Consider the following 449,576-nt stretch of genomic DNA (forward strand, 5'->3'; position numbering starts at 1 on the left):
GGTGGGCGTCAAGGAGGACCTCAGCTACACGGTGCACGACCTCTGGCTCGGGGTCTTCCTGCGGTCGGGCAACGACGCGGTGCACGTGCTGGCCTCGATGTACGGGGGCGTTCCCAAGACCGTCACCGACATGCAGGCGCACGCGGAGGAACTCCAGGCCCTGGACACCCACGTGGTGTCGCCCGACGGGTACGACGCGCCCCACCAGGTCTCCAGCGCGTACGACCTGACGCTGTTCGCCCGCAGCGGGCTGCAGAAGGCGGACTTCCGCGAGTACTGCGCGACCGCGACGGCGCAGTTCCCCGGTGAGCAGAAGAAGGGCAAGGAGCGCGAGAGCTTCGGCATCCAGAACACCAACCGGCTGCTCACGGGGGCCGACGGCGTCGGCCAGTACCAGGGCATCGCGGGCGTCAAGAACGGCTACACGACGCACGCCGGGAACACCTTCACCGGCGTTGCCGAGCGCAACGGCAAGGTGCTGCTCGTCACCGTCATGAACCCGTCGTCCGACGAGACGCACGCCGTCTACAAGGAAGCGGCGAGCCTGCTCGACTGGGGCTTCGCGGCCAGCGGCAAGGTCACCCCGGTCGGCGAGCTCGTTGCGCCGAGGTCCGCCGACACGGGCACCGGTACGGGCAAGGGCGCCCAGGCGGACAAGCCGGTCGCGGACAAGGGCGGCAACGGCCCCGGGCCCACGAAGACCGCCGCGGCTCCCGGCGGTTCCGGCGGGGTCTGGACCGCGCTGGGCATCGCCGGCGGGGCGCTCGTCCTGGTGGCCGGGGCGGTGTTCCTGGTCAGCCGGCGCTGGCCCCTGCCGGACCTGGTACGCCGCCTTCCCCGCCGCTGAGGGTGCTGCCGCCGGGTTCCTTCTTCCCGGCGGCGTCCGTTCCGGGGGTGGACGCCGGGTCCTGCTCCGCGTCCGCCTCCGCTGCGGCCTCGTCCTTGCTCCGGGTGGCCGTCCAGGCGGCACAGAACAGCAGCAGCTTCGCGGTGAAGTTGATCCACAGCAGCAGCGCGATCGGGACGCCGAAGGCCCCGTACATGCTCTTGGAGGCGACGCCCTTCATATAGCTGCCGAGCAGCAGCTTGAGCAGTTCGAAGCCGACCGCGCCGATCAGCGCGGCCACCATGAGCCGGCGCCGCGGCGGTTCGACGCCGGGCAGCAGGGTCAGCAGGTAGAGCAGCAGCAGGAAGTCGGCGATCACCGCCACCAGCAGGGCGGCGATGCGCAGCAGCACGCCGCCGGCGCCGTCCTCCGGGATGTTGAGCAGCTCGGCGACCCGGCCGACGGCCACGGAGCCGACCGAGGAGATCGCGAGCGTCACCAGGGCCGCCCCGCCCAGCCCGAACAGCACCCCGGCGTCCTTGAGTTTGCGCAGCACGGGGTTGCCCTCGTCCACGTCGTCCATCCCCCAGACGGCGCGCAGGCAGTCCCGCATCGAGCCGATCCAGCCGATGCCGGTGAAGAGCAGCAGCGCACCGGCCACCAGACCGACCGTCCCCGCGTGCGCGACCAGGTTGTCGATGCCGAGCTGGTCGGAGATGCCGGGCACCTGGTCGGCGGCCTTGTCCTCGATCTTGTCCAGCTGCTCGTCCGAGAGCAGGGCCGCACCGATCGCCGCGGCGACCGCGATCAGCGGGAAGAGGGCCAGGAAGCTGATGAACGTGATCGCCGCGGCGAGCCTCGCCCAGTGGACCCGTTCCAGCGTTTCGTAGCTGCGCCAGGCGTGCGTCTCCATCAGCCGGGAGACGAGTGGCCCGATGACGGGGAGTTTTTTCAGCCAGTCCATGACGTACGACTACCCTCCCGGACACCGAAAACCGGTGTCCGGTCTGCCGCTGGACCGATGACGCCCACTCAATCACCCATTTCGGTGAGTGTTGTAACAAATCCCTCAAAGGTGTTTTCTCGGGCGATACGGTCACCCTCATGTCTGTCGACACCGTGTCCCTGACCGGCTGGGGCCGCACCGCCCCGACGGCCGCGCTGCGTTTTCACCCCCGTAGCCACGAGGAGGCGGTCGCCGCGGTGCGCGGCTGCGGGCCGCGCGGCTCGATCGCCCGGGGCCTGGGCCGGGCGCACGGCGACGCGGCGCAGAACGCCGGAGGTTCCGTCCTCGACATGACGGGGCTGGACCGGATCCGCACCATCGACGCCGGGGCCGGGCTCGTGGTGTGCGACGCGGGAGTGAGCCTGCACCGGCTGCTGGAGGTGCTCCTGCCGCTCGGCTGGTTCCTGCCGGTGCTGCCCGGCAGCCGGTACAGCACGGTGGGCGGGGCGATCGGGTCCGACGTCCACGGCCGCAACCACCGCACCGCGGGCTCCTTCTCGCGCCACGTCGTCGCGTTCGACCTCCTCGCCGCGGACGGCAGGATCCGGACGGTCCTTCCCGGCACCCCGCTCTTCGACGCGACCGCGGGCGGCCTGGGCCTGACCGGGGTGATCCTCTCGGCCACGCTGCGGTTCGCTCCCGTCGCGACGTCCCTGATGGCGGTCGACACCGAACGGGCCCTGGATCTGGACGACCTGATGACGAGGCTCGCCGCCGGAAGCCGCCGCCACCACTACGCGTCCGCCTGGGTCGACCTGACCGCCCGCGGCCGGTCGACGGGACGCGGCGTCCTGACCCGGGGGGAGCACGCACCCCTGCACATGCTCCCGGCGCACGCCCGGCGCACGCCGCTCGCCTTCCGGTCGGCCGAGCCGACGGCCACCCACCTCGCCGTACCGGACCTCGTGTCCGGAGGGCTGCTGGGCCGGATGTCCGCCGCCGCGTTCAACGAGGTGCGGTACCGCCGCGCGCCCCGGTCCCGCACCGGTGAACTCCAGCCGGTCCCCGCCTTCTTCCACCCGCTGGACGCCGTCGCCCACGGCTACCGGATCCACGGCCGGGGCGGCCTCGTGCGCTACGAGTTCACCGTCGGGGACCGGCGGGCCGAGACACTGCGCCGGATCGTCGGGCGCATCTCGCAGCGGCGCTGCCCGTCGTTCACCGCCGCGCTCGGACGGTTCGGCCCGGGTGATCCCGGCTGGCTGTCGTTCCCGGAACCCGGCTGGAGTCTGGCCCTCGACCTGCCCGCGGCCCTGCCGGGGCTGGCCCGCTTCCTCGACCGGCTGGACGAGGAGGTGGCGGCGGCGGGTGGCCGGGTCTGCCTGACGGCCGACTCCCGGTTGCGCCCCGACACGCTGGCCGCGATGTACCCGCGGCTGGACGAGTTCCGGCAGCTCAGGGCCGAGCTGGACCCGAACGGGGCGTTCCGGTCGGACCTTTCGCGCCGGCTCTCCCTCTGAGCACGCGCCTCTCCTCCTGACCGGTTTCCTCTCCGGCCGGCCCCCGTGACCGGTTCTCCCCGCTGCCGGCCCGCGGCAGCAGGCTCCGCCCCACCCGTGCCTTCTCATCCGCTTTCCATCCCCCGCCCCCGCCTCAAGGAGCGTTCCCGTGAAGGATGCCTTCGGTGCCCCGCAGTCCCTGCTCATCCTCGGCGGCACCTCGGAGATCGGCCTCGCCACCGCACGCCGCCTGATCGCCGGCCGCACCCGCACGGTCTGGCTGGCCGGCCGCCCCTCCCCGGCCCTGGACTCGGCCGCGGCCGAACTGCGCGGCCGGGGGGCCTACGTCCGTACCGTCGACTTCGACGCGCTGGACACCGAGTCCCACGAGACCGGCCTCGGCAAGATCTTCACCGAGGGCGACATCGACATGGTGCTCCTGGCCTTCGGCATCCCCGGCGATCAGGAACGCGACGAGGAGGAGCCCCTGTCCGCGGTCCGGGTCGCCCAGACGAACTACACGGGCGCCGTCTCCGCCGGCCTGGTGTGCGCCGGCGCACTCCAGGCGCAGGGGCACGGCTCGCTGGTGGTGCTCTCCTCCGTGGCGGGGGAACGCGCCCGGCGCGCGGACTTCATCTACGGGTCGAGCAAGGCGGGCCTGGACGCGTTCGCGCAGGGCCTCGGGGACGCCCTGCACGGGACGGGGGTGCACGTGATGGTCGTACGTCCCGGCCTGGTCCGGCCGGCGAGCGCACCGCCCGGGTCCGGCGCGGCGGCGTCCGGGGCCCCGCTCGCGATGATCCCGTTCACCCGCACCCCGCTGGTGACCACGCCGGACGCGGTCGCGGACGCGATCGTGACGGGGCTGCGGCGGCGTTCGGAGACGGTGTGGGTGCCGGGGGCGCTGCGGGCGGTGATGTCGGCACTGCGGCACGTGCCGCGGCCGCTGTTCCGGCGCCTGCCGGTCTGAGGGCCGGTCGCCCGGCCCGCCGGCTCAGGTGTGGAGCGAGGGCGCGTCCACGGAGCTGCCGCTCTGCGCGGGCACGGCGGGGCTGCCGCCGCCCGCCCCGAACGGGAACTCGTTGACCTTGCGCCAGACGCTGTCGACGCCCTGCTCGTACAGCGCGAAGGAACCGCAGGTCCAGGACGCCTCGTAGTCGCCGAGCTCCGCGTACGCGCGGTCCATCGCCGCCTCGGAGATGCCGTGCGCGACGGTCACGTGCGGGTGGTACGGGAACTGGAGCTCGCGCACCAGCGGCCCGGAGGCGTCCCGGACCCGCTTCTGGAGCCAGGAGCAGGCCGAGGCGCCCTCGACGACCTGGACGAAGACGACCGGCGACAGCGGGCGGAAGGTGCCCGTACCGGAGAGGCGCATCGGGAAGGGGCGGCCGCCGGTCGCGATGGCGGCGAGGTGCGCCTCGATCGCCGGCAGGTCGGCCGCCTCCGCCTCGGTCGGCGGCAGGAGGGTGACGTGGGTGGGAATGCCGTGTGCGGCAGGGTCCCCGAAGCTCGCGCGCCGCTCCTGGAGCAGGCTGCCGTAGGGCTCCGGGACCGCGATCGAAACGCCGAGCGTTACGGTCCCCACGTCGTTCTCCTCAATCCTCGAGCATCTGTTTTCAGCCACGGGCGGCCGCATGCTTTACGCCGCCAGTGTGCCGCCTGTGGGGACCCCGGCGCCAGGGTCCTTGGACTCAGTGCTTGATCGGCAGAAGGCCCATGCGGTCATAGGTCCGCGCCAGGGTCTCGGCGGCGACGGCCCGTGCCTTCTCCGCTCCCTTGGCCAGGATGGAGTCCAGCGTCTCGGCGTCGTCGAGATATTCCTGGGTCCGGGTGCGGAACGGTGTGACGAAGTCGACCATGACCTCGGCGAGATCCGTCTTCAGCGCACCGTAGCCCTTGCCCTCGTACTTCTGCTCCAGGTCGGCGACGGACGTGTCGGTGAGGGTCGAGTAGATGGACAGCAGATTGCTGACGCCCGGCTTCTCGACCTGGTCGAAACGGATCACGCTGTCGGTGTCCGTGACGGCGCTCTTCACCTTCTTGGCGGTCGCCTTCGGCTCGTCCAGGAGGTTGATCAGACCCTTGGTGGTCGCCGCCGACTTGCTCATCTTCGCGGACGGGTCCTGGAGGTCGTAGATCTTCGCCGTCTCCTTGAGGATGTACGGGTCCGGCACGGTGAAGGTGTCCCCGTAGGTGCCGTTGAACCGCTCGGCGAGGTTACGGGTCAGCTCCAGGTGCTGGCGCTGGTCCTCGCCCACCGGGACCTGGTCGGCCTGGTAGAGCAGGATGTCGGCGACCATCAGCAGCGGATAGGTGAAGAGACCCACCGTGGTGCGGTCACTGCCCTGCTTGGCGGACTTGTCCTTGAACTGCGTCATCCGGGACGCCTCGCCGAATCCGGCCAGGCAGTTCATGACCCACCCGAGCTGGGCGTGCTCGGGAACATGGCTCTGGACGAAGAGCGTGCAGCGCTCCGGGTCCACCCCGGCGGCGAGCAGCTGGGCGACGGCGAGCCTGGTGTTGGCACGCAGCTGAGCGGGGTCCTGCGGGACGGTGATCGCGTGCAGGTCGACCACCATGTAGAAGGCGTCGTGGGAATCCTGCAGGGCCACCCACTGGCGGACCGCGCCGAGGTAGTTGCCGAGGTGGAACGAGCCTGCGGTGGGCTGGATTCCGGAGAGCACACGGGGACGTTCAGAGGCCATGGAAGTCATTGTCTCAGGTACGGAACGGATCTCGGGCAGCCGGTGCGAGAAAGGCACGAGGACGCCCGAGGGGGTCCCGCGGACCGGCCGGACCCCTCGCCACCGCCGAAAACGCGGGCGCGCCGCGCAGTGAGGGTTTCCTCGTGCGGGATCCGACCGACGATACAAAGTGGGCACCATCCCAGCCCGGGCCGCACGACGAACGGAGATCCCGTGTCGACCACGGAAACCGCCATCGCCTCCGCCGAGGCGCACAGCGCGCACAACTACCATCCGCTGCCCGTCGTCGTCGCGACGGCGGACGGCGCCTGGATGACCGACGTCGAGGGCCGTCGCTACCTCGACATGCTCGCCGGATACTCGGCGCTCAATTTCGGCCATGGCAACCGCCGTCTGCTCGACGCGGCCAGGGCCCAGCTGGAGCGGGTGACCCTCACCTCACGGGCCTTCCACCACGACCGGTTCGCCGACTTCTGCACGCAGCTCGCCGAACTGTGCGGCATGGAGATGGTGCTGCCGATGAACACCGGGGCGGAGGCCGTGGAGACCGCGGTGAAGACCGCGCGCAAGTGGGGCTACCGGGTCAAGGGCGTCCCGGACGGGATGGCGAAGATCATCGTCGCCTCGGACAACTTCCACGGCCGGACCACGACGATCGTCAGCTTCTCCACGGACCACGAGGCACGGGCGGACTTCGGGCCGTACACGCCCGGGTTCGAGATCGTGCCGTACGGGGACCTGACCGCGCTGCGGGAGGCGATGACCGAGAACACGGTGGCGGTGCTGCTGGAGCCGATCCAGGGCGAGGCCGGGGTCCTCGTCCCGCCGTCCGGCTATCTCCCCGGGGTCCGGGAGCTGACCCGCGAGCGGAACGTGCTGTTCATCGCGGACGAGATCCAGTCGGGCCTCGGCCGGACCGGGAAGACCTTCGCCTGTGAGCACGAGGACGTCGTGCCGGACATGTACGTCCTCGGCAAGGCGCTGGGCGGGGGCGTGGTGCCGGTGTCGGCGGTCGTCTCGTCCGCCGCGGTGCTGGGCGTCCACCGGCCCGGGGAGCACGGCTCGACGTTCGGCGGCAATCCGCTGGCGTGCGCGGTCGCGCTGGAGGTCATCGCGATGCTGCGGACCGGCGAGTACCAGCAGCGGGCCGCGGAGCTGGGCGAGCACCTCCATCGGGAGCTGGGCCTGCTGGTGGACGGCGGCGCGGTGGAGGCGGTGCGGGGCCGCGGGCTGTGGGCGGGCGTCGACATCGATCCGGGCCGCGGCACGGGCCGGGAGATCTCCGAGAGGCTGATGGACCGGCGGGTGCTGGTGAAGGACACCCACGGCTCGACGATCCGGATCGCGCCACCGCTGGTGATCAGCAAGGAGGACCTGGACTGGGGGCTGGAGCAGCTGCGCGAGGTGGTGCGGGGCTGATCCCCGCGAGGTCGCGCCGCCCCCGCCAGTAGAGTCCCGGTGTGCTCCTGGGGATGATCTGTGCGCTCGGTTCCGCGGTCTGCTTCGGCACGGCCTCCGTCCTTCAGGCCGTCGCCGCGCGGGCCGCCGCCGAGCCCGGGGCCGGGGCGGGGGTGGACCCGGCGCTGCTGCTGCGGGCCTTGCGGCAGTGGCGCTACGTGGCCGGGCTCGCATTCGACGGCCTCGGCTTCGTCTTCCAGATCATCGCTCTGCGCTCCCTGCCCATCTACGCGGTGGGCGCGGCCCTGGCCGCGAGTCTCGCCGTGACGGCCGTCGTCGCCGCCCGGCTGCTCGGGGTGCGGCTGAGCTCCACCGAGTGGACGGCCGTCGCCGTCGTCTGCGCCGGTCTCGGCATGCTGGGGCTCCCCTCCGGCGAGGAGGGGCACGCGGCCGGATCCGATCCGCTGCGCTGGTGGATGCTCGGGATCGCCGTCGGGATCCTGCTGATCGGCACGGCGGCGGGCCGGCTGCCCGAGCGGGCGCGGGCCCTCGTCCTCGGGCTCGGCGCGGGCTTCGGTTTCGGGGTGGTGGAGGTCGCGGTCCGGCTGATCGACGACGTGTCGCCGTCCGCGCTGCTCACCAACCCCGCCGTGTACGCGCTGCTGGTGGGCGGCGGCTCGGCGTTCCTGCTGCTGACCTCGGCGCTGCAGCGGGGTTCGGTGACGACGGCGACGGCCGGGATGGTCCTGGGCGAGACGATCGGGCCGGCGCTGGTGGGCGTCATCTGGCTCGGGGACCGCACGCGTGACGGTCTCGGCTGGCTCGCGGTCACCGGCTTCGCGGTGGCCGTGGCGGGAGCGCTGGCGCTGGCCCGGTTCGGCGAGGCCCCGGCGGAGGACGTGGACGGCACTGTGGTGAGCCCCGGGTAGGGGCGCGGCGGCATCGGGCCCCTGCGCCGGCCCCGTCGTCGAGACCGCACGCGCTGGAAACGTCGGCGAGCGGGCCCGGCCCCGGTCGTGGACCTCCCCGGCGAGAGCGTGGCGGCGGAGCGGGGCGAGGGCGCTCGGCGTCTCCTTGGACCCGGTCGTCTCAACGGCCGGACCGGACGTGCGCGCGCCCGTGGGATTCGGCTCTGCAGCGACGCGCTGCACAAACCCCGCCCACGGCTGCCGACCTCTGCCGCCGCTCGCGGCCGTCTCCGAGCGTGAACGACCCACCGACCCGGCGGACCTTCCCGGTCAGAGCACTGGGCACGGCCTCCGGGCGCGGGGTTCTCTTCGCCGGCGCCGCGCTGGTCCACCTCACTGGCGGACGGCTCGCAGCCCTCCGGGTGCCCGGTGTCGGCTCGCTTCTGGGCAGCCTGAGCAGACTCGCGGATCTCGCGGTTCAGACGAGTGAGCAGGCCTGGTTTCCGTGGGAGTTGCCGACGTACACACCGACTCAAAGCACTGTCGTGGATCGTCCCTGGTCTCGCCACGCCTTGGGCGAGACGCCGTAAGTCCGCTTGAACACCTTGCTGAAGTGGGTCGCGTCCACGAAGCCCCAGCGCCGTCCTATCGCCGCGATGGTCCGGAAACGGCCCTCCGGGCCGGTCAGCTCTCGGCGGCATTCCTCCAGGCGGTGTGAGCGGATCCAGTCCCCCAGGCTGATACCGGACTGGGCGAGTACTGCGTAGAGACGGCGGATCGAGATGCCGTGTGCAGCGGCGATCCGTGCGGCTGACAGGTCGCGATCAGCAAGGTGGGCTCGGACGTACTGCATGATCCGCAGACTCAGCGTCGCCTCCAACGGTGCGCGGGCCAGGTCCGAGTCGCCGAGCTGGGACGCCACGACCGCTCGGACGAGCTCGATGCTGGGCTCCACGACCGCGTCGGCGTACTGGCCCTGACGCACCCTTTCGCTGATGGACAGGCGGGAGAAGTACGTGGAGGCGAGAACGGCGATGGGGTTGTCGGATCCGAGGGTCACAGCCGTGATCTCGTTCAGCGACCGGCTGGGCAGCGCGAGCACCGTGCGAGGGAAGCGCAGAAAGTGCTGGTCGACACCTGCGTCGAAGAGAAGTGTGTAGGGGACGGTCGTGTCGTAGAGCGCGAAGTCTCCTGGTCTCAGAACCGCCTGGCGGTCGTTCTGTACCACCATGCTGGTGCCTGTCATCTGGAGACCGAGGAAGACGGCCGGCTCCGATTCCTCCCGTGCCAGCCGTTGCGTCCGGCGTATCGTCAGTGCGCTCGCCCGCGCCGTGCACACGCTGATGCACCCGATGGCATTCAGCTGGATATGGACCGACATATCCTTGGGTGGAAGATGGTGGTCGATGTCGATCCGCACGATGGATTCCCAGACGGCCTGCCGGACCGTCTCCTCCCGATCCCGTGGCGCCACGGACGTGGTGTCCAGGGCCGCGCTCACGCTCATGGGGCTCCCCTTCGCCGCTTTCGGCCGCGCGGCCCAGTCGTATTGTTTCCCTGGCGATACGGGCAGGGCCTCGCACCCCTCGCTGGGTGTGTGGCCCTACTGGGTGGAATGAGGGGGCCGGCCGGGAAGATGCCGACCCGGCCGATCGTGATGCTTCGGCCATGCGACACAGGCCGGGCAGGGCCGGTGCAATCCACCAGGCCCGACAACTTCACGATGGCGTCACTCCCCCACCACGCCGCCTCTTCGACAGATCGGTCCGCACATCAGAATGACAGGGCCGCGTCATGTCCCGCAATGTCGCCCCCCGCCGCATTCCGGAACACCGAGGGTTCAAAATGGCCACCGATGAGGTGACGGAGGGGGCGACATGTGCGACACCCGGGCCGGCGAGGAGGTGCCCGAAGTCCCAACACGTGCGCAAGCACGCCTGGTCAGTCTTCGATCGACCGGGTCGAGGCACGGCTGACTCTCGGCGGCCGACAGCGCGAACTCCCGGTCCGGGAGTTCGTGGTGCACTGCCCTTTACGGTGGGTTCAACGGTCGGCGGCCATGTCCGGCTCCAGCGCCTTGGCTCGAGTAGCCGTGTTTGGGCAGCATGCCGATTACCCGGCCGCTGAGCCGGTTCGAGCCGCTAGCAGGCGGCGGCGGCGAGCCTGTAGACCCAACCCCAGGGTGCGTCCGCGTCCCAGCTACTGGCGCCGGGCGAGGTCCAGCCGAGGTTGTAGTTACTGTCGTAGAAAAACGCCCGTGCGCCGGTTCTCTGATTGTTGTGCCATGACCCGTTACCGACCCAGGGCATATTGATGTAGACGCAGCGAAGGTCGAAGACGTCGCCCTCGTAGTAAGTCTTGCTGTACGCGCACAGGCTGCCGTACGGGCAGATGTAGCTCTGGGCAAGCCGTGAGCCGGCCTTCCCATCCAGATCTCGGGCGTATTTCTCTCCGGGCAGGGCGAGGAACAGATCAGCTCCGGCCTTGATGTGAATCTTGTTGACGGCTACCTGAGTTCCTCCCGTTTTGGTGAGGTATTCGTCCGCCCTGGACTGAAGGCTCGCGGCCTGAGAACTGGTCAGGCCGAGGCCTCTTGCCTGTGCTGCGAAGTCCGGGTGAGCGCTGACGGGGCCGACGGAGGCGCTGGCCGCGCTCATTGTTGTCACAGACGCGAAGAACGCCATCGCCAGCGCGATGAGGACTCTGCCTAACCTCGTTGGTCTGAAAGGTGTTCGCTTCACCACGGTGTTGCCTCTCTGTCATTTCATCCGGGATGTGCACGATGGTGCTGTCGGCGCTTTCCGGCGCAGCGCGCCGAATGACATGGGCTGCGCCGAGGGCGGGTGGTTACTCCGGACGCATCGGCGCGGCCGGTTTGGCAGCGGGCCGCAGTTTCGCCGTTACACAGCCACCGGCATCCGGTGCGCCGTATCAATGAGTGCCCTGCCTGTCCCGAGCGTGCCTTCGCCCCCAATAGCTGCTCGCCGGTTCGCACTGCCACCAGTCTTCCGGCTGCCGTGCGGCTACGTCGTTGGTCATGCGTGCAAGGTTCCTTGTTTCTGCTTGCACGGTGCTGTGGTTCAGGTCTCGTGCCGGGGCTCGCCGTGGGCTCGCGACGTCCATGCCCCCAGAAGTAGGCGGCATTCGACGGTGGACGTGTCGCGTGGGTTGGCGTTGGAACAGACCGGAATCCTCGCCCCCCGCATGGGCTCCGCCGCACCTCGGCCACTACGACGGGCACTGGGCGACCGTCAACGGGCCGCTGGTGGTTCGAGACCGGCCCGTTCAAGGAGGTCGCCGACTTCTGTCTCACCCGCATCGCGGCCTGGCCCTTCGAAGACCGCACCGGGCCCGAGTCCAACGCCGAGGGCCGGGGCGAACACGCGCTGGAGGAGATCCCGCCGTTCACCCGACGCGCTGCGGACAGCGAAAAGCCCCGCCGCGCAGCGCGCTACGGGGCCACTCCGAATCGATACGTGCCGGGCCGGCCCCTCAGACGCTGCCGAAGTCCCCACCCTTGACGCCCGCCACGAAGGAGGCGAACGAGGCGGCGGGGACCCGCAGGACCGGACCGGCCGGGACCTTGGAATCACGGACGGGGACGATGCCCCGCGACGCAACGAGATTGGCAGCGACCTCGACGCAGTTGCCGCCGTTGTTGCTGTACGAGGACTTGAACCAACGGGGGGATTCGGTCGTCACTGGATGCCCTTTCGCAACTCACTGATCATGGCCACGGACGCCGCTTGCGACATCGCTTCGCCCTGCAGTTGATGGTAGGACGTCAACATGGGGACGACGGACGTGGTTTCCCGGTCCAGATGTCCCTGCGACTGAGACTCGGCGTAGCAGAGCACGGACCGGTCCGGCAGGGTCAGCAGGTTGACGGGCAGGTCGAACGTACGACGCTCGCCGATCTCGTACGGCGCCACCTGGAGCAGAGTGTTCGGCAGCCCCGCGAACTCGACGAGACGCGCCAGTTGGGCGTCCATCACCGCGGCCCCGCCGATGGGCCGACGAATGCAGCTCTCGTCCAGGGTGACGAACACCATGGGGGGCCGGGGCCGCACCAGCGCCGCCTGCCGCTCCGCCAGGAACGAGACCCGCTCATCGGCCTGGTCGGGCGTGATAGCACCGAGCCGCACGGCAGTGGCCGCCAAGATTCGCGCGTACTCCGGCGTCTGCAACAGCCCCGGGATGATCCCGATCTCAAAGAGCCGGATCTCCACGGCCCGGCCCTCATGGCCCACGTACTCCGGGAAGCCCTCCAGCAAGCTGCCGTGCTTGATCTCCCGCCACTCGCGCTCGAAGGAATCGGCCGTGTGAGCCGTGTCCAAGGTGGCGTCAACCCTGCGCGAAAAAGGCAGGGTTGGCGATTTACGACCAGTTTCAATCGCCGAAATGTGTCGGCCCGTGCAGCCGACCAGTACACCCAGGCGATCCTGGGTCCACCCACGCGCTTCGCGCAGCCTGCGTAAACGCGCGCCGAACGCCGCCTGAGCGCTTGCTTCGGGGTTCAACTCTTTACGGTTTACCAATGTGCCCTCCATCGGCGCCACGTTGAAGACAGCCTGACTCTAGGCCACGCTGAACGCTCTTGGTAGCGGAACGACTACAGAGAGGTGCGGCGATGGCTGAACAGCAGCGCGTCCCACTCCCGTCCGCCGGAGCACTCGTGGTGGATCAGGGCCGTAAGGACCGCGTCGGGGAGTTCCGGGGAGTGTCCGGTCCGTACTGGTCGTTGCGGCCCCTCGGCGGAGGCCCCGAGTGGGAGGCAACCCCTGAGAACGTCCGCCCCGCCACCGCCGGTGAACGCCTCAGCGCCCTGAACGCCGAGCAGAACGCCCGGAGTCGGGGTGCGCTGTGATCGCCGATTCCCCGCAGGGGCCCGAGGCCGTCGCGTGCCCGGACTGCCAGGAACTCGACCTGGCCGAAGCCGTCGCGAACAGGGAGCGGGACGCGAGCAGGGCGACCGACTGCCGCGTGTTGCGGAGGCGGCACCAGGCCGCCGCGCACGGCGAGCCGTCGTGAGACCGCACCGGGCCCGGCGGGACGAGCAGTTCGCCGAGCTGCAACGCATCGAATCGGACCCGGAGTTCCGCGCGTTGTTCCTTGCCGAGCTGAACGTCTCGCTCGACGCACGGAACGCCGCTCGTGCCGCCGAGTCGGAGGGCTGGTGCGTGGCGGTCGATCGGCTTCTGGTTCTGGTGGAGCCGGACAGGGAGCGTGCGCCATGACCGGTGCGGGTTACGCGGCGGAGATCACCGTGACGAACGGGCAGCGTGCCGTTTCCCTCGGCGGGGTCGTGGTGGGCAACCGCCGGCTCGCTCTCCGGTGGCTGCGGAGGCAGGCTCTCCGCATCGCTGAGGGACTTGGCGTTCCGTCCGGTGCGGAGGGTTCCGGGGGAAGGAGCATACGGTCGGCGGTCCGTCTGAGCCCCGGTGTGCGGAACGGGCTCCGGGACTGGTCCGGGGACCTGGAGCAACAGGAGCAGGCGATGGCGCGGCTGGAATCCGGGGACCTCGACGTGTTCACCGTGGTCGACCCCGTCGCCGGCCTGCTGGTGACGCTCACCGGACGGCGCGTCCGACCGGAAAGGAGTGCCGGCGGCAGGGCCTCCCCCCTCCCTGTCGACGGCGGAGATCGGGTGGGTCGCGGGACAACGGCCGAAGCATCACCCCTGGCGGGACGTAGCAACGCCCGGCCGCACCCGTTCTACGACAGCACCCGCACCAGCGCGTCCAGGGCGCCCGCCCACGCGCTGTCGGTCGGCGTTCCGTACCCGATGACCAGCGCCTCGCGCCGAACCTCCGCGTCCGGGTGCCGGAAGAACGACAGGCCCTGCACCGCGAGGCCCTGCCAGGCCGCCGCGCGGATCACCTCGGCCTCGGTGCCCTCCGGGAGTTCGAGCACGGCGTGCAGGCCGGCGGCGATTCCGCTGACCTGGATGGCGGGGGCCCGCTCCGCCAGGGCCGCGACCAGCTGGTCGCGGCGGTTGCGGTAGCGCAGCCGCATGGAGCGCACATGCCGGTCGTACGCGCCGGAGGCGATGAACTCCGCCAGGGTCAGCTGGTCCAGCGCGCTCGACCCCCAGTCGCTCCAGCCCTTGGCCGCGGTCACCTCGTCCACCAGCGACCGCGGCACGACCATCCATCCCATCCGCAGCCCCGGCGCCAGGGACTTGCTGGCCGTCCCCAGGTACACGACGCGCTCGGGATCCAGGCCCTGGAGGGCGCCGACCGGCTGGCGGTCGTAGCGGAACTCCCCGTCGTAGTCGTCCTCCAGGATCAGCCCGCCGGTGCTGCGCGCCCAGTCGACCACCGCGGCCCGCCGGTCGGGGTGGAGCGGCACCCCCGTCGGGAACTGGTGCGCGGGTGTCAGGAGCACGGCGCCGGCGGCCCGCATCGCGTGCAGTTCACCGGTCCGGGAGCCGAGCCCGTCGAGCGGCAGGCAGGGCGTGCGGAGACCGGCACCGGCGAGCAGGCCCGTGTGCGGGTCCAGGCCGTACGACTCGACGGCCACCTCGCGCACCCGTCGTTCCCGCAGCACCTGCCCCAGCATCCTCAGCCCGTGGACGAAGCCGGCGCAGACCATGATGCGTTCGGGATCCGCGTACACCCCGCGGGCCCGCGCCAGGTAGTCGGCGAGGACGGTGCGCAGCTCGATGCGGCCGCGCGGGTCGCCGTAGCCGAAGGCCTCGTTGGGTGCGCGGGTGACGGCGCGGCGGGCCGCCTTCAGCCATTCGGCGCGGGGGAAGGTGGCCAGGTCGGGCGAGCCCGGCATCAGGCTGTACGCGGGAGTGCTGCGGGGCGGCCGGGCGCGCGGCGTCCTGGTGGCGGCCGGGCGGGGCTCGGAGCGCTGCGCCACCCGGGTGCCGGAGCCCTGCCGGGCGGTGAGCCAGCCCTCGGCGACCAGTTCCGCGTAGGCGTCGGCGACGGTGTTGCGGGCGATGCCCAGGTCGGCGGCGAGGGTCCTGGAGGAGGGCAGCCGGGTCCCGGGCGCCAGCCGGCCGGTCCGGGCCGCCTCCCGCAGGGCGTCCATGAGACCGGTCCGCAGCCCGCTCGCTCCGGTCAGGTCGAGATGCAGGTCGGCGCCGAAAGTGGCCCAGGGATCCGTCATGGAAATGGACCATACAGGTGCGCCACTGGCCGCGTAGCGTCATACCCATGACGACGAACGAGAACAGCCCCGCGACCTCCGAGTACACCGCCGAGCACACCCCGCGCCTGCAGTGGGCCCAGCACGCCCCCGAGGTCTACCGGGCGATGGCCCGCATGGACGGCGCGGCCGCCAAGGGGCTCGACCCGGTCGTGGCCGAGCTCGTGAAGATCCGGTCCTCGCAGATCAACCACTGCGCGTTCTGCATCGACATGCACACCAAGGACGCGCTCGCCGCGGGTGAGTCCGTCCAGCGGATCGTGCAGCTCAGCGCCTGGGAGGAGTCGCAGCACTTCTACACGCCGAAGGAGATCGCGGCGATCGAGCTGACGGAGGCGGTCACCGTCCTGACCGACGGCTTCGTGCCCGACGAGGTGTACGCGAAGGCCGCCAAGCACTTCGACGAGACCGAGCTCGCCCACCTCATCTCCGCGATCATCGCGATCAACGCCTGGAACCGGTTCGCCGTGACCACGCGCATGGTCCCGGGCCACTACACGCCCGGCGACCACTGATCCGGACACGCCCGTCCCGCACCGTCCACCTCAGGAGCCCGACCCCATGACCGCGTCCGACCTCCGCGCCCTGCACCACGGCCGCACTCCCGGCGATCCGCTGGTCCTCCCCGGCCCGTGGGACGCCGCGAGCGCCCGCGTCCTCGCCGACGCGGGGTTCCCCGCCCTGGCCACGCCGAGCGCGGGGGTCGCGGCCTCGCTCGGGTACGAGGACGGGGCCACGCCCGCCGCCGAGATGTTCGCGGCGGTGGCACGGATCGCCCGCGCCGTCGCCGTACCCGTGTCGGCCGACATCGAGGCCGGGTACGGGCTGGAGCCGCAGGAGCTGGTGGAGCGGCTGCTCACCGCCGGAGCCGTCGGCTGCAATCTGGAGGACACGGTCGACGGGGTCCTCGTGGATGCCCGGTGGCAGGCGGACCGGCTGGCCGCGGTGCGGGCGGCGGCCGGGGACGAGCTGTTCGTCAACGCCCGGGTGGACACGTATGCCACCGGTGTTGCGGAGGGCGTGGACCAGGAGGCCGAGACCGTGCGGCGGGCGCTGCTGTACGTGGCGGCGGGCGCCGACGGCGTCTATCCGATCATGGCGCCGCCCGAGGCGCTCCCCCGCCTGTCCGCCGCCGTACCCGTGCCGCTGAACGCCCTGGCCCGGCCGGACGGTCCCGGCCCTCGGCGCCTGGGTGAACTGGGCGCCGCCCGCGTCACGTTCGGTCCCGGCCTCCAGCGCCGGGCCATGGCGGCGCTGGGCGGGATCGCCGACGGGCTCCGTACGGCCTGAGGGCTTTCCCCGTACCGCAGAACGCCACCGCCCCCGGCAGCGAGTCGCTGCCGGGGGCGGTGGCGTCCGTGTCCCTGGGGACGTGCGGATCAGATCAGGCCGAGCTCGCGGACCGCGTCGCGCTCCTCGGTGAGCTCCTTCACCGAGGCGTCGATGCGCGCACGGGAGAACTCGTTGATGTCCAGGCCCTGGACGATCTTGTACGTGCCGTTCTCCGTGGTGACGGGGAAGGACGAGATGATGCCCTCGGGGACGCCGTAGGAACCGTCCGAGGGGATGCCCATGGAGGTCCAGTCGCCCGCGGCGGTGCCGTTGACCCAGGTGTGCACGTGGTCGATGGCGGCGTTCGCGGCCGAGGCGGCCGAGGAGGCGCCACGGGCCTCGATGATCGCGGCGCCGCGCTTGGCGACGGTCGGGATGAAGGTGTCGGCCAGCCACGCCTCGTCGTTGACGAGCTCGGCGGCGTTCTTCCCGCCGACCTCCGCGTGGAAGATGTCCGGGTACTGGGTGGCCGAGTGGTTGCCCCAGATCGTCAGCTTCTTGATCTCGGAGACGGCGGCACCGGTCTTGGCGGCCAGCTGCGAGATCGCGCGGTTGTGGTCCAGACGGGTCATCGCGGTGAAGCGCTCCGCCGGTACGTCCGGGGCGGCGGCCTGCGCGATGAGCGCGTTGGTGTTGGCCGGGTTGCCGACGACGAGGACCTTGATGTCGTCCGCGGCGTTGTCGTTGATCGCCTTGCCCTGCGGCTTGAAGATGCCGCCGTTGGCGGAGAGCAGGTCGCCGCGCTCCATGCCCTTGGTGCGCGGGCGGGCGCCGACGAGCAGGGCGACGTTCGCGCCGGCGAAGCCGACGTTGGCGTCGTCGGTGATCTCGATGTTGCGCAGCAGCGGGAAGGCGCAGTCGTCGAGCTCCATCGCGGTGCCCTCGGCGGCCTTCAGCCCCTGCGGGATCTCCAGGAGCCGCAGGTTGACCGGCACGTCCGGGCCGAGCAGGTGGCCGGAGGCGATGCGGAAGAGCAGCGCGTAGCCGATCTGGCCGGCTGCGCCGGTCACGGTGACATTCACGGGAGTGCGGGTCATGGCGATCTCCGTTAGACAGCTGGCGGTGGGGGCTCCTGGCCCCGGGTGCTGGACATCCCTGAATCTTGATGTGAAGAGATATCCGTCGGTCAGGCTATCCGACCCGGAACCCCGCAGCCGCCCGCCCCCCTGTGGCACCGCACACAACCGGTCACTTCCCGCTCACCCGGCCGGGGCGGCCCGCGCCCGCGCACCGGCCGTGCGCCCGCCTACCGGGACGCTTCCTCCGTGCACCCCTGCGTGCCGGAAGCGAGCGTGGCGCACGCCCGGACGTCGGCGGTCCGCTTCACCGCGACCATCGGCGTGTACGCCGCCGCGGTCGCGTCCGCCGTTCCGTTCTGTCCCGCGCCGCCCGCGCTGATCTCCACGACGTCGCCGGGGGCCGCCCCGGTGATCCGGGCCCACGCCGCCGCGCAGGTCTCGCTGTAGCGCACCTCTATGACGCTCGTGCCGACGGTGGCGCTGGAGAGCGTACGGACGTGCTCGCCGCCGCAGCCCATCTCCTCGGGGTCCCGGCCCGTGCACGTGGAGCCGCCGCACTCGACCCCGGCGGGCAGCACCGGGGCACCGGCCGTCGGCGTCGGGGAGGGCGTGCCGGCGGCCTCGCCGCCCTCGGAGTCGCCGTCCGAACCGATCAGCAGCACCGCGCCGGTGACCGCGAGCAGGGCGCCCACGACGACCGCCGCGATCACGGCCGCCCTGCGGCCGCCTCCGCCGTCGCGGCGCGCGGGCGGCGGCTGCCCGCCGATGCCTGCGGCGAAGGCCACGGCGGGCGGCAGGCCGTGCCCCGGAGCGGCGCCCGGTCCGGCCTGCGGCTGCTGCGGCACGCGCGGCAGGGACCCGCGCTGAGCCGGTACGGACGGCGCACCACTCTCGCCGGAGACCGGTCCCGCCGTGCCGACGGCGCCGGAGGGCCGGCTCCGGCCGTGGCCGCGCGGGCCTGCGGCCTCGTCGAGCGCGGCGCGCGCCTGGGTGATCCGGATGGCCTCCATCGTCATGTCGTGGCGCATCTCGGCACGGCTCCAGGCCCGTTCCGCCAGCTCCCACATGGTGTTCAGATGGGACTGGTCGGTCCCGGTCGCCTCGCCGAGCGCGACGATCGCCCCACGCGGGGCGAGCAGCCGGCCGTTCAGATACCGCTCCCACGACGTCTTGCTGTAGCCCGTGCGGTCGGCCATCGCCGCGATGCTCAGGCCACTGCGGTCGACGAGTCTGCGCAGCTGGCCGGTGAACTCCCGGATCTGCGGGTCGAGCTCCTCCGGCAGTGCCTTCCAACGAGGCATTACTTCCCCACTTCCCCACTTGCCTACGGGCTTGCGCCGCGCCGCGCACGGTCTGCGCCCTGTCCGAACCGGTGGTCTTCCGTTCCGGACTACCCAGGTGGATGCGTGAACGCGGACGGCCGGTTCCTGGGGAGGCAGCGCACGGTGGCACTCGGGCGTGCGGGCGCACCCTCGCACGCCCCCGCCCGTGGCGACCGGGTCAGTCTGCCACCGTTGCCCAGCGATCACACCGTGGCGGAATGGTCACTTCCGTGCCACAGGCCACAGCCATCACTTGAACCCGCGATCCCCGTCGACAAGGCTGGAGTCAGGACGGGGCAAGGCCGCTCAACTCGCCACTTTCCGGAGCGTTTCGCCCCGGTGCGCCTCGTCCGCGGTGTCCGTCCCTTCTCGGGGGAGGGGACGGGCACCGCTCGACGGACATCGCTCGACTACCACCGCTCGACGACCACCGCTCAGCGGATCGTGAAGTGGACCGCGTCCTCGAGGACCGGGATGTCCAGCCACGGTTTGGGCTGCGCCATGAGCGACAGCATCACGATGAGAACGCCCAGCAGCCCGTACGTCACCAGGTCGGTGAAGCGGGAACGCACCGCGAGCATGCCCACCGAGGGCACCACCAGCCGCAGGACCGCGCCCCCCATGAGCGCCACGCCGATCAGGATCGTGCCGATCCGGAAGGCCTGGTCGAAGGGGTCGGCGGCCACGATCAGCAGACCGGCCCCGGCCGTGCAGAGCACGGCGAGCAGCGGCCACTGCCGGGCGGGCGCGGGGGCGTCCCCGCCCGCCGCACGGCCACCGCCCTCGGGACGCGCGGTGTCCCGGGTGAACGACGGGAAGCGCCGCGACCGGCGCGACGCGGGGGCCGCGCCGGGTCCGGGCTCCGGGTGACTGCCGGTGCGGGCTTCCGGAGCCGCGGCACCGTCGGCCGCATCGGCCGCCGGGGCGTCGGCCCCGACTTCCGCGGGACCGTCGGCCGCATCCGGCGCGGGCGCTTCGGCCGCGGTGTCAGCCGCGTCCTCGGCCTGCCCGTCGGCCGGCCCGGTCGCCGCGGCGGCCCGGTCGGCCGGGCTCGTACCAGCACCCATGGGGTTCCTTCCGGATCGGATCAGCCGGCTCAGACGGCTTCGGCGGCGTCACGCTCGGCCGCCTCGACCACGTTGACGAGCAGTTGGGCGCGGGTCATCGGACCGACACCGCCCGGGTTCGGCGAGATCCAGGCGGCGACCTCGGCCACACCGGGGTGGACGTCCCCGACGATCTTGCCGTTCTCGTCGCGGCTGACGCCGACGTCGAGCACGGCCGCGCCCGGCTTCACGTCCTCGGGCTTGATGATGTGCGGCACGCCCGCGGCGGCGACGATGATGTCCGCCTGACGGAGGTGGGAGGAGAGGTCACGGGTGCCCGTGTGGCACTGGGTCACCGTGGCGTTCTCGGACTTGCGGGTGAGCAGCAGCGGGATCGACCGGCCGATGGTGACACCGCGTCCGACGACCACGACGTGCGCGCCGTTGATCTCGACCCCGTGGTGGCGGAGCAGCTGGACGACGCCCTGCGGGGTGCAGGGCAGCGGGCCCTGCTCGTTGAGCACGAGCCGGCCCAGGCTCATCGGGTGCAGGCCGTCGGCGTCCTTGGCCGGATCCATGAGTTCCAGGACGCGGTTGGTGTCGATGCCCTTGGGCAGGGGCAGCTGCACGATGTAACCGGTGCACGCGGGGTCGGCGTTGAGTTCGCGGACGACGTCCTCGATCTCCTCCTGCGTGGCGGTGTCGGGGAGTTCGCGCTGGATGGAGCCGATACCGACCTGGGCGCAGTCCTTGTGCTTGCCGTTCACGTACCACCTGCTGCCCGGGTCGTCCCCGACGAGCAGGGTTCCCAGGCCGGGGGTGATACCCCGGGCCTTGAGGGCCGCCACGCGGACGGTGAGATCGGACTTGATCGCGGCTGCGGTGGCCTTGCCATCGAGAATCTGGGCAGTCATGTCCCCATACTCGCGGATGACCCCGCCCAGGGACCAATTGCAGATACCGCACGTGGACACAAGGTTGCACTTGGACAACTTCTCGGGCAGCGGCTGGACAAACTTACATCCGGCTTATAACGATGAAGGCCGCAGTGCCGCAGAAGTACCCGGGGGGCGGACCGCTGATGTTTTCTTCCTCCGTGCGGCCGCATTCGTCCCCGTACGTCCTGTTGGAGGAACGCCTCAGATGAGCTTCGGCGACCCGAACCCGAACAACCCCTACGGGCAGCAGCCCGGTCAGCCGCCGCAGGGCCAGCCGGGCTACGGCTACCCGCAGCAGGCCCCCCAGGGCATCCCGCCGCAGGGCCAGCCCGGTTACGGCTACCCGCAGGCCCCGCCGGCCCAGTACGGCATGCCTCAGCCCGGTTACGGCGGCATGCCCGCGTTCGCCGGCTGGTGGAGCCGGGTCGCGGCCATGCTGATCGACGGCATCGTGATCGGCGTTCCGTACGGTCTGCTGATCGGCATCGGCGGCGGCGTGGGCGGCGGCGCGGGCACCGTCCTCATCCTCCTCGGCGCCCTGGTCGCCCTCGGGCTCGGCCTCTTCAAGCTGTACAAGGAAGGCACGACCGGCCAGTTCATCGGCAAGAAGGCCGTGAACATCCGCGTCCTGCGCGAGGCCGACGGCCAGCCGCTGGGCTTCGGCATGGCGTTCGTCCGCTACATCGCCCACTTCCTGGACAGCCTCGCCTGCTACCTCGGCTGGCTGTGGCCGATCTGGGACGCGAAGAAGCAGACGTTCGCGGACAAGATCTGCTCCAGCGTGGTCGTCAAGTCCGTCTGATCCGGACACGGGCACACACGAAGGGCCGTAACCCGGCGCGCATCGCGCCGGGTTACGGCCCTTCGTCGTGGGATCAGTGGAAGAAGTGGCGCGTACCCGTGAAGTACATCGTCACGCCCGCCTTCTTCGCGGCCTCGACCACCAGCTCGTCGCGGACCGAACCGCCCGGCTGGGCCACGGCCCTGACACCGGCGGCGGTCAGGATCTCCAGCCCGTCGGGGAAGGGGAAGAAGGCGTCGGAGGCCGCGTACGCGCCCCGCGCCCGCTCCTCGCCCGCCCGCTCGACGGCGAGCTTCGCGGAGTCGACGCGGTTGACCTGGCCCATGCCGACGCCGACCGAGGCGCCGTCCTTGGCGAGCAGGATCGCGTTGGACTTGACCGCGCGGCACGCCTTCCACGCGAAGGAGAGCTCCCGGAGCTCTTCGGCGGAGAGCGCATCGCCCGCGGCCAGCGTCCAGTTGGCCGGGTCGTCGCCCTCGGCCTGGAGGCGGTCGGTGACCTGGAGCAGCGCGCCGCCGTCGATCGGCTTGACCTCGACCTCGGCGGACGGGGCGTCGGGGCAGCGCAGCACGCGGATGTTCTTCTTGCGGGTGAGGACCTCGACGGCGCCGTCCTCGTACGCCGGGGCGACGATGACCTCGGTGAAGATCTCCGCGACCTGCTCGGCCATGGTGACCGTCACCGGACGGTTGACGGCGATGACGCCGCCGTACGCCGACAGCGGGTCGCAGGCGTGCGCGTTGCGGTGCGCCTCGGCGATGTCGTCGGCGATCGCGATGCCGCACGGGTTGGCGTGCTTGATGATCGCGACGCACGGCTCGGCGTGGTCGTACGCGGCCCGGCGCGCGGCGTCGGTGTCCGTGTAGTTGTTGTACGACATCTCCTTGCCGTGCAGCTGCTCCGCCGCGGCGAGGCCGCCGGTGCCGGAGGTGTACAGCGCGGCGGGCTGGTGCGGGTTCTCGCCGTAGCGCAGGACGTTCTCGCGCTCGTACGTCGTACCGAAGAAGTCGGGGAAGCCCGAGTCGTCGGCGGCGGCGTAGCCGTCGGCGAACCAGGAGGCGACGGCCACGTCGTAGGCGGCGGTGTGCTGGAACGCCTCGGCGGCGAGCCGCTTGCGGGCGGTCAGGTCGAAGCCTCCCGCCGCGACCGCGGCGAGGACGTCGGCGTACCGCTCGGGGCTGGTGACGACGGCGACCGACGGGTGGTTCTTGGCTGCGGCGCGGACCATCGACGGGCCGCCGATGTCGATCTGCTCCACGCACTCGTCGTCCGAGGCGCCGGAGGCGACGGTCGCCTTGAACGGGTAGAGGTTGACGACCACCAGGTCGAACGGCTCCACGCCGAGCTCGGCCAGCTGCTCGCGGTGGGTGTCCAGGCGCAGATCGGCGAGGATGCCGGCGTGGACGCGCGGGTGCAGCGTCTTGACGCGGCCGTCGAGGCACTCGGGGAAGCCGGTGAGCTCCTCGACCTTGGTGACCGGTACTCCGGCGGCAGCGATCTTCCCGGCGGTGGAGCCGGTGGAGACCAGCTCGACACCCGCCTCGTGCAGACCGCGGGCGAGGTCTTCGAGCCCCGTCTTGTCGTAGACACTGACCAGGGCGCGGCGGATGGGCTTATTCACCGACATGACCGAGATGAACCTTTCGTCCCTCAATGCGATAGCCGTCACGGGCGAGCCGCCCCACGGCCTCGACGAGCAGCTTGCGCTCGACTTCCTTGATGCGTTCGTGGAGGGCCGCTTCGCCCTCCGGAGTGTCCTCTTCGGTCACCTCGACCACGCCCTGCGCGATGATCGGACCGGTGTCGACACCGTCGTCGACGAAGTGGACGGTGCACCCGGTGACCTTCACGCCGTACGCGAGCGCGTCGCGGACACCGTGGGCCCCGGGAAAGCTGGGGAGCAGGGCGGGGTGGGTGTTGATGAACCGGCCGCCGAATCCGGCGAGGAACTCCTTGCCCACGATCTTCATGAAGCCCGCGGAGACGACGAGGTCCGGGCGGTGCTCCGCGGTGGCCGCGGCGAGCGCCGCGTCCCACTCCGCGCGCGTGCCGTAGTCCTTGACCCGGCACACGAAGGTGGGCAGCCCGGCCCGCTCGGCCCGCTCCAGTCCGGCGATGCCGTCCCGGTCCGCGCCCACCGCGACGATCCGGGCGCCGTACCCCTCGGGGTCGTCGCCGATCGCATCGAGCAGGGCTTGGAGGTTCGTACCGGAGCCGGAGACCAGGACGACCAGGCGGGCCGGTCCGGCGGAGGAGAGCGGGGAGGCCACGGCTGGGCCCTTTCTCGCGTGTGGAGCAGTTCGAAACGGCCGCACCACCCGCCGCATTGCGGGACCGGCGGCACGACGGCCATGCTGTTTGTGCGGTCGTACGAAAGAATCACGCCCCCCGATACGGGGAACTCTACGAACGAGCCGACCGTCAGCAACGATACCGGCACCTCGGGAGGGCCTCGTCTGACGGGGGTGGGAGGCCGGTGGCCGCAGGCCCGGCAGGGGCGGGCGGTCCGTAGGGCAGCTGTCGGCCACCACGCCTGTACGCCCAGCTTTCGGCCCCTCCGCGCCGGAGGGTAGCGTCAGGGGACAGCGAACCGTCCACCGGGCGGAAATGACGAGATGGGGAAGACGTTCACCATATGCCGGACCGACGCCGCCGCACCGCCTTCCGCCATCCGCTGCCCGAGCGGTCCCCACTGCTGATGCGGGAACGCCAGTCCCCCACGCCGGGCCCCTCCTCGTCGTCTTCCTCCTCCACTCCCTCTCCGTCTTCCCCGTCGTCCTCCTCGTCGCCGGCCGGATCCTCCGGTCCGCAGGACGACAACCCGTTCGCTCCGCCGCCCGAGGGCCGCCCCGACCAGCCGTGGCAACCGCGCCACCCCGCCGACGGCGAGGACAACGGCGACTCCGGGGACGCGCCGGAGGGCGGGTCCTCCGACAGCCGGCCCGTCTGGGGCAGCCAGTGGAGCAGCCACCAGCCGGGGCGCCAGGACGGCAACTTCGGCGGCCGGCCCACCGGACCCGGCGGGCCGAACGGCCAGGGCGGCCCGGAAGGCCCCCGCGGCGGTCTGCGCTGGGACCCGACCGACCCGGTCCAGCGCCGGGCCCGTTACTCACTGCTCTCCGGCATGTGGGCCTTCTTCTTCGCGCTCTTCGACTTCCCGGAGATCGCGCTGCTGCTCGGCGCGCTCGCGACCTACTGGTCGATCAGCGCGCTCCGGGCCAAGCCGACGGCTCCGGGCGAGTCGGCCGGTCCCACCGGGGCTCCCGGCACGGCCGCCGCCGCGCAGGTCCACGACGCCGCGTCGGCACCGGCGCCCGCCACGGGGGCCACGGCCGCGGCGGCTCCGCAGGGCACGAACTACCTCCAGCGCGGCAGCCGGCAGCAGACGACGGCCGCGGTCAGTGGCCTGGTGACGGGACTGATCGCCCTGTTGATCGTCGCGACGTCCTTCACGGTGCAGCTGGTCTACCGCGACTACTACACCTGCGTGAACGACGCCCTCACCAAGTCGGGCCAGCTGACCTGCAACGACCTGCTCCCGAAGCCGCTGGAACCCCTCTTCGGCGTCAAGAACTAGCGTCCTGCGGACCGGCCGGGCCCAGGGGCGCGGCCGGTCCGGACGGTGCGGGGTCCGTTTCCGGCGCGGCTGATGCCGCCGGTGCGGTCGGTGTCGCCGGCGCGGTCGGTGTCGCCGACGCAGTCGGTGTCGCCGGTGCGATCGGCGCCTTCGCGTGCCAGGGGTCGGTCGGCAGGAAGTCGTACGCCTCGAACTCGTCGTCCACGCCGCCCGGACGCGGACCGGCCGGGCGGGGCACGGAGACGCGGGCCGCCTCCGCCGCTCCGGGGTCCTGCGGCCGGGCACTGCGCCTCGGCCACCAGCTCCGCCGGGCCTTCCCGCTCACGCCTTCCGCCGGGTCCCCGGGCTCCGTCGCCCGGCCCGTACCGCGCGACGCCACGTCCTGCGCCTCGGCGGTCTCCGTTCCGGTCGGCGTACGACCGCGCAGCCGCCAGGCCCGCAGCAGCAGCGCCACCGGGACGGCGAGCGCCGCCGTCCATGCGAGGGCCGCCGCGCCGGTGAGCCACCACACCGGGCCGAACCGTGCCAGGGCGTGGGTCCCGAGCGGACCGCCGGCCGCCGCCGCCAGCAGGGCCGTGCCCATGCCGCAGCCGGCCGCCGCCAGCGCGGTGACGAGGCACGTCTCCCGCACGCTCCACGCCTCCTCGCGCTCACCGTGGGCGGGCGCCGCCCTCCGCACGGTGAACCAGGCCACCGTCACCGCCGCCACGACCGGTACCGCCGCGACCGCCCAGTTCAGGGCCGACCCCGACCCCTGCGGCGGCAGCGCGGCGAGCAGCGGGAAGTCGGGCAGCGCCGGGGCTCCCGTGAAGGCGAGCGGGCCGGCCGTCGACGCCGTCCCGAGCGCGAATCCGGGACCGAGCCCGTACGCCGCACCCCACACCGCCGCGTTCGGCACCAGCGCCAGGGCCAGCAGAAGCACCGCGCACCGCCCGGCCCAGTCGCCGGAGAGCCGCAGGAAGGACTCCTGGACCGGCTCCGCGTGGAAGACCAGCGCCGCCGCGGCCACCAGCGCGCCGCCGCCCAGCAGCACCGCGACCCCGGCGACGGCGGACCGGCCCACCGCCTCCGCGCGCCGCGTGAACCGGGAGCGGGCCATCGCCTCGTGCAGCCGCACCGGCGCCCACGAGGGCGGCGGTCCGAGCGGCCGCCCCGAGGCCGTCCACACCCCGGCGGCGGCCGCACCCGCCACCACGAGCGCCGCCGGGAACATGAGGGACAGCGGCCGCGCGGACAGCGAGGACCCCCGGGCATAGAGCGCCACAGCCGTCCCGACCAACAGGTATCCGCCCGTCACCAGGGCGAATGCGCCCTGGGCCGAGGGAGCGCCGCGCCCTTCCTCGGGCTCCATCACGTCCCTGGCCGCCCGGTGCACCAGCCAGACCGGCAGGGCGGTGAGCAGCAGCGGAACGACGCCGACGGGGGCCGGGGCCCCGGTCAGGGTGTCGGTTCTGATGAGTTCGGCGCCGTGCGCGAGCAGCCAGAGACCGGCCGCGGCGTGGAACGCCTCGCCGGGGCTGCTGTCGGGGTCCGGGGAGCTGATCCACAGCACCACGACGAGCACGGCGACGGAGCCCAGGCTCAGCCCTGCCGCGACCGCCCCGCGGAGCAGCGCCCGGGCCTGGACGGCGGACCGTCCGTGCTCTGCCGACAACGACGGGCCGCGTTGGGTCATTTGGGTCACGTCGTCATGCTCCCAACGACACGCGCCTATTTCGTGTAACGGGCGAACGGCCGTTGTGTCGCTCAATATACGTTTATGTACTTTTTCACCCAGTGCAGGCCGGTCAGGGAGCCCTCATGACCCAGAGCACCACCGGCACGTCCGCCTCCCCGCCGCTCCCTTCGCCCAAGGAGCGGCGCAGGCTGCGGGAGGCGAAGTCGCTGAGTGAAGCGCAGGTCGCGGCGGCCGTGGGGGTCACGCCGGCCACGGTCCGGGCCTGGGAGACGGGCCGTACCAGCCCGCGCGGACGCAAGCGCGAGGTGTACGCGCGACTGATCGGGACCGGCGGCGCCCGGTCCACTTCGCGCCCCTCCCCCGTCAAGCCGGCAACCCCGAACAACCCGCCGAGAGCCGCCTCCGCAAGCCGGACCCGGCCGGCCGAAGCCACTCCGGCGGAGTCGGGAGCCGCCGCGCCCGACACCACGAAGGCCGCCGAGCCGCCCTCGCCACCCTCGGCCGAGCCCCTCCCGCCGATCCCCGTCGAAGCCACCGGGAGCGACGCCATGGACCCGACCGAGCCCGCCACCACCGCACAGGCGCCGGAAGTCGTCGAGGCGGACGGAGGCGGCGGGGCCGTCGAGGCGGACGGGGGCGGCGGGGCGGAGGCGGAGGCGGGCGAAGGCTCCGGGCTCTCCCCCGCCGAGGCGTTCGACGCGCTGTACCGGCACACCGCCGCCGCGCTCTACCGGCAGACCTACCTGCTGACGGGACGTCGCGCCCTCTCCCGGGAAGCCGTCGGCAAGGCCTTCGAGCTGGCCTGGCAGCGCTGGCCGGAGGTCGCCGTGGACCGCGATCCGGTGGGCTGGGTACGGGCGGCCGCCCATGAGCACGCGATGTCGCCGTGGCACCGGCTGCGCCGCGAGCACCGCCACCCGGACCCGCCGCCCGAGGCACCCGGCCCGCGTGCCCTGCTCGACGCGCTGCTCGCCCTGCCGCCCTCGTACCGTCGCACCCTGCTGCTGCACGACGGGGTGGGTCTGGGGCTGCCCGAGACCGCGGCGGAGACGGAGGCCAGCACTCCGGCAGCGGCCGGGCGGCTGGTGAACGCCCGGGCCGCCGTCGCCGGGCGACTTCCCGGACTCGCGGAGTCCTCGACCCCCGCCGAGCAGTCCGCGCTGCTGCACGAGCACCTCGGGGCACTGGCCCTCGCCCAGCCGGCGTCCTCGCTCCCGGTGCCCGATCTGATCCGGACGGGCAGCGAGCGCAAGGCGCAGCTCTGGACCCGGGCCGCCATCGCGTTCACGGTGCTGCTGATCGGTCTGACGCTGATCACCCTGGCGACGGCGCCGACCCGGTACGAGACGCCGCAGTCGCCCCCGCAGAGGGTGGAGGGAGTGCCTCCGCTCGGTGGTCCGCAGAAGCTGACGCCGCAGGACAAGAAGCTGCAGAAGAAGCTCGGCGGGGAACTGGTCCGCGGTCCGGGCCGACTGGTCCCGCGGGCCGGCTGAACCCCCGGCCGGCCGGTCCCCCGGGCCGGCTGAACCCTCCGGCCGGCTGATCCGGAACGCTTTCGTCTGACCCGGCACACAACGACGCGGGCCCGTACCCCTTGATCGGGGTACGGGCCCGCGTCCGTGCGGTGGCGCGTTCCTGCGGTGGTGCTCCGACGCGGTGAGGCGTCAGGCGCCGAGGATCTCGCGCGCCAGCTTGGCGGTCTCGGTCGGCGTCTTGCCGACCTTGACGCCGGCGGCCTCGAGGGCCTCCTTCTTCGCCTGCGCGGTGCCGGAGGAGCCGGAGACGATGGCGCCGGCGTGGCCCATGGTCTTGCCCTCGGGGGCGGTGAAGCCCGCGACGTAGCCGACGACCGGCTTGGTGACGTTCTTCGCGATGAAGTCCGCCGCGCGCTCCTCGGCGTCGCCGCCGATCTCGCCGATCATGACGATGAGGTCGGTGTCGGGGTCGGCCTCGAACGCCGCGAGGGCGTCGATGTGCGTCGTACCGATGACCGGGTCGCCACCGATGCCGACGGCGGAGGAGAAGCCGATGTCACGGAGCTCGTACATCATCTGGTAGGTCAGCGTGCCGGACTTCGACACGAGACCGATGCGGCCGGGCTTGGTGATGTCGCCCGGGATGATGCCGGCGTTGGACTGGCCGGGGGTGATGAGACCCGGGCAGTTCGGGCCGATGATCCGGGTCTTGTTGCCCTTCGCGCCGGCGTACGCCCAGAAGGCGGCCGAGTCGTGGACGGCAATGCCCTCGGTGATCACGACGGCGAGCGGGATCTCGGCGTCGATCGCCTCGATGACGGCGGCCTTCGAGAAGGCCGGCGGCACGAAGAGGACGGACACGTTCGCGCCGGTCTTCTCCATCGCCTCGGCGACGGAGCCGAAGACCGGTACCTCGGTGCCGTCGAAGTCGACGGAGGTGCCGGCCTTGCGCGGGTTCACGCCGCCGACGATGTTGGTGCCGTCGGCGAGCATGAGCTTGGTGTGCTTCATGCCCGTCGAGCCGGTCATCCCCTGGACGATGACCTTGCTGTCCTTGGTGAGGAAGATAGCCATGGTGGTCTGAGTCCCTCTTCCTTACTTCGCAGCCGCAGCGAGCTCGGCGGCCTTGTCGGCCGCGCCGTCCATGGTGTCCACGCGCTGAACGAGCGGGTGGTTGGCGTCGGAAAGGATCTTGCGACCCAGCTCCGCGTTGTTGCCGTCAAGGCGCACGACGAGCGGCTTGGTGACCGCTTCGCCCTTGGTCTTGAGCAGCTCCAGCGCCTGGACGATGCCGTTGGCGACCTCGTCGCAGGCGGTGATGCCACCGAAGACGTTGACGAACACGGACTTGACGTCCGGGTCGCCGAGGATGATCTCCAGGCCGTTCGCCATGACCTCTGCGGAGGCGCCGCCACCGATGTCGAGGAAGTTGGCGGGCTTCACGTTGCCGTGGTTCTCACCGGCGTACGCGACGACGTCCAGGGTCGACATGACCAGACCGGCACCGTTACCGATGATGCCGACCTCGCCCTCGAGCTTGACGTAGTTGAGGTTCTTGGCCTTGGCGGCAGCCTCGAGCGGGTTGGCTGCGGCCTTGTCCTCGAGCGCCTCGTGACCCGGCTGACGGAAGTCGGCGTTCTCGTCGAGAGACACCTTTCCGTCCAGCGCCAGGATCCGGCCGTCCTTGGTCTTCACCAGCGGGTTGACCTCGACGAGGAGGGCGTCCTCGGCGACGAAGGTGTCCCACAGGGTCACCAGGGCCTCGGCGACACCCTCGGCCACGTCGGCCGGGAACTTCGCCTGGGCCACGATCTCGCGGGCCTTGACGATGTCCACGCCGTCGACGGCGTTGACCGGGACCTTCGCGAGGGCCTCGGGGGTCTTCTCCGCGACCTCCTCGATGTCCATGCCACCCTGCACCGAGGCCATGGCCAGGAAGGTGCGGTTGGTGCGGTCCAGGAGGTACGAGACGTAGTACTCCGCCTCGATCTCCGGCGACAGCTCGGCGATCATCACCTTGTGGACCGTGTGGCCCTTGATGTCCATGCCGAGGATGTCGGTCGCCCGGGCGACCGCCTCGTCGGGGTCGGCGGCGAGCTTCACGCCACCGGCCTTGCCGCGGCCACCGACCTTCACCTGCGCCTTGACGACGGACTTGCCGCCCAGCCGCTCGGTCGCCTCGCGGGCTGCCTCAGGCGTCTCGATCACTTCACCGGCCAGCACCGGTACACCGTGCTTGGCGAAGAGGTCCCTCGCCTGGTACTCGAACAGGTCCACGCGCGTCCGTCCCTTATCAAATGGTCTCGCGGTTGGTTTTCTGCGTGGGCGTGCCGCGAGGGGCAACGTGACTGCTCTGTCACAAGGAAAGCGCACACGGTGACCGAATACGCGGCATGTCCGTCTCGCAGGTTATCCCCGAGCCCCGCATGACCCTAAATCGCAGATCACACCTGGGCGGTGATTACGGTCACAGATCACGCTGGTGGCCTGGTCGCAGTGGACAGATCGGACCGGGCGACAGGGAGTCGCCCGCGGGCCGGGCGGCCTCCTGCCGCCCGGACCCCGCAGGGCCCGGGCCGTGCGGGCCGACCACGGAACGCGATCCTCCGCGGACCTCGCGCCGACTGCGCGCCCTCCGCCCGGGAGTGACGCGAATCGCCTTCTGCCGAGAGGGCTCCTTCTACCGGGAGGGCTCCTTGTCGGGTATGGGCAGGGGCCGCTTCTCGATGGCGGCCGCCATCACGTCCGGGAAGAGGTCCGGCGTACAGGCGAAGGCGGGAGCGCCCAGGGCGGACAGGGCCGCAGCGTGGTCGCGGTCGTAGGCGGGCGCGCCCTCGTCGGACAGGGCGAGCAGGGTCACGAACTGCACGCCGGACGCCTTCATCGCGGCGACCCGTTTGAGCATCTCGTTGCGGATCCCGCCCTCGTAGAGGTCGCTGATGAGCACGACGACGGTGTCGGCGGGGCGGGTGATCCTGGACTGGCAGTAGGCGAGTGCCCGGTTGATGTCCGTACCGCCGCCGAGCTGGGTGCCGAAGAGCACGTCGACGGGGTCGTCGAGCTGGTCGGTGAGGTCGACGACCGCCGTGTCGAAGACGACGAGTCTGGTCCGCAGCGCGCGCATGGAGGCGAGGACGGCGCCGAAGACCGACGCGTACACGACGGACGCCGCCATCGAACCCGACTGGTCGATGCAGAGGATGACGTCCTTCTTCACGGACTGCGCGGCCCGCCCGTAGCCGATGAGGCGTTCGGGGACGATCGTGCCGGCCCCGTCCTCGCCCGGGAGGGTGAGGTAGTTCTTGAGGTTGGCCCGGATGGTGCGGTCCCAGTCGATGTCGTGGTGCCGTGGGCGGGTGACCTTCGCCGAACGGTCCAGTGCGCCGGTGAGCGTGGCCCGGGTCCGGGTGGAGAGCTGTTTCTCCAGCTTCTCGACGACCTTGCGCACAACGGCCCGTGCCGTCTCCTTCGTCGTCTCGGGCATGGCCTTGTTGAGCGAGAGCAGGGTGCCGACGAGATGCACGTCCGCCTCGACGGCCTCCAGCATCTCCGGTTCCAGCAGGAGCGCGGACAGGCCGAGACGGTCGATGGCGTCACGCTGCATGACCTGGACGACGGACGTGGGGAAGTACGTACGGATGTCGCCGAGCCAGCGGGCCACGGACGGGGCGGAGGCGCCGAGTCCGGCCGACCGGCCACCGCCGCTCCGGCCGCCGGACCTGCCGCCGCCCTCGTAGAGCGCGGTCAGCGCGCCGTCCATCGCGGCGTCGCGGCCGGTGAGGGTGCATCCGGTGCTCTCGGCGCTGTCCGCGCCCAGCACCATGCGCCACCGTCGCAGCCGTTCCTCGTGACCGGTGACGGCCTGCGGCGTTGCCGCGGTCGCCGCCGCCACGTCCACCGCACCGTCCGCCGATCCGGGCGTCGCGCCGTCCACCGATCCTGGCGTCGCGCCGTCCCTTGCGCCGTTCCCCGCACCTGTGCCGTTCGCTGCCGTCATCCCGTCGCCTCCAGCCGTTCCCGTTCCTCGTGCTGTTCGGATGTCTCCGCCGCCCTCGTCCCGGCATCGAGGCCCAGCAACAGGCGCAGCACCGGCACCACCGCGTCCGCACGCGCCGCGTCGAGGGCGGGTCCGAATCCGGGCGCCGTGGACTCGCGGCCCGGAACCGCTCCGGTGCCCGGGCCCGTGCCGGCGTCCGGGCCGCGCCGGACGAGTTCGCCCAGCGTGCGCCGCACGCCCGGCTCGTAGGCCGAGAAGGTGCGGCGCAGCAGGGGCAGTACGTCGGTGAAGGTGCCGGCGGGGACGCCGGTGAGCCAGGAGTCGACCAGGGCGAGCAGCCGTTCGTCGTGGACCAGGAGCATGCCGCCGCCGGCCGCGCCGCCGACGAAGCCCTCGATCCACGCGGCGGCGTCGGCAGGCGGTGTGCCGGGCGACAGGGCGAGGCCCATCAGCCGGGCGGCCTCGTCCTGTGCGAGGTGTCCGTCGTCGAGCAGGAGCCGGGCGGCCCGGCCGCGGATCACGCCGGCGACCGTGTCCCGGGCGGTGAGCCGGTGCAGCACCGACCTCCAGCGGGCGCGCAGCCCGTCCGCGTCGGCCGGTACGGCGCCGGCGAGCAGCCCGATCGCCGTGTGGACGCCGTCCACCTGACGGCACAGGGCGGTGGCCCCGTCCGCGTCGAGCCCGGTGCAGGCGGGCGGCAGTCCGACACAGATCCGCTCCGCGAGTCCGGCCGCGACCTCTCCCAGCGCGGCGGTGTCCGTGGCACGGACGTCTCCGTAGCGCAGGGTGCGGGCCAGGGCCGGCAGGGCGTCCGCGAGGTGGCCGACATCGGCGTCGAGCGCGGCCCGGTCGGCGAGGACCCGCATCACGACGGGGAGCGCCTCCGTCAGTCCCGCGAGCAGGCACCGCTCGGCCAGGGCCGTCACCTCGGCGAGCGCGGTGGACGCCAGGGCGTCCGACTCCGCCCGTGCCGTGGCGGCGGAGAGCACGGTGGTGCCCCAGACGCCCGCCTCCGCGACCCGTACGTACAGCTCGGGCTCCCAGTGCAGCCGCCAGCTCTCCCGGAAGGTGCCGGTGCTCCCCCGGCCCGCGGCGGGTTCGCCCCAGCCGATGCCGAGGAGGCGCAGCCGGTGCAGGAGCCGGCTGCGTGCCGCGTCGGTCTCCTTGCGGAGGTCGAGCTCCAACTCCCTTTCGGAGGCTTCCGGTTTGAGGCGGAGGGTGCGCTGCTGTCGGGTGAGGTCGCGTTGCAGGGGTACGGCGGGGGCGGTGTCCGGCACCTCGCCGAGTGTCTCGCCGACGACCAGGCGGTCCCGGACGAGGGCGAGCGGCACGTCGGAGCCCTCGCACATCACGGCCCGTACGGCGTCGGTGGTCTCGCTCAGTCCGGCGAGCGGCCGGCCCCGCATGGCGGCGAGGGTGTCGGCGAGCCGGACCGCCTCGATGACGTGGGCGGAGGACACGAACCGGTCCTCGTCGCGCAGGAGTCCGGCGACCTTGGTCATCCAGCGTTCGACCGGGCGGTCCGGGGAGGCGAAGAGATGCTCGTACCAGCCCGGCGAGTCGATCCCGGCCCCGTATCCGCTGTGCCGGGCGAGCCGCCGGTGGGTCCACGGCACCCAGGTCAGCTCCGTCTTGACCTTGGGAAGGCCCTTGAGGAGCGCCCGGTCCGCGGTCTGTGTCGTCCTGGCTTCGAGTGCGGGCACGTGCCAGGCGCCGCAGACCACGGCGAAGGCACCGCCGAACTCCTTGCGCGCGGCGCGGAGCTGGACGCGCATGTACGCCTCCCGGACCGCGTCCCGGGGGTGTCCACCGTCCCCGTATGCCTCGCGCAGGGCCGTCATCGCCTCGCCGAGCGCGGCGAAGGCGGCCAGCGGGTCGGCGGCCGCGGCGCCCGGCGGGCCGGGGACGCGGTGCTCCACGACGTCTTCCCACCAGCGCTCGGGGTCGTCGTACCCCGCCGTCTCGGCCAGCACCCGGATCGGGTCGACGGGAACGGACCGGCGCTCCTCGTCCGGGCCGGGGCGGCGCTCCTCGTCCGGGCCGGGGCGGCGCTCCTCGTCCGGGCCGGGGTGGCGCTCCCGCTCGCCCTCCTCCGCGAGGGCCAGGGAGTGGGCCGCGGGCAGGTCGATGAAGCGGACCGGGACGCCGTGTGCCAGGGCCCAGCGGATCGCGACCCATTCGGGCGAGAACGCGGCGAGCGGCCAGAACGCCGCCCGCCCCGGGTCGTCCACCGCATGGGCCAGCAGGGCGACGGGCGGCCGCATCTGCTCGTCGGCGGCGAGCGGCAGCAGCGCGTCGCCCTCGGGCGGGCCCTCGATGAGCACCGCCTGCGGGCGGGCCGCGTCCAGGGCGGCCCGGACGGCGCGGGCGGACCCCGGGCCGTGGTGCCGCACCCCGAGCAGCAGCGGCCCCGCCGGGCGCGCGGTGGTCATACGGAGACCTCACGGCAGGCGCGGTAGAAGTCCTTCCAGCCGTCCCGCTCGCGGACCACGGTCTCCAGATACTCCTGCCAGACCACACGGTCGGCCGCCGGGTCGCGGACGACCGCGCCGAGGATGCCGGCGGCGACGTCCCCGGGGCGCAGTACACCGTCGCCGAAGTGGGCGGCGAGAGCGAGTCCGTTGGTGACGACGGAGATGGCCTCGGCCGTGGACAGGGTCCCCGAGGGGGACTTGAGCTTGGTCCGGCCGTCGGTCGTGACTCCGTCGCGCAGTTCGCGGAAGACCGTGACCACGCGGCGGATCTCCGCGAGGCCGTCGGGCGCGGGCGGCAGGTCGAGCGAGCGCCCGACCTGGTCGACGCGGCGCGAGACGATGTCGACCTCCGCCTCGGGCGTGGCGGGCAGCGGCAGCACCACGGTGTTGAAGCGGCGGCGCAGCGCGCTGGACAGTTCGTTGACCCCGCGGTCGCGGTCGTTGGCCGTGGCGATGACGTTGAAACCGCGGACGGCCTGGACCTCCTGGCCCAGTTCGGGCAGCGGCAGGGTCTTCTCCGACAGGATCGTGATGAGCGAGTCCTGCACATCGGCGGGGATGCGGGTGAGTTCCTCGATGCGGGCGGTCATGCCCTCGGACATGGCCCGCATCAGCGGGCTGGGCACCAGCGCGTCGCGGCTGGGTCCGTGCGCGAGCAGCTGTGCGTAGTTCCATCCGTAGCGGACGGCTTCCTCGGGTGTGCCCGCCGTGCCCTGGACGAGGAGGGTCGAGTCTCCGCTGACGGCGGCCGCGAGGTGCTCGGACACCCAGGTCTTGGCGGTGCCGGGCACGCCGAGGAGCAGCAGTGCGCGGTCGGTGGCGAGCGTGGTGACGGCGACTTCGACGAGGCGGCGCGGGCCCACGTACTTCGGTGTGATCACCGTGCCGTCGGGCAGGGTGCCGCCGAGCAGATACGTGGCGACGGCCCACGGAGACAGGCGCCAACGCTCGGGGCGCGGGCGGTCGTCGGCTGCGGCGAGTGCCTTCAGCTCGTCGGCGAAGGCGTCCTCGGCATGCGGGCGCAGGACTTCGGCGCCGGTGGCTGCGATGGTTTCGGACACGGTCATGGATCCCCCTCCAGATCGGTCGGCCTGGTGTGGTTCCCACGGTGCACCATGGCACTGACAATCGGCCTTCCCGCAGGTCAGGGGCAGTTGTCAGTGGTGCGACCTAACGTCGTTCCCATGCTGCTGACTGACGGGGGAGAACCCTTGGGCGCCGCTGCTCCGGCGGCGCGCTGGACGGTGGAGCAGGTCCTGGCCCTGGCTCCTGACGACGCTTCACACAAGGCGGGCAACAAGCTGAGTTCGGCCGGTCCGTGGTCGGACACCGGAGGCGATGGTGCGGGCGCGGTGTGGGGGCTGTGCCGGGGCAGCGGGAGCAAGCCCTACCGGACGGTGATCGACACCACGGGCCCTGCCTACAAGTGCAGTTGCCCCAGCCGTAAGTTCCCGTGCAAGCACGCGCTGGGACTGCTGCTGCTCATCGCGTCCGGCGGACCGGTGGCGTCGGCCGGCGATCCGCCGGACTGGGCGGACGAATGGCTGACGGGCCGGCGCGCCCGCGCCCGCGCCAGGGAAGAGGCTCCGGGCGGCGGCCCGGCCGATCCCGAGGCCGCCCGGCGCCGCGCCGAGCGCCGGGCGGAGCGGATCGGTGGCGGCGCACAGGAGCTGGAGCGGCGCCTGACCGACCTGTTGCGCGGCGGGCTGGCCGCGGCCGAACAGTCGGGGTACGGGCTGTGGGAGGAGACGGCCGCCCGCATGGTCGACGCACAGGCACCCGGTCTGGCGGGCCGGGTCCGGGAGCTGGGTGCGATCCCGGCCTCCGGCCCCGGCTGGCCGGTGCGGCTGCTGGAGGAGTGCGCCCTGCTCCATCTGCTGGACACTGCGTGGCTGGGCATCGACCGGCTTCCGCAGCCACTGGCGGCGACGGTCCGTACCCGTGTGGGTCTGACGGCCGCCGCGGAGGGGCCGCCGGTCCGTGATCGCTGGCTGGTCCTCGCGCAGTACGACACACCCGAGGGCAAGATCGTCACGCGTCGCGTCTGGCTGTACGGCAGGGACTCGGGCCGCTTCGCGCTGCTGCTGTCCTTCGGGGCCGCCGGCCGCTCCCCCGCCCTGGCCCTGCCGGTGGGCGTCACGCTCGATGCCGGGGTCACCCACTTCCCGGGGTCCGGACAGCTGCGGGCGGAGCTGGGCGAGCAGTTCGGCCCTCCCGTGCCGGCCGGGCCACCGCCCCCGGGCGTCACGGTCGGCGGGGCGATCGCCGCGTACGGCAGGGCACTGGGCGACGACCCGTGGCTGGAGTCCTGGCCGGTGACGCTGCGCGATGTCATACCCGTGCCGTCCGCGGACGGCTGGCAGCTGGTGGACGCGGAGGGCGATGACGCGCTGCCCGTCGCCGCTGCCGCGCTGTCCCGTCCGGCGTTGTGGAAGCTCGTCGCGCTCTCCGGCGGTGGCCCGGTCACCGTCTTCGGGGAGTGCGGCCACCGCGGCTTCGACCCGCTGGCGGCGTGGCCCCCCGGAAGCGAGGGCGGACACGAGGGCGGTGGCGGCGCCGCGTCAGCCGATCCGTCATTGCGCAACCGTGCGGACGCCGCCGCCGAGACCGTGCCGCTCATCTGACCCTGACCGTGCCGCTCATCTGACCCTGGAGGAGGAGCGATGCCTCGCACCACCCCGCCCACGACCGCGTCCACGACTCGGCACCCGGCCGGGCTCGCCACCATGACCGGGCCGGTGTCCCCGGCTGCGTCCCCGAGCGGTTCATCGTCCGACGGACCCGCCGTGGGGCCGGTGTCCACGCCGTGGGAGGAGCTCGTCACCTCGGCGTTGCTCGGCACGGACCGCCGTCCGCCCGGGGCCGCCTCCGGTACCGGTCCGGACGCCGCCGCGGCCGCGCTGCTGGACGTTGCCGCGCTGCATACGGTGCGGCGCCGGGCGGGTCTGCTGCCCGCCCCCGCCGCGCCCCGGCCGAATCCCGCGCCCGCCGACCCGCGGCCGGCGCTGCCGGAGGCGGCCCGGAGCCGGCTGGCACAGCTGCTCGCGGACCGGGCGGCGCCGGGCGGCTCGGGTGGCAGGCGTGGCACGGCGCCCGACCTCACGGAGCTGATCCCGCAGTGGCTCGCCACCGCCAATCTGCACGGCTACCGGGCCCCGGACGCCGCGTTGCCGCCCCTTCTGGACGCGGCCCGCGCGCGCACCGATCTGCGGCCCCAGGCCCTGACGTTCGCCGGGCCGCGCGGGCTGTGGCTGGCCGGGCTGAACCCCGACTGGAAGTTCGCGCTGCGGGGTGCGTCCGGCAGCGCACTGCTGCCCGACGTGACGGACGGGGAGGCGGTGCGCCGCCTGTGGGAGGAGGGCCTGTTCGCCGAACGCGTCGCTCTCCTGTCCGCCGTACGGGCGCATGAGGCGGACGCCGCCCTCGCCCTGCTGGCCACCACCTGGTCCACGGAGCGGGCCGAGGACCGGCTGATGTTCATCGACTCGCTGCGCACCGGGCTGTCCGGGGCCGACGAGGAGTTCCTGGAGCAGGCCCTCGCCGACCGCAGCCGCAACGTGCGCGCCACGGCCGCCGAGTTGCTGTCCGCACTGCCCGGATCGGCACTGGCCCGACGGATGGCCGCCCGGGCCCTGTCGTGCGTGAGCCCGGGTCTCACCGGTACCGGGCCGTCCGTCGCCGTGGAGGCCCCTCACGAATGCGACGCGGCGATGCAACGGGACGGGGTGGTGACGCTGCCGCCCTCAGGGCGCGGCGAACGGTCCTGGTGGCTCGGCCAGTTGGTGGAGTCGTCCCCGCTGTCCGTCTGGCCGGCACGGTTCGGCGGCCGTGGTGCGCGGGAGATCGTGGCCCTGCCCGTGGCCGACGGCTGGGGCGAGGAACTGCACGCGGCCTGGTGCCGGGCTGCCGTGCGGCAGCGCGACGCGGAGTGGGCGCGGGCGCTGCTCGGCGCCCCCTCCACACCACCGTCGAACGGGCCCGGTACGGCGTCGCTCGCCGAGCGGTCGAAGCTGCTCGCCGTTCTTCCCGGCACCGAACGGGCCGACTGGGTGGCCGGGTTCATCGCGGCCCACGGCCTGTCGGAGGCTTTCCAGCTGCTGGGGGTCTGCCCGACGCCGTGGGCGGAGCCGCTGGGGCGCTCCGTGGTGGACGCCCTCGACATCGCCCGGGACGCGGGCAGTTATCCCTGGAGCTTCAGCGGGGTGATGGGCCTCGCAGAGCGCTGCCTGAACCCGGCCGAGGCGGACCGGCTGGAGGTCCTCACCACGACACCCGACGAACCCGCGGACGCCTCGCCGGGTGCGAACGGCTACTGGTCGGAGGCGTTCCAGCGGCTGGTCTCCACGTTGCGGCTGCGCGCGGCGATGGACAGGGAGCTGATACCGGCCACCCGCTGAGGCAGCGGTGAGGAGCGGTCGCCGGACGCGGTCGCCGGACATCGCCCGGCGGCAGGCCGAGCGTGCCCTGCCCGGGGCACCGCGTACCGCCTACCACCGGGAGCACCGCGTACCGCCAGGAGCACCGCCAGCCACCGGGATCTCCCGTACCGCCCGCAGCACCGCCCACCACCGGTGGCACGCGTACCGCCAGGAGCACCGCAACCTGCCCGGGGGGGCAGGCGCACCGCCCGGAGCGCCCCGTACGACCGGGCGCCCGCAGAAAGCGGACGAAGCCGGACCGCACGGCGCCGCAGTCCCGGACCGGTCCGGGCCCGGACCGCAGTCCTCGGTCCGGCCCGGACCCCTCAGGGCCTGGCGCGGAGGCCCGGACCGCCGAGCCCGGGGCGGAGGCACGGACCGCAAGGCCCGGGGCGGAGGCACGGACCGCAAGGCCCGGGGCAGGCCACCGCGGACCGCCGGGCCCGGGGCGGAGGCCCGGACGCAAGACCCGGGGCGGAGGCCCGGACCACAAGGCCCGGGGCAGGCCACCGCGGACCGCCGGGCCTGGGGCGGAGACACGGACGCAAGACCCGGGGCGGAGGCACGGACCGCAGAGCCCGAGGCGAGAGCCCGGGGTGGAGGCACGGACGCAAGGCCCGGGGCGGAGGCCCGGACCGCAAGACCCGGGGCAGGGCCCGGACCGCACGGCCCAGGGTGTCCGGGTCCGTGCAGTCCGGGCCGTGTCCTATGCCTCCGCCGGCTGGCGGACGTTCGCGTTGACCCAGTCGACGATCGCGACCGTCGTCGCGCCCGGCGTGAAGATCTCCGCGACACCCTGCTCCTTCAGCGGGGCGATGTCGGCTTCCGGGATGATGCCGCCGCCGAAGACCTTGATGTCGGCCGCGTCGCGGTCCTTCAGCAGCTCGATCACCTTCGCGAAGAGCGTGTTGTGCGCACCGGAGAGGATCGAGAGGCCGATGGCGTCGGCGTCCTCCTGGATCGCGGTGTCCACGATCTGCTCGGGCGTCTGGTGGAGCCCCGTGTAGATGACCTCCATACCGGCGTCGCGCAGCGCCCGCGCGATCACCTTGGCCCCGCGGTCATGGCCGTCGAGGCCCGGCTTGGCCACCACCACACGGATCGGACCGGTCACACCCATCACTGCCTCCACATGCGTCTCCCGTGCCTGAAGGCCAGGGAATGTGAACGAACGTTATCTCCAGCATCCCGCAAGCCACAGTTTCGCGGTGGGCGGGGAGGGGGAAATCACACGTGGGACATGTTCACCGGGCACCGCTCCCGCAGCACACGGCAGCCCTGCCGTGCGGGACCGGCCGCCGGGGGAGCCGCGACGAGGTCGCCGTACCGCCGCGCCGTCAGCCGCACGGCACGGTGGTACGGCTCACGCCCGCCCGTCCGCCGGTCACCGATGGTGGCCCGGCGGACGGGCGGGCGGCGAGTCCCGGACGGCCACGGCCGGCCCGGACCTCCGAGAGGCGCCCCATGAGGGCAGACGGGACAGGGAGCCGCTCCTCCCCGGGTGCCGAGCAGGAGGTCGACCGTGAAGACCCCGAAGACCACCCACACCCCGAACACGGCGCACACCCCGAACACAGCGCACGCCCCACACACCTCACACGCCTCACACACCCCGACATCCCCACACCCCAACCCGCACGCCCCACACGCCCCGCAGCCCTCGAAGACCCCGCCGACCCTGCCGGTTCTCCCGGCACTGCCCCTTCTTCCCCTGCTGCTGCGCCGGCTGTGTACGGGCACCACCTGGCTGCCGTCCGTCCGGATGCCGTCCACCCGGCTGTCCGCGGCCCTGATGAGGGCGACGGTGCTCGAACTGGTCGTACTCGCGGGTCACACCCTTCTGTATCCCACCGGCATCACCGGCGAGCGGCACCCCGCGGCAGGCACAGAGCCGGGCACGGCGACCGGCACGGCGACCGGAGCGGCGACGGGAACGGCAGCCGGTACGGCAGGGCAGTCCGTACCGGCCCCCGCGTCCGCTCCCGCGGGGACCACCGCGCTGCCCACCGGGCACCCCGACCGGCCGCCCGTCGTACTCCTGCACGGCTTCATCGACAACCGCTCCGTCTTCGTCCTGCTGCGCCGCTCGCTCGCCCGGCACGGCTGGCACCACCTGGAGTCGCTCAACTACTCCCCGCTGACCTGCGACATCAGTACGGCTGCCGAACTGCTCGGCCGGCACATCGAGGAGATCTGCGCCCGCACCGGCCACCGCGAGGTCGACATCGTCGGCCACAGCCTGGGCGGCCTGATCGCGCGCTACTACGTCCAGCGGCTGGGCGGTGACCGGCGGGTCCGCACGCTCGTCACGCTCGGCACGCCGCACGGCGGCACCGCCGTCGCCCCGCTGGCCGGCGCCCACCCCATCGTGCGCCAGATGCGCAGCGGCTCGGCGCCGATCGAGGAGCTGCGGCTTCCCGCGCCCGGCTGTCGTACCCGGTTCGTCAGCTTCTGGAGCGAGCTGGACCAGGTGATCGTCCCCGTCGAGGCGGCCTGCGTCGACCACCCGGATCTGGATGCGGTCAACGTCCGCGTCAGCGGCGTCGGCCACCTCGCCCTCCCCGTGCACCCCGCCGTGGCTGCCGGTATCCGCCAGGCGCTGGACGCCCGCTCGTCGGCCCAGGGGGCCGAGGGCACCGCCTCCGTGGCCTGAGGACGACCGAATCTTCCGGAATCCGGCATTCGCGCCCCTTCCGTCAACACCCCGTCCCGGCCACAAATAGAACGCGTTTCGAACATAGAGCCAAGGCTGTGTGAGCGGTCCGTCGAAAGACGGCCGATTGCCCGTTTCCTGAGCGGCAGGGGGCCGTCGAAGATTGTCGGCGTCGTCTACCGCCGGGTACAGTCGCGGCCACTGCTTTCCCCGGAGTCCCCCACCGGACCCCGGAGACACTGGTCCTGCTGCCGAGGCGAGAGAGACGTTGGTGAACGACCAGCACCCCCACGCCGGGTACGCCGGATACGACGGCCACTCCACGGGCGGCTTCGACAGCGACCCGCTCTTCGGCTCGCTCCCCGGCGGCTACGACGGCTCGTACGACACCACGACGGGCTACACCGCCCCGTACGGCGGCAACACGGCCGACCACAGCGGTACGCACGACGCCTCCCTGTGGGACACGGGCCCGCATCCGACGGCCGAGTACGGCCATCCCGCCGACTACACGGCCTACACCGCGCAGCCCCAGCAGCCCCAGCAGCCCCAGCAGCAGCACCCGTACGATCCCGGCCCGCAGTACGACACCGGCGCGACCTGGATCCCGGCGGACGTCGGTTACGGCCACACCGTCCCGGCCCAGCACGGCGCCCCGGACACCTCCGGCCAGTGGGACACCACCACCTGGCAGCAGACCGGCCAGTGGACCGGCGCCGGCACGACGGGTTACGACACCGGCGCCTACGACGCCACCGCCTGGAACACCGGCGCCACGCCCGAGTACGCACAGCAGACCGCGCCATCCGCGCCCACCGCGGCCGCGCCGGAAGCAGCCGGACACACGGCCCCGTATCCGTACGCGACGGACGAGGCGTACGAGGCGTACGAGCCGCAGAGCTCCCACGAGACGCCGTACGAGCAGCCGTACGAGACACCGTACGAAACGCCTTACGCAACGCAGACGCAGGCGTCCTTCGATCCGTACGAGCCCTACCGGACTGCCGAGTTCAGCCTCGTGCAGACCGACCTCGCCACCGAGGTCACAGACACCACAGACACCACAGACACCACAGACGCCGCAGAGGCCACAGCGGTCACTCAGGCCGGCGACCACACCGCGTCCGAGCCGGACGACCACGAGGCCGCCGCACAGCACCCCGACCCGGCAACCGTTCACCGCCCCGTCGGCCGCCCCGTCACCCGCAGTGGTGGCGGGAGCCGCAGCCGCAGGCGCTCCCCCGCGAAGCGTTCCGCGCTCCTCACCGTCGCCGTTCCGTCCGCCTGCGTGATGAGCGTGGCGGGCATCGCCGCGGCCTCCGTGGGCGGGATGGGCGGCGGCGAGGAGAAGAAGGACGAGACCACGTCGATGGCGGCCGCCGACCCCGGCACGGTCAAGCCCGTCGCGGCCAACAACAAGCTGGACACCCAGCTGGCCAACCTCAGTGCCGACGCGGAGAACTTCGCCGACCGCGCCAGCCGCACGCAGGAGCGCATCGATCTCAAGGCGCGGCAGGCCGCCGAGAAGAAGAAACGCGCGGACGAAGCCGCCCGCAAGGAGGCGCTCCGCCCCAAGTTCGTCATGCCGGTCAAGGACCACCGGCTCAGCGCGTACTTCGGCCAGGCGGGCGTCAACTGGATGTCCGTGCACACCGGCATCGACTTCCCCGTCGACTACGGCACGCCGGTGATGGCGGCGACCGACGGCACCGTGCGCACGCAGTTCAACACCGCCTACGGGAACATGGCCATCGTCACCGCGGCCGACGGAACCGAGACCTGGTACTGCCATCTCAGCAGCACCCGGATCCGGTCCGGCTCGGTCAAGGCCGGTGATGTCATCGCGCATTCCGGCGACTCCGGCAACTCGACCGGCCCGCACCTGCACTTCGAGGTCCGGCCCGGCGGCGGCGCGGCGATCGATCCGCTGCCCTGGCTCCGCAGCCACAACGTCAACCCGAACTGACCGGGTGGGCGGCCGCGGCCGCCCACCCGCAGAGCCCGGTACCGCTACAGCTTCTCGACCGGGGCGTACCGCAGCAGCAGCTTCTTCGGCCGCTCGTCCCCGAAGTCGACCGTGGCCTTCGCCTGGTCCCCGACGCCCTCGACCGCCGTCACCGTGCCCAGACCGAACTGGTCGTGGGTGACCCGGTCGCCTGCCACCAGCGTGACCGTCGGCTTGTCCGAGGTCCGCCGGGTCGCGAAGCCCGAGGGACCGGAGCGCGCGCGGGACGCGGAGAGCGACGAGGTGATGCCCGACGTCGGTCCGGCCGGCGCCGCCATCGGGCCCTTGCGCTTCCACTCCAGGTGCTGGTCCGGGATCTCCTCCAGGAACCGCGACGGCGGGTTGTACGAGGGCTGGCCCCAGGCGCTGCGCATGGCGGCACGCGTGAGGTAGAGCCGCTCGCGTGCGCGTGTGATGCCGACGTAGGCCAGCCGGCGCTCCTCCTCCAGCTCCTTGACCTGGCCGAGCGCCCGCATGTGCGGGAAGACGCCGTCCTCCATGCCGGTCAGGAAGACCACCGGGAATTCCAGGCCCTTGGCGGTGTGCAGTGTCATCAGCGTGACGACACCGGAGCCGTCCTCGTCCTCGTCGGGGATCTGGTCCGCGTCGGCGACGAGCGCGACCTTCTCCAGGAACTCGGCGAGCGTGCCCGCGCCTTCGTCCTCGGCCCGCTCCTGTTCGAACTCGAGGGCGACGGAGGCGAGTTCCTGAAGGTTCTCGATCCGGGTCTCGTCCTGCGGGTCGGTGGACGCCTGGAGCTCGGCGAGGTAGCCGGTCCGCTCCATGACGGCCTCCACCACGACCGCCGGTCCCGCGCCGGACTCCACGATCGTGCGGAGCTCCTCCATCAGCGTGTTGAACCGCTTCACCGCGTTCGACGAGCGGGCCGCCATGCCGTACGCCTCGTCGACACGGCGCAGTGCCTGCGGGAAGGAGATCTTCTCGCGCATCGCCAGGGCGTCGATCATCGCCTCGGCCCGGTCGCCGATGCCGCGCTTGGGCACGTTCAGGATGCGGCGCAGCGGGACGGTGTCCTCCGGGTTGGAGAGGACGCGGAGGTAGGCCAGAACGTCCCTGACCTCCTTGCGCTCGTAGAAGCGCACGCCGCCGACGACCTTGTAGGGCAGGCCGACGCGGATGAAGATCTCCTCGAAGACACGTGACTGCGCGTTCGTCCGGTAGAAGATCGCCACGTCGCCGGCCTTGGCGTCGCCCGCATCGGTCAGACGGTCGATCTCGTCGGCGACGAACTGCGCCTCGTCGTGCTCGGTGTCCGCGACGTAGCCGGTGATCCGGGTGCCGGCGCCCGCGTTGGTCCAGAGGTTCTTCGGGCGGCGGCTCTCGTTGCGCTCGATGACGGCGTTGGCCGCGGAGAGGATCGTCTGCGTGGAGCGGTAGTTCTGCTCCAGCATGATCGTGGTCGCGTCCGGGTAGTCCTCCTCGAACTGGAGGATGTTGCGGATGGTCGCGCCCCGGAAGGCGTAGATCGACTGGTCCGCGTCACCGACGACGCACAGCTCTGCGGGGGCGTCCTCGGGACCGGTCGGACCGACCAGTTCCCGTACGAGCGTGTACTGGGCGTGGTTGGTGTCCTGGTACTCGTCGACGAGGACGTGGCGGAAGCGGCGGCGGTAGTGCTCGGCGACGTCGGGAAACGCCTGGAGCAGGTGCACCGTCGTCATGATGATGTCGTCGAAGTCCAGCGCGTTCGCCTCGCGCAGCCGGGACTGGTAGAGCGCGTAGGCCTGGGCGAGCGTCTTCTCGAAGCCGTCGGCCGCCTGTCCGGCGAAGGTCTCCTCGTCGATGAGCTCGTTCTTCAGGTTCGAGACCTTCGCCGTGAACGACTTCGGCGGGTAGCGCTTCGGGTCGAGGTCGAGGTCGCGGCAGACCAGGGCCATGAGGCGCTTGGAGTCGGCGGCGTCGTAGATCGAGAACGAGGAGGTGAAGCCGAGCCGCTTCGACTCGCGGCGCAGGATCCGTACGCACGCGCTGTGGAAGGTCATGACCCACATGGCGTTGGCCCGCGGTCCGACGAGCTGCCCGACGCGCTCCTTCATCTCGCCGGCGGCCTTGTTGGTGAAGGTGATCGCCAGGATCTGGCCCGGGTGCACGCCGCGCTCGGCCAGCAGATGGGCGATGCGGTGCGTCAGTACGCGGGTCTTGCCCGAGCCGGCACCGGCGACGATGAGCAGCGGCGACCCGGCGTGCACGACGGCTGCGCGCTGCTCGGTGTTCAGCCCGTCCAGCAGCGCGGCCGCGTCGATCACCGGGCGGTGGGCCCCGTCGCGGTAGTACGCCTCGCGGGGCGGCGGGGGGCCGTCGAATACGCCCGCGAAGAGGCCCTCCGGCACCGCTTCGGGTGCGGAGTCCTCGGGGGGCGGCGGGGGCCCTTCCTCCGTGTGCTGGAGGCCGGCCAGGAAGCTGTCGTCAAAGAGGCTGCTCATCGCCTCCCGAGTCTAGGCGTGCGCACTGACACTCCGGGCCCGAGTGACGAACCACGCACCCGCGACCGCACACACAGAGCGAGCGGCGGACCGCACTGCGTGCAGCGGCCGGGGGTCCCACCTGCTCCGCAGCGCCCCGATCCGTCGAGGTCACGAAAATGTATCGGGCATATCGAACATCAACCTTCACAGCGGCACCATGAGTTGGCTAGCGTGCTCGTTCGGGCGGCCCGTACCCCCAGAGGCGAACCACGCCGAGCGGGCGTCCACGCCGAATCCGGGCCGCCTCTCACGGGCGTCCGGAACCGGGGACCCACACGCATCACCGGGGTGAATCGGTCCGCAACCCCCACCAGGACCGTAGGGCAGCCTTCCGTTCCGCCCGAACCCGACAGCTAACCCGGTAGGCGGTCCACGGAAGGAGATGCCGGTTTTGGCATCGCATCGCAAACCGCGCACCCGCGTGCGCAGTACCGGCCCGGCCGTCGGGATCACGACGGCCGCACTGGCGTCGGTGACCCTGCTGTCCACGCAGAGCGCACTCGCCGCCCCGGCGCCCAAGCCGAGCATCGAGGACGTGCAGAAGAAGGTCGACGACCTCTACCGGCAGGCGGGCACCGCGACCCAGCAGTACAACCAGGCCAAGGAAGCGACGGCCGCGCAGCGCACCAAGGTGGACACGCTTCTCGACGACGTCGCCAAGCGCACCGAGAAGGTGAACGAGGCCCGCAGGACGCTCGGCACGTACGCCGCCGCCCAGTACCGCGGCGGCGCCCTCGCCCCGACCGCCACCTTCTTCCTGGCCGACGACCCGCAGTCGTTCTTCGACCAGACCCACCTCATGGACCGGATGACCGAGCGCCAGACGCGGGCGGTGTCGGACTTCCGTACGCAGCAGGCGAAGGCGTCCAAGCAGCGGGCCGAGGCCGTGGCGAGCCTGGAGACGCTCACCGAGTCCCAGGCGACGCTGCGCACCAGCAAGCAGAGCGTCCAGACGAAGCTGTCCGAGGCCCGCGGGCTGCTGGCGAAGCTGACCGCCGAGGAGAAGGCGCGCCTGGCCGAGCTGGAGCGCAAGAAGGAGGCGGAGGCCAAGCGCAAGGCGGCGGAGCTGGCGAAGAGGCAGGCCGCCGCGAAGGCCGAGGCCGACCGCAAGGCCGAGGAGGCCGCCAAGGAGGCCGGCAGCGGTACGGGGACAGGCACCGGAAGCGGGACCGGCTCCGGCTCGGGTTCGGACGCCGACGCCTCGACCAAGGCCGAGAAGGTCATGGCCTTCGCCCGGGCGCAGATCGGCAAGCCGTACGTCTGGGGAGCGACCGGCCCGGCCTCGTACGACTGCTCGGGGCTCACCCAGGCGGCCTGGAAGGCGGCCGGTGTCGACATTCCGCGGACCACCTGGGACCAGGTGAACGTGGGCACCCGGATAGCCACGGAGGATCTGCGCCCCGGGGACCTGGTGTTCTTCTACGACGACATCAGCCACGTCGGCATCTACAAGGGCGACGGCATGATGATCCACGCGCCGAAGCCGGGGGCGAACGTGCGCGAGGAGTCGATCTACTACATGCCGATCTACGGGAGCGTGCGGCCGGGCTGACGGGCCCGCCGGGGTCGCCGCGGGGGTCGCGTATTGGGTCCACGGGCCCAAGACGCGGCTCCTGTATGCCCGTTAACGTCTCCTCATGCCACGCATGGGGGAATTACGGCGCCGCGTGCGGCGCGGTGTGCCGCGCACACAGGCACGCGTGCTGGGGCTGCGCCGACGGCGTGACCGGGGCCAGGGTGCGCTGGAGTACCTGGGCCTGACGCTGGTGGTCGCGGCGGTCATCGGCGCCCTGGTCGCCACGGGGATCGGCGCGGACCTGACGGAGAAGATCGGGGTCCAGGTCTGCCGGATCGGCGGTGGCGGGAACTGCGGGAACGACGGCGGCGCCGAGGCACAGGGCGATTCGGACACCTCCGGCAACGGTCAGGGCGATCCGGCCTCGGAGAGGAACGGGGACGGCTCCCCGAAGACCCCGGCCCAGATCGAGTACGACAAGGCGCTGAAGGACCTCCAGGACGCGAAAGCGGAGGAGAAGTCCAACTCGGACAAGGCGGTCGACGCCGCGAAGGAACTCGCGAAGATCCTCGCCGACGAGCTGGGCATCACCGACGCGCTGGACTGCGTCACCAAGGGCGACATGGGCGCCTGCACCGAGACCCTGATCAACGTCCTCCTGAGCCTGGTCGGCGGTGCGGTCGCGAAGCTGGGGGCCAAGTACGGGGCGCCCTGGAAGTGGAAGAAGGCCTACAAGCTCATCAAGAGCTTGAAGAAGCACGGCGGTGACCTCTACGACGGCCTGAAGGGCCTCGTCAAGAGCCGGAAGAAGGTCAAGGACGCCGAGAAGGCGTTGGAGAACGCCGGCAAGAAGGTCGACGGGGAGAAGAAGAACCCGCCGAAGAAGGACGAACCCGAGAAGAAGCCGGACTGCCCGGTCAATCACAGCTTCCTCGCGGGCACCCCCGTCCTCCTCGCCGACGGCACCCGCCGCGCCATCGAGGACATACGCGCCGGCGACCGTGTCCTGGCCACCGACCCGGCGGGCGGCCGCAGCGCAGCCCGCACGGTGACGGACACCATCACCACCGAGGGCGACAAGCACTTCACCCGGCTCACGGTGGAGCAGAACGGCCGTACGGCCACCCTGACCGCCACCGACACGCACCCGTTCTGGCTGGCGAACGAGGGACGCTGGGCCGACGCGGGCCGGATCGCCGCCGGCGACGCACTGCGGCTGTCCGACGGCGGCACGCTCGCCGTCACCTCGGTCAGCCGGTACACGCGGCGTCAGCGCACCCACGACCTGACGGTCGACACCACGCACACCTATTACGTGGCCGTCGGCCGGGGCAACGTCCTGGTCCACAACAACGACTGCGGCCCGAAGAAGCGGACCCCCGCCGAACTGAAGAAGCTCGCCGAGGAGAACGCCCAGGCGGCCCGCGACTACCAGGACGTCTTCCTGGACGAGGTGCGGCGCGAGGCGAAGGCCAAGGGCAAGAGCCCGGAGGAGATCGAGAAGGCGGTCGAGTGGGCCGAGAAGACGAACACCACCTCCGTCGTCCGGGCGCGCTTCCCCGTACCCGGCAAGCCGGGGCAGTGGGTGGAGCGCAACGTGGTCTCCAGCAGCGGCCAGGGTCTGTCCCCGGCGCAGCTGAGCGCCATCGCCAAACGCGGTGACGTCCCGGTCCGCGTCAACGTGCAGGGCGCCACGCACGCCGAGCAGAACGCCCTGCTGGAGATCGACAAGCTGGGCGGCAAGCCCATCGCCGGCGGGGCGTCGCGCGAGGTCTGCCAGGACATCTGCGGACCGCTCATCAAGGGTTCCGAGGGTGTGGTCAGTGGCAATGTGACGGGGCGGGGCGGACGCAAGTACAAGACGTTCTGGTGGCCGTGACCGGGCCGGCGCCGGGTACCGTGCGGAACGTGTCCGGCACCGGACCGGCATCGGCGTACACAGGACCAGCACCAGCGGGAGCGAGCGAGCGTGAAGATCTTGGAGAGCGTCCGGGGCATGGCCTTCCTCGGGACCTTTGCCCAGGCGAGGCTGTTCTCGGCGGCCTGCGCCGAGCGCACCGCCGGAGTACTCCTGCGGTATCTCGCCGACGAGGGGCGCCCGGAGGACCAGGACAGCTGCGTGGCCGCCCTGGAGCTTCTGTGGGACACCGCGCCGCCGGACGGGAGCGCGGCGGCCGCCATGCACCGCAGGCTGAGCGTGCTCCCCGAACTCGATCCGGAACTCCGGCCGGACGGGGCCGTCGCGGCGGCGGCGCTCGGGCTCAGGGCCCTGTTCTCCGGGGTGGCGATGCTCATCGACCAGGGCCCGGACGGTGCGGTCGCGCCCTCCGAGGCGGCGCGGGCACTTGCTCGGGCACTGGACGGCGGGGACGGCGCGACGGCTGCCGAGGAGGACGTGATCCAGGACCGGGACGTCGAGCGGATCATGTCGTGGAGCCCCGAGGAGCAGGCGCTGCACGTCCACGGGCTGCGCGCGTCGGCGGCGGAGACGGGTCGCGCGCGGCTGGCCGCGGCGCGGAAGCGCTACGGCCTCGGCGGTGGGGCGCCCGACGGAACCGGTCCGCACCGGATCGCGGTGACGGCCACCGTCGACCGCGGCGATGTGGCGGCGGCCGAGCAGCGTGCGCGGTACGGGGTGGTCGGGCGGATCACGGCGGGCTCCGACGCGGGGCGCTACCTCCGCGTCGACCGGTCGGCCGACCTGGCGGCGTCACCCGAGGAGCGGGCCGGGGCGGCGGGGGTGGACATCCTCGTGGCTGCCGACCCGGCGATGACGCGGGAGTGCGTGGGCGAGTGGGTCGAGGACTGGGCCGGCGTCGAGGAGGCGCTGCGGCGGGAAGGCCGGCAGGTCGAGTGGGGCACCGCGCCGTAGGACCGCCCGCCCGACGCTGCGACACCACCCGGTCTGTGTCGTAGGACCGCCCGCCCGACGCTACGACACCACCCGGTCCGTGTCGTAGGACCGCCCGACCGGCCGGCGCCGCAACGCCGTCCGTCCCGGTCCGCGCCTCAGGGCCACCCGGCCGGTCGGCGACACGAAGCCGCTCGACCGGTCCGCGCCTCAAGGCCATCCGCCCGCCCGGCATCCTGAGCCCGCCCGCTCGGGTCGGGCCGGCGGCTCAGGTCCAGAGCGTGGCGATGAAGATGTTGACGATCGTCAGTCCGCCGACCGCCGCGAAGAGGCCCTTGTCGACCTTCTCCTCGTCACGCTTGACGTAGACGAGGGCGAGGATCACGACCAGGATCAGCAGCTTGATGCCGATCTTGACGTTGTTCACGGGGTGGTCGTCGGCCTGGTCGAGCCCGACCAGCGCGACTCCGGTGACCAGCATGGTCAGCGCTCCGTGCAGCATGGCCGGGACGAAGCGTGCCGTGCCCGCCCCCATCGCCTTCATCTGGGTGAGGAAACCGCCCAGCAGGGAGGCGATGCCGATGATGTGCAGGGCGACGAAGACATCGATGAGTACACGCATGGCTCCGCAGCCTAGCTGCGGCCATATCAGCACTCCGCAACCAGGTGAGCCTTAGCAACCACTTGACCGCGAGATGCACCAATTACCTGGCTCTGTTGCAATTTTTCCGATCATCCGGCGACAACGCAACGCCAAATTCACACAATAAGCGTCATTACAACTCTTTCCCGTGTCCCGGGTTTAGCGTCCCTGCCAGGTGACCGGTACACCGCCGATCCGCACCCGGGCGGCGTTTCCGGTCACCCCGCCGCGGTTCCGGCGGCGGGCCGCTCCCCCTGTTGGCGGCCCGACGCCGGACCGGGCGGGCCCGTCGGTAGACCCCGGCGGGCTGTCGAAAGGAAGGACTCCCGCCCTCGTGGCAGCACACCGGAAACCCAGGCAGCGCCCGTACACCGGTTCTGCCGCCCGTACAGCGGCGACGCTCGCCTTCGCCGGGGCCGCGACCGCCGCAGCGTTGCCGGGATCCGCGCACGCCGATCCGGCGCCCACGCCCGCCCAGGTGAAGGCCCAGGTCGACCGGCTGTACCGGGAGGCGGAGGCCGCCACCGAGCAGTACAACGGCGCCAGGGAGAAGGCCGCCGCCACCGCGAAGTCCGTCGACGCCCTGCGCGACGAGGCCGCCCGCCGGACCCAGCGGCTCAACACGGCGCGCGAGGCGCTGGGTTCGTACGCCGCCGCGCAGTACCGCTCCGGCGGCATCGACCCCGCCGTGCAGCTGGCGCTCTCCTCGGACCCCGACCAGTACCTGGAGCGCGCCTCGTACGTGGAGCGGGCCGGCGAGCGGCGCGCCACCGAGGTACGCGCCGTGCAGCGCCAGGTCGCGGACGTGGCCCAGGTCCGTGCCGAGGCCGCCGGTGAGCTGACCGAACTCGCGAGCCGCCAGGCCGCCCTGAAGAAGCACAAGGCGACGGTCCGTACCAAGCTCGCCGAGGCCCGGCAGCTGCTGGCCCGCCTCTCCCCCGCCGAACGCGCCGACTACGACGCCTCCGAAGGCGGTCGGGGCGACGCCCACGCCGACCGCAGCGCCCCGCGCGGCGCGAACCGGGCACCCAACGCCCGCGCCGCCGAAGCCGTCGCCTTCGCGTACACGGCCCTGGGCAAGCCGTACGTCTGGGGCGCCACCGGCCCCTCCTCGTTCGACTGCTCCGGTCTCACCCAGGCCGCCTACCGCTCCGCGGGTGTCTCCCTCCCCCGGACCACGTACACGCAGATCAACGCGGGCCGGCGCGTCTCCCGCTCCGAACTGGCCCCCGGGGACCTGCTGTTCTTCTACTCGGGCATCACCCACGTCGGCCTGTACATCGGCGACGGCCGGATGATCCACGCCCCGCGCCCGGGAGCGCCGGTCCGCATCGCGCCGATCGACCAAATGCCTTTCGCCGGAGCGACCCGCGTGGCATAGGCTCCCGGCTTCCACACCGGTAACCGCCGAAGGACACCCACCCATGCCCTTGGACGCCGACGTCCAGACCCATGCCCGCACGCTCACGCTCAACTCCCCGGACCATGTCCGGGTGGGCCCTTTCGTGATCCGCTACAACCCGAACTGGGAACTCAAGTACGCCAATTACGCGATCCCCGACCAGGGCGCTGAACCCGCGCCCGGCGACCTCGACGCCCTGATCGCGGCCTTCCGCGAGCTGGACCGGATACCGCGCCTGGAGTTCCTGCCCACCTGGGCGCCCGCGGTCGAACCCGCCCTGCTGGAGGCCGGGTTCACCGTGGAGAACCGCGCCCCGCTCCTGGCCTGCGCCCCCGGCGGTCTGCTGCCGCCGAAGCCGGTCGACGGCCTGGTGATGGCCGAGCCCGCCACGGACGCGGAGTTCGCCGCCGCGGCCCTCGTCCAGCACCTCGGCTACGGCGGGACGGGCGAGCCCGAGGCCGGTACGGCCCAGTGGCTGCGCACCGCCGCGTCGGGCGGCGGGGTCGCCGCCCTCGCCACGGTCGACGGCACCCCGGCGGGTGCGGGCGGCTGCTCGGTGCCCGTCGACGGTCTCAGCGAGCTGGCCGGCCTCGCCGTCGCGGCGGACTTCCGCCGCCGCGGCGTCGGAGCCGCTCTCTCCGCCCACCTCACGGAGACCGCGTTCGCGCGCGGCTGCCGGGTGGTCTGGCTGGAGCCGGGCGACGCCGACGTGGAGCGGATCTACGCGTCCATCGGCTACCTCAGGGTCGGCGAGAAGCTGAACATCTCGCTCGACCCGGCCTGACCGGGCCCGGACCAGGCCCCGGGCCCGGTCCCGGACCAGGCCCGGCCTGCCCCCACGCCCGGTCCGGGACCAGGCCCGCCCGGACCCGGACCCGGCGTCAGACCAGGCGGCGGGCCGTCGCCCAGCGCGTCAGCTCGTGCCGGTTGGAGAGCTGGAGCTTGCGCAGCACCGCCGAGACGTGCGACTCGACCGTCTTCACGGAGATGAACAGCTGCTTGGCGATCTCCTTGTACGCGTACCCGCGGGCGATCAGCCGCAGTACCTCGCGCTCGCGCTGCGTCAGCCGGTCGAGGTCCTCGTCGACCGGCGGGGCGTCCGTGGACGCGAAGGCGTCGAGGACGAAGCCGGCCAGCCGGGGCGAGAACACCGCGTCGCCGTCCTGGACCCGGAAGACCGAGTCGACCAGGTCGGCGCCGGTGATGGTCTTGGTGACGTAGCCGCGGGCGCCGCCCCGGATGACGCCGATGACGTCCTCGGCGGCGTCCGAGACGGACAGCGCCAGGAAGCGCACCGGGTTCTCCACCGCGCCCATGAAGGGCGCGCAGCGGCGCAGCACCTCGACGCCGCCGCCGCCCGGAAGGTGGACGTCGAGGAGGACGACCTCGGGGCGGGTCGCCGTGATGACGGTGACCGCCTGGTCGACGTCGGCGGCCTCGCCGACGACCTCGACCCCCGTCTCCTCGGTGCGGCCGATCTCTGCCTGCACTCCGGTGCGGAACATCCGGTGGTCGTCGACGAGCACGACTCGTACCCGGCGCTCCGGGCCCTCGTGGCCCCCGGTCGCCTCAGTGGTCCCGTTCATCGCTCGTCCTCTCCATCTCCAGCTCGACTTCCGTGCCCCCGCCGGGCACCGAACGCAGCCGTGCGGTACCGCCGTTGCGCTGCATCCGGCCGATGATTGATTCTCGTACGCCCATTCTGTCCCCCGGCACGGAATCCAGGTCGAATCCCGGGCCCCGGTCGCGGACCGAGACGAAGACCGTGCGGCCCTCGACCTCCGCGTAGACCTGGACGGCGCCGCCCTCGCCACCGTACTTCGCGGCGTTGACCATCGCCTCGCGTGCGGCCTGCATCTGTGCGGTCAGCTTCTCGTCGAGCGGGCAGTCGCCGACGACGACGACCTCCAGCGGGACGCCGTGCTTGTCCTCGACCTCGGCCGCGGCGCGTTTGACGGCCTCGGCGAGGGTCTCGGGCTCGTCGTCCTCGTCCTTGCCGGTGCCCCCGGGGTTGTAGAGCCAGTTGCGCAGTTCGCGTTCCTGGGCGCGGGCGAGTCTGCGGACCTCGCCCGCGTCCTCGGCGTTGCGCTGGATCAGGGTGAGGGTGTGCAGGACCGAGTCGTGGACGTGGGCGGCGACCTCGGCGCGTTCCTGGGCCCTGATGCGCATCAGGCGTTCCTCGGAGAGGTCCTGGGTCATGCGGACGAGCCAGGGTCCGGCCAGCAGGGCGATGCCGGTGAGCACGGCGATGGCCGCGGTGAGGACGTTGCCCAGCTGGGCGGCGGAGCCGCGTACGACCATGAACCCGGCGAGGCCGAGGCCCACCAGGGCGACCCCGGCGAGGCCGCGGGCCAGGTGCAGGACCTGGCGGCGGCTGCCGACCTCCATCCAGCGGGCGCGGCGGGCGTTGTCGGCCTGGCGCCACACCAGCACGGAGCCTGCGCCGATCAGCAGGGTGGGCCAGATGTAGCGGTCGGCCTTGCCGCCCATGTCGACGTTGCCGACGAAGACCAGGGCGCCGATGAACAGCGCGATGAGGGCGAAGACCTGGCCCTTGTCGGGTTTGCGGAGTCTGCGGGTGCCGTCGGGGGCGGTCTCGAAGAGGGAGCGCGGGCCGTCCGTGCCGCCGACGCCGAGCGGGACGACGATCCAGAACACGGCGTACAGGAGTGCGCCGAGGCCGTCCGCGAGGAACAGTCCGAGGAAGACGAAGCGCACCCAGGCGACGGGCAGTCCGAGGTGCCCGGCGAGCCCGCGTGCGACGCCGCCGAGCAGCCGTCCGTCGGCGCTGCGGTACAGCTTGCGCTGGGGCGGCTCCTCCGGGTCGGGGGCGAGGGAGCTTGCGGCTCGGGGCGTGGCGGCTGGCATGACCCGATCGTCACACGTCCGTGCGGGTGATGGCATCAGGGTCGGCCCCCACATCGACCCTGAGAACGGGCGGCTTCGACGGACGCCCCTCAGGGTCCGGCCGGACCAATATCAGGGAACGGCCAGGGTCGGGGCGGGTGCCGGAAGGCCGCGGCGCCCGTCACCATGGAGCCATGACCGTTCCCCAGGATGCGCCGCCGGGCGCCGTGCCGTCCCCAGGGCCCGCACCGCAGCTGCACCGGAGCCCGCGGCAGAAGGTGGTGGCCGGGGTGTGCGGCGGGCTCGGCCGGTACTGCAACGTCGATCCGGTGATCTTCCGGATCGTCCTCGGTGTGCTCTCGGTGACCGGCGGTCTCGGGCTGATCTTCTACGGCTTCGCGTGGCTGCTGATCCCGCTGGAGGGCGAGGAGGAGAACGAGGCGCGCCGGCTGCTGTCGGGCCGGGTCGAGGGCTCGTCGCTGATCGCGGTGCTGTGCGCGCTGATCGGCTGCGGGCTGTTCCTGTCCATGCTGGGCAACAGCGGCACGCTGGCGTTCTCCGCGATGCTCTCGGTCGCGGTCATCGGCTTCACCGTCTGGACGCAGCACCGCAGGACGGCCGATCCGCAGGAGCGGACGCATCCGGCGGCCGACCGGGCGGTGTCGGACGCGCCGCCCGAGGTGAAGGCGCCGCCGAAGCCGTCCGGGCCGTCCTGGTGGCGCGACCCGATCGTCAAGGACGGGACCACGGGGCCGGTCGGTGACGGCTATCTGTGGGGGCCGCCGGACGCCGTGCTCGACGGCGGCGCGCAGGGTGCGCGCCGGGCGACGGCCCACGCCCCGTTCCTCCCGCCGCAGCGGTCGCGGCAGGTCCGGGGGCCACGGTCCATCGGCGGCGCCGTCTTCGTCAACGCGATGGTCGCGGGCGGTGTCGGTACGGGCCTGAGCTGGGACGGCAATCCGCTCGGCACGAGTCTGCAGATCGGCCTCGCCGCCGCGCTCGCGGTCTTCGGGGCCGGGATGCTGATCAGTGCCTTCGTCGGCCGGACCGGTTTCGGCACGCTCCTGATGGCGATGATCACGGCCGGTCTGCTGGCGGGAGCGTCCGCGCTGCCCAAGGACATCACCACGCACTGGGTGCGCGAGGAGTGGCGGCCTGCGTCGGTCGCCGCGGTGCAGCCGCGCTATCAACTGGGCTCGGGGCAGGCGAAGCTGGATCTCACCCGGGTCGCCGTGCCCGCCGGGGACACGGTGCGGACCGAGGTGGAGGTCGGCGCGGGCCGGGTCGTCGTGCACGTGCCGAGGACGGCCACCGTGAAGGTGGACGCGCGGGCCGGTCTCGGCGACATCACCCTGCCGGGCGACCGGCGCCAGAACGATGTGGACATCCGCCCCTCGCAGAACGAGCACCGGACGCTGCCGCCGGCCGCGGGCGTCAAGCCGGCCGGCACGGTCGAGCTCGATCTGGAAGTGGGCCTCGGACAGGTGGAGGTCATCCGTGCCAAGTAGTGAGTTCCGGCCCGGGCGGGGTGTCGCGGGTCTGGTGATGCTGACGCTGGCGGGCGGTTACGCGGCCGACGCGGCGGGCATGTGGGACGCCCCGTGGGCCTTCTTCGCCGCGGTCTTCGCGGGCGGCCTGTGGCTGGCCGCCACGGTGACCTGGGTGGCCTACCGGATCCGTCGCCGCCGTGCCGCGAGGAAGGCGTCCACGGAGAACGTCGCCGCCCCGCCGAGCAGCAGCGGCAGCCAGGCCATGAGGTAGATCAGGTCGTTGCCGAGGTAGTACGGCGAGACCTGCCAGCTGACGGTCAGCCACAGACTGAGCGAGATCAGCGCCCCGCCGAGTGCCGCGATCCGTGCCCACAGGCCCAGCAGGGTGCCGATGCCGACGGCGAGCTCACCGAGGGCGATGGCGTATCCGAAGCCGGACGGACTCTTCAGCGCGAGGTCCACGAGGGCCGGAATGGCGGCGGAGTCGCGGACGGCGGTCATCTGCTCGCCGATCGATCCCGGTCCGGTGGCGTGGAAGAAGGCGCTGTCGGTCAGTTTGTCGAGCGCGGCGTAGATGAAGGTGACGCCGAGGAAGATCCGCAGGGGCAGCAGCGCATGCTCCCGCGCCAGTCCCTTCAGGTCCCTGGCCTCGCCCAGACCGCGCCCGTTCGTGCCGTACCCGTGCATGACTCTCCCGCCTTCCGCGGCCCGCCGCCGGACCGCCGGGTCCGCCAACAGGGCCGTTCGACCCTCGCCGGACCGTTCGATCCGTCACCAGACCATACGTACGCCCGGTCCGCACGGCTCACCAGGTGTCCGGCCGGGTCGCCGGGAGTCCTCAGTCCGTGACGTCGATCGCGACGCGGTTGGACTCCGCCCCGGACGCGGTCACCACCTGCACCTCGACCACTCCGGGCTCCACCTCCACCGGTACCGGCACGGTCAGCACGGTGTCGGTCGGGTTGGCGAAGCCGCCGGTGACCGGGACCATCGGTACGTGTACGTGGACGGAGCCGATCCGCACGACCATGCGGGCCAGCCGGTCCGGGGCCCCGGCGCCGGGCGGCACGAATCCCGCGCCCCGGATCTCGATGTCGTCGCCGGTACGGATCGGCGCGTCCAGGTCCCCGGCCTCACGGGCCCGGACCACCGACAGCACCACGGGCCGGCCGCCCTCCGTGTACTTCCCGGCGAAGTAGGCCGCCGCCGCGACGGCCACCAGGAGGGCGAGGCCCCACGGCAGGTCGGGCAGCTGCTCGGGCCGGCGGGCGAGACGGACCGCGGCGAACACCACGGCGACGGTCGACACCAGCACGTAACTCACGTCCGTGAACCCGCCGCGTCCCGCGTCGTCGGTCAGCAGGTCCGCCGCGCGCGGCCGGTCCGCCCGCAGCTTCTGCAGCCGCCCGGACAGCACCCGTACGCTCACCACCCGCCGCACGACCACCGCGATGGCGCACACGAGGGCCAGCACGGTCACCACACCGGCGCCGCGCGCCAGGTCCAGGCCCTCGATCAGGGCGTCGCGCTGTGCGTGGCCGGAGGCACCCGCCAGCTGGAGGGCGAGGACGAGGACGGAGAAGACGGCGAGCAGCACCCAGGAGGCGGCGACCGTTCGGGAGGTGGAGAGCCGGTTGTCCTCGCCGATCAGCGGGGCGAGGAGGCCGCCACGTGCCCGGTGGACGTGGGCGGCCGCGGTGAGCAGCCCGGCGGTGACGAGCCCGGCGATCAGCCCGGCGGTACGGGCGTGGGTCCAGCCGGCCCCGATGGCGGTGGCGGCCTCGGCGAGGGCCAGGACGGCGACGGCGCCCCAGACGATGACCAGGGTGCGCTGCCAGACCCGGTACAGCCAGGCGTCACCGGCTTCCCGGCCGCGTTCGGCGACGGCCTGCGCGGACTGGGTCAGCTCGTCCGAGACCCACTGCCGGGTCGCGGAGGCGGACTGGGCGACCCCGCTGGGCAGCCCCTGGCCTGCGGCGAGTTCGTCGCGCTTGGCCAGGAAGGCGGCCACCGCGCGCCGGTGCCCCTGGCGTGCTCCGTGCGGGCAGTCGCCGCACGTGCAGCCACCGCCGTGCGTGCCCTGTCTCGCCTCGTCCAACGCCACGGAGAACTCCGCCCCTTCCCGCCCCGGTACAGCCGCCGGTCAACCCAACTCGACTGTGATTGCTGCGAATTGTGCCGTACGGAACGGGAGGTTCCCGCATCGGGGCACACCGGGCGGGCGGGATCGTCAGAACGTTCGAGAGATCCGGTTCCACAGCGGCTGGTAGTTGATCCACGCGACCAGGTCGCTGCCGAGCTGTTCGCGGGTGGTGACCGCGTCCCGGTGCTCGATCAGCACGGGCTTCCCGGCCGCCCGCGCGGCCAGCTGGACCTGGCAGGACCGCTCCAGCGACAGGAACCACCAGGCGGCCGCGTCCACCGAGTCGCCCACGGTCAGCAGCCCGTGGTTGCGCAGCACGATGGCCTTGCGGGGCCCGAGCGCGGCCGCGATCCGGCGTCCCTCGTCCTCGTCCACGACGACCCCGGTGTACGCGTCGTAGAGCGCGTGGTCCTCGTAGAAGGCACAGGACTCCTGGGTGATCGGCTCGACGAGCTCACCCAGCGCGGCCAGCGCCCTGCCGTGCACGGAGTGGGTGTGCGCGACGGCGACGACGTCCGGGCGGGCCCGGTGCACCTGCGCGTGGACGGCGAACGCGGCCTGGTTGACGTGCCGGCCGCCCTCGACGACCTGGCCCTCACCGTTGACGAGGATCAGCTCGTCGGGCCGCAGCCCGTCGAAGGGGGCGCCGAAGGGGTTGACCCAGTAGCAGTCACCGAACTCCGGGTCGCGTGCCGTGATGTGTCCGGAGACGCCGTCCTCGTACCCGTACTCGCCGAACAGGCGCAGCGCCCCCGCCAGACGCTCCTTGCGGTGGGCGCGCTCCTCCTCCACGGAGGTGTGGACGGGCGGCATGGCGAAGTGGAGCTGGTCCACCGGTACGGGTGTGGGCTCGGGCATGGCGACTCCTCGGGTGCTCCCTGGCGCACGGGATCAGGCGTACGGGATCGGAAGTTACCGCCGGTCGCCGCAGGTGACCAGAGGCATCGGCCATCGATTGTGCGGCCGCCGGGCCGGGAACGCGGCGATGCCGCCGCCCGCGGGAACGGGACGGCGGCATCGGCACGCGGAGCGAGGAGCGGGAGGACTACTCCCACTCGATGGTGCCCGGGGGCTTGCTCGTGACGTCGAGCACGACGCGGTTCACGTCGGCGACCTCGTTGGTGATGCGGGTGGAGATCTTGGCGAGGGTCTCGTACGGCAGTCGCGACCAGTCCGCCGTCATGGCGTCCTCGGAGGAGACCGGGCGCAGCACGATCGGGTGACCGTAGGTGCGGCCGTCGCCCTGGACGCCGACGCTGCGGACGTCCGCGAGCAGGACCACCGGGCACTGCCAGATGTCACGGTCGAGGCCGGCCCTGGTCAGCTCCTCGCGCGCGATGGCGTCCGCCTCGCGGAGCAGGTCGAGCCGTTCCTTGGTGACCTCGCCGACGATCCGGATGCCGAGGCCGGGGCCGGGGAAGGGCTGGCGCTGGACGATCTCCTCCGGCAGGCCGAGCTCCTGGCCGACCATCCGGACCTCGTCCTTGAACAGCTGGCGCAGCGGCTCGACGAGCTCGAACTCGATGTCGTCGGGGAGGCCGCCCACGTTGTGGTGCGACTTGATGTTGGCGGTACCGGTGCCGCCGCCGGACTCGACGACGTCCGGGTAGAGCGTGCCCTGGACGAGGAAGGCGACCTCGGGGCCGTCCTCCTGGAGGATCTCCAGCTGGGCCTGCTCGAACACGCGGATGAACTCGCGGCCGATGATCTTCCGCTTCTGCTCCGGGTCGGACACCCCGGCCAGAGCGTCGAGGAAGCGCTTCTCCGCGTCGACGACCTTCAGCTTGGCGCCGGTCGCGGCGACGAAGTCCTTCTCGACCTGCTCGGTCTCGCCCTTGCGCATCAGACCGTGGTCGACGTACACGCAGGTCAGCTGGGAGCCGATGGCCTTCTGGACGAGGGCGGCGGCGACCGCCGAGTCCACGCCGCCGGACAGCCCGCAGATGGCGCGCTTGTCGCCGACCTGGGCGCGGATCGCGGCGATCTGCTCCTCGACGACGTTGGTCGTCGTCCAGTTCGGCTCGATGCCCGCGCCGCGGTAGAGGAAGTGCTCCAGGACCTGCTGCCCGTGCGTGGAGTGCAGGACCTCCGGGTGGTACTGCACCCCGTAGAGCTTCTTCTCGTCGTTCTCGAAGGCGGCGACCGGGACGACGTCCGTGGACGCGGTGACGGTGAAGCCCTCGGGAGCGGCGGAGCAGGCGTCGCCGTGCGACATCCACACCGACTGCTCGGTCGGCGTGCCCTCGAAGAGGGTCGAGCCGGCCTTGGAGACGGCGAGCGCGGTACGGCCGTACTCGCGGGCACCGTTGTCGTCGACGGTGCCGCCGAGCGTGGTGGCCATCAGCTGGAAGCCGTAGCACATGCCGAAGACGGGGACCCCGGCCTCGAACAGCGCACGGTCGAGCGAGGGCGCGCCCTCGGCGTACACGGAGGACGGTCCGCCGGACAGGATGATCGCCCGGGGGTTCTTGGCCAGCATCTCGGCCACCGGCATCGTGGACGGCACGATCTCGCTGTAGACCCGGGCCTCACGGACACGTCGGGCGATGAGCTGGGCGTACTGCGCGCCGAAGTCGACAACGAGGACCACGTCGGTGGTGGTGTCGGGGGCGGCGGGGGGTGCTGCTGGCACGGGGCGGCCTTCCGGCGGTGGAGAGGGGGTCGGTTCTTCCGATTCTACCGGCGGCCGGGGGCGTACCTCGTCGCCCGGGGAGAGCCCCGGCCGTCTCACCATCCGGGCCGGGCGTTGGGCGGGGCCCCGGGATGGGTCCATACTGGGCCCATGCGTCAGCACACGATCTTCGTCTTTACCTATGGCACCCGGCCCGCCGGCTGCCATGGTCGTGCTGCTTGAGCAACTGACAAGCAACGTTCCAGGCGCCCCGGGCCGACAGGCCCGGGGCGTTCTGGCGTTCCGGGCCCGGTCGGCCCCGAGGAGCCCCTACGCACCCCTCAGGGAGACCAGCCATGAGCACCACCACCACCGCCAGGACCGCCGCCGACGTCACCGGCGCACACACCGACGAGGCCGCGTCCCTGATCGCGGACGCCCGGACACGCATCGACTCCCTCGACGACCGGATCATCGGCCTCGTCCAGGAACGGATGGCCGTCTCCACCGTCATCCAGGAGGCCCGGATCACATCCGGGGGCCGCCGGGTCAACCTCTCCCGCGAAATGGAGATCCTCGGCCAGTACCGGGACGCGCTGGGCAAGCCGGGCACCTCCCTCGCGATGACGCTGCTGGAGCTGTGCCGCGGCCGCGTGTGACCCGCCGCAGGCCGAGTGCCCGTCGGACACGGCCGAGGGCCGGCAGGGCTGTACGGGCGTATCCCAGTTCGGGCGGACTCTCACCCGTACGGCGCGTGACCGTGCACCGCGCGGCTTCGTTGGTCCCGGTGTCCGTGCCAGCCAGGGGCGGCTTTGGAAAGAAACCACGCGTGGCTCCGCCGGGGCGTGTGGCGTACTGCAGGTACGCCGTGGGACCGCGCACCGGCGTGCGTGACCGGTCGGCAGGGGACAGCAGCCCGGTCACCTCAGAACGGCAGGCTTCGGGGACGCCCGAAGCCTGCCGTGTCCAAGGGTCCGTGAACCGGTCATCCGGTGCACGGACCCTTGTGCGTTCCCGGTCCGTTCTTCCGCGCCGCAGGCGGCGGATGTACGTTCCCCGGCCGGTGTACGTTCCCCGTCCGCTCCTCCGGCCCGCGGGCCGGGGCGCGTTCCCGGTCCGTTCTCACGGAGACCCTTACGGCCCGCGGGCCGGGGCGCGGGTTCCTCGGTCAGGGCCTGAGCCGCCGCCTGGCCGCCAGGCGGAGCACGCCGCCCGCCAGGAGCGCGGCCACCGCCGCGCCCGCGGGCGTCGCGGCGTCGGTTCCGGTGGCGGCGAGGCGGCCTCCGGTGCCGGAGTCCCGGACCGGCGAGCCGGTGGTGCCGGTGGAGCCGGAGCCGCCCGGCGTGGAGGACGCCGGGGCCGAGGTGCCGTCCGTGGGGCCGCCGCTGCCCGACGAGCCCGAGGCGGACCCGCCCGCGGTGGCGCCGGGGTCCCCCGCATCGTCCGCGTTCAGCACGAGGGCGGCGGTGTTGTTGCTCCGGTCGGGGTCGAACGGCAGCAGCGGGTCCCGCGCCCCCGTACCGCGCACCTCGACCGCACCGGAGGCTCCCGTGACGGCCTGGACGATCTTCAGGTCGAAGTGCAGTGCGCGGCCGGCGTCCTCGCGGACGGCCATCGACGTGTCGCACACATAGCGGGGTGCGCCGGCCTGCTGCTCGCGGTACCGCCCGTCGGCCGTCACGCCCCGGCAGGTGGCGGGCCATGCGCTGACGGAGGCGCCCTCGGGAACGGTGAAGTCGACCGTGGCGACCGGCTCGCCGGAGCGGAGGTTGCCGATCCACGCCGGCCCCTCGTTACGGAAGCCGATGTCGGCCCCGACGGTGCTGCCCGGCAGCCCGGACGCCGTGTCCCCGTACGCGGCGAAGTCGGCGCTGTTCGCGGTGCTGAAGTCGGCCTCCTGCTGGTTGTCACCGGGTTCGAGGTCGCCGGAGCGGACGGCGGCGGGGGCCGCGGGGGCCGCCTTGAGCGTGAGCACGTTCCCCGTGCCGCCTTGCCCGGACCGCGCTCCGGGCACCCGCACGGCGCCGCGCGTCCCCGGTCCGGCCTCGTCGATCCGGTAGACCAGGGTGTCCCGGTAGGCGCGCCGCGTGGCCCTGAGCAGCAAGGGCTCAGCCAGTTCGTAGACGGCGCCCGCCTCGTAGCTGCCCCCGACCGAGCAGCGCGCGGTGGTCCGTACGGGGAAGCCCTGGCCCGCGTCGTCCTCGCGGTACACGCAGTTCTCGTACCGCTCGGTGAACTCGATGCCGCGGGTGTACGTGAGGGTGAGCACGACACCGTCGGCGGCGCGGGTCCCGTGGTTGGCGAAGGCGAGCGGGAACGGCTGGGTCCGGCCGGGTTCGAGCTCCTGATCCAGCGGGGCCCGCTCCATCACCAGATCGGGGCCGCCGATCACGATCCGGGTGGTGAACGGGGTGAAGGCCGCGCCGTCCGCCGTACCGGTCACCCGGATCGTGCCGGAGTCCCCGTCCCGGCTGCCCGCCGCGGCGCCGACGCGGAGTCCGGGCAGCGGGTTCGTCCCGGGCGCGAGGCCCGTGCCGTGGCAGACACCGGTCGTGCCGGTGATCTCGCAGTCCGCGCCGCCGCCCGTTCCGGCCGCCGTCCCGCTCTCCGATCCGCTCTCCGTCCCGCTCTTCGCGCCGAACACGGCGTCGGCGACGCCCGCGATCCCGCCGAAGTCGAAGGTGACGGTGTACTCGCCCTCGAAGCGGCCGCGCTCCGCGTCCGGGGACGGGTTGTCGACCGTGATCGCGACGGAGGCCCGCTGCGGGCCGCCGCTCGCCGGGTACGGGTACAGCGCGGTCTCGGCCGGGCCGCCGAAACCCGGGGCCGGACCGGCTGCGCGGGCCGGGGCGCTCAGGGCGAGCGACCCGGCGGCCAGCAGGCCGGCGGCGGCGAGAGCGGCCGCGGCGCGACGCAGGGCGGCTCTCGGAGTCGTGCTTCTCATCGCGGACCTTCTGGGGTCAGTGGGAACCGTCGGCCGCCGTGGCGGCAATACGAGTTCGACCCCGGGCCCGTACGAAGAGTTGCGCGGGTCCAGGTCACGGATTGAGCACGTCGGGAGGCGAGCCCCGAACGAAACGTGAGCGGCGTCACATACGGATTATGTGAGTCCGGGGACAACCATCGGCACGTCTTGCAGGTCATGCATGCGGAACCACCGGTCACATCCGTAACGCGGCTTCACCGGTAGAGCGTGAGGGGCTGCACTCGGAGGGGGGTGCAGCCCCTTCTGCTGCCCCTACTCCGCTGTCGTGGATTCCCCCGTCGCAGCGTTCGCCTTCGTGGATTCCGCCGCCGTGGCCTTCGGCGGCACCGCCGGCATTCCCAGGAACGGCAGCCGCAGCGCGCCGAACGCCTCCTCCGGGACGGCCGGCGCCTGCGGCGCGACCGCCGTCAGCCGTTCGTACCCCAGGTCCTGTGCCGGGCGGGGGTCCTGCTCACCCTTGTTGGGCCAGAAGGACATGGCCCGCTCCGCCTGTGCGGTGATGGTCAGCGACGGGTTGACGCCGAGGTTGGCGGAGACCGCGGAACCGTCGACGACCGAGATGCCCGGGTGGCCGAACAGCCGGTGGTACGGGTCGATGACGCCTTCCTCGGCGCTCGCGCCGATCGGACAGCCGCCGAGGAAGTGCGCCGTGAGCGGGGTGCCCATGAGCTCGCCGATGTTGGAGCCCGGGAAGCCGTTGATCTCCTCGGCGAGCAGCGACGCGCTCTGCGTCGCCTCGGCGATCTGCGTCGGGTTGGGCGCTCCGTGCCCCTGACGGGCGGTGAGCAGGCCCTTTCCGATGCCCCGGGGCTTGCGGTACGCGGTCAGGGAGTTGTCCAGCGACTGCATGACGAGCCCGATGATGGTCCGCTCCGACCAGCGCCGGTTGGAGAGCGAACGCACGGCGAGGGTCGGGTGCTTGGCGACGTTGCCGAACCAGGCCAGTACCCGGTGGGTGCTGTAGGGGACCTGGAGGATGGTCATCCCGCCCATCGCGTTGGATCCCTTGCCGTAGCGGACCGGTTCGATGTGGGTGTTCTCGTCGGGGTGGATCGACGAGGTGATGGCGACGCCCCTGGTGAAGTCGGCCTCGGTCCCGTGCTTCCTGCGGTAGCGGCGTTCGGAGGTCTGCGCGCCCACGAGGCCTTCGGAGTTGGTCCGCGTCAGCTCGCCGAGGCGGGAAGAGATCCGCGGCAGCAGACCCCGGTCCTTCATGGTGTGCAGCAGGGTCTGGGTGCCGTACGTGCCCGCCGCCACGACCACCTTGCGGGCGCGCAGCAGGGTGGGCTTCGCCTTCCTGCGGCGGTCGGTCGGCACGGTGGCGACGCGGTAGCCGCCCTCGGGGTCGTCCGTGACCGCGACGACGGACGTCATCGGGTGGATGACCGCTCCGGCCTTCTCGGCGAGGTGGAGGTAGTTCTCGTTGAGGGTGTTCTTCGCGCCGTGCCGGCAGCCGGTCATGCATTCGCCGCATTCGGTGCAGGCCTTGCGGGCCGGGCCCGCGCCTCCGAAGTACGGGTCGGCGACGGTGCCGCCGGGCTTCGCCCTCGCCGTGCCGTCGGCGTCCTCGCCGTCTCCGAAGAAGACGCCGACCGGCGCGAGATGGAAGGTGTCGCCGACGCCCATGACCTCGGCGGCCGCCTTCAGATGGACGTCGGACGGCGTCATCGTGGGGTTGAGCCTGACCCCGAGCATCCGCTTGGCCTGCTCGTAGTACGGCGCGAGCTCGTCCTGCCAGTCGGTGATGTGCGCCCACTGCCGGTCCTCGAAGAACGGCGCCGGAGGCACGTACAGCGTGTTGGCGTAGTTCAGCGAGCCGCCGCCGACGCCCGCACCGGCCAGCACCATCACCTTGCCGAGCAGATGCACGCGCTGGATGCCGAAGAGGCCCAGCGCGGGGGCCCACAGGTAGTTCTTCAGGTCCCAGGAGTTCTTGGGCAGCGTGCCGGGGGTGAAGCGGCGGCCCGCCTCCAGGACACCGACCCGGTAGCCCTTCTCGGTCAGCCGCAGCGCCGAGACCGCGCCGCCGAAGCCCGAACCGACGATCAGGACGTCGTAGTCGTACGCGGCGTCGTCATCGGCCGAGCCGGCCGGTCCGGCCTGATTCTGGGCAGGGCTGTCCTGGGACATGGCTCTCCTCGGTACGAAAAGGACAGAATTGCTGCGGTGGTGCGGCGGGTCAGCGCAGCCGGAAGGCCTTCATGGCCTTGAGGCTGCGGCTCATGAACGCCGCGTACTTCGCGTCGTCCATCCCGAAGGACGGGGCGAGCGGGATCAGGCGCTGCTGGGCGACGGTCTGGGCCTCGGTGTACTTGAGGATGCCCTCGGAGCCGTGGCGGCGGCCGAGGCCGGAGTCCTTCATGCCGCCCATCGGGGACTGCACACTGCCGTACGCGGGGGCGTACCCCTCGTTGATGTTGACCGTGCCGGTCCGCAGCCGGGCGGCGACCCGGTGGCCGCGCCTGCCGTCCTTGGTCCAGACGCTGGAGTTCAGGCCGTAGGGGGTGGCGTTGGCCAGCGCGATGACCTCGTCCTCGTCGCTGAACCGGTAGATGGAGACGACCGGGCCGAAGGTCTCCTCGTTGCAGACGGCCATCGGGGCCTCGACGCCGTCGAGGATGGTCGGCTCGTAGAACAGCGGGCCGATGTCGGGACGGGCGACGCCGCCCGCGACGAGCGTGGCGCCCTTCTCGACGGCCTCGGTGACATGCCGGGCGACGGTCTCCAGCTGGCGCTCGCCGACGAGCGAGCCCATGTCGGCGCCGTACGCGAGGGAGGTGCCGAGCCGCATCGCCTTCGTACGGGCGGCGAACCGGGCCACGAAGTCGTCGGCGACGGACTCGTGGACGTACAGCCGCTCGATGGAGATGCAGAGCTGGCCGGCGGAGGAGAAGCAGGCGCGGACGGCGCCGGCGGCGGCCTTCTCCACGTCGGCGTCCGCCAGGACCAGCATCGCGTTCTTGCCGCCGAGCTCCAGCGAGACGCCGACGAGCCGGGCCGCGGCGCCCTGGGCGACCTCGCGTCCGGTGCGGGTGGAGCCGGTGAAGGAGACGTAGTCGGCGTGCTTGACGACCTCGGGGCCGACGACGGGTCCGTCGCCGAGGACGACCTGGAACACCTCGGCCGGCAGGCCGGCCTCGATGAGGAGGTCACGGGCCCACAGCGCGGTCAGCGCGGTCTCCGTGTCGGGCTTCATCACCACGGCGTTGCCCGCGACGAAAGCGGGCAGCGCGTCGCCGACGGACAGCTCCAGGGGGTAGTTCCACGGCGCGATCTGGCCGATGACGCCGCGCGGCTGGCGCAGCTCGGTGACCTTGGTGAGCGTCGGTACGACCCCGGTGTGCCGCTTCGGCTTCAGGTAGGCGCCCGCCCTGCGGCCGTAGTGCCGGGCGGCGACGGAGACCGCGAGGACCTCCTCGTGGGCGTGCAGCCGGGCCTTGCCGGTCTCCAGCTGGATGAGGTCGAGGACCTCCGACTGGCGCTCCAGCACGAGGTCGTGGAAGCGCAGCAGCACGGCGGCCCTGGCACGGACGGACAGCGCGGCCCAGGCGGGCTGGGCGGCACGGGCGCGCGCGAAGGCGTCCGCCACGTCCTCGGGGGTGGACTCGGGCAGATCGGCCAGCTTCTCGCCGGTGAAGGGGGTGTGGTTGGCCGTGCGGCCGGAGCCGACGACGCCACGGGTCAGCTGGGCGATCACCTCGGGCGTCACGACGTCGGCGGCCGTGCGCGCGCCCGCGGGCGCGGCGGCCACCGGGTTGGTGCCGGCAACCGCGGCGGTGGTGGGCGTGGAGACCTGCGAGTCCGTCATGAGGGCGAGAGTACGTCGAGCCGGATGCTTTGGGTACCCGTGGGTAACAGCTTTTCACACTCCCCACAACAGCCCTCGACGGCCGCCGCCAACCGAGCCAGTGATCACTGGCTGAATAACCGCTGATCAGGGGGTATCCCCTCGGTTCCGCCGACCGGGAAGGCGCCGCAGGAGTCGAGCGGGGTCAGTTGGACTCGGCCGGCGCGCGCCAGCTGCGCAGCATCGTGTTGAAGCGGTCCCGGGTGACGTCCCAGTCCTCCTCCGGCCCCGTCATGTACAGCGCGTACTCGGGGCCGCCCTCCTTCGCGTAGTACATCTGGTCGATGGCATGGCGCGGCTCGCCGGGCTTCTCGGTCCAGGTGAACTCCCAGATGGACCCGGGCTGGTCCCGGTAGACGTTGGAGTTCATCTCCAGGCTCCGGTACTCCGGCAGCCGTTCGCGCAGTCTCGTCTCGAGGTCCTGCATGTGCGTGTACGGGTGGTCGAAGTCCGGTGCCGGGTCCGCGCTGAAGCGGAAGTAGTGCACACCGTCGTCCGGGGTGTAGTCGATGTTGGTGCCGTTCACCTGGCGCTCCCAGCCCACCGGCATGAGGATGCTGAACCCGGCCGGGTCCTCCACGCGCCGCCAGCCGTCCGGCACGCCCTCCTTCGCCGGGTCCGGCGTGGGCGTGGGGGCGGGCGTGGGGGTGGGGCTGGGACTGGCGGTGGCCGGCCCCGGCGACCGGGTGCCGTGCGACGCCGTGCCGCCGGTCCCGGAATCCGCCTCCGTGCGGTTCGCGTACAGCAACGCGGCGACGCCCGCCCCGCCGCCCACCAGGGCCGCCAGCGCGATGACCAGGACCGTGGTGCGCCAGCGGCTGCGCCGGGCCACGGGTACGGTGCCGGGGGCCGGGGCGGGTCCGGGGTAGGGCAGCCGGGCCGTGCCGCCGCCCGGTATCCCGCCACCGGAGGCGCCGTCGGGGCCCATCGCGTGCAGGACCTCCTCGGGGACCCGCTGGGTGGGGACGTACGCCTGGGCCGCCCGGGGCTCACGCCCCTCCATGGCCTCCAGCAGCATCCGCTCGGCCTCCTCGGCCGTCGGCCGGTCCTCCGGTTCCTTGCGGAGCAGCGCGGTGATGACATGGGCCAGCGCCCCGGCCCGTACGGGTGCCGGCGGCTCCTCGGTGACGACGGCCTGCATCGTGGAGATCGGTGAGGTGCGGCGGAACGGCGAACGGCCCTCGACCGCGGTGTACAGCGTGGCGCCCAGCGACCAGAGGTCGGACGCGGGGCCGGGATCGCCGCCGCGGACCCGCTCGGGTGCCAGGTAGTCGATGGAGCCGACCAGTTCACCGGTCCTGGTGATGGTCGAGTCGCCCTCTATCGCCGCGATCCCGAAGTCGGTGAGGAGCACCCGGCCGTCGCGGGCGAGCAGGACGTTGCCCGGCTTCACGTCGCGGTGCAGCACCCCGGCACCGTGCGCGGCGCGCAGGGCGCCCAGCACATGGAGCCCGATCCTGGCCGCCTCGCGGGGTTCGACCTCGCCGGATTCCTTGGCCTGGTCGGCAAGTGACGGCCCGTCGACGTACTGCATGACGATCCACGGCCGGTTGTCGTACTCGATCACGTCGTGGACGGTGACCACGCCGGGATGCGTGATGCGGGCCGCGGCGCGGGCCTCCTTCTGGGTACGCGCGTGCAGCACGACCCGGTCCGCCTCGGCGACGTACAGCCCGGCGGTCAGCTCCTTGACGGCGACGGTGCGGTGCAGCACCTCGTCATGGGCGCGCCAGACCTTGCCCATGCCACCGCGTCCCAGGACCTCCCCGAGCCGGTACCTCCCGGCCAGCAGCAGTCCCGCTTCCGTGCCCTGCGATCGTTCCACGTGTCCCCGCCCCGTTCCTTCGGATGCCAGGTTACGGAGGGGACGTGCGGCCACGGAACCTCGCACCGCTCACGAGATCGCACTGTGATGCATGTCGCCCTCGGGTCCGTGCCCCGTCGACCCGTCCGCGTTCACTGTGTCACGCGGTAGGAGGCGCTGGCCTGTTGGTAGATCTCGCCGACCTTGTCACGCTGGCTCTCCGGGCCGATGACCTGGAGGATGTGGTACTTGCCCTTGACGACGATCACCAGGTTGCGGACGTAGACCTCGCGGCCGTCGGCGTCCTGCCAGGTGAACTGCCCCTCCGCCATGGCCTGCTGCCCGACGTCGATCCGCCGCAGCCCGCTCGCCGAGGCCCAGCTGGAGTCGCGGAACTGCTTCAGCTCCGGCTCCTTGTTCCGCTGGTAGTCGAGCGGGTCCGCGCCGTTGGTCTTCACGGTGTCGCGTCCCGGGACGACGAGCAGGCTGAACCCGTCGCTCCCGTAACGGATCTGACGGTCCGCGTTGGCGGGGCTGCGCTGCCAGCCCTTGGGCGCCCCGACCTCGAAGCCCTCGGGGTCCTTGCGCAGCGTGTAGCCGGGTGCGAGCGCGACGGCGGAGCGGCTGGTCTGCGGCTGCTGGGCGCCGGAGGAGGCCGCGGCGGACGGGTCCGCGGATTCCTGGCCGCCGGGTTCCGGTGCTCCGGACTCCGTACGCGAGGGGGCGGCGCCGCCCTCGGAATCCGTACCGGACTTGGGCATGAACATCACCGCGTACGCGATCGCCGCGGCCAGGAGGAGCAGGACCAGGAGGAGCAGCAGCCGGCCGAGCCTGCGCGGGGCGCGCTGCCCGTCCTGCTGCGGGCGGGGCGGAGTGCGCAGCGCCTTGGGCCCCTTGGGCTCGCGGGGCGGTCTGGGGTTCCTGGGCTCGCGCGGCTCGGGTACGGCCCGCTCCGCGGGTTCCAGCCGTTCCCTGGTCTGGCGGTGGCGGCCGTGGGTGCTCCCGCCCCGGCGGCCGCGGCGCTTGCGGACGAGTTCGCCGCGGCGGCGTACGACGGGCAGCCGGGTGGCGTCCGGGGAGGGCAGGGGCACGACGTCGAGCCCGGCCTCCGGCTCGGGCGCGGACCGCACGAGGGAGCGCAGCCAGCCGCGCAGTTCCTCGAAGTCCGGACGCTCGGTGGGGTCCTGGCGCAGCAGCGACTCGACGACGGGGCGCAGCGCGCCGCACTCCTCGGCGAAGGCGGGCGGTTCGCCGCAGACCATCTGGACGAGTTCGGCGGCGTTCTCCTCCGGGTACGGGGCATGGCCCTGCACGGCGCGGTAGAGCAGCGCGCCCAGCGCCCAGAGGTCGGTGGAGGGGCCGATGGGCGGCGCCAGCTGCCAGTTCTCGTGGACCGGCCCGGCCTGCTCGGGCGCCCAGCGCTCGGTGACCGCGCCGACGACGGCGATCCGGGCCTGCCGGGCCCGCTCGGCGGCGAGCGTGGTCGCGGGGCCGCGGTACGCGGAGGTGTCACGGCTGCCGGCGACGATCTCGTCCCAGCGGCCCGGGGCGGTCTCGCGGGCGGTCTCCCGGGTGGTGGCCGGAAGCTGCGGGCGGACGGCCGGGGTGGCTCCCTGCCGCCGGGAATCGGCGCGCAGGGCGTCCTCGTTGGAGCCTCCTGCGGGCACCGGGCGGCCGCGACCGGGACCGTCGTCCCAGGAACCGGTCAGATGGAGCCGCCGGGGCGGCGGGCCGTCGTCCTCCTCGTCCTCGTCGTCGTACGGATCCTCGTCGTACTGGTCCTCGTCGTCGTACCGGTCCTCGCCGTACGCGTCCGGTGCGCCGGGCCGGCCGAGCGGCTGCAGCGGGTGGGCGGGCCGCTGGACCGGAAGGGTGCCGGTGTCCTGGGCGCCGTCCCGGCCGGCCCTGCGCTCCTCCTCGCCGATGCGGGCGGCGGCGCGGGCGCCCGCACGGTACGCGGCGATGGCCCCCGCCCGCGCGGCCCGTGCCTGTGCGCTGCCGGCCTCGGCGGCGGGCACGGTGGTCGGCGGTACGGGTGGCGACGGCCGGCGCACGGATTCCAGCTCACCGGCTCCGTAGGGCTGCGCGGGACCGCCCCCGTCCCCCGCCTCGATGGCCGCGGGTCCACGGGAGCCGGGCACGTCCGGGCTGCCGTACGGGCCGGTGCGCCCGGGCTCGACGGCGGGCGGGCGGAAGAGGTCATGGCTGCCCGTACCGGTCCCCGGCAGGCCGTACGGACCGGCTTCCCCCGGCTCTGCCGCGGGCGGGGCGTACGGACCCGTGGGCCCCGATTCGATTGCCGGGCCGCCGTAGCCGTCCTCGCCCTCGTCGTCCGGGCGCGGCACCGGCACGTAGCCGCAGAGCGCCTCCTCGGCCGCCCCGGCCGCCAGGCCGGTCAGCACGACGCGTCCGTCGTCGCAGACGAGCACCGTGCGCACGGTGATGTTGCGATGGGTCCAGCCGTGCGCGTGCAGGACGCGCAGCGCGGTGAGGACGTCGGAGCCGATCTCGGCGGCCCGGTACGGATTGAGCGGGCGCTCCGCGAGCAGCGCCGCGAGCGGTCTGGCCGCGACCAGTTCGCTCACGATCCAGAGCGAACCCGCCTCGGCGAACACGTCGAAGACCTGGTCCAGACGCGGATGGTCGGGCACCTGGGCCGCTGCCTGGGCGGCCTCGATGGCGCGCCGGACAGCGGGGTCGGTGGACCGTCGCACGGTGCGCCCGCCGGCCCGCCGGGCCGCGGTCGGCAGCCCGTCCGCGTCGAGCACCTCGGCGTCCACGACCTCCGGCAGCGGCACCTGACGGACCAGTACCTCCTGGCCGCTGTAGGTGTCGAACGCCCGGGTCTCGACCAGTTCGTACTCATCGGACGGGGGCAGCGGAAGGCGGTAGCGGTCGGCAAGTACCCGACCCGCATAGTCGTCCACGACGCCTCCCCAGAGCGCGCTGTCCCCCGGTCACGTAGACCGCACGAAACCGTCAATTGCGGTCACTTGCTGTGCAATTGGCTTGTGGTTTCGGCTGCGTACGGTCTTCGAGCTCTCACAATACGTGGCAGGAGGCTGCCGCGCGGCCGGGTCGGCCCAACCCGGCCGAACGGCTTGCGTCAGTCGAGCGGCTTGAAGGTGTCGAACGCCGTCCTGCGCAGCGTCCGGCACTCCGCGTCGTCCCACGCGTCGGCCTTGCAGCTGATCATGATCGCGTACCCGTGGCCGCTGTCGACCTTGAAGCCCCGGTTGATCACCCGGACCCGCTGGCCCTGCTGCGTACGCTCGAACTGCCAGTCGGCGACGGTCGGGTAGCCCTTGTACTGGACCTCGTTTATGCCGAGGTGGTGGTAGCCGTTGCTGGTGGCCGCGACGGCGGCCCTGGCCGCCCGCCAGGCCCCGGCGGCGTCGCCGCCGGGCGAGTCGGTGTAGTCGACCTGGATACGGGGGAAGCCGCCGCTGACGTTGTAAATGCCGCCGGAGTTGGCGCCCGCCGTCTTGTCGAAACGGAAGCCCTCGGGCATCACCATGGAGAAGTGGAACTTCTTGTTCTCCACCGTCTTGTAGCCGGTGGGCACGGTGTCGTCCTGCTTGTCGCCCGGTGAGTCGTCCGACCCCTTGCCCGAGTCGTCGCTCCCGCCCCCGCCGCCGTCCGTACCCTGCTCGTCCTTGCCCTGCTCCTTGCCGCTTCCCTGCTCGGTGTCGGCGGATCCGCCCGAACCGCCGGAGCCGCTGCCCGCGGAGGATCCGGCCGAGGCGGACGTGCCGTCCTTGGCCTTGCCCGTGGTGCCGGAGTCCTCGTCGTCCCCGCCGAGCGTGAGCGCGAGGACCGTGCCGAGCACGGCGAGCGCGATGACGGCCGCGATGATCGCCAGTGTGCGGCGCGGCACCACGTCCGTGAGGGACGCGCGGGGCGGGGTGACCGGCGAGGTGGCCGGACGCGGCGGCGGCACGGCCCCCGAAGGAGAGGCCGTGGCCGTGGTGGGAGCCGTGGCGGGCCGGGCCGGGGCGGAGGCCGCGGCGCCGACGGCCGCGGCGGGTGCCGCCTTCGCGTTCCGCGCGGAGCGCAGCGCGCCGCGCAGCCGGTCCCTGGCCCCGTCGCCCGCCTCGGCACCGGACTTCTGCGCCGCCTTCGGCGGTGCGTCGGCCACGTTCTTGGGGAGCGCCATCACCTGGGTGGCGTCGGCCGGCGGCGGAACCGGAACCTCCGTCTGCTCCGGGGCGTCGATCACGTCGTTGAGCAGGGCGCGCGCGCCGGCGTCGTCGAGCCGCTGCTCGGGGTCCCGGGCCAGCAGCCCGTAGATGACCTCCTCCAGCGGGCCCGCGTTCTTCGGCGGGTCGAGCGGCTCGGTCATCACGGCGGTCAGGGTCGCGATCGCGGACCCCTTGTCGTACGGCGGGCAGCCCTCGACGCTCGCGTACAGCAGACCGCCGAGCGACCACAGGTCGGCGGGCGGGCCGGGCTTGTGGCCGCGGGCCCGCTCCGGCGAGATGTACGAGGGCGCGCCGACGAGCATGCCGGTGGAGGTGACCGACGGGTCGCCCTCGACCTGGGCGATACCGAAGTCGGTCAGCACGACCCGGCCGTCCTCGGCGATCAGCACGTTGGACGGCTTCACGTCGCGGTGCAGAATGCCCTCGCGGTGCGCCGAGCGCAGCACGTCGAGGATGGCGAGGCCGACCTCGGCCGCGCGCCTCGGCGTCAGGACGCCGTCCTCGCGGACCGCCTCGGCCAGCGACTTGCCCTCGATGAGTTCCATGACGATCCACGGCCGGTCGTCCTCGTCGACCACGTCGTAGACGGTGACCGCGCCGTTGTTGCGGATCCGGGCGATCGCCTTCGCCTCGCGCAGGGTCCGCGTGATGAGCCGCCGCTTCTCGTCGTCGTCGATGGCCGAGGGGAACCGCAGTTCCTTGACCGCGACCGTGCGGCCCAGCGTCTCGTCGACAGCACGCCAGACCGTGCCCATTCCACCCCGGCCGAGCACCTCTCCGAGCCGGTACCGCCCCGCGAGAAGACGTCCGTCCTTGTCCCGTTGGGGCTCCCGTGCCTGCTCCGCCTCCGACATGCGTCCCCTCTGCGATCAACCCGCCCTGGCAGAGCGTTCATTGTCCCTCACCCCGGGACCGGTCCTGGTGCCGGGTCCGGGGACCGTCATAAGTGGCCGACGGAAGGGATTTCCGGCCGGGCCCGTACGCGCGGCGCTGCCCCGCCGCGACCGTCGGCCCCCACCCCGCTCCGCCCCTGCTCCGCCCAGCGAACCACATCCCGGCGCGGGCACCCTCCTGCCTACCACGGCACGCCGTCCGGAGCGATGCTCCGAACCGCCGTATTCCCGGGCCGGACCGACGCACCGCCCCCAGGGGCGCGCTCGTTGCCCCGCCGCCCCACACGACCACGCGCGAACCCGCTCTGCGCACGCCGGAGTTCCGGTGTCCCTGCCCGCCTGCCCGCCTGCCCGCCTGCCCGCCTGCCCGCCTGCCCTGCGGAACGAACCGCCGGGCAGGCGGGACTCTCATTTCACCGGATGGGCACGATGTCAGGTGCCCCCAGCCGCGCCGCGTCCGCCGTCAGGTCGTCGGGCTGGCGCTGCGACTCCCGTTCCGCTTCCACCCGCTTCTCGTAGTGCGCGACCTCGCGCTCGATCCTGCCCTTGTCCCAACCGAGCACCCGCGCCATCAGCTCCGCGCACAACCGCGCGGAGCGGGTGCCGCGGTCGAAGGTCTCGATGGAGATCCGGGTGCGCCGGGTCAGTACGTCGTCGAGGTGGCGGGCCCCCTCGTGCGAAGCCGCGTACACGATCTCGGCCTTCAGGTAGTCGTCGGCGGCCGGCAGCGGTTCGCCCATCACCGGGTCGGCGACGATCAGCTCCAGGATCTCCTCGGTCATGGAGCCGTACCGGTTGAGCAGATGCTCCACCCGGGCGACGTGGAGGCCGGTGCGGGCGGCGATCCTGGCCCGGGCGTTCCACAGAGCGCGGTAGCCCTCGGCGCCCAGCAGCGGGATGTCCTCGGTGACGCACTCCGCGACGCGCTGGTCGAGGCCGTGCACCGCCTCGTCGACGGCGTCCTTGGCCATCACCCGGTACGTCGTGTACTTGCCTCCCGCGACGACGACGAGACCCGGCAGCGGGTGCGCCACCGTGTGCTCGCGCGAGAGCTTGCTGGTCGCGTCCGACTCGCCGGCCAGCAACGGCCGCAGCCCCGCGTAGACGCCCTGGACGTCGTCCCTGGTCAGCGGGGTGGCCAGGACCGAGTTGACGTGTTCGAGCAGATAGTCGATGTCCGCGCTGGAGGCGGCCGGATGGGCCTTGTCCAGGTCCCAGTCGGTGTCCGTCGTCCCGACGATCCAGTGCCGTCCCCACGGGATGACGAAGAGCACGGACTTCTCGGTCCGCAGGATCAGGCCCGTGGAGGAGTGGATGCGGTCCTTGGGGACGACCAGATGGATGCCCTTGGAGGCCCGCACGTGGAACTGGCCGCGCTCGCCGATCAGCGCCTGGGTGTCGTCCGTCCAGACGCCGGTGGCGTTGACCACCTGTTTGGCCCTGACCTCGTACTCGTCGCCCGCCTCGACGTCCGCCACCCGGGCGCCGACGACGCGCTCGCCCTCCCGGAGGAAGCCGACCACCCGTGCCTGGTTCGCCACGTGTGCGCCGTACCCGGCGGCGGTGCGCACCAGCGTCGCGACATAGCGGGCGTCGTCCATCTGGGCGTCGTAGTACTGCAAGGCCCCGACCAGGGCGTCCCGCTTGAGCGCCGGCGCGACCCGCAGCGCCTGGCGGCGGGAGAGGTGCCGGTGCACGGGCAGCCCGCGGCCGTGCCCGGAGGACACCGACATCGCGTCGTACAGCGCGACGCCGGAACCGGCGTACAGCCGCTCCCAGCCCTTGTGCTGCAACGGGTAGAGGAACGGCACCGGCTTCACCAGATGCGGGGCGAGCCGCTCCAGCAGCAGCCCGCGCTCCTTCAGCGCCTCGCGGACGAGCGCGAAGTCGAGCATCTCCAGGTAGCGCAGCCCGCCGTGGATCAGCTTGCTCGACCTGCTCGACGTGCCGGACGCCCAGTCGCGCGCCTCGACCAGTCCGGTCGAGAGCCCTCTCGTCACCGCGTCGAGCGCCGTCCCGGCGCCGACCACGCCCGCCCCCACGACCAGCACGTCCAGTTCGCGCTCGGCCATCGCTGCGAGCGCTGCGGCACGCTCCGCGGGTCCCAGTGTCGCTGTCCTCACTGCTGCCTCCCGGTAGATCGGGGTGGTCCGGCACGGGGATGCGGTCCGACCGCGGGGTCGGGTGCCCGTGCCCACCTCTCGATTCTGTCCGCGCTCCACGACTTCAGCCACCGCCTGTGGACAACACCCGGACGACGACGGCCACACAATGCGACATATAGGTCATATTTACGCCTAGTCTGACATTGCACTGTCCCCAGCAGTTGCGCTTTCTCTCCTCACGGTCTTGGACCGAGCGGCTCGTGTGCCGGCCGGTCCGAGGGAAGGACGGCCACCCACGTGCCTGCAGACCTCGCCGTCATCGGACTCGGTCACCTCGGCCTGCCCCTCGCCCAGGCCGCCGTCTCGGCCCGCATCCAGACCATCGGCTACGACACCGACCCCCGGGCCTTCGCCGAGCTCTCCGCGGGCCGCACCCCGGTCGAGGGATCGCTCACCGCGTCGGACATCCGCCGGATGCTGTCCGGCGGATTCCGCCCGACCACCGACCAGGCCGAGCTGGGCCGGGTCCGTACCGCCGTGATCTGCGCCCCCACCCCCCTCGGCCCGGACCGCACCCTCGACCTCACCGCCGTCGGCGACGCGGCCCGGGCCCTGGCCGCCCGGCTGCGCCCGCACACCACCGTGCTCCTGGAATCGGCCGTACCGCCCGGCACCACCGAGAACTTCCTGCTCCCCCTCCTCGAACAGGGCTCCGGGCTGCGCGGCGGACGCGACTTCCACCTCGCCCACTCCCCCAGCCGCCTCGACCCCGGCAACCGCACCCACGTCTACGCCAGCACCCCCAAGGTCATCGGCGGCCTGACCCCCGCCTGCACGGAGTCGGCCGCCGCCTTCTACAGCCGGCTCACCGACAAGGTCGTCCGGGCCCGCGGCCCGCGCGAGGCCGAGATGACGAAGGTCCTGGAGACCAACTTCCGGCACGTCAACATCGCGCTGGTCAACGAGATGGCCGTGCTCTGCCACGACCTCGGCGTCGACCTCTGGGACGTCATCCGGTGCGCCGAGACCAAGCCCTTCGGCTTCCAGCCCTTCCGCCCCGGCCCCGGCGTCGGCGGCCACGGCGCCCCGGTCGACCCGGGCTACCTCCCGTACAACAGCCGCACCCCCGGACACCCGCTGCGGATGGTCTCGCTCGCCCAGGAGATCAACGACCGGATGCCGCAGTACGTGATCCAGCGCTGCGCCACCCTCCTCAACGAACACGGGAAATCCGTCCGCGGCGCCCGGATCCTGCTCCTCGGCGTCACGTACAAGCCCGACCTCGCCGACCAGGAGGCCTCTCCCGCCCGCGAGATCGCCACCCGGCTGATGGACATGGGCGCCCAGATCGGCTACCACGATCCGCACGTCCTGGACTGGCGCGTACGCGAACTCCCGGTCCCCCGCGCCGACTCGCTGTACGAGGCCGCCTCCAGCGCCGATCTGACGGTGCTGCTCCAGCACCACCGCACCTACGACCTCCAGGGCCTGGCCGTGAAGGCGCAGCTCCTCCTCGACACCCGCGGCGCCACCCCGGCAGGGGCCGCGCACCGGCTCTGATCGCAGTTCCCCCAAGGATTCCGGTGGGTCATTGTCGGAACCGACTGCTAGCCTGCGGCGTCACTCTTCGCACAATCGTGCGCCACAGTCCCAGGGGGAATCCGCCATGAGCACGCCCGTACCACCGCCGAACCAGCCGTACGGCGGACAGCCGCAGCCCGGCAACCCCTATGCCGCGCACCCCGGCCAGCCCCAGCCCGGCGCACCGACCGGCAACCCGTTCGCGGACCAGCAGCCCGTCGGCGCCCCGTTCGGCGGCGGCGCACCGTTCGCTCCGGTGGCGCCCGCGCGCAACAACGTGGGGCTGGGCATCCTCGTCGCGTTCGTCGCGGCGCTCGTCGCGGCGGGCATCTACGGTGCGATCATCGGCGCCACGAAGCACGAGATCGGCTACGCGGCCGTGGGTGTCGGCGCCATCGTCGGCTTCGCCGCCGGCAAGCTCGGCGGCCGCAACCCCGCCCTGCCCGTCATCAGTGGCGCCCTCGCCCTGGTCGGCGTCTACCTCGGCCAGCTGCTCGGTGAAGCGATCATCATCAGCAAGCAGCTCCCGCTCTCGGTCACCGAGATCTTCTTCGACCACTTCAGCGACCTGAACACGGTGTGGAAGGAAGACTCCGACGCGCTCAGCTTCGTCTTCTTCGCCGTCGCCGCCGTGGTCGCGTTCTCCACGGCCCGCAAGACGTCCGACTAGTCCTCGGACCGCACGCAGGACACACGGGAGGGCCCTGACCGCGATCGCGGTCAGGGCCCTCCCGTCATGCTGTGGTGTGTCAGCGGCGGTGCTGCGAGTCCGCCACCGTCACCTCGACGCGCTGGAACTCCTTGAGGTCGCTGTACCCCGTCGTCGCCATCGCCCGGCGCAGGGCGCCGAAGATGTTCATCGAACCGTCGGGGGTGTGCGAAGGCCCGGTGAGGACCTCCTCCGTCGTCCCGACGGAGCCGAGGTCGACCAGCTTGCCGCGCGGCACGTCCTCGTGGACGGCCTCCATGCCCCAGTGACGGCCGCGGCCCGGCGCGTCCGTCGCGCGGGCGAGCGGGGAGCCCATCATCACGGCGTCCGCACCGCAGGCGATGGCCTTCGGCAGGTCGCCGGACCAGCCGACGCCGCCGTCGGCGATCACGTGCACGTACCGGCCGCCGGACTCGTCCATGTAGTCACGGCGGGCACCGGCCACATCGGCGACCGCGGTCGCCATCGGGACCTGGATGCCGAAGACGTTGCGCGTGGTGTGCGCGGCGCCGCCGCCGAAGCCGACGAGGACACCGGCCGCGCCCGTGCGCATCAGGTGCAGCGCCGCGGTGTACGTGGCGCAGCCGCCGACGATGACCGGGACGTCCAGCTCGTAGATGAACTGCTTCAGGTTGAGCGGCTCGGCCGCACCCGAGACGTGCTCGGCGGAGACCGTCGTGCCGCGGATGACGAAGATGTCCACACCCGCGTCGACGACGGCCTTGGAGAACTGGGCGGTGCGCTGCGGGGAGAGCGCGGCGGCGGTGACGACGCCGGCGTCGCGCACCTCCTTGATGCGCTGGCCGATCAGCTCCTCCTGGATGGGGGCGGAGTAGATCTCCTGGAGCCGGCGGGTCGCGGACTCGACGGGCATCTCGGCGATCTCGTCGAGGAGCGGCTGCGGGTCGGCGTGCCGGGTCCACAGGCCTTCCAGGTTGAGCACCCCGAGGCCGCCGAGCTCGCCGATGCGGATGGCGTGCTGCGGGGAGACGACGGAGTCCATGGGAGCGGCCAGGAACGGCAGCTCGAAGCGGTAGGCATCGATCTGCCAGGCGATCGAGACCTCCTTCGGGTCGCGGGTCCGGCGGCTCGGGACGACGGCGATGTCGTCGAATGCGTATGCCCGGCGGCCGCGCTTGCCGCGCCCGATCTCGATCTCAGTCACGATGGTGTGGCCTTTCCCTCTACGTCTGCGCTGTCCAGTATCCCCGACACATACAGGAGGGGCGGTTCCGGGAACCCCGGACCGCCCCTCACCTGCGCTGTCGCGTTACTTCCTGCTGTAGTTCGGTGCTTCGACCGTCATCTGGATGTCGTGCGGGTGGCTCTCCTTGAGGCCCGCGGACGTGATCCGTACGAAGCGGCCCTTGCTCTCCATCTCGTCGACGGAGGCCGCGCCCACGTAGCCCATCGTCTGGCGGAGACCGCCGACGAGCTGGTGCAGCACGTTGGCCAGCGGGCCGCGGTAGGGCACCTGGCCCTCGATGCCCTCGGGGACGAGCTTGTCGTCGGAGGACACCTCGGCCTGGAAGTAGCGGTCCTTCGAGTACGAGCGGCCCTGTCCGCGGGACTGCATCGCGCCCAGCGAACCCATGCCGCGGTACGACTTGAACTGCTTGCCGTTGATGAAGAGGAGCTCGCCCGGCGATTCCTCGCAGCCCGCGAGGAGGGAGCCCAGCATCACGCTGTCGGCACCGGCGGCGAGCGCCTTGCCGATGTCGCCGGAGTACTGGAGGCCGCCGTCGCCGATGACCGGGACGCCCGCCGCACGGGCGGCCAGCGCGGCCTCGTAGATCGCGGTGACCTGCGGGACGCCGATGCCGGCGACCACGCGGGTGGTGCAGATCGAGCCGGGTCCGACGCCGACCTTGACGCCGTCCACACCGGCGTCGACCAGGGCCTGGGCGCCGTCGCGGGTCGCGACGTTGCCGCCGATGACGTCCACGTTCACGGCCGACTTGATCTTCGCCATCCAGTTGAGGGCGTTGCTGTTGTGGCCGTGCGAGGTGTCGACGATCAGGAAGTCCACCCCGGCGCCGGCCAGCGCCTGGGCGCGGTCCAGCGCCTCCGGGCTGGCGCCGACGGCCGCGCCGACGAGCAGCCGGCCCTCGGCGTCCTTGGCCGCGTTCGGGTACTGCTCGGCCTTCTTGAAGTCCTTGACCGTGATGAGGCCCTTGAGGATGCCCGCGTCGTCGACCAGCGGAAGCTTCTCGATCTTGTGGCGGCGCAGCAGCTCCATGGCGTCCACGCCGGAGATGCCGACCCGGCCGGTGACCAGCGGCATCGGCGTCATGACCTCGCGCACCTGGCGCGAACGGTCCGACTCGAACGCCATGTCGCGGTTGGTGACGATGCCGAGCAGCTTGCCCGCCGGGTCGGTGACCGGCACGCCGCTGATGCGGAACTTGGCACAGAGCGCGTCGGCGTCACCGAGCGTGGCGTCCGGGCCGACCGTGATCGGGTCGGTGACCATGCCGGACTCGGACCGCTTCACCAGGTCGACCTGGTTGACCTGGTCCTCGACCGAGAGATTGCGGTGGAGCACGCCGACGCCGCCCTGGCGGGCCATGGCGATGGCCATCCGGGCCTCGGTCACCTTGTCCATCGCGGCGGACAGCAGCGGGATGTTCACGCGTACGTTCCGCGAGATGAGCGTCGAGGTGTCGACCGCGTTGGGCAGCACCTCGGATGCGCCCGGCAGCAGCAGCACGTCGTCGTATGTCAGCCCGAGCGTCGCGAATTTCTCGGGCACTCCGTCGACGTTTGCAGTCATGACACCTTCCCCAAATGGCCTTGATCGGTGCGGATGTCCATGCTAACGGCCTCAAGCGGTGTCTCATTCCACGAGCAAGATCACCTGGAGGTTCTGTAGCTTCCTACGGCATCTTTTCGTGGCGCCGGAGGCCCGGCTCACTGTTCCGCGAGCGCCCGCAGCCGGCTGAGTGCGCGGTGCTGGGCGACCCGGACGGCGCCCGGCGACATCCCGAGCATCTGTCCGGTCTCCTCCGCGGTGAGCCCGACGGCGACCCGCAGGACCAGCAGCTCGCGCTGGTTCTCCGGAAGGTTGGCGAGGAGCTTCTTGGCCCAGGCGGCATCGCTGCTGAGGAGCGCCCGCTCCTCGGGCCCGAGCGAGTCGTCCGGCCGCTCCGGCATCTCGTCGGAGGGCACCGCGGTCGATCCCGGGTGCCGCATCGCGGCCCGCTGGAGGTCGGCCACCTTGTGGCCCGCGATGGCGAAGACGAAGGCTTCGAAGGGCCTGCCGGTGTCCTTGTACCGCGGCAGCGCCATCAGCACCGCGACACAGACCTCCTGCGCCAGGTCCTCCACGAAGTGACGGGCATCACCGGGCAGCCGGTTCAGCCGGGACCTGCAGTAGCGCAGGGCGAGGGGGTGGACGTGGGCCAGCAGATCGTGGGTGGCCTGCGCGTCGCCCTCGACGGCACGATGCACCAGGGCACCGATCGCCGTCGTTCCGTCCTCGCGCATCGGACCATGGTGCCCCGGCGCCGCGTCATCCGCGGCACCGCGTCCGTAGTTGTGCACTGAAGCGTTATGAGCGGGTGCGCCGGAAGTCATGTCCTGCGCCCTCCCCTTCCGCTCGACCGAATCGTTCCCGAGGAACTCCACGTCTCAAGGATGCGTCATCGGCCGGGAAGCGTCACATGCCGCCGGGGCGGCGGGTTGCACGGGCGGCGTACGAGCGGGTCGCGTCCATGGACACGACCCGGCTCCGCACCGCTCGCGCGGGGTCGCCCCGTCCGCCCGCGAGCGGACGGGGACGGGGGTGGTGGCCGGTCACGGCCGGCTCTCAGCGGACCAGGCCCCAGCGGAAGCCGAGCGCCACCGCGTGCGCCCGGTCCGAGGCTCCGAGCTTCTTGAACAGGCGCCTGGCGTGCGTCTTCACCGTGTCCTCGGAGAGGAACAGCTCACGGCCGATCTCCGCGTTGGAACGGCCGTGGCTCATGCCTTCGAGCACCTGGATCTCACGCGCCGTGAGCGTGGGCGCCGCGCCCATCTCGGCCGAGCGCAGCCGGCGCGGGGCGAGCCGCCACGTCGGATCCGCCAGGGCCTGGGTGACGGTCGCCCGCAGCTCCGCCCGGGAGGCGTCCTTGTGCAGGTATCCGCGGGCCCCGGCGGCGACCGCCAGCGCGACCCCGTCCAGGTCCTCGGCGACGGTCAGCATGATGATCCGGGCCCCGGGGTCGGCGGAGAGCAGTCGACGGACCGTCTCCACACCGCCCAGACCGGGCATGCGTACGTCCATGAGAATCAGATCCGAACGGTCGGCGCCCCAGCGGCGGAGGACTTCCTCCCCGTTGGCCGCCGTCGTCACACGTTCGACGCCGGGCACGGTCGCGACCGCGCGACGGAGTGCTTCTCGGGCAAGCGGGGAATCGTCGCAGACGAGAACGGATGTCATGACCGCCCTCCGCAGCTGATGCGCGTCACCTTGTGCCTCCAGGCTGTTACAAGTCGTCACCTGTGCGGTTGACACTCTCGGACACCTGCCCGATCGCTTTCTCCGTCAACCGCCTCCGCCCTCTCAACGATGGTCACTCGAAAGAGTTACGGGTCGGACGAACGGGTTCGGCACTCTACGTGAGGGACCGAGCACGGAGGAGAGCGCCACGGGTCGTTCAGCCGTCAACCGAAAACTTTCCATGAACTTATGCCCCATTTAGCGGGTTTTCTTCCCTTTTACTGGTGTCTGTGGCTAGATTCGCAATCAGTCATATTTACATCTACTAACACCGTAGATGTACGGTCATGGGCACGGACGACGCACGACCACGACGTTTCCGACTCAGCACGGTTTCGAGGGGACAAGCAATGGCAGATTTCTCCCGCCTTCCCGGACCCAACGCCGATCTGTGGGACTGGCAGCTGCTGGCGGCCTGCCGAGGCGTCGACAGCTCGCTGTTCTTCCACCCCGAGGGGGAACGCGGAGCCGCCCGGAGCGCCCGCGAGACCTCCGCCAAAGAGGTCTGCATGCGCTGCCCGGTACGCGCCGAGTGCGCCGCCCACGCACTGGCGGTACGCGAGCCCTACGGGGTGTGGGGAGGACTGACCGAGGACGAACGCGAGGAGCTCATGGGCCGGGCCCGCAACAGGCTGATCAGCGCGGCGGCACCCTCGTCCCCGCCCGGGCACGGCTGAGTCCGCCGCGCCCCATCAAGGCAGAAACGTTTCCTCACTCACGGCCGACACTCACGGCCGACACTCACGGCCGACACCCACGGCCGACACCCACGGCCGACACCGTGGGCGCACAGGGGCCGGCGCGGCGGACCGCTCAGCGGGCGGCCGCCAGCGACAACTGGTCCAAAGTGGCCGCCACGGCCGGGACCTGCGCCAGGTCGGGCAGGGTCAGCGCGACGATCTCGCGCTCGATGGCGGGCTCCACCGTCACGGTCCTGGCCCCCCGGGGGCGTACCGACTCGATCGCGAGCGCCGGCAGGACGGCGACCCCGAGTCCGGCGCCGACCAGGCCGATCACCGCCGGGTAGTCGTCGGTGGCGAAGTCGATCCGCGGGGTGAAGCCGGACGCCTCGCAGACCTCGACCAGTTGCCGGCGGCAGCGCGGACAGCCGGCGATCCACGGCTCCCCGGCGAGTTCGCCGATACCCACCTCGTCCCGGCCTGCGAAGGAGTGCCCCTCGGGAACGAGACCGATCAGCCGGTCGGTGAGCAGGGGCCGCACCACCAGGTCGTCCCACTCGGCGCCCTGGGTGCCGTACCTGAAGGCCAGCGCGATGTCGCAGTCGCCGTCGCGCAGCATCTCCACGGAACGCGGCGGCTCGGCCTCGACCAGGGAGACCCGGGTGCCGGGGTGGGCCGCCCGGAGCGCCGCGAGGGCGCCCGGGACCAGGGTGGAGCTGCCACTGGGGAAGGAGACCAGCCGCACCCGGCCGGCCCGCAGACCGGCGATCGCGGCGACCTCCTCCTCGGCGGCGGTGAGCCCGGCGAGGATGCCCGAGGCGTGGCGCACGAGCGCCTCACCGGCCTGCGTCAGCCGCATCTCCCGTCCGGTGCGGATGAGCAGGGTGGTGCCCGCCGAGGCTTCCAGCGCCTTCATCTGCTGACTCACGGCGGGCTGGGTGCAGCCGAGCTCGCGGGCGGCGGCGGAGAAGGAGCCGGTACCGGCCACGGCGCGCAGGACTCGGAGATGACGGGCTTCGATCACCCTTCCAACATAAGGGATGCTTGGATCCACTGCGAAATGTTCGCGTACAGCTTTGAGCCAGAACTCGCTACCGTTCGGGCATGACTGCGAAGACCGTACTGACCGTGAACGCGGGCCGTCCGACGGCGGCGCCCTACACCGACGCCCCGGGCGGCATGACCGGGATCGACAAGCGCCCCGTCGAGGGGCTCGTACGGGTCTGCGACCCGGGTCCCCGGGGTGAGGGCGGCAGCGGTCTGGCCGGGGACACGATCGGCGACCTGCGCCACCACGGCGGCTCGCACCAGGCCGTGTACGCCTTCGCCCGCGAGGACCTCGACGCGTGGGAGCAGGAGCTGGGGCGGCCGCTGGCCAACGGTTCGTTCGGCGAGAACCTGACCACGCACGGGCTGGCGGTCAGTGGTGCGCTGATCGGCGAGCGCTGGCGGATCGGCGCGGAGCTGGTCCTCGAGGTCGCCTCCGGCCGGATTCCGTGCCGTACGTTCGCGGGCCACCTGGACGAGGCGCGCTGGGTCAGGCGGTTCACGCAGGCGGCGGCGCCCGGGGCGTACCTCCGGGTGATCACGCCGGGCAGCATCAGGGCCGGCGACCCGGTCGAGATCGTGCACCGGCCGGACCACGAGGTGACGGTGGAGCTGCAGTTCCGGGCCGTGACCACGCGGCGCGATCTGCTGCCGCTGCTGCTTCCGGCCGGCGAGGCGCTGGCCCCCGAGGCGCTGCGGAAGGCGCGTGCGTACGCGCAGGAGCTCACGGCGTCCTGACGCGGACCCCGCACACGCCCTACGGGGACGGTCAGGGACCTGCCAGGGTTCCTCCCCATGTGCCGGGCCCGCTCCCGGCGCGAGCCTGAGGGGCATGGAGAAGACCGGGGGACGACGGCGGTTGAGGCGGGTGCTCATCACGTCGGCGGTGGTGCTGGGCGTGCTGGTGGCGGCGATCGGCGGCGGGTTCGCCTGGCTGTGGACCGGGGCGGACGTCAGCACCGTGGGGAAGGTCCGTTTCAGCCGGCGGATGGCCGTTCCGCCGCTGGCCTCGTCGACCGTGGAGCCGGACGGCACCCGGGTCTTCGATCTGCGGATGCGGTCGGGCGAGACGGAGTTCCTGGCCGGCCGCCCGACACCGACCTGGGGCTTCAACGGCAGCTATCTGGGACCGACGCTGCGCGCGGAGCGCGGTGAGCAGGTCGAGGTGCGGGTGCGCAACGGCCTCGACGAGGCCTCCACCGTGCACTGGCACGGCATGCACCTGCCCGCCGCGATGGACGGCGGCCCGCATCAGATGGTGGCGGCGGGCGGCACGTGGACCCCGCGGTGGAAGGTCGACCAGCCGGCCGCCACGCTCTGGTACCACCCGCATCCGCACGGGGCGACCGAACAGCACGTGCAGCGCGGCCTCGCCGGGATGTTCCTGGTCGACGACGCGCGCTCACGGCGGTTGGCACTCCCGAAGAAGTACGGCGTGGACGACCTTCCGGTCATCGTGCAGGACGTCACCTTCGACGGGGCGCGCTTCGACCACGGCCACGCCTTCCTGGCCAACACCGGCTTCCTCGGCAGGCGGACGATGGTGAACGGCACGCTCGACCCGTACCGGGAGGTCGGCGACGAACTCGTACGGCTGCGGCTGCTGAACGCGTCCACCGCGCGCATCTACACCTTCGGCTTCGACGACGACCGCGCCTTCGACCTGATCGGGACCGATGGCGGGCTGCTGGAGAAACCGGCGGCGATGGACCGGATCCAGCTCTCCCCCGGCGAGCGTGCCGAGGTCGTCGTCCGGATGCGGCCGGACGAGCGGACCGTGCTGCGCAGCTACCCGTGGCGCGGCGGCGACGGCTGGGAGAAGCGGTTCAACGGGGGCGACGACTCCTTCGACGTGCTGGAACTGCGCGCCGCGCACCGGCTGCGCCCGTCGCCCGCGCTGCCCGGCAGGCTGGGTGAACCGGAGCTGCCCGACGGCGGGGACGCGGTGCACGGGCGCTTCTTCGAGCTGCGCAGGTCGGGCATCAACGGAGAGCCGATGGCCATGGACCGGATCGACGAGACCGTGGTGCGGGGTACGACGGAGACGTGGACGCTGCGCAACGGCGGCGACATGACGCACAACTTCCACGTCCACGACGTGCAGTTCAGGGTGCTGGAGGTGAACGGCCGGGAACCGGAGCCCGCTCTGCGGGGCCGGAAGGACACGGTCGCGATCCCGGTGGGCACCACGGTGAAGATCGCGCTGCGGTTCGACGGACCGGCCGATCCGGATACTCCGTACATGTACCACTGCCATCTGCCGGCCCATGAGGACCACGGGATGATGGGGCAGTTCGTGGTCGTGGTGCCGGGCGGGCAGGCGGGTCGTCCGAAGGCCCACGCGGGGCACTAACGTGCGGCGTATGACGACTGCACTGATTACGGGCGCGACCGCGGGCATCGGGGCCGCCTTCGCGCGGCGCCTCGCGGCCGAGGGGCACAACCTCGTGCTGGTGGCCCGCGACACCGGCCGGCTGCGGGAACAGGCCACCGAACTGCACGACCGGCACGGCATCGAGGCCGAGGTGCTGACGGCGGATCTGTCCGCGGACGACGGGATCGCCGCGGTGGAGAGCAGGCTGACGGACCGTAGGCAGTCGGTCGATCTCCTGGTCAACAACGCCGGGTTCGGCAACAAGGGGCAGTTCCTCGAGGTCCCCATGGCGGACGAACTGACGATGCTGAAGGTGCACTGCGAGGCGGTCCTGCGGCTGACCTCGGCGGCCGCGGCCGGGATGAAGGAGCGGGGCAGGGGCGGCATCGTGAACGTGGCCTCCGTGGCCGCCTTCCTGCCGCGCGGTACGTACGGGGCGTCCAAGGCGTGGGTCGTGCAGTTCACCCAGGGCGCGGCGAAGGACCTGGCCGGTTCGGGGGTACGGATGATGGCGCTCTGCCCGGGCTTCGTAAGGACGGAGTTCCATGAGCGGGCCGGAATGGGCACCGGCAACATCCCCGGCTGGATGTGGCTCGACGCCGACAAGCTCGTGTCGGCGGCGCTGGCGGACCTGGCGCGCGGGAAGTCGCTCTCGATCCCGGACGCGCGGTACAAGGCCCTGATGGGTCTGGTGAAGGTGACGCCGCGCGGCCTGCTCGGAGGAGTCACCTCCAGGACGGGCCGCAAGTACGGACCCCAGTGAGCGGTGGTCAGCGCAGCCCACGGCCGTGATGGAGCCGGGGTCCGGGCCCGTCCGGCCGGCCCGGTCTGCCTGGGCGGTCTGCCCGGGTCTGCCTGAGCGGTCTGCCTGGGCGGTCTGTCTGGGCGGTCTGTCTGGGTGGTCTGTCTGGGCGGCCGACTCCGGCCTCGTCGGCCGGGCAGGGGGAGGGCCGGGGCCGGCCGGACCAGCGAAAGGCCCGGTACCCCTCGCGGGGTACCGGGCCTCACCGCTTGCGCGGGACAGCTACACGCTAGTGCGAGTGACCGTGGCCGTGACCGGCCTCGGCCTCTTCCTCGGCCGGCTTCTCGACGACCAGGGTCTCGGTCGTGAGCAGCAGCGACGCGATGGACGCGGCGTTCTCCAGGGCGGAGCGGGTGACCTTGACCGGGTCGATGACGCCGGCCTTCACCAGGTCGCCGTACTCGCCGGTCGCGGCGTTGAAGCCCTGGCCCTTGTCGAGCTCGGAGACCTTCGAGGTGATGACGTAGCCCTCGAGGCCCGCGTTCTCGGCGATCCAGCGGAGCGGCTCGACGGCGGCGCGGCGCACGACCGCGACACCGGTGGCCTCGTCGCCGGTCTTGCCGAGGTTGTCCTCCAGGACCTTGACGGCGTGGACGATGGCGGAGCCACCACCGGAGACGATGCCCTCCTCGACCGCGGCGCGGGTCGCGGAGATGGCGTCCTCCAGACGGTGCTTCTTCTCCTTGAGCTCGACCTCGGTGGCAGCACCGACGCGGATCACGCAGACACCGCCGGCCAGCTTCGCCAGGCGCTCCTGGAGCTTCTCGCGGTCCCAGTCGGAGTCCGTGGACTCGATCTCGGCCTTGATCTGGTTGACGCGGCCGGCGACCTCGTCGGACTTGCCGCCACCGTCGACGATGGTGGTGTCGTCCTTGGAGACGGTCACGCGGCGGGCGGTGCCCAGCACGTCCAGACCGGCCTGGTCGAGCTTGAGGCCGACCTCCTCGGCGATGACGGTCGCACCGGTGAGGGTGGCGATGTCGCCGAGCATGGCCTTGCGGCGGTCACCGAAGCCCGGGGCCTTCACCGCGACGGCGTTGAAGGTGCCACGGATCTTGTTGACGACCAGGGTCGACAGGGCCTCGCCCTCGACGTCCTCGGCGATGATCAGCAGCGGCTTGGAGGCACCGGCCTGGATGACCTTCTCCAGAAGCGGCAGCAGCTCCTGGATCGAGCCGATCTTGCCCTGGTGGATCAGGATGTACGGGTCGTCGAGGACGGCCTCCATACGCTCCTGGTCGGTCACCATGTACGGGGACAGGTAGCCCTTGTCGAAGGCCATGCCCTCGGTGAAGTCGAGGTCCAGACCGAAGGTGTTGGACTCCTCGACGGTGATGACACCGTCCTTGCCGACCTTGTCCATCGCGTCCGCGATGAGCTCGCCGACCTGGGTGTCCTGCGCGGAGAGCGCGGCCACGGCGGCGATGTCGGACTTGTCCTCGATCGGGCGGGCGGTCGCGAGGAGCTCCTCGGACACGGCCTTGACCGCGGCGTCGATGCCCTTCTTCAGGGCGGCCGGGGACGCGCCCGCGGCCACGTTGCGCAGGCCCTCGCGGACGAGCGCCTGGGCCAGGACGGTGGCGGTGGTCGTACCGTCACCGGCTACGTCGTTGGTCTTGGTCGCGACCTCCTTCACCAGCTGGGCACCGAGGTTCTCGTACGGGTCGTCCAGCTCGACCTCGCGCGCGATGGTGACACCGTCGTTGGTGATGGTGGGCGCACCGAACTTCTTGTCGATGACGACGTTGCGGCCCTTGGGACCGATCGTCACCTTCACCGTGTCGGCAAGCTTGTTGACGCCGCGCTCGAGGGCGCGACGGGCGTCCTCGTCGAACTTCAGGATCTTCGCCATGGAGCTGAACTGTCCTCTCAAAACAAGAACTGCGCCCCTGCCGCCCGGCTAGTTATTTCGCAGGGGGCCAGGGGCGCAGAACAGAAGCAAACGTTAAGTGAATTACTTCTCGATGATCGCGAGCACGTCGCGAGCCGAGAGGACGAGGTACTCCTCGCCGTTGTACTTCACCTCGGTGCCGCCGTACTTGCTGTACAGCACGACATCGCCGGTCTTGACGTCGAGCGGAAGGCGCTCGCCGTTCTCGAAGCGGCCCGGGCCCACGGCCAGGACGACGCCCTCCTGGGGCTTCTCCTTCGCCGTGTCCGGAATGACCAGGCCGGAGGCCGTGGTCTGCTCGGCGTCGAGCGGCTGGACCACAATGCGGTCCTCGAGCGGCTTGATCGCAACCTTGGTGCTGGTCGACACGATCCGGTCTCCCCCTTCGGAGATCTCACGGGGTTATCAGTCTTTGGGGTGGCGACCAGGTGGGCCCGTCGTCGCGGGTGCCGGACCTGCCGGTCGCACAGAACTGCTGGCACTCTCCAGTGGGGAGTGCCAGCACTGAGACTATGACCGCGATTAGCACTCGGTCAAGCGGAGTGCCAATTCACGCCCCACGTGGCGTCCGGGGCCGTCCTCCTCCTCGTACGGCCGCGCCCGCACGGCGCTCCGGTCACCACAGGGACAACGCGGGGACCGTCCGTGCCGTTCCGTACGGCGCTGGTCTCATGCCCGCGCGACCCGCCGGACCGGGGAACCCTCGGCCGGGCCCGCTCGCGGCCGGCCGTCCGGACCTGGTGCCCGGCCTGCCGCGGCGGGCGTCGTCCCGCCGCTCGCCGCGGGCGTGCCGTGCGTCCTGACGCTCATGGCGTGGCACAGCGGCTACCGCCTCGCACACCCCGCGCCCGCGGCCTCGCCGCCGTACTCCCCCGGCCGCTCCGGCCACCAGTGGACCGGCGGGCGCGTTCCGGCGCCGCCCGCCGCGGGGCGGCCGCAGGCGACGACGACCATCGCCCCCGGCGCCCCGTGGTCACCGCGCACCGCCGCGGGCCGCGCCCGGTCGCCCGGCGAGGGGCGCACGTGCTGGGCCGCCTTGCGGCCCAGCCGCTCGATCGGGTCCACCGACTGCGCGCAGCCGGCGGAGGCGGTCAGGAGCGCACCGGCGGTCAGCAGTCCGGCCAGCAGCCGGTGCGCCCTTCTCATACGTAGTCCTCCAGGCGGGCCACGGCGTAACCCTTGTCCGTGATGACCTTCATGACATTGCGGATCATGTCGGGCATGCTGCCCTTCCAGTCCTTCTTGCCCCGGAAGTGCGTGAGGATGATGTCGCCGGGATGCAGGTCCTGGTCCTCCTCCCGCCACTCCATGTGGTCGGGGAAGGCCTCCGCCGCCCACAGCGGCACGGCCGTGATGCCGCAGGACTTGGCGATCCGCAGGGTGTCGCCGTTGTAGTTGCCGTACGGCGGCCGGAAGAGCCGGGGGCGCTCGCCGTACTGCTGCTCGATGATGTCCTGCTGGTCGCAGATCTCCCGCTGCTGCTCGTCGTGCGAGAGACCGGGCATGTAGCGGTGGTTCAGCGTGTGGTTGCCGAGGACGACGCCGCGGACCTGGGCCTCCTTGAAGTACGCGTAGTCGTCGCGGACCAGGTAGTCGCTGAGGAAGGCGCTGTACGGGATGTTCAGCTCCGACATCATCTTCAGCAGCTCGGGGTCCTTGTCGTCCCCGTCGTCCATCGTCAGGAAGACGATCTTCTTGTCCGTGGGAACCGTGGTGAAGACCGGCGGCAGCGAGGCGTCGCCGCCCTCGACCTCGAAGCCCTTGCGGGTGGTGAGGTGCGGCTTGACGGCGGGCGGCGCCGGCGGAGCCAGCGGGGTGCTCGCCAGGCCCCACTTCTTGGCCGCCACGGCCCGTGCGGCCTGGGCGCGGCGCGCCTTCTCCGCCTGCGCCGCGACGGAGCCCGCCGCCCCGGCCGCCGGAGGACCGCCCGGCTGTCCGGCCCGCGCGGCGGCCGCGCGTGCGGGGTCGGCCGGTGCACGGCCTGCCGTCTCGGCGGCGCAGCCCGAACCGGCCGCGGCGACCAGCAGCGCGGCGAGGACCGCGTAGCCCGGCCGCCGCCGCAGGTGCCCGCGCCCCGGCCGCCCCTGTCCGCACGACACCGCGTCCGGTCTGCGACTCTTCATGTCAGAATCTTCCTTTTGTCGTACTGGCTGCATGGCGCCGCATCCTGCCAGCCCGGGACGGGGCATCCCGGCCGACACAGCGCCCGCCCCGCACGGTCGCCCGGCTGGCGCGCGCCCGACTGGCCCACAATGGGGCGGGTGAACGCTCTCGCCCCGACCGGCCCGCCCGACGACGCCCCCGACCCCCTTTCCGGCTTCCGCGCCCTGCGCACCCCCGAGGGCGCCGAGCTGCTGGCCGGGCTGCGGTCGTACGACCCCGCCACCGAACTGGCCACCGCCACCCGGCTCCGCCGTACCCACCCGGCCGCTCTCGTCTCGGCGGCCCTGGGCCAGGCCCGGCTGCGGCAGCGGGCGGTGGCGAAGTTCGGCGCCGAGGACGCGCACCGGATGTTCTTCACGCCGAACGGGGTCGAGCAGGCGACCCGCACCTCGGTGGCCGGCTACCGGGCCCGGCGGTTCGCGGACGCGGGGGTGCGCAGCGTCGCCGACCTCTGCTGCGGGATCGGCGGCGACGCGATCGCCCTGGCGCGGGCCGGGATCTCCGTCCTCGCCGTGGACCGCGACCCGCTCACCGCCGAGGTGGCCCGGGCCAACGCCGCGGCGCTCGGCCTGGACGCGCTGATCGAGGTGCGGTGCGCCGACGTCACGGAGATCGACACCGCGCCGTACGACGCGGTGTTCGTCGACCCGGCCCGCCGCGGCGGACGCGGCCGCATCTTCGATCCGGAGGCCTATTCGCCGCCCCTGTCCTGGGCGACCGAGGCGGCGCTCAAGGCGCCCAGGGCCGCGCTGAAGATCGCCCCGGGTGTCCCGCACGAGGCGATCGGGCCGCAGGCGGAGGCCGAGTGGATCTCGGACGGCGGCGAGGTGAAGGAGGCGGTGCTCTGGTTCGGCGAGGGCTTCGAGGCGGGCTCCTACCGCGCGACCCTGCTCCCGTCGGGCGCCACCCTGTCCGCCCCGGCCGTGCTGCCCGCCCCGCCGGTCGGCCCGGTGGGCCGCTATCTGTACGAGCCGGACGGCGCGGTGATCCGGGCGCATCTGGTGGCCGCGGTCGTGGAGCGGTACCGGGGCCGGCTGTTCGACGAGATGATCGCGTACGTCACGAGCGACGAGCTGTACGACTCCCCGTACACCGCCGGCTACGAGATCACCGATCAGCTGCCCTTCAACACGAAGCGGCTGAAGGCCCTGCTGCGGGAGCGGAAGGTCGGCGTCCTCACGGTCAAGAAGCGTGGTTCGGGGGTCGAACCGGAGGAACTGCGGCGGAAGATGAAGCTCCAGGGCCCGAACGCGGCCACGGTCTTCCTGACCCGCGTCGCGAACGTGCCGACGATGCTGATCGGCCGTCCCGTGACCGGCCCCGAGGCCGCCCTGCGCTGACGGCGGCCGGGCCCGCCTCAGCGGTGGGCGCCGCCCCGCACGGAGACCAGGGGCTCGGGGGCGGCTGTGCCGAGCAGGGTTCGCAGGACCCAACGCCGGTGCCAGAAGGCCTTGGTGATGCCGATGAGGCCGATGATCCAGCCGATGAACCCGAGCCCCATCACCAGGGCCATCAGGCCGTAGGTGTCATCGCCCCGGACGGCGCCGGCCGGCACCACGAAGCAGGCGTAAAGACCGCCGGCGCAGAGCACGAAGGAGCCGAGGAGCCACACCAGGCTCACCCCCGGCAGCCGGTACGCGGCGTCACGCGCGGGATCACGGTCCAACGCGCCCCACTGCGCGAGGAGTCGGCGCAGCCGCCGGTCCCTGCGCAGGCCGATCACGACGAGGACGACGGCCGGCACCAGGCAACAGGCGCCCAGGACCAGCATGATGACGCCGAAGAAGGCGCTGAAGACGTCGTAGGACTGCTCGAAGGTGACGAACGCGGTGCCGATCATCGCCCAGCCGAGCGCACCGACCGCTCCCCACATCCACAGCAGTCCGAGCCGGCCGGGGCCCAGGTGCATCTTCACCAGCGCGCCCAGGATGTGGGCCCGGTCGGCGAGCAGCGCTCCCCGGTCGGGCCAGGTGCGTATCTCCACGGGCGGCGGGGGCGGCGGAAGCGCCGGACGGGCGGACATGGGCCAGACCCTATCGAGCGGCGGTGCCGCCCCGCGTCCGGGTGATCACATATCAGGCGTTGCGCAGGGCCTCGATGTCGAGGCGCTTCATGCCGAGCATCGCCTTCATGGCGCGGGCCGCCTTGTCCGGGTCGGGGTCGGTCAGGGCGTCGCCGAGACCGGGCGGGATGATCTGCCAGGAGACGCCGAACCTGTCCTTGAGCCAGCCGCACTGGCTCTCCTGGCCGCCGTCCGCGGTGAGCGCGTCCCAGAGCCGGTCCGCCTCCTCCTGGGACTCGCACTCGACGGAGAGCGAGACCGCCTCGCTGAAGGGGAACTCGGGGCCGCCGTCGAAGGCGATGTACTCGGCGCCGTCCAGCTGGAAGCGGACGGTCATCACCGCACCCTCCTCGCCGGGCGACGCGGCCGTCCAGCGGGTCACGTCCAGGACGCGCGAGTCGCCGCCGATGACGGAGATGTAGTGGTCCGCCGCCTCCTCGGCCTGGTCTTTGTCGAACCACAGGAACGTGGTGACCTTCTGCATGGTCTTCTCCTCACGCGGTGGTACCGGGTGCCGTGCAAGGTAGACCGGTGGCGGGTACGGAACTCATCGGCCGGCCCGGTCCAGGAGCAGGGCCCGTTCCCGCTCGTTGCGGGTGAGCTCCGCCGCCCGTACGAACTCGGCGCGCGCCTCGTCCGTACGCCCCATCCGCTCCAGCAGATCCCCGCGGACGCTCGGCAGCAAGTGGTACGCCTTGAGCGCGGGGTCGGCGGCCAGCGCGTCGACCAGGGCGAGAGCGGCGGCCGGACCCTCGGCCATGGAGACGGCGACGGCACGGTTGAGCTCGACGACCGGGGACGGGGACAGGGCGGCGAGCCGGTCGTACAGCGCGGCGATGGCGGCCCAGTCCGTGTCCTCGTACCGCACCGCCCGGGCATGGCAGGCGGCGATGGCCGCCTGGAGGGCGTACGGGCCCAGCGGCCGCCCCGCCTCCGCGGCCGTTTCGCCCGCCCGGAGCAGGGCCGCGCAGCCGCGGCGGATCAGCAGCCGGTCCCAGCGGGCCCGGTTCTGATCGGCGAGCAGCACCGGCGCACCGTCCGGCCCGGTCCTGGCAGCGGTACGCGAGGCCTGGAGCTCCAGCAGGGCCGCCAGTCCGTGCACCTCGGCCTCGCCCGGCATCAGCCCGGCCAGCACCCGGGCCAGCCGCAGCGCGTCCTCGCAGAGGCCGGGACGCAGCCAGTCGTCGCCGGCGGTCGCGGCGTAGCCCTCGTTGAAGACCAGGTAGATGACTTCGAGCACCGATCCGAGCCGGGCGGCGCGCTCGGGGCCGTACGGCACCTCGAAGGGGACACCGGCCCGGCCGAGTGCCCGTTTGGCGCGGACGATCCGCTGGGCGACGGCCGGTTCGGTGGTGAGGAAGGCGCGGGCGATCTCCGTGGTGGTGAGGCCGCCGAGAAGGCGCAGGGTGAGGGCGATCCGGGCGTCGGTGGAGAGCACCGGATGGCACGAGGTGAAGATCAGCCGCAGCAGGTCGTCGTCGATCCGGTCCGGGTCCGCGGCGCCCGGGTCCGGTTCGCCGGAGACGGTGTCCAGGTCCCGGCCCATCTCGGCCAGCTTGCGGGCGTACGTCTCGCGGCGGCGTACGAGGTCGATGGCGCGGTGCTTGGCCGTGGCCATGAGCCAGGCTCCCGGGTTGTCCGGGACGCCCGACTCCGGCCACTGCTCCAGCGCGGCGACCAGGGCGTCCTGTGCGAGCTCCTCGGCGATGCCCACGTCCCGGACGATCCGGGCGACACCGGCGATGATCCGCGCGGACTCGATCCTGAATACCGCCTCAACCGCGCTCGCTGCCGTCACGGCCACCCATCAGAGCAGCCGTGCGGGACCCGGGCAAGCGCGGCCGGCCGGTCAGCCGGTCGCTTCGTCGATGGCCCGGATCTCGGAGGTGACGCTCCAGCTCTCCGGGTGGCAGAGCAGGAACCGCTTGGTCCACTCCAGCGCCTCGTCCTTGTCCTTGCACTGGAGGATGGCGTAGCCGCCGACGACCTCCTTGGTCTCGGTGAAGGGCCCGTCGGTGCAGCTGAGCTTTCCGCCGGCCCAGTGGACCCGGGTGCCCTGGGCGGTCGGGGTGAGGCCGGCCGTCTCCAGCATCACGCCCGCCTTGTTGATCTCCTCGAACAGGGCGCCCATGCGCTTCTCGAAGTCGGGGTCGGGCTCGAACCCGGCGGCGGCCTGCTCGTCGATGCGGATGAGTGACATGAAGCGCGGCATGGTGGCTCCTCGGTCGGGAGGGCGGGGACCTCTTCCCCGCCTCTCACCCCTGCGTCGAACGGGAGACGTCGGAATCGACAGCTCCCCCCGGAATTCTTCTGAGAAGTCTCCGGACCGGCCACCGCAGCGGCCGCGCTCCTCAGCGGCCGGCCGCTCCGAGGGACTCGAACCGCCAGCGGTGCACCGGACGGGTGACGGCCGCCGCGTCCGGTTCGGGCAGCTCCGGCAGGTCGTCGCCGTAGGCGCCCTCCCACCACGTGATGACCAGGACGCGGTCCTGCGGGGCGCGCAGCAGCTCGCTGCGCAGCGGGGGGCGCGCCAGCTCGCCGGCGCGGGCGCGGGCCCATTCCAGCAGTTCCGCGCCCCGGCCCTCGGTGGCCCGCGCCTCCCACATCAGCGCGACGGTGGTGCCGTTCCCGCTCATGAGTACAGGTTGTCCTTGCTGATCTCGTGCACGTGGTCGTGCGTGTGGCCGTGGCCGGCTCCCGGTACGTGGGTCTCGGTGACCGGCAGCGAGGAGTCCGCCGACAGCTCCAGGTCGGAGGCGGGCCGGTTGCGGGCCACCATCTCCGCGCCCAGCGCGGCGACCATGGCCCCGTTGTCGGTGCACAGTCCGGGGCGGGGCACGCGCAGCCGGATCCCGGCCCGTTCGCACCGCTCCTGGGCGAGCGCCCGCAGCCGTGAGTTGGCCGCGACGCCGCCGCCGATCATGAGGTGGTCGACGCCCTCGTCCTTGCAGGCCCGGACGGCCTTGCGGGTGAGCACGTCCACCACGGCCTCCTGGAAGGACGCCGCCACGTCCCGTACCGGCACTTCCTCGCCCGCGGCGCGCTTCGCCTCGATCCAGCGGGCGACGGAGGTCTTCAGGCCGGAGAAGGAGAAGTCGTACGCGGGGTCGCGCGAGCCGCTCAGCCCGCGCGGGAACGCGATGGCCTTCGGGTCGCCCTCCCGGGCGAGGCGGTCGATGACGGGGCCGCCGGGGAAGCCGAGCTGCAGCACCCGGGCGATCTTGTCGAAGGCCTCGCCCGCCGCGTCGTCGATGGTCGCGCCGAGCGGCCGCACGTCGTTGGTGATGTCGGGGGCGAGCAGCAGCGAGGAGTGCCCGCCGCTGACCAGGAGCGCCATCGTCGGCTCGGGCAGCGGGCCGTGCTCCAGCTGGTCGACGCAGATGTGCGAGGCCAGGTGGTTCACCCCGTAGAGCGGCTTGTTCAGCGCGTACGCGTACGCCTTCGCGGCCGAGACGCCGACGAGCAGGGCGCCGGCGAGTCCGGGCCCGGCGGTGACGGAGATGCCGTCGAGGTCGCGGCCGGTGACGCCGGCCTCCTTCAGGGCGCGCTCGATCGTGGGGACCATCGCCTCCAGATGCGCGCGGGAGGCGATCTCGGGGACGACGCCGCCGAAGCGGGCGTGCGTGTCGACGCTGGACGCGACGGCGTCGGCGAGGAGTGTCGTCCCGCGGACGATGCCGACGCCGGTCTCGTCGCAGGAGGTCTCGATGCCGAGTACGAGCGGTTCGTCAGCCATCAGTCAGTCTCGTTTTCTTGTACGTGGAGGCGCATGACGAGCGCGTCGATGTTGCCCGGCTGGTAGTAGCCGCGGCGGAAGCCGATGGGTTCGAAGCCGAAGCGTTCGTACAGCTTCTGCGCCCGGGTGTTGTCGACCCGGACCTCCAGCAGCACCTCGGCGCACTCGAAGGCCGTGGCGTGCTTCAGCAGGTCGGTCAGAAGCTCGGAGCCGAGCCCGCCGCCCCAGTGTCCGCGGGTGACGCCGATCGTCTGTACGTCGGCGAGGTCGCCGGCCGCCGCGAGGCCCGCGTATCCGACGATCCGGCCGGACACCGGGTCCTCGGCGACCACGTAGCGGCGGGTGGCCCGCGGTCCCCGGGCATGCGCCAGCTCGGACCAGAACATCCCGGCCGACCAGGCGTCGTCCGGGAACAGCTCGTGCTCCAGGTCGAGCACCGGATCGATGTCCCACCAGCGCATCTCGCGCAGCACTGCGGTCGTGGGGGTCACTTGGGGGTGACCACCTTGTAGTTCTTCGGGACCTGCGCGTCGGGCCTGCGCAGGTAGAGCGGCTGCGGCGGCAGCAGCGTGTCCCCCGCGGCGAGGCGTGCGGCGGCGAGGGCCGCCATCGCGCCGGCGGCGACGTGCTCGGGGCCGCGCGCGTCCGGGAACGCGTCGGGGTAGAGCACCGCGCCCGCCCCGGCGACGGGGAGGCCCGCGAGCTGCCCGGCGATGTCGGCGGGCCGGTCGACGGCGGGTTCACCGGTCCGGGTGAAGGCGTCCTCGTACCGCGCCCAGTAGACCTCCTTGCGCCGGGCGTCCGTCGCGACGGCGAACGGGCCCGCCACCCCGGCCTGCCCCGCGGCGTACGCGAGGGCGTCCAGGGTGCAGATCCCGTGCACGGGGACGGACAGCGCCGAGCCGAAGGTCGCGGCCGTCACCAGGCCGACCCTCAGTCCGGTGTACGGGCCGGGGCCGACGCCCACGACCAGCTCCGTCACGGCGTCGAGTTTCACGCCTGCCTCGGCGAGGACCCGGTCGACGGCGGGCAGCAGCAGCTCCCCGTGCCTTCGGGCGTCGACCTGACCGGACTCGGCGACGACGCGGGTCCCGTCGTGCAGGGCGACGGTGACGGCGGGGGTGGCGGTATCCATAGCGAGCAAGAGCACGCAAACAGCCTACGGCTCCGCGCGGGCGGTACGGCGCCCCGTACGGCGTCCCGGTGCGAGGGTGCTCCGGTGCTACCGTCACCGGGTATACGCGGAGTACGTGTAAACGCTTGTACGACATACGACGGTCTACGGCATACGACGGCGAAAGAGGCGCACGGTGGCTAGGGGCAGCTCGGGAATCGTGGCCGCGCTCACCGCGGCGGCCGTCGCCGCGGTCGGCTTCCTGGCCTACCAGGCGTCGGCGAACGTCCCCGACGACCTCGGGGCCAAGCCGAAGGCGTCCAGCAGCTCACCGGCCACGGGCGGCCACGCCAGGCCGAAGCCGAAGAAGGACCCCCTCGCGGTTCCCGCCGCGTCCGGCACGGGCATGCGCGTGGTGTACGCGCTGGGCGACCGGCGGGTGTGGCTGGTGGACGCCGGGAACAAGGCGACCCGGACCTTCAAGGTGATGCCGAGCGCGGTGCAGGCCAGGCCCGGCGTCTACCGGGTGACCTCGCGGTCCGGCCGCGTCACCGGCTCCGACGGGGTGCCGATCGAGCACGTGGTCCGGTTCGCGACGAACAACGACGTGGCCATCGGCTTCAGCGCCGCGCAGGACGGCTCGATGGAGAGCCCGGACCCGACGCTGAAGGCGGGCGGCGTGCGTATGTCCCGTGCGGACGGCAACGCGGTGTGGACGTTCGCGACGGTGGGCGTGAAGGTCAACGTCGTCTCTTAGGGACCCTGGCGCCTCGCGGGGACGCCGGCGTCTCGCGCGGACGCCGGCGCAGGGACGCCCTCGGCTCAGGCCCGCTTCGGCTTCGCTCCCGCGGCTTCTCGCGGCGCGGGCGCCGTGTTGCGCGGGCCGGGCGGGGTGGAGACGGCGGTGGCCGCCGCTCCGGCGGCAAGCAGGTCTCTCATCGACACCGCCTGCGGCGATGGCTGCGCTTCTCGCTCCGATGTCGGCATGAACGCCTCCTGGGGCTCCGGTGGAAGGCACGGTTAGGCAGACCTAACCTGCTCTCGCCCTCCATGTCACCACGCCCGCACCGCCCCGCGCAACAATTTGCCGACACCATGTCGGAAACAGGCGGCGGCAGCCGCTCCTCAGATTCCGGCCGTGTCCCACGGCGCCCAGGACTCCGTCCGCAGCCCCGCCCACCGTGCGCCGAAGCCCACGAGCGTCACCGCGCGCCGCTCGTCGTCCGTGTCGCCGACCGCGCGGTCGATGAGCACGTGGAGCCGGTCCTCGGAGAGCTCCTCGACCTTGCCGTCGCCCCACTCGACGACGACCACCGAGTCCGGCAGCGACACGTCGAGGTCCAGGTCCTCCATCTCGTCGAGCCCGCCGCCCAGGCGGTACGCGTCCACGTGGACCAGCGCCGGGCCTGCGCCGAGCGGGGGGTGGACGCGGGCGATCACGAAGGTGGGGGACGTGACGGCGCCGCGTACGCCCAGGCCCTCGCCGAGCCCCCGGGTCAGGGTCGTCTTCCCCGCACCGAGCTCGCCGGTGAGCATCACCAGGTCGCCGGGGCGCAGCACACCGGAGAGCCGGCGGCCCAGGGCCTGCATCTGTTCGGGGGACTCGACGGCGAGCGTCAGGGTGACGGTGTCGTGCGGGGCGCCTGCGGCGGGCTCGGCCGCCGGGCCGCTGTGCGGTGCTTCCATGCCCGCCAACGTTAGAGGATTTCCGGTACCGCTCCGGCCCTCACCCGCGCGCCTCGGAGGACTCCGGTACGGCCCCGGCCCGCACCAGCAGGTCCGCCAGCCGGTCCGTCACCGTCTCCGGGTGCTCCAGCATCACCAGATGCCCGGCGTCCGGGACGATGACCAGCTCCGCGTCGGGCAGCCGGTCCGCGATCGCCTCGCTGTGCGAGCTGGGTGTCACCAGGTCCTTGTCGCCTGCCAGGATCAGCACCGGGAGGTCCCGGAACAGCGGCAGCGCCTTGCTCTTGTCGTGCGCGATGAAGGCGGGGTAGAACTCCGCGACGACATCGATCGGCGTGGACTCGATGAGCCGCTCGGCGAACCGCTCGACCGCCGGGTCCACGTCCCGCGAGCCGAACGAGTACCGCTTGATCAGCCCGGCGAACAGATCCGCCGTCGCCCGCCTCCCCCGCTCCACCAGCTCCGCCTGCGAGCCGAGCGCCTTCAGCACGCCGGGCAGCACCCGCCGCACCGCGTTCACGCCCGCCACCGGCAGCCCGAAGCTGACCTCGCCGAGCTTCCCGCTCGACGTGCCCATGAAGGCGACGGCGGCGACCCGGTCGCGCATGAGCGCCGGGTACTGGTCGGCGAACTCCATGATCGTCATGCCGCCCATGGAGTGCCCGACCAGTACCAGGGGTCCTTCGGGGGCGGCCGCGTCGATCACGGCCTTGAGGTCGCGGCCGAGCTGGTCGAAGCGCAGGTGCACGCCCTGCGCCTGCGCCCGGCCGCGCTCGGAGCGGCCGTGGCTGCGCTGGTCCCAGTGGACGGTACGCACGAGGCCGCGCAGGGCAGCCCGCTGGAAGTGCCAGGAGTCCTGGCTGAGGCAGTAGCCGTGGCTGAAGACGACCGTCACCGGGGCGGGCGCCTTGTGTCCGAAGAGGCGGCGTCTGCGCGGGCCGGCGGCGGAGCCGGGCGGCGTGCCGCCCGTTCCCTTGCCGCTGCCCGGGTCGACCTCGTCGATCTCGTAGTACAGCTCGGTGCCGTCGTCGGCCGTCGCCCGGCCCGGCAGCCCGCGCAGCGAGCCGTACGGTCCGGTGGCGTCCAGCGCCAGCCTGGCCCGCTTGCGCATGCCGCGGCCGACCGTCAGCCGCTCGACCGCGACCCCGGCCGCCGCGCCCGCGGCGATCACACCTATGGCGGCCCCGGCGATCCCCGCCCGGCGCCAGCCGGCCGCCGAAGCGGCCGTCGCCACCGCGTCCCCCGCGCTGATCTCGCTCACGTGCCGCGCTCCTCGTCGGTCGTGTCGTGTCCGTCGGGTCGGTCAGGGCCGCCCGAGGTCCTGCGTTCTCGTCCGGCCGGCTCGGGACCCTTCTCCGATCGTGCCTGGTCAGGGGCGCGTATCCGGTCAGGACCCGGCCGAGCGGCCCTCCGGCGTTTCGTCGTCCCGGTAGACGCGCGGCACCCGTCCGCCGATCCGGGTGACGATCTCGTACGCGATCGTGTCCGCGGCCCGCGCCCAGTCCTCGGCGCTCGGCTCGCCCCGGTCCCCCGGGCCGAACAGCACGGCGTCGCTGCCCACCGCCGGCTCGTCCCCGTCGAGGTCGACGACGAACTGGTCCATGGCCACCCGGCCCGCGACCGTCCGCCGGACACCGCCGACCAGCACCGGGCCGCGGCCCGACGCGTGGCGCGGGATGCCGTCCGCGTATCCGAGCGGCACCAGGCCGAGCGTGGTCTCCGCGGTCGTCGTGTAGTGGTGCCCGTAGCTGATGCCGTGGCCGGCCGGGACCCGCTTGACCAGGGCGATGGACGCGGCGAGCGTCATCACGGGGCGCAGTCCGAAATCGGCCGGGGTGCCCAGCTCGGGGCTGGGCGAGATGCCGTACATGGCGATCCCGGTCCGCACCAGGTCGAAGTGCGACGCGGGGACCGTCAGCGTCGCCGGGGAGTTCGCGATGTGCCGCACCTCGGGCTCGACGCCGGCCTTCTCCGCGTACGCCACCATGTCGCGGAAGGTGTCCAGCTGGGCGGTGATCGAGGGGTGCCCCGGTTCGTCCGCGCAGGCGAAGTGGGACCAGAGACCGGTGACACGGACGGTGCCCGCCTGTTCGGCGGTCCGGGCGGCGGCGACCAGTTCGGCCCAGTCGGCGGGCTGGCAGCCGTTGCGGCCCAGGCCCGTGTCCGCCTTGAGCTGGACCCGGGCGGGCCGGCCCGCCTCCGCCGCCGCGGCGGTGACCTCGTCCAGCGCCCACATGCCGCTCACCGACACGTCGATGTCGGCCTCGATCGCCTCGCGCCAGGGCCCGCCCGGCGTCCAGAGCCAGCACATCACCCGGCCGCCGAGACCGGCCGCGCGCAGGGCGAGCGCCTCGTGCGGGGTGGCCGTGCCGAGCCAGGTGGCGCCCGCTTCGAGCGCGGCGCGGGCGCAGCGCTCCGCCCCGTGCCCGTAGGCGTCGGACTTGACCACGGCCATGAGTTGCGCACCGGCCGCCCGGGCACGCAGAACGCGCACGTTGGCGCGGAGTGCGGCGAGGTCGATCTCGGCACGGGCTCTCAAGGACGCTGTCTCGTTCATCGCGCCCAGTGTCTCACTGGCGCGCGGCAGGGCCTTCGGGCGTCGGCCGCGGCAGGGCGCGGCACGCGGGTGGACGCGCACGTCAGCGGCGGTGCAACCGGTGTTCCACATGGTCGACGAGGACCGGCACATGGCTGTGCGGGACGTCCTTGACGGCCGTGACCAGCGTCACCGGTCCGCCCGTGCGGACCAGCGCCGTCAGTTCGTCCACGGCCGCCGTGTGCACGGGGTCGGCGAGCTCGGCGCGGTAGCGGTCCACGAAGGCGTCGTACCGGTTCTCGGAACGGTCCTCGTGGTACCAGGAGCGCAGTTCGTCCGACGGGGTGAGGTCCTTGAGCCACTTGTCGATCGCGGCCCGGTCCTTCGAGACGCCGCGCGGCCACAGCCGGTCGACGAGGACGCGGGTGCCGTCGCCGTCCTCCTGGGGGTCGTACACCCTGCGTACGCGCAGGTCGCTGCTGCCGGTCACGGGCATTCCCCTCTCGCCGCTCCCAGCATCACTCAGGCCCGTACGTCGCGCCATGCCGCCGCGATGGCCTCCGCGACGTCCTGCGCGGCGACCGGTGAGCCGTCCGACGCGTGCCGGGCGGCGAGGCCGTGGAGATGCGCGCCGACGGAGGCGGCGTCGCGCGGGGCGAGGCCCGCGGCGAGCAGCGAACCGGTCAGCCCGGAGAGCACGTCGCCGCTGCCCGCCGTGGCCAGCCAGGAGGTGCCGGTCGGGTTCACCCGCACGGGCGTGCGCGGGGCGTCGGTGGCGATGAGGGTGGTCGACCCCTTGAGCAGAACCGTGGCGCGGAACCGGGAGGCGAGTTCGCGTACGGCGGCGAGCCGCCCCGCCTCGACCTCCTCGCGCGGTACGCCCAGCAGCGCCGCGGCCTCCCCGGCGTGCGGGGTCAGGACGGTGGGCGCGGTGCGGGCCCGTACGACGTCGGCGTCCAGCAGCCGCAGCCCGTCCGCGTCGACGAGCACGGGCACGTCCGTGGCCAGCACGTCGGAGACCGCCTCGACGGCGTCCGTGCCGTCGCCGAGCCCCGGACCGACCACCCAGGCCTGGACGCGTCCGGCCCTCGACGGCGGGCCCGCGTGGACCAGGGTCTCCGGATGCCGCGCGATCACCGCGTCGCCGCCCGGCCCGACGTAGCGCACGGCCCCCGCCCCGCCGCGCAGCGCCCCGGAGACGGCGAGCACCGCGGCCCCCGGGTAGCGGGCCGATCCGGCGACGATGCCGACGACGCCGCGCCGGTACTTGTCGCTCTCCGCGGCGGGCACGGGCAGCAGGGCCGCGACGTCCGCGTACTGGAGCGCCTCCAGGTCGGGCACCTCGGGGAGTTCGGCGCCGAGCCCGATGTCGACGAGGCGCAGGGCGCCGGCCCGTTCGGCGGCCGGGTCGACGAGCAGTCCCGGCTTGTACGCGCCGAAGGTGACGGTGGCGTCGGCGCGCACGGCGGCCCCCCGCACCTCACCGCTGTCGGCCTCGACACCGCTCGGCAGATCGACGGCGAGGACGGGCACCCCGTGGGCCGCGTAGTGCTCGACCACGGCGGCGGCGTCCGGCCGCAGTCCGCCGCGCCCGCCGATGCCGGTGATGCCGTCGACGACGAGGTCGATGTGGCCGCCCCAGTCCCGGTGCGGGGCCACCTCCCCCACGTCCATCACCCGTCCGCCGGCCGCGAGCAACGCCGCCGTCCCGCCCTCGTGGGCCCGGCCGGGTGACACCCGCACGGCGACGACGCCCGCGCCGCGCCGGGCCAGCCGGGCGCCCGCGTACAGCGCGTCGCCGCCGTTGTCGCCGCTGCCGACGAGGAGGACGACGCGGGAGCCGTAGACGCGGCCGCCGCGCCGCAGCAGGTCGGCGCAGGCGGCCGCGAGTCCGGCGGCGGCGCGCTGCATCAGCGCGCCTTCCGGGAGCCTTGCCATCAGGGCCTGTTCGGCGGCCCGTACGGTGGAGACGCTGTAGGCGGTACGCATGGGTCCAACGTACGCAAGGTTCCGTCCCTCTACCCCTCCGCGATCACCACCGCCGAGGCGACCCCGGCGTCATGACTGAGCGACACGTGCCACTGCCGCACGCCCAGCTCGGCCGCGCGCGCGGCGACGGTGCCCCGGACCCGCAGCCGGGGCTGCCCGCTCTCCTCCACGTACACCTCGGCGTCCGTCCACAGCAGCCCGGCGGGCGCGCCGAGCGCCTTGGCGAGGGCCTCCTTGGCGGCGAACCGGGCGGCCAGCGAGGCGATTCCGCGCCGCTCACCACCGGGCAGCAGCAACTCGCTCTCGATGAAGAGGCGTTGGGCGAGATTCGGCGTACGTTCCAGCGCCGCGTCGAACCGCTCGATCTCCGCCACATCGATCCCGACCCCGATGATCACGTACGCACCCTCACTGTTGGCTGATGACTCACTCCACGGTGACGGACTTCGCCAGGTTGCGCGGCTGGTCCACCTCGTTGCCGCGGGCCGTCGCCAGCTCGCAGGCGAAGACCTGCAACGGCACGGTGGCGACCAGCGGCTGAAGCAGCGTAGGCGTTGCGGGGATCCGGATGAGGTGGTCGGCGTACGGGACGACCTCCTCGTCGCCCTCCTCGGCGATGACGACGGTGAGTGCGCCGCGGGCCCGGATCTCCTGGATGTTCGACACGATCTTGCCGTGCAGCACGGAGCGCCCGGCCGGTGACGGCACCACGACGACGACGGGGAGACCGTCCTCGATGAGCGCGATCGGCCCGTGCTTGAGCTCGCCCGCGGCGAACCCCTCGGCGTGCATGTACGCGAGTTCCTTGAGCTTCAACGCGCCTTCCAGGGCGACGGGGTAGCCGACGTGCCGGCCGAGGAAGAGCACCGTGTCGTGCGCGGCCAGCGACCGGGCCAGCTCCCGGACCGGCTCCATCGTCTCCAGGACCCGGTCGACGGAGCCGGAGATCTCGGAGAGCTGACGGATGACGGTACGGATCTCGTCGCCCCACTTGGTCCCGCGGACCTGGCCCAGATACAGGGCCACGAGATAGCAGGCCACGAGCTGGGTCAGGAACGCCTTGGTCGAGGCGACGGCGACTTCGGGGCCGGCGTGCGTGTAGAGCACGGCGTCGGACTCGCGCGGGATGGTCGAGCCGTTGGTGTTGCAGATGGCGAGGACCTTCGCGCCCTGCTCACGGGCGTGGCGGAGCGCCATCAGGGTGTCCATCGTCTCGCCGGACTGCGAGATGGCGATGACGAGGGTGTGCGGGTCCAGGATCGGGTCGCGGTAGCGGAACTCGCTGGCGAGCTCGGTCTCGCACGGGATGCGGGTCCAGTGCTCGATGGCGTACTTGGCGATCATCCCCGCGTGGAAGGCCGTGCCGCAGGCGACGATGACCACCTTGTCGACCTCGCGCAGTTCGCCCCGCGTGATCCGCACCTCGTCGAGGTGGAGGGTGCCCTCCGGGTCGATCCGGCCGAGGAGGGTGTCGGTGACGGCCTTGGGCTGCTCGGCGATCTCCTTGAGCATGAAGGAGGCGTACCCGCCCTTCTCGGCGGCGGAGGCGTCCCAGTCCACGTGGTACTCACGCACCTCGGCGGGCTCCCCGTCGAACCCCGTGACCACGACGCCCTCCCGCCGCAGCTCGACCACCTGGTCCTGGCCGAGCTCGACCGCGGAACGGGTGTGGGCGATGAACGCGGCGACGTCGGAGGCGAGGAAGGCCTCGCCGTCGCCCACCCCGACGACGAGCGGCGAGTTCCGCCGGGCCCCGACCACCACGTCGGGCGCGTCCGCGAACACGGCGACGAGCGTGAAGGCTCCTTCGAGGCGCCGGCAGACCTGCCGCATCGCCTCCGCCGGGTCCGCGCTCTGCGAGTACGCCTCGGCGAGGAGGTGGGCGACGACCTCGGTGTCGGTCTCGGAGAGGAGGTCGTGGCCCCGCTTGCCGAGCTCGGCACGGAGTGCGGCGAAGTTCTCGATGATCCCGTTGTGGACGACGGCGACCCGTCCGGCGTTGTCGAGGTGCGGGTGGGCGTTGGTGTCGGTGGGCCCGCCGTGGGTGGCCCACCGGGTGTGCCCGATCCCGGCGCTCCCGGCCGGCAGCGGCTGCTCGACCAGCACCTTCTCCAGGTTGACGAGCTTCCCGGCCTTCTTGGCGGCGGCCAGCCCCCCGTCGGCCAGGATCGCGATCCCCGCGGAGTCGTACCCCCGGTACTCCAGCCGCTTGAGACCGGCGACGACGACGTCCTGCGCCGACTGCCCACCGACGTAACCCACGATTCCGCACATAGTGGTCCTTTCCTGGTCACCTGGCCCTGTTCTTCGCATAGTCGCAGAAGCAACGGTCTTTTCAAGCCCACAGACCGAGCGCCGACCCGGCCCGTCGGGCGATCGCGGACACGGGGCCGCCGAAGGCGGGACGCCGCCATCGCCCCGCGCCTACCCCGCGCGCACCGGCTCCGGCACCGGGACCTCCGCACCGTGCCGGGACCCCCGCTCCTCCTTCACGAGCACGAGCACCGCCACCCCCGCGACAACCCCCACCGCCCCGGCCACCACAGCCGCCGTGTTCAGCCCCGAGGCGAACGCCGCCCGCAGCGCGTGCTCCGGCGCCCCCGCCGCCCGCAGCCCCGACGCGCCGCCGCCCGCGAGCGCGTGGGACCGTTCCTCTCCCAGCGTCTCGCCGATCCGCGAGGTCAGCACCGTCCCGAGCACGGCCACCCCGAGGGCGTACCCGAGCTGGCGGAACGTGTTGACCGCGCCGCCCGCCATGCCCGCCCGCTCCGGCGGTACGGAGGCGAGCGCGGCGCCCGCGAGGGCCGGGGACACCAGACCCGTGCCGATACCGGCGACCACCAGCCCCGGCAGCAGCGCCGGCCATGAGGAGCCCGCGCCGAGGACCGCCTGGCCGAGCGTGCCGGCGCCGATCAGGGCGAGCCCGACGCCGATGGTCAGCCTCGGCCGCACCCCGTGCAGCAGCCGCCCGCCGAGGGCGGCGACGACGAACGCGGTCGCGGCCAGCGGCAGCAGCGCCAGGCCGCCCCGGACGGGGCTGAGCCCGAGCACGGTCTGGAGCCAGATCGAGGTGTACGGGAGAACGGCGAAGGCCGCCAGGTTGTACGCGAACGCCCCGGCCATCACCCCGGTGAACGCGGACTTCCGGAACAACGACAAGTCCAGCAGCGGGTGTTCGGCGCGCCGCTCGACGAGCACGAAGCAGAGCAGCGCGAGCGCGGCAACCCCGAACGCGGCGAGCGTGCGCCCCGACGTCCAGCCCAGGCCCCCCGCCCGTACGACGGCGTACGTCGCCGCCGCCGCGAACACCGCGAAGCTCGCGGTCCCCGCCCAGTCGATCCGCCGGCCCCGCGCGCCGCGCGACTCGGGCACGGTCCGGGCCGTCAGCCAGACCGCCACCACACTGACCGGAAGGTTCACGAAGAAGATCCAGCGCCACCCGGGGCCCTCGGTCAGCAGTCCGCCGGCCACCGGCCCGATCGCGGCGGCGCCCCCGCTCACCGCACCCCACAGCCCGAGCGCGACGGACCGGTCCCTGCCCTGGTAGACGGAGGCCAGCAACGGCAGCGTGGTCGCGAACATCGCGGCCGCGCCCACCCCCTGGACCCCGCGCGCGGCAACCAGCAGCGCGGGCGACGACGCGAGCCCGCATCCCAGTGAGGCGAGGGCGAAGAGCGCGACGCCCACCACATGGACCCGCCGCCGCCCGAGCAGGTCGGCGGCGGCCCCGATGCCGAGCAGCAGCGCGGCGAGCGCCAGCGCATACCCGTCGATGACCCATTGCAGATCGGAGAGCGACGCGTCCAGCGCCCGCGCCATGTCGGGCAGCGCCACGATGACGATCGTGACGTCGAGCAGCAGCATGAACGTCCCCAGACAGACCGCGGTGAGCGGCCCCCACTTGCGCATGTGTTTCTCCCTGTACGGCTGTTCGGCTTCGGCGTGGCCGGCGACCACTCCCGTACGATCGGAGAGGAGCGGCAGAAACCACCGGCTGGAGCCCTGCATTCGCCGGAATCCGACACCGAAGGGGCCATCAGCCATGGAATCCAACGCAGTGGGCGACTCCCTCGATCTGCGGATCCTGCACGCCCTGGAGCTGGACGCGCGCGCCTCGTTCAGCCGGATCGCCGCCGTGCTCGGCGTCTCCGACCAGACCGTGGCGCGGCGCTTCCGCAGGCTGCGGTCCCGGGCGGGGCTCCGGGTCGTCGGGGTCCGCTGCGCCGCCGCGGAGGACTCGCTCGACCACTGGCTGCTGCGCGTGCGCTGTGCGCCCGAAGGCGCGACGGCCATCGCCGAAGCCCTGGCCAAGCGCCCGGACACGGCGTGGATCGGCCTCACTTCGGGCGGTACGGAGGTGACGTGCACGGCCAACGTCCGCTCCCGCGACGACGCCGACGACCTGCTCCTCGGCAAGCTGCCGCGTACCCCGCACATCGTCGACATCCGGGCCCATCAGCTGATTCACCGCTTCTACGGCGGCCCGTCCGGCTGGCTCCACAAGAGCGGCGCGCTCTCCCCCGAGCAGGCGGCCGCCCTCGCCACCGCGCCACTTGCGGACCACCCCGGACCCGCTTTCATCACCGCCGAGGACGAACCGCTGGTCGCCGCGCTGGAGGCGGACGGCCGGGCCACCTACCCCGAACTCCAGAAGGCGACGGGCCGCTCCGAATCAGCGGTCAGGCGCCGCATGGCGCAGCTCGTGGCCTCGGGCGCGCTGTACGTGGACGTCGAGTTCGACTCCGACCCCTTCGGCTTCCGCCACCCGACCATGCTGTGCATCACCGCCGCACCCCGCGCCCTCCACACGGTGGGCGAGGCCCTCGCCACGCACCCGGAGGTCGCCTACGCGGCGGCGACCACCGGGCCGTCGAACCTGGTGGCGGTGGTGATCACCCGCGACTCGGGCCATCTGTACCGCTATCTGAGCGAGCGGCTGGGTGCGCTGGACGGGGTCGAGCACGTGGAATCGATGCCGTTCCTGCGGCGCGTGAAGCAGCTGACGTACCAGCCGTTCCGGGGGTAGCCGGAGGCGACGCCTCCGGGCAGGGCGGGTGCTCCGGGCCATCGGATCCGGCGCGCGGACCTTCTCCGGTATCGCCGCAAGTACCGGGAGCGGAGGGCGCGGCCCCGGTCGCGGTCAGCCGTCGCCCGCCGACGGGTACGGCCGCCGAGGAACTGGCCGCGCCCGGGGGTCCGCAGGACGTCATCGCCGCGTGGCGATGACGCCCTTCGGCACGAGGACGCGACCGGCAGGCCCTCGGCGGCCCGCTCCGGCCCCCTCAGCGGACCGGGCCGGCCCTCACCGGTCCTTGGCCAGGGCGACGAGCTCGGCGAACAGGCCCCCGGCGTGGATCAGGTCCTCGTACGTCCCCTCCTCGGTCACCCGCCCGTGCTCCATGACGATGATCCGGTCGGCCAGCCGCGTGTTCTCCAGCTGATGGGTCACGACGATCGTCATGCAGTCGGCGGCCAGCCGCTTGATCTCCAGGAAGATCTGGTGCTCCCCGCGCGCGTCCATCTGCGAGGTCGGCTCGTCCAGGATGAGCAGCGGGGTCCGCCGGTACAGCGCGCGTCCGCACGCGAGCCGCTGCCACTGCCCGCCGGAGAGTTCCGCCCCGCCGAACAGTTCACGGGCGAGCAGGGTGTCGAGCCGACGCGGCAGCTCCTCGATGGCCTCGCGCATGCCCACGGCGTCGACGGCCTTCCACACCGGTTCGTCGTCCCACGACTTGGGCTGGCCGAGCGTGATGTTCTCGCGGGCCCGCAGTGGCCAGGTGGCGAAGTTCTGCGGCACGAGCGCGGTCCGCTTCCAGACGGCTTCGGCGTCGGCCCGCGCCAGGTCCACGCCGTCCCACAGCACACGGCCCTTGTCGGCGAGGAGGAGGCCGGTGATGAGTTTGGTGAGCGTGGACTTGCCGGAGCCGTTCTCGCCGACCACGGCCAGGATCTCGCCCCGGCGCAGGCTCAGGGAGACGCCGTTCACGGCGGGCTGTTCCTTCCCCGGGTACCGGTAGACCACCTCGTCGAGCCGGATCTCGTCCACCTGCTCCGGAATCGTCAGCTCTCCGCGCTTCGGGGCGCGCGCGTCGGCCATGTCGAGGAACGCGCGCATGTCGGCGAGGTAGAGCGAGGTGTGGAACAGCGCGGCGCCCTGGATCACGAGTTGGGAGAGCGCGACGAGGGTGGTCTGGACGGCGAGGACGGCGGTCGCGGCGACCGGCAGCGGGACGGTGCCCGTGATGGCGAGCCAGGCGAGGAGGGCCCAGGTGCCCGTCAGGAAGACACCGCTGACAGCGCTGGTGGACACGTCGATGCGCAACTGGCGCGGTGCGGCGGCCAGCGTGCGCCGGTCGATGCGCTCGGACAGCGCCCGGTACCAGTACAGGAGATAGCCGGTCATGCCGTTGGCGCGGACCTCGTCGCCGTACCGGGCGGAGGTCGCCCACCAGCGCGTCATGCCGCGCACGTTGCGGTCGCCCACGTTGAGGTAGTGGGTCTCGTAGTCGACGCGGGCCCGGAGGACGGCGCCGATCCCGGCCGGGAGCACGGCGAGCAGCAGGGCGGGGAGCATGACCCAGTGCAGGACGGTGATGACGCCGCCCGCGGCGACCATGCGGACACCGGCGGCCATGAACCGCTGGGCGTCGCTGACCAGGGTGGTGGTGCGGGTGACGCCCACTTCGGCGGCCTCCTGCCGGTCCGCGAAGCCGTCCTCGCCGTACGCCGCCGCCTCGACCCGGCACACGGCGGCGACCAGCGCCACATCGGCCTCGGTCATCAGCAGCGGCGTGATGCGGCGTTCGGCGTACGAGGCGAACGCCATGCCGATGCGCCCCGCCCCCGCCGCGACGGTCACCACGACCAGGGCGGGCAGAGCGCCGTGCAGACGTTCGGAAACGGGATCTGCGGCAAACAGGTACGTCATCGCCCTCGCGGTGAAGGCAAGCGTGAGGGCGGCCGCGGCGCCGGTGAGGAGCTGGCAGAGAAGGAGAACGAGAACGGCGGTCCGGTCCACCGCCCAGGCACGTCGGACGGTGTGCTTCAGGACGGCGGGCAGTCGCCCGCACATGGTGCGGAAACCGGCTTCTGCCAGCGGGTTCTTGCCGTGCTTGCCCTGGAAGTCGAGTTCGGCCGGGGGTGGGGGTGGGGGTGTATCCGAGTGCGCGGTCAAGGCGTCAGTCACAGTCACCTGCGTCCCTCCTGGGACTCGGTGCCGCACCTGGATGGCTCGGCGGTGCACGGCCTAACGACGCCTGCGAGGATTCGAACGCGCTCGATTCCGGACGCGTACGGCCTCAGCAACGACAAGGGTTCGCGGGTCCCGCCCGTGCACCGGGGCAGCCGCGAAGCGTCGGGCTGTGGCCGAATCGCCGACGCTTGAAACGCCTGTGACGGATGGGTTTTCCGGCGCCCGTCACGCGACGAGGACCCGCCGCGCGGGTGTGCGCGGCGGGTCCTCGGGGCGTGCGGGAGCTGCGTACCGGCGGCCAGCCGGCCGATGTGTACGCGACGAAGCCGGCCCAGGCGTCCCCGGCCCGGGGAACCCTGCGGGCGCCTCTGATCATCTACGCCCGTACACGCCAAGCCGCAGGGGGCAGTCATGCGCAGCGAAGACGCGGGTACCGATCGCGGGAGCCGGGCCGGGGGCGGACCATGGGTGGCCGCCGGGGCCAATCTCGCCCTCGGGGTGTGCGCGATCCTCCCCGGCACGTTCATCCACTGGCTGGTGACGCACTACCTGCCGATGGACTGCACGAACGGCACCACCACCGGCGGACCGGGCTGCGACCGGGACACGTACGCCCTCGCCTCCTTCTACAAGGAGGCTGCCGCGGCAAGCGGCCTCGTCGTCCTGGCCCTGACAGTCGTGGTCGACGTCCTCATGCCGCGCCAGGAGCGCTGGTCGATGCGCGTCTGGCTCGGTATGACGGTGCTGATCCCCGTTCCCTTCTTCGCCGGTCTGGCGTTGGGCCGGTTCTGAACGGACGGCCGGACGGAAGCGTCGCCGACGACTTCGCTGCCGCCTCGGGGCACGGCCCGGGGGTGCCGTGTGAGGGTGAGTTTTCGGGGCACAGGAACTCGCTTTGCATGATCATGCGAGATGATGCATAATCTTCCTATGTCTAAGGTCCTCACCTCCCTGCCCACCGGCGAGCGCGTCGGCATCGCCTTCTCGGGCGGCCTCGACACCTCGGTCGCGGTCGCGTGGATGCGCGACAAGGGTGCCGTCCCGTGCACCTACACCGCCGACATCGGCCAGTACGACGAGCCCGACATCGCCTCCGTGCCCGGCCGCGCCAAGGCCTACGGCGCCGAGCTCGCGCGTCTGGTCGACTGCCGTGCGGCGCTCGTCGAGGAAGGGCTGGCCGCGCTCACCTGCGGCGCGTTCCACATCCGTTCGGGCGGGCGGGCGTACTTCAACACCACGCCGCTCGGCCGCGCCGTCACCGGCACGCTCCTGGTCCGGGCGATGCTTGAGGACAACGTACAGATCTGGGGCGACGGCTCCACGTACAAGGGCAACGACATCGAGCGGTTCTACCGCTACGGCCTCCTCGCCAACCCGCACCTGCGGATCTACAAGCCCTGGCTCGACGCGGACTTCGTGACGGAGCTCGGCGGCCGCAAGGAGATGTCGGAGTGGCTGGTCGCCCACGACCTGCCCTACCGCGACAGCACGGAGAAGGCGTACTCCACCGACGCCAACATCTGGGGCGCCACCCACGAGGCGAAGACCCTGGAGCACCTGAACACCGGTGTGGAGACCGTCGACCCGATCATGGGCGTGAAGTTCTGGGACCCGTCGGTCGAGATCGAGACCGAGGACGTCACGATCGGCTTCGACCAGGGCCGCCCGGTCACCATCAACGGCGAGAAGTTCGACACCGCCGTCGACCTGGTGATGAAGGCGAACACCATCGGTGGCCGCCACGGCATGGGCATGTCGGACCAGATCGAGAACCGGATCATCGAGGCCAAGAGCCGCGGCATCTACGAGGCCCCGGGCATGGCCCTGCTGCACGCCGCGTACGAGCGCCTGGTCAACGCGATCCACAACGAGGACACCCTCGCCCAGTACCACAACGAGGGCCGGCGCCTGGGCCGTCTGATGTACGAGGGCCGCTGGCTGGACCCGCAGGCGCTCATGGTCCGCGAGTCGATCCAGCGCTGGGTCGGCACCGCCGTCACCGGCGAGGTCACGCTGCGGCTGCGGCGCGGCGAGGACTACTCGATCCTCGACACCACGGGCCCGGCGTTCAGCTACCACCCGGACAAGCTGTCCATGGAGCGCACCGAGGACTCCGCGTTCGGCCCGGTCGACCGGATCGGCCAGCTCACGATGCGCAACCTCGACATCGCCGACTCCCGCTCCAAGCTGGAGCAGTACGCGGGCCTCGGCCTGATCGGCACCGCCAACCCGGCCATCGGCGCGGCCCAGGCCGCGGCGACCGGCCTGATCGGCTCCCTGCCCGAGGGCGGCGCCCAGGCCATCGCCTCCCGCGGCGAGGTCTCCGAGGCCGACGAGATGCTGGACCGCGCCGCGATGGAGTCCGGCACGGACTAGTACGACGCGAATGACGACATGAGAAGAGGCCGGTCCGGTGCCCTGTGCGCCGGACCGGCCTCTTCGCGTTGTGCCGCCACCCGCTAGCGCACGTCGATGTAGTCGCCGGACGACGTGGCGCTTCCCGTGGTGTCCCACCCGCCGAAGGTCCAGCGCCAGTAACCGTCGACGGACGCCTTGACGGTCGTCTTCAGCGCACCCGTGGAGCTCGACCGTACGGACTTCACGGTCGTGTAGACGGTGCTGCCCTTCTTGCAGAACTGCAGCCGGGCGAGCCCCGAGGCGACGCCGGTGTACTTGTGCTTCACCCAGTCGGCCCGCGTGAGGCTGCCGGTCACGGTGAGCGTCTTCCCCTTGGCCACCGGCTCCGGGGAGGCGTTGACCGTGGCCCTGGCCCAGCGCTTGATCTGGACGCGGCCGGACGTGGCCGTGTACTCCTCGGCCTTGAGCTGCCCGTTGCTCTTGAAGAGCCTTGCCGCGACGCCGATCTTCCAGGTCGTCGCGTCGTTGTTGGAGTCCAGCCGGTAGTACGGATCGATGCGCACGGTGCCCTCGCAGTCCGCGATCCGGGAGCTCTTCTCGTAACAGGTGTAGCCACCCGAGTAGAGACCGCCGCCGTACGCACCCTTTGCGGGGGTGGTGTCGTGGTACAGGAACGGATCCGCCGAGTACGCGAAGGGGTTGGCGGTGCTGTATCCCGACGGAAGGGTGATCCTGAACGAGAGGGACGGTTCCTGCACGTCCGACGTGCCCACGACCACGGACTTCCCGCCGTTCACGACGATCCGCGACACCGTGATCCCGGTATCGGCGGCCTGCGCCGTCGGCGCCGTGATCGGTACGAGGGCGAGGGCCCCCGCCAGCGTGATCACGGCGCCGGTTCTGCCTGCTGCTTTCATGCGCGCCTCATTGCTGCGTAAGGAAAGGTGACTCCGCCGGCCCGGACGTCGACGGCCGGTCGGCGGGGCGGCAGCGTACCAACGGCCCGGACGCGCGCCGCAGGCCGGGTGATCATTCGACTGCCCGCGGTACGGGGCGGGTTCAGGCCCCGGCCTGAAGCCGGAGGCCCGCCAGGGTCAGCTCCAGCGCGGCGAGGAACTGCTCCTTGTCGTCGTGGCCGTCGAACTCGTCGACGATCTCGTGCATGAACGGATACTCCTCGGCGTCGAGCCCACGCCACATCGTGGCGTAGCGGCCGAGGAACTCGTCCCGGTCCACCGCGCCGTCGAGTACCTCCTCGGGCGGCTCCTGCCCCAGGTCGGCGGCGCTGCCGACCACGACGCCCACGACGGCCGACACGGCGTGGAACCGCTGCTTCGGCGTGAGGTCGAGCCGGAGCGTCTGCTCCCCCAGCGCCTCGTAGAGCCGCAACGAGTTGCCCCGGTCCGCGATGTTGCGCATGAACTGCGTACCCAGCCACGGCCGGTCCACGATCGCGTCGAACAGCATGACGGCCATCACGCGCAGGTCATCGATCGCGTCGTCGCTCCTGACCTGGCCCCGGACAGCGGTCAGCACCCCGCCGAGCACATGGTCGATGGCGCGGTCGAGCAGCTCGTCCTTGCCCGAGACGTACCAGTAGATGGAGCCGACGCCGGTGCCGAGCCGGGCCGCGAGGGCGCGAAGCGTCAGCGCCTGCTCGCCCGCCTCGTCGAGCAGCGCCACGGCCGCGGTGAGGACGGCCTCGATCGAGTGCGAGGCACGTTGACGCCCCCGGGAAGGGCGGTCGGCGGGTCGTGGGCGCGGGCCTGTCATGCCATTCATCCAATCACAGCTTGCTTCATTATCGAACCGTGTTCTATGGTCGAACCACGTTCCATTGTCGAACGTTGTTCTATGTTCGGCAACCGTCCCGAGAGGAGGCCCGCCATGACCACGACCACGTCTTCCACCGAGCCCGCCGCATCGCGTACCTATCCGTCCCTGCGCGCCGCATGGATTCCCCTGGCCGCGCTCTGCCTGGCCTTCTTCGTCGAGATGGTGGACAACACCCTGCTCTCGATCGCGCTGCCCACGATCGGCCGGGACCTCGACAGCGGCACGACCTCGCTGCAGTGGGTCACCGGCGCCTACTCACTGACGTTCGGCGGTCTGCTGCTGACGGCAGGATCGATGGCGGACCGGCTCGGGCGCCGCCGTGTGCTGCTGGCCGGTCTGGCGGTGTTCGGCCTGCTGAGTCTGGCCGTCGTCGCGGTCAGCACCTCGGGGGAGCTCATCACCTTGCGGGCCGGCCTCGGCATAGCCGCGGCGGCGATGGCCCCCATCACCAACTCGCTGGTCTTCCGGCTGTTCGACGACAAGGCGCTGCGGATGCGCGCGATGACGCTGATGATCGTCGTCGGCATGTCCGGCTTCGTCCTCGGTCCGCTCCTCGGCGGCACCGCCCTGGCCCATGTCCGGTGGCAGTGGCTCCTGATCGTCAACGCCCCGATCGCCCTGATCGCGGCCATCGGCGTCCGGCTCGGCGTCCCGGCCGACCGGCCGCAGGACCTGACCCGCGACAAGCTCGATCTGCCGGGTGCCGCTCTGAGCGTCACCACCATCGGCCTCGCCTGCTACGCGCTGACCAGTGGCGTCGAGCACGGCTGGATCTCCACGGCCACGCTCGCCTCGGTTCTCGGCGCCCTCGCCGCAGGCATCGCGTTCGTGTGGCACGAGCGCCGCAGCGCCTCGCCCATGCTGGACCTGCGTATCTTCTCCAACGGCACCGTCCGCGGCGCCGCCATCGCGCAGATCGGCACCGCCATCGCGATGGCCGCCGTGATGTTCGGGCTGATCCTCCACTTCCAGTACGCCTACGGGTGGAGCCCCGTACGGGCCGGCCTGGCGAACCTGCCGCTCATCGTGACCATGATCCTCGCGACCCCGCTCTCCGAGTGGCTGGCGAAGAGGTTCGGCCACCGCATCGCCTGCCTGGTCGGCGCGGTCTGTCTGGCCGGCGCGCTGGCCGGCCTGGCCTGGGGCGTCGACCACGGGTACGGCGTCATCGCGGCCTGCATGGTCCTGATGACCGTCGGCCTGCGCACCGTCATGACGATCTGCGCCATCGCGCTCGTCGACGCGATGCCCGGCAACCGCACCTCGATGGGCACCGCGCTCAACGACACCGCCCAGGAGGTCGGAAGCAGCGTCGGCACCGCCGTGGTCGGCACGCTGATCGCCGCGCTGGTCACCACACAGCTGCCCGCGGGCACCTGGAGCGACAGCCTGGTGGCGTCGTTCTTCCACGGCGAGCGGATCACCTACGCCGTGCTGGCGGTCGTCGTCGGCCTGGTCACGGCGGGCGGCGCGCTCACCCTCACCGACTCCCACGCCACCGAGGAGCACGCCTAGGACGTACGGGCACCCGGTGGGCCCGGTCCGCCACGTGACCGAGCCCACCCCTCGCCCCGTTCGAACTCCCGTCGAACTCCCGCAACAATGAACCTGTGATCACCTCGCCGACACGGAGCACGAACCGACGCGCCGAGCCCGCCGCGACGCCGTACGTCGACCTCTCCCGGGCGGAGTGGAGCGCGCTGCGCGACAAGACGCCGCTGCCGCTGACCGCCGACGAGGTGGAGCGGCTGCGCGGGCTCGGAGACGTCATCGACCTCGACGAGGTACGGGACGTCTACCTGCCGCTCTCCCGTCTCCTGAACCTGTACGTCCAGGCCACCTCCGGCCTGCGCGGCGCGCTGAACACCTTCCTCGGGGACGCGGGCAACGGGCACGGGGAACAGCGCGGGACGCCGTTCGTCATAGGGGTCGCGGGCAGCGTCGCGGTGGGCAAGTCCACCAGCGCCCGTATCCTCCAGGCGCTGCTGGCCCGCTGGCCGGAGCACCCGCGGGTGGAGCTGGTGACCACGGACGGGTTCCTGCTGCCGATGAAGGAGCTGCACGCCCGCGGCCTGATGTCGCGCAAGGGCTTCCCGGAGTCGTACGACCGGCGCGCCCTGACCCGTTTCGTCGCCGACATCAAGGCGGGCAAGGACGAGGTGACTGCCCCCGTCTACTCGCACCTGATCTACGACATCGTGCCGGGCGAGCGGCTCACCGTACGGCGCCCGGACATCCTCATCGTCGAGGGACTGAACGTGCTGCAGCCCGCCCTGCCGGGCAAGGACGGCCGGACCAGGGTCGGGCTCGCGGACTACTTCGACTTCAGCGTGTATGTGGACGCGCGGCCCGAGGACATCGAGACCTGGTACCTCAACCGCTTCCGCAAGCTGCGCGCCACGGCGTTCCAGGACCCGTCCTCGTACTTCCGCAAGTACACGCAGGTCTCCGAGGCCGAGGCGATGGAGTACGCGGCGACGATGTGGCGGACCATCAACAAGCCCAATCTGGTGGAGAACGTGGCGCCGACCCGCGGCCGTGCCACGCTGGTGCTGCGCAAGGGCCCCGACCACAAGGTCCAGCGCCTGTCCCTGCGCAAGCTCTGACTCCGGAAAGGGTGCACCGTGCTGCATCTGCGTCTGATCGTCCCGGCCGACCGGACGGGCGAGGTGACGGACCTGCTGGAGGCGACCGTCGGGACCGCCCACCTCGCGGTGCTGCCGGGGGTCGCGCGCGACCCGGTCGGTGACGTGGTGCTGTGCGACGTGGCGCGCGAGGCGGGCGACGAGCTGATCGGGGCCCTGCGGGAGCTCGGGGTCGCCGAGTACGGGGCGATCACCGTCGAGAAGATGGACCTGACGCTCTCCGCCCGCGCCGACCGGGCCGAGGAGGAGGCGCCGGGCGAGGGCGCGGACGCGGTGCTGTGGGAGGAGCTGACGGACGTCACCCACGAGGAGTCGACGTTCAGCATCACCTACGTGGCGTTCCTCGCCGTCGCCACGATGCTCGCCGCCTGCGGTGTGATGCTCGACAACGCGATCCTGATCGTGGGCGCGATGGCGGTGGGCCCGGAGTTCGGGCCGCTCGCCGGGATCTCCACGGCGCTGGTGCAGCGCGCCCCGCGCCTGGTGTGGCGGTCGCTGTGGGCCCTGGTCGGCGGTTTCGCCGCGGCCATGGTGCTGACGGCCGGCTTCGCCTGGCTGCTGGACGCCCTCGGCCTGTTCAACGAGTCGATGATCGAGGCACCCCGGCCGAACACGGCGTTCGTCTGGCAGCCGGACTGGATGTCCTTCGTGGTGGCCCTCCTCGCGGGCGTCGCCGGGACGCTCTCGCTCACCTCGGCGAAGTCCGGCGCCCTCATCGGCGTCGCGATCTCGGTGACGACGGTGCCTGCCGCCGCCAACGCGGCGGTGGCGTTCAGCTACAACGACTTCGACCAGATGACGGGCTCCATCCAGCAGCTGCTGGCGAACCTCGGCGGGATCGTCCTGGCGGGAACCCTGACGCTGCTGGCGCAGAAGGCCCTGTGGATGGCGGCCCTGCGCTGGTATGCGGCCCACCCGAAGCCGCCTGCGGCGGCCGACGCGTAGGACAGGACGGCCCGCGGGCGAGGGCCCGGCAGCGCCGCGCCCTCCGGCACCGTGGCACATCGCCGAGATGGACGACGCGGACGAGCCGGTCCGCCCTCGCGGCCGGCCCGGCCCGCGTCCTCGACGCGCTGGGGTGCGGCCGGCTGCCGCGGAGCGCGGGAAGGACCCGGCCTCACGGCCGGGTCCTTCCGGGAGTCACGGGCGGCTCAGCCCAGCGCGGACTTCACCACGTCGGCCAGCCGTCCGGCCACCGCGCGCGCCTGCTCGATGTCGGCCGCCTCGACCATGACCCGTACCAGCGGTTCCGTACCCGACTGGCGCAGCAGCACGCGGCCGGTGGCGCCCAGCTCGCGTTCGGCCTCGGAGACGGCCGTGGCCAGCTCCGGGGAGGTGGACACGCGGGACTTGTCGACGTCCGGGACGTTGACGAGGACCTGCGGCAGGCGCTCCATCACTCCGGCGAGCTCGGCGAGCGAACGGCCGGTGGCGGCGACGCGGGCCGCCAGCATCAGGCCGGTCAGCGTGCCGTCGCCGGTCGTGGCGTGGTCCAGGACGATGACGTGGCCGGACTGCTCGCCGCCCAGGGCGTAGCCCTCGGCCTTCATCGACTCCAGGACGTAGCGGTCGCCGACGGCGGTCTGGACGAGCTGGATGCCCTCGCGCTCCATGGCGATCTTGAAGCCGAGGTTGGACATCACGGTGCCGACCACGGTGTCCTTGCGCAGCTGACCGGCCTCGCGCATGGCGAGGGCCAGTACGGCCAGGATCTGGTCGCCGTCGATCTCCTCGCCCGCGCCGTCCACCGCCAGGCAGCGGTCGGCGTCACCGTCGTGCGCGATGCCGAGGTCGGCCCCGTGCTCGACGACGGCGGCGCGCAGCAGCGACAGGTGCGTGGAGCCGCAGCCGTCGTTGATGTTCAGCCCGTCCGGCTCGGCGCCGATCGTGACGACCTCGGCACCGGCCCGTGCGAACGCCTCGGGCGAGACGCGGGCGGCGGCGCCGTGCGCCTCGTCCAGGACGACCTTCAGGCCGTCGAGGCGGTTGGGGAGCACCCCGATGAGGTGGGCGACGTACCGGTCGAAGCCCTCCGCGTAGTCGCTGACGCGGCCGACTCCGGCGCCGGTGGGACGGGCCCACGGCTCACCGGTGCGGTGCTGCTCGTAGACCGTCTCGATGCGGTCCTCCAGCTCGTCGGCGAGCTTGTGGCCGCCGCGGGCGAAGAACTTGACACCGTTGTCCGGCATGGCGTTGTGGCTGGCCGAGAGCATCACGCCGATGTCCGCGCCCAGAGCGCCGGTGAGATAGGCCACGGCCGGGGTCGGCAGCACGCCGACGCGCAGGACGTCGACGCCCGCGCTGGCCAGCCCGGCCACCACGGCGGCCTCCAGGAACTCCCCGGAGGCACGTGGGTCGCGGCCGACCACCGCCGTCGGCCGATGGCCCTCGAAGGTGCCTGCCTCGGCCAGTACGTGTGCCGCCGCGACCGAGAGACCGAGCGCGAGCTCGGCCGTCAGGTCCGCATTGGCGACACCGCGCACGCCGTCCGTGCCGAAGAGTCGTCCCACTGGTGTCCTCCGAAGGTGCTCCGAAACGCAAAAAAATCAGACTAAGTAAGCAACCAGCACATCAAGCCTATGAACGCCTTATGCCGTTATATGCCCGAGGCTGTCAATAAACGAACGCCCCGGCAGCACGAAGAGTGCCGCCGGGGCGAACGTGTAACGCGGTTGAGCAGGCGGTTTAGCGCTTGCTGTACTGCGGGGCCTTACGGGCCTTCTTGAGACCGGCCTTCTTGCGCTCGACCGCACGGTCGTCGCGGGAGAGGAAGCCGGCCTTCTTCAGCGTGGCGCGGTTGTTGTCCACGTCCGCCTCGTTCAGCGAGCGGGCCACACCGAGGCGCAGGGCACCGGCCTGACCGGAGACACCGCCACCCGAGATGCGGGCCACGACGTCGTAGCGACCGTCGAGCTCGAGAACCTTGAAGGGCTCGTTGACTTCCTGCTGGTGCACCTTGTTGGGGAAGTAGTCCTCAAGGGTGCGACCGTTGATCTTCCACTTGCCGGTGCCCGGGATGATCCGGACGCGGGCGATGGCGTTCTTGCGACGGCCAAGGCCGGCCGCGGGCTGCGGGTCGCCGAAGCGGCCCGCGAGCGACTCGGAGGTGTACTCACCCTCGACGGGGACCTCGGACTCGAAGGTGGTCACCTCGGCGAAGGTCTCCTCGCCCTCGGTGCCCTCGATGGGGGTCTCAACAGTGGTCTCGGCCACGATGCTCCTCAGATCTTTCTTTACGTCTTTGGGGGGAGGCCGGAACTACTGCGCGACCTGGGTGATCTCGAACGGGACCGGCTGCTGCGCAGCGTGCGGGTGCTGGTCGCCCGCGTAGACCTTCAGCTTCGAGATCATCTGGCGGCCCAGGGTGTTCTTGGGGATCATGCCCTTGATGGCCTTCTCTACGGCCTTCTCGGGGTTCTTCGCGAGCAGCTCGTCGTAACGAACCGAGCGGAGACCACCCGGGAAACCGGAGTGGCGGTACGCCATCTTCTGGGTCTTCTTGTTGCCGGACAGGTGAACCTTGTCGGCGTTGATGATGATGACGAAGTCGCCCATGTCCATGTGGGGGGCGTAGATCGCCTTGTGCTTGCCTCGGAGGAGGTTCGCAGCCGTGGTGGCCAGACGGCCGAGGACGATGTCCTCGGCGTCAATGATGTGCCACTGGCGAGTGACATCGCCGGGCTTGGGGCTGTACGTACGCACTTCGTAGCCTTCGCTTCTTCAGTGGATGGGGTCCAGACACACGGCACCTCTGAAGCGATCATGCAGCTGGGGCTCACAATGCCGGAGACGCTGCCCGTATGCGAACCACTGGTAACTGCTCCAGGGAACCTACGTAAGGCCCTTCGCGTGAGAACGACGAAGCCAATACGTATAACAAACCACGACAGTACCCGCCCGGCCCCGGACGGGTCAAAACGGGGCCCTTGGGCGGGCGGCGACGGGGGTCCGGACCTTGCCCCGGTCCGGGAGTGCGGGTTCCGTCCTCAATCGCCGGACGGGCTTGAATTGCGCCCGGGTACGTGATTGCCCCGGGTCGTACGCCAGCCCCTGCGGGGACTCCCCGGACCCCCACCACAGGCATGGGCGCACCCCCAGCCCCGCGGAGCGACCCGCACCACATCAAGCCCGTCCGGCGCTTGAGGACGGAACCCCGCACCCCGGACCGGGGGCAGGACCGAGGAACCCCGCCGCCCGCCCAAGGGCCCCGCACCTCGGACCGGCCCAAGGTCACCGCGCCCGCTCCACCCGCCGCTCGTCCCACACCGGCTCCGCCGTCTCCCGTACGAACCCGTCCGAACCGAACACCAAGTACCGGTCGAAGGACTTCGCGAACCACCGGTCGTGCGTAACGGCCATCACGGTGCCGTCGTACACCTCCAGGCCGTCCTGAAGGGCCTCCGCCGACTCCAGGTCCAGGTTGTCGGTCGGCTCGTCCAGCAGCAGGGCCGTCGTGCCGGCCAGCTCCAGAAGCAGGATCTGGAAGCGGGCCTGCTGACCGCCGGACAGCTTCTCGAACGGCTGGTCCCCCTGCCGCTCCAGCTCGTAGCGCCGCAGTACGGACATGGCGCCGCCCCGGTCCTTCGCCTGCTCCGTCCACAGGATCTCGACGAGCGTCTTGCCGAGCAGCTCGGGATGGGCGTGGGTCTGCGCGAAGTGGCCGGGCACCACCCTCGCCCCGAGCTTCCACTCCCCCGTGTGCGCCACCGGCTCGCCCGCCAGCAGGCGCAGGAAGTGCGACTTGCCCGACCCGTTGGAGCCCAGGACGGCGACGCGCTCGCCGTAGTAGATCTCCAGGTCGAACGGCTTCATCAGGCCGGTCAGCTCCAGGTTCGTGCAGGTCACCGCCCGCACCCCGGTCCGGCCGCCGCGCAGCCGCATCCTGATGTCCTGCTCGCGCGGCGGCTCCGGCGGCGGGCCGGCCTCCTCGAACTTCTTGAAGCGGGTCTGCATCGCGTGGTAGCGGTTCGCCATGTCGGGGCTGTTCGCCGCCTGCTGCCGCATCCGCAGGACGAGCGCCTTCAGCCGGGCGTGCTCCTCCTCCCAGCGGCGCAGCAGTTCCTCGAAGCGCGCGAAGCGCTCCTTGCGGGCCTGGTGGTACGTGGCGAAGCCGCCGCCGTGCACCCAGACGTCGCTGCCGGCCGGGCTGGGCTCCACGCTGACGATCTTCTCGGCAGCGCGGGAGAGCAGCTCCCGGTCGTGGGAGACGAAGAGGACCGTCTTACGGGTCTCCTTCAGCTTCTCCTCCAGCCAGCGCTTGCCGGGGACGTCCAGATAGTTGTCCGGCTCGTCGAGCAGCAGCACCTCGTCGGGCCCGCGCAGCAGCGCCTCCAGCACCAGCCGCTTCTGCTCACCGCCGGACAGGGTGCGCACCTCGCGCCACTGCGCCTTCTCGTACGGGACGCCGAGCGCGGCCATGGTGCACATGTCCCAGACCGTCTCGGACTCGTACCCGCGCGCCTCCGCCCAGTCGCTCAGTGCCTGCGCGTACGTCATCTGCGCGGCCTCGTCGTCGGTGGTGAGGATCAGCTCCTCGGCCCGGTCGACCGCCTGCGCGGCCTCGCGGATCCGGGGCTGGGCGACGGACACCAGCAGGTCCCGCACCGTGCGCTCGTCGCGCACCGAGCCGACGAACTGCTGCATCACGCCGAGCCCGCCGCTCACCGAGACCGAGCCGCCGTGCGGCTGGATCTCCCCGGCGAGCAGCCGCAGCAGCGTGGTCTTCCCGGCGCCGTTGGCCCCGACGAGGGCGACGACGGCACCGTCCGCGACGCGGAACGAGGCATCGCCGAGCAGTACCCGCCCGTCCGGTAGGTAGTACTCGAGATGGCCTGCTTCAAGATGTCCCATGCCAAGCATTGTCACGGTCGGCGAAGCCCTGGCCCAACCGGATTACCCGGGGCCCGGGCCCTTGCGTTCGAATCAGGACGGATCAGGGAGCCGGGCCCGGTGCGTGCGGCTGCAAGGCGGAGGAGGCGAGTCGCTGCGGAGCATCGGTGATGGACGACAACGCCGCAGGTGTGCGCGCCGGGCCCCGGGAGCCCGGCATGATTCGAACGAAAGGGCCTAGGATTCGGCCCATGAGCTTTGGGCAAGGGGGGCCCTCCTGGGGGCCCGGGGGCACTGGGACTCCGGACTGGGCGGCACTGGCCGAGGCATCGGCGGCACGCGCCAGGCGCAAGAGGTGGCTGATGATCGGCGGGGGCGCGCTGGCCACCGCCGCCGTCGCCGCGATCGTGGCGACGGCGGTCATCTCGACCAACAAGAACGACTCCGGCGGCTCGTCCGGCAAGAACGCGAGCGAGCTGCCGTCGGCGACCGATCTGCCGAGCCAGTCGGCGGTGCCGGAGCCGTCGTTCTCGTCGGTGGCCCCGGCGCCCCCGCCGGATCCGAAGGACTACATATCCGACGTGCGCAAGGACCGGGCGCCCGTCACCGTGGACGCCTTCTTCCCCGGCAAGAAGCTGACGATGGGTGACCGCGTCTACGCCAAGGGCGCGACGCACCGCACCACGAAGTGCGCCACGACCACCCAGGGCGCGCTCGGCTCGATCCTCACCAACAACGGCTGCGACCAGGTCGTCCGGGCCACGTACAGCCGCAGCGGCGTGGCCGTGACCGTCGGCCTCGCGGTCTTCGAGACCGAGGCCCAGGCCAGGAAGGCCGCCCAGCAGGCCAGCGGGGGCCTGGCGTCGCTGAGCGGGGCGGGGGTGCCGACGTTCTGCCGCGGCGGCGCGGTCTGCCGGCGCACCGCCAACTCCTACGGCCGGTACGCCTACTTCACGGTGGGCGGCTTCACCAGCGGCAAGAACGTCACCAAGAGCGACAGGAACGTGTTCGCCGTCGGCGACGACCTGACGAACTTCACCTTCCGCCAGATCCGCCACCGCGGCGAGGTCCAGGCCTCGGCCGCCGCCACCGCCGTCCCCACCGCCTGACCGCCCGTCCTTCGGTTCAGTCACCCTCCCGGATGCGGAGAACCGCTGCTGTGCGTCTCGTCTTCCTGGTCTCCTTCCTGCGCATCCTGCGCCACCGCGACGCCATCGGTGCCGACCTGGCGCCCGACGAGGCGGTGGTCCTGGACCCGCCGGACGCCCCGCTGCGCGCCGCCCTCACCGCGGCGACGGCCGGCGACCACGCCCCGGCCAAGGAGCTCCTCGCCTCGACCCGGGCGCACGCGCAGTGGGAGCGCAGGGACGCGTACGTGAGCCGGCTGGCCCGGACCGCGCTGCACCACGACGGCTGGCTGGACGCCTGGCTGGCGGAGTCCCCCGAGGACCCCGACGCCCTCCTCGTCGTCGCCGACTTCCACCTCCACCAGGCGTGGCAGGTACGGACGGGCGCCCGTGCCAAGGACGTCGAACAGGACCAGTTCCAGGCCTTCTTCGCGCTGCTGGAGGACGCCGTGCCGGTGATCGGCGCCGCGGCCGAGCTCAACCCCGCGGACCCGGTCCCCTGGCGCATCGCGCTCACCCACGCCCGCGGCATGCAGGCCCCGCGCGAGGTCTTCGACGCGTATCTCGCCGAGGCCGAGGCCCGCGACCCGCACCACTTCGGCTGCCACGCGCAGGCGCTCCAGTACCTGTGCGCCAAGTGGTACGGCTCGCACGAGGAGATGTTCCGGTACGCGGAGCGGGTGGCCGCCTCCGCCCCGCCCGGCTCCCGGCTGCACTCCCTGCCGCTCCAGGCCGCGCTGGAGTACCGGCTGTCCGAGGCGGACGAGCCCGAGGGCCCCGACCCGTACGGCCCCAAGGTCGACGCGGCCCTCACCCGCGCCCTGGCCCTCTCCGACACCTACGACGGGGCGGGCGACCGCGAGGCCGCCGGATTCCGCAACGAACTGGCCCTGCTGCTGATCATGTCGGGCCGGTCGGCCGAGGCCCTCGACGTGTTCCGGGCCATCGGCGTCCACGCCACCGAGTACCCGTGGAACCGGCTCGGCGACCCCCGGGCCGAGTTCCTCGAAGCCCGGTCCGACGTCCGGCTGGACCTGGCCGCGGAGATCCCGTTCTTCGGCCGCCCGCCCGAGCCGCCCGCCGTCGCCCCCGACTGGGCGGCCCTCACCCCGCGCGCGGTCGCGATCGTCCCCGCGCCCCCGGCCGCCGTCGCCCAGGCGGCCCTGATCTGCGGCTTCTCACTGCGTACGGCCCCGGCGGGCGAGGGCTACAGCTATGTCGAACTGGTCCCCGAGGCCGCGCGCGGACGACGGGCGGCGCTGCTCCCGGAGGAGCCGCTGACCGCGGCGGCGGAGACCTTCACGACGGGTGAGACCTGGCCCGCCCTGATCCTGCACCGCACCCCCGAGCGCTGCACCGTCACGGCCCTCCACCAGGGCAGGCGGACCGCCACGCACACCTGGGACGCCGAGTCCCCCGCCCCCGACCACGCCGACGTGCAGGACACCGCCGCGGACCTCGCCCGTCTGTACCGGGTGGCGGACCCGCGCCCGCTGGCCCACATCCTGCGCGCCACCGGCGACCCGGTCCGCCACCAGGCCGACCTGGTGACCGCCCTCGGTCTGCCGCCCGTCCCGCCCGGCTTCGGCGGCGACACCGAGATCCTCGGCGGGATCCCGGGGGCCCGGGTGCAGGTCCGCCGCTCGATCCTGGCGGGGATGCGCGACACGATGACGACGAGCACGGGCAGCCACCCGTCCGCGCCGGACGACGGCAGCCCGCGGACGGCCCGCTGGTGGCTGACGCGTACCGCCGCGCTGGCGGTCGTGGGCACGGCCGCGGTCCTCGCCTGGTGGAGCCCGCGGGTCGGCTGGTTCCGCGCCTCGCTGCTGAGCGGCGCGGCGCTGTACCTGGCGGGCTCCCTCACCTCCGCGCTGCGCAAGCGCGCACGCCGGGCATCCTGACCGGCCGTCAGCAGCAGCCGGCCCCCGGCAGCGTCCGCACGTTGCGCGCCTCCACCGCCCTGGCCGCGAGCAACTCGTCGGCGGGATAGGCGACTTCCTCCAGCGTCAGCCCGTGCGGCCGCACCACGTGCACCCCGGGATCGCGCACCCGTGCGGCGAGGACCTCGGCCGGCCACGGAGACGGGCGGCGGCCGTCCCCCACGAACAGCATCGACCCGACCAGTGCCCGCACCATGTTGTGGCAGAAGGCGTCGGCCTGCACGGTCCCGGTGATGATCCCGGACGCCTCGTCACGTACCCAACTCAGCTTCTGCAGCGTCCGGATGGTCGTCGCGCCCTCGCGCTTCTTGCAGTACGCGGCGAAGTCGTGCTCCCCCGTCATGCGCGCCGCCGCCGCGTTCATCGCAACGAGGTCCAACTCCCGGTCGTGCCACAGCACATGACCCCGTACCAGCGGATCGACGCCGCCGGGCCCGTCCGAGATCCGGTACGCGTACCGGCGCCACAGGGCCGAGAAGCGGGCGTTGAACCCGGCCGGCGCCTCCTCGATCCGCCGGATCCGCACATCGGGCGCCATCCGCCCGGCCATCCGCCGCAGCAGCTTCGGAGCGTGCTCGGCCCACACCTCGTCCGGCAGGTCCACATGTGCGACCTGGCCCCGGGAGTGCACCCCGGCATCGGTACGCCCGGCCACGGTCAGGTCGTAGGTGCGCGAGGAGCGGGTCACGGTCCGCAGCGCATCCTCGATCTCCCCCTGAACGGTCCGCCGGCCGGTCTGCTTCGCCCAGCCCGAGAAGTCCTTGCCGTCATAGGCCAGGTCCAGCCGCACCCGTACGAAGCCGGGCTCCACCACGTCACTCACACCAGCGATCCTCTCAAGATCCGTACACAGCGAAACGGGCCCGCACCGCCCCGAAGGGTGATGCGGGCCCGTCCCAGAGGTCTCAGAACGCTCAGGCGTCCTTGGACTCCTCGTCGGCCTCGGCCGGCTTGGCGTCCTCGACGGACTCGACCGGGGTCTCGTCCTTCTTGAGGGCGTCTTCCTTGACCGCGCGCTTCGTGGCGGCCTCGGCCTCACCGGTGGCGGCCTGCGCCACGGTCAGGGCCTCGACCAGCTCGATGACGGCCATCGGGGCGTTGTCGCCACGACGGTTACCGATCTTGGTGATGCGGGTGTAACCACCGGGGCGGTTCTCGTACCGCGGCGCGATCTCGGTGAAGAGCGTGTGCACGATGCCCTTGTCCGTGATCGACTGCAGCACCAGGCGACGGTTGTGGATGTCGCCCTTCTTCGCCTTGGTGATGAAACGCTCGGCGACCGGACGCAGGCGGCGGGCCTTGGCCTCGGTCGTGGTGATGCGGCCGTGCTCGAACAGCGACTTCGCGAGGTTGTTGAGAAGAAGCTTCTCGTGCGCAGCGCTGCCGCCCAGACGGGCACCCTTGGCGGGCTGAGGCATGGTTTTCTCCTTGTGTGCTGCACCGGCCGTATCAGGTACCGGTGTCAGTTCCCGCGCGGCGGTCGCCACGCGGAAGTTCGGTAGGACGGGGCCCTCGCGTACGAGCCGCGATCAAGCCCGTCCGGCGATTGAGGGCGAAGCCCTCGCCCGGTCCGGGGTGCCCGTCAAGGACAGGCACCCCGTCCGGAGGCGACTCAGTACTGCTCGGTCTCCACGAAACCGGCGTCCGCGTCGTCGTCCGCGCCGAACGCGTCGGCGGCGGCGGTCGGGTCGAAGCCGGGAGGCGAGTCCTTCAGCGCCAGGCCCATACCGGCCAGCTTCGCCTTGACCTCGTCGATCGACTTCGCACCGAAGTTGCGGATGTCGAGCAGGTCCGCCTCGGAGCGGGCCACGAGCTCGCCCACCGAGTGGATGCCCTCGCGCTTGAGGCAGTTGTACGAGCGGACCGTGAGCTCCAGCTCCTCGATCGGCAGCGCCAGATCGGCGGCGAGAGCGGCGTCCGTGGGCGAGGGGCCCATGTCGATGCCCTCGGCGTCGATGTTGAGCTCGCGCGCCAGACCGAACAGCTCGACCAGGGTCTTGCCGGCCGACGCCATGGCGTCACGGGGACGCATGGCCTGCTTGGTCTCGACGTCGACGATCAGCTTGTCGAAGTCGGTGCGCTGCTCGACACGGGTCGCCTCGACCTTGTACGTGACCTTGAGCACCGGCGAGTAGATGGAGTCGACCGGGATCCGGCCGATCTCCTGGCCCGCCTGCTTGTTCTGGACGGCGGAGACGTAGCCGCGACCGCGCTCGACGGTCAGCTCCATCTCCAGCTTGCCCTTGCCGTTCAGCGTGGCCAGGACGAGGTCCGGGTTGTGGACCTCGACACCGGCCGGCGGGGCGATGTCGGCAGCGGTGACCAGGCCGGGACCCTGCTTGCGCAGGTACATCACGACCGGCTCGTCGTGCTCCGAGGAGACGACCAGCTGCTTGATGTTGAGGATGAGGTCGGTCACGTCCTCCTTGACGCCCGGCACGGTGGTGAACTCGTGCAGGACACCGTCGATACGGATGCTGGTGACAGCGGCACCCGGGATCGAGGAGAGGAGCGTGCGGCGCAGGGAGTTGCCGAGCGTGTAACCGAAGCCCGGCTCCAGCGGCTCGATGACGAACCGCGAGCGGAACTCGTCAACGACCTCTTCGGTCAGCGACGGACGCTGAGCGATAAGCATGTGTGAATCCTTCAGTCGTGGGCGCCCACTATTTGACACCCGACAGATGAAACAAGGATACGGGCGGCATGCCTCCGAAGAGGCATACCGCCCGAATCCACGCTATTGACCGGACACGGCCGTCACCGGCCGTGGCGGATCAGACGCGGCGACGCTTCGGCGGACGGCAGCCGTTGTGCGGCGTCGGGGTGACGTCCTGGATCGAACCGACCTCCAGGCCCGTGGCCTGCAGGGAGCGGATCGCGGTCTCGCGGCCGGAGCCCGGACCCTTGACGAAGACGTCAACCTTGCGCATGCCGTGCTCCTGCGCGCGGCGGGCGGCCGACTCGGCGGCCATCTGCGCGGCGAAGGGGGTGGACTTGCGCGAGCCCTTGAAGCCGACGTGGCCGGCGGAGGCCCAGGAGATCACGTTGCCCGAGGGGTCCGTGATCGAGACGATGGTGTTGTTGAACGTGCTCTTGATGTGCGCGTGGCCGTGAGCGACGTTCTTCTTTTCCTTGCGACGCACCTTCTTGGCTGCGCCCTGACGACCCTTGGGGGGCATGTCTTGACTCCAGATGGAGAGGGGAGGTGATCGGTCCTACAGCGAAGACCGCTGGATGCTGCGGATGTCCGGGGATCCGGACGCTCGCAGTGCGTCCGCTGAGGACTACTTCTTGCCCGGCTTCTTCTTACCGGCGATCGCGCGACGCGGACCCTTGCGGGTACGGGCGTTCGTGCTGGTGCGCTGGCCGTGGACCGGCAGACCGCGACGGTGGCGGATGCCCTGGTAGCAGCCGATCTCGATCTTGCGGCGGATGTCGCCCTGGATCTCGCGGCGAAGGTCACCCTCGGTGCGGAGGTTGGCGTCCACGTACTCGCGGATCTTGACCAGGTCCTCTTCGGCCAGGTCACGAACGCGGGTGTTCGGGTTCACGCCTGCGGCGGCGAGGATCTCCTTGGACCGGGTGCGCCCGATACCGAAGACGTAGGTGAGGGCAACCTCCACGCGCTTTTCGCGCGGGATGTCAACACCTGAAACGCGTGCCATTCAATGGCTCCAGTTGTTATTTCGGGGGTCTTCCGCAGTGCCACTCCCGACCGCCGACCTCTCGGTGAGAGGTGGTACGTCCGGGTCCCCGGCCCCCGCCGGAGGTGTCGTCAGCCGTGGCTTGGACGGGCACTGCGTATGTACGTTTACGTGCGTCGCGCGAAGTACTGCGAGATGCGAGGGGGTCGTGCGTCAGCCCTGGCGCTGCTTGTGGCGCAGGTTGTCGCAGATGACCATGACCCGACCGTGACGGCGGATCACCTTGCACTTGTCGCAGATCTTCTTGACGCTCGGCTTGACCTTCATGGGATGTCAGGTTCTCCGGGTCAGTGCCACCACCCCGCCGAAGCGGGATGCGGGCAAGATCTACTTGTAGCGGTAGACGATCCGGCCACGCGTCAGGTCGTACGGGGAGAGCTCCACCACGACCCGGTCGTCCGGGAGGATACGGATGTAGTGCATCCGCATCTTGCCGGAGATGTGCGCGAGGACCTTGTGACCGTTCTGGAGTTCCACCTTGAACATGGCGTTCGGGAGGGACTCGATCACGGTGCCCTCAATTTCGATGGCACCTTGCTTCTTGGCCACGCTTCGCCTTTCGAATCGGCTACCTTGATCGACTTCGGTCACTCGTATGCGGACACACGGATGCACGAGAGCCGACGAGTCAGTCTACGTCAGCGGACTCCAAAAGACGAATCCGTCAAGTTTGCCCACCGCGGCTGATCCTTAGACCTCCGGGTGGCCGTCAATCAGCCCAGCGGGTCGGGTGCCACCTCCACCCCGGCCCCTCCCCCACGCAGACCTCGCGAGCTCGGCGCCGGGGCGCCTCACAGGCTTCGGCCCGCCGCGCCGGGGCTCCGCCCGCCGGACGGAGCTCAGCCCAGCGGGTCGGGTGCCACCTCCACCCCGTACGGAGCCAGCCGCTCGCGGCCGCAGTCCGGGGCGGTCAGGACCAGCGGGCCCTGCTCGGTGAGGGCGATGGAGTGCTCCCAGTGGGAGGACCAGGTGCCGTCGGTGGTGATGACGGTCCACTCGTCCTCCAGCACCTCGGTACGGGCCGTGCCGAGCGACACCATCGGCTCGATGGCCAGGCAGAGACCCGGGACCAGCTTGATGCCCTTGCCGCGCTTGCGGGCGACGTAGTTCAGCAGGTGCGGGTCCATGTGCATCTCGGTGCCGATGCCGTGCCCGCCGTAGTCCTCGATGATCCCGTACTTGCCCGTCGCCGGACGGGGCTGGCGGCGGATGTAGGACTCGATCGCCTTCGAGATGTCGACCAGGCGGTTGTTCACCTTCATCGCGGCGATGCCGGCCCACATCGACTCCTCGGTCACCCGGGACAGCTCGATGAGCTCCGGAGCGTGACCGGTGCCGACGAAGGCCGTGTAGGCCGCGTCGCCGTGCCAGCCGTCGACGATCGCGCCGGCGTCGATGGAGATGATGTCGCCGTCCTTGAGGACGGTCTTGTCGTCCGGGATGCCGTGGACGACGACCTCGTTCACCGAGGTGCAGATCGTCGCGGGGAACCCGCCGTATCCGAGGAAGTTCGACTTCGCGCCGTGGTCGGCGATCACCTTGCGGGCGACCTGGTCCAGGTCCTGCGTGGTGGAGCCGGGCACCGCCGCCTCACGGGTGGCCGCGTGGATGGCAGCGACCACCAGCCCCGCCTCACGCATCTTCGCGATCTGCTCGGGGGTCTTGATCTGCACCATGCTGCGGCGCCTTTCCGGGAGGGAGGTGAAGGGGCGGGTAATCCACGATACGGCGGCAAACAGTCGGCCGCGGCGCCCAAGGACGCCGCGGCCGACTGCACTGCATGTACTACGGGTGTGCTCTCAGCCCTTGTCGGACTTCAGAGCCTCCATGGCCCGCTCGGTCACATCGGTGACCTTGCCGAGCGCGGAGATGGTGACCACCAGGTTCTGCGCCCTGTAGTAGTCGATGATCGGCTCGGTCTGCGTGTGGTAGACCTCGAGCCGGGTGCGGACCGTCTCTTCGCTGTCGTCGTCGCGCTGGTACAGCTCGCCGCCACAGGTGTCGCAGACACCCTCGGTCTTCGGCGGGTTGTACGTCACGTGGAACACGTGCGCGCTCTCGTTGCGGCAGACCCGGCGGCCCGCGATGCGCTTCACGACCTCGTCCTCGGGGACTTCGAGGTCGAGTACCGCGTCCAGCTTTACGCCCTCGTCCTTGAGCATCACATCGAGGGCCTCGGCCTGACCCACGTTGCGCGGGAAGCCGTCGAGCAGGAAGCCGTTGACCGCGTCCGGCTGGGACATGCGGTCCTTGGCCATCCCGATCGTGACCTCGTCCGGCACCAGCTGTCCCGCGTCCATGTAGGCGCGGGCCTGCTTGCCAAGGTCGGTGCCCTGGCTGATGTTGGCGCGGAAGAGGTCGCCCGTGGAGATGTGCGGAATCGACAGGTTCTTGGCAAGGTACGCAGCCTGCGTTCCCTTGCCGGCACCCGGCGGGCCGACGAGGACGATTCGCATCAGCGGAGGAACCCTTCGTAATTGCGCTGCTGGAGCTGACTCTCGATCTGCTTCACGGTTTCCAGACCCACACCCACGATGATGAGGATGCTCGTCCCGCCGAACGGGAAGTTCTGGTTGGCCCCACCGAAGCCTGCCAACGCCATCGTCGGCACAAGAGCGATCAGACCCAGATACAGCGAGCCCGGCCAAGTGATCCTGTTGAGCACGTAGCTCAGGTACTCGGCAGTAGGTCGACCTGCCCGGATACCCGGGATGAAGCCACCATACTTCTTCATGTTGTCGGCGACTTCCTCGGGGTTGAACGAGATCGCCACATAGAAGAAGGCGAAGAACACGATCAACAGGAAGTACGCGGTGATGTAGTACGGGTGGTCGCCCTTGACGAAGTGGTCCTGGATCCAGGTCGCCCAGCCCGCGGTGGAGTTGGAGAACTGGACGATCAGGGCCGGGATGTAGAGCAGCGAAGAAGCGAAGATGACGGGGATCACACCCGCCTGGTTCACCTTCAGCGGGATGTACGTGGACGTACCACCGTACGACCTGCGGCCGATCATGCGCTTCGCGTACTGGACCGGGATCCTGCGCTGGGCCTGCTCGACGAAGACGACGAGCGCCACCATCACGAAGCCGATCAGGATGACGGTCGCGAACTCGATCCAGCCGTCCGCGAGCTTGCCGCTCGTCTTGATGGCCCAGATGGCGCCGGGGAAGCTGGCGGCGATCGAGATGAACATCAGGATCGACATGCCGTTGCCGATGCCGCGGTCGGTGATGAGCTCACCGAGCCACATGACGGCGGCCGTGCCGGCGGTCATCGTGATGACCATGACGACCGTCGTGAACATCGACTGGTTCGGGACGATCTGGTCGGCGACCGGGCAGCCGCTGAAGAGCGCACCGCTGCGTGCGGTGGCCACCAGACCGGTGCCCTGGAGGATGGCGAGCGCGACCGTCAGATAACGCGTGTACTGCGTGATCTTGGCCTGGCCGGACTGCCCCTCCTTCTTGAGCGCCTCGAGTCGGGGAATCACCACGGTCAGCAGCTGAAGAATGATGCTGGCCGTGATGTACGGCATGATGCCGAGCGCGAAGATCGTGATCTGCAGCAGTGCACCACCGCTGAACATGTTCACCAGGCCGAAGAGGCTGTTGTTGCCCTTACTGGCCTGGTCAACACAGGTCTGGACGTTCTCGTAGCTCACTCCCGGCACAGGGATGTGCGCCCCGAGCCGGTAGAGCACGATGATGCCGAGCGTGAAGAACAGCTTCTTGCGCAGGTCGGGCGTCTTGAACGCCCGGGCGAACGCGGTGAGCACGGTGCCTCCTGCGACCCCCGCGCAATGCGTAGAGGTGACGGTCTTGAGGTTCGATGAATAAGTGATAGCCAAAGGGCCCAAGGCGCTTGCGCCCAGGGCTTACCACAGCAACGGAGGCCACCTTACCGGCGTACATGCCCCCCTAGGAACGACCAACCGGGGATGCCCCATATGAGAGGCATCCCCGGTTGGATGTTCAGGTCACCGAATGGTCCGAGTTGTCTCAGACCAGCTCGGTGACGGTGCCGCCCGCAGCGGCAATCTTCTCCTTGGCGGAGCCGGAGACGGCGTCAACCGAAACCTGCAGTGCCACGGAGATCTCGCCCTGTCCGAGGACCTTGACGAGGTGGTTGTTGCGCACAGCGCCCTTGGCGACCAGGTCGGCCACCGTGACCTCTCCACCCTCGGGGTAGAGCGTCGCGAGCTTGTCCAGGTTCACGACCTGGTACTCGGTGCGGAACGGGTTCTTGAAGCCCTTGAGCTTCGGGAGACGCATGTGGAGGGGCATCTGCCCACCCTCGAAGCGCTCCGGAACCTGGTAACGGGCCTTGGTGCCCTTGGTACCACGACCAGCGGTCTTACCCTTGGATGCCTCACCACGACCCACACGGGTCTTGGCGGTCTTGGCACCCGGGGCAGGCCGGAGGTCATGCGCCTTCAGCGGCTTGTTCTCCGCCATGTCAGTCGACCTCCTCAACCGTCACGAGGTGGCGGACGGTGTGAACCATTCCGCGGAACTCGGGGCGGTCCTCCTTGACAACCGAGTCGTTCAGGCGCTTGAGCCCGAGCGAACGCAGGGTGTCGCGGTGGTTCTGCTTGCTGCCGATGTACGACTTCGTCTGCGTGATCTTGAGACGGGCCATTACGCACCCGCTCCCGCACGCGCACGAAGCAGAGCCGCGGGGGCGACGTCCTCGAGGGGCAGACCACGGCGAGCCGCGATCTCCTCGGGACGCTGCAGGCCCTGGAGGGCCGCCACGGTCGCGTGCACGATGTTGATCGGGTTCGAAGAACCGAGCGACTTCGACAGGATGTCGTGAACGCCGGCGCACTCCAGAACGGCGCGCACCGGGCCACCGGCGATAACACCGGTACCGGGGGAAGCAGGCTTGAGCAGAACGACGCCCGCAGCCTTCTCGCCCTGGATCGGGTGAGGGATGGTGCCCTGGATACGCGGAACCTTGAAGAAGTTCTTCTTGGCTTCTTCCACGCCCTTGGCAATGGCCGCGGGAACTTCCTTGGCCTTGCCGTAACCGACACCGACGGTGCCGTCACCATCGCCCACCACGACCAGCGCGGTGAAGCTGAAGCGACGACCACCCTTCACAACCTTGGCGACACGGTTGATCGCGACGACGCGCTCGACGTACGCGGTCTTCTCGGCGGCAGCAGCGCCGCCGTCACGGCCCTTCCGGTCCCGCCGCTCGCCGCCACCGGCACCGCTTCCGCGGCGCTGGGGTCCAGCCATTGGATTTACCTCTCTCTGTTACGTCCGCTGTGCGTAGGAACCGGGGCTTAGAACTTCAGCCCGGCTTCACGGGCGGCGTCAGCCAGAGCGGCAATCCGCCCGGCGTACTGGTTACCACCGCGGTCAAACACGACGGCCTCGACGCCTGCGGCCTTGGCACGCTCGGCGACCAGGGCGCCGACCTGCTTGGCCTGGCTGCTCTTGTCGCCCTCGCCACCACGGATGGAGACGTCCAGGGTCGACGCCGACGCGAGCGTGTGGCCCGCGATGTCGTCGATGACCTGAGCCACCATGTGGCGGTTGGAACGCGTCACAACCAAGCGCGGACGCTCCGGCGAACCGGAGATGTGCTTGCGGACGCGGATGTGGCGACGCTTGAGAGCGGCACGCTTGTACGCGTCGCCCTTGGCGATCTTTACGCCGTATGCCATCGCTACTTACCAGCCTTTCCGACCTTGCGGCGGATGACCTCGCCGGCGTACTTGACGCCCTTGGCCTTGTACGGGTCAGGCTTCCGCAGCTTGCGGATCTTGGCCGCGGTCTCGCCGACCTTCTGCTTGTCGATGCCCTCGACGGTGAACTTCGTGGGGGACTCCACCTTGAAGGTGATGCCCTCCGGGGCCTCGATCAGGATCGGGTGGCTGTAGCCCAGGGCGAACTCCAGGTTGGAGCCCTTCGCCTGGACGCGGTAACCGACACCACTGATCTCGAGCGCCTTGATGTATCCCGTGGTCACGCCGGTGATCATGTTCGCCACCAGCGTGCGGGACAGGCCGTGAAGGGCCTTGTTCTGACGCTCGTCGTTCGGGCGGGCGACGTTCAGGACGCCGTCCTCACCCTTGGTGACCTCGATCGGCGACGCGACGGTGTGCGAGAGGGTGCCCTTGGGCCCCTTCACCGCGACCGTGCGGCCATCGATGGTGACGTCCACACCGGCGGGAACCTGGATGGGGAGCTTGCCGATTCGCGACATGAGCTATTCCTCCGTTCCCGACTACCAGACGTAGGCGAGGACTTCCCCACCTACGCCCTTCTTGCTGGCCTGCTGGCCGGTCAGGAGACCGTGGGACGTGGAGATGATCGCCACGCCCAGGCCGCCGAGAACCTTCGGCAGATTGGTGGACTTTGCGTATACACGCAGACCCGGCTTCGAGATTCGCTTGATGCCGGCGATCGAGCGCTCGCGGTTCGGGCCGAACTTCAGCTCGAGGACGAGGTTCTTGCCAACCTCGGCGTCCTCGACCTTCCAGCCCGTGATGAAGCCCTCCTGCTGGAGGATCTCCGCGATGTGCGACTTGATCTTGCTGTGCGGCATCGTGACGTCGTCGTGATACGCCGAGTTCGCGTTACGCAGACGCGTGAGCATGTCTGCGATGGGATCAGTCATGGTCATGAGTTGGCCTTCGGCCTCTCTCGCCGGGGTTTCCTGTATGCGCCATCCCTCTCCCCACTCAGAGGCAGGACGGGTGCGGTGCGGGGACCTACGGCGTAGTAAGTCGGTCTTGGGCGGCAGGCGCCCAACCCCACAAGCCTACGGCATGTGAGGCCGGGCTCCTGCCGACCAGATGCTTACCGAGAGTCTCCGGTGATTCCCAACGCCCAAGGGGCGAAGGAGAATTACCAGGAGCTCTTGGTCACGCCCGGCAGCTCGCCACGGTGAGCCATCTCACGAAGGCACACGCGGCACAGGCCGAACTTGCGGTAGACGGAGTGGGGCCGGCCGCAGCGCTGGCACCGGGTGTAACCCCGGACGCCGAACTTCGGCTTACGGGCGGCCTTAGCGATCAGAGCCTTCTTCGCCACGGTCAGTTCTCCTTGAACGGGAAGCCGAGGTGACGAAGGAGGGCACGACCCTCGTCGTCATTGGTCGCCGTGGTGACCACGGTGATGTCCATGCCCCGGACCCGGTCGATCTTGTCCTGGTCGATCTCGTGGAACATGACCTGCTCCGTGAGACCGAAGGTGTAGTTGCCACGGCCGTCGAACTGCTTCGGCGACAGGCCACGGAAGTCACGGATACGCGGAAGCGCGAGCGACAGCGTACGGTCCAGGAACTCCCACATGCGGTCACCACGGAGGGTGACGTGGCAGCCGATCGGCTGCCCCTCGCGCAGCTTGAACTGCGCGATCGACTTGCGGGCCTTGGTGACGGCCGGCTTCTGACCGGTGATCGTGGTGAGGTCGCGCACGGCGCCATCGATCAGCTTGGAGTCGCGGGCGGCGTCGCCCACACCCATGTTGACCACGATCTTGACCAGACCGGGAACCTGCATGACGTTCTCGTAGGAGAACTCCTCACGCAGCTTGCCGACGATTTCCTCGCGGTAGCGCGTCTTGAGACGCGGCGCAGTGGTGGTAGTCATCAGATGTCCTCACCGGTGCGCTTGGCAACGCGGATCTTGTTGCCCTCGTCGTCAAAGCGGTAGCCGACGCGAGTAACGACCTTGTTGCCGTCCTTCTCAACAACCAGCTGCACGTTGCTGACGTGGACGGGGGCCTCGGTCGTCACAATGCCACCGGTCTGGGAACCGCGAGCGGTCTGACCGGCCTTGGTGTGCTTCTTGACCCGGTTGACACCCTCGACGAGGACGCGGTCCTGAGCAGGGTAGGCAACGATGACCTTGCCCTGCTTGCCCTTGTCCTTACCGGTGATGACCTGAACCAGGTCGCCCTTCTTGATCTTCATGCTTACAGCACCTCCGGCGCGAGCGAGATGATCTTCATGAACTTCTTCTCGCGCAGCTCACGGCCCACCGGGCCGAAGATACGGGTGCCGCGGGGGTCGCCGTCGTTCTTCAGAATGACGGCGGCGTTCTCGTCGAAGCGGATGTACGAGCCATCCTGACGACGACGCTCCTTGACGGTGCGAACGATGACGGCCTTGACGACGTCACCCTTCTTCACGTTGCCACCGGGGATCGCGTCCTTGACGGTGGCGACGATGACGTCACCGATGCCCGCGTAGCGGCGACCCGAGCCACCGAGAACACGGATGGTGAGAATTTCCTTCGCACCCGTGTTGTCGGCGACGCGCAGTCGCGACTCCTGCTGGATCACGTCTATCTCCTGATCGTCTGCCGGTTCCCGGCGGGGGCCGCTCCGTTACCGGAACGGGCCCCCGCCGAGCCTGGCGGAACCTGCCTGAAGGGGAAGCCCCTCAGGAATTACTTGGCCTTCTCGAGGATCTCGACGATGCGCCACCGCTTCGTGGCGGACAGCGGCCGGGTCTCCATGAGGAGGACACGGTCGCCGACGCCGGCGGCGTTCTGCTCGTCGTGAGCCTTGAGCTTGTTCGTACGGCGGATGACCTTGCCGTACAGCGCGTGCTTGACGCGGTCCTCGACAGCGACGACGACGGTCTTGTCCATCTTGTCGCTGACGACGAGACCCTCACGGGTCTTGCGGAAACCGCGGTCGGTGTTCGTCTCAGTCACAGTCTTCTCGCTCATCAGACGCTCTCCACCGTCTCGATGCCGAGCTCGCGCTCACGCATCAGGGTGTAGATCCGGGCGATGTCCTTACGGACGGACTTGAGCCGGCCGTGGTTCTCGAGCTGTCCGGTCGCCGCCTGGAAGCGGAGGTTGAACAGCTCTTCCTTGGCCTCGCGGAGCTTGTTGAGGAGCTCCTCGTTGCCCAGCTCGCGCAGCTCGGACGTCTTGGTACCGGCCGACATCACGACTCACCTGCCTCGCGCCGAACAATCCGGCACTTCATCGGAAGCTTGTGAGCAGCGCGGGTGAGCGCCTCACGAGCAATCTTCTCGTTCGGGTAGGACAGCTCGAACATCACCCGGCCCGGCTTGACGTTCGCGATCCACCACTCGGGAGAACCCTTACCGGAACCCATGCGGGTCTCGGCAGGCTTCTTCGTCAGGGGACGGTCCGGGTAGATGTTGATCCAGACCTTGCCGCCACGCTTGATGTGACGGGTCATCGCGATACGAGCGGACTCGATCTGACGGTTCGTCACGTACGCCGGGGTCAGCGCCTGGATGCCGTACTCGCCGAACGCAACCTGCGTGCCACCCTTGGACATACCGCTGCGCTTCGGGTGGTGCTGCTTGCGGTGCTTGACCCTACGGGGGATCAGCATTTCGGTCAGGCCTCCGTTCCGGTGCTCTCAGCAGCCGGAGCAGCGGCGGACGCCTCGGCCTTGGGGGCCTCGGCGGCCGGAGCCGACTGCTGCGGCTTACGGCCGCGACCGCCACGCTCGCCACCACGGCCACCGCGGCCGGCCGGACGGTCAGCGCCGCCACGGGCCGGGCGGTTGCCCGCACGGGCAGCAGCGTTCTCGGCGCGGACCTCGGCGATGTTCTTGACGTCGCCCTTGTAGATCCAGACCTTCACGCCGATGCGGCCGAAGGTCGTCTTGGCCTCGAAGAAGCCGTAGTCAACGTTCGCACGGAGGGTGTGCAGGGGCACGCGGCCCTCGCGGTAGAACTCCGAGCGGGACATCTCGGCGCCGCCGAGGCGACCGCCGCACTGGATCTTGATGCCCTTGGCGCCGGCCTTCATCGAGCTCTGCATGCTCTTACGCATGGCGCGACGGAAGGAGACGCGGGAGGAGAGCTGCTCGGCGACGGCCTGGGCCACCAGCTGAGCGTCAACCTCGGGGTTCTTGACCTCGAGGATGTTCAGCTGGACCTGCTTGCCGGTCAGCTTCTCCAGCTCGCCACGGATGCGGTCGGCCTCGGCGCCGCGGCGGCCGATGACGATGCCCGGGCGGGCGGTGTGGATGTCAACGCGGACGCGGTCGCGGGTGCGCTCGATCTCAACCTTCGAGATGCCGGCTCGCTCCATGCCCTTCGTCATCATGCGACGAATGGCGACGTCTTCCTTGACGTAGTCCTTGTACAGCTTGTCGGCGTACCAACGGGACTTGAAGTCCGTGGTAATGCCGAGCCGGAACCCGTGCGGGTTTACCTTCTGGCCCATTACCGGGTTCCTTCCTTGCTGCTGACGACCACGGTGATGTGGCTGGTCCGCTTACGGATCCGGTAGGCACGGCCCTGAGCACGCGGACGGAACCGCTTCAGGGTCGGGCCCTCGTCCACGTACGCCTCGCTGATGACCAGCGAAGAGGCGTCAGGGTGGTCGTAGTTGTGTGCAGCGTTGGCGATGGCGCTGTCAAGCACCTTGCCAACCGGCACGCTCGCGGCCTGCGGGGCGAAACGCAGGACCGCCTGAGCCTCCGTGGCATCCATGCCACGGATGAGGTCCACCACTCGGCGGGCCTTCATGGGCGTGACGCGGATGTACCGCGCCTGGGCCCTGGCTTCCATGGTTGTCCCTTCGGTGTGAGTCATAGTCGTTTCCACCCCGCGCTAGCGGCGCTTCGACTTCCGGTCGTCCTTGACGTGGCCGCGGAAGGTGCGAGTCGGCGAGAACTCGCCGAGCTTGTGGCCGACCATCGACTCGGTGACGAACACCGGGACGTGAATCTTGCCGTTGTGCACCGCGATGGTGTGACCCAGCATGGCCGGGATGATCATCGAGCGACGGGACCAGGTCTTGATGACGTTCTTGGTGCCAGCTTCGTTCTGGACATCCACCTTCTTGACGAGGTGGCCGTCGACGAAGGGCCCCTTCTTGAGACTGCGCGGCATCTAAACCCGCTCCTAGCGCTTCTTGTTCGTCTTGCGGCGGCGGACGATGTACTTGCTCGATGCCTTCTTCGGCGAGCGAGTACGACCCTCCTTCTGACCCCACGGCGAGACCGGGTGACGTCCACCGGAGGTCTTGCCTTCACCACCACCGTGCGGGTGGTCAACCGGGTTCATCGCGACACCGCGGACGGACGGGCGAACGCCCTTCCAGCGCATACGGCCGGCCTTGCCCCAGTTGATGTTCGACTGCTCGGCGTTGCCGACCTCACCGATCGTGGCGCGGCAGCGGGCGTCGACCAGGCGGATCTCACCCGACGGCATACGAAGGTGGGCCATGGTGCCCTCCTTCGCCAGCAGCTGCACGGAGGCACCCGCGGAACGGGCGAACTTCGCGCCGCCGCCGGGCCGCAGCTCGATGGCGTGGATGGTCGTACCGACCGGGATGTTGCGCAGCGCCAGGTTGTTGCCGGGCTTGATGTCGGCGGCCGGGCCGTTCTCGACACGGTCGCCCTGACCCAGGCCACGCGGCGCGATGATGTAGCGCTTCTCGCCGTCCGCGTAGTGCAGGAGCGCGATGCGCGCGGTGCGGTTCGGGTCGTACTCGATGTGCGCGACCTTGGCCGGCACGCCGTCCTTGTCGTGACGACGGAAGTCGATCACGCGGTAGGCGCGCTTGTGGCCACCACCCTGGTGGCGAACGGTCACACGACCGGTGTTGTTACGGCCGCCCTTGCTGTGCAGGGGGCGGACCAGCGACTTCTCCGGCGTGGACCGCGTGATCTCGACAAAGTCGGCGACGCTGGAGCCACGACGGCCCGGGGTCGTCGGCTTGTACTTGCGGATACCCATTTCTCAGTCCTCGTCCGATTCCGGACGACTCGACCTCCGTTAGGAGGTCGGGCCGCCGAAGATGTCGATACGGTCGCCCTCAGCGAGGGTCACGATGGCGCGCTTGGTGTCAGCGCGCTTGCCGAAACCGGTCTTGGTGCGCTTGCGCTTACCCTGACGGTTGATCGTGTTGACCCCGGTGACCTTGACCGAGAAGACCGCTTCCACGGCCTGCTTGATCTGGGTCTTGTTGGAGCCGGGCGCGACGATGAACGTGTACTTGTTCTCGTCGAGCAGCGCGTAGCTCTTCTCCGAAACAACCGGCTTGACGAGAACGTCACGCGGGTCGGAGTAGGTCTTGCTGGTAACGGTCGCCTCGCTCATCAGGCGTCGCTCCCTTCGGTCTCAGCGGTCTGGGGGCCAGACACGAAGGACTCGAAGGCGGCCTGGGTGAAGACCACGTCGTCAGAGACGATCACGTCGTACGTGTTCAGCTGGCCCGGCTCCAGGATGTGCACCTGGGGCAGGTTGCGTGCGGAGAGCCACGCGGCCTCGTCGTTGCGGTCGACGACCAGGAGCACGTTCTTGCGCTCCGAGATCTTGCCGAACAGCGACTTGGCGGCCTTCGTGGAGACTCCACCCTCGACCACGCCGGTGACGACGTGGATGCGGGAGTGACGCGCCCGGTCGGAGAGGGCACCGCGCAGGGCGGCGGCCTTCATCTTCTTGGGGGTGCGCTGCGAGTAGTCACGCGGCTGCGGGCCGTGGACGACGCCACCGCCGACGAACTGCGGCGCGCGGGTCGAGCCCTGACGGGCGCGGCCGGTGCCCTTCTGGCGGTACGGCTTGCGCCCACCACCACGGACTTCGCCGCGGGTCTTGGTCTTGTGCGTGCCCTGACGGGCAGCAGCCAGCTGTGCGACGACGACCTGGTGGATCAGCGGAACGCTGGTCTTCGCGTCGAAGATCTCCGAGGGGAGCTCGACGGTACCGGCCTTGTCGCCTGCCGGCGAAAGGATGTCAATGGTGCTCATTACCTCAAGCCCCCTTGGCCGCGGTACGGACCAGGACGAGGCCGCCGTTCGGACCGGGGACCGCGCCCTTGATGAGGAGCAGACCCTTCTCCGCGTCAACCGCGTGGATGGTCAGGTTCTGGGTGGTGACGCGCTCGTTACCCATACGACCGGCCATGCGCATGCCCTTGAAGACACGCCCAGGGGTGGCGCAGCCACCGATCGAACCCGGGGAACGGTGCTTGCGCTGGACGCCGTGGCCGGCGCCGAGGCCCTTGAAGTTGTGACGCTTCATGACACCGGCGAAGCCCTTGCCCTTGCTCTTGCCCGTGACGTCAACCTTGACGCCGGACTCGAACACCTGGGCGGTGATCTCCTGGCCCAGCGTGTACTCGCTGGCGTCAGGGGTGCGGAGCTCCACCAGGTGGCGGCGCGGAGTCACGTCGGCCTTGGCGAAGTGACCCTTGAGGGGCTTGTTCACCTTGCGCGGGTCGATCTCGCCGAAGGCGATCTGGACCGACTCGTAGCCGTCGCTGTCGTTCGTACGAACCTGCGTCACGACGCACGGACCGGCCTTGACGACGGTCACCGGGACAACCCGGTTGTTCTCGTCCCAGACCTGGGTCATACCGAGCTTCTCGCCCAGGACGCCCTTGATGTTCTTGCTCATCTCGGCCCGTCCCCTCAGAGCTTGATCTCGATGTCGACGCCAGCCGGAAGGTCGAGGCGCATCAGCGAGTCAACCGTCTTCGGCGTGGGGTCGAGAATGTCGATGAGGCGCTTGTGCGTGCGCATCTCGAAGTGCTCGCGAGAGTCCTTGTACTTGTGCGGCGACTTGATGACGCAGTACACGTTCTTCTCAGTGGGCAGCGGCACCGGGCCCGCGACCGACGCACCAGTGCGGGTCACCGTCTCGACGATCTTCTTCGCCGAGGAGTCGATGACCTCGTGGTCGTAGGCCTTGAGCCGGATGCGGATCTTCTGTCCCGCCATGGCTACTAGTAGTCCTGTCTCTCGTAACGCTCTGGAACCCGGGGTTCTAGTAACTCCGCCTCCGACCCACGCGGTCGGGCGTGTCGCATCCCCTCTACGAAAATCTCCCGAAGGAGATCCCAACCAAGGGGGTGCGGGCCTGAGACCGCGCTGCCGGGGGTGAAACCCCACCGGGCGCCTGGCCGGTGCCACACATACGCTTCCCGAAAGATTCCCGTACGTCCGGCCCTTACAGGGCCGACGAGTACTGTGGGACTCGCTTCCGGTCCTCCCGGCGGGAGGCGCGCAGCATTGACACTCAACCGAGCAACCTGGTCAGTGTGCCATACGGGGCACGAGCCTGGCCAATCGGGCGGAGGATCTTACCCCCCGCGCCACCGTGGTCAAACGCGGGCACGAATCGTGAGGACCGGCCCGTCCTCCCTGCCGCGATATTGGGTCGAGCGCCACAGGCCCCCGCCCCTAGTGTGACCGGCCGGGACGGCGACTCACGGGGGCACAGAACATGCGTACGCACTATCCACGGACCCCGCATCTGCCCTGGTCACCCGGGGCCACCTCGGACGACGTGCGTCTGACCGACCTCGCCGGGCTGACCGGCTCCGAGGTCGTGGTCACCGAGAAGCTGGACGGCGAGAACACCACGCTGTACGCGGACGGGCTGCACGCCCGCTCCCTCGACTCTGCGCACCATCCCTCCCGCGGCCGCGTCAAGGCTCTCCAGGGCCGCATCGGCCCGCGCATCCCGGCGGGGTGGCGGATCTGCGGCGAGAACATGTTCGCCCGCCATTCGATCCCGTACGAGGACCTGGCGAGCCACTTCTACGGCTTCTCCGTCTGGGACGGCGAGGTCTGCCTGGACTGGGACCTGACCGTGGACTTCCTGCGTGACCTGGGCGTCCCGACGCCGCCCGTGCTGTGGCGCGGCGTGTTCGACGCCCGGGCCGAGAAGGCGCTGCGCGCGCTGAGACCGGACACGGAGCGGCAGGAGGGGTACGTCGTCCGGCCCGCCGAGACCTTCCCGGCCGCGGCGTTCAAGCGGCGGGTGGCGAAGTGGGTGCGGCCGGGCCATGTGACGACGGACACCCACTGGATGCACGCGGCGGTGGTGGAGAACGGGCTCGGCCCGGCCGCCGCCCTGTGGGCCGTGCGCTCGGGCGCCCCGGTGGACCCGGCGGCGCTCGCCGCGGCGGTCGCCGCCGGGACGGGTGGCGCGCCGGAGAGCGCCCCGGCGCACCCCGCGGCGCTCTCCGGCGCCGCGGGCGGCACCGGACCCGGCGACGCACCGGCCGCCCTCGCGACGGCCGACGCCCTGGACGCACGGGGCAGCACCGGCGACGACCGGCTGGCCGGGGTGCTCGCCGCCCTGCTGCACCGCACCCGCCGGGCCGCACTCGCCCCGGCGCTCGCCGGACCGCTCGGGATGCCGCTCGCCCGGCGCGTCGCGGACCTGGTCGGCCTGTACCCCTCCCTGCACCGCCCCTACCCGGACGACGAGCGCCACGGCGGCCTGGCCCGGATGGCGCTCGCCGCCGGCCTGCCGGTCCTGCACGCGCTGGCCGGGGCCCTGGCCGAGACGCCCGAGGCCCGTGAGCAGGTGGAGTGGTCGGCGCTGCACGCGGCGGACGTGGCGGAACCGTCCGGCCTGTCCGAGGCCTTCGCCGGCCTGGAGCCGGAGACCGCCGCCCGCTGCCTGGCGCAGGCCCGCGAGGCGTACGCGCTGGGCCGCGTCAGCACCGCGGAGGAGGCGCTCGCCGCGACCTGGCGGTGGCGGTCCGGCGACTTCCCGCGCCTGATCCACCTGGCCGGCCCCTCCGGCAGCGGCAAGAGCACGTTCGGCCGCGGTCTGCCGGGCATCGCCACGTATCTCTCGCTCGACGACCTGCGCGAGTCCCGCGGATCGCGCGCCGACCAGAGCGGCAACGCGGACGTCCTGCGCGAGGGGCTGGAGCGCCTCGACGCCGCCCTCGTCCCCGGCGCGACCGTGGTCTGGGACGCCACCTCGCTCAACCCGCGCCAGCGCTCCCTGATCCACACGGTCGCCCGGCGCAGGGACGCCCTGGTCACCCACGCCGTGGCCTGGATCGGCGCGGACGAACTCACCGCGCGCAACGCCCGGCGCAGCCACCCCGTGCCCCCGGATGTCCTGGCCGCCCAGCTGCGCCGCTTCGTACCCCCGTACCCCGGCCAGGCCCACCGCACCTGGTACATCGGCACGAGCGGAACCGTGGAGGACCGGACCTGATGCGTACGAGCGAGGAGATCTACCACCGGGTCCGCTGGGACGCCCGCTTCGACCCGGCACGCTTCGTCCTGGGCGTCGCCCAGCGCGGCCGGGACCCCAAGCGGGTGCCGCTGGAGCGGTTCACGCCCGGCGGCGACATCCCCTGGCACCGGGTGCTGTTCTTCGAGGCGGACGGCGAAGTGGTGTGGGACCGGTCCTCGGGCACGGACCGGATCGACGCGACGGACGCGGGCCGGGTGCGCAGCCCGCGCCGCCTCCCGTCCCCCTGCTTCACCTCCCGCGTCCCGCACGCATTCTCCCCTTCCACGGGCACCTGGGAGCCGTCGCCCGGCCGGCCCCCGGGCGGCCCGGCCGGTTCGCTGACGGTGCTCACCTGGAACACGCTCTGGGACCGCTACGACAGCGACCGCATCGACACCGCCCGCCGCCGCCCGCTCCTGCTCGACGCCCTGCGCGCGGCGGACGCGGACGTCATCGCGCTCCAGGAGACGGAGCCCGCGCTGCTGGAACTGCTGCTGTCCTGCGACTGGATACGGGACGGATACGTCCTCGCCACCGACCCGGCGAACCACGACGTACCCGACTGCGGCCTCCTGCTGCTCAGCCGGCTGCCGGTGAGCGAGGCGGCCCTGCACGTGCTCGGCCCGCACAAGGCGGTGGCCGCCGCCGTCGTCGAGACGGCCGAGGGCCCCGTCACGGTGGCCGTGACCCACCTCAGCAGCGACCACTCCCCCGAAGGAGCCTCCCGCCGCGACACCGAGCTGGCCGATCTGGCGACGGGGTTGGCGGCGATCGACGGCGAGCTCCTGCTCGTCGGCGACTTCAACGACGGCGGCGACCATCCGCAGAACCGCCTGGCGATGACGGATGCCTGGACCGAGGTGCACGGCCCCGCCGACCGCACCCCGACCTTCGACCCGTCCGTGAACCCCCTGGCCGCCGTCTCCTCCCTCTCCGGCCGCGTCTCCCGGCTGGACAGGATCCTGCTGCGCACGGAACGGCTGCGCGCCCGGTCGGCGGCCCTGACCGGCGAGGTCCCCGGCCCGGAGGGTCTGTACGTCTCCGATCACTACGGGGTACGGGTGGAGCTGGGCCCGCCTCCGCCCATGGCGACCGAAGGAGTGGCGGACCGGGTCGCCGCCGCCCTCCCCGGCGCCCGCGTCCACGTCGTCGGCTCCCGGCGCATGGGCTGCGCGCTGCCCGGCGCGGACCTCGACCTGGTCGCGGCCCTGCCCGGCGCCTCGGAACCGTCGGGGGTGCACTCACGGCTGACGGCCGCCTTCCCGGAGGCCCGCGACCTGCGCGAGGTGTCCGGCGCCCGGGTGCCGGGCCTGCGCTGGCGGCTCGACGGCCTCCGGGTCGACCTGGTCACCGTGGCGACCGGGCCCCTCTCCCCCGCCGAGGCGGTCGCCCGCCGCTCCGAGCTGGGCGACGCGGCGGCCGTCGCGCTGAGCGCGGTGACCGACGCCGATGCGGTACTCGTGGCGGCGGATCCCTGCCGGGAGGCCTTCGCCGCTCTCGCCCGGGACGTCAAGGCGTGGGCGGCGGCGAGGGGCCTCGACTCCGCGCCCTGCGGCGGACTGCCGGGCCTCGCCTGGGCCGTACTCGCCGCGCGTACCGCCCATGAGGCCGGCGGCCTGCCGCCGCTCGCGCTGCTCCGGCACTTCTTCGCGACCTGGGCGGCGTGGGACTGGGACGAGACGGTGGGCGGGGCGGCGGCCACGGGTGACCCTGTCACGGTGCTGACGCCGACGGCTCCGGTGCGTTCCTGCACCACGCAGGTCTCCGTCGCGGGCCGCGATCTCCTGACCGCCGAGTTGTACCGGGCCTGGGAGGTCCTGGAGGCGGCGGAGGACGGCACCGACCCGCGTCCGCTGCTGTGCGCGCCGCCGCGCATGGCCGACCTGCACTCCTCCTGGGCACTGGCCTCCGTACCCCCGGGCGGCGCCGACGAGGGCCGGCTGCGCGGCAGGCTCCTGGCACTGGCCGCCGCCCTCGCCGAGGCGGGCGCCGCCGACTGCCGCGTCTGGCCGCGCCCGGTGACGGCCGACGGCCGCACGGGGTACGCGATCGGACTCGGCGCGACACCGCCGGACGGGGCGCGGCTGGCGGAGATCGGGGCGGAGGTGCTGCGGGGAATCCGGGACGCGTCGTTGGCGCCCGTACGTATATAGGGAGTCAGCGTCCGGCGGCGTACGGGACGAAGCGTGTCCATGCGTCGTCGCCGAAGGCGAGCTGTGGCCCGGAGAGGTTCTTGGAGTCGCGCACGTGCGTCGCGCAGAGGGCTGTCGCGACCTCGACGCAGGAGTCCCCTTCACTGCTGCTGCTGTAACTGCTCTTGAACCACTCCAGCTCGGAAGCGTCCCCGGCAGAGGTCTCGCGCATCATGTCTCTCCCAGCAGTTGCTCGATGAAGGCCAGTGACTCCCGTGGCGCGAGAGCCTGGGCCCGGATGTCTGGACGACTGCGTGTTCAGTCAGCGAAGGTGCGGGCCACAAAGCCCGCCCATACGTCCTCACTGAAGGTGAGCTGCTGCCCGGACAGATTCTTGGAGTCGCGCACGTGGACCACGTCGGGTGCCGTCGCGACCTCGACGCAATCGCCTTCATTGCCGTTGCTGCTGTAGCTGCTCTTGAACCAGGCAAGCTCGAAATCGCCCGGCGCGGAGGTCCTGCGGATCATGTCTCTCCCAGCACTTGCTCGATGAGGGCCAGAGTCTCCCGGGTCGTGAGAGCCTCGGCCCGGATCACGCCATACCGCAGTTCGAGGATACGGAGTTGCTTCGCCTCGGTCACCCGGCGCCCGTTGAATGCCCCGTGCGAACGCCCCACCGCCGAACCGTCCTTGAACTTCAGCACGTCGATGTCACCGTCCATCCCGGGATGCGCCTCCCTGTACGTAGGCATCACCTGGAGGGTGACATTGCGCAACCTACCGATCTCCAGTAGCCGTTCGAGCTGTCGTCGCCACTCCAGCGTTCCTCCGATGGGCCGCCTGAGCGCCGACTCCTCCTGGACGAAGCTGAGAGCCGGTGAAGGCGTCCGCTCGAAGATCGCTTGCCGGGCCACGCGCCCAGCCACCATCCGTTCCACCTCGTCCTGCGAGTACGGAGGCTGCCGGGCCTCGAACAGGGCCCGCGCATGGCCGGGTGTCTGCAACAGCCCGTGCAGGCCGTGCGCCACATAGGCCGCAAGCTCAACCGCCTTGGCCTCCACGCCCGCCATGTCCCGCACCTTCTTCGGGTACCGAACCGACGCCACGTCCCGCTTCATCGCGGCGATCTTGCCGCCCGCGCCCAGAACCTCGTCCGACCGGTCCAGGAACTCCGGCCGGGGAATCCTCCGCCCGCCTTCCACCTTGCGGACCAGGTCCTCCCCGTACCCGATCGCGGCCCCGAACTCACAGGCCCGCATCCCCGCCGCCTCGCGCCACGCCCTGATCTGGCGCCCCACGGCGGCGACCACCGCGACGCCCGACTCGTCATCCGGATCGACGTCCCAGCCGGGCTCGTCCGCTCCTCCGGCGCCCTGCTCCGTACCGGCCTCGTCCACACTCATCCGTGCCCCACTTCCGACGCGCGTGCCGTTCTTCCTCAACCGCCCCTGTTCCCCGCACGTCACTCCGGACAGCCGGGACAGCGTGGGACAAGCCCGGGACAATGACCGTACGCAAGGGCTTGGTCACTGGGCACGGTACGCAGACTCGGCCACGCTGAGTGATGTGAACCAACAAACCGCCACCCCCCAACTTCACTCCACCGAACGCACTTTCACCGTTCTGCTCTCGCCGACCCGCCGAGGCGCCCGACTGGCCCGCCTCCTCGCCGTGGCCCATCTCGATCTCTGGGGACTGCCCTCCGAGTCGGCCGCGCACATCGTCGCGGAGCTCGCCGCCAACGCCACGGTCCACGGCCGGGTGCAGGGCCGGGACTTCCAACTGCGCCTCAGCGTCCGCGCGGAGAGCCGGCTGCGGATCGAGGTCACCGACACCCGGGACGACCGCCTGCCCGTGGTCGCGGCCCCCGACCCGCTCGCGGAGAGCGGGCGCGGCCTGCTCATCGTCGAGGCGCTCGCCACCCGCTGGGGCATCGCTCCGGGCCCGGTCCCGCGCAAGACGGTGTGGGCGGAACTCGACCTCGTACCGTGACCGATGCCACCGGGTCGCGGATGCCCACGACTTACGCGGCCACGACCCGGTTGCCCACGACGCGGCCGCCCACGACGTCTAAAGGCTTTTAAAGAACTCAGGGAAACAACCCCACCAAACCCGACCCCACCCCCGTCCTGACCTGCGTCACTCTCGCGAGTGAACCTGGGCAACTGGGCTGGATTCGAGGCCGGTTGGTCGGCATATGCTCGCCGCGACAACCACAGACACGCGACGGCCCCCGCCGAGACTGACAATCTCAACCGGGGGCCTGACCACGAGGAAGAGAACGACTTCCTGATGGCTACCCCGCAGGTTATCGCGCCCCCGTGCGCCCAGCCCGGCTCCCCGGGCACCCTTCCCGACGTCACGCCGACATCCGGCGTCCTCCACGTCAACACCCGCCACGCATCCGGCTTCGTGATCATCGGCAACCACCTCGCCCAGCACGACGGCCTCTCCCTCATCGCGATCGGACTCGCCGTCCACATCCAGTCCCTGCCCACCGGGGCGAAAGTCGGCATCAAGGTCCTGACGGAGCGCTTCCCCGAAAGCGAAGCCCGCATCACCGCCGCCCTGCACGAACTGGAAGCCAAGGGCTACCTCCACCGCAGCCGCGTACGCCTCCCCAGCGGCCGCGTCGTCACCCGCACGATCTCGTACAACCGGCCAGGAGCCACCACGCCCCCGGTCGTCGTCGCGCCACCACGGCAGCCCCGGCAACAGGCGGCGCCCGTCGCGCCTGAGCCCGAGCCCGCTCCGCCTCCTCCCCCGGCCACCGAACCCGCACCGGCGCTCCCCGCCCCCCTTCACGTACCGCCGCCCACCGCCCCCAGGAAGCAGCCCCCGCCGCTCCCCCAGCCCCACACACCCACCCCGGAACTCCTCCGAACCGCCGAAGCCGTCCTCACCGACCTCCGCCGCCACGCACCCCAACTCACCCTCAAGGAAGAGGACATCCCCACCCTCGCCCCCGGCGTAGCCGCCTGGCTGGAGCGCGACACCCACCCCGACACCATCCGCCACGTCCTCACCACCGACCTCCCCACCCCCGTCAAACACCCCGCGAAGTTCGTCCGCCACCGCATCACCACCCTCCTGCCACCCCCACTCCCCGGCACCACCGACCTCACGCCCCCACCCCGCCCCAAAGCCCTCGTCATCCCCCTCCAGAACTGCGACACCTGCGACCGCGCCTTCCGCGCCACCGAGCCCGGCCACTGCCGCGACTGCCGCACCGACACACACGCAACCGCCCACGCCGCCCTCTGAACGGACCCGCATGGTCAGCTCACCCCACGAAGCGATGCACCGCATCTTCCAGGAGTACCCGGGCCTCTTCTCCCGCGTCTCCGAAGTCCTCGGCATCGACATCCCGCCACCTACGTCCGCGACCGTCCTGCCGAACGACCTCACCGAGAACAGCCCCGTCGAACGCCGCGTCGACACCCTTCTGCGCATCGACACCCAGCATGACGGCCCCTTCCTCCTCGCCATCGAGGCCCAAGGCAAGAAGGACCCCCGCAAAACCACCAGCTGGCCCTACTACGTCAGCTACCTCCACAACCGATACGGCGCCCTGCCCGTCCTCCTCCTCATCGTCTGCCAGGACCGCACCACCGCCCAATGGGCCGCCACCCCCATCACCATCGGCCTCCCCCAATGGCCCACCCTCACCCTCAGCCCACTCGTCGCCGGACCTCACAACATGCCCGTCATCACCAACGTCGCCGAAGCCCGCAAGGACCTCGCACTCGCCACCCTCGCCGCCATCACACACGCCGACAATCCGGACGTCGGTGCCATACTGAAAACGCTCTCCGCCGCGCTGCGCGACGTACCCGAAACCATTGCCGAACCCATCGCCGAGCTCACCGCACAGGGCCTGGGCAACCGCCCGGCCGCTCAACAATGGAGGAACCTGGTGGCCGTGGATACCTCTTTCTACAAGTCCTTCATGTCCGAAGAGATCCGGGACGAAGGCCGGGCCCAAGGCCGGGCCGAAGGCCTCCTGCTGGTCCTCGAAGTACGCGGCATCGCTCTCACCGACGAGACCCGCGAGCAGATCACCACCTGCACGGACCCCGATCTCCTCCACCAGTGGCTCCAGCGCGCCGCCACCGCCACCACCGTCGAAGAGGTCTTCACCAACGCTCCCGAAGGCCACTGAGCGGCGGAGCCCTCAGAAGCCGAACGAGTTGTGCGGTTCCGGGTCGGCCCGGAACATCCGGGCGAGCTGTCCGGTCGCGCCGTCGGTGTGCTGGGTGATGTGGCCCGCGTACGCGAGGTCGTGCGCCGACATGCCGCCGAAGTAGAGCGAGCTAAGCGCTGCGAGCGTGAGGGTCAGGTCCGCCGTCTCGTCCGTCGGCACGCACGTCACCACGGCACCGTCCACCCGGAGATGCCAGGTCCGGTTGTTCCCCGGACACATCTCGTCGTCGTCGATGGTGAACTTCAGCCTGCCGGGCGTGAGGTACGAGCGTCGGGTCAGGGCGCGCGGGACGTCGAGAAGGCGCGCCCAGAGGTTGTCCGTCTGGCGGGTGACGCGCATCGCCCGCGGGTTCGCCAGCATCCACCGCAGGGGTTCGTCGCGCGGACGGGCGGGCGCCACGACGGTCTTGGTGAGGTCGAAGTCGGTGAGCAGGCCCCACAGCGCCCGGTAGGCCTGCGGGTTCATCGCCTCCAGGGCCTCCACCACGAGCGTCCCCGCCCGGTCGGCGGTCGGGGACCACGGCAGCCGGAAGTGGGCGATGCCGTCGACGGCGCCGTGCCGGTCGCGGTGGACGAGGAAGCGCAGCGGTCCGTTCGTGCCGTCCGCCCGGTCGGACAGCCCGTCCCATTGCCCGGGGAGCGGACCGAGTTCCCCGACGCGGTGTGCACGTACGGACGCGTGCACCCGGGGCCAGGCCTCCTTCGCGTCCGCGGCGGCGACCAGTTCCAGCGACCCGGGATCGGGCTCGGCCGGGAGGAGGGCCGCTTCGTGACGCGCCAGCTCCCACCGGGTGCGGTAGGTCGCGGGCGAGAACCCGAACCGTCCGTAGATGCCGCCCTCGCTCGCGCTGAGCATCGCCAGCGGCTCGCCACGTTCCAGGGCCGCGTCGAACATGGCCTGCATCATCCGCCGCAGGCAACCCCGCCGGCGATGCGTCGCGATCACCCCGGTGGAGGTGACGCCGGCCATCCTGACCGTGCCGCCGCCGGGGACCGTCACCTCGAAGGAGATGGTCCCCGACGCGCCGACACACCTGCCGTCGGCGAACGCCGCGACCGGGTGGAAGGACTCGTCCGCGGCGTCGGCGGCGGCCATGTCTTCGAGCTGACCGGCGTCGGCGGGGGCGCGCTGGGGAGGCCAGGGCTCGGGGCCGCCGTGCCACGCGGCGTCCGCGGGCTCCCAGCTCGGCATCCCGTTGGCGAACGGCAAGGTCCGGTAGTACGCGGCCATCTCGTCGCGTCGCGGCGGACGGACTTCAGTCACCATGGCGGACATTGCACCTCCCGTCCACGCAGGCGGGCAACCAGATATCCGTGGGCCGCGCGGATGTGGGTGTCGGAGCAACGTGTCATGATCGGCCGACTGTCAGCCGCGTGAGGGTAAGGGGGCGGGGGCGGACGGCGAGGATGCCGCGCCTCCGGGAACGTATGACGCAATGGCGTGCGTTGAGCGATACCGAGGTTGTCGAACGTGCGGCCCGGCTGCGGTCGTTGGAATGTACGTGGGAGCTGGGGGCCACGCCGAGCTCCAGACGGTCCGCGCAGTTCACGCGTCAGGCGCTGATGATCCGGCCGCGCTGGGACCTCCTCGACACCGGGTTCGAGCGGGCCGGCCGTGCCAGGTCCCGCCGCAGGAGCGGGCAGGGCGAGGAGATGGTCGAGCGTGTGCGACTGCGCCTGACCGACTACGCGGCTGAATGGGCCCCGTCCCAGGACGCGTTCGCGAGGATGGCCACCGCGCTGCACACGTCGTTGGGCGCGCCGACGGACCGCAGGCCGGGCAGCCCCGCCGCAGTTCACTGGGCCGCCCCCGACACCACCCTGGTCCTCGAACACACGGGAGACGCGGTGTACTTGGAACTGGTGACCAACAAGCGGCTCTCCCTGGACGAGGAACTCCTGCGGATGGACGAGGAGGGGCTGCTGTGACGGGGTGGGACGGGTTCGGGGAAAGGCTCGCCGAGCAGCTGACCCTGCTGGGCGCCGGATCGGTGCTGATCATCCGCGAGGGCGGGGGGACGGGCCGGTACGCGCAGTTCCTGCAGAGCGAGGAAGCGGTGGAGGCCGAACTGGTCGGTGATCACGGTCTCGACGCTGCGCTGCGCGCGGGAGAGGCGGGCTCCCGGCTGATCGTGGAGGCGGGCTGGAAGCCGCCCCGGGACACCGTCCACGGCCACAACTGGTGGACCGGTCTGCCCTGGCCGTCGCCTTCGGACGCCTATCGCAGGCTGGCGGGGATGACGGTGACCGGCCTGCGCGACGGCCTGCGGATCACGGGCCCGGAAGCCCTGGTGTACGAGGCGTGGGACGGACGCAGAGGCAATCGCGACCTCGTCCTGCCCCTGCTGGGCCTCGACCCGACAAGCTGACGAGCGGCGGCGAGCGGCGGATGTCCGCACGGGAGACACGAGCACAGCGGCTGGCCCGGCTCGCCGCGCAGGTCGACTGGTCGAAGGTGACCGATCTCTCTACCGGCGAGCGGTACGGCCCCGAGGTGATGGCGGCGCTCTGGGCGGCCGACCGCGTCACGGCCGACAGGACCTGTGCGGATCTGCGCTTCGCGGCCATCGGCGACGGCAGCTCGGTGAGCGGGGCGGCGGCCGGGATACTGCCGTTCCTCGTCGAGGCGGCCCTTGATCCGGACGTGACGGTGCGCTTCGAGATCCTGCGGACGATCGCCGACATCGCCGGCACGGGCAACGCCGCCCGGTCCGCGAAGGCCGACGGAATCCTCGAAGGCAGGTGGCGGCCCACCGTCGATGAGGCGTGGCCGGCCGCCTGGCAGCGGGCTGCCGGGGAACTGCTGCCGCTGCTCGACGACGGCGACCACGTCATCCGGGCCGGCGCGGTCCGCGCGCTCGCGCAGTCCGCCGCCCACGCTGACCTTCTGATCCCCCGCTTCCGCGCGCGCTTCGACGAGGAGCCGGACCTCTGGTCGGCCGGGTGCCTCGTGCTGGGTGTCGGCGAGCTCGCCCGACACGCCACCCGGCGACGCGACGAGGCCATCGCGTGGCTGCGGCACCGGATGGCCGTCGAGGGCAAGGGACCGGAACCCGACATCGTCGAGGACGTCGACGCCTGGCTCGCGTGGGACGAGGAGATCCGCCACGACGTACGGCTCCAGGCGGTGGAGGCCCTGTGCCGCGCCCTGCCCGGGCACGCCGATCCCCGCTACGCCCCCGTCACCACCGCCGCGCTGCTCGCTTCCTCGGCCGGGGCGGCGAACCCGCCCGCAGAGTGTTTCGTCTCGCAGGCCGACGTCATCGCCGAGGCCGACCGGCGGCTCGGCGCCGACCTGCCCGGACGGCTCGCCCTCGCCCTCGCCCTGCTGCGCCACGACGGCACCGAAGAGCGCGCCGGCGGCCTCAGGGTCGCGGCGAGCCTGATGTCCCGCCGGCGCTCCGCCGTGCCCGCGCTCCTGCCGGCCGTGGCGGAGCGCGCAGGCGACGCGCGCCCGGAGAACCGTGTCCTCGCTCTGCGGATTCTCGCCATGTGCGGAGCCGCCGCGCGACCGTGGGCCGACCTCGTCGCCACCCATCTCGCTCCGGCAGCCCGCGAGCCTCACGAGCCCACGCGGGAACACGCCCTCTGGGCGCTGAGCCGGATGGGTGACGACCGCTGTGTGCCGCCCCTCGCCGAGCTGCTCGCCACCCGCGGCGATTTCATCCACCGCTCCAACGGTTCGGCCGCCCGCGGCTGGGACCGCGGCGAGCTCGACCTCGCCGAGGCGCTCGCCCCCTTCGCCGCGCACACCGACGTCCTCCTCGCCCCGCTGCTGACCCGCATCAGCACGTCGGCGAACCGCCGGCATCCGTACTTCTCGCTCCTGCGGCAGTGGCACCGGGACGGAGCCGATGTCGTTCCGCGCCTGATCGAACTCCTCGATGACGAGGCGACGTTGATGGTCTCCGCCCACGCCCTGCTCCAGCTGGACAGCGGCGCCGTCGCCGCCGCCCACCGAGAGCGGCTGCGGCAACGGGTCGGCTCCCAGGACGCCGGGCGTGCCGGCGGCCTCGACCGCCTCAGCCCGTTCGAGTACCGCGCCCTCACCGGAGACGGCGAGCCCGCACGCGCACTGCCGCACACCTGCGACACGCTCGGGGCACCGGAGGCGGACCGCCTGCGCGGGATGTTCCACGCGGCGCTGAGCCGGAAGCCGAAGCGCTGGTCCGATGCCCCGAAGGGCGCCGTGGAAGGGGCCCGGGCGCTGTGGCGGCTCACCGGAGACGTGGACGACGTCCTTCCCGCGCTCCTGCACCTGACGGCCCGCAGCGCCCTCGCGGTCCATCAGACCCCGGGAAGCGTCGAGGCCCTCGAACTGCTCGCCGAGGTCGCCGCCACGCACCCTCCCGTCGCCGAACGCGTCGCGGCGCAGCTGCGTACCACTGCCGAGGCACGGATCGCGCACGACAACCGCTTCGACGCGATGGCCACCGTCCGGAGCCTGTGGCAGCTGACCTCGGACCCCCGGCAGGTCGTCCCGCTCCTGCTCGGCCTCGTCCGGATCTGCCCGCCGCCCGGCAGTACCGACCCCACGGTCCTGGACCCCCTGCGGCTGCTGGCCGAGGTCGCCGCCGCCGATCCGGCGTCCATCGCCCCTGCCGCTGAGGTCCTGCGTGCCCTCCTGGCCGCCGACGAACGCCCCGTACGCCACGACGACTGGCGTTCCGTACGTGACGACGAGGCCCTGTGCACGGCGGCCCGTGCGGTCCTGGACGCCGGCTGACCCGCCGCGATCGGCCTCTGCTTCTCCTTCTGCCGACGGGCCGCATATCCCGCGTCCGAAGCGCTGGTGACGCCGGGTCCGCGCTTCCCTACAGTTGTGCCGACACCGGCCGCGGGGGGCAGCGATGGCGGAGCCAGGTACGAGACGTCCGGTTGTGCCGCCACCGGGGCCACCGCCCCTCCCGACCCCCGCGCCCGTCTTCCGCCTCGTGCCCCGGGCGCGGCGCGGCGTCCTGTGGTGGCTGGGCTGGCTGCTGCCGGTGGTCACCGCGCACCGCCTGTGCTCACCGACCCGTCCCGACCGGGTCAGGGACCGCGCGATCAACCGGGCGCAGCTCTGGCGCGGCGCGCTCGGCCTCGCCCTGTCCGTCGCCGCCTGGCTGGTCCTCGGACTCATGCCCGCGAGCGAGATACCCGGGCAGTTGTGGCAGAGCTTCGCGTACACGGCCGGCGCCATGCTGATCATCTTCAACGTCTGCGGTTTCGCGGTCGCGTGGGCGCCCAAGGGCCGGAAGTGGGCCGCGACCAAGCTGTGGCGCGGCCCGCTCCTCGCCTACGTCCTCACGTGCGCGTCCTGGATGGTCTTCGTGCAGACCGGCCTCTCCGACTGGCCGCCCCACTCCCCCGTGACCGCCGTGTGCGGCCTGTGGCTGGGTTCCTTCGGCATGTACGGCATGCTGCTGCTCATCCTCAACGGAGGGCGCAGTGCCGACGTCAACGACTGCCTGCCGGCCCTGCTGCCGACGTTCTTCATGCTCTGCCTGACCCTGCCCACGATCGGAGCCCCGATGTACGACCGGGTCTCCATGCCGGTGCGCCTGGTCGTCTGCCTCACCGGCCCGGTGACGCTGGTCCTCCTGGCCTACTGGCAGCTGCGGCGCCTGCGCGTGCTGCACGGCGTACGCCTGTCCGACCTGTCGCGCTGGCCCTGACCGGCCGGATGTCCACCCGGGGATGCGTCTCCGGTCCGCACGCCGGCTACCGGCCGAGGTCCCCGGGCGCGTCGGGATGGGCCGTGCGCCATGCCGTCATCGAGCGGTCCCACTCGTCCCCGGACAGCGCGGTGAGCGAGGCCGGGAACAGGCCGTCCTCCTCTTTCGCGATGTGGTGGTGCAGCTCGTCGACCGCCTCGCGCAGCCGCGCGACGTCCTCGGCGCGCCCCAGATCGACCCGGTCGAGGAACGCGGCGAGCTCGCGGTGTTCGGCCACCAGCGCGTCGATGTATCCGGCGTACTCCTCATCGCCGCCCATCACCGCGAAGAGCCCCTGCTCCTCCCCCTGCCAATGGGCCCGCAGCTCCCGCCCCATCCGGTCCACCAGCTCCACGGCCAGGCCCTGGTCGCCGGAGTCCAGGGCGCGCAGGGCGCCGCCCGCCGCGTCGGTGACGGACTCGTGCTCCGCGATGAACTCCTTGATGAGCGGGATCTCACGGCAGCCGCAGTAGTGACACATGCGCCCACTTTGTCAGATATACCCCTTATGACAGGCGCTGCGGACGAGACGCCGACCTGCCCTCGCGCCCCGGGGAACGGGCGGCACCGACCGGGGACTGCCCGACAACTCGCCCGAATCGGAGCCTTGTTGACCTGTTCCGTCGCTTCAAATCTGGTTGACACCCAGGGGTGGGATGTCGCACGTTCGGCCGTGACCCACCGATGCGCCGCAGGGCCGGAGAGATGGCACGCAGATGACTGTGAGAGACAGGAACCCGGGACAGCCGGGTCGCGGGGATCACCAGGCGGCTCCCCGCACAGTGACGGAGCAGGTGCACACCACCGGGCGGGTCAGGGACCTGGGGAGCGCGCTCCGGTTCAGCTGGCCCGGGGTGTACTTCGAGGGCCGCTTCCGCGGGACCGGCCTCGGGGTCGTGCTCGACTGCGCGGCCGCCGACTACGACGTCCAGGTCGACGGGGCCACCGTCGCCACCCTGGTCACCCCCGGCGACACCACGCACTGGATCAACGGCCTGCGGGACGGCGAGCACACGGTCCGGGTCGTCAAACGCAACGAGACCCCGGGGGACATCAGCACGTTCGGAGGCTTCGTCGCCGCGCCGGGGGGCGCCGTGCTGAGCAAGCCGGCGCCCCGGGACCGCCAGATCGAGTTCGTCGGGGACTCCATCACGGTGGGCTACGGCAATTGTTCGGGCACCCGCGACTGCGATCCGGAGCAGCTCAAGCGGACCACCAACACCGACGTGAGCCACGGCGCCCTCACCGCCCGGAAGCTGGACGCCGACTACCAGATCAACGGCTTCTCCGGCCTCGGCCTGGTGCGCAACGTCGCCGGCATCACCCCGGACGTCACGTACCGGACCTACTACGACCGCGCCCTGCTGAACATGGACGGCGACGTCTGGCAGAACCCGGGGACCTGGAACCCCCAGATCGTGGTCGTCAACCTCGGCTCCAACGACTTCACCGACCTCGCCCCCGGTGAACCGTGGACGCCCGCCGGCCTCGCGGACGCCTACCGCACCGCCTACGACGAGTTCCTCCGCGAACTCCGGACGCGCTACGGCGCCGGCACCGCCCTCGTGGCCGTCGGCTTCGACCGGAACGACGAGCACGTGCGACAGGTGGTCGAGGCGCGCAACGCCGCCGGCGACAGCGGGGTCCACTACTGGTCCCTCGATCTGTCGGACCTGGACTTCCTGGGATGCGACGGGCACACCTCGGCTCGCGACGACCGGCTGATCGCCGACCGGCTCGCCCCGTTCCTCAGCAGTCTTCCGACGGGATGGTGAGGAGCACGGGCACCCGTGGACCCGGCCGGGGACCGCTGCCCCGCCGCCACCGCCCGGAGAGCCGGCCGCCACCCCTGACAGACTCCCACCATGCGTGTACGTACCACTCAGGCCTGGGCCCTGCGCCCCGCCACCCCCGATGACCTCGAAGCCATAGTCGAACTCCGGGCCGTCGTGATGCGCCCGGACCTGGTCCGCCTCGGCCGCTACGACGAGGACCGGGTACGCCGGCGGATGCGGGACTCCTACGCGCCCGAGCACACCTCGGTGATCGTCGCCGACGGCCGCTTCGCCGGCAGCGTCACGCTCCGCCCCTTCGAGGACGGGCACTGCCTGGAGAGCTTCTTCCTCGACGAGCGGCTCCAGGGGCGGGGCATCGGCTCGGCCGTTCTGAGCGTCCTGCTGGACCGTACGGACGCCGAAGGGGTCCCGGTCCGCCTCAACGTGCTCCAGGGCAGCGCGGCCCGGCGGCTGTACGAGCGGCACGGGTTCGTCCCGGAGCGCGAGGACCCCGTCGACGTGTTCATGGTGCGTCCGCCCGTACTCCCGTCGTGAGGAAAGACCCGTACGCCCGGCGCGGGAAAGAAGAAGGGCCCCGTCCCACCGCTTGCGCGGCGGGACGGGGCCCTTCTCGGTGCTCTTGTGCGGAGCTACCAGGTCAGACTCTCAAGTACTTACTTGAGGATCTTGGTGACCTGGCCGGCGCCCACGGTCCGGCCACCCTCACGGATGGCGAACTTCAGGCCCTCTTCCATGGCGACCGGCTGGATCAGCGCGACGTCCATGAGGGTGTTGTCACCCGGCATGACCATCTCGGTGCCCTCGGGAAGGGTCACAACGCCCGTCACGTCCGTGGTACGGAAGTAGAACTGCGGGCGGTAGTTGTTGAAGAAGGGGGTGTGACGGCCACCCTCGTCCTTCGACAGGATGTAGGCCTGGGCCTGGAAGTCGGTGTGCGGCGTAACCGAACCCGGCTTGATGATGACCTGGCCGCGCTCGACGTCCTCGCGCTTGATGCCACGGAGGAGCAGACCGACGTTCTCACCGGCCTGGCCCTCGTCGAGCAGCTTGCGGAACATCTCGATGCCGGTGACCGTGGTGGTGGTCTTCTCGGTCTTGATACCGACGATGTCGACGGTCTCGTTGACCTTGAGGACACCACGCTCGATACGACCGGTGACGACGGTGCCACGACCGGTGATCGTGAAGACGTCCTCGATCGGCATCAGGAACGGCTTCTCGACGTCACGCTCGGGCTGCGGGATGGACTCGTCGACGGCCTTCATCAGGTCGAGAACGGTCTGACCCCACTCGGCGTCGCCCTCAAGAGCCTTGAGCGCCGAGACCTTGACGACCGGAAGGTCGTCGCCCGGGAACTCGTACTCGGAGAGGAGCTCACGAACCTCGAGCTCGACGAGCTCCAGGATCTCCTCGTCGTCCACCATGTCGGCCTTGTTCAGGGCGACGACGATGTACGGAACGCCGACCTGGCGGGCCAGGAGCACGTGCTCCTTGGTCTGCGGCATCGGGCCGTCGGTGGCGGCGACGACGAGAATGGCGCCGTCCATCTGCGCCGCACCCGTGATCATGTTCTTGATGTAGTCGGCGTGCCCGGGGCAGTCGACGTGCGCGTAGTGACGCGACTCCGTCTGGTACTCGACGTGCGCGATCGAGATAGTGATACCGCGCTGGCGCTCCTCAGGAGCCTTGTCGATCTGGTCGAAGGCCGAGGCCTCGTTCAGGTCCGGGTACGCGTCGTGCAGCACCTTGGTAATGGCGGCCGTGAGGGTCGTCTTACCGTGGTCGATGTGACCGATGGTGCCGATGTTGACGTGCGGCTTAGTCCGCTCGAACTTTGCCTTCGCCACTGGGTCCTCCTGCGGAGTGGTTCTGTACGCCTTGCTTCATCGGCGCCAGGTGATCTTTGCTGGGATGCCGGGGCCGGGGGCATTCGACACATTGCTTGCGCGCTGTGTCAAATGCCCCACCAGGCTCCGGTGATAAGCCTAAAGCGTCAACTCGGGGAGTTACTCGCCCTTGGCCTTCGCGATGATCTCCTCGGCGACGTTCCGCGGAACCTCGGCGTAGGAGTCGAACTGCATCGAGTAGCTTGCGCGACCCGAGGTCTTGCTGCGGAGGTCTCCGACGTAGCCGAACATCTCCGAGAGGGGCACGAGGCCCTTCACGACGCGAGCGCCGCTGCGCTCCTCCATGGCCTGGATCTGGCCACGGCGGGAGTTGAGGTCGCCGATGACATCGCCCATGTAGTCCTCGGGCGTGGTGACCTCGACGGCCATCATCGGCTCGAGGAGCACGGGGGACGCCTTGCGGGCACCCTCCTTGAACGCCTGCGAACCGGCGATCTTGAAGGCGAGCTCCGAGGAGTCGACCTCGTGGTAACCACCGTCGAGAAGGGTGACGCGGACGCCGACCATCTCGTAACCGGCCAGGATGCCGAACTGCATGGCTTCCTGAGCACCCGCGTCCACCGAGGGAATGTACTCACGGGGGATGCGGCCACCGGTGACCTTGTTGACGAACTCGTAGGACGCGTCGCCACCCTCGATGGGCTCGATGGCGATCTGCACCTTCGCGAACTGGCCGGTACCACCAGTCTGCTTCTTGTGCGTGTAGTCGATGCGCTCGACGGCCTTGCGGATCGTCTCGCGGTACGCGACCTGCGGCTTGCCGACGTTCGCCTCGACGCGGAACTCGCGCTTCATGCGGTCGACGAGCACCTCGAGGTGAAGCTCGCCCATACCACCGATGATGGTCTGGCCGGTCTCCTCGTCGGAGTGCACCTGGAAGGACGGGTCCTCCTCGGAGAGGCGCTGGATGGCGACACCCAGCTTCTCCTGGTCACCCTTGGACTTGGGCTCGATGGCGACCTGGATGACCGGCGCCGGGAAGTCCATGGACTCCAGGATGACCGGGTTCTTGTCGTCACACAGCGTCTCACCGGTGGTGGTCTGCTTCAGGCCCATGACGGCGATGATGTCACCGGCGCCCACCGACGCGATCTCCTCACGCTTGTTCGCGTGCATGCGGTAGATCTTGCCGATGCGCTCCTTCTTGCCCTTGACCGAGTTCAGCACCGCGGTGCCGGCCTCGAGGCGACCGGAGTAGATCCGGACGAAGGTGAGCTTGCCCAGGTGCGGGTCGCTCGCGATCTTGAACGCCAGGCCGGAGAACGGCTCGTCGTCCGAAGGCTTGCGCGAGATGACCTTCTCCGGGTCCTTGACGTCGTGGCCCTCGATGGCCTCGACGTCCAGGGGCGAAGGCAGGTAGCGGACGACCGCGTCGAGCAGGGGCTGGACGCCCTTGTTCTTGAACGCGGTGCCACAGAACACCGGGGTGACCGTGACGGAGTCCGCGGAGCCCTTGGACGCCAGCGTGATCCGGCGGATCGCGTCGTGCAGCTGCTCCTGGGTGGGCTCCTCGCCCTCCAGGTACAGCTCCATCATGGCGTCGTCGTTCTCCGAGACGGCCTCAAGGAGCTTGCCGCGCCATTCCTCGGCGGCCTCCTTCAGGTTGTCCGGGATCTCGACGACGTTGTACATCTCGCCCTTGGCGGCCTCTTCGGGGTACACGAAGGCCTTCATCGACACGAGGTCGACGACGCCCGTGAAGTCCGCCTCGGCGCCGATGGGGAGCTGCATGACGATCGGGACGGCGCCGAGGCGCTCGACGATCATGTCGACACAACGGAAGAAGTCGGCACCGGTGCGGTCGAGCTTGTTGACGAAGCAGATACGCGGCACGCCGTAGCGGTCCGCCTGACGCCACACGGTCTCGGACTGCGGCTCGACGCCGGCCACACCGTCGAACACGGTGACGGCGCCGTCGAGGACGCGGAGCGAACGCTCCACCTCGACGGTGAAGTCGACGTGACCCGGGGTGTCGATGATGTTGATGGTGTGGTCAACATCGTTGAGCGGCCAGTGGCAGGTCGTCGCGGCGGACGTGATCGTGATGCCGCGCTCCTGCTCCTGCTCCATCCAGTCCATCGTGGCAGCGCCGTCGTGGACTTCACCGATCTTGTACGAGACGCCGGTGTAGAAGAGGATCCGCTCAGTGGTGGTCGTCTTGCCCGCGTCGATGTGGGCCATGATCCCGATGTTGCGGACCTTGGCCAGGTCAAGCGAAGTGGTGGCCATAAGGCTCAATCTTCTCTCGGTCTCGATGGGGTGAGCGACTACCAGCGGTAGTGCGCGAAGGCCTTGTTGGACTCGGCCATCTTGTGGGTGTCCTCGCGCTTCTTGACGGCAGCGCCAAGACCGTTGGAGGCGTCGAGCAGCTCGTTCATGAGGCGCTCGGTCATGGTCTTCTCACGACGGGCGCGGGAGTAACCCACGATCCAGCGCAGCGAGAGGGTGGCGGCACGACCGGGCTTGACCTCGATCGGCACCTGGTAGGTGGCGCCACCGACACGGCGGGACTTGACCTCGAGCGAGGGCTTGACGTTCTCAAGCGCGCGCTTCAGCGTGATGACCGGGTCAGCGCCGGTCTTCTCGCGGAGGCCTTCCATGGCGCCGTACACGATCCGCTCGGCGGTGGAACGCTTGCCGTCGAGCAGGATCTTGTTGATCAGCGACGTGACAAGAGGAGAGCTGTAGACCGGGTCGATGATGACCGGGCGCTTCGGGGCGGGGCCCTTACGAGGCATTCTTACTTCTCCTTCTTGGCGCCGTAGCGGCTGCGGGCCTGCTTGCGGTTCTTGACACCCTGGGTGTCGAGCGAGCCGCGGATGATCTTGTAACGAACACCCGGCAGGTCCTTCACACGGCCACCACGCACGAGCACGATCGAGTGCTCCTGCAGGTTGTGTCCCTCACCCGGGATGTAGGCCGTGACCTCGATGCCGGAGGTCAGACGCACACGTGCGACCTTCCGGAGCGCGGAGTTCGGCTTCTTCGGGGTGGTCGTGAACACACGCGTGCAGACGCCGCGGCGCTGGGGCGAACCCTCGAGCGCGGGCGTCTTGTTCTTCTCGACCTTGTCCTGCCGGCCCTTCCGGACCAGCTGCTGAATCGTAGGCACTACTTCTCCGGTTTCTGTGTGCCGTCGTTGTAACTAACCTGGAACGCCTCCGACCCACGCGGTCGGGTGTGTCGGATACTGCGGGCCACTCCCCTGGAGCAGTGGAAGCACAGATCGCGGTGTCCAAAGACGGGCTCGCCGTGCGGTTGAGGACACGCACACGAGCCCAGGCACACCCCAGGCACAAGGTCTGAGCGTACCTACCTCGTCGACCTGGGTCAAAACAAATGCCGTCCAGGCCACAGGCCCCGCCGCGATTGTCCTGCCGTAACCGTCCGGATACGGTGCGCGGCCGAACCCCCGTCCCTCACCTGCGGCCCATCAGCGATCCAGCACGAACGCCCGGCCGCAGCACGGGCCGCCCCCTCTATTCCTGCCCGCCGGACCGGCCCTGGCGGCGGGGCCGGGGCAGGCGCGGGATGGTGGGCACCTTCGAGCGGCGGCTCTTCGGGGCGAACGCCGGCGGGGGCGGCGGGATCGCGGGGCGGGTGGGCGGCGGAGGGCCCGGCGGCGCTCCGTCCGGGCCTGCCCGGTCCCCGTCCACCGGCGCGGGGTCGCCGCGTCCACGGTTCGCCGCACCGGGGCCGGTGGGCGTGTGGTCCGTGGGCCCGGCGTCGGCGGGGACGGGAACGATCGGCGGGAGGCCGGGGGCTTCGCGGGCCGCGGGATCCGCGGCGTCGGGGACGGGACGCGCGGGACCCGCGAGCGCCTTGGGCGGGGCGGCACCGGCAAGATCCGTTCCCTCGCGCCGCGTCGTGTCGCGTCGCGCTTCGTCGCGCGCCCCGCGCGTGATCCTGCGGCGGAACGGAATGACCGCGGCCTGCCCGGGCGTACGGTCGTCGGCCTCCCCTGCCGGGAGGCCGTCGGCCCACTCGGCGTGCTGGTGGAAGTGGGCCACCGCGTCGCGCCAGCCCTGTCCGTACGCGGCGAACTCGCGCCGCTCCAGCTCCTCACGCGGCACGACCACCAGATCGCCCGCCGAGTGGCTGCTCAGCAGGACGCCGACAGCGGCGAGCAGCTGAGCGAGATCGCCGGGAGGCATCTCCCCGCCCTCCCTCACGCCTCGTACCACCGGCCGTCGCTGACGCGATGCGGCCTCGGACGAACCGTTCGCCTGCCGGGAGCCCTTTTCGCCCTCGCCCATGCGCGGCTCTTCCTGACGTCTCCTTCACCTCTGTTCCCGACACAGTGGTGCGGCACCCACATTCCCGGTCGACGTCGGTTTCCCCACCCCTGGACATCAGAGCCGGCGACGACCGGCCCCCTCCCCCGAACGGACCGGGAACAGCTTAGCGATCACGCCTGTGCGGCGGCTCGCGGCAGTGGACGGCGGCGGGACACAGGTGGGGGCGGGATGGAGACGGGGAGGCGCGAGGGCGTCCGCCGCTGGTGCACGGGCGGGGCAACGACGTACGGGACGGGCCGCCGGTGCGCGGGGAGCACGATGCCGGCCCGGGCAGAGTGCCGCCGCGTCGGAGAGTGCCGACGCGGCGAGGAGAGGACGGGCGATGCGCCGCCGGGCCTCAGCCCCGTCGGGTCCGCCGGGCCGGGAGCTCCTGTTCCACCGGGCCCACGGGCAGGAACTGCCCGGCGACCCGCATGAACATCTCCCGCTGGTCGGCCGGGACGCCGAGCGCCGTGGCGGCCTCCTCCAGCGTGATCCGCTCGTTGCCGGTGCTCTGCGGGCCGGGGCCGGCCGGGGTCCGGGGCATGGGCAGCTCGTCCTCGGTGAGCCGGCCCGAGCGGATGAGCATCTCCCGCACCGGAAGGCCCAGGACGTGCGCGAGCCTGCGCATCGTCTCCAGGTCCGGCATGCTCTGCCGCTGCAACAGCCGCGTGATGGCTGCCCGGTGGACGCCCGCCTCGTCGGCGAGACGGGACTTGCCGCCGCCGCGCGGGCTGTCGATGTCGTATCCACGCCGCCGGATCACGTCTTCGATCCAGGCCGCGAACTGCTCCAGTTCACTGACGGTCACAGGCCTTCGCCTCCCTCCGAAGCGAATCCCAGGCTACCGCGCTTGCGCGCACATAATTATGCGCTTTTGCGCGCGCAATGTGGAGATCCTCTGTAGACGCGCCCCCACCTGCGCATATGGCGACCCGCCCGCGACGCTGTGTAGTCGATCGCGCGAGGGCGGCCTCTCCGTAATACGTTGCGCGCTCGCACGCAATCTGTCACTGTGCATCTCCGGCTGAATCCCTCTCCTGTCCGCTGCGCCACTTCCCGCCACCGGCCCACTCCCACCCGTTGCCCCATCCCTGTCCGTCACACCGCTCGCGCACCAGGAGCCTCCATGGACCCGTCATTCCTCTCACTCCCCTCCGACACCTGGACCGCGTCGGCCGCCTGTCTGGGGTTGCCCCCGGAGACGGTCTTCGCCCGGAATCCGGCCGATGCCGCGCCCGCCCTCGGCGCCTGCGCCCGCTGCCCGGTCGCCGGGCGGTGCGAGGAGACAGTGGCGCCGGCCGACAGCTGGTTCGACGGTGTGTGCGCGGGACGCCTCTGGCGCAACGGCCGGCCCGTCGCCCTGGACCGCGGCACGCGGCGCGGCCGGCATCGCCGGGCGGCAGCCTGACGGGCCGGCCGGCACCCAACCCGCAGCACATGCAGAAGCACACCGAAGAAGCGCAGAAGGAGGGCCCGCCATGGGTGAGTTGAAGGATCTCGGAGCCGCCGGCCCGCACGCCGGGCAGCCCGGGACGGACCGCTTCCGGCCGGCCGAGGAGGCGGACGGCATCGGCATCGCCCGGGACGCGGCGCTCTGGGCCGCCAGCCTGTCCCGTCATTTCCCGGACCTGCTGGGCGAGTTGGCGCCCTCGGCCGGTAGTCGCCCGCCCAGCGTCCGGCATGCGCCGGGCCCCGCCGAGCGGGCGGCGCGTGCCGCGCTGAGCCGTACGGAACGCGAGGAGGCGCTGCGCAACGAGCAGCGCGGGCTGGCGGTGCCCGGCCCCTCGGCCGCCCCCGTACGGCTGCACATCTCGGACGCGCTGCGCGACATCAGCGACGGCGTCGTGGAACTGGAGGAGGCGCTGCTGGGCCGGCTCGGATCCGACCGTCCGCGCCGCGCCCCCGTACCCGAAAGGCTCGCCCGGATCGCCGGACTCCTGACGCACACCGCCTCCGACCCGACGCTCGCCCGGCACGCCCGCGACGAGCTGCGCCGGATGGCCCGGCGGTGCGCCCGGGCCCTGGGCGAGACGGAGACGATGGTCCGGCTGCCGGGACGCTGCCCCTGGTGCGACTCGGTCTCCCTGCGCGCCTTCCCCGACCGCGGAGCCGTGCTCTGCGTGAATCCGGCGTGCCGCTGCGGGGACGAGGCGTGCGACTGCGCGACCGATCCGGCCTTCCGCCACCTCTGGGAGGGAGACGTCCGGCCGGCCTCGGGGGCCGTGGCGTCCGCCGGGGCCGGGAACACGGGTGAGGCCCGATGACCTCCCACCGGCACCCGTACGACACGCTCACCGGCGCCACTCTGGTGACCGGCGCCCTGGCCGCCCAGGAGGCGGGGGTGGTGCCCGCGACGATCAGGAAGTGGGTGCAGCTCGGTCATCTGCGGCCCTCCGGGCAGCAGGGAAGGAGCCATCTCTACCGGCTGGAGGACGTGTTCGCCGCCGAGCGTGCCGCCCGCCGCGCGCCTCGCCGCCGGACCTCCGCCACCGCCGGCCCCGCCGCGTCCCGGCCGGCCTCGGCGCCGCTCGGCTGAACACTCCCCCACCCGGCACGCGCCCCCGGTTCCCGCACAGGGAGCCGGGGGCGTTCGCATGTCCGCGGCCGGGTGGCCGGGCGCGGACGGCTGCGGACACGACCCGCGGGGCGCGCTCGGGAGCGCGGCGCACGGGTTCGGTTCGGCTTCAGGGGCTGCCGATCGGGCCGGCGGCGGACCGGTCGTCCATGGGGGCGGGCGCGGGCCCGCGGCGCCGTTCCGGCGTGGTGTACGAGTGGCCCGCGGCCGTGCGCCGCGCATTCGGCCCGCGCCGGGCCGGGCCGTCAGGCGGGCGCGGGGTCGGTGCGGAGGGGCCGCGCTCCGGCGGGTCTCGCGGCCATCGCCTCCTGCCAGCCGGTGGAGAAGCCGCGCAGTTCGGCCTCTCCGACGATCCGGGCTCCGAACTCGCCCACGACCGCGGCCAGGGTTCTTCCCATCTCTCCGGTGTAACAGCCGGCTTCCGCCGATTCCGCGGCCACCGTGACGGCGGCGGCCACCACATCGGCAAGCCGTTGCGCCGGCTCCCCCGTCACCACGACTGCTCGCTGCCGGGGACCGGCGTCCATTCGCTGTTCGTCGTCACGACCCCACACCGTCCTTAAGCTGCGTCGGTCCATGCTCTGTTCAGTCTCGATCGAATAGATGTTCGAGTAATTGTTCAGGGTAGCGCAGAACCACACGCGACCACGTGGCATATGAACTCGACAGCCCCGCATCGGCGCGAAGTTGGTTGCGCGCACGCAATCTATGGATCACTATGAGTGCAGCGGCGGAGCTGTGCCCACCTCCCTCCGAGAGGCACGGTTCCGCCGTCGTCGTGTCCGGCGTGTGTACGGGCCGTACGCACGGACGTCCGTACCCGGCCCGTACAAAGGAGTGACCCCACATGCCCTCATCCGCGCCAGGGACGTTCCCGGACGTCCAGGCGATCGTGCGTGACCTGCTCAAGACCCGCGCGGAACTGGCGGACGCGTACGTCGACGACGCCCCGCCCGCCGGCTTCGACGGGACACAGAAGGCCGTACTGATCTCCCGGATGGGCGGTGCCTGGGTCGACGACCTGCATGTGGACCGCCCGTTGATCCAACTGGAGGTTTACGGGCCGCAGAAGTCGGTGGCCCACACCCTCGCCAACGCGGCTCGCGCCGCCCTGCTGGCCGCGACCGGCACCGTCTTCGGCACCTCGTTCGTCAGCGAGGTGATCGAGGAGGACGGCCCCCGGTGGCTGCCCGACTACATCTACGCGGGCGCCAACCGGTACCTCTGCATCCTCCGCTTCACCGTCCGCACGGACTGACCCGGCTCCGGCCGGCGGGCCGACAGGCGGACCGGCTGACCCGCACTCCCTGCGGGCCGGTCCCCACCGCCCGTACGAACCGCACCAGGCGTCCGGCCCGCTCACCCGGGCACGCACGTGACGCCCCAACGACCAGGCCCCGCCGGACATCCGGCGGGGCCTTCGCCGTACCCGCCCCGGATACGGCGGCCCCCGCACGGGGGCGACCACCCCTGGAAAGGAAGCCACCTTCATGGCTGGTAACAACTCGTCCGAGATCCGCATCGCCGGAACGGGCCGCATCCTCGTGGCGAAGGCCGGCACCCCGGCGCCGACGGCCTTCTCCAACGACCCGTCGGCCGACTGGGACAGCTCGGTGTGGCGGGACCTCGGCTACACGTCCACCGACGGCGTGACCTTCTCCAAGAAGGACAAGCTCGACCCGGTCGAGACGTGGCAGGCGGTCAGCCCGGCCCGCTTCATCTACGCGGACCGGGACCTGACGCTGAAGTTCGCCATGCTCCAGTTCAACGAGGACACCCTGCCGTTCTTCATGGGCGGCGACGCGGTCTCGGCGGTGAACGCCACCGAGAACCCGGGCGTCTACTCCTACGACGTGCCGGACGGCCCGCAGTTCGACGAGCGCGCCCTCGGCCTGGAGTTCCACGACGGGGCGGACGTCACCTACCGCTTCGTGATCCCGCGCGGCCAGGTCACCGCGTCGGACGACATCAAGCTGGCCCGCAAGGCCGCGGCCTCGCTCGGGGTCACCTTCACGGCGCTGTCCTCCGGCGAGACCCAGCCGCTGGCGACCTTCGTCATGAAGGACCCGGCCTACGCCACGGTGTGACCCGGCGCCCCCGGCATCAGGGGGCTCCGCTCCGCGGGGCGCCGGCGCCACCGCCCCGGCGCCCCGCGGCACGTCATCGCGTACCGGACACCGCACCACCCGGCATCCGCCGAACCGCACCGCCGCACCACGGCACCCCGACCGGGGCCGCCGGGGTGCGGCCCCCTTCCCGAAACGGAGACCCCATGGCCACCTTCGACGTGTCAGCGGCCCGCGCCCAGCGCATGGAGGCCCTCGGCCGTTCCTGGTCGTTCACCATCGACGGCGACACCTTCGAACTGCCGACCGAACTGACCCGCGTCACCGCCAGGGCACTGCGCGGCCTGGACGACAACGACGTCGACGGGCTGCTCGAACTCCTGCTGGGCAAGAAGCAGTTCAGCCGCTTCGCGCAGCTCGACGTGACCATGCAGGACATCGCCGCCATCCTGGAGGCATACGGCAAGGAGACCGGGCTCGGCCTGGGGGAAGACTGAGCCTCGTCGCGTTCGCCGAAGAACACGCCGAGGCTCTGGAAGCCGACCTGCTCCGGCACTACGGGGTGGACCTGCTCGACTGGCACCGGGGCGGGCTCTCCTCCCGGCGGCTGGCGCTCCTGATCAAGCATCTGCCGCGGGACAGCGCCACCATCCGTGAGACCGACGGCGAGGCGGCCGACTGGACGGTCACCGACTATCTGCTGGCGGCCGTCGTGGACCATCTCGCCGCGGCCAACTGGATGTTCTCCGTCGTCAACGGCGACGGAGAGTCCGACCCGCCGGACCAGCCGGTTCCGGTACCGCGCCCGGGCGACCCGGCCGAGACGGAGGACGGCGGCGGCGAGACCTCGTCCGCCGACGGGCCGCAAGCCGTTCCGAGCCCTTCGGAACTGGCCCGCTTCTTCGGCTGACACGCCTCCGCCGGCCGTCCCCGTGCTCCCGGGGCGGCCGGCGGGCGCAGTTCGCGCAGACCTCTCAGCTCATGACGCCGACGACCATCAGCGCCACCATGACGATCTCCACCGCGACCAGGCTCAGGAGATAGTTGCGCCGCCCCGCCACGTTCTCCGGCATACCGGCGGTGAAATCGGCACGCTTGGGATTCTCGGGGTCGTAGACAATTCCCGTCAGCGCGGGCGGTTCGATCGACATTCCGCGCCGCCAGAGAGTGTGCTGCTCCCCGCCGGCCACGAGATATCCGTACTGAACGTCGATCTTCCCCTCGCGGGGAATCCTGCGTGCGACCTCGGAGCCCATCACCTGAAGACCCCGCTTGCGTAGCGGAGCCTGTGTCAGGAACGGCACACCCGAGACGAGAAGAGCCAAGAAAGCAATAGCGAAAACAAAAAACGAGACAGCAGTCATCAGTACCAACCCCCCAGCCGGTTCTGCTTCACGGCGCTCGAAAATCAGGCCGCCGCGCTGATACACCCCAGAACGAACGAGACCACTGCCACCACCCACAGGGCAACGAGGACGTTGCGTCGTCCACTCGCATCCTCCGGCATACGGGAAACGAATTCTGCACGTTTCGGATTCTGCGGGTCGTACACGATCTCCTGCGAACCCGAAGGCAGCGTGGTGAGGCCGGTCATTCCAATACTGTGCAACCCGCCGTCGCGACCGTCATAGCCATATCGCACAGTCACCTTCCCGTCCTGAGGAACCGACCTCGACGCCTCCCACGCCCAGGTGCGCACACCCCTTTTCCGCAGCGGAGCCTGCCGGATATAGGGAATTCCGAATCCAATGAGACCCAGAATCGCGACGGCAAAGACAAAACCGAGAACACTGAACACTGCAGACCCTCCGGACTTTCTTTTTCCAAGATGATGACACGACGCCACCACCGTGGCAACAAGCTGAACTGCCACAGGAAGAGGGCCTGGGAAACAAAAGGACCATCCTGTGTAAATGTCCTGGAAGGGAACATTTAGACCCGCACCCGGGACCGGGCTCGGCACCAACACCTACGGAAGGCGGCCCCATGACAACGAACGAAGATCTTCTCGCCAAGGATGCTGAAATCCTGCAAGCGGTAAAGGGCATCCAGGACTCGATCCCGGGAAAGGGCCCGACCCGTCTGGCCACCGAGGAGTACATCGCCAGGCAGATCTCCGAACTGAAGAAGTCCTCCACGGGTACGGCAGCGGCCGCTCCAGCTGCAGAGAAGAAGGCCGAACCCGGCGCGATCGAGACCTTCCTGCAGGGCATTGTGGGAAAGGAAATCGTGGAAAGCGTCAAGAGTCTCGCCACCTCGTCGTTCTCGATGACGACAGCCGTGACGCTGGGGCTCGCGCTCGTCGGCGCCCTCGGCCTGAAGCTCATCCAATTCGATGTCGCTCTGAAGAACCTCCTTGATTCGAAAGGAAAGAAGCTCGGCACGACCAAGCACGGACTACCCAAACTCGAAAGCACCGAAGTCACGCAGATGACAGCCCCCGACACGGAGTGGACGAACCGCTCGGTCGCAAGGATCGAGGCAGCGACGAAGAAACTCGACACCGCCATCGGCGGCCTGCACACGAAGGTCGACGGGCTTCTCGCCGAGTTCGCCTGACGCTCGGCATCCGATTGTCGACAACCGGCCGCCGGCTTTCCGCCGACGGGCCGAACGGGCCCATGAACGATTGGACATGGAATGGCGTTCACAGCCACGCTCAAACGGGCTTCGGACAGTCTCCGCAGCTTCAAGACCAATCTCGACCAGGCCGGCCGGGCGGCGAACGGCCTGAAGCAGAGCACCCAGAGCAGCAACAGCGGGATCACCAGTATCAAGGCCTCCTCCCAGCAGTCCGCCAAGGAGCTGAAGTCGCTCCAGCAGGCGGCGGACAAGGCCGAGAAGTCCGTCACCAGGGCCGGGAAGTCCGGGCAGACCGGCGGGAAGCAGATCGGCACCTTCCAGACCGGCGCCGCGAAGGCGGACAAGGGCATGAAGGGGCTCAACAAGTCGATGAAGGGCAACCTCATCGGCGTACTGATGGCGCTCCTGGCCCCGCTGATCGCCAAGGTCGTCGACATGGCGATGCAGTCGAAGACCATGCAGAAGGTCCTCAAGACGGCGTTCGGCGTCATCAAGAGCGTGATCACCGCGGTGATGAAGGCCGTCGGCCCGATCATGCAGGCGGCCGGCAAGCTCATGAAGAGCGTGTGGAACGGGATCAAGACCGCGGTCTCGGTCGTCGTCAAGGCCGTCGCGACCGTCATCAAGACCTACTTCACCCTCTGGAAGACGATCATCACCACGGCCATGACCGCCGTGAAGAAGGTCATCAGCACCGTCTGGAACGGCATCAAGTCCGTCATCTCCCCGGTGGTCAACTGGATCAGGAGTGTCGTCCCGGCCGCGTTCAGCGCCGTCAGGAGCAAGCTCTCCAGTGCCTGGAACGGCCTGAAGTCCATCGCGAGCAACGCGTTCGGCGCGATCAAGGGCGCCGTCAGCGGCCCGATCAACGCCGTGATCGGGCTGATCAACTCCGCGATCGGCAAACTCAACGGCATCAAGGTCTCGGTGCCCGGCTGGGTGCCCGTCGTCGGCGGCAAGTCCTTCGGCATCCACCTGCCGACCATCCCCCGCCTCGCCGAGGGCGGCATCGTCCAGCCGCGCAACGGCGGCGTGCACACCATCGTCGCCGAGGCCGGCGAGGCCGAGGCCGTGCTGCCGCTCTCCAAGCTCAGCCGGCTGCTCGGCCACACCACCCGGGCCGGCCAGGTCGGCAACGGCGCCGCCGCCACCGACGGCGGCTTCTACATCGAGCAGTACTACGAGGCGTCCAGCAGCAGCCTCCAGGACACCGCCAGCGCCCTGCTCTTCCTCTCCAAGGCCCGCGGATGAAACGCGCCCGCCGGGACCCGACGTCCGGCGGCGCCAAGCCCGCTGCCGCCCTGGACAACTTCCGTACCGCGGCCCTCGGGACGGGCACCTCCGTCCAGAGCCTGCGGCGCGGCCTTGCCGGGGCCCGTACGCCGCTCGGCAGGGTGGCCACGCTGACGGCCGGCACCGCTCCCGCCCTCCGGGGGCTGCGCACGGCGGCGACCCGGGCGGGGAGCTCCGTCCGCAGGGCCGGCGCGTCCGCCGCCACCGCCGCGACGCGCATCCGCGCCGGTGCCGCCAGGATCCGGGGACCCGTCGGGGTCCTGGGCACACTCGCCGCGGGAGCCGGGGCCTTCGGATCCCTGAGCGATCTGTTCGGCAAGTACACCCCGACGGTCACCAAGGCCATGACCCTCTTCGGTGCCGCCATGACGGTCGGATCCGTCGTCATGACCGGCATCAACACGGCCATGAAGGCGAACCCGCTCGGTTTCGTCCTCGGCATCGTCACCCCGCTGGTCGCCCTGCTCATCGACTACGCGGTGAACTCGGCCACCGGCCAGAAGGTGATCCAGCAGGTCTTCCGGTCCGCCCTGGACATGTTCCGGGCCGTCTGGGCGTTCATGGCGCCTGTCGTCCAGGGCTGGGCCGCGACCGTCTCCGAGGTGTTCGAGGGGGTGCGGAGCACCGTCGGCTCCGTGCTGAAGACGATCGGTTCCGGACTCAAGGCGGGCTTCGAGGGCGCGAGGAGCACCGTCTCCACGGCGACCCACGCGGTCACCTCGGTCGTCAAGGGGGCCTGGAACGGCTTCAAGGGCGTCATCCAGCCGATCCTGAACTGGCTGACGAAGACGCTGCCTTCGGCCTTCACCCGGGTCCGCGACGCCATGTCGAAGTCGCTGCGCGGCATGGGCACATTCATGTCCACCGGCATCCAGACCGTCGCCGGGGTCATCACCGGGCCCGTCAAGGGGCTGATCGCCTTCGCCAACTGGATCATCGACGGTCTCAACCACCTGAGCTTCAGCTTCTTCGGCAAGAAGTTCGGCGTGCACCTGTCGAAGATCCCACAGCTCGCCGAGGGCGGTGTCGTGCTGCCGGCAGCCGTTCCGGGAGCCTCCTCGGTGCAGCCGCTCTCCCGGCTCGACCGGCTCCTCCCCGCACCCTCCGGCGCCTCCGCCACCACCGGGCCCGCCTTCTTCGCAGGCCGCCCCGGAGTCCGGGTCTACGAGGAACGGGAGGGCAGCAGCCCGATGACCGTCGCCGACGACCTGCTCTTCCTGTACCGCACGGCGGCCTGAGCCCCGGGACCGCGCACTCCCGGCGGCCCGAGCCCAGGGACCGCAGAGCCCCGGCCGCACGCCCTTCCCCGACCCGCCCCGCCGCGCTCCCGCATGTCCGGAGACCGCCCGGGCTCCGCACTCCGCGGCAACCCCGCCCGTACGCCAAGCCCCGAAGCGAGGTGACGGCCCGACATGGCCGATTCCGTCTCCACCCTCCCCACGCCCCTCTCCGACGACACCACCCCCGGCTCACTGATCACCCGCGACGGCCAGATCCAGTGGGGCGGGCTCCTGATGGGCGCCGGAACGCCCTACCCGGTCGACCGCACCGGCGTGACCGGCTGGGAAGACCTGCCCGAGCTGGACCTCGGAGACGTGCTCCGGCCCGACCAGCACGGATCCTGGCCCGGCGACCGCTGGGCGCAGCCCCGTCTGATCGGGGCGACCGTCTGGCTCGCGCCGCCCGCCGGGACCGATCCGCTCGCCACCGCCACCCGCTTCCGCGCCGCGACCGGTCCCGACGGCCAGGAGCGCTGGCTCGCCGTCCGGCTGCTGGGCGAGACCCTCGCGGTCCGTGCCCGGGTCAGCCGCCGCGTCGTACCGCAGGACCGTTCCTACGCCGTGCAGGGCTTCGCCAAGGTCAGCATCCAGTGGACGGCGACCGACCCCCGCCGCTACGGGGCCGTCCGGCACGAGGCCGTCACGGGTCTGCCGGTCAGCGAGTCCGGGATGGTCTGGGACGACGACGCCGGGTCCGGTCTGGTGTGGCCACTGACCTGGGGTGCGAACGGCACCGCCGGTTCGATCACGGCGGTCAACGACGGGGGCGCCTCGGTGCGTCCCGTCGTGGAGTTCCGCGGACCCGTGCAGCGCCCCTCTCTGACCCGGCTCTCCGACGGGCGCCAGCTCCAGTACGACCTGGCGCTGGGCGCCGGGGACATCCTCACCGTCGACACCGAGAGCGGCACGGTGCTGCTCAACGACACCGCGTCCCGCATCTACACCGCCACCCCGGACTCATCGCCCGAGCAGTCGTTCCAGCTGGAGCCGGGGACCACGAACCTCGCCTTCAGGTCGGACGACGTCACCGCGTCCCCGGACGCCTCCGTCACCGTCCGCTGGCGCGACGGGCACTGGTGAGCGGCCACCGCCGGCTCCCCTTCCCCGTTCCACGGCCCCGCAGCAGCCCGCAGCCCCGCCGAGAAAACAGTCCCGCAGATCCCTCCAGGAGGACCTCATGCCCGTGCGCAGCGCATGGCTCGTCAACCGCACCGACGCCGAGTCCGGCCAGTCCCGCGCCGACACCCGGCTCGCCCCGACCGGCACCATGACCCCGACGAGCGGACTCGCCAGCCGCGGCGGCATCATCCCGGGCTCGCCCGACGGCAAGTCCCTGATGTCCGCGTTCTACGTGTTCAGCTCCACCGCCGGCATGACCGCGACGATCGCTCCCGGCCGGGCGGTGGTGCAGGGCGGCGAGGCTGCCGGGGCCTACCCGGTCGTCCTCACCGACTACACCACCATGGTCTTCGCGGACGGCGACGCCAACAACCCCCGCATCGACCTGCTCGTCCTGCGGATCTACGACGCCCAGGTCGACAAGACCGGCCGTACCGAGGCCGTCCTGGAGATCGTCCAGGGCGCGGCCGAGGGCAATCCGCAGGTCCCGCTGACCCCGCCCGCCTCCCTGCCGCTGGCGACCGTGCAGGTCCCGGCGGGCGCCTCGGTCGGCACCGGGGGCATCGCCTGGGCCTCCGCCGTCGCCAACCTGCGTACCAGCACGGTCGCCGCCGGCGGCATCCTGCCGCTGTACGGGAACACCAACGAGATCGGCGCCTACCCGGGCCAGTACCGCGACATCGGCACCCAGCTGCAGCGCTGGGACGGCGGCAACTGGGTCGGCTACCCCGGCCAGATCGGCGGAATCGTCCCGACCGGCCAGCTCGCCACCGGCGGGTACGTGGGCCAGTACCGGGACAACAACGGCCGCCTGGAGCGGTGGAGCGGCACCGCCTGGGTGCTCGCGTTCCCGAGCCCGGCGTTCGCGTACAACAACGACGGCGGCTACTGCAAGACCACCACCTGGTCGGAGGCGCTGACGGGCACCACCGGGGCGACGATCACCGCCACGTTCACCGCCCCGGTCTCCGGGAAGGTCCTCGTGCACCTCGGGTTCCAGGGGCAGCCGTCGGTGGAGGGCGGCTGGGGCCGGATGTCCGCCAACATCCGCAAGGACGGCGTCCTGGTCACCGGCCTCGGCGCGGAGGAGACGCGCTCGGCAGTCGACACCAACCGGGGCAACCAGTCCGTGAGCACCGTGTTCCCGGTCACCGGCCTCCAGGCCGGCGCCCAGTACACCGCCGTCTCCGCGTACTCCTCCAGCGTCACGACCAACAACCACTGGTTCGACAACCGGTTCATCCGCGTCGACCCGATGCTCTGAGGAGGGCCGCGTGACGAGTTCGCCCCGTACGGCGTACACCCCGCTCACCCCCGTCTACCGGGCGGTCTTCTGCGATCTGCGCACCGACCAGGTGGTGGACGTGCTGCCGCTGACGGAGACCAAGTTCGACGACTACATCGGCAAGTCGGGATCGCTGTCGGCGACGGTCCCGCTGCCGGACGCCGCCCTGGCCCGCCGGGCCCGGGCGGCGCTGGTGCCCGGCCGCACCGCGGTGTGGCTGGAGCGCGACGGCGACATCTGGTGGGGCGGGGTGCTCTGGACCTGCACCCCGTCCAGCGACGAACGCGGCCGGCTCCAGGTGCAGTTCCAGGCCGGCACCTTCGACTCCTACCTGGACCACCGCATCCTGGCGCAGGACATCTCCTACACGGCGCTCGACCAGTTCGAGATCGCGCGGCTGCTCGTCGCGCACGCCCAGGAGCAGCCGGGCGGCGACATCGGTATCCAGCTGGGGAACGAGATGTCCGGCATCGCGCGGGACTGCTTCTTCGCCTACTCCTCCCTGACCCGGGTCAGGGAGGTGCTGGACCAGTTGTCCCGGCTGGCCGACGGCTTCGAGTGGCGGGTGCACTGCTACCGGGACGCCGCAGGCCGCCGGGCCAAACGACTCCAGCTCGGACACCCCCTGATCACCGCCGGTGCCTCCGACATCGTGATGGACCACCCCGGCCAGGTCATCACCTACAGCCTGCCGGCCGACTCGACCGTGCAGGCCGACGTGTGGGTGGCGCGCGGGGACTCGCCCAACACCGACCAGGCGGAGGAGTCCCAGCCGCTCACCGTCTCCGTCGAGTCGCCCGCCGACCTGGCGGCCGGCTGGCCCCGGCTGGAGCTCACCTCGGACCACAGCGGGGTCACGGACGAGGCGACGCTGCGGTCCCTCGCCGGGGCCGAGCTGGCCCGCCAGCGGATGCCGGAGATGATCCCGGAGATCACCGTGCGGCTGGACGGCCGGATCACCCCGGCGCTGATCGGCGCCCGCATCCGGCTGCGGCTGCGTGACCTGTGGCACCAGCAGCCTCAGGACGAGCAGTACCGGATCGTCGGCCTCGCGGTGGAACCGCCGCAGCGCGCCAAGGCCGAGACCGCGACCCTCTACCTGGAAGGGGTGTAGGACATGGCCACCATTCCCACCGACCTCCTGGACCGCATCCGGGAGATCGAACGCCGCATCCGGGGGCTGATGGCCAGTGCCAACAGCAGCCCGGCGATGAACCAGGTCGGAAGCGGCGACGTCGTCGTCGGCGACCGGGGCCGGATCCGCGCCAGGACCTCACTGGGCGAGGACCTGCTGCTGGTCGGCCGGGTGCAGCCGGACCGCGACAGCGCGGCCGAGTCGTACCAGCAGGGCCTGGAACTGCGGCGCGACGACGGTTCGATGGCGTTGTCCCTGATCACGACCGACCCGGTGAACTCCCCGGTGCAGGTGTTGCGCGTCCTCGACCACCGGGGCGACACCGTGCTGGCGACCGACTCCGGCCGCGGTGGTCTGGCCCGCCCCTATCTGCCCTTCCCGACCCCGGTTCCGGTGGGCACGACGGGCTGGGAGTCCACCGGCTCCACCGACTGGACCACGCTCTACGCGGGCCCCGGCTTCGCCCAGCACCCCAAGGTGTACTGCGTCCTGGCCGCGTCCGGGACCGTGGGCGCGGCCGTCCGGCTGCTGGTCAACGGCACCGTGGTGGGCGCGGAACAGACGCTCACCGGCACCGCGGGGCAGACCGTGCAGCTCACCGCCACCCTGGTCGAGGACCTGCCCGCCTCCTTCGGCGACCCGGTGTCGTTCGAGATCCAGGCAAAGGTGGCGGCCGCCGGCGACACCGTGTCCTGCGGGCCGCGCGGGCTGTACGGGGTGCAGTCCTAGCCCTCGCAGCAGTCATGGCCGGGCGCCCCGTACGGATCGGCCGAATCGGCCGGATCGGCCGGATCGGCCCCTACGGGCCCTGACCTGCGATGACCGGCCCTGACCTGCGGTGCCGCGGTCCGGCTGCGGCCGGGCGCACCGACCGGCCCGCCCGGCGCCACCCGGCTCCGCCCCGCCCGCCCCCGGCCCACCCGTCATCCGGCGCTCCCCACCCCGGGCCGGTCCTCCCGCCCCTCGGCGCGGGAGGGCCGGCCCGCCCCCCTGCCCGTACTTCCCCGACCACACCGGAGTTCTCGTGCTGCCCGAATCCATCCCGACCGTCCATCTCACCGCCCAGTACCTCTCCCTCGACGGCCGCCCGCTGAGCGGGAACGTCGAGTTCCAGCCGCCGGTGCTGCTCACCCATGCCGAGGCCGACCTCTTCGTCGGCGGCCCCACGCTCGCCGCCCTCGACGCCGAGGGCCGCATCGACGTCACGCTCCCGGCCACCGACGCCGAGGGCTGGAACCCGTTCGGCTGGACCTACACCGTCACCGAGCGGATCGCCGGGGCCGGCCGCAACCGCTCCTACCGCATCGCCCTGTCCGCCACGGTGCCGGAGATCGACCTCGCCGACATCGCTCCCGCCGACCCGGCGGGAGCCCAGTACGTGACCGTGCCGGGTCCGGCCGGGCCGCAGGGCGAGCCGGGGCCGCAGGGTCCGGCGGGCCCGGTCCGCTCGGTCAACGGCCACACCGAGGGCGACATCATCCTGCTGGCCTCCGAGGTCGGCGCCGTCGCCTCCTCCGCGGCCGGTCAGGCGGGCGGGGTCGCCCAGCTCGACGCCGAGGGCAAGGTGCCGAAGGCCCAACTGCCGGACGGCACCGGCGAAGGCGTCACCTCCGTCAACGGACAGACCGGCACCGTCACCCTCGCCGCGGCCGACCTCGGGGCGCTCACCCCGGCCTCGGCCGACACCCGGTACCTGGCAATCGGCGCCGCGCCCGTCACCTCGGTCAACGGGCAGACGGGCGCCATCACCCTGACGTCGGGCGACCTCGGGGCCGTCTCCGCCGACCAGGCCGTCCTGCTGAGCGGCGCGCAGACCATCGACGGAGCCAAGACCTTCTCCACCGCCCCCACCGTCCCGGCCGACCCGGTCGACGCCAACCAGCTGGTCCGCCGCTCGTACGTGGACACCGTGGCCTCCTCCGGCACCTGGACGCCGGCCTCCCTCGGCTTCAAGGCCTGGGCGTTCGACCCGGCGGCGTCCTCCGTGGTCAATCCGCAGTACTGCATCAGCGGCACCGTCTACCTGATCGGTGTCCCGCTGACCACCGAGGCGACCGTCACCAACGTCGTCTTCTACGTCCCCGGCTTCGTCGGTACCGGCCTCGCCGCCACCTCGTACGCCGGTCTCTACACCAGCGCCGGAGCGCGGGTCGGGCTCACCGGCACCCTCGACAAGCTGATCACCAAGACCGAAGGCGCCACCTTCGTGCTGAAGCTGACCACGGCCTACGCGGCGGCCGCGGGCAACTACTGGGTGGCGCTGCTCATCAACGGCCCGGACCCGAAGACCAACGGTCCTGCCTTCATGGTGGGCGCCAGCGTCGGCAACAACCCGGGCGGCAGCGCCCGGATGCCGAACCGCTTCGTGCGGCACGCACGGCTCGCCGCCACCGGCCAGACCTCGCTGCCCACCTCCTTCACCCCGTCCACCGTCGTCGCGGACACCAACGCCATCTGGGCCGCCGTCTCCTGACCGGACACCACCGGCGCACCCACGGGGGCCGGCCGTCCGCCGCACCCGCGCGTCCGTCCCGGACCCGCGCGCACCGGCCGGCCCCCACGTCCCACGGATCCCCGCGATCTCGAACCTCCGGAAGGAGCCATCACCATGGCAACCCCCCTCACCGCCGACGCCCTCGTCAACGCCCTGACCGCCGAGGGGCTGAACGTCGTCGAGTACGGCGACTGGCGCAACCACAACCGCAACACCAAGGGCGCCTGGGGCCCGGTCAACGGCGTGATCGTCCACCACACCGTCACCTCTGCCACCGTGGACTCCGTGGCGCTCTGCTACGACGGCTACACCGATCTGCCCGGTCCGATCTGCCACGGCGTCATCACCAAGGACGGCACCGTCCACCTCGTCGGCAACGGCCGCGCCAACCACGCCGGTTCCGGCGACGCCGACGTGCTCGCAGCCGTCATCGCCGAAACCGCGCTCCCGGCGCCGGACCAGAACAACACCGACGGCAACACCCGCTTCTACGGCTTCGAGTGCGTGAACCTCGGCGACGGCTCCGACCCGTGGCCCGAAGCGCAGCTGGAGGCCGTCGCCCGGGTGTCGGCCGCGATCTGCCGGGCGCACGGCTGGCACGCCGCCTCGGTCATCGGCCACCTGGAGTGGACCGACCAGAAGATCGACCCCAAGGGCTTCAGCATGGCGTCGATGCGTTCCCGGGTGACCGCGCTGCTGGCGGCCGCCCCGGGCGGGAGCGCCACCCGCTACCAGCCGTTCCCGGGCGCCGCCTTCTTCACCGCCGCGCCCCGCTCCACGATCGTGGCCGCGATGGGCGGCCGTCTGATCGCCGAGGGCTGCTCCGCCTACGCCGACGGCCCGGGCCCGCAGTGGAGCGAGGCCGACCGCGCCTCGTACGCGCTGTGGCAGCAGAAGCTCGGCTACACGGGGGCGGACGCCGACGGCTGGCCGGGCGCCGGCTCGTGGACCGCGCTGCAGGTCCCGTACACCGCCTGACCCTCCCCGCTCCCGCGGCGCGCCCGCGGCTCACCGCCGTGTGGCGCGCCCGGGGGCCGCACGACCGCACGGAAAGGCATTCCATGTCCCATGCCACCACCCGCTCCCTGCGCACGGTCCTGCAGACCGCCGTCGGGATCGCCGTCGCCCTGCCCGCCCTGGTGGAGAGCGGGGCCCTGCCGCGCTCGCTGCCCTGGGTGGGCGTGGCCCTCGCCGTCTCGGGCCTGCTGTCCCGGACGATGGCCCTCCCGGCCGTCCAGGCCCTGCTGCCCGACTGGCTGACGACCCCGACGGACCCGGCCACCGCACCGGCCGGCGGGACCGCGGCCGACGCCGGCGCAACCACCGGAGCTGCCGGGCCGGCCACCGGACCGGACCCGGCCACCAGCACCGCGACCCGGGTTGCCCATGACGCCGGCTGACGCCCACGCGCACGACCCGGTCGCCGACGCCCGCGAGCTGGAACGGCTCCGCGGCACCCTCGAAGCGGGCTTCGCCCGGGTCGACGGCTCCCTGGCGCTGCTCGTCCAGCGCAGCGACCGGACCGACCGGCAGCTCACCGACCACGAGGCCCGGCTCGACGCGCTGGAACGCGGGCGCTGGCCGCTGGCCAGCGTCGGCGCCCTCACCGCTCTCGCCGTCGCCCTCCTCGCCCTGTGGGACGTCCTGGCGCGCTGACGGTCCCCACCCCGCCCACCACCCAAGGACCCTCATGGCCACACCCCTGACCGCCGCCGCCCTGCTCGCCGCCCTCAGGTCACAGGGCCTGACCGTCGTCGAGCACAGCGGCTGGCGCACCCACAACCGCAACACCAAGGGCGCCTGGGGCCCGGTGAACGGCGTGATGATCCATCACACGGTCACCTCCGGCACCGCCGCCACGGTCGCCCTCTGTTACAACGGGCACTCCGGCCTGCCCGGCCCGCTCTGCCACGGCGTCATCGCCAAGGACGGCACCGTCCACCTCGTCGGCAACGGCCGCGCCAACCATGCCGGTTCCGGCGACGCCGGCGTGCTCGCGGCCGTCGTCGCCGAGCGGAGCGTCCTGCCCGCGCCGCACGGGCGTACCGCCGACGGCAACACCCACTTCTACGGCTTCGAGTGCGAGAACCTCGGCAACGGCAAGGACCCCTGGCCCGAGGCCCAGCTCACCGCCATCACCAGGGTGTCCGCCGCCCTGTGCCGCGCGCACGGCTGGAGCGCCGCCTCGGTGATCGGGCACAAGGAGTGGACCGACGCCAAGATCGACCCGGCCGGCTTCACGATGGCGTCCCTGCGCGGCCGGATCGCGGCCCGGCTGGCGTCGGACCCCGGCCCGGGCGGCGCCGCGGGCCCCGCACTCCAGCCATTCCCCGGCACCGCGTGGTTCAAGGCGTCGCCGACATCGGCGATCGTCACCGCCATGGGACGACGGCTGGTCGCCGTGGGCTGCTCCGCCTACAGGTCCGGCCCCGGCCCGCGGTGGACCGAGGCCGACCGGGCCGGCTACGCGAAGTGGCAGCGCAGGCTCGGATACAGCGGCGCCGACGCCGACGGCTGGCCCGGCAGCGCCTCCTGGGCGGCTCTGAAGGTCCCGCACTCCTCCTGAAAGGGCGTGATCACACCATGGAGACGCCTCGAACCCCTCGTTCGGATCAGGCGGTGCCCGGCACGCGCCTCCGCGACGCCGGCCCGGCCGCCGCGTACGACGAGGGGGCCGTGCGGTGAGCGGACCGGCCCGTCAGGAGACCTCCTCGGTCCTCGCCGTCGAACTGGAACGCCTGCGGGGCACGGCCGAGGCCGGCTTCGCCCGGGTGGACGGCGCGTTCGCCCTCCTGGTCCAGCGGAGCGACCAGAGCGACAGACAGCTCACCGACCACGAGATCCGGCTGGGCGAACTGGAACGCCGCCGCTGGCCGCTGGCCGGCATCGGCGCCCTCACCGCGCTCGTCACCGTGGTCCTGGCCCTGTGGAGCCTGGGCCCACGCTGAGAGCCGCCGGGCCGGGACGCCACCCGGACACACCTGAGGGCGGCCACCCCGCATGCACGGGGTGACCGCCCTCAGGTCGAATCAAGCGACTCGCTTACTGGTTGTACGGACCGTAGTCGTAGTCCTCCAGCGGAACGGCCTGGCCGGAGCCCGTGCCGAACGGCGAGTAGTCGATGTCGTCGTAGCCGACGGCCGAGTACATCGCGGCCTTGGCCTCCTCGGTCGGCTCGACCCGGATGTTGCGGTAGCGGGACAGACCCGTACCGGCCGGGATGAGCTTACCGATGATGACGTTCTCCTTGAGGCCGATCAGGGAGTCGGACTTGGCGTTGATCGCCGCGTCCGTCAGGACCCTGGTCGTCTCCTGGAAGGAAGCCGCGGACAGCCACGACTCCGTCGCCAGCGAGGCCTTGGTGATACCCATCAGCTGCGGTCGGCCGGAGGCGGGGTGACCGCTCTCCTGGACCACACGACGGTTCTCGGTCTCGAACTTCGAGCGCTCGACGAGCTCGCCCGGCAGCAGTTCCGCGTCGCCGGACTCGATGATCGTCACGCGGCGGAGCATCTGCCGGATGATGATCTCGATGTGCTTGTCGTGGATCGACACGCCCTGCGAGTTGTAGACCTTCTGGACTTCGCCGACCAGGTGGACCTGGACCGCGCGCTGACCGAGGATCCGCAGCACGTCGTGCGGGTTGGTGGCACCCACGGTGAGCTTCTGGCCCACCTCGACGTGGTCGCCCTCGCCCACCAGCAGGCGGGCGCGCTTGGAGATCGGGAAGGGAATCTCGTCGCTGCCGTCGTCCGGCGTGACCACGAGCTTCTTGGTCTTCTCGGTCTCCTCGATCCGGACCCGGCCCGCGGACTCCGAGATCGGGGCGACACCCTTCGGCGTACGGGCTTCGAAGAGCTCGACGACTCGGGGCAGACCCTGGGTGATGTCGTCACCGGCCACACCACCGGTGTGGAAGGTACGCATCGTCAGCTGGGTACCGGGCTCACCGATGGACTGGGCGGCGATGATGCCGACCGCCTCACCGATGTCGACCAGCTTGCCGGTGGCGAGCGAGCGTCCGTAGCAGAAGGCACAGGTGCCGACCGCGGACTCACAGGTCAGGACCGAGCGGGTCTTGACCTCCTCGACGCCGGCGCCCACCAGGGCGTCGATCAGGACGTCACCGAGGTCGACGTTGGCAGGCGCGATGACCTTGCCGTCGACGACGACGTCCTCGGCGAGCATGCGGGCGTACACCGAGGTCTCGACGTCGTCCGTCTTGCGGAGCACGCCGTCGGCACCCTTGACCGCGATCTTCAGCTTGAGGCCGCGGTCGGTGCCGCAGTCCTCCTCGCGAATGATCACGTCCTGCGAGACGTCCACCAGACGACGGGTCAGGTAACCCGAGTCGGCGGTACGCAGGGCGGTGTCCGCCAGACCCTTACGGGCACCGTGCGTGGAGATGAAGTACTCCAGAACGGTGAGGCCCTCACGGAAGGACGCCTTGATGGGACGGGGAATCGTCTCGTTCTTGGCGTTGGACACCAGACCACGCATACCGGCGATCTGACGCATCTGCATCATGTTTCCTCGGGCACCCGAGTCAACCATCATGAAGATGGGGTTCGTCTTGGGGAAGTTCGCGTTCATCGCCTCGGCAACCTCGTTGGTCGCCTTGGTCCAGATCGCGATGAGCTCCTGCGTGCGCTCGTCCTTGGTGATCAGACCGCGCTCGTACTGCTTCTGGACCTTCTCGTCCTGCTCCTCGTAGCCCTTGACGATGGCCTTCTTGGCCTCGGGCACGACGATGTCGGCAACGGAGACGGTCACGCCGGAGCGCGTCGCCCAGTGGAAGCCCGCCGCCTTCAGGTTGTCGAGCGTCGCCGCCACGATGACCTTGGGGTAGCGCTCGGCGAGGTCGTTGACGATCTCGGAGAGCTGCTTCTTGCCGACCGAGTAGTCGACGAACGGGTAGTCCTCGGGCAGCAGCTCGTTGAAGAGCGCGCGGCCCAGGCTCGTCCGCAGCCGGAAGGTGTCACCCGGCTGGTACTCGGGCTCGCCCTCCTCCGCGACCGGCGGCACCCAGCCACGCGGCGGCATGGTGCCCACCGGGAAGCGGATGTCGACGGACGACTGGAGCGCCAGCTCGCCGGCGTCGAACGCCATGATCGCCTCGGCCGTGGAGCCGAACGCGCGGCCCTCGCCCTTGGTGTCACGGAGTTCACCGTCGGTGGTCAGGAAGAACAGACCCAGCACCATGTCCTGCGTAGGCATGGTGACGGGACGGCCGTCGGCCGGCTTCAGGATGTTGTTCGAGGACAGCATCAGGATGCGGGCCTCGGCCTGCGCCTCCGCGGAGAGCGGCAGGTGCACGGCCATCTGGTCACCGTCGAAGTCCGCGTTGAACGCGGTGCAGACGAGCGGGTGGATCTGGATGGCCTTGCCCTCGACCAGCTGCGGCTCGAAGGCCTGGATGCCGAGACGGTGCAGCGTCGGCGCACGGTTCAGGAGAACCGGGTGCTCGGCGATGACCTCTTCCAGGACGTCGTACACGACCGTGCGGCCGCGCTCGACCATGCGCTTGGCCGACTTGATGTTCTGCGCGTGGTTCAGGTCCACCAGGCGCTTCATCACGAACGGCTTGAAGAGCTCCAGCGCCATGGCCTTGGGCAGACCGCACTGGTGCAGCTTCAGCTGCGGGCCGACGACGATCACGGAACGCGCGGAGTAGTCCACACGCTTACCGAGAAGGTTCTGACGGAATCGACCCTGCTTGCCCTTCAGCATGTCGCTGAGGGACTTGAGCGGGCGGTTACCGGGACCGGTGACCGGGCGACCGCGGCGGCCGTTGTCGAACAGCGCGTCGACGGCCTCCTGCAGCATCCGCTTCTCGTTGTTCACGATGATCTCGGGGGCACCGAGGTCAAGGAGACGCTTGAGGCGGTTGTTGCGGTTGATCACACGGCGGTACAGGTCGTTCAGGTCGGAGGTCGCGAAGCGGCCACCGTCCAGCTGCACCATCGGACGCAGGTCCGGCGGGATGACCGGCACGCAGTCGAGCACCATGCCCTTGGGCTTGTTGCTGGTCTGCAGGAACGCGGAGACGACCTTGAGGCGCTTGAGCGCACGGGTCTTCTTCTGGCCCTTGCCGGTACGGATGATCTCGCGGAGGCGCTCGGCCTCCTCGTCGAGGTCGAACGACTCGAGGCGCTTCTGCAGGGCGGCGGCGCCCATGCAGCCGTCGAAGTACGTGCCGAAGCGGTCACGCAGCTCGCGGTAGAGCAGCTCGTCGCCCTCCAGGTCCTGGACCTTGAGGTTCTTGAAGCGGCTCCACACCTCGTCGAGACGGTCGATCTCGCGCTGCGCACGGTCGCGCAGCTGCTTCATCTCGCGCTCGGCACCTTCGCGCACCTTGCGGCGCACGTCGGCCTTGGCGCCCTCGGCCTCCAGCTCGCCGAGGTCGGTCTCGAGCTTCTTGGCACGGTTCTCGAGGTCCGAGTCGCGACGGTTCTCGACCTGCTGACGCTCGACGGAGACGTGGGCCTCCAGCGACGGGAGGTCGCGGGTGCGGCGCTCCTCGTCGACGAACGTGATCATGTACGCGGCGAAGTAGATGACCTTCTCGAGGTCCTTCGGCGCGAGGTCCAGCAGGTAGCCCAGGCGCGACGGGACGCCCTTGAAGTACCAGATGTGGGTGACGGGAGCGGCAAGCTCGATGTGGCCCATGCGCTCACGGCGCACCTTGGCGCGCGTGACCTCGACGCCACAGCGCTCACAGATGATGCCCTTGAAGCGGACACGCTTGTACTTGCCGCAGTAGCACTCCCAGTCCCGGGTCGGACCGAAGATCTTCTCGCAGAAGAGTCCGTCCTTTTCGGGCTTGAGCGTGCGGTAGTTGATGGTCTCCGGCTTCTTCACTTCGCCGTGGGACCAGGTCCGGATGTCGTCCGCGGTGGCAAGGCCGATCCGCAGCTCGTCGAAGAAGTTGACGTCGAGCACTTGTCGTCAATCCCTCTTTCGGGGGTTCGAGCCCCCTCGCTTCACGCGAGAAATCGGGGCACTTCAGCAATGGTCTGAACGGGTCCGGGGAGAGCCGGCCGGATCACGGGGATCCGGCCGGCCAACCCGTCAGACCTCTTCGACGCTGCTCGGCTCGCGCCGGGACAGGTCGATACCGAGCTCCTCCGCCGCGCGGAAGACGTCCTCGTCCGTGTCGCGCATCTCGATGGACATGCCGTCCGAGGACAGCACCTCCACGTTGAGGCAGAGCGACTGCATTTCCTTGATGAGCACCTTGAAGGACTCGGGAATGCCGGGCTCGGGAATGTTCTCGCCCTTGACGATGGCCTCGTAGACCTTCACGCGGCCGGTCACGTCGTCGGACTTGATCGTCAGCAGCTCCTGGAGGGCGTAAGCGGCGCCATAAGCTTCAAGGGCCCACACCTCCATTTCACCGAAGCGCTGTCCACCGAACTGAGCCTTACCACCCAGCGGCTGCTGGGTGATCATGGAGTACGGACCCGTCGAACGAGCGTGCAGCTTGTCGTCGACGAGGTGGTGGAGCTTGAGGATGTACATGAAGCCGACCGAGACCGGCTCCGGGAACGGCTCGCCGGAGCGGCCGTCGAACAGCTGGGCCTTGCCGGAGGGCTGCACCAGGCGGTCGCCGTCGCGGTTCGGGATCGTGGCCTGGAAGAGGCCGGTGATCTCGTCCTCGCGCGCACCGTCGAAGACGGGCGTGGCGACGTTGGTGCCGGGGGCGACCTGGTCGGCGCCGATGGACTGCAGGCGCTTGGCCCACTCGTCACCGAGGCCGGAGACGTCCCAGCCGCGGCTGGCGAGCCAGCCGAGGTGGATCTCCAGGACCTGTCCCGGGTTCATTCGGGACGGGACACCCAGCGGGTTGAGGATGATGTCGACCGGGGTGCCGTCCTCCAGGAACGGCATGTCCTCGATCGGGAGGATCTTCGAGATGACGCCCTTGTTGCCGTGACGGCCGGCGAGCTTGTCACCATCGGTGATCTTGCGCTTCTGCGCGACGTAGACGCGGACCAGCTGGTTCACGCCCGGCGGCAGCTCGTCGCCCTCTTCGCGGTCGAAGACGCGGACGCCGATGATCTTGCCGATCTCGCCGTGCGGCACCTTCAGCGAGGTGTCGCGCACTTCGCGCGCCTTCTCACCGAAGATCGCGCGGAGCAGGCGCTCCTCGGGGGTCAGCTCGGTCTCGCCCTTGGGCGTGACCTTGCCGACGAGGATGTCACCGGCCGTGACCTCGGCACCGATCCGGATGATGCCGCGCTCGTCGAGGTCCGCGAGGACCTCTTCGGAGACGTTCGGGATGTCCCGGGTGATCTCCTCCGGACCGAGCTTGGTGTCACGGGCGTCGACCTCGTGCTCCTCGATGTGGATCGAGGAGAGGACGTCGTCCTGCACGAGGCGCTGCGACAGGATGATCGCGTCCTCGTAGTTGTGGCCTTCCCACGGCATGAACGCCACGAGCAGGTTCTTGCCGAGGGCCATCTCACCGTTCTCGGTGGCCGGTCCGTCGGCGAGTACCTGGTCCGCGATGATCCGGTCGCCTTCGGAGACGACGACCTTCTGGTTGACCGAGGTGCCCTGGTTGGAGCGCATGAACTTCGCGATCCGGTACGTGGTGTACGTGCCGTCGTCGTTGGTCACGGTGATGTAGTCCGCGGAGACCTCCTGGACCACACCGTCCTTCTCGGCCTTCAGCACGTCACCGGCGTCGGTGGCGCAGCGGTACTCCATGCCGGTGCCCACGAGCGGGGCCTCCGACTTGATGAGCGGCACCGCCTGGCGCATCATGTTCGCGCCCATGAGGGCACGGTTGGCGTCGTCGTGCTCCAGGAACGGGATCATCGCGGTGGCGACGGACACCATCTGGCGCGGCGAGACGTCCATGTAGTCGACTTCGGTGCCGGGCACGTAGTCGACCTCTCCGCCACGACGGCGGACCAGGACGCGGGGCTCGGTGAAGCGCAGCTCGTCGGAGAGCGTCGCGTTCGCCTGGGCGATGACGTAACGGTCTTCCTCGTCGGCCGTGACGTAGTCGACCTCGTCGGTGACCTGGCCGTCGACGACCTTGCGGTACGGCGTCTCGATGAAGCCGAACGCGTTGACGCGGCCGTACGAGGCGAGCGAACCGATCAGACCGATGTTCGGGCCTTCAGGGGTCTCGATCGGGCACATGCGTCCGTAGTGGGACGGGTGCACGTCACGGACCTCGAAGCCGGCCCGCTCACGGGACAGACCACCCGGGCCAAGAGCCGACAGGCGGCGCTTGTGGGTGAGACCCGACAGCGGGTTGTTCTGGTCCATGAACTGCGACAGCTGGCTGGTGCCGAAGAACTCCTTGATGGAGGCGACGACCGGCCGGATGTTGATCAGGGTCTGCGGCGTGATGGCCTCGACGTCCTGAGTCGTCATGCGCTCGCGCACGACGCGCTCCATCCGGGCCAGACCCGTACGGACCTGGTTCTGGATGAGCTCGCCGACGTTACGCAGACGACGGTTGCCGAAGTGGTCGATGTCGTCGGTCTCGACGACGATCTCCCGGCCCGACTCGCCGGTCGTCTCGGTCTCACCGGCGTGCAGCTTGACCAGGTACTTGATGGTCGCGATGACGTCGTCGGTGGTGAGCACGCCGGCGTCCAGCGGCTCATCGGCGCCGAGCTTCTTGTTCACCTTGTAGCGGCCGACCTTCGCGAGGTCGTAGCGCTTCGGGTTGAAGTAGAGGTTCTCGAGCAGCGTCTGAGCGGCTTCGCGGGTGGGCGGCTCGCCCGGGCGGAGCTTGCGGTAGATGTCGAGCAGCGCGTCGTCCTGGCCCTGGGTGTGGTCCTTCTCCAGGGTGGCGCGCATGGACTCGTACTCGCCGAACTCCTCGAGAATCTGCTCGGTGCTCCAGCCGAGAGCCTTCAGGAGGACGGTGACGGACTGCTTGCGCTTGCGGTCGATGCGGACACCGACCATGTCGCGCTTGTCGATCTCCATCTCCAGCCAGGCACCCCGGGACGGGATGATCTTGGCGGAGAAGATGTCCTTGTCGGACGTCTTGTCGATCGACGAGTCGAAGTAGACACCCGGCGAGCGGACCAGCTGCGACACCACGACACGCTCGGTGCCGTTGATGACGAAGGTGCCCTTGTTGGTCATGAGCGGGAAGTCGCCCATGAAGACCGTCTGGGACTTGATCTCGCCGGTCTCGTTGTTGGTGAACTCGGCCGTGACGAAGAGCGGGGCGGCGAACGTGAAGTCGCGCTCCTTGCACTCGTCGATCGAGTTCTTGGGGGGCTCGAAGCGGTGGTCGCGGAACGTAAGCGACATCGACCCGGAGAAGTCCTCGATCGGTGAGATCTCCTCGAAGATCTCCTCCAGGCCGGACTTGGTGGGGACGTCTTGTCCACTGTCCAGAGCAGCCTCGACGCGAGCCTTCCAGGCGGCGTTGCCGAGGAGCCAGTCAAAGCTCTCGGTCTGCAGCGCGAGGAGGTTCGGAACCTCGAGGGGCTCCTTGATCTTTGCAAAAGAGATGCGCAGCGGGGCGGTGCTGGCACCGTTGTTCGTATTCGCGGTCGAGGCGTTGCGCGAGGCGGCCAAGAGGGGGTCCTTCCGAGGGCTCGGACTCACTACGCGCGTACCGGTCCCAAACTGGACAGGTGGACAGATATCCCAGGTCAGGGATGAACGGTCCACGGTGCACAAGATGGGTATGCCCCTGGTGACGGGCAGGAGGCAGCTAACAGGCAGCGCAAAGGGTCAGTGTAGCCAAGCGGCACACTGATGTCCAGTCGGGGTTCTCAGAGACCCACGTTGCTCTCAACAGCTGTTCTCAACACCTATGTCTAGCCCTGCGCGAGCTGCGCTCTTCTTTACTGCCCTCTTCGCCATCGATCCATGCCTCGGATTCGGATCGATGTGACGACGCGCCTTGAGAATTGCGCGCCTCGTGCGGTTCGTCAAGGCCCCCCAGCCGGTACGGGCCCCGAGACCCGCGTCCCGCCGCCTCTCGGCGCCACCCGCGCACCCCACGAGAGGCGCACGGCGAAGATCACCATACTCGCCACCGCGCGAAGAGCAAGGCACCCACGGCAGGTACGCCGAAAGGCGACCACCCGTACGGGTGATCGCCTTTCGCGAAGTGACGCCCACGCCTCGCGGCACGGGGGTCCCAGAGGAGTCAGAAGACTCGCTGGGTCACTTGACCTCGACGGAGGCGCCGGCGGCCTTGAGGGACTCGGCAGCCTTCTCGGCGGCCTCCTTGGCGACCTTCTCGACGACGGGCTTCGGGGCGCCGTCGACGAGGTCCTTGGCCTCCTTCAGGCCGAGGGAGGTCAGCTCACGCACGACCTTGATGACCTGGATCTTCTTGTCACCGGCGGCGGTGAGGATGACGTCGAACTCGTCCTGCTCGGCCTCGGCCTCGACAGCGGCACCCGGGCCGGCGGGGCCGGCAACGGCGACGGCCGCGGCGGCGGTGACGTCGAACTTCTCCTCGAAGGCCTTAACGAACTCGGAGAGCTCGATGAGGGTGAGCTCCTCGAACTGAGCGAGCAGGTCTTCCTGGCTGAGCTTCGCCATGATGGCGTCCTTCCACTATTCGGCAGGTGCCGGATGTATATGTCGGCGGGCGTACGTGGAGCCCGCTGGACCGCTGAGCGAAATTACTCGGCGGCCTCGGCGGGAGCCGGAGTACCGGCACCGCCCTGCTCTTCCCGCTTGGCACGAAGAGCTTCCGCGGTGCGGACGAACTTCGACGGCAGAGCCTGGAAGAGCTGCGCAGCCTGAGTCTGCTTGCCCTTCATGGCGCCGGCCAGCTTGGCGAGCAGAACCTCGCGGGACTCGAGGTCCGCGAGCTTCTTGATCTCATCGGCGGACAGCGCCTTACCGTCAAGGACACCGCCCTTGATGATGAGGTTGGGGTTGTCCTTGGCGAAGTCACGAAGACCCTTCGCCGACTCCACCGGGTCACCGGTGACGAAGGCAACCGCCGTCGGACCTGCGAACAGGTCGTCCAGCGTGTCGATCCCGGCCTCGTTGGCCGCAATCTTGGTCAGCGTGTTCTTCACCACGGCGTACTGGGCGTTCTCACCGAGCGAACGACGCAGCGTCTTGAGCTGCGCGACGGTGAGACCCCGGTACTCGGTCAGCACGGCGGCGTTCGAGCTGCGGAACTGGTCCGCGAGCTCGGCTACCGCTGCAGCCTTGTCGGGCCTTGCCATGAGCGTCGGCCTCCTTCCGGGTGATGAGGACCGCTCAAAAGGCCCCGGAAAAGACGAAACGCCCCGGCGCAGGCGCCAGGGCGAAGCTCGACCGAAAAGAATTCGGGAGCTTTTCCACAGTCACCTGCGCAGGTCGTCCGCATTCAACGGATCCTTCGGTTGCCGTCACCCTTGCGGGCTTCAGCAACGACCAGCGGTCTTTGGCTTCTGCAGAAGAGTACGCGACCGGGGTCGCGCCGGGCAAATCCGTCCCGGTTCGGGTGGTCCGGAAGGTTTAGGACGCTCCCGAGGTCGCACCCTGCTGCTGGAACAGTTCCTTGAACCCGATCGTCTCGCCGGCCGGCGGCCGCTGGACCGATACCTCGGTCCCGTAGTCGCTGTAGAACATGGTCGTGTTGAGCTCACCGGTCTTCATCTGCCCGCGCTCGCTCTTCTTCACCAGCAGATCGTTCCCGTCGACCCAGACGTCGACCGTCTCCGTGGTGATCCCGCTGTCGTTGAGCTGCTTCTTGAGGGCGGCCAGCTGATCGGCGTCCAGATTCGACGTCCTGGCGGTCAGCTCGGCGACGTCGACCGTGCCGGAGTAGTGCGTGGTGGCGACCCCGCGGACCTGCTCCTTGCCGACCTCCTTCACGTCCCCGGAGGCCAGCAGAGCCTTCACTCCCTGGTCGGGAGTGGTGTTCTGCATCTGGTCCTTCATCGCCGCCCCGGAGGCGCCCCCGAGCTCGGCGAGGTCGTCGTAGGAGTAGCTGATCCAGCGCTTGCCACCGGTCTGCCGGGCCAGCGCCTCGCCCATGTCCGCCGCGTAGCCGTCCTTGAAGTAGCGGGCCTGCATCGAGCCGTTGCCGCCGGCCTGCTTCATGGTGTCGGCCATGGCGCCGCCGGTGTACGTGATCTCCATGGTGCCGCTGACGCCGTCGCTCCAGTCGAGCGCCCCGGACTGCTTCGCGGACATGGCACTGCCCACGACCATGGTGCCCTCGATCTTCGCCGAGCTGGCGGCGCCGGTCTTCTTCTGGACGTCGAGCAGCGCGGCGATCGCGTCGGTCTTCACCACGCCGCTGCCGCTGTCCTTGCGCTCGGCCTTGCCCGTGGAGCCGTTGTCCGCTCCGCCGCAGGCCCCGACCGACGTCAGCGCCGCGGCCACAGCCACGGCCAGCCCGACGCGCCGTACGGTACTGGTCCTCATGTCCGCTTCCACCCCTCGTCCGGCTCTCCGTGCCCCGCACGCCAGCGCACAGCACCGACAGCCACTGGTCCGTACATACGAGGACGGGCCCCGCACCTCGAAAGGTTGCGGGGCCCGTCAATGTCACACGTGACACGGCGGTCGTACGAGCACGGTGGCTCAGACGGCGGCCGGGTCCTCCTCGACGAGGAGGTTACGGGTGCGGTTGGCGTCCAGCGGGATGCCGGGGCCCATCGTGGTGGCCAGCGTGGCCTTCTTGATGTAGCGGCCCTTGGCGGCGGACGGCTTCAGACGGAGGATCTCGTCCAGCGCCGCTGCGTAGTTCTCCACCAGCTTGGTCTCGTCGAACGAGGACTTGCCGATGATGAAGTGCAGGTTCGAGTGCTTGTCGACGCGGAACTCGATCTTGCCGCCCTTGATGTCGTTGACAGCCTTCACGACGTCGGGGGTGACGGTGCCGGTCTTCGGGTTCGGCATCAGACCACGCGGACCGAGCACGCGGCCGAGACGGCCGACCTTGCCCATGAGGTCCGGGGTCGCGACGACGGCGTCGAAGTCCAGACGGCCCTTCGCCACCTCGTCGATGAGCTCGTCGGCGCCGACGATGTCGGCGCCCGCGGCTTCCGCGGCCGCAGCACGGTCACCGGTCGCGAAGACCAGGACCCGGGCGGTCTTGCCGGTGCCGTGCGGGAGGTTCACGGTGCCACGGACCATCTGGTCGGCCTTGCGAGGGTCTACACCCAGGGCGAAGGCGACCTCGACGGTGCTGTCGAACTTCGTGGAGGCGGTCTCCTTGGCGAGACGGACGGCCTCGAGCGGGGCGTAGTTGCGCGCCCGGTCGACCTTGGCGTCCGCAGCGCGGAGGTTCTTGCTGCGCTTCACTTCTACTCCTGTGGTTTCAGAGTGTGGAGTCGTGGTGCGGACCAGCGCTTGGTCCTACCACTGAGGGGGTGGGGCTGAATCAGCCTTCGACCGTGATGCCCATGGAACGGGCGGTGCCGGCGATGATCTTCGACGCGGCGTCGAGGTCATTGGCGTTCAGGTCGGGGAGCTTCGTCGTGGCGATCTCGCGGACCTGGGCGGCCGTCAGCTTGGCAACCTTGGTCTTGTGCGGCTCGCCGGAGCCCTTGTCCACACCCGCGGCCTTGAGGATCAGCTTGGCGGCCGGCGGAGTCTTGGTGATGAAGGTGAAGGAGCGGTCCTCGTAGACCGTGATCTCCACCGGCACGACCATGCCACGCTGCGACTCGGTCGCGGCGTTGTAGGCCTTGCAGAACTCCATGATGTTGACGCCGTGCTGGCCCAGTGCGGGGCCGACCGGCGGGGCCGGGTTGGCCGCACCGGCGTTGATCTGGAGCTTGATAAGCCCCGTGACCTTCTTCTTCTTGGGAGGCATGTGCTCTCTCCGGGTCCTAGTGAGAGTTTTCGCCGTCATCCGGTCATCCGGATGCAGGCATACCGCACAACGATAACGGGTATAGCTGCGCGACCAAAAACCGAGCAGGTCAGACCTGCTGTGACAGCCGGTCTGACCTGCTCGGTAGGCATGTGTCCAGAAGCTGGCGAATAACCGCTAGTTCTTCTGGATCTGGTCGAAGCTGAGCTCGACCGGAGTCTCGCGGCCGAAGATCTCCACGAGACCCTTGACCTTCTTCGAGTCGGCGTTGATCTCGTTGATCGTCGCCTGCAACGTCGCGAAGGGGCCGTCGGTGACGGTGACCGAGTCGCCCACCTCGAAGTCCAGCACCTGGACCTCGACCTTGCGGGACGGAGCCGGCTTGCCCTCGGCCTCGGCCGCCTCGCGGGCCGCCTTCTCCTCGGCCTCGGGAGCGAGCATCTTGACGATCTCGTCCAGGGTCAGCGGGTACGGGTCGTAGGCGTTGCCCACGAAGCCGGTGACGCCGGGCGTGTTACGGACGACGCCCCAGGACTCGTTGGTCAGGTCCATGCGCACCAGGACGTATCCCGGGAGCTTGTTCTGCCGGACGTTCTTGCGCTCGCCGTTCTTGATCTGGACGATTTCCTCCTCAGGCACCTCGGCCTGATAGACGAACTCCTCCACGTTCAGCGAGACGGCGCGCTGCTCCAGGTTGGCCTTCACACGCTTCTCGTAACCGGCGTACGTGTGAATGACGTACCACTCGCCCGGGAGGGTGCGGAGCTCCTCGCGCAGGGCGGTGACGGCGTCGACGGGCTCGGCCGGCTCGGCCTCTTCCTCGTCGGCCTCCTCGTCAGCGACGTCCTCGGCCTCGGTGCTCTCGTCCTCGTCGTCACCGGCTTCGGCCTCGGGGGCCTCGTCGTCGGCGTCCTCGGTGTGCACGGCGGCCTGCTCGGCGGGCTCACCCGCGGCGGCGTCGGCAGCTTCAGCCTGGTCCGGCTCCACAGCGTCCGCCGCCTCGACGATGTCGAGCTCGTCCTCGGCGGACTCGAAGGCGCCCGCCGTCGGCTCGACGGCGTCGTTCAGGTTCGGGTCAGACACGGTGGCTGCTTCTTCCTGGATACAAATGGGTGGAACATGCGAAAGGGGCGCCCCCATGAGGCGCCCTCCGCGGGATCAGCCGAAGACGTACTTGATGACCCGCTGGAATCCGAAGTCAATCACGGTAACAAGACCAATCATGACGACTACGAACACAATCACCACTGAGGTGTATGTCGTCAGCTGGTTGCGCGTCGGCCAGACGACCTTGCGCAACTCCGCCACGATCTGGCGGTAGAAGAGCGCGAGACGGCCCAGAGGGCCCTTCTTGCCGCGCTTACCGCCCTTCCGGGTCTTCTTCTTCGACTCGGGGACTTCATCCTCGGCATCAGGCATGTCGATGGAGCCCACGGCGTCCGTCACGCTACTCACCTGATTCCGGGTCATGGCCGTGCCGCGCCCGGTGGAGCCGCACGGCGGTGCATTGAAGTACGTACATGCGCACACATCCTGGCGGAGGAGTGTGTAGCAGGGCCGGAGGGACTTGAACCCCCAACCGCTGGTTTTGGAGACCAGTGCTCTACCAATTGAGCTACGACCCTTTGTGGTTTCCACCAACCTACCGCATGTTCTCGGATGACCCGAGTGCAGGAACGGTGCGGCTGGTGAAGGCCAACGACAGGTGAGTGTACGTGCTCGGAGGCCCGGCGTCGAACAGATAGGTCCCGACCGTTCCTGTTCGATGCTGTCCGGTCGTCTGTCCGCATGGTGTCCGACTGCTGTCCGGTCCCTGAAACCCCTGTGCCGACGGGGAATACGGTCTGCGAGCATGGGGGCATGAGCGCTGCTACTTCTCCCTCCGAGCGCCGGGTCTCCGCCCGCATCGGTGCCATCTCCGAGTCCGCCACCCTCGCCGTCGACGCCAAGGCCAAGGCCCTCAAGGCCGCCGGCCGTCCGGTGATCGGCTTCGGCGCGGGCGAGCCCGACTTCCCGACCCCCGGCTACATCGTCGACGCCGCGGTCGAGGCCTGCCGCAACCCGAAGTACCACCGCTACACCCCGGCGGGCGGGCTCCCCGAGCTCAAGGCCGCCATCGCCGAGAAGACGCTGCGCGACTCCGGCTACGAGGTCGACGCCTCCCAGGTCCTGGTGACCAACGGCGGCAAGCAGGCCATCTACGAGGCCTTCGCCGCGATCCTCGACCCGGGCGACGAGGTCATCGTCCCGGCCCCGTACTGGACCACCTACCCCGAGTCGATCCGCCTCGCCGGCGGCGTACCGGTGGATGTCGTCGCCGACGAGACCACCGGATACCGGGTCTCGGTGGAGCAGCTGGAGGCGGCGCGGACGGAGCGCACGAAGGTCGTCCTGTTCGTCTCCCCCTCCAACCCGACCGGCGCGGTCTACAGCGAGGCGGAGGCCGAGGCGATCGGCAAGTGGGCCGTCGAGCACGGTCTGTGGGTGCTGACCGACGAGATCTACGAGCACCTCGTCTACGGCGACGCGAAGTTCACCTCGCTGCCCGCGATCGTGCCCGAGCTGCGCGAGAAGTGCATCGTGGTCAACGGTGTCGCCAAGACGTACGCGATGACCGGCTGGCGCGTGGGCTGGATCGTCGGGCCCAAGGACGTGGTGAAGGCGGCGACGAACCTTCAGTCGCACGCCACCTCCAACGTCTCCAACGTCGCGCAGATCGCCGCGCTCGCCGCCGTCTCCGGGAACCTGGACGCGGTCGCCGAGATGCGCACCGCCTTCGACCGGCGCCGGCAGACCATCGTGCGGATGCTGAACGAGATCGACGGCGTCCTGTGCCCGGAGCCCGAGGGCGCGTTCTATGCGTACCCGTCGGTGAAGGAGCTGCTCGGCAAGGAGATCCGCGGCAAGCGCCCGGCCACGTCGGTCGAGCTCGCCGCGCTGATCCTGGACGAGGCCGAGGTCGCCGTCGTTCCGGGCGAGGCCTTCGGCACCCCGGGCTACCTGCGGCTTTCCTACGCGCTGGGTGACGACGACCTGGTCGAGGGCGTCTCGCGGCTCCAGAAGCTGCTGGGCGAGGCCAAGGCCTAGTACCTCCCGGGTTCACTGATGGCGACCCTCGGCTCCGGCCGGGGGTCGCTTTCTTGTTCGCGCATCCGTTCGATGGGCAACTCGATGGGGAAACCGGCTACCGCGGCACCCGGTCCGTGCGGCAAGATCCATGGATGGAGCGTGATGTACGGCTGTTGCCCAAGGCCCACCTGCACCTGCATTTCACCGGGTCGATGCGGCCCACGACGCTGCTCGAACTCGCCGGCAAGTACGGCGTGCGGCTGCCCGAGGCGCTGACCGGCGGCGAGCCCCCCAGACTGCGGGCGACGGACGAGCGCGGCTGGTTCCGCTTCCAGCGGCTCTACGACATCGCCCGGTCCTGTCTGCGGGCTCCCGAGGACATCCAGCGGCTGGTGCGCGAGGCCGCCCAGGAGGACGTGGCGGACGGCTCCGGCTGGCTGGAGATCCAGGTCGACCCCACCTCGTACGCACCCCTGCTCGGCGGGCTCATCCCGGCGATCGAGATCATCCTGGACGCGGTGGACAGCGCCTCGCGCGATACCGGGCTGCCGATCCGGGTGGTGATCGCGGCGAACCGGATGAAGCATCCGCTGGACGCCAGGACGCTGGCCCGGCTCGCGGTGCGGTACACGGACCGGGGCGTCGTCGGGTTCGGGCTCTCCAACGACGAGCGGCGCGGCATGGCCCGCGACTTCGACCGGGCCTTCGCCATCGCCAGGGAGGGCGGCCTGCTGGCGGCCCCGCACGGCGGTGAGCTCTCGGGGCCCTCCAGCGTCCGCGACTGCCTGGACGACCTCGACGCGGCACGGGTCGGGCACGGGGTCCGGGCGGCCGAGGATCCACGGCTGCTGCGCAGGCTGGCGGAGCGCGGGGTGACCTGCGAGGTGTGCCCGGCGTCGAACGTGGCGCTCGGCGTCTACGAGAAGCCGTCCGACGTCCCCCTGCGCACTCTGTTCGAGGCCGGGGTGCCGATGGCGCTCGGCGCGGACGACCCGCTGCTCTTCGGGTCCCGCCTGGCGGCGCAGTACGACCTCGTACGCCGCCATCACGCGTTCACCGACGAGGAGCTGGCCGAGCTGGCACGCCAGTCGGTACGGGGTTCGGCGGCGCCCGAAGCGGTCCGTTCGGAGCTTCTTGCGGGCGTCGACGCCTGGCTGGCCGAGCCGGCGGGCTGACGATCCGGGTACCGCCCGGGGCCGCCTGTCCGGACCGGGCCGGGCTCACGGGTCCGGCGCCCCGGCCCTGGTGCCGGGCAGAAGGCCCTACGCCGTGAGCCCGCTCAGCAGCATCCGCGCCACCGAGGCCGCGAAGGCGTCGAGCGGCTGCGGCGGCTCCCCCGTCTCCGTCGCGTCGTAGGCGAAGGCCCGCTGGGCGCAGGCCCCCATCAGCAGGGAGGCGGCCGCGTACGTGTCGGCGTCGGCCCGCACCCGGCCCGCCGCCTGTTCGGCGCGCAGATACGCGTCCAGCCCGCGGATGGGGATGTGGGGACCGGTTCCCAGTTCGCGCATGGCCGTGTTGTGGCGCGCCTTGAGCCTCGGCTCGGCGTACAGGGACGCGGCGATCGGGAAGCTCTGCTCGTAGAAGAGGGCGGCCTCGCGGGCGATCTCGGTGAGGTTCCGCTCCACCGTCCGCTCCCCCGCCCCCGGATCGGCGATGAGCCGCTTCAGGACCCCGTCGACCTTGGGCAGCCGCTCCTTCAGCACCACCACGAACAGCTCTTCCTTGCTCGGGAAGTGCTTGTACAGCGCGGCCTCGGAGCAGCCTGCGGCGCGGGCGATCTCCTTGGTGGTGGCACGGGCCAGGCCGATGGTGAGCATCAGCCGGTGGGCGGCGTCGATGATGCGGGCGCGGGCCGGCTTCTGCTCCATGTTCACTCCGACGAAGCTTGACGAGTGGGTGAGTACACGCTCACTCTAGAGGTGAGTGAATACTTACCCACCTGAGGAGGGTACGCCATGAGACTCACCGTGTTCGGCGCGACAGGCGGCATCGGACAGGAGATCGTCCGCCAGGCGGTGGCGGCAGGGCACGAGGTGACGGCGGTGGTCCGCGATCCGGCGAGGCTGCCGGTGCCGCTCTCCGGCATCACGGTCCACACCGCGGCCCGTATCGACGACTCTGAGGCGCTCCGTGAGGCGGTCGCGGGCCGCGACGCGGTGCTCTCCGGTCTCGGCGCCCAGGGCCGGAAGGCCGACGGGATCGCGGAGCGGCTGACCCGCGGCGTCCTGACGGCCATGGAGGCGGAGGGGACCCGGCGGCTGCTCGTGGTGAGCGCGGCCCCCGTCGCCCCGAAGCCCGCGGACGACCCGCTGATCGACCGGATGATGCTCGCGATGATCGGCGCGGTCCTGAAGGAGGTCTACGCGGACCTCACCGCCATGGAGGCCGCGCTGGCCGCCTCCGCCGCGGACTGGACGTCGGTACGTCCCCCGAAGCTCACCAACGGCCCGCTGACGGGCCGCTACCGGACGGTCGTCGGCGCCAATCCGCGCAGCGGCCGGTCCATCTCCCGGGCCGACGTGGCGCACGCGATGCTGGCGCTGACCGACGACCCGTCGTCGGTCAGGCAGGGGGTGGGCGTGGCGTACTGACGCCCGCGCCTACAGGCTCACGCCGACGGTCACCGGTTCGTTGACGAGCGTGACACCGAAGACGTCGTGGACGCCGGAGACGACCTCGCGCGCCAGGGCCAGCAGGTCCTCGGTGCTCGCCGCGCCGCGGTTCGTGAGGGCCAGGGTGTGCTTGGTGGAGATGCGGGCCGGCCCGGAGCCGTATCCCTTGGTGAAACCGGCCCGGTCGATGAGCCAGGCCGCCGAGGTCTTCGTGCGCCCCTCGCCCGCCGGGAAGGCGGGGGGCGTGACATCCGGCCCGAGGTGCTGCGCCGCCCGGGCGAGGAAGGCCTCGAACTGTGCCGGGTCCAGGATCGGGTTGGTGAAGAAGGAGCCGGCCGACCAGGTGTCGTGGTCCTCGGGGTCGAGCACCATGCCCTTGCCGGCGCGGAGCCGGAGCACGGTTTCCCGGGCGGCCGCGGCGGGAACGCGTTCACCCTCCTCCACACCCATGGCGCGTGCCGTCTCGGGGTACTTCAGGGGCGCGGACAGGCCGCCCGCCTCTTCCAGCCCGAAGCGGACACGCAGCACCACGAACCGGTCGGGTTCGGCCTTGAAGCGGCTGTGCCGGTACGCGAAGGCGCACTCGGAGTTCGGGATCGTGACCGTTTCCCGGGTGCGCCGGTCGTAGGCGACGACCTCCGTGATGGTGGACGACACCTCCTGCCCGTACGCCCCGACGTTCTGGATCGGGGTGGCCCCCGCCGAACCCGGGATGCCGGCCAGGCATTCGAGGCCCGCCAGTCCGGCCTCCACGCTGCGGGCGACGGCGTCCGTCCAGACCTCTCCGGCGGCCAGTTCGAGCGTGGGCCCGTCCAGTACGAAGCCCTTGGTCGCGATGCGCAGGGCGGTGCCGTCGAAGCCCTTGTCGCCGATGACCAGGTTGCTGCCGCCGCCGATGATCAGGAGCGGGGTGCCGCTGTCGTCGGCCTCGCGCACGGCCTCGACCACTTCGGCGTCGGTCGTCGCGGTGAGGAGCCGGGTGGCGGGGCCGCCGAGCCGGAAGGTGGTCAGGGGGGCGAGGGGCGTGTCGTGGAGTTCCTGCACGGACGCAAGCCTACGGTCCGCGCCCGCGCCTCCCGGGCGCGGGCGGGGGCCGTGTCCGCGCGGCCCGCTCGGGCACCTGCGGGGAGCGCCCGCCCCGGTCCGCCTCTGCGCCGTCAATCCGGGCCGCCGGGCCGCGCAGGAGACGTCAGGGGCGAGGGCTGCGGGCGAACAGGGCGAGACCCGGGGCCTGGAGTGTGAGGCCCGCCACGACGGCAAGCAGGCCCGCACCGTGCCATGCGTAAGGGGCACGGCCCCAAGGACCGTGCCCCTTACGTCAGCACGTCGCGACGGTGTCAGCCGAGCTGCACCACGGCGCGGGACATGCCCAGCACCTTCTTGTCGCCGCTCGTCGCCGTCAGGTCGACACGTACCCGCTTGTCGTCCAGCAGTGCGCCCACCTTGGCGCTGACCTCGATCAGCGCGCCCTTGTCGTCATTGGGGACGACGACCTGCCGGGTGAACCGCACCCCGTACTCGACGACCGCACCCGGGTCGCCGGCCCAGTCCGTGACCACGCGGATCGCCTCGGCCATGGTGAACATGCCGTGCGCGATCACGTCCTCCAGCCCGACCTCGCGCGCGAACTTCTCGTTCCAGTGGATCGGGTTGAAGTCGCCCGACGCGCCCGCGTACTGCACCAGCGTCGCGCGGGTGACCGGGAAGGACTGCGGCGGCAGCTCCGTACCGACCTCGACCGAGTCGTAACTCACCTTCGCCGTCATCACGCCTCCTCGGCGGCGCGCGCCACCAGCTTCGTCCACGCCGTCACGACATGCTCACCGGACTCGTCGTGGACCTCGCCGCGGATGTCCACGATGTCGTTGCCCGCCAGGGACTTGATCGCCTCGATCGTCGAGGTGACCGTCAGCCGGTCCCCGGCCCGCACCGGACGTGCGTAGACGAACTTCTGGTCACCGTGCACGACCCGGCTGTAGTCCAGGCCCAGCAGCGGGTCCTGAACGACCTGGCCGGCGGCCTTGAAGGTGATGGAGAACACGAACGTCGGCGGCGCGATGACATCGCCGTGGCCGAGCGCCCTGGCCGCTTCGGGGTCGACGTACGCCGGATTGGTGTCGCCCACCGCCTCGGCGAACTCTCGGATCTTCTCCCGGCCGACCTCGTACGCCGGGGTGGGCGGATAGGTCCGCCCCACGAAGGACTGGTCGAGCGCCATGAGCTCGCAACCTCCTGGTGAAAGATGAAGGGGCCGCAGCACAGCTACAGCAACGGCTACAGCCCAGTACAAACGACACGAGGCCGCCCCCAGTGGGGACGGCCTCGTGTACGAGCCTGATTCAGCGCGTTTCGCGGTGCGCAGTGTGCGAGTTGCAGCGCGGGCAATGCTTCTTCATCTCAAGACGGTCCGGGTTGTTACGCCGGTTCTTCTTGGTGATGTAGTTCCGCTCCTTGCACTCCACGCAGGCCAGCGTGATCTTCGGGCGGACGTCGGTGGCAGCCACGTGAGTGCTCCTTGGACGGACGGTGGACGGATGAACGCAAAAAAAAGAGTAGCCGATCGGAGGACCGACCCCACAATCGGCTACTGTTAGTAGCGGTGACCGGACTTGAACCGGTGACACAGCGATTATGAGCCGCTTGCTCTACCGACTGAGCTACACCGCTTTGATGACTGAGTCCCCCCGCCGAAGCGGGGTTTCCCGATCACCAGAGCCCCAATGCGGAATCGAACCGCAGACCTTCTCCTTACCATGGAGACGCTCTACCGACTGAGCTATTGGGGCGAGCGATGAAGACATTACACGTCGGTCGCCGTTCGCCCAAATCCGTTTCGAAGCCCCGTCCCGCGCCCTTGACCGGTACCGCTCCACGCCCTTGGCAGACCCCCCTCCGGGCCCTTGATCAGCCACTCGTCCACCCCTGCCCCTCACGTGGACCCCGGCCCCCCGCGTCACACAGGACCGCGCCGGTACGACTATTTCGCTCCTCCTCGAACCGGGCCCGGCACACCCCTAGGCTCGTCTCACTCTGAGTGATCCTGACCCCCTCCCAGGAGCCGCGATGCCCGACAGTCAGCCGCGGCGGCCGGACGACCACCCGGCCGACGCCACCGGCAGCCCGGCGAGCTCCGCGCTGACGCTCTGCGGCGCCCGTCTCGCCGACGGCCGCATCGTGGACGTACGGCTCGGCGGGGGCCGCATCGAGGCCGTCGGTACCGCCGGGAGCCTCGTGGCGCCCGGCCCCCGCCTGGATCTGCGCGGCCACCTGCTGCTCCCCGCGCCCGCCGAACCGCACGCCCACAGCGACACCGCGCTCACCGCGGACGGCGCCGGAACCGGCACCCCGGGGCCCGCCTCACAGCTCCCCGACGATGTCCAGCGACGCGCCACCGAGGCCGCGTTGCTGCAGCTCGGCCACGGTGCGACCGCCCTGCGCTCACACGTACGCATCGGCGACGTACAGGGCCTGGGCCCCCTCGAAGCCGTCCTGCAGGCCCGTCGCTCGCTGCGCGGGCTCGCCGATCTGACCGCGGTCGCCGTCCCGCGGCTGCTCACCGGCGTCGCGGGCGCCGGCAACCTGGCGATGCTGCGCGACGCGCTGAAGATGGGCGCCGCCGCGGTCGGCGGCTGTCCCGACCTGGACCCGGACCCGGCGGGGTACACGGAGGCCGTCCTGGAGGTCGCCGCCGAGCACGGCTGCCCCGTCGACCTGCACACGGACAGTGACGATCCGGCCCGGCTGGCCCGGTTCGCCGCGATGGCGGGCGGAATGCGGCAGGAGGTCTCCATCGGCCCCTGCGCGGGCCTCTCCCGGCTTCCCGAGGAGGCGGCAGGCCGCGCCGCCGACCAGCTCGCCGCAGCCGCTGTGACGGTCGTCTGCCTCCCCCAGGGCGGCTGCGGCGGGGCCGGGCGCCGGGGCACCGCTCCCGTTCGGCTGCTGCGCGCGGCGGGCGTGCGGGTCGCGGCGGGCAGCGGGGCGTTGCGCGACCTCGCCAACCCGGTGGGGCGCGGCGACCCGCTGGAGGCCGCCTTCCTGCTGGCGTCGCAGGGCGGGCTACGGGCCGAGCACGCCTACGAGGCCGTCTCCACGGAGGCCAGGCGCGCCATGGGGCTGCCCGAGGTCCGGGTCGAGGCGGGCTTCCCCGCGGAGCTGCTCGCCGTGCGCGGGGAACAGCTGGCCGGAGTGCTCTCGCTGGCGTACAGCCGCATCGTGGTGCACCGCGGCCGGGTGGTCGCCCGGACCAGCGCGGTACGCGAGTACTGCGACTCCGAGACGGGCGGTTCGTCCGGGCTGCCCCGCCAGGGGAGGCCGGATTCCGGCACGGGCGGCGGGCCTTGAGCGCCGCGGCGCTCCGCGGCGTACCGTCGACTGCATGCGCATTGTCATCGCAGGTGGACATGGTCAGATCGCGCTGCGGCTGGAGCGGCTGCTCGCTGCGCGCGGGGACGAGGCCGCGGGCATCATCCGCAACCCGCAGCAGAGCGAGGACCTCCGTGCCGCGGGAGCCGAACCCGTGGTCCTGGACCTCGAGTCGGCCACGGTGGAGGAGGCCGCCGAGGTACTGAGAGGCGCCGACGCGGCGGTCTTCGCGGCCGGAGCGGGCCCCGACAGCGGCACGGAACGCAAGGACACGGTGGACCGGGGAGCCGCGGTGCTCTTCGCGGACGCGGCGCAGCGGGCGGGGGTGCGGCGTTACCTCGTGGTGTCGTCCATGGGCGCCGACCCGGACCACCCGGGCGACGAGGTGTTCGACGTCTACCTGCGGGCCAAGGGCGCTGCGGACGCGTACGTGCGCGCGCAGACGGCCCTCGACTGGACGATCCTGCGCCCCGGGATGCTGACCAACGACGCGGGCACCGGCCAGGTCCTGCTCGCCGCGTCGACCGGGCGCGGCCCGGTGCCGCGCGACGATGTGGCGGCCGCGCTCGCGGAGCTGCTGGACACCCCGGCGGCGGCGGGGCTGACGCTGGAACTGATCTCGGGCAACGTCCCGGTGTCGGTCGCGGTGAAGGACATCGCGGGGAACTGACCCGCGGGCCGCGAGGAGCCCGCGGCCCGGTCAGCCGCCGGTCGCGGGGCGGACGGCGATGCCGTGGCGCTCCAGCAGGGCGGCGGTCACCCCGTCGCCCTCGCGCAGCCCGCCGGCGAACGTACCGTCATAGACCGTGCCGCGCCCGCAGGAAGGGCTGCGGGCCATGAGCAGCGCCTCGGTGCAGCCCGCCCCGCGCGCGGCCTCCAGCGCCCGCCCGGCGCCGTCCACGAAGGCGTCGGTCACATCGTGTCCGGTGTCGTCCACGACACGGGCCCGGCCGTCCAGCACATCGTGCCCGTCGCCGCCGACGATCTCGGCGGGGCTGCGGGGCGTGGGCAGTCCCGCGGCGACCTCGGGGCAGAAGGGGACGGGGACCCGTCCGCCGAGGGCGGCGGTCGTCTCCGCCGAAGCCCTGCCCCGCCCGTCGAACCGACAGGGAACGCCCCGCAGGCACGCGCTGACCAGTACGGATTCCATGTTCAGGCCCCTCGTCACGGCACAGGGTCACACAACAGAGAAGGCCCCCGTCCGAAGGACGGGGGCCTTGCTTTGTGGCGGCGCCAGGGTTCGAACCTGGGTAGGCTGAGCCGGCAGATTTACAGTCTGCTCCCTTTGGCCACTCGGGCACACCGCCAAGGGATGCTGCCGTGAGTCCCGCTTTGCGGCGGCGCTCTGTGGCAACGACGTAAACGATACCTGATGCCCGGGGGTGCTCCGCCACTGGATTGATCAGCGGCCGGGACGGGCGCGGGTGGCTAGGCTTTGTGGGCGGCGTGGTGCCCGAGGGTGCCGTGACCGCCGCTGCAAGCACTTCCTTTCCAGCACCCCGATACAAGGAGCCACACGTCATGGCCGACTCCAGTTTCGACATCGTCTCGAAGGTCGAGCGGCAGGAGGTCGACAACGCCCTCAACCAGGCCGCCAAGGAGATCTCCCAGCGCTACGACTTCAAGGGCACCGGGGCGTCGATCTCCTGGTCCGGCGAGAAGATCCTGATGGAGGCGAGCGGCGAGGAGCGCGTCAAGGCGATCCTCGACATCTTCCAGTCCAAGCTGATCAAGCGCGGCATCTCGCTCAAGTCGCTGGACGCGGGCGAGCCGCAGCTGTCCGGCAAGGAGTACAAGCTGTTCTGCACGATCGAGGAAGGCATCTCCCAGGAGAACGCCAAGAAGGTCGCGAAGATCATTCGCGACGAGGGTCCCAAGGGCGTCAAGGCCCAGGTCCAGGGCGACGAGCTGCGGGTCAGCTCGAAGAGCCGGGACGACCTGCAGGCCGTGCAGGCGCTGCTGAAGGGGCAGGACTTCGACTTCGACGTCCAGTTCACGAACTACCGGTAGGACGCGGCGGTCCGGGCGCGGGGCGGAACGCGCTGCTCCGCACCCGGACTGCATGTCCGAATTCCGCCGGTCGCGGGGGTTCGGGCGACGCAGACTGGTCCGTGCCGGCCGCTGATCGGGCGGCCGACGGACGAGGAGAGGGACGAGTCATGACCATGTACGCGACGGTCGACAGCCCGCTGGGTGAGCTGCTGCTGGTCGGCGAGGAGGCCGCGGGCCCTGCCGGTACCGCGGCGGGGGTCGCGCTCGTCTCGCTCTCCCTGCCCGGGCAGAAGGGCGCGGCGGTCGTCCAGGACGGCTGGCGCCACGACCCGGCGGCGTTCGAGGGGATCGCCGCCCAGTTGCGGGAGTACTTCGAGGGGCGGCGGACCCGGTTCGAGATCCGGTACGCCGACGGCCGGGGCACGGACTTCCAGCGCCGGGTCTGGGCCGCGCTGGACGCTGTCCCGTACGGGGAGACGGTGTCGTACGGGCAGATCGCCGAGCGCGTCGGTTCCGCCGGGGCGGGGGTCCGGGCCGTGGGGACCGCCATCGGGCGCAATCCGCTGCTGGTCGTGCGGCCGTGCCACCGGGTGATCGGCGCGGACGGGGCGCTGCGCGGCTACGCGGGCGGCCTGGAGAGCAAGGAGCGGCTTCTGGGGCTCGAGGGCGCCCTGGCGGTGGGCTGATGACGGGGCTCTTCCCGAGGCCGCGTGCGGTGGTCGCGCCGGGCGCCGTACACGTACCGGAGTGGCTGTCGGCCGGGCAGCAGCGGGAGTTGGTGGAGGCGTGCCGGGAATGGGCGCGCGGGCCCGTTCCGTTGCGGCACACGGCGCTGCCGGGTGGTGGGGTGATGTCGGTGCGGACCGTGTGCCTGGGATGGCACTGGCAGCCCTACCGGTACACCCGTACGGCGGACGACGTGAACGGCGCGCCGGTCGCGCCGTTCCCGCAGTGGCTGGCGGAGCTGGGGCGGGCGGCCGTGGCGGAGGCGTACGGGACGGAGGGTCCGGCACGGACGTACGCGCCCGACGCCGCGCTGATCAACTTCTATGACGACGCCGCGCGGATGGGCATGCACCAGGACAAGGAGGAACGGTCCGGTGCCCCCGTCGTCTCGCTCAGCATCGGCGACACGTGCGTCTTCCGGTTCGGCAACACGGAGAACCGGGGGCGGCCCTACACGGACGTGGAGCTGGCCTCCGGGGACCTGTTCGTCTTCGGCGGGCCGTCGCGTCACGCGTTCCACGGAGTGCCGAGGGTCCGTCCCGGCACGGCGGGTCCCGGGACGGGAATGAGCCGTGGCCGGCTCAACCTGACGCTGCGCCAGACGGGTCTCGGCGCCCCGGGGCCCGACGAGGCACGTCAGCGGCGTTCGCGGGAGTTCCCGAACAGCAGCCGGTAGGCGATCAGCAGGACGAGCGAGCCGCCTATGGCCGACACCCAGGTCGCCGGGTCGAAGATGTCCTCGTTGTCGATCGTGCGGTCCAGGAAGCGTGTCGCTATCCAGCCGCCCAGGAAGGCGCCGACGATCCCGATGAGGGTGGTCCCCACGAGGCCGCCGGGGTCGCGGCCCGGCAGCAGGATCTTGGCGATGACGCCCGCGACGAGTCCGAGAATGATCCAGACGATGATGGTCATGCACGCCAACCTACCCGCCACTCGGTCCTGGAATCCAAGACGTTCGTACCAGGTCGGGTGGTTGCGGAAGACGGCTGTGAACTGCTGTGAACCGCCTGTGCGCCGCTCGGCGCGCGGTCGGGCTACCAGCCGGCGAACTCGTCGTCGGTGCTGACGATCTCCTTGCCGAAGGGCATCAGGGAGACCGGGATCAGCTTGAAGTTCGCGATGCCCAGCGGGATGCCGATGATCGTGATGCACAGCGCGATGCCGGTGGTGATGTGGCCGAGCGCCAGCCACCAGCCGGCGAGGACCAGCCAGAGCACGTTGCCGACGCAGGAGGGCGCGCCCGCGTCCCGGCGGTCGACGACGCGGTGGCCGAAGGGCCACAGGGCGTAGAGGCCGATGCGGAAGGCCGCCAGGCCGAACGGGATGCCGATGATCGTGATGCACAGCAGGAGTCCGGCGAGGATGTATCCGAGGAACATCCAGAAGCCGCACAGGACCAGCCAAATGACGTTCAGAATTGTCTTCATGGGCGATGACCTGCCATCTGCTCGAGCCGGGCGATGCGCTCGGCCATGGGCGGGTGGGTCGAGAACATCTTGGACATGCCCTGCCCGGGGCGGAACGGGTTCGCGATCATCATGTGGCTCGCGGTCTCGATCCGGGGCTCGGGGGGCAGTGGGAGCTGCTTGGTGCCGGCGTCCAGCTTCCGCAGGGCACTGGCCAGGGCGAGCGGGTCGCCGGTCAGCTGGGCGCCCGAGGCGTCCGCCTCGTACTCCCGGGAGCGGCTGACGGCCAGTTGGATCACGGACGCGGCGAGCGGGCCCAGGATCATGATCAGGAGCATGCCGAGGATGCCGGGACCGTCGTCGTCGTTGGAGCGGCCGACCGGGATCAGCCAGGCGAAGTTGACCAGGAACATGACGACGGAGGCGAGCGCCCCGGCGACGGACGAGATCAGGATGTCGCGGTTGTAGACATGGCTGAGCTCGTGGCCGAGGACGCCGCGCAGTTCCCGTTCGTCCAGGATCTGGAGGATGCCGTCGGTGCAGCAGACCGCGGCGTTGCGCGGGTTGCGGCCGGTCGCGAAGGCGTTGGGGGCCTGGGTCGGGGAGATGTAGAGCCGCGGCATGGGCTGACGGGCCGCGGTGGAGAGCTCACGGACCATGCGGTAGAGCTGCGGCGCCTCGAACTCGCTCACCGGGCGCGCCCGCATCGCCCGCAGCGCCAGCTTGTCGCTGTTCCAGTAGGCGTAGGCGTTGGTGCCGACGGCTACGAGGAGCGCGACGATCAGGCCCGTACGTCCGAAGAAGCTGCCGATGACGATGATGAGTGCGGACAGGCCCCCGAGGAGTACGGCGGTTCTCAGCCCGTTGTGCCGGCGGTGCACGGTACGCCCTCCAAATGGTGCAGCAGGGGAACCCTTGCTTGGTGGTGCTCCACTCCCCAGTGGAGCCTCCCGTACTGGTCAACGCCAGGCGAGGAAAGCTAGTTCCCTTGTGCTCACGGCCGCGGGGCCCGGCCGCTCCGGGCGTTCGTGCCGGAGCGGACCGTAGGCCGTACGGGTGGAGGGTGGCGCCGGTCAGCGCTGGACGGGCAGTTTCGCGAGCGCCAGGGCCTCGGGGTCGGGCTCGACCTCACTGGTGCAGTGGGCGCAGCGGGAGGCGACGGCGGGGATCGACGTGTAGCAGCGGGGGCAGTCGCGCAGCGCGGCCTTGATGTCGACCTGCTCCTGGTCCTTCTTGGCGGTGAAGCGGTCCTGGACCTTCGCCATGGGTACGACGACGCAGAAGTAGAGGACCGCGGCGGTGATGAGGAAGGCGATCGCGGCGCTGACGAAGAGGCCGTAGGGGAACGTCACGCCGTCGAACTTGAAGTGCGCCTTGCTGAAGTCGCCCGTTCCGCGGGTGATGATGCCGATCAGCGGCACGATGAACGCGTTGCTGAATCCGGTGACGACCGCGGTGAACGCCGCTCCGACGGCGAGGCCGATCGCCATGGAGACGACGTTGCCGCGAAGGATGAAGTCCTTGAACCCGTTCAGCACTGCTTCCGGCTCCTCTGTGGTGATGTGAAGGCTGTCTGCGCCATGCGCGGGCATGACCCTGCCCTGTGCGGACTGCCGGGGGCAAACCGATCTTGCGGTCGCGGCGGGAGCAGCCGTCAGAACAGGTTGACGTCGGCGAATCTGAGGACGGTCTGCGGGGCGCCCGACAGTGCGATGCCGGCGACGGCCGTGAGGACGATCGCGACGGTGAGCGGTGCCGGGGTGCGGGGGCCGGCGGCCGGCTGCTGCTCCGTGCCGTCCTCGGCGGGGCTGCGGAACAGGGCCGCGGTCCACTGGAGGTAGTAGTAGAGCGCGATCACGACGTTCACCGCCATGACGACGGCGAGCCAGCCCAGCCCGGCGTCGACGGCCGAGGAGAAGACCGTGACCTTGGCGAAGAGCCCGATGATGCCCGGCGGCAGTCCGGCCAGGCAGAGCAGGAAGAAGCCCATCGCGAGTGCGGCGAGCGGGCGCGTGGCGTACAGGCCCCGGTAGTCGGCGACGCGGTTGCCCGGGTGGGTGCGGGCGACGAGTGCGGCGACCGCGAAGGCTCCGAGGTTCACGACGGCGTACATCAGCGCGTACGCGACGGTGGAGCCGATCTGCCGGTCTCCGGCGTACGCGGCGGCCGCGATCGGGACCAGGAGGTAGCCGGCCTGGGCGACGGACGACCAGGCGAGCAGCCGTACGGCGCTGCGGGCGCGGGTGGCGCTCTGGCGCAGCGCGGCGACGTTGCCGACGGTCATCGTGAGCGCGGCGAGGACGGCGAGGGCGGGGCCCCAGACGTCCGCGTACGACGGGAAGGCGACCACGGTGACGAGGATGAGGCCGGAGAAGCCGACCGCCTTGCCGACGACCGAGAGGTAGGCGGCGATCGGCAGCGGGGCGCCGACGTAGGTGTCGGGGACCCAGAAGTGGAAGGGCGCCGCGGCCGTCTTGAAGGCGAAGCCGACGAGCGTCAGGGCGACGCCCGCCCGGGCCAGGGTGGAGAGCCGGCCGGGGACGTCGTCGAGCTGGGCGGCGATCTCCGTGAGGTGGAGGGTGCCGGTCGCCGCGTACACGAAGCTGACGCCGAGGAGCATCACGGCGGTCGCGACGACGGAGGAGAGGAAGAACTTCAGGGCGGCCTCGGAGGAGCGCCGGTCGCCGCGCTTGATGCCGACGAGGGCGAAGGCGGGCAGCGAGGCGACTTCGAGGGCGACGACGAGGGTGGCGAGGTCGCGGGCGGCGGGCAGGAGCGCGGCACCGGCGGCGGAGGACAGCAGCAGGAACCAGAACTCGCCGGCGGGCAGCTTGCGGGTGTCGCCGATGGAGAGCAGCGCGGTGAGCAGGGCGCCGCCGAGGACGAGTGCCTGGATGACCAGGGTGAAGTGGTCGGCGGTGTAGCTGCAGGCGCGGGTGCCGGTGGTGACGCAGAACGTGGAGCGGTCGCCGTCGTGCAGCGGAATGAGGAGCGCGAGCGCGGCGACGAGTCCGCCGACGGCACCGTAACCGAGCAGCGGCTTGCGGGCCGCGGGAACGAAGAGGTCGGCGACCAGGACGGCGAGTGCGACGGCCGCGACGACGACCGGGGGCGCGATCGCGAGCCAGTCGACGGACTGGACGAGGCTCGTGGCGCTGCTCTCCGCCGCTGACCGGACCAGGTTCGCCGTGCTGCTCCCGGCCGCCGACTGGACCAGGTTCACTGCGCCGGGTGTGCTTTCGGCTGCCACGATCACGACTTGCCTCCTGCGAGGAGCTTCTGCACGGCCGGGTCGGTCAGGCCGAGGAGGACGGCGGGCCACAGGCCGGCGAGGACGGTGAGGGCCGCGAGGGGTGTCCAGGCGGCGAACTCGTAGCTCTGGACGTCGGCGATCGGGTGCGGCTCCTCGCGGATGGCGCCCATGCAGACGCGGCGGACCACGACGAGCAGGTACGCGGCGGTGAGCAGGGTGCCGAACGCGGCGATGGACATGAAGGTCAGGAAGGCGGCGCGGTTCAGGCCCTCGGCGGGGTCGAAGGCGCCGAACAGGGCGAGCATCTCGCCCCAGAAGCCGGCCAGGCCGGGCAGGCCCAGCGAGGCGACCGCGGCGAACGCGAGGAGGCCGCCGAGGCGGGGCGCGCGACCGTAGAGGGCGGCGCCCGTTGCTCCGGCGAGGGTATCGAGATCGGCGGTGCCGTACCGGTCCTTGACCGCGCCGACCAGGAAGAACAGCAGGCCGGTGATGAGGCCGTGGGCGATGTTGGCGAAGAGCGCGCCGTTGACGCCGGTGGGGGTCATGCTCGCGATACCGAGGAGGACGAAGCCCATGTGGCCGACGGAGGAGTACGCGATCAGCCGCTTCAGGTCGCCCTTGGCGCCGGGCCGGGCGAGCGCCAGGCAGGCGAGCGATCCGTAGATGATCCCGGCGACCGCGAAGGCCGCGAGCCAGGGCGCGAAGGTGTGCATGCCGTCGGGGGCGATCGGGAGCAGGATGCGGACGAACCCGTACGTGCCCATCTTCAGCATGACGCCGGCGAGGAGGACCGAGCCGACCGTCGGGGCGGCGGTGTGGGCGTCGGGGAGCCAGCTGTGCAGCGGCCACATCGGGGTCTTCACCGCGAGCCCGATTCCGATGGCGAGAACGGCGATGACCTGCACGGACGAGGTGAGGCCGCGGCCGTTGTCAGTGGCGAGTGCCACCATGTCGAAGGTGCCGCTCTTCAGTCCGATGAGGAGCAGGCCCAGCAGCATGACGACCGAGCCGAGCAGTGTGTAGAGGATGAACTTCCAGGCGGCAGCCTGCTTCCGCGCACCACCCCAGCGGGCGATGAGGAAGTACATCGGGATGAGCACCATCTCGAACGCCAGGAAGAACAGCAGCAGATCGAGGACGGCGAAGGTCGCGAGGGTGCCGGACTCCAGGACGAGGATCAGGGCGACGAAGGCCTTCGGGGAGGGGCCTTGGGGCAGCTTGAAGTAGCTGTACAGCGCGCAGAGGAAGGTCAGCAGCGCGGTCAGTACGAGGAGGGGGAGCGAGATGCCGTCGATGCCGAGATGGATGCGGACGTCGAGCGCCGGGATCCAGCTGATGTCGGTGGTGGCCTGCATCTTCGACGGGTGGTCGTGGTCGAAGCCCAGGGCCAGTACGAGGACGGCGACGAGGATCACGCCGGTGACCGTCACGCCGTGGCGGAGCACGGCCTGGTCCGGGTTCCTGCCCTTCAGCCCGGGCGGGGCCGGAAGCAGAGCGGCCACGGCTCCGAGGAGCGGGACGACGACGACGAACGCCAGAAGGAACTGCATCACGGATGCGCTGATATCGAACACGGCTCACGACCCGGCGTTGACGTTGGCGAAGACGACGGCGGCGACCGCCAGGACCAGCGAACCGGCGAGCAGTGCGCTGAGGTAGGTCTGCACGTTGCCGGTCTGCGCGCGGCGGACCGCGGTGCCGAGCCAGCGTGCGCCGGTGGCGGAGCCGCGTACGTAGGTCTCGACGACCTCGCGGTCCAGGAAGCGGACGAGGCTCGCCGCGGCCCGGACGGGGCGGACGAACAGGACCGCGTACAGGGCGTCCAGGTGGAAGCCGGTGGCCGCGTGGCGGTGGAGGGGGCCGAGCAGCAGACGGCCGGGGTCGGCCGGGTCGGGGGCGTCACCGGCGGTGCCGTAGGCGGCGGTGTGGCTCTCCAGGGCCTCGATCTCCACGAGGGCCGGTTCCGCGTCGGGGTGGGCGACGACCGAACCCATGGGGGTGCGGGCGGCGAGCGCCGTGGTGTGGCGCCAGGCTCCGTAGGTGACGAGGCCGCCGACGAGTCCGACGCCGGTGGACAGCACGGCGGTGGTCAGCGACGGGGTGAGGCTGTGGCCGTCGAACCAGTCGGTGATCACGCCGACGGTGAGTCCGAAGGCCATGGTGGGCACGGCCAGTACCCACAGGACCGAGGTCATGGCCACGGGCTGGCTGCCGTGGTCGGGAGCTTCGGCGCCGCGGCCGCGGAAGGCGAGGAGCCAGAGCCGGGTGGCGTACGCGGCGGTGAGGACGGCCGCCAGGAGGCCGGCCACGAGGACGGTCCAGCCGGCCGCGGCCGGGGCGACGTGCCGGTCGCCGAGGGCGGTGTGTTCGGCGGCGACGAGGACGGCTTCCTTGGAGAAGAAGCCGGCGAACGGCGGGATGGCGGCCAGCGCGAGGAGGGCGACCGTCATCGTCCAGTAGGCGTCGGGGATGCGCTTGGCCAGGCCTCCCATGCGGGACATGGCGGCCAGTGAGTTGGTGCCGGCTGCGTGGATGACGACGCCCGCGGCCAGGAAGAGGACGGCTTTGAACGCACCGTGCGAGATGAGGTGGAAGACGGCGGCGCCGCGGTCCCCGACGGCCAGGGCGCCGGACATGTATCCGAGCTGGCCGATGGTCGAGTACGCGAGGACGCGCTTGATGTCGTCCTGCGCGAGGGCGGCGAGTCCGGAGCCGATCATCGTGACGGCGGCCATCACCGCGAGGACGACGAGGGCGGCGCCGGATTCGGCGAAGACGGGAAGGAGCCGGGCCACGAAGTAGATGCCGGCGGCGACCATCGTCGCCGCGTGGATCAGCGCGGAGACGGGCGTGGGGCCGGCCATCGCGTCGGGCAGCCAGGTGTGCAGCGGGAACTGTGCGGACTTGCCCGCGACACCGGCGAGAAGAAGCAGGGCGATCAGGGTGGGGTGGTCGAGACCGCCGTGGGCGACGGAGCCGAGGATGCCGGTGATGCGGAACGTGCCGGTGTCGGCGGCGAGGGCGAACAGGCCGATGAGGAAGGGGACGTCGCCGAGCTTGGTGACCAGGAAGGCCTTGAGGGAGGCGGCGCGGGCCTCGGGCGTCTCCCAGTAGTGGCCGACCAGGAAGTACGAGCAGATGCCCATGATCTCCCAGCCGACCAGGAGCACCATCAGGTCGCCGGTGTAGACGACGAGCAGCATCGCGGAGGTGAAGAGGGAGACCAGGGCCGCGTACGAGGGATAGCGGGGGTCGTCGCGCAGGTAGGCGGTCGAGTAGATCTGCACGCAGCTCGCGACGAGGCCGACCAGGACGGCGACGAGGACGGCGAAGCCGTCGAGGTGCAGCGCGAGGTCGATCGGGACCGAGCCGGTGGGCGTCAGCCGGGTCGCGGCGTCGATGGCCGGCCCGCCGCCCTGGCGTGCGGCGACGACGGCCGCGATGACGAGGGAGGCGAGGGACGGCAGGACGGCGAGCGGCCGGACGAAGCCCGGTGCGCTGCGGCCGAGGAGAAGCCCGGCCGCCGCCCCCAGGAACGGCAGGAGAGGGACGAGTACGGCGAGGGTCGTGGTGGTCACGCGGTGGCCTCAGCCTTCTTAGCCTTCCCTGCCGGAGCAGTGGCCTGGTCTTCGGTGGCTTCGGCGTCGTCCGGGTCGTCGGGGCCGTCCGGGAGTTCTTCGGCTTCGTCGGTCTCGGCGGTGTCGCGGAGGCGGTCGACGTCGGAGCTGCCGCGGTTGCGATAGACGGCGAGGACGATCGCCAGGCCGATGCCGATCTCCGCGGCCGCGATGGCGATGGTGAACAGGGTGAGGGCCTGGCCGGAGTGCACGGCGTCGCGGAGCCAGACGTCGAAGGCGACGAGGTTGAGGTTGACGGCGTTGAGCATCAGCTCGACGGACATCAGGACGAGGATCGCGTTGCGGCGGGCGAGCACTCCGTACAGCCCGGTGCAGAAGAGGAGGGCGGCGAGCACGGCGGGATAGGCGAGGTGCATCAGCGCTTGTCCTCTCGGGGTGCGTTCGCTCGGGGGGCGCTCGTGCGGGATGCGGTCGTCGGGGCTGCGCTCGTCTTGGGTGCGGCTGTTCCGGGTGCGGCCGCTCCGGGTGCGGTCTTCCGGCCCTTGCGGGACAGGACGATCGCGCCGACGAGGGCGGCGAGCAGGAGGACCGAGAGCGCTTCGAAAGGCAGCACCCAGTGCCGGAAGAGGAAGGAGCCGGTGGCCTCGGTGGAGCCCTGGGCCGGCCCGTCCAGTTCGATCCAGGTGGTGCGGAAGGCGTCGACGACGACCCAGACGAGGGTTCCGGCCGCGGCGACGGCCACCGCGAGGGCGGCCCAGCGGTTCTCCGAATCGGCGTCGGGGGAGCGGCCGATGGGAGCCCTGGTGAGCATCAGCCCGAAGAGGAGGAGTACGACCACGGAACCGACGTAGATCAGTACCTGCACCCAGGCGATGAACTCCGCCGTGAGCAGGAGGTACTCGACGGCGAGACCGCCGAGCGCCACGATCAGCCAGAGGGCCGCGTGCACCAGTTGTCTGGTCGTGACGGTGACGAGGGCCGCGCCGAGGGTGGCGATGCCGACGAGGACGAAGGCGATCTCGATCCCGGTCGGGGAGAGGAAGCCGGGGTGGCTCGCGGCTGCCGCGAGGGCGGGGGCACGGGCGAGGTCCAGGGCAGGGGCGATTCCGGTGGTGATCATCACTCCTGTCCCTCCTGAGTTGCTTCGCCCTGCGTGGCTTCGCCCTCGGCGGCCTGCTGCGCCGCGGCCTGCTGCGCCGCTTCTTCCTGCGCCGCCGCTTCCTGCTGCGCCGCCGCTTCCTGTTCGCGCTGGGCGCGGAGCTTGTCCGCCGTCTTGCGGGCGGCGGCGACCTCCTTCGGTTCCTCGGCGGCCGGGTCGAGGGCCGGCGGCTCGGGAACCGTCCACATCCAGTCGCGCAGCTTGTCGCGCTCATGGGTGAGTTCGAGGATGTCCGTCTCCGCGTACTCGAACTCCGGCGACCAGAACAGGGCGTCGAACGGGCACACCTCGATGCAGATGCCGCAGTACATGCAGAGCGAGAAGTCGATCGCGAAGCGGTCCAGCACGTTGCGGCTGCGCTCGCGGCCGCCCGGGACCGCCGCGGGCACGGTCTCCTTGTGGGAGTCGATGTAGATGCACCAGTCCGGGCACTCGCGTGCGCAGAGCATGCAGACCGTGCAGTTCTCCTCGAACAGCGCGATGACGCCGCGGGAGCGCGGCGCGAGATCGGGCTGCACGTCCGGGTACTGCGCGGTGACGGTCTTCTTCGTCATCGTCCGCAGGGTGACGGCGAGGCCCTTGGCCAGACCTGAGCCGGGGATCGGGGGCACTAGTTGATCGCCACCTTCACGATGCCGGTGAGCGCGATCTGCGCGAGGGCGAGCGGGATGAGTGTGGTCCAGGCGAGCTTCTGGAGCTGGTCCTCACGCAGCCGCGGATAGCTCACGCGCAGCCAGATGACGAGGAACGCGAGGATGCCGGTCTTCAGGAGCGTCCAGACCCAGCCCAGTCCGTCGGCGCCCAGCGGACCGTGCCAGCCGCCGAGGAAGAGGACGGTGGTGAGCCCGCACAGCACGACGATGCCCGCGTACTCGGCGAGCAGGAAGAGCGCGAAGCGGAGGCCGGTGTACTCGGTGTACGCGCCGAAGATGATCTCGGAGTCGGCGACCGGCATGTCGAACGGCGGGCGCTGGAGCTCGGCGAGGCCGGCCACGAAGAAGACCAGGGCACCGACGATCTGCCAGGGCAGCCACCACCACTCGAAGGCGTCGAGGATGCCGGGGAGCGACACGGTGCCGGCCGCCATCGCCACGGAGGCGGCGGCAAGCAGCATCGGCAGCTCGTACGCGAGCAGTTGCGCGGCGGTACGGAGGCCGCCGAGCAGGGAGAACTTGTTGGCGGACGCCCAGCCCGCCATGAGGGAGCCGAGCACGCCGACGCCCATCACCGCGAGCACGAAGAAGATGCCCGCGTCGACGACCTGGCCGACCGCGCCCTCACCGGGGCCGATCGGGATCGCGACGAGAACGAGGAGGTACGGCAGCAGGGCGACGGCGGGCGCGAGCTGGAAGACCCTGCGGTCGGCCTCGGCCGGGACGATGTCTTCCTTCTGCGCGAACTTCACGCCGTCCGCGACGAGCTGGGCCCAGCCGTGGAAGCCGCCTGCGTACATGGGTCCGAGGCGGCCCTGCATATGGGCCATCACCTTGTGCTCGGCCTGACCCACGATGAGGGGGACGACCATGAACACGGCGAAGACGATGACGAGGCGGAGGGCGACGTCCAGTACGTCGTTCACTCGGGGTCGCCTCCGGCGGGGGTGTCGGGGGGCCCTTGGTCCTTGGGGGCCTCCGGGGGTTCGGCGGCCTTGGGGGCCTCCGGGGGTTCGGCGGCCTTGGGGGCCTCCGGGGGTTCGGGGACCTTGGGGGCCTCCGGGGGTTCGGCGGCCTTGGGGGCCTCCGGGGGGTCGGGGGTCTGCTCGGTGGGGGGTTGGTCGGAGGATTCGGTGGTCGGTGCGGTGGGGGTGCCGGGGGTGGTCGGAGTGCCGCTGCGCGGGGCTTCTCCTCCACCCGCCCCTTCCCGAACCGGGGGCTCCGACCCCAGGCCCCCGCTCCTCAATCGCCGGAGGGGCTGGGATTCACCGGGGTCGCCGGACCCACGGGATTCACCGGAGCCACCGGGCTCACCCGGCCCTCCGGATTCGCCGGCGTCACCCGACGGCTCGTCGAACGCCGGGCGGGCGTCGTGCCACGGCGCGGCCAGGGTCGCACGCGGAACCGCGGGCGTCGTCGCCTCCGGAACCGCGGGCGTCGTCGCCTCCGGAACCGCGGGCGTCGTCGCCTCCGGAACCGCGGACGTCGTCGTCGCCGGGGGTGCCTCCGGGGCCCCGGCCGGGGGTGCCTCGGAGCCCGGGGCCGTCGTCGCCTCCGGGGTCGCCGGGGGCTGCTGGCTGGCCGATCCCTGCGATGCGCTGCGCGTACGGCGCGGGCGGGCCGGAGCCGGCTCCGTGGCCGCGGGTGCGGCCGGGGCCGCAGGTGTGGCGTCGCTCGCGCTGCGGGTGCGGCGGGGCGGGCGGTCGCCCGTGGCGCGGGCCGGCCGGGCGGGGGCCGGTGGGAGCTGGCCCTTCAGGGGGCCCCATTCGTTCGGGTCGGGGACGCCGGGCGGCAGCATCGTGCGGCGCTTGGGGCCGCCGTGCTCCGACTCGCCCGGCTCCTTGGCTCCCGGCCACGCCTTCGCGACCCGGGCTGCCAGGACGAAGTCCTTGCGCAGCGGGTGGCCCTCGAAGCCCTCGGGCAGCAGCAGGGGAACCAGGTGCGGGTGACCGTCGAAGCCGATCCCGAACATCTCGTGCGTCTCGCGCTCGTGCCAGGCGGCGCCCGCGTACACGCCGGTCGCGGTGGGCAGCACGGCTGCCTCGTGCGGAACCGTCGTACGGACCAGCAGCCTGCGGACGCTGCCGCCGCCCGCGTCCGGCAGCGCGGCGACATGGGCGCAGACCCGGAAGCCGGTGCCCGGTTCGTCCACCGCGCTCAGCCAGTCGAAGTAGGTACAGCCGAGCCGGTCGCGCGCCGTTTCGAGGGCTGTGGTCCAGGACGCCGGCGGCACGTCGACGGTCAGCAGTTCGTACGCCTGCTCCGCCGTGGCGCCCTCACCGAAGATCTCGGTGACGGCATCCGGGAGCCGGTCGTAGTTCTCGGTGCTCTCGGAGGCGGTCACTCTGCCCCCTCCCCCGGCGTGCCCGGCGTCGGCGGTGCGGCGACCAGGCCGCTGCGCAGGGCCGCGGTGGAAGGGCGGCTGCCGGCGTCCGTCGCGTAGCGCTCACCGAGCGACTCGCGCGCGATCTTCTCCTGGAGCTTGAGAATGCCCTGGAGCAGGGCCTCCGGCCGGGGCGGGCAGCCCGGTACGTAGACGTCGACCGGGATGATCTGGTCGACGCCCTTCGTCACGGAGTACGAGTCCCAGTACGGGCCGCCGCAGTTGGAGCAGGCGCCGAAGGAGATGACGTACTTCGGCTCGGGCATCTGCTCGTACAGCCGCTTCACCGCGGGCGCCATCTTGTCCGTCACCGTGCCGGAGACGATCATGAGGTCGGCCTGGCGGGGTCCGGGGGCGAAGGGGATCACGCCGAGCCGGATGAAGTCGTGGCGGGCCATGGAGGCGGCGATGAACTCGATGGCGCAGCAGGCGAGTCCGAAGTTGAAGACCCAGAGGCTGTAGCGGCGGCCCCAGTTGAGGACCACCTTCATCGGCTCCGGCGCCAGTCTGGAGAGCACCCCCAGGCGCTTCGGTTCCGGGAGGAACGTGGGTACGGGGGCGGGTTCGGCACCCGACTCGGAGGACGACGGGCTCGTCACGTCCATTCGAGGACGCCCTTCTTCCATGCGTAGAGCAGTCCCACGGCCAGGAAACCGAGGAAGATGAACATTTCCACCAGCGTCGTCGCGCCGTATCCGGGCGCGGCGAAGACGGTTGCCCACGGGAACAGGAAGATCGAGTCGACGGCGAAGATCACGTACAGGAATGCGTACACGTAGTAGCGGACCTGGGTGTGCGCCCAGCCCTCCCCCACGGGGTCCACGCCGCATTCGTACGTGAGGAGCTTCTCCGGCGTCGGCACCACGGGACGCAGCAGCCGCCCGGCCCCGAAGGCGACGGCGACGAACAGCACGCCGATCACCGCGATCAGTCCGACCACCGAGTAGCTGTGGAAGTAGTCCGACGCGAGAACGACCGGTCCCGGCGCACCGTCCGTCACGTGCCGCAGGGACGTCAGGTCCGGCGTCGCCGTCATGCCCGGGAGAGACGACATGTCCGGGAGAGACGACATGTCCGGCAGGCCCGTCACGTCCGGCAGAGCTGTCACGTCCGGCAGTTCCGCCACGTCCGTCACGTCCGCCCCCTCGCTCCCTCAGAACCTGTTCGCCGATCTGTACGCACGGGAGTCTAGGCCCTGTAAAGGGACGGTAAGCAGTTGCGTCGGGCAACTGGTGGGGATATCCCTACTTCGCCCCCACCCACGAGCCCCATGGCGTCCGGGGGTCGGGCCCGGCAGGCTGGTCGTATGACCATGAGCCCCCAGCTGCCCGACCACGACGGGCCGCCTCCGGTCCGCTTCGCCTTCGAACGGTGGACGTGGAAGGAGGTCGCGCATCTCCTCACCAACCTCCCGATGGCGGTCGCCGGATTCGTCTACACCGTGCTGATGGTTTCCATCGGCGTGGGGCTGGCGGTCACGGTGATCGGCCTGCCGCTGCTGGCGCTGGGGCTCCAGGGCGCCCGGCTGCTGGGGCGGGCCGAGCGGGGACGGGCGCGGGGCCTGCTCGGCGTGCGGATCGAGGAGCCGAGCCCGATGGCCCGGGTCCGCCGGGAGGACGGGTTCTTCGCCTGGCTGTGGTCGAGCCTGAAGGATCCGGTCGGCTGGCGGGCGGTGCTGTACTCCTTCATACGGCTGCCGTGGGGCGTGGTCACCTTCGCGGTGACGCTCGTGGGTCTCTTCGTCCTGTGGCCGGTGCTCCCCTATGTCGCGCGGTTCCTGACCAACGCCGACCGCGGAATGGTCCGCGGGCTGCTCTCCCCCTCCGACGAGCTGGAACGCCGGATCGCCGAGCTGGAGTCGGACCGCGGTGTGGTCGTGGACACGGCCGCCGCCGACCTCCGCCGCATCGAACGCGACCTCCACGACGGCGCCCAGGCCCGGCTCGTCGCCCTCGCCATGGGTCTCGGGCTGGCGAAGGAGAAGCTCACCGACGACCCGGAAGCCGCGGCAAGGATGGTCGACGAGGCCCACGGCGAAGTGAAGGTCGCCCTCCAGGAACTCCGCGACCTGGCCCGCGGCATCCACCCCGCCGTCCTCACCGACCGCGGCCTCGACGCCGCACTCTCCGCCATCGCCTCCCGCTGCACCGTCCCCGTCACGGTGGGCGTGGATCTGCCGGGACGCCCGGCGCAGGCCATCGAGGGCATCGCGTACTTCACCGTGTCCGAGCTGCTGCAGAACGTCAGCAAGCACAGCGGGGCGCATGCGGCGTCCGTCGATGTGTGGCGTTCGGCGGACCGGCTGCTGATCCGGGTCAGCGACGACGGACGGGGCGGGGCCTCGATGGACGGCGGTACGGGGATGTCCGGCCTCGCCGAGCGGCTGGGCGCCGTCGACGGGCTGTTCGTCCTCGACTCCCCGGCCGGCGGCCCGACGACCGTCACCGCCGAACTGCCCTGGCGCGACCGCGAGAGCGAGAAGAGCGCGGCCGGAGCCGGCAAGGCCTGACTCCTGCCGGGCCGGATGGCGGCCGGGGTGGGGAAAACCCCCGGCCGAACACGGATACCGGCCTCATGGTGCGCAGGCGTTCGACCCAGCACTCTTCAATCAGACGCACGAAGTACGTGCACGGCACGCACGGCACGCACAGCACTCACGGCACGCAGTCGCAGCCCCGCAGAAGCAGCAACCGCCGCACGCGCGGCGGACACAGAAGAAACGGACGGAAACCCATGGCCACGGCATACGGACCGGACACACGGGACCCCGAGCGGGCGGGTGGCGGTACGGAGAGCCGCCTCGCGGCGAAGCGCTTCCTGCCGGCCGCTCTGCGGGCCCCCGTCGAGGCCAGGACCTGGCGCGAGTTCGTCTATCTCATGCTGAGCTTCCCGATCAGCACCGTGCTGTTCTGCTTCGCGGTCACCATGACCTCGCTGAGCGCCGGGCTGCTCATCACCTTCCTGGGAATCCCGCTCCTTGCCGCCGGACTGGCCACGTGCCGCGGCCTCGGCGTGCTGGAGCGGGCCCGGGCGCGTGCCCTGCTCAAGCTGGACGTGGCCGAGCCCGCCCGGGTGCGGGGCCGGACCGGCGGTCTGATGTCCTGGGTCGGGGCGGTCCTGAAGAGCGGCGTGTCCTGGCGGCACCTGCTCTACGCGCTCCTGCACTTCCCGTGGGCGGTCTTCGCCTTCTGCGTCTCGCTGAGCCTGTGGACGTGGGGCTGGGCGGCCCTGACGTATCCGGTGTACGCCTGGGTCTTCCCCGCCTACGCGGGCATCGACGGGGTGCAGCTCTACGGCGACGGCACGCACGACGTCTACCTCGACTCGCCCTTCGAACTCGCGCTGACCAGTGCCGTCGGGCTGGTGGTCGTCATGGCCACGGCGTGGGTCATCCGCGGTCTGGCCGCGGTGGACCGGCTGATGGTGTCCGGGCTGCTGGGCCCGTCGCAGCTCGCGACGCGGGTCACCGAGCTGGAGTCGGACCGCGGTGTGGTCGTGGACACGGCCGCCGCCGACCTCCGCCGCATCGAACGCGACCTCCACGACGGCGCCCAGGCCCGGCTCGTCGCCCTCGCCATGGACCTGGGGCTGGCGAAGGAGAAGCTGACCGACGACCCGGAAGCCGCGGCAAGGATGGTCGACGAGGCCCACGGCGAAGTGAAGGTCGCCCTCCAGGAACTCCGCGACCTGGCCCGCGGCATCCACCCCGCCGTCCTCACCGACCGCGGCCTCGACGCCGCACTCTCCGCCATCGCCTCCCGCTGCACCGTCCCCGTGACCGTCGAGGTCGACCTGGCGTCCCGCCCCGCGCAGGCCATCGAGGGCATCGCCTACTTCACCGTGTCCGAACTGCTGCAGAACGTCAGCAAGCACGCCCGGGCCACCCGCGCCTCGGTCGACGTGTGGCGGTCGGCCGACCGGCTGATGCTCCAGGTCACCGACGACGGGCGCGGCGGCGCCGACCTCACGTCGGGCAGCGGCCTGGCCGGCCTGACCGAGCGGCTGGACGCGGTGGACGGGATCCTCGTCGTCGAGTCCCCGGTGGGCGGCCCGACGAAGGTCACGGCCGAGCTGCCCTGGCGCGGCTGAGCCCCGCCCGCCCATCCCGTACCCGGTCGCCGGGCGGACCCGCACACCGGGCCGCCCGGCGACCGGCCGTTTCGAACGGCCCTCGAAGGAAGCGCCGCGGGCACACCGCGGGCCCACCACGACGCAACTTCGCGAAGGCTCGCGGCGTCACTGCCGGTACTGGGATGCTGGACGGCGTACGGGCGGGACAGCAGGGCCGAGCGGACCCGCGGATCAGCTCGTGGGCGAACAGGCGAACGATCGAAACGTGGGGGATTCAGCGTCGTGGTGGAGGACAGGGTGCGTGTGGTCATCGCCGAGGATTCGGTACTGCTCCGGGAAGGACTCACCCGGTTGCTGACCGATCTCGGGCATGACGTCGTGGCCGGGGTCGGCGACGCGGAGGCGCTGATCAAGACGGTGGGCGACCTCGCCGGGCAGGACGCGCTGCCCGATGTGGTGGTCGCCGATGTGCGGATGCCGCCGACGCACACCGACGAGGGCGTGCGGGCCGCGGTGCGGCTGCGCAAGGAGTATCCGGGGATCGGGGTGCTGGTGCTTTCGCAGTACGTCGAGGAGCAGTACGCGACCGAGTTGCTGGCCGGGTCCAGCCGGGGTGTGGGCTATCTGCTGAAGGACCGGGTCGCCGAGGTACGCGAGTTCGTCGACGCGGTGGTCCGGGTGGCCCAGGGCGGCACGGCGCTGGACCCCGAGGTGGTGGCGCAGCTGCTGGGCCGGAGCCGTAAGCAGGACGTGCTGGCCGGGCTGACGCCACGTGAGCGCGAGGTGCTCGGCCTGATGGCGGAGGGGCGGACGAACTCTGCGGTGGCCCGGCAGCTCGTGGTGAGCGACGGAGCCGTGGAGAAGCACGTCAGCAACATCTTCCTGAAGCTGGGGCTGTCCCCCAGCGACGGTGACCACCGGCGCGTCCTGGCCGTACTGACCTATCTGAACTCCTGATGCGGCACAGCGATATCTGACATCCTGTCAGATATCTTTGGAGACAGCTCCGCACCGCTCCGACCAGGCAATCCGCGACTCGCTCCACGCTGACTCCACCAAAGGTCCGACGAGGAACCGCGCGGCTGATGAATCATGACGGGACAGCACCGAAAAGCGTCTCAAAACGCCGTCCACTATGTGATCGGCCAGAGGAAGGCGACCCTTACAGACGTAGGGTGGGGCTCGGGACCGCCGGCGGGCCGGATGGTTCCGAGCCGCCGCGCCGAGGGAGGTCCAGTAAGTGACCAGCCAGGTCAGTAGCCCAGCCGAACAGGCCGACGAGGCCAGTGAGGCACTCGTAGGGGGACAGCGTGCCCCCAAGTCCGCACCAGCAGGCAACGGCGAGAAAGAGATCCGCCGCCTGGACCGGGTGATCATCCGCTTCGCGGGTGACTCCGGAGACGGTATGCAGCTGACGGGTGACCGGTTCACCTCGGAGACGGCTTCCTTCGGGAACGACCTCTCCACGCTGCCGAACTTCCCCGCCGAGATCCGCGCACCCGCAGGCACCCTGCCGGGCGTGTCCTCGTTCCAGCTCCACTTCGCCGACCACGACATCCTGACCCCCGGCGACGCCCCGAACGTGCTGGTCGCGATGAACCCGGCGGCGCTCAAGGCGAACATCGCCGACGTGCCGCGCGGTGCCGACATCATCGTCAACACCGATGAGTTCACCAAGCGGCCGATGGCGAAGGTGGGTTACGCGACCAGTCCGCTGGAGGACGGCTCGCTGGAGGCGTACCACGTCCATCCGGTGCCGCTGACGACGCTCACCATCGAGGCGCTGAAGGAGTTCGGCCTCTCCCGCAAGGAGGCCGAGCGCTCCAAGAACATGTTCGCGCTGGGCCTGCTGTCATGGATGTACCACCGGCCCACCGAGAACACGGAGAAGTTCCTGCGGGCCAAGTTCGCCAAGAAGCCGCAGATCGCGGAGGCGAACGTGGCGGCGTTCCGGGCCGGGTGGAACTTCGGGGAGACCACGGAGGACTTCGCGGTCAGCTACGAGGTGGCGCCCGCCTCCCAGGCCTTCCCCACCGGCACGTACCGCAACATCTCGGGGAACCTGGCCCTGTCCTACGGCCTGATCGCCGCGGGCCGGCAGGCGGACCTGCCGCTGTACCTGGGCTCGTACCCGATCACCCCGGCCTCGGACATCCTGCACGAGCTCAGCAAGCACAAGAACTTCGGCGTGCGCACCTTCCAGGCCGAGGACGAGATCGCCGGCATCGGCGCCGCACTCGGCGCGGCCTTCGGCGGCAGCCTCGCGGTCACGACCACCTCGGGCCCGGGCGTGGCCCTCAAGTCCGAGACGATCGGCCTGGCCGTGTCCCTCGAACTCCCCCTGCTCATCATCGACATCCAGCGCGGCGGCCCGTCCACCGGCCTGCCCACCAAGACCGAGCAGGCCGACCTCCTCCAGGCGATGTACGGGCGCAACGGCGAGGCCCCGGTGCCGATCGTGGCCCCGAAGACACCGGCCGACTGCTTCGACGCGGCACTCGACGCCGCCCGGATCGCCCTGACCTACCGCACCCCGGTCTTCCTGCTCTCCGACGGCTACCTGGCCAACGGTTCCGAGCCGTGGCGCATCCCCGAGGTCGACGAACTCCCCGACCTGCGCGTCCAGTTCACCCAGGGTCCGAACCACGAGCTGGCCGACGGCACCGAGGTGTTCTGGCCCTACAAGCGCGACCCGCAGACCCTGGCCCGCCCCTGGGCCGTCCCGGGCACACCCGGTCTCGAACACCGCATCGGCGGCATCGAGAAGCAGGACGGCACCGGGAACATCTCGTACGACCCCGCCAACCACGACTTCATGGTCCGTACCCGCCAGGCGAAGGTGGACGGCATCGAGGTCCCGGACCTGGAGGTCGACGACCCGGCGGGGGCGAAGACCCTGGTGCTCGGCTGGGGATCGACGTACGGCCCCATCACCGCCGCCGTCCGCCGGCTGCGCGCCGCCGGGCAGCCGATCGCGCAGGCCCATCTGCGCCACCTCAATCCGTTCCCGCGGAATCTCGGCGAGGTGCTGAAGCGTTACGACAAGGTGGTCGTCCCCGAGATGAACCTCGGGCAGCTGGCCATGCTCATCCGGGCCAAGTACCTGGTGGACGCGCACAGTTACAACCAGGTCAACGGCATGCCGTTCAAGGCCGAGCAGCTTGCGACGGCCCTTCAGGAGGCCATCGATGGCTGAGACCAACGAACTGCTCCAGCTGGTGCCCAAGGCCGAAGCCAAGCAGTCCATGAAGGACTTCAAGTCCGACCAGGAAGTGCGCTGGTGCCCCGGCTGCGGTGACTACGCGGTCCTCGCCGCCGTGCAGGGCTTCATGCCCGATCTCGGGCTGGCGAAGGAGAACATCGTCTTCGTCTCCGGCATCGGCTGCTCCTCCCGATTCCCGTACTACATGAACACGTACGGGATGCACTCGATCCACGGCCGCGCCCCGTCGATCGCCACCGGACTGGCCTCGTCCAGGCGGGATCTGAGCGTCTGGGTGGTCACGGGGGACGGCGACGCGCTGTCCATCGGCGGCAACCACCTCATCCACGCCCTGCGCCGCAACGTGAACCTGAAGATCCTGCTGTTCAACAACCGGATCTACGGGCTCACCAAGGGGCAGTACTCCCCCACCTCCGAGGTCGGCAAGATCACCAAGTCGACGCCGATGGGTTCGCTCGACGCCCCCTTCAACCCGGTGTCCCTGGCCATCGGCGCGGAGGCCTCGTTCGTCGCCCGTACCGTCGACTCGGACCGCAAGCACCTCACGAGCGTGCTGCGCGCGGCGGCCGATCATCCCGGTACGGCGCTGGTGGAGATCTACCAGAACTGCAACATCTTCAACGACGGCGCGTTCGAGGTCATGAAGGACAAGGACCGGGCCCAGGAGGCGGTGATCCGGCTGGAGCACGGCCGGCCGATCCTCTTCGGCACGGACGACTCCAAGGGTGTCGTGCGGGACTCGCTGACGGGCGATCTGCAGGTGGTCGCCGTCACCGAGGAGAACCGTTCGCAGATCCTCGTCCACGACGCGCACGCCCCCAGCCCGACGACGGCGTTCGCGCTGTCCCGGCTGGCCGATCCGGACACCCTGCACCACACCCCGATCGGCGTGCTGCGCGACGTCGAACGGCCGGTCTACGACACCCTCATGGCCGACCAGCTCGACACGGCCGTCGAACAGCAGGGCAAGGGCGACCTCGGCGCCCTGCTCGCGGGCAACGACAACTGGACGGTCGCGGGCTGAAGCCCGCACGGTCCCGGAGCGCCTGTTCTTCCCGTACGCACGGGAAGGACAGGCGCTCCGCCGTTCACGCCACCGACGCGCGCCCCTGCTTGCGCGCGTCGTACGCCGTGCGCGCCTCGTCCACCGCGTCCAGGCTCCGTTCCGACCAGCGCGCCAGGGCCCACACCTGCTCGGCGGCCTCCCGGCCCAGGTCCGTGAGCGTGTAGTCCACCCGGGGCGGGATCACCGGTTTGGCGTCCCGGTCGACGAAGCCGTCACGTTCCAGGGTCTGGAGGGTCTGCGCCAGCATCTTCTCGCTGACGCCACCGACCTCGCGGCGCAGCTCACTGAAGCGGTACGAGCGCTCCAGCAGAGCGGCGAGCACCAGGACGCCCCAGCGGCTGGTGACGTGTTCGAGGACCAGCCGGGAGGGACACATCGGCTGCCGCACATCGGGTCCCGCAGCAAGCCATTCACCGAGTCGCGTACCGGTCCGTGGCGCCTTCTCACTTACACCCATGCCAGTACCTTACTTCAAAGTGGGTACTTTCCTCTGGTTAGTGCACTCCTTATGGTGAGTATCAGAACGCGCAGACAGGAACATGAGCACCTGAAGAGGAGCAACACCCCATGAGCATCGTCGTCACCGGAGCCACCGGAGAGCTCGGCCGCCTCGTCGTCGAGCAGCTGCTGACCACCGTCCCCGCGGGCGGCATCGCCGCCGTCGTCCGTGACAAGGAGAAGGCCGCCGGCCTCGCCGCCCGCGGCGTCGAGCTCCGGATCGCCGACTACAACCGCCCCGAGACACTGGCCGACGCCTTCCGGGCCGGCGACCGGGTGCTGCTCATCTCCGGCAGCGAGGTCGGCAGCCGCGTCGCCCAGCACACCGCGGTCATCGACGCGGCCAAGGCGGCGGGCGTGGCGCAGCTCGCGTACACCGGCATCCTCGGCGGCCCCGACGCGGACATCCAGCTGGCGGCCGAACACAAGGCGACCGAGCAGCTGATCCTCGGCTCCGGCCTGCCGTACACGTTCCTGCGCAACGGCTGGTACACGGAGAACTACACCGCGAACCTGGCGCCCGTCCTGGCTCACGGAGCCGTCGTCGCCAACGCGGGCGGGGGCCGGATCGCCTCCGCCACCCGTGCCGACTACGCGGCCGCGGCCGCGGCCGTCCTGACCGGCGAGGGCCACCTCGGCCAGGCCTACGAGCTGAGCGGGGACGTCGCCTGGTCGCTCGCGGAGTACGCCGCCGAGATCGCCAAGGCCTCCGGCAAGGAGGTCATCTACAAGAACGTCCCGGCCGCCGTCCACCAGGAGATCCTGGTCGGCGCCGGTGTGCCCGAGTCCTTCGCGGCGATCCTCACCGACGTGGACGAGGGCATCCGGCGCGGCCTGCTGGCCGGCACCAGCGGCGAGCTGGCCCGGCTCATCGGCCGCCCGACGACGCCGCTCGCGGAGACCGTCGCCGCGGCGGTCGCCGCCCAGTAGGCACACGGGCGCACAGCCCCACGGACCCCCGGGCCCGGTGTCATGACCGTCTGGCGATACGGCAATGACACCGGGCCGCGTCGGCGCTACCTTCGTCAGGTTGACGAAGCCGTCGACGGACACCTGCCAGGAGGGGCCCGTGAAGGGAAAGAACGAACAGCGGGCCGGACTCCTGTCCGGTGTGACGGCCTACGGACTGTGGGGCATCGTCCCGCTGTTCTGGCCGCTGATGAAGCCGTCCGGCGCGGTCGAGATCCTGGCCCACCGCATGGTCTGGTCCCTCGGCGTCGTCGGCATCGCCCTGCTCGCCCTGCGCCGCTGGGCCTGGATCGGCGAGCTGCTCCGGCAGCCGAGGAAGCTGGGGCTGATCACCGTCGCCGCGGCCGTGATCACCGTCAACTGGGGCCTGTACATCTGGTCCGTCAACCACGGGCACGTCGTCGAGGCCTCGCTCGGCTACTTCATCAATCCGCTGGTGACCATCGCCATGGGCGTCCTGCTCCTCGGCGAGCGGCTGCGTCCCGCACAGTGGGTGGCGGTCGGCACCGGCGTCGCGGCAGTACTCGTCCTGGCGATCGGTTACGGGCAGCCGCCGTGGATCTCGCTGGCCCTGGCGTTCTCCTTCGCGACGTACGGCCTGGTGAAGAAGAAGGTCAACATGGGCGGCCTGGAGTCACTGGCGGCCGAGACGGCGGTGCTGTTCGTGCCCGCGCTCGGCTACCTGGTGTGGCTGGGCACGCAGGGCGACTCGACCTTCGCCACCGAGGGTGCCGGCCACGCGGCCCTGCTGGCCGCGACGGGCCTGGTGACCGCCATCCCGCTGATCCTGTTCGGGGCGGCCGCGATCCGCGTACCGCTGTCCACCCTGGGCCTGCTGCAGTACCTGGCACCGGTCTTCCAGTTCATTCTCGGAATCCTGTACTTCCACGAGGCCATGCCCCTGGAGCGGTGGGTGGGCTTCGGGCTGGTCTGGCTGGCTCTCGCGCTGCTGACCTGGGACGCGCTGCGGGCATCACGGCGTACGCGGGTGCAGGCACAGGCCGCACGGCTGGCCGCGGCGGCGCAGGGCGCCCCGACGGCGCCGGAGACACCCACCGCCACTCAATCCATTACCTAGTTGCTTTTTTAACTCGGTTGCGTTTCTCTTGAGGTCAACGGAGACGCAACCGAGGAGTACGCATGCCCTCATCCCTGACCACCGTGCTGATCGTCGGCTCCGGGCCGACCGGGCTGACCCTGGCCATCGACCTCGCCCGGCGGGCCGTCGACGTGACGATCATCGACAAGGCCCCGCAATTCCCGCGCAGCTCCCGCGCCAAGGGCCCCAACGCGCGCTCGCTGGAGGTCCTGGAGGACCTCGGAGTCGTCGAGGAGGTGCTGGCCGCCGGGGCCGCGCCGCTGCCGATGCGCAAGTACCGGGGCGGGGTGGCGATCGCCGAGGCCGACCCCTTCGCCGGCGTGCGCCCGACACCGGACTCCCCGTACACCCGGCCGCAGATGGTCGCCCAGTGGCGGCTGGAGGAGGTCCTGCGGGACCGGCTCGCGACGTACGGCGTACGGGTCGCGCTCGGCGCCGAACTGGTGGGCCTGACCCAGGACGGCACCTCCGTGACGGCCACCCTGGCCGACGGACGGGAGATCGGGGCGCGGTACGTCGTCGGCTGCGACGGCGGCCACAGCGCGGTGCGCAAACTGCTCGGCCTCCCGTTCGAGGGAAAGACGGACGAGACGCAGATGATGGTCTGCGGAGACGTCGAGGCCGAGGGCCTCGACCGCGGAGTCTGGCACCAGTGGTTCGACGAGGACGGCGCCGTGATGCTCTGCCCGATCCCCGGCACCCGTTCGGGCTGGTGGTTCCAGGCCGGTCCCGAGACCGACGCCTCCGGCTCGCCCGTACCTCCGTCACTGGACAGCTTCCAGCGGCTGTTCGCCAAGCACACGGGCCTGCCCGGCACGCTGCTGTCGCAGGCCGCGCTGCTCTCCACCTACCGGGTCAACGAGCGCATGGTGGACCGCTACCGGGTGGGGCGGGTGTTCCTGGCGGGCGACGCCGCACACGTGCACTCGATCGCGGGCGGGCTGGGCATGAACACCGGCATCCAGGACGCGTACAACCTCGGCTGGAAGCTCGCCCGGGTCGTCTCCGGCCGGGCGGGCCCGGCCCTGCTCGACACGTACGAGGAGGAGCGGCTGCCCGTCGCGGCCGATGTCCTCGACCTCAGCGCGGAGCGGCTGCGGGCCACCCTGGAGGCGATCAGGAAGCCGGGCGGCGGCCTGGACGCGGCGAACGCGCCGATGCCCCACGGACCGGGGTCCGGCTACCCCTGGAGCTCACTGGCCCGCCTCGGCGCGACACCCCGGCTGCGCGCGGGCGACCGCGCCCCGGACGCACCCTGCCGCGACCTGGCCACCGGAACCCCGCTCCGGCTGTTCGAGGCCTTCGGCGGACCGCACTTCACCCTGCTCGGCTTCGGCGCGGGCACGGCGCGCGCGCTGCGGGAGGCGTCGACGGCGCACGAGGACGAGCTGCGGGCGTACGGAGTGGACGCGGGCGACATGGGCGACGGCGCGCACGGGGCGGCCGCGGGCGTGGCGCACGGCCTGGCCGACGACGGCGGCCACGCCCGCTCGGCGTACGGCATCGCGCCGGGCGAGGACGTCCTGGTCCTGATCCGCCCGGACAACCACGTCGGACTGATCGTCCCGGCCGGAGAGCCGCGGGCGGTCGGGGAGTACCTGGGTGCTGCGGCATTGGAGCGAGCTTGAGCGCGTCACGGTGAGTGATTCCCTCCTGACGCGCAGTTTATATTTTCCTCATACTTATGACCCGATCTCTGCGCACCTCCGGGACGTCACGCACGCTCCTGCGCACCGCGACCACCACCGCCGCCTTGTCCGCCCTGACGCTCCTCGCCTGCGCAATCGCTCCCACCGCGGGCGCGGAGGACACGGTGCGGCCCGTCGACCCGTCGGGCCTCGGCCCGACGGGCCCGTGGTTCCGGCTCCAGGAAACGACGCCCGACCGGGACCCCGGCATCCAGGAGGTCTCCCCGAAGCCGGACCCGGTGCATCTGAACGGCAGCCTGCGCCTGGCCATCGGCGCGGGCGAACAGGCCCAGGCCGCGACCTACTTCAACGCGTCCGGGGCAACCGAGCCCCTGAAGTCGCTGCTGGACGCGGGCATCTCCTACTGGGCGTACACCGCGACCGAGGGATCCAGCAACACCAGCATCGGCGCCAACCTCCAGCTCCCGTCCTCGTGCGGCGGATTCACCACCCTGTCGTTCGAGCCCGGCAGCAACACCGATGTCGAGGGCGAGGCGCTGAAGCCGGACACCTGGCAGAAGTACCGCTTCACCGCGGACTCGGTGGTGCGGACCTCGCGTGCCGTGGCGGGCATCCCGGCGGGCGGGGACGCTCCGCTGTCGACCTTCGTCGCCGCGTGCGAGGGCGCGTTCGGGGTGATCGCCAACATCGGCCGGCTCGGCGACCCGGACGGCACGCTCAACACCTACGTCGACAACATCACGGCGGACGGCACCGTCTGGGACTTCGCCGTCACGGGCAGGGCGACGGCCGCGCTCACCGTGCCCGAGGAGATCGAGGCGGGTGACGGTCCCCGCCCGGCCGACGCCTCCTACAGCGACCCGGAGGACGGCCCGCAGTATCCCGGCATCGGCACCCGCCTCACCCTCAAGGGACCGGCCGGCCTCCGGGCCGACCAGCTGACCGTCATGTCCGAAGGCGCCGAAGTCCCCCTGGCCCGGGGGACGGACGGGACGCTCACCGGCGAACTGCGGACCAACCTCCGGGCGGGCGGCACGCTGGAGCCCGGCGGGAAGGCGGGCGCCGCGTTCACGCTCGCCGCCGCCGAGGGCGCGCCCACCGGCCCGCTCGACGTGACGACCGAACTGACCGTCACCCTCTCCGGAGCCGACGGCCCGCAGCGCACCGGCGTCAGCGCCACGGACCGCACCCTGATCACCGCCCAGGACGTCGAGCCCAGCCCGTCCCCCAGCCCCACCCGTACCCACCACCCCAAGCCGAAGCCGTCCGACGGCGGGCACGGGGGCGGCGGCCACTGGGGCGGCGGGAACGGCGGCGGCCACGGCAACGGAGGCGGCAACCACAACGGCGGAGGCCACGGGAACGGACCCATGCCCAACGGCCCGGTCGACGCGGGCGACGGCTCCACCGCCCTGACCGGCAGCAGCGACTCCACGGGAGGCCTGAGCGGCACGGCCCTGGCAGCCGGCGCGGCCGGACTGCTGGCAGCGGCGGGCGCCGCTCTCGGCGGTCTCCGCACCGTCCGGCGCCGGCGCGGTTGAGCGCGCGCACCCGGCGGGAACGGCCCCCACGGCGGCCGTTCCCGCGCCTGATCGCGGCGGCCGGGCTGGTCCCGGCCGCCGCGGCGGCACTCGTCCTGCTCCTGGGTTCGCCCCTGACGGAACCCGGCGTCCCTGCCGCCCCCCGGTCCGGCGCCGCGTCCACGAGGACGGCCTCGCCGCCCCCGGCCCGCCCTCTCCGCGTCGACATCCCCGCCCTGCACGTCAGCGCACCCCTGGTGGACCTGACCCTGGACGACCGGGGCAGGCTCGGCGTGCCCGACCCGGCCGAGCGCAATCTGGCCGGCTGGTACCGGGACGGGGTGCCACCGGGCTCCCCCGGCACCGCGATCGTGGTCGCCCACGTGGACACCCCGACCGGCCCGGCCGCCTTCGCCGGGCTCGACACGCTGCGCCCGGGCGCGACGGTCGACGTGCGCCGCGCGGACGGGACGGTCGCGTCCTTCCGTGTCTACGCCATCGAGGAGTTCGAGAAGAGCGACTTCCCCAGCGCCCGTGTCTACGGTCCGGCGAAGGATGCCCAACTCCGCCTGCTCACCTGCGGTGGCGCCTACGACCCGGCTGCGGGCGGCTACCAGTCCAACGTGGTCGCCTTCGCCCGCCTGATGGCGGTTCACCCACCGGAATCAACCCCTCCGGGCAAGAATGTCCCGCATGACTCTTGAGTGGAAAGTCGTCATCGACGCCGCCGACCCGCACGCCCAGGCCGGCTTCTGGTCCGCGGCCCTCGGCTACGAGATCGAGGACAACAGCCCCCTGGTCGAACGCCTCCTGGGCCTCGGAGCCGTATCGGAGGCGATCACGACGACCGCACACGGACGGCGTGCCTGGCTCGACCTGGCTGCGGTGCGGCACCCGGACGACCCGTTCGAGCCGGAGAGCGGGACGGGGCTCGGGCGGCGGCTGCTGTTCCAGCGCGTACCGGAGCCCAAGACGGTGAAGAACCGCCTCCACCTCGACCTGCACGCCGGACCCGAGCGCCGGGACGCGGAGGTGGCCCGGCTGGAGAAGCTGGGCGCGAAGGTGCTCCGCGAAGTGGCGGAACAGGGCGGGACGTGGACGGTGCTCAGCGACCCGGAGGACAACGAGTTCTGCGTCCAGTGAGCTACTCGCGGACCTGACGAGCGTGCGGTCCGCGTCCAGTGAGCTACTCGCGGACCTGTCGCGCGTGCGCCGAGGGCCGCGTGCCACCGCCGTCCTCAGCCTGCCGTGCGCCACCGCCGTCCGCGCCGAGCCCCGCGAGCAGGCGCAGCCCGTCCTCGGCGGGGCTGCCCGGGGCCGCCGACAGCACCAGCAGCTCCATGCCGGAGTCGTCCGGCAGTGCGAAGTTCTCCTGGTGCAGCTCCAGCAGCCCGACCATCGGATGCCGGTAGGCCTTGCGGCCGTGGGTCCGGGCGCGCACGTCCGCACGGGCCCAGAGCCGGCGGAATCGCTCGCTGCCCATGGCCAGCTCGCCGATGAGCGAGGCGAGGCGGGGATCATCGGGATATCTGCCGGCGGCCAGGCGCAGGTGTCCGACGGCGTCGAGCGTGCAGGTCTCCCAGTCCGCGTAGAGGCCGCGCTCGGTCTCCTCCAGGAAGAGGTGCCGGGCGGTGTTCAGCCCCGGCACCGGCCGGCCGTACAGCAGCCCCGCGAGACGGTTCCCCGCGAGCACGTCCAGGCGGTGGTCCATGATCAGCGCGGGTGCGTCGACGACCAGATCCAGTACCCGAAGCACCTCCGGCCGTACGCGCCCGCCCGGCGCCTTCGCACGTCGCCGCCGCTGCCGGGCGAGGCGGTGGAGGTGCTCGCGTTCGGTCTCGTCGAGGCCGAGGACCTGGGCGAGCGCGTCGAGGACCTGCTCGGACGGCTGGGTGGCCCGGCCCTGCTCCAGGCGTACGTAGTAGTCGACGCTGACCCCGGACAGGTGGGCGACCTCTTCCCGGCGCAGCCCCTCGACCCGGCGGCGGCTGTCGGTCGGGATGCCCACGTCCACCGGGTCGACCCGGGAGCGCCGGGTCCGCAGGAAGCCCGCGAGATCGAGATCGTCCATGCGCCCAGTATCGCCTCGGTACGCCGTGCGAGGGTGGCCCTGCCAGTCCCAGGAAGTCCGGTCCGACGGAAGAGGCGCCCCTGAACACCGGGCGCGCGGGCGCCTTCAATCAAAGGCATCCGCCTCTCCCGAAGGAGTCCTGATGAAGACGCTCATCGTCCACGCTCACCCCGAGCCGAAGTCGCTCAACAGCTCGCTGAAGAACCTCGCGGTGTCCACCCTGGAGGCCGCCGGCCACGAGGTACGGGTGAGCGACCTGTACGCGATGGACTGGAAGCCGGTCGTGGACGCCGCGGACTACGGCCCCGACGCCTCCAGTCCGCTGAAGGTCGCCCGGGACTCGGGCCGGGCCTTCGACGCCGGCACGCTGACCGCGGACGTCCGCGCCGAGCAGGAGAAGCTGCTGTGGGCCGACACCATCATCTTCCAGTTCCCGCTGTGGTGGTACTCGATGCCCGCGATCCTGAAGGGCTGGGTGGACCGCGTGTTCACCTTCCACTTCGCGTACGGCGTCGGCGAGCACAGCGACGCCAAGTACGGCGACCGCTACGGCGAAGGCACCCTCGCCGGCCGCCGGGCCCTGCTGTCCGTGACGGTCGGCGGCCAGGAGTCGCACTACACCGCACGCGGGATCAACGGCCCCATCGACGACCTGTTGTTCCCGGTCCAGCACGGCATCCTGTACTACCCGGGCATCGAGGTACTGCCGCCGTTCGTCCTCTACGGCACCGACCGGATGACGGCCGAGGACTTCCCGGATGCCGCCAAGGCCTGGGAACAGCGCCTGCTCACCCTGGAGTCGACGGAGCCGATCGCGTTCCGCCGCCAGAACTTCGGCGACTACGAGATCCCGTCGCTGCACCTGAAGGAAGGGCTGGAGCCGACGGGCCGCACGGGCTTCGGACTCCACGTACGCGACTGACCACCGGCGATTCGAGCGGGTCCGGGACGAGCCGGAGGTCCGCGATCCGGGTGTCCGCCGTCGTGCGGAAAGTTGCCCGGTACGGGGTCCGCACAAGCCGGGCGTGGGCAGCGGGTGGCCCTACGGCGGTGCGGAAGCGGCGGGCCGGCCTGTTGGCCGGGAATCGGATCGCCATCAGCGGGGTTGGTGGGGGACGAGCCGATAGTGGAGGGCACATGCGAGCGATTCAGGTGTACGAAGTGGGCGGTCCCGAGGTGCTGCAGGAGGCCACGGTGGACCCGCCGCGGCCGGGTCCGGGCGAGGCGGTCGTCGAGGTCGCCGCATCCGGGGTCAACTTCCTCGACGTGTACCACCGCGAAGGCCGGTACAGCCTCCCGCTGCCCTTCACTCCGGGCGCCGAGGGCGCCGGCACGGTCGTCGAGATCGGCCCCGGCGTCGCTGACGTCGCAGTCGGGGACCGGGTCGGCTGGGTGGAGATTCCCGGCACGTATGCCGAGCGGGCCGTCGTGGACTCCTCCCGGCTGGTGCCGCTGCCCGACGACATCGGCTTCGAGACAGCCGCCGCCGTGCTCCTCCAAGGCATGACCGCGCACTATCTCGTCAAGGACGCCTACCCGGTTCAGGGGGGCGACACGGTGCTCGTGCATGCGGCTGCCGGTGGCATGGGGCTGCTTCTGACCCAGCTCATCACCCATCTCGGCGGCAGGGTGATCGGCACGACGTCGACCACGGCGAAGGCCGAGCTGGCGAAGCGTGCCGGAGCCGCCGAGGCGATCCTTTCCTCCGCGGTAGACGATCTCGCAGCCGAGGTGAGGCGGCTCAACGGCGGCCAGGGACTGCCGGTCGTCTTCGACGGCGTCGGCGCGCACACCTTCGATGCGAGCCTCGCCAGCCTGCGAACCCGCGGCCATCTCGTGCTCTTCGGCGCGGCAAGTGGTGCCGTGCCGCCGTTCGATCCGATCCGGCTCGCCCACGGAGGTTCGCTGACGCTGATCCGGCCCAGCCTCGGGGACTTCATCGTCGATCGGTCCGAACTGCTCCGACGGGCCGCCGATGTGTTCGAGTGGGTGCGCTCCAAGGCACTTGAGGTCACCGTAACGGGCCGCTACGCCTTGTCCGACGCCGCCCGGGCCCACAGCGATCTGGAGGCTCGGCGTACCACCGGCAAGCTGCTCCTCGTACCCGACGCGGCCGCTGGGGGACGCCGTGAGGAGACGCAGAGCTAATCGCGGGTGAGGCTGCCGGCCCACCGCGCCCTCCACCGGGCCGAGTTGTGGGCCGCCCCGGCCCGGAGCGCGAAGCCGCCCGGGACACCGTTGGCGGCGTCGAGGAGCAGGCAGCAGCAGCGGGACCGCCCGCTCCCAAAGGCTGTCAGGAACAAGATCAGCCCGTACCCCGGACACTCCGCCCACCAGGAGCGGCAAGTGCAGTCCCAGCAGCTCAACTCGCTCTGGAACGATCAGCAGGTTCTTGAAGGGAAGCTCGCTGAAGGGGATTTCATGCCGGTCGAAGACGAAACCCATGTGCCGGTCGACCGTTTTGGGCAGTGGAGGGAGGCTTTCGGCCGGTTGCGGGCTGCGGAGATGACCAGTGATCATGCCTCCACGTTCACAGCGACGATGCGGCACGTACCGATGGGGCCGGCGATCGCCCTCGGTGCATCCTTTCCGTCCTTGCACGTCAGACGGACGGACAAGATGATCCGGGCCCGTGACGAAGAGGTCTACCACCTGACGATGCTGACTGTGGGTCAGGGCATGGGGTCCGGATCGAGCTCGGGCCCGGCGCAGCGGATCTTCCCCCGCCAGGTGCACCTGGTGGTCAGTTCCGAACCGTACGAGACAAGGTTCGTCAGCACCCCCGACAGCGGGTCCGTCGAGGGCATTGGTTTCGATCTGCCCATATCGATGCTTCCGGTTCCCGCACACAGAGTCCGACGGCTCGTCGGTCGCGCGCTACCGACAGAGCTGGGAATGGGCGCCGTACTATCAGCGTTCCTCCTCGCTCTGGACCGCCAGATGCCGGCACTGAGCGCCCTTGATGCAGCTCGCCTCGGCACTACAGCGGTCGATCTGCTGGCAGGCTTCATCACCAGAGAGCTTGAGGACGAAGACGTCCTGCCTCCCGAAACCCGGCTGCGAACCATGCTGTACGAGGTGCGCACCTTCGTGCGCCAGCACCTCCACGACCCGGAATTGACGCCCTCCACGATCGCCGCGGCACACAACGTCTCGCTGAGCTATTTGCACCGCAGCTTCACCGGCGAATCCCAGGGCACCACTCTTGCGGCGTTCATCCGTCGCCAGCGGCTCCAGAAGGCCTATCAGGACCTCATGGATCCCACTCTGCGCGCTCTGCCCATTCACGCCATCGCCACACGTTGCGGAATCGTTCAAGCTCCGACTTTCGCCAGGGCTTTCAGATCCGCTTATGGAATCTCACCCTCCGAGCACCGCCATGAATCCGGCAGACAGCGGCCGTAGCCGGGCAATGCTGCGCATCCCACGAGGTCCGGCAGGCGGCCGGTACAGAGGGACGGACGCCCTCGCCGTCCTGTCGTGGATGGATCGTCAAGAGCTGTGCACGAATAGGCAAGACTGCTGCGCTCAGGCGCACCTAGTGTCCCGACTGACCACACGGCGTTCAGGAGGCGGCCACGAGGCCGCCGTCGCCGGGGTATGAGGGGCAACACAAATGAAGCGAGTGGTAAAGGCAGTCCTGGCTGCGCTGGCGATCCCGGCCACGGTGCTGGCACTGGCAAATCCTGCATCCGCCGTCGACGGGGGCAAGGTTCAGTGGAAGCACGCGAAGAGCGGGTACTGCCTCTCGTCCATCGAGGACTACGGTCCGGTCAGCGTGTTCTGGAACTGCAAGTCCGCGAACGGTGTGTGGTGGACCGAGATCCAGAACAGCGATGGCAGCTGGAACATGGTCAACCAGTGGGGCTGGTGCCTGACCAATTACAACGACACGGTCTACGTGGAGCCGTGCAGCTCGGGTCGCGACCAGACCAACTGGTACCAGCGGTGGTACGAGACGAATACCGCCACCGGGTGGAAGCTTACGAATCGTCAGACCGGTCGCGTTCTGGACAGCAACGGCAGCAAGGTCTACACCGGACCCGACTACGGTGACAGTGACACTTACCAGCGCTGGCACTGACATACAGCGGCGGGTCGTCCCCGGTATGTCGCGCCCCGGACATCGGCCGCCGCGGCATACCTCCGTCGGGCGAGGGTTGCGGCACCGTCTGTGAACCGGGCCGGGCCGGCCGTCGAAACCGCGGCCGGCCCGGCCCGCGCCGGCGAGCTCCGTCAGGTGGTTTCGCAGGACTGCCCGGTCCTGCGTCACCGGGACCGTGCAGCGGGCCGGCCCCGCTCCCGGAAGCAGACGGGCAGGCAGCCAGCCGGTACGTTTCCTCCCGGTACGCCCCCGCACTCTCCGGGCCGCCTCTCCGTACCGGACCGTCGCCGCAGGTCAGCGCGGCACAGTGGAACGCGGATCTCCTTAGGCTTGCCCCATGCCCCTCCCGCCCGCATATGCCCTCGTCGCCACGGACCTGGACGGCACCCTGTTGCGTCGCGACGACACCGTGAGCCCCCGCACCCGCGCCGCGCTCAACCTCGCCGCTGCCGCCGGAGCCCGGCACCTGGTGGTGACCGGGCGGCCGGTGCCGGGCGTGCGGGACCTGCTCGCGGGGCTGGGCTACCAGGGGCTCGCGGTCTGCGGGCAGGGAACGCAGTTGTACGACGCCGGGGCGGCGCACATCGTCCGGACCACCCCTCTGGACCGGGAGCTGGCCGATGCCGCCCTCGGCAAGATCGAGGCACAGGTGGGCCGGGTCTTCGCAGCGGTGGATCAGGACGGGGCCGACGGCCGCACCCTGATCGAGCCGGGCTATCTGATGCCGCACCCCGCACTGCCGGCCCAGCGAGCCCGTCACCGTGACGAGTTGTGGTCCGAGCCGGTCATCAAGGTACTGATCCGCCACCCGGACCTGGACGACGACGCTCTGGCGGCCGCCGCCCACGCGGCCGTCGGCGACCTGGCCACCGTGACGCTGTCCGGTCCGGGGACGGTCGAGCTCCAGCCGTACGGCGTCGACAAGGGCGCCGGAATCGCGGCGGCCGCCGAGCACCTGGGCCTGGACCCGGCCACCGCGATCGCGTTCGGGGACATGCCCAACGACGTGCCGATGTTTCGCAGTTGCGGTCACGGGGTGGCGATGGCCAACGCCCATCCACTCCTGCGGGCGGCGGCGGACGAGGTGACGCTGTCCCATGAGGAGGACGGAGTCGCGGTGGTCCTGGAGCGGGTGTTCGGCCACTGACCCAGACCGCCTCGGTCGGCCCGCCCCGGCGGCGAAGTCCGCCAGGAACCAAGAGCGACGGGGGCGCATCGGGGACTCCGGGAACGGCCTGGGCTTATGGGTGATCGCCCACATCGTCGACGAGATCCAGGTGGGCAGCGGGTTCCGCCGAGGCGCTCAGGGGCGTACGTCCCGGGCCCCGGCAGCAAGGTGTCCCGGGCATGGGCGTGCTCACTCACCCGGATGCACAGGACCACGGGCCCGCCCCTCAACTCCCCCGGCCCCCAGCGACCGCAGCACATGCCCGACCAGGGCCGCCACCGTCTGCGCGTCCTGCATCGGCTTGCGCAGGACGTGGCGGTAGTAGACGGGGCCGTAGAGCATCTCCACCGCCAGGCGCAGGTCGGCTCCCGGCGGGATCTGGCCCTGGTCCTGGGCGGCGCGCAGGCGGTCGACGGCTGCTTCGAAGCGGGGGTTGATCAGTTGGGTGCGTACCGTTTCGGCCAGGGCGTCGTCGTGGTGGAGCTCGGAGAGTATGCCGGCGTACGCGGGACCGAAGGGCGGATCGGCGAGGAATCTCACCGCGCCCGTCACATGGGTGCGCAGGTCCGTGGCGATGTCGCCGGTGTCGGCGAACGGGGTGGCGGTCACCAAAGCCTCCGTGAACGCCTCCAGCAGCACCGCACTCTTTGACGGCCACCAGCGGTAGATCGTCTTCTTGCTGACGCCCGCCCGGGCCGCGATGGCCTCGACCGTGACGCGGCCGTACCCCTTCTCCGTACAGAGTTCGAGGGCAGCCTCCAGCGTTGCCCTGCGTGAGCTCTCGCTCCGGCGCAGCGAACTCGGCGATGTGATCATTCGGTGAGCATAGGTCTGTTCGAGCCAATCCTTGTTGACAGTCCGTCGCCAGAAGTCGAACAATGCCCATGCGGGAAACGGAACGTACCGTGTCGGCTCGTTCCTGGACTTTCGCACCGTTCGTGCCGTTCGTGCCGCGACGAGCCGATCGGGGGACGGCTCGCCGGCCGGCGGTACGGCTGCCGGAGCCGGTCCTGTCCTCTCAGGCGGTGATGTCCTTCGCCGTGAACCTGGCCCAGGCCGCCGAGCCGAACACCGCCGCGTACAGCGCCTGCAGCTCCAGGTTCTTCACCACCTCGTCCCAGTAGAACGGCTCGCGCAGCAGGTCCGAGAAGGACAGCCAGTAGTGCGAGAAGAGGTACGGGGCGATCCCGCTCAGCTGGGGGATCGCGTCCAGGATCTGCACGGTGATCAGCACCCCGACCGTCGCCGCCATGGCCGCGATTCCGCTGTTGGTGAGGGTCGACACGAAGAGCCCGAGTGCCGCGAAGCCGATCAGTGACGCGGCGACCGCCACCGCGACGAGGCCCGCCCGGAGCAGCCCCTCACCGAAACCGATCCGGGTCCCGGAGATCGTCGTGAGCTCGTCGACGGGAAAGAGCAGCGCGCCCACGGCGAGTGCGGAGGCGGCGACGACGAGGGTGGCGACGAGGCAGAAGGCCAGGATGGAGGCGTACTTGGCGAGCAGCAGCCGGGTCCGGCCGGCCGGTGCGACCAGCAGGTAGCGCAGCGTTCCCGCGCCGGCCTCGCCCGCCACGGAGTCGCCCGCGATGACGCCCACCGTCATCGGGAGGAAGACCGGGAGGACCGCGGCGAGGGAGGCGAAGACCAGGAACAGGCCGTTGTTGGTGACCTGGGAGAGGAACGCGGGGCCCGCGCCGCTTCCGCCGGGCCCGGCCTGCGAACCGTCGGCCGTCTCGATGCGGACCGCGATTCCGATCAGTACGGGGACGGCGGCGAGCACGCCGAGCAGGGCGAGGGTACGCCAGCGGCGCAGGGTGGTGGTCAGCTCGGAGCTCAGGATGCCGAGCGTCCACAGCGGGTTGCGCCGGGCCGTGGTGGTCCCGGCCGGCGCGAGTTCAGCCTGCGACATCGAATCCCTCTCCGGTGAGTGCGACGAACGCGTCCTCCAGCGAGGCCCGTTCGACGCCGAAGGAACGGACCCGGACGCCGCCGTGGACCAGGGCCGCGTTCAGGTCCGCGAGTTCGACGGGGCCGGCCGGAACGTCGGCCCGGACCCGGTCGCCGTCGAGGCTGATGCCGGTGATGCCGTGCTCCTTCAGGACGCGGGCGGCGTCGGCCGGGTCCGGTGTGGTGACGGCGAGCCGGCCGAGGGTGCCGGCGGCGAGGTCGGCGACGGGTCCCTGGGTGATCAGGCGGCCCCGGGCCATGACCGCGGCATGCGTGCAGACCTGCTCGATCTCGTCGAGGAGGTGGGAGGAGAGGAAGACCGTGGTGCCCTCGGCGGCCAGCTCCCGGACCAGGGCGCGGATCTCCCGCATGCCCTGCGGGTCCAGGCCGTTCGTCGGCTCGTCCAGGACCAGGAGCCGGCGGGGCCGGAGCAGGGCGGCGGCGAGGCCGAGCCGCTGCTTCATGCCCAGCGAGTAGGCCCTGGCCTTCTTGCCGGCCGCGGCGGCCAGCCCGACCCGCTCCAGGGCGTCGCCGACGCGGGCGCTGCGGGTGCGCGGATCGGCGGTGGGGTCGGCGCGGTCGAAGCGTACGAGGTTGTCCCGGCCGCTCAGGAACCCGTACAGCGCGGGGCCTTCGATCAGCGCCCCGACCTCGGGCAGCACGGTGCGGGCCGCGTCGGGCATGGGACGGCCCAGGACGCTCGCGGAGCCGGACGTCGGGTCGATCAGGCCCATCAGCATCCGGATGGTCGTGGTCTTGCCCGAGCCGTTGGGCCCGAGGAAGCCGAAGACGCTGCCGCCCGGGACGGCGAGGTCGAGCCCGTCGACGGCGAGCTGGCCGCCCCGGTAGCGCTTGGTGAGCCCGCGGGTCTCGATCACGGGCACGGTGTCGGTATCGGTCATGTGTGCTCCCCCAGATCGCGTCCGCCCCGTCCCACCGTACGGAGGCTACGGCGGGACGGGGCGGTGCCGGCGCGCGACGGCTCACACGGTGGTGTCAGCCGGCCCGGTTCGCCGCGTCCACCAGCGCGTCCTTGGTGACCGCGCCGACGTAGACACGGCCGTCGTCCGTCATCAGGGCGTTGACCAGGCGGGTCTTGAAGACCGTGCCGGAGCCGAACGTGCCGGTGACCTTGTCGCCGAGGGCGTCCAGGAACTGCTGCGCCCCGGCCGGTACCTCGCCCGATTCCGCCGACGGGAGGACTGCCCCGCCGGGGGTCTTGATCTCGGCGACGGTGTTCCAGCCCTTGCCGATCACGTTCATGCCCTCGAACGCGCCCGGGCCGCCCATCGCCTTCCCGGCCCCGGCCTTCCCGTGGGCGTCCGCCTCGTCCGCCTCGGTCACCTCGGCGCCCTTGGGCGGGGTGAAGGAGAACGAGGAGGCGTCCGGCTTGCCGAAGTCGACCGTGGTGAACCCGGCGTCGACCGCCGCCTTGCCGCCGCTGCTGGGCCGCAGGGTGAACTTGAGCGGTACGCCGTTCTCCGCGTCGACGGCGACGGTGATCGAGCCGATCGTGGAGCCGCCCTGCTCGGGCTTGATGACCAGCCGGTACGCGTCGCGACCGGCGACCTGCGCGGTGCCGTCGACCGTGACGGACGTCGTGCCGTCGGCGGCCTTCAGGGCCTGCTCGGCCAGGGCCTTCGGGGTGGCGGGAACGCCTTCGGGGGCGGCCTGCCGCTCCTTGCTCCGGCCGGCCTCGTTCTCGGCGTGGTAGACCGCGTTGGACTTGCTGTCGTACGCCCAGACCTGGTCCCCGTTGCGGATCAGGCTGTACTCGGACGCGTCGTCCAGGATGGACAGGCGCTGCTTGTCGGGGCCGTCGGCGGCCACCCGGAGGGTGTGGGTGCCCGAGGCCAGTTCCGTGAGCTTCTTCTGCGGGTCGGCGCTCGCCGAGCCCTTGTCGCCCGCGCCGTCGGGGACGAAGGAGCCGGCCAGGCCGCCCATCGACGGGATCCCGAGGTCGGTGCTGATCTTCACCGTGCCGGAGAGCTGCTGCGTGTCCGAGGCGGCGATCTTCTCGATGAGTTCCTGCGCGGTGATCCGCGGCAGCTCGGGGTCCCCCGAGCTCGCGAGCGCCGGGACCAGCCCGATCGTCGCGGCCGCCACCCCCGCCACCGCGACGGGGACGATGTAGCGCACCGCCTTCCGGCGGCCCGCGCCGGCGGCCTTGGTGCCGTGCGCTGCCGAGCCGTTGGTGTCTGCGCTGTCGTTCGGTGCCATGTGTGCCCTACCTCCGTGGTCGGCGGCTTCCGTCCGGATGCACTCGTCCACTCCGTGCCGCCATTCTCGCCCGATTTGGTCAGGAGTGGTTGTTCTCCATCTGACCAAATCGGACGGCTTCAGGCGTCAGCCCGCGGGTGCAACTCCGCCTACCTCTCCGGGATGACACCGGCGGGCGGTTCCTCCGCCGCCCCGTAGGGGTCCGGCGGATGGCGGCTCAGCCCGCGCGGTGCACCACGGCGTCGCACATCTCTTCCAGCGCGTCCTTCGCGTAGCACGAGGGCAGCGGCGTCAGGGTGGCCCGCGCCTCCTGCGCGTACCGGACGGTGTCGCGTCGTGCCTGGTCGAGCGCCGGGTGGGCGCGCAGCCGGCGCAGTGCCTCGTCGAGCCTGCCGGGCTCGTTCAGGTCGCCGTCCAGCAGCTCGACGAGCTCCAGGTCGTCCGGCTTGCCGTCGGCCGCGGCCTGCGCCCTGAGGTGGAGGACGGGCAGCGTCGGGATGCCTTCGAGGAGGTCCGTGCCGGGGGTCTTGCCGGACTCGTGGGAGTCGGACGCGATGTCGAGGACGTCGTCGGCGAGCTGGAAGGCGACGCCGAGGCGCTCGCCGTACTGGGTGAGGATGTCGGTCGTCGACTCGTCGGCGCCGGACATCATCGCGCCGAAGCGGCAGGCCACGGCGATCAGCGAGCCGGTCTTGCCGCGCATCACGTCGAGGTAGTGCTCGACCGGGTCGCGCCCGTCGCGCGGGCCGGCGGTCTCCAGGATCTGGCCGGTGACCAGGCGCTCGAACGCCTCGGCCTGGATACGGACGGCCTCGGGGCCGAGGTCGGCCAGGATGTGCGAGGCGCGCGCGAAGAGGAAGTCGCCGGTCAGCACGGCCACCGAGTTGCCCCAGCGGGTATTGGCGCTGTCGACCCCGCGGCGCACGTCGGCCTCGTCCATGACGTCGTCGTGGTACAGCGTCGCAAGGTGCGTCAGCTCGACGACCACGGCGGCGGGCACCACGCCCGGGGCGTCGGCGTCACCGAACTGGGCGGCGAGCATCGCCAGCAGGGGACGGAACCGTTTGCCTCCCGCGCGCACCAGGTGCTGCGCGGCCTCCGTGATGAAGGGGACCTCGCTCTTGGTGGCATCGAGCAGCCCCGACTCGACAGCAGCCAAACCGGCCTGGACACCGGCCTCAAGAGCCTGGTCCCGCACGCTCAGTCCGAACGGCCCGACGACGGTCACGAGGGGATCTCCTGTCTGCTGACGATCACACGGAATGTCGATGTGTCGCTGCCATCACTCAAGTCAGCGTATCCGGTCCCCTTTGGATCACCGTGGGCGCCTTCCCGCCACCGCCGGTATGTTCGGGATCAGCTCATACGATCAGGAGTCACCCCTTTGTCCCACACAGCCGCAGACACCGAAGCCGCCCAGCCTCCGCCGGGCGATGACCACGCCTTTTTCGGCCAGCCCCGGGGTCTGATGACCCTGTCCGGCCTGGAGGTCTGGGAGCGGTTCTCGTTCCTCGGCATGCAGGCGATCCTGGTGCTCTACTTCGCCGACGCCGTCAGCAACGGCGGCATGGGGATGGAGGCGGGCACCGCCGCGTCCGTCTCCGCCGCCTACGGCACCCTCGTCTACCTGGTCTCCGTGGCCGGCGGCTGGCTGGCCGACCGGATCCTCGGCTCGTACCGCGCCGTCCTGTACGGCGGCATCCTCATCGCCTGCGGGCACTACGCCATGGCAGTGCCGACCAACGCCATGACCTGGGTCGGCCTGGGTCTGATCAGTGCCGGAACGGGCCTGCTCAAGCCCAATGTCGCCACCATGGTCGGCAAGCTCTACCGCACCGAGGACGAGCGCCGTGACGCCGGCTTCGCCCTCTACTACATGGCCATCAACATCGGCGCGTTCCTCGGCCCGCTGGTCACCGGCTGGCTGGGTGACCACGCGAGCTGGCACTGGGGTTTCTCGGCCGCAGCGTTCGGTATGACGCTCGGCCTGATCCAGTACGTGCTGGGCCGACGTCACCTGGCCGGGCGAAAGAGGACCGCCGAATTCGCACTGGCCCCCGGGCCCATGCGGCGGGCGGTCCGGCTCATGATCATCGGCTTCGTCGTGGTCGCCGCGCTCGCGACGGCGCTGGCGCTGGCGGGCTGGCTGACGATGGACCGCTTCGTCGACCTGCTCACACTCGTCTCCGTGATCGCACCGGTCGTGTACTTCGCGGTGATGTTCAGGAGCCCCCGGGTCACCGCGGAGGAGCGCGGCAGGCTGCGCCCGTACGTGGTGCTGTTCCTGGCCTCCGTCGTGTTCAACTTCATCCTCTTCCAGGCGTACTCGACGATGATGCTGCTCGCGTCGACCAACGCCCGCACCGAGATCTTCGGCTTCCACTTCCCGGCCAGCTGGTACGCCTCCGCGCTCGGCGCCTTCGAGGTGGCGCTCGCTCCGGTGGTCGCGGCCGTCTGGGCGAAGATGGGGCCGCGCCAGCCGCACGCGTCCAACAAGATCGCGATCGGGGTGATCCTCGGCGGGCTCTCGTTCCTGCTGATGGTCCTGCCCACCTCCGGGCACGCCGACGACACGTACAAGATGGCCGCCTGGTGGATCGTCGGCTCGTACCTGCTGCTCGGGCTCGGCGACATCCTGCTGGAGACCTCCGGCATGTCCGCGACCACGAAGCTCGCCCCGAAGGCGTTCGCCAGCCAGACGATGGCCCTCTGGTTCCTCTCCCTGGCTCTCGCCAACGGCATCCAGGCACAGATCGTGAAGCTGTACGGCGAGGTCTCCAACCCTGCCTACTTCGGCGTCAACGGCGCCATCGCGGTGGTGGCCGGTGTGGCCGTCATCGCCGCCGCACCCTGGCTCAAGCGCACCATGCACCCCGTCCACTGAGGAACGAGGTATCCCCCCATGCACATCCAGACCGCGTTCCCGTACGAGACGACGCGCGAGGACCTCTACATCCCGCTGCCGGACGGCACTCAGCTGTACGCCCGGATCTGGCGGCCGGTCACCGACGAACCGGTGCCCGCGCTGCTGGAGTACCTGCCCTACCGGCTGAGCGACTGGACCGCGCCGCGGGACTGGCAGCGCCATCCCTGGTACGCCGGCCACGGCTACGCCTCGGTCCGGGTCGACGTGCGCGGGCACGGCAACAGCGAGGGCATGCCGGGCGACGAGTACGACGCGACGGAGCTCGCGGACGGGGTCGCCGTCATCCACTGGCTGGCCCAGCAGGAGTGGTGCTCGGGCCGGGTCGGCATGTTCGGCATCTCGTGGGGCGGATTCAACTCGCTCCAGATCGCCGCGCTCGCCCCCGAGCCGCTGAAGGCCATCGTCACGGTGTGCTCGGCCGACGACCGCTACGACAACGACGTCCACTACATGGGCGGCTCGGTCCTCGCCGTGGACATGCACGCCTGGGCGGCCACCATGCTGGCCTTCGTCTGCCGGCCGCCCGACCCGGCGGACGTCGGGGACGACTGGCGGCAGATGTGGCTGGACCGGCTCGAAGCCGTGGACCCCTTCATCCACACCTGGCTGGCCCATCAGGCACGCGACGACTACTGGAAGCACGGCAGCGTCTGCGAGGACTACTCCGCCGTCAAGGCGAACGTCCTCGCGGTCGGCGGCTGGCACGACCCGTACCGCGACACCGTGCTCCGGCTCGTCGAGCACCTGGACCCGGCGAAGGTCCGCGGGCTGATCGGGCCCTGGTCGCACCAGTACCCCGACCGCGGACTGCCGCCCGGTCCCGGCATCGGCTTCCTCCAGGAGACGCTGCGCTGGTGGGACCAGCACCTGAAGGACAAGGACACCGGGATCATGGCGGAGCCCCTGCTGCGGTCCTGGATCAGCGAGTCGCACCGGCCGGCCACGGTCTACGAGACGCTGCCCGGCCGCTGGGTCGGTGAGACCAGCTGGCCGTCGGAGAACGTCGCACCGGTCGCGTACGCGCTCCAGGGCGGGCCGCAGATCGTCGACTCGCCGCAGCAGACCGGGCTGGACGCGGGGCGGTTCTTCCCGTTCGGCAACGACGCCGACCTGCCGCCCGACCAGCGTGACGAGGACGCCAAGTCGGTGTGCTTCGAGTTCCCCGTGGAAGCCGCCCCGATCGAGATCCTCGGCCGCCCGCGGGTGAGGCTGCGGATCCGGATGGACGTCCCGCGCGGCCAGGCGATCGCCCGGCTCTGCGACGTCGCCCCCGACGGCTCCTCCACCCTCGTCACCCGCGGCGTCCTCAACCTCGCCGCCCGCGACGGCAGGGACCGCACCGAGGACTGGCCCGTCGGCGAGACCGAGGACGTCACCTTCGACCTGAACGGCATCGGGCACACCTTCCCGCCCGGCCACCGGATCAGGCTCGCGGTCTCGTCCTCGTACTGGCCGTGGATCTGGCCGCAGGCCGGTTCGAAGGGCTTCACGCTGGACGCCGACGGCAGCTTCGTCGAACTCCCGGTGCGCCGGCACACCGAGGACCCCTCGATCCACTTCGAGGAACCCGAGCAGTCCGAGCCGCTCGGCGTCGTCTTCCCCGCCACGCTCGACGAACAGCGCCCCGAGCGACTGGTGATCCGTGACGTCGCCAAGGGTGAGTGGCGGATGGAGGTCGACCCCCGGTACGGCGGCACGCGCGTCTACCCGGACGGTCTGGAGTTCACCGAGGACGCGGTGGAGACGTACACGATCCAGGAGAGCGATCCGCTCTCCGCGCACACCCGCTCCGACTGGACGATCCGGCTGCACCGGCCGGAGATGTCCTGGGACGTGCAGGTCGAGACGCGCTCCGAGATCTCCGCGGACGCGGGCGACTTCATCACGTCCAACGAGGTGGTGTGCAAGGAGGGCGGCGAGGTCGTCTTCCACCGGACCTGGGAGAAGCGCATCCCGCGCACGGCCGGATAGCACGACCGGACAGCTCGGCCACAGCAGCGCTTTCCAGGGCATTGAGGGCGGTTGGGACAGTGCCGCGCGGGGATGTCCCCCACGTAACGTGTCCCCCACAGTGACCTGGAAAGCGAGGCAGCAACAGATGCCCGAGCAGAGCAGCCCGCTCGAACTGACCGAGGGCGACCCCTTCGGTCCGCACCACCTTCCGTACGGTGTCTTCTCCACCGCAGACCGGCCCGACGAGCGGCGGGTCGGCGTCCGCATCGGCGGCCACGTACTGGACGCCGGGGCGGCGGCGCACGCGCTGGGTTCGCCCTATGCGCAACTGCTGGCCCAGCCCGACCTGATGGCCCTGTTCGCGGCCGGCCGCACCGCCTGGAGCGATGTGCGCCGGGCGCTGACCGCCTGGGTGACGGTGCCGGCCCACCGCGCGGACATCGAGCCGCTGCTGTACCCCGTCGACTCCGTGACGCTCCATCTGCCCTACCGGGTGGCGGACTACGTCGACTTCTACGCCAGCGAGCACCACGCCGGCAACGTCGGCCGGATCTTCCGCCCGGACGGCGACCCGCTCACGCCCAACTGGAAGCATCTGCCGATCGGTTACCACGGCAGGGCGGGCACGGTCGTGGTCTCCGGTACGGACGTGGTGCGTCCGTCGGGGCAGCGCAAGGCCCCCACCGACCCCGCTCCCGTCTTCGGCCCGTCCGTCAAGCTGGACATCGAGGCCGAGGTCGGCTTCGTCGTCGGCGTCGGCTCGGAGCAGGGCCGGCCGGTGCCGCTGGCCGACTTCCGCGACCACGTCTTCGGCCTGTCGCTGCTCAACGACTGGTCGGCGCGGGACATCCAGGCCTGGGAGTACGTCCCGCTGGGCCCGTTCCTCGGCAAGTCCTTCGCCACTTCGGTGGCCGCCTGGGTGACACCGCTGGAGGCCCTGGATGCCGCCCGGACCGCGCCGCCCGCCCGCGACTTCCCGCTGCTGCCCTACCTCGACGACGCGGACGAGGAGGAGCTCGGCGGCTTCGACCTGCGGCTCTCCGTCGCGATCAACGGCCAGGTCGTCTCCGAGCCGCCGTTCTCCACGATGTACTGGACGGCTGCCCAGCAGCTGGCGCAGATGACGGTCAACGGCGCCTCGCTGCGCAGCGGTGACCTGTACGGCTCCGGCACCATCAGCGGCGCCGAGCCGGCCCAGCGGGGCTCCCTGCTCGAACTCACCTGGAACGGCCGCGACCCGCTGGAACTCCCGGAGGGCAAGCGGACGTTCCTGGAGGACGGCGACACCGTGACGCTGACGGCCTGGGCCCCGGGCCCGGACGGCACCCGCGTCGGCCTGGGCGAAGTGACCGGCCGCATCGTGCCCGCGGCATGAACCGGCCCCCCGGCCCCACGCTGCCCGAGGAACTGCTGCTGCTCGCGCTCGACCCGCAGCGCGGCACACCGTACTGCCGCAACCGGACCCTCGAGTACGCGCTGGCCGGGGCGGCCCTGGCGGAGCTGGAACTGCAGGGGCGGGTCACCGGGCAGCGGGGCGAGATCCAGGTGGTCAACCCGCTGGAGCCGGCGGACCCGCTCCTGGCCGCGCTGATGCGGAGCCTGCCCGCGCCGGGCAAGGGCCGCTCGGGCGTCACGGCCCAGGGCTGGGTCCGGCGCGCCGGGCAGCCGGCCGGGGGCATGTATCTGGAGGACGCGGTGCGGCGCGGTGTCCTGCTCCGGGAGACCCGCCGCTTCCTCGGCCTGGTGCCCTACCACCGCCACCCGGCGGGGCCGCAGAGCTACGCGGTCCACGTCCGGGAGCGGTACGCGGCCGCCGAGCGGGCCGGACTCCCGGACCACCGCAGCCGTGCGCTGGCCTCGCTCGTGGCGGCGGCCGGTCTCGACCGGCAGGTGCCCGGCGTCGGATCGACGTCCCGTTCGGCGATGCGGTCACTGATCCACGAGCGGTGGCCCGCCTACGCGGTGTACCGCAACGTCCGCCGGGACGCGTCGGATCGTTCCGGGAGGCGGGCGGGATCGGCGGGGACGAACCCCGGCAGCGACTCCTGACCCGGCACCGGTGGCAGATCTTTCTGCATCGGGCCACGTCTGCGCAGGTCACAGCCGTTCCGTAACGGTCCTCAAGTGGCGCAACACTGCGGCAACACCATCTCCGGCGCGGCGTCGGTATGGTCCACCGCATGCCAGCCGAACGCATCCGCGAGCACACCGTGCCCGTCGCCGCCGCCCGCCGGCGCCGGCTGCGTGCGGACGGCGCCCGGCTCCTCGCCGACCTGCTGCGCCACCAGGTGCGCACGGGTGCGTTCCCGGGTGGTGTCCTGCCGTACGAGGACACCATCGGCACCGACTACCGCGTGTCCCGCAACACCGTTCGCCAGGCCCTCGATCTGCTGCGCGGCGAGGGCCTCGTCGAACGGCAGCCGGGCGTCGGCACCGTCGTCGTCGGCGAGCGGTACCCGCACGCCCTGGACCGGCTCCAGGGGCTGGCCGAGACCCTGCACGAACACGGCAGGGTCACCAACGAGGTCCGTACCGTCGGACCGGTCCCCGCACCCGCCCCCGTCGCCCGGCGGCTCGGCGTGGCCGAGCACACCGACGTGCTCTACATCGAGCGGCGCCGGCTGCTGAACGGGCTGCCGCTCTCCCTCGACCTCACCTACGTCCCGATGGACCTCGGGGCCGGGCTCCTCGGCGCCGACCTGGAGAACACCGACGTGTTCCGGCTGCTGGAGTCCCTGGCCGGGCAGCCGCTGGGCAGTGCCGACATCACCCTGGAGGCCGTCAACGCCGACGCGCACTCCGCCGCCGTCCTGGAGATCCCGCGCGGCTCCGCCGTCCTGATGCTGGAGCGCCTCACCCATCTCGCCGACGGGCGCCCCGTCGACCTGGAGTTCATCCGGTTCCGCGGCGACCGCATCAGCATGAACGCCCTGCTGCACCGGTCCTGCTGACCCGTCTCCCTCTCCCACACCCTTCCCTGGAGCCCCGCCATGCCTCTGGCGCCCCAGCGGGCCGACGTGCCCGTGACCATCGACGAGTCGAAGTGCATCGACGGATGCACGCTCTGCGTCGACATGTGCCCGCTCGACTCCCTCGCCATCCACCCGGACAGCGGCAAGGCGTACATGCACGTCGACGAGTGCTGGTACTGCGGCCCGTGCGCGGCCCGGTGCCCGACCGACGCGGTGACCGTCAACATGCCCTACCTCCTGCGCTGAAAGGCCCCGACTCCCATGCGAAGCAAGGCATTCGGCGCGCTCGCGGGCGCCGCGCTCCTCGTCACCCTCACCACGGGCTGCGGTGGCGGGGCGAGCGCCGACGACGGGGGCACGGTCACCGTGACCGTCGGCTACCAGTCACGGACGATCAACACGGTCACGGCCGGCACCCTGCTGCGCTCCCTCGGCTACTTCGAGGACGAACTGCGCAGCCGCGGGCAGCGGGACGGCGTCACGTACAAGGTGAAGTGGCAGGACTACGCCACCGGCGCTCCCATCACCGCGCAGATGACCGCGGGAAAGATCGACATCGGCTCGATGGGTGACTTCCCGCTGCTGATCAACGCGGCCCGGGGCACGCAGCTGAACCGCCCCACCCGCCTCGTCTCCGTCACCGGCTACAACCTCGCGGGCGGCCTCAACACCGTGGTCACCGCCCCGGATTCGACGCTGGACTCGCTCACCGACCTGCGCGGAAAGAAGGTCTCCACGAGCGTCGGCTCGGCGGCCGACGGCACCCTCGTCCGCGCGCTCCAGCAGGCCGGACTCGACCCGGAGAAGGACATCCGCAAGCTCAACCAGCAGCCCGCGGTGGGTGCTTCGGCGCTCCAGGCGGGCAGTGCGGACGCCCTCTCCCAGTTCGTGGCCTGGCCCGGGCTGCTCGCGTTCCAGGGCCGGGCGAAGGCGCTGTACGACGGTGCCGAGCTGAAGCTGCCGACCTTCCACGGGGTCACGGTCCGCCAGGACTTCGCGAAGAAGCGGCCTGCGGTCGTGGAGGACTTCCTCCGGGCCCAGGGCCGGGCGACCGGATATCTGCACCAGCACCCGGTGGCGGCGTCCGAATCCGTCGCGAAGGCCACCGGCCTGCCCGCCGAGGTCGTCCACCTCTACAACGGCTCGCAGGGCATCGCCACCTTCGACACCACGCTGAAGCCCGCCCTGATCGCGGCGCTGAAGAAGGACGTCCCGGTGCTGCGGTCGGCGAAGCTCGTCGGCGACGTCGACGTGGACGCGTTCGTCGACGACAGCTACCTCAGGCGGGTGTACGGAACCGGCTACGCCAAGGCCCTCGCCGCCGGCCCGCCCGCCCGGCGCGGCGGCGAGGTGTGGCTGAAGGGGAAGGACACCACGACGGCGTTCGCCACCTCCGCCGAACTGCTGCGGTACGTGTCCGCGCACCGGGACGCGGTCCGGACGGCGTACGTCCCCGACGCGTCCACCGGCACCCTGTGGTTCGCGGACCGGGCGGTATGGGTCCTCGACGGGGACGAACTGCGGCCCTACGTCACCGGGTCCGCCGCCCGCGCCTACGCGGCAGCCCGTCCCGGCGCCCGTACGGTCTCCTACGCCACGGCGCTGGACCTGGCCCGGGCCGCCTCATGAGCGGTCCGTGGTCCTTCGTGCGCCGGGCGCTCTCGCTCGTCGCGGCGCTCGCTCTGTGGCAGGCGCTGACCTCCTACGACATCAACCTGTGGCTGCGCTTCGAGCAGTTCCCGACGGTCACGGAGGTGGCGCGCGCCTACGCGGACCGGGTCGCGGGCGACGCGTACTGGCAGGACCTCACCGACAGCCTGACGAGGATCGTCACCGGGTTCACGCTGGCCGCCGTCCTCGGCGTCACCGTCGGCACGACCGTCGCCCGGTCCCGGCTCGCCGCCGACCTGCTGGGCCCGGTCCTGGAGGTCCTGCGCCCGGTCCCGGCGATCGCGCTGGTGCCGGTCGCGATCCTGCTGTTCCCCAGCAACGAGCAGGGCATCGTCTTCATCACCTGCACCGCGGCGTTCTTCCCCGTCATGGTCTCCACCCGGCACGCGGTACGGGCGCTGACGCCGGTGTGGGAGGAGGCCGTCCTGACGATGGGCGGCGGGCGGTGGCGGATCCTGTGGTCCGTCGTGCTGCCCGGGGCGCTGCCCGGCATCCTCGGCGGGCTGTCCGTCGGCATCGGGGTGTCGTGGATCTGTGTGATCTCGGCCGAGATGATCTCCGGCGAGTACGGAGTCGGCTACCGGACCTGGCAGGACTACACGGTCGTCGACTATCCGGGCGTCTTCGTCGGCATGGCCACCATCGGACTGCTCGGCTGGCTGACCTCGACGGCCGTGGAACTGCTGGGCCGCAGGCTGACCCGGTGGCTGCCGCGCACGGAGAACCGTCCGGCCGCCCCCGCACGACGCGGTCACGCACCGGCGGCGGCCGCCGTCCCCCCGGTCCGTACGACAGCACAGGAACGGGTGCGCTCATGACCACCGACGCCCACGGCGTTCGCCTCACCCTGCGCGGCGCCGTGCTCGGCCGGGCCGGTGCGCCAGTACTGGACGGGGTCGACCTCGACGTCGTCCCCGGCGAGATCCTCACCGTCGTCGGCCCGTCCGGCTGCGGCAAGTCGACGCTGCTGCGCACCCTGGCCGGGCTGCTCCCGGCGCTCGGCGGTGAGGTGAGCCAGGACGGCGAACCCGTCACCGCGCCCCGCGCCGAACGGGCCCTCGTCTTCCAGGACGATGCGCTGCTGCCCTGGCGCACGGTCCGCGCCAACGTCGAACTGCCCCTGGCCATCCAGAAGGTGGCCCGCGCCGATCGGCGGGAGCGCGCCGAGGACTGGCTGGCCCGGGTCGGCCTGGCCGAGCACACCGCCAAGCTCCCGCACCGGCTCTCCGGCGGCCAGCGCCAGCGCGTCCAGCTGGCCCGCGCCCTGGCGGCCGGCCCCCGGGCGGTCCTGATGGACGAACCGTTCGGCGCGCTCGACGCCCAGACCAGGGCCGGGATGCAGCAGCTGCTCGTCGACGTGCTCCGGGGCACCGGCGCCACGGTCGTCTTCGTCACCCACGACGTGGACGAGGCGCTGTTCCTCGGCGACCGCGTCGCGCTGCTGTCGACCGGCCGGGTACTGCCCGTGCCGCGTCCGCGCGAACGCGCCGCCCACGCCGATCCGGCGACGGTCGCGCTGCGCCGCGAGGTCCTGGAATCCCTCACGCCGTCACCTTCCTTCTCCTGAAAGGCCCTCCCGTGCAGATCCCCGCCCTGGCCGACGCCGAGGAACTCTCCTGCGACGTGCTGGTCGTCGGCGGCGGTACGGCCGGCACGATGGCGGCCCTCACCGCCGCCGAGCGCGGTGCTTCCGTCCTGCTGCTGGAGAAGGCGCACGTCCGCCACTCCGGCGCGCTCGCCATGGGCATGGACGGCGTGAACAACGCCGTGATCCCGGGCCGCGCCGAGCCCGACGACTACGTCGCCGAGATCACCCGCGCCAACGACGGCATCGTCGACCAGTCCACCGTCCGCCGGACCGCGACGCGCGGCTTCGCGATGGTGCGGCGGCTGGAGTCGTACGGGGTGAAGTTCGAGAAGGACGAGCACGGCGAGTACGCGGTGCGCCAGGTCCACCGCTCCGGCTCGTACGTCCTGCCGATGCCCGAGGGCAAGGACGTGAAGAAGGTCCTCTACCGGCAGCTGCGCCGCCGCGAGATGCGCGAACGCATCCGGATCGAGAACCGCGTCATGCCGGTGCGCGTCCTCACCGGCGACGACGGGCGGGCGATCGGCGCGGCCGCCTTCCACACCCGCACGGGCCGGTTCGTCACGGTGCGGGCGGGTGCCGTCATCCTCGCCACCGGGCCGTGCGGACGGCTCGGGCTTCCGGCCTCCGGCTACCTCTACGGAACGTACGAGAACCCGACCAACGCCGGTGACGGCTACGCCATGGCGTACCACGCGGGCGCCGAGCTGACCGGCATCGAGTGCTTCCAGATCAACCCGCTGATCAAGGACTACAACGGCCCGGCCTGCGCCTACGTCGCCAACCCCTTCGGCGGGTACCAGGTCAACCGGCACGGCGAACGCTTCGTGGACTCCGACTACTGGTCGGGCCGGATGATGGCGGAGTTCGCGGCCGAGGTCGCCTCCGACCGCGGTCCGGTCTACCTGAAGCTGAGCCATCTGCCGGAGGAGTCCGTCAGCGCGCTGGAGACGATCCTGCACTCCACCGAGCGGCCCACCCGCGGCACGTTCCACGCCGGACGCGGTCACGACTACCGCACCCACGACATCGAGATGCACATCTCCGAGATCGGCCTGTGCGGCGGCCACTCGGCCTCCGGCGTCCGCGTCGACGACCACGCCCGCACCACGGTGGACCGGCTCTACGCCGCCGGGGACCTCGCCTGCGTCCCGCACAACTACATGATCGGCGCGTTCGTCTTCGGCGACCTGGCCGGGGCGGACGCGGCACGGTTCACGGCGTACGAGGGCGAGCTGCCGGCCGACCAGCTGCGGGCGGCGCACGAACTGGTCTACCGGCCGCTGCGCAACCCGGACGGGCCGCCGCAGCCCCAGGTCGAGTACAAGCTGCGCCGCTTCGTGAACGACTACGTGGCGCCGCCGAAGTCCGGCGCCCGGCTGTCGATCGCCCTGGAGTCGTTCGAGCGGATGCGTACCGACCTCGCGGAGATGGGCGCGAAGACACCGCACGAGCTGATGCGGTGCGCGGAGGTGTCGTTCATCCGGGACTGCGCGGAGATGGCGGCCCGTTCCTCGCTGGCCCGCACGGAGTCCCGCTGGGGCCTCTACCACGAGCGCACGGACCATCCGGAGCGGGACGACACGGACTGGTTCCACCACCTGGACCTGTACAAGTCGGCGTCCGGGGCGATGGAGTTCACGGCCCGGCCGGTGGCTCCGTATCTGGTCCCGGTGGAGGGGTTCGCCCCGGCCGGGGGCCCGGTACGGCATATCGGCGAGGTGGAGCCGGAGGGTGTGGGGACGGCGGGGCCGCGGGACGCGGCGCCGGTGTCCGGGTCCGCGCGCACGGCCGCGGTCACCGTGACCGGGACCGGCCCGTCCACATCGCCGCGCATCCTTGAGCTGCTGGCGCTGAGCGAGGGCGAACCCGGGCTGGCCGCCCTCGCCCCGTACCTGGACGATCCCGACCCGGCGGTCCGCCGCGCCGCCGTCGCCGCGCTCACCGAGTCCACCCCGCAGGGTGCCGGTCCCGCCCTGGCGGCCGCGCTCGCCGATCCGGCGCCTGCCGTGCGCGCGGCCGTCGCGGCGTCCCTGCGCGAACTGGTCGAGGTGCTGGAGCCCTCGCCCGCCCTGCGCGCGCCCCTGGTCACCGCGCTGACCTCGGCCGACCCGCTGGTCCGCGCCGCCTCCCTCGACACGCTGCGGGCGCTGCGGCTCGGGGACCCGGAGTTGTTCGCCGGCACGCTGAGCGACCCGGATCTCGATGTGCGGGTCGAGACCGTGCGGGCCCTGGTGTCCGTGGACGCGGTGGACGGGCTGGTCCGGGCGGCCTCCGACTCGGCACGCGAGGTGCGGGTGGCGGTGGCGAAGGGACTGGCCGCTGTCCGCTCCCCCGCGCCCGGCCCGCTCGCCCCGCTGCTGGACGACCCGGACGCGCTGGTCCGCGCGGCGGCCCTGGCCGCGCTCGCGGGGACGGGGTGCCCGCCCGCGTACGCCGAACGGGCGGTGGCGGCGCTCGCGGACCCGGCCTGGCAGGTGCGCGCGGGCGCGGCGACGGCACTGTCCTCGGCGGACCCGGAGCGGGCGGTCCCGCCGCTGGCCGGTGCGCTCGACGACCCGAATGCCGATGTGCGCAAGGCGGCGGTGCTGGCGCTGCTCCGTCATCCGGGGCACGCGGCGGCGCGGGAGGCGCTGGCGGGGGCGGTGGCGGACCGGGACGCGGATGTGCGGGCGTATGCGGGGCGGGGGGTGGGTGTGGTCAACGGCGCGTGAGTCGTTCACACGTTCAGGCAGGCCCGTGCCGGTTCGGTGCGGATACGCTGGTCGGACCGCCAGACTCCGGCGCATGGGAGCACTGATGAGCGTCGAACCCGAGGCCCCCGAGCCGCGGTGGGCGGTCCCGCCCGTGGGCGGCTGGACCGCCGATGACCTGGACACGCTTCCGAATCTGCCTCCGCACACGGAGCTGATCGACGGGAGCTTGGTATTCGTGGGTCCGCAGACCGTTTTTCACGAGCGTGCGATCGACTACCTCAAATGGCAGTTGCAGTCGCTGGCACCGCTCGATCTGGAGGTCTTCCGGGAATTCACCATCGACGTCGACTTCCAGAACCGGCCCGAACCCGATGTGGTCGTCGTCCGCGCGGACGCGGTCGAGAGCCTGCGGCAGACGCGCTTCCCCGCGAGCAGTGTGCTGCTCGCGATCGAGGTCGTGTCCGACGAGTCCGTCACCCGTGACCGGGAGACCAAACCCGTGAAGTACGCGCGGGCGAGGATCCCGCACTACTGGCGGGTGGAGAACCAGGACGGCCGCGCGGTCGTCTACGTCTTCGAGCTGGAGCCCGCGACCGGTGCCTACACCTCCACCGGGATCTTCCACGACCGGATGAAGGTCTCCGCTCCCTTCCCGGCCGATCTCGACCTCACCGCGATCGTCTCGCGGCGCCGGGCGGCGGACCCGCAGTAGATCCACCACACCCCGCTCCTCGCCTCACTCGTACTCCGGCGGCTCCTCGTCCCAGCCGAACTCCGGGTCGGCGACCGGGGCCGCGGACGGGGCCGTCGCCGGGGCCGGGGCGGCGGACGGGCCCGTAGACCGGGCCGGCGCGATGGGAGCCGGTACCTCAGCCGGGGGCGGGCCCGCAGCGGCAGTGGATTCCGCGTCGCCCGGGAGCCCCGCCAGCACCTCCAGCACGCCCTCCCCGTACGTCGCCAGCTTCTTCTCGCCCAGGCCGCTGATCCCGCCCAGCTCGCCGAGCGACGACGGACGCAGGGTCGCGATCTCGCGCAGCGTGGCGTCGTGGAAGATCACATACGCCGGGAGGCCCAGCTCCTTGGCCTGGGCGCCGCGCCAGGCGCGCAGCGCCTCGAAGACCGGGAGCGCCTGTGCCGGGAGCTCAGCGGCGGCTGCCGAGGACTTCGCCTTCCGCTCGCCCTTCGACGAGGAGGAACGGGAGGCGGGCTTCGGGGCCTCCTTGCGCAGCAGCACCTCGCGCTCCCGGCCGAGCACCGTGCCGCTCTCCTCCGTGAGGACCAGCGTGCCGTACTCGCCCTCGACGGCGATCAGGCCCTGGGCCAGCAGCTGGCGGACCACACCGCGCCATTCCGCCTCGGCCAGTTCCTCGCCGATGCCGAACACCGAGAGCTGGTCGTGGTCGAACTGGATGACCTTGGCGGTCTTGCGGCCCAGCAGGATGTCGATGATCTGGCCGGCGCCGAACTTCTGCCCGCGTTCCCGCTTCAGCCGGACCACCGTGGACAGCAGCTTCTGGGAGACCACCGTGCCGTCCCAGGTCTCGGGCGGGTTCAGGCAGGTGTCGCAGTTGCCGCAGGAGGACGCCGTGGGGTCCTGGCCGAAGTAGGTGAGCAGCTGGGCCCGGCGGCACTGGACGGTCTCGCAGAGCGCCAGCATGGAGTCCAGGTGTGCGGCGGCCCGGCGGCGGAAGGCCTCATCGCCCTCTCCGCCCTGGATGAGCTTGCGCTGCTGGACGACGTCCTGGAGTCCGTACGCCATCCACGCCGTCGACGGGGCTCCGTCACGGCCGGCCCGGCCGGTCTCCTGGTAGTAGCCCTCGACGGACTTCGGCAGGTCGAGGTGGGCGACGAAGCGGACGTCCGGCTTGTCGATGCCCATGCCGAAGGCGATCGTCGCGACGACGACGAGGCCCTCCTCGCGCAGGAAGCGGGACTGGTGCCTCGCGCGGGTCCCGGCGTCCAGGCCCGCGTGGTACGGAACGGCCTCGATGCCGTTGCGGCAGAGGTACTCGGCGGTCTTCTCGGTGGAGTTGCGCGAGAGGCAGTAGACGATGCCCGCGTCGCCCGCGTGCTCCTCCTTCAGGAAGGAGAGCAGCTGCTTCTTCGGGTCCGACTTCCCCACGATGCGGTACTGGATGTTGGGGCGGTCGAAGCTGGCCACGAAGTGCTTGGCGTCGGGCATGCCGAGGCGCTGGGTGATCTCGCGGTGCGTGGCGCCCGTCGCCGTGGCCGTCAGGGCGATGCGCGGGACGTCGGGCCAGCGCTCGCCCAGGACGGACAGGGCCAGGTAGTCGGGCCGGAAGTCGTGGCCCCACTGGGCGACGCAGTGTGCCTCGTCGATCGCGAAGACGGAGATCTCGCCGCGGGAGAGCAGGCCGAGGGTGGAGTCCAGGCGGAGCCGCTCGGGGGCGAGGTACAGCAGGTCGAGCTCACCGGCGATGAACTGGGCCTCCATCGAGCGGCGCTCGTCGAAGTCCTGCGTGGAGTTGATGAACCCGGCCCGCACACCGAGCGCCCGCAGCGCGTCGACCTGGTCCTGCATCAGGGCGATCAGCGGGGAAACGACGACGCCCGTACCCCGTCTGACCAGGGACGGGATCTGGTAGCAGAGGGACTTGCCGCCGCCGGTCGGCATGAGCACGACGGCGTCCCCGCCGGCCACCACATGGTCGACGACGGCTTCCTGCTCGCCGCGGAACGCCTCGTACCCGAAGACCCGGTGGAGCGTCTGCCGCGCGTCGCTCTCGGTCGTCTCTGTGGCCATCTCTGTCACGCCTGTCATGCCGTCCCGCCCATTGCCCTGTCCCCCGACATCTGTTCCGTTCTGTCCCTGTGCTCTCCCCTGCCACGATAGGCGCCGCCTACGACAGAGCCGGACGGGCTTGACTTTCCAAGCCCGTCCGGCGCCGTCGAAGCGGTGGTGCGTCCCGCTACCTCACGAACACTCCCGCCTGGCTCGCCAGGTCCAGGAAGTACTGCGGGGCCAGGCCCAGCACCAGGGTGACCGCGACACCGACGGCGATCGTCGTCATCGTCAGCGGGGACGGGACGGCGACCGTGGGGCCGTCCGCCTTCGGCTCGCTGAAGAACATCAGCACGATGACCCGGATGTAGAAGAACGCGGCGATCGCCGAGGAGATCACACCGACGACGACCAGTCCGCTCGCACCGCCCTCGGCCGCGGCCTTGAACACCGCGAACTTTCCGGAGAAGCCCGAGGTGAGCGGGATACCGGCGAAGGCCAGCAGGAACACCGCGAAGACGGCGGCGACCAGCGGGGAGCGCCGGCCGAGGCCGGCCCACTTCGACAGGTGCGTCGCCTCGCCGCCCGCGTCGCGCACCAGGGTGACGACGGCGAAGGCGCCGACCGTCACGAAGGAGTACGTGGCCAGGTAGAAGAGCACCGAGGAGATGCCCTGCGGGGTGGCCGCGATGACACCGGCGAGGATGAATCCGGCGTGCGCGATCGAGGAGTAGGCCAGCAGCCGCTTGATGTCGGTCTGGGTGATGGCGACGACCGCGCCACCCACCATCGTGACGATCGCGATGCCCCACATGACCGGGCGCAGGTCCCAGGTGAGGCCGGGCAGCACCACGTACAGCAGGCGCAGCAGCGCACCGAACGCGGCGACCTTCGTGGCCGCGGCCATGAAGCCGGTGACCGGGGTCGGGGCGCCCTGGTAGACGTCCGGGGTCCACATGTGGAACGGGACGGCGCCGACCTTGAAGAGCAGACCGGTCAGGATCATCGCGCCGCCGATCAGCAGCAGCACGTCGTTGCCCATGGTGTCGGCGAGTGCCGGGTCGATCTGCTGGATCGAGCCTTCGACGACGGTGGCGATCTGCGCGTACGAGACGGAGCCCGCGTACCCGTAGAGCAGGGCGATCCCGAAGAGCAGGAACGCCGAGGAGAAGGCGCCGAGCAGGAAGTACTTCACCGCGGCCTCCTGCGACATCAGCCGCTTGCGGCGGGCGACGGCGCACAGGAGGTAGAGCGGGAGCGAGAAGACTTCCAGGGCCACGAAGAGCGTCAGCAGATCGTTGGCCGCCGGGAAGACCAGCATGCCCGCCACCGCGAAGAGGAGCAGCGGGAAGACCTCGGTGGTGGTGAACCCGGCCTTGACCGCGGCCTTCTCGCTGTCGCTGCCGGGGACCGAGGCGGCCTGTGCGGCGAACGAGTCGACGCGGCTGCCGTGCGACGCGGGGTCGAGGCGCCGCTCGGCGAACGTGAATACGGCGACCAGCGACGTCAGCAGGATGGTGCCCTGGAGGAACAGGGCGGGTCCGTCGACGGCGACGGCGCCCATCGCGGCGATGTGTGCCTTGGTCGTGCCGTATCCGGCGGCGGCCAGGCCGATCACCGCGGCGAACGCGGCGACCAGGGCGGCGACGGTCAGGAACACCTGGGTGTAGTAACGGGCCCGGCGCGGCACGAAGGCCTCGGCGAGCACGCCCAGAACGGCGACTCCGATGACGATCAGGACGGGCGTCAGCTGGGTGTACTCGATGACGGGGGCCTTGAACTTCTCCTCCGGGGCGGCCGATGTCACCCCGCCCGCCATGGTCCACAGGCTGTGGACAGCTGTTGCGCTCACTTGGCGGCCTCCACCTCGGGCTGGGGGTCCTTCTTCTGTACGTCCGACATGGTGTGCTGCACCGCCGGGTTGACGATCTCCGTCAGCGGCTTCGGGTAGACGCCCAGGAAGATCAGCAGCGCGATCAGCGGGACGACGACCACCAGCTCACGGACCTTGAGGTCCGCCATGCCCTGGACCTCGGCCTTCACCGGACCGGTCATCGTCCGCTGGTAGAGGACGAGGACGTAGATCGCGGCGAGCACGATCCCGGTGGTGGCGATGATGCCGACCGCCGGGTACGCGGCGAACGCGCCGACCAGGACGAGGAACTCGCTGACGAACGGGGCGAGCCCCGGGAGCGACAGCGTGGCCAGGCCACCGATCAGGAACGTGCCGGCCAGGACCGGCGCCACCTTCTGCACCCCGCCGTAGTCGGCGATGAGCCGCGAGCCGCGCCGGGTGATCAGGAAGCCCGCCACCAGCATCAGCGCGGCCGTCGAGATGCCGTGGTTGACCATGTAGAGCGTCGCGCCCGACTGGCCCTGGCTGGTCATCGCGAAGATGCCCAGGATGATGAAGCCGAAGTGCGAGATCGACGCGTAGGCGATCAGCCGCTTGATGTCGCGCTGGCCGACGGCGAGCAGCGCCCCGTAGACGATGCTGATCAGCGCCAGCACCAGGACCACCGGAGTGGCCCACTTGCTGGCCTCCGGGAAGAGCTGGAGACAGAAGCGCAGCATCGCGAAGGTGCCGACCTTGTCGACGACCGCGGTGATCAGCACGGCGACGGGGGTGGTCGCCTCGCCCATGGCGTTGGGCAGCCAGGTGTGCAGCGGCCACAGCGGGGCCTTCACCGCGAAGGCGAAGAAGAACCCGAGGAAGAGCCAGCGTTCGGTGCTGGTCGCCATGGAGAGCGAGCCGTCGGCGCGGGCGGCGGCGATCTCGGAGAGCGAGAACGTCCCCGTCACCACGTAGAGCCCGATCACGGCGGCCAGCATGATGAGGCCGCCGACCAGGTTGTAGAGGAGGAACTTGACGGCCGCGTACGAGCGCTGGGCCGCCGCGTTCTCGTCGCTCCCGGAGTGGGCCCGGTCCCCGAAGCCGCCGATGAGGAAGTACATCGGGATGAGCATGGCTTCGAACAGGATGTAGAAGAGGAAGACGTCGGTGGCCACGAAGGAGAGGACCACCATCGCTTCCACCATCAGGATCAGGGCGAAGAAGCCCTGGGTGGGGCGCCAGCGGGAGGAGTTCGTCTCCAGCGGGTCGGCGTCGTGCCAGCCGGCCAGGATGACGAAGGGGATCAGCAGGGCGGTGAGCGCCATGAGCGCCAGCCCGATGCCGTCCACCCCCAGCTCGTACCGCACGCCGAAGTCCTTGATCCAGGCGTGCGATTCGGTGAGCTGGTAGCGGCTGCCGCCGGGCTCGAAGCGGGCGAGCGCGATGCCCGCCAGCACCAGGGTGCCGAGCGAGAAGGCGAGCGCCAGCCATTTGGCGGCGGTGCGCCGGGCTGCCGGGACGGCGGCGGTGGCGACCGCGCCGATCGCCGGGAGCGCCGCCGTCGCTGTCAGGAGGGGAAAGGACATGTGATCAGACCGCCCTCATCAGCAGGGTCGCGGCGATGAGAACCGCCGTACCGCCGAACATCGAGACCGCGTAGGTGCGGGCGTAGCCGTTCTGCAGTTTGCGCAGCCGGCCGGAGAGCCCGCCCATGGAGGCGGCCGTGCCGTTGACGACGCCGTCGACCAGTGAGTGGTCGACGTAGACCAGGGAGCGGGTGAGGTGCTCGCCGCCGCGGACCAGGACCACGTGGTTGAAGTCGTCCTGGAGGAGATCGCGGCGGGCTGCCCGGGTGAGCAGCGAGCCGCGCGGGGCGACCGCGGGCACGGCCCTGCGTCCGTACATCGCCCAGGCGATGGCGACACCGATGACGAGCACCACCATGGTGGCGGCCGTGACGGTGGTCGCGCTGACCGGGGCATCCCCGTGGCTGTGGCCCGTGACGGGCTCCAGCCAGTGCAGGAATCGGTCACCGATGGAGAAGAAGCCTCCGGCGAAGACCGAGCCGAACGCCAGGACGATCATGGGGATGGTCATGGACTTCGGGGACTCGTGCGGATGCGGGTCGTGGCCCTCCGCGTCCGGCTGCCAGCGCTTCTCGCCGAAGAACGTCATCAGCATCACGCGCGTCATGTAGAACGCGGTGATCGCGGCGCCCAGCAGGGTGACCGCGCCGAGGATCCAGCCCTCGGTGCCGCCCTTGGCGAAGGCCGCTTCGATGATCTTGTCCTTGGAGAAGAAGCCGGACAGACCGGGGAAGCCGATGATCGCGAGGTAACCGAGGCCGAAGGTGACGAAGGTGACCGGCATGTACTTCCGCAGGCCGCCGTACCTCCGCATGTCCACCTCGTCGTTCATGCCGTGCATGACCGAACCGGCGCCGAGGAAGAGCCCGGCCTTGAAGAAGCCGTGCGTCACCAGGTGCATGATCGCGAAGACGTAGCCGATGGGGCCGAGGCCGGCGGCCAGGATCATGTAGCCGATCTGCGACATCGTCGACCCGGCGAGGGCCTTCTTGATGTCGTCCTTCGCGCAACCGACGATCGCACCGAAGAGCAGCGTGACCGCTCCGACGACCACGACGACCAGCTGGGCGTCCGGGGCTCCGTTGAAGATCGCGCCGGACCGGACGATCAGGTAGACGCCCGCGGTCACCATGGTGGCGGCGTGGATCAGGGCCGAGACCGGGGTCGGGCCCTCCATCGCGTCACCGAGCCAGGACTGCAGCGGCACCTGGGCGGACTTGCCGCAGGCGGCGAGGAGCAGCATCAGGCCGATCGCCGTCAGCTTGCCCTCGCTCGTCTCCCCGGTCGCTTCGAGGACGGGGCCGAAGGCGAAGGTGCCGAAGGTGGTGAACATCAGCATGATCGCGATCGACAGGCCCATGTCGCCGACCCGGTTGACCAGGAACGCCTTCTTGGCGGCGGTGGCCGCGCTGGGCTTGTGCTGCCAGAAGCCGATGAGCAGGTACGACGCCAGACCGACGCCTTCCCACCCGACGTACAGCAGCAGGTAGTTGTCGGCGATGACCAGGATCAGCATCGCCGCGACGAACAGGTTCAGATAGCCGAAGAAGCGGCGCCGGCGCTCGTCGTGCTCCATGTAGCCGATCGAGTAGATGTGGATCAGGGTGCCCACACTCGTGATCAGCAGCACGAAGGTCATCGACAGCTGGTCGAGCTGGAAGGCCACATCGGCCTGGAATCCCTCGACCGGGATCCAGCTGAACAGCTTCTGGTGCAGCGCGCGGTCCTCGGCGCCCTTCCCGAGCATGTCGGTGAAGAGCACCACGGCGACGACGAAGGAGGCGCCGGCGAGCGCGGTGCCCAGCCAGTGGCCCACGCGGTCGAGGCGTCGGCCGCCGCAGAGCAGCACCACCGCTCCGAGCAGGGGCGCCGCGACGAGCAGCGCAATGAGATTCTCCACGATCAAGCGCCCCTTACAGCTTCATCAGGCTGGCGTCGTCGACCGAGGCCGAGTGGCGGGAACGGAACAGCGACACGATGATCGCGAGCCCGACCACGACCTCCGCGGCGGCGACGACCATCGTGAAGAAGGCGATGATCTGGCCGTCGAGATTGCCGTGCATGCGGGAGAAGGTGACGAACGCGAGGTTGCAGGCGTTGAGCATCAGCTCCACGCACATGAACACCACGATCGCGTTCCGCCTGATCAGCACCCCGGCCGCGCCGATGGTGAACAGCAGAGCGGCGAGATAGAGGTAGTTGACCGGATTCACTTGGCGACCTCCTCTTCTTCTGCGGTGTCCCGGCCGAGCCGCTCACCGGAGCGCTGCTCCAGTGCCTTGAGGCCGGCCAGCGACTCGTGGGACACATCGCGCATCTGGCCGCGCTTGCGCAGCGTCTGCATGACGGTGAGTTCGGACGGTGTGCCGTCCGGGAGGAGTCCGGCGATGTCCACGGCGTTGTGCCGGGCGTAGACGCCGGGTGCGGGCAGCGGCGGCAGGTGGTTGCTGCGCACGCGGTCCTCGGACATCTCCCGCTGGTTCTTGGCCCGTTCGGTGCGCTCGCGGTGCGTGAGCACCATCGCGCCGACCGTGGCCGTGATCAGCAGGGCGCCGGTGATCTCGAAGGCGAAGACGTACTTGGTGAAGATGAGGCTGGCGAGCCCCTCCACGTTTCCGCCGTGCGCGGCGTTGGCCGTACCCAGCCCGTTGAAGCTGTTCAGCGACGCGTTGCCGATTCCGGCGACCAAGAGGACGCCGAAGCCGAGCCCGCATCCGGCGGCCAGCCAGCGCTGGCCCTTGAGGGTCTCCTTCAGCGAGTCCGCCGCCGTGACACCGACGAGCATGACCACGAAGAGGAACAGCATCATGATCGCGCCGGTGTAGACGACCACCTGGACGATGCCCAGGAAGTAGGCGCCGTTGGCGAGGTAGAACACCGCCAGGATGATCATGGTCCCGGCGAGGCTCAGCGCGCTGTGCACCGCCCGCCTCATGAGCACGGTCGACAGGGCGCCGATCACGGCGACCGTGCCGAGCACCCAGAACTGGAAGGCCTCGCCGGTCGAGGTCTGGGAGGCCGCTGCGGCCAGGCCGGTCATGCGTCCACCTCCTGGGCGGCGCCGTTGCTCTCGCTGTGCCCGTCGTCCTCGGGCTTCTCGCCCTTGGAGACGGCGAGCTGGCGCTCCGTGCCGGGGGCGGCCTCGGTCACCAGACCCCGGTAGTAGTCCTGTTCGTCCGTGCCGGGGAAGATCGCGTGCGGGCTGTCGACCATGCCTTCCTCCAGGCCCGCGAGCAGCTCGTCCTTGGTGTAGATGAGGCTCTCGCGGGTGGTGTTGGCGAGCTCGAACTCATTGGTCATCGTCAGCGCCCGGGTCGGGCAGGCCTCGATGCACAGTCCGCACAGAATGCAGCGCGCGTAGTTGATCTGGTAGACGCGGCCGTAGCGCTCCCCCGGGGAGTAGCGCTCCTCGTCGGTGTTGTCCGCGCCCTCGACGTAGATCGCGTCCGCCGGACAGGCCCAGGCGCACAGCTCGCAGCCGACGCACTTCTCCAGCCCGTCCGGGTGCCGGTTGAGCTGGTGGCGCCCGTGGAAGCGCGGCGCCGTGACCTTCGGCGTCTCCGGATACTGCTCGGTCAGCCGCTTCTTGAACATGGCCTTGAAGGTCACGCCGAAGCCGGCCACCGGATTCTGGAACTTGTCCTGCGAGGAATCCGAAGAATCCGAGGACTGCGAGGACCCCGGGGATCCCGGGGACCCGGAAGCCTGCGTGGACTTCGCCGGCCTCTTGGACCCCGGCGACTCAGACAGTTCAGACACCGCCGGCCTCCTTTCCGTCACTCGGATTTTCGTCACTCTGTGTATCCATGCCGCCACTGGCAACGAGCTCCCGCTCGCGGCGCGGCCTGCGCCGGGGCACGGGCGGCAGGGTCTGTCCGGGCAGCGGCGGCACCGGGAATCCGCCCGCCATCGGGTCGAAGGCCGGCTCCGGTTCCGCGTGGGCCGCGGCTTCCCGGCCCTTCTTGTCGCGGAAGATGTCGACCACGAAGGAGATCAGCAGGACCGCGATCACGGCTCCGGCCACGTAGAGCAGGATCCTCGAGAAGTCGTAGCCCTCGTTGCGCAGCGCCCGTACGGTCGCGACCATCATCAGCCAGACGACGGAGACCGGGATCAGGACCTTCCAGCCGAGCTTCATCAGCTGGTCGTAACGGACGCGGGGCAGTGTGCCGCGCAGCCAGATGAAGAAGAACAGCAGCAGCTGGACCTTGAGGACGAACCAGAGCATCGGCCACCAGCCGTGGTTCGCGCCCTCCCAGAAGGTGCTGACCGGCCACGGGGCCCGCCAGCCGCCCAGGAACAGGGTCACGGAGACCGCCGAGACGGTGACCATGTTGACGTACTCGGCGAGCATGAACATCGCGAACTTGATCGACGAGTACTCGGTGTTGAAGCCGCCGACGAGGTCGCCCTCGGACTCCGGCATGTCGAACGGGGCGCGGTTGGTCTCGCCGACCATCGTGATGATGTAGATGATGAAGGAGACCGGCAGCAGGATGATGAACCAGCGGTCCTCCTGCGCCTCCACGATCTTCGAGGTCGACATCGACCCGGAGTAGAGGAAGACCGAGGCGAACGCGGCGCCCATCGCGATCTCGTAACTGATCATCTGCGCGCAGGAACGGAGTCCGCCGAGCAGCGGGTAGGTCGATCCGGAGGACCAGCCCGCCAGCACGATGCCGTAGATCCCGACCGAGGCGACCGCGAGGATGTAGAGCATCGCGATCGGGAGGTCGGTGAGCTGCATCGCCGTACGGTGCCCGAAGATCGAGACCTCGTTGCCGGACGGGCCGAACGGGATGACCGCGATCGCCATGAACGCCGGGATCGCCGCGATGATCGGGGCGAGGACGTAGACGACCTTGTCCGCCCGCTTGACGATGACGTCTTCCTTCAGCATCAGCTTGATGCCGTCGGCGAGCGACTGGAGCATGCCCCAGGGGCCGTGCCGGTTGGGGCCGATGCGCAGCTGCATCCAGGCGACGACCTTGCGCTCCCACACGATGGAGAAGAGCACGGTCACCATCAGGAACGCGAAGCAGAAGACCGCCTTGATGACGACGAGCCACCAGGGGTCGGTGCCGAACATCGACAGGTCCTCGGCGGCGAGCACGGCGCCGTGCGGGGCGGCCGTGGCCAGTTGAGCGAAGGCACTCACGCCCCCACCTCCGGTGTGACGTCGGAAATGCCGGGTGCGGCGGGACCGATCCGGACCGGGCCGCCGGGCCGGGCCCCCGTGTCGGCCGGGACACCGCGCCCGACGGAGTTCAGCGGCACCCAGACCACCCGGTCCGGCATCTCGGTGACCTGGAGCGGCAGTTGTACGCTGCCCGCCGGGCCGGAGACGGCCAGCAGATCGCCGTCCTTGACGCCGGTCTCGGCGGCGGTGGCGGCGGAGAGCCGGGCGACCGCGGCGTGCCGCGTCCCGGCCAGCGCCGTGTCGCCCTCCTGGAGCCGGCCCAGGTCGAGCAGCATCCGGTGACCCGCGAGGATCGCCTCGCCGTCGCCGGGCCGGGGCAGCGGCTGAGCGGAGGCGCGCGGGTCGTCCGCGTGCGTGCCCTGCCAGCCGCCGAGCCGGTCCAGCTCACGGCGTACGGACTTCAGGTCCGGCAGCGCGAAGTGGACGTCCAGCGCGTCGGCCAGCATGTGCAGCACCCGGGCATCGCCCGGCGCGAGGTTCCGCGTCATCTGCTCGGGCTTCAGCGCTGCCTCGAACATCCGCGCCCTGCCCTCCCAGTTGAGGAAGGTGCCGGACTTCTCGGCGACCGCGGCCACCGGGAACACCACGTCGGCGCGGTCGGTGACCTCGCTGGGCCGGAGCTCCAGGGAGACCAGGAAGCCCACCTGGTCCAGGGCCTCCAGAGCCCGTGCCGGATCCGGCAGGTCGCGGGTCTCGACCCCGGCGACGAGCAGCGCGCCCAGTTCGCCGGTGGCCGCGGCCTCGACGATCTGGCCGGTGTCCCGGCCGAAGCGGGACGGGAGTTCGGCGACGCCCCAGACGGACGCCACCTCGTCCCGGGCCCGCGGGTCGGTGGCCGGGCGGCCGCCGGGCAGCAGCGACGGGAGCGCGCCCGCCTCCACCGCACCGCGCTCGCCGGACCGGCGGGGGATCCACACCAGGCCGGCCCCGGTCGCGGTCGCCGCCCGCACCGCGGCGGTCAGCCCGCCGGGCACACCGGCCAGCCGCTCACCCACCACGATCAGGGCGCCCGCACCGCGCAGCGCCTCGGCCGCCACGGCACCGTCGCCGTCCAGGCCGACCCCGCCCGCGATCGCGTCCAGCCACTCCGTCTCGGTACCGGGAGCGGCCGGCAGCAGCGTGCCGCCCGCCTTCGTGAGACCGCGGGTGGCGTGCGAGGCGACGGAGAACGTCCGCTGTCCGTGCTTGCGGTGCGCCTTGCGCAGCCGCAGGAAGACGCCGGGCGCCTCCTCCTCGGACTCGAACCCGACCAGCAGCACGGTCGGGGCCTGCTCCAGCGAGGTGTACGTGACACCCGAGCCGTCCAGGTCACGGCCGCGTCCCGCGACGCGGGCGGCCAGGAAGGTGGCCTCCTCGTCGCTGTGCACCCGGGCCCGGAAGTCGATGTCGTTGGTGTCCAGGGCGACCCGGGCGAACTTGCTGTACGCGTACGCGTCCTCGACGGTCAGCCGGCCGCCCGTGAGGACACCGGTCCTGCCGCGTGCGGCGGACAGTCCGGCGGCCGCGGCGGCCAGCGCCTCGGGCCAGCTCGCCGGTTCCAGCTCGCCGGCCTCGTTACGGACCAGCGGGGTGGTGAGCCGGTCGCGCTGCTGGGCGTAGCGGAAGCCGAAGCGGCCCTTGTCGCAGAGCCATTCCTCGTTGACCTCGGGGTCGTTGGAGGCGAGGCGCCGCATGACCTTGCCGCGCCGGTGGTCGGTGCGGGTGGCGCAGCCGCCGGCGCAGTGCTCGCACACGGAGGGCGTCGACACGAGGTCGAAGGGACGGGAGCGGAACCGGTACGCGGCCGAGGTCAGCGCCCCGACCGGGCAGATCTGGATGGTGTTGCCGGAGAAGTACGACTCGAACGGGTCGCCTTCGCCGGTGCCGACCTGCTGGAGCGCGCCGCGCTCGATCAGCTCGATCATCGGGTCGCCCGCCACCTGGTTGGAGAACCGGGTGCAGCGCGCGCAGAGCACGCACCGCTCACGGTCCAGCAGCACCTGGGTGGAGATCGGGACGGGCTTCTCGTACGTCCGCTTCTTCCCGTCGAAGCGGGAGGTCGCGTCGCCGTGCGACATCGCCTGGTTCTGCAGCGGGCACTCGCCGCCCTTGTCGCAGACCGGGCAGTCCAGCGGGTGGTTGATGAGCAGCAGCTCCATCACGCCGCGCTGCGCCTTGTCGGCGACCGGCGAGGTGATCTGCGACTTGACGACCATGCCGTCGGTGCAGGTGATGGTGCAGGACGCCATCGGCTTGCGCTGGCCCTCGACCTCGACGATGCACTGGCGGCAGGCGCCGGCCGGGTCGAGGAGCGGGTGGTCGCAGAAGCGCGGGATCTCGATGCCGAGGAGTTCGGCGGCCCGGATGACCAGGGTGCCCTTGGGCACGCTGATCTCGATGCCGTCGATGGTCAGCGTGACCAGGTCCTCGGGCGGGAGCGCCGCCTCGCCGCCCCCGGAGGGCGCACTCGTGGTGACTGTCATGCGTTCACCCCCTGGGATGCGTTCTTGTCGTCGGCCCAGACGGTCGACCGTGCGGGATCGAAGGGGCAGCCCTTGCCCGTGATGTGCTGCTCGTACTCGTCGCGGAAGTACTTCAGCGAGGAGAAGATCGGCGAGGCGGCACCGTCACCGAGGGCGCAGAACGACTTGCCGTTGATGTTGTCGGCGATGTCGTTCAGCTTGTCGAGGTCGGCCATCTGGCCCTTGCCGGCCTCGATGTCGCGGAGCAACTGCACGAGCCAGTAGGTGCCTTCCCGGCATGGCGTGCACTTGCCGCAGGACTCGTGGGCGTAGAACTCGGTCCAGCGGGTGACGGCGCGCACGACGCAGGTGGTCTCGTCGAAGCACTGGAGCGCCTTGGTGCCGAGCATGGATCCGGCGGCGCCGACGCCCTCGTAGTCGAGGGGCACGTCGAGGTGCTCCTCGGTGAACATGGGGGTGGAGGAGCCGCCCGGGGTCCAGAACTTCAGCCGGTGGCCGGGGCGCATGCCGCCGCTCATGTCGAGGAGCTGGCGCAGCGTGATGCCGAGCGGGGCCTCGTACTGGCCGGGTCCGGCGACATGGCCGCTGAGCGAGTACAGCGTGAAGCCCGGGGACTTCTCGCTGCCCATGGACTTGAACCAGTCCTTGCCCTTGTTCAGGATCGCGGGAACCGAGGCGATGGACTCGACGTTGTTCACCACGGTGGGGCAGGCGTACAGACCGGCGACCGCGGGGAAGGGCGGGCGCAGCCGGGGCTGGCCGCGGCGTCCTTCGAGCGAGTCGAGCAGCGCCGTCTCCTCACCGCAGATGTACGCACCGGCGCCCGCGTGCACGGTCAGTTCCAGATCGAGTCCGGAGCCCATGATGTTCGTACCGAGATAGCCCGCCTCGTACGCCTCGCGCACGGCCTCGTGCAACCGCCGCAGTACGGGGACGACTTCGCCGCGCAGGTAGATGAAGGCGTGCGAGGAGCGGATCGCGTAGCAGGCGATCACGATGCCTTCGATCAGGCTGTGCGGGTTGGCGAAGAGGAGCGGGATGTCCTTGCAGGTCCCGGGCTCCGACTCGTCGGCGTTGACGACCAGGTAGTGCGGCTTGCCGTCGCCCTGCGGGATGAACTGCCACTTCATCCCGGTGGGGAAGCCTGCGCCACCGCGGCCGCGCAGACCGGAGTCCTTGACGTACGCGATGAGGTCGTCCGGAGACATCGCGAGGGCCTTGCGCAGTCCCTCGTAGCCCTCGTGACGGCGGTAGGTGTCCAGGGTCCAGGATTCCGGCTGGTCCCAGAAGGCGGACAGGACAGGCGCGAGAAGCTTCTCGGGACTGGTCCCGTTCTTGTCGATTTCGGCGGCCAACGTCATCACTCCCCCTCCTCGGCGGCGGGACCGGCCGGGTGGTCCGGGTCGGAGGCCGAGGTCTGCTGTGGCGCGTCGTGGGAGCTGAGGTGTTCGGCGCCCTTCTGCGGTTCGTCGCTCGGGGCCTCGCCTCGCGGGCCCACCACGCGGGGCTGCGGTGCGGCCTCGCCCTTGGCCAGCTTCAGGCCGATGAGCGAGGCGGGACCGGCGCCGCCGGACGCCGCGACGGCGCCGGGGCGCTCGTCGGGGAAGCCGGCCAGGATCCGGGCGGTCTCCTTGTACGAGCAGAGCGGGGCGCCGCGGGTCGGCTCGACGGTGCGGCCGGCGATCAGGTCGTCGACGAGCCGGGTCGCGCTCTCGGGCGTCTGGTTGTCGAAGAACTCCCAGTTGACCATCACGACGGGCGCGAAGTCGCAGGCCGCGTTGCACTCGATGTGTTCGAGGGTGACCTTGCCGTCCTCGGTCGTCTCGTCGTTGCCGACGCCGAGGTGGTCCTTGAGCCGGTCGAAGATCGCGTCTCCGCCCATCACCGCGCAGAGCGTGTTGGTGCAGACGCCGACCTGGTAGTCGCCGCCTGCCCTGCGCCGGTACATCGTGTAGAAGGTGGCGACCGCGGTGACCTCTGCGGTGGTGAGGCCGAGCGCCTCGGCGCAGAACGCCATGCCCGTACGCGAGACGTACCCCTCCTCGGACTGCACGAGGTGCAGCAGCGGCAGCAGCGCGGAGCGGCTGCCGGGATAGCGGGCGATCACCTCCTTCGCATCCGCTTCGAGCCTGGCGCGCACCTCGGCCGGGTAGGCGGGGGCGGGGAGCTGCGGCATCCCCAGACTGACTTCGCTGCGTGCTTCGGTCACCGGTCGACGCCTCCCATCACGGGGTCGATGGATGCGACGGCGACGATGACGTCGGCGACCTGGCCGCCCTCGCACATCGCTGCCATGGCCTGGAGGTTGGTGAAGGACGGGTCGCGGAAGTGGACCCGGTAGGGGCGGGTGCCGCCGTCCGAGACGACGTGCACGCCGAGTTCGCCCTTGGGCGACTCGACCGCCGTGTACGCCTGCCCGGCCGGGACCCGGAAGCCCTCGGTCACCAGCTTGAAGTGGTGGATCAGGGCCTCCATGGAGGTGCCCATGATCTTCTTGATGTGGTCGAGCGAGTTGCCGAGTCCGTCCGGTCCGAGCGCGAGCTGCGCGGGCCAGGCGATCTTCTTGTCGGCGACCATGACCGGCCCCGGCGCGAGCCGGTCGATGCACTGCTCGACGATGCGCAGCGACTGGCGCATCTCCTCCAGCCGGATGAGGAAGCGTCCGTAGGAGTCGCAGCTGTCCGCCGTGGGGACGTCGAACTCGTAGTTCTCGTACCCGCAGTAGGGATCGGTCTTGCGCAGGTCGTGCGGGAGTCCGGCGGAGCGCAGGACCGGGCCGGTGGCGCCGAGCGCCATGCAGCCGGTGAGGTCGAGGTAGCCGACGTCCTGCATGCGGGCCTTGAAGATGGGGTTGCCGGTGGCGAGCTTGTCGTACTCCGGCAGGTTCTTCTTCATGGTCTTCACGAACTCGCGCAGCTGGTCGACCGCGCCCGGGGGCAGGTCCTGGGCGAGTCCGCCGGGGCGGACGAACGCGTGGTTCATCCGCAGGCCGGTGATCAGCTCGAAGAGATCGAGAACGAGTTCACGATCGCGGAAGCCATAGATCATGATCGTCGTGGCGCCGAGCTCCATGCCGCCGGTGGCGATGCACACCAGGTGCGAGGAGATCCGGTTGAGCTCCATCAGGAGCACGCGCAGGACGGTGGCCCGGTCGGGGATCTGGTCCTCGATGCCGAGGAGCTTCTCGACCCCCAGGCAGTACGCCGTCTCGTTGAAGAACGGCGTCAGGTAGTCCATGCGCGTGACGAAGGTGGTGCCCTGCGTCCAGTTCCGGAATTCGAGGTTCTTCTCGATGCCGGTGTGGAGGTAGCCGATGCCGCAGCGGGCCTCGGTGACGGTCTCGCCGTCGATCTCCAGGATCAGCCGGAGCACGCCGTGGGTGGACGGGTGCTGGGGACCCATGTTGACGATGATGCGCTCGTCGTCGGACTTGACGGCCGATTCGACGACCTCGTCCCAGTCGCCGCCGGTGACTGTATATACAGTCCCCTCGGTCGTGGCCCTGGGCGTTGCGTGGGGAGTGGTCATCAGGAGTACGACCTCCGCTGGTCCGGAGCCGGGATCTGGGCGCCCTTGTACTCGATGGCGATGCCGCCGAGCGGGTAGTCCTTGCGCTGCGGGAAGCCCTGCCAGTCGTCCGGCATCATGATCCGGGTGAGGGCGGGGTGCCCGTCGAAGACGAGCCCGAAGAAGTCGTAGGTCTCGCGCTCGTGCCAGTCGTTGGTCGGGTAGACCGCGACGAGGGACGGGATGTGCCGGTCGTCGTCCGGCGCGGACACCTCCAGCCGGATGAGCCGGCCGTGGGTGATCGAGCGCAGGTGGTAGACGGCGTGCAGCTCACGTCCCTTGTCACCGGGGAAGTGGACGCCGCTCACCCCCGTACAGAGCTCGAAGCGCAGTGCCGGGTCGTCGCGCAGGGTCCGGGCGACGGTGGGCAGGTGCTCGCGGGCGATGTGGAAGGTGAGCTCGTCGCGGTCGACGACCGTCTTCTCGATGGCGTCGGCGGGAAGCAGACCCTGTTCCTCCAGGGCGCCTTCGAGCTCGTCGGCCACCTCGTCGAACCAGCCGCCGTACGGGCGCGAGGTGGCTCCCGGCAGGGCGACGGTACGGACGAGGCCGCCGTAGCCGGAGGTGTCGCCGCCGTTGTTGGCGCCGAACATGCCCTTGCGTACGCCGATGACCTCGCCGTGCTCGTCGCGCGGGGCGGGAACGCCGCCCGCGCTCTGCTCCTGCTCACTCATCGCAGCAGCCCCTTCATCTCGATCAGGGGCAGTGCCTTGAGGGCCGCGTCCTCCGCCTCACGGGCGGCCTCCTCGGCGTTGACCCCGAGCTTGGAGCCCTGGATCTTCTGGTGGAGCTTGAGAATCGCGTCCATCAGCATCTCGGGCCGCGGCGGGCAGCCCGGCAAATAAATATCAACCGGGACAATATGATCAACACCCTGAACAATGGCGTAATTGTTGAACATTCCGCCCGATGACGCGCAAACCCCCATGGAGATGACCCACTTGGGGTTCGGCATCTGGTCGTAGACCTGCCGCAGGACGGGCGCCATCTTCTGGCTCACCCGCCCCGCCACGATCATCAGGTCCGCCTGCCGCGGCGATCCGCGGAAGACCTCCATGCCGAACCGAGCCAGGTCGTAGCGCCCGGCTCCGGTCGTCATCATCTCGATGGCGCAGCAGGCGAGGCCGAAGGTGGCCGGGAAGACGGAGGACTTCCGTACCCAGCCGGCGGCCTGCTCGACAGTGGTCAGCACGAAGCCGCTGGGCAGCTTCTCTTCGAGTCCCATGTGTGCCCCTCAGCCCCTCAGTCCCATTCCAGGCCGCCGCGACGCCACACATACGCGTAGGCGACGAAGACGGTGAGCACGAAGATCAGCATCTCGACGAGCCCGAAGATCCCGAGGGCGTCGAAGGTGACGGCCCAGGGATAGAGGAAGACGATCTCGATGTCGAAGACGATGAAGAGCATCGCCGTCAGGTAGTACTTGATGGGAAAACGGCCGCCTCCGGCTGGAGTCGGGGTGGGTTCAATACCGCACTCGTACGCTTCGAGCTTCGCCCGGTTGTACCGCTTGGGGCCGATAAGCGTGGCACTGACCACGGAGAAGATCGCAAAGCCTGCCCCGAGGGCACCGAGCACGAGGATGGGCGCGTAGGCATTCACGCTCCTCGCTCCTTCCAGTCGTCCTTGACCGTTGGACCGCATCGGGCGACCTGGCTCGCCACCTCACCAAGATCGTGCACATGTGAGGCAGTTCACAAGCCCGACTGCCCCGCATCCTATGCCCGCCATCCTGTGATCTGCGACACGGGGTACGACAACGCCTTTGTGATCTCCACCACCTGACGAACGATCATGAAGTCGGATGAGCGGTGATCTTCGTACACGAAGCGGCCGAGTGATCACGAGACGTGACATCTCCTGCCGTTACCGCTGGTCAAAGGGGTGTCGCCCTATCAAGCGACAGCGCCGGGTGCCAAATTGGCTATGGACGCGATCGGGTGATAAAGGGATCTGCCCCACTCTGGGCCGAGGAGCCCGTCACCCGCGCGGGGGGCCCGGGGGAACGAAGTGGACGCATCCCGGCATCCACCCCCAATCGGGCGAATCACTCGCGACGCGGGGCCAGTTCCATGCCCCCGGAAATCCGCCGGCGGGGCGCCCCTCGCGCGAGCCCCTCGCATGCCCGTCACATGGAGACCATGCTGTGACCTGCGTCACTCGCGCGAAGCCGCCGGAGAAGCGGGCTTGGCCAACGGTGTGAACGGATGGTAAGTGACGGGCAATTCGGGCGTATTGCTGAAAACCCGTGATCACAGCGCTGATCAAGGTTGCCCGAATTGCCCGTTACGGCGTCAATAAGAGCCCTCAGAAAGCGGATTCACAGATTCCGGACGTAACTGTGTCGCAACACACGTTTCTTGATGGGACCCCTGAGGCCCTGATAGCGCTAGTACCCATGTCCCACACCGCTCTCATACCCAGCCACCGGAAGCCCCGCCGAAACGCCTCGAAGACGGCGCTGCGGGCCGGAGTTGCCGGTGGCGTCCTCAGCACCATCGCGGTCGCAGGCGCTGCCGGTCCGGCCCAGGCCGAGCCGGTGACCCAGACGATCGAGATGCCGACCATCACGGCCGGGGTCTCCACCACCGTCGCGGCGTCCGCCGAGGCCACGCAGCAGGTCGCCCTGGACCTGGAGACGCAGGCCCACGAGGAGGCCGCGGCCACCGCCGCTGCCAAGGACGCCAAGAAGGCCAAGGCCGAGGCGGTCCGCAAGGCCGAGGCCAAGAAGAAGGCCGAAGCCAAGGCGAAGGCCGAGGCCGAGGCCAAGGCGGAGGCCGCCGAGCGCGCCTCCCGCTCCGCCGAGCGCACGACGCTGAGCACGTCCTCCGGCTCGTCCTCGTCCGGCTCCTCGTCGACCGCGACGACGTCGTACTCCTCCACCGCCACGGGCACCGCCGCCTCTGTCGTCGCGTTCGCGCAGGCGCAGGTCGGCGACGCGTACGTGTCCGGCGGCACCGGCCCCAACTCCTGGGACTGCTCCGGCCTCGTCCAGGCCGCGTTCCGCACGGTGGGCGTCGACCTGCCGCGCGTCTCGCAGAGCCAGTCGACCGCGGGCACCCAGGTCTCGCTGAGCAACCTCCAGCCGGGCGACATCCTGTACTGGGGCGGCGCGGGCAGCGCGTACCACGTGGGCATCTACGTGGGCGGCGGCCAGTTCGTCGGGGCGCAGAACTCCTCCACCGGTGTGGTGCAGAAGTCCCTGGACTACGACCCGCCGTCGGGCGCGGTCCGCGTCCTCTGAGTTCACGGATTCACAAGCGCCTCGGCGCACGCCGAAGGGCCGCCGCTCCCCCGCTCGGGAGCCGCGGCCCTTCGGCGTTCCCGGCAGGTTCCCGACCTCACCCCCATCGGCCACGGGTGAGGTCGGGAACCTGCCGGACTCCGTTCGCCGGAGCTTGTGAACTGGAGCGAACAGCTCCCGCGTCACCGAACACAGGACGGCCCCGCCATGTCCCTCACGACCGTCTCCCGCACCGACGCCGCGTCCCCCGCGCGCTTACGCGGCCGGCCGGCCGTCCTCTCCGTGATGCTGGGCATCTTCGCCGTCGTCACCACCGAGATCCTGCCGATCGGCCTGCTGACACCGATCGGCGCCGAGTTCGCCGTCGCGGACGGCACCGCGGGCCTGATGATGACGATGCCGGGCCTCCTCGCCGCCGTCGCCGCCCCGGTGGTGACCCTCGCGACGGCCCGCGCCGACCGGCGGCTGATGCTCGCCGCCTTCGTCCTGCTCCTCGCGGTGGCCAACTTCCTCACCGCCGCCGCGACCGCCTACTGGGTCGTGCTCGCCGCCCGGGTCCTGGTCGGCATCACCATCGGTGGCTTCTGGTCGCTCGGCGCCGGTCTGGCCGGCCGGCTGGTCCCCGCCCCGGCCGCCGCCCGGGCGACCGCGGTCGTCTTCGCCGCCGTCCCCCTCGGATCCGTGCTCGGCGTCCCCGCCGGAACCCTCATCGGCGATCTGGCGGGCTGGCGCACCGCGTTCGTCACGATGGGGCTGCTGTCCACGGGCGTTCTGGCCCTGCTGCTCCTGACCCTGCCCGCGCTGCCGCCGGAGCGGGTCACCCGCCCGGCCGTCCTCCGCGCTCTGCTGCGCCGTCCGGACACCCGGTTCGCGCTGCTGATGACATTCCTCGTCGTACTGGCACATTTCGGCACGTACACGTACGTGACGCCTTTGTTGCGCGAGATCGCCCATGCCGGGCCGGGCGCGATCACCGGCCTCCTGCTCGTCCACGGCGCGGCGGGCGTGGCCGGCAACTTCCTCGGCGGCACCCTGGTGACGCGCAGGCCGCACACCGCCTTCGCGGCCGCCGCCGCCACGATCGCCGCGGCGACGGCGCTCCTGCCCGTCCTCGGCCGGTCCGAGGCGGGCGCGCTCGCGCTCCTCGTCCTGTGGGGGCTCGGCTACGGCGCGGTCCCGGTCTGCTCACAGACCTGGTTCACCCGCGCGGCGCCGCGCACCCCGGAGGCGGCCTCGGTCCTGTTCACCGCGTCGTTCCAGGCGACGATCGCCGCCGGCGCACTGGCGGGCGGCTACGTCGTCGACCGCGCCTCGCTCCACGCGGTCATGTGGCTCGGAGCCGCGACGGCACTCCTCGTGCTGCTCGCGGCCCCGGTGCACTCCGTACGGACGAGGCAGGGACCCGCTGGGCCGTCCGGCGGATCATCCGCCCCGCCGGACAGCGCCTAGGCGCGGGGCGCCACCTTCGTCAGGCCGTTGATGATGCGGTCCATCGCGTCGCCGCCCGTCGGGTCGGTGAGGTTGGCGAGCATCTTCAGGGTGAACTTCATCAGCAGCGGGTGGGTGAGGCCGCGCTGGGTGGCGACCTTCATGACCTTCGGGTTGCCGATCAGCTTCACGAAGGCGCGGCCCATCGTGTAGTAGCCGCCGTAGGTCTCCTTGAGCACCTTCGGGTAGTTGTTCAGGGCCAGTTCGCGCTGGGCCGGGGTCGCGCGGGCGTGCGCCTGGACGATGACGTCCGCGGCGATCTGCCCCGACTCCATGGCGTACGCGATGCCCTCGCCGTTGAACGGGTTGACCATGCCGCCCGCGTCACCGACGAGCAGCAGGCCCTTGGTGTAGTGCGGCTGGCGGTTGAAGGCCATCGGGAGGGCCGCGCCACGGATGGGCATCGTCATGTTCTCGGGGGTGTAGCCCCAGTCCTCGGGCATGGAGGCGCACCACGCCTTCAGGACCTCGCGCCAGTCCAGCTCCTTGAACGCGGCGGAGGAGTTGAGGATGCCGAGGCCGACGTTGGAGGTGCCGTCCCCCATGCCGAAGATCCAGCCGTAGCCGGGCAGCAGCCGGTCCTCGGCCCCGCGCCGGTCCCAGAGCTCCAGCCAGGACTCCAGGTAGTCGTCGTCGTGGCGCGGCGAGGTGAAGTACGTACGGACCGCGACACCCATCGGGCGGTCCTCGCGGCGGTGCAGCCCCATCGCGACGGAGAGCCGGGTCGAGTTGCCGTCGGCGGCGACGACGAGGGGGGCGTGGAAGGTGACCGGGGTCTTCTCCTCGCCGAGCTTCGCCTCCACGCCGGTGATCCGGCCGGTGCGCTCGTCCTTGATGGGGGCGCCGACGTTGCAGCGCTCGTACAGCCGCGCGCCGGCCTTCTGCGCCTGGCGGGCCAGCTGCTCGTCGAAGTCGTCGCGCTTGCGGACGAGTCCGTAGTCCGGGTACGAGGCGAGATCCGGCCAGTCCAGCTGGAGCCGGACGCCGCCGCCGATGATGCGCAGGCCCTTGTTGCGCAGCCAGCCGGCCTCTTCGGAGATGTCGATGCCCATGGAGACGAGCTGCTTGGTGGCGCGCGGCGTGAGGCCGTCGCCGCAGACCTTCTCGCGCGGGAAGGCGGTCTTCTCCAGGAGGAGGACGTCGAGTCCGGCCTTGGCGAGGTAGTACGCGGTGGTGGAGCCGGCGGGGCCCGCCCCGACGACGATCACGTCCGCGCTGTGTTCGGACAGGGGCTCGGTCACGGTCGGATCTCCCGAAGACTCGAAATCGCGTGCCGCGCGGCACATGTCCCGTGCAGTCTATGGGGGCCTGTTGTCCCACCCTCCGAAGGGCTCCCCGATGTCGCTCGCGCCTCCCGTGCTCCCCGTCGTACAGCTGCGTGTCCCGACCGACGAGGACGCGGTGGCCTGGCACCGCGTCTTCGACGACCCGGAGGTCATGGCGTTCTTCGGCGGCCGGGCGTCCGAACTGTCCATGTACGAGGAGTGGACGGCCCGCCAGCGCAGACACGACGCGGAGCTGGGCTTCTGCCTGTGGACCGTGCTCGACGGGAACGGCGAGGTGCTCGGCTTCACGGGTGCGCAGCCGTGGCCGCACAGCGCGTACGGACCCGTGGGCGAGATCGAGATCGGCTGGCGGCTGGCCCGCCCGGCCTGGGGCCGCGGCTATGCGACCGCGGCCGCGCGCATCACTCTGGAGCGGCTGCGCGCGGCCGGGGTGGAGCGGGTGGTGGCGACGATCGACGCGCTCAACGAGCGGTCGATCGCGGTGGCCCGGCGGCTGGGCATGGCGGAGGCGGAGAGCTTCACGACGCCGCGCGAGGGCCAGGAGGCGCGGTGCTTCCGGCTGGAGCTGCGACGGTGACGTGAACGGCCGGCCGTTGACGTGGGGCGTCCGGGGCGGCGGGGACGGTGACCTGGCCGGTGGACGAGTCGGTGCCGGACTGTTCCGTGGCGGGCTCACTGCTGCGGACCGGGGCGGGCTTGTCGTCGCCGCCGCTGTCACGGTCCATCAGGGCCAGGACACCGGCGGTCGCCCCGCCGCCGACGAGCAGCGCGGCGGCGAGCGTCGCACACCAGACGGCGACGGTCCGCCCTCGGCCGGGCGGCTCGGAGGCGGGCGCGGTCGCGGGCTGCGGCGCGTACGGGGCGTGGGGACCGTACGGCCCCGGAGCCGGCGGGTACGCCGCGGGCGCCGCCCCCGCGAGCCCCGTCAGCCGCAGCAGGTACGGGGCGACGAGCACCGCGCCGCCCACCCACAACAGGCCGAACAGCAGCACTTCCGACACGCTCAGGGCGAACTCCACGGTGCCCCGGCCGTCCATGTCGTCGACGCTGCCGGAGAACTCCGCCGACACTCCGCCCAGCGCGGCCAGTACCAGGACGAGCAGGAGGAACAGGCCGCCCGCGGTGGCTTGTTCGCCCCGTCCCGCCGAGCGGCGCGCGGCGAGCAGCCCGATCGTGAGCGCGCAGACCACGCCGGTGGCCAGTGCTCCGGCCACCGCCCAGCCGCCGAGCGCGTCCTCCAGGCCGGACAGCCCGAAGCCGCCGTGCTCCATACCCGAGCCGAACAGGTCGGCCTGCCCCCGCAGGTCGTACTCGAAGTGCGCGCCCCAGCTCACGCCGAGCACGTGCAGTCCGATGTTGGGCAGCAACGGCAGGGCGACCAGCAGGGCTTCGCCGTCGACGTCGTCCGCGGTGGCGTACGTGACGATGCCGATCAGCGAGCACAGCAGCAGCACGATGCCGAGCGCGCGGACCGCCGTGCCGGCCGCCCGGACCAGGGTCAGCGTCCCCGGGCGCTGCGCCAGCCACTGGGCCGCCGCGTCGCGTTGCAGGACGCCACCGGTGACCAGCAGCGCCATCACGAGCGCGCCGAGCGCGGCGAGGACCGGGGACGACGAGACCGAGACGTCCTCGATCACGGGCTGCGCGAAGAGCCCGAGGACCAGGACGGCGGCAGTGGCCACGAGGCTGATCCGTACCGCCGCTTCGAGACCGCCGCCCTGTCTGCGGGCCGCCCTGGCGCCGAGGAGGAGTGCGCCGATCCACAGCACGGTGACGGTGAGCGGGACGACGGCGAGCGTGTAGCTGCCCTGGGCGCCCGGGTCCAGGCTGCCGAAGTCCGAACCGAAGTCCGACCCGCCGGATCCGTAGTCGGAGCCGTAACCGGTGTCGTAGTCGGAGCCGTTCGGACGGCCGGGCACGGCCGCACTCAGCTCGAAGCCGCCGCCGAACGCCTGGAGCAGCATCGCGAGCGCGATCCGCAGCCGGTCGCTCCAGCCGACGACGACGTCGTCGCCCTGGCCGTACGTGGGAATGGAGAGTGCCACCGCGAGGGCCACGATCAGCCCGGTGGGCCAGGCGGCGGCCTTCACCGAGCCCGCCCAGTCGCCCCGGAACACCCGTCCGAAGAAGGCGCCGAGCGGTGAAGGAACCGCCGGGACCGCCGGCATCGGGGCGTACCCGGGCGGGGGCGGTCCCGCCGCCGGAGCGAACGGGACGGCGCCGGTGGGCGGCGCACCGGGCGGCGGGGGCGCGGCCGGTGCCGCCGGGAGGGCTGCGGGGGCCTGCGGAGGCGACGCGGGCGCCTGTGGGCGTTCCCGCCCGCACTTCATGCAGAAGCGCGCCTCGTCAGGTGCCGGGGATCCGCAGAAGGGACAGTACGACGGCATGAGGACTCCGCAACGGGGAGACGGGGACGGCCGGAACGGTGACACAGGGGAACGGGAAGGACGCGTGCCGTATCAACGGACACATCTTCCACGTCACCCGGTTCCCGTCAACTGCGTTCCGGTCAACACGGGCCCTCGGCACCGGACTTCGCGCCGCACCCGCCCCCGCCGGACGCGCCCCGGACGCCGGTCAGGCGCGTACGCCCCGGTGCAGCGCGACGATGCCGCCGGTGAGGTTGCGCCAGGCGACCTTCGACCAGCCGGCCTGCTGGAGCCTGGACGCCAGCCCGGCCTGGTCGGGCCAGGCGCGGATCGACTCGGCGAGGTAGACGTACGCGTCGGGGTTGGACGACACGGCACGCGCGACCGGGGGCAGTGCCCGCATCAGGTACTCGGTGTAGACGGTCCGGAACGGCGTCCAGACCGGCTGGGAGAACTCGCAGATGACCACCCGGCCGCCCGGCTTGGTCACCCGGTAAAGCTCGCGGAGCGCCGCGTCGGTGTCCTGGACGTTGCGCAGCCCGAAGGAGATCGTCACCGCGTCGAACGTCTCGTCGCGGAACGGCAGCTTCGTGGCGTCGCCCGCGGTGAACGGCAGCCAGGAGTGCCGCTTCTTGCCCTCGCGCAGCATGCCGATGGAGAAGTCGCACGGCACGACGTACGCGCCGGTCGCGGCGAACGGCAGCGAGGACGTCGCCGTCCCGGCGGCCAGGTCGAGGACCTTCTCCGCGGGCCGGGCGTGCACCGCGGCAGCGACCTCCTTGCGCCACAGCCTGGCCTGGCCGAGCGAGAGCACGTCGTTGGTGAGGTCGTAGTTCGCCGCCACGTCATCGAACATCGAGGCGACTTCGTGCGGCTGCTTGTCCAGGGAGGCTCGGGTCACCCACCCATTCAAGCAGCCCGGCCGCACGGCGACGGGCCGGGCCCGCTGCCCGGGAACTGCGCGGCCCCGGGCAGCGGCGCGGCGCCCGGGCCGGCTCGGTCCGGGACGCCTGCCGCTCCACCCTCTCCCCGCGTTCGGCATCGATTCCGATCGGGCTTCAACCTTTCCGGCCCGTCGGCACTCAGTAAGAGGCGTAGTGACCACCGACAGACCGCAGAGGAGGCCGGATGCCAGCCGGACACAGACCGGACGCCACTGGCTTCGAGGAATTCGCCCGCGCGAGTCAGCGCCGGCTCTACCGCACCGCGTACCTGCTGTGCGGCGACGCGGACGCCGCCCGTGATCTGACCCAGACGACGCTGGCGAAGCTGTTCCAGCACTGGCGCCGTGCGAGCGCGGCCGACCATCCGGACGCGTACGCCCGCACCGTGCTGACCCGTACCTACATCGCCGAGCGCCGGCGCCGGCTGCGGGACTTCCTTGCCCATACGCCGATCGCCGCGCCCGCGCCCGAGGTCGGCCCCGAGCTGACCCTCACGCTGCTGGCCGCGCTCGCCGAACTGCCGGCCCGCGCCCGGGCCATGGTCGTCCTGCGGTACTGGGAGGACCTGAGCGTGGAGACGGTCGCCGAGCTGCTGCGCTGCAGCCCGTCCACCGTGAAGAGCCAGTGCTCGCGCTCGCTCGCCACCCTGCGCTCCCGTCTGGGCGACGCGCACATCTACACCACTCGAAGCTGAGGAGACCGTCATGGACATGTTCACCGACCGCTCCCCCGGCCGGGGACCCCGCCCCGAGGCCGATGACCTGCTGATCAGAGCGGCCATGGAGCAGGCCGCCGAGGGCGCCCCGGCCCTGCCCGATCTGGTGCCCGTCGCCCTGGTCCGGGGCCGCAGGCGCCGCAACCGCGCGCGTGCCGCCGTCGGGGCGGGGGTGACCGGCGTGGTGGCCCTGGGCGTGTTCGGCGCGGTGCTCCCGATGTGGGGGTCCGGAGGCGGTACGGAGGCGGCGCAGACCTGGTCGGCGGCCTCGCGGACCACGACGGTCACGCCGTCGCCCACCACGACCGGCACCCCCCGGCCCTCCGCCACACCCGTGCACGTCGAACCGACCCCCGGCGAGTCGAGCATGGCCGACCTGCCCCCGGCCGAACGGGCCCGGCGGGAGGAGTTCCAGCAACAGGCCGCGGTGCTGCTCGACGAGTTGTTTCCCCAGAAGCTCGGCCCGGTCCGGCCGGTCGATCTGGCCGTCCACCGGTACCAGGGCGGGCAGGACGGCAACACGTTCCCCATCGTCTTCTCCGTACGTCCCAAGGCCGGGCCCGGCGAGGGCCCTGCCGACGCGCCGTGCCGGGACATCCCGTCGAAGGGGCTCCGGTGCCGGTCCGTGACGCTGCCCAACGGCATCGTGGTCCGCGTCGTCACGGCGGCGGGAGACGCGAAGGAGTCGAAGACCGTCAACAGCGTCGACCTCCACTTCGGTTACGGCGGCAGCAACGTCCGTCTCTCGGTCGGCGGTGACGACTCCTCGATGGTGTCGGCGCCGGTCTCCGCGACGCAACTGATCGCCGTCGCCGAGGACCCCGGGTTCCTGGAGCTGGTGAAGTACGCGGACGCGCATCCGATGGAGGACAAGGAGCGCACGGTTCGTGGCGGTTGAGACACCCAGGCGGCCGGCACAGCCCCGGGGCCGGGGAGACCGGCGGGGCACCCGGCGGGAGCGCCGGCGCCGCCGCCGGATACGGGTCCTGGCCGCGGTCCTCGTCCCGGCGGCGCTGATCGGCGCCGCCGTGATCGCCGCTCCCCGGTGGGCGGGCGCGGACGGCCCGTCGGCCGGGGCGGCCGCTCCGGAGTCCCCGGACGCCCCGGCCCCGGAACCCGCCCGCACGTCCTCCTCCCCCGCCGCGAGCCCGGAGGAGAAGCCGAAGCCGAGGGCGGCCGCCACGTCTCCTTCGCCCTCCGCCACCGCCGCGCCTCCCCGTATCCCGGCGTCCGGCCCGGGCACGTTCACGGTCGCCCGCGCGGGCGCCGGGTCCGGCGGCGGGAACGCCTACCGGGTCGAGGTCGAGGACGGTTCCGGCGTGGACCCGGACACGGCGGCCCGGCAGATCGCCGACGTCCTGGCGGCGCCGCGCGGCTGGGCACACGGCGGGGCGCACTCGTTCCACCAGGTGGCGGGCGGGCCTGCCGGGCTGGTCATCCGGATCGCCACCGCGGCGACCACCGACCGCATCTGCGCGACGGGCGACATGAACACGCACGGCGAGGTCAACTGCCGGCTGAACGAGGTGGTGATGGTGAACCTCAAGCGCTGGCAGACCGGTTCGCCCGAGTTCCACGGTCCGCTCGCCGAGTACCGGGCCCTGATCGTCAACCACGAGGTCGGCCACTGGCTCGGCCGCGGCCACGAGACCTGCCCCGGCGAAGGACGGCCCGCGCCCGCGATGATGCAGCAGATCTACGGCCTCAAGGGGTGCGTCTCCAACGCCTGGCCCTACGACGCCCAGGGGCAGTACCTCGGCGGTCCTTCGGTACGGTGACGCCCGTCCGGGCCCGCGCCCGGAGCGAACGATATGTGTGTGGACTGAACCAATCGGCTCCGGCGCCGGTCCTTATAGCGGGGAAGGCAAACCGCAGAGGACTGGGGAGGGGCGCGGATGTCCGCAGGGGATGTGAGCCGGAGAGGGCGGCGGGAACGCGGCCGGAACCGGCTGTTCACCAAGGCCGCCGTGCCGGTGGTGCTGGTGGCGGTGGCCGTCGTGGGCATCCGGTGGGGCGGCGGTCACGATCCGAGCACCTCCTCCGCGTCCGCCACGTTCACGGTCGCCCGCGCAGGCGTCAAGGAGACCGCCACGGGCGACGCCTACCGGGTCGAGGTGGAGAAGGGCTCCGGCCTGGACGCGGACGTGGCCGCCGCCGAGGTCGCCCGCGTCCTGGCCGCGCCGCGCGGCTGGTCGCACCACGGCGAGCGTTCCTTCCGGCAGGTCGCCGAGGGACCGGCGGGCCTGGTCATCCGGATCGCCACCCCGGAGACCACCGACCGCATCTGCGGGAAGGGCGGCCTCGACACCCACGGCGAGGTCAACTGCCGGGTCGGGACCGACGTCATGGTGAACCTCAAGCGCTGGGAGACGGGTTCGCCCGAGTTCGACGGTCCGCTCGCCGACTACCGTGCCCTGATCGTCAACCACGAGGTCGGCCACTGGCTCGGCCACGGCCACGAGACCTGCCCGGGCAAGGGCCGTCCCGCGCCCGCGATGATGCAGCAGATCGACGGCCTCAAGGGCTGTGTCGCCAACGCCTGGCCGTACAGCGCCGAAGGAAAGTACCTGGGCGGTCCCTCGGTGCCGTGAGCCGCACCGGGAAGCGCCCGTCCGGCCCTACCGGCCCCGGTACACCAGCCGCCCCGCCGCCACCGTCGCCACGCAGCTCGCCGCGCCCGCCGCCAGCAGCGCGGCCTCGTCCGGCACGTCGAAGGCCGCGAGATCGGCCCGTTCCCCGACGGCGAGCGGCGCCGCCGTCGCGTCGGCCACCGCCGCGGCCCCGGCCAGCGGATCGAGCCGCGGCACGGCGCCGGGGTGCTCCGGAGCGCCGGTGACCAGCAGCCCGGACCGGCGCATGGCCGTGATCAGGGCGGGCGGTGCGGTGGGGGCGGCCGTCGCCGCGGTCGTGCCGTGGCGGAGCATCCGGTGCAGCCCGCGCCGCACGCTGCCGGCCCGCCGGCTGTCGTCGGGGCCGAGCGCGTCCAGTGCCCCGCCGGTCAGCGGCTCCGTGCCCAGGGTGTCCGCCTCACGCGGATCGGGGAAGTACGACTCCTCCAGCAGCCGGACCGCGCCCGGTTGCAGGAGACCCGGGGTCAGGACGCCGGGCCAGCGCCGGACCCGGGCGGCGGGGTGGACGGCGGCCAGTTCCCCGTACGGTCCGAAGGCCGCGATCACCCCGTCCCGCACGGCGACCGCGCCGCCGGGCACGGGTGCACGGCCGCCGCCCGGCAGGAGCAGGGCGGCGGCGTGGATCGTCAGCAAGGCGGAAGGCCCTAGTTGGCGTTGAGGAGCTTGAGCTCGGGGTGGGCCGTGCCGCCCTCGATCGCGGTGGACGAGATGTGCGAGACGACGCGCTCGTCGACCGGGTCGTTCGCCGGGTCGTCGTGGACGACGAGGTGCTCGTACGTGGTGGCGCGCTGGGCCGGAACCCGGTCCGCCTTGCGGATCAGGTCGATGATCTCCAGGCGGTTGGAGCGGTGCTTGGCACCGGCGGAGGAGACGACGTTCTCCTCCAGCATGATCGAGCCGAGGTCGTCCGCGCCGTAGTGCAGCGACAGCTGGCCGACCTCCTTGCCGGTGGTGAGCCAGGAGCCCTGGATGTGGGCGACGTTGTCCAGGAAGATCCGGGCGATGGCGATCATCCGCAGGTACTCGAAGAGGGTGGCCTGCGTCTGCCCCTTCAGCTTGTTGTTCTCCGGCTGGTACGTGTACGGGATGAACGCCCGGAAACCACCGGTGCGGTCCTGCACGTCGCGGATCATGCTCAGGTGCTCGATGCGCTCGGCGTTCGTCTCGCCGGTGCCCATCAGCATGGTGGAGGTCGACTCGACGCCGAGGCCGTGGGCGATCTCCATGATCTCCAGCCAGCGCTCGCCGGACTCCTTGAGCGGGGCGATCGCGGTACGCGGCCGGGCCGGCAGCAGTTCGGCACCGGCCCCGGCGAAGGAGTCGAGGCCGGCGGCGTGGATGCGGCTGATGGCCTCCTCGGCGGAGACCTTGGAGATCCGGGCCATGTGCTCGATCTCGGAGGCACCCAGCGAGTGGATGACCAGCTGCGGGAACGCCTTCTTGATCGCGGAGAAGTGCTCCTCGTAGTACTCCACGCCGTAGTCCGGGTGGTGTCCGCCCTGGAACATGATCTGCGTGCCGCCGAGCTCGACCGTCTCCGCGCAGCGGCGCAGGATGTCGTCGAGGTCGCGGGACCAGCCCTTGGCGGTGTCCTTCGGCGCGGCGTAGAAGGCGCAGAACTTGCACGCCGTGACGCACACGTTCGTGTAGTTGATGTTGCGCTCGATGATGTACGTCGCGATGTGCTCCGTACCGGCGTACCGCCGCCGGCGCACGGCGTCCGCGGCCGCGCCCAGCGCGTGCAGGGGCGCCGACCGGTAGAGGTCGAGGGCCTCCGCCGGAGTGATCCGGCCGCCTTCGGCGGCTCGGTCGAGGATGGGCTGGAGGTCGGCCTTCTCGGTCACCGGGCTGTCACCTTTCGGCGGTTTTTCAACGGATCTACGGACCGGTTCAGCGTACGCCAGCCCTGCTCCGGGTCATTGGCCGGACCTGGTCAGCGTGCCGTACGGAAGTCCGGCGCCCCGCTCGTCCGACCGGAACCTCAGGGTGCCGTCGGCCGCGAGGGTGAAGTGGACGTCGGCGACGGTGCTCGTGCACAGGCCCGCGGTGCTGGGACGTTCCGGGTCGGCGCGTTCCCGCAGCGTCAGTTCCTTTTCGGTGCCGGAGGTGAGGGAGGCGCGGCTGTTGCAGCTGACCTCGATGCCGAGCGTGGCGAGCGTCGTGTTCATCGTGACGACGTCGGCCCCCTTCTTCCCTTCCACGAACACCGCGGTGAGCGTGCCGTGCGGCTGGCCGCTCGTCTTCTCGGTGATCGGCCCCTTCCAGGTGCCGATGAACCCGTGGGGGACCTCGGTGACCTGCCGGGCGCCGCCGGTGGCGGACGCCGAGGGTGCGGGCGTGGGTTCCTCGCCGGTGGGCGTGGCGGCCGGGGCCGAGCCGGTGTCCCCGTGCTCGGCGGTGTTGGAGCCGCTGCCGCCCGGCATCAGGTCGAAGAGGAAGGCGCTGCCCACGGTCACCGCGGCGAGCGCTCCGGCCACCGCGAGGGCGACGGTGCAGCTCAGCCTCCGTCCGCCGCGCTCCCCCGGCCCGGACTCGGTGCTCACGCCCACGCTGAACCGGGGATCGGGGGTGCGCGGCCCGGGCACCCCGCCCGTCCCGGCCGCGGGCGCGTACGGCGACGCGTTCGGACCGGGCGCGGGGTACGGGCCGGCCGTGGAGGACGGGCCTGCTGTGGCGGGTGGTTCGACCGGGGGGCCGAACACACCGGGGGCGGCGCCCCCGCTGAACCCGAACGACGCGTGGGTGAACGGCACCGGCCCCGACTGCAACGGCGCCTCCTGCGGTTCCAGGTCGAGCAGCGCGACCGCCGACCGGCTGACCTCGCGCACCAGCGGTCCGGGCAGCCAGCCCGCCGCCACCGCGGCCGCCGCGCCACCGGGCACCAACTGCCGGGCGAGCTCCGCCGGGGTGGGCCGGCCGGCCGCGTCCTTCGCCAGGCAGGAGGCGATGACATCCCGCAGCCCGCCCTCCAGCTCACCCAGTTCGGGCTCCTCGTGCACCACCTTGTAGAGGAGTACGGCGGAGGAGTCGCCGAGGAACGGGGCGGACCCGGTCGCCGCGTACGCCAGCACGGCGCCCAGCGAGAAGACGTCGGCCGCGCCCGAGATGTCCAGCCCGCGGATCTGCTCCGGCGACATGTAGCCGGGCGAGCCGACCGAGACGCCGGTGGAGGTGAGCGAGGCGGTGGCATCGATGGCCCGGGCGATACCGAAGTCGATCAGCCGGGGACCGTCGAGGGCGAGCAGCACGTTGGACGGCTTCACGTCCCGGTGGATCAGGCCCTGCCCGTGGACGGCGGCCAGCGCCTCGGCGAGCCCGGCGCCCAGGGTGCGTACGGCCTGCTCGGGCAGCGGCCCGTGCTCGGTGACGGCCTCCGAGAGCGGGGGCCCGGCCACGTAGCCGTGGGCCACCCATGGAACGGGGGCGTCCGGGTCGGCGTCCAGGACGGGGGCGGTCCACTGCCCGCCGATCCGCCGCGCCGCGTCCACCTCCAGTCGGAACCGGGCGCGGAACTGTTCGTCGAGCGCGAAGTGCGGGTGGACGACCTTGACCGCGACGGTCCGGCCACCCGCGCTGCGCCCCAGATACACCCGGCCCATGCCGCCGGCCCCGAGTCGGCCGAGCAGCCGGTAGGCACCGATGCTCAGCGGTTCGCCGGCTTCGAGCGGCTGCATATGAGGACTCCCCTTGTGGACCGGCCGGACCTCCGACCGAAGCCTAGGGGCGAAGGTCATCGGGTCACAGGGCAAACCATCCGCCGATTTCGCCCCCAAGGGAACGAACGACGCCATTCACCACAACAAAAGGCGTGAATGTGCCGTTCCCCGGTTCGATTACGGAAGGGCTCGGGGACGCACTCCTGCCATACTCCCGAGACCTCCCGACAATCGGCCATTCAACGCGAATTCACCCGAATCGATATCCGTATCCGCACATCCGCACGGCAGCCGTCAGCGGTCAGCCGTCGAGCAGTTCCACGTGCACGTCCGCGGGGAAGCCCGTGGTCGGTCCGGTCCGGCGGGCGAACTCGGTGACCCCGGCCAGCTGGGCGGGTCCGAAGCGGAAGTCGAGGGTCGTGAAGTAGCGCTCCAGGACCTCCGCGTCGAAGGCCTCCCAGCGCGCCGCCTGTTCGGCGACCTTGGCGACCTCCTCCAGGGACACGTCCCGCGAGGCCAGGAACGCCTCGTGCACCTTCTTCACCGCAAGCGGTTCGGCCGCCAGGTAGTCCTTGCGCGCGGCCCAGACGGCGAAGACGAACGGCAGCCCCGTCCATTCCTTCCACATCGCGCCCAGGTCGTGGACCTGGAGCCCGAGCCGGGGAGCGTCGTGCAGATTGGCGCGCAGCGCGGCGTCACCGATCAGGACGGCGGCGTCCGCCTCCTGCATCATCACGCCGAGGTCGGGCGGACAGGTGTAGTAGTCGGGCGTGACGCCGAACCGTTCGGCGAGCAGCAGCTGCGCCAGCCTCACGGAGGTGCGGGAGGTCGAGCCGAGGGCCACCCGGGCGCGGTCGAGGTCCTCCAGGGGGCGCTGCGACACGATCACGCACGACATGACGGGCCCGTCGCACCCGACCGCGATGTCGGGGAAGGCGACCAGGTCATCGGCGTTGCGCAGGAACTCCACGAGGGTGACGGGACCGATGTCCAGGTCGCCTCTGATCAGCTGCTCGCTGAGCTTCTCCGGGGTGTCCTTCGAGAGCTCCAGATCGAGCAGGGTTCCGGTGCGTGCGAGTCCCCAGTAGAGGGGAAGGCAGTTGAGGAACTGGATGTGGCCGACGCGCGGCCTGCTGCGACGGTCGTCGCCTGCGACGGTTGAGACGGTTGAATTGTCCACATCGCGAGGCTAGACCCGCGTCCCGCGGACGGCCTCACCGGGGGCGCGCCGCGTCGTGGCGGCCGCTCTTCCGGCGGTCCGGGAATGGTCGCCGAAGGGACGCCGAAGGCTCCTCGGGAAGGGTCACCAAAGCGGCACCGAAGGCCCCTCGGGAAGGGTCACCGAAGCGGCACCGAAGGCCCCCTCGGGAAGCGTCCGGGAGTCACCCGGAAGGACCATCCCGAGCGCTCATCCGCACGGCTGCCAAACATCCGGGTGAAGTGATCTTTCCCTCTACCGTTCCCCACAGGCTGCGTGCTAGGCTCAACGCCAAGTTGCAGTTTGGTTTCCCTTGCAGTACAGAGCCTGCGGAGCATGTAACCCGCAGGCTTTTGTAGTTTTCAGACTTCTTTGCAGGTTCTGGAGCAGGGCAACCCTTTGGCCCAAGGAGGGCTTATGGCTACCGGAACCGTCAAGTGGTTCAACGCTGAAAAGGGCTTCGGCTTCATCGCCCAGGACGGCGGCGGCCCGGATGTCTTCGTCCACTACTCCGCGATCAACGCGTCCGGGTTCCGCTCCCTCGAGGAGAACCAGGTCGTGAACTTCGACGTCACTCAGGGACCCAAGGGTCCGCAGGCTGAGAACGTCACCCCGGCCTAGTTGCCCGGGTCGGCCGATCGCGGCCGGTAACGCAGTACCCAAGGAGCCCCGCTCCTCCGCCTCGGCGGAGGAGCGGGGCTCCTGCCCGTATGCCGCTCCGTTTCCTCCCGGGCCGCTTCCTCTTTCCCCGGCCGCCTCTTCTTCCCCGGGCTGCGCCCTCTTCCTTCCGGGCTACTTCTTCGGCGTCTCGTCGCGGCTGTTCACGACACCGCGGTCGAGCACGGCCTGCATTTCGGTGACGGTGCCCTTCCTGCCCAGTTCGGTGTTCTTGACGAGATAGGCGCGCAGCCCGAGATAGTCGTAGCTGTTGGCGTCGAACACCAGCTCCTTGCGCTCTTGCGTCCGCTCGTCCGTCCGGGCCAGCGCGACCCCGGGCCGGCCGTCGCCGTCCTGCGCCTTCTCGACCACGACGACGCCGGGGATCTTCGCCGCGGCACGGTAGATCGCCGCACCCGTCTCCGGCGGCAGGATCGACTCACCGATGAGGCCGCCCACGTAGTCGAAGAGGTTCTGGTCGGAGGAGCCGGAGTACGCGGCGTCCGCCCGCAGCTTCTTCAGCAGTGCGTCCGTCCCGGTGGGCAGGTCCCGCAGCGCCGCGTAGGTGTGGTTGCGGTTGTACCGGCGCAGCCCCTCGTCGTCCGAGTCCGACCAGATGATGTCGTCGCCCGGCTGCTTGAGCCGGCTCTGTACCTTGTCGGGGTTCTGGGACGTCCAGGACTCCCGGTAGTACGTCTTCAGCTGGAAGGGCTCGCCGGCCTTCGCCTGCATGTTGGAGTAGTGCGAGCGCACGTACACGAACTGGTTCAGGCCCACGCGAGCGTCCGGGCCCTGCGCGGCGTGCTGGGCGACGTTCTCCATCAGGGCTCCGACCCCGTCGGCCGAGGCGACCTCGACCTTCACCACCGGCGCGGCACTGAGGTGGTACCCGGTGTCGCCGCCGTCCTGCCCGGGACCGGCCAGGAAGGTGAAGGCCAGCGCCCCGGCGGCGACCATGCCGACGGGCACCGCGTACCAGCCGCGCAGACGGCGCCCGCGCGCGCCCGTCGGCGCCTTCGCCTCCTGTGCCGCCCCGTCCTGGACCCGGGCCTGGTGGATCTCGTTCATCACGTACTCCTTGAGCAGCCGTTGGCGGTCGCCCGGCAGGACCGGTCCGTGCGGTTCGGGCAGTCGTGCCCGGAGCTCCCGTGCAACCTTCCCGGCGTCGGCACTCATCGGTTCCCCTCCCATTCGTTCGACCGGACCGCGGTGGTGCGGTCACTCCGGTACTGTCCGGCTGATCCGGGTAGTTCCATGTTTCCTACGGTTTTCTCGAACTTCTTGATCTCGTCATCGGTGAGGTCCCTCAGCCGCTTCCGGGCCCGGGAGAGCCGCGAGCGGACGGTGCCGACGGGGACCCCCAGGGCCCGCGCGGCGTCCCGGTAGTCCAGGCCGTCCCAGACGCAGAGCAGGAAGACCTCCCGCTCCTTGGGCCGCAGCCGCCGGAGCGCGGCCTGCGCGGCCGCGAGCTGTTCCGCGTCATGTATGCGGCCGACCAGTTCGTCGGCGAAGTCCGGCACGGCGGGCCGGGCCGGCATCCGGGTCAGTGCGGCCTCGTGTCTCCGGGCGGCGCGGCGGGTGTTGCGCAGGACGTTGGTCGCGATGCCGAGCAGCCAGGGCTTCAGCTCCTCGTCCGACTCCCGCAGCGTCCCGCGCAGCCGCCACGCCTCCAGGAAGGTCAGCGACACCACGTCCTCGGCGCCGGCCCAGTCGCCGGTCGAGCGGACCGCGTACCGGAACACCGTCTGCGCGCAGTCGTCGAAGAGGCCGCCGAACGCGTCCGGGTCTCCTGCCCGTATCCGGGCTCTCAGGGAATGCTCCACATCAGGTCCTGTCCGCAGCGGGCCCGCGGTTCCCGTGACCTGGACCACATCCGCCGGTGGCAACTGCGACGCTTGACCCTGACACCGTGTGAGGCCGTGCACTGGGAGACATCATGTTCACCATCGGAGATTTCGCCAGGTACGGACGGGTGTCGGTCCGCATGCTGCGTCACTACGACGCGGTGGGACTGCTGCACCCCGACCGTACCGACCCGGCCAACGGCTACCGCTACTACGGTGCCGCCCAGCTCGCCCGGCTCAACCGGATCATCGCCCTCAAGGATCTCGGCTTCACGCTCCAGCAGGTGCGGGCCGTCCTCGACGAGGAGGTGGGCCCGGAGGAGCTGCGCGGAATGCTGCGGCTGCGACGCGTGGAGCTGGAGGCCGCGATGGCCGCGGCGGCGGCCCGGCTGGCACAGGTCGAGGCGAGGCTCCGGTCGATCGAGAGCGAGGGACACATGTCCGTTGACGATGTCGTGATCAAGAACGTGCCGGCGGTACGGGTCGCGGAGCTGACCGCCGTGGCCGCGGGGTACGGGCCGGAGGACATCACGCCGGTGATCAGCCCGCTGTACGAGCGGCTGTTCCCGCTGCTGGACGAGGCCGGGGTACGTCCCACGGGCCCGGGTATCGCCCGGTACGAGGACGCTCCGGAGGGCGGCGGCGCGATCGTCGTCCATGCCGGGGTGACGGTCTCGGCCCCGGTCGGGCCACTGGGTGACACCGGGGTCGCGGTGGTCGAGCTGCCGCCGTTCGAGGCGGCGACCATCGTGCACCGGGGCTCGATGGACGCGATCCTGCCGACGTCGCAGGCGCTGGCCCGGGGGATCGACGCGAGCGGCTACCGCTCGACGGGGTACGCGCGGGAGATCAGCCTGGAGTGCCCCGATGACCGGGAGAAGTGGGTGACGGAGCTCCAGGAGCCGGTGGCGCGGGCCTGACGGCCGGGGAGGGGCCGGGGCAGGACCGCGCACGGTCCGGCCCCGGCCCCTCCCCCGTTCACGCCCTCACGCCTGCGCCCGTCTCACGCCCCGGTGCCGGGCCCCGCCCACAGGCCGTCGTCGGTCAGCCCGAGCAGGTCGATCGCGTTGCGGCGCACGATGCGGTCCACGACGTCGGCGTCCAGGTGCCCCATCTGCGCCTCGCCGACCTCACGGGACTTGGGCCAGGTCGAGTCGGAGTGCGGGTAGTCCGTCTCGTAGAGGACGTTCCCCACCCCGATCGCGTCCAGGTTCCTCAGCCCGAACGCGTCGTCGAAGAAGCAGCCGTAGACATGGTCGGCGAACAGCTCCGACGGCGGCCGGTGGACCTTGTCGGCCACTCCGCCCCAGGCGCGGTTCTCCTCCCAGACGACGTCGGCGCGTTCCAGGATGTAGGGGATCCAGCCGATCTGGCCCTCCGCGTACATGATCCGCAGGTTCGGGAAGCGTTCGAACTTGCCGCTCATCAGCCAGTCGACCATCGAGAAGCAGCAGTTGGCGAAGGTGATGGTGGAGCCGACGGCCGGCGGGGCGTCGGCGGAGGTGGACGGCATCTTCGAGGACGAGCCGATGTGCATGGCGATCACCGTCCCCGTCTCGTCGCAGGCACGGAGGAACGGGTCCCAGTCGTCCGTGTGGATGGACGGCAGCCCGAGATGCGGCGGTATCTCGGAGAACGCCACGGCACGCACCCCGCGCGCGGCGTTGCGGCGGACCTCGTCGGCGGCCAGCCGGGCGTCCCAGAGCGGGACCAGGGTGAGCGGGATGAGCCGGCCGTGCGCGTCGGGCCCGCACCACTCCTCGACCATCCAGTCGTTGTACGCCCGCACCCCGAGCAGTCCGAGTTCGCGGTCCTTGGCCTCGGTGAAGGTCTGGCCGCAGAAGCGGGGGAAGGTCGGGAAGCAGAGGGCGGACTGGACGTGGTTGACGTCCATGTCGGCGAGCCGCTCGGGCACCGAGAACGACCCGGGGCGCATCTGTTCGTACGTGATGACTTCGAGTTTGATCTCGTCCCGGTCGTAGCCGACGGCGGTGTCGAGCCGGGTGAGCGGGCGGTGCAGGTCCTCGTACACCCACCAGTCGCCGATCGGCCCGTCGTCCCCCTTCGCACCCATCACGGGCGCGAACTTGCCGCCCATGAACGTCATTTCCTTGAGCGGCGCCCGGACGATGCGCGGCCCGGAGTCCGCGTACTTGGACGGGAGCCGGTCCCGCCAGACATGAGCGGGCTCCACCGTGTGGTCGTCCACCGAGATGATCTTCGGGAAGGTCTCCATGCGTACCAAGGTAGCGCTGATCTGACGAACCGTCAGCTAGTCGGGACCGTCCGAAACTCCGCACGGGCGCCGGGACGGGGCCCCGTTCCACAATCGTTGTCGAGGGCTTGTGCAGAGAGTCATCCACTGCTGACGCGCGCCCCGTTCACAAGGCAGACTGTTGACGGCGATACCAACGGTATGGAGCAATCCGGATGGTCCAGGTGAATCCGGATATATGCCAGGTGCCGGGCAGCGCACAGAGCGGGACAAGGAGACAGCAATGGGCCGTGACGACGGGCCACGGGTACGCGTTCCGGAGCAACGCGGCTCGGAACGGGCGGCAGTGGAGGAGGCCGGGCTGCGCTTTTGCCTGCTCGGCCCCGTACGGGCCCGGCGGGGCGAGGAGACGCTGCCCTCCGGCTCACCGCAGCAGCGTGCCCTGCTGACGGCTCTGCTGCTCAGGGGCGGCCGCACCGCGACGGCCGCGGAGCTGATCGACGGCATCTGGGGCGAGGACCCGCCCTCCCAGGCCCTGGCCGCGGTACGCACGTACGCCTCGCGCCTGCGCAAGACCCTGGGCCCGTCGACGCTGGCCAGCGATTCCGGCGGGTACGCGATGCGGATCGGGCCCGAGGCGCTCGACCTGACCGTGGCCCAGGACCGGGCGGCCGAGGCGGAGAAGGCCCGGGCATCGGGCGACCGCTGCCGGGCCCGCACCCTGCTGAACGAGGCGCTCGGCCTGTGGGACGGCGAGGCGCTGGCCTCCGTGCCCGGCCCGTACGCGGAGTACCAGCGCTCCCGGCTGGAGGAGTGGCGGCTCCAGCTCACCGAGACCCGTCTCGACCTGGACCTGGAGGTCGGCTGCCACGCCGAGGCGGTCTCCGAACTGACCGCGCTCACCGCCGCGCACCCGCTGCGCGAACGGCTGCGCGAACTCCTGATGGTGGCCCTGTACCGCAGCGGCCGCCAGGCGGAGGCCCTCGCCGTCTACGCCGACACCCGCCGGCTGCTCGCCGAGGAACTGGGCGTCGACCCGCGCCCCGAACTCGCCGCGCTCCAGCAGCGGATCCTGCGGGCCGACGAGGAACTGGCCCGCCCGGCCGACGAACCCGCCCCGGCCGCCGCACCGCTCCGCCCCGCGCAGCTCCCGGCCACGGTCCCGGACTTCACCGGCCGCTCCTCCTTCGTCCGGGAACTGGGCGACCGCCTGGCCACCGCGGAGGGCTCGGTCATGGCCGTCTCCGCCCTCGCGGGCATCGGCGGCGTCGGGAAGACGACCCTCGCCGTACACGTCGCCCACCAGGCCCGCCGGCACTTCCCCGACGGCCAGCTCTACGTCGACCTCCAGGGCGCGGGCGCCCGCACCGCCGAGCCGGAGACGGTGCTCGGCGCGTTCCTGCGGGCGCTCGGCACGGCGGACTCGGCGATCCCCGACTCCCTGGACGAGCGCGCCGCGCTCTACCGCTCCACGCTCGACGGCCGCCGCATCCTCGTCCTCCTGGACAACGCCCACGACGCGGCCCAGATCCGCCCCCTGCTCCCGGGCACGGCGGGCTGCGCGGCCCTGGTCACCAGCCGGGTCCGGATGGTCGACCTGGCGGGCGCGCACCTGGTGGACCTGGACGTGATGTCGCCCGAGGAGGCGCTCCAGCTCTTCACCCGGATCGTGGGCGAGGAGCGCATCAACTCCGAGCGCGACGCGGCCCTCGACGTGGTGGCCGCCTGCGGCTTCCTCCCCCTCGCCATCCGCATCGCGGCCTCCCGCCTGGCGGCCCGCCGCACCTGGACGGTCTCCGTCCTCGCGGCGAAGCTCGCGGACGAACGCCGCCGGCTGGACGAGCTCCAGGCGGGCGACCTCGCGGTGAAGGCCACCTTCGAACTCGGCTACGGCCAGCTGGAACCGCCCCAGGCCCGCGCCTTCCGCCTCCTGGGCCTCGCGGACGGCCCGGACATCTCCCTGGCGGCAGCGGCGGCCCTGCTGAACCTGGAGGTGCACACGGCGGAGGACCTCCTGGAGGCCCTGGTCGACACGTCCCTCGTGGAGTCGGCGGCCCCGGGCCGCTACCGGTACCACGACCTGGTGCGCCTCTACGCGCGTGCGTGCGCGGAGCGGGACGAGGAGGCGCCGGAGGAGCGGGAGTCGGCGCTGTCACGGCTGCTGGACTTCTATCTGGCCACGGCGGCGGGGGTGTACGCGCTGGAGCGGCCGGGGGATCGCACAGTCGATCACCTCGAACCCAGCCGGCACCCGGGTCTCACGTTCGAAGATCGTCCACGCGCACTCGACTGGCTCTATGCAGAGGCGGACTGCCTGCTTGCTTGCGTGTTGCAGAGCCTGGGACCACAGACCCTGCGCCGAGCAGTGGACCTGCTCATGGCCGTCAAGGACCTCGCAGAGTCAGGGGCGAACGCTCGCCGGTACGAGACCGCGGCTCTCGCGCTGCGTGATGCGGCCATGTCCACCGGGGACGCCCGCGCAGAGGGACGGGCCCGCACGACGCTCACCCAGGTGTACAGCACGGCCGGCCGGTTCGAGCAGGCCGACAGCGAGGCGCATCGGGCCATGGTGCTCGGCATTTCCGCGGACGACCCCTGGACAAGCGGCAACGCTCCCAACGAACGGGGCATTCTCGCGATCTACCGCAACCAGCACGCGGAGGGTGAGGCCTACCTTCAGAAGGCCATCGAGGCATTCCGTGCCGATGGCAACAGGCCTGGAGAAGCAAGCGCTCTGTGCAACCTCTCCAGGATCCACCTGGCGCTCTTCAGAACGGACAGCGCAGTTGCCCTCGCCGAGCAGGGCATCGAAATCTACGACCGCCTGGGCCTTGCTCTGCGGCTGGCAAACGGCCGCTACGCCCTTGGGCTCGCACTCGCCAAGGCCAATCGGCTGGCCGAGGCGCTGGAGCAGTTGACGCAAGCGCTCGGGATCTTTCACGAGAATCGTCAGCCCCTGTGGGAGGGCGTCACCCACTTCCGGCTGGCGGAGGTCCACCTCACGGCCGGGCGCTACACCATGTCGGCAGCTCACGCGGAACAGGCAATCGCCTTGCGCGGCATCGGAGGCGAATGGCGCCGCGGCACCGTCCTCACGGTGCTCGGCAAGGCTCTGGTCCAGTTGGAACAGTCGGACCGGGCCAGGGCGTGCTGGGCCGAGGCCCTGGCCATCTACGAGCAACTGGGATCGGTCGAGGCCGGCGAGGTCCGGGGACTCCTGTCACCGGCCACCGCTGCGTGAGAGCTGCGCCTTCACGGCGTTCATCGTTCGTTTATCGGCGGGCTGCACTCTTACGTCCATCGAACCGTCGCGTCGGGGGGCAGACGGATCGACGAAGAGGCCGCCCCATTATGGTGAACGGCCCAGCAATGCCCGTCCGGCGATCCACGGGGGAACCTCCGGACGGGCATTGCCTACCTGTAACACCACATGATTCACGGGAGTTGACCACCATGAGCGACGCCAAGAAGCCTGTCGTCAAGCCGCTGGACAGTCACGCCTCCGGCGAAGAGCTCACCGTCCAGGACAGCCACGCCTCGGGCGGCGCCATCAAGCCGCTGGACAGTCACGCCTCCGGCGAAGAGCTCACCGTCCAGGACAGCCACGCCTCGGGCGAGGAGATCACCACCCTCGACAGCCACGCCTCGGTGCCGAGGCCCAACTAGTCCAACCTGCACGGGGAACGGCCGCGGCGGCGCGGAGGGGGAGCCGTCGCGGCCGCTGCATGTCCGAGTCCGTTCGACGCGATCACGTCAACGTTCGATTACTTCCCGCCAGAGGGGTGCCCCCATCCCCCTCTGTCACTAGCGTCATGTCACGTCCGAAGGCTTGCTCCCATCACAGGAGTTGGAATGACCCGTACGAAGAAGACGCTCATCGCCGCCGCGTTCGCCGTGGCCCTCGGCCTCGGTTCGGCGGGCACCGCCATGGCGGACACACACGCCACCGGAGACACCACCGACAACACCCATGCGACCGTGATCACCCCGCAGGACGCGCACGCCAGCTGAATCGCCGCGCGCCGGAGGCGGGGCCGAGCCGGACGGCTCGGCCCCGCCTCCGTGCTCACCCCCCGCACCGCACTGCTTCCCCCTGCCGTCCCGTTACGGCCCTCAGGCGTGCCCGCCCCGCCCCCGCAGCTCCCCCTTCACCACCTTGCCGCTCGCATTGCGCGGGAGCTCGCTGACGAACTCCACCGCCCTCGGCACCTTGTAGTTCGCCATCTCCCGCCGCGACCAGGCGATCAGGTCGTCCGCCGTCACCGTCGCGCCCGGCCGGCGCACCGCGTACGCCTTGCCGACCTCGCCCAGGCGGGGGTCGGGGACGCCGATCACCGCCACGTCCGCCACGTCCGGGTGCAGGCCCAGGAGCTGTTCGATCTCCGCGGGGTAGGCGTTGAAGCCGCCGACGATGAACATGTCCTTGATCCGGTCCGTGATCCGGAGGTTGCCCTCCTCGTCGAGGATCCCCACGTCACCGGTGTGCAGCCAGCCGTCCGAGGTGATCGTGGCGGCCGTCGTCCCGGGGTCCTCGAAGTAGCCGCTCATGACGTTGAAGCCGCGGACCAGGATCTCGCCGGGGGTGCCGGGGGCGGCCAGGACGCGGAGTTCCGTGCCGGGGATCGCCCGGCCCGAGGTGGAGGCGATGACCTCCGCCGGGTCGCCGCGGCGGCACATCGTGACGATGCCGCTCGCCTCGGAGAGGCCGTACGCGGTCAGGACCGTGCCGATGTTCAGTTCCGTGCGGAGCCGTTCGACCAGCTGGAGAGGGACCACCGCCGCCCCCGTCACGACCAGGCGCAGGGCCGAGAGGTCGTGGGAGGAACGGGCCGGGTGGTCCAGCAGGGACTGGTGGAGCGTGGGCGGGCCGGGCAGCACCGAGATGCGCTCGGCCGCGATGTTCGCGAGGACCGTGTCCACGTTGAAGACCGGCTGCGGGACCATCGTCGCGCCCCGCATCAGGCACGCGATGATGCCCGCCTTGTAGCCGAAGGTGTGGAAGAACGGGTTCACGATCAGATAGCGGTCGCCCTCGCGCAGACCCGCCAGATCGCTCCAGATCGCATAGCAGCGCAGCGTCTGGGCGTGGCTGATGACCGCGCCCTTGGGACTGCCCGTCGTGCCCGAGGTGTAGATGATGTCGGAGGGGGCCGAGGCGGGGACGGCGTCGGCCCGTGAACGTACCTGCTCGGCGGAGATCTCCTCGCCCGCCGCCAGGAAGTCCTTCCAGGTCACGTAGTCCTCGGCCTCGGGCGCGGTGTCGGCCAGCACCACTATTCGTTCCAGGTGCGGGAGTTCGGCCTCGGACCGGCGCAGGGACGCCACGTACGACGTACCGAGGAAGGTGCCCGTGACGAAGAGCAGCTTCGCGCGGCTGCGCTCCAGGACGTACGCCGCCTCCGTGCCCTTGAAGCGGGTGTTGAGCGGGACCAGGACCGCGCCCGCCGTCACCGCGCCCAGCGCGGAGACGATCCAGTCGAGCGTGTTGGGCGCCCAGACCGCGACCCGGTCCCCCGGCTCCACGCCCGAGGCCATGCACGCGGCGGCGGCCCGCTCCACGCGTTCGCCGAGTTCCGTGTACGTGATCCGGGTACGGCCCTCGACGACCGCCTCCCGGTCGCCGTACCGTTTCGCCGCCGCCCGTACCAGGTTCGGGACGGTGGACCATTCCTCGTCGCCGCGCATCTCGTGCCCTCCCGTCGTCGAACCGGAACGCCGTAGCCGCCCCGTAGCTGACTATCCGTCAGATTAGCTGTAGCCTCCTCCGCTGTCAGCAGTCATGACGGCCTCGGAGGTGGCGGGTGGCGACGCTCAAGGACAAGGCGGCGATAGCCGGAATCGGGCAGACGGAGTTCGCGAAACATCTGCCCGAGTCCGAGAAGACCCTGGCGTGCCGGGCGATCGTCGCGGCGCTGGACGACGCGGGCATCGCCGCGTCGGAGGTGGACGCGTTCGCCTCGTACACGATGGAGGAGACCGACGAGGTCGAGGTCGCCAAGGCGATCGGGGCCGGTGACGTCACCTTCTTCAGCAAGGTGGGGTACGGCGGCGGCGGCTCCTGCGCGACCCTCGCGCACCTGGCGTCCGCCATCGCGACCGGGCAGGCGAGCGTGGGCGTCGCCTGGCGGTCGCGGAAGCGCGGGTCGGGGCCGCGGCCCTGGAAGAACACCGCCGTACAGCTGCCCACCCCCGCCCAGTGGACCCGGCCCTACGGGCTGCTGCGGCCCGCCGACGAGATCGGGATGCTGGCCCGGCGGTACATGCACGAGTACGGGGCGACCCGCGACCACCTCTTCAACGTCGCGCTCGCCTGCCGCAACCGCGCCAACCAGAACCCGGCCGCCGTGATGTACGAACGCCCGCTGACCCGCGAGATGTACATGACCTCCCGCTGGATCAGCGAGCCGCTCTGCCTCTTCGACAACTGCCTGGAGACGGACGGGGCCCTGGCCTGCGTCATCGTCTCCGCCGAACGGGCCCGCGACTGCCGGCAGAAGCCCGTCTACCTCCACTCCGTCGCCCAGGGACTGCCCGCCCAGCACCACGGGATGGTCAACTACTGGAACGACGACCCGCTGACCGGACCCGCCTGGACGGCGGCCCGACAGCTGTGGAAGCAGGCCGACTTCGGGCCGCAGGACGTCGATGTGGCGCAGATCTACGACGCGTTCACGCCGCTCATCCCGCTCTCCTTGGAGGGGTACGGATTCTGCGGGCGCGGCGAGGGCGCCGCGTTCACCGAGGGCGGGGCTCTGGAGAGCGGCGGACGGCTGCCGGTCAACACGGGCGGCGGCGGGCTCAGCGAGGGGTACGTGCACGGCTTCAACCTCATCAACGAGGGCGTGAAGCAGCTGCGCGGCATCTCCACCGCCCAGGTCCCGGACGCCTCGACCTGCCTGGTCACCGCCGGGGAAGGTGTCCCCACATCCGCCGTACTGCTGAGGAATTGAGGAGCTGACCGAGATGGACGGACTGCTGCTGCCCGTCGTCGACGAGGACGGCGCGCCCTTCTGGGAGTACGCGGCCCGCGGCGAACTGCGCGTCCAGGCGTGCGCCGCCGAGGACTGCGGCCGGCTCCGCTTCCCGCCCCGGCCGTGCTGCCCGCACTGCCAGTCCTTCGCGAGCGAGTGGCGGGTGATGAGCGGACGCGGCCGCATCTGGTCGTACGTGCTGCCGCATCCGCCACTGCTGCCCGCGTACACCGCCCAGGCCCCGTACAACGCCGTGATCGTCGAGCTGGCGGACGCCCCGGAGATCCGGCTGGCCGGCAACGTGGTCACGGGGCCGGACGCCCCGCTGAACTCCGTCGACCCGGCGCGGCTGAGGATCGGGGCGGCGGTGAAGGCGGTCTTCTGCCCCGTCTCCCCCGACGCGCCGCCCCTGGTCCGCTGGACGCTGGAGCGGTGACCCGGGATGGCGCTGCGCACGGAGACGGACAAGGCAACCGGGGTCGCGCTGCTCACCCTGGACCGGCCGGACAGACTCAACGCGATCGACCTCGCGACGGCCGCCGAACTCAGCTCCGCCTGGCGGACGTTCCGGTTCGACGACGAGGTACGGGCCGTCGTGGTCACGGGTGCGGGAGGGCGGGCGTTCTGCACCGGGATCGACCGGGGCGTGGACGTCCCGCAGCCCTCGTCCCCGTACACGATCGACGATCCGCTGCTCACGATCGGGCCGAAGGCCAACGACCTGTGGAAGCCGGTGATCGCGGCCGTGGAGGGAATGGCATGCGGCGGGGCGTTCTATCTGCTGGGCGAGGCGGAGTTCGTCATCGCGTCGCAGGAGGCGACGTTCTTCGACCCGCACACCACGTACGGCATGGTCAGCGCGTACGAGGCGATCGCCATGGCGCAGCGGATGCCGTTCGGCGAGGCGGCCCGGATGTCCCTGATGGGAACGGCGGAACGGGTCACGGCCCGGCGTGCGTACGAGACCGGGCTGGTCAGTGAGGTGACCCCGCCCGGCGGCGCGGTGGAGGCGGCGCTGCGGGCGGCGGCCGTCATCGCCTCGTACCCGACCGCCGGGGTGCAGGGGACGGTACGCGCGCTCTGGTCCGCGAAGGAAGCGGCCCGGGCCCAGGCCTTCGCCCACGCCCCGCACCTGATCGCGCTCGGGAACCTGGCGCCGGAGCGGCAGGAGGAGCTGTTCAGGGGGCGGGGCGGGGGTGGCGGATTCCGGTTGCGGTGAGAGGCCGGGGCCTCAGTAGTCGAGCTCGGCGGTGACCGAGCACTTCTTCACCCGGGAGACCTTGCCCGGGTGGTCCATCCGGACGGAGACGGTCTTCGTCTCGCCGCCGTCCGCGGACAGGGTGGCCTCGCCGGTGTCCACGGTGTTCCCCACCGCGTCGAGGAAGGTCACGTCGACCTCGTACGAGTGGCTGCCGGCCGCGTTCGCGGTGAGCCGCACGGTGGAGGTGGTGACGGCCTTGCGCTTGCCCTTGCGGGGGGCCGCGCAGCGGAAGACGTACGCCTGCGGGGCGTCCGTGGCGGTGGCGGTGGGGGTCACGTTCGTGGAGACCGAGGAGCCGCTCGACGAGCCGTAGTCGTCATCGTCGTAGTCGGAGTCCGTGTCGTGGTACGTGCCGTTGCTCTTCTTGGAGCTGGAGCACCCGCCGCCACTGCTGCTCGACTTGCTCTTCCCGCTCCTGCTCTTGCTCCCGCCCTTGCCGCCGCTGCTGGAGCTGGAGAAGCCGGTGAGCGCGAGCACCACCGCTACCAGGACCACGGTGAGCTTCACGTGTTGCCGCACCATCGGTACGTCCCCCTTGTGTTGTCCTTCGTCTGCGCTGCGTGCCGGCCCCGTTGCCGGACGACCGCGCGACACCGTAGCGCACAGCATGACGGGCCTCGAACGGTAGTCCGGTCATGGCCCTGTCACGGTCTCGTCATCGTCCGTCTGGTGGCGTGGGTCATGCCTCCGGCGTAGCGTCGAGTCGAGAGCGGTGAAGATCGGCGTCGCCGGCCGGCGCGCGTTTCCCGCCCGCGGGAGGTGCCGGACATGATCCGTAACGTCCTCGGCTCGATCGTCGCTCTCCTAGGAGCGGCGGCCGCCGTGCTGAGCCCCTTCCGTGACTGGTACGACGGCCGCCTCGGGCGCTACTACGGGGTCGACGACCTGTTCACCGGCGTCACCGCGGCCCATCCCGGCGTGCTCGGCTCGATCCTGCTGCCGTTCCTCTTCGCCGCGGTCCTGGCGGTCGTGGGCGTGGTGCTCCGCTTCCGGCCGCTGGTCGCGCTCGCGGGTGTGCTGGTGCTCGGGTTCACGGTGCTGTGGATGGTGCGTCAGGGGCAGGCGACGGGCAGCCTGACGGTCGCGGGGGACGGTTCCGGACTGCAGCAGGGCGTGGCGGGCGCGGCCGGTGGCGGCGTGCTGCTTCTGCTGGGTGCGGCGCTGATGTCCGGGCGGGGGCGGGCGCGCGACCGCGGCCTTGCGGGCCGGCCGGATCGCCGCGATCAGCCCTACGCGGCGCCGGGGTCGGCGGACCCTGACACGTGGCCGCCCACGCGGGAGCCGGGGCCGTCGGTGCAGACGAGTCCGTGGCCGGAGCCGGAGGCGGACCCGTACGTGGGCCCGGCGCCCGGCCCTTCCGCCGGCCCGCCGCGCGACCCGGACACGGAGCCGACCGCGACGTACCCGGTCCAGGACCGCCCGGACGGCCCGGACGGCCCGGACCGCTCAGGCCCGTCCGGCACTTGAGGACGGAGCGGCTGCGCTCGCGTCCCACTCCAGCCCGTCCGACGATTGAGGACGAAGCGGCCACCCACTCCAGCCCGTCCGGCGATTGAGGACGAAGCGGCCACCGGGCGCCCCCGGAGTCCTTGTGTACCGCCCACCCCATCCCCGGTTCCGTCCTCAAACGCCGGACGGGCTGGGAAGGTCGGCCGAACCCCGCACCGGCAGAAGCGACCGCGGAGGGGTGGTCGGGACCAGGGGCGGGGCGGTCTACGTGCGGGCCCTGTTGCCCGTGCCCGTGCCCTTCAGCGCGTCCAGCGCGTACACGCAGCGGTCCTTGCTGCACGCGTAGACCACCCCGCCCTGCGCCACGGGCGAACCCGTGATCTCACCGCCCGTGGCCAGCTTCCAGCGGAGCTGGCCGCCCGCCGCGTCCAGGGTGTAGAGCACGTGGTCCGCCGAGCCGAAGTGGACGCGGCCGTCGGCGACGACCGGCGCGCCCACGACCTCGCCGCCCGCGGCGAACCGCCACTTCGGGGTGCCCGTGACCGCGTCCAGCGTGTACAGCGCGCTGCCGCTGCCCACGTGGACGTTGCCCGCCACCACCAGCACCGGCTCGATCGACTGGCGGGACTCCGTGGCGATGCGCCAGCGGTCCTTGCCGGTCGAGGCGTCGAGCGCGTACACCGTGCCGAGGTAGTCCGCGAGGTACACCCCGCCGCCGGTCACCGCCGGGCCGGGGGCGAAGGCGGGCGGGGAGAGGAAGACCGCCGGTGACTCGAAGTGCCAGCGCACATGGCCGGAGGCGATGTCCACGGCGAGGACCCGGGTCCCGGCGGAGACGTACACGTAGCCGTCCGGAGCCGGGGTCACCCGGACCGGCACTCCGCCGCAGGAGGCCGCGTCGCCGACCGGGTAGGACCAGCGCTCGGTGCCGGTGCGGGCGTCGACGGCCCGCAGCCGGGCGTCCTGCCAGAGGTAGACCGTGCCGTCGTGCAGCGCCGGGCCGGCCTCCGCCGTCTCGAAGTCCGTCTGCGCGCCGTGGATCTCCCAGAGCCGCTCGCCCGTGGACGCCTCCCACGCCTGGACGCCGCCGCCCCGCGTACCGGTGACGACCGTGCCGCGCTCGGCCTTGAGGGAGTAGACCCACGCGTCGGACTGGAGCCGCCACCGCTCGGTGCCGGTCGCCGCGTCCAGGGCGTAGAGGGACGGGCCGTCGGAGGCGAGGATGCTGCCGCCGTCCACGGCCATCGCCCAGGCCACGTCACGGGTCTTGAACTGGCGCCGCCCGTTGCCGGTGTCCAGCGCGTGGACCTCGAAGGAGGTGACGTACAGCAGGTCGCCGACGACGACCGGTGTGCCCCACACGTCGTTCGACATCCGGAACCGCCAGGGCCGCCAGCGCCCCGGGTCCGCGGGCGCGCTGTCGGGCGCCGGCGCGGGAGCGGGTACGGGGGCGGTCGGCGCGGTGACGGCCCCGCCCACCCCGGCGGGCGGGCGCACCCAGCCGGTCGCCGGACCGGCCTCGGCGGCGGCCGCCGAGGCCCGTACGTCCTGGGCGCGCGGGCCCGGACCGATCGGCACCTGCACGCCGGACAGCCGTACCGGGCCGCCGTCTGACACGTGGGCCGGCTGCTGCGCGGGCGGCGCCACGGGTGCGGGCGGGGCGGGTGCCGGAGGAACCGGCGGCGCGGCGGCGACCGCGCGTCCGCCGCCGCGGCGCTGTTCGATCATCGCGGTCGCGGAGGCCGGCAGCCAGGCCGAGGCCGTGCCGCTGTCGTCGCTCCCGGAGGCGAAGAGGTGCGGGGAGAGCTGGGCCTGCAGTTCGGCCGGCGTGGGCCGCATCGAGGCGTCCATCTGCATGCACGACTCGATCAGCGACCGCAGATCGTCGGGCAGACCGCTCACGTCCGGGCCCTCGCGCAGCAGCATGAAGACCGTCTCGACCGGGTTGGCCCCGTGGAACGGGGCATGGCCGGTCGCGGCGAAGACGAGGGTCGAGCCGAGCGAGAAGATGTCGCTCGCGCCGGTGACGCTGCGCGAGTCACGCGCCTGCTCGGGCGACATGTACGCCGGCGTGCCCACGGCGACGTTCGTCATGGTGAGCCGGGTGTTGGAGACACCGGACGCGATCCCGAAGTCGATCACCCGGGGGCCGTCCTCGACGACGAGCACGTTGGACGGCTTCATGTCGCGGTGGACGAGCTTCGCCCCGTGGATGGACTGCAGGGCCTCCGCGATGCCCGCCGCCAGCCAGCGCACGGCCTGGGTCGGCATGGGACCGCACTCATTCACTATCTCTTCGAGCGAGGGCGCGGGCACATAGGCGGTGGCGAGCCAGGGCACGGCGGCGCGCGGGTCCGCGTCGACGACGGCGGCCGTGTAGAAACCGCTGACGGCTCGGGCGGCCTCCACCTCGCGCGTGAAGCGGACCCGGAACAGCTGGTCCTCGGCCAGTTCCGTACGGACCGTCTTGATCGCCACCCGCCGGCCGGACGCCGAACGGGCGAGATAGACCAGCCCCATGCCGCCGGCCCCGAGCCGTCCCAGCACCTCGAACGGGCCGATCCGCCTCGGGTCGTGCTGCGTCAGCTGCTCCACCACTTGCCTGCCACCTCCCCGTACGGACCTCGGTTGAGGAGAGGTCCGCGAAAAACCCGCCGTGTGCAGCGTCTCATCAGTGGGCACCACCCGGCGGTGCGCACCCCGATTCTTCCTGGCCGGGGCGCCGGTTGCGAACCCGGGGGCGGATCGGGGTGTCCCATACCGTTCCGTCTGTTTCAGGACACGGGTTCCTGAAGTACGGCGAACACGGCGCCCTGGTCGTCCTGGACGACCGCCATCCGTCCGTAGGGGATGTCGAAGGGCGGCTCGGTGACCCGGCCGCCGAGCCGCCGCACGGCCTCGGCCGACGCGTCGCAGTCCGCCACGGCGAAGTACGTCAGGAAGTAGCTGGGCATCTCGGCGGGGAACGCGTCCGTGATGACGCTGCGCCCGCCGACCGCCGTGTCGGGCCCCGGCTCGGTGCCCGCCGGGGACCACATGCGGAATTCGAGGCCCGCCTCATGGGTCCCCGGGTCGCCCGACCCGTCCAGCTCCGTCGACCGGAAGCCGAAGACCTCCTCGTAGAAGGCGTCGACCTTGTCCTTCTGCCGGGTGTGGACCTCGGTCCAGCAGAAGGAGCCGGGCTCGTTCTGCTTCTGGAAGCCCTTGCGCTCAGCGGCCTGCCAGAGGCCGAAGACCGCACCGCCGGGGTCGGCGGCCTGGGCGAGCACCCCGGACAGGCCGGCCCGGACGGGGTCGGTGATCACCTGGCCGCCGTGCTCGCGGATCCGGGCGACGGAGGCGGTGATGTCGTCGGTGGCGAAGTAGACGCCCCAGGCCGTCGGCATCCGGCCGTCCTGCTTGGCGGCGAGGGCGGCCACGAGAGCGCCGCCGTTGAGGGCGTCGGCGTACGGCCCGTCGCCCGCCCGGAAGGTCCAGCCGAAGAGCTCACCGTAGAAGCGCTTGCCCGCTTCGAGGTCGGGGAGCTGCACATCCACCCAGCACGGGGCGGACTGCGCGAATGCGGCCATGAGCCCGGATCCTTCCGTCGCGACGCCACTCATCCGTGGTGACGCTCGTCACACCCAACGTAGCGGCGCATCGGCCCGCCCGCGCTCCAGCCCCTCCGATGCGAACACATTTTCGATACGCACGCCATGCGCACCCTCGTCACGGAAAGTTATCCACCGAAGTTGTCCACAGGCTGTTGATAACACTAATCAGCCTGTGGGGAACCGGCGGCGCACCCCTGGGGCGCATCCCCCGAAATCCACCCACTCCCCCCACCGCACCTGCCGCGCTCCCCATTTGCAGTCGGCCGAATCGCGCTCCGATCACCCGTCGGTAAGCTGACGGCATGACAGGACAAGTACGCACCGTCGACGGCCGCGTGGCCGGTCGGCGAGGACAGGCGACGCGGCAGAAGCTGCTCGACTGCCTCAGCGAGATGCTCAGCTCCTCGCCGTACCGGGACGTCAAAGTCATCGACGTCGCCCGGAAGGCGGGGACTTCACCCGCAACCTTCTACCAGTACTTCCCCGACGTCGAGGGCGCCGTCCTCGAAATCGCCGAAGAGATGGCCAAGGAGGGTGCCGGACTGACCGAACTGGTCGCCGGACGCTCCTGGGTCGGAAAATCCGGATGGCACGCGGCCGAAGAACTCGTCGAGGGATTCCTCGACTTCTGGCGGCGCAACGATGCCATTCTGCGCGTGGTCGACCTCGGCGCCGCCGAGGGCGACAAGCGGTTCTACAAGATCCGCATGAAGATCCTGAACTCCGTCACCAACTCCCTTACGGACTCGGTGAAGGAGCTCCAGGCCAAGGGCAAGGTCGACAAGGACGTCAGCGCCGCGGCGATGGCGGGCTCCCTGGTCGCGATGCTGGCCGCCGTCGCCTCGCACCAGAAGGGCTTCACCACCTGGGGCGTCAAGCAGGCCGAACTCAAGCCGAACCTCGCACTGTTGGTGCATCTGGGCATCACCGGCAAGAAGCCGACGAAGTAACGCCCGCGCCGGAACCCGTACTGGGTGACGCGCGGTGATCCCGGGCGCCCCAGGTCCTGTCTCACCGACGGCGGACCACGCATGTGGTCCGCCGTCGGCGTTCCCGGACCCTCCGGCCATCACACCGGACCGTCAGACCCCTCCAGCGGATCCAGCCGGAACAGCCGGATCTCCCGGTCGATCCGTGCCTGGTACGCGGCATAGGGCGGCCAGAACCTCAGCGCCGCCTCCCACACCCCGGCCCGTTCCTCCCCGGCCAGCAGCCGTGCCCGTACGGGAATGTCGCGGCCCTTCCAGTTGATGACGGCCGCCTCCGGATGCGCCAGCAGATTCGCCGTCCAGGCGGGATGCCCCGGGCGGCCGAAGTTGCTGCCGACCAGAATCCAGCCGCCCTTGCCGCGTTCGCCCGGCTGCGGCATGCAGGCCAGCGGGGTCGTCCTGGGCTGCCCGCTGCGCGCCCCCGGCACCGTCAGTACCACCCCCGGCAGCATCTGCGCGCTGAGCAGTACCCGGCCGCGGGTGAGCCGGTGCACGGTGCGGTCCATGGCGGGCACCACGTGCGGGGCGATCCGCGCGAAGACGCGGGTCGAGGACACCTTCTGGACGAGCCGGACCCCGGGCGCCATCAGACCGCCACCCGCCCGGCCGGCCCGTTCCCCGCCGGGCCGCCGGCCCGCTCCTGCCCGAAGAGTCCGGCCCGCTGCGCCGCATGGTCGCGGAGCCGGTGCACGGGACCGAGGAGCAGTTCGTCGGATGCGGCCCGGTTGAAGTACAGCCGCGCCTCGTCCTCCCCGGTGAAGCCGGCGCCGCCGTGCAGTTGCACGGCCTCGGTGGTGGTGATCCTCAGCGTTTCCAGCGCCTGGGCGAGCGCGAGTCCGCCGGATTCCGGGTCCCAGGCCGCGTAGTACGCGGCGGAGCGGGCCGAGCGCACGCGTACGTACAGGTCCGCCAGGCGGAGCTTCACGGCCTGGAAGGAGCCGCCCGCCCGGCCGGACCTCTCGCGCTCCCCGACGTAGTCGGCGGTCCGCTCCAGCGCAGCCGCCGCCGCCCCGGCCGCCTCGGCGGCGAGTGCGACGGCAGCCGCGCGGCCGGTGGCCGCGAGAGCGGAGATCGCGTCCACGGTGTCGTCGGCGCCGAGGAGTTCGGCCGCGGTGTCGCGCAGCTCGATCCGGGCGAGCGGCCGGGTGACGTCGAGCGAGGCCTGCGGGGTGCGGACGAGACCGGCGGGCGGCTGCGGGCCGTCGGTCCTGACCAGGAACAGCAGGGTGCGGCTGCGCGGGAAGCCGCCGGTGTGCGCGGCGACCAGGAGCAGTCCGGCGCTGTGCCCGTCCAGCACCTGGGCGGCCTCCCCGTACAGCCGCCAGCCGCCGCCGTCGCCGCCGGCCGGCCGGGCCTGCACGCCGCCCGCCCGGCCGCCGCCCGCCCAGACGCCGCCGGTGAGATCGCCGGTGAGGCCGAGCGCGGTGGAGAGCGAGCCGCCGGGAACGGCCAGGGCCGCGGTGAGCCCGCCCGCCGCGAGGGAGGGCAGCAGGGCGGTGCGCTGCTCGTCGGTGCCGAGGGCGAGGATCAGGGGGGCGGCGAGCACGGCGGTGGCGAGCAGCGGGGACGGCAGCAGGGCCCGGCCGGTCTCCTCCAGGGCGACGGCGAGCTCGGCGGGCCCGCGGCCCCCGCCTCCGTACTTCTCGGGGAGGGCGAGTCCGGGCAGCCCGAGGTCCCGGGAGAGCCGGTGCCACAGTGCGGTGTCGTACCCGTCCGGGGCCGGTGCGGTTCTCCCTGTGTCGCGTTCGGCCAGCAGGTCGCGCAGGGTGCGGCGGATCTCGTCCTGTTCCGCGGTGAAGGCGGCATCCATCGGCGGGCTCCTTCTCCTCGGAGGCCGACGGCCTCCGATCTGACGGGCCGTCATGCTAGAGGCGAAGCAGCGAGATTCCCAGAGTCTCGCAGGGCGACAGGCGCCACAGGATCGGCGCACGGCGCGACGGTTCGCCCGCCATGAATCTGATGTACCGTCAGATTCATGGCTGCCACGTCCTCATCCCGCCGCAAGGTCGCCGTCGTCGGCATATCCCTCGCCGACTGCGGACGCGTCGACACGGCCACTCCGTACGCCCTGCACGCCCAGGCCGCCCGCCGGGCACTCGCCGACTCGGGACTGGAGCGGTCGGTCGTCGACGGCTTCGCCTCCGCGGGCCTGGGCACGCTCGCCCCGGTCGAGGTCGCCGAGTACCTGGGGCTGAAACCCACCTGGGTGGACTCCACCTCGGTCGGCGGCTCGACCTGGGAGGTCATGGCCTCGCATGCGGCCGACGCCATCGCGGCGGGCCGCGCCAACGCCGTCCTGCTGGTGTACGGGTCGACGGCCCGGGCCGACATCAAGGCGGGCCGCCGCACGTCGAACCTCTCCTTCGGCGCCCGGGGTCCGCTCCAGTTCGAGGTGCCGTACGGGCACTCGCTGATCGCCAAGTACGCGATGGCCGCCCGCCGCCACATGCACGAGTACGGCACCACACTGGAGCAGCTGGCCGAGGTGGCGGTGCAGGCCCGGGCGAACGCGGCGGCCAACCCGGACGCGATGTTCCGTACCCCGGTCACGGTCGACGAGGTGCTGTCGGGCCCGATGATCGCCGACCCGTTCACCAAGCTGCACTGCTGCATCCGCAGCGACGGCGGCTGCGCGGTACTGCTGGCGGCCGAGGAGTACGTACCGGACACGGCGAAGGCCCCCGTCTGGATCCTCGGCACCGGCGAGCACGTCTCGCACTCCACCATGTCGGAGTGGGACGACTTCACGGTCTCCCCCGCCGCCGTCTCGGGCCGCATCGCCTTCGAGCGGGCGGGCGTTCGTCCGGCGGACATCGACCTCGCGGAGATCTACGACGCGTTCACCTATATGACGCTGGTGACGCTGGAGGACCTGGGTTTCTGCGCGAAGGGCGAGGGCGGCTCATTCGTCGAGAAGGGCCGCACGGGCCTCACGGGCGAGCTCCCGGTGAACACGGACGGCGGCGGCCTGTCCGCCTGCCACCCCGGGATGCGCGGACTGTTCCTCCTGGTGGAGGCGGTACGCCAGCTGCGCGGCGAGGCGGGGGCCCGCCAGGTGCGCAAGGCCGGGGGCCGGCTGCCGGAACTGGCGGTGGCGTCGGGGACGGGCGGCTGGTTCTGCTCGTCGGGAACGGTGGTGCTGGGGCGGGGGTGAGGCCGCACCCGGCGCGGGAGGCCCCCGGCGGGCTCACACGGCGACGACGGTGAGCACGCTCTCCAGCCCTGTGAAGTCGTCCGCGTTGCGCGTGAAGAGCGGCAGTCCCCTGACCGAGGCGATGGAAGCGATCATCAGGCCCATGCGCCGGGGCCGGGGGTTTCGGCCCGCCGCGACGACGAGGGACACCATGCTTCCGTAACGGGCAGCCGCGTCTCCGTCGAAGGGAAGCGGTTCGAAGTCGGCCACGGCCGCTCCCAGCTTCTCCATCCGCGCCGCCCTCCCGGCCGGATCCCGGGCCACCGCCACACCTTGTTGCAGTTCAGCCATGGTCACGGCGGTGAGCGCCGGAAATGCGGGCAGGTCCTCGGCGCGCAACAGGTCGAGGTCGATGTACGTGCAGGTGTCCAGGACTCCCGCACGGTAGCGCTCAGCCACGCGTACGCTCCCACGGGTCGTCGTCCCCGGCCCGGTCCTCGTCACCGAACAACTCGTCCGCCTCGCGACGCATCAACGCGCCGTCCACACGGGGGAGCCGCCGATGCCGGGCCACCAGCTCCTCCGCGCTCAGGCTCCGCTTGCGCGTGAGCGGGCGAAGTTCCGCGACCTCTATGCCGTTGCGCGTGATGTGGAAGATCTCGCCGGCCTCCACGGCGTCCATGACGTCTGCGGACCGATTCCGGAATTCCCGCTGCGTAATGGTCTTCATGGACCCAGCGTAGCCCCTTGTGTCCCGGTGTGCTACATCGTCCCGCCGGATGCGATCGTTTCCGTCGGAGTGGAAGGCGATGCAGGCGCCCACTCACGCGTCCGAGCCTGTCCGCCGCGCCCACTTCGCTCTCCACTCACCCGCCGACTTCGCCGCACCGGGTGGAATGGGGGCATGACCGATGCATCCGACTCCACCGCACACCGCGCCTTCCTCGGCCTGCTCCACGCCCAGCGCGTCTGGGACATCGAGCTCCCCGCCTTCGACCCGGCCACGGCACCCCCCGCCCCGCTCCCCCTCTTCCACGCCTGGTTCGCGGAGGCGGTCGCCGCCGGGCAGGCCGAGCCGCACACGATGACGCTGGCCACCGTGGACGAGGAGGGCCTGCCCGACGTACGCACGCTGATGCTGCACGACGCCGACGCGCGCGGCTGGCACTTCGCCACGCACGCCACCAGCGCGAAGGGCCGCGAGCTCGCCGCCCGTCCGTACGCCGCGCTCGGCTTCTACTGGCCCGCGCAGGGCCGGCAGCTACGCGTCCGGGGACCGGTCACCGCCTGCTCCCCCGCCGAAAGCAGCGCCGACCTGCACGCCCGCTCGGCCGGGGCGCTCGCCTCCGCACTGGTGGGGCGGCAGAGCGAGGTGCTGGGCTCGACGACGGAGCTCGACCGGGCCTCGGACGCGGCGTGGCAGCGGGCGCGGGAGGAGCCGGACGCGGAGGTGGCGAGCTGGACGCGGTACGTGGTCGAGCCGCACGAGGTCGAGTTCTTCCAGGGCGACGCCCGGCGGCGGCACGTACGGCTGCGCTACCGCCGGGAGGACGGAGCCGGTGGCTGGGAGCGGGAGCTGCTCTGGCCCTGACCGGCCGCGCCGCCCCGGCGGACCGCGTCAGCCGATCGTGATGGCCTGTACGGGGCAGGCGCGGGCCGCCTCGCCGACCATGGGCCCGGGCTCGGCATCCGCCAGAAGTTCGCTGAGCCCGTCGTCGTCCTGCGTGAACACCTTCGGCGCGGCGAGAGCGCACTGCCCGGCGCCGATGCACACGTCCCGGTCGATATCGATCCGCATCTCCGCCATGTCCGTCCGTCCTTCCGCCCGGGCCCCGGTCACCAGGTCACCGGCAGCTCGATGAGCCCCTGAACCGTGTCCCCCGGTTTGAACGGGATCTCCTCGGCCGGCACCGCCAGCCGCAGGCCGGGCAGCCGGGCGAAGAGCGCGGGCAGCGCGATCTCCAGCTCGGCCCGCGCGAGGTTCTGGCCCAGGCACTGGTGGATGCCGAACCCGAAGGCGACGTGGTTGCGCGCCCCGCGCCCGAGATCGAGCGCGTCCGGCGACGGATAGGCGGCCTCGTCCCGGTTGATCACCGCCGTGGACAGCAGGACACCGTCCCCGGCCCGCAGGGTCACCCCGCCCACCTCGATGTCCTCGACGGCCACCCGGGAGAGCCCGTCGGCGATGGACAGGAAGCGCAGCAGTTCCTCGACGGCGGCCGGAACCCCGTCGCCCCCGTCACGCATCCGGGCCAGCTGGTCCGGGTGCTGGAGCAGGGTGAGGGTGCCGAGCGAGATCATGTTCGCCGTCGTCTCGTGACCGGCCACGAGCAGGATCTGGGCCAGCCGCACCAGCTCCTCCAGGTCCACGGCCCCGGTGTCCAGCTGCTTGGCGATGAGCTCGTCGAGCAGTCCCTCGCCCGGGTCCCGCCGCTTCCGCTCGATCAGTGCGCGGAAGTACGCGCTCAGCGCGTCCCGCGCCGCCTCGACGTCGGAGCCGGCGGGGCCGCGCAGCAGCTTGCGGGACTGCGCCTCGAAGAACTCGTGGTCCGTGTAGGGCACGCCCAGCAGCGCGCAGATGACCATGGAGGGCACGGGCAGCGCGAAGGCTTCGACCAGCTCGGCCGGCGGGCCCTGCGCGACCATCGCGTCGAGCAGCCGGTCGACGATCTCCTGGATGCCCGGCCGCAGCGCCGCCGCCCGCCTGACCGTGAAGCTCGGAATCAGCATCCGGCGCTGCACATTGTGCTCCGGATCATCGAGGCCGAGCAGTTCGATGCGCCGCTGGCTGGTGGATGCCAGCCGCCGGGCGAAGAACGGGAACGCGGGATTCTCCCGGTCGGACGACAGCCTCGGGTCCACCAGGAGGGCCCGGGCCTCGGCGTGGCCGGTCACCAGCCACACCGTACGGCCGTCGAAGAGCCGTACGCGGGACACGGACCGCTGGCCGCGGCTCGCGCTCGGATAGCCGGCCGGCGGCTGGTAGGGACAGGTGCGGTCCTGCGGGAAGGAAACGGTCTCGGTTTCTGTCTCGGTTTCTGTCTCGGTCACGGTCTCTGTCACGGCGGGCCTCGCAAGGAGAGGGGGGTGTCGTACCGATCACCCACCACTAGATGCCTCAGGCACCTAAACAGCTAGGTCCTGTTCGGCCAAATGCCGCGAGCGGAGCGGACGCATCCACTTTCGGCCACCGAGGAGCACCATGGAGGCAGGCGAGGACTGGAGGTCACCCATGACCAGAACCCGTAGCCGGTACGCCGCCGACCGCGGTCTGACCACACGCATGGTCACCACCATGTTCCTGATCGGCCTGCTGTACGTGGTCCTGGTCGGCGTCCTGCTGGCCGTGATGCGCGGCGCCTGGCCGATCATCCTGATCATCACCGGGGGCATGTTCGTCGCCCAGTTCTGGTTCAGCGACCGCATCGCCGCCTTCAGCATGGGCGCCCGCGAGGTCACCCCCGAGCAGGCGCCGGAGCTGCACGGCGCGATCGACCGGATCTGCGCGCTCGCCGACATGTCCAAGCCCCGCGTCGCGATCGCCGAGAGCGACGTCCCCAACGCCTTCGCCACCGGCCGCAGCGAGAAGTCGGCCCTCGTCTGCGCCACCACGGGCCTGCTGCGAAGGCTCGAACCGGAGGAGCTGGAGGGCGTCCTCGCCCACGAGATGTCGCACGTCGCGCACCGCGATGTCGCCGTCATGACGATCGCCTCGTTCCTGGGCGTCCTCGCGGGCATGATCACCCGCGTCGCGCTCTGGGGCGGCTTCGCCCGCAGCAACCGCAGCAACGACCCCTCGGGCATCATCATCATGCTGATCCCCCTGATCAGCGCGGTCGTCTACGCCCTGAGCTTCCTGCTGACCCGGCTGCTGTCGCGCTACCGCGAACTCTCCGCCGACCGCACGGCCGCGCTGCTCACCGGCAGACCCTCGGCCCTCGCCTCCGCCCTCACCAAGGTCAGCGGCCAGATGGCCCGGATCCCGACGGAGGACCTGCGGAAGGCGGAGCCGTACAACGCCTTCTACTTCGTCCCCGCCTTCTCCTCCAAGGAGAGCCTGAGCCGCCTGCTCTCCTCCCACCCCACGCTGGAACAGCGCCTGGACCAGCTGGCCCGCATCTCCGCCGACCTGTCCCGCCCGTAAGGAGCCACTGTGGGTCTGCTCGACACCATCCTGGGCCGCAGCAAGCCGGTCCGCCCCGACCTCGACCAGCTCTTCGCCGTCCCGTCCGCCGCGCTGACCCTCCAGGCGGCCACGGGCTTCGTCCCGACCGGCCTCGGATCGGTGTGCTTCGCCGGTGTGGAGGGCGCCGGCTTCGCCCGTATCCAGCAGGACGTACGGGAGCTGCTCGACGCGGACACCGGGCGCGGCGGCATCCCGGTGGAGTTCAGCCGGGACTCGTACGGCTACACCTGGCTGCTCGCCCGGCAGCCGCGCGATGACCTCGCCGCGCTGGTCAACGACCTGCACGCGGTCAACACCCTCCTCCAGGACGGCGGCTTCGGCCCGCAGCTGCTCTGCTCGCTGATCGCGTTCCGGGACCCGGAGGGCCGGTCGCTGGCGCTGGTCTACCTCTACAAGCGGGGCACGTTCTACCCGTTCGCCCCGGTGCCGGGCGGCGGCGAGAAGCGGGACAACCAGCTGGAGCTCCAGGTCCGGGCCGCCCTCGGGGACGACCTGCGGGTGGAGAAGGACCTGGGCCGGTGGTTTCCGGTGTGGGGGGCGCCGGGGTTGTGAGGGCCGGCTCCGCGCACCGGCCGGGGCGCGTTGGTTAGCCTCACGCCATGGCCACCTCCGATGCCCTCGACGCCCTGGTCCGCCTGTGCCCACCGCCCGCCGTTCCGCCGCCGGTGCGCGACTGGGCCGAGGCCGAGCATGCGGTCGGTACACCGCTGCCCACCGACTACAAGCAGCTCGTCGAGACATACGGCGACGGCGTCTTCGACGAGACGGTCTGGCTGCTCGTTCCTGATTCCGTCCACGCCGACTTCGACCTGTGCGCGCAGACGACGGAACGGCTCGACATCCTGGAGAGCCTGTGGGAGGACGGCGAGGAGAAGCCCGACGGCCTGCTGGAGTCCGGTGCGCGCATCGTGCCGTGGGCGTTCGAGGCGGGCTCGGGAGCGTTCCTGTACTGGCTGGTGCGCCCCGGTCAGCACCCTGACCGGTGGACCGTGCTCTACAACGAGGGCCGGGGCCCGCTCTGGGAAGCCCACGACATGGGATGCCTCGCCTTCCTGCTGGCCGTGCTCACGGGAACGGCGGAGACGGAGTACTTCGGCTACCTCTACGAAGTACTGAAGCCGGCCGAGCACCACTTCGCCACGGCCGGCCAGGTCCTCGCAGAACCCGCGCGGTGACCCCGGGCGGGCCTCAGCCCTTCAGCGTCGGCCTCCAGTCCCGGGCGAGCAGCCCGAGCAGGACCTCGTCGAGGAACTCGCCCATCACCCACGCCGCGGAGCGCAGCACGCCCTCGCGGACGAAGCCGTTGCGTTCGGCGGAGCCCAGCATCCCGGCGTTGTCCGGCAGCGTCTCGATCTGCAGCCGGTTCAGGCCGCGCACGACGAATCCGTACTGGCACAGGACCGCCACCGCGTCGGTTCCGTAGCCCTTGCCGCGGGCGGACGGCCGCAGTCCGAGGCCGATGTGCGCGGACCGGTTGTGGTTGTCGATGCCCCACAGCGACGCGACGCCGACCAGGGTGCCCTCGCCCAACTCCACGACGGAGAACGGGACGCACGCCTGATCCTTCTCGTCGCCCACGAGCCGCGGGTCCTTCGAGTCGGGCGCCATCGGCCGCCACGGCCCGCCCTCGGACCGTGAGGCGTTGACCACGTCGTTGTAGAGCTCGGCCCGCAGAATGGGGATGTCGTCCTCGTGCCGGGCCCTGAGCCCGACCTTGTTGCCGCTGAGCATGCAAGCTTCCTAACCGACCCGGCTCCCCGTCTGCAAGCGGATAGTCGTCGAATGGTCCGCTTCCGGAGGTCGGCGATCGCAGAGCCGGCCAAGGGCTGTCCCGCAATTCCTGGCGGGACAGCCCTTAGCTCATCGTGATGACGACCTTTCCGAACGGGCCGGCCGATTCGTAGTACCGGTATGCGGCCGGGGCTTCCTCGAACGGGAACACCCGGTCGAGGACAGGCCGGAGTCGATGCGCGGTGATGACGCTGTTCATCGAGGTGAACTGAGCACGACTGCCGACGGCCGGCGCCCGGACCGTAGCGGCGACGCCGAACAGCAGACGGGAGTCGATCGGCGGCCAGTTCCCGGAGACGGACCCCACGAGGGCGATGTGCCCGTCGACGGCGACCGACTTCAGCGACTGCTCCGGCGTCCCGGCGGTGTCGATGACGCGGTCGACACCTTGTCCGGCGGTGACCTCGCGGGCTGCAGTGTGCCAGTCCGGGACGTCCCGGTAGTTGATGACCTCGTCCGCTCCGAGATCGCGAAGGCGCTGTTCCTTGTCCGCGCGGCTCGTCGTGGCGATGACCCTCGCGCCCAGGACTTTGGCCAACTGCAACGCGAACAGCGAGACGCCGCCGGATCCGGTGACCAGCACGGTCTGCCCGCGCCGGATGCCGCGGCCGTCGCCCGTCAGGGCGTTCCACGCAGTGACGGCGGCACAGGGAAGGGTCGCCGCCTCCTCGTAGGAGAGGTGGTCGGGGACGGGCACGAGGGCATCCTCGGGCAGGATGGCCAGCTCGGTCAGCATTCCGTCCAGCGAGCCGCCCAGTTGCGGCAGGTACGCCGGCTTCAGCGGTCCGTCCAGCCACCGCGGGAACAGTGCGGCGGTGACGCGGTCGCCCGGGCGCACTCGCCGGACACCCGGCCCGACGGCGGCGACCTCACCGGCGCCGTCCGAGACCGGTATGACGCCCGGTTTGACGGGCAGCACGTACTGTCCTCGTACCACCAGCAGTTCGCGGAAGCTGAGCGAGGCGGCGTGGACCGCGACCGCTACCTCCCCCTCCCCGGGCTCGCGTGGCTCGTGCGCGCTCAGCGACAGGCCGTCGATTCCGCTCCCCGCGGTGACGTGGTAACTGCGCACCTTCGACGGGAGCGTTGCCGTCATCGCCGTCAGCCTTCGATGAACTGGTAGTCGCTGACGATGCGACCGTCGGGGCCGAGCATGAGAACCTCCAGCCCGACGCCGGCGACCGCATCCCCGTCCCGGCTCGCCATTTCCCAGGTGAACCTGACGAGATCGTGAAGCCTTACGGGGTGGGAACGGGACCGGAAGACGAAGGTGCCCGGCGCGACGAACTCCTCGTAGGCCCGCGTCACCCGGAAGTCCAACGCGTCGTGCCCGCGCGCCTCCAGAACGAAGCGATCGAAGCCCAGCCCTGCGGCGGTCTCCCGGAGCTCCTGAGGAGGCTGCAGGACATGGACCGCGTCGGCGGACCACAGCTCGCGAACCGCGACGCGGCGTCGCTCCGCATCGGGTTCGTTCCACACGGCGACGTAACGGTCGGTGAGGTGGTGGATGTCGATGTCAGCCATGCCTGTTCCCCTGGGTTGCGAATGGTCGGCGTGCGGCAACGACCGTGCAGCCGTCGGCCGTCCCGCGACAATTCCCCGCAGGGAATGGCAGATCAGCCGCCGGACGCGTACACAGAGGGAATGATCAGCGAACTGACCGGAGGCGGGCTCGCCGAAGCGTTGCGTGAGTGGCACACCCGGCGGCGCGTCAGCCGGCTGGAGACCGGCCGGCGCGCGTTCCTCCCGGCGGACCAGACAGCCAGGCAACCAGCGCCATGCCGGCGGAACTCCTCAAGCGGTAGCCGATGGGCCACCTGAATTGATCGTCTAGGCGTTCGAGGCGTGCCGCAGGAAGGCCGTCCAGGCGGCGGGGGCGACGGCGAAGGTGGGGCCGTCGGTGACCTTGGAGTCGCGGACGTGGACGGTGTGGGGGCAGGTGGCGACCTCTACGCAGGCTGCATCCCAGGTACCGCTGTAGGTGGACTTGCGCCAGTCGTAGGCGACTTCGATGCAGGCTTCGCCCTCGTTGTTGCTGTAACTGGACTTGAACCAGGTCAGTCCGGGGCCGTAGCTCACAGTTGCCTCACCTTCGTCTCGATGATCTCTGCGGACTTCCAGGGGTTGAGCGCCTGCGCCCGCAGAATGCCGAAGAGATCGAACAAATCACTCACCTGCTCCGGCTTCGAGATCAACCTACCGCCGCCCTGACCCTCCGCGAACTGCAGATTGCGGCCCTCCGCCGTGGACATCAACTGCATAGGCCCGTTCAACCCCGCATGCGTGTGCTGAGCCGACGGCATCACCTGCACCGTCAGGTGGTTGAACCGCTCCACGCAGTCGAGCACGTGCCGCAGCTGCTCCTTCAGCACCTCGGGGCCGCCCAGCGTCCGGTCCAGGACCGACTCCTCGATGACGTACCCGATACGCGGCGGCGGTGTACGTGACAACACCGTCTGCCGTTCCAGCCTTGCTCCGACGTGCCGGGCGATCTCGTCCTCCGTGTACGCCGGTACGCGGGACCGGTACAGGGCGTGCACGTACGCCTCCGTCTGGAGCAGGCCCGGGATCAGCATCGTCTCGTACGCGCTGATGACCCGCGCGTTCCGCTCCAGCTTCGCCCAGTCCAGGAACTTCGGCGGGTACTTCTCCTCGTCCACCAGCTCGCAGCACGCCTTCAGCGCCCCGCCCGCCCCGAACACCCGGTCCGCGTCGATCAGCAGTTCACGCGACGGGATGCGCTCCGCCCGCTCGACCGCGCCCATCAGCGACTCCGAGATCAGCAGCTGCTCCGCCGCCTCCTTCTGTGTGAGCCCGGCCCGCACTCGGTGGATGCGGATCAGCTCCCCCACCAGCCGCCGCCCGCGCGTCGTCTCGCCACTCGTCCCCACAGCCGCCACCACCCTCCCCACATCGGCCCGATGTGGATCGTGTCCTCCTGGTCACGCTACGCAACCAGCGGAATGCTCGTAGCCATGACGCAGAAGAAGCACCCCGAATGGGTACCCGCCTCGGGGCTCCAACTCCACCTGACCGGCATCCACTTCGACGCGATCCGGTTGCGCGGCGTGCGGGGCGAGGCGGTGCTGCACCACCTCGCCACGCTCACGGACGGCGATCCGGGGCCCGTCGTGCGGGAGGTCGCGGGAGGGCGGTGGACGTACTTCCTGCTCGAACCCGGGGCGAGCCAGGACTTCGACTGGCCGCCGGGCGCGACCTGCTTCGGGCCGACGGCCCGCGACCAGTACGTGGGCATCCCGGCCGCCCACGGCAACACGTACCCGCTCAGCTGGCGGTGCGGGCCGCCCGAGGCCGGGGACTTCGTGGACGCGGAGTTGCTGCACGGGGTGGTGACGGCTCAACTCGCGCCCGAGGACGTCCGGTTCCTCTCCTGATCGCCCCGGCCGACTACGCTGCCCACCGGAGGCGACCGAAGGCAGGACAATGGCGGAGGACCAGCTGATCGCGGCGGTTCGCGCCGGGCGCGCGCCTGTCGTGCGGGACCTGCTGGGAGCGGGGGCCGGCCCGGAGACGACGGACGCCGACGGCGTGTCCGTGCTGCGCCTCGCCGTCGCCGCGTTCGACGGGTACGTGGCCGATGCCCTGCTGGACGCCGGCGCCGATCCACTCCGGTCGCTGCCCGACGGGAGCACACCGCTGCTGCGGGCCGTGGCCTCCGGCCATGCCGGCGTGACCGTCGCCCTGCTCAGGCATACCGCGGACCGAATCACGGAAGAGGACCGGACGGCCCTGCTGGCCTGCGCCCGGCACTGGTACGAGACCGGCGCCGAGGCCGGGATCCGCCTCGCGACCGGCGCGACGGGCCCGGTCGCCTGCCGCCGGTTCGTCGATGACTCCGGTGTCCACGAGTACCACGTGGTCTCCCTCGGCGGGGTGCGTGTCTGCGACGGGCACTCCGCCGTCCTCACCCGCCTGGAGGCGGAGTTCGGGGTGCGCCGGTCATACGACGAGCTGATCGGCCGGGGGCTCGCCCGGGCCGACTCGGACCACGCCGACTGGTGGGAAGCGGCAGCCGTGCTCGCCGAAAGGTCCGACGCGGAGGCCTGGGACGCGGACCTGGTGTGGCACTTCCTCGTCGTCGACCGTCCCGCCCCCTCGGGGGAACGCCCTTGGGAGCTTCGAGCCCTGGACGTCCTCCTGCCGTGGGCAACCGAGGAGACTGACCCGACGGTGCTCGCGTCGGTCCTGAGAGGGCTGAACCTCGTGGACGATCCGAGGGTCGAGGAAGTGGGGCTGAGCCTCCGGACGCACCCGGACCCAAGGATCCGCGTCCAGGTGCCTTCGGCGCTGAACAGGACGCGATACGCGTACACCCACCCCGAGGCCCTCGACGTGCTCGCCGCGCTGGGCCGCGACGCCGACTCCCGCGTCCGCGCAAGCGTGTGCGAGGTCCTCTACGAGTTCGAGGGCCGCGGCCCGGCGGTCGCCGACATCCTGGCCGGATTCCTGGGCGAGAACGATCAGTTGGTCCGCATCAAGGCCGTCAGCGGCCTCGCCGAGGCCGACGACCCCCGCTGCGTGGAGGGTGCCCGACTGATCGGCCCGGTCGACCGGGCCGAAGCGGACGGCTGGCTGCTGGATGCGGCAGAGCGCTACGCGCAGCGCCATCGCGGCTGACCGGGCGCCCACCGCTCCCGGGTGGTTCAGTCGATCCGGGCGCTCATGCCCGGGGCCAACCGGTGGTAGCGGGCGGGAACCCCGGGGCCACGCTCGCCGAGAAATCCTCCGACCATCGCGGTGCCGATGTCGTTGAGGGCCCCGTCGTGCACGGCGTAGGTGTCACGGGGAGCGACCTCGCGCACGTAGTCGATCAGATCGCCGACGGTGGACCAGGGCGCGTGCACGGGCAGCAGGAGCGTGCCGACCGGGCCGTCGGGGACGGTCAGGGCGTCGCCGGGGTGGAAGAGGGTCTCGTCCACCAGGAATCCGATGTTGGGGATACGAGGGATGTCCGGGTGGATGACCGCGTGCCAGGCACCGTGCACCCGGATCTCGAAGCCCGCCGCTTCGAAGGCGTCGCCGTCCCCGGTGACGGCGAGCTGCCCACCGAGGCCGTCCAGTTGCTTCGCGACGGAGGAGTTGGTCCAGATCCGCAGATCCGGCTGCGCCGCGGCGGCCCGGCGCAGCACCTCCTCCGAGAAGTGGTCGAAGTGCTCGTGCGTGACGAGCACGGCGTCGGCGCCTTCCAGCGCCCCGGGGTCGGTCAGACCGCCCGGGTCGATGACCAGTCGGCGCCCGTCCTTTTCCAGCCGCACACACGCATGACCGAACTTGGTGAGCTCCATGACCGGTATCCCGCTCCTTCAACGCCGACTTATTTATACAACTCAACTGTACAACCTGATCACATAATTCCGGCTAGGATGAGTCCATGGACGAAGACGTACTGGCCGAGGAACTGCGACGGTCACTCGGCGAGCTGGTCCGGGCGGTGCGAGCCGTGGACACCATGCCTCCGGGCGAGTCCGCCATCCTCGGGTTCCTCGATCGCCGCGGCCCGTTGACCACGGCCGACCTGGCCCGCCTGCGCGGCGTCACGCACCAGTCGGCGGCCAAGTCGGTCAAGGACCTCCTCGCCGACGGCCTGCTCCACGGGGAACCGCACCCCCACGACGCCCGCAAGCTCCTTCTCCACCTCACCAACCCGGGCCGCACCCGCCTCGAACGGGAACGCGCCCTCCGCGCGGGCGCCCTCGGCGCCGCCATCCGCGACACCTTCGACGCCGGCGAACGACAGCAGCTGAGCGAATCCGTCGCCCTGCTGTCCCGCCTGACGGAACGCCTCGCCGGGCACTGACCGCACCACCCGGCGCCCCGTAAGGGCGAATGCCGAGCCCGCCGATGATCAAGAACAAGACAGCCGCCGCCGGAACGCATACCCGGCCGGCGGCCCACAAATGATCAAGAGCGGTGCCCATGTCGCACAAGGAGCGCACCGACCCGGTCATCCACAGGGGCAAATGCCTTGGGCATGGAACTCCGGGCTACCCACAGAGGATGCCCCAGGCGTCCAAATACTACCGTCCGTGGCGAACGGCGCAGATACGGTCACTCTCCGTTCGTACTCGAAGTGGTGGCAACACCATCTGCCTGGAGAACCCGTGACACGCATTCCTACGCGTATGGCCCTGCTCGGCTCGGCCACAGCCCTCACCGCCGCCGCCATCCTCCCCGCCCAGTTCGTCGGGGCACAGCCCGCCGCGGCCGCGGACCGTCAGTGGGTCACCCTGGGGGACTCGTACACCGCCGGGGTCATTCCGGCCGCGGGCGATGTCTTCGAGATCCCGCGCGACGGCTGCGAGCGAGGCCCAGGAGCCGATCGGCCGCCACCTGCCGCCGCCCTTCCCCGAGGACCCGGACTACCCGTTCCCCGCGGTGCCTCCCCAGTCCGTCGCGGTGGGACCCGGCACTGACGTGATCACCGTCGGCGCGGGCGGCAACACCCTCGGCTTCGCCGACATCCTCAGCCAGTGCCCGAAGCTGGGCGAGGAGAACGGCGGCTCGGGCACCCCGTGCAAGGACGCCCTGGCCGCCGGCATCCCGGCCCGGCTGAACAAGGTGAGCCGGGAGTACGACCGGATGCTGACCGTGCTCCACGAGCGCGCCCCGCACGCCAAGATCCTGGCCGTCGGCTACCCCACCATCGTTCCCGCGGACACCTCCAAGTGCCGCTACAACGACCCGACGCAGTTCGCCGCCATCACCGCGGGCGATCTGGACTGGCTGCGCACCGACGTTCTCGAACCGCTCAACAGGACCATCGAGAAGTCGGCCGGAACCCAGGAAGCCGCGTCGTTCGTCGACCTGTACGACTCCTCGAAGAACCACAGCGTCTGCGACGCCGGCAAGTGGGTCGAGGGCTTCCTCACCGCCCCCGACCAGCTGTCCTTCGTGCACCCCAACGCTCTCGGCCACCGCAACGCCGCCAACCACCTCGAAGCGGCGATGCTGAACTCCCTGGACTGAACCGACCACACCCGGAATCCGCCCGCCTGAGGCCTCCGGCATCTGCCGGAGGCCTCAGGCGGGCTGCGGAACGGGCCTTGCCGCGGCGGCCGCGACGCTGCGGGTCTCGCGCATGATCAGCAGGCCGTTGACCACCATCAGTGTCGCCGTCAGGCAGTGGACGCCGAGCGCGGTGGCCAGGGAGCCGTGGTGGGCCAGCACGTTGCCCATGTCGCCGTACGCGGCGAGGGCCTCCACCAGCAGCGCCCAGCCCAGCGCCCGGCGGTGACCCGTCACCAGCAGGACGCCCAGGACCAGGGCCAGGACGACGTCGCGGATTCCCTTGACGACGAGGAAGCCGCCGCCGTCGCCGGACGGCCGGCTCGGCAGGCCGAAGCCCGGCGCCACAGTCTCCGGGCGCAGGATGTACTCCGTCCCGAACCAGAGGATGAAGAGGATGAAGGCGGCGGCCAGGACGGTGTTGATCTTCCTCAGTGACATGGTTCTTCTCCCTGTGGGTCCTCGTCGGCTTGGCGTGCTTCGTGGAGCCGGACCCTGCCGGGGCGCGTACGTCCGGCAGGGATCCGGCGCGTGCCGGGGCACGGGCGGTATCAGGCGAGGGCGGCGACCAGCAGGGTGAACGCGGCGACGATGACGGCGACACGGGCGTAGTGGTAGCGGTTCCAGCGGTGCAGCTGCTCCTTCCAGTCGGCGGGCCGGTTCTCGGGGGTCCAGGTCTTGTTCAGGTTGTTGATCGGGACGAGCAGCAGGATCGACATGACCACGCTGACGATCAGCAGTCCGGCGGCGATGACGACGAGTCCGGCGCCGGGGCGGTGCCATCCGGCGACGGCCCAGATCGCGGCGAGGACGAGCGAGCCTATGTACCAGAACGGCATCAGGGCGCCGAGCATCCGGCCGCCGTGGGCGTGGCCGAGCTGGCGGCTGTCCTCGGGAAGCGCGTCCAGGATCCGGCCCAGGATGAAGGCGACCGAGAACTCCACCCCCACCATCAGGCCGACGATGACGGTGGTGACGACCTCGAGTGTGCTGAGCATGACGATCCCTCCGAGAACTAGCGTTGCTAGGCGATGAGGCGACGCTAGCGCTATTAGCGCTCGGTTGTCTAGCGGTGCTAGGGTCAAGTCATGTCGGTAAAGGAACGCAAGGAGCGCGAACGGGCGGAGCGCGAGCGCCTCATCGTGGCGACGGCCCGCGAACTCGCCGAGCAGCAGGGCTGGGACGCAGTCACCACCCGCCGGCTCGCCGAGCGCATCGAATACAGCCAGCCCGTCCTCTACAGCCACTTCCGCGGCAAGCGCGAGATCATCGGCGCCGTCGCCCTGGAAGGCGCCGCCGAACTGGCCGCGGCGGTACGTGCCGCGGCCTCCCGAGCGAGCGGCACTCGCGAGCGGGTCGCCGCCCTCGCCCGCGCCTACCTCGACTTCGCCGAGCACAACCCGGCGGTCTACGACGCCCTGTTCCAGCTCGACGGCGGCCTGGCGTACGCGCAGGAGGACACCCCCGAGCCGCTGAAGGACGCCTTCGCCGCCCTGCTCGAATGCCTCGCCGAGGCTGCCGGCGACGGCGTCCACCCGGGGCTGTTCACCGAGGTGTTCTGGGCGGCCCTGCACGGCCTGGCGACCCTGACCCGAGCGGGCCGGCTGCTGCCCGAGGAAGCCGGAACGAGGGTGGAGCTGCTGGTGGACCGGCTCGCCATGACCTGACACATCGTTCCGGCGGGCGTGCAGCCGGGGCCCGAGGGCCCGGCCGCACGCCCGCCGGAGTGTCAGGAATCAATACACCTAGGTGCGCTTGAAGTACTCGATCTCCCCGAGTGCGATCGGCCGCCCGCTCTCCTGCCCCGCCGCCTCCCGCACGATGAACTCGATGGAGACGACGTCGCTGATGCCCGTCCGTACCGTCTGTTCGCCGGGCTTGTCCGTGAGCGTCCAGGCCTTCTCGTGGATCTTCCCGTCCTTGGTCCTGATGCGGAGGTCCGCCTGTGTCGGCCTGGCCGCCTTCCGGAACGCCTCCGGCTTCGTGGACACCCCGGTGTGGACGGTGACGCCGACCAGCCGGAACGGCTTCTCGAACTCGGCCGTCAGCGAGGCGCCCGTCCTCGGGGCGCCCCAGTAGGTGTTCGTCACCCCGTCCTCGGCCAGCTTCGCCGGGTGTCCGGCGGTCGCGGCGCTCGCCGTGACGTCGGTCGGGCTGATCTCCCCGGTGCCGCCGAGCTTGTCCCGTACGTCCTCGACGACGTAACGCCCGGCCGGTACGAGCAGGAAGCCCGCGACCAGGAGGCCGACGATGACCAGCGCTATCAGGCTGCCCCGCAGCAGGCGTCCCGACCCCGCCCGTACCTTGCGGTCGAAGGGCCACCTGGTGCGCCACCACGGCAGCGGTTCGGCCCGCTCACCCGGGGTCAGCGGCGCCGCGCAGCGGCGGCAGAACTTCCGCCCCGGGCGGTTGGAGGCCCCGCACGACGGGCACGGCGTGCCTTCCGGCTCGTCGTCCGCCACGACCGGTCTGATGACGGGGCGCTGGGCGATCGGGACGCCGGGCTGTACGGCCACCACCGGCTCGTCCGCCACGGGTTCGACCGGCCGTCCCGGCCGTACCGGAGCCGGAGCCGGAGCCGGAGGTGCCGGTCGGACGGGGGCGGGGGCGGGTTCGGGTACGGGTACGGGAGCAGCTGCGGGTGCCGGGGGCTCCGGCGGCGGGTCCTCCGCGACCGGCGCGGACGGGGACGGGGACGGGGATGGGGGCAGGGACGGGGGCGGGGCGACGGCCGGGGTCGGCGCGGGACGTGGTGCCTGGACCGGGACCGGTGCCGGTGCCGACGGCGCGTCGTCGCCGTCGAGCTCCGGCTCGGGCTCGGGCGCCGGCGCCGCCGTCCGGGCGCGCCGCGCGGACGAGCCGCCCAGGTACGTACCGCAGCTTCCGCAGAAGTCCTCGTCCTCGTTGTTGGCGGCCCCGCACGCCGGGCACGAGCGCGTCACGTCAGTCTCCTGTCTCGTGCGGTGTGCCCGGCAGGATCTCCACCCGGCAGGTGAGGTGGGCGGGGCACGAGGCCCGGACCACGGCCAGTACGCGGGCCGCGTCGACCGGCCGGCCGTGCGGTGCCCGGACCCGTACCAGCAGTTCCCCGGTCGGGGCGGGAGGCAGTTGACCCCCGGGTTCCGGCGACCACGTCGCGCCGCCCCCGTCGTGGATGTCGGCCTCCACGCCGAAGCAGAGGCGGAGGTGTTCGGCGAGGCCGCGGCGGGTTCCGCGCCAGCGGTGGAGCTCGACGGCGCGGGTGATGACGGCCCGGCGCAGGTCCGCGGGCCAGGCGGGGTCGAGGTCGGCGCCGACCCAGGACGACAGCCAGGGCAGGAAGTCGTCCGGGGTCAGCGCGGGGTCGAAGTAGGCCGGGAGGTTGTCGAGGGTGGAGAGGACGGGTGCCAGGACCGTGTCGAGGCCGGCCGTGAAGCGCTGGGCGAGGTCGTCGTCCGCGTACAGGGCGGGCAGCAGTCCGCCGATCGGGTAGCGGCTGGGGAGTCCGGGGACCGAGGCCCTGGTCATGGGCGTCCGCCGGGCTCGGCGGCCGTGACGACGACCTGGTGCTGGTGGGAGAAGACCAGGGCGTTCGCGGCGACGTCGATGCGGTCCGCCGCCGCTCCCCGGCGTCCGGTGAGCGGGTCGGCGGGGAACAGCCTTACCTCGTCGACGAGTCGGACTCCGGGCACGGCTTGCAGGACGGCGAAGATCTCGCCGTACTGCACGGGCCGGCCGAACGGCCAGCCCGCCCCGTCCGTACCGCCCCGCAGCGGGTCGATGTACCGGAACAGCGCGTCGAGTGCCTCCGTCCGGACGCGGTCCGCATCGGCCGCGTCCGCGACCAGTTCGGCGACCACGGTGACGCCCACGTAGGCGGGCGGTTCCACGATCAGCCGGGTGCCGACCAGGCGGCGTTCGTCGAGCCGCCCGGAGACCGCCGCCAGGACCGAGTCCGGCGGGATCAGCTGCTCGAACCGCAGCCGGCCGCCTTCGTCGGGGACCGCGTCGGGCACCACCAGGACCCGCACCGCGCCGCCCTCGCCCGCGACGGCGGGCAGGCAGCGGACCCTGCGCAGCGAGCGCGCGGCCTCGCGGGCGATGACCTCGTGGTCCTCGGCCGTGACCGCCCGTTCCTGGACCCGGAGGATGTGGGGCGCGCGCGCCTTGGCGTTCTCGACGCTCTCGCCGTCGACCCCGCCGCGGGCCGCCTCGCGGTTGGTGACGCCGGCGACGTACGGCACCGAGCTGCGCAGGACGCGGATGGCGCCGCGGGCCACGTTTCCGGCGGCCCCGCCGCCCGTCCGGTAGCGCGCGACACGGAGTTGGGCGCCCTTGGGGGGCACCGCCCCGTACCCGCGCATCGTGCCGTCCGCCTCGCGGACCTCCGGCGGGAAGGCGAACCGGCCGGTGACGGCGTCGATCCGCACATGCCGGTCGTCCGGCGACGAGGCGCCGAAGTGCTCCACCGGTGTCCAGACCTGCCAGCCCTCGGCGGAGGACACCTGGACGACGGGCGGCTCCCCGTCGAGCAGGAGCGGCACCCTGCGTACGGAGAACGTCTGGCCGGCGACGCCTTCGGATTCGCCGAGCGGGACGTCGAGGACGGTCTCCGCGTGCTCGACGCCCGTGGTGCCGCCCACGGTGAAGACCTCGGCCTCCCGGATCGTCGGGGACTCCGAGTAGAAGGGCTGCCCCGGTTCGGGCGCGGTGACCCGGCAGCGCAGCCAGCCGGCCCTGATCCCGGCCGTCACCGAGGCGGTGTGCCCGGCGGGGACGAACACTGTGATCTCGCCGGGCCTGTTGAGCCCGCCGGTGCTGTCGGTCCCGGTCTCGCAGAGCACCCAGCGGGCGCCGTCCCAGGCCTCCCACACGAGCGGCGGCTGCCGGGGGTCGACGCCGACGCCCTCCACCCGGCTGTCCAGGCGTACGGCGACGATGCACCGGGGCACGGCGGTGGGCAGCCCGAACAGCAGGGCGTCGCCCGGTTCCGGCCGGGACTGGAAGCAGGGGATGTCCTTGCCCGCGCCGAGCGGGGCGGTGCGGTCGGTCTGGTCCCCGGACACGGGGGCGGTGACCAGCCTGATCAGCGAACTCGGGACGATCGCCAGGTCCTCGGTGGTCGAGAAGACGACCGCCTCCTCCGTCTCGCCGCGGGCGGTGGCGACCTCCGTACCGGCCGGGAGCCGTACGGTGTCCGGCTGCGGGGCGGACAGCCAGAAGTCGACGTCGGCACGGGCGACCGTCGGCGGGAACAGCTGGACGCCCAGCAGGTCGAGGAAGGCGGAGTAGTTCCGGTCGGGCACCCGGTTCAGCCGGTACAGCAGCTGGTCGACCATGTACGCGAACGTCTCGATGAGCGTGACCCCGGGGTCCGACACGTTGTGGTCGGTCCATTCGGGCGAGCGCTGCTGGACGTACCGCTTGGCCTCGTCGACGAGTTGCTGGAAGCGGCGGTCGTCCAGGTTGGGAGAGGGCAGGGACATCAGCGCGCCTCCGGTTCTTCCGGACTCCCGGAGGACGGGATCGTGTAGAAGGGGAAGACGAGGTTGCGCAGGTCGTTGGTGGAGCGCACGGTGTAGTGCACGTCGATGTAGAGGGTTCCCTCGTCGACGGTGTCGAAGGCGACCACCACGTCCGTCACCTCGATGCGTGGTTCCCAGCGCTCCAGCGACGTACGCACCTCGTGCGCGATGCGGCCCGCGGTGGCGCCGTCGCCGGGCGCGAAGACGTAGTCGTGGATGCCGCAGCCGAACTCGGGGCGCATCGGCCGCTCCCCGGGTGCGGTGCCGAGGACGAGGCCGATGGCCTCCTCGATCTCCTGGTCCCGTTCGACCATGCCGATGCCGCCCGTGGCGCCGACCCGCAGCGGGAAGCCCCAGCCGCGGCCGACGAATCCGGCCCCGCTCATACCGGGCCTCCGATCAGGACGTTCGGCGCACCCATGAGGATCTTGGCGCCGCAGCTGGTGGTGTCGCCCATGCGGGCGGCGGGCAGTCCGCCGATCAGGACCGCGCCGGCGGCCACGGCGGCCGGGTTCGGCATGACGACGTTCCCGGGTCCGAGCAGGGCGTGCGGAGGAATGACGCACACGTGGAGGCTGCCGGTGACGGCGGCCGGCCTGCCGCCGATCAGCACGGTGGCGACGGCGACCGCACCCGGTGGCGGGGTGCCGATGACGCCGCCGTGGACGGTGGGATCGCCCGAGCGGGCTGCGGGGGGCATGGCTGCTGTTCTCCTTGCTGGGCCGGGGAGTCGGTCCCGGTGGCGGGTTCGGGTGTCAGTTGATCCGGATGAGCCTGGCCTTGAGGACGGCGAGCAGTCCGCCGTCCACGGTGACCCCGGTCTTGCCGTTGATGGTCACCGAGGCCCCCTTCACCTCCACGTTCCCCGTACCGGCGTCGAGCGTGATCCCGGACCTGCCGAGGGACAGGGAGCTCAGCACCCGGGAGGTGCCGCGGGCGAACACCTTCAGCGCGATCTCGCCCTTCCGCTCGTCCAGGGTGACCTCCAGCTGCTTGTCGCCGGTGGCCAGCCGCACTCCGGACGGGCCGCGCGGGGCGTCGAGCAGTTCGATCCGGTTGCCCGAACGGGAGACCAGAGAGCGTCGGTTGACCTTGCCGCTGGTCGGGTCGACCAGCGGCACGTCGTGCGGCGACGGCTTGTCGACGCCGTTGTAGAGGCCGCCCAGCACGTAGGGGCTGTCCAGCAGGCCCTGCTCGAAGCCGACCAGCACCTCGTCGTTGACCTCGGGGCTGAACACCCCGCCGCCGCCCTGGCCGCCCCACTGCACCGTACGGACCCAGTCGGACACGTAGGTGTCGTCGAGCCAGGGGAACTTCAGCTTGACCGAGCCGCGTTCGCCCTTGCCCCTGCCCTCACGGATGTCGGTGACGACGCCGATCGCGAGGCCCGGGATGCGGGGGCCGCGCGGGGGTGCCTCGCCGCCGCCGGTGAGTCCGGTCAGGGAGCGGTCGGGGGATGCGCTGACCAGGACGGTCGTGCGGTAGCCGCCGTGCGGGTCGAGGACGTGGTGGGACGCGGTCGCCGTGTAGCGGCCGGCGAAGGCGGGTCCGACGTTGCCGAGGGTGACCGGTTCGCCGGCCCGCAGCCGGGGGTTTCCTTCGGCGACCGCCTCGATCTCCCCGAACCCGGAGCTGACCCGTGCGGCCACCGCGCCGGCGACCGCACCGGCCTCGGCCTGGGTCCGGTACGGGGTGTCGGCGACCGTCATCCGGGCCTTCGGGCCGAACGCGCCGGCCGCGGTGGACGGGCTCAGCCCGGGGACGACCGTGGTGGAGCGGACGGACGGCTGGCGTGCCACGAGGCGGGTCTTCGTCTCCACGTCCCAGCCGCGCACCTCGACGCTGTCGGCCCCGTCCGCGCCGGTCAGCACGGCTCGCAGAGCCAGCAGGTTGCGCCCGTACTCCAGCACCATCGGATGCTTGGCCGCGGACGTGGCGGGCGAAGGAGCCGAGGCCGCCGGCTTCGGCTTCACGAACTGCAGCAGGCCCTTCTCGTCCACCCGTACGTGCGCGCCGCTCTCGCCCGCCAGGTACTGGAGGAAGTCCCAGTCCGAGATGTTGGGCTGGGTGAGCTGCTTGTACATCACGGGTGCCGCCTCGACCTTCCCGCAGGAGAGCCCGGCACCGGCGGCGACCTTGCGGACGATGTCGGCGGCCTTCATGTTGCGGAAGGCCACCACCTTCCGCCCGCGCTGGAGCCTGTGGGCCTTGGAGAAGGCCCGGACGACGGTGAAGGAGCCGGTGGTGTCGCTGTCGAGTTCGAGCGCGGTCACCTCACCGGTGAACAGCCGCTCGCGGGCCCGCTCCTGGACCGTGACCACGGAGATCTTCAGCGGGGTGCCGATGGTGATCCCGGTGGCGGTGAGCAGGGTGTGGTACGGATCCCGGTAGGTCAGTACGGCGGTGTCGGGCAGGCCGATGTTCTCGTCGACCGCGCAGCTCACCAGCTGGGCGGCCCAGGCAGCGGGAAGCTCGGCGGGCGCCTCGACGATCGGGTCGGCGGCGAAGGAACGGGCGGGTGCGGGGCTCACCGGGCGTCCTCCGGGACGTGGTCTTCCAGCCCCGGCACGAGGAGTTCCGTGCCCGGGGGCAACTGCATGGGGTCGTCGATGTCGTTGGCCTCGGCGATCGTGCGCCACGCGGTGGCGTCGCCGTACTCGCGCCAGGCGAGCAGCGGCAGGCTGTCCCCGGCGACGACCCGGTGGGTGCGCCGCGCCTCCTTCGACCCGGACGTGGGGTTCTGCCCGGCCGGGTCGACGCTCGCCTCCTCGATCGTCAGGGAGCAGGTGGCGCGCAGCGGCTTCCCGTCGACGTCGAACAGCGTGTACGAGACGGAGAGGCTGGAGAGCACCCCGTCGAACGACGTCGTCTTCGACGTCCCCCAGTCGAACCGCACCCAGGGGCTCGACGGCTTCTTGCGGCCCAGGCTGCTCGGGGTCGGCACACAGGCGGTCATCAGCTGCTCCACGGCCTTCTCCACCGAGTTGTCGTGGGTGGCGGTGGCGTCCAGGAAGACGTCCAGGGACAGCGACCGGGGCCCGCTGCCCACGAATTCGGGCAGCGCGGACTCGCCGGCGGTCCGGGAGGGGGTACGCCGCCACTCGGTGCTCTTGGACAGGGAGAGCGTCGCCGGGTTGAACTGCAACGTGAGCCGGGCGAGGGTGCCGGACGGTTTGGCGCCCACGTCCGTCGGCGGTTCCATGATGGTCAGCTGGGCACGGGCACGGCTCGTGCGGGCGGCTGCGGCCACGGGGTCCCTCCTTCCTGCTCGTCTCTGTCGTCAACTCGGGTGAGGGGGCGGGCCATCAGGACGGCACCAGGCCCTCGTGCGCGATCTCCAGGGTCTCGATCGCCGCCTCGGAACTGGACGGGTCGAAGGACGGACCCTGCCAGCGCACGGGCACGATGCCCTGGATCTGCCAGCTGATGATCCGGCTGAGGTCCGGCCGGAGCGCGACGATCTCGCCGTCCTTGCGCTCCACCCGCTGGGTCGTCTCGTTCAGCCAGCGCGCGATCTTCAGGGTGTCGGCGGTGACGGGCCGGGTCAGCGTGATGTTGGTCCAGGTGATCCGCCCCGGCAGCTGCCACGTGAAGCCGTTGTTGCCGCCCTCGGCGTACTGCTCCAGCTCCACCTCGGCGCCCAGCCCCGAGCAGGTGTGGAAGGCGCCCAGGTCGCTTCCCCCGATGGCGAGTTTGAAGAACACGCTCGTCGCGAAGATGTTGTCCGTCATGTGCGCTTCTCTTCTTCTCTGCGGTCCGTGGGGTGGTGGCGGGGCGGGCGGGGAGTCGCGGGGCCGCGGTGTCAGCGGCGGCCGTCGTACGGCCGTCCGGTGCGCTCCCGTCCTCTGCGCAGGTCGGCCCGGAGCAGCCTGCTGACCGGGTCGAGCAGCCGGCGGGCGAGCTCCTCGATGTCCACGCCGGTGGTCTCGTCCGGCTGCGGCGTGCCGGACGCGTGCGGCCCGGCTGCGGAGGGGTCCGCGGAGGCGGCGGTACGGGCGGGCTTCGTCTGGACCACCCGCACGGGCACTCCGGAGAGCCCCGCCTCGGCCACCGCCCGCTGGACCGCCTGCGCCCGGGAGCCCGTGGCTCGGCCGCCGGGGGCAGGGCTCCGGGGCGCGGGACTCGCCGGGACACCGGCGCCCTGGGCCGCGCCGGGCCGCTCGGCTACCGGGCGTGTGGCGCGCACGGTGAGCGCCGGCGGTCCTGCGGACGGGGCGTCGCCGGGCGGAACCGGTCCGGTGGCGGGTGCGCCGGTCTCGGGTACCACCGGCAGCTGGAGCCGCTGCACCGGCACGGCGACGCCCCCGGACCGGGCCGACCCGGGCGGATGCGGACGCACGACCGGGACGGGGGACGGGGCGGACGGGGTGCGTGGAGTGGATGGGGTGGATGGGGTATGTGGAGTGGACTGCCCGGCGGGGGGCGGGGGTTGGGGCGTGCGGGTGGATCGGCGCACCGCCGGGGCGGTGCCTCGCGGGGTCCCGGTCTGCGGGGCGCCTGCGGCGGATCGCTGGACGGTGGCGCGGCCGGGCGCGGTGGCCGGGGTGGGCGCCGGGGTGGTGGCCCGGCGCGCCTCCGGGCGCGCGCCGGGACCGTCCGAAGCCGACGACGACGGCGGCCCGGCCGGGTCCGGGCGCTGGGCATCCCGCCGCCAGGTCGCCGCCACGACGGGCCGGGTGGCGGTGGCCGGCACGGGGGCCGAGAAGCCCTCGGCCGCTCCCGTGCTCACGGTCAGGGTCCGCCGGGCGAGCAGGGCGCGCGACCGCTGGACCGCGACGGGTGCACGGCCTCCTCCCGTCGCGGGCCCCTGCGTCTGTCCCTGTCGGCCCCGCGGGCCGATCCGGCGGACGCGGACCGGGGCGAGCACGGGTGCGGGGGCGGTGGCGCTGCTCGCGGACGCAGGAGGAGCGGTGCTCGTGCCCGTGTGGGGGGTGGTGCTCACGGACGTACGGACAGGGCCCGCGGCCGTGTGGGTGGCGTCGGCGGTGCGTGGGACCGCTGCCGGCTGCGCGGACGGCGTGGCCGGTGCCGTACCGGGGTCGGCCGGGGCTCGCAGGGGCATTGCGGCGGGCGCCTGCGGCGTGGGCGCGGGGGTCGGCGGCAGCCCTCTGGGTGCTCCGTCCGGCAGCGGGCCCGTGGTTCCGGGCCGCGTCCGGCGGGCGTCGCCCAGCAGCGGGGCGTCGGGCGCGGAACCGGCGGTCGGCGGCAGCGAGGAGAGGGGCGCGCCGAGCCCGCCCCGGGTACGGGCCTGCGAACCCGGGCCCCGGGGCGCGGGCGCCGCCGTCCGGTGCGCGGGGCGCACGAGTGGTGCGGGCTGGACGGTGGGCGCGGGGCCGGGAGGCGCGGGGGCCTCGGCCCGGGTGGCGGCGGGACCGGGCGCCGGGGCCGTTCCGGGAGCCGGGCGCAGGCGTTCGGCACCCGGGCGTTCCGCCGCCTGACGATCAGCCGATCGGCGTTCGGCCGACGGCCGGGGCCGCTCCGCCGAGGGCGCCGGGTGAGCGGGGGAAGCAGTGGTGGGCGAGGCGGTCGCACGGGAAGCGGTCGCGGGCGTGGCCGTGTCCTCCGCCTGCCGCTGGACCACGGGCAGGGCAGGGCCCTGTGGTGTCGCGGGTCCCGAGGCCTCGCTCCGGCCGGGCAGGTCGAAAGGGGCCGCATGCGTGGGCAGTTCCCGCAGGGGCTTGCCCAGGGCGGGCCGTACGGGAGGCGCGGGCGGCAGGTCCGCGGCGCGCTCCGGCGGGGCGGCGGGCAGGCGCTCCCCGGGCTCCGCACGGCGGGTTCCCGTCGCACCGGGCCCGGCGGATCGCTGGACAGGGCTGCTGCCGGGCCCGCCGGGGCCGGCGGTTCGCCCGGCAGCGCTGTCCGGCCCACCGCTTCCGGCGGCCCCGTCAACGGGCGTGCCCGGCACGGTGGTTCCGGGCGTCACGAAGGCCGCGAGACGGCGCGGAGCCGCCACCGGCCTGCGGGCGACGATCAGCGCCGGCGCGGTGCGGCGCGGGCGGACCGGGGCGGGCCGCGTGACGGGTGCGGGGGCGGTGACCGGTGCCGTTCCGCCCGGGGCGGCCCGGGTCGCCGGAGCGGTGGACCGCTGGACATCGGCCACGGGAGCCGCCGCGGCCGGGACCACGGGAGCGGGGTTCGGCTCGGCCCGGACGGTCGCGGCACGCGGACCGGGCCCGGATCCGGGCTGTCCGCTGCGCCGCCGCCCGGCGCCGGGCGCCCGGCCGGGGGCGGCGGACGACGTGGGCCGCCCGGGCTCCGGCGTCGGCTCGGGATCCGGCTGGACGGCGGCGGCGCGAAGGAGGAGGGGTGCTCCGCCGGTGGTCGGGCGGGCGGTGCCCGGCCGCGTGACACCGTGGATGAGGCCCACCGGTGCGGACGGCAGGACGGCGTGGCCGAGCTCGCCCCCGTACGCGATGTTCTGCCACGAGGCGAGCCGGGACCTGAAGCGCAGTCCGTCGCTCACCCCGATCGAGGACCGGGCGACGGTCACGGCGGGAGGCGCGACCCGCCGCCAGCCGCCGTCCCAGTCCGCCTCCCGGCTCACCGGCCGGCCGTCGGCCTCCGACGGGCCCGGCCCTTCGGCCGGGGTGCCGTCGCCGGGCTCCGCGGGGACAGGGGCGCCGGCCTGCCGCCGGTCTCCCCTGCGGAACCAGTCCCTGAACTCCACGCCCTCACCCGCTCTCGTTGACGCGGGTGTTGATCCGCGCTATCTCCCTCACCCACTCCTGCCGCTCACCATGGGTGAGGTCGAGGATGTCCTCACGCTGCCAGTGGAAGTGGTAGGCGATGTACGCGAGCTCCTCCCGCAGCCGGGCAGGCGCGTACGTCACGATTCCCCCAGGCGTTCACCCGAGAGGTCCACCTCGAACGACCCGTGGCACAGCGGGCACGTCACCGCGGCGTGGGTGTGGCCCTCGCTGTTGATGCGGCGGTAGAAGTCCTGGAGGAACGCCACGTCGGTGGCGTACATCCGCTCGACCACCCCGGCGTGCACGTCGGTGACCGTGCCGAGCCGGGTGATGACCTGGCTGAGCAGCACCACGCTCAGGTACGCGGGGTTCTCCTTGACCCGCAGGTCGATCTGCGGGCGCAGCTCGTCCCGTGCCGTCGCGAGCCGCATCGAGCCGCTCCGGTGGACCTGGCCCTCGTCGTCGACGTATCCGCGCGGGAGCTCGAACTCGAACTCCGTACGCAGGTCCTGACGGTCCCGCTCCCGGGCGGGAGGAGGCGTCGCGGCCTCCTCGCGCGGGGCGGGTGCGGCGGCGAGGCTGTCGAGGACCTCGTCGAGGCCGCCGCCTGAAACGGTCCTGCGCCTCATTCGACCACGATCTCCTCGAAGGTGATGGTGACCGTCTCCGTCGCCGCGCTGGACTCGCCGGCCTTCAGCGAGGGGCCCTCCCACTTGCTGGCCCAGCCCTGCATCAGCTGGATGCGGCGGACGGTCTCACCCTTCGAGTCCTTGATCTCGATGGTGAGGTTCTGGCGTGCGGTGTCGACGGCTCCGTTGTTGAGCGTCTCCTTGATCCACTTGGTGAACTCGCTGCTCTTGTCGAGCCCGCGGGTGATCGTCACCTCGCCGGCCTGGCGCGCGCCGGGCTGCTTGCGGATGATCTGCTTGCCCTCGGCGGTCACCTGGCGGACCTCGACGACTTCTTCCTCGACGGTCAGCCCGCTGATCTCCTGGATCGACTCCACGAGATAGCCGCCGAGCTGCACGCCGAAGACGTGGGTGGAAAGAGCATCGCCCTCTGCCATGACTGTGTGTCACCTGTTCTGTTCGTTGCCTGCGGGGGTCGCTCCACGCCGGGGACGGCGGGTGCGGGTCACTCGTCGACGAGGCTGGTGCTGTCGGAGAACTGCGCCAGGCGGAAGATCACGAACTCCGCGGGCTTCACCGGGGCGACGCCGATCTCGCACACGACCTGGCCGAGGTCGATGGACTCCTGCGGGTTGTTGTCCCGGTCGCACTTGACGTAGAACGCCTCCTCCGCCGTCCGGCCGAAGAGCGCGCCCCGGCGCCATTCCTCGGTGAGGAAGGCGGTGACGTTGCGCCGGATGCTCGACCAGAGGCGGTCGTCGTTCGGCTCGAAGACGACCCACTGGGTGCCCAGGAGGATGGACTCCTCCAGGTAGTTGAAGAGGCGGCGCACGTTGAGGTAGCGCCAGGCGGGGTCGGACGAGAGCGTGCGCGCGCCCCAGATGCGGATGCCGCGGCCGGGGAAGGCGCGGACACAGTTGACGCCGATCGGGTTGAGCAGGTCCTGCTCGCCCTTGCTCAGGCGCAGTTCCAGGTCCAGCGCCCCGCGGATGACCTCGTTGGCGGGCGCCTTGTGCACCCCGCGCTCGCCGTCGCTGCGCGCCCAGACACCGGCGACGTGGCCGCTGGGCGGGATCAGGGTCTGCTGGCCGGTGGCCGGGTCGAGGACCTTGAGCCAGGGGTAGTACACGGTCGCGTAGCGCGAGTCGTATCCGGCGTCGTCGTTGCGCCAGGTGCGCACGCGCTGGGCGTTCATCCCGGGCGGGGTGTCCAGGACGGCGACCCGGTCGCCCATCTGCTCGCAGTGCGCGATGAGGGCCAACTGCACGGCCCTGACGCCCTCGTCGTCAATGTCGCCGCGACGGTGGGCACTCATCAGGTCCGGGACCGCGACCATGGTGATCTCGTCGATCGCCTCCAGGGCCGCGATGCCCGTACGGGCCGACGCGTCGCCCACGTACTCGCTCGGACCGGGCCGGACGGTGCCCCCGGCGGCCGGGGCGGCGGGCGAGAGGGAGAGGCTCTGGTTCTCGGGGCGCGACTGCGCCGTACCGGGCTGTTCGGTGACCTCGACGAGCTTGGACTGACGGGCCTGGGTGACCAGGTAGCCCTTGACGTTCTTGCGTACGGAGGTGTCGTACGTCTCCACCGTCTTGCCGCCCTGCCGTACCAGCAGCCGGAAGCGGTCCTCCGGAGGGTTCTCGCCCTCGGGGTCGGCGACCTCGATGGAGAGGCCGTCGCCGGCGCCCGGCCGGGCGGAGAACAGGAAGCCGCCGAGGGCGACGGGCGGGACCGCCGCGGGCGCGGAGCCCTGCGGCGCGTCCTCGGCCGGGCCGCCGATGCGCACGATGTACGCCGCGCCGCCGCCGTTGCTGAAGTAGCCGTGGACGGCGAGCGTCAGGTAGGTGTCGGGCGTGAAGGTGCCGAAGGCCGATACGTACTGGTCCCAGCTCGTCACCAGCGTGGGCCGGTGGAAGGGGCCCGTCTCCGCGAACCCGACGAAGGCGGCGACCGCGGTGCCGACTCCCTCGATGGGCCGTGCTCCGGACTGCACCTCCTCCACGTATACACCTGGGGTGAGGTACGACGGCATGCTCGCTCCTTCGGCTGGTCAGTCGTTCGCGTGTTCAGTCTTGCCCGGGGGTGTCTGCGGGATGTAGGCCTCAAAGTCCTGGCCCCGGGGCAGGGCGGCTGCCTTCCCGGGCACCCCGGACGCCCGCGGAGGCCGCGGAGGACCCGGGAGGCAAGCGGAAGCCCCGGGAGGAGATCCCGGAAGGCGACGCTTCTCACATTCCGCGACCGAAATATTTCGCCCGGAATCCTGTGTCCGCACCTGCGTCGCGAGGGTTGGTTTCAGCCAGAAACTAGCGGCCTCCGGGGCCCGAACCGGGCATATTCCCCCGGCCGTTCAGGGCCTCGGAGATCCCGGTCCGCTCCGGTGAGCAGGGGATCCGCGGTCCGAGCGGATGCCGGCACCGGCAAAGGCCCGGGAATCGACGGCCGAAGGACCGTCAACCTCCGGCCGGGGAACGCCCATTCCCTTCGGTTCCCGATCCGGAAGGATGTGTTCAGGGCCACACCCCGGCGCGCCGCCATGGCGAGGTTTTCGCTGGCAGGGACCCTGTTTGTTCACGCTCCCGGAACGGAAGGGCAGGAATCCGGCGCTATCGTTCCTACGGCGTGAAATCGCTCAGCACACCACTGACATTGAGTACTTGGTGGCACTTGGAGGCCTGCTTACCGGTCGCCGGAGTCCCGGGTTTGGAACAGGTCACCGAAACGGTGACCTTGTCATTCTGTTGGATCCGGATGGGGGTGACCCAGTGATAGTCCTGGTTGCGGAACGTCTCCAGAGCAATGGTGGTGATCTTCCGCTCACCGAAGGAGATGGTCAGCACCCCTTCGTCTCCCTGGAAGTTCGCCACCACGATGTCGGTGACGCCGAAGACCTTTCCTACCGGAACCGGATAGGTGCCGTCCTTCTCGGTTCCGGCGTCCGTCTGCACGTCGATGGTCTGGGAGCTCTGCTGGGCGTTGGCCCCGCCGCCGCCCGTCGAACCCGAGCCGCCCGTACCGCCGCCCGTGCCGTCCGTCCCCGTTCCGGCGCTCTCCCCCTGCTTCTGGCCCTGCCCGCCGGCCGGGTCGCCGCCGCCCGTGGCGCCACCGGTCGCCGCACCGCCCTGCGGCCGCTCCTTGTTCTCCTCCTGGGCCGCCGCGGCCCCCGCCTCCTTCGCGGTGGAGCGGACGGCGGGACGCACCAGCGCGAACCACGCCACCAGCAGGGCGAGCAGAGCCGCGAGCACGATCAGCAACCACTTGGGCAGCAGCGGGAGTTGCGCGAACTCACCGGGCAGGGGCTCCGGCCGGCCGGGCCGGTCGTCCTCCTGCTCGGCCCCCGCCTGCGCGCCCTGGCCCTCCGCGACCCGGACCTCGAACGGCCAGGTGGCCGGGGCGCCGAACCAGATCAGCTTCCGGGCCCGCACCCGCAGGCCCGACTCGGCGGACTCGCCCGGCTTCAGGCTCAGACGCTCCGGTGTGAAGGCGAGGCGGAGTTCCTCGCCCTCCTGCTTACCGGTCAGTACGACGTCGACGGGAGCGTTCCCACGGTTCTGCACCGAGGCCCGGAACCGGGCGCCCAGCCAGCCGCGGCGCCGGCCCGGCTCCAGCCTCGCCCGCAGTTCGCGGAACGGCTCGACCACCACCGTCGCCTCGGGAACGGCCACCGATTCGGGATGCTCCGCCGGCAGGACGCGTACACCCAGCGGGACTTCGCCCGCCGCGACCTCATGGGACCGGGGCGGCGCGAGCCGCACCGTCACGGTCTCGGAGGTGCCCGGGTAGAGGGAGACCCGCGCCGGTTCGACCGTCGTCCACGCCGCACAGTCGCCGACCACGTCGAGGGTGTACGCCTCGACGATGTCGCCGTCGTTGCGCACGGTCAGCGTGGTCGTCGCCTCGGCGCCGGGCGACACCGTCACCGTGGATATGTCGAATTCGGCAGATGTGGTCACCCTGCGACGTTAGGCCGCGCCCCGCTCCCCGCAGCAGAGGCGGGAGGGCAACGTGCGGGCAGGGCCGGTGCCCCGGCGGAACACCCGCGCCGTCTCCTCGCACCCTGCCCGCGTGCCAGGTCTCCCGGTCCGTGCCCGGGAGGAACGTGCACGACAACCGACTTACCGGAAACCGGCACCACCACCTATCGGGGAACTCGCGGAAGTAGCTGAGGAAGACGAGCACATGACCATGATCACGAAAGAAGTGACGCCGACCGTGCCGGGGGCCGGCCGCAGCCGCGGCCCCTCCGTGCCGGAGCAGCGCACGGAGGGCACGCAGGCGTCGCCCCGGGGGGGCAGGGTCTCCGTGGCCGTGTACGCGGAGGACCTGATCCTGCAGACCGGCATGGTGCACCAGTTGCGCATGCGGCCGGAGATAGAGCTGATATCCGAAGAGGAGGCCGACCGGGCCCAGGTCTCCTTAGTAGTGGTGGACATGGTGAACGAGCCCACCGTCCAGCTCCTGCACCGCCTCCAGCGCAACACCGCCACCCGCACCGGGCTCGTCGTCGGCTTCTTCGAGACGGGGGCGCTGCAGACCCTGATCGAGTACGGGGTCGCCGCCGTGCTGCGGCGCGGCGAGGCCGACCAGGACCGGCTCGTCCATCTGGTCACGGCGATCGCGAAGGGCGAAGGAGTCCTGCCGGGCGACCTGCTCGGGAAGCTCCTCGACCACGTCAGCAGCCTTCACCGCACGGTCCTGGACCCCCGGGGGCTCTCGCTCTCCACCCTCACGGCACGGGAGGCGGAGATGATCAGGCTGGTGTCGGAGGGCTACGGCACCGCGGAGATCGCCCAGAAGACCTCGTACTCCGAACGGACCGTCAAGAACGTGCTCCACGAGGTGGCGGCCCGGCTCGAACTGCGCAACCGGGCCCACGCGGTGGGCTACGCCATGCGGCACGGCCTCATCTGAGGGCCGCTCGCCGGGGGAGCTCCCCGGGGGAGGAGTCCCCGGGAGTCCCCGGCAACGGGCCCCGGGGGCAACGGGCGTTGCCCCCGCGGGGCCCCGTGCTCCGCGGGGCGGGCCGCACCGGGTTCCACGACCGCGGGCGGCCGTCCCGCGGGGACCCGAAGGGCAGCGTTCTGTGCACCCGTCGCCCTTCACCGCCCCGCCCCCGCCGGGGTATCCAGGAACAGGTGTCCGATCGGCCCGCAGAGAGCAGAGAGGCGTGCTCCCCATGCGTACGCACAACCCCGGCAAGTCGCCCGAGGCCGGCGAGGCGCGCGGTCCGGTACGCCCGGCCGTGACGGCTCCGGCGACGAGCGCCGCGAGCCCGCCCTCCCCCGTACGGCTCGCCCTGCTGCGCGGCGCCGGCAACGCCGACGTCGTCCAGATGCTGCGGCAGTCGGGACACCCCGGTACGCACGCGGCCGAGCCCCCGCTGCACGGTGCCGGCGAAGCCCACGTGCGGCCCGGGCAGGCTCCGGTGCAGCGTTCCGCCGTGCCCGAGGTGCTGCGCTCCGGCGGCCGGCCCCTGGACGAGGCCACCCGCGCCGACATGGAGTCCCGCCTGGGCGCGGACTTCTCCGCGGTCCGCGTCCACGACGACGCCGCCGCCCGGCGCTCGGCCGCCGAGATCGGGGCCCGCGCCTACACCTCCGGCGACCACGTGGTGATCGGCGACGGCGGAGGCGACCGGCACACGCTCGCCCATGAGCTCACCCACGTCATCCAGCAGCGCCGGGGACCGGTCGCCGGGACGGACGACGGCAGCGGGCTGCGGGTCTCCGACCCCGCCGACCGCTTCGAGCGCGAGGCCGAGGCGAACGCGCGCCGGGCCCTGTCCGGCCGGGCCGCCGTCCCGCAGGCGCCCGGGCCGGACACGGCACAGCGCTCCGTGCGGGCCGGGGCCGTACAGCGCGTGGTCCAGGATCCGGAGAACATCCAGGACGTCTGGACCCACAGGTACTGGCAGGAGCAGGCCGGGGACCGCCCCGCCGTGGCTCCCAAGGCGTCGGGGTCGAGACGGGAACTCCCCGCGGTCCTCAAGGGCGTGGCGAAGAAGCTCCTGAAGGACCTGCGCAACACGGGCCCGCAGGAGAAGGAGCTGCGGCTCTTCCGCACGATGACCGTCGAGGAGGCCGACGCGATCATGGAGTGGAAGGGCGCCGGCAAGCACCGGGGCACCGAGGCGTGGCTGGAAAGCCATCAGGACCGCAGCGAATCGGAGATCACCCAGGACTTCCACCGGGACAAGAACCTTCCCGGATCCACCGTCGGGGCCATGCCGGTCAAGAAGCACCTCGGCGACATGGACCAGGCCTACGAGTACTACCGGCGCAACCACGACCAGCACGTCGAGACGGGACCCAAGGCCGCGAACGGCAGGGTCCTCGGCGGTCCGGCGACCCGCGTCATCGAGTTCACGCTCAAGCCCGGCGCCCACCGGAAGCTGTTCACTCCGGAGTACATGGCCCTGTCCGGGAACACCGGCACCCCCGACTCCCTGCGCAGGATCCACGGCGAGAACAGCCCGTTCGAGTCGGGTTCGGGCGGCGAGGGCAACCTCACCGGGCGCATCGGCGTGAAGCTGGAGAGCCACGGCGACTTCAGTCTCAGCCTCGGATCGGAGACCGAGGCGACCCAGGTGCTGTTCCAGCTGTTCGTCAAGGACGTCCAGGATGTGACGTCGAGGGCCAGTCACCGGTGGAACAACGAGACGGATGCGTATTAGGCCGTGTCCGCGTGGTCGCGTCAGGGACCACGGCCGGAAAGGGCACCGGGTCTTCCCCCACGCCGGGTACTCCGGCCCCTGTCCGCCGTCCCCCGCACGCGCGATGCTCGAGCTGGAGAACCATCGACCAGACTGTGAGGTGGACCGTGGGCGGTCCTGCTGGCCCGGCACGCCGTTCCCGGTTGCGCCGGCTGAGCGGTGTCGTGGTGTTGCTGGCCCCGCTGCTGGTGGCGGGTTCCGTGTCCGTCCCGCAGGGCGCCACACCGGCGGCCGCAGCCTCGGACGCGGCGCCTGCGGACACCGGAAGGATCGCCTTCGCCGGTACCGGACACCGAAGTCTCGGGACTCGTTCCTCCGAGACGGCCAGCGCGGACCTGTTCGGCTCCGGTCCCGCCCACTACGACCAGGACGCGTTCGGACGCGGCGGCGCGCTGGTCTTCACGAGCCTGCGCGACGAGGCGAAGCCCCAGGTGTACCTGCGCGGGGCGGACGGCTCCGTACGCCGGCTCACCACCGGCTACGACGCCGCACATCCCGAACTCTCCGCCGACGGGCTGACCGTGGTGTTCGACTCGGCCGGACCGGGGGCCGGGGAGGCGTCGCAGCGTGACCTCTGGTCGATCGGCGTCGACGGCATTGGGGAACCGCAGCGGCTGACGGACACACCCGCGAACGAGACCCACCCGACGCTCTCGCCGGACGGCACCCGCATCGCGTACGCGAGCGACGGCGGCCCGGAGCGGGGCACGCAGATCTACGAACGGGACGTGTCCGGCGGGACGGTGACCTGCCTCAGCGATCCGGCGGAGGGCGACGCGAGCGAGCCGGAGTGGAACCCGGTGAAGGACGCCGCCCACCGGAACCTCCTCGTGTACACCCTGCACCAGGAACCCGAGTCGGGCACCGACACCGGCAACCGGCTGCGGGTCACCAACGGCCCGGGCACCCGACGCCCGCTGCTGACCGGCGACTTCGCCGGCTGGGGCACCCGCTCGGCCGCCTGGCTTCCGGACGGGAACGGCCTGGTCTTCCTCAGCCCCAACACGGACTGCGGATGCTCCGTCTACGACCACGTGTACCGGGCCGGCTCGCTCGACGACCCCGTTCCCGCGATGGAGCTCTCCGAGGACCGGAAGGTGGAGTCGCCGGCCGTGCTCGTGCAGGCGGGGACCTGGACGGTGGTCGTCACCCGCAGGACCACCGTCGAACCGGACCTCGTCACGCTCCAGGACATGCGGCAGGACGGCTCCGACCCCCGGGACCTCCGGCTCGACGTGTTGCGCGAGGACCCGAAGGCCCTGACCAACACCAGCAACGACCCCGCCGTCGATCCGCTGTTCCACCCTTCCGAGGGCTTCGATCCCTGGACCGAGCGGCAGACCTACACACCGGACGGCCGGCACATCGCCGTGACCCGTTTCGAGGACGTCGGCGGCGTGCGGGTCCAGCGGATCTGGCTGGCCGACACCGACGGGACGCACGCGGCGGCGATGGACCTGGACGAGCGGGGGCCCGGCGACTGGGACACCGACCCCTCCTTCTCGCCGGACGGTACGAAGATGGCGTTCACCCGGACCTCTCCGGGAGGCGTCGGTGACGCGGCGGGCCCCAGCCAGGTACTGATCGCCGACGTCGCCACGCAGAAGATCATCGACAGGGTGGTGCCGCCGGCGGGAGAGGTGGACGGCGCCGACGCCCAGCCCGCCTGGTCCTCGGACGGCAAGACCCTCGCCTTCACGCGCAACCAGGTGATCCGGGGCCTCGGCGGGATCAAGCACGTCTGGACCGCACCGGTGGGCGATCTCGACCAGCAGCAGGACCTCAGCGGCTTCGGCTGCCCCGGCGAGTGCAAGGTGATCGACGACAGCCCCGCGTTCTCCCCCGACGGCAGGTCCGTCGCCTTCAACCGCAAGGACCGCGCCGATCAGATCAACCACCGGGCGAGCGTCGTCGTCATCGCGCCCGACGGCTCCGGCTGCCGGGTCGTGCTGCCGTCCGATCGGCGCGAGGACCCCGCGGCGTGCGGCGAGCAGATCCCGGACGTCATGGCGACCGGGCCCTACCAGCCGCGTGACGTGGCCTGGTCACCGGACGCCCGGCGGCTGGTGCTGAGCCACCGCCGGGACATCGCGCCGAACTCGCCCGAGCAGCTGTCCGAACTCGACCTCGCCACCGGCACGCTGACCGCGCTGACCGCGAAGCTTCCGGGCCGCCAGAAGGAGCCCGCCTTCCAGCAGTCGGTCGACCTGACCCTGACCGCACCGCCCGTCGCGCCTTCCGTGGAGGAGGGTTCCCCGGTGACGTTGACGGTCACCGTCACCAACCGCGGCCCGGCCCCGTCCCCCGGCACCACGTTCGTCGCCGACGTCCCGCCGGGCGTACGCCTGGAGCAGCTCACCACTCCGGCCGGTCCCTGCGCCGCCGGTTCGCCGAGCTGTGATCTCGGTGTGCTCGCGCCCGGCGACAAGGTGGAGGTCACCGCGGAGCTGACGGGCGTGACGACGGGTCCCTGGCAGATCGGCTGGTCCGTCGGCGGAGCCGTCGTCGATCAGAACCCCACGGACAACGCCACCGGGACCGACGTCCGGGTCCGCGACGTCCCCCAGCTGCCCGACCCGACGCCCTCGGCGCCCACGCCGGCCCCGCCGCACACCTCTCCGCCCGCCCAGCAGCCCCCCGCGCAGCCGCCCGTCCCGCTGCCGCCCGAGCCCGAGGCGGGCCCCGGCGTCGTCGTGCGGGCCCAGCCCAGCCCCGGGTACGTGGGCGGCCGGGTCGTGGTGACGTACACCGTGCGCAACGGGAAGAACGCGCTCGCCACCGGCCTGCGGCTCCGTCTCGGGCTGCCCGCGGGCATTCCGGTGGCCACCCTCCCGGCCGGCTGCGCCAACGGGGTCTGCGCGCTTCCCGACCTGGCGCCGGGCGCGTCGTCCGTCCTGCGGGTGGTGCTCGCGCCGGACCGGGCGCTGCGGGCCCGCGTCACCGGGACGCTGACCACGACCGGCACCGACGCCGACCGCGGCGACAACGTCTCCCGGATCCCGCTGCGCATCCTCCAGCCGCGCATCGTCTCGGTGCCCGAGGTCGGCAAGCCGGGGTTCGTCACGTCCGTGCGCGGCAAGGACTTCCCGCCCGGCGTTCCGGTGAAGCTCACCTGGAAGCCGGGGATCACGGCGACCGCGCCGCCGGCCCGCCCGGGCGGTGACGGCACGTTCATCGCGCAGTTGCTGATCCTGGTGAAGGACCGCACGGGGCCACGCACCATCACCGCGTCCGGTCCGGGTTTCAGCCCGGTCACCACCGAGTTCCTGGTGGTCAGCGGCACCATCGTCCCGCCGGACGAGGTGGGACGCAGGTGATCCACGAAGTCGACGAGGGACTGCGGCTGTTGCTGGTCGACGCCGGTCTCCAGGAGAGCGGCGTCGACCTGGTCTTCGACGCCCCGACCAAGGACTGGTCCGCGCGGCGCAACGCCCCCACGGTCAGCGTCTTCCTCTACGGCATCCGTGAGGACGCCACCCGCCGCCGTACCGGTACGAGCGAGGAGTACGACGACGAGGGCGTGGTCACGGGGCGGCGCACCCCGCCGCGCTGGTTCGAGCTGACCTATCTGCTGACGGCGTGGACCAACCGCCCGCAGGACGAACACCGCTTGCTCTCCGAGGTGTTGCGCTGCCTGATCCGTACGGACGTCCTGCCCGCCCGGATGCTCACGGGCAGCCTGGCGGAGCTCGGGATGACGGTGGAGATGGAGGCGGCGTCGGCGGGTTCCGGCGACCGGCCCTCCACCGTTGACGTGTGGTCCGCGCTCGGCGGAGAACTCAAGGCCGCGATCGACCTGCGGGTGTGGGCGCCGCTCGGCGGAGAAGTGGTGGCCGCGGGTCCGCCGGTCACCGAGGGCCTGCTGGTCCGCACGGTGCCCGGGGCCGACGGCGGGGCGACGGAACCGGGGCGGCGGCTGCGCTACGACGGGGCGGCCGAGCCCCGCGGGCAGGGCTTCGCCGCGGAACGTGAACGGCAGCTCCCGCCGGGCCGGCGCAGGCGAGGAGGTCCGGTCCGTTGACCACGGCGTACCGGGCCCCGGCCGTCCCGGAGCAGGGCGGCACCCCGCAGACGGACATCGAGGAACTCTGGGCCCGGCTGGGTGACATCGAGCGGCGGGTACGGCAGGCGGTCGCGCTGCGCCAGGAGACCGACCCGGAACCGAACGACCCGTACCGGGGGCAGTATCTGACCCCCGCGGCGGCCGAGCGCATCCTGGACTCCCGCGACGCGTTCCTGCCGGTCCCTGCCTACGGCCCCGACGCCGGGACGGCCTCCGTGGCCTCCGCCGCCTCCTCGTCCTCGCCTGCTTCCTCCGACTCCCCGGCCGGGGGCCGGATCGCCGCTCTCGCGCGGCGTTTCGGACTGGTCGCGCCGGACCTCGATCTGCTGCTGGTGGCGATGGCCCCGGACATCGACGCGCGGTTCGAGCGGCTGTACGGCTACCTCAACGACGACCTCACCCGGCGGCGCGCGACGACCGGCCTGGCCCTCGAACTCTGCGGACTGCCCGCCGCGGGTCCCGGCCGCTTCCGCTTCGCCCCGTCCGCCCCGCTGGTCGCGTCCGGCCTGGTGGAGGTACTGGAGGCCGAACGCCCGCTGCTCTCGCGGGTACTGCGCGTACCGGACCGGGTCACCGCCCATCTGCTCGGCGACGACACGGTGGACGGCAGGCTGCACGGCCTCGTCCGCCTCGCCGGACCGCAGGAGGAACCGGACCCGTGTCCGACGACGCTGCGGGTCGCGGCGGCGCTGGGCACCGGCAGCGGCCTGGTGCATCTGCTGGACCGGGGCGGCGACCCCGGCCGGCTCGCGGCGGACGCCCTCCTCACGGCCGGGCTCCGCCCGCTGGTGGTGGACGCCGCCGCGCTGGCCGCCGCCCCGGAGCCGGTACGGACCGCGCGGATCCTGGCGACCGAGGCACGGCTGGCCGGTGGCGGTCTCGTCCTCGGGCCGCTGGAGACGCTCGTCCCCGAACAGCCCAAGGGCGCCGCCCTGATCGACGGGCTCTGCGAGGCGGTCGGCGGCGGCTCCCCGCTGGTCATGTACGGGAAGAAGCACTGGGACCCGCTGTGGGCCGCCGAGAGCCCCGTGGCGGTCCCGGTCCCGCCTCCGGACCCGGCGGACGCGGCACGGCGGTGGCGCCGGGCGCTCACCGGCGCCGGAGCCCGGGCGGGCCTCGCCGCCGGCACGGCGGCGGCCGACGCGCGCCTCGTCGACGCCACCCGCGCCTACCGCCTCGACTCCGGCCAGATCCGCAGGGCCGCCGCCGTCGCCACCCGGCTGGCCGGGCTGGAGGGACGCCCCGTGGAGGCCCGGGACCTGCGCACCGCCGTCCGGGCCCAGAACGGGGCGGGGCTGGCACGGCTCGCCCGCCGCATCGAGCCGACGGTCGGCTGGGACGACCTCGTGCTGCCCGCGTCGACCCGCCGCCAGCTGTCCGACCTGGCGCTGCGCGCACGCCATCGCGAGCAGGTGCTCGGCCGGTGGCGCATGCGGCCGGGAGGCGGCCGGGGCCGCGGCATCGTCGCGCTGTTCGCCGGCGAGTCCGGGACGGGCAAGACCATGTCGGCGGAGGTGGTCGCGGCGGATCTGGGCATGGAGCTCTACGTCGTGGACCTGTCCTCCGTGGTGGACAAGTACATCGGCGAGACCGAGAAGAACCTGGAGCGGATCTTCGTCGAGGCGTCGGACGTCAACGCGGTGCTGCTGTTCGACGAGGCCGACGCCGTCTTCGGGAAGCGCTCGCAGGTCAAGGACGCCCAGGACCGGCACGCCAACGTGGAGTCGGCCTACCTCCTCCAGCGGATCGAGTCCTTCGACGGCATCGCCGTACTCACCACCAATCTGCGGGCCAACCTCGACGAGGCGTTCACCCGCCGCCTCGACGTGGTCGCCGACTTCCCCGTACCGGACGCGGAGCAGCGCCTCGCCCTGTGGGAACGCTGTCTGGGCACGGAGATACCCCGCGCCCCGGACCTCGACCTGCGGACCTGCGCGGAGCGCTTCGAGCTGGCGGGCGGCTCCATCCGTGCCTGCGCGGTCACCGCCGCCTACCAGGCCGCGGAGTCGGGCCGTCCCCTGGACACGGACCAGCTCGTCTCGGCCGTACTCGCCGAGTACCGCAAGCTCGGACGGCTGGTCCTGGACAGTGAGTTCGGCCCGTGGCTGGAGCGCACCCGGCGCTGAGCGGTGCCGGACCGCGAGCTCTGGACTCGTCCCACGGCGTCCGTATCATCGCCTGCATGACTGCTGAACCCTCCCGGTCCGCCGGCCGTATGCGCGCCTCCGACGCCGATCGCGAAGCGGTCGTGGAACAGCTGCGGGAGGCGGCGGCCGAGGGGCGCATCGATCTCGAGGAGCTGGACTCCCGGCTCGGGCTGGCCCTCTCGGCCAAGACCCGTGGCGAACTCGTACCGCTCACCGACGACCTGGGACCGGCCGAGCCCGAACCGGGCGAGCCGATGACCGTGAAGGGCGGCGTCCAAGGGGCCGAGAGGACCGGCCGCTGGAAGGTGCCACCGCGGATTCTCGCTCACGGCGGCCTGGGCGGCGTACGCCTCGACTTCAGCCGGGCCGAGTGCCGGCTGCGCGAAGTAGAGGTGGACGTGAACGCGGGCATGGCCAAGGTGGTGCTCGTGGTCCCGGTGGGCTGGACGGCGGACACGGACGCGGTGGATCTCTCGTTCGGCCGCCTGAAGAACAAGACCTCGGGCGAGCGCGTGCCCGGCACCCCGATACTGCGGATCACAGGCACCTGCGGCATGGGAAGGGTCCAGATCCGGCACCCCAACTTCCGGGAACGCCGCAAGCAGCGACAGGAGTTGTCGCGCTGAGTCCGGTGGTACGCAGCGCTGCACCGGCCGGACGGTGAGGATCCGCCCGGCCGCGCCGAGTCCGGTCGTGCGTCGCGCTACACCGGCCGGACGGTGAGGATCTGCTCGGCCCGGCCGACGGGGCCGTGGATGTCGTGCAGGACGGTGCTGGTGATGCCCTGGCCCGTGGGGCCGAAGACGACCGTGGTGTCCAGCCCCGTCCAGTCGCCCTCGGGCCGGCGGTGCAGATGGATGGTCAGGTCGACGTTCGGGAACATCCAGGCGGTCGGCTGCTCGCGTACGGCGATGCCGTTGGCGGTGTCGACGAGCGCGACGTACGACGCGATCGGGCCGACGGGTTCGCCCGCGACGAGGTCGAGTGGCGTGGAGATCCAGGCGGTCGCGCGGCCCGGCAGGGGCTTCCCGAGCGGACGGACGTCGATCGAGGCGATGTAGCCGCCCGGCCAGAGCTCGCCCATGGGCCAGGGCGCGAGTCCGTCGGGAGAGGTGAGCCGGTCGTCCCCGCCACCGGCGACGGCTCCGGTGTCTCCCGCGGCGAGGCACCAGGCCCGGGCGCGGACGACGGGGCGGTCCCCGATGAGGGCGACGGCTTCGACCAGTTCGATGGTGCGGCCGGGCCGGACGGTCTCGACCCGGATCTCGCAGGTGTCGAGCGCGAGCCGGCCGAGGATGTCGAAGCTGATCCGGGACAGCAGGAGCGGCTCGCCCGGCCGGTCGGCCAGGTGCCGGTCGATGGCGTGGGTGATGAGGCCGCCGAGCGGGCTGAAGTGCACCTCGTCCGTGCTCCACGCACCGCTCGCGTGGGCGGTCGGCTTGAAGCTGTGTTCGTCGATGCGCTCGTAATAGCTGCCGGTGCTCATGCGGTGGTTCCCTCGCGGCTGTGCGGATCAAGGAACACCAGCCTGACACCGCACGGATGGCGCCCGGCGCCCGGGTCCCTCCCGCGAAGGCCGGTCACGGCAGGTCCGGGGCCCAGGCGACCCCGTTGATGTGCGACCCGCCGTCGACGAAGAGCGTGTTGCCGGTGACGTAGCGCGCGCCCTCGCCGGCGAGGAACGCGGCGACCGGGGCGATGTCCCGGTCGGGGTCACCGATCCGCCCCATGGGATTCGTGGCGTCGGCCTGCCCCTCCAGTTCGGGATGCTCGCTCATCATCCGCCGGAAGGCAGCGCTCTTGGCGCCCGGGCAGATCGCGTTGACCACGACCCCGGTGGGGGCCCACTCACGGGCGGCGGTCCGGGTCAGGGTGCGCAGGGCCTCCTTGGCGGCGTTGTACTCCAGGGTCCCCATGTGGGCGTTCACGCCGTTGAGGCTGCACATGTTGATGACCCGGCCCCATCCCCGCGCCTTCATGTGCGTGAACGCCGCCTGCATCGCCCAGAACGGCCCGTAGAAGCCGACGCCCAGTCCACGGGCCAGCATCGCGTCGGTCTTGTTCTCGACCCGGCCGACATCGCCCGCTCCCCAGGCGTTGTTGACCAGGATGTCGACGCCGCCCCATTCCCGTACGGCCGTGTCGACCATCGCCAGCACCTGCGCCCGATCACTGACGTCCGTGCGCACGAAGCGGCCGCCGATCTCCTCGGCCGTGGCGCGTCCCGTCTCCTCGTTCAGCTCCGCGACCAGGACCCTGGCTCCCTCGGCGGCGAACCGCCGGGCCACGGCGGCGCCGATTCCGTCCCCGGCGCCGGTGACGATCGCGACGCGTCCTTCGAGTGACATGCGTGTACTCCCAGCAGTCGGGGCAACCGGACCAGCGGTACGCATCCCACCCGGTCCGGGCCGGCCGGGCGGCGCTCCGTCCCGGTGGGCGGGACGGAGTCCCCCCGCGCCGCGCCCCGTTCAGGGCGTTCAGGGCGTTCAGGGACGGAAGACCGCCACGGCTTCCCGGCCCTCCTCCCGCCGGAACGTCACCCGCAGCTCCATCCCGATGGCGAGCGCGCTCTCCTCGCACTCCACGACCTCCGTCATCATCCGCGGCCCCTCCGCGAGATCGACGACCGCGGCGACGTACGGGACACGGGTGCCGAACGGCGGCAGGTCGTTGCGGTGGACGACGGACCAGGTGTAGAGCGTGGCCCGGCCGCTCGCCCGCACCCAGTCGACGTCCTCGCTCCAGCAGTGCGGGCAGAACTCGCGCGGGTAGTGGTGCGTCCGGTCGCAGGCGCGGCAGCACCGCAGCAGCAGGTGCCCCTCGGCGGCGGCGTCCCAGTAGGGGCGGGTGAACGCGTCGGGCTCCGGGAGGTCGGAGCGGGGGGACGCCGTCGGGCCGCTCACAGGAACAGTCCGAGAGCGTTGTCGAGGGACCAGGTCTGCCAGGACATGGCGAACAGGGCGACCAGCGAGACGAGGGCCATCATCGCGTTCTGTCCCTGCTCGGCCCAGTCGTGGATCATCAGCACCAGGTAGAGCAGGTTGAGCAGCAGTCCGGCGACGAGCGCGACCGGGGTCAGGAATCCGGTCACCAGGCCTAGTCCCAGGGCCAGTTCCGCGTAGACGACGAGGTAGGCCATGGCCTTCGGCCGGGGCGCGACGACCTTCTCGAAGCCGGTCCTGACCACCGGCCAGCGGTGCTTGCCGGCGACGTCGGATGCCCAGGCGATGCCGGTGCCGCGTTCGAACCAGCCCTTCTTGTCCTTGTGGCGCCAGCTCTCCAGCCACCACAGGCCGAGGCCTGTCCGGAGCACGGCGAGCCACTGGGCTCCGTCGAGCCAGATCGTCCGCATGGGGCCTCCCGTTCGCTAGATCTGACGGTACGTCAGTTCACCTGATGGCGGCGTCCCGCGCAAGAGGCGCGCACCCGTGATCAATTCGCAATCGATTCCGGTCTTGACCGAGACCCATCAATGAGGCGCGCGGTTACGCTCCGAACCATGTCCGACAGCACAGTTACCAGCGGTGACGGCAGCACCCCGGCCCCCACCGACATCACCGAGGACCGCCCCGTCTACGTCATCGGCGGCGGCCCGGGCGGCCTGGCCGCCGCCGCGGCCCTGCGCGAGCAGGGCGTCCGGGCGGTGGTCCTGGAGAAGTCCGCGGACGTCGGCGCGTCCTGGCGGCGCCACTACGACCGGCTGCACCTGCACACCACCCGGCGCTGGTCCGCCCTGCCGGGACTGCCCATGCCGCGCAGATTCGGCCGCTGGGTCTCCCGGGACGACGTGGTGCGCTACCTGGAGAAGTACGTCGAACACCACGCGCTGGAAGTGGTGACGGGCGTCGAGGTCTCCCGCATCGACCCGGCCGCCGACGGCACCGGATGGCGGCTGACCGCGACCGGCGGGCGTGAACTGACCGGCCGTGCCGTGGTCGTGGCCACCGGCTACAACCACACCCCGCGGATCCCCGACTGGTCCGGGCGCGACACCTTCACGGGCGAGCTGCTGCACGCCTCCGCCTACCGCAACCCGGCCCCGTACGCCGGCCGGGACGTCCTCGTCGTGGGCGTCGGCAACACGGGGGCGGAGATAGCCGTCGACCTGGTGGAGGGCGGCGCGTCCCGCGTACGGCTCGCGGTACGCACCGTTCCGCACATCGTGCGCCGCTCCACGGCGGGCTGGCCCGCACAGGCGACGGGCATCCTGGTGCGCCGGCTGCCCGTCGCGCTCGTCGACCGGGCGGGCGGCCTGATGGCGCGCGTCGCGGTGCCCGACCTCGCGGCGCAGGGACTGCCCCGCCCGGACACGGGCCTGTACTCCCGCGTCAGGGACGGGGCGATCCCGGTCCAGGACGTGGGCCTGATCGACGCGGTGAAGGGTGGCCGGGTGGTGCCGGTGGCCGCCGTCGAGTCGTTCGACGAGGACGCGGTGGTCCTGGCGGACGGCACCCGGATCACCCCGGACGCGGTGATCGCCGCGACCGGCTACCTGCGCGCCCTGGAGCCGCTGGTCGGCCATCTCGGGGTGCTGGACGGACGGGGCCGCCCCGTGGCGCACGGCGGCCGCACACCGAAGCAGGCCCCCGGCCTGTACTTCACGGGGTTCACCAACCCGATCAGCGGCATGTTCCGCGAAATGGCCCTGGACGCACAGAAGATCGCCAAGCGGGTCGCGCGTACGGGGTGACCTGCGGGGCGGGCGGGGGCAGGGGACCCCGTGGCGCGGACAGCCCCGGGGCGCGGGCGGCCCCCGGGGTGCGGGCGCACGGGCGGGCGAGCAGCTCCGAAGCGCGGGCGGGGCGGTGCCCGGGCAGCCCCCGGGGCTCGGGCGGGCGAGCGCCCCGGAGCGCGGCGCGGGCCCGGGCGCTGGCGCGGGCAACCCCGGGGCGCCGCCGCCCTGCCCTCATCCGCCGGGCGGGCCCGAAAGGACGCCCCGGCCCGCCGACCCGGGCACCGGGGCAGCGGGCACCGGGCACCGGGGCGGCGGGCACCGGGCACCGAGCACCGAGCACCGAGCACCGAGCACCGAGCACCGAGCACCGAGCACCGAGCCCAGTGTCGCGACACGGCCGAACGGCGGCGGCCCGGCGCGGCAGGCGCGGGCCGCCGGTCGAGGCCGCGGCCCTCGGCGGGGCGCATCCGGCCGGGCCCGCGCCCCCGCACCCGTACGGGCCCGCGGATCCGGAGGCCGGGCGGAGTCGGGCGCACACCCGTCGGCTTCGTACCGTCATCAACCTTTGCGTGCACACCCATTCCTGACGGGCCGTCAGTTCAGTAACCTGACAGAGCGTCAGCTTATCGGGCTGGGTGATCGGGGCGGGTGGAGCAAGTCGCGGGCCTTCCCCGCGAAGCCGCCCCCGAGCCGCCGGGCCCTCCCGGGCACCCCGCGTGCCGACGGACTTTCGAGCAGGAGTGGGCGGAACGATGCTTGGATCGACTCACGGCACCCTCACCACCGACTTCCGCGCCAGGGTGGTGGCCTGCGGCGAGGAACCGCACGCCGCCGTCCACAGCATGGCGGCCGCCGCCGCGGAGGGCGACCTCGACGTCAGCGGCCGGCCCCTGCACGCACCCGTACCGGATCTGGACCGGTTCTTCCGGCCGGAGTCCGTCGCCGTCATCGGCGCCTCCGATGCCGAGGGGCGGCCCAACACCGGGATCACCCGTCAGCTGATCGCCTGGGCCGAGCGGGTCGGGGCACGGCTGTATCCGGTGCACCCCACACGCGAGTCCGTCTTCGGCCGGGCCTGCGCTCCTTCCGTCGCCGGTCTTCCGGAGCAGGTGGACCTGGCGGTGCTGCTGGTCGGCGACCCGCTCCCCGTGATCGAGGAGCTCGCGCAGGCCAAGGTGAAGTTCGCCGTGGCCTTCGCCTCCGGCTTCGCCGAGACCGGTGCGGAAGGCGCCGCCGCGCAGGCCCGGCTGGCCGCCGCCGTCGAGCGGTCGGGGCTGCGCCTGCTCGGCCCGAACACCAACCTCAACGCCTTCGAGGAGTTCCGCGACGACCTGGACGGACCGGCGATCGCCCTGATCACCCAGTCCGGCCACCAGGGACGCCCCGTCTACACGCTCCAGGAGCTGGGCGTACGGCTCTCGCACTGGGCCCCCACGGGCAACGAGGCGGATCTGGAGACCTCCGACTTCATCGCGTACTTCTCACAGCGCCCCGAGGTCGGTGCCATCGCCTGCTACGTGGAAGGCCTCAAGGACGGGCGCTCCTTCCTGCTCGCCGCGGACCGGGCCGCGCGGGCCGGGGTCCCGGTGGTGGCGGTCAAGGTGGGGCGGACGGAGACGGGGGCCAGGATGGCCGCGTCACACACCGGCAAGCTGACCGGCGCCGACCAGGTCGTCGACGCGGCGATGCGGCAGTTCGGCGTGATCCGGGTGGACGGCCTCGACGAACTCCAGGACACCGCAGCCCTGCTGGCCCGTGCCCGCAAGCCGCTGGCCGACGGCGTCGTGGTGTATTCGATCTCGGGCGGCACGGGCGCGCACTTCTCGGACCTGGCGACCGGGGCGGGCCTGTCCCTCCCCGTGCTGTCCGAGGCGAAGCAGTCCGAACTGCACACCTGGATCCCCTCCTACCTGAACGTGGCGAACCCGGTCGACAACGGCGGCCACCCGGTCGGCGACTGGCGCGGCCGGAAGATCATCGACGCGATCCTCGCCGACCCCGGGGTGGGGGTGCTGATCTGTCCGATCACCGGCCCCTTCCCGCCGATGAGCGACAGGCTCGCGCAGGACCTGGTGGACGCGGCGGAGGCCACGGACAAGCTGGTGTGCGTGATCTGGGGGTCGCCGGTCGGCACCGAGGACGCCTACCGCACGACGCTGCTCGGGTCCTCCCGCGTCGCCACCTTCCGTACGTTCGGCAACTGCATCACCGCGGTGAAGGCCTATCTGGACCACCACCGGTTCACCACCTCCTACCGCTCCCCGTTCGACGAGGCGCCGCGCACCCCGTCGCCCTCCTTCCGCAAGGCGCAGGCACTGATGCGCCCGGGCCACCAGCTGAGCGAGCACGCGGCGAAGCAGCTGCTGCGCGCGTACGGAATCCGGGTGCCCCGGGAGCAGTTGGTGACCAGCGCCGCGGCGGCCGTCCGGGCGGCGGGGCTCGTCGGCTACCCCGTCGTCATGAAGGCGTCCGGCGCACGGCTGGCGCACAAGACGGAGCTGGGCCTGGTCAAGGTCGGCCTCACCTCCGCCAGCCAGGTCCGGGACGCCTATCGCGAACTCACCGACATCGCGCGGTACGAGGGCATCGAGCTGGACGGCATCCTGGTCTGCCAGATGGTCGAGCGGGGCGTCGAGATGATGGTCGGCGTCACGCACGACGCCCTGTTCGGACCGACGGTGACGGTCGGACTCGGCGGCGTGCTCGTCGAGGTGCTGCACGACGCGGCGGTGCGGGTGCCGCCCTTCGGTGAGGACCAGGCGCGGGCGATGCTCGGCGAACTGCGCGGCCGGGCGCTGCTGGAAGGCGTGCGGGGCGGCCCGCCGGTGGATGTCGACGCCCTCGTCGAAGTCGTCCTGCGGGTGCAGCGGATGGCGCTGGAACTCGGCGACGACCTCTGCGAACTCGACATCAACCCGCTGATGGTGCTGGGCCGCGGACAGGGCGCGGTCGCCCTGGACGCGCTGGCGGTCTGCCGCTGACCGGCCCCGCCACCACGCCGGCGGACGGGGCCGCCCGCCCGCTCCGGTCCGGGGCCCGGGCCCCTCTGCCTGCCGGCCCGGACCCGGACGCCGGGTCCCGTCCCCCATCGCCGGACGGGCTGGATTCCCGTTCGCCCTCCACCTGCTCAGGAGCTGCCTCATGCCGTCCTCCCCCGAAGGCACCCACGACCGCACCGGCCCCACCGACCCGTCCGGATCGCCTGAATCATTGATACTCCACGCCACTGACAACGGCGTCTCGTGGATCACACTCAACCGTCCCGAGGCGATGAACGCCGTCACCTGGGACCAGCGCGAACGCATCATCGCCCTGCTCGCCGAGGCCTCCGCCGACCCCGGCATCCGGGCCGTGGTCCTCACCGCCACCGGCCGCGGCTTCTGCGCGGGCGCCGACCTGCGCGGCGCTCCCGCCACCGGCGACCGGGTGCCGGGCGACGTGGCCCGCACGATCCGGCTCGGCGCACAGCGACTGATCGCCGCGGTCCTGGACTGCGAGAAGCCGGTCCTCGCGGCGGTCAACGGGACGGCGGCGGGCATCGGCGCGCATCTGGCCCTCGCCTGCGATCTGGTGCTGGCGGCGGAGTCGGCGAAGTTCATCGAGGTGTTCGTGCGCCGCGGGCTCGTCCCGGACGGCGGCGGGGCGTACCTGCTGCCGCGCCTGATCGGCCCGCAACGCGCCAAGGAGCTGATGTTCTTCGGCGACTCGCTGCCCGCGGCGGAGGCGGAGCGCCTGGGCCTGGTCAACCGGACGGTCCCGGACGAGGAGCTGGCGGCGACGGCACGGGCCTGGGCCCAGCGCCTGGCCGACGGGCCGACCCGCGCGATCGCCCTCACGAAACAGCTCGTCAACGCGTCCCTGGACGCGGACCGGGCCACGGCGTTCGCCGCCGAGGCGATGGCTCAGGAGATCAACATGACGACGCAGGACGCCAACGAGGGCGTGGCGAGCTTCGTGGAGCGGCGGGTGCCGAAGTACCGGGGGGTGTGAGCGGCGCCCGCGTCGCGCGGGGGACGGCGCGCCGGTGTCCAGGTCCGGGCCGGACGGGTCCGGGCCGGACGGGTCCGGCAGCCGCTGCGCCGTACCGAACGGGTGCGGGCCGTCCGCACGCGTGCAGCCGGGACCGCCAGGCTCGGAGAACAGGGTCACGCCGTCCTCGGCCCGGTCGACCGGGAGATACAGGAGAGCCCGGCACCGGCATACCGGCGCCGCTTCACGGCCCGGCGGGTCTCCGCCTTCGACTCGGACACGACTTCCACGGCGAGGAGCGTCTGTTCGGGAAGCGGCACCCCGCCCCCTTGGCGAGCGCCTCGGGTACGACGGCGGTGTCGGGCACGTACCCGTTCGGCGAGCAGGGCAGGTCCAGGTTCCCCGCACCCTCGACGCACCCGAGTGCGGGCGTCGGCCACCCCCGACTTTCGGCAGTGCCGCCCCGGCCTCCGGTTGCGTACGGTCGACCGGGTGGAGAGAGCGATGATCAGCGACGCGGTCCGGCGGGCCGCCGCCCCGGGGAGCCTGCTGACCGTGGCCGCCGGGGTGTGCATCGCGCTGAGCACGGTCAGCCTGTGGTGGGCGCTGCCCGCCGCCGTGACGGCGTTCCTCGCCGGGCGCGAGCCGGGCAGGACCGGGCCGACCCTTCTGGCGCTCGTCGCGGTGGTGGCCGGTGGAGTGGTGGCGGTGGCCCTGGTTCCTTCCTGGCTGCTGATGGCGGGGCGGTTCGTCGCGGTGGTCGTGGTCGCCGCGATGCTGCCGTGGTTCGCGGGACGGTTCTGGCGTCTGTACCAGGAGCTCGTCCGGGCCGGCTGGGAGCGGGCGGGGCGGCTGGAGCGCGAGCAGCGGCTCGTCGCGGAGCAGGCCCGGTCCCGTGAACGGGCCCGTATCGCGCAGGACATGCACGACGTCCTCGGACACGAACTGAGCCTCATCGCCCTGTCGGCGGGGGCCCTCAAACTCGCTCCCGGGCTGGACGATTCCCACCGGGCGGCGGCCGGGGAGATCCGGGCCCGGGCAGCCGCCTCGGTGGAGCGGCTCGGCGAGGTGATCGGCCTCCTGCGCGAGGAGGCGGACGACGGGCCGCCCGGACCGCCCGGTACCGGCATTCCCCGGCTCGTCGCGGAGGCCGCCGCCGCAGGTCTCCCGGTCGCCCTCCACACCGAGGGCGACGCCGCGGCCGTGCCCCCGCCGGCCGCACGGGCCGCCCATCGCGTCGTCCAGGAGTCCCTGACGAACGCGGCCAAGCACGCGCCGCGGGCCCGGGTGGACGTACGGCTGGCCCATGGGGGCGGGGTGACGACGGTGCGGGTCGAGAACGGCCCGGCACCCGAACCCATCGGCCGAACGGACGCCCCCGGCAGCGGACTGGGACTGATCGGGCTGGACGAACGGGTACGGCTGGCGGGCGGCACCTTCACCCACGGCCCCCACGGCGACGGCTTCGCGGTCGTCGCGCGCCTTCCGCACACCCCGCCCGTCCGCCTCCCCGCCGTACCCGGAACCGTCCACCAGGACCTGCACCCGGAGCACCGGCACGCCCGCAGCCGCGTCCGCCGGGCCCTGGCCCTCGCCGTCGTGCTGCCGTTGGCGGCGTGGGCGGTACTGAGCGCCGCGCTCATGGGGTGGGACATCCACTCGGCCCGGCAGTCCGTCCTGGACCCGGGCGACTACGCACGGCTCCGGGTGGGTCAGGAACGGGCATCGGTCGCCCGCCTGCTGCCCGAACGCGAGACCAGGCAGCGGCCGGTGGCCGGGGAGCCGGAGGGACCGGGCGTCACGTGTGAGTACTACGCGATGACCGCCGACCGCTTCGACGACCGGTCCGGCGACGCGTACCGGCTCTGCTTCCGGGACGGCGCCCTGCTGTCCAAGGAGGCGCTCGCCCCATGAGCGCCGAACGCCCCGTCCCGCACCACGAAGGAAGATAGATGATCCGCGTCCTCATCGCCGACGACGAGCCGATGATCCGCGCCGGGGTGCGTGCCGTGCTCTCCACGGATCCGGGTATCGAGATCGTCGCCGAGGCGGCGGACGGCCACGAGGCCGTGGAACAGGTACACCGTCACCACCCCCACGTGGCCGTGCTCGACATCCGGATGCCGGGCACCAACGGCATCGAGGCGGCCGCCGAGATCCGGCGCACCGTCCCGGCGACCGGCGTCGTGATGCTGACGACGTTCGGCGAGGACGACTACATCCTCCAGGCCCTCGGAGGAGGCGCCGCCGGGTTCCTGATCAAGTCGGGTGAGCCCGAGGAACTGATCGCGGGAGTCCGCGCGGTTGCCGACGGCGCCGCCTATCTGTCACCGAAGGTCGCGGCCCGGGTCGTCGCCCATCTCTCGGCGACGGGCGCGGGTGCCCTGGCCGGCCGCCGTACCGCCGCCCGGGAACGGGTCCGCACGCTCACCGCCCGGGAACGCGACGTACTGGCCTTCCTGGGCGGCGGGCTGTCCAACGGGCAGATCGCGCGCCGGCTCCATCTGGTCGAGGGGACGGTCAAGGCCCATGTGAGCTCCATCCTGGCCCGGTTGGGCGTGGACAACCGGGCCGCTGCCGCGGTCGTCGCCCACGAGGCCGGGGTCGTCGCCCCTGCGCAGCCGCCCGCCGAGCGCTGACGCCGCCGCCCGGGCGAGCGGCAGGAACGCGAGCAGCGCGGCCGCGGTCACCGAACCGCCGAGCACCGCGCCGGCCAGCACATCGTGCGGATAGTGCGCCCCCACCAGGACCCGCAGCAGCGCCGCCGTCGCTGCCAACGGCAGGGTGACGGCGGCCAGTCGCGGCCGCAGCAGGGCCAGGCCGACGCCGAGTCCGGCCGCGAGCGTGGCGTGGTTGCTCGGGAAGGACCAGTCACCGGGCGGCGGGCACTCGGCGACCGCCGCCGCGCCACGGAGCAGGACCCGGCACGGGCGCTCCTCGTCGACGACGAGCTTCACGGCCTCACTGATCGCGTAGGCGAGCACGGTGCCGGTCCCGGTGAGCACCGCACCGGCCAGGACCCGGGTGTCGCCCCGCCGCACGGCACGCCACCAGACCCACCCCAGCAGGAGTCCGAGGACCACCAGCGTCCCGTCGCAGGCCGCCTCCAGCAGCGTTCCCGCCCAGGCGGGTACGTCGTCCACCGCCCCGGTGAGCGAGCGGTACACCGATGCCGAGGCGCCGTCCGTCACCTCCACGGCCCGTTCGCTCCCCAGGCCTCCCGGGGCGAGGCCCACGACGGTGGCCGTTCCCGCACCGAGGACAGCGCAGGCGAGCAGGGGCCGTACGCCTCGGGTTCCGCTTCCGGATTCTCTTGTCATGAGGCCCGAACCTAGGCGCGACGGCGGCGGGACTCCCGGGCCGAACGGCAGGGGTCGCCCCTGACGAAGGTCGGGGGTCCGTTCTCCTCCGCCCTTCCCATCTGACGCATCGTCAGTTCTAATCGAAGGGTGATGGGACACGCAGGCATGGCCGCAACCGCCGTCCGCTACCTCCGGTCCGTCGGTGCTCCGACGGCCACAGGTCCCGAGCGGGTCGATCCACTGCCGCGCCCCGCGCTGCGGGCCGTCGGCGACGACGAGCGGCTGCCGCTCGACCGGAGCGAGTTCCGCCGTGTGCTGGGGCACTTCGCCAGCGGCGTCACCGTCGTCACCGCGCACGACCCGGCCGACCCGGCCGGCCCGGCGGGCTTCGCCTGCCAGTCGTTCGCCTCGCTCTCCCTCGACCCGCCGCTGGTCACGTTCATGGTCGCCCGCACATCGACGACCTGGCCGCGCATCGCCCGCGCGGGGGCCTTCTGCGTCAACATCCTGGGCGCCGGCCAGGGCGCGCTGTGCCGCGGGTTCGCGGTCAGCGGGGCCGACAAGTTCGCCGGGGTGGCGCACTCCCCCGCTCCCGGTACCGGATCGCCGCTGCTGGAGGGCGTGCCCGCCTGGATCGACTGCCGCATCCAGGCCGTCCACACCGGCGGCGACCATCTGATCGTGGTCGGCCGGGTCGAGGCGCTGGGGGCGACGGCGGACGAGGACGGGGCGGGGCCGCTGCTGTTCCACCGCGGGGCGTTCGGGAGCTTCGGCGGCTGAGCGCTCACCCGCCGACGGCGGCCGGCAGCCCCTTCACCCGGCGGATCATCAGCGCCATCAGCGCCGCCATCGCGCACAGCGCCCCGGCCGAGTACCAGACCACGTCGTACGAGCCGAAGTGGTCGCGCGCCACCCCGCCGAGGAACGCCACCAGCGCCGCGCCCACCTGGTGGGAGGCGAGGACCCAGCCGAAGACGATCGCGCTGTCGTCACCGTACTGCTCCCGGCACAGGGCCAGGGTCGGCGGCACGGTCGCGACCCAGTCGAGTCCGTAGAAGACGATGAAGAAGACCATCGGCGGCTCCACCGTGGCCTGCATCAGGATCGGCAGGAAGAGGAGCGAGATCCCGCGCAGGGCGTAGTAGACGGCCAGCAGCCGGCGGGCGTCGAAGCGGTCGGTGAGCCAGCCGGAGAAGACCGTGCCGATGATGTCGAAGATCCCGATGACGGCGAGCAGGGAGGCCGCGGCGGTGATGGGCATGTGGTGGTCGTGCGCCGAGGGTACGAAGTGGGTGCGGATCAGCCCGTTGGTGGAGGCGCCGCAGATCGCGAAGGACCCGGCCAGCAGCCAGAACGGTCCGGTGCGGGCCGCGTCGAGCAGGACGCGTACGGTCCGGCGCGCCGCCCCGCGCGCGGGCTCCGGCTTGGCGACGTACTCGCCGCCGTACGGGGCGAGGCCCACGTCGGCCGGGTGGTCGCGCATCAGGAGCATGACGAACGGGACGACGGCCAGGGCCGCCAGGGCCACGGTCACCGAGGCGGGCTGCCAGCCGTGCCGGTCGACGATCCAGGCGCAGAGAGGCAGGAAGACCAGCTGTCCCGAGGCGCCGGCCGCGGTGAGGATGCCGGTGACCAGGCCGCGGCGGGCGACGAACCAGCGGTTGGTGACCGTTGCCGAGAAGGACATCGCCATCGCGCCGGTGCCGAGCCCGACGAGCAGCCCCCAGTAGATCATCAGCTGCCACGCCGCGGTCATCCAGACGCTGGCCAGCGCGCCGGCCGCGACGGCACTGAGGGCGACGACCACGACCCGGCGGATGCCGAACCGGTCCATCAGCGCCGCGGCGAACGGCGCGGTGAGCCCGTACAGCGCCATGTCGATCGAGACGGCCAGCCCGATCTCGCCGCGCGACCAGCCGAACCCCTCGTGGAGCGGGTCGATGAGCAGCCCGGGCAGAGCGTTGAAGGCGGCGCCGCCGATGATCGTCACGAACGCGACGGCGGCGACGATCCAGGCACGGTGGATGCGGCGGGGCCGGGGCGCCTCGCGGCCGGTCAGCGGGGCGCGGTCGCGGGCGGCGGGTTCGGTTGTCTGGGTCACGCCGCTCAGCATCCGGCCTCCGCGGCCCTTCCACGAGTGGCCCGAAGGACATGGTTCGCAAGGATCGGGCCACTCCCTCCGCTGTACGGCCCGGACCCGCCGAACCGTATGCGCGTACGATCTGCGTCGATCGGCGGCCGGGCCCACCACGCACGGCGTGCGTACGCGTCCGCGCCGCTTCGTCCACGTCCCGGGGGTCGCTCATGCAGTGGGTCGAACGTCAGCACTTCCACCACAGGTCCGCGCTGATGCAGGGCTGGGGTGCCTTTCTGCTGCTCGTCGCCTGTGTGTTGTGGGTGTGGCTGGGCTTCCTGCTGTGGGACCAGGACGACTCGTTGTACTGCTTCCGCGCGTCGTCGATCTGCGAGCTGGACAGCACCATGCCCAAGCAGCTGATCCTGCTGGCCGTCTCCGCGCCCCTCTCGGTGGCCGGCTCCGCGCTGCTCGTCGCGGGCAGTGTGCGCCGGCAGACCAGCGCACACGTCCTGCGCGTCATCGAGATGCAGCAGTCCGAGGAGCGCGCCCGCCGGAAGTAGCCGCCGCGCACACGGCCCAGGCCGCGGCCGCCCCCACCGCGTACCAGAGCAGGTCGGGCGCGTTGAACGTCGAGCCGAGGACCAGCCGCGCCACCACGCTGCGTTCGGACAGTTCGGCGGGTACGCCGGTGAGCTGGAGGAACTCCACCGCCCAGCTGATCCCCAGCCCCGCACCCGCCACGGCGAGCGGCCGGGCGCGGGGCGCGCACAGGGCGACGAGGGCGCAGACCAGGACGGTGTAGAGCGCGTCACCCGCGTACTTGGCGACCGCGCCGTCCGTCACCGCACGCACCCCGAGGCCGGCGGCGACGGTCAGCACGGCCGCCCCCGCGGCAACGCCACGGGCCCGGAGGGCGCTTCGCCCGCTCACCCGATCCGCTCCAGTCGCCGGATCGGCCGGGCCGCCAGCAGGACGCCGACCGCCAGCATGTTGATCACCGCACCGGCGAGCAGCACCTCGGGAGCGCCCAGCCGGTCCGCGACCGGTCCCGCCAGCGCGCGGCCCGCCGCCAGCATCAGCAGCGAGCCGGCCACGTCGTACGCGTGCAGCCGGTTCAGCGCCTCCGGCGGCACATGCGTCTGCACGGTCGTCGACCACATCACCAGCCAGAACGCGAACGCCGCACCGGCCGTGAACTGCCCGGCCCCCAGCGCGAACACCGGCAGCCCGAGTCCCAGCGCCACCAGGTTCACGCACACCCCGGTCAGCGCGAGGGCCCCCGCGGCCAGCGGGCGGCGCGGGCGCAGCCGCAGGGCCAGCAGGCCGCCGAGGACGCTGCCGGCGCCGTTCACCGCCATCATCGCGCCGTACGTCCCCGAGCCGTGCGCCTCGGTGACCTCGACGGCGGTCAGCGGGAGCATCGGACCGAGCACGGCGAAGCCGTACACCGTCCAGATCGCTATCACGCCCCACAGCCAGCTGCGCGCCCGGAACTCGCGCCAGCCGTCGACCAGTTCCGCGACGAACGTCCCGCGCGGCGCCTCGTCCGACGGGGCGGGCGCGAGCCTCAGCAGGAACAGGCAGACGCCGGAGACGAGGAACGTCGACGCGTTGGCCGCGTAGACCGCCCCGGCGCTCGCCAGCCCGACGAGCGCACCCGCGAACGCCGGTCCCGCCATGGTCATCAGCGCCTCGGAGACCCGCAGCACCGCGTTGGCACGCTGCACGTCCGTCGCCACCCGCGGAGTCGTCGAAGCGACGCCCGGCTGGAAGAGCGCCGCCCCCACACCGGCCACCGCACTCAGCGCGTACACCGCCCACAGCGGCGGGTTGCCGGTGGCGAAGGAGACCGCGAGCACGGAGGCGCCGATCAGCCGCAACGCGTCGGCGATGATCATCATCCGGCGCGGGGTGAAACGATCCGCCAGGACGCCGCCGAAGAGGACGAACAGGGCCAGCGGACCCATCCACGCCGCCAGTGCGAACCCCACCGAGGAGTGCGGCCGCCCGGCCCCCAGCAGCCCCGCGGTGAGCGCCACCGGGATCATTCCGTCGCCGAAGAGGGCGGCGGTCCGGGCCACGAAGAAGAGCCGGAAGTTGCGGTTCCAGAGCCGGTCCTGCCCGAGTGGCGTACACGGCAGCGGCGGCAGGGGCGGCACATCGCGCGGAGCGCACGGGTGATCCGCGGCGGGAATGCCCGCGAGGTCTGCTGACTTTTCCTTCACACCGAGGACATGTATCAGCTTATGGTCTAAACCAGCTAGTGCGAAGGGAGTCCGTACCGTGCCGCACCGGGTCGTCGTTCTCGCCCTCGATGGGCTGCTCCCCTTCGAACTCGGCATCCCACAAAGGATCTTCGGCCGTTCGCTCGGTTCCGAGCCGCTGAACCGCGGCCGGAAGCTGTACGAAGTCGTGACCTGCTCGATCCGGCCGCCCGGCCCGGTCAGCACCGACGCGGACTTCACGATCACCGTCGAGAACGGCCCCGAGGCGCTCGCCACGGCCGACACCGTGGTGATCCCCGCGAGCTACGAACTCGGCCCGGTCTACACCGAGGGCCGGCTGACCGACGAACTCGCCGCCGCGTTCGCGTACATCAGGCCCGGCACCCGGATGGTCTCCATCTGCACCGGCAGCTACGTGCTCGCCGCGGCCGGATACCTCGACGGCCGCCCGGCCACCACGCACTGGGCCTCCGCCGACCACTTCCAGAAACTGTTCCCCGCCGTGCGGGTCGACCCCGACGTCCTGTTCATCGACGACGGCGACGTCCTCACGTCCGCCGGGGTCGCCGCCGGCATCGACCTCTGCCTGCACATGGTGCGCCGCGACCACGGCACCGCCGTCGCCAACGACGTCGCCCGGCGCACGGTCGTACCGCCGCACCGCGACGGCGGCCAGGCGCAGTACATCCAGCGCCCGGTCCACGTCCCGGGGGTCTCGGCCACGACCACCGCCCGCGCCTGGGCGCTCGGGCGGCTGGAGTCGCCGATCCTGCTGCGCGACATGGCGCGGCAGGAGTCGATGAGCGTACGGACGTTCACCCGGCGGTTCCGCGAGGAGGTCGGGATCAGTCCCGTGCAGTGGCTGACCCAGCAGCGGGTGGAGCTGGCCCGCCGGCTGCTGGAGTCCACCGATCTGTCGGTCGACCGGATCGCGCGCGACGCCGGCTTCGGCACCCCCACCTCGCTGCGGCAGCATCTGCAGGCGGCGCTGGGGGTGTCGCCGACGATGTACCGGCGGACGTTCCGGTCGACGGCGGCCGGGGCCGGGGCGCCCTAGAAGACCAGCACGCCCCGGGCCACCCGCCCGTGGTGCGCGTCGTCCGCCGCCTTGGCGAAGTCCTCCACCGGGTAGGTCTCGGTGACCAGTTCGTCCAGCAGCAGCCGGCCCTCGCGGTACAGCTCGGCGTACAGCGCGATGTCGCGCTGCGGGCGCGAGGAGCCGTAGCGGCAGCCCAGGATCGACTTGTCCAGGTACATCGACGAGACGAGGAACGACGCCTCGGCCGTCGCCGCCGGTACGCCGAGCAGGATCGCCTGGCCGTGCCGGTCCAGCAGGTCGATGGCGGTACGGATCAGCTCGGTGCGGCCCACGCACTCGAAGGCGTGGTCGGCGCCGTGCGGCAGGATCTCCTTGACCCCGTCGGCCGACGTGAGGAAGTGCGTGGCGCCGAACTGCCGGGCCACGGCCTCCTTGGCGGGGTTGGAGTCGACGGCGACGATGGTCAGCGCACCGGCGATCCGCGCGCCCTGGATCACGTTGAGCCCGATGCCGCCGGTGCCGATGACGACGACGCTCTCGCCCCGGTCGACCTTGGCCCGGTTCAGTACGGCCCCGACCCCTGTCAGCACCCCGCAGCCGATCAGGGCGGCCGAGGTCAGGGGCAGGTCGGCGGGGATCTTCACCGCCTGCACGGCCTTGACGAGGGTCCGTTCGGCGAAGGCCGAGTTGGACGCGAACTGGTACAGCGGTTTCCCGCCGCGCGAGAACGGCTGCCCCGGCATCCCGATCGCCTTGCGGCACATCGTGGGCCTGCCCCGGTCGCACTGGGCACAGGCGCCGCAGCTGGCGAGCGTGGACAGGGCCACGTGGTCGCCCGGCACGACATGGCTCACCCCGGCGCCGACCGCCTCGACGACGCCGGCGCCCTCGTGGCCGAGCACGACCGGTGGCGGGAACGGGATCGTCCCGTCGATCACCGACAGATCGCTGTGACAGAGCCCGGCCGCGGCGATGGCGACCAGCACCTCGCCGGGGCCGGGGTCGCGTATCTCCAGGTCGTCGACGACCTCGGTCCGTTTGCCGTCGAAGACGACGCCTCTCATCTCGGCTCCCTCGCTAGGCCGAGCACGCGCTCGGCGGTGGTGTTCCGTTGACCCAGCCCTGCCGCGCCGCTCCCTGACGGGCCGGCGCGGGCGGTTTCCTTCCGCCCATCCAGCCCTGCCGCGCCGCTCCCCGGCGGGTCGGCGCGGGCGGCTTCGTTCAACCGACCCGGTCCTGCCGCGCCGCTCCCTGACGGGGCCGGCGCCCCACTCCCTGCCCGCCTTCGGGGCCGCTTTCAAGCCCCTCCGGCGATGGAGGAGCGGGGTCCGGGGCAGCGCCCCGGCAACGTGCCCGCGCCCGGCGATCGCGGCCCGGCTCCCACCGAGGGCTCCGCCCCCGCACCGCTGCTCCTCAATCGCCGGAAGGACTTGAATCGCGCCCCGCCCCCCGCAGGGAACCGCACTCCCCCGCAGATGCCGCACCGGTGCACCCGGAGTCCCCAGGCTCGCCCGGACCGGGCGGCGCACGCCGCCTACGCGTTGGGCCGCGCCCCCGCCGCCGCGGCCTTCGCCGCCGCGGCCATCTCCTCCAGCTGCGCCAGCATCGGCATCGGGTCCGTGCCGACCGTCCCCGGCAGGAAGTCCGCGATCCGTTCGGGTGTCCACGCCGCCCCCTCCGCATACCCGGCGCGCAGTTCCCTCGGCTGGGCCCAGACCGCGATCTTCGGACCCGCGATCGTGTAGACCTGGCCGGTGATCTTCTCCGCGCGGGCGCGCTCGCTGAGGAGGTAGACGACGAGCGCGGCCACATCCTCCGGTTCGCCGATCTCCTTCAGCTCCATGGGGACGTTCGCGGACATCCGGGTACGTGCCACCGGCGCGACCGCGTTCGCCGTGACGCCGTACTTGTGGAGGCCGAGCGCCGCGCTGCGGACCAGCGAGATGATTCCGCCCTTGGCCGCGCTGTAGTTCGCCTGGGCGACGCTGCCCTGGTGGTTGCCGCTCGTGAAGCCGATGAGCGTGCCGGCGCCCTCCTGCTTGCGCATGACCGCCGACGCCGCCCGGAAGACGGTGAACGTGCCCTTGAGATGGGTGGCGACCACGGGGTCCCACTCCGCCTCGGACATGTTGAAGAGCATCCGTTCACGCAGGATCCCGGCCACGCAGACGACGCCGTCGATCCGGCCGAACCGCGCCAGCGCGGTGTCCACGACCCGCTGCCCGCCGGCCATGGTGGAGATGTCGTCCGCCACCGCGACCGCTTCGCCGCCCGCCGCCACGATCTCCTTCACGACGGACTCGGCTATCTCGCTGGCGGGCTCGCCCCCCTCGATGGAGACGCCGTAGTCGTTGACCACGACCCGCGCCCCTTCCGCCGCCGCGGCGAGCGCGACGGCCCGCCCGATGCCGCGCCCGGCACCCGTCACTGCCACGACCTTGCCTGCCAAGAAGTTCCCCATGCCCGGCCCCTTCCCGCGGTTTCTGACGGACCGTTAGATTCTATGGGTCATCAGGTCCACCGGCACAAGCCCCAGGAGGCGCCATGTCTTTGCCGGACGAGTTCCACGACCTCGCCAAGCGCGTGAACAACTGGGGCCGCTGGGGTGCCGACGACGAGATCGGGACCCTCAACCTCATCACCGACGAGGTCGTACGGGAGGCCGCCGCCACCGTCCGCAGCGGGCGCCGTATCCCGCTCGCCCTCCCGCTCCAGCAGGACGGCGTACAGAACGGGCTCATCCCGGGGCGGGTCAATCCGCTGCACACCATGGTCCAGATCAACCAGGAGCTCTTCGGCCCCGGTACCGTCGCCACCAGCGACGACAGCGTGGTCATGAGCCTCCAGACCGCCACCCACTGGGACGCGCTCACCCACGCCTCGCACTCGGGCAGGATCTACAACGGCCGGCCCTCCGCCACCATCACCGCCCACGGCGGCGCGCAGTTCAGCGGTATCGACAAGGCGCCGCACATCGTCTCGCGCGGGGTCCTGCTCGACGTGGCCCGCGCCCATGGAGTGGACCGGCTGCCGGGCGGCCACGCGGTCACTCCCGAGGACCTGGAGGCGGCCGAGGAACTGGCCGGGGTCCGGGTCCGGTCCGGGGACATCGTTCTCGTGCGGACGGGCCAGGTGCAGGTGTACCTGTCCGGGGACAAGAACGCCTACGGGTATCCGTCACCGGGTCTGTCGATCCGCACACCGGAGTGGTTCCGCGCCCGCGACGTGGCCGCGGTCGCCAATGACACGCTGACCTTCGAGATCTTCCCGCCGGAGATCGAGGACCTGTGGCTCGGGGTGCACGCACTCGACCTGGTCGAGATGGGCATGCTCCAGGGCCAGAACTGGAACCTGGAGGAGTTGTCCACAGCCTGTGCGGACGCGGGGCGCCACGCCTTCCTGCTCTCCGCCATGCCGGAGCCGTTCGTCGGTGCCACCGGCACACCGGTGGCACCGGTCGCGATCCTCTGAACCACGCGCCGGAAGGCCGTGCGCGGCGGCGAGGCTACCCGCGGACGGTACCGGCGTGCGACGTCTCGTACGGGGCGGAGCCCGCCTCGTACGAGGCACCCTCGCCGCGTCCCTCGACGCCTTCGCACGCGGGTGAGCCCGGCTGCAGCTGGACCTGGATCAACGGGATGCCGCGGTCCACCTCGCACCAGATGCGCTTGCCGGCACCTTCCGGCTGCCAGCCCCAGCGGTCGGCCAGGCCGTCGACCAGCTCAAGGCCGCGGCCGCCGGTGTCCTCGCCCTGCGCGTGCCGCTGCTGCGGCGGGCGGCAGCTGGCGTCGGCCACCTCGACGCGGACGGTCCCGGCGTCGCCCGGGGCTCCCGTCGAACCGAACAGCATGCGCAGCACGGCCGGACAGCCGGTGTGCACGACCGCGTTCGTGACCAGCTCCGAGATGAGCAGGATCAGCGTCTCGGCCAGCGGCTCGTCGTCTCCTATGCCGGATCCGACGAGCCTCGAACGCGCCCATCTGCGGGCCCGTCCGACCTCCGCGGGGTCGGGCCCGACCTCCAACTGAACCTGAAGCACCTGCACCGCTCACACCATCCGAACCGGCGGACACATCGCCTCGCGCCTCCTCAGGGTCACGGAACGTGATTCCCTTACGAGACAGCATGGTTGACGTACAGTCACCGCAACAAGCGCTTCGGGCATATTCCAACGCGAAGGAGTACGCGTGGTGCATACTGTGCGACGCGCGCTGCGGAGAGTCGAACAGAAGCGCGCAATCGCCCCGGGAACCGCTTCCCCGGCAGGCCCGGCGCCTCCGCGTGGATCACGAGCAGGGCACCTCTCGCGGACCGGAGTCGCCGCACAGGCCACATCCGGATCGCCAGGTTCCAGAAACACTCGCATCCAACGGAGCGTACCTGAGCGCGGCGCCGACTCCGGCCCGTGACGAATTACGCAAAGGACACAAGCCGGTATCGGGACACACCGACTGCGCTGCGTCACTCCGCAGCGTGAACCTCAGGGGTCGGTCGCGTCACCCGCGCGCACCCGGCGCCCGGCTCAGCCCAGATCGGCCGCCAGCGCCTCCTCCGCGTCCGCCGCCGTCAGCCACTGCCCGGCCCGCAGCCAGGCCCGCTTGAGGCGCAGATGGACATCCGCCTCCCAGGTGAAGCCCATGCCGCCGTGCACCTGGAGGCAGTCACGGGCGTTGTCGACGGCGGCCCCGTCGGCGAGGAGTTTGGCCGCGGCGGCCTCGACCGGGTCCCCGGTGACCGCCGCCGCGTAGACGGCGCTGCGGGCCGGCTCGGCCCGCACCAGCATTCCGGCACACAGATGCTTGACCGCCTGGAAGGCCCCGATCGGCGCTCCGAACTGTTCCCGCTCCCCGGCGTGTTGGACGGCCGCCTCCAGGCTGCGGGCGGCACTGCCGAGCTGCTCGGCGGCGGTCAGCAGCGCACCCTCGCTCCGCAGCCGCGCCCCGTCGGGCAGCGCCTCGCCGTCGTACGCGGACAGATCCGGCACCCGCCACAACGGCGTACCCGGATCGAGCGACCGCACGGGCCGGGCCGCGTCCACCACCCGCCGCAGCGCGGCGCCGCTCACCACCCTCGCCCGTTCCCCGTCCAGGACCAGCAGCGCGTCGGCCTCCTCCAGGTGTCCCACGGGCCTTCCCGCCTCGGCCGGCACGACCACCGCCTCACCCTCGGCCGCTCCCTTCACCACGCCCGCGGCGAGCTGGGTGGCGGCCAGCGGCCCGGGCAGCAGCGCCCGCCCGGCCTCCTCGAACAAAAGTACGGATTCGGGCAGTCCGAGACCGACCCCACCGGCCGTCTCCGTCAGCCGCAGCGCGAAGAACCCGGCCGCACCGAGCTCCCGCCACAGCGCCCGGTCCACGCCCCCGCCCCGCTCGTGCGCCGCCCGCATCCGGTCCCTGTCGAACCGGCCGGCGAGCAGGCCCCGTATCCCCGCCCGCAGGGCCCGCTGGTCCTGTGAGAGCTGGAAGTCCACTCCCCGCTCACCGCCCCTTCGGCAGGCCGAGTATCCGCTCGGCGACGATGTTCCGCTGGATCTGCGAGGTACCGGCCGCGATCGTGTACGAGAGCGAGGAGAGCCGGTCCAGCACCCATTCCCGGTCCAGGTCCAGGGCGTCGCCCGCGCCGAGCACCTCGGCCGCCGCCTCGTACAGCTCCTGGCGGGCGTGCGAGTACCGCAGCTTGAAGACCGACCCGCCGATCCCGGGAACGCCTCCCGTGCTCTGCGCCTCGCTGACGTTCCACTGGGTGAGCCGCCACAGCGCCCGGAACTCGGCGTTCAGCCCGCCCAGCCTCCGCCGCAGCACCGCGTCGTCCCAGCGCCCGTTCCTGCGGGCCTCGGCGGCCAGCGCGTCCAGCGTCCGGCGGCAGGCGACGACCTCTCCCACGAACGCCGTGCCGCGCTCGAAGGAGAGCGTCACCATGGTGACCCGCCAGCCGTCGTTCTCCGCCCCGACCCGGTGCGAGACGGGCACCCGTACCTCGTCGAGGAACATCTCGGCGAACTCGGTGGACCCGGCGAGCGTCCGCAGCGGCCGCACGGTGACGCCGGGGGCGTCCATCCGCATCGCGAGCCAGCTGATGCCCCGGTGCTTCGGCGCCTTCGGATCCGTCCGCACCAGCAGCTCGCACCAGTCGGCGACCTCCGCGTGCGAGGTCCAGATCTTCTGCCCGCTCACCACGTAGTCGTCGCCGTCGCGCACCGCCCGGGTCCGCAGCGAGGCCAGGTCCGACCCCGCGTCCGGCTCGCTGAACCCCTGGCACCACATCTCCTCGCCCCGCAGCACCGGCGGCAGCCAGCGGGCCCGCTGTTCGGCGGTGCCCTCGGCCGCGATGGTGGGCCCGGCGTGCAGCAGCCCGACGAAGTTCGCCCCGACATAGGGCGCTCCGGCCCGTTCCGTCTCCTCCAGGAAGATCAGGTGCTGGGTGGGGGTGGCGCCCCGGCCGCCGGCGTCGGCGGGCCAGTGCAGGCCCGCGTACCCGGCGTCGTACAGCAACCGCTGCCAGCCGGCGTCGTACGCCCTGCGCCCCGGCCAGTCACCGGGATCCGGCTTCCCGGGCAGCCCCGGGAGCACCGAGCCCAGCCAGTCCCGCAGCCGCGCCCGAAAGGCTTCCTCTTCCTCCGTGTACGCAAGGTCCATGACGCACGCGCCTACTTGTCCAGGTCGAGACCGAGCATCCGGATCGCGTTTCCGCGCATCAGTTTGTAGACGGTCTCGTCGTCCAGTCCCTTGACGTGGTCGAGCGCGACCTCCTTGGTGTGCGGGAAGGTCGAGTCGACGTGCGGGTAGTCCGTCTCGAACGTCGCGTTGTCCCGCCCCACCACGTCCAGCGACGCGACGCCGTGCTTGTCGCGGAAGAAGCAGCAGAACATCTGCCGGTAGTAGTACGAGGACGGCGGCTCGGGAATCAGATCGCGCACCCCGCCCCAGGCCCGGTGTTCCTCCCAGACGTCGTCGGCGCGCTCCAGGGCGTACGGGATCCAGCCCATCTGACCCTCGCTGTACGCGAGCTTGAGCTGCGGGAACTTCACCAGCACCCCGCTGAACAGGAAGTCCATCATCGAGGCCATCGCGTTGTTGAACGAGAGCGAGGCCTGGACGGCGGGCGGGGCGTCCGGTGAGGCGGCGGGCATCTGCGAGCTGGACCCGATGTGCATGTTCACGACCGTGCCGGTCTCCTGGCAGACGGCGAAGAACGGGTCCCAGTACCCGGTGTGGATCGACGGCAGCCCCAGATGGGTCGGAATCTCCGAGAAGGTCACCGCCCGCACCCCGCGCGCCGCGTTCCGCCTGATCTCCGCGACGGCCAGACCGATGTCCCAGAGCGGGATGATGCACAGCGGGATCAGCCGGCCGCCGCTGTCCCCGCACCACTCCTCGACCATCCAGTCGTTGTACGCGCGCACACAGGCGAGCGCGACCTCCTTGTCATGGGCCTCGGCGAAGGTCTGCCCGCAAAAGCGCGGGAAGGTGGGGAAGCAGAGACTCGCCTCGACGTGGTTGAGGTCCATGTCCTTCAGCCGCTCGACGGGGTCCCAGCAGCCGCGCCGCATCTCGGCCCGGGTGATGCCCTCCAGCGTCATGTCGTCGCGGTCGAACCCCACGGCGGCGATGTTCCGCTTGTACGGGAACTTGAGGTCCTCGTAGATCCACCAGTCGGTCGGCGGCCCGTCCGGGTCCATCGTGATGACGTACTTCCCGCCCGTGTAGGCCAGCTCGCCGATGCCCGCGGTCAGGGGCTGCGGTCCGCGCTCGCGGTACTTGGCGGGCAGCCAGGTCGAGAAGAGGTGCGGCGGCTCGATCACATGGTCGTCGACGCTGACGATCCGAGGCAGTTCCGTCATGGTGTCCCCTTCGGCGCACACATTTCTGATGACCCGTCAGATTGACGTCGCCCACAGGCTAGCCCCGCACCCCTGGACCGACAAGGCGCAGCGCTCTACGCTCTCCGCACGATCTGACTACCCGTCAGCTGTGAGGGGTTCGCCGTGAACGAGACCGCACACGCCCTGGGTGCCTCGGGCACCTTCTGGGAGCTCATCGAACGCCGGGCCGCGCTGACGCCGGAGCGGCCCTTCCTGATCCAGGACGACCGCACGCTGACCTTCGGCGAGCTGCACACGCGGGCCGAACGGGTGGCCGCGGGCCTGTACGGCCTGGGCGTACGCCCCGGCACGGTCGTCGCCTGGCAGCTGCCGACCCGGGTGGAGACGGTCCTGCTGTCCTTCGCCCTGACCCGGATCGGCGCCGTGCAGACGCCCGTCATCCCCTTCTACCGCGACCGCGAGGTCGGCTTCGCGCTGCGCGAGTCGAAGGCGGAGTTCTTCGCCGTACCCGGCACCTGGCGCGGCTTCGACCACACCGCGATGGCCGCCCGTCTCGCGGCGGACCTGCCGCGCCCGCCGCAGATCCTGGAGGCGTACGACGTCCTCCCCGACGGCGACCCCTCCGTCCTGCCCCCGCCGCCCGCCGACGGCACGTCGGTGCGCTGGATCTACTGGACCTCGGGAACCACGTCCGACCCGAAGGGGGTGCTGCACACCGACCGCAGCCTGATCGCGGGCGGCTCCTGCCTGGCCCACGCGCTGCGCCTGTCGGCGGACGACGTCGGCTCGGTGGCCTTCCCGTTCGCCCACGTCGGCGGCCCGGACTACGCGGTGATGCTCCTCCTCTACGGCTTCCCCGCGGTCCTCTTCGAGCACTTCGCGATGCCGGACGCGCTGGAGGGCTACCGACGGCACGGAGTGACGGTCGCGGGCGGCTCCACGGCGTTCTACTCGATGTTCCTCACGGAACAGCGCAAGGCCCCGGGCCACCCGGTCGTCCCCACCCTCCGCCTCCTCGCGGGCGGCGGCGCGCCGAAGCCCCCGGAGCTGTACCACGCGGTGGTCCGCGAGATGGGCGTCCAGCTCACCCACGGCTACGGCATGACCGAGGTCCCCATGATCACGATGGGCGCCCCCGACGACACGGTGGAGCAGCTCGCCGAGACGGAGGGCCGGCCGCCCGAGGGCATGGAGATCCGGATCACCGACGAGGACGGCAAGCCGCTGCCGTACGACACGGACGGCGAGGTCCGGCTGCGCGGCGAGGCGGTATGCCGGGGCTACCTGGCCGCCGCCTCCCCGTTCGACGCCGAGGGCTTCCTGATCACGGGGGACGTCGGGCACGTCCGGCCGAGCGGGCACCTCGTGCTCACCGGGCGGCTGAAGGACATCATCATCCGCAAGGGCGAGAACATCTCGGCGAAGGAGATCGAGGACCTCCTGGCCCGCCACCCCGGCGTGGGAGACGCGGCGGTGATCGGCCTCCCGGACCAGTCACGCGGCGAACGCGTCTGCGCGGTCGTGGAGCAGCCCCCGGACGCGGCGCCCCTCACCCTCCCCGAGCTGACCGCGTACCTCCGCGCCGAGGGCCTGTCGGTCCACAAGCTCCCGGAACAGCTGGAACTGGTCGACGCGCTGCCCCGCAACGAGGCGCTCCGCAAGGTCCTGAAGTACCAGCTCCGGGAACGGTTCGGCGGCTGACCGGCCCTTGGGCGGGCGGCAGCGGGGGCCCTGACCTTGCCCCGGTCCGGGCGGAGGGTTCCGTCCTCAAGCGCCGGACGGGCTGAGGTGTGCGGGTCGCTCCGCGGGCTGCGGCACGCTCCGGTGGTGGAGGCCCGGGGCCCCTCCGGGGAGATCTCCTCGGACGCCGCACGTTCCGCCGGTACGCGAAGGACCCGGGTCGACGTGCGTCGTCCTGCGGGGACTCCCCTGCACGGCCCCGGACCGGCCGTCCCGCGTCTGCGGCAGTCGTATCGCCGGCGTTCAGACGCCACTGATGCCGGGTGGGGGCGTGCAGGGGAGTCCCCGCAGGGGCTGGCGTACGACCCGGGTCCTCCGCGTACCCGGGTGAACACGCCAGTTCCGAGGAGATCTCCCCGGAGGGACCCCACCCCCACCCACCGGACACGGGCGGGCCGCACCGGCGGGGCGACCCGCACGAATCAAGCCCGTCCGGCGCTTGAGGACGGAACCCCGCACCCCGGTCCGGGGGCAGCAGCAAAGGGCCCCAGAAACCCCGCCGCCGCCCGCCCAAGGGCCCCGCACATCTCAAGCCCGTCCGGCGCTTGAGGACGGAACCCTCAGCGCCGGACCGGGGGCAGCAGCAAAGGGCCCCAGAAACCCCGCCGCCGCCCGCCCAAGGGCCCCGCACCAACCCAAGCCCGTCCGGCGATTGAGGACGGAACCCTCAGCGCCGGACCGGGGCAGGGCCAGGACCCCCGCTGCCGCCCGCCCAAGGGCTACGCGTCCGGCTCGATCACGGTGAAGTACGCGGCGAGCGCCGCCACCACCTCCGCCTCCGCGATGCGCCCGTCGCGGTCCGCGTCCAGGCTCTGCGCGGCGAACGCCGCCGCGTCCGCGCTGGCGCCGAGGACCCGTAGGGCCCGCTCGACGGCGGACACCGCGGCGGCGCCGCCGTTCTCCTGGTCGGCCACGGCGATCGCCGCCCGCAGGAAGGGGCGGGCGATCTCCGCGAAGCGCTCGGGGTTGTCGCGGAGGCGTTTCACCGCGCCTCCCACGAATTCCTGCCGGGTGACCCGCTGGTCCCCGTCCACGTCGGCGATGCCCGCCATGCCCTGCCAGAACGCCTCGGCGCCGCTGTAGAGCGCCTGGCCCTTGTCGCAGCGGGCCGTCGTACCGAATTCGGTGAGCAGACGGGCCGCGGCGGCGTTGAAATCCGCGCGATCGATGTATCCGTTGCCGTCCTGGTCGAAGGCGGCGAAGCGGAAGGCGATCTTGCGCTCATACTCTGCGCTGTCCATGCGGGGAGCGTACGACGCCCGCAGGCGTCACGTGTCACTTACGCGCGTCACCGGTGTGACAACCCGGTATTCAGGTCCGCCGCGGACGCGTCGCAGCGGCCGGTCAGGCCGAGAGCGGCTGGGCTTCGTCGTCGGTGGCGGAGTCCCAGTCCGGGTAGACCTCGAACAGCCGACGTACGCCCAGCGCGCCGAGCACCCGGTTGACGTGGGAGCCCTCCTCGGCGCCCCGCGCGGGCAGGATCAGCCGCAGCCGGCCACCGCAGGACCGCATCAGGCGGCGGGAGGCGATCAGGACGCTGACGCCGCTGGAGTCGCAGAAGAAGACCTCGGAGAGGTCGAGCACGACATTGTGGCAACCCACGGCCACCGCGTCGTGGACGGACTGCCGGACGACGGGTGAGGTCACCAGATCCAGCTCGCCGTTCATGTGCAGAACGGTCCATTCGCCCCGCTCGGTCTCGGCCACTCTCAGTGTCACGCGACTGGGCCTCTCGTTCCGGGGATCCCGGGGGATTCCAGTGATCCGGAAGTTTGCGTTCCTCCTCGCGGCTGCCCCGGCGTACTCCCCATGAAACACCGCCTCCCTCAGGAAGGCCCAGAACGATTTCGGGCAGAAATGATCACTTCAGGTCCGATTCCGTTCCTGCGTGGTGCCGCATTCCCTACCATCCGGGGCGGTCACCGGGACGTACTTGCCGGAAAGGGGCGTGCTCGGTCAGCCTTGCCGACTACATTCGATGTGACGAGGGGTACAGGGCGTGAGGCCCTGACGGCACAGGGCTGGGGGTCGTATGGCTAAAAACACACCACCCCGCTGGGACCGCAGCATGCAGCAGCGGCTCGCACGCGGCGAGGCCGCGGCCCTCGGCGAGCTCTACGACCGGTTCGCCGCACTCGTACACAGCCAGGCCAGCCGGATGCTCGACGACGAGAGCGCCGCGGACCTCGTCACCCGCGAGGTGTTCGGTCACGTGTGGGAGAACCCCCACGCCTACGACCCCAAGCAGGGCTCGATGCGCGCCTGGGTCGCCCGGCTCACACACCGCGCGTCCGTGCAGAGGCTGCGCAGGACCGCCATCCCGCGGACGGACGACAAGTACGGCGGACGCGGGGGCGACGACCGGGACGACGAAGGGGACGAAGCGACCGGCTTCGCACCACCCGGCCTGGAGGAGCGGGTGCGGCTGGCCACCGCGGCGGCCCGGGCCGACTACATCGTCGCGTCCATGCCCGCACCGCTGCGGGCCGCGCTGGAGCTGGCGTACATCCAGCGTCGCGACTACCGGCAGGCCGCGACCGACCTCGGGGTCACCGAGGACGAGGCGCGGCGCCGGCTGCGCCTCGGGCTGCAACTGCTGTCCACCGCGCACACCCCTCCGCCGGAGGGCTCCTCGCCGCCCGGATACGGGCGGCCGCTGTGACCGACGACCCGGAGGGCCGCGACGAGCGCGGTCGCGACGGAGACCGGCGGGACGACGAGGTGCGGGGCGCCCGGCGCATACCGGGACCACGGGCCGCCGCCGACGACTTCGACCCCGACCTTTTCGTCCTGCCACCGAAGGCCGTCCCCGTGACCCAGGAACCCGATGACGGGGCGCCCGCCCCGAAGCTGCCGCACGGCGTCCTGAAGGCCCTCCTCGGGGCCTGGGCACTGACCGCGTGCTCGGCCGCGGAGACCGAGGCCGTCGAGGCGCACCTCACGGAGTGCGCCCCGTGCGCGGACGAGGCGCTGCGCCTGCGGGACGCGGTCGGCCTGCTGCACACGGACCGCAGCCTGGACCTGGACCCGATGCTCCGGAGCCGGGTGCTGGAGAACTGCCTGAGCCGCCGGCCTGCCAGGATCCCGGTGCCGGAGTGGGCCTCCCCGTACGACGCGGAGACGGCCCGGCTCGACGCGCTGCTGCGCGACATCGGTGACTCCGAGTGGCACGCCCCGGTACGGCTGAAGTGGTTCGAGGGCGAGCGCGGGCTGAACCGCAAGACGACGGTCGCCGGCGTCATCGGTCACCTGATGACCGTCGACGGGCTGGTCAGCACCGCCCTCGGTCTCGCCGACCCGCTCGCCCGGAGCGTCCCCGACGCCCCGCACGGGGAATCCGGGCTGCCGCTCGCCCCCACTCCGCGCACCGAGACGTACTGGTCGGCCGCCCGGCGCCCGCTGACCCGCACCGTGCGCGAACCGTGGCGCGACCAGAGCCACACCCTCATCCGCACCGTGTCCTTCGCGGGGCGCGACGTCTCGGACCTCTCCGTCTCCTACGGCGACTTCGCGCTGCCGTTGCAGGACGCGCTGCTGGACCGCGCCTTCGAGTGCTGGGTGCACGCCGGGGACATCGCGGAGGCGGTGGACTATCCGTACGAGCCGCCTTCCGCCGTCCATCTGCACCGGATGATCGACCTGGCCGCGCGGCTCCTGCCGGCCGCCCTGGCCGAACGGCGCCGGGCCGGGCTCGCCGGTCCGGCCCGCCAGCTGGTGACGGCGGGGTCGCCGGGCCGCTCGCTCCATCTGGAGGTCGAGGGCTCCGGCGGCGGCGACTGGTACATCCCGCTGGACTCCCCCGCCGCTCTCGGTTCGCCCGATCACACGGTGGCGCAGGTCGCGCTGGACGGGGTGGAGTTCTGCCGGCTGGTGGCGGGGCATGTGCCGCCCGTGGAGGCGGCGGCCGGTCAGCGCGGGGACCGGGAGGCGATCCGGGACGTGCTCTTCGCGGCGGCCTCGCTCAGCAGGCTGTGACCCGGCTCCCCGACCGGACCGATCCGTTCCGGAGGAGCGGCTCTACGCGAAGATCACCGTGCGGCGGCCGTTCAGCAGGATGCGCCGCTCCGCGTGCCACTTCACCGCGCGCGCCAGTGCCTGGCACTCCACATCGCGTCCGATGGCGACCAGCTGGTCCGGCGTGACGCCGTGGCCCACCCGCTCGACCTCCTGCTCGATGATCGGCCCCTCGTCGAGGTCCGCCGTGACGTAGTGCGCCGTCGCACCGATGAGCTTCACACCGCGGGTGTGCGCCTGGTGGTACGGCTTGGCGCCCTTGAAGCTCGGCAGGAACGAGTGGTGGATGTTGATGATCCGGCCGCTGAGCTGCTTGCACAGATCGTCCGAGAGGACCTGCATGTAGCGGGCCAGGACGACGAGCTCCACGTCCTCCTCGCGCACCAGCTCCAGCAGCTGCGCCTCCGCCTCCGCCTTGTTCTCCCTGTTCACGGGGATGTGGCGGAAGGGAATGCCGTACGAGGCGACCAGTTCGGCGAAGTCCGTGTGGTTGGAGACGACCGCCGCGATGTCGACCGGCAGGGCCCCGATCCGGGAACGGAACAGCAGGTCGTTGAGGCAGTGGCCGAACTTGCTGACCATCAGGACGATCCGCATCCGGTCCGAGGACCGGTGGATCTGCCAGTCCATCCGGAAGGAGTCACCGATCGCCGCGAAGCTCGCCCGCAGCTTCTCCTGCGTCACCGGGCTGTCCGCCGAGAAGTGGACGCGCATGAAGAACAGACCCGTGTCGTGGTCCCCGAACTGCTGGCTGTCCTCGATGTTGCAGCCGGTCATGAAGAGGTAACTCGAAACGGCGTGCACGATGCCCTGTTTGTCGGGGCACGAGAGGGTGAGGACGTACTGCTCGGGGACGGTGTCAGCAGGCTGCGGCGCGGTCATCCCCGTAGCGTGCCACACCGTCCATGTTTACGAGGCGGCCTCTCAGGACCTGGTCATGATGCGCAGCACGTCCAGCGAACGCGGCGGGACGTCCGGGTCCTCGCCGTCGTTCGTGGCGAGGAGCACATGGGCCTCGCGGGCGGCCCTGACGGCCTCCGCCCAGCCGTGGTGCTCCAGATAGGCGGAGACGGGGGCGTCGGCGCCGACCTGGTGCATGATGCGCAGCACCCGCAGTACGGCGACGTCGACGAGGGCGGCCTCGCCGGAGTCGCGGAAGACCGTGCCGACGTACTTCTCGGCGGACCAGTTGTCCAGCCAGGTGTCCTCGACCAGGCGGTAGACGGCGTCGGTGACGTCGCCGTATCCCTCCCGGCCGGCCAGCCAGCACTCGTGATGGAAGACGGGGTCGGAGAGCATGTGCAGCGCCGAGCGCACGTTGCTGCGCCAGCGCCACCACGGAATGTCGTTGAGCGGCATGCCGCCCATGGTGGAGGAGCGACGGCCGCGACGGGAAGTGTTCTCGGAACCTTGCTGCACGGTTGTCGATCGTACGTTCCCTTTCCGGCTTCCCGTACGGGCCCCTGCAATTCACCTGGGGGTCACCGAGCGTTGACCGCAGCACACTGCGGCGTTACCCGGAGCCGGGAAGTGTCTGTGCCCATGACCGGACGGCGACGCCCCCTCCTCCCCCGCCCCTTCAGGTTGCTCACCGGTGCGGTGGCGGCGGGGGCCCTGCTGATGACCGGCTGCGGTGCTCTCCCTGGGGCCTCGGGGGACTCCAGGGAGCCCGTCACCGTCATGACCTGGGCGCCGAGCGGCGCCTCGGGGCCGGACGCCGCCAACATGGCGGGCATGACCGCCATGGCGCAGGCCTACGCCCGCTGGATCAACGGCGAGGGCGGGATCGACGGACACGAGCTGCGCGTGGTCACGTGCGACGAGCAGGACAGCTCGATCGGCGCGGGCAACTGCGCCCGCCGGGCCGTCAAGGCGAAGGCCGTAGCGGTCCTCGGCTCCTACAGCCGGCACGGGCGGGCGTTCATGGCACCGCTGGAGGTCGCCGGGATCCCGTACATCGGCGGCTACGGCGCCTCCGAGGAGGAGTTCCGGAGCTACATGTCCTACCCGGTGACCGGCGGCCAGTCGGCGCTCCTGGCAGGCAACGCGAAGCAGCTGGCCGCCACCTGCGACCGGGTCTCCCTGGTGCGGCCCGACACGCTGGGCGGCGACAGCCAGGCGTGGCTCCTCAACACCGGCCTCACCGAGGCCCGCCGGCCCGCACCGGTCGACGTCCGGGCGGACGAGGGGGCCACGTCGTACGACGAGGCGGCCGGGCGCGCGCTGACGGGGGCGGGCGAGGACGGCGGCTGTGTGACGGCCGTCCTCGGCGACCGTACGGAGACCTTCTTCGACTCCTTCAGACGGCTGGAGCCGTCCGGCGGGTCGGTGCGGATCTCCTCGGTCCTCGGCAGCATCGGGCAGCCGCTCATCGACCGCACCGGCGGTCGGACCAGCCCGTTCGAGGGCGCGTACGTCACCGGCTGGTACCCGGCCCCCGGGGACGCGCGCTGGGATCTGATGGGGGACGTGATCGGCAAGCACGCCTTCGGCGACAACCGCGTCGATCCGGACGACACGGGCGTACAGACGACCTGGATCGCCTACACGGCCCTGAAGTCGATCGTCGAGTCGCTGAACGAGGCGGACATCACGGCCCGGAAGGTCACCAGGGCCCTCAACGACGGCACCCGCGTGGACACGGGAGGCCTCACCCCCGCGCTGCGCTGGCGGTACGAGGACATGATCGGCTCGTCCTCGTACCCGCGCATCGTGAACAGCAAGGTGACGTTCCAGGTCGTGCGCGACGGCCGGCTGGTCGCCGACAGCAAGGGCTTCGTGGATGTGGCGAAGACGCTGTCGGACGCCAGCGCGACCGGCTGAGGACCGTCCCGCCGGACGTCGCGCGAGCCACCGTGCTCAGAGCGCGGTGGACGCCCGCTTCGTCAGGCCGTACTTCGCCGCGATGGCGTTCCACAGCTTGGACGCCTGCTTCTTGGCCGTGGTCGCCTCGCCGCTCTGCACGTTGGCCTGCTGGTAGTGCGTGGTGAAACGGGCCTTGCCCTTCTTGCACACCTTCTTGCTCTTGGCCTGCGTGGCCCAGGCGGCGTAGTGGTCGTCCGCCGAGGCGGACGCCTGCCAGGCCTTGGTGAGCGAGGCGGACAGCTGGGCGTTGTCCGGCAGCTTGTCGACCGACAGCTCCTTGAGCCGGGTCACCAGGTCGCGGCGCTGCTGGGCGGCGCCCTTGAGGTCGGCCACGGCCTTGTCCAGGTCGGTGCAGTTCTTGGCCTTCTCCACGGCGCCGATCACCGCGGACCGGCTGTTGTTGCTGTCCGCGAGCAGCTTGTCGAGCGCCTCGGCCTGCGGCTTCGCCGGGTCGGGAGCGGGCTTCTCGTCGGGCTGGGAGGCGGGTGAACTCGCGGACGCCACAGGCTGCTTGGCATCCTCGCCCTTCTCGTCGCCACCGCTCATCAGGGCGCCGGCCCCGAGCCCGATCACGGCGCAGCCGACGACGACCGCGGCGATCAGCGGGACGTGCGCGGACTTCTTCCGCCGCCCGTCCTGCCCGTTCTGCGGCAGCCCGTCCTCGGGTCCCGTGTACGGCGGCGCCTGCTGGTACGCCTGCGGGGGCTGCCCGCCCTGGTACGGCTGGTGTCCGCCCTGGTACTGCTGGTGCTGCTGCTGCGCGGGGTCGAACCGGGGCATCTGCTGGGTGGCGCCCGCGGGTTCGTCGCTGCGGAAGAGGTTGTCGAACTCCGCGGGCGGCTGCCGCTCACCGGGCGCCCCGGGCCGGATGCCGTACGGGGCGCCACCGGGCACGGGCGGTATGCCGCCGCCGGGCACGGGCGGTATGTACTGGGTCGCGTCGGCGTCCTGACCGCCCTGCGGAGGCGGCGGCGCGGCGTGGCCGCCGGGCTGCTGGTACGCCTGCGCCAGGTCGCGGCCGAGGAACTGCGTGGACTCCGCGGGAGCCTCCGGCGGCAGGCCGCCCGGCCCGGGACCGCCCGGGACCGCCGCGATGTACTGCGTGGCGTCCGCGTCGCCGCTCCCGCCGGGCACCGCCTCGGGCGGCAGCGGCTGGGCGTACGGCGACGGCTGTCCGTGCTGCGGCTGCGCCTGGGCGGGCGGCTGCTCGGCCTGGCCGTACCCGGAGGCCTGCTGCCCCTGCCCGTACGAACCGTGCTGCGGCTGCTGCGGCTGCTGCGGCTGCCCGTACTGCCCCTGCTGCTGCCCGTACACGCCGCCCTGCTGTTCCTGTCCGTATCCGCCCTGGGACTGGTCCTGTCCGTACCCGCCCCGGTCCTGGTTCCCTGCCTGCCGGGCGGGGTCCTGATGGGACGCCTGCGGTCCCCAGGGCTGCCCCCACGGCTGGCCGCCGGCCGGGGCGGCCTGGTCCGCGGGTCCCCCCGGCGTCCAGGGCTCGCCGCCGCCCGCGGGCAGCACGACGCCCTCGTGCGCGGGTCGTACAGCAGGGAGCTGCTGCTCGTCACCCTGTCCGCTCTGTGTCACCGGGACTCCTACGTGTGAACCTATGGAATCGTCGGCTCACGCTATCGGGTGGTCCCCGCCGTCCGCCAAGCGCGTGTTGTCCCTCACCGCCCCTTCACACCGGCTGTAACACTCAGCTGTCCCGGGACGCAGTTATGAGGCGCCCGCGCACGGCGGGGCCGTACGCGCCCTCCCGTCAGGCCGCCTGAAGCTCCAGACGGGCGCCGAACTCCCGTACCGCGGGCTCGTCCCCGTACGGCACCAGACGCTGCTGCAGATCGTCCAGATACTCCGCGCCCCGGCTGGAGCGCACCGTGCCCAGCAGCTCCATCGCCCGCGTCCCGGTATGGCAGGCCTGCTCCACCTCGCGCAGCTGGACCTGCGCCGTGGCCAGCAGGGCCAGGCCGATGCCGCGGCGGCGCGTCCGGGACTCCGGAAGGCCGCCCAGGGCCTCCTTCGCCCGGCGTGCGGCCGCCTCCGCCTGGCCGAGGTCACGGTGGCAGTGCGCCAGTTCGTCGGCCAGATACGCGTGGTCGAAGTGCGCGATCCAGTCGGGATCGTCCCCGCTCTCCGGATCGGCCTGCTCCAGCGCCGTCAGCGCCCGGCCCGCCACCGCCTGGCTGGTGCGGGCGTCCCCGAGCAGCGCGTGGCCCCGGGCCTCCGCCGCGTAGAACATCGCCTCGGCCCGCGGCGTCACCCTCCCGCGTGCTCCTTCCTGCGCCGCCCTGGCCAGCTGGGCGATCTCCCGGGGATTGCCGAGCTGGGCCGCGAGATGACTCATCGAGGCGGCCAGCACATAGCCCCCGTAGGCCCGGTCGCCCGCCGCCTGGGCCAGCCGCAGGGCCTGGATGTAGTAACGCTGGGCGAGGCCCGGCTGGCCCGTGTCGATCGCCATGTACCCGGCGAGCTCGGTGAGCCGCGCGACCGCGGCGAACAGCTGCCGTCCGGTCGATTCGCGGTACGCCCCCGAAAGCAGCCCGGAGACCACGCTGTTCAGGTAGTGCACCAGCACCGGCCGCACCTGGCCGCTGCCGAAGCGGTGGTCCAGGTCGACCAGCGCCGCCGTCGTCGCCCGCACCGCCTCGACGTCCGGCATCCCGACCCGGGCCCCGGCCACCCGCGCCACCTGCGGGTCCGCGCCGGTGATCAGCCAGTCCCGGCTGGGCTCCACCAGCGCCGACGACGCGACCGCGGAACCCGAAAGGAAGTCGCGGCGGCCGACATCGCTGCGCCACAACTCGCAGACCTGCTCGATCGCCCCGACCACGGTCGGGGCGAACTGCAGGCCGACGCCGGAGGCCAGGTTCTTGCCGTTGGCCATGCCGATCTCGTCGATCGTGACCGTACGGCCGAGCTTGCGGCCGAGCGCCTCGGCGATGATGCCCGGCGCCCTGCCGCGTGGTTGCTGTCCGCGCAGCCAGCGGGCCACGGAGGTCTTGTCGTAACGGAGGTCGAGCCCGCGCTCGGCCCCGACCATGTTGACGCGGCGGCTGAGCCCCGCGTTGGAGCATCCGGCTTCCTGAATGAGCGTCTGGAGCCGTTCGTTCGGCTGGCGTGCGACGAGAGGCCTGGCTGCCATGTTTGTCCCCCTGAGGCCGCAGTGATCGGTAAAGGATCACTGCCCGACATATGCCTGAGAAATTCGCCGATTCATCGTGTTGGTCACATGTGAGGCGTATCCGCCCTTTGCTCCCGGCACGCACCCTAGGATGCCGAACGAACTGTGCCGGATCTCCGTAGGTGGCTACCCGCCCACCGCCCATCTCCCTCCCGCGCGCCCCCGCCGGTGCACCTGTGCGCCCCACATGCGGAGGCAATGGACCGTAACCGCGCCCCCACCGCCCGTAACCCCAGGTGGCGGCGGGAGTTGTGCTGTGCGTGGAAGAGCCCATCGGAGTCATGGAAGCCGCACAGATCCCCCAGCAGCGAGCCGAGCAACTGCTCGACGCCGCGGTGCGGTACGCGGAGGAGCGGCACTGGGACGTGTGCCCGGGCACCTGGCTGGAGCCGGACGGCGGCACGGAACGGTGCTCGTGCGGCGAGGCCGGCTGCGCGGCGCCCGGGGCCCACCCGACGCGGGCCGACTGGGCGGGCCGGGCCACCGGCAGCGGCGCGGCGGCCCGCCGGATGTGGTCCCAGTACCCCCGGTCCTCGATCCTGCTGCCGACCGGACGCGCCTTCGACGCGATCGACGTACCGGAGTCGGCGGGCTTCCTGGCGCTGGCCCGGATGGAGCGGATGAGCCTGCCGCTCGGCCCGGTCACCCGCACCCCCGACCGCCGGATGCAGTTCTTCGTCCTGCCGGGCGCCGCCGCCAAGGCCGACGGCCTCGTCCGGAGGGTCGGCTGGGACGCCGCGGCCATCGGTCTGCGCGGAATCGGCGAGGGCCGCTACGTCGCCGCCCCGCCGACCCGCGTCGGCGGCACCGGGGTGGTGCAGTGGGCCCGCAGCCCCTCCACCACCAACCGCTGGCTGCCCGAGGTGGACGAGCTCATCAGCCCGCTCGCGTACGCCTGCGGGCGCGAAGCCGCCGACGCGCGGGGGCGCGTTTCGTAGGGTGGTCCCCACAGCACGGGGACTTCGAAGGGCGCTCGCGATGGCGGACCGGACAGACAGCGACCAGGCAGACCGGGCCGTCGGGCCCGACGTACCGCGGGCAGCGGCGCCCGCGGTACGGGTGGAAGGGCTGTGGAAACGATTCGGCGAGCACACCGCGGTCGCCGGCATCGATCTGGTGCTGCCCGCGGGCAAGTTCATCGGGCTGGTGGGCCCCAACGGCGCCGGCAAGACCACCACGCTCTCCATGGTCACCGGCCTGCTCCGCCCGGACCTGGGCCGGATCGAGATCGGTGGCCGTGACGTCTGGCGCGACCCGGTCGAGGTGAAGTCCCGCATCGGCGTGCTGCCCGAGGGCCTGCGGCTCTTCGAGCGCCTCTCGGGGCGTGAACTTCTCGCCTACACCGGCCGGTTGCGCGGCCTGCCCGGCGCCGAGGTGGACAGCAGGGCCACCCAGCTGCTGGATGTCCTGGACCTGGCGGGCGCCCAGCACAAACTGGTCATCGACTACTCGACGGGCATGCGCAAGAAGATCGGGCTCGCCGCCGCTCTGCTGCACAACCCCGAAGTGCTCTTCCTGGACGAGCCGTTCGAGGGCGTCGACCCGGTGTCGGCGCAGACCATCCGCGGAGTGCTGGAGCGCTACACCGGCTCGGGGGCCACCGTCGTCTTCTCCAGCCATGTGATGGAGCTCGTCGAGTCGCTCTGCGACTGGGTGGCCGTCATGGCGGCGGGCACCATCCGCGCCCAGGGCACCCTGGCCGAGGTCCGCGGCGACGCGTCCTCGCTGCAGAACGCCTTCCTGGAACTCGTCGGCGCGGGCGACCGCGACGACAGCGCCGCCCTGGACTGGCTCGGCGGTGCCCGATGAGCGTGCTCGACGCCCCGGCCGCCTCCGGCCCCCGCACGAGCCGTCCGGCCGGCGGCACGGAGCTGATCCCCGTCCTCGTACGGCTCAAGCTCGCCCTGCTCCGCAACGGGCTGCGGCAGTCGGCCGGCCGCCGGGCCGTGTACATCGCCTCCGTCGTCGCCACCCTGCTGATCGCCCTGGGCCAGCTGGTCGGGCTGATCGCGCTGCGCGGCAACGCGCACGCGGGGTCCCTCGTCGTGCTGCTGGCCGCGGTCCTGGCCGTCGGCTGGGCCGTGATGCCGCTCTTCTTCGCCGCCGGTGACGAGACCCTCGACCCGAGCCGCCTCGTGATGCTTCCGCTGCGGCCCCGTCCCCTGATCACCGCACTCCTGGTGTCCTCACTGGTCGGCATCGGCCCGCTGTTCACACTCTGCCTGGCAGCCGGATCGGTGACCGCGCTGGCGCACGGGGCGGGCGCGGTGGCCTTCGCCGTCCTCGCGGCCCCGCTGACCCTGCTGGTCTGCGTCGCACTGGCCCGGGCCGTCGCCACGGCCAACACCCGGCTGCTGACCTCGCGCAAGGGCCGCGACCTCGCGGTGCTCAGCGGGCTCGTGATCGCGGTAGGGATCCAGGGCGTCAACTTCGGCATCCAGCGGCTCAGTCGGGCCGGTGGGCTCTCCGCACTCGACCCGGCCGCTGACGTGGTGCATTGGCTGCCGCCCGCCTCGGCGATCGGCTCGGTGGACTCCGCGTCCCAGGGGGCGTACGGGCGGGCCGCCGTGCAACTGCTCCTCTCCGTGGCCGCGCTCGTCGTGCTGCTGGCGCTGTGGCGGCGCAGCCTGGAGAAGCTGATGACGGAGCCGGACGGCTCGACGCTCTCCGCCGCCGAGCCGGCCCGCACGAAGTCCGGCACGGACGGTTCCGGCTTCTGGGCGCTGCTCCCGGAAGGGCGCACCGGCACGGTGATGCAGCGCAGCCTGCGGTACGTCGCCCGGGATCCGAAGACCAAGGCCGCCTGGGTGACCGCGCTGGCGATCGGGCTGATCGTGCCGCTGTTCAACGCCCTCCAGGGCACGGGCTCGTTGTACTTCGCGTGCTTCGGCGCCGGAATGCTCGGCATCCAGATGTACAACCAGTTCGGGCAGGACACCTCGGCGTTCTGGATGGTGGCGCTGACGATCTCCTCGACCCGTGACGCGTATCTGGAACTGCGGGCGCGGGCGCTGGCCCTGCTGCTGATCACCCTCCCGTACACGGTGCTGGTGGCCGTCGTCACGGCGGCGGTGCTCGGGGACTGGGCAGCGCTGCCGGGAGTCGTGGGGCTGTCGTTCGCGCTGCTGGGCGCGATGCTGGCGACGGGTGCGGTGGCCTCGGCGCGGTTCCCGTACTCGATCCCGCAGGACGGTGCGTTCAAGAACGTGGCACCCGGGCAGGCCGGGCTCGCCTGGATCTCGATCTTCGGCGGCATGGTCTCGGCGGCGCTGCTGTGCTCGCCCGTGATCGGTCTGACGGTCTGGCTGCATCTCGACGACGCGGAGAACCGGCTGTGGCTCCTGCTGCCGGTCGGTGCCGTCTACGGGGCCCTGATCGCCTGGGCCGGGCTGCGGGTCGCCGCGCCCCGCACGGCGGACCGGCTGCCGGAGATCCTGACGGCGGTCAGCAAGGGGTGACGGGCGGGCGGCCCGCCTCCGGGGCGGGCGGGCCGGGCAGGCGGGACTCTCGAAACACGCCCTACGGGGCCACTGGTTCCCGGTCGTCGCGGGTGTCCTCGGCGAATTGCTCCAGGAAGGGTTCGACCGCGGCGCGCCAGCCCTCGGGCCGGTCGTAGTGGACGAGGTGTCCGGCGTCGGCCACCTCCGCGTACTGCCCGCGGGGCAGCACCCGGACCATCTCCTGGGCCTCCGCCCTCCCCAGCTCGCCGTCCAGGCCGCGCAGGACCAGGGTCGGGCACCGGACCTGGGCCAGCTCCTCCCAGTGGGCGTCGTGGACCCAGGTGGCGCGGGAGCGGAGCATCTGCTTACGGGAGAAGACGGGCCGCCATCCGTCGGCCCGCTCGGCCATGACCTCGGCGAAGAACTCACCGCGGGCGGGATTGGGCCGTTCCACCCAGGGGTCGTCCTCGCCGAACCACTTCCGCACGTCGGACAGGGTGGCGAAGGGAAGCGGCCAGGACCTGAACCAGTCCTCCCACTCCCGCTGCGAGGCGGCGCCGAGCGCCGAGGCCCGCATGTCGCAGATGACCAGGGCCCGGACGAGGTCGGGGCGCTTGGCGGCGAGCTGCCAGGCGGTGAGCGCTCCCATGGAGTGCCCGACGAGGGTGACGGGGGCCAGGCCGAGCTGTTCGACCGCCGCTTCCGCGTCGGCGACGTACGCCTCGCGGGTGTACGGGCCCTCGGCCGGCTTCTCGCTGCGGCCGTGTCCGCGCTGGTCGAGGCCGACCGCCCGGTGCCGCTCGGCGAGCCAGCGGGTGGTGGAGGCCCAGTGCGAGGCCCGGCCCATCAGTCCGTGGAGCAGTAAGACACCTCCGGGACGCTCCGCTTCCACGCGCCCCTTGGGCGGATCCGCGAACTCCCAGGCCGCGAGGCGTACGCCGTCGGTTCCGGTCACATCGATGCGCCGCACCATCTGTTCTGGCACCCCCTTCTGGTCCCTCGATCACCATGTGGTCGCGTCGGCCAGACTATCGAACCTTTATTCGAAAACCGGGTTCCGGCGCACAACACCGCTCGTTCGAGTGACCGCCTCTCAGGATTGACGTCGGCCACGGCGGGGAGATCTTCTCCGGGAGGCGGGCCACTCGGGGATGAGGGCTCGCGGGAACCGACCTCGAGAGCTCGGGGCTCCAGGTCGGGACAGGGGAGGACAGGCCCCGGCGCCTTGCGGCGCCGGGGCCATCCGCCGTTTCGGGACCGCTCGCCACGGCCGCGCGCGCGGACCGGGCCTGCGGGACTGCGGGAACCCGCTCCCGGTGCGCAGGCCGGCCCTGGTGCGCGGGCCGGGCATGGCCCACGGGCCTGACATGCCAGTACGACGGGCGCATTCCCTGCTCCCCTCCCCGGCCGCGCGGCCAGATGGCCGACACTCTCAGGTATCGCTCAGCCACAGCCTGGCACGCGATCCGTCCGGGCGCTGCAATTCCGGACGGAAAAACGGAAAACGGACGTCAGCAACCGCTGATCGTCCGCCACCCGCAACTTCGGCGTCTGCTCACCGTCCGAGCATCGCCACGTTCAACACCGCACCGGCTACCGCGCCCCGCCCACGCTCACAGCCGTGGCGCGTTCACAGCGGGGCCGCGTTCAGCGCTTCGCCACGAACACGTGCGACGCGACCTCCGCGTCCAGCTCCGCCGCCTCGCCGCTGCTGCCGACCAGCACTCCGCCGGGCGACTGCGTCACGCTGACCACCGAACCGGGCTGCACGCCCGCCCGCCGCAGCGTGTACATCAGCTGGGCGTCCGTCTGGATCGGCTCACCGATCCGGCGGACCACCACGGTCTTGCCGTCGGCGCCCGGGTCGAGCTCCGACAGGCTGACCATGCTCGCGTCGAGGAACGGGTCGGCCTCGGCCTTCTCGCCCAGCTCCTCCAGGCCCGGGATGGGATTCCCGTACGGGGACTCCGTCGGGTGGCGCAGCAGCTCCAGCACCCGCCGCTCCACGGCCTCGCTCATCACGTGCTCCCACCGGCAGGCCTCGGCGTGGACCTGCTCCCACTCCAGGCCGATCACGTCGACGAGCAGGCACTCGGCGAGCCGGTGCTTGCGCATCACGCGGGTCGCCAGCCGGCGGCCCTCCTCCGTCAGCTCCAGGTGCCGGTCCCCCGCGACCTGCACCAGGCCGTCGCGCTCCATCCGCGCCACCGTCTGGCTGACGGTGGGACCGCTCTGGTCCAGCCGTTCAGCGATCCGGGCGCGCATGGGGACCACGCCTTCCTCTTCGAGTTCGAGGATGGTGCGGAGGTACATCTCCGTTGTGTCGATCAGTCCGGACATTCGTGCCCCTCGATGCAGTCGTGCGCTGGCCCTCGTCCAATTCTGACGCATGGCAACGACAACCGTGCCTCACCGTCCGAAGGAGCCTCCTCCGGCCGGTCCGGGAACGGCCCGTGCGGTATTGACATGTCACTGGTCCAGACCGCAACGTGATCGGCGGCAAGGACGTCCCGCGCACACCCCCACTCCGCCGGAAAGGCCCTCCTCGATGAGCGAAAGCAAGCTGGCCGGTCAGTTCTTCGACGCAGCGATCGGCCTGCTGGAGCGGGTACGCGACGAGGAGTCCGACTCCATCGCGGCCGCCGGTGCCGCGATCGCCGACACCGTCGTGGCCGGCGGCAGACTCTTCGCCTTCGGCGCCGGGCACTCCTCGCTGGCCGCCCAGGACGTCGTCTACCGGGCGGGCGGCCTCGCCCTCATGAACGTCCTGGCCGTTCCCGGCACCCTCGGCGTCGACGTCATGCCGGCGACCCTCGGCTCGGCCCTGGAGCGCGTCGACGGTCTCGCGGGCGCGGTGCTCGACTCCAGCCCGGCGAAGGCGGGCGACGTCCTCGTGATCATCTCGCTCTCCGGACGCAACGCGCTGCCGGTCGAGATGGCGCTGAACGCCCGCGCGCTGGGCCTGAAGGTCATCGGCGTCACCTCGGTCGCGTACGCGGAAGGCACCCGGTCCCGGCACAGCTCGGGCGGATTCCTCCGGGACCACTGCGACATCGTCCTCGACAGCAAGATCTCCATCGGCGACGCGGAACTGGACGTCGACGGCATCGAGGCGCCCTTCGCCCCCGCGTCGACGGTCGTCACCAGCGCGATCATGCAGTCGATGATGGCCGCCGCGGCGGAGAGCCTGCTGGAGCGGGGCGTGGAGCCGCCGCTGCTGCGGTCGGGCAACGTCGACGGGGGCCACGAGTGGAACGGGCGTGTGATGACGGAGTACGCGGACCGGATCTTCTACCGCCACTGATCGCCCGTACGCCCGCCCGGCCGCCCGGCCCGTCGAACCGCCGTGCGAGCATGCCGCCATGACATCCGGCCGGATCATCTTCCTCAACGGAACGTCGAGTTCAGGGAAGTCCAGCATCGCCAGGGAGCTGCTGGACATCCTGGACGACGGCGTCTTCTTCCACCTGGCGGTCGACAGCTTCAACGCGATGCGCACCAAGCGGCCGCTCGGGGAGCAGGAGCTCGACGCCGCGCTGCGTCGGACCAGGATGGGCTTCCACCGCTCGATCGCGGCCATGGCCGAAGTGGGCAACGACGTCGTGGTCGACCATGTGCTGAGCGAGCCGTGGCGGCTGCTCGACTGCCTGACGGTACTGCCGCCGGAGAACGTCCTGTTCGTCGGCGTCCGCTGCCCGCTGGACGAGCTCACCCGGCGCGAGCAGGCCCGCGGCGACCGCCCGCCGGGCCTCGCCGCGTTCCAGTACGACCTGGTCCACTCCCACGGCGACTACGACCTGGAGTGCGACACCGGCACGACGAGCCCCCGCGCCTGCGCCCAGCACATCAAGGAGTTCCTCCCGCACCACACCGGCCCGACCGCCTTCACGCGCCTGCGCCGACGGCATCTGGCGGACGTGCGATAGCCGTCGGGCGGCAGAGGCTGTGCGGTCCGGTTGTCCGTCGCCCCCTCCATGACGGGTGCTCACCGCGATCCGCACGGCGCGAGCCGCAGTGCGCTCGCAGGGCCGCCGGCCCGCGCGAGAAGCCCCTGCGGCACCGAATCAGCGGAAGAAGACCCTCCGCGGAGATCAGTGGTTAGTGTCCGCGATATGACGTATTTGAGGAAGATCCAGACGCGCCGGATGGCAGTGACACTGGTCGGCGCGGCGGCCGCGCTGATATTGGGCGTGGGCGGGGCGATCGCGGCGGCCGGCCAGGACGACGGCACGTCCGACCCGACTCCCGTGCCCACGCAGACGTCCGACACGGGAAGCGGCGGCACAGGCGGCGCGGACAGTGGCGGCACGGACAGCGGCGGCGTCAGCGGCGGTGTCGACAGCGGCGGCACGGACAACGGCGGCACGGACAGCGGCGGCGTCAGCGGTTCGGGCGGTGTCGACGGCGGCAGCTCCAGTGGTGCGGATGCGGGAACCTCGGGTGGTCCCGAGACCCCCTCGCCGACGGACGGCCCCACATCGCAGCCCACGGATCCGGCAAGCCTGGACGACCTGGCGGAACGCATCGACGACCTGGAGAAGAAGGTCGACGAGCTGCCCACCAAGACGGAGCTGGCCAATGCGCTCCGCGCCTTCGCCGACGAGCTGGATCAGCAGGACTGAGCTCACGGGACACGCGGCGGCGGCGCACCCGGCGACGAGGGCGCGTCCCAAGGCCGGATCGCCGCCGCTCGCCCGCCGCCGCTCGCCCGCCGCGGCGATCAGCGCCCCGACGCCCCGCCACCCAGCGCCTGCCCCAGGTCCACCGACGCCGCCACCCGGTCCGCGACGCTCTCCGCGTACACCGCGTCCGGGCGCTCGAAGGCGGCGCGGTGGGAGGAGCGCAGGAACGTCACCACGCCCAGGGTCCGGCCCCGGCTCCGCAGCACCACGCACAGCGCGTGCACCGCGTCGGCCGGCCAGCGGCGCTCCCTCGCCCACTCACCGGCGGCCTGCGCCGACCGGGCACCCGCCGACGCCCGCACCGGCCCCGTACGGTCCACCGCCTGGAGGGCCGGGTGGCCCGGGGCGTACCGCAGCGGGATACCGCCGCCGGCCACGGGCAGACAGGGGCCCGGGGCGTCGGACGGGGTTCCGGCGGCGCGCACCAGGCGGTCGCCCGCCATCAGGTCGATCAGCGCATGGTCGGCGAAGCCCGCGAGGGCGTAGTCCAGCGACGACGTGGCCGCCTCCATCGGGTCCTCGCACTCGGCGGCCGAGCGGGAGGCGCGGTGCAGCTGACTGGATCTGAAACGAGCCCGGTCCGCCTCCTGGGCCGCCAGCTTCGCCGCCGTCACGTCCTGGAACAGCCAGCCGACGCCCAGCGGCACCGGCTCCTCCGCGAGCGGCGAGGCCAGCCGCAGGAAGCCGCTGCGCCAGCAGCGGCGCCGGTCGCCGTCGCCCGCGCGCAGCGTCACCCACAGCTCGGCGGGGGCGGGCGGCGAACCCTCGGCCAGCACGTGCTGGAGGGCGCCCTCCAGGTCCTCGACGCCCTGCGCGATCAGCTCGCCGAGCGGCCGGCCCAGCAGCGTCGTCCGGCCGCCGCCCAGCGCGCGGGCCGCGTGCGCGTTGACGACGGTCGGCCGCAGGTCCACGTCCACGAGGACGACACCCCATGACGCGTCCTCGAACAGCGCCTCGCTCAGCGCGATGGACCGCTCCAGGTCGATCTGCGCATGGACCTCGCTGAACGCGCAGTACACCCCGGCGGGCTTCCCGTCCGCGCTCCGCACCCCGGCCGACTGGGTCCGTACGAGCACCCGCCCGCCGTCCTTGCGCAGCAGCGCGAACTCGTGCACCTGCCGTCCGGGCCCGTCCATGACGGCCATCAGCCGTCCCTGCACCTCGCCCGCGTCCGCCCGCCGCACGGCCCATCCGGCGAAACCGGGCCGCCCGACGGCCTCCTCGGCGGACCAGCCGAGGATCCGCTCGGCCTCACGGTTCCAGTGGGTGACGGTCCCGTCCGCGTCGAAGGCACAGAGGGCCGCGTCCATTCCGTCGAGGAGAGCCGCCAGCAGCTCCGCCCCGGACTCCGGGCCCGGGCCGTCGGGACCGAGAGCGTCGGTCGTTCCGCTGGTCGTGGAAGCGCTCATCCCGGACCCCCTGCAGGACGTGTCCGCCATTGCCGCACGTCAGACCATTGAACTCGAACGTGACCCAGCACACAGCGTCTTCCCGGAAATCAATGGCTCCGATAATTCGGTTGTGCGGGCCCGGGGACGTTTCTAAGGTGGTCCTACACGTTGAAAGGAGGTGATCCGAAAAGTGCAGTCTTATCGGATTCGTGAGGTGGCTGCGGGCTGACAGCCCGTCGTCGCACACAGTGCACCTCGGCAGGCTCGTCTGCCGAAACCCAAGCAGTCACCGACCCGCAGGCTCGCCGGTAAGTCCGGCCGGCTCCTCCGCAAGGAGGGACCAGAGCCTGCGGGTTTCTGCGTGCCGGGGGCGGCGCGGGCCCCCTGCGCCCTACGGGCAGAGCCGCTCCACGCGCCACGCGCCGCTTTCCTTCACGTACCGCAGCCGGTCGTGGAGCCGGTTCTCGTGGCCCTGCCAGAACTCGATCGTCTCCGGGACGACACGGAAGCCGCCCCAGTGCGGGGGCGCGGGGACCTTCTCGCCCTCCGGGTAGCGGGCCTCAAGGTCCTCGTAGCGGTTGATCAGCTCCTCCCGGGAGCCGATCGCCGTCGACTGCTCGCTCGCCCACGCGCCGAGCTGGGAGCCGTGGGGGCGGGTACGGAAGTAGGCGACCGTCTCCTCGCGCGGGACGCGGGACGCCGTGCCGGTGACGATGACCTGGCGGGCCAGGGGGTGCCAGGGGAAGAGCAGGGAGATCTGGGGGTTGGCGGCGAGTTCCCGGCCCTTGCGGGACTCGTAGTTGGTGAAGAACACGAAGCCCCGCTCGTCGTACATCTTCAGCAGGACCGTGCGGGAGGACGGGCGGCCCTCGGGGGTCGCCGTGGAGACCACCATGGCGTTCGGCTCGTGGAGCATGCCGCCGGCGGCGACCTGCCGGAACCAGTGGGCGAACTGCCGCATCGGATCGGCGGCGAGTCCGTCCTCGGTGAAGGCCTCGGAACGGTACTGCTCGCGCATCGCGGCCGGATCAGTGGTGGAATCGAAGGAGGAGTCTGCGGTGGGCACGGGGTCATCCTGCCGCAGCGGCCGGACACAGGTCGTAAGGAGGTCCGCCCGCCGTTACGCGGTGGAACGGGAAGCTGTGCCGGATGTCACGCTTCCCGGCCACGTCGGAACCCGCCAGTATCTTGGGTGGGCCCTGGGCCCGCCCGCAGCCGCCGATCCGAGGGAGCCGCCTGATGTCCGACTTCGTACCCGGACTCGAAGGGGTCGTCGCGTTCGAAACGGAGATCGCCGAACCCGACAAGGAAGGCGGTTCGCTGCGCTACCGAGGCGTCGACATCGAGGACCTCGTGGGCCATGTGTCGTTCGGCAACGTGTGGGGACTGCTGGTCGACGGGGCGTTCTCCCCCGGCCTGCCGCCCGCCGAGCCGTTCCCGATCCCGGTGCACTCCGGTGACATCCGGGTCGACGTCCAGTCCGCCCTGGCGATGCTGGCGCCCGTGTGGGGCCTGAAGCCGCTGCTGGACATCGACGAGGAGACCGCGCGCAACGATCTCGCGCGCGCCGCCGTCATGGCGCTCTCCTACGTCGCGCAGTCCGCGCGCGGACAGGGCCGGCCGATGGTGCCGCAGAGCGAGATCGACAAGGCGGGGTCCGTCGTCGAACGCTTCATGATCCGCTGGCGCGGTGAGCCGGATCCCCGGCATGTGAAGGCCGTCGACGCGTACTGGACCTCGGCCGCCGAGCACGGCATGAACGCCTCGACGTTCACCGCCCGCGTCATCGCCTCCACCGGCGCCGACGTGGCCGCCGCACTGTCCGGCGCGGTGGGCGCCATGTCGGGCCCGCTGCACGGCGGCGCCCCGTCCCGCGTCCTCGGCATGATCGAGGAGATCGAGCGGACCGGCGACGCCACCGCGTACGTGAAGCAGGCCCTGGACCGCGGCGAGCGCCTGATGGGCTTCGGCCACCGGGTCTACCGGGCCGAGGACCCCCGCGCACGCGTCCTGCGCCGGACCGCCGAGGAGCTGGGCGCGCCGCGCTTCGAGGTCGCGCAGGCTCTGGAGAAGGCCGCGCTGGAGGAGCTGCACGCGCGGCGCCCGGACCGGGTGCTGGCGACGAACGTGGAGTTCTGGGCGGCGATCATGCTGGACTTCGCGGAGGTCCCGGCGCCCATGTTCACGTCAATGTTCACGTGTGCGCGTACGGCGGGCTGGTCGGCGCACATCCTGGAGCAGAAGCGGACGGGGCGCCTGGTGCGTCCCTCGGCGAAGTACGTCGGTCCCTCGACGCGCAGTCCGCGGGAGATCGAGGGGTACGAGCAGCTGGCGGACCTCGGGAACTGACGCTCCTGGACGGAAGAGCGACGGGCGCGGTCGCGCCCGTCGCTCACCTGTGCCGCCGCTGTGGCGAGTCTGTGTCATTCCCGCCGCAGTCTGGGACGGGCATCGCGGCGCGCCTCGTTGACGCACCGTCGTCGAGTCGCTGCGGTGCACCCGGTCTCACGGCCGGGGCTCCGTCCAGTTGTTGAACGTTCCGGCTGTCGTACCGAGCAGCCCTCACTGCCAGTTAGGTCAAAATGACACACAAGGGACGCATCGTCTCCGCAGTCGCCCTCACCACCCTGTGCCTCGGCCTCACGGCCTGCAACGACGGCGAGGACTCGGCGGCACAGGAATCGCCTTCGGCCTCCGCCCCGGCGCCGTCCGACCCGGCGTCGGCCGACCCGGGCGGCGAGAGCCCGTCCGCGGACCCCGGCGACGACGCCGCTCCGGCGGGCGGCGACGTCGCCGCACCGGGCACGAAGCTCAAGGTCGGCGACCGGGCGGTCGTGCCGTTCAAGTACGGGACCGACAAGAAGGGCACGATCGCCGTGACGGTCACGGCGATCGAGAAGGGCGCCGAGGCGGACATGGCCCCGTTCGGCGCGAAGGCGAAGGGCATGACGCCGTACTACATCCGGATGAAGGTCGAGAACGTCGGCGGCACCGACCTCTCGTACTCGTCGCTGAAGCTGCGCGGCAAGCTGGAGGGCGGCGGCCCCACCGGTGTCATTCTGATCGGCGACCTCCCGGGCAAGTGCGACAGCGAGACGGCCCCGCGCGACTTCACCACCAAGGGCGCGTCGTACGAGACCTGCTCGCTCAGCGCCACGAAGACCGATCCGATCGCGGTCGCCGCGTTCGAGGAGGGTGACGCGTACAGCGACAGCCCCGTCACCTGGGCCGGCTGACGACCCGTGTCCGCGCGCCGGGCATCTCGTCCCTGACGACATGCCCGGTCGGCGGCCGGCCGCTCTCGGGCACCGGCGTGCGAGCCCGGACAGCCGGCCGCGAAGGGATCAGAGGATTTCGATGTCCTTGACCCGCGGCGGGTTGTTCGGGAACGTGATGTCGGTCCACCGGTCAATGCGCACCGAATCGCCGTTCACGTCGTAATAGATGAGGTCGTTGTTGCCCGTGGAAATGCGGTCGACCCACCAACTTCCGAAACCGGTACGGCCCTTGTTCGCGTAGCAGTCCACGCTGGTCGCACCGTCCAGGTGGGACCAGATCTTCAGGAAGTTCTCCCCGCCGCGGCACTCGATGTGGTCGATGGCGACGGCGTTGCTGGTGGGCATGACCATCGTGACCGCCGCGGTGGCGGCGATCGCCACCCCCAGGGAGCGGGCGGCCCTCTTCGTCCTCGACATCATGAGATCTCCTTCATCCGATTTTCGGCATCCGGCATTCCACCTTCGGCATTCGGTGTTCAGCCGTCGACATTCGAACGGGAAAGCCGCGCAACGACCGTGCGAACAAAGGGGCACCGAAAACTCATTCGCCCGCCGCGCATTACCGCCATTTCCCGCTCTTTTTCCTGCATGAAAAAGATCGCGCAAGGTGGCTGCACAGAGCAATCAACCGCGACTCCCGGACCGGAAATAGCCCCCTAAATGTCCAGATCGAGACGTGAGGGTGCTTTGCCGCCTTTCATGACGGCTCACACGAGGGGGGTCGGGGGCGGGGCGCGCGCGATGACGGCGAGGGTTTCGAGAGGGCGTACGGATCTCCCCGGGCGGTCCGCCGGAACGCGGCCCCGGTCGTGCGGGCCGCGTTCCGGTTTCCGGGCGGGTGACGCGGACGGGTCACCGGCCGCGCGGAGCGCGGGTCAGCGGCACTTTCCGTTCAGCCAGGTCGTGAAGTCACTCGTCCAGGACGTGACCATCGGCACCGAAGTGACCGGGGAGCCGTACTTGTTCAGCTTGTACTGCCAGTTGGGGAACTGGAGCGAGGCACCGGGATCCGGCTCGTCCCAGAGGAACTTGGGATCGTCGATCCAGTGGGGGTGGTCCTCCAGCGACGCGCCGAGGCCGGCCGCCCTGACACGCTTCTCGAGTTCGGGCCGCAGCGCGTCGTCCAGCGTGTAGATCATGATCCGCTGCGTGGCGGCCTTCTCCGCGATGGGCGCGATGACCTCGTTCCAGCCCGCCTCGCGGGCGGACTCCTCACCGTTGAGCAGGAGCGGCTCCGTCTCCTTCTTGAGCTCCACGAAAGCAGCCATCTGCATGCTCCCGGCGCTGACGAGCCACTCACGGAAGGTGTGGACGGTCTCGCCTGCGTACGGGCTCCTGGCGAAAATCGTGCGGCCCTTGAGCTGGTCGGCGCCGGTGGCCCACCGCATCTCCGCGATGTCGAACTTGGTGCCGCTCAGCCCTCTGGTCGTCTCGTTGTGCCACATCACGGCCTTGGTGCCGTCCTTGGTGAGCCGGAGATCGGCTTCCACACCCATCGCGCCCCAGCTCTTCTGCTGAGCGAGGCCCGTGGGGTGGTTCGGCTGCCGGACCACGTCCCGGTCATAGCTGAAGTCCCCGTGTGGGTATCCACCGTGTCCGAAGACCGCCGGACAGGCCGGCAGCGAACTGTTGTAACGCTCGATCGTGGCGACCCTGGCGAAGGTCCAGTAATCGGCCTCCGTGCTCTGCCAGCTGTGCAGCGCGTCGGCGAGGGTCCCGTCGGCCCGGGCGGTGAAGGTGAGGGCCGCCACCAGCTTGTTCTCGTAGCCGTAGAGGGCGCCGACGTCGTCGCGGCCGTCCCCGTTATAGTCGCCGGAGACCAGGTACATCCTGGCCCGGTCGTAGTCCCCGGCCTTCGCGCTGAACAGCTCCCGCTGGCCGCCGAGCTTGCCGGCGGCGTCGAGGCCGAAGCCGAACAGGATGTCGCGTCCGTCGGCGTAGTCGTACCAGGTGGCGAATTCGTCGCGGCCGTTGCCGTCGAAGTCTCCCGAGACCACGCTCACCCGGTCGAACTGCCAGCCATCGGCCTGCCAGCCGGTCACGGGCTCGGCGAAACCGCCGTCCGGCCTGCCGGAGAAGGACATCAGCCGCACCGTGCCCGCCTCGTAGCTGTCCACGACCCCGAGGTCGTCGCGACCGTCGCCGTCGAAGTCACCGGTGGCGAACTTCATCCGCTCGACCTTCCATCCTTCGGCCTCGGTGCGCGCGAAGGAGGAGAAGGGGCTGGCGAAGCCGCCGTCGGGGTTCGCCAGGAACGTGAAGAGCTTGTCGTCGCCCTTGCGGTAGTCGTACCAGGCGGCGATGTCGTCGCGGCCGTCGCCGTTGAAGTCGCCGGCCTGCGCGTTGATGGCGTCGAAGGTCCAGTTCTCCGGCTCCACGGACCATGAGGTGAAGTAGTCGGCGAAGGTCCCGTTCCCCTTGCCGAGCCAGGTGAAGAGGGAGACCTTCCCGGTGTCGTAACCGTAGAAGGCGGCTATGTCGCCGATGCCGTCACCGTTGAAGTCACCGGTGACCCGCTTCATGTGCTCGGCCCAGAAGTTGTCCTTGGGTATCTCCCAGCCGGGCGCGGGCGGGGCGAAGCCTCCGTCGGCCCGGGCGGTGAACGTGTGGATGGTGTCCTGGCCCTTGGAGTAGTCGTACCAGGAGGCCATGTCGCTTCGGCCGTCGCCGTTGTAGTCGTGGCGCGGGGCGGTCCCGGCGGCGCTCGCGGTGGCGGCGCGCGGTGCGCCGTCGCTGCCGCTCACGGAGGCGGAACTGACGGCGGGCCACTCCGGACCGGTGGTGCTGTACTGCGGGGCGACCGTCGCCGGCCGATCCGTGCCCGCGCCGACGGCGGGTCCCTGCACGCCGAAGACGGCACACAGAAGTGCCGTCCCCACTATGCCAAAACGTCTCTTCATTCGACTTCCCAGCCCCTTGCCGCAGCGAAACGAAGGAGGGAAGAGGCCACCCGCGTTCCAGCGGGCCCGCGCCCGCCCCCCGGGAACAGCTCCGGCGCGGGGCGGTTCGGACGGAACGCCTTCTCGCCTCGTACGGCGACGCGTTCGCCCGCGGATCAGGTCTCAGGCTGTCGGCGAACGTGCTGAATGCCGCCGGATCGCCTGATCCATCCGTGCACGAAGCGCGCCCTGCGACCGCCCCGTCGCGCGGATTCCAGGCATATTAACTGACAGTAGGACTGATGAATCGGCCGAACGGGCACCCACGGGGACCGGGTTGGCACCGGGCCAGGGGGCCGGGACGGCCCGCGTCCGCTGTCCCCGGCGTGCCGGGGTGGTCCGGCCGCGCCGGACAGCTTCCCCGTCGGCTGTCACTTCACAGAGCAAGGGCGGCGGGAGGCCGAACCACCCGCCCCGCACCAGCAATTGCACACGCCCGGGCCAAGAACGAGCACCGGTCCGGACGGGCACCGCATCCGCCGGAGACGAACCCGGTGCGCAGCAGGCGCTACAGCTTTCCGGCGAGGACCACGACGCGGTGGCCGCCCAGCCTGCGGCCGATCTCACGGGTGAAGCCGGGGGTGAGCTCCGCCCAGCCCCAGAACGTGAACCCGAGGTGTCCGCACGCGTAGTAGTCGTCCTCCCAGCTCCACCGGGCGATCCCGGAGGAGCCGAGGCAGGACGGGCAGTGCACGATTCCTTCGCCACCGTCCTCGGCCCAGTCGTGGAACCGTCCCGCGAACGGCTCCCAGGCCGAGTCGATGGGCTCCCACACCTCGTCGACCAGCCGGATCTCCGTCCGGCAGAGCGGGCAGACAGCCGCGCCCACGTCTCCCTGGCCGCTGTCGAAGACCGTACGGCCGGTCTGGACGTGAAGCCCGTTGGACCACAGGTCGACCGGTTCCGGGTCGTCGACGGCCTTGGCGAAGTGCGGCCCGGGCGCGTGACCGTATCCGTCGCCGCCCAGGACACAGTCGGTGCGCTCGGCGGCCACGATGCCTTCCGCGATGAGCCAGTCCAGGACCCGGGCCCCGAGCTCCTGCGCGTCCTGCTCGGTGGCGTCGAGGTCGACGACCGTCTGGAAGTAGTCCCCCATGATTTCTCCGATTCCTCAGTGGCCGACTTGCGCGGCGGCGGGATGGGCGGCGGACTCGACGCAGGCGTGGGCCTCGGTCCGGAGCAGTCCGGGCAGGATCTGGACGTACGGCGCGAGAAGGCATCGGTCCCGGCTCGTCGCCGGACTCCGCGACCGCCTCAAGGCGCCCTGAGCGTTCCACGCGATGCCGGATCTCACGGCAACCGGCGCTTCAGCCAGACCACTTCGCCCTTCTCCTCCGTCGAGACGCGGTCCCGCTCGAACCCGAGCTTGTCGAGTACGCGGAACGACGGCGCGTTCCATGTGGCGACGGTCGCCCAGAGCCGCTCCCGCCCGGTCGCCGCGGCGGCGTCGAGCACGGCCCGGGCCGCCTCGGTGGCGTAGCCGTGGCCGTGCGTCCGCTGGAAGAGCTCGTAGGCGATCTCGGGCTCCTCCAGGGTGGAGCGGCCGATGATCAGCCCGCAGTAGCCGATGAAGTCGCCCTCGTCACGGCGCTGGACGGGCAGGAGGGCGATCCTCGTGGTCTCCGTCGCGGCGAGCAGCTTCGCGATGAGCGTCCGGGTGTAGTCGAGCGTGGGTGTGCCCTCGCCGCGTTCGGACTGCAGGGCGCGGAGTTCAGCGGCGTCCGACTCGGCCCACGGCCGCAGGATCAGCCGCTCGGTCTCCAGATGGAACGACATCGTCCCGTACGTGCTCATGCCCTGCCCCTGCCCTCAACGGATCCTGCCGAATCATGTGCTCCGGACGACGTCAGGGACGGTCCAGGCCCCACGTCTGGAGGACGAACGGCCGTCCCTTCTCCTCGCCCTCGATCAGGGGTACGTCGAGGAGGCTGAAGCCCGTCTTCCTCGCCACCGCGACGCTGGACGCGTTCTCGGCCTCCAGCTCCAGGATCACCTGCTCGACGCCCAACTCCTCGAAGGCGTACGCGGCCATGACCCGCACCGCCCGCGCGGCCAGGCCCTGGCCGCGGTGTGCGGGGCCGACCGCGTAGCCGATCTCCGTGCCCTCGGGGGCGCGCCGCAGCATGACCTCGCCGAGTGCCGCGCCGCCGTCGGTGGTGATGGCGAGCAGGATCGTCGTACCCTCCGCCCGCAGCTGCCGGGCCCGGTCCAGCCGCGTGCGCGCGGCCTGCTCGTCGAAGGGCGAGACGATCGGCGTCCAGTGCGCGACGTCGGGGTGGTCGAACAGCTCCGGCATCGCGGCCAGGTCCGCCTCGGTCCAGTCGCGCAGCACGAGGCCCTCGCCGGTGAGCTCGATCCGAGCGGGAAACGGTGACGCGGTGGTGCTGCTCATGGTGCGGACCTCCCTGGTCTGTTCGGGACGAGGCAGGATATCCGGGACCGTTCCCGGGCCCCGGCCGTGGGTGCCGCGGCGGGCGAGGAGCTCGGGGCGCGGGATTCGAGGTGACTCGGGCGCGCGCTGGAGAGGGCCGCGCCGAAGGCGCTGTGCGCGCGGCGCCCGGGCCGGGCTGTTGCCGCCGGGGCCGCGGGCGCCTCAGTCGAGCCGGAACGAGTACAGCGACCACGCGGTGACGTACGCGTTCCCGTCGTGCAGGATGATCTCATTGCTGATGTCCGCGTCATTGACCCACCACAGGAACCTGTCGGGACCGGTCAGCTTCACGTCCCAACGGGGCTTTCCTGAACGCGAGTCGAGGGCGAGCAGTTTCGACGGGCCTTCCGTCCCGACGAGCACCGTGTCACCGAACACCTCCGCCGGCACGTCGCCCGGTTTCACCTCGGCCCGCCAGCGCTGTCTGCCGGTGGCCGCGTCCAGGGCGTACAGGTGGTCGTCGGTGCAGCCGACGTAGACCGTGCCGGCGCGGAGCTGGGTGCCGAAGACGGCGTCCCCGTACTTGCTGACGTCCGTGCTCAATCTGCGCTTCCAGCGCAGGCCGCCGCCGGCCGTGGCCAGTGCGTACACCCAGCCGTCCCCCGTTCCCAGGACGACCGTCGCCCCCTGGACCGCCGGTGAGAGGTTGACCGTGCTGCCCTTCCCCTGGAAGCGCCAGCGGAGCTTGCCGGTACGCAGGTCCAGCGCGCGCAGCAGCGCGTCGGCGGTGGTGACGAGTACCGTGTCGCCCTGCACCAGCGCGGGCAGGCTGCGGATGTCCTCGCCGGTCTGGAAACGCCAGCGTTCCTGCCCCGTGGCGGACGTGAACGCGCGCAGGAAGCCGTCACGCGTCTGGCACAGGACCAACCCGCCTCCGGCCGCCAGGTCGACGCCGGCGAGAGTTTCCAGTTCCTTGGTCCACCGTGCCCGTCCCGTGGCCCGGTTCACGGCGTGCAGCCGGCCGTCCGCGCTCGTGACGAACACGCTGTCGCCGACAACGGCCGGGCGCCCGTAGGCCTTGGCCTTCGCCGGGTAGGCCCAGCGCTGTCGTCCCGTGCGGATGTCGACAGCATGCAGCTCGGTGGTGTCGTAGCTCCCCAGGTACAGGGTGTCACCGGCCAGTACCGGGCCTCCCATTTCCTTGCCCGGGGCGAAGCGCCAGTTCTCGCGCGGGTCCGCGGGGTCCTCGGCAAGGCCGAATCCGCCGGTTGCGCGGTAGGTGCCCACTCCGGCCGCCGACACGACCGCGAGGCCGCCCAGGAGTGCCCCGCGCCGCGACAGCATCCGGCGCGGGCCTGTCGGGGCCATGGGCGGATCCGCCGGAACCCGGCGCGGATCGGTCGGGGGCACTACCCGGGTGGGCTCATGCGGCTCACCGGCACGCGCTCTGGGACGTCCGGCCGTTCGGGTGCGCTCCGCCTCCGGTGCGGGCGGAGGCGGCGGCGCATCGGTGTCGAGTGCGGAAAGCCGGCGCACGAGCTGTTCGAGGGTGGGCCGCTCACGCGGTTCCCGGGAGAGGCAGGCGCGGAGCGGATCGGCCAGGGCGCGGGGGATGCCTCCGAGATCGGGCTCCTGTTGAAGGATGCGTACACCGATGGCCATGGGGGCGCCCTCGCCGTAGGGCGATCGGCCCAGCGCGGCGAAGGCGAGCACGGCGCCGAGGGCGAACACGTCCGACCTCGCGTCGAAATGGCTGTGCGCCAGATACTCGGGGGCCTGGTAGCCCGGGGTGCCCACGACCCCGGTTCTGGTGTACCGGGTGGCGTCGGACGCGTGGGCGATCCCGAAGTCGATGATCACCGGGCCGCTCTCGCCCCACATCACGTTGGAGGGTTTGAGGTCGCGGTGCACGACGTTCACGGCGTGAACGCGCCCCAGCGCCTCGGCGAGCCGCACCCCCAGCCGTGCGGTCTCGTCCACTGCGAGCTTCCCGCGCGTGCGGACCCGCGTGCCCAGGTCCGTGCCGCTGATGAACTCCGTGGCCAGCCACGGCGGGTTCTCGTCCGGCCCGGCTGCCAGGACTGCCGCGACACCGGGGCCGGTCACCCTCCTGGACGCCTTGATCTCCTGGGCGAACCGGCGCCGGAACTCTTCGTCGCTCGCGTACTCGGGGCGGATGACTTTCACCGCGGCGAGCCGGCCCCCGATCCGCGCCTCTCCGCTGTCCGCGAGGCCGAGGTACACCAGCCCCATGCCGCCGCCCCCGAGATGACGCTGCACCGCGAACGGGCCTATGCGCGTGGGATGTCCACCGTTGTGCACGCCAACACACCGTTCCTGTAGGCAGGTTGTCCGGGCGGGGTGCCGCCCGGCCGGTCCTCACGAAGGGTCTGCGTCATCAGATCACGGCGGGGCGCGACGGCCAATGCCCGGACCGGGCGCCCCCGGCGACGCGACGGGCCCGCGCGAGGCCCGGGACGGACATGTCCTGCGGCTGTCCCCTCACGAGGACTGCGGGGCGCGGAGACGGGCTCCCGGCGCCGAGAACGCGGAAGCCCGTCTCCGCACCGGCCTACGCTGGACTCGCCTTCCCGGCCTCCGGATCCATCGACCGCCCCTGGGGGATCGCATGAACTTCGACGAGAACGAGCCCCAGGCCGTCCGCGATCAGCGCTTCGCGGCCGAGCGGGCCGAGGGCAGGGAACGGCGCCGCTCGGCGCCCGTGGATGTGAGGCCCGCCCATTTCGGCGCCGGCATCGTCGTCGTTGCCCTGGTCCTTATCGGCCGGTTCGGCACGTTCGCGGCGCTGGGCGTGGTCGGCGGGATCTTCCTGCTCTGGTTCGCCGTCGCGCTCGCCTGGGTCCATGCCGACGGGGACCGGGGCGCTCACGCGCTCCGGCGGGCGTACAGGGCCGCGTTCGGGTGGGCCGACTGGCTGTGACCCGGCGCCTCAACCCAGCACGTCGTCCAGCAGCGCCGCCCACTGCGCCACGACCCGTCGCCGGCGGGCCGTGTCGTCGGTGAGGACGTTGGCGAGGCCGAGGCCGCGGGCCATGTCCAGGAGGCCCTGGACCGTCTCGCGTACTCCGGGGCGGGTTTCGTCGGCGTTCAGGAGGCTGACCGCGATGCGGTGGGTCTCGCGGCCGACGCGGGCTTCGAGTTCGGTGACACGGGGACGGAGCTGTTCGTGGTTGGAGGCGGCGACCCAGAGTTGCAGGGCGGCGCGGAACAGGGGGCCCGTGTAGAGGTCGACGAGGGCGGCGACGACCGCGGCCCGGTCCTGGCCGGGGACGGCGCGCAGGGCGGCGGAGCGTTCCTCGGCGACGTACTCCACGGCTGCGGTGAACAGGTCCTCACGGGTGGGGAAGTGGTGCTGGGCGGCGCCGCGGGAGACTCCGGCGCGCATCGCGACGACGGAGACCGTGGAGCCGGCCCAGCCGTGTTCGGCGAGGCAGGCGACCGCGGCTTCGAGGAGCTTCTGCCGGGTGGCGCGGCTGCGGTCCTGCTTGGGCGTGGTCACAGCAGCCATGCGGGGTCCCGTCGTTCCAGGAAGGCCGTCATCCCCTCCCGTGCCTCGTCGGAGGCGAAGAGTGACGCGGAGCGGGCGATGAGGTCTTCGGCGTACTGGTCGAAAGTCTCCCGCACAGTAGCCGTGACCAGCTCCTTCGATGCGGCCAGCCCCTGCGGGGAGGCCCGGCGCAGTCCGTCGAGTACCGGTACGAGCGCCTTGTCCACGTCCTCGGCGGCGAGGGTGACGAGGCCGGTACGGGCCGCCTCCGTCGCGTCGAAGCGTTCACCGGTGAGGTAGTAGCGGGCTGCCGCGCGGGGCTCCATGCGCGGCAGGAGCGGAAGGGAGATGACGGCGGGGGCGAGGCCCAGGCGGGACTCGGTGAGGGCGAAGGAGGAGTCGGGGCCGGCCACCGAGATGTCGCAGGCGCCGAGCAGGCCGAGGCCACCGGCCCGGACGTGCCCCGTGACCCGGGCGACGACCGGCTTGGGCAGCGTCACGATGCTCCGCATCAGGGCGACGAAGGCGTGCGGGTCGGCCGGCGCCCTCAGGTCGGCCCCCGCACAGAACGTGTTCCCGGTGTGGGTGAGGACCACGGCCCTGACCGCGTCGTCGGCCGCGCACGCGTCGAGGGCCTCGGACACCTCGCCGACCAGGGCGGCGCTCAACGCGTTGCGGTTGGCCGGGGAGTCCAGCGTGAGTGTGGTGATCCCGCGCTCATGGGCGGGCGGGGCGAGCTGGCTCATGGATCGCTCTCCTTCTGCGGGGCGTGTCGCCGAGCGTGGCAGCGGGAGCAAGAACAATCAAGCGTGCTTGCATGATTCCGGGCGGGCCCGGCCAGTCTCGTCGCTCGTGCCCGCGGGAAGAAGTCCTGGTGGTCCGGGGTCCGCGACACGCCGACGGGTTCCGTTCGTATCACCTTGCCCCACGGCGCGCCCGGGTCGCAGAGTTGTGCGGCCCCGCAGCCGCGGGGCGGTCGGATGCGGTTCGGCAACGGGGGCAGACAGTGGCGGTCGGCGCGCTGGATCAGGGGGGTGGCACGGCGGAGCCGGTGCCCATCTACGAAGGGGGCGACATCGAGGAACTGCGCCAGGCCGTGGGCCGGCGCCTGTCGCCGCACCGGCTGACGATCCTGGGGCCCCAGCGGCTGCCGGGCAGGTTCCGGGCCTTCCACGAGGGCTCCGTGGGGCTGTACGACCTGGCCTACGGTGCTCCGGTGCGGCTGCTGGCGCGGGATCTGCCCGGCTTCTACAACGTCATCCTTCCGCAGGCCGGCGCCGGGACGGTGGTCGTCAACGGCAACGCCCTGCCGTCCTCGTTGTCCGTGGCGGGACCGGGTGACGTGGTGTCGATGGAGTGGGACCACCTGGCGGTCAACGGGGCGCTCGCCCTGTCCCAGGAGACCGTGACCGAGGTGGCCGCGGTGCGTCTGGGCGACGTACCGCAGGGGCCGCTGCGGTTCCGCCGGCATCTGCTGGACGGGGCGGACCCGGCCGTGCGTTCCTGGCTGGCGCTCGTCGACGCGTTCCGGCAGTTCCTGCTCTCCCCGCTGGCGCACCGTCCCGGCCTGGGCGTACGGCACTTCGAGCGCCTGCTCGTCGACACCCTGCTGGACGTCCAGGCCCACTCCTGGAGCGTCGAGGTGCCCGGCGTCGGCACCACGATGCTGCCGGGCACCCTGCGGCGCGCGACGGCCTACTGCGAGGAGCACGCCGACGAGGCCGTCTCCGTCTCCGACATCGCCCAGGCCGCCCGGGTCGGCGTGCAGGCCCTGCGGGAGGGCTTCCGCAGGCATCTGGACACGACACCCCTGGCCTACCTGCGCAGGGTCCGGCTCGACCACGCCCACCGCGAACTGACGGCCATCGCCGAGGGGAACGCCACCGGATCGGTCACCGAGGTCGCCTGCCGCTGGGGGTTCACCCACCTCGGCCGCTTCAGCGCCGAGTACCGGCAGGCGTACGGGCGGCTGCCCTCGGATACCTCGAAGGGGCGGCAGCGGCTATCCACAAACGCGTGATTCCCCGGCCGCGAACCGGATAGTCCGTGGTCACGGCCCGGGAGAGTCTGGGTTTCGACGACGGCCGCGCCGCCGCGCAGCCGAGACGACGAAGGGACACAGCCTCCATGGCTACGAAGACCGCCAGGACCCGGCGCAGGAGCGTTCTGGTGAGGATGGCGGGCGTTACCGCCGGACTCGCGCTCCTCACCGCCGGTACGGTCACTCAGGCCCAGGCGTCGCCGACCGCCGGCTACATCGGCGACGGCTACGCCAACAACACGCACGGCGTGTGGTGCGTCCAGCACCTCCTCAACGACATCGCCTCGGACTACGGCTACGACCGCCCGCTGGCCGAGGACGGCCAATGGGGCCCCGACACCCGCTCCTGGGTCATGTGGTACCAGCGCACCGCCCCGTCCCTGTTCAACCTCACCGTGGACGGCATCGTGGGCAAGGGCACCGGCGGCTACCTGCTGCTGGAGGGCGACGACTACTACGGCGGGACCAACTACTGCTACACCTACGTGCCTTCGAAGTTCTGACAGCGGCCCCACCGGCGCCGCCGCGCCGTGCGCACCGCATGGGCCGAAGCCTCACCCGAGGCTTCGGCCCATGCGGCCGTACACGCACCGGGCCGTGCCGCCCGGCCACCCGCCGCCCGGAGGATCAGCGCCGCGCCCGCAGTTCCCTGCGCAGGATCTTCCCGGAGACCGCGCGCGGCACGGTCTCGATGAACTCGACCTGCCGGACCTTCTTGTACGGGGCGACCTGGCCGGCCACCCAGACCATGAGCGCCTCCGCCGTGAGGTCCGCGCCCGGGGCGCGGACCACGTAGGCCTTGGGGATCTCGTTGCCGTCGGCGTCGTTCACGCCGATGACGGCGGCGTCGGCGACGGCCTCGTGGCCGACGAGGAGGGCTTCGAGTTCGGCCGGGGCCACCTGGTAGCCCTTGTACTTGATGAGTTCCTTGACCCGGTCGACGACGAACAGCCAGCCGTCCTCGTCGACGCGGCCGACGTCGCCGGTGTGCAGCCAGCCCTCGCCGTCGATCATGGCGTCGGTGGCGTCGGGACGGCCGAGGTAGCCCTTCATCACCTGAGGGCCTCGGATGAGGATCTCGCCGTCGGCGCCGATGCCGAGGTCCGTCCCGGGGTCCTCGATGGACACGATGCGCATCTCGGTGCTCGGCAGCAGCTTCCCCACGGCTCCGAGCGGCGGGTTCTCGGCTTCGAGGGGCACGACGTGCGTGCCGGGCGAGAGCTCCGTCATCCCGTACGCCTGCCGTACGGGCGGTATGCCGAGGCGGGCGGAGCAGGCGGCGGCGAGGTCGGCGTCCAGGGGCGCCGCGGCGCTGACGACGTAGGCGAGCGAGGAGAGGTCGTAGTCGCCGACGGCCGGGTGCTTGGCGAGGGCCAGGACGATCGGCGGGGCCACGTACAGCCCGGTGATGCGGTGTTCCTGGATCACGCCGAGGAACTGGTCGAGGTCGAAGCGGGGCAGCACGACGACGGTGGCCCCGCAGCGCAGCGGGACGTTCATCAGGGCGGTCAGCCCGTAGATGTGGAAGAAGGGCAGAACGGCCAGGATGCTGTGGCCGGGCTCCATGGGGATGAAGGGGCGCAGCTGCTCCAGGTTGGTGCCGATGGAGCGGTGGGTGAGCATGACGCCCTTGGGGGCGCCGGTGGTTCCGGAGGAGTACGGGAGGACGGCGACGTCGTCGGGGCCGAAGTCGATCTCGGGTTCGGGGGCGGTGGAGGCGAGCATGTCGAGTACGGAGGTGTGGCCCTCGGCCCGGTCGCAGACGAAGATCTCCTGGGCGCCGCCCGCGAGTCCGGCGGCCCGGCGGGCGACGTCGAGGAACAGGGACACGGTGACGATCCAGCGGGCGCCGGAGTCGTGGAGCTGCTGGGCGAACTCCTCGGCCGTGGAGAGCGGGTGGACGGTGGTGACCGACGCTCCGGCGCGCGTGGCGCCGTAGAAGACGGCCGGGTAGGCGATCGTGTTGGGGCTGTGCACGGCCAGGACGTCGCCCTTGCGCACGCCCGCCTCGGCGAGGTGGGCGGCGATGCGGCGGTGGAAGGTGTCGAGCTGGGCGTACGTGACGGAGAGGCCGTTCGTCCCGTCGATCAGGGCGACGGTGTCACCGAAGGCCGCGGCCCCGCCGAGGACCGTCTCGTGGATGGGTGTGGCGAGGGCCGGAACGTCTTCGTACTCGCTGTGGAACACCATGACGGTTCCCTTCGACGCGGGCAGGACACGGGAGGAGCCGGTGAGACGCGGTCGGTCGGCAGGTGCCGGCCCGCAGGCCCCGGTCAGTAGGACTTGGGGAGGCCCAGGGACTGGTGGGAGACGTAGTTCAGGATCATTTCGCGGCTGACCGGCGCGATCCGCGCCACCCGGGACGCGGTAATCAGGGACCCGAGGCCGTACTCGCGGGTGAGGCCGTTGCCGCCGAGGGTGTGCACGGCCTGGTCGACCGCCTTGACGCACGCCTCTCCGGCGGCGTACTTCGCCATGTTGGCGGCCTCGCCCGCGCCGGTGTCGTCGCCGTCGTCGTAGAGCCGGGCGGCCTTCTGCATCATCAGACGGGCCAGTTCGAGCTCGATGTGGGCCTGGGCGAGCGGGTGGGCGATGGCCTGGTGGGCGCCGATGGGCTCCTTCCACACCTGGCGGGTCTTCGCGTACTCGACGGCGCGGGCCAGCGCGTAGCGCCCCATGCCGATCCCGAACGCGGCGGTCATGATGCGCTCCGGGTTCAGTCCGGCGAAGAGCTGGAGGAGTCCGGCGTCCTCCTCGCCGACGAGTGCGTCGGCGGGCAGGCGTACGTCGTCGAGGACGAGTTCGAACTGCTTCTCCGCCGCCTGGAGTTCCATCTCGATGTGGGAGCGCCGGAAGCCGGGCGCCTCGCGCGGGACGATGAACAGGCAGGGCTTCAGCTTGCCGGTCCTGGCGTCCTCGGTGCGCCCGACGATGAGCGTGGCGTCGGCGATGTCGACGCCGGAGACGAAGACCTTGCGTCCGTTCAGCACCCACTCCCCGCCGTCGCGGCGGGCGGTGGTGGTGATGCGGTGGGAGTTGGAGCCGGCGTCGGGTTCGGTGATGCCGAAGGCCATGGTGAGGCTGCCGTCGGCGAGGCCGGGGAGCCACTGCCGCTTCTGGTCGCCGGTGCCGAAGCGGGCTATCACGGTGCCGCAGATGGCGGGCGAGACGACCATCATGAGGAGCGGTGAGCCCGCGGCCCCCAGCTCCTCCAGAACGATGGAGAGTTCGGCCATCCCGCTGCCTCCGCCGCCGTACTCCTCGGGAAGGTTCACGCCGAGGTAGCCGAGCTTGCCCGCCTCGGACCACAGCTCCCGCGGGTGTGCGCCGTCGCGGGCGCAGGCGGTGGAGTACTCCCTGCCGTACCGCTTTCCGAGTGCGGCGACGGCGGCGCGCAGCGCCTGGTGCTCTTCGGTTTCGAGAACGGTGCTCATGCGGTCGGTTCCTCCTGTGCGTCAGCGACGACGGCGAGCAGTGCGCCGACCTCCACCTGGAGGCCGACTGCGGCGTGCAGGGCGGTGAGGGTGCCGGAGGCGGGGGCGAGGATGCGGTGCTCCATCTTCATGGCCTCCAGCCAGATCAGCGGCTGCCCGGCCTCGACGGCGGCCCCGGCCGTGAGTCCGTCCGCGAGGCGGACCACGGTGCCGGGCATCGGGGCGAGCAGGGAGCCGGGTTCGGTGCGCTCGGCGGGGTCGGTGAAGCGGGGCAGGGCGGTGAAGGCGTACGAGCCGGTGGCGGTGTCCACGTACACCTGGTCGTCGCGGACGAGGATGTCGAAGTGGCGGGTGAGACCGCCGCGTTCGAGGGTGACGCGGGCCCGTCCGGCGGAGACCACCCGGATGCCCCCTGCCTCGACCGCCACGCCGTCGCGGGTGCGGCGGTAGGCGATCTCGTGCTCGCGGCCGTCCGGCTCGCTGCGGTAGCGCCTGAGCTGGGGCTGCGAGGGCAGATTGCGCCAGGCGCCGAAGCGGGTGAACCCGCCCGCGGTGGTGGAGGTGGCGCTGCGGGCTGCCGCGGCGAGGGCGGCGGCGGTGGCGGCGAGCCGTTGGTCCGCCTCGTCGGCGCCGCCGGTCAGGGCTGCCAGGTGCCGGTCGTAGAAGCCGGTGTCGAGGCGGGCGGCGACGAAGTCCGGGTGGCGCAGGGAGCGTACGAGGAGGTCCCGGTTGGTGACGGGACCGTGGATGCGGGCGCGTTCCAGGGCGCGGGCCAGCAGGCGTACGGCCTGGGTACGGGTGGGGGCGTGGGCGATGACCTTGGCGAGCATCGGGTCGTAGTGCACGCCGATGGTGTCGCCGCCGGTGTATCCGGTGTCCAGACGCAGGCCGGGCTCGTCCGGCACGTCGAGCGAGAGCAGCGCTCCGGTCTGTGGCTGCCAGTCACGGGCGGGGTCCTCGGCGTAGAGCCGGGCCTCGACGGCGTGCCCGGCGGGTTGCGGCGGCAGGGCGGAGGGCAGCGGCTCGCCCTCCGCGGTCCGTAGCTGCAGAGCGACGAGGTCGAGGCCGAACACGGCCTCGGTGACGGGGTGTTCGACCTGGAGGCGGGTGTTCATCTCCAGGAAGTACGGACGCCCGTCGGCGACCAGGAATTCGACGGTGCCGGCGCCCCGGTAGCCGACGGCCCGCACGGCGGCCGTGGCGGCGTCGTGCAGCCGGTCCCGGAGCCCGTCGTCGAGGCCGGGTGCGGGGGCCTCCTCGATGACCTTCTGGTGGCGGCGCTGGAGCGAGCAGTCGCGGGTGCCGAGCGCCCAGACGCCGTCGTGCTCGTCGGCCATGATCTGGACCTCGACGTGCCGGCCGCGCTCCACGTACGGCTCGGCGAAGACCTCGCCGTCCCCGAACGCGGACAGCGCCTCCGCCGCCGCAGCCGTCAACTCGCCTGGCAGGGCGTCCAGTTCGCGCACGATCCGCATGCCGCGCCCGCCGCCGCCCGCTGCGGCCTTGAGCAGCAGCGGCAGGTCCTCGGCGCGGGCCGCGGCCGGGTCGACGGGGGCGAGCAGCGGTACCCCGGCAGCGGCCATCAGCTCCTTGGCCCGGGTCTTGGACGCCATCAGCTCGATGGACTTGACCGGCGGACCGACCCAGACCAGCCCCGCGTCCTGCACCGCGGCGGCGAATCCCGCGTTCTCGGAGAGGAAGCCGTACCCGGGGTGGACGGCGTCGGCGCCCGCCGCGAGCGCCGCCGCGACGACGAGGTCGCCGCGCAGATACGTGTCGCCGGGCGCGGCCCCCGGCAGCCGTACGGCGGTGTCGGCCTCCCGTACGTGCAGGGCGCCGGCGTCCGCGTCGGAGTACACGGCGACGGTGGCGATGCCGAGCGCGCGGCAGGTGCGGAAGATCCGGCAGGCGATCTCGCCCCGGTTGGCCACAAGCAGAGTAGTGATCATGTCAGCTCACATCCGGAAGACGCCGAAGCCGCCGCGGGCGCCCTCGACCGGTGCGGTGTGGATGGCGGACAGGCACATCCCGAGGACGGTCCTGGTGTCGCGCGGGTCGATGACCCCGTCGTCGTACAGCCGCCCGGACAGGAACATCGGCAGCGACTCGGCCTCGATCTGCTGCTCGACCATGGCGCGCAGCGCGGCGTCCGACTCGTCGTCGTACGGCCGGCCCTTCGCGGCGGCCGAGGCGCGGGCGACGATCGACAGGACCCCGGCCAGTTGCTGCGGACCCATGACGGCCGACTTGCTGCTGGGCCAGGCGAACAGGAAGCGCGGGTCGTAGGCCCTGCCGCACATGCCGTAGTGCCCGGCGCCGTAGGAGGCACCCATCAGGACGGACAGGTGCGGGACCTTCGAGTTCGACACCGCGTTGATCATCATCGCGCCGTGCTTGATGATGCCGCCCTGTTCGTACTCCTTGCCGACCATGTAGCCGGTGGTGTTGTGGAGGAAGAGGAGCGGGATGTCACGCTGGTTGGCGAGCTGGATGAACTGCGCGGCCTTCTGCGACTCCTCGCTGAACAGCACGCCCTGCGCATTGGCGAGGATGCCGACCGGGTAGCCGTGCAGCCTGGCCCAGCCAGTGACCAGGCTCGTCCCGTAGAGCGGCTTGAACGCGTCGAAGTCCGAGCCGTCGACCAGCCGGGCGATGACCTCGCGCGGGTCGAAGGGCACCTTCAGGTCGCCGGGCACGATGCCGGTCAGCTCGTCCTCGTCGTACTTCGGCGGCTCGGCGGGGCCCGGATCGGGGTGTGCCTTGCGCCAGTTGAGGCGGGCGACGATGCGGCGGGCCTGGCGCAGGGCGTCGTGCTCGTCGAGCGCGAAGTGGTCGGCGAGGCCCGAGGTACGGGCGTGCATCTCGGCGCCGCCGAGCGACTCGTCGTCGCTCTCCTCGCCGGTGGCCATCTTGACCAGGGGCGGACCGCCGAGGAAGACCTTGGACCGTTCCTTGATCATCACGGTGTGGTCGGACATGCCGGGGACGTACGCGCCTCCGGCGGTGGAGTTGCCGAAGACGACGGCCACGGTCGGGATTCCGGCGGCGGACAGCCGGGTCAGGTCGCGGAACAGCGCCCCGCCGGGGATGAAGATCTCCTTCTGGGACGGCAGATCGGCGCCGCCCGACTCGACGAGGCTGATGACCGGGAGCCGGTTGGCGAAGGCGATCTCGTTGGCCCGCAGGGCCTTCTTCAGCGTCCAGGGGTTGGAGGCGCCGCCGCGTACGGTCGGGTCGTTGGCGGTGATCAGGCACTCGACGCCCTCGACCACCCCGATCCCGGTGACGAGCGAGGCGCCGACCGTGTACCCGGCGGCCTCGTTGCCCCAGGCGGCGAGCGGCGACAGCTCCAGGAACGGGCTGTCCTCGTCGACCAGGAGCTCGATCCGCTCCCGGGCGAGGAGCTTGCCGCGCCTGCGGTGCCGCTCGACGTACTTCTCGCCGCCGCCCTCCAGCGCCTTGGCGTGCGCGGCGTCCAGCTCGGCGAGCCTTTCGAGCATGGCGGCACGGTTCGCGGCGTATTCGGGGCTCGCGGTGTCGAGCCCGGTGGGCAGGACGGTCATGCGTGCACCTCCGGTGAGCTGTCCAGCAGGGCCACGGGTATCTCCAGCCGGCGCGAGCGCAGCCACTCCCCCACGGCCTTGGCCTGCGGGTCGAAGCGGTGCTGGGCGGCGACGCCTTCGCCGAGGAGCCCGTGGACGGTGAAGTTCAGGGCGCGCAGGTTCGGCAGGACATGGCGCACGACGGGCAGGCCGGCGGTCTCCGGGAGGAGTTCGCGCAGCCGCTCGACGGTCAGCTCGTGGGCCAGCCACCGCCAGGCCGTCTCGCTGCCGGCCCACACCCCGATGTTCGCGTCACCGCCCTTGTCACCGCTGCGGGCACCCGCGACGAGCCCGAGGGCGGCGGACCGGGTGGGCCCTGCCTCCAGCGGCTCGGGCAGCGGCGGCTGTTCCACGTCGGCCAGGGCTTGCGTGCGGACGGCCGGCTCCTGTGCTTCGCGCCGCCCGTCGGGCAGCACGGCCACCTGCTCCACGTCCCCCGCCGGTACGTACCGGGCCTCGAACACCCCGTAGGGCGCGCCCTTCCCGGGCGGAGCGGTGACGTGGAAGCCCGGGTAGCTGCCCAGCGCCAGCTCGATCGCGGCGCCGGACAGGGCGCGTCCCACCGCGTCGGGGTCCTGGTCGCGGACGACGAGCCGGAGCAGGGCGCTCGCGGTCTCCTCGGTCGGGGCGTCGGCCCGGTCGGTGCGCGCGAGCTCCCAGCGCACCTCGTCCGGCTGCCGGCCGGACCGGGCGAAGGCGTCGGCGATCTGGTCGCGGACGAGCTGCGCCTTGGCGTCGATGTCGAGTCCGGTGAGCACGAAGACGACCTCGTTCCGCCAGCCGCCGAGCCGGGTGAGCCCGGCCTTGAGCGTGGGCGGCGGGGCCTCGCCGCGCACCCCGGAGATCCGGACCCGGTCGGGCCCGTCCTGCGCCAGCCGCACGGTGTCGAGCCGGGCGGTGACGTCGGGGCCCGCGTACCGGGCGCCGCCGGTCTCGTACAGCAGCTGGGCGGTGACGGTGCCGACGTCGACGACGCCGCCCGTGCCGTCGTGCTTGGTGATGACGGAGCTTCCGTCGGCGTGGATCTCGGCGACGGGGAAGCCGGGGCGGCGGATGTCGTGGCCGCGGAAGAAGGAGTAGTTCCCGCCGGTGGCCTGGGTGCCGCATTCCAGTACGTGTCCGGCGACGACGGCTCCGGCGAGCGCGTCGTGGTCCTCGGGGCCCCAGCCGAAGTGGGCGGCCGCGGGTCCGGTGACCAGGGCGGCGTCGGTGACCCGGCCGGTGACGACGATGTCGGCCCCGGCCCGCAGACAGGCGGCGATGCCGGACCCGCCGAGGTAGGCGTTCGCGGTGAGGAAGCCGTCCGGCACGGGCAGGCTGTCGCCCTCGACGTGGGCGACGCGCACCGGCACGCCCACCTTGCCGGCCAGCTCCCCGATCGCGTCGGCCAGTCCGGCGGGGTTGAGGCCGCCCGCGTTGGTGACGACCTTCACCCCGCGCTCGTGGGCGAGGCCGAGGCCTTCCTCCAGCTGGCGCAGGAAGGTGGTGGCGTAGCCGCGCCCCGGGTCCTTGAGCCGGCTGCGGCCGAGGATGAGCATGGTGAGCTCGGCGAGGTAGTCGCCGGTGAGGACGTCGAGCGGGCCGCCGGTGAGCATCTCGCGCACGGCGTCGAAGCGGTCGCCGTAGAACCCGGAGGCGTTGCCGATCCGCAGGGGCGCGGGCACCGGCCCGTCCTGGGGGCGCGCGGCGGTGGCGGTCATCGGTCCGCCTGCGGGGCGCGGCCGGCTCCGGCGGGCCCGGCGAAGGCCTGCGCGATGTCGAGCCAGGCGTCGGCGTCTGCGCCCTCGGCCCGGACCGCCAGGTCGTCGCGGTGGGCGCGCTGGGTGACGAGCAGGCAGAAGTCGTGCAGGGGTCCGGTGACGCGCTGGGCCGCGTCCTCGGGTCCGTAGGCGATCAACTCGCCTTCCGGCCCTTCCAGTTCCACCCGGAACTCCTCCCCCGGCGCCTGGATCCCGCGCACGAGGAAGGCGTAGTCGCGAGCCCGGACCCCGATCCGGGCGACGTGCCGCAGCCGGGCGGTGGGGGCGCGGGCGGCCCCGAGGGCGTCGGCGACGTCCTGGCCGTGGGCCCAGGTCTCCATGAGCCGCCCGGTCGCCATCGAGGCGACGCTCATCGGTGGCCCGTACCAGGGAAACCGGGTCCCGGCGGGCGCCGCGCGCAGGGCCTCCTGAAGGCGCTGTCTGCCGGTGCGCCAGCGGTCGAGCAGCGCGTCCGGGGCGTACGCCGCGACGGTGTCCTCGGCGGCCCGGTCGACGAAGCCCTCGGGGTCCTTCATCGCCCGGTCGACCTCGTCGCCGAACCGCCCGGGCTCGGTGACGGCGATCAGCGCGACCTCGTCGGTCCAGCTGAGATGGGCGATCTGATGGGCGATCGTCCAGCCCTCGGCAGGCGTGCCTCCCGCCCATTGCCCGGCGTTCAGCCCGGCGACGAGCAGGTCGAGTTCCTCGCTCTCACTGGCCAGGTCGTCGAGCACGGCTGCGGCATCGGACACGGTGCGCTCCCCTCGGGGCGTGGCGGTGTGTCCCGGAGCCTGCCAGCGAGGGGTAAAACAAGCAAGCATGCTTGCATGATTTTCTGGGCGGAGTACGGGCCCGGCCCACGCGCACCCTGATGCCCCGTGACGGCCCGCGCCGCCGGTGGCGTCCCCGGCGCCCGGCGGCATCCCGCCGCGCCCGGCCACATCCCGTGGCCCCCGCGCCGGCCGGACGCCGCCGCCCCGGCGCCGGTGACGCCACCTCGCGCGACGGCCCCTACTGCCCCTTCGACGCCGCCTCGGCCATCTTGGCCGTCGTACTGGAGCCGTCCAGCGCCTCGCGGATGATGTCGGCGTGGCCGCTGTGGTGCGTGATCTCGCGGAAGATGTGCCACAGGACGTGGCGCACGGTCCACCGGACGGGCTCCGGGGGCGACCACGGGTACGCCGGCAGCGTGACCTCGCGGTCGAGGTCGGCCTCCTCGCGGACCGTGCGGTCGTACGCGGCGGCCGCGTCGTGGAAGGCCGCCATCAGCCCGGACAGCGTCTCGGCGTCGGTCATCCGCTGCCCGTCGGGGTCGAGGTCGGCCCAGTCGACCCTGGCCGGGGCGGTGCCCTCGATCACGTCCAGCCAGCTGCGCTGCACGAGCCCGAGGTGCTTCAGCAGTCCGCCCAGCGTCAGCTCGCTGACGGTCGTGCGGGCGCGCGCCCCGGTGTCGTCGAGGTTCTCGACGGTGAAGAGAAAGTTGGTGCGCTGGTCGGTGACGAGCGCGAGCAGATCATCGCGTTCCGGCATGTTTCCTCCAGGTCGGATGTCGCGACCACCCCAAGGACTGTCCCGCGATTCCCGGCGGGCGCACGACGACGGCTACGGCACCTCGCGGCGTTGTCGGAACGCCCGAATACGTCCAGTATGCGTGCGCCCCTCCGCGTTGCGACGCACCGCATCCGACGCCGCGCGCTGATCCACCAGGAACGCGGGACGGCCCTTGGATCCGGACACCCGGACACGCAGCCGGAACGCCCTCACCCGCCGGGCGGTTCCTCACCGCTTCCCGACGCCCCGCACCTGACTGCGTACCGCTCCCATGCTCGCGCCGATGACCAGGGCGATGGCCAGGGCGTCTGTCGTGGAGAGGGCCTGGTCGAGGATGAGGAAGCCCGCAGCGGCCGCGATCGCGGGCTCCAGGCTCATCAGGATCGCGAAGGTGGGCGCGGGCAGCCGACGCAGCGCCATGAGTTCGAGCGTGTACGGGAGGACCGAGCTCAGCAGCGCGACGGCGGCGCCGAGGCCCAGCGTCGACGGGACGAGGAGCTTCGAGCCGGACTCCATGACGCCGAGCGGCAGCGAGAGGACGGCCGCCACCACCAGCGCCAGGGCCAGTCCGTCGGCCTGCGGGAAACGGCGGCCGGTGCGGGCACTGAAGACGATGTACGCCGCCCACATGGCACCGGCGGCGAGCGCGTACACGGCGCCCACCGGATCGAGCCGGTCGAAGCCGCCGCCGCTCAGCAGCAGCACACCGCACAGCGCGAGTCCGGCCCAGACCACGTTGACCAGGCGGCGCGAGGCGATCACCGAGAGGGCGAGCGGGCCCAGCACCTCCAGGGTCACGGCGGCGCCGAGCGGGATGCGGTCGGCGGCCTGGTAGAAGAGCGTGTTCATGCCGCCCATGGCGAGCCCGAAGGCCAGCACGGTTCCCCAGTCGGCCCGCGAGTGGCCGCGCAGCTTCGGACGGCAGACGACGAGCATGACGAGGGCCGCGACGGCGAGCCGCAGCGTGACGACGCCGAGCGCCCCGGCCTTCGGCATCAGCAGCACCGCGACCGCCGAGCCGAACTGGACGGAGAGCCCGCCCGCGACCACCAGCGCGACCGGGGCGAGCGCCGTCCTGCGCCCTCCGGTGCGGGGGGCTTCGCCGAGGGCGGTGACCGCCTCCGGGACGGCGACTGCTGCGGCCGGTTCTGCCGCGGTGCCCTGGTTGTTCACCTGTGGCCCGACTTTCTGAGTTCGCGGAGCGAAAGTGCAACACAATGCACTTCACCATTGAAGATACTGCACTCTATCCGTGCAGCCCACCCGATTACCGTAGGCACCCGCGCGCGGCACGTGAAATGCCGATTGGGCTCCCGTTATGCTCTACACGCATGAGCACGGGACAGGGCGTGGACGGCGCCACGGGCAAGAGCGCAGGCAGCGGCGCCGGACGCGCCGGGCGCGCCATCGAGATCCGCCATCTGCGGGCCTTCCTCGCCGTCGCGGAGGAGTCGAGCATCACCCGGGCCGCCGCCCGGCTCCGCCTCACCCAGCCCGCCGTCTCGCGCACCCTGGCCGCCCTGGAGCGCCACCTCGGCCTCCGGCTCGTCGACCGCTCCACCCACCACCTCGACCTCACCCCCGAAGGCGTCGCCTTCCGTGACCGGGCGGCCGCGGCGGTCGCCGCCTTCGACGCGGCGACCGACGCCGAGGGGCTGCGCCGGTGGCCGCTGCGGCTCGGCCACGCCTGGTCCGCGTTCGGCCGCTACACCACCCCGCTGCTCCGCGGCTGGCAGGAGCGCTATCCGCGGATCCCGCTGGAACTGCGCCGGATCGACGACCGCACCGCCGGACTGACCCGCGGCGAGGTCGACGCCGCCCTGCTGCGCGGCCCCGTCGACGCGCCGGGGCTCGTCACGGAGGTGCTGTACGAGGAGGAGCGGGTCGCGGCCGTGACGGCGGACGGCCCCCTCGCCTCCCGCGCCACGCTCCGGCTGGCCGATCTGGCGACCGGCACCGTCGTCCTGAACACCGTCTCCGGCACCACCACCCCCGAGCTGTGGCCGCCGTCCGCCCGCCCCGCCGCCACCCTGACCGTCGCCAACACCGACGACTGGCTCGCCGCCATCGCGGCGGGGCGCGGAACCGGCGTCTCGGGCGCGTCCACGGCCGGCATGCACCCGCACGCCGGGGTCGCCTACCGCCCGCTCGTGGACGCCCCGGCCCTCCCGGTACTGCTCGCCCGCCGCGACGCCCCCGGCCATCCGGCACTCGACGACCTCGCCGCACTGGCCCGCGAGATCGTGGCCCGGGACGCCGGTGAATGAGGGAATTACGATGCATGTGCGCACAGTTGGAGCCCGTGGAAGAGGCGTGACGTGCACGCCCGCCGAGGGGGAGCCATGTCGGACCACAGCTCTGCGACCATCACCATGCGCGGCACCGTGACCGCCGGTTACGAGGCGGTGCGTGACGAGTTCGCCGCCGTACTGGCCGAGGAGCACAACGAGCCGGGCGCGCAGCTCGCCGTGTACCGGGACGGCCGGCTGGTCGTCGATCTCTGGGCGGGTGAGGGGATCGAAGGTGACTCGCTGCCCGCCGTCTTCTCGTCGACCAAGGGCGCGGCCCATCTCGTCGTCGCCCTGCTGGTGCAGGACGGCACCCTGGACCTGGACCGGACGGTCGCGTCGTACTGGCCGGAGTTCGCTGCCGAGGGCAAGGGGGCGCTGACCCTGCGGGAGCTGCTGGGCCACCGGTCCGGAGTGATCGGCATCGAGGGCGGATTCCGCGAGGCGGACCTGGCCGACGACCGGGTGATCGCCGCCCGGCTGGCAGCGCAGGCCCCCTTCTGGGAGCCGGGCAGGGAGTACGGGTACCACGCGCTGGTGATTGGCGCGCTGACCGGCGAGGTGGTGCGGCGGGCCACCGGGCGTTCGATCCAGGAGCTGTTCGAGGAACGCGTCCGTGCCCCGTACGGCCTGGATCTCCACCTCGGACAGTCCGCGGAGCTGGAGCCCCGCTACCTGGCCGTCCGGCCGATGAACCCGACGCCGGAACAGAAGGCGGAGCTCGGTGCCCGCCCCTTCGATCCCAAGGGCCTTCAGGCGGTGGCCTTCAACGTCCCGACGGATCTGGTGGCCTGGATCAACACCCCTTCCGTGCGGGCGCTCGGCCCGGCCTCGGTGGGCGGTGTGGGATCGGCGCGCGCGCTGGCCGGGATGTACGCGGCGACGCTCTCGGAGTTCGCGGGCCGGCCCGCTCTCCTCACGCCGGAGACCCGCGCCGAGTTCGCCCGCCCCGGCCTGGCCGGCACCGACCGGGTGACCTTGGAGAAGGACCACTTCGGCCTCGGCTTCGAACGCCCGCAGATGCTCTACCCGTCGCTGGGCGAGGGTGCGTTCGGCCACTGCGGCGCGGCGGGCTCGCAGGCGTTCGCGGACCCGGCGAGCGGGATCGCGTACGGCTACACGCGTCGGCGGTTCGCGTACCCGGGCGGGGCGGCGCCGGAGAACGAACGGCTGGTGGCGGCGGTGGTGAAGGCGGCGGAATCGAGCACCTCGGCCCCCTCAAGCCGCTCCGGCGCCTGAGGAGCGGGGGTCCGGGGGCGGCGCCCCCGCCTCCAGCCCCTCCGCCAGCACCTCCGCGAGGTGCCGCGCCCGCACACCCCCCACCTGCGCCAGCTGGGTCCGGCAGGAGAACCCGTCCGCCAGGACCTCCGTGCCCGGGGGCGCCTCCCGTACCGCCGGGAGCAGCTGGTCCTCCGCGCAGGCCACCGACACGTCGAAGTGGCCCCGCTCGAAGCCGAAGTTGCCGGCCAGGCCGCAGCAGCCGCCCACCGGCTCGCCGGTCAGTCCGGCCCGCTCCCGCAGCCGCCGGTCCGCCGCATCGCCCAGCACCGCGTGCTGGTGGCAGTGCGTCTGGCCGGTGACCCGGCGGTCCAGGCGCGGGGGCTCCCAGTCGGGGGCGTACTCCTCCAGGTACTCGGCCAGCGTGCGGACGGAGGCGGCCAGTTGGGCGGCGCGCGGGTCGTCCGGGAGGAGCTCAGGAAGGTCGGTGCGCAGGGTCGCCGCGCAGCTCGGCTCCAGGACGACGACGGGGTCGCCCAGCGTGCCGCCCAGCCGTTTAAGGGTGCGGCGCATCACCCTGCGCGCCCGGGTCAGCTGGCCGGTCGAGACGTACGTGAGGCCGCAGCACAGCCCTCGGCCGGCGGGAAGCACCTGGCGGCCCGTCGCCTCCAGGACCCGTACCGCGGCCCTGCCCACCTCGGGCGAGAGGTGTTCGGTGAACGTGTCGGGCCAGAGGATGGCGAGCTGATCGCCGGAGCGGAGGAACGTCCCCTTGCCCCACCGCCGGTTCAGCCACCGGGTGAACCGCTCCCGGGCCAGCACCGGGATCCCGCGCTCCGGCGCGATGCCCGCGACCCGCTTGGCCAGGGCGGCGAGCGGGCGCACCCGCGCCAGGGTGTTCAGGGGGTCCGCGAAGGGGGACGCGATCCGCAGCCACCGGGGCAGCCATCCCATCGCGTAGTGCGCGGCGGGCCGCAGCCGCCCCCGGTAGTGGTGGTGCAGGAACTCCGCCTTGTACGTCGCCATGTCGACGCCCACCGGGCAGTCGCTGCGGCAGCCCTTGCAGGACAGGCACAGGTCGAGCGCGTCCCGTACCTCCGTCGAGCGCCAGCCGTCCGTGATCACGCCGCCCGCGTCGCCGGCCAGCATCTCGTGGAGCAGCCGGGCCCGGCCGCGCGTGGAGTGCGCCTCCTCGCCGGTCGCGCGGAAGGAGGGGCACATCACGGACGGGCCGGAGCTCCGTTCCGTACGGCACTTGGCGACGCCGACACACCTGCGGACGGCCGCGGAGAAGTCACCGCCGTCGTGCGGGTAGCCGAACGCGACATCGACCGGCTTCCGCGGGAGCACGTCGAAGCGGAGGTTCTCGTCGAGGCGGGCCGGACGGGCCAGGATGCCCGGGTTCATGCCGCCGTCGGGGTCCCAGAGGTCCTTGAACCGGCCGAAGAGGGCGACGAGTTCGTCCCCGTACATGCGCGGCAGCAGCTCGGCACGGGCCTGGCCGTCGCCGTGTTCGCCGGACAGGGAGCCGCCGTGGGCGACGACGAGCGAGGCCAGGTCCTCGGAGAAGCGGCGGAACCGGGCCACGCCGGGGCCGGTCAGCAGGTCGAAGTCGATCCGGACATGGATGCAGCCGTCACCGAAGTGACCGTACGGCGTGCCGCGCAGGCCGTGTTCGGCGAGCAGGGCGCGGAAGTCGCGGAGATAGGGGCCGAGCCGGGCGGGCGGCACGGCGCAGTCCTCCCAGCCGGGCCAGGCCTCGCCGCCGCCGGGCGTCCGGGTCGCCGTGCCGGCCGCGTCCTCGCGGATCCGCCACAGGGCCCGCTGCCCGGCCGGGTCGGTGACGACGGCGGCGTCCACCGCGTCCGCGGACGCGGCGCGCACGAGGCGTTCGGCGTGCGCGCGGGCCTCGGCCGGGGTGGCGCCGCCCGTCTCGGCAAAGAGCCAGGCCGCGCCGCGGGGCAGTCCGGCCGGTTCGCGTACGAGGTCGGCGGCCATGCCCTCCACGGTCAGCGGGTGCAGGGGCAGGAGGCCGGGGGCGGCCTCGGCGGCGGCGGACTCGTCGGCGTAGCCGAGGACGGCGAGCGCGCGGGCGGCGGGTGCCGGGACCAGGCGCAGCGTCGCCTCCGTCACCACGCCGAGCGTGCCCTCGCTGCCGCAGAACGCGCGGGCGGGGTCGGGTCCGTTCTCGGGAAGCAGGGCGTCGAGGGCGTATCCGGAGATGCGGCGCGGGAGTTCGGGAAATCCGGTACGCAGGAGCGCGAGATGGGAGGCGACCAGCTCGCGGAGTCCGGCGGGACCTTCGGCGCCGCGTTCCAGGCGCAGGGTGCCGCCGCCGTAGCGGGCGGCGGTCAGGGCGTGGACGTTGTCGGCGGTGGTGCCCCAGGCGACCGAGTGGGAGCCGCAGGAGTTGTTGCCGATCATGCCGCCGATGGTGCAGCGGCTGTGCGTGGAGGGGTCCGGGCCGAAGGTGAGACCGTGCGGGGCGGCGGCCGCCCGCAGGTCGTCCAGGACGACGCCGGGCTGGACGACGGCGGTACGGGAGCCGGGGTCCAGTTCGAGAATCGTCCGGAGGTGGCGGGTGAGGTCGAGGACGACGCCGGTGCCGGTGGCCTGCCCGGCGATGGACGTGCCGCCGCCGCGCGGCACGACGGGCACGCCGTGCGCCCGGCAGGCGGCGAGCGTGGCGGCGACGTCGTCGGCGTCGCGCGGGGCGACGACTCCGAGCGGCACCCGCCGGTAGTTGGAGGCGTCCATCGTCGCCAGGGCCCGCGCGGTGGCGTCGAACGCGACCTCGCCCCGTACGGACGCGCGCAGTTGACGGGCGAGCGCGTCGGGGATGCCGCCGTTTCGAGCGTTGCCGGATGCCATGCGGCCAGGATGCCGCCGGTCCGGCAGCCTCGCCGGGCCGCCCCGCCCGGCCGTCCCCTCGCGTTTCCGCCAATTACGTCAGTACGTCGGAATATGCCGGACTCACAAACACAAATGGAACAGAGAACGCCACAAGTTCTTCCCAAACAGATCGTCAATTCTCATATAGTGACTCAGACTTGTCTGGGAATCATGTGTTCCAGTTGTCGCATTTGATCACCGCAGTAACGACTAGTCCGAACCGTCCCATCCGTCACCGTCCGCTCCCCGAGGACTCCGCTTGCGCCCCTCAACCCGGCCGACCGCACTGGCCCTGCTGGTCACCGTGGCCCTCACCGGAACCCTGTGTCTGTGGGCGACCGCCGTCGCTCCCGACTCGGCCAGGACCGCAGTGGCCTGGGGGGCGAGCGCCGCCGCAGTGCTGCTCTCCGCCGCCGTCGCCACCGCCGTACACGCCCGCCTCACCGCGGCCCGGCTCCGCGAACTGCTCGCCGCCGAGACCGGCCGGTTCACCGCCGAGACCTCGCGGATGGTGTCGGCGTCCGCCGCCGACGCCCAGCGGTTCACCGCCGAGACCGCCAGAATGAAGGGCGCGGCAGCCGCCGAGACGGCCCGCGTCGCCAAGGAGGCCGCGGTCGCGGCCGAGCAGCTCGCCGTCGACAACGCCCGCCTCAAGGCCCGCGCCGCCCGCAGCGACACCGAGCGCTCCGCCGCCATCGCCGCCTGCGCCAACGCCGCCGGCCGCATGCAGGCCCTGGCCACCAGCATGCTCGCCGACCTGCGCGACATGGAGCACCGGCACTCCGCCGAGGACGTCCTGGGCGACCTGCTGCACCTGGACCACCGCACCGCCCAGGCGGGCCGGCTGGCCGACTCCATCGCCGTGCTGACCGGCGCCCGCTCCGGGCGCCGCTGGGCGAAGCCGATCGTGATGGAGTCCATCCTGCGCGGCGCGATGGGCCGGATCAGCGGATACCAGCGCATCCGTCTCCACTCGACCAGCGACGTCGCCATCGCCGGCCACGCGGCCGAGGGCGTCATGCACGCACTGGCCGAACTCCTCGACAACGCGGCGAACTTCTCGCCGCCCACGGCCGAGGTCCACGTGTACGTGGAAGAGGTCCCGGCCGGCATCGTGCTGACCGTCGAGGACAGCGGCCTGGTCATGAGCGACGTGCAGCTGCGCCGTGCGGAGCGGGCCGTCTCCGCGACCGACCAGGACCTGGCCGGCCTCTCCGGCACCCGCCTCGGCCTCGCCGTCGTCGGCCGCCTGGCCCGCAAGCACGGTCTCACCGTCTCGTTCCGGCCCTCCGCGCGCGGCGGCACGGGCGCGCTGATGATGCTCCCGCAGGAGATCATCACCCGCACCCCGATGCCGGCCCCCGAACCCGCCGCCGAACCGGCCTCTCCCGCCGCACCCGTCATCCCCGCCCCGCGCGAGCCCGAGCCGGTCCACGCCTCCGGCTCCGAGCGCACCGGCGCGTCCCCCGACGCGTCCGCCGACACGGCAGCCCGCTCCCAGGAGCCCCTGCGCTCGGACTCCGGATCGGACACCACCGGCGGCCTCCCCCGGTTCGGCGAGAGCGGCCTGCCCAAGCGCTCGCGCGGCCGCACTCTGGCCGCCGCCGAGTCCCGCGCACGGGCGGCCTCCGAAGCGTCGGAGGCCGAGACGGCCGACGGCTCCACCCCCCGGCCCCGTACGTCCGACGCCAAGGCCCAGGCAGCCCGCTTCAGCAGCTTCCGCCAGGCCGTACGGCCCAACTCCCCGCACCCGGAAGGCAACACCCGATGACCGCGACCACCGACGAGAAGCTCAACTGGCTGCTGGAGGGGCTCCTTGAGCGCACCCCCGGCGCCCGTCACGCCCTCGTGCTGTCCAGGGACGGCCTCAAGCTGTGCCGTACCCCCGAGCTCTCCGTCGACCAGGCGGACCAGCTGGCCGCGATCTCGGCCGGAATCCAGAGCCTCTCGCACGGCGCGTCCGTCGAGTTCGGTGACGGCACCGGCGGCGTACGCTCCGCGATGGCCGAGTTCTACGGCGGCGTGCTGTTCATCGTGGAGGCGGGAGCAGGCGCGCACCTCGCGGTCGTCGCCTCCGACACCGCGGACGTCGGCCTCGTCGGCCACAACATGAGCGAGCTCGTCGAGCAGCTCGGCGAGCACCTCGTCGCCCCGCCTCGCGAGCCCGCCCAGGCCACCGAAACCGCGACCGTATGACTCCCCGCCCCCGCCCCGGCCGGGACGACGACCCGGACCGGCTCTACACCCTCACCGGTGGCCGCAGCCGGTCCGATTCGGCCGCCTTCGACCTGGTGACGCTGGTCGTCTCCGAATGCGAGCCGGCCCCCGGCATGCAGTCGGAGCACGTCACGATCCTGCGGATGTGCGAACGGCCCACCGCCGTCGTGGAAATCGCCGCCGGACTGAACCTGCCCGTCAGCATCGTGCGCATCCTGCTGTGCGACCTGCTCGACACCGGCCGGATCAGCGCCCGCCACCCCCGTACCGCCCGTGTCGCGGACCGGCTCCCCGACCCCGACATCCTGGAACAGGTGCTCGTTGGACTCCGCAACCTCTGACCGTGCCGCCCTGCAGGCCACGGCCGACAACGGACTGAAAATAGTCGTCGTCGGCGGCTTCGGGGTCGGCAAGACCACCATGGTCCGATCCGTGAGCGAGATCCGTCCGCTCAACACGGAGGAGACGATGACCCGCGCGGGCGAGGCCGTCGACCACCTCGACGGGGTGCAGTCGAAGACGTCCACCACCGTCGCCTTCGACTTCGGCCGGATCACACTCGACGCCCGGTCCGTGCTGTACCTCTTCGGCGCACCCGGTCAGGAACGCTTCTGGTTCCTGTGGGACCGGCTGTTCTCCGGGACGCTGGGCGCCGTCGTCCTCGTCGACACCCGGCGCCTCGCCGACTCCTGGTACGCCATCGACCGCCTGGAGCACCACGGCACACCGTTCATCGTGGCGTGCAACGACTTCGGCGGCCCGCTCCACACCGAGCAGCAGATCCGCGAGGCGCTCGCCCTGTCGGACGACGTACCGCTCGTGGAGTGCGACGCCCGGGACCGGTCCTCCAGCAAGTACGTCCTGATCACGCTGGTGGAGCACCTCTACGCCCTCTCGCGGGGCACGGCCGTCTCCTCCGCCGCCGCCACCCGTCCGGAAACCGCTCCGGAGAAGACCCCGGAGCCCACCCCGTGACCCAGCCGCCAGAACCGCCCCCGGGCTGCCCCGCGCACGGCCGCGTACCGCTGTCCGGTCCGCGGTTCCAGACCGAACCCACCCAGCTGTACCGGGAGATGCGCCGCGACCACGGAGCCGTGGCGCCCATCGTCCTGGACGGCGACGTCCCGGCCTGGCTGATCCTCGGCTACCGCGAACTGCACCAGGTCACCAGCGACCCGGTGCTGTTCAGCCGCGACTCCGACCTCTGGAACCAGTGGGAGCACATCCCCGCCGACTGGCCGCTGCTGCCCATGATCGGCCGCAAGCAGCCCTCGATCCTCTACACGGTCGGCCCGCGGCACACCGAGCGCGCCCGGATGATCAGCAACGCCCTGGAGGCGGTCGACCCGTTCGCCCTCAAGCGGTACGCGGAGGAGTTCGCCGACGAACTGATCGACCGGTTCTGTTCCAAGGGCTCGGTCGACATCATCGCCGAGTACGCGATGCTGCTCCCCGCCCGCGTCCTGGCCAGGATCTACGGCGTCGGCGACGAGACCGGCGACGCGCTCGTCGGCTCGATCAACGACATGATCGACGGCCGCGAACGCGCCCTGGCCGGTCAGCAGCACCTCGGTACCTCCATGTTCCAGCTGCTGGCCGACAAGCACGCCGAACCCGGCGACGACGTCGCCACCCGGATGCTGGCCGACCCCGGCGGCTTCACGGACGAGGAGATCGCCCAGGACCTCATGGTCATGATGGCCGCCGGCCACCAGCCGACCGCGGACTGGATGGGCAACTCGCTGCGGCTGATGCTCACCGACGACCGGTTCGCCGCCTCGCTCTCCGGCGGCCGGCACAGCGTCGCCGAGGCCATGAACGAAGTCCTGTGGGAGGACACCCCGACGCAGAACGTCGCGGGCCGCTGGGCCTCGCGCGACACGCACCTCGGGGGCCGTCACATCCACTCGGGCGACCTGCTGCTCCTCGGCATCGCCGCCGCCAACGGCGACCCGCAGGTGCGCACCGACGGCTCCGCGCTCACCGGCGGCAACAACGCCTTCCTCTCCTTCGGCCACGGCGAGCACCGCTGCCCGTTCCCGGCCCAGGAGACCGCCGAGGTCATCGCGCGTACCGGCATCGAGGTCCTCCTGGACCGCCTCCCGGACATCGACCTGGACGTCCCCGCCGAGCAGCTCACCCGGCGCCCCTCCCCATGGCTGCGGGGCCTGACGGACCTGCCCGTCGCCTTCACGCCCACCCCCGCCACAGGCACCGCCCCCGGAGGCCAGATATGACCCGCATCGCCCTCGACCCGTTCGTCGCCGACCTCGACGGCGAGAGCGCCGCCCTGCGCGCGGCGGGACCGCTCGCCGAGGTGGAGCTGCCCGGCGGGGTGCACTGCTACGCCGTCACGCACCACGCGGAGGCCCGGCAGCTGCTGACCGACTCCCGGATCGTGAAGGACATCAACGTCTGGGGCGCCTGGCAGCGCGGCGAGATCCCCATGGACTGGCCGCTGATCGGCCTGGCCAACCCGGGCCGCTCGATGCTGACCGTCGACGGCGCCGACCACCGCCGGCTGCGCACGCTGGTGGCTCAGGCCCTCACCGTGAAGCGGGTCGAGCGGCTGCGCGAGGGCATCGAGGCGCTGACGACCGCGAGCCTGGACCGCCTGGCGGCCCTGCCCAAGGGCGAGAAGGTCGACCTGAAGGCCGAGTTCGCCTACCCGCTGCCGATGAACGTGATCAGCCAGCTGATGGGTGTCGACGGGGCGGACCACCCCCGCCTCAAGGAACTCTTCGAGAAGTTCTTCTCGACGCAGACGCCGCCGGAGGAGGTCCCGCAGATGATGGCGGACCTCGGCACGCTCTTCACGAAGATCGTCGACGCGAAGCGGGCCGAGCCCGGCGACGACCTGACCAGCGCCCTGATCGCGGCCTCCGAGGACGGCGACCACCTCACCAACGAGGAGATCGTCAACACCCTCCAGCTGATCATCGCGGCGGGCCACGAGACGACGATCAGCCTGATCGTGAACGCCGTCGTCGCCCTGGAGACCCACCCCGAGCAGCGCAAGCAGGTCCTGTCCGGCGAGCTGCCGTGGGAGAACGTGATCGAGGAGACCCTGCGCTGGAACACCCCGACCTCGCACGTCCTGATCCGTTTCGCGACGGAGGACGTGGCCGTCGGGGAGAAGGTCCTGCCCAAGGGCGAGGCCCTGATCGTGTCCTTCGGGGCGCTGGGCCGGGACGAGGCGCAGTACGGCCCGACGGCCGGTGAGTTCGACGCGGCCCGCACCCCCAACCGCCACATCGCCTTCGGCCACGGCCCGCACGTCTGCCCGGGCGCGGCCCTGTCCCGCCTGGAGGCGGGCGTCGCGCTGCCCGCCCTGTACGAGCGCTTCCCGGAGCTGGAGCTGGCCGTACCGGCCTCCGAGCTGCGGAACAAGCCGATCGTCACCCAGAACGACCTGTTCGACCTCCCGGTCGAGCTCGGCTGACCCGGGCTCGTACGGACGTACCTCCAAGGTCCACGCGTCGGATCCCCTGTCTCATCCGACGGACAGGGTGCGTAGCCGCTCCACCGAGCGGCTACGCTCCGACTCGTGGCCGACATCCAGATTCCCGCTGACATCAAGCCCGCCGACGGACGCTTCGGCGCCGGTCCTTCCAAGGTGCGGACGGAGGCGCTCGACGCGCTGGCCGCCACCGGTACGTCTCTGCTCGGTACCTCCCACCGCCAGGCTCCGGTGAAGAACCTGGTCGGCGCGGTACGTGACGGCGTGCGCGACCTCTTCTCCCTCCCCGAGGGCTACGAGGTGATCCTGGGCAACGGCGGCTCCACCGCCTTCTGGGACATCGCGACGCACGGTCTGATCGAGTCGAAGTCCCAGCACCTCAACTTCGGCGAGTTCTCGTCGAAGTTCGCGAAGGCCGCCAAGCTCGCCCCGTGGCTGGCCGACCCGACCGTCATCGCCTCCGACCCGGGCACCCACCCGGACCCGGAGGCCGAGGCGGGCGTCGACGTCTACGCCTTCACGCACAACGAGACCTCCACCGGTGTCGCCGCGCCCGTCAAGCGCGTCGCGGGTGCCGACGAGGGCTCCCTGGTCCTGGTGGACGCCACCTCCGGAGCGGGCGGCCTGCCGGTCGACATCGCCGAGACGGACGTCTACTACTTCGCCCCGCAGAAGTCCTTCGCCTCCGACGGCGGCCTGTGGATCGGCGTCTTCTCCCCGGCGGCCCTGGAGCGCGCGGCGCGCGTCCACGCCTCGGGCCGGCACATCCCGGAGTTCTTCTCGCTGCCGACGGCGATCGACAACTCCCTGAAGAACCAGACGTACAACACCCCGGCGCTCGCGACGCTGTTCCTGCTGAACGAGCAGCTGACCTGGATGAACACCCAGGGCGGCCTGGAGTTCACCACCGGCCGCACGGCCGCCTCCTCCGGCCACCTGTACGGCTGGGCCGAGGAGTCGAAGTACGCGACCCCGTTCGTCACGGACCCGGCGAAGCGCTCGCAGGTGATCGGCACGATCGACTTCGCGGACGAGATCGACGCGACGGCCGTCGCCAAGGCGCTGCGCGCCAACGGCATCGTCGACACGGAGCCGTACCGCAAGCTGGGCCGCAACCAGCTGCGCGTGGCGATGTTCCCGGCGATCGACCCGTCGGACGTGCAGGCGCTGACGGCGTGCATCGACTACGTGATCGAGAAGCTGTAACGCCTCCGTATCCGACAACCTCCGCACCCCGGAAACGGCCCTGCGCGCACGCCCGTGCGCGCAGGGCCGTTTCTGCTTCACTCGCCCGAGTGGCATATGCCGGAACCGGGGCCTGCGGCCGTACCGTCCTACGATGATGTTCTCGACACCAGCCGTTCCAGGAGGCCCGCAATGTCTGCAGCAGCAGTCGAGCACCCCTGTGAAGACGAGCCGGAGCTGTCGTTGCTCGAAGAGGCCAACGGGCTCGCGGAGCAGCTTCCCGGACGTCGCGTCGAGATCATCGGAGGCGTCATCACCGTGGCCCCACTTCCGGACGGCCCGCACGCCCGCGCCTTGACCAAGCTCATGCGACCATTCATCGCGGCAGGACTCGACGACGGGGACTCGGCAGTCCTCCAGGGCATCGGCCTCTGGCTGCCGGGCGGCCCCGAGGACTACGCGATCCCCGACCTCGCCCTCGTCGACGCCGATCTCGACGAGCACAGACTCGAGAACAACTGCTACGACCCGGCCGTCTTCCGCCTCGTCCTGGAGGTCACCTCCAGCAACTACAGAGGCGACCTGCGCCACAAGGTCGCCACGTACGCCGAGGCCAAGATCCCCGTCTACGTGATCCTGGACCGCAAGCACGGACGGGTCCACGTCCTGACCGAACCGGTCGGCGGCACGTACGACCGCCACGAGGTCTACGCCCCCGGCCAGGAGGCCCCGCTCCCCGACTCGATCGGCGCCGCGGTCGTGCTCGACGTCGCGGAACTCATCAAGGCCGGCCGGCCGAAACCGACCCCGTCCGACGACTGAGGGCGCGACGCCCGTCCGACGACTGAGGGCGCGTGACGCTCACCGCTCGCCCAGCCGCCACCGCTCCTCCCCGTCCTCCCACTCGCCGCTCCGCACCAGCCCCGCCGCCGCTGCCACCGCGGCCGACGCCGCATGGTCGGGGTGCACGTGGGCGATGACCGTACGGACCGCTCCCCCGCCCCTCAGATGCGCGACCAGACCGGCCGCCGCCTCCTTCGCGTACCCCCGTCCCTGCCACTCGGCCCCGGTCACCCAGGCGATCTCCGCCACCGGTCCGCGTACCGTCGCCTGCACGTAGCCCGCGAGGCGGCCCTCGTCCCGGATCCGCAGCACCCAGTTCCACCACAGCTCGTCCGGGTCCGGGGATCCCGCGGTCTGCCGCTCGTAGCGGGCCCGCAGTTCCTCGGCCGACTCCGGGGCGCCGCCCGTGAACGTGTGCAGGGCCGGGTCGGCGAGCACGGTCGCCATCTCGTCCGCGTACTCCACCCGCAGGGGCTCGGCGTCGAGGCGGGCGGTGGCGAAGGGCGCGGGCCCGTGGTTCGTCGTCATAGGGCGACGAGCCTACGCCGGGACCCGTCGCCGCCCGCGAGACGCTCGTGTCCCCCTGCGGCTGACGCACCCCGTCATGGCCCGGAGGTCATGAGACGTCCGCCCCGGCCGCCCGCACGATGATCTTGCCCTGGTTCTCGCCCCGCAGCATCCCCAGGAACCCGTCCACGATGCCGCCGAAGCCGTCGACCACGGTCTCGTCGAGCGTGACGCGGCCACTCTGCAGATGCGGCACGACGAACTCGTACAACTCCTCCTGGACGTGCTGGTAGTCACGGACCAGGAAGCCCTCCATGCGCAGGCTCTTCTCGACGATGTCGGGAAGGTTGCGCAGGGCGTAGGGAGTGCCGGTGCTGTTGTACTGGGCGATCGTGCCGATCCGCACGATCCGTCCGTGGTCACGCAGCGACGAGATCGCCGCTTCGAGGTGCTCGCCGCCGACGTTGTCCATGTAGAGGTCGATCCCGCCGGGCGCCGCCTCGGCGAGCAGCCCGGCCACCGGGCCCGAGTGGTAGTCGAAGACCTCGTCGTAGCCGACGTGTTCGGTCAGGTACGCGGCCTTGGCCGCCCTGCCCGCGCTGCCGACCAGCCGTCCGGCGCCCATCAGCCGGGCGAGCCGCCCGGTGGCCGTGCCCACACCGCCGGCCGCTGCCGAGACGAACAGGTCCTGCCCTTCGCGGAGTTCGGCGATGCGGGTGAGACCGACGTAGGCGGTCAGGCCGGTGCCACCGAGGATGCTCAGGTGCGCGGAGAGCGGCACGCCGTCGAAGTGGGGAAGGGTACGCGCTTGTTCGCGGGTGACGACCGTGTGGGTGCGCCAGCCCTGCCGGTGGAAGACGATCTCGCCCTCGCGGAGCCCCGGATCACGGGATTCCACGACCCGGCCGATGGAGCGGCCCTCCAGGGGTGCGTTCAGCGCGAAGTCGCCGTCCATCATCTCCCGGTGGTAGGGGTCCACCGACCAGTACAGGTTCTCCACCAGCGCCGTTCCCGGGCCGGGTCGCGGCATCGGGGACTCGACGAAGGCGAAGTGGCCGGGGGTGGGGAAGCCGTGGGGGCGGGCGGTCTGGTGCACGGTGAGCGTCGTCTCGGTCATGGCGGTGACCGTACGGAGGAATGCGCGGGCCGGGCAGAGGGTTGCGCTCATGGAACGGCCCGGTCCATGAAGGGCCCTCATAGAAGCAGGTGGGACCCCCTATGGCAGCCGCAGCCCCCACAGCGACCGCGCTCACAGCGGCTGCCGCCACCGACCTCGCCCCGCACGAGCTCCGCATCCTCGTGGCGGTCGACAGCGAGCGCGGGTTCTCGGCGGCCGCCAGGCTCCTCGGACTGACCCAGTCCGCGGTCTCGCACTCCATACGTGGCACGGAACGCAAGATCGGGGCGGTCCTCTTCGAGCGGGGCCGCAAGGGCGCGACACCCACCGCGGCCGGTGCCATCGCCGCCGCCCACGCGCGCCGGGTCCTGCGGCTCCTGGACACCCTGGCAGCAGAGGCCCGCGGGGCCGAGCGGGACACGGTCACCGGCCCGCTGCGCATCGCCGCCTTCCGCAGTGCCGCCCTCTACCTGCTGCCGCCCGTACTGGAACGCCTCACCGCCCGCCATCCCGGCATCGAACCGGAGGTGCACGTCGTCCGCGAGCTCGGCGCGGGCACGGCCGGCGAGGTCGCCGAGGGTCGCGCGGACGTGGGTATCGCAACGATGGGCGCCGCTTCGCCCGTGCCCGCCGGGCTGATCGGCGACGTACTCGTCGAGGAGCCGTACTCACTCGTGCACCCGGCCGGCCACCCCGCCCCACGCTCCCTGCCGCTGGTGGACTGGCACGAGCACTGCGGCTCCTACACCCGCCAGTGGTGGGCCGGGCAGGACTGGATTCCGAAGGCGACCGTCCTGACCGAGGACGACGGAGCAGTGCTCTCTCTGGTGAGCAGGGGCCTCGGGATGGCGATCATGCCCGCGCTCTCGCTGAACGAAGCACCGGACACCGTCGAGATCACCGATCTCGGACCAGAGCGCCCGACCCGTTCCGTCGGCTACGTCACCACCCCGGAGCTGGCCGCCAGTGTCTCCGTCCGCGCCCTGATCCGCGAGCTCAGAGCGGCCCGTCAGTGACGCCGGTGCCGAACATGAGCGGACCGGGAGCAGCGCCCGCCGGCTTCGCCGCCCTCCAGCGGCACGGCCGCGGCCTCGCGAAGTCACTCAGCGCTCCACGACGGCGGCGAGAGCTGCGCGAGAGCACGGCCGAAACGCTCGTCCCGCACCGCCCGCGCAGATGACACGACGGCGTGGCAGCGGACCATGGAAGGTATGGAGACGGTCACCGAGCTGAAGCCGTTCGTGAGGCAGTACGCCGTGCTGCTCAGCACCCGGCGGCAGGACGGCACGCACGCGCACACGCCCGTCAACATCGCCGTCGAGGGCGACCACGCCTACATCCGTACGTTCTCCTCCGCGTGGAAGGTGGAGCGGATGCGCAACCACCCCGTCGTGATGGTCGGCCCGTGCACGCTGCGCGGGCGCCCGACGGGACCGCAGATCACCGCGCACGCCCGCCTCCTCCAGGCCGGTTCGAAGGAGAACACGCACGCCGCCCGGATGCTGTCCCGCAAGCACCCGGTCGTGCAGGGCGTCCTCGTCCCGCTCGCACACAGGATCAAGCGGGACCGGACCCTGCACTACGAGATCCGGCCGATCGACGCCTGAATCCCCGCTCAACTCACACCGCCACTCGGTAGGTTGATCCCGTTGCCGGCCGACGGGGGAGCGATGACGCAGCAGAGGAACACCGTGGCACCGGCCGCGGCCGCCGGCCACCGGCTCCCCGCGTGAGCGCCGAGAGCGCCGCCCGCCGCATCCTCCAGCAGGTCGAACACGCGGAGGTCGAGCAGCGCGTGCTGGAATGGTTCCTCGGACCGCAGGCCCTGGCGGCGGCCGACGAGGTACGCGGCAACATCACCCTGCCGGACGGAAGCGTGTGGGGCCTCGGGGCACTGGCCCTCGGTTACGCCGACTGGTTCCGCTACCTCGCGGGGAACGAGAGCGATCCGGGCGCGCTCGGTGCCGCGCTGCTGTGGTTCGTCGCGGTGTACGAGCAGGACCCGGAGCAGGTGCCTCCCGGGCTGCGACCGCTGTTCGCCACCCTGGCCGGCGAACCGGACGGCGCCGCGACCGAGCCCGGTCTCGCGTACCACGCCGCCATCGGCATGACGCTGCTCTTCCAGCACAGCCGCCACCCCGCAGCCCTCCCTCTCGCCGAGACCCTGCTGCGGCACGCCGCCACCGCGTTCGGCGAGGGCAGCCTCGAACAGGGCATCTGCCTGTCGGACCTGGGACTCGTCCTCTTCTACGGATTCCATGACGGCGCCGGACACCAGGCGCTCTCCGACGCCGTCACCGCGGGCCGCGCGGCCGTGGTCTGCGCCCCCGGCGTCCGGGACGAACAGGCCCGCAGGCACGGCAATCTGGGGCACACCCTCCGGCACTGGGCCGAGACGAACGCGGATCCGGTCGCGATGCGCGAGGCGGTCGCCGAGCTGCGCAAGGCGGCGGAGCTCACCACCTGGAACGACCCCAACCGCCCGCAGCACGGCGCCACCCTCGGCTCCGCGCTGTGCGGTGCCGCCCGGCTCGTGAGC

At 71.6% G+C, this 449,576-nt stretch carries 425 protein-coding genes, 4 tRNA genes, 2 pseudogenes and 1 riboswitch (2 of these 432 cut by a window edge); of the genes and pseudogenes, 177 read left to right on the top strand and 254 right to left on the bottom strand.

Annotation, left to right across the window (positions count from 1 at the left end):
* On the top strand, nt 1-847 hold the 3' portion of the coding sequence (locus ACIQMX_RS03335) for a D-alanyl-D-alanine carboxypeptidase (RefSeq protein WP_363072788.1). It extends 416 nt beyond the left edge of the window; only the last 847 of its 1,263 coding nucleotides appear in the window; its start codon lies beyond the left edge, outside the window; the stop codon is at nt 845-847.
* Here the strand turns inward: ACIQMX_RS03335 and ACIQMX_RS03340 are convergent.
* The gene (locus ACIQMX_RS03340) at nt 795-1,790 is read right to left on the bottom strand and encodes a YihY/virulence factor BrkB family protein (RefSeq protein ID WP_363072790.1); all 996 of its coding nucleotides are present in this window, start codon (nt 1,788-1,790) and stop codon (nt 795-797) included. The two genes, ACIQMX_RS03335 and ACIQMX_RS03340, sit on opposite strands and share 53 nt — an antisense overlap.
* Before the next feature lie 140 nt (nt 1,791-1,930).
* Between ACIQMX_RS03340 and ACIQMX_RS03345 the strand changes: the two genes are divergently transcribed.
* Both ACIQMX_RS03345 and ACIQMX_RS03350 read left to right on the top strand, forming a co-directional pair.
* Nucleotides 1,931-3,292 carry an FAD-binding oxidoreductase gene (locus ACIQMX_RS03345; RefSeq protein WP_363072792.1) on the top strand — a complete coding sequence of 454 codons (1,362 nt, stop codon included), beginning with the start codon at nt 1,931-1,933 and terminating at the stop codon, nt 3,290-3,292.
* Between the two features lie 148 nt (nt 3,293-3,440).
* Nucleotides 3,441-4,241 (top strand): decaprenylphospho-beta-D-erythro-pentofuranosid-2-ulose 2-reductase, encoded by an 801-nt coding sequence (locus ACIQMX_RS03350; RefSeq protein ID WP_363072794.1) that lies wholly within the window; start codon nt 3,441-3,443, stop codon nt 4,239-4,241.
* A gap of 24 nt (nt 4,242-4,265) precedes the next feature.
* Here ACIQMX_RS03350 and ACIQMX_RS03355 read toward each other — a convergent pair whose 3' ends face one another.
* Both ACIQMX_RS03355 and trpS read right to left on the bottom strand, forming a co-directional pair.
* Nucleotides 4,266-4,856 (bottom strand): 2'-5' RNA ligase family protein, encoded by a 591-nt coding sequence (locus ACIQMX_RS03355; RefSeq protein WP_363072796.1) that lies wholly within the window; start codon nt 4,854-4,856, stop codon nt 4,266-4,268.
* 106 nt (nt 4,857-4,962) lie between these two features.
* A complete protein-coding gene (gene trpS / locus ACIQMX_RS03360) occupies nt 4,963-5,976 on the bottom strand; it encodes a tryptophan--tRNA ligase (protein WP_363072798.1) in 1,014 nt (337 codons plus the stop codon).
* A gap of 213 nt (nt 5,977-6,189) precedes the next feature.
* Here trpS and rocD point away from each other — a divergent pair, with 213 nt between their 5' ends.
* Entirely contained in the window at nt 6,190-7,395 is a 1,206-nt protein-coding gene (gene rocD, locus ACIQMX_RS03365) for an ornithine--oxo-acid transaminase (RefSeq protein WP_363072800.1), read from the top strand.
* A 53-nt stretch (nt 7,396-7,448) separates the two neighbouring features.
* Entirely contained in the window at nt 7,449-8,303 is an 855-nt protein-coding gene (locus ACIQMX_RS03370) for a hypothetical protein (RefSeq protein WP_402475577.1), read from the top strand.
* Between the two features lie 511 nt (nt 8,304-8,814).
* Here the strand turns inward: ACIQMX_RS03370 and ACIQMX_RS03375 are convergent.
* The 4 genes from ACIQMX_RS03375 to ACIQMX_RS03390 all read right to left on the bottom strand — a co-directional run bounded on the left by ACIQMX_RS03375 (nt 8,815) and on the right by ACIQMX_RS03390 (nt 12,832).
* Nucleotides 8,815-9,783: a helix-turn-helix domain-containing protein gene (locus ACIQMX_RS03375; RefSeq protein ID WP_363072860.1), complete on the bottom strand. Its 969-nt coding sequence runs from the start codon at nt 9,781-9,783 to the stop codon at nt 8,815-8,817.
* 640 nt (nt 9,784-10,423) lie between these two features.
* Nucleotides 10,424-10,966: a hypothetical protein gene (locus tag ACIQMX_RS03380; protein ID WP_363072802.1), complete on the bottom strand. Its 543-nt coding sequence runs from the start codon at nt 10,964-10,966 to the stop codon at nt 10,424-10,426.
* Between the two features lie 808 nt (nt 10,967-11,774).
* Entirely contained in the window at nt 11,775-11,984 is a 210-nt protein-coding gene (locus ACIQMX_RS03385) for a DUF397 domain-containing protein (protein ID WP_402474624.1), read from the bottom strand.
* Nucleotides 11,981-12,832 carry a Scr1 family TA system antitoxin-like transcriptional regulator gene (locus tag ACIQMX_RS03390; RefSeq protein ID WP_402474627.1) on the bottom strand — a complete coding sequence of 284 codons (852 nt, stop codon included), beginning with the start codon at nt 12,830-12,832 and terminating at the stop codon, nt 11,981-11,983. Before ACIQMX_RS03390 ends, ACIQMX_RS03385 begins: the two co-directional genes overlap by 4 nt.
* 80 nt (nt 12,833-12,912) lie before the next feature.
* Here ACIQMX_RS03390 and ACIQMX_RS03395 point away from each other — a divergent pair, with 80 nt between their 5' ends.
* The 3 genes from ACIQMX_RS03395 to ACIQMX_RS03405 are packed head-to-tail and all read left to right on the top strand — an operon-like array spanning nt 12,913 to nt 13,519.
* The gene (locus ACIQMX_RS03395) at nt 12,913-13,149 is read left to right on the top strand and encodes a hypothetical protein (protein WP_363072808.1); all 237 of its coding nucleotides are present in this window, start codon (nt 12,913-12,915) and stop codon (nt 13,147-13,149) included.
* On the top strand, nt 13,146-13,313 hold the full coding sequence (locus tag ACIQMX_RS03400; RefSeq protein WP_363072868.1) for a hypothetical protein: 168 nt from the start codon (nt 13,146-13,148) through the stop codon (nt 13,311-13,313). The genes ACIQMX_RS03395 and ACIQMX_RS03400 overlap by 4 nt, the downstream gene beginning before the upstream one ends.
* Entirely contained in the window at nt 13,310-13,519 is a 210-nt protein-coding gene (locus tag ACIQMX_RS03405) for a hypothetical protein (RefSeq protein WP_363072810.1), read from the top strand. Before ACIQMX_RS03400 ends, ACIQMX_RS03405 begins: the two co-directional genes overlap by 4 nt.
* A gap of 478 nt (nt 13,520-13,997) precedes the next feature.
* Here the strand turns inward: ACIQMX_RS03405 and ACIQMX_RS03410 are convergent, their stop codons facing one another.
* The gene (locus tag ACIQMX_RS03410; protein ID WP_402474631.1) at nt 13,998-15,401 is read right to left on the bottom strand and encodes a PLP-dependent aminotransferase family protein; all 1,404 of its coding nucleotides are present in this window, start codon (nt 15,399-15,401) and stop codon (nt 13,998-14,000) included.
* A gap of 47 nt (nt 15,402-15,448) precedes the next feature.
* Here ACIQMX_RS03410 and ACIQMX_RS03415 point away from each other — a divergent pair, with 47 nt between their 5' ends.
* Nucleotides 15,449-15,955 (top strand): carboxymuconolactone decarboxylase family protein, encoded by a 507-nt coding sequence (locus ACIQMX_RS03415; protein ID WP_363072813.1) that lies wholly within the window; start codon nt 15,449-15,451, stop codon nt 15,953-15,955.
* Between the two features lie 46 nt (nt 15,956-16,001).
* Complete coding sequence (locus tag ACIQMX_RS03420) at nt 16,002-16,730, top strand: isocitrate lyase/phosphoenolpyruvate mutase family protein (RefSeq protein ID WP_402474635.1); 729 nt, start codon at nt 16,002-16,004, stop codon at nt 16,728-16,730.
* 89 nt (nt 16,731-16,819) lie between these two features.
* On the opposite strand, the gene ACIQMX_RS03425 is transcribed toward ACIQMX_RS03420, so the two are convergent.
* The 4 genes from ACIQMX_RS03425 to ACIQMX_RS03440 all read right to left on the bottom strand — a co-directional run bounded on the left by ACIQMX_RS03425 (nt 16,820) and on the right by ACIQMX_RS03440 (nt 21,073).
* On the bottom strand, nt 16,820-17,809 hold the full coding sequence (locus ACIQMX_RS03425; protein ID WP_363072816.1) for a malate dehydrogenase: 990 nt from the start codon (nt 17,807-17,809) through the stop codon (nt 16,820-16,822).
* A gap of 209 nt (nt 17,810-18,018) precedes the next feature.
* Nucleotides 18,019-19,092: a DUF2690 domain-containing protein gene (locus ACIQMX_RS03430; protein ID WP_402474638.1), complete on the bottom strand. Its 1,074-nt coding sequence runs from the start codon at nt 19,090-19,092 to the stop codon at nt 18,019-18,021.
* A 455-nt stretch (nt 19,093-19,547) separates the two neighbouring features.
* Complete coding sequence (locus tag ACIQMX_RS03435) at nt 19,548-20,180, bottom strand: DUF3017 domain-containing protein (RefSeq protein WP_402474640.1); 633 nt, start codon at nt 20,178-20,180, stop codon at nt 19,548-19,550.
* A gap of 29 nt (nt 20,181-20,209) precedes the next feature.
* The gene (locus tag ACIQMX_RS03440) at nt 20,210-21,073 is read right to left on the bottom strand and encodes a bifunctional methylenetetrahydrofolate dehydrogenase/methenyltetrahydrofolate cyclohydrolase (RefSeq protein WP_402474642.1); all 864 of its coding nucleotides are present in this window, start codon (nt 21,071-21,073) and stop codon (nt 20,210-20,212) included.
* A 229-nt stretch (nt 21,074-21,302) separates the two neighbouring features.
* Between ACIQMX_RS03440 and ACIQMX_RS03445 the strand changes: the two genes are divergently transcribed.
* Nucleotides 21,303-21,899, top strand: coding sequence for an RDD family protein (locus tag ACIQMX_RS03445; protein ID WP_402474645.1), 597 nt, complete (start codon nt 21,303-21,305; stop codon nt 21,897-21,899).
* 73 nt (nt 21,900-21,972) lie between these two features.
* On the opposite strand, the gene purH is transcribed toward ACIQMX_RS03445, so the two are convergent.
* A complete protein-coding gene (gene purH, locus ACIQMX_RS03450) occupies nt 21,973-23,526 on the bottom strand; it encodes a bifunctional phosphoribosylaminoimidazolecarboxamide formyltransferase/IMP cyclohydrolase (protein ID WP_402474648.1) in 1,554 nt (517 codons plus the stop codon).
* Complete coding sequence (gene purN, locus ACIQMX_RS03455; RefSeq protein WP_402474651.1) at nt 23,513-24,169, bottom strand: phosphoribosylglycinamide formyltransferase; 657 nt, start codon at nt 24,167-24,169, stop codon at nt 23,513-23,515. Before purN ends, purH begins: the two co-directional genes overlap by 14 nt.
* A gap of 365 nt (nt 24,170-24,534) precedes the next feature.
* Here purN and ACIQMX_RS03460 point away from each other — a divergent pair, with 365 nt between their 5' ends.
* Entirely contained in the window at nt 24,535-25,476 is a 942-nt protein-coding gene (locus ACIQMX_RS03460) for a hypothetical protein (RefSeq protein ID WP_402474653.1), read from the top strand.
* On the opposite strand, the gene ACIQMX_RS03465 is transcribed toward ACIQMX_RS03460, so the two are convergent.
* On the bottom strand, nt 25,466-27,151 hold the full coding sequence (locus ACIQMX_RS03465; protein WP_402475580.1) for a DUF6350 family protein: 1,686 nt from the start codon (nt 27,149-27,151) through the stop codon (nt 25,466-25,468). The two genes, ACIQMX_RS03460 and ACIQMX_RS03465, sit on opposite strands and share 11 nt — an antisense overlap.
* Nucleotides 27,152-27,276: 125 nt before the next feature.
* Here ACIQMX_RS03465 and ACIQMX_RS03470 point away from each other — a divergent pair, with 125 nt between their 5' ends.
* Nucleotides 27,277-28,647 (top strand): helix-turn-helix domain-containing protein, encoded by a 1,371-nt coding sequence (locus ACIQMX_RS03470; RefSeq protein WP_402474655.1) that lies wholly within the window; start codon nt 27,277-27,279, stop codon nt 28,645-28,647.
* Nucleotides 28,648-28,818: 171 nt separating this feature from the next.
* Here ACIQMX_RS03470 and sucD read toward each other — a convergent pair whose 3' ends face one another.
* From sucD to ACIQMX_RS03495, 5 genes are all read right to left on the bottom strand, one after another.
* Nucleotides 28,819-29,703 carry a succinate--CoA ligase subunit alpha gene (sucD, locus tag ACIQMX_RS03475; protein WP_363072834.1) on the bottom strand — a complete coding sequence of 295 codons (885 nt, stop codon included), beginning with the start codon at nt 29,701-29,703 and terminating at the stop codon, nt 28,819-28,821.
* A gap of 21 nt (nt 29,704-29,724) precedes the next feature.
* Nucleotides 29,725-30,906, bottom strand: coding sequence for an ADP-forming succinate--CoA ligase subunit beta (gene sucC / locus ACIQMX_RS03480; protein ID WP_363072836.1), 1,182 nt, complete (start codon nt 30,904-30,906; stop codon nt 29,725-29,727).
* 403 nt (nt 30,907-31,309) lie between these two features.
* Entirely contained in the window at nt 31,310-32,452 is a 1,143-nt protein-coding gene (locus ACIQMX_RS03485) for a vWA domain-containing protein (protein ID WP_402475582.1), read from the bottom strand.
* Nucleotides 32,453-32,622: 170 nt separating this feature from the next.
* Nucleotides 32,623-35,058: a DUF5682 family protein gene (locus ACIQMX_RS03490; RefSeq protein WP_402474660.1), complete on the bottom strand. Its 2,436-nt coding sequence runs from the start codon at nt 35,056-35,058 to the stop codon at nt 32,623-32,625.
* Nucleotides 35,055-36,167, bottom strand: a complete 1,113-nt coding sequence (locus tag ACIQMX_RS03495) for an AAA family ATPase (protein WP_402474661.1) — start codon at nt 36,165-36,167, stop codon at nt 35,055-35,057. Before ACIQMX_RS03495 ends, ACIQMX_RS03490 begins: the two co-directional genes overlap by 4 nt.
* 117 nt (nt 36,168-36,284) lie before the next feature.
* Here ACIQMX_RS03495 and ACIQMX_RS03500 point away from each other — a divergent pair, with 117 nt between their 5' ends.
* Complete coding sequence (locus ACIQMX_RS03500; RefSeq protein WP_402474664.1) at nt 36,285-37,724, top strand: SWIM zinc finger family protein; 1,440 nt, start codon at nt 36,285-36,287, stop codon at nt 37,722-37,724.
* Nucleotides 37,725-37,763: 39 nt separating this feature from the next.
* On the top strand, nt 37,764-39,497 hold the full coding sequence (locus tag ACIQMX_RS03505) for a DUF5691 domain-containing protein (RefSeq protein WP_402474666.1): 1,734 nt from the start codon (nt 37,764-37,766) through the stop codon (nt 39,495-39,497).
* Nucleotides 39,498-40,224: 727 nt separating this feature from the next.
* On the opposite strand, the gene ACIQMX_RS03510 is transcribed toward ACIQMX_RS03505, so the two are convergent.
* The gene (locus ACIQMX_RS03510; RefSeq protein ID WP_363072844.1) at nt 40,225-40,638 is read right to left on the bottom strand and encodes a cobalamin B12-binding domain-containing protein; all 414 of its coding nucleotides are present in this window, start codon (nt 40,636-40,638) and stop codon (nt 40,225-40,227) included.
* A gap of 642 nt (nt 40,639-41,280) precedes the next feature.
* Between ACIQMX_RS03510 and ACIQMX_RS03515 the strand changes: the two genes are divergently transcribed.
* Entirely contained in the window at nt 41,281-42,171 is an 891-nt protein-coding gene (locus ACIQMX_RS03515) for an esterase/lipase family protein (protein ID WP_402475584.1), read from the top strand.
* Between the two features lie 271 nt (nt 42,172-42,442).
* Nucleotides 42,443-44,137 carry a M23 family metallopeptidase gene (locus ACIQMX_RS03520; protein ID WP_402474668.1) on the top strand — a complete coding sequence of 565 codons (1,695 nt, stop codon included), beginning with the start codon at nt 42,443-42,445 and terminating at the stop codon, nt 44,135-44,137.
* A gap of 44 nt (nt 44,138-44,181) precedes the next feature.
* On the opposite strand, the gene pcrA is transcribed toward ACIQMX_RS03520, so the two are convergent.
* On the bottom strand, nt 44,182-46,620 hold the full coding sequence (gene pcrA, locus ACIQMX_RS03525) for a DNA helicase PcrA (RefSeq protein WP_363067086.1): 2,439 nt from the start codon (nt 46,618-46,620) through the stop codon (nt 44,182-44,184).
* A 259-nt stretch (nt 46,621-46,879) separates the two neighbouring features.
* Nucleotides 46,880-47,046, top strand: a riboswitch (cyclic di-AMP (ydaO/yuaA leader).
* 7 nt (nt 47,047-47,053) lie between these two features.
* Between pcrA and ACIQMX_RS03530 the strand changes: the two genes are divergently transcribed.
* The 3 genes from ACIQMX_RS03530 to ACIQMX_RS03540 all read left to right on the top strand — a co-directional run bounded on the left by ACIQMX_RS03530 (nt 47,054) and on the right by ACIQMX_RS03540 (nt 51,050).
* Entirely contained in the window at nt 47,054-48,214 is a 1,161-nt protein-coding gene (locus tag ACIQMX_RS03530; protein ID WP_363067085.1) for an NlpC/P60 family protein, read from the top strand.
* Nucleotides 48,215-48,299: 85 nt separating this feature from the next.
* Complete coding sequence (locus ACIQMX_RS03535) at nt 48,300-50,057, top strand: polymorphic toxin-type HINT domain-containing protein (protein ID WP_402474672.1); 1,758 nt, start codon at nt 48,300-48,302, stop codon at nt 50,055-50,057.
* A 90-nt stretch (nt 50,058-50,147) separates the two neighbouring features.
* The gene (locus ACIQMX_RS03540) at nt 50,148-51,050 is read left to right on the top strand and encodes a hypothetical protein (RefSeq protein ID WP_402474675.1); all 903 of its coding nucleotides are present in this window, start codon (nt 50,148-50,150) and stop codon (nt 51,048-51,050) included.
* A 247-nt stretch (nt 51,051-51,297) separates the two neighbouring features.
* On the opposite strand, the gene ACIQMX_RS03545 is transcribed toward ACIQMX_RS03540, so the two are convergent.
* Entirely contained in the window at nt 51,298-51,651 is a 354-nt protein-coding gene (locus ACIQMX_RS03545) for a hypothetical protein (RefSeq protein WP_219573938.1), read from the bottom strand.
* A gap of 355 nt (nt 51,652-52,006) precedes the next feature.
* On the opposite strand from ACIQMX_RS03545, the gene ACIQMX_RS03550 reads away from it, so the two are divergent.
* On the top strand, nt 52,007-53,053 hold the full coding sequence (locus ACIQMX_RS03550) for an NlpC/P60 family protein (protein WP_363067082.1): 1,047 nt from the start codon (nt 52,007-52,009) through the stop codon (nt 53,051-53,053).
* 43 nt (nt 53,054-53,096) lie between these two features.
* Entirely contained in the window at nt 53,097-53,858 is a 762-nt protein-coding gene (locus ACIQMX_RS03555) for a GNAT family N-acetyltransferase (RefSeq protein ID WP_402474678.1), read from the top strand.
* Between the two features lie 97 nt (nt 53,859-53,955).
* On the opposite strand, the gene ACIQMX_RS03560 is transcribed toward ACIQMX_RS03555, so the two are convergent.
* Nucleotides 53,956-54,660, bottom strand: coding sequence for a response regulator transcription factor (locus tag ACIQMX_RS03560; protein WP_136327611.1), 705 nt, complete (start codon nt 54,658-54,660; stop codon nt 53,956-53,958).
* Nucleotides 54,644-55,942 (bottom strand): PspC domain-containing protein, encoded by a 1,299-nt coding sequence (locus tag ACIQMX_RS03565; protein ID WP_402474681.1) that lies wholly within the window; start codon nt 55,940-55,942, stop codon nt 54,644-54,646. Before ACIQMX_RS03565 ends, ACIQMX_RS03560 begins: the two co-directional genes overlap by 17 nt.
* 173 nt (nt 55,943-56,115) lie before the next feature.
* On the opposite strand from ACIQMX_RS03565, the gene ACIQMX_RS03570 reads away from it, so the two are divergent.
* Both ACIQMX_RS03570 and ACIQMX_RS03575 read left to right on the top strand, forming a co-directional pair.
* Nucleotides 56,116-57,429, top strand: coding sequence for a PspC domain-containing protein (locus ACIQMX_RS03570; protein ID WP_363067079.1), 1,314 nt, complete (start codon nt 56,116-56,118; stop codon nt 57,427-57,429).
* Nucleotides 57,419-57,682 carry a hypothetical protein gene (locus ACIQMX_RS03575; protein ID WP_363067078.1) on the top strand — a complete coding sequence of 88 codons (264 nt, stop codon included), beginning with the start codon at nt 57,419-57,421 and terminating at the stop codon, nt 57,680-57,682. Before ACIQMX_RS03570 ends, ACIQMX_RS03575 begins: the two co-directional genes overlap by 11 nt.
* Here the strand turns inward: ACIQMX_RS03575 and ACIQMX_RS03580 are convergent.
* The 4 genes from ACIQMX_RS03580 to guaA all read right to left on the bottom strand — a co-directional run bounded on the left by ACIQMX_RS03580 (nt 57,589) and on the right by guaA (nt 62,186).
* Nucleotides 57,589-58,098: a DoxX family protein gene (locus tag ACIQMX_RS03580; RefSeq protein ID WP_363067077.1), complete on the bottom strand. Its 510-nt coding sequence runs from the start codon at nt 58,096-58,098 to the stop codon at nt 57,589-57,591. The genes ACIQMX_RS03575 and ACIQMX_RS03580 overlap by 94 nt on opposite strands.
* Nucleotides 58,099-58,249: 151 nt before the next feature.
* A complete protein-coding gene (locus ACIQMX_RS03585) occupies nt 58,250-59,515 on the bottom strand; it encodes a hypothetical protein (protein WP_363067076.1) in 1,266 nt (421 codons plus the stop codon).
* A 126-nt stretch (nt 59,516-59,641) separates the two neighbouring features.
* Nucleotides 59,642-60,412, bottom strand: a complete 771-nt coding sequence (locus ACIQMX_RS03590) for a class II aldolase/adducin family protein (protein WP_363067075.1) — start codon at nt 60,410-60,412, stop codon at nt 59,642-59,644.
* A gap of 187 nt (nt 60,413-60,599) precedes the next feature.
* Entirely contained in the window at nt 60,600-62,186 is a 1,587-nt protein-coding gene (gene guaA / locus ACIQMX_RS03595; RefSeq protein WP_148020283.1) for a glutamine-hydrolyzing GMP synthase, read from the bottom strand.
* 335 nt (nt 62,187-62,521) lie between these two features.
* Between guaA and ACIQMX_RS03600 the strand changes: the two genes are divergently transcribed.
* Nucleotides 62,522-62,824 carry a chorismate mutase gene (locus tag ACIQMX_RS03600; protein WP_363067074.1) on the top strand — a complete coding sequence of 101 codons (303 nt, stop codon included), beginning with the start codon at nt 62,522-62,524 and terminating at the stop codon, nt 62,822-62,824.
* Nucleotides 62,825-63,333: 509 nt separating this feature from the next.
* Here ACIQMX_RS03600 and ACIQMX_RS03605 read toward each other — a convergent pair.
* From ACIQMX_RS03605 to ACIQMX_RS03635, 7 genes are all read right to left on the bottom strand, one after another.
* Nucleotides 63,334-65,109, bottom strand: coding sequence for a peptidase (locus ACIQMX_RS03605; protein WP_402474687.1), 1,776 nt, complete (start codon nt 65,107-65,109; stop codon nt 63,334-63,336).
* 294 nt (nt 65,110-65,403) lie between these two features.
* The gene (locus ACIQMX_RS03610; RefSeq protein WP_363067072.1) at nt 65,404-67,281 is read right to left on the bottom strand and encodes a GMC family oxidoreductase; all 1,878 of its coding nucleotides are present in this window, start codon (nt 67,279-67,281) and stop codon (nt 65,404-65,406) included.
* A gap of 49 nt (nt 67,282-67,330) precedes the next feature.
* On the bottom strand, nt 67,331-68,959 hold the full coding sequence (locus tag ACIQMX_RS03615) for a succinic semialdehyde dehydrogenase (protein ID WP_363067071.1): 1,629 nt from the start codon (nt 68,957-68,959) through the stop codon (nt 67,331-67,333).
* 184 nt (nt 68,960-69,143) lie between these two features.
* The gene (locus tag ACIQMX_RS03620; protein WP_363067070.1) at nt 69,144-70,823 is read right to left on the bottom strand and encodes a serine/threonine-protein kinase; all 1,680 of its coding nucleotides are present in this window, start codon (nt 70,821-70,823) and stop codon (nt 69,144-69,146) included.
* A 131-nt stretch (nt 70,824-70,954) separates the two neighbouring features.
* Complete coding sequence (locus ACIQMX_RS03625) at nt 70,955-73,729, bottom strand: protein kinase (protein WP_363067069.1); 2,775 nt, start codon at nt 73,727-73,729, stop codon at nt 70,955-70,957.
* Between the two features lie 179 nt (nt 73,730-73,908).
* Complete coding sequence (locus ACIQMX_RS03630) at nt 73,909-75,858, bottom strand: serine/threonine-protein kinase (protein ID WP_402474692.1); 1,950 nt, start codon at nt 75,856-75,858, stop codon at nt 73,909-73,911.
* Nucleotides 75,859-76,310: 452 nt separating this feature from the next.
* Nucleotides 76,311-78,020: a glycerol-3-phosphate dehydrogenase/oxidase gene (locus tag ACIQMX_RS03635; RefSeq protein WP_363067067.1), complete on the bottom strand. Its 1,710-nt coding sequence runs from the start codon at nt 78,018-78,020 to the stop codon at nt 76,311-76,313.
* Between the two features lie 279 nt (nt 78,021-78,299).
* Here ACIQMX_RS03635 and ACIQMX_RS03640 point away from each other — a divergent pair, with 279 nt between their 5' ends.
* Nucleotides 78,300-79,562, top strand: coding sequence for a nucleotide sugar dehydrogenase (locus ACIQMX_RS03640; protein ID WP_363067066.1), 1,263 nt, complete (start codon nt 78,300-78,302; stop codon nt 79,560-79,562).
* 106 nt (nt 79,563-79,668) lie between these two features.
* The gene (locus ACIQMX_RS03645) at nt 79,669-80,253 is read left to right on the top strand and encodes a hypothetical protein (RefSeq protein WP_363067065.1); all 585 of its coding nucleotides are present in this window, start codon (nt 79,669-79,671) and stop codon (nt 80,251-80,253) included.
* Nucleotides 80,254-80,332: 79 nt separating this feature from the next.
* Here the strand turns inward: ACIQMX_RS03645 and ACIQMX_RS03650 are convergent, their stop codons facing one another.
* The 4 genes from ACIQMX_RS03650 to ACIQMX_RS03665 form a co-directional block, all read right to left on the bottom strand.
* Complete coding sequence (locus ACIQMX_RS03650; RefSeq protein WP_093707048.1) at nt 80,333-81,457, bottom strand: GuaB3 family IMP dehydrogenase-related protein; 1,125 nt, start codon at nt 81,455-81,457, stop codon at nt 80,333-80,335.
* A gap of 105 nt (nt 81,458-81,562) precedes the next feature.
* Nucleotides 81,563-83,065 carry an IMP dehydrogenase gene (gene guaB / locus ACIQMX_RS03655; protein WP_363067064.1) on the bottom strand — a complete coding sequence of 501 codons (1,503 nt, stop codon included), beginning with the start codon at nt 83,063-83,065 and terminating at the stop codon, nt 81,563-81,565.
* Between the two features lie 137 nt (nt 83,066-83,202).
* A complete protein-coding gene (locus tag ACIQMX_RS03660) occupies nt 83,203-83,778 on the bottom strand; it encodes a sigma-70 family RNA polymerase sigma factor (protein ID WP_363067063.1) in 576 nt (191 codons plus the stop codon).
* A gap of 322 nt (nt 83,779-84,100) precedes the next feature.
* On the bottom strand, nt 84,101-84,712 hold the full coding sequence (locus tag ACIQMX_RS03665; protein WP_003948568.1) for a response regulator transcription factor: 612 nt from the start codon (nt 84,710-84,712) through the stop codon (nt 84,101-84,103).
* A gap of 410 nt (nt 84,713-85,122) precedes the next feature.
* On the opposite strand from ACIQMX_RS03665, the gene ACIQMX_RS03670 reads away from it, so the two are divergent.
* Complete coding sequence (locus tag ACIQMX_RS03670; protein ID WP_018550557.1) at nt 85,123-85,449, top strand: WhiB family transcriptional regulator; 327 nt, start codon at nt 85,123-85,125, stop codon at nt 85,447-85,449.
* A 136-nt stretch (nt 85,450-85,585) separates the two neighbouring features.
* On the opposite strand, the gene ACIQMX_RS03675 is transcribed toward ACIQMX_RS03670, so the two are convergent.
* A complete protein-coding gene (locus ACIQMX_RS03675) occupies nt 85,586-86,476 on the bottom strand; it encodes a LysR family transcriptional regulator (protein WP_363067062.1) in 891 nt (296 codons plus the stop codon).
* An 80-nt stretch (nt 86,477-86,556) separates the two neighbouring features.
* Between ACIQMX_RS03675 and ACIQMX_RS03680 the strand changes: the two genes are divergently transcribed.
* The 3 genes from ACIQMX_RS03680 (at nt 86,557) to ACIQMX_RS03690 (ending at nt 89,636) form a co-directional block, all read left to right on the top strand.
* Nucleotides 86,557-87,237: an MOSC domain-containing protein gene (locus ACIQMX_RS03680; protein ID WP_363067061.1), complete on the top strand. Its 681-nt coding sequence runs from the start codon at nt 86,557-86,559 to the stop codon at nt 87,235-87,237.
* A 94-nt stretch (nt 87,238-87,331) separates the two neighbouring features.
* Entirely contained in the window at nt 87,332-88,852 is a 1,521-nt protein-coding gene (locus ACIQMX_RS03685; RefSeq protein ID WP_402474700.1) for a multicopper oxidase family protein, read from the top strand.
* Between the two features lie 10 nt (nt 88,853-88,862).
* A complete protein-coding gene (locus tag ACIQMX_RS03690) occupies nt 88,863-89,636 on the top strand; it encodes an SDR family oxidoreductase (protein WP_363067059.1) in 774 nt (257 codons plus the stop codon).
* Nucleotides 89,637-89,904: 268 nt separating this feature from the next.
* On the opposite strand, the gene groL is transcribed toward ACIQMX_RS03690, so the two are convergent.
* From groL to ACIQMX_RS03710, 4 genes are all read right to left on the bottom strand, one after another.
* Nucleotides 89,905-91,527 carry a chaperonin GroEL gene (gene groL / locus ACIQMX_RS03695; protein ID WP_363067058.1) on the bottom strand — a complete coding sequence of 541 codons (1,623 nt, stop codon included), beginning with the start codon at nt 91,525-91,527 and terminating at the stop codon, nt 89,905-89,907.
* A 102-nt stretch (nt 91,528-91,629) separates the two neighbouring features.
* Complete coding sequence (gene groES, locus ACIQMX_RS03700) at nt 91,630-91,938, bottom strand: co-chaperone GroES (RefSeq protein ID WP_024490209.1); 309 nt, start codon at nt 91,936-91,938, stop codon at nt 91,630-91,632.
* 453 nt (nt 91,939-92,391) lie between these two features.
* On the bottom strand, nt 92,392-92,712 hold the full coding sequence (locus ACIQMX_RS03705; protein ID WP_402474703.1) for a hypothetical protein: 321 nt from the start codon (nt 92,710-92,712) through the stop codon (nt 92,392-92,394).
* Nucleotides 92,709-93,722: a polysaccharide deacetylase family protein gene (locus ACIQMX_RS03710; protein ID WP_402474705.1), complete on the bottom strand. Its 1,014-nt coding sequence runs from the start codon at nt 93,720-93,722 to the stop codon at nt 92,709-92,711. The genes ACIQMX_RS03705 and ACIQMX_RS03710 overlap by 4 nt, the downstream gene beginning before the upstream one ends.
* A gap of 96 nt (nt 93,723-93,818) precedes the next feature.
* Between ACIQMX_RS03710 and ACIQMX_RS03715 the strand changes: the two genes are divergently transcribed.
* Complete coding sequence (locus tag ACIQMX_RS03715; protein ID WP_402474707.1) at nt 93,819-95,069, top strand: methyltransferase domain-containing protein; 1,251 nt, start codon at nt 93,819-93,821, stop codon at nt 95,067-95,069.
* A gap of 17 nt (nt 95,070-95,086) precedes the next feature.
* Here ACIQMX_RS03715 and ACIQMX_RS03720 read toward each other — a convergent pair whose 3' ends face one another.
* From ACIQMX_RS03720 to tsaB, 8 genes are all read right to left on the bottom strand, one after another.
* The gene (locus tag ACIQMX_RS03720; RefSeq protein WP_402474709.1) at nt 95,087-95,752 is read right to left on the bottom strand and encodes a hypothetical protein; all 666 of its coding nucleotides are present in this window, start codon (nt 95,750-95,752) and stop codon (nt 95,087-95,089) included.
* Nucleotides 95,753-95,804: 52 nt separating this feature from the next.
* Nucleotides 95,805-96,275, bottom strand: coding sequence for a VOC family protein (locus ACIQMX_RS03725; RefSeq protein WP_402474711.1), 471 nt, complete (start codon nt 96,273-96,275; stop codon nt 95,805-95,807).
* Nucleotides 96,276-96,338: 63 nt separating this feature from the next.
* Entirely contained in the window at nt 96,339-97,589 is a 1,251-nt protein-coding gene (locus tag ACIQMX_RS03730; RefSeq protein ID WP_402474714.1) for an RNA polymerase sigma factor, read from the bottom strand.
* Between the two features lie 51 nt (nt 97,590-97,640).
* Nucleotides 97,641-98,003, bottom strand: a complete 363-nt coding sequence (locus tag ACIQMX_RS03735) for a YciI family protein (RefSeq protein WP_402474717.1) — start codon at nt 98,001-98,003, stop codon at nt 97,641-97,643.
* Between the two features lie 139 nt (nt 98,004-98,142).
* Nucleotides 98,143-98,427 carry a hypothetical protein gene (locus ACIQMX_RS03740; protein WP_402474719.1) on the bottom strand — a complete coding sequence of 95 codons (285 nt, stop codon included), beginning with the start codon at nt 98,425-98,427 and terminating at the stop codon, nt 98,143-98,145.
* Entirely contained in the window at nt 98,424-99,527 is a 1,104-nt protein-coding gene (gene tsaD, locus ACIQMX_RS03745; RefSeq protein WP_363067049.1) for a tRNA (adenosine(37)-N6)-threonylcarbamoyltransferase complex transferase subunit TsaD, read from the bottom strand. The genes ACIQMX_RS03740 and tsaD overlap by 4 nt, the downstream gene beginning before the upstream one ends.
* Entirely contained in the window at nt 99,527-100,018 is a 492-nt protein-coding gene (gene rimI, locus ACIQMX_RS03750; protein WP_363067048.1) for a ribosomal protein S18-alanine N-acetyltransferase, read from the bottom strand. The genes tsaD and rimI overlap by 1 nt, the downstream gene beginning before the upstream one ends.
* Nucleotides 100,015-100,662 (bottom strand): tRNA (adenosine(37)-N6)-threonylcarbamoyltransferase complex dimerization subunit type 1 TsaB, encoded by a 648-nt coding sequence (gene tsaB / locus ACIQMX_RS03755; protein WP_363067212.1) that lies wholly within the window; start codon nt 100,660-100,662, stop codon nt 100,015-100,017. The genes rimI and tsaB overlap by 4 nt, the downstream gene beginning before the upstream one ends.
* 199 nt (nt 100,663-100,861) lie before the next feature.
* Here tsaB and ACIQMX_RS03760 point away from each other — a divergent pair, with 199 nt between their 5' ends.
* Nucleotides 100,862-101,398 (top strand): hypothetical protein, encoded by a 537-nt coding sequence (locus tag ACIQMX_RS03760; protein ID WP_363067211.1) that lies wholly within the window; start codon nt 100,862-100,864, stop codon nt 101,396-101,398.
* A gap of 65 nt (nt 101,399-101,463) precedes the next feature.
* Here ACIQMX_RS03760 and ACIQMX_RS03765 read toward each other — a convergent pair whose 3' ends face one another.
* From ACIQMX_RS03765 to ACIQMX_RS03805, 9 genes are all read right to left on the bottom strand, one after another.
* On the bottom strand, nt 101,464-101,628 hold the full coding sequence (locus ACIQMX_RS03765) for a hypothetical protein (RefSeq protein WP_363067047.1): 165 nt from the start codon (nt 101,626-101,628) through the stop codon (nt 101,464-101,466).
* 138 nt (nt 101,629-101,766) lie between these two features.
* Entirely contained in the window at nt 101,767-102,327 is a 561-nt protein-coding gene (tsaE, locus tag ACIQMX_RS03770) for a tRNA (adenosine(37)-N6)-threonylcarbamoyltransferase complex ATPase subunit type 1 TsaE (protein WP_363067046.1), read from the bottom strand.
* A 40-nt stretch (nt 102,328-102,367) separates the two neighbouring features.
* Nucleotides 102,368-103,588, bottom strand: a complete 1,221-nt coding sequence (locus ACIQMX_RS03775) for an alpha/beta fold hydrolase (RefSeq protein ID WP_402474724.1) — start codon at nt 103,586-103,588, stop codon at nt 102,368-102,370.
* Nucleotides 103,589-103,714: 126 nt separating this feature from the next.
* Nucleotides 103,715-104,884, bottom strand: a complete 1,170-nt coding sequence (gene alr, locus ACIQMX_RS03780; protein ID WP_363067045.1) for an alanine racemase — start codon at nt 104,882-104,884, stop codon at nt 103,715-103,717.
* 82 nt (nt 104,885-104,966) lie between these two features.
* Complete coding sequence (locus ACIQMX_RS03785) at nt 104,967-105,353, bottom strand: DUF488 family protein (protein ID WP_363067044.1); 387 nt, start codon at nt 105,351-105,353, stop codon at nt 104,967-104,969.
* Between the two features lie 32 nt (nt 105,354-105,385).
* Nucleotides 105,386-106,852, bottom strand: coding sequence for an NAD(P)H-hydrate dehydratase (locus tag ACIQMX_RS03790; protein WP_402474728.1), 1,467 nt, complete (start codon nt 106,850-106,852; stop codon nt 105,386-105,388).
* A 29-nt stretch (nt 106,853-106,881) separates the two neighbouring features.
* Nucleotides 106,882-107,250: a holo-ACP synthase gene (locus ACIQMX_RS03795; protein ID WP_219572931.1), complete on the bottom strand. Its 369-nt coding sequence runs from the start codon at nt 107,248-107,250 to the stop codon at nt 106,882-106,884.
* 28 nt (nt 107,251-107,278) lie between these two features.
* The gene (gene glmS / locus ACIQMX_RS03800) at nt 107,279-109,126 is read right to left on the bottom strand and encodes a glutamine--fructose-6-phosphate transaminase (isomerizing) (protein ID WP_402474731.1); all 1,848 of its coding nucleotides are present in this window, start codon (nt 109,124-109,126) and stop codon (nt 107,279-107,281) included.
* Nucleotides 109,127-109,276: 150 nt separating this feature from the next.
* The gene (locus ACIQMX_RS03805; RefSeq protein WP_402474733.1) at nt 109,277-110,761 is read right to left on the bottom strand and encodes an MFS transporter; all 1,485 of its coding nucleotides are present in this window, start codon (nt 110,759-110,761) and stop codon (nt 109,277-109,279) included.
* A 133-nt stretch (nt 110,762-110,894) separates the two neighbouring features.
* On the opposite strand from ACIQMX_RS03805, the gene ACIQMX_RS03810 reads away from it, so the two are divergent.
* Nucleotides 110,895-111,878: an AsnC family transcriptional regulator gene (locus ACIQMX_RS03810; RefSeq protein ID WP_363067040.1), complete on the top strand. Its 984-nt coding sequence runs from the start codon at nt 110,895-110,897 to the stop codon at nt 111,876-111,878.
* A gap of 276 nt (nt 111,879-112,154) precedes the next feature.
* On the opposite strand, the gene ACIQMX_RS03815 is transcribed toward ACIQMX_RS03810, so the two are convergent.
* A complete protein-coding gene (locus ACIQMX_RS03815) occupies nt 112,155-114,038 on the bottom strand; it encodes an ABC transporter ATP-binding protein (RefSeq protein ID WP_402475585.1) in 1,884 nt (627 codons plus the stop codon).
* Nucleotides 114,039-114,455: 417 nt separating this feature from the next.
* On the opposite strand from ACIQMX_RS03815, the gene ACIQMX_RS03820 reads away from it, so the two are divergent.
* Together ACIQMX_RS03820 and argG are read left to right on the top strand one after the other, a co-directional pair.
* A complete protein-coding gene (locus tag ACIQMX_RS03820; protein ID WP_402474737.1) occupies nt 114,456-114,836 on the top strand; it encodes a hypothetical protein in 381 nt (126 codons plus the stop codon).
* Between the two features lie 138 nt (nt 114,837-114,974).
* A complete protein-coding gene (argG, locus tag ACIQMX_RS03825) occupies nt 114,975-116,420 on the top strand; it encodes an argininosuccinate synthase (RefSeq protein ID WP_363067037.1) in 1,446 nt (481 codons plus the stop codon).
* A gap of 83 nt (nt 116,421-116,503) precedes the next feature.
* Here the strand turns inward: argG and ACIQMX_RS03830 are convergent, their stop codons facing one another.
* Together ACIQMX_RS03830 and ACIQMX_RS03835 are read right to left on the bottom strand one after the other, a co-directional pair.
* Nucleotides 116,504-117,319 carry a hypothetical protein gene (locus ACIQMX_RS03830; protein WP_363067036.1) on the bottom strand — a complete coding sequence of 272 codons (816 nt, stop codon included), beginning with the start codon at nt 117,317-117,319 and terminating at the stop codon, nt 116,504-116,506.
* A gap of 142 nt (nt 117,320-117,461) precedes the next feature.
* Entirely contained in the window at nt 117,462-118,109 is a 648-nt protein-coding gene (locus ACIQMX_RS03835; protein WP_402475587.1) for a TetR/AcrR family transcriptional regulator, read from the bottom strand.
* A 180-nt stretch (nt 118,110-118,289) separates the two neighbouring features.
* Here ACIQMX_RS03835 and ACIQMX_RS03840 point away from each other — a divergent pair, with 180 nt between their 5' ends.
* From ACIQMX_RS03840 to ACIQMX_RS03850, 3 genes are all read left to right on the top strand, one after another.
* Nucleotides 118,290-119,753 (top strand): MFS transporter, encoded by a 1,464-nt coding sequence (locus ACIQMX_RS03840; protein WP_363067035.1) that lies wholly within the window; start codon nt 118,290-118,292, stop codon nt 119,751-119,753.
* A gap of 95 nt (nt 119,754-119,848) precedes the next feature.
* Nucleotides 119,849-120,844, top strand: coding sequence for a type I pantothenate kinase (gene coaA, locus ACIQMX_RS03845; RefSeq protein ID WP_219573703.1), 996 nt, complete (start codon nt 119,849-119,851; stop codon nt 120,842-120,844).
* Nucleotides 120,845-120,862: 18 nt separating this feature from the next.
* Nucleotides 120,863-121,828 carry a DUF389 domain-containing protein gene (locus tag ACIQMX_RS03850; RefSeq protein WP_363067034.1) on the top strand — a complete coding sequence of 322 codons (966 nt, stop codon included), beginning with the start codon at nt 120,863-120,865 and terminating at the stop codon, nt 121,826-121,828.
* A 206-nt stretch (nt 121,829-122,034) separates the two neighbouring features.
* Here ACIQMX_RS03850 and glmM read toward each other — a convergent pair whose 3' ends face one another.
* From glmM to ACIQMX_RS03870, 4 genes are all read right to left on the bottom strand, one after another.
* On the bottom strand, nt 122,035-123,393 hold the full coding sequence (gene glmM / locus ACIQMX_RS03855) for a phosphoglucosamine mutase (protein ID WP_363067033.1): 1,359 nt from the start codon (nt 123,391-123,393) through the stop codon (nt 122,035-122,037).
* Nucleotides 123,394-123,568: 175 nt separating this feature from the next.
* Nucleotides 123,569-124,096, bottom strand: a complete 528-nt coding sequence (rpsI, locus tag ACIQMX_RS03860; protein ID WP_363067032.1) for a 30S ribosomal protein S9 — start codon at nt 124,094-124,096, stop codon at nt 123,569-123,571.
* A 45-nt stretch (nt 124,097-124,141) separates the two neighbouring features.
* Nucleotides 124,142-124,585: a 50S ribosomal protein L13 gene (rplM, locus tag ACIQMX_RS03865; protein WP_136328420.1), complete on the bottom strand. Its 444-nt coding sequence runs from the start codon at nt 124,583-124,585 to the stop codon at nt 124,142-124,144.
* Between the two features lie 528 nt (nt 124,586-125,113).
* Complete coding sequence (locus ACIQMX_RS03870) at nt 125,114-126,733, bottom strand: ATP-binding cassette domain-containing protein (RefSeq protein WP_363067031.1); 1,620 nt, start codon at nt 126,731-126,733, stop codon at nt 125,114-125,116.
* Between the two features lie 230 nt (nt 126,734-126,963).
* On the opposite strand from ACIQMX_RS03870, the gene ACIQMX_RS03875 reads away from it, so the two are divergent.
* Nucleotides 126,964-127,821, top strand: coding sequence for a hypothetical protein (locus ACIQMX_RS03875; RefSeq protein WP_363067030.1), 858 nt, complete (start codon nt 126,964-126,966; stop codon nt 127,819-127,821).
* 50 nt (nt 127,822-127,871) lie between these two features.
* Nucleotides 127,872-129,743 (top strand): DUF4034 domain-containing protein, encoded by a 1,872-nt coding sequence (locus ACIQMX_RS03880; RefSeq protein WP_363067029.1) that lies wholly within the window; start codon nt 127,872-127,874, stop codon nt 129,741-129,743.
* Between the two features lie 7 nt (nt 129,744-129,750).
* On the opposite strand, the gene truA is transcribed toward ACIQMX_RS03880, so the two are convergent.
* From truA to rpsJ, 31 genes are all read right to left on the bottom strand, one after another.
* The gene (truA, locus tag ACIQMX_RS03885; protein ID WP_402474746.1) at nt 129,751-130,605 is read right to left on the bottom strand and encodes a tRNA pseudouridine(38-40) synthase TruA; all 855 of its coding nucleotides are present in this window, start codon (nt 130,603-130,605) and stop codon (nt 129,751-129,753) included.
* Nucleotides 130,606-130,696: 91 nt separating this feature from the next.
* Entirely contained in the window at nt 130,697-131,200 is a 504-nt protein-coding gene (gene rplQ / locus ACIQMX_RS03890) for a 50S ribosomal protein L17 (RefSeq protein ID WP_136328425.1), read from the bottom strand.
* A gap of 194 nt (nt 131,201-131,394) precedes the next feature.
* Nucleotides 131,395-132,417, bottom strand: a complete 1,023-nt coding sequence (locus ACIQMX_RS03895; protein WP_024755423.1) for a DNA-directed RNA polymerase subunit alpha — start codon at nt 132,415-132,417, stop codon at nt 131,395-131,397.
* A gap of 139 nt (nt 132,418-132,556) precedes the next feature.
* The gene (gene rpsK, locus ACIQMX_RS03900) at nt 132,557-132,961 is read right to left on the bottom strand and encodes a 30S ribosomal protein S11 (RefSeq protein ID WP_003956432.1); all 405 of its coding nucleotides are present in this window, start codon (nt 132,959-132,961) and stop codon (nt 132,557-132,559) included.
* 105 nt (nt 132,962-133,066) lie between these two features.
* Nucleotides 133,067-133,447, bottom strand: a complete 381-nt coding sequence (rpsM, locus tag ACIQMX_RS03905) for a 30S ribosomal protein S13 (protein ID WP_014154579.1) — start codon at nt 133,445-133,447, stop codon at nt 133,067-133,069.
* Between the two features lie 192 nt (nt 133,448-133,639).
* The gene (gene rpmJ, locus ACIQMX_RS03910) at nt 133,640-133,753 is read right to left on the bottom strand and encodes a 50S ribosomal protein L36 (protein WP_003956441.1); all 114 of its coding nucleotides are present in this window, start codon (nt 133,751-133,753) and stop codon (nt 133,640-133,642) included.
* 60 nt (nt 133,754-133,813) lie between these two features.
* On the bottom strand, nt 133,814-134,035 hold the full coding sequence (infA, locus tag ACIQMX_RS03915) for a translation initiation factor IF-1 (protein WP_003956442.1): 222 nt from the start codon (nt 134,033-134,035) through the stop codon (nt 133,814-133,816).
* A 290-nt stretch (nt 134,036-134,325) separates the two neighbouring features.
* The gene (map, locus tag ACIQMX_RS03920; RefSeq protein ID WP_363067027.1) at nt 134,326-135,162 is read right to left on the bottom strand and encodes a type I methionyl aminopeptidase; all 837 of its coding nucleotides are present in this window, start codon (nt 135,160-135,162) and stop codon (nt 134,326-134,328) included.
* Between the two features lie 123 nt (nt 135,163-135,285).
* Nucleotides 135,286-135,942, bottom strand: coding sequence for an adenylate kinase (locus ACIQMX_RS03925; RefSeq protein WP_148020237.1), 657 nt, complete (start codon nt 135,940-135,942; stop codon nt 135,286-135,288).
* A complete protein-coding gene (secY, locus tag ACIQMX_RS03930) occupies nt 135,942-137,261 on the bottom strand; it encodes a preprotein translocase subunit SecY (RefSeq protein WP_363067026.1) in 1,320 nt (439 codons plus the stop codon). Before secY ends, ACIQMX_RS03925 begins: the two co-directional genes overlap by 1 nt.
* Before the next feature lie 223 nt (nt 137,262-137,484).
* Nucleotides 137,485-137,940, bottom strand: a complete 456-nt coding sequence (gene rplO / locus ACIQMX_RS03935; protein ID WP_018550610.1) for a 50S ribosomal protein L15 — start codon at nt 137,938-137,940, stop codon at nt 137,485-137,487.
* A gap of 1 nt (nt 137,941) precedes the next feature.
* On the bottom strand, nt 137,942-138,124 hold the full coding sequence (rpmD, locus tag ACIQMX_RS03940; RefSeq protein WP_003966943.1) for a 50S ribosomal protein L30: 183 nt from the start codon (nt 138,122-138,124) through the stop codon (nt 137,942-137,944).
* Nucleotides 138,124-138,729: a 30S ribosomal protein S5 gene (rpsE, locus tag ACIQMX_RS03945; RefSeq protein ID WP_018101216.1), complete on the bottom strand. Its 606-nt coding sequence runs from the start codon at nt 138,727-138,729 to the stop codon at nt 138,124-138,126. The genes rpmD and rpsE overlap by 1 nt, the downstream gene beginning before the upstream one ends.
* 47 nt (nt 138,730-138,776) lie before the next feature.
* Nucleotides 138,777-139,160 (bottom strand): 50S ribosomal protein L18, encoded by a 384-nt coding sequence (rplR, locus tag ACIQMX_RS03950; protein ID WP_018550612.1) that lies wholly within the window; start codon nt 139,158-139,160, stop codon nt 138,777-138,779.
* A gap of 2 nt (nt 139,161-139,162) precedes the next feature.
* Nucleotides 139,163-139,702 carry a 50S ribosomal protein L6 gene (rplF, locus tag ACIQMX_RS03955; protein WP_148020235.1) on the bottom strand — a complete coding sequence of 180 codons (540 nt, stop codon included), beginning with the start codon at nt 139,700-139,702 and terminating at the stop codon, nt 139,163-139,165.
* A gap of 21 nt (nt 139,703-139,723) precedes the next feature.
* On the bottom strand, nt 139,724-140,122 hold the full coding sequence (gene rpsH, locus ACIQMX_RS03960; protein ID WP_018519291.1) for a 30S ribosomal protein S8: 399 nt from the start codon (nt 140,120-140,122) through the stop codon (nt 139,724-139,726).
* Nucleotides 140,123-140,346: 224 nt separating this feature from the next.
* A complete protein-coding gene (locus ACIQMX_RS03965) occupies nt 140,347-140,532 on the bottom strand; it encodes a type Z 30S ribosomal protein S14 (protein WP_003948630.1) in 186 nt (61 codons plus the stop codon).
* Between the two features lie 2 nt (nt 140,533-140,534).
* A complete protein-coding gene (gene rplE / locus ACIQMX_RS03970) occupies nt 140,535-141,092 on the bottom strand; it encodes a 50S ribosomal protein L5 (RefSeq protein WP_402474755.1) in 558 nt (185 codons plus the stop codon).
* Complete coding sequence (gene rplX / locus ACIQMX_RS03975; protein ID WP_018550616.1) at nt 141,092-141,415, bottom strand: 50S ribosomal protein L24; 324 nt, start codon at nt 141,413-141,415, stop codon at nt 141,092-141,094. Before rplX ends, rplE begins: the two co-directional genes overlap by 1 nt.
* 2 nt (nt 141,416-141,417) lie before the next feature.
* Nucleotides 141,418-141,786: a 50S ribosomal protein L14 gene (gene rplN / locus ACIQMX_RS03980; RefSeq protein WP_003966950.1), complete on the bottom strand. Its 369-nt coding sequence runs from the start codon at nt 141,784-141,786 to the stop codon at nt 141,418-141,420.
* A 107-nt stretch (nt 141,787-141,893) separates the two neighbouring features.
* On the bottom strand, nt 141,894-142,178 hold the full coding sequence (gene rpsQ / locus ACIQMX_RS03985; protein ID WP_073786784.1) for a 30S ribosomal protein S17: 285 nt from the start codon (nt 142,176-142,178) through the stop codon (nt 141,894-141,896).
* Nucleotides 142,178-142,402, bottom strand: coding sequence for a 50S ribosomal protein L29 (gene rpmC / locus ACIQMX_RS03990; RefSeq protein ID WP_024494976.1), 225 nt, complete (start codon nt 142,400-142,402; stop codon nt 142,178-142,180). The genes rpsQ and rpmC overlap by 1 nt, the downstream gene beginning before the upstream one ends.
* Nucleotides 142,402-142,821, bottom strand: a complete 420-nt coding sequence (gene rplP, locus ACIQMX_RS03995) for a 50S ribosomal protein L16 (RefSeq protein WP_003966953.1) — start codon at nt 142,819-142,821, stop codon at nt 142,402-142,404. The genes rpmC and rplP overlap by 1 nt, the downstream gene beginning before the upstream one ends.
* A 5-nt stretch (nt 142,822-142,826) precedes the next feature.
* Nucleotides 142,827-143,663: a 30S ribosomal protein S3 gene (gene rpsC / locus ACIQMX_RS04000; protein WP_148020233.1), complete on the bottom strand. Its 837-nt coding sequence runs from the start codon at nt 143,661-143,663 to the stop codon at nt 142,827-142,829.
* Nucleotides 143,663-144,010 (bottom strand): 50S ribosomal protein L22, encoded by a 348-nt coding sequence (gene rplV / locus ACIQMX_RS04005; RefSeq protein WP_026290933.1) that lies wholly within the window; start codon nt 144,008-144,010, stop codon nt 143,663-143,665. The genes rpsC and rplV overlap by 1 nt, the downstream gene beginning before the upstream one ends.
* A 42-nt stretch (nt 144,011-144,052) precedes the next feature.
* Nucleotides 144,053-144,334: a 30S ribosomal protein S19 gene (rpsS, locus tag ACIQMX_RS04010; RefSeq protein WP_015610726.1), complete on the bottom strand. Its 282-nt coding sequence runs from the start codon at nt 144,332-144,334 to the stop codon at nt 144,053-144,055.
* 12 nt (nt 144,335-144,346) lie between these two features.
* On the bottom strand, nt 144,347-145,183 hold the full coding sequence (gene rplB, locus ACIQMX_RS04015; protein ID WP_024494973.1) for a 50S ribosomal protein L2: 837 nt from the start codon (nt 145,181-145,183) through the stop codon (nt 144,347-144,349).
* A gap of 39 nt (nt 145,184-145,222) precedes the next feature.
* Entirely contained in the window at nt 145,223-145,546 is a 324-nt protein-coding gene (rplW, locus tag ACIQMX_RS04020) for a 50S ribosomal protein L23 (protein WP_014154589.1), read from the bottom strand.
* On the bottom strand, nt 145,546-146,196 hold the full coding sequence (gene rplD, locus ACIQMX_RS04025; RefSeq protein WP_363067025.1) for a 50S ribosomal protein L4: 651 nt from the start codon (nt 146,194-146,196) through the stop codon (nt 145,546-145,548). The genes rplW and rplD overlap by 1 nt, the downstream gene beginning before the upstream one ends.
* Before the next feature lie 4 nt (nt 146,197-146,200).
* Entirely contained in the window at nt 146,201-146,845 is a 645-nt protein-coding gene (rplC, locus tag ACIQMX_RS04030) for a 50S ribosomal protein L3 (RefSeq protein WP_136328436.1), read from the bottom strand.
* 14 nt (nt 146,846-146,859) lie between these two features.
* Nucleotides 146,860-147,168 carry a 30S ribosomal protein S10 gene (gene rpsJ, locus ACIQMX_RS04035; protein ID WP_003948644.1) on the bottom strand — a complete coding sequence of 103 codons (309 nt, stop codon included), beginning with the start codon at nt 147,166-147,168 and terminating at the stop codon, nt 146,860-146,862.
* A gap of 505 nt (nt 147,169-147,673) precedes the next feature.
* Between rpsJ and ACIQMX_RS04040 the strand changes: the two genes are divergently transcribed.
* Together ACIQMX_RS04040 and ACIQMX_RS04045 are read left to right on the top strand one after the other, a co-directional pair.
* Complete coding sequence (locus tag ACIQMX_RS04040) at nt 147,674-149,413, top strand: RNA ligase family protein (RefSeq protein WP_402474763.1); 1,740 nt, start codon at nt 147,674-147,676, stop codon at nt 149,411-149,413.
* Nucleotides 149,413-151,587 (top strand): poly(A) polymerase, encoded by a 2,175-nt coding sequence (locus tag ACIQMX_RS04045; RefSeq protein WP_363067023.1) that lies wholly within the window; start codon nt 149,413-149,415, stop codon nt 151,585-151,587. The genes ACIQMX_RS04040 and ACIQMX_RS04045 overlap by 1 nt, the downstream gene beginning before the upstream one ends.
* A gap of 4 nt (nt 151,588-151,591) precedes the next feature.
* On the opposite strand, the gene ACIQMX_RS04050 is transcribed toward ACIQMX_RS04045, so the two are convergent.
* From ACIQMX_RS04050 to ACIQMX_RS04060, 3 genes are all read right to left on the bottom strand, one after another.
* Nucleotides 151,592-151,801: a DUF397 domain-containing protein gene (locus ACIQMX_RS04050; RefSeq protein ID WP_402474766.1), complete on the bottom strand. Its 210-nt coding sequence runs from the start codon at nt 151,799-151,801 to the stop codon at nt 151,592-151,594.
* A gap of 83 nt (nt 151,802-151,884) precedes the next feature.
* Complete coding sequence (locus tag ACIQMX_RS04055) at nt 151,885-152,094, bottom strand: DUF397 domain-containing protein (RefSeq protein ID WP_363067021.1); 210 nt, start codon at nt 152,092-152,094, stop codon at nt 151,885-151,887.
* Nucleotides 152,091-152,969 (bottom strand): helix-turn-helix domain-containing protein, encoded by an 879-nt coding sequence (locus ACIQMX_RS04060; RefSeq protein ID WP_402474771.1) that lies wholly within the window; start codon nt 152,967-152,969, stop codon nt 152,091-152,093. Before ACIQMX_RS04060 ends, ACIQMX_RS04055 begins: the two co-directional genes overlap by 4 nt.
* A 163-nt stretch (nt 152,970-153,132) precedes the next feature.
* Between ACIQMX_RS04060 and ACIQMX_RS04065 the strand changes: the two genes are divergently transcribed.
* The 3 genes from ACIQMX_RS04065 (at nt 153,133) to ACIQMX_RS04075 (ending at nt 155,728) form a co-directional block, all read left to right on the top strand.
* Nucleotides 153,133-153,558 carry an ATP-binding protein gene (locus ACIQMX_RS04065; RefSeq protein WP_363067019.1) on the top strand — a complete coding sequence of 142 codons (426 nt, stop codon included), beginning with the start codon at nt 153,133-153,135 and terminating at the stop codon, nt 153,556-153,558.
* A gap of 300 nt (nt 153,559-153,858) precedes the next feature.
* Nucleotides 153,859-154,830, top strand: coding sequence for a helix-turn-helix domain-containing protein (locus ACIQMX_RS04070; RefSeq protein WP_363067018.1), 972 nt, complete (start codon nt 153,859-153,861; stop codon nt 154,828-154,830).
* Between the two features lie 10 nt (nt 154,831-154,840).
* Nucleotides 154,841-155,728 (top strand): hypothetical protein, encoded by an 888-nt coding sequence (locus ACIQMX_RS04075; protein ID WP_363067017.1) that lies wholly within the window; start codon nt 154,841-154,843, stop codon nt 155,726-155,728.
* A 12-nt stretch (nt 155,729-155,740) separates the two neighbouring features.
* Here the strand turns inward: ACIQMX_RS04075 and ACIQMX_RS04080 are convergent, their stop codons facing one another.
* Nucleotides 155,741-157,036: a GNAT family N-acetyltransferase gene (locus ACIQMX_RS04080; protein WP_402474774.1), complete on the bottom strand. Its 1,296-nt coding sequence runs from the start codon at nt 157,034-157,036 to the stop codon at nt 155,741-155,743.
* A 179-nt stretch (nt 157,037-157,215) separates the two neighbouring features.
* On the opposite strand from ACIQMX_RS04080, the gene ACIQMX_RS04085 reads away from it, so the two are divergent.
* The 4 genes from ACIQMX_RS04085 to ACIQMX_RS04100 all read left to right on the top strand — a co-directional run bounded on the left by ACIQMX_RS04085 (nt 157,216) and on the right by ACIQMX_RS04100 (nt 161,426).
* Entirely contained in the window at nt 157,216-157,698 is a 483-nt protein-coding gene (locus ACIQMX_RS04085) for a DUF6301 family protein (protein ID WP_402474777.1), read from the top strand.
* Nucleotides 157,695-158,138 carry a TY-Chap domain-containing protein gene (locus tag ACIQMX_RS04090; RefSeq protein WP_363067014.1) on the top strand — a complete coding sequence of 148 codons (444 nt, stop codon included), beginning with the start codon at nt 157,695-157,697 and terminating at the stop codon, nt 158,136-158,138. Before ACIQMX_RS04085 ends, ACIQMX_RS04090 begins: the two co-directional genes overlap by 4 nt.
* Nucleotides 158,139-158,158: 20 nt before the next feature.
* A complete protein-coding gene (locus ACIQMX_RS04095) occupies nt 158,159-160,495 on the top strand; it encodes a hypothetical protein (RefSeq protein ID WP_402474781.1) in 2,337 nt (778 codons plus the stop codon).
* A 208-nt stretch (nt 160,496-160,703) separates the two neighbouring features.
* Nucleotides 160,704-161,426, top strand: coding sequence for a hypothetical protein (locus tag ACIQMX_RS04100; RefSeq protein WP_363067012.1), 723 nt, complete (start codon nt 160,704-160,706; stop codon nt 161,424-161,426).
* Nucleotides 161,427-161,472: 46 nt separating this feature from the next.
* On the opposite strand, the gene ACIQMX_RS04105 is transcribed toward ACIQMX_RS04100, so the two are convergent.
* Nucleotides 161,473-161,946 carry a hemerythrin domain-containing protein gene (locus tag ACIQMX_RS04105; RefSeq protein ID WP_402474785.1) on the bottom strand — a complete coding sequence of 158 codons (474 nt, stop codon included), beginning with the start codon at nt 161,944-161,946 and terminating at the stop codon, nt 161,473-161,475.
* 313 nt (nt 161,947-162,259) lie between these two features.
* Between ACIQMX_RS04105 and ACIQMX_RS04110 the strand changes: the two genes are divergently transcribed.
* Both ACIQMX_RS04110 and ACIQMX_RS04115 read left to right on the top strand, forming a co-directional pair.
* Nucleotides 162,260-163,240, top strand: coding sequence for an SGNH/GDSL hydrolase family protein (locus ACIQMX_RS04110; protein ID WP_402474788.1), 981 nt, complete (start codon nt 162,260-162,262; stop codon nt 163,238-163,240).
* Between the two features lie 90 nt (nt 163,241-163,330).
* Nucleotides 163,331-163,795: a GNAT family N-acetyltransferase gene (locus tag ACIQMX_RS04115; protein ID WP_363067009.1), complete on the top strand. Its 465-nt coding sequence runs from the start codon at nt 163,331-163,333 to the stop codon at nt 163,793-163,795.
* Between the two features lie 119 nt (nt 163,796-163,914).
* On the opposite strand, the gene tuf is transcribed toward ACIQMX_RS04115, so the two are convergent.
* The 6 genes from tuf to ACIQMX_RS04145 form a co-directional block, all read right to left on the bottom strand.
* Nucleotides 163,915-165,108 (bottom strand): elongation factor Tu, encoded by a 1,194-nt coding sequence (gene tuf / locus ACIQMX_RS04120; RefSeq protein ID WP_136328443.1) that lies wholly within the window; start codon nt 165,106-165,108, stop codon nt 163,915-163,917.
* A gap of 159 nt (nt 165,109-165,267) precedes the next feature.
* Nucleotides 165,268-167,397, bottom strand: a complete 2,130-nt coding sequence (gene fusA, locus ACIQMX_RS04125) for an elongation factor G (RefSeq protein ID WP_363067008.1) — start codon at nt 167,395-167,397, stop codon at nt 165,268-165,270.
* A gap of 38 nt (nt 167,398-167,435) precedes the next feature.
* Nucleotides 167,436-167,906 carry a 30S ribosomal protein S7 gene (rpsG, locus tag ACIQMX_RS04130; RefSeq protein ID WP_014154599.1) on the bottom strand — a complete coding sequence of 157 codons (471 nt, stop codon included), beginning with the start codon at nt 167,904-167,906 and terminating at the stop codon, nt 167,436-167,438.
* A gap of 2 nt (nt 167,907-167,908) precedes the next feature.
* On the bottom strand, nt 167,909-168,280 hold the full coding sequence (gene rpsL, locus ACIQMX_RS04135; RefSeq protein ID WP_003948652.1) for a 30S ribosomal protein S12: 372 nt from the start codon (nt 168,278-168,280) through the stop codon (nt 167,909-167,911).
* Nucleotides 168,281-168,647: 367 nt separating this feature from the next.
* A complete protein-coding gene (locus ACIQMX_RS04140) occupies nt 168,648-169,322 on the bottom strand; it encodes a hypothetical protein (protein WP_402474793.1) in 675 nt (224 codons plus the stop codon).
* A gap of 481 nt (nt 169,323-169,803) precedes the next feature.
* Nucleotides 169,804-170,256: a helix-turn-helix transcriptional regulator gene (locus tag ACIQMX_RS04145; protein WP_363067006.1), complete on the bottom strand. Its 453-nt coding sequence runs from the start codon at nt 170,254-170,256 to the stop codon at nt 169,804-169,806.
* Nucleotides 170,257-170,574: 318 nt separating this feature from the next.
* Here ACIQMX_RS04145 and ACIQMX_RS04150 point away from each other — a divergent pair, with 318 nt between their 5' ends.
* From ACIQMX_RS04150 to ACIQMX_RS04160, 3 genes are all read left to right on the top strand, one after another.
* Entirely contained in the window at nt 170,575-170,856 is a 282-nt protein-coding gene (locus tag ACIQMX_RS04150; RefSeq protein ID WP_402474795.1) for a WhiB family transcriptional regulator, read from the top strand.
* 70 nt (nt 170,857-170,926) lie between these two features.
* The gene (locus ACIQMX_RS04155) at nt 170,927-171,712 is read left to right on the top strand and encodes a hypothetical protein (RefSeq protein ID WP_363067004.1); all 786 of its coding nucleotides are present in this window, start codon (nt 170,927-170,929) and stop codon (nt 171,710-171,712) included.
* On the top strand, nt 171,709-171,984 hold the full coding sequence (locus ACIQMX_RS04160) for a hypothetical protein (protein WP_363067003.1): 276 nt from the start codon (nt 171,709-171,711) through the stop codon (nt 171,982-171,984). The genes ACIQMX_RS04155 and ACIQMX_RS04160 overlap by 4 nt, the downstream gene beginning before the upstream one ends.
* A 284-nt stretch (nt 171,985-172,268) precedes the next feature.
* Here ACIQMX_RS04160 and ACIQMX_RS04165 read toward each other — a convergent pair whose 3' ends face one another.
* Nucleotides 172,269-172,550, bottom strand: coding sequence for a hypothetical protein (locus ACIQMX_RS04165; protein WP_363067002.1), 282 nt, complete (start codon nt 172,548-172,550; stop codon nt 172,269-172,271).
* A 320-nt stretch (nt 172,551-172,870) separates the two neighbouring features.
* On the opposite strand from ACIQMX_RS04165, the gene ACIQMX_RS04170 reads away from it, so the two are divergent.
* The 4 genes from ACIQMX_RS04170 to ACIQMX_RS04185 all read left to right on the top strand — a co-directional run bounded on the left by ACIQMX_RS04170 (nt 172,871) and on the right by ACIQMX_RS04185 (nt 174,999).
* Complete coding sequence (locus ACIQMX_RS04170) at nt 172,871-173,281, top strand: hypothetical protein (protein ID WP_363067001.1); 411 nt, start codon at nt 172,871-172,873, stop codon at nt 173,279-173,281.
* Between the two features lie 232 nt (nt 173,282-173,513).
* Complete coding sequence (locus ACIQMX_RS04175; protein WP_363067000.1) at nt 173,514-174,110, top strand: phage tail protein; 597 nt, start codon at nt 173,514-173,516, stop codon at nt 174,108-174,110.
* Between the two features lie 185 nt (nt 174,111-174,295).
* Nucleotides 174,296-174,586: a hypothetical protein gene (locus tag ACIQMX_RS04180; RefSeq protein ID WP_219574545.1), complete on the top strand. Its 291-nt coding sequence runs from the start codon at nt 174,296-174,298 to the stop codon at nt 174,584-174,586.
* A gap of 65 nt (nt 174,587-174,651) precedes the next feature.
* On the top strand, nt 174,652-174,999 hold the full coding sequence (locus ACIQMX_RS04185; RefSeq protein WP_363066998.1) for a hypothetical protein: 348 nt from the start codon (nt 174,652-174,654) through the stop codon (nt 174,997-174,999).
* A 64-nt stretch (nt 175,000-175,063) separates the two neighbouring features.
* Here ACIQMX_RS04185 and ACIQMX_RS04190 read toward each other — a convergent pair whose 3' ends face one another.
* Nucleotides 175,064-175,519, bottom strand: coding sequence for a hypothetical protein (locus ACIQMX_RS04190; protein WP_363066997.1), 456 nt, complete (start codon nt 175,517-175,519; stop codon nt 175,064-175,066).
* A complete protein-coding gene (locus tag ACIQMX_RS04195; RefSeq protein ID WP_363066996.1) occupies nt 175,498-175,887 on the bottom strand; it encodes a hypothetical protein in 390 nt (129 codons plus the stop codon). Before ACIQMX_RS04195 ends, ACIQMX_RS04190 begins: the two co-directional genes overlap by 22 nt.
* 188 nt (nt 175,888-176,075) lie before the next feature.
* Between ACIQMX_RS04195 and ACIQMX_RS04200 the strand changes: the two genes are divergently transcribed.
* The 13 genes and pseudogenes from ACIQMX_RS04200 to ACIQMX_RS04260 all read left to right on the top strand — a co-directional run bounded on the left by ACIQMX_RS04200 (nt 176,076) and on the right by ACIQMX_RS04260 (nt 188,226).
* Nucleotides 176,076-176,648 (top strand): hypothetical protein, encoded by a 573-nt coding sequence (locus tag ACIQMX_RS04200; RefSeq protein ID WP_402474801.1) that lies wholly within the window; start codon nt 176,076-176,078, stop codon nt 176,646-176,648.
* An 81-nt stretch (nt 176,649-176,729) separates the two neighbouring features.
* Complete coding sequence (locus tag ACIQMX_RS04205; RefSeq protein ID WP_363066994.1) at nt 176,730-177,923, top strand: phage tail protein; 1,194 nt, start codon at nt 176,730-176,732, stop codon at nt 177,921-177,923.
* Nucleotides 177,920-179,203 carry a hypothetical protein gene (locus tag ACIQMX_RS04210; RefSeq protein WP_402474804.1) on the top strand — a complete coding sequence of 428 codons (1,284 nt, stop codon included), beginning with the start codon at nt 177,920-177,922 and terminating at the stop codon, nt 179,201-179,203. Before ACIQMX_RS04205 ends, ACIQMX_RS04210 begins: the two co-directional genes overlap by 4 nt.
* Nucleotides 179,204-179,377: 174 nt before the next feature.
* A complete protein-coding gene (locus ACIQMX_RS04215) occupies nt 179,378-180,325 on the top strand; it encodes a phage distal tail protein (RefSeq protein ID WP_363066992.1) in 948 nt (315 codons plus the stop codon).
* 97 nt (nt 180,326-180,422) lie between these two features.
* The gene (locus ACIQMX_RS04220) at nt 180,423-181,628 is read left to right on the top strand and encodes a hypothetical protein (protein ID WP_363066991.1); all 1,206 of its coding nucleotides are present in this window, start codon (nt 180,423-180,425) and stop codon (nt 181,626-181,628) included.
* 10 nt (nt 181,629-181,638) lie between these two features.
* A complete protein-coding gene (locus ACIQMX_RS04225) occupies nt 181,639-182,763 on the top strand; it encodes a hypothetical protein (protein WP_306071312.1) in 1,125 nt (374 codons plus the stop codon).
* A gap of 3 nt (nt 182,764-182,766) precedes the next feature.
* Complete coding sequence (locus ACIQMX_RS04230) at nt 182,767-183,513, top strand: hypothetical protein (RefSeq protein WP_363066990.1); 747 nt, start codon at nt 182,767-182,769, stop codon at nt 183,511-183,513.
* A 295-nt stretch (nt 183,514-183,808) separates the two neighbouring features.
* A complete protein-coding gene (locus tag ACIQMX_RS04235; RefSeq protein WP_363066989.1) occupies nt 183,809-185,257 on the top strand; it encodes a phage tail protein in 1,449 nt (482 codons plus the stop codon).
* A gap of 135 nt (nt 185,258-185,392) precedes the next feature.
* The gene (locus ACIQMX_RS04240; RefSeq protein ID WP_363066988.1) at nt 185,393-186,256 is read left to right on the top strand and encodes a peptidoglycan-binding protein; all 864 of its coding nucleotides are present in this window, start codon (nt 185,393-185,395) and stop codon (nt 186,254-186,256) included.
* Between the two features lie 83 nt (nt 186,257-186,339).
* Nucleotides 186,340-186,552 (top strand): annotated as a pseudogene (locus ACIQMX_RS04245) (hypothetical protein); the annotation flags it as partial.
* A gap of 112 nt (nt 186,553-186,664) precedes the next feature.
* The gene (locus ACIQMX_RS04250) at nt 186,665-186,934 is read left to right on the top strand and encodes a hypothetical protein (protein ID WP_363066987.1); all 270 of its coding nucleotides are present in this window, start codon (nt 186,665-186,667) and stop codon (nt 186,932-186,934) included.
* Nucleotides 186,935-186,968: 34 nt separating this feature from the next.
* Nucleotides 186,969-187,844, top strand: coding sequence for a peptidoglycan-binding protein (locus ACIQMX_RS04255; RefSeq protein ID WP_402474810.1), 876 nt, complete (start codon nt 186,969-186,971; stop codon nt 187,842-187,844).
* 115 nt (nt 187,845-187,959) lie between these two features.
* The gene (locus tag ACIQMX_RS04260) at nt 187,960-188,226 is read left to right on the top strand and encodes a hypothetical protein (protein ID WP_363066985.1); all 267 of its coding nucleotides are present in this window, start codon (nt 187,960-187,962) and stop codon (nt 188,224-188,226) included.
* Between the two features lie 94 nt (nt 188,227-188,320).
* Here the strand turns inward: ACIQMX_RS04260 and ACIQMX_RS04265 are convergent, their stop codons facing one another.
* From ACIQMX_RS04265 to ACIQMX_RS04310, 10 genes are all read right to left on the bottom strand, one after another.
* Nucleotides 188,321-192,220 (bottom strand): DNA-directed RNA polymerase subunit beta', encoded by a 3,900-nt coding sequence (locus ACIQMX_RS04265; RefSeq protein WP_363066984.1) that lies wholly within the window; start codon nt 192,218-192,220, stop codon nt 188,321-188,323.
* Nucleotides 192,221-192,349: 129 nt separating this feature from the next.
* A complete protein-coding gene (gene rpoB / locus ACIQMX_RS04270; protein WP_363066983.1) occupies nt 192,350-195,835 on the bottom strand; it encodes a DNA-directed RNA polymerase subunit beta in 3,486 nt (1,161 codons plus the stop codon).
* A 597-nt stretch (nt 195,836-196,432) separates the two neighbouring features.
* Nucleotides 196,433-196,816, bottom strand: a complete 384-nt coding sequence (gene rplL / locus ACIQMX_RS04275; protein WP_363066982.1) for a 50S ribosomal protein L7/L12 — start codon at nt 196,814-196,816, stop codon at nt 196,433-196,435.
* Nucleotides 196,817-196,899: 83 nt separating this feature from the next.
* Nucleotides 196,900-197,457 (bottom strand): 50S ribosomal protein L10, encoded by a 558-nt coding sequence (gene rplJ / locus ACIQMX_RS04280; RefSeq protein ID WP_363066981.1) that lies wholly within the window; start codon nt 197,455-197,457, stop codon nt 196,900-196,902.
* Between the two features lie 274 nt (nt 197,458-197,731).
* Entirely contained in the window at nt 197,732-198,646 is a 915-nt protein-coding gene (locus ACIQMX_RS04285) for a hypothetical protein (RefSeq protein WP_402474815.1), read from the bottom strand.
* 159 nt (nt 198,647-198,805) lie between these two features.
* Nucleotides 198,806-199,528, bottom strand: coding sequence for a 50S ribosomal protein L1 (rplA, locus tag ACIQMX_RS04290; protein WP_363066979.1), 723 nt, complete (start codon nt 199,526-199,528; stop codon nt 198,806-198,808).
* A 79-nt stretch (nt 199,529-199,607) separates the two neighbouring features.
* On the bottom strand, nt 199,608-200,042 hold the full coding sequence (gene rplK, locus ACIQMX_RS04295) for a 50S ribosomal protein L11 (protein ID WP_010058817.1): 435 nt from the start codon (nt 200,040-200,042) through the stop codon (nt 199,608-199,610).
* Nucleotides 200,043-200,219: 177 nt separating this feature from the next.
* Nucleotides 200,220-201,125 (bottom strand): transcription termination/antitermination protein NusG, encoded by a 906-nt coding sequence (gene nusG / locus ACIQMX_RS04300; protein ID WP_363066978.1) that lies wholly within the window; start codon nt 201,123-201,125, stop codon nt 200,220-200,222.
* 75 nt (nt 201,126-201,200) lie between these two features.
* A complete protein-coding gene (secE, locus tag ACIQMX_RS04305) occupies nt 201,201-201,488 on the bottom strand; it encodes a preprotein translocase subunit SecE (RefSeq protein ID WP_073732696.1) in 288 nt (95 codons plus the stop codon).
* Nucleotides 201,489-201,594: 106 nt separating this feature from the next.
* Nucleotides 201,595-201,667 (bottom strand) — tRNA-Trp (locus tag ACIQMX_RS04310).
* Between the two features lie 235 nt (nt 201,668-201,902).
* Here ACIQMX_RS04310 and ACIQMX_RS04315 point away from each other — a divergent pair.
* Together ACIQMX_RS04315 and ACIQMX_RS04320 are read left to right on the top strand one after the other, a co-directional pair.
* Nucleotides 201,903-203,129 (top strand): pyridoxal phosphate-dependent aminotransferase, encoded by a 1,227-nt coding sequence (locus ACIQMX_RS04315; protein WP_363066977.1) that lies wholly within the window; start codon nt 201,903-201,905, stop codon nt 203,127-203,129.
* A 134-nt stretch (nt 203,130-203,263) separates the two neighbouring features.
* Nucleotides 203,264-204,286 carry an adenosine deaminase gene (locus ACIQMX_RS04320; protein WP_402474821.1) on the top strand — a complete coding sequence of 341 codons (1,023 nt, stop codon included), beginning with the start codon at nt 203,264-203,266 and terminating at the stop codon, nt 204,284-204,286.
* Between the two features lie 87 nt (nt 204,287-204,373).
* Here the strand turns inward: ACIQMX_RS04320 and ACIQMX_RS04325 are convergent, their stop codons facing one another.
* Nucleotides 204,374-204,979, bottom strand: a complete 606-nt coding sequence (locus ACIQMX_RS04325; RefSeq protein ID WP_363066975.1) for a helix-turn-helix domain-containing protein — start codon at nt 204,977-204,979, stop codon at nt 204,374-204,376.
* Nucleotides 204,980-205,066: 87 nt separating this feature from the next.
* Between ACIQMX_RS04325 and ACIQMX_RS04330 the strand changes: the two genes are divergently transcribed.
* Nucleotides 205,067-205,702, top strand: a complete 636-nt coding sequence (locus ACIQMX_RS04330) for an NAD(P)-dependent oxidoreductase (RefSeq protein ID WP_402474823.1) — start codon at nt 205,067-205,069, stop codon at nt 205,700-205,702.
* Between the two features lie 9 nt (nt 205,703-205,711).
* Here ACIQMX_RS04330 and ACIQMX_RS04335 read toward each other — a convergent pair whose 3' ends face one another.
* The 6 genes from ACIQMX_RS04335 to ACIQMX_RS04360 all read right to left on the bottom strand — a co-directional run bounded on the left by ACIQMX_RS04335 (nt 205,712) and on the right by ACIQMX_RS04360 (nt 208,509).
* Nucleotides 205,712-206,767, bottom strand: coding sequence for a UDP-N-acetylmuramate dehydrogenase (locus ACIQMX_RS04335; RefSeq protein ID WP_402474826.1), 1,056 nt, complete (start codon nt 206,765-206,767; stop codon nt 205,712-205,714).
* A gap of 293 nt (nt 206,768-207,060) precedes the next feature.
* On the bottom strand, nt 207,061-207,489 hold the full coding sequence (locus ACIQMX_RS04340; RefSeq protein ID WP_148020205.1) for a MaoC family dehydratase: 429 nt from the start codon (nt 207,487-207,489) through the stop codon (nt 207,061-207,063).
* A complete protein-coding gene (locus tag ACIQMX_RS04345; protein WP_363066972.1) occupies nt 207,489-207,941 on the bottom strand; it encodes a MaoC family dehydratase N-terminal domain-containing protein in 453 nt (150 codons plus the stop codon). The genes ACIQMX_RS04340 and ACIQMX_RS04345 overlap by 1 nt, the downstream gene beginning before the upstream one ends.
* Nucleotides 207,942-208,062: 121 nt before the next feature.
* Nucleotides 208,063-208,227 (bottom strand): 50S ribosomal protein L33, encoded by a 165-nt coding sequence (gene rpmG / locus ACIQMX_RS04350; protein WP_003956487.1) that lies wholly within the window; start codon nt 208,225-208,227, stop codon nt 208,063-208,065.
* A 90-nt stretch (nt 208,228-208,317) separates the two neighbouring features.
* Nucleotides 208,318-208,390, bottom strand: a tRNA-Met gene (locus ACIQMX_RS04355).
* Nucleotides 208,391-208,436: 46 nt separating this feature from the next.
* Nucleotides 208,437-208,509: transfer RNA gene (locus ACIQMX_RS04360), tRNA-Thr, on the bottom strand.
* Nucleotides 208,510-208,786: 277 nt separating this feature from the next.
* On the opposite strand from ACIQMX_RS04360, the gene ACIQMX_RS04365 reads away from it, so the two are divergent.
* Together ACIQMX_RS04365 and ACIQMX_RS04370 are read left to right on the top strand one after the other, a co-directional pair.
* The gene (locus ACIQMX_RS04365) at nt 208,787-210,064 is read left to right on the top strand and encodes an amidohydrolase family protein (RefSeq protein ID WP_363066971.1); all 1,278 of its coding nucleotides are present in this window, start codon (nt 208,787-208,789) and stop codon (nt 210,062-210,064) included.
* A 34-nt stretch (nt 210,065-210,098) separates the two neighbouring features.
* The gene (locus ACIQMX_RS04370) at nt 210,099-210,755 is read left to right on the top strand and encodes an SDR family oxidoreductase (protein ID WP_363066970.1); all 657 of its coding nucleotides are present in this window, start codon (nt 210,099-210,101) and stop codon (nt 210,753-210,755) included.
* A 30-nt stretch (nt 210,756-210,785) separates the two neighbouring features.
* On the opposite strand, the gene ACIQMX_RS04375 is transcribed toward ACIQMX_RS04370, so the two are convergent.
* Together ACIQMX_RS04375 and ACIQMX_RS04380 are read right to left on the bottom strand one after the other, a co-directional pair.
* Nucleotides 210,786-211,235, bottom strand: coding sequence for a DUF523 domain-containing protein (locus ACIQMX_RS04375; protein ID WP_402474829.1), 450 nt, complete (start codon nt 211,233-211,235; stop codon nt 210,786-210,788).
* Between the two features lie 75 nt (nt 211,236-211,310).
* A tRNA-Tyr gene (locus ACIQMX_RS04380) sits at nt 211,311-211,392 on the bottom strand.
* A gap of 214 nt (nt 211,393-211,606) precedes the next feature.
* Between ACIQMX_RS04380 and ACIQMX_RS04385 the strand changes: the two genes are divergently transcribed.
* The 3 genes from ACIQMX_RS04385 to ACIQMX_RS04395 all read left to right on the top strand — a co-directional run bounded on the left by ACIQMX_RS04385 (nt 211,607) and on the right by ACIQMX_RS04395 (nt 213,479).
* On the top strand, nt 211,607-212,095 hold the full coding sequence (locus ACIQMX_RS04385; protein ID WP_363071473.1) for a YajQ family cyclic di-GMP-binding protein: 489 nt from the start codon (nt 211,607-211,609) through the stop codon (nt 212,093-212,095).
* A gap of 149 nt (nt 212,096-212,244) precedes the next feature.
* Complete coding sequence (locus ACIQMX_RS04390) at nt 212,245-212,763, top strand: methylated-DNA--[protein]-cysteine S-methyltransferase (RefSeq protein ID WP_363071471.1); 519 nt, start codon at nt 212,245-212,247, stop codon at nt 212,761-212,763.
* Nucleotides 212,763-213,479, top strand: a complete 717-nt coding sequence (locus ACIQMX_RS04395) for an alpha-ketoglutarate-dependent dioxygenase AlkB family protein (RefSeq protein ID WP_402474830.1) — start codon at nt 212,763-212,765, stop codon at nt 213,477-213,479. The genes ACIQMX_RS04390 and ACIQMX_RS04395 overlap by 1 nt, the downstream gene beginning before the upstream one ends.
* Here ACIQMX_RS04395 and ACIQMX_RS04400 read toward each other — a convergent pair.
* The 14 genes from ACIQMX_RS04400 to ACIQMX_RS04465 all read right to left on the bottom strand — a co-directional run bounded on the left by ACIQMX_RS04400 (nt 213,440) and on the right by ACIQMX_RS04465 (nt 226,271).
* Nucleotides 213,440-213,715: a GlsB/YeaQ/YmgE family stress response membrane protein gene (locus tag ACIQMX_RS04400; RefSeq protein ID WP_402474831.1), complete on the bottom strand. Its 276-nt coding sequence runs from the start codon at nt 213,713-213,715 to the stop codon at nt 213,440-213,442. The genes ACIQMX_RS04395 and ACIQMX_RS04400 overlap by 40 nt on opposite strands.
* A 122-nt stretch (nt 213,716-213,837) precedes the next feature.
* Nucleotides 213,838-214,230: a YccF domain-containing protein gene (locus tag ACIQMX_RS04405; protein WP_359078255.1), complete on the bottom strand. Its 393-nt coding sequence runs from the start codon at nt 214,228-214,230 to the stop codon at nt 213,838-213,840.
* On the bottom strand, nt 214,227-215,090 hold the full coding sequence (gene htpX, locus ACIQMX_RS04410) for a zinc metalloprotease HtpX (RefSeq protein WP_363071465.1): 864 nt from the start codon (nt 215,088-215,090) through the stop codon (nt 214,227-214,229). Before htpX (ACIQMX_RS04410) ends, ACIQMX_RS04405 begins: the two co-directional genes overlap by 4 nt.
* 192 nt (nt 215,091-215,282) lie before the next feature.
* Nucleotides 215,283-215,747 carry a large conductance mechanosensitive channel protein MscL gene (gene mscL / locus ACIQMX_RS04415; RefSeq protein ID WP_363071463.1) on the bottom strand — a complete coding sequence of 155 codons (465 nt, stop codon included), beginning with the start codon at nt 215,745-215,747 and terminating at the stop codon, nt 215,283-215,285.
* Between the two features lie 116 nt (nt 215,748-215,863).
* Entirely contained in the window at nt 215,864-217,432 is a 1,569-nt protein-coding gene (locus tag ACIQMX_RS04420) for an NADH-quinone oxidoreductase subunit N (RefSeq protein ID WP_402475589.1), read from the bottom strand.
* Nucleotides 217,433-217,461: 29 nt separating this feature from the next.
* Nucleotides 217,462-219,012 (bottom strand): NuoM family protein, encoded by a 1,551-nt coding sequence (locus ACIQMX_RS04425; protein WP_402475591.1) that lies wholly within the window; start codon nt 219,010-219,012, stop codon nt 217,462-217,464.
* 27 nt (nt 219,013-219,039) lie between these two features.
* Entirely contained in the window at nt 219,040-221,040 is a 2,001-nt protein-coding gene (locus ACIQMX_RS04430) for an NADH-quinone oxidoreductase subunit L (protein ID WP_402474834.1), read from the bottom strand.
* Entirely contained in the window at nt 221,037-221,456 is a 420-nt protein-coding gene (gene nuoK / locus ACIQMX_RS04435; protein ID WP_402474837.1) for an NADH-quinone oxidoreductase subunit NuoK, read from the bottom strand. The genes ACIQMX_RS04430 and nuoK (ACIQMX_RS04435) overlap by 4 nt, the downstream gene beginning before the upstream one ends.
* Nucleotides 221,456-222,160 carry an NADH-quinone oxidoreductase subunit J gene (locus ACIQMX_RS04440; RefSeq protein WP_402474840.1) on the bottom strand — a complete coding sequence of 235 codons (705 nt, stop codon included), beginning with the start codon at nt 222,158-222,160 and terminating at the stop codon, nt 221,456-221,458. Before ACIQMX_RS04440 ends, nuoK (ACIQMX_RS04435) begins: the two co-directional genes overlap by 1 nt.
* Nucleotides 222,160-222,810 (bottom strand): NuoI/complex I 23 kDa subunit family protein, encoded by a 651-nt coding sequence (locus tag ACIQMX_RS04445; protein WP_402474842.1) that lies wholly within the window; start codon nt 222,808-222,810, stop codon nt 222,160-222,162. The genes ACIQMX_RS04440 and ACIQMX_RS04445 overlap by 1 nt, the downstream gene beginning before the upstream one ends.
* On the bottom strand, nt 222,810-223,778 hold the full coding sequence (locus ACIQMX_RS04450; RefSeq protein WP_363071451.1) for a complex I subunit 1 family protein: 969 nt from the start codon (nt 223,776-223,778) through the stop codon (nt 222,810-222,812). The genes ACIQMX_RS04445 and ACIQMX_RS04450 overlap by 1 nt, the downstream gene beginning before the upstream one ends.
* Nucleotides 223,775-225,196, bottom strand: coding sequence for an NADH-quinone oxidoreductase subunit C (locus ACIQMX_RS04455; protein ID WP_402474845.1), 1,422 nt, complete (start codon nt 225,194-225,196; stop codon nt 223,775-223,777). The genes ACIQMX_RS04450 and ACIQMX_RS04455 overlap by 4 nt, the downstream gene beginning before the upstream one ends.
* Entirely contained in the window at nt 225,193-225,840 is a 648-nt protein-coding gene (locus ACIQMX_RS04460) for an NADH-quinone oxidoreductase subunit B family protein (RefSeq protein ID WP_363071447.1), read from the bottom strand. Before ACIQMX_RS04460 ends, ACIQMX_RS04455 begins: the two co-directional genes overlap by 4 nt.
* On the bottom strand, nt 225,831-226,271 hold the full coding sequence (locus ACIQMX_RS04465) for an NADH-quinone oxidoreductase subunit A (RefSeq protein ID WP_402475593.1): 441 nt from the start codon (nt 226,269-226,271) through the stop codon (nt 225,831-225,833). The genes ACIQMX_RS04460 and ACIQMX_RS04465 overlap by 10 nt, the downstream gene beginning before the upstream one ends.
* A 270-nt stretch (nt 226,272-226,541) precedes the next feature.
* On the opposite strand from ACIQMX_RS04465, the gene ACIQMX_RS04470 reads away from it, so the two are divergent.
* From ACIQMX_RS04470 to ACIQMX_RS04490, 5 genes are all read left to right on the top strand, one after another.
* A complete protein-coding gene (locus ACIQMX_RS04470) occupies nt 226,542-227,744 on the top strand; it encodes a sensor domain-containing protein (RefSeq protein WP_363071445.1) in 1,203 nt (400 codons plus the stop codon).
* A 224-nt stretch (nt 227,745-227,968) separates the two neighbouring features.
* Entirely contained in the window at nt 227,969-229,324 is a 1,356-nt protein-coding gene (locus tag ACIQMX_RS04475) for a sensor domain-containing protein (RefSeq protein WP_363071443.1), read from the top strand.
* Between the two features lie 279 nt (nt 229,325-229,603).
* Nucleotides 229,604-230,263 (top strand): response regulator transcription factor, encoded by a 660-nt coding sequence (locus ACIQMX_RS04480; RefSeq protein WP_148022109.1) that lies wholly within the window; start codon nt 229,604-229,606, stop codon nt 230,261-230,263.
* Between the two features lie 283 nt (nt 230,264-230,546).
* The gene (locus ACIQMX_RS04485; RefSeq protein WP_363071441.1) at nt 230,547-232,502 is read left to right on the top strand and encodes a 2-oxoacid:acceptor oxidoreductase subunit alpha; all 1,956 of its coding nucleotides are present in this window, start codon (nt 230,547-230,549) and stop codon (nt 232,500-232,502) included.
* Nucleotides 232,495-233,553, top strand: a complete 1,059-nt coding sequence (locus ACIQMX_RS04490; protein WP_402474847.1) for a 2-oxoacid:ferredoxin oxidoreductase subunit beta — start codon at nt 232,495-232,497, stop codon at nt 233,551-233,553. Before ACIQMX_RS04485 ends, ACIQMX_RS04490 begins: the two co-directional genes overlap by 8 nt.
* Nucleotides 233,554-233,617: 64 nt before the next feature.
* Here the strand turns inward: ACIQMX_RS04490 and ACIQMX_RS04495 are convergent, their stop codons facing one another.
* Nucleotides 233,618-233,971, bottom strand: coding sequence for a helix-turn-helix domain-containing protein (locus ACIQMX_RS04495; protein ID WP_363071513.1), 354 nt, complete (start codon nt 233,969-233,971; stop codon nt 233,618-233,620).
* Between the two features lie 191 nt (nt 233,972-234,162).
* On the opposite strand from ACIQMX_RS04495, the gene ACIQMX_RS04500 reads away from it, so the two are divergent.
* The 6 genes from ACIQMX_RS04500 (at nt 234,163) to ACIQMX_RS04525 (ending at nt 240,473) form a co-directional block, all read left to right on the top strand.
* Nucleotides 234,163-235,023: an SDR family oxidoreductase gene (locus ACIQMX_RS04500; RefSeq protein ID WP_402474849.1), complete on the top strand. Its 861-nt coding sequence runs from the start codon at nt 234,163-234,165 to the stop codon at nt 235,021-235,023.
* 139 nt (nt 235,024-235,162) lie between these two features.
* On the top strand, nt 235,163-236,140 hold the full coding sequence (gene rarD, locus ACIQMX_RS04505) for an EamA family transporter RarD (protein ID WP_363071435.1): 978 nt from the start codon (nt 235,163-235,165) through the stop codon (nt 236,138-236,140).
* A 62-nt stretch (nt 236,141-236,202) separates the two neighbouring features.
* A complete protein-coding gene (locus ACIQMX_RS04510) occupies nt 236,203-237,789 on the top strand; it encodes an FAD-dependent monooxygenase (protein ID WP_402474852.1) in 1,587 nt (528 codons plus the stop codon).
* Between the two features lie 56 nt (nt 237,790-237,845).
* Nucleotides 237,846-239,351, top strand: coding sequence for a hypothetical protein (locus ACIQMX_RS04515; RefSeq protein WP_402474854.1), 1,506 nt, complete (start codon nt 237,846-237,848; stop codon nt 239,349-239,351).
* Nucleotides 239,348-240,034, top strand: coding sequence for a class F sortase (locus ACIQMX_RS04520; protein WP_402474857.1), 687 nt, complete (start codon nt 239,348-239,350; stop codon nt 240,032-240,034). The genes ACIQMX_RS04515 and ACIQMX_RS04520 overlap by 4 nt, the downstream gene beginning before the upstream one ends.
* The gene (locus ACIQMX_RS04525; protein ID WP_402474860.1) at nt 240,015-240,473 is read left to right on the top strand and encodes a VOC family protein; all 459 of its coding nucleotides are present in this window, start codon (nt 240,015-240,017) and stop codon (nt 240,471-240,473) included. Before ACIQMX_RS04520 ends, ACIQMX_RS04525 begins: the two co-directional genes overlap by 20 nt.
* A gap of 43 nt (nt 240,474-240,516) precedes the next feature.
* Here the strand turns inward: ACIQMX_RS04525 and ACIQMX_RS04530 are convergent, their stop codons facing one another.
* Nucleotides 240,517-241,401: a helix-turn-helix transcriptional regulator gene (locus ACIQMX_RS04530; RefSeq protein ID WP_363071425.1), complete on the bottom strand. Its 885-nt coding sequence runs from the start codon at nt 241,399-241,401 to the stop codon at nt 240,517-240,519.
* A gap of 142 nt (nt 241,402-241,543) precedes the next feature.
* Between ACIQMX_RS04530 and ACIQMX_RS04535 the strand changes: the two genes are divergently transcribed.
* The 5 genes from ACIQMX_RS04535 to ACIQMX_RS04555 all read left to right on the top strand — a co-directional run bounded on the left by ACIQMX_RS04535 (nt 241,544) and on the right by ACIQMX_RS04555 (nt 246,653).
* On the top strand, nt 241,544-242,323 hold the full coding sequence (locus tag ACIQMX_RS04535; RefSeq protein WP_402474863.1) for an NAD(P)H-dependent oxidoreductase: 780 nt from the start codon (nt 241,544-241,546) through the stop codon (nt 242,321-242,323).
* A 215-nt stretch (nt 242,324-242,538) separates the two neighbouring features.
* Nucleotides 242,539-243,549, top strand: a complete 1,011-nt coding sequence (locus tag ACIQMX_RS04540; protein ID WP_402474865.1) for a quinone oxidoreductase family protein — start codon at nt 242,539-242,541, stop codon at nt 243,547-243,549.
* A gap of 198 nt (nt 243,550-243,747) precedes the next feature.
* Complete coding sequence (locus tag ACIQMX_RS04545) at nt 243,748-244,806, top strand: AraC family transcriptional regulator (protein WP_402474867.1); 1,059 nt, start codon at nt 243,748-243,750, stop codon at nt 244,804-244,806.
* 211 nt (nt 244,807-245,017) lie between these two features.
* The gene (locus tag ACIQMX_RS04550) at nt 245,018-245,485 is read left to right on the top strand and encodes an RICIN domain-containing protein (RefSeq protein WP_402474870.1); all 468 of its coding nucleotides are present in this window, start codon (nt 245,018-245,020) and stop codon (nt 245,483-245,485) included.
* Between the two features lie 358 nt (nt 245,486-245,843).
* Nucleotides 245,844-246,653 carry an HAD family hydrolase gene (locus ACIQMX_RS04555; protein ID WP_363071415.1) on the top strand — a complete coding sequence of 270 codons (810 nt, stop codon included), beginning with the start codon at nt 245,844-245,846 and terminating at the stop codon, nt 246,651-246,653.
* Nucleotides 246,654-246,863: 210 nt separating this feature from the next.
* Here ACIQMX_RS04555 and ACIQMX_RS04560 read toward each other — a convergent pair whose 3' ends face one another.
* From ACIQMX_RS04560 to ACIQMX_RS04580, 5 genes are all read right to left on the bottom strand, one after another.
* A complete protein-coding gene (locus ACIQMX_RS04560; RefSeq protein WP_363071413.1) occupies nt 246,864-247,490 on the bottom strand; it encodes a TetR/AcrR family transcriptional regulator in 627 nt (208 codons plus the stop codon).
* Between the two features lie 202 nt (nt 247,491-247,692).
* Nucleotides 247,693-248,583, bottom strand: coding sequence for an ABC transporter permease (locus tag ACIQMX_RS04565; RefSeq protein WP_402474873.1), 891 nt, complete (start codon nt 248,581-248,583; stop codon nt 247,693-247,695).
* On the bottom strand, nt 248,570-249,523 hold the full coding sequence (locus ACIQMX_RS04570) for an ATP-binding cassette domain-containing protein (RefSeq protein ID WP_402474876.1): 954 nt from the start codon (nt 249,521-249,523) through the stop codon (nt 248,570-248,572). Before ACIQMX_RS04570 ends, ACIQMX_RS04565 begins: the two co-directional genes overlap by 14 nt.
* A gap of 94 nt (nt 249,524-249,617) precedes the next feature.
* Nucleotides 249,618-250,841: an outer membrane lipoprotein carrier protein LolA gene (locus tag ACIQMX_RS04575; protein ID WP_402474879.1), complete on the bottom strand. Its 1,224-nt coding sequence runs from the start codon at nt 250,839-250,841 to the stop codon at nt 249,618-249,620.
* Between the two features lie 217 nt (nt 250,842-251,058).
* Complete coding sequence (locus tag ACIQMX_RS04580) at nt 251,059-252,069, bottom strand: polyprenyl synthetase family protein (protein ID WP_363071405.1); 1,011 nt, start codon at nt 252,067-252,069, stop codon at nt 251,059-251,061.
* Nucleotides 252,070-252,225: 156 nt separating this feature from the next.
* On the opposite strand from ACIQMX_RS04580, the gene ACIQMX_RS04585 reads away from it, so the two are divergent.
* From ACIQMX_RS04585 to ACIQMX_RS04635, 11 genes are all read left to right on the top strand, one after another.
* Nucleotides 252,226-253,725: a peptide MFS transporter gene (locus ACIQMX_RS04585; RefSeq protein ID WP_363071403.1), complete on the top strand. Its 1,500-nt coding sequence runs from the start codon at nt 252,226-252,228 to the stop codon at nt 253,723-253,725.
* 18 nt (nt 253,726-253,743) lie between these two features.
* Nucleotides 253,744-255,738: a CocE/NonD family hydrolase gene (locus ACIQMX_RS04590; protein ID WP_363071401.1), complete on the top strand. Its 1,995-nt coding sequence runs from the start codon at nt 253,744-253,746 to the stop codon at nt 255,736-255,738.
* Between the two features lie 127 nt (nt 255,739-255,865).
* Nucleotides 255,866-257,095, top strand: coding sequence for a fumarylacetoacetase (gene fahA, locus ACIQMX_RS04595; protein WP_363071399.1), 1,230 nt, complete (start codon nt 255,866-255,868; stop codon nt 257,093-257,095).
* Nucleotides 257,092-257,769, top strand: a complete 678-nt coding sequence (locus tag ACIQMX_RS04600) for a GPP34 family phosphoprotein (protein ID WP_363071397.1) — start codon at nt 257,092-257,094, stop codon at nt 257,767-257,769. Before fahA ends, ACIQMX_RS04600 begins: the two co-directional genes overlap by 4 nt.
* A 131-nt stretch (nt 257,770-257,900) precedes the next feature.
* The gene (locus ACIQMX_RS04605; RefSeq protein ID WP_363071395.1) at nt 257,901-258,671 is read left to right on the top strand and encodes a GntR family transcriptional regulator; all 771 of its coding nucleotides are present in this window, start codon (nt 257,901-257,903) and stop codon (nt 258,669-258,671) included.
* A 39-nt stretch (nt 258,672-258,710) separates the two neighbouring features.
* Entirely contained in the window at nt 258,711-258,938 is a 228-nt protein-coding gene (locus ACIQMX_RS04610) for a ferredoxin family protein (RefSeq protein WP_033297536.1), read from the top strand.
* Nucleotides 258,939-258,953: 15 nt separating this feature from the next.
* Nucleotides 258,954-260,321 carry an ABC transporter substrate-binding protein gene (locus ACIQMX_RS04615; protein WP_402474883.1) on the top strand — a complete coding sequence of 456 codons (1,368 nt, stop codon included), beginning with the start codon at nt 258,954-258,956 and terminating at the stop codon, nt 260,319-260,321.
* Complete coding sequence (locus tag ACIQMX_RS04620) at nt 260,318-261,181, top strand: ABC transporter permease (protein ID WP_402474886.1); 864 nt, start codon at nt 260,318-260,320, stop codon at nt 261,179-261,181. Before ACIQMX_RS04615 ends, ACIQMX_RS04620 begins: the two co-directional genes overlap by 4 nt.
* Nucleotides 261,178-261,930: an ABC transporter ATP-binding protein gene (locus ACIQMX_RS04625; RefSeq protein ID WP_402474889.1), complete on the top strand. Its 753-nt coding sequence runs from the start codon at nt 261,178-261,180 to the stop codon at nt 261,928-261,930. The genes ACIQMX_RS04620 and ACIQMX_RS04625 overlap by 4 nt, the downstream gene beginning before the upstream one ends.
* 11 nt (nt 261,931-261,941) lie before the next feature.
* Nucleotides 261,942-264,665, top strand: coding sequence for a fumarate reductase/succinate dehydrogenase flavoprotein subunit (locus ACIQMX_RS04630; protein WP_402474893.1), 2,724 nt, complete (start codon nt 261,942-261,944; stop codon nt 264,663-264,665).
* An 85-nt stretch (nt 264,666-264,750) separates the two neighbouring features.
* Complete coding sequence (locus ACIQMX_RS04635) at nt 264,751-265,359, top strand: Uma2 family endonuclease (RefSeq protein ID WP_402475595.1); 609 nt, start codon at nt 264,751-264,753, stop codon at nt 265,357-265,359.
* A 24-nt stretch (nt 265,360-265,383) separates the two neighbouring features.
* Here ACIQMX_RS04635 and recQ read toward each other — a convergent pair whose 3' ends face one another.
* The 15 genes from recQ to ACIQMX_RS04710 all read right to left on the bottom strand — a co-directional run bounded on the left by recQ (nt 265,384) and on the right by ACIQMX_RS04710 (nt 283,641).
* On the bottom strand, nt 265,384-267,411 hold the full coding sequence (recQ, locus tag ACIQMX_RS04640; RefSeq protein WP_402474895.1) for a DNA helicase RecQ: 2,028 nt from the start codon (nt 267,409-267,411) through the stop codon (nt 265,384-265,386).
* A 166-nt stretch (nt 267,412-267,577) separates the two neighbouring features.
* On the bottom strand, nt 267,578-269,242 hold the full coding sequence (nuoN, locus tag ACIQMX_RS04645; protein WP_402474897.1) for an NADH-quinone oxidoreductase subunit NuoN: 1,665 nt from the start codon (nt 269,240-269,242) through the stop codon (nt 267,578-267,580).
* Nucleotides 269,239-270,810 (bottom strand): NADH-quinone oxidoreductase subunit M, encoded by a 1,572-nt coding sequence (locus ACIQMX_RS04650; RefSeq protein ID WP_363071380.1) that lies wholly within the window; start codon nt 270,808-270,810, stop codon nt 269,239-269,241. Before ACIQMX_RS04650 ends, nuoN begins: the two co-directional genes overlap by 4 nt.
* 4 nt (nt 270,811-270,814) lie before the next feature.
* Nucleotides 270,815-272,710, bottom strand: a complete 1,896-nt coding sequence (gene nuoL / locus ACIQMX_RS04655) for an NADH-quinone oxidoreductase subunit L (RefSeq protein ID WP_363071378.1) — start codon at nt 272,708-272,710, stop codon at nt 270,815-270,817.
* Between the two features lie 13 nt (nt 272,711-272,723).
* Nucleotides 272,724-273,023, bottom strand: coding sequence for an NADH-quinone oxidoreductase subunit NuoK (nuoK, locus tag ACIQMX_RS04660; RefSeq protein ID WP_018101339.1), 300 nt, complete (start codon nt 273,021-273,023; stop codon nt 272,724-272,726).
* The gene (locus ACIQMX_RS04665; protein ID WP_363071376.1) at nt 273,020-273,850 is read right to left on the bottom strand and encodes an NADH-quinone oxidoreductase subunit J; all 831 of its coding nucleotides are present in this window, start codon (nt 273,848-273,850) and stop codon (nt 273,020-273,022) included. Before ACIQMX_RS04665 ends, nuoK (ACIQMX_RS04660) begins: the two co-directional genes overlap by 4 nt.
* Nucleotides 273,847-274,569, bottom strand: a complete 723-nt coding sequence (gene nuoI / locus ACIQMX_RS04670) for an NADH-quinone oxidoreductase subunit NuoI (RefSeq protein ID WP_402474902.1) — start codon at nt 274,567-274,569, stop codon at nt 273,847-273,849. The genes ACIQMX_RS04665 and nuoI overlap by 4 nt, the downstream gene beginning before the upstream one ends.
* The gene (gene nuoH / locus ACIQMX_RS04675) at nt 274,562-275,968 is read right to left on the bottom strand and encodes an NADH-quinone oxidoreductase subunit NuoH (RefSeq protein ID WP_402474905.1); all 1,407 of its coding nucleotides are present in this window, start codon (nt 275,966-275,968) and stop codon (nt 274,562-274,564) included. The genes nuoI and nuoH overlap by 8 nt, the downstream gene beginning before the upstream one ends.
* A complete protein-coding gene (locus ACIQMX_RS04680; RefSeq protein WP_363071370.1) occupies nt 275,965-278,472 on the bottom strand; it encodes an NADH-quinone oxidoreductase subunit G in 2,508 nt (835 codons plus the stop codon). Before ACIQMX_RS04680 ends, nuoH begins: the two co-directional genes overlap by 4 nt.
* Nucleotides 278,469-279,836, bottom strand: coding sequence for an NADH-quinone oxidoreductase subunit NuoF (gene nuoF / locus ACIQMX_RS04685; protein WP_363071368.1), 1,368 nt, complete (start codon nt 279,834-279,836; stop codon nt 278,469-278,471). Before nuoF ends, ACIQMX_RS04680 begins: the two co-directional genes overlap by 4 nt.
* Nucleotides 279,833-280,648, bottom strand: a complete 816-nt coding sequence (nuoE, locus tag ACIQMX_RS04690) for an NADH-quinone oxidoreductase subunit NuoE (RefSeq protein ID WP_363071509.1) — start codon at nt 280,646-280,648, stop codon at nt 279,833-279,835. Before nuoE ends, nuoF begins: the two co-directional genes overlap by 4 nt.
* Nucleotides 280,649-280,677: 29 nt before the next feature.
* Nucleotides 280,678-282,000, bottom strand: coding sequence for an NADH-quinone oxidoreductase subunit D (locus ACIQMX_RS04695; protein ID WP_219570604.1), 1,323 nt, complete (start codon nt 281,998-282,000; stop codon nt 280,678-280,680).
* The gene (locus ACIQMX_RS04700; RefSeq protein ID WP_363071366.1) at nt 282,000-282,713 is read right to left on the bottom strand and encodes an NADH-quinone oxidoreductase subunit C; all 714 of its coding nucleotides are present in this window, start codon (nt 282,711-282,713) and stop codon (nt 282,000-282,002) included. Before ACIQMX_RS04700 ends, ACIQMX_RS04695 begins: the two co-directional genes overlap by 1 nt.
* Nucleotides 282,710-283,264, bottom strand: coding sequence for an NADH-quinone oxidoreductase subunit B family protein (locus ACIQMX_RS04705; RefSeq protein ID WP_030926341.1), 555 nt, complete (start codon nt 283,262-283,264; stop codon nt 282,710-282,712). Before ACIQMX_RS04705 ends, ACIQMX_RS04700 begins: the two co-directional genes overlap by 4 nt.
* Before the next feature lie 17 nt (nt 283,265-283,281).
* Nucleotides 283,282-283,641 carry an NADH-quinone oxidoreductase subunit A gene (locus tag ACIQMX_RS04710; RefSeq protein ID WP_136328529.1) on the bottom strand — a complete coding sequence of 120 codons (360 nt, stop codon included), beginning with the start codon at nt 283,639-283,641 and terminating at the stop codon, nt 283,282-283,284.
* A 796-nt stretch (nt 283,642-284,437) separates the two neighbouring features.
* Between ACIQMX_RS04710 and ACIQMX_RS04715 the strand changes: the two genes are divergently transcribed.
* Nucleotides 284,438-285,283 (top strand): C40 family peptidase, encoded by an 846-nt coding sequence (locus ACIQMX_RS04715; RefSeq protein WP_363071363.1) that lies wholly within the window; start codon nt 284,438-284,440, stop codon nt 285,281-285,283.
* A gap of 207 nt (nt 285,284-285,490) precedes the next feature.
* Nucleotides 285,491-286,732, top strand: coding sequence for an MFS transporter (locus ACIQMX_RS04720; RefSeq protein ID WP_402474910.1), 1,242 nt, complete (start codon nt 285,491-285,493; stop codon nt 286,730-286,732).
* On the opposite strand, the gene ACIQMX_RS04725 is transcribed toward ACIQMX_RS04720, so the two are convergent.
* Complete coding sequence (locus ACIQMX_RS04725) at nt 286,729-288,012, bottom strand: geranylgeranyl reductase family protein (protein ID WP_363071360.1); 1,284 nt, start codon at nt 288,010-288,012, stop codon at nt 286,729-286,731. The genes ACIQMX_RS04720 and ACIQMX_RS04725 overlap by 4 nt on opposite strands.
* Nucleotides 288,013-288,109: 97 nt before the next feature.
* Between ACIQMX_RS04725 and ACIQMX_RS04730 the strand changes: the two genes are divergently transcribed.
* Nucleotides 288,110-288,634: a GNAT family N-acetyltransferase gene (locus tag ACIQMX_RS04730; protein ID WP_363071358.1), complete on the top strand. Its 525-nt coding sequence runs from the start codon at nt 288,110-288,112 to the stop codon at nt 288,632-288,634.
* Here the strand turns inward: ACIQMX_RS04730 and ACIQMX_RS04735 are convergent.
* Nucleotides 288,576-290,444, bottom strand: a complete 1,869-nt coding sequence (locus tag ACIQMX_RS04735; RefSeq protein WP_402474913.1) for a zinc-ribbon domain-containing protein — start codon at nt 290,442-290,444, stop codon at nt 288,576-288,578. The genes ACIQMX_RS04730 and ACIQMX_RS04735 overlap by 59 nt on opposite strands.
* Nucleotides 290,445-290,634: 190 nt before the next feature.
* Nucleotides 290,635-291,327: a demethylmenaquinone methyltransferase gene (locus ACIQMX_RS04740; RefSeq protein ID WP_363071354.1), complete on the bottom strand. Its 693-nt coding sequence runs from the start codon at nt 291,325-291,327 to the stop codon at nt 290,635-290,637.
* A 227-nt stretch (nt 291,328-291,554) separates the two neighbouring features.
* Here ACIQMX_RS04740 and ACIQMX_RS04745 point away from each other — a divergent pair, with 227 nt between their 5' ends.
* The 4 genes from ACIQMX_RS04745 to ACIQMX_RS04760 all read left to right on the top strand — a co-directional run bounded on the left by ACIQMX_RS04745 (nt 291,555) and on the right by ACIQMX_RS04760 (nt 294,676).
* The gene (locus ACIQMX_RS04745; protein ID WP_402474915.1) at nt 291,555-292,064 is read left to right on the top strand and encodes a SigE family RNA polymerase sigma factor; all 510 of its coding nucleotides are present in this window, start codon (nt 291,555-291,557) and stop codon (nt 292,062-292,064) included.
* A 10-nt stretch (nt 292,065-292,074) separates the two neighbouring features.
* A complete protein-coding gene (locus ACIQMX_RS04750) occupies nt 292,075-292,983 on the top strand; it encodes a hypothetical protein (protein WP_402474917.1) in 909 nt (302 codons plus the stop codon).
* Complete coding sequence (locus tag ACIQMX_RS04755) at nt 292,973-293,863, top strand: DUF3152 domain-containing protein (protein ID WP_363071348.1); 891 nt, start codon at nt 292,973-292,975, stop codon at nt 293,861-293,863. Before ACIQMX_RS04750 ends, ACIQMX_RS04755 begins: the two co-directional genes overlap by 11 nt.
* Nucleotides 293,864-293,980: 117 nt before the next feature.
* The gene (locus ACIQMX_RS04760) at nt 293,981-294,676 is read left to right on the top strand and encodes a DUF3152 domain-containing protein (protein WP_402474919.1); all 696 of its coding nucleotides are present in this window, start codon (nt 293,981-293,983) and stop codon (nt 294,674-294,676) included.
* A gap of 27 nt (nt 294,677-294,703) precedes the next feature.
* On the opposite strand, the gene ACIQMX_RS04765 is transcribed toward ACIQMX_RS04760, so the two are convergent.
* From ACIQMX_RS04765 to ACIQMX_RS04780, 4 genes are all read right to left on the bottom strand, one after another.
* Nucleotides 294,704-295,348, bottom strand: coding sequence for an imidazolonepropionase-like domain-containing protein (locus ACIQMX_RS04765; RefSeq protein WP_363071344.1), 645 nt, complete (start codon nt 295,346-295,348; stop codon nt 294,704-294,706).
* 11 nt (nt 295,349-295,359) lie between these two features.
* Entirely contained in the window at nt 295,360-296,559 is a 1,200-nt protein-coding gene (gene mqnC / locus ACIQMX_RS04770; protein ID WP_148020145.1) for a cyclic dehypoxanthinyl futalosine synthase, read from the bottom strand.
* Nucleotides 296,560-296,631: 72 nt separating this feature from the next.
* On the bottom strand, nt 296,632-298,389 hold the full coding sequence (locus tag ACIQMX_RS04775) for a protein kinase (RefSeq protein WP_402474922.1): 1,758 nt from the start codon (nt 298,387-298,389) through the stop codon (nt 296,632-296,634).
* Nucleotides 298,390-298,672: 283 nt separating this feature from the next.
* Nucleotides 298,673-299,551, bottom strand: coding sequence for a menaquinone biosynthesis protein (locus ACIQMX_RS04780; RefSeq protein WP_363071340.1), 879 nt, complete (start codon nt 299,549-299,551; stop codon nt 298,673-298,675).
* A 435-nt stretch (nt 299,552-299,986) separates the two neighbouring features.
* Here ACIQMX_RS04780 and ACIQMX_RS04785 point away from each other — a divergent pair, with 435 nt between their 5' ends.
* On the top strand, nt 299,987-300,190 hold the full coding sequence (locus ACIQMX_RS04785) for a cold-shock protein (RefSeq protein ID WP_003967102.1): 204 nt from the start codon (nt 299,987-299,989) through the stop codon (nt 300,188-300,190).
* Nucleotides 300,191-300,361: 171 nt separating this feature from the next.
* On the opposite strand, the gene ACIQMX_RS04790 is transcribed toward ACIQMX_RS04785, so the two are convergent.
* Nucleotides 300,362-301,402, bottom strand: coding sequence for a CU044_5270 family protein (locus ACIQMX_RS04790; protein WP_363071338.1), 1,041 nt, complete (start codon nt 301,400-301,402; stop codon nt 300,362-300,364).
* Nucleotides 301,399-302,049, bottom strand: a complete 651-nt coding sequence (locus ACIQMX_RS04795) for an RNA polymerase sigma factor (RefSeq protein ID WP_363071336.1) — start codon at nt 302,047-302,049, stop codon at nt 301,399-301,401. The genes ACIQMX_RS04790 and ACIQMX_RS04795 overlap by 4 nt, the downstream gene beginning before the upstream one ends.
* Before the next feature lie 113 nt (nt 302,050-302,162).
* Here ACIQMX_RS04795 and ACIQMX_RS04800 point away from each other — a divergent pair, with 113 nt between their 5' ends.
* Complete coding sequence (locus ACIQMX_RS04800) at nt 302,163-302,990, top strand: MerR family transcriptional regulator (protein WP_363071334.1); 828 nt, start codon at nt 302,163-302,165, stop codon at nt 302,988-302,990.
* A gap of 83 nt (nt 302,991-303,073) precedes the next feature.
* On the opposite strand, the gene ACIQMX_RS04805 is transcribed toward ACIQMX_RS04800, so the two are convergent.
* Nucleotides 303,074-304,306, bottom strand: a complete 1,233-nt coding sequence (locus ACIQMX_RS04805; protein ID WP_402474928.1) for an amidohydrolase family protein — start codon at nt 304,304-304,306, stop codon at nt 303,074-303,076.
* A gap of 262 nt (nt 304,307-304,568) precedes the next feature.
* On the opposite strand from ACIQMX_RS04805, the gene ACIQMX_RS04810 reads away from it, so the two are divergent.
* From ACIQMX_RS04810 to ACIQMX_RS04820, 3 genes are all read left to right on the top strand, one after another.
* Nucleotides 304,569-307,526: a BTAD domain-containing putative transcriptional regulator gene (locus ACIQMX_RS04810; RefSeq protein WP_402474931.1), complete on the top strand. Its 2,958-nt coding sequence runs from the start codon at nt 304,569-304,571 to the stop codon at nt 307,524-307,526.
* A 212-nt stretch (nt 307,527-307,738) separates the two neighbouring features.
* On the top strand, nt 307,739-307,951 hold the full coding sequence (locus tag ACIQMX_RS04815; protein WP_362544241.1) for a hypothetical protein: 213 nt from the start codon (nt 307,739-307,741) through the stop codon (nt 307,949-307,951).
* A 186-nt stretch (nt 307,952-308,137) separates the two neighbouring features.
* Nucleotides 308,138-308,296 (top strand): hypothetical protein, encoded by a 159-nt coding sequence (locus tag ACIQMX_RS04820; RefSeq protein ID WP_363071328.1) that lies wholly within the window; start codon nt 308,138-308,140, stop codon nt 308,294-308,296.
* Nucleotides 308,297-308,398: 102 nt separating this feature from the next.
* Here ACIQMX_RS04820 and ACIQMX_RS04825 read toward each other — a convergent pair whose 3' ends face one another.
* Nucleotides 308,399-309,970, bottom strand: coding sequence for a FadD3 family acyl-CoA ligase (locus ACIQMX_RS04825; RefSeq protein WP_363071326.1), 1,572 nt, complete (start codon nt 309,968-309,970; stop codon nt 308,399-308,401).
* A 116-nt stretch (nt 309,971-310,086) separates the two neighbouring features.
* On the opposite strand from ACIQMX_RS04825, the gene ACIQMX_RS04830 reads away from it, so the two are divergent.
* From ACIQMX_RS04830 to ACIQMX_RS04840, 3 genes are read left to right on the top strand one after another with little or no spacing between them, the layout of a single operon-like run.
* Nucleotides 310,087-311,235, top strand: coding sequence for a lipid-transfer protein (locus tag ACIQMX_RS04830; protein WP_363071324.1), 1,149 nt, complete (start codon nt 310,087-310,089; stop codon nt 311,233-311,235).
* Nucleotides 311,236-311,248: 13 nt separating this feature from the next.
* A complete protein-coding gene (locus ACIQMX_RS04835; RefSeq protein ID WP_402474933.1) occupies nt 311,249-311,692 on the top strand; it encodes a Zn-ribbon domain-containing OB-fold protein in 444 nt (147 codons plus the stop codon).
* Nucleotides 311,693-311,698: 6 nt separating this feature from the next.
* Nucleotides 311,699-312,475, top strand: coding sequence for an enoyl-CoA hydratase/isomerase family protein (locus ACIQMX_RS04840; RefSeq protein ID WP_402474936.1), 777 nt, complete (start codon nt 311,699-311,701; stop codon nt 312,473-312,475).
* A gap of 12 nt (nt 312,476-312,487) precedes the next feature.
* Here ACIQMX_RS04840 and ACIQMX_RS04845 read toward each other — a convergent pair whose 3' ends face one another.
* Nucleotides 312,488-313,039, bottom strand: coding sequence for a hypothetical protein (locus ACIQMX_RS04845; RefSeq protein WP_402474938.1), 552 nt, complete (start codon nt 313,037-313,039; stop codon nt 312,488-312,490).
* A gap of 246 nt (nt 313,040-313,285) precedes the next feature.
* Here ACIQMX_RS04845 and ACIQMX_RS04850 point away from each other — a divergent pair, with 246 nt between their 5' ends.
* Nucleotides 313,286-313,984 carry a hypothetical protein gene (locus ACIQMX_RS04850; RefSeq protein ID WP_402474940.1) on the top strand — a complete coding sequence of 233 codons (699 nt, stop codon included), beginning with the start codon at nt 313,286-313,288 and terminating at the stop codon, nt 313,982-313,984.
* A gap of 246 nt (nt 313,985-314,230) precedes the next feature.
* Here ACIQMX_RS04850 and ACIQMX_RS04855 read toward each other — a convergent pair whose 3' ends face one another.
* Nucleotides 314,231-316,561, bottom strand: a complete 2,331-nt coding sequence (locus ACIQMX_RS04855) for a PQQ-binding-like beta-propeller repeat protein (RefSeq protein WP_402475597.1) — start codon at nt 316,559-316,561, stop codon at nt 314,231-314,233.
* A 179-nt stretch (nt 316,562-316,740) separates the two neighbouring features.
* Nucleotides 316,741-317,535: a VOC family protein gene (locus ACIQMX_RS04860; RefSeq protein WP_402474943.1), complete on the bottom strand. Its 795-nt coding sequence runs from the start codon at nt 317,533-317,535 to the stop codon at nt 316,741-316,743.
* Between the two features lie 326 nt (nt 317,536-317,861).
* On the opposite strand from ACIQMX_RS04860, the gene ACIQMX_RS04865 reads away from it, so the two are divergent.
* The gene (locus ACIQMX_RS04865) at nt 317,862-318,509 is read left to right on the top strand and encodes a TetR family transcriptional regulator (protein ID WP_363071312.1); all 648 of its coding nucleotides are present in this window, start codon (nt 317,862-317,864) and stop codon (nt 318,507-318,509) included.
* A gap of 119 nt (nt 318,510-318,628) precedes the next feature.
* On the opposite strand, the gene ACIQMX_RS04870 is transcribed toward ACIQMX_RS04865, so the two are convergent.
* Both ACIQMX_RS04870 and ACIQMX_RS04875 read right to left on the bottom strand, forming a co-directional pair.
* A complete protein-coding gene (locus ACIQMX_RS04870; protein ID WP_363071310.1) occupies nt 318,629-319,135 on the bottom strand; it encodes a nitroreductase family deazaflavin-dependent oxidoreductase in 507 nt (168 codons plus the stop codon).
* Nucleotides 319,135-320,358, bottom strand: a complete 1,224-nt coding sequence (locus ACIQMX_RS04875; RefSeq protein ID WP_402474947.1) for an acyl-CoA dehydrogenase family protein — start codon at nt 320,356-320,358, stop codon at nt 319,135-319,137. Before ACIQMX_RS04875 ends, ACIQMX_RS04870 begins: the two co-directional genes overlap by 1 nt.
* 165 nt (nt 320,359-320,523) lie before the next feature.
* On the opposite strand from ACIQMX_RS04875, the gene ACIQMX_RS04880 reads away from it, so the two are divergent.
* Nucleotides 320,524-321,702 (top strand): thiolase C-terminal domain-containing protein, encoded by a 1,179-nt coding sequence (locus tag ACIQMX_RS04880; protein ID WP_363071306.1) that lies wholly within the window; start codon nt 320,524-320,526, stop codon nt 321,700-321,702.
* Between the two features lie 33 nt (nt 321,703-321,735).
* Here ACIQMX_RS04880 and ACIQMX_RS04885 read toward each other — a convergent pair whose 3' ends face one another.
* The gene (locus ACIQMX_RS04885) at nt 321,736-322,140 is read right to left on the bottom strand and encodes a type II toxin-antitoxin system VapC family toxin (protein WP_363071305.1); all 405 of its coding nucleotides are present in this window, start codon (nt 322,138-322,140) and stop codon (nt 321,736-321,738) included.
* Nucleotides 322,133-322,411: a type II toxin-antitoxin system prevent-host-death family antitoxin gene (locus tag ACIQMX_RS04890; RefSeq protein ID WP_363071303.1), complete on the bottom strand. Its 279-nt coding sequence runs from the start codon at nt 322,409-322,411 to the stop codon at nt 322,133-322,135. Before ACIQMX_RS04890 ends, ACIQMX_RS04885 begins: the two co-directional genes overlap by 8 nt.
* Nucleotides 322,412-322,585: 174 nt before the next feature.
* On the opposite strand from ACIQMX_RS04890, the gene ACIQMX_RS04895 reads away from it, so the two are divergent.
* Complete coding sequence (locus ACIQMX_RS04895; RefSeq protein WP_402474951.1) at nt 322,586-323,272, top strand: pyridoxal 5'-phosphate synthase; 687 nt, start codon at nt 322,586-322,588, stop codon at nt 323,270-323,272.
* A 27-nt stretch (nt 323,273-323,299) separates the two neighbouring features.
* Here ACIQMX_RS04895 and ACIQMX_RS04900 read toward each other — a convergent pair whose 3' ends face one another.
* A complete protein-coding gene (locus tag ACIQMX_RS04900; protein WP_402475599.1) occupies nt 323,300-323,479 on the bottom strand; it encodes a ferredoxin in 180 nt (59 codons plus the stop codon).
* Nucleotides 323,480-323,517: 38 nt separating this feature from the next.
* Entirely contained in the window at nt 323,518-324,732 is a 1,215-nt protein-coding gene (locus ACIQMX_RS04905; protein WP_402474954.1) for a cytochrome P450, read from the bottom strand.
* Nucleotides 324,733-324,913: 181 nt separating this feature from the next.
* On the opposite strand from ACIQMX_RS04905, the gene htpX (ACIQMX_RS04910) reads away from it, so the two are divergent.
* From htpX (ACIQMX_RS04910) to ACIQMX_RS04920, 3 genes are read left to right on the top strand one after another with little or no spacing between them, the layout of a single operon-like run.
* Nucleotides 324,914-325,825, top strand: a complete 912-nt coding sequence (gene htpX, locus ACIQMX_RS04910) for a zinc metalloprotease HtpX (RefSeq protein WP_402474957.1) — start codon at nt 324,914-324,916, stop codon at nt 325,823-325,825.
* Nucleotides 325,826-325,834: 9 nt separating this feature from the next.
* Nucleotides 325,835-326,419: a hypothetical protein gene (locus tag ACIQMX_RS04915; RefSeq protein WP_402474960.1), complete on the top strand. Its 585-nt coding sequence runs from the start codon at nt 325,835-325,837 to the stop codon at nt 326,417-326,419.
* 47 nt (nt 326,420-326,466) lie between these two features.
* Entirely contained in the window at nt 326,467-327,042 is a 576-nt protein-coding gene (locus tag ACIQMX_RS04920) for a hypothetical protein (RefSeq protein WP_402474963.1), read from the top strand.
* 13 nt (nt 327,043-327,055) lie between these two features.
* On the opposite strand, the gene ACIQMX_RS04925 is transcribed toward ACIQMX_RS04920, so the two are convergent.
* The 5 genes from ACIQMX_RS04925 to ACIQMX_RS04945 all read right to left on the bottom strand — a co-directional run bounded on the left by ACIQMX_RS04925 (nt 327,056) and on the right by ACIQMX_RS04945 (nt 330,549).
* Nucleotides 327,056-327,598, bottom strand: a complete 543-nt coding sequence (locus tag ACIQMX_RS04925) for a GNAT family protein (protein WP_363071291.1) — start codon at nt 327,596-327,598, stop codon at nt 327,056-327,058.
* A 124-nt stretch (nt 327,599-327,722) separates the two neighbouring features.
* Nucleotides 327,723-328,754, bottom strand: coding sequence for an NAD(P)-dependent alcohol dehydrogenase (locus tag ACIQMX_RS04930; RefSeq protein ID WP_402474965.1), 1,032 nt, complete (start codon nt 328,752-328,754; stop codon nt 327,723-327,725).
* A gap of 5 nt (nt 328,755-328,759) precedes the next feature.
* Entirely contained in the window at nt 328,760-329,182 is a 423-nt protein-coding gene (locus tag ACIQMX_RS04935; RefSeq protein ID WP_402474967.1) for a hypothetical protein, read from the bottom strand.
* Between the two features lie 306 nt (nt 329,183-329,488).
* Nucleotides 329,489-329,737, bottom strand: a complete 249-nt coding sequence (locus tag ACIQMX_RS04940) for a DUF397 domain-containing protein (protein WP_402474970.1) — start codon at nt 329,735-329,737, stop codon at nt 329,489-329,491.
* Nucleotides 329,734-330,549: a Scr1 family TA system antitoxin-like transcriptional regulator gene (locus ACIQMX_RS04945; RefSeq protein WP_402474973.1), complete on the bottom strand. Its 816-nt coding sequence runs from the start codon at nt 330,547-330,549 to the stop codon at nt 329,734-329,736. Before ACIQMX_RS04945 ends, ACIQMX_RS04940 begins: the two co-directional genes overlap by 4 nt.
* A gap of 84 nt (nt 330,550-330,633) precedes the next feature.
* Here ACIQMX_RS04945 and ACIQMX_RS04950 point away from each other — a divergent pair, with 84 nt between their 5' ends.
* Both ACIQMX_RS04950 and ACIQMX_RS04955 read left to right on the top strand, forming a co-directional pair.
* A complete protein-coding gene (locus ACIQMX_RS04950) occupies nt 330,634-331,053 on the top strand; it encodes a hypothetical protein (protein ID WP_363071281.1) in 420 nt (139 codons plus the stop codon).
* 49 nt (nt 331,054-331,102) lie between these two features.
* Nucleotides 331,103-332,296: a HEAT repeat domain-containing protein gene (locus ACIQMX_RS04955; RefSeq protein WP_402474976.1), complete on the top strand. Its 1,194-nt coding sequence runs from the start codon at nt 331,103-331,105 to the stop codon at nt 332,294-332,296.
* A 26-nt stretch (nt 332,297-332,322) separates the two neighbouring features.
* Here the strand turns inward: ACIQMX_RS04955 and ACIQMX_RS04960 are convergent, their stop codons facing one another.
* Nucleotides 332,323-332,964, bottom strand: a complete 642-nt coding sequence (locus ACIQMX_RS04960) for an MBL fold metallo-hydrolase (protein WP_402474978.1) — start codon at nt 332,962-332,964, stop codon at nt 332,323-332,325.
* An 86-nt stretch (nt 332,965-333,050) separates the two neighbouring features.
* On the opposite strand from ACIQMX_RS04960, the gene ACIQMX_RS04965 reads away from it, so the two are divergent.
* Together ACIQMX_RS04965 and ACIQMX_RS04970 are read left to right on the top strand one after the other, a co-directional pair.
* Nucleotides 333,051-333,476 carry a MarR family winged helix-turn-helix transcriptional regulator gene (locus ACIQMX_RS04965; protein WP_402474980.1) on the top strand — a complete coding sequence of 142 codons (426 nt, stop codon included), beginning with the start codon at nt 333,051-333,053 and terminating at the stop codon, nt 333,474-333,476.
* 473 nt (nt 333,477-333,949) lie between these two features.
* Entirely contained in the window at nt 333,950-334,645 is a 696-nt protein-coding gene (locus ACIQMX_RS04970; RefSeq protein WP_402474982.1) for an SGNH/GDSL hydrolase family protein, read from the top strand.
* A 54-nt stretch (nt 334,646-334,699) separates the two neighbouring features.
* Here ACIQMX_RS04970 and ACIQMX_RS04975 read toward each other — a convergent pair whose 3' ends face one another.
* Together ACIQMX_RS04975 and ACIQMX_RS04980 are read right to left on the bottom strand one after the other, a co-directional pair.
* Nucleotides 334,700-335,125, bottom strand: coding sequence for a DUF4267 domain-containing protein (locus tag ACIQMX_RS04975; RefSeq protein WP_402474985.1), 426 nt, complete (start codon nt 335,123-335,125; stop codon nt 334,700-334,702).
* Nucleotides 335,126-335,235: 110 nt separating this feature from the next.
* Nucleotides 335,236-335,682: a DUF1772 domain-containing protein gene (locus tag ACIQMX_RS04980; RefSeq protein ID WP_363071269.1), complete on the bottom strand. Its 447-nt coding sequence runs from the start codon at nt 335,680-335,682 to the stop codon at nt 335,236-335,238.
* A gap of 90 nt (nt 335,683-335,772) precedes the next feature.
* Between ACIQMX_RS04980 and ACIQMX_RS04985 the strand changes: the two genes are divergently transcribed.
* On the top strand, nt 335,773-336,351 hold the full coding sequence (locus tag ACIQMX_RS04985) for a TetR/AcrR family transcriptional regulator (protein ID WP_363071267.1): 579 nt from the start codon (nt 335,773-335,775) through the stop codon (nt 336,349-336,351).
* A 78-nt stretch (nt 336,352-336,429) separates the two neighbouring features.
* On the opposite strand, the gene ACIQMX_RS04990 is transcribed toward ACIQMX_RS04985, so the two are convergent.
* From ACIQMX_RS04990 to ACIQMX_RS05055, 14 genes are all read right to left on the bottom strand, one after another.
* Complete coding sequence (locus tag ACIQMX_RS04990; protein ID WP_402474988.1) at nt 336,430-337,626, bottom strand: NADase-type glycan-binding domain-containing protein; 1,197 nt, start codon at nt 337,624-337,626, stop codon at nt 336,430-336,432.
* A gap of 1 nt (nt 337,627) precedes the next feature.
* The gene (locus tag ACIQMX_RS04995; protein ID WP_363071264.1) at nt 337,628-338,191 is read right to left on the bottom strand and encodes a phage tail protein; all 564 of its coding nucleotides are present in this window, start codon (nt 338,189-338,191) and stop codon (nt 337,628-337,630) included.
* Nucleotides 338,188-340,149, bottom strand: coding sequence for a putative baseplate assembly protein (locus ACIQMX_RS05000; RefSeq protein WP_363071262.1), 1,962 nt, complete (start codon nt 340,147-340,149; stop codon nt 338,188-338,190). The genes ACIQMX_RS04995 and ACIQMX_RS05000 overlap by 4 nt, the downstream gene beginning before the upstream one ends.
* Nucleotides 340,149-340,574 carry a GPW/gp25 family protein gene (locus ACIQMX_RS05005; RefSeq protein ID WP_363071260.1) on the bottom strand — a complete coding sequence of 142 codons (426 nt, stop codon included), beginning with the start codon at nt 340,572-340,574 and terminating at the stop codon, nt 340,149-340,151. The genes ACIQMX_RS05000 and ACIQMX_RS05005 overlap by 1 nt, the downstream gene beginning before the upstream one ends.
* Nucleotides 340,571-340,888 carry a PAAR domain-containing protein gene (locus ACIQMX_RS05010; protein ID WP_363071258.1) on the bottom strand — a complete coding sequence of 106 codons (318 nt, stop codon included), beginning with the start codon at nt 340,886-340,888 and terminating at the stop codon, nt 340,571-340,573. Before ACIQMX_RS05010 ends, ACIQMX_RS05005 begins: the two co-directional genes overlap by 4 nt.
* A 55-nt stretch (nt 340,889-340,943) precedes the next feature.
* On the bottom strand, nt 340,944-342,719 hold the full coding sequence (locus ACIQMX_RS05015) for a VgrG-related protein (RefSeq protein WP_363071256.1): 1,776 nt from the start codon (nt 342,717-342,719) through the stop codon (nt 340,944-340,946).
* On the bottom strand, nt 342,716-343,390 hold the full coding sequence (locus tag ACIQMX_RS05020; RefSeq protein ID WP_402475601.1) for a LysM peptidoglycan-binding domain-containing protein: 675 nt from the start codon (nt 343,388-343,390) through the stop codon (nt 342,716-342,718). The genes ACIQMX_RS05015 and ACIQMX_RS05020 overlap by 4 nt, the downstream gene beginning before the upstream one ends.
* A 103-nt stretch (nt 343,391-343,493) precedes the next feature.
* Nucleotides 343,494-343,919 (bottom strand): phage tail protein, encoded by a 426-nt coding sequence (locus ACIQMX_RS05025; protein ID WP_148017400.1) that lies wholly within the window; start codon nt 343,917-343,919, stop codon nt 343,494-343,496.
* Nucleotides 343,920-343,990: 71 nt separating this feature from the next.
* Nucleotides 343,991-346,855, bottom strand: a complete 2,865-nt coding sequence (locus tag ACIQMX_RS05030) for a hypothetical protein (protein ID WP_402474994.1) — start codon at nt 346,853-346,855, stop codon at nt 343,991-343,993.
* Nucleotides 346,856-346,859: 4 nt separating this feature from the next.
* Entirely contained in the window at nt 346,860-347,018 is a 159-nt protein-coding gene (locus tag ACIQMX_RS05035) for a DUF6760 family protein (protein ID WP_359131925.1), read from the bottom strand.
* Nucleotides 347,015-347,506, bottom strand: a complete 492-nt coding sequence (locus ACIQMX_RS05040) for a hypothetical protein (RefSeq protein ID WP_363071250.1) — start codon at nt 347,504-347,506, stop codon at nt 347,015-347,017. Before ACIQMX_RS05040 ends, ACIQMX_RS05035 begins: the two co-directional genes overlap by 4 nt.
* Nucleotides 347,503-347,943: a phage tail protein gene (locus ACIQMX_RS05045; protein WP_124720830.1), complete on the bottom strand. Its 441-nt coding sequence runs from the start codon at nt 347,941-347,943 to the stop codon at nt 347,503-347,505. The genes ACIQMX_RS05040 and ACIQMX_RS05045 overlap by 4 nt, the downstream gene beginning before the upstream one ends.
* 68 nt (nt 347,944-348,011) lie before the next feature.
* The gene (locus ACIQMX_RS05050; RefSeq protein WP_402474999.1) at nt 348,012-349,538 is read right to left on the bottom strand and encodes a phage tail sheath family protein; all 1,527 of its coding nucleotides are present in this window, start codon (nt 349,536-349,538) and stop codon (nt 348,012-348,014) included.
* Nucleotides 349,539-350,118: 580 nt separating this feature from the next.
* Nucleotides 350,119-351,432, bottom strand: coding sequence for a hydrolytic protein (locus ACIQMX_RS05055; RefSeq protein ID WP_402475603.1), 1,314 nt, complete (start codon nt 351,430-351,432; stop codon nt 350,119-350,121).
* Nucleotides 351,433-351,682: 250 nt separating this feature from the next.
* Between ACIQMX_RS05055 and ACIQMX_RS05060 the strand changes: the two genes are divergently transcribed.
* The 6 genes from ACIQMX_RS05060 to ACIQMX_RS05085 all read left to right on the top strand — a co-directional run bounded on the left by ACIQMX_RS05060 (nt 351,683) and on the right by ACIQMX_RS05085 (nt 361,051).
* The gene (locus ACIQMX_RS05060) at nt 351,683-352,414 is read left to right on the top strand and encodes a response regulator transcription factor (protein ID WP_402475002.1); all 732 of its coding nucleotides are present in this window, start codon (nt 351,683-351,685) and stop codon (nt 352,412-352,414) included.
* A gap of 265 nt (nt 352,415-352,679) precedes the next feature.
* Nucleotides 352,680-354,176, top strand: a complete 1,497-nt coding sequence (locus ACIQMX_RS05065; RefSeq protein ID WP_402475004.1) for a DUF4157 domain-containing protein — start codon at nt 352,680-352,682, stop codon at nt 354,174-354,176.
* A 146-nt stretch (nt 354,177-354,322) separates the two neighbouring features.
* Nucleotides 354,323-357,532 (top strand): hypothetical protein, encoded by a 3,210-nt coding sequence (locus ACIQMX_RS05070; protein WP_402475007.1) that lies wholly within the window; start codon nt 354,323-354,325, stop codon nt 357,530-357,532.
* The gene (locus ACIQMX_RS05075) at nt 357,529-358,236 is read left to right on the top strand and encodes a DUF4255 domain-containing protein (protein ID WP_402475009.1); all 708 of its coding nucleotides are present in this window, start codon (nt 357,529-357,531) and stop codon (nt 358,234-358,236) included. The genes ACIQMX_RS05070 and ACIQMX_RS05075 overlap by 4 nt, the downstream gene beginning before the upstream one ends.
* Nucleotides 358,233-360,404 (top strand): ATP-binding protein, encoded by a 2,172-nt coding sequence (locus ACIQMX_RS05080; RefSeq protein WP_402475011.1) that lies wholly within the window; start codon nt 358,233-358,235, stop codon nt 360,402-360,404. The genes ACIQMX_RS05075 and ACIQMX_RS05080 overlap by 4 nt, the downstream gene beginning before the upstream one ends.
* Before the next feature lie 56 nt (nt 360,405-360,460).
* Nucleotides 360,461-361,051 (top strand): DUF1707 domain-containing protein, encoded by a 591-nt coding sequence (locus tag ACIQMX_RS05085; protein WP_363071236.1) that lies wholly within the window; start codon nt 360,461-360,463, stop codon nt 361,049-361,051.
* A gap of 77 nt (nt 361,052-361,128) precedes the next feature.
* On the opposite strand, the gene ACIQMX_RS05090 is transcribed toward ACIQMX_RS05085, so the two are convergent.
* From ACIQMX_RS05090 to ACIQMX_RS05105, 4 genes are all read right to left on the bottom strand, one after another.
* The gene (locus ACIQMX_RS05090; protein ID WP_363071234.1) at nt 361,129-361,911 is read right to left on the bottom strand and encodes a thioesterase family protein; all 783 of its coding nucleotides are present in this window, start codon (nt 361,909-361,911) and stop codon (nt 361,129-361,131) included.
* A gap of 94 nt (nt 361,912-362,005) precedes the next feature.
* A complete protein-coding gene (locus ACIQMX_RS05095; protein ID WP_363071232.1) occupies nt 362,006-362,773 on the bottom strand; it encodes an SDR family oxidoreductase in 768 nt (255 codons plus the stop codon).
* A 138-nt stretch (nt 362,774-362,911) separates the two neighbouring features.
* Complete coding sequence (locus tag ACIQMX_RS05100) at nt 362,912-363,328, bottom strand: Zn-ribbon domain-containing OB-fold protein (RefSeq protein WP_402475014.1); 417 nt, start codon at nt 363,326-363,328, stop codon at nt 362,912-362,914.
* A complete protein-coding gene (locus ACIQMX_RS05105; RefSeq protein WP_363071228.1) occupies nt 363,325-363,777 on the bottom strand; it encodes a DoxX family membrane protein in 453 nt (150 codons plus the stop codon). Before ACIQMX_RS05105 ends, ACIQMX_RS05100 begins: the two co-directional genes overlap by 4 nt.
* A 147-nt stretch (nt 363,778-363,924) precedes the next feature.
* On the opposite strand from ACIQMX_RS05105, the gene ACIQMX_RS05110 reads away from it, so the two are divergent.
* The 5 genes from ACIQMX_RS05110 to ACIQMX_RS05130 all read left to right on the top strand — a co-directional run bounded on the left by ACIQMX_RS05110 (nt 363,925) and on the right by ACIQMX_RS05130 (nt 371,708).
* Entirely contained in the window at nt 363,925-365,115 is a 1,191-nt protein-coding gene (locus ACIQMX_RS05110; protein WP_402475018.1) for a flavin-containing monooxygenase, read from the top strand.
* Nucleotides 365,116-365,852: 737 nt separating this feature from the next.
* The gene (locus ACIQMX_RS05115; RefSeq protein ID WP_402475021.1) at nt 365,853-368,081 is read left to right on the top strand and encodes an acetate--CoA ligase family protein; all 2,229 of its coding nucleotides are present in this window, start codon (nt 365,853-365,855) and stop codon (nt 368,079-368,081) included.
* A gap of 160 nt (nt 368,082-368,241) precedes the next feature.
* Complete coding sequence (locus tag ACIQMX_RS05120; protein WP_402475023.1) at nt 368,242-369,090, top strand: enoyl-CoA hydratase/isomerase family protein; 849 nt, start codon at nt 368,242-368,244, stop codon at nt 369,088-369,090.
* A 483-nt stretch (nt 369,091-369,573) separates the two neighbouring features.
* A complete protein-coding gene (locus ACIQMX_RS05125; protein ID WP_363070935.1) occupies nt 369,574-370,983 on the top strand; it encodes a histidine kinase in 1,410 nt (469 codons plus the stop codon).
* A gap of 38 nt (nt 370,984-371,021) precedes the next feature.
* Nucleotides 371,022-371,708, top strand: a complete 687-nt coding sequence (locus ACIQMX_RS05130) for a response regulator transcription factor (RefSeq protein WP_363071197.1) — start codon at nt 371,022-371,024, stop codon at nt 371,706-371,708.
* A gap of 90 nt (nt 371,709-371,798) precedes the next feature.
* On the opposite strand, the pseudogene ACIQMX_RS05135 reads toward ACIQMX_RS05130, so the two are convergent.
* Nucleotides 371,799-372,389: pseudogene (locus ACIQMX_RS05135) on the bottom strand (phosphatase PAP2 family protein); the annotation flags it as partial.
* Between the two features lie 147 nt (nt 372,390-372,536).
* On the opposite strand from ACIQMX_RS05135, the gene ACIQMX_RS05140 reads away from it, so the two are divergent.
* Entirely contained in the window at nt 372,537-373,151 is a 615-nt protein-coding gene (locus ACIQMX_RS05140; protein ID WP_363070937.1) for a flavin reductase family protein, read from the top strand.
* 4 nt (nt 373,152-373,155) lie between these two features.
* On the opposite strand, the gene ACIQMX_RS05145 is transcribed toward ACIQMX_RS05140, so the two are convergent.
* Nucleotides 373,156-374,472 (bottom strand): MFS transporter, encoded by a 1,317-nt coding sequence (locus ACIQMX_RS05145; protein ID WP_363070939.1) that lies wholly within the window; start codon nt 374,470-374,472, stop codon nt 373,156-373,158.
* Between the two features lie 203 nt (nt 374,473-374,675).
* On the opposite strand from ACIQMX_RS05145, the gene ACIQMX_RS05150 reads away from it, so the two are divergent.
* Complete coding sequence (locus tag ACIQMX_RS05150) at nt 374,676-375,008, top strand: hypothetical protein (protein WP_402475029.1); 333 nt, start codon at nt 374,676-374,678, stop codon at nt 375,006-375,008.
* Here ACIQMX_RS05150 and ACIQMX_RS05155 read toward each other — a convergent pair.
* Complete coding sequence (locus tag ACIQMX_RS05155; protein WP_402475032.1) at nt 374,965-375,378, bottom strand: DUF2809 domain-containing protein; 414 nt, start codon at nt 375,376-375,378, stop codon at nt 374,965-374,967. The two genes, ACIQMX_RS05150 and ACIQMX_RS05155, sit on opposite strands and share 44 nt — an antisense overlap.
* Nucleotides 375,375-376,607: an MFS transporter gene (locus tag ACIQMX_RS05160; RefSeq protein WP_363071199.1), complete on the bottom strand. Its 1,233-nt coding sequence runs from the start codon at nt 376,605-376,607 to the stop codon at nt 375,375-375,377. Before ACIQMX_RS05160 ends, ACIQMX_RS05155 begins: the two co-directional genes overlap by 4 nt.
* A gap of 124 nt (nt 376,608-376,731) precedes the next feature.
* Between ACIQMX_RS05160 and ACIQMX_RS05165 the strand changes: the two genes are divergently transcribed.
* Nucleotides 376,732-377,730 (top strand): GlxA family transcriptional regulator, encoded by a 999-nt coding sequence (locus ACIQMX_RS05165; protein WP_402475035.1) that lies wholly within the window; start codon nt 376,732-376,734, stop codon nt 377,728-377,730.
* Here ACIQMX_RS05165 and ACIQMX_RS05170 read toward each other — a convergent pair.
* Both ACIQMX_RS05170 and ACIQMX_RS05175 read right to left on the bottom strand, forming a co-directional pair.
* Complete coding sequence (locus ACIQMX_RS05170) at nt 377,727-378,776, bottom strand: Zn-dependent alcohol dehydrogenase (protein ID WP_402475038.1); 1,050 nt, start codon at nt 378,774-378,776, stop codon at nt 377,727-377,729. The genes ACIQMX_RS05165 and ACIQMX_RS05170 overlap by 4 nt on opposite strands.
* A gap of 470 nt (nt 378,777-379,246) precedes the next feature.
* Nucleotides 379,247-380,173, bottom strand: coding sequence for an SDR family oxidoreductase (locus tag ACIQMX_RS05175; RefSeq protein WP_402475041.1), 927 nt, complete (start codon nt 380,171-380,173; stop codon nt 379,247-379,249).
* An 83-nt stretch (nt 380,174-380,256) separates the two neighbouring features.
* On the opposite strand from ACIQMX_RS05175, the gene ACIQMX_RS05180 reads away from it, so the two are divergent.
* A complete protein-coding gene (locus tag ACIQMX_RS05180) occupies nt 380,257-381,183 on the top strand; it encodes a cyclase family protein (protein ID WP_402475043.1) in 927 nt (308 codons plus the stop codon).
* 34 nt (nt 381,184-381,217) lie between these two features.
* Here ACIQMX_RS05180 and ACIQMX_RS05185 read toward each other — a convergent pair whose 3' ends face one another.
* The 4 genes from ACIQMX_RS05185 to ACIQMX_RS05200 all read right to left on the bottom strand — a co-directional run bounded on the left by ACIQMX_RS05185 (nt 381,218) and on the right by ACIQMX_RS05200 (nt 385,552).
* Nucleotides 381,218-381,757 carry an ATP-binding protein gene (locus tag ACIQMX_RS05185; protein ID WP_363070953.1) on the bottom strand — a complete coding sequence of 180 codons (540 nt, stop codon included), beginning with the start codon at nt 381,755-381,757 and terminating at the stop codon, nt 381,218-381,220.
* A 477-nt stretch (nt 381,758-382,234) separates the two neighbouring features.
* Complete coding sequence (locus ACIQMX_RS05190) at nt 382,235-383,182, bottom strand: acyl-CoA dehydrogenase family protein (RefSeq protein WP_402475046.1); 948 nt, start codon at nt 383,180-383,182, stop codon at nt 382,235-382,237.
* A 7-nt stretch (nt 383,183-383,189) separates the two neighbouring features.
* Nucleotides 383,190-384,347, bottom strand: a complete 1,158-nt coding sequence (locus ACIQMX_RS05195; protein ID WP_363070957.1) for an acyl-CoA dehydrogenase — start codon at nt 384,345-384,347, stop codon at nt 383,190-383,192.
* An 11-nt stretch (nt 384,348-384,358) separates the two neighbouring features.
* Nucleotides 384,359-385,552: an amidohydrolase family protein gene (locus ACIQMX_RS05200; protein WP_363070959.1), complete on the bottom strand. Its 1,194-nt coding sequence runs from the start codon at nt 385,550-385,552 to the stop codon at nt 384,359-384,361.
* A gap of 144 nt (nt 385,553-385,696) precedes the next feature.
* Between ACIQMX_RS05200 and ACIQMX_RS05205 the strand changes: the two genes are divergently transcribed.
* Complete coding sequence (locus tag ACIQMX_RS05205) at nt 385,697-387,235, top strand: class I adenylate-forming enzyme family protein (RefSeq protein WP_402475050.1); 1,539 nt, start codon at nt 385,697-385,699, stop codon at nt 387,233-387,235.
* Between the two features lie 758 nt (nt 387,236-387,993).
* Here ACIQMX_RS05205 and ACIQMX_RS05210 read toward each other — a convergent pair.
* Nucleotides 387,994-388,515 carry an EF-hand domain-containing protein gene (locus tag ACIQMX_RS05210; protein ID WP_363070963.1) on the bottom strand — a complete coding sequence of 174 codons (522 nt, stop codon included), beginning with the start codon at nt 388,513-388,515 and terminating at the stop codon, nt 387,994-387,996.
* 103 nt (nt 388,516-388,618) lie between these two features.
* A complete protein-coding gene (locus tag ACIQMX_RS05215) occupies nt 388,619-388,993 on the bottom strand; it encodes an STAS domain-containing protein (RefSeq protein WP_363070965.1) in 375 nt (124 codons plus the stop codon).
* Nucleotides 388,994-389,306: 313 nt separating this feature from the next.
* Here ACIQMX_RS05215 and ACIQMX_RS05220 point away from each other — a divergent pair, with 313 nt between their 5' ends.
* Together ACIQMX_RS05220 and ACIQMX_RS05225 are read left to right on the top strand one after the other, a co-directional pair.
* Nucleotides 389,307-389,936 (top strand): sigma-70 family RNA polymerase sigma factor, encoded by a 630-nt coding sequence (locus ACIQMX_RS05220; protein WP_363070967.1) that lies wholly within the window; start codon nt 389,307-389,309, stop codon nt 389,934-389,936.
* On the top strand, nt 389,933-391,249 hold the full coding sequence (locus ACIQMX_RS05225; RefSeq protein WP_402475054.1) for a zf-HC2 domain-containing protein: 1,317 nt from the start codon (nt 389,933-389,935) through the stop codon (nt 391,247-391,249). Before ACIQMX_RS05220 ends, ACIQMX_RS05225 begins: the two co-directional genes overlap by 4 nt.
* 42 nt (nt 391,250-391,291) lie before the next feature.
* On the opposite strand, the gene purU is transcribed toward ACIQMX_RS05225, so the two are convergent.
* The gene (gene purU, locus ACIQMX_RS05230) at nt 391,292-392,170 is read right to left on the bottom strand and encodes a formyltetrahydrofolate deformylase (RefSeq protein ID WP_363070971.1); all 879 of its coding nucleotides are present in this window, start codon (nt 392,168-392,170) and stop codon (nt 391,292-391,294) included.
* Nucleotides 392,171-392,212: 42 nt separating this feature from the next.
* On the bottom strand, nt 392,213-392,656 hold the full coding sequence (locus tag ACIQMX_RS05235) for a hypothetical protein (RefSeq protein ID WP_363071201.1): 444 nt from the start codon (nt 392,654-392,656) through the stop codon (nt 392,213-392,215).
* A gap of 174 nt (nt 392,657-392,830) precedes the next feature.
* Here ACIQMX_RS05235 and ACIQMX_RS05240 point away from each other — a divergent pair, with 174 nt between their 5' ends.
* The gene (locus ACIQMX_RS05240) at nt 392,831-394,111 is read left to right on the top strand and encodes an ABC transporter substrate-binding protein (RefSeq protein WP_402475056.1); all 1,281 of its coding nucleotides are present in this window, start codon (nt 392,831-392,833) and stop codon (nt 394,109-394,111) included.
* A gap of 36 nt (nt 394,112-394,147) precedes the next feature.
* Here the strand turns inward: ACIQMX_RS05240 and ACIQMX_RS05245 are convergent, their stop codons facing one another.
* Together ACIQMX_RS05245 and ACIQMX_RS05250 are read right to left on the bottom strand one after the other, a co-directional pair.
* Entirely contained in the window at nt 394,148-395,737 is a 1,590-nt protein-coding gene (locus tag ACIQMX_RS05245; RefSeq protein ID WP_402475059.1) for a hypothetical protein, read from the bottom strand.
* A gap of 175 nt (nt 395,738-395,912) precedes the next feature.
* Nucleotides 395,913-397,295: a transcriptional regulator gene (locus ACIQMX_RS05250; RefSeq protein WP_363070977.1), complete on the bottom strand. Its 1,383-nt coding sequence runs from the start codon at nt 397,293-397,295 to the stop codon at nt 395,913-395,915.
* A gap of 320 nt (nt 397,296-397,615) precedes the next feature.
* Here ACIQMX_RS05250 and ACIQMX_RS05255 point away from each other — a divergent pair, with 320 nt between their 5' ends.
* Genes ACIQMX_RS05255 through ACIQMX_RS05265 form a run of 3 tightly spaced genes read left to right on the top strand, consistent with a single transcriptional unit; the run spans nt 397,616 to nt 400,792 of the window.
* A complete protein-coding gene (locus tag ACIQMX_RS05255) occupies nt 397,616-398,272 on the top strand; it encodes a bifunctional DNA primase/polymerase (protein ID WP_402475606.1) in 657 nt (218 codons plus the stop codon).
* Nucleotides 398,273-398,312: 40 nt separating this feature from the next.
* Nucleotides 398,313-399,143: an ABC transporter ATP-binding protein gene (locus ACIQMX_RS05260; RefSeq protein ID WP_363070979.1), complete on the top strand. Its 831-nt coding sequence runs from the start codon at nt 398,313-398,315 to the stop codon at nt 399,141-399,143.
* Nucleotides 399,140-400,792, top strand: a complete 1,653-nt coding sequence (locus ACIQMX_RS05265) for a transporter (protein ID WP_402475063.1) — start codon at nt 399,140-399,142, stop codon at nt 400,790-400,792. Before ACIQMX_RS05260 ends, ACIQMX_RS05265 begins: the two co-directional genes overlap by 4 nt.
* 61 nt (nt 400,793-400,853) lie before the next feature.
* Here the strand turns inward: ACIQMX_RS05265 and ACIQMX_RS05270 are convergent, their stop codons facing one another.
* Both ACIQMX_RS05270 and ACIQMX_RS05275 read right to left on the bottom strand, forming a co-directional pair.
* The gene (locus ACIQMX_RS05270; protein WP_363071205.1) at nt 400,854-401,747 is read right to left on the bottom strand and encodes an alpha/beta hydrolase; all 894 of its coding nucleotides are present in this window, start codon (nt 401,745-401,747) and stop codon (nt 400,854-400,856) included.
* Nucleotides 401,748-402,421: 674 nt separating this feature from the next.
* Nucleotides 402,422-403,114, bottom strand: coding sequence for a metal-dependent transcriptional regulator (locus ACIQMX_RS05275; protein ID WP_363070983.1), 693 nt, complete (start codon nt 403,112-403,114; stop codon nt 402,422-402,424).
* Nucleotides 403,115-403,322: 208 nt separating this feature from the next.
* Between ACIQMX_RS05275 and ACIQMX_RS05280 the strand changes: the two genes are divergently transcribed.
* The 3 genes from ACIQMX_RS05280 (at nt 403,323) to ACIQMX_RS05290 (ending at nt 405,396) form a co-directional block, all read left to right on the top strand.
* On the top strand, nt 403,323-404,078 hold the full coding sequence (locus tag ACIQMX_RS05280; RefSeq protein ID WP_402475064.1) for an SIS domain-containing protein: 756 nt from the start codon (nt 403,323-403,325) through the stop codon (nt 404,076-404,078).
* 58 nt (nt 404,079-404,136) lie between these two features.
* Entirely contained in the window at nt 404,137-404,700 is a 564-nt protein-coding gene (locus tag ACIQMX_RS05285; RefSeq protein WP_363070985.1) for an AAA family ATPase, read from the top strand.
* A gap of 186 nt (nt 404,701-404,886) precedes the next feature.
* Entirely contained in the window at nt 404,887-405,396 is a 510-nt protein-coding gene (locus ACIQMX_RS05290; protein WP_402475066.1) for a hypothetical protein, read from the top strand.
* A 98-nt stretch (nt 405,397-405,494) separates the two neighbouring features.
* Here ACIQMX_RS05290 and ACIQMX_RS05295 read toward each other — a convergent pair whose 3' ends face one another.
* Complete coding sequence (locus ACIQMX_RS05295) at nt 405,495-406,865, bottom strand: PAS domain-containing protein (protein WP_363070989.1); 1,371 nt, start codon at nt 406,863-406,865, stop codon at nt 405,495-405,497.
* Nucleotides 406,866-407,238: 373 nt separating this feature from the next.
* The gene (gene pdxH / locus ACIQMX_RS05300) at nt 407,239-407,865 is read right to left on the bottom strand and encodes a pyridoxamine 5'-phosphate oxidase (protein WP_402475608.1); all 627 of its coding nucleotides are present in this window, start codon (nt 407,863-407,865) and stop codon (nt 407,239-407,241) included.
* Nucleotides 407,866-408,086: 221 nt separating this feature from the next.
* Here pdxH and ACIQMX_RS05305 point away from each other — a divergent pair, with 221 nt between their 5' ends.
* Both ACIQMX_RS05305 and ACIQMX_RS05310 read left to right on the top strand, forming a co-directional pair.
* Complete coding sequence (locus ACIQMX_RS05305) at nt 408,087-409,196, top strand: citrate synthase 2 (RefSeq protein WP_363070991.1); 1,110 nt, start codon at nt 408,087-408,089, stop codon at nt 409,194-409,196.
* A gap of 233 nt (nt 409,197-409,429) precedes the next feature.
* Nucleotides 409,430-410,083 (top strand): hypothetical protein, encoded by a 654-nt coding sequence (locus ACIQMX_RS05310; RefSeq protein ID WP_363070993.1) that lies wholly within the window; start codon nt 409,430-409,432, stop codon nt 410,081-410,083.
* 108 nt (nt 410,084-410,191) lie between these two features.
* On the opposite strand, the gene ACIQMX_RS05315 is transcribed toward ACIQMX_RS05310, so the two are convergent.
* From ACIQMX_RS05315 to ACIQMX_RS05340, 6 genes are all read right to left on the bottom strand, one after another.
* Nucleotides 410,192-410,545, bottom strand: a complete 354-nt coding sequence (locus tag ACIQMX_RS05315) for a beta/gamma crystallin domain-containing protein (RefSeq protein WP_363070995.1) — start codon at nt 410,543-410,545, stop codon at nt 410,192-410,194.
* 455 nt (nt 410,546-411,000) lie between these two features.
* The gene (locus ACIQMX_RS05320) at nt 411,001-412,971 is read right to left on the bottom strand and encodes an FG-GAP-like repeat-containing protein (protein WP_402475070.1); all 1,971 of its coding nucleotides are present in this window, start codon (nt 412,969-412,971) and stop codon (nt 411,001-411,003) included.
* A 601-nt stretch (nt 412,972-413,572) separates the two neighbouring features.
* Nucleotides 413,573-414,160, bottom strand: a complete 588-nt coding sequence (locus tag ACIQMX_RS05325; protein WP_363070999.1) for a hypothetical protein — start codon at nt 414,158-414,160, stop codon at nt 413,573-413,575.
* 194 nt (nt 414,161-414,354) lie between these two features.
* A complete protein-coding gene (locus ACIQMX_RS05330) occupies nt 414,355-414,858 on the bottom strand; it encodes a GNAT family N-acetyltransferase (protein ID WP_363071001.1) in 504 nt (167 codons plus the stop codon).
* Nucleotides 414,859-414,910: 52 nt separating this feature from the next.
* A complete protein-coding gene (locus ACIQMX_RS05335; RefSeq protein ID WP_363071003.1) occupies nt 414,911-415,456 on the bottom strand; it encodes a GNAT family N-acetyltransferase in 546 nt (181 codons plus the stop codon).
* Nucleotides 415,457-415,657: 201 nt separating this feature from the next.
* The gene (locus tag ACIQMX_RS05340; protein ID WP_402475073.1) at nt 415,658-417,757 is read right to left on the bottom strand and encodes a PQQ-binding-like beta-propeller repeat protein; all 2,100 of its coding nucleotides are present in this window, start codon (nt 417,755-417,757) and stop codon (nt 415,658-415,660) included.
* 307 nt (nt 417,758-418,064) lie between these two features.
* Here ACIQMX_RS05340 and ACIQMX_RS05345 point away from each other — a divergent pair, with 307 nt between their 5' ends.
* Nucleotides 418,065-418,376 (top strand): hypothetical protein, encoded by a 312-nt coding sequence (locus ACIQMX_RS05345; RefSeq protein ID WP_402475076.1) that lies wholly within the window; start codon nt 418,065-418,067, stop codon nt 418,374-418,376.
* Nucleotides 418,377-418,385: 9 nt separating this feature from the next.
* On the opposite strand, the gene ACIQMX_RS05350 is transcribed toward ACIQMX_RS05345, so the two are convergent.
* Complete coding sequence (locus ACIQMX_RS05350) at nt 418,386-418,964, bottom strand: TetR/AcrR family transcriptional regulator (RefSeq protein WP_402475078.1); 579 nt, start codon at nt 418,962-418,964, stop codon at nt 418,386-418,388.
* On the bottom strand, nt 418,952-419,689 hold the full coding sequence (locus tag ACIQMX_RS05355; RefSeq protein ID WP_402475080.1) for an enoyl-CoA hydratase family protein: 738 nt from the start codon (nt 419,687-419,689) through the stop codon (nt 418,952-418,954). Before ACIQMX_RS05355 ends, ACIQMX_RS05350 begins: the two co-directional genes overlap by 13 nt.
* A gap of 305 nt (nt 419,690-419,994) precedes the next feature.
* Between ACIQMX_RS05355 and ACIQMX_RS05360 the strand changes: the two genes are divergently transcribed.
* Both ACIQMX_RS05360 and ACIQMX_RS05365 read left to right on the top strand, forming a co-directional pair.
* Complete coding sequence (locus ACIQMX_RS05360; protein WP_402475083.1) at nt 419,995-420,963, top strand: AraC family transcriptional regulator; 969 nt, start codon at nt 419,995-419,997, stop codon at nt 420,961-420,963.
* 107 nt (nt 420,964-421,070) lie between these two features.
* Nucleotides 421,071-421,487, top strand: coding sequence for a peptidoglycan-binding domain-containing protein (locus ACIQMX_RS05365; protein WP_363071015.1), 417 nt, complete (start codon nt 421,071-421,073; stop codon nt 421,485-421,487).
* Nucleotides 421,488-421,611: 124 nt separating this feature from the next.
* On the opposite strand, the gene ACIQMX_RS05370 is transcribed toward ACIQMX_RS05365, so the two are convergent.
* The 8 genes from ACIQMX_RS05370 to ACIQMX_RS05405 all read right to left on the bottom strand — a co-directional run bounded on the left by ACIQMX_RS05370 (nt 421,612) and on the right by ACIQMX_RS05405 (nt 432,483).
* On the bottom strand, nt 421,612-423,174 hold the full coding sequence (locus ACIQMX_RS05370; RefSeq protein ID WP_402475086.1) for a 4-coumarate--CoA ligase family protein: 1,563 nt from the start codon (nt 423,172-423,174) through the stop codon (nt 421,612-421,614).
* Nucleotides 423,175-423,257: 83 nt separating this feature from the next.
* The gene (locus ACIQMX_RS05375) at nt 423,258-424,418 is read right to left on the bottom strand and encodes an acyl-CoA dehydrogenase family protein (protein ID WP_363071018.1); all 1,161 of its coding nucleotides are present in this window, start codon (nt 424,416-424,418) and stop codon (nt 423,258-423,260) included.
* Nucleotides 424,415-426,367 carry an acetyl/propionyl/methylcrotonyl-CoA carboxylase subunit alpha gene (locus ACIQMX_RS05380; protein WP_402475090.1) on the bottom strand — a complete coding sequence of 651 codons (1,953 nt, stop codon included), beginning with the start codon at nt 426,365-426,367 and terminating at the stop codon, nt 424,415-424,417. The genes ACIQMX_RS05375 and ACIQMX_RS05380 overlap by 4 nt, the downstream gene beginning before the upstream one ends.
* 6 nt (nt 426,368-426,373) lie before the next feature.
* Nucleotides 426,374-427,981, bottom strand: a complete 1,608-nt coding sequence (locus tag ACIQMX_RS05385; protein ID WP_363071022.1) for a carboxyl transferase domain-containing protein — start codon at nt 427,979-427,981, stop codon at nt 426,374-426,376.
* Entirely contained in the window at nt 427,978-429,720 is a 1,743-nt protein-coding gene (locus ACIQMX_RS05390) for an acyclic terpene utilization AtuA family protein (RefSeq protein ID WP_402475093.1), read from the bottom strand. The genes ACIQMX_RS05385 and ACIQMX_RS05390 overlap by 4 nt, the downstream gene beginning before the upstream one ends.
* On the bottom strand, nt 429,717-430,511 hold the full coding sequence (locus ACIQMX_RS05395) for a TIGR03084 family metal-binding protein (RefSeq protein WP_402475096.1): 795 nt from the start codon (nt 430,509-430,511) through the stop codon (nt 429,717-429,719). The genes ACIQMX_RS05390 and ACIQMX_RS05395 overlap by 4 nt, the downstream gene beginning before the upstream one ends.
* A gap of 259 nt (nt 430,512-430,770) precedes the next feature.
* Complete coding sequence (locus tag ACIQMX_RS05400) at nt 430,771-431,289, bottom strand: DinB family protein (RefSeq protein ID WP_363071028.1); 519 nt, start codon at nt 431,287-431,289, stop codon at nt 430,771-430,773.
* Nucleotides 431,290-431,538: 249 nt separating this feature from the next.
* Entirely contained in the window at nt 431,539-432,483 is a 945-nt protein-coding gene (locus ACIQMX_RS05405) for an EamA family transporter (RefSeq protein WP_402475099.1), read from the bottom strand.
* Nucleotides 432,484-432,641: 158 nt separating this feature from the next.
* On the opposite strand from ACIQMX_RS05405, the gene ACIQMX_RS05410 reads away from it, so the two are divergent.
* The gene (locus ACIQMX_RS05410) at nt 432,642-433,577 is read left to right on the top strand and encodes a LysR family transcriptional regulator (protein WP_402475100.1); all 936 of its coding nucleotides are present in this window, start codon (nt 432,642-432,644) and stop codon (nt 433,575-433,577) included.
* A 75-nt stretch (nt 433,578-433,652) separates the two neighbouring features.
* Nucleotides 433,653-434,837, top strand: a complete 1,185-nt coding sequence (locus tag ACIQMX_RS05415; protein WP_402475103.1) for a serine hydrolase domain-containing protein — start codon at nt 433,653-433,655, stop codon at nt 434,835-434,837.
* On the opposite strand, the gene ACIQMX_RS05420 is transcribed toward ACIQMX_RS05415, so the two are convergent.
* Entirely contained in the window at nt 434,817-437,687 is a 2,871-nt protein-coding gene (locus ACIQMX_RS05420; RefSeq protein ID WP_402475106.1) for an FAD-binding and (Fe-S)-binding domain-containing protein, read from the bottom strand. The two genes, ACIQMX_RS05415 and ACIQMX_RS05420, sit on opposite strands and share 21 nt — an antisense overlap.
* A 280-nt stretch (nt 437,688-437,967) precedes the next feature.
* Between ACIQMX_RS05420 and ACIQMX_RS05425 the strand changes: the two genes are divergently transcribed.
* The 8 genes from ACIQMX_RS05425 (at nt 437,968) to ACIQMX_RS05460 (ending at nt 445,392) form a co-directional block, all read left to right on the top strand.
* Nucleotides 437,968-439,479 (top strand): sensor histidine kinase, encoded by a 1,512-nt coding sequence (locus ACIQMX_RS05425; RefSeq protein WP_402475109.1) that lies wholly within the window; start codon nt 437,968-437,970, stop codon nt 439,477-439,479.
* Nucleotides 439,476-439,904, top strand: a complete 429-nt coding sequence (locus ACIQMX_RS05430; protein WP_363071039.1) for a roadblock/LC7 domain-containing protein — start codon at nt 439,476-439,478, stop codon at nt 439,902-439,904. Before ACIQMX_RS05425 ends, ACIQMX_RS05430 begins: the two co-directional genes overlap by 4 nt.
* Nucleotides 439,901-440,266, top strand: a complete 366-nt coding sequence (locus tag ACIQMX_RS05435) for a DUF742 domain-containing protein (RefSeq protein WP_363071041.1) — start codon at nt 439,901-439,903, stop codon at nt 440,264-440,266. The genes ACIQMX_RS05430 and ACIQMX_RS05435 overlap by 4 nt, the downstream gene beginning before the upstream one ends.
* Complete coding sequence (locus ACIQMX_RS05440) at nt 440,247-440,900, top strand: ATP/GTP-binding protein (protein ID WP_363071043.1); 654 nt, start codon at nt 440,247-440,249, stop codon at nt 440,898-440,900. The genes ACIQMX_RS05435 and ACIQMX_RS05440 overlap by 20 nt, the downstream gene beginning before the upstream one ends.
* Nucleotides 440,897-442,162: a cytochrome P450 gene (locus ACIQMX_RS05445; RefSeq protein WP_363071045.1), complete on the top strand. Its 1,266-nt coding sequence runs from the start codon at nt 440,897-440,899 to the stop codon at nt 442,160-442,162. The genes ACIQMX_RS05440 and ACIQMX_RS05445 overlap by 4 nt, the downstream gene beginning before the upstream one ends.
* Nucleotides 442,159-443,367, top strand: a complete 1,209-nt coding sequence (locus ACIQMX_RS05450) for a cytochrome P450 (protein ID WP_402475113.1) — start codon at nt 442,159-442,161, stop codon at nt 443,365-443,367. The genes ACIQMX_RS05445 and ACIQMX_RS05450 overlap by 4 nt, the downstream gene beginning before the upstream one ends.
* 105 nt (nt 443,368-443,472) lie before the next feature.
* Nucleotides 443,473-444,591, top strand: a complete 1,119-nt coding sequence (gene serC / locus ACIQMX_RS05455) for a phosphoserine transaminase (protein ID WP_363071049.1) — start codon at nt 443,473-443,475, stop codon at nt 444,589-444,591.
* Nucleotides 444,592-444,762: 171 nt separating this feature from the next.
* Entirely contained in the window at nt 444,763-445,392 is a 630-nt protein-coding gene (locus ACIQMX_RS05460; protein ID WP_402475116.1) for a Uma2 family endonuclease, read from the top strand.
* A 39-nt stretch (nt 445,393-445,431) separates the two neighbouring features.
* On the opposite strand, the gene ACIQMX_RS05465 is transcribed toward ACIQMX_RS05460, so the two are convergent.
* Complete coding sequence (locus ACIQMX_RS05465; RefSeq protein ID WP_402475119.1) at nt 445,432-445,941, bottom strand: GNAT family N-acetyltransferase; 510 nt, start codon at nt 445,939-445,941, stop codon at nt 445,432-445,434.
* An 88-nt stretch (nt 445,942-446,029) separates the two neighbouring features.
* Entirely contained in the window at nt 446,030-447,037 is a 1,008-nt protein-coding gene (locus ACIQMX_RS05470) for an NADP-dependent oxidoreductase (protein ID WP_402475120.1), read from the bottom strand.
* Between the two features lie 101 nt (nt 447,038-447,138).
* Here ACIQMX_RS05470 and ACIQMX_RS05475 point away from each other — a divergent pair, with 101 nt between their 5' ends.
* The 3 genes from ACIQMX_RS05475 to ACIQMX_RS05485 form a co-directional block, all read left to right on the top strand.
* A complete protein-coding gene (locus ACIQMX_RS05475; RefSeq protein WP_402475123.1) occupies nt 447,139-448,053 on the top strand; it encodes a LysR family transcriptional regulator in 915 nt (304 codons plus the stop codon).
* A 195-nt stretch (nt 448,054-448,248) separates the two neighbouring features.
* Nucleotides 448,249-448,644, top strand: coding sequence for a PPOX class F420-dependent oxidoreductase (locus tag ACIQMX_RS05480; protein WP_363071059.1), 396 nt, complete (start codon nt 448,249-448,251; stop codon nt 448,642-448,644).
* Nucleotides 448,645-448,766: 122 nt separating this feature from the next.
* On the top strand, nt 448,767-449,576 hold the 5' end (the start) of the coding sequence (locus ACIQMX_RS05485) for a CHAT domain-containing protein (protein ID WP_402475126.1). 3,963 nt of this gene lie beyond the right edge of the window; the window shows 810 of its 4,773 coding nt (coding positions 1-810); it begins with the start codon at nt 448,767-448,769; its stop codon lies beyond the right edge, outside the window.

Origin of the sequence: Streptomyces sp. NPDC091416 (assembly GCF_044756845.1) — a bacterium.
In the GTDB taxonomy this organism is placed as follows: Bacteria; Actinomycetota; Actinomycetes; order Streptomycetales; family Streptomycetaceae; genus Streptomyces.

Excerpts from the sequence above, each read along its gene's own strand:
- ACIQMX_RS04215 (WP_363066992.1), top strand. The coding sequence starts at position 179,378 with ATGGCCGATTCCGTCTCCACCCTCCCCACGCCCCTCTCCGACGACACC.
- ACIQMX_RS04895 (WP_402474951.1), top strand. The coding sequence starts at position 322,586 with ATGACCGATGCATCCGACTCCACCGCACACCGCGCCTTCCTCGGCCTG.
- glmS (WP_402474731.1), bottom strand. The coding sequence starts at position 109,126 with ATGTGCGGAATCGTGGGTTACGTCGGTGGGCAGTCGGCGCAGGACGTC.
- ACIQMX_RS04210 (WP_402474804.1), top strand. The coding sequence starts at position 177,920 with ATGAAACGCGCCCGCCGGGACCCGACGTCCGGCGGCGCCAAGCCCGCT.
- ACIQMX_RS03420 (WP_402474635.1), top strand. The coding sequence starts at position 16,002 with ATGACCGCGTCCGACCTCCGCGCCCTGCACCACGGCCGCACTCCCGGC.
- ACIQMX_RS04775 (WP_402474922.1), bottom strand. The coding sequence starts at position 298,389 with ATGCAGCCGCTCGAAGCCGGCGAACCGCTGAGCATCGGTGCCTACCGG.
- ACIQMX_RS04240 (WP_363066988.1), top strand. The coding sequence starts at position 185,393 with ATGGCAACCCCCCTCACCGCCGACGCCCTCGTCAACGCCCTGACCGCC.
- ACIQMX_RS05375 (WP_363071018.1), bottom strand. The coding sequence starts at position 424,418 with ATGAGCACCGTTCTCGAAACCGAAGAGCACCAGGCGCTGCGCGCCGCC.
- pdxH (WP_402475608.1), bottom strand. The coding sequence starts at position 407,865 with ATGCGCGAGCAGTACCGTTCCGAGGCCTTCACCGAGGACGGACTCGCC.
- ACIQMX_RS03605 (WP_402474687.1), bottom strand. The coding sequence starts at position 65,109 with ATGAGAAGCACGACTCCGAGAGCCGCCCTGCGTCGCGCCGCGGCCGCT.
- ACIQMX_RS04705 (WP_030926341.1), bottom strand. The coding sequence starts at position 283,264 with ATGGGACTCGAAGAGAAGCTGCCCAGCGGCTTCGTGCTGACCACTGTC.
- ACIQMX_RS04575 (WP_402474879.1), bottom strand. The coding sequence starts at position 250,841 with ATGGCACCGAACGACAGCGCAGACACCAACGGCTCGGCAGCGCACGGC.
- ACIQMX_RS03740 (WP_402474719.1), bottom strand. The coding sequence starts at position 98,427 with ATGAGCGGGAACGGCACCACCGTCGCGCTGATGTGGGAGGCGCGGGCC.
- ACIQMX_RS05180 (WP_402475043.1), top strand. The coding sequence starts at position 380,257 with ATGTCTTTGCCGGACGAGTTCCACGACCTCGCCAAGCGCGTGAACAAC.
- ACIQMX_RS03660 (WP_363067063.1), bottom strand. The coding sequence starts at position 83,778 with ATGCGCGAGGACGGAACGACGGCGATCGGTGCCCTGGTGCATCGTGCC.
- rplQ (WP_136328425.1), bottom strand. The coding sequence starts at position 131,200 with ATGCCTCAGCCCGCCAAGGGTGCCCGTCTGGGCGGCAGCGCTGCGCAC.
- ACIQMX_RS04180 (WP_219574545.1), top strand. The coding sequence starts at position 174,296 with ATGGCCACCTTCGACGTGTCAGCGGCCCGCGCCCAGCGCATGGAGGCC.
- ACIQMX_RS03715 (WP_402474707.1), top strand. The coding sequence starts at position 93,819 with ATGGGGCGGGTGAACGCTCTCGCCCCGACCGGCCCGCCCGACGACGCC.
- ACIQMX_RS03370 (WP_402475577.1), top strand. The coding sequence starts at position 7,449 with ATGATCTGTGCGCTCGGTTCCGCGGTCTGCTTCGGCACGGCCTCCGTC.
- ACIQMX_RS05370 (WP_402475086.1), bottom strand. The coding sequence starts at position 423,174 with ATGGTGTTCCACAGCGAGTACGAAGACGTTCCGGCCCTCGCCACACCC.
- ACIQMX_RS05095 (WP_363071232.1), bottom strand. The coding sequence starts at position 362,773 with ATGTCACTCGAAGGACGCGTCGCGATCGTCACCGGCGCCGGGGACGGA.
- ACIQMX_RS03680 (WP_363067061.1), top strand. The coding sequence starts at position 86,557 with ATGACTGCGAAGACCGTACTGACCGTGAACGCGGGCCGTCCGACGGCG.
- ACIQMX_RS04825 (WP_363071326.1), bottom strand. The coding sequence starts at position 309,970 with ATGCGCGGCGACGAGGAATGGTCCACCGTCCCGAACCTGGTACGGGCG.
- ACIQMX_RS04935 (WP_402474967.1), bottom strand. The coding sequence starts at position 329,182 with ATGGCTGACATCGACATCCACCACCTCACCGACCGTTACGTCGCCGTG.
- ACIQMX_RS04315 (WP_363066977.1), top strand. The coding sequence starts at position 201,903 with ATGAGCGCTGCTACTTCTCCCTCCGAGCGCCGGGTCTCCGCCCGCATC.
- ACIQMX_RS04975 (WP_402474985.1), bottom strand. The coding sequence starts at position 335,125 with ATGTCACTGAGGAAGATCAACACCGTCCTGGCCGCCGCCTTCATCCTC.
- rpsE (WP_018101216.1), bottom strand. The coding sequence starts at position 138,729 with ATGGCTGGACCCCAGCGCCGCGGAAGCGGTGCCGGTGGCGGCGAGCGG.
- rpsG (WP_014154599.1), bottom strand. The coding sequence starts at position 167,906 with ATGCCTCGTAAGGGCCCCGCCCCGAAGCGCCCGGTCATCATCGACCCG.
- ACIQMX_RS03600 (WP_363067074.1), top strand. The coding sequence starts at position 62,522 with ATGAGCACCACCACCACCGCCAGGACCGCCGCCGACGTCACCGGCGCA.
- ACIQMX_RS05020 (WP_402475601.1), bottom strand. The coding sequence starts at position 343,390 with ATGGAACCGCCGACGGACGTGGGCGCCAAACCGTCCGGCACCCTCGCC.
- ACIQMX_RS05345 (WP_402475076.1), top strand. The coding sequence starts at position 418,065 with ATGAACTTCGACGAGAACGAGCCCCAGGCCGTCCGCGATCAGCGCTTC.
- ACIQMX_RS04605 (WP_363071395.1), top strand. The coding sequence starts at position 257,901 with ATGCCAGCCGAACGCATCCGCGAGCACACCGTGCCCGTCGCCGCCGCC.
- ACIQMX_RS04610 (WP_033297536.1), top strand. The coding sequence starts at position 258,711 with ATGCCTCTGGCGCCCCAGCGGGCCGACGTGCCCGTGACCATCGACGAG.
- ACIQMX_RS03445 (WP_402474645.1), top strand. The coding sequence starts at position 21,303 with ATGAGCTTCGGCGACCCGAACCCGAACAACCCCTACGGGCAGCAGCCC.
- ACIQMX_RS05235 (WP_363071201.1), bottom strand. The coding sequence starts at position 392,656 with ATGGGCGGCATGCCGCTCAACGACATTCCGTGGTGGCGCTGGCGCAGC.
- ACIQMX_RS05065 (WP_402475004.1), top strand. The coding sequence starts at position 352,680 with ATGCGTACGCACAACCCCGGCAAGTCGCCCGAGGCCGGCGAGGCGCGC.
- ACIQMX_RS03345 (WP_363072792.1), top strand. The coding sequence starts at position 1,931 with ATGTCTGTCGACACCGTGTCCCTGACCGGCTGGGGCCGCACCGCCCCG.
- ACIQMX_RS03560 (WP_136327611.1), bottom strand. The coding sequence starts at position 54,660 with ATGAACGGGACCACTGAGGCGACCGGGGGCCACGAGGGCCCGGAGCGC.
- map (WP_363067027.1), bottom strand. The coding sequence starts at position 135,162 with ATGGTGCAGATCAAGACCCCCGAGCAGATCGCGAAGATGCGTGAGGCG.
- ACIQMX_RS04050 (WP_402474766.1), bottom strand. The coding sequence starts at position 151,801 with ATGATGCGCGAGACCTCTGCCGGGGACGCTTCCGAGCTGGAGTGGTTC.
- ACIQMX_RS03810 (WP_363067040.1), top strand. The coding sequence starts at position 110,895 with ATGGAATCCAACGCAGTGGGCGACTCCCTCGATCTGCGGATCCTGCAC.
- ACIQMX_RS05475 (WP_402475123.1), top strand. The coding sequence starts at position 447,139 with ATGGCAGCCGCAGCCCCCACAGCGACCGCGCTCACAGCGGCTGCCGCC.
- ACIQMX_RS04400 (WP_402474831.1), bottom strand. The coding sequence starts at position 213,715 with ATGACCATCATCGTCTGGATCATTCTCGGACTCGTCGCGGGCGTCATC.
- ACIQMX_RS04950 (WP_363071281.1), top strand. The coding sequence starts at position 330,634 with ATGACGCAGAAGAAGCACCCCGAATGGGTACCCGCCTCGGGGCTCCAA.
- ACIQMX_RS04365 (WP_363066971.1), top strand. The coding sequence starts at position 208,787 with ATGCCCGACAGTCAGCCGCGGCGGCCGGACGACCACCCGGCCGACGCC.
- ACIQMX_RS05260 (WP_363070979.1), top strand. The coding sequence starts at position 398,313 with ATGGCGGACCGGACAGACAGCGACCAGGCAGACCGGGCCGTCGGGCCC.
- ACIQMX_RS05305 (WP_363070991.1), top strand. The coding sequence starts at position 408,087 with ATGTCCGACTTCGTACCCGGACTCGAAGGGGTCGTCGCGTTCGAAACG.
- ACIQMX_RS04200 (WP_402474801.1), top strand. The coding sequence starts at position 176,076 with ATGACAACGAACGAAGATCTTCTCGCCAAGGATGCTGAAATCCTGCAA.
- ACIQMX_RS04555 (WP_363071415.1), top strand. The coding sequence starts at position 245,844 with ATGCCCCTCCCGCCCGCATATGCCCTCGTCGCCACGGACCTGGACGGC.
- ACIQMX_RS04590 (WP_363071401.1), top strand. The coding sequence starts at position 253,744 with ATGCACATCCAGACCGCGTTCCCGTACGAGACGACGCGCGAGGACCTC.
- ACIQMX_RS05255 (WP_402475606.1), top strand. The coding sequence starts at position 397,616 with ATGGAAGCCGCACAGATCCCCCAGCAGCGAGCCGAGCAACTGCTCGAC.
- ACIQMX_RS05130 (WP_363071197.1), top strand. The coding sequence starts at position 371,022 with ATGATCCGCGTCCTCATCGCCGACGACGAGCCGATGATCCGCGCCGGG.
- ACIQMX_RS04625 (WP_402474889.1), top strand. The coding sequence starts at position 261,178 with ATGACCACCGACGCCCACGGCGTTCGCCTCACCCTGCGCGGCGCCGTG.
- ACIQMX_RS03735 (WP_402474717.1), bottom strand. The coding sequence starts at position 98,003 with ATGCCGCGCTTCATGTCACTCATCCGCATCGACGAGCAGGCCGCCGCC.
- pcrA (WP_363067086.1), bottom strand. The coding sequence starts at position 46,620 with ATGAGCAGCCTCTTTGACGACAGCTTCCTGGCCGGCCTCCAGCACACG.
- ACIQMX_RS04495 (WP_363071513.1), bottom strand. The coding sequence starts at position 233,971 with ATGTGTCCCTCCCGGCTGGTCCTCGAACACGTCACCAGCCGCTGGGGC.
- ACIQMX_RS03495 (WP_402474661.1), bottom strand. The coding sequence starts at position 36,167 with ATGACCGTGTCCGAAACCATCGCAGCCACCGGCGCCGAAGTCCTGCGC.
- rpsK (WP_003956432.1), bottom strand. The coding sequence starts at position 132,961 with ATGCCCCCCAAGGGTCGTCAGGGCGCAGCCAAGAAGGTGCGTCGCAAG.
- ACIQMX_RS03630 (WP_402474692.1), bottom strand. The coding sequence starts at position 75,858 with ATGTCGGAGGCGGAGCAGGCACGGGAGCCCCAACGGGACAAGGACGGA.
- ACIQMX_RS03725 (WP_402474711.1), bottom strand. The coding sequence starts at position 96,275 with ATGCAGAAGGTCACCACGTTCCTGTGGTTCGACAAAGACCAGGCCGAG.
- ACIQMX_RS03705 (WP_402474703.1), bottom strand. The coding sequence starts at position 92,712 with ATGAGAAGGGCGCACCGGCTGCTGGCCGGACTGCTGACCGCCGGTGCG.
- ACIQMX_RS03580 (WP_363067077.1), bottom strand. The coding sequence starts at position 58,098 with ATGCACGGGTACGGCACGAACGGGCGCGGTCTGGGCGAGGCCAGGGAC.
- ACIQMX_RS04840 (WP_402474936.1), top strand. The coding sequence starts at position 311,699 with ATGGCGCTGCGCACGGAGACGGACAAGGCAACCGGGGTCGCGCTGCTC.
- ACIQMX_RS03460 (WP_402474653.1), top strand. The coding sequence starts at position 24,535 with ATGCCGGACCGACGCCGCCGCACCGCCTTCCGCCATCCGCTGCCCGAG.
- ACIQMX_RS03670 (WP_018550557.1), top strand. The coding sequence starts at position 85,123 with ATGGCAGATTTCTCCCGCCTTCCCGGACCCAACGCCGATCTGTGGGAC.
- ACIQMX_RS04160 (WP_363067003.1), top strand. The coding sequence starts at position 171,709 with ATGACCTCCCACCGGCACCCGTACGACACGCTCACCGGCGCCACTCTG.
- ACIQMX_RS04490 (WP_402474847.1), top strand. The coding sequence starts at position 232,495 with ATGGCTGAGACCAACGAACTGCTCCAGCTGGTGCCCAAGGCCGAAGCC.
- guaB (WP_363067064.1), bottom strand. The coding sequence starts at position 83,065 with ATGACTGCAAACGTCGACGGAGTGCCCGAGAAATTCGCGACGCTCGGG.
- ACIQMX_RS04890 (WP_363071303.1), bottom strand. The coding sequence starts at position 322,411 with ATGAAGACCATTACGCAGCGGGAATTCCGGAATCGGTCCGCAGACGTC.
- ACIQMX_RS03380 (WP_363072802.1), bottom strand. The coding sequence starts at position 10,966 with ATGGCGTTCTTCGCGTCTGTGACAACAATGAGCGCGGCCAGCGCCTCC.
- ACIQMX_RS04565 (WP_402474873.1), bottom strand. The coding sequence starts at position 248,583 with ATGTCGCAGGCTGAACTCGCGCCGGCCGGGACCACCACGGCCCGGCGC.
- ACIQMX_RS05315 (WP_363070995.1), bottom strand. The coding sequence starts at position 410,545 with ATGATGTCGAGGACGAAGAGGGCCGCCCGCTCCCTGGGGGTGGCGATC.
- ACIQMX_RS05110 (WP_402475018.1), top strand. The coding sequence starts at position 363,925 with ATGTCCGACAGCACAGTTACCAGCGGTGACGGCAGCACCCCGGCCCCC.
- ACIQMX_RS04370 (WP_363066970.1), top strand. The coding sequence starts at position 210,099 with ATGCGCATTGTCATCGCAGGTGGACATGGTCAGATCGCGCTGCGGCTG.
- ACIQMX_RS03820 (WP_402474737.1), top strand. The coding sequence starts at position 114,456 with ATGCGCAGCGAAGACGCGGGTACCGATCGCGGGAGCCGGGCCGGGGGC.
- nuoK (WP_402474837.1), bottom strand. The coding sequence starts at position 221,456 with ATGCACCTCGCCTATCCCGCCGTGCTCGCCGCCCTCCTCTTCTGCACC.
- ACIQMX_RS04150 (WP_402474795.1), top strand. The coding sequence starts at position 170,575 with ATGGACCCGTCATTCCTCTCACTCCCCTCCGACACCTGGACCGCGTCG.
- ACIQMX_RS05085 (WP_363071236.1), top strand. The coding sequence starts at position 360,461 with ATGACTGCTGAACCCTCCCGGTCCGCCGGCCGTATGCGCGCCTCCGAC.
- ACIQMX_RS04835 (WP_402474933.1), top strand. The coding sequence starts at position 311,249 with ATGGACGGACTGCTGCTGCCCGTCGTCGACGAGGACGGCGCGCCCTTC.
- ACIQMX_RS05350 (WP_402475078.1), bottom strand. The coding sequence starts at position 418,964 with ATGGCTGCTGTGACCACGCCCAAGCAGGACCGCAGCCGCGCCACCCGG.
- ACIQMX_RS03545 (WP_219573938.1), bottom strand. The coding sequence starts at position 51,651 with ATGCGTGTACTCATCGATGTCTTCGTCGCCCTGCACATCATCGGCATC.
- ACIQMX_RS03665 (WP_003948568.1), bottom strand. The coding sequence starts at position 84,712 with ATGACATCCGTTCTCGTCTGCGACGATTCCCCGCTTGCCCGAGAAGCA.
- rplX (WP_018550616.1), bottom strand. The coding sequence starts at position 141,415 with ATGAAGATCAAGAAGGGCGACCTGGTTCAGGTCATCACCGGTAAGGAC.
- ACIQMX_RS03685 (WP_402474700.1), top strand. The coding sequence starts at position 87,332 with ATGGAGAAGACCGGGGGACGACGGCGGTTGAGGCGGGTGCTCATCACG.
- ACIQMX_RS04205 (WP_363066994.1), top strand. The coding sequence starts at position 176,730 with ATGGCGTTCACAGCCACGCTCAAACGGGCTTCGGACAGTCTCCGCAGC.
- ACIQMX_RS05280 (WP_402475064.1), top strand. The coding sequence starts at position 403,323 with ATGAGCGAAAGCAAGCTGGCCGGTCAGTTCTTCGACGCAGCGATCGGC.
- ACIQMX_RS03535 (WP_402474672.1), top strand. The coding sequence starts at position 48,300 with ATGCCACGCATGGGGGAATTACGGCGCCGCGTGCGGCGCGGTGTGCCG.
- rplE (WP_402474755.1), bottom strand. The coding sequence starts at position 141,092 with ATGACTACCACCACTGCGCCGCGTCTCAAGACGCGCTACCGCGAGGAA.
- rplK (WP_010058817.1), bottom strand. The coding sequence starts at position 200,042 with ATGCCTCCCAAGAAGAAGAAGGTCACGGGGCTTATCAAGCTCCAGATC.
- ACIQMX_RS04650 (WP_363071380.1), bottom strand. The coding sequence starts at position 270,810 with ATGTCCTTTCCCCTCCTGACAGCGACGGCGGCGCTCCCGGCGATCGGC.
- ACIQMX_RS04870 (WP_363071310.1), bottom strand. The coding sequence starts at position 319,135 with ATGGCGCCCGGGGTCCGGCTCGTCCAGAAGGTGTCCTCGACCCGCGTC.
- ACIQMX_RS05195 (WP_363070957.1), bottom strand. The coding sequence starts at position 384,347 with ATGGACCTTGCGTACACGGAGGAAGAGGAAGCCTTTCGGGCGCGGCTG.
- ACIQMX_RS04700 (WP_363071366.1), bottom strand. The coding sequence starts at position 282,713 with ATGAGTGAGCAGGAGCAGAGCGCGGGCGGCGTTCCCGCCCCGCGCGAC.
- ACIQMX_RS05410 (WP_402475100.1), top strand. The coding sequence starts at position 432,642 with ATGAGCACGGGACAGGGCGTGGACGGCGCCACGGGCAAGAGCGCAGGC.
- ACIQMX_RS05050 (WP_402474999.1), bottom strand. The coding sequence starts at position 349,538 with ATGCCGTCGTACCTCACCCCAGGTGTATACGTGGAGGAGGTGCAGTCC.
- ACIQMX_RS04930 (WP_402474965.1), bottom strand. The coding sequence starts at position 328,754 with ATGACGGCAACGCTCCCGTCGAAGGTGCGCAGTTACCACGTCACCGCG.
- rpsC (WP_148020233.1), bottom strand. The coding sequence starts at position 143,663 with ATGGGCCAGAAGGTAAACCCGCACGGGTTCCGGCTCGGCATTACCACG.
- ACIQMX_RS04860 (WP_402474943.1), bottom strand. The coding sequence starts at position 317,535 with ATGGCCGCATTCGCGCAGTCCGCCCCGTGCTGGGTGGATGTGCAGCTC.
- ACIQMX_RS05430 (WP_363071039.1), top strand. The coding sequence starts at position 439,476 with ATGACCGCGACCACCGACGAGAAGCTCAACTGGCTGCTGGAGGGGCTC.
- ACIQMX_RS04820 (WP_363071328.1), top strand. The coding sequence starts at position 308,138 with ATGACCCGTACGAAGAAGACGCTCATCGCCGCCGCGTTCGCCGTGGCC.
- rplO (WP_018550610.1), bottom strand. The coding sequence starts at position 137,940 with ATGGCGGAGAACAAGCCGCTGAAGGCGCATGACCTCCGGCCTGCCCCG.
- ACIQMX_RS03485 (WP_402475582.1), bottom strand. The coding sequence starts at position 32,452 with ATGGTGCTGGGCGCGGACAGCGCCGAGAGCACCGGATGCACCCTCACC.
- ACIQMX_RS05150 (WP_402475029.1), top strand. The coding sequence starts at position 374,676 with ATGCAGTGGGTCGAACGTCAGCACTTCCACCACAGGTCCGCGCTGATG.
- ACIQMX_RS03510 (WP_363072844.1), bottom strand. The coding sequence starts at position 40,638 with ATGGGTGTGACCGGTCCGATCCGTGTGGTGGTGGCCAAGCCGGGCCTC.
- ACIQMX_RS05465 (WP_402475119.1), bottom strand. The coding sequence starts at position 445,941 with ATGACGACGAACCACGGGCCCGCGCCCTTCGCCACCGCCCGCCTCGAC.
- ACIQMX_RS03470 (WP_402474655.1), top strand. The coding sequence starts at position 27,277 with ATGACCCAGAGCACCACCGGCACGTCCGCCTCCCCGCCGCTCCCTTCG.
- ACIQMX_RS05450 (WP_402475113.1), top strand. The coding sequence starts at position 442,159 with ATGACCCGCATCGCCCTCGACCCGTTCGTCGCCGACCTCGACGGCGAG.
- ACIQMX_RS04875 (WP_402474947.1), bottom strand. The coding sequence starts at position 320,358 with ATGGATGCCGCCTTCACCGCGGAACAGGACGAGATCCGCCGCACCCTG.
- ACIQMX_RS04745 (WP_402474915.1), top strand. The coding sequence starts at position 291,555 with ATGCCAGCCGGACACAGACCGGACGCCACTGGCTTCGAGGAATTCGCC.
- groL (WP_363067058.1), bottom strand. The coding sequence starts at position 91,527 with ATGGCGAAGATCCTGAAGTTCGACGAGGACGCCCGTCGCGCCCTCGAG.
- fahA (WP_363071399.1), top strand. The coding sequence starts at position 255,866 with ATGCCCGAGCAGAGCAGCCCGCTCGAACTGACCGAGGGCGACCCCTTC.
- ACIQMX_RS04695 (WP_219570604.1), bottom strand. The coding sequence starts at position 282,000 with ATGACCACTCCCCACGCAACGCCCAGGGCCACGACCGAGGGGACTGTA.
- ACIQMX_RS03465 (WP_402475580.1), bottom strand. The coding sequence starts at position 27,151 with ATGACCCAACGCGGCCCGTCGTTGTCGGCAGAGCACGGACGGTCCGCC.
- ACIQMX_RS04720 (WP_402474910.1), top strand. The coding sequence starts at position 285,491 with ATGTCCCTCACGACCGTCTCCCGCACCGACGCCGCGTCCCCCGCGCGC.
- trpS (WP_363072798.1), bottom strand. The coding sequence starts at position 5,976 with ATGGCCTCTGAACGTCCCCGTGTGCTCTCCGGAATCCAGCCCACCGCA.
- ACIQMX_RS03570 (WP_363067079.1), top strand. The coding sequence starts at position 56,116 with ATGACCGTTCCCCAGGATGCGCCGCCGGGCGCCGTGCCGTCCCCAGGG.
- ACIQMX_RS05470 (WP_402475120.1), bottom strand. The coding sequence starts at position 447,037 with ATGACCGAGACGACGCTCACCGTGCACCAGACCGCCCGCCCCCACGGC.
- ACIQMX_RS04405 (WP_359078255.1), bottom strand. The coding sequence starts at position 214,230 with ATGAAGACAATTCTGAACGTCATTTGGCTGGTCCTGTGCGGCTTCTGG.
- rplL (WP_363066982.1), bottom strand. The coding sequence starts at position 196,816 with ATGGCGAAGCTCAGCCAGGAAGACCTGCTCGCTCAGTTCGAGGAGCTC.
- rpsJ (WP_003948644.1), bottom strand. The coding sequence starts at position 147,168 with ATGGCGGGACAGAAGATCCGCATCCGGCTCAAGGCCTACGACCACGAG.
- rpsS (WP_015610726.1), bottom strand. The coding sequence starts at position 144,334 with ATGCCGCGCAGTCTCAAGAAGGGGCCCTTCGTCGACGGCCACCTCGTC.
- ACIQMX_RS04500 (WP_402474849.1), top strand. The coding sequence starts at position 234,163 with ATGAGCATCGTCGTCACCGGAGCCACCGGAGAGCTCGGCCGCCTCGTC.
- ACIQMX_RS03590 (WP_363067075.1), bottom strand. The coding sequence starts at position 60,412 with ATGCCCGAGCCCACACCCGTACCGGTGGACCAGCTCCACTTCGCCATG.
- ACIQMX_RS04470 (WP_363071445.1), top strand. The coding sequence starts at position 226,542 with ATGACCATGAGCCCCCAGCTGCCCGACCACGACGGGCCGCCTCCGGTC.
- ACIQMX_RS04530 (WP_363071425.1), bottom strand. The coding sequence starts at position 241,401 with ATGGACGATCTCGATCTCGCGGGCTTCCTGCGGACCCGGCGCTCCCGG.
- ACIQMX_RS05390 (WP_402475093.1), bottom strand. The coding sequence starts at position 429,720 with ATGACCGCCACCGCCGCGCGCCCCCAGGACGGGCCGGTGCCCGCGCCC.
- ACIQMX_RS04320 (WP_402474821.1), top strand. The coding sequence starts at position 203,264 with ATGGAGCGTGATGTACGGCTGTTGCCCAAGGCCCACCTGCACCTGCAT.
- ACIQMX_RS05285 (WP_363070985.1), top strand. The coding sequence starts at position 404,137 with ATGACATCCGGCCGGATCATCTTCCTCAACGGAACGTCGAGTTCAGGG.
- ACIQMX_RS03340 (WP_363072790.1), bottom strand. The coding sequence starts at position 1,790 with ATGGACTGGCTGAAAAAACTCCCCGTCATCGGGCCACTCGTCTCCCGG.
- ACIQMX_RS04175 (WP_363067000.1), top strand. The coding sequence starts at position 173,514 with ATGGCTGGTAACAACTCGTCCGAGATCCGCATCGCCGGAACGGGCCGC.
- ACIQMX_RS04980 (WP_363071269.1), bottom strand. The coding sequence starts at position 335,682 with ATGCTCAGCACACTCGAGGTCGTCACCACCGTCATCGTCGGCCTGATG.
- ACIQMX_RS05325 (WP_363070999.1), bottom strand. The coding sequence starts at position 414,160 with ATGGGGGACTACTTCCAGACGGTCGTCGACCTCGACGCCACCGAGCAG.
- ACIQMX_RS04715 (WP_363071363.1), top strand. The coding sequence starts at position 284,438 with ATGTCCCACACCGCTCTCATACCCAGCCACCGGAAGCCCCGCCGAAAC.
- ACIQMX_RS03875 (WP_363067030.1), top strand. The coding sequence starts at position 126,964 with ATGAGCTTTGGGCAAGGGGGGCCCTCCTGGGGGCCCGGGGGCACTGGG.
- ACIQMX_RS05420 (WP_402475106.1), bottom strand. The coding sequence starts at position 437,687 with ATGGCATCCGGCAACGCTCGAAACGGCGGCATCCCCGACGCGCTCGCC.
- ACIQMX_RS04985 (WP_363071267.1), top strand. The coding sequence starts at position 335,773 with ATGTCGGTAAAGGAACGCAAGGAGCGCGAACGGGCGGAGCGCGAGCGC.
- ACIQMX_RS03425 (WP_363072816.1), bottom strand. The coding sequence starts at position 17,809 with ATGACCCGCACTCCCGTGAATGTCACCGTGACCGGCGCAGCCGGCCAG.
- tsaD (WP_363067049.1), bottom strand. The coding sequence starts at position 99,527 with ATGGCTGACGAACCGCTCGTACTCGGCATCGAGACCTCCTGCGACGAG.
- ACIQMX_RS05060 (WP_402475002.1), top strand. The coding sequence starts at position 351,683 with ATGACCATGATCACGAAAGAAGTGACGCCGACCGTGCCGGGGGCCGGC.
- ACIQMX_RS05335 (WP_363071003.1), bottom strand. The coding sequence starts at position 415,456 with ATGAGCAGCACCACCGCGTCACCGTTTCCCGCTCGGATCGAGCTCACC.
- rplJ (WP_363066981.1), bottom strand. The coding sequence starts at position 197,457 with ATGGCAAGGCCCGACAAGGCTGCAGCGGTAGCCGAGCTCGCGGACCAG.
- ACIQMX_RS04665 (WP_363071376.1), bottom strand. The coding sequence starts at position 273,850 with ATGACCGGCCTGGCCGCAGCGGCCTCCCAGACCTCGACCGGCGAGGCC.
- nuoE (WP_363071509.1), bottom strand. The coding sequence starts at position 280,648 with ATGCCGCAGCTCCCCGCCCCCGCCTACCCGGCCGAGGTGCGCGCCAGG.
- ACIQMX_RS05210 (WP_363070963.1), bottom strand. The coding sequence starts at position 388,515 with ATGGACAGCGCAGAGTATGAGCGCAAGATCGCCTTCCGCTTCGCCGCC.
- ACIQMX_RS03410 (WP_402474631.1), bottom strand. The coding sequence starts at position 15,401 with ATGACGGATCCCTGGGCCACTTTCGGCGCCGACCTGCATCTCGACCTG.
- ACIQMX_RS04325 (WP_363066975.1), bottom strand. The coding sequence starts at position 204,979 with ATGGAGCAGAAGCCGGCCCGCGCCCGCATCATCGACGCCGCCCACCGG.
- ACIQMX_RS03435 (WP_402474640.1), bottom strand. The coding sequence starts at position 20,180 with ATGGGTGCTGGTACGAGCCCGGCCGACCGGGCCGCCGCGGCGACCGGG.
- tsaB (WP_363067212.1), bottom strand. The coding sequence starts at position 100,662 with ATGGATACCGCCACCCCCGCCGTCACCGTCGCCCTGCACGACGGGACC.
- ACIQMX_RS04620 (WP_402474886.1), top strand. The coding sequence starts at position 260,318 with ATGAGCGGTCCGTGGTCCTTCGTGCGCCGGGCGCTCTCGCTCGTCGCG.
- ACIQMX_RS05045 (WP_124720830.1), bottom strand. The coding sequence starts at position 347,943 with ATGGCAGAGGGCGATGCTCTTTCCACCCACGTCTTCGGCGTGCAGCTC.
- ACIQMX_RS04040 (WP_402474763.1), top strand. The coding sequence starts at position 147,674 with ATGCGTACGCACTATCCACGGACCCCGCATCTGCCCTGGTCACCCGGG.
- ACIQMX_RS04925 (WP_363071291.1), bottom strand. The coding sequence starts at position 327,598 with ATGCTCAGCGGCAACAAGGTCGGGCTCAGGGCCCGGCACGAGGACGAC.
- ACIQMX_RS04540 (WP_402474865.1), top strand. The coding sequence starts at position 242,539 with ATGCGAGCGATTCAGGTGTACGAAGTGGGCGGTCCCGAGGTGCTGCAG.
- ACIQMX_RS04075 (WP_363067017.1), top strand. The coding sequence starts at position 154,841 with ATGGTCAGCTCACCCCACGAAGCGATGCACCGCATCTTCCAGGAGTAC.
- rpmJ (WP_003956441.1), bottom strand. The coding sequence starts at position 133,753 with ATGAAGGTCAAGCCGAGCGTCAAGAAGATCTGCGACAAGTGCAAGGTG.
- ACIQMX_RS05105 (WP_363071228.1), bottom strand. The coding sequence starts at position 363,777 with ATGCGGACGATCTGGCTCGACGGAGCCCAGTGGCTCGCCGTGCTCCGG.
- ACIQMX_RS04550 (WP_402474870.1), top strand. The coding sequence starts at position 245,018 with ATGAAGCGAGTGGTAAAGGCAGTCCTGGCTGCGCTGGCGATCCCGGCC.
- ACIQMX_RS04730 (WP_363071358.1), top strand. The coding sequence starts at position 288,110 with ATGTCGCTCGCGCCTCCCGTGCTCCCCGTCGTACAGCTGCGTGTCCCG.
- ACIQMX_RS04230 (WP_363066990.1), top strand. The coding sequence starts at position 182,767 with ATGGCCACCATTCCCACCGACCTCCTGGACCGCATCCGGGAGATCGAA.
- ACIQMX_RS04995 (WP_363071264.1), bottom strand. The coding sequence starts at position 338,191 with ATGACCAGGGCCTCGGTCCCCGGACTCCCCAGCCGCTACCCGATCGGC.
- ACIQMX_RS04390 (WP_363071471.1), top strand. The coding sequence starts at position 212,245 with ATGACCATGTACGCGACGGTCGACAGCCCGCTGGGTGAGCTGCTGCTG.
- rplD (WP_363067025.1), bottom strand. The coding sequence starts at position 146,196 with ATGAGCACCATTGACATCCTTTCGCCGGCAGGCGACAAGGCCGGTACC.
- ACIQMX_RS04970 (WP_402474982.1), top strand. The coding sequence starts at position 333,950 with ATGTCTTCGAGATCCCGCGCGACGGCTGCGAGCGAGGCCCAGGAGCCG.
- ACIQMX_RS04375 (WP_402474829.1), bottom strand. The coding sequence starts at position 211,235 with ATGGAATCCGTACTGGTCAGCGCGTGCCTGCGGGGCGTTCCCTGTCGG.
- ACIQMX_RS05120 (WP_402475023.1), top strand. The coding sequence starts at position 368,242 with ATGCCGTCCTCCCCCGAAGGCACCCACGACCGCACCGGCCCCACCGAC.
- ACIQMX_RS03765 (WP_363067047.1), bottom strand. The coding sequence starts at position 101,628 with ATGCCGACATCGGAGCGAGAAGCGCAGCCATCGCCGCAGGCGGTGTCG.
- ACIQMX_RS03840 (WP_363067035.1), top strand. The coding sequence starts at position 118,290 with ATGACCACGACCACGTCTTCCACCGAGCCCGCCGCATCGCGTACCTAT.
- ACIQMX_RS04815 (WP_362544241.1), top strand. The coding sequence starts at position 307,739 with ATGAGCGACGCCAAGAAGCCTGTCGTCAAGCCGCTGGACAGTCACGCC.
- ACIQMX_RS05380 (WP_402475090.1), bottom strand. The coding sequence starts at position 426,367 with ATGATCACTACTCTGCTTGTGGCCAACCGGGGCGAGATCGCCTGCCGG.
- ACIQMX_RS05295 (WP_363070989.1), bottom strand. The coding sequence starts at position 406,865 with ATGAGCGCTTCCACGACCAGCGGAACGACCGACGCTCTCGGTCCCGAC.
- ACIQMX_RS05170 (WP_402475038.1), bottom strand. The coding sequence starts at position 378,776 with ATGAGAGGCGTCGTCTTCGACGGCAAACGGACCGAGGTCGTCGACGAC.
- ACIQMX_RS05010 (WP_363071258.1), bottom strand. The coding sequence starts at position 340,888 with ATGCCCCCCGCAGCCCGCTCGGGCGATCCCACCGTCCACGGCGGCGTC.
- ACIQMX_RS05400 (WP_363071028.1), bottom strand. The coding sequence starts at position 431,289 with ATGCCGGAACGCGATGATCTGCTCGCGCTCGTCACCGACCAGCGCACC.
- ACIQMX_RS05040 (WP_363071250.1), bottom strand. The coding sequence starts at position 347,506 with ATGAGGCGCAGGACCGTTTCAGGCGGCGGCCTCGACGAGGTCCTCGAC.
- rplC (WP_136328436.1), bottom strand. The coding sequence starts at position 146,845 with ATGAGCAAGAACATCAAGGGCGTCCTGGGCGAGAAGCTCGGTATGACC.
- ACIQMX_RS04285 (WP_402474815.1), bottom strand. The coding sequence starts at position 198,646 with ATGAGGACCAGTACCGTACGGCGCGTCGGGCTGGCCGTGGCTGTGGCC.
- ACIQMX_RS04475 (WP_363071443.1), top strand. The coding sequence starts at position 227,969 with ATGGCCACGGCATACGGACCGGACACACGGGACCCCGAGCGGGCGGGT.
- ACIQMX_RS04525 (WP_402474860.1), top strand. The coding sequence starts at position 240,015 with ATGTCCCGCATGACTCTTGAGTGGAAAGTCGTCATCGACGCCGCCGAC.
- ACIQMX_RS04845 (WP_402474938.1), bottom strand. The coding sequence starts at position 313,039 with ATGGTGCGGCAACACGTGAAGCTCACCGTGGTCCTGGTAGCGGTGGTG.
- rpsM (WP_014154579.1), bottom strand. The coding sequence starts at position 133,447 with ATGGCACGCGTTTCAGGTGTTGACATCCCGCGCGAAAAGCGCGTGGAG.
- rpsH (WP_018519291.1), bottom strand. The coding sequence starts at position 140,122 with ATGACCATGACTGATCCCATCGCAGACATGCTCACGCGTCTGCGTAAC.
- ACIQMX_RS03500 (WP_402474664.1), top strand. The coding sequence starts at position 36,285 with ATGCTGCTGACTGACGGGGGAGAACCCTTGGGCGCCGCTGCTCCGGCG.
- tsaE (WP_363067046.1), bottom strand. The coding sequence starts at position 102,327 with ATGGAAGCACCGCACAGCGGCCCGGCGGCCGAGCCCGCCGCAGGCGCC.
- ACIQMX_RS03790 (WP_402474728.1), bottom strand. The coding sequence starts at position 106,852 with ATGCGTACCGCCTACAGCGTCTCCACCGTACGGGCCGCCGAACAGGCC.
- rplF (WP_148020235.1), bottom strand. The coding sequence starts at position 139,702 with ATGTCGCGAATCGGCAAGCTCCCCATCCAGGTTCCCGCCGGTGTGGAC.
- argG (WP_363067037.1), top strand. The coding sequence starts at position 114,975 with ATGTCTAAGGTCCTCACCTCCCTGCCCACCGGCGAGCGCGTCGGCATC.
- ACIQMX_RS03565 (WP_402474681.1), bottom strand. The coding sequence starts at position 55,942 with ATGCCAGCCGCCACGCCCCGAGCCGCAAGCTCCCTCGCCCCCGACCCG.
- ACIQMX_RS04250 (WP_363066987.1), top strand. The coding sequence starts at position 186,665 with ATGACGCCGGCTGACGCCCACGCGCACGACCCGGTCGCCGACGCCCGC.
- ACIQMX_RS04060 (WP_402474771.1), bottom strand. The coding sequence starts at position 152,969 with ATGAGTGTGGACGAGGCCGGTACGGAGCAGGGCGCCGGAGGAGCGGAC.
- ACIQMX_RS04460 (WP_363071447.1), bottom strand. The coding sequence starts at position 225,840 with ATGGACGTGACGAGCCCGTCGTCCTCCGAGTCGGGTGCCGAACCCGCC.
- ACIQMX_RS05290 (WP_402475066.1), top strand. The coding sequence starts at position 404,887 with ATGACGTATTTGAGGAAGATCCAGACGCGCCGGATGGCAGTGACACTG.
- ACIQMX_RS04330 (WP_402474823.1), top strand. The coding sequence starts at position 205,067 with ATGAGACTCACCGTGTTCGGCGCGACAGGCGGCATCGGACAGGAGATC.
- ACIQMX_RS04345 (WP_363066972.1), bottom strand. The coding sequence starts at position 207,941 with ATGGCGCTCGACCAGTCCTTCGTGGGGCGGACCTATCCGCCCACCCCG.
- ACIQMX_RS03805 (WP_402474733.1), bottom strand. The coding sequence starts at position 110,761 with ATGCGCAAGTGGGGGCCGCTCACCGCGGTCTGTCTGGGGACGTTCATG.
- ACIQMX_RS04560 (WP_363071413.1), bottom strand. The coding sequence starts at position 247,490 with ATGATCACATCGCCGAGTTCGCTGCGCCGGAGCGAGAGCTCACGCAGG.
- ACIQMX_RS04865 (WP_363071312.1), top strand. The coding sequence starts at position 317,862 with ATGACAGGACAAGTACGCACCGTCGACGGCCGCGTGGCCGGTCGGCGA.
- ACIQMX_RS04070 (WP_363067018.1), top strand. The coding sequence starts at position 153,859 with ATGGCTACCCCGCAGGTTATCGCGCCCCCGTGCGCCCAGCCCGGCTCC.
- ACIQMX_RS04920 (WP_402474963.1), top strand. The coding sequence starts at position 326,467 with ATGGCCACCTCCGATGCCCTCGACGCCCTGGTCCGCCTGTGCCCACCG.
- ACIQMX_RS05140 (WP_363070937.1), top strand. The coding sequence starts at position 372,537 with ATGGCCGCAACCGCCGTCCGCTACCTCCGGTCCGTCGGTGCTCCGACG.
- ACIQMX_RS03440 (WP_402474642.1), bottom strand. The coding sequence starts at position 21,073 with ATGACTGCCCAGATTCTCGATGGCAAGGCCACCGCAGCCGCGATCAAG.
- ACIQMX_RS04385 (WP_363071473.1), top strand. The coding sequence starts at position 211,607 with ATGGCCGACTCCAGTTTCGACATCGTCTCGAAGGTCGAGCGGCAGGAG.
- ACIQMX_RS05275 (WP_363070983.1), bottom strand. The coding sequence starts at position 403,114 with ATGTCCGGACTGATCGACACAACGGAGATGTACCTCCGCACCATCCTC.
- ACIQMX_RS04095 (WP_402474781.1), top strand. The coding sequence starts at position 158,159 with ATGTCCGCACGGGAGACACGAGCACAGCGGCTGGCCCGGCTCGCCGCG.
- ACIQMX_RS04955 (WP_402474976.1), top strand. The coding sequence starts at position 331,103 with ATGGCGGAGGACCAGCTGATCGCGGCGGTTCGCGCCGGGCGCGCGCCT.
- ACIQMX_RS04680 (WP_363071370.1), bottom strand. The coding sequence starts at position 278,472 with ATGACAGTCACCACGAGTGCGCCCTCCGGGGGCGGCGAGGCGGCGCTC.
- ACIQMX_RS04255 (WP_402474810.1), top strand. The coding sequence starts at position 186,969 with ATGGCCACACCCCTGACCGCCGCCGCCCTGCTCGCCGCCCTCAGGTCA.
- htpX (WP_402474957.1), top strand. The coding sequence starts at position 324,914 with ATGACCAGAACCCGTAGCCGGTACGCCGCCGACCGCGGTCTGACCACA.
- ACIQMX_RS04510 (WP_402474852.1), top strand. The coding sequence starts at position 236,203 with ATGCCCTCATCCCTGACCACCGTGCTGATCGTCGGCTCCGGGCCGACC.
- ACIQMX_RS04440 (WP_402474840.1), bottom strand. The coding sequence starts at position 222,160 with ATGATCACCACCGGAATCGCCCCTGCCCTGGACCTCGCCCGTGCCCCC.
- rpmD (WP_003966943.1), bottom strand. The coding sequence starts at position 138,124 with ATGGCCCGTCTCAAGATCACGCAGACGAAGTCGTACATCGGCAGCAAG.
- ACIQMX_RS05175 (WP_402475041.1), bottom strand. The coding sequence starts at position 380,173 with ATGGGGAACTTCTTGGCAGGCAAGGTCGTGGCAGTGACGGGTGCCGGG.
- ACIQMX_RS03895 (WP_024755423.1), bottom strand. The coding sequence starts at position 132,417 with ATGCTTATCGCTCAGCGTCCGTCGCTGACCGAAGAGGTCGTTGACGAG.
- ACIQMX_RS05250 (WP_363070977.1), bottom strand. The coding sequence starts at position 397,295 with ATGGCAGCCAGGCCTCTCGTCGCACGCCAGCCGAACGAACGGCTCCAG.
- ACIQMX_RS04900 (WP_402475599.1), bottom strand. The coding sequence starts at position 323,479 with ATGCGGATCGATATCGACCGGGACGTGTGCATCGGCGCCGGGCAGTGC.
- ACIQMX_RS04785 (WP_003967102.1), top strand. The coding sequence starts at position 299,987 with ATGGCTACCGGAACCGTCAAGTGGTTCAACGCTGAAAAGGGCTTCGGC.
- ACIQMX_RS05090 (WP_363071234.1), bottom strand. The coding sequence starts at position 361,911 with ATGAGCACCGGCAGCTATTACGAGCGCATCGACGAACACAGCTTCAAG.
- ACIQMX_RS04515 (WP_402474854.1), top strand. The coding sequence starts at position 237,846 with ATGACCCGATCTCTGCGCACCTCCGGGACGTCACGCACGCTCCTGCGC.
- ACIQMX_RS05125 (WP_363070935.1), top strand. The coding sequence starts at position 369,574 with ATGATCAGCGACGCGGTCCGGCGGGCCGCCGCCCCGGGGAGCCTGCTG.
- ACIQMX_RS05240 (WP_402475056.1), top strand. The coding sequence starts at position 392,831 with ATGACCGGACGGCGACGCCCCCTCCTCCCCCGCCCCTTCAGGTTGCTC.
- ACIQMX_RS04790 (WP_363071338.1), bottom strand. The coding sequence starts at position 301,402 with ATGAGTGCCGACGCCGGGAAGGTTGCACGGGAGCTCCGGGCACGACTG.
- rpmC (WP_024494976.1), bottom strand. The coding sequence starts at position 142,402 with ATGTCGGCCGGTACCAAGACGTCCGAGCTGCGCGAGCTGGGCAACGAG.
- ACIQMX_RS04735 (WP_402474913.1), bottom strand. The coding sequence starts at position 290,444 with ATGCCGTCGTACTGTCCCTTCTGCGGATCCCCGGCACCTGACGAGGCG.
- rplR (WP_018550612.1), bottom strand. The coding sequence starts at position 139,160 with ATGGCATACGGCGTAAAGATCGCCAAGGGCGACGCGTACAAGCGTGCC.
- ACIQMX_RS04800 (WP_363071334.1), top strand. The coding sequence starts at position 302,163 with ATGTTCACCATCGGAGATTTCGCCAGGTACGGACGGGTGTCGGTCCGC.
- ACIQMX_RS04425 (WP_402475591.1), bottom strand. The coding sequence starts at position 219,012 with ATGCAGTTCCTTCTGGCGTTCGTCGTCGTCGTCCCGCTCCTCGGAGCC.
- ACIQMX_RS03395 (WP_363072808.1), top strand. The coding sequence starts at position 12,913 with ATGGCTGAACAGCAGCGCGTCCCACTCCCGTCCGCCGGAGCACTCGTG.
- ACIQMX_RS05115 (WP_402475021.1), top strand. The coding sequence starts at position 365,853 with ATGCTTGGATCGACTCACGGCACCCTCACCACCGACTTCCGCGCCAGG.
- ACIQMX_RS05385 (WP_363071022.1), bottom strand. The coding sequence starts at position 427,981 with ATGACCGTCCTGCCCACCGGGCTCGACACCGCGAGCCCCGAATACGCC.
- ACIQMX_RS04170 (WP_363067001.1), top strand. The coding sequence starts at position 172,871 with ATGCCCTCATCCGCGCCAGGGACGTTCCCGGACGTCCAGGCGATCGTG.
- purU (WP_363070971.1), bottom strand. The coding sequence starts at position 392,170 with ATGACCGCGCCGCAGCCTGCTGACACCGTCCCCGAGCAGTACGTCCTC.
- ACIQMX_RS04055 (WP_363067021.1), bottom strand. The coding sequence starts at position 152,094 with ATGATCCGCAGGACCTCCGCGCCGGGCGATTTCGAGCTTGCCTGGTTC.
- ACIQMX_RS04115 (WP_363067009.1), top strand. The coding sequence starts at position 163,331 with ATGCGTGTACGTACCACTCAGGCCTGGGCCCTGCGCCCCGCCACCCCC.
- rplW (WP_014154589.1), bottom strand. The coding sequence starts at position 145,546 with ATGAGCGAGGCGACCGTTACCAGCAAGACCTACTCCGACCCGCGTGAC.
- ACIQMX_RS03710 (WP_402474705.1), bottom strand. The coding sequence starts at position 93,722 with ATGCAGCCAGTACGACAAAAGGAAGATTCTGACATGAAGAGTCGCAGA.
- ACIQMX_RS05355 (WP_402475080.1), bottom strand. The coding sequence starts at position 419,689 with ATGAGCCAGCTCGCCCCGCCCGCCCATGAGCGCGGGATCACCACACTC.
- ACIQMX_RS05005 (WP_363071260.1), bottom strand. The coding sequence starts at position 340,574 with ATGAGCGGGGCCGGATTCGTCGGCCGCGGCTGGGGCTTCCCGCTGCGG.
- ACIQMX_RS03690 (WP_363067059.1), top strand. The coding sequence starts at position 88,863 with ATGACGACTGCACTGATTACGGGCGCGACCGCGGGCATCGGGGCCGCC.
- rplB (WP_024494973.1), bottom strand. The coding sequence starts at position 145,183 with ATGGGTATCCGCAAGTACAAGCCGACGACCCCGGGCCGTCGTGGCTCC.
- ACIQMX_RS04810 (WP_402474931.1), top strand. The coding sequence starts at position 304,569 with ATGGGCCGTGACGACGGGCCACGGGTACGCGTTCCGGAGCAACGCGGC.
- ACIQMX_RS04965 (WP_402474980.1), top strand. The coding sequence starts at position 333,051 with ATGGACGAAGACGTACTGGCCGAGGAACTGCGACGGTCACTCGGCGAG.
- ACIQMX_RS03830 (WP_363067036.1), bottom strand. The coding sequence starts at position 117,319 with ATGAAAGCAGCAGGCAGAACCGGCGCCGTGATCACGCTGGCGGGGGCC.
- ACIQMX_RS03645 (WP_363067065.1), top strand. The coding sequence starts at position 79,669 with ATGAGCACGCCCGTACCACCGCCGAACCAGCCGTACGGCGGACAGCCG.
- ACIQMX_RS05025 (WP_148017400.1), bottom strand. The coding sequence starts at position 343,919 with ATGACGGACAACATCTTCGCGACGAGCGTGTTCTTCAAACTCGCCATC.
- ACIQMX_RS04760 (WP_402474919.1), top strand. The coding sequence starts at position 293,981 with ATGTCCGCAGGGGATGTGAGCCGGAGAGGGCGGCGGGAACGCGGCCGG.
- rplV (WP_026290933.1), bottom strand. The coding sequence starts at position 144,010 with ATGGAAGCCAGGGCCCAGGCGCGGTACATCCGCGTCACGCCCATGAAG.
- ACIQMX_RS05265 (WP_402475063.1), top strand. The coding sequence starts at position 399,140 with ATGAGCGTGCTCGACGCCCCGGCCGCCTCCGGCCCCCGCACGAGCCGT.
- ACIQMX_RS04465 (WP_402475593.1), bottom strand. The coding sequence starts at position 226,271 with ATGACGGCGACGCCGGACCTGACGTCCCTGCGGCACGTGACGGACGGT.
- ACIQMX_RS04080 (WP_402474774.1), bottom strand. The coding sequence starts at position 157,036 with ATGGTGACTGAAGTCCGTCCGCCGCGACGCGACGAGATGGCCGCGTAC.
- ACIQMX_RS04600 (WP_363071397.1), top strand. The coding sequence starts at position 257,092 with ATGAACCGGCCCCCCGGCCCCACGCTGCCCGAGGAACTGCTGCTGCTC.
- ACIQMX_RS04535 (WP_402474863.1), top strand. The coding sequence starts at position 241,544 with ATGAAGACGCTCATCGTCCACGCTCACCCCGAGCCGAAGTCGCTCAAC.
- ACIQMX_RS03415 (WP_363072813.1), top strand. The coding sequence starts at position 15,449 with ATGACGACGAACGAGAACAGCCCCGCGACCTCCGAGTACACCGCCGAG.
- ACIQMX_RS05270 (WP_363071205.1), bottom strand. The coding sequence starts at position 401,747 with ATGGTGCGGCGCATCGATGTGACCGGAACCGACGGCGTACGCCTCGCG.
- ACIQMX_RS05365 (WP_363071015.1), top strand. The coding sequence starts at position 421,071 with ATGGCTACGAAGACCGCCAGGACCCGGCGCAGGAGCGTTCTGGTGAGG.
- ACIQMX_RS04615 (WP_402474883.1), top strand. The coding sequence starts at position 258,954 with ATGCGAAGCAAGGCATTCGGCGCGCTCGCGGGCGCCGCGCTCCTCGTC.
- ACIQMX_RS03490 (WP_402474660.1), bottom strand. The coding sequence starts at position 35,058 with ATGACCACCGCGCGCCCGGCGGGGCCGCTGCTGCTCGGGGTGCGGCAC.
- ACIQMX_RS05435 (WP_363071041.1), top strand. The coding sequence starts at position 439,901 with ATGACTCCCCGCCCCCGCCCCGGCCGGGACGACGACCCGGACCGGCTC.
- ACIQMX_RS04960 (WP_402474978.1), bottom strand. The coding sequence starts at position 332,964 with ATGGAGCTCACCAAGTTCGGTCATGCGTGTGTGCGGCTGGAAAAGGAC.
- ACIQMX_RS03515 (WP_402475584.1), top strand. The coding sequence starts at position 41,281 with ATGCCGTCCACCCGGCTGTCCGCGGCCCTGATGAGGGCGACGGTGCTC.
- ACIQMX_RS05460 (WP_402475116.1), top strand. The coding sequence starts at position 444,763 with ATGTCTGCAGCAGCAGTCGAGCACCCCTGTGAAGACGAGCCGGAGCTG.
- ACIQMX_RS04165 (WP_363067002.1), bottom strand. The coding sequence starts at position 172,550 with ATGGACGCCGGTCCCCGGCAGCGAGCAGTCGTGGTGACGGGGGAGCCG.
- ACIQMX_RS04220 (WP_363066991.1), top strand. The coding sequence starts at position 180,423 with ATGCCCGTGCGCAGCGCATGGCTCGTCAACCGCACCGACGCCGAGTCC.
- ACIQMX_RS05415 (WP_402475103.1), top strand. The coding sequence starts at position 433,653 with ATGTCGGACCACAGCTCTGCGACCATCACCATGCGCGGCACCGTGACC.
- ACIQMX_RS04105 (WP_402474785.1), bottom strand. The coding sequence starts at position 161,946 with ATGTGTCACTACTGCGGCTGCCGTGAGATCCCGCTCATCAAGGAGTTC.
- ACIQMX_RS03555 (WP_402474678.1), top strand. The coding sequence starts at position 53,097 with ATGCCCTTGGACGCCGACGTCCAGACCCATGCCCGCACGCTCACGCTC.
- ACIQMX_RS04395 (WP_402474830.1), top strand. The coding sequence starts at position 212,763 with ATGACGGGGCTCTTCCCGAGGCCGCGTGCGGTGGTCGCGCCGGGCGCC.
- ACIQMX_RS04880 (WP_363071306.1), top strand. The coding sequence starts at position 320,524 with ATGGCTGCCACGTCCTCATCCCGCCGCAAGGTCGCCGTCGTCGGCATA.
- ACIQMX_RS04155 (WP_363067004.1), top strand. The coding sequence starts at position 170,927 with ATGGGTGAGTTGAAGGATCTCGGAGCCGCCGGCCCGCACGCCGGGCAG.
- ACIQMX_RS03615 (WP_363067071.1), bottom strand. The coding sequence starts at position 68,959 with ATGACGGACTCGCAGGTCTCCACGCCCACCACCGCCGCGGTTGCCGGC.
- ACIQMX_RS05220 (WP_363070967.1), top strand. The coding sequence starts at position 389,307 with ATGGCTAAAAACACACCACCCCGCTGGGACCGCAGCATGCAGCAGCGG.
- ACIQMX_RS04140 (WP_402474793.1), bottom strand. The coding sequence starts at position 169,322 with ATGCCTCCCGGCGATCTCGCTCAGCTGCTCGCCGCTGTCGGCGTCCTG.
- ACIQMX_RS04340 (WP_148020205.1), bottom strand. The coding sequence starts at position 207,489 with ATGACGGCGAAGGTGAGTTACGACTCGGTCGAGGTCGGTACGGAGCTG.
- ACIQMX_RS04850 (WP_402474940.1), top strand. The coding sequence starts at position 313,286 with ATGATCCGTAACGTCCTCGGCTCGATCGTCGCTCTCCTAGGAGCGGCG.
- rpsQ (WP_073786784.1), bottom strand. The coding sequence starts at position 142,178 with ATGAGCGAGAAGACTGTGACTGAGACGAACACCGACCGCGGTTTCCGC.
- ACIQMX_RS04750 (WP_402474917.1), top strand. The coding sequence starts at position 292,075 with ATGGACATGTTCACCGACCGCTCCCCCGGCCGGGGACCCCGCCCCGAG.
- ACIQMX_RS03390 (WP_402474627.1), bottom strand. The coding sequence starts at position 12,832 with ATGGAGGGCACATTGGTAAACCGTAAAGAGTTGAACCCCGAAGCAAGC.
- ACIQMX_RS03610 (WP_363067072.1), bottom strand. The coding sequence starts at position 67,281 with ATGTCCCAGGACAGCCCTGCCCAGAATCAGGCCGGACCGGCCGGCTCG.
- purH (WP_402474648.1), bottom strand. The coding sequence starts at position 23,526 with ATGTCGGTGAATAAGCCCATCCGCCGCGCCCTGGTCAGTGTCTACGAC.
- ACIQMX_RS05310 (WP_363070993.1), top strand. The coding sequence starts at position 409,430 with ATGACACACAAGGGACGCATCGTCTCCGCAGTCGCCCTCACCACCCTG.
- recQ (WP_402474895.1), bottom strand. The coding sequence starts at position 267,411 with ATGGCCACAGAGACGACCGAGAGCGACGCGCGGCAGACGCTCCACCGG.
- rplP (WP_003966953.1), bottom strand. The coding sequence starts at position 142,821 with ATGCTGATCCCCCGTAGGGTCAAGCACCGCAAGCAGCACCACCCGAAG.
- ACIQMX_RS04635 (WP_402475595.1), top strand. The coding sequence starts at position 264,751 with ATGAGCGTCGAACCCGAGGCCCCCGAGCCGCGGTGGGCGGTCCCGCCC.
- ACIQMX_RS04570 (WP_402474876.1), bottom strand. The coding sequence starts at position 249,523 with ATGACCGATACCGACACCGTGCCCGTGATCGAGACCCGCGGGCTCACC.
- ACIQMX_RS05000 (WP_363071262.1), bottom strand. The coding sequence starts at position 340,149 with ATGTCCCTGCCCTCTCCCAACCTGGACGACCGCCGCTTCCAGCAACTC.
- ACIQMX_RS03505 (WP_402474666.1), top strand. The coding sequence starts at position 37,764 with ATGCCTCGCACCACCCCGCCCACGACCGCGTCCACGACTCGGCACCCG.
- ACIQMX_RS05480 (WP_363071059.1), top strand. The coding sequence starts at position 448,249 with ATGGAGACGGTCACCGAGCTGAAGCCGTTCGTGAGGCAGTACGCCGTG.
- ACIQMX_RS03430 (WP_402474638.1), bottom strand. The coding sequence starts at position 19,092 with ATGCCTCGTTGGAAGGCACTGCCGGAGGAGCTCGACCCGCAGATCCGG.
- ACIQMX_RS05200 (WP_363070959.1), bottom strand. The coding sequence starts at position 385,552 with ATGACGGAACTGCCTCGGATCGTCAGCGTCGACGACCATGTGATCGAG.
- ACIQMX_RS03925 (WP_148020237.1), bottom strand. The coding sequence starts at position 135,942 with ATGCGAATCGTCCTCGTCGGCCCGCCGGGTGCCGGCAAGGGAACGCAG.
- fusA (WP_363067008.1), bottom strand. The coding sequence starts at position 167,397 with ATGGCCACCACTTCGCTTGACCTGGCCAAGGTCCGCAACATCGGGATC.
- alr (WP_363067045.1), bottom strand. The coding sequence starts at position 104,884 with ATGAACGAGACAGCGTCCTTGAGAGCCCGTGCCGAGATCGACCTCGCC.
- ACIQMX_RS03720 (WP_402474709.1), bottom strand. The coding sequence starts at position 95,752 with ATGTCCGCCCGTCCGGCGCTTCCGCCGCCCCCGCCGCCCGTGGAGATA.
- ACIQMX_RS04045 (WP_363067023.1), top strand. The coding sequence starts at position 149,413 with ATGCGTACGAGCGAGGAGATCTACCACCGGGTCCGCTGGGACGCCCGC.
- ACIQMX_RS03870 (WP_363067031.1), bottom strand. The coding sequence starts at position 126,733 with ATGGGACATCTTGAAGCAGGCCATCTCGAGTACTACCTACCGGACGGG.
- ACIQMX_RS04805 (WP_402474928.1), bottom strand. The coding sequence starts at position 304,306 with ATGGAGACCTTCCCGAAGATCATCTCGGTGGACGACCACACGGTGGAG.
- ACIQMX_RS05330 (WP_363071001.1), bottom strand. The coding sequence starts at position 414,858 with ATGAGCACGTACGGGACGATGTCGTTCCATCTGGAGACCGAGCGGCTG.
- sucD (WP_363072834.1), bottom strand. The coding sequence starts at position 29,703 with ATGGCTATCTTCCTCACCAAGGACAGCAAGGTCATCGTCCAGGGGATG.